A 461,373-nucleotide genomic window follows, 5' to 3' on the forward strand; every position below is an offset into this window, starting at 1 on the left:
AACAGGTTTCTCGGCTGTTTTTGTAATGAGCAGCTCCAGAAGCCGTGTTGATTGAGGCAAGGAGAAACGAAGGACAAGACCTGTGAAGATCGCAGTCAAAATCGTTCCAATGCCAATCGGTCCACCGAGCATCCATGCAAACAAAAGCACTGTTAACTCAATGCCATTTCGAACCCACTGTACGTTCAGTCCCGTTTTCGCTGAGATGAGCAGCATTAATGAGTCCCGTGGCCCAGCGCCAAGATTAGCTGAAACATAAATGCCAACGCCATATCCAGAAACAACAACACCTGTAATAAATACATATAAGGCCGGTAAATATCCGTGCGGCGCAGGTAATATCGCATTAAAGAAATCAATAAACACGCCAATCAGCACCATATTCAGTAAAGCGCCGATCTTTGGAAATGATTTCGTAAAAATAGAAGTCAGTGTCACAATAAGTGCACCAATAATAATGGACCATTGTCCAATTGTGAGTCCAAAATGCTGAAACAGTCCGTAGTGGAAAGCGTCCCAAGGACCAATCCCAAGGATCTTCCCTTTCACTGTCAGCGATAGTCCAAAAGCTAGTACGATCAATCCAACAAAATAAAAAAACCAACGTAAAAGATGTTCCCGCTTCAAAAGCATTCCCTTCTTTCTTAAACACTCGATTTCCATCGTAACATACTCTCACACCCCTTTAAATGGCTTAGCCTAATTGTAATCGCTTACTTCAAAAATAATTTTTTCGAATTGTAAAGGTCAAAACGGCAAAACAAGCAGTATGACTTTCGGATTGTTTTTTTTGACAAACCAAGCCATTAATTTCCTATCTTTAAGAAAAAAAGAAAATAATTCAATATATTTTGCCAAAAAAATAATCTACACCCAATTAAAGAATATTTATCTTTAAATAGAAAGGATTGTATGTAATTCATATCATAAGACCTGTTTATAAAGATAGATATATGAGGGGATTTAAGATGAAAAAAGGCTATTTTTTTGGAAAAAACATAGACAGATCAAATGACGAGAGGTGTATAGTTCTAAAAGTCTATTTTTGTCGAAAATAGTCATTTAGTCATGTTGAGGCATTTCAAATGTTACTGATATTCTTTACCAAAGTGTGGGAGGTGAACTGGTACATACCTTTATGATATGAAGCAGGGAAAAGAGGAGGTCAAAGAATGAATATATTGAAAAGAACGAGTCAATTATTTCTTATATTGGTGCTGATCGTTGGAAATTTATTAACGGTCTCACCAGCTGTTACGAAAGCCGCTGGGACGGTGGTTGTCAATAACACGGATTCATATATTATTGGGAGTAGACCGCTAGTTCTTCAGCAGCTTGATGGAAATAATCCAACAAACGTAAAAGCTAGTGTACAGGTGAAGGGAATCGATATAGGTGCAGTGAATGGTGTTGCTGTAAGTGATCGAGAAAATGTTGTGTATGCAACTGCAAATACCGCTAACCCTAGTCTATATAAAATAAATGCGACCTCAGGGCAAGCAGAGAGTGTAGCCCAATTACCAGAAGGTGCTTCTAATGCCGTTGTGTATCAAGATAAATATATATATTCTTACGCTTCTAATGGTGAGTATTTCCTTGGAACATACGATTTAGTTACGAAGAAAAAAACGGCCAAAAAAATCGTAGGCTATGACATTGGGTCTGGCGTTGGCGGAGATCTTGTCGTTGATAAGGACGGCTATCTTTGGTTCGCATCAAATGGCAGTGGGGCCATCGCGCAAATGAACCCTGATACAGCAGAAGTTATTCGTGTCATTCCAATTAAAAGTGCGGATGGCAAAACGATTGACGGAGGCGTTCGGGGGATTAGCTTCTTGCCAAATGGACAAATGCTATTACAGTCAGGATTAAATGATTCCATTGGGCATTCCACCCTTTTTACACTTGATGCGAAAACATTAAGTACAACATATTTGGGCACTGTAGGTGATTCATTATCTTACGACTTAGCATCACGAGTAAAGCCAGAATTTGATCCATATCCTCCAGAGCTTGAATCAGAAAAATCAGTTGTCTTACAGAAAAAAGCAGAGGGTAACACAGATGAGAAGCATCCAGAAGTAGGCGACACGTTACTTTATACAATTAAAACAAAAAATACTGTGCAATATGGTATTGTCAAAAATCTGATCATATCAGATAGCCTGCCAAGCAGCTTAACGTATGTTTCAGGGTCCCTTAAGGTGGATGGAACAAGCGTAACAGATGCAAAAGATCAAGACAAAGGTGATTATACAAACGGCACTGTTTCAGGTCAAATAGGTGACGTGAAAGATACCGATTGGCACACAGTGACATTTGAAGCGACGGTAGGCAAAGGTCAGGCAGGCAAAGATATTCAAAATACCGCGAATGTCAAAGGGGAAAACACACCACCGGACAAACCAACAACAAACATAGAAATTTACCCGCGTGACCCAAAGCTTGAATCAGAAAAATCAGCCGTCTTACAGAAAAAAGCCGAAGGTAACACAGATGAGAAGCATCCAGAAGTAGGCGACACATTACTGTATACCATTCAAGCCCGTAATGCTGTTGAAGACAGCGTCATTGAAGATCTTGTGATTTCTGACAAGTTACCTCAAGGGTTATCATATGTACCAAATTCTCTACAGATAGATGGAAATCCAGTCACAGATACAAAAGATGATGACAACGGTGATATGACAGACGGAACTGTCACTGGAACGTTCGGTGAAGTGAAAGATGCAAAATGGCATACAGTGACGTTCGAAGTGACGATTAACAAAGGGCAGGCAGGCAAAGACATTCAAAATACAGCCAATGTCACAAGCGGCAACACACCGCCAGATGAACCGACAACGAATGTAGAAATTTATCCGCGTGACCCGAAGCTGACCTCTGAAAAATCAGCCGTCTTGCAGAAAAAAGCAGAAGGTAACACAGATGAGAAGCATCCAGAGGTTGGTGACACTCTTCTTTATACAATTAAAACAAAGAATACGAAAGAAGACAGTCTCGTTGAAAACTTAGTGATCTCAGATGAACTTCCGGAAGGATTGGCGTATGTACCGAATTCACTACAGGTGGATGGAGATACAGTCACAGACGCAAAGGATGACGATAACGGAGACTTTACAAACGGAACCGTTTCAGGACAATTTGGCGACATTAAGGATACAGATTGGCATACGGTGACGTTTGAAGTGACGGTTGAAAAAGGACAATCTGGTAAAGACATTCAAAATACAGCCAATGTCACAGGCGGCAACACACCGCCGGATAAGCCGACAACAAAAACAGAAATCTATCCGCGAGATCCAAAGCTTGAATCAGAAAAATCAGCGGTCTTGCAGAAAAAAGCAGAAGGTAACAAAGATGAGAAACACCCAGAAGTAGGCGATACCCTTCTTTATACGATTAAAACAAAGAATACGAAAGAAGACAGCCTTGTTGAAAATCTAGTAATCTCAGATCAATTACCAAAAGGACTGAAGTATGTCACGGGATCTCTTCAGGTTGATGGAGAATCTGTCACGGATGTAAAAGACGATGATAGCGGAGACTACACAGATGGAAAGGTTACAGGTTCTTTTGGTGATGTGAAGGATACGGACTGGCACACCGTGACGTTTGAAGTAACAGTTGAAAAGGGACAGGCTGGTCAAGACATTCAAAACACAGCCAGCGTCACAGGCGAAAACACACCGCCAGAAGAGCCAACGACAGAAACAAAAATTTACCCTCGTGACCCAAAACTAACATCAGAAAAATCAGCGGACATTCAAAAGAAGGCAGAGGGCAACACAGATAAAAAGACACCACAGGTAGGCGATACCCTTCTGTATACAATCAAAACAAAGAATCTTGAAGAAGACAGCATCGTCAACAATCTCGTGATTTCCGATGAATTGCCAGAAGGTCTTCAATATGTCGAAGGGTCATTAAAAGTAGATGGACAAGCTGTTACAGATGCAAAAGATGACGACAACGGAGACTACACAAAAGGCACAGTAACCGGTCAAATTGGCGATATCAAAGATACAGACTGGCATACAGTGACCTTTGAAGCGAAAGTCGCTAAAGGCCAATCAGGTAAAAGCATTCAAAACACAGCGAAAGTAACAGGCGAAAACACACCGCCAGATGAACCAACGACCGAAACAAAAATTGGACCAAGAGATCCAAAGCTTGAATCAGAAAAAACATCTGAAATCTCTCAAAAAGCAGAAGGCAATACAGATGAAAAACAAGTACAGGCAGGCGACACTCTTCTTTACACCATCAAAACAAAAAATAGTGTAGAAGACAGTGTCATCAAAGATCTAGTCATCACAGATAAGCTGCCGGAAGGTCTTCAATATGTCGAAGGTTCATTAAAAGTAGATGGACAAACCGTCACAGATGCAAAAGATGACGACAACGGAGATTACACAAAAGGCAAAGTAACTGGTCAATTTGGCGATATCAAAGATAACGATTGGCATACCGTAACGTTTGAGGCGAAGGCTGTCAAAGGATCTGAAGGTAAAACCATTCAAAATATTGGAGTCGTGAAGGGTGAGAATGTAGATGAACCAGACAAACCTGAAAACTCAACGACAGTAGAACCACCGAATGTGCCAGAAGTGCCAGCAAATCCAGATCAACCTTCTGATCCACAACAGGATACACCTGGACATCATCTTCCGAATACTGCAACTGCGATGTACAACCTTTTACTAGCAGGATTTGCACTCGTATTAATAGGTGCAGCCCTGATCTTTTGGAATAGAAGAAAAAGAAACGGATAACCAGTCATGTTTCAAAAATTCATCTCAGCGATAATGATCATAGCAGGGCTTTGTCTTGCGATTGTAGGATATTTGAATATCGTTGATGGACAAAAAGAAGTAGATCAGTCATTTCAGTCTGCACAAGCAGCCATTCAGCAAAAGGGGCAAACAGATTCCCCTTTTGCGCCGCAGACTGGTGAAGCGATTGGGCTTTTGCACATCCCAAAACTAAAAGCTGAGTTACCGATTGTAGAAGGAACAGAAGCAGATGATTTAGCAAAAGGCGTTGGTCACTTTCATGACAGTTATTTTCCAAACGAGCACGGACAAATCGTTCTATCAGGGCATCGTGATACGGTGTTTAGACGAACAGGAGAACTTGTGAAAGGAGATCAATTGATTGTCGAGCTTTCATATGGACGTTTTGTCTATGAAATCGAGAAAACAAAGATAGTGAAGAAAGATGATCAAACAATTATTACTTTACAACAGGAAAAGGAAGAACTTGTCCTCACCACATGTTACCCTTTTTCCTATATTGGTCCTGCACCAAACAGATATATCATATATGGGAAGCGTATTTAGTCACTGGAACAGCCTGCAGATTAACCGATTTGATCGCTTAATCCCTTCATAAAGAGGGAATCTTTTATATCATATCTAGAGATGCAGGAGGGGGCAATTTGTTAAATAACGATTATGTTAAATATATAGATAAATTTGGAAGAATCGTCCTGCCGACAGAGATGAGAAAACGGTTGAACATTCATCCGCAAGATTTTATGGAGATTTATCGAGAAGAAGACCAAATTGTGATGAAGCCGTATTGGCAGGACAAACCTTGCATCGTAACAGGACAAGTGACGTGTTCCAATAAGGTGCTATCCGGCGGGCTGGTTATCAGTCCAGAGGGAGCGAGACTGCTCCTGCAAGATTTACTGGCACTTCGCCTGCAAAAAGAGATATAAAAAAAGGCTGTCCTCACCACGTGAGAACAGCCTTTTTTCATCATACTGGATTTAATATCCGGTTTAAGAATTGTTTTGTTCGTTCTTCCTTTGGTCGTTTGAAGATTTCTTCCGGGGGACCTTGTTCGACGATGACGCCGCCATCAATAAAAATCACTTCGTCTGCTACTTCTTGGGCAAACTTAATTTCATGTGTGACAACTGCCATGGTCCAGCCTTCCTTCGCTAGATCCTTCATGACCTTTAAGACTTCCCCGACAAGCTCAGGGTCAAGCGCAGAGGTTGGTTCATCAAAAAGCATGAGCTCTGGCTGAATGGCAAGTGCACGGGCAATCCCGACACGCTGCTTTTGACCGCCTGAGAGCTGGAATGGATACAGATCCTTTTTATCTTCCAGACCGACCTTTTGCAAGAGCTGAATGGCTTCCTTTCGAACCGTTTCCTTTGGACGGCGCTGCACCTGAACAGGACCTTCCATCACATTTTCAAGCACTGTACGGTGAGGAAACAGGTGATAATCCTGAAACACCATTCCTGATTTCCGGCGTAACTTCAGGAGATCAGCTGATTTATTTTTTTTCGAAAAATCAATCGAGAAATCATCGAAGGTAAAGGAGCCGCCATTTGGTATTTCAAGTGCATTTAAACAGCGAAGCATCGTTGTTTTTCCTGAACCAGATGGACCGAGAATGGCCACAACCTGCCCTTTGTTGATCGAAAAATCAATCGACTTTAAAATTTCGTTTTCACCAAAGGATTTCTTGAGACCTTTGACTGTTAGCATGTCGTTCCCTCCTTACCTTGCGACATATCGATCAAGTCGTTTTTCAATTTGATGCTGAACGAGCGATAGAATGAAGCAGAATACCCAATAGATGAGGGCTGCTTCCATATAAATAAACAAGATTTGATCCAAGTTCGCCGCAGCAATTTCCTGTGATTTACGGAACATCTCTGCCACGAGAATTTGGGAGGCAAGGGATGTATCCTTCACCAAACTAATAAATGAATTAGAGAGCGGTGGAATCGATACACGCACAGCCTGCGGTAAAATCACGCGGACGAGCGTTTTGCGATGTGTCATCCCAATGGAATAACCAGCTTCCCATTGTCCTTTTGGAACAGACAGGACAGATGCACGGATAATTTCAGACGCATACGCACCTATGTTTAAAGAAAAAGCAATAATGGCACTTGGATATGGATCCAGTGTGATATTAAATGTCGGAAAGAAATAGAAAATAATAAACAATTGCACAAAAAGCGGCGTTCCGCGAACGGCCGACACATAGATGGAGAAAATCCATCTGAGGGCTTTAATCTTAGACATTCTAGCAAGAGCTGTCACAAGCGCGATAAAAATACCAATAATAAAGGCAATGATGGCGAGGGGAATTGTATAATAAATCCCCTGCATCACCATTGGCCAAAAAGATTGCTGAAGAAGATCCCAAGGAATGACGACTCCCAGGATATTATTTTGTAACATCTTCACCAAACCATTTCTTAGAAATCTTAGCAAGTGTACCGTCTTTCTTCATTTCTTTTAATGCGCCATTCACTTTGTCAACGACTTCGCCGCTGCCTTTTCTGAATGCGAAATACGTTTCTTGAGGATCTCCTGTTTCAAATGCAACTTTTAGGTTTTTGTTACCGCTTGTTTTCAAGTAATTCAATACAGCCAATTTGTCATTGAACGTTAGATCAGCACGTCCTTGCTGAATCAATTGAATGGATTGTGCAAGACCTTCAACGCCTTCAATCTTAGCGCCAGCATCTGTTGCTAGTTTATTGTAGTTACTTGTTAACGATTGTGCTGCTTTTTTGCCTTTGACATCAGATAGTTTCTTGATGTCGTTGTTATCTGATTTTGTCACAACAATAGCTTGAGAAGTCGTGTATTTATCAGAGAAATCATATTGATTTTCACGTCCAGTTTTCCCAACTTGGTTTGCTACCACGTCAAAACGTTTTGCATTCAGTCCAGCAAACATACTGTCCCATTGTGTTTCTTTGAATTCAGGTTTTAAGTCAAGACGTTTTGCTACTTCAGTGATGACTTCTACATCGTAGCCAGTTAATTTATCTGTCTTTTTGTCATGGAAGGTGAAAGGAGCATAAGTTCCCTCTGTTCCGATGGTTAATACACCTTTATCCTGAATGGATTTCCAAAGGTCTCCTGATTCCTTAGACCCAGATTGTTTATTCGCGTTGTCGCTTGCACCAGATCCACATGCCGTGATCAATGCAACACAAACGCCTAAAATAATGGCAAAGAACATTTTTTTCATTTTATTCCCCACTTTTCTTGTTGGTATTTACAACATATGATCTTACAGAGAAGCAACCTAAAAGTAAAGCATTTGAAACTAGCTTGAGCGAATCTCACCAACTTTATGCCCGCAACCCATTTCTTTCAAACCTAAAAAGTCATTCAGTCTATTTGTGCGAACATTACTAAAATAAAGACTTTGAGACAGTGACCATAGAAGGAAGCATATTTATTATAAAAGATGTATAATTAGTAGGTTGTTTTGAAAATGGAATGAATCACATGGAGACATGTTTTGATAACAGAGCATCTTAGAAGAAGGAGGGCATCATTGTGGATGTTGGACAAAATCAGCCTGAACAATTGAAAAGGGCGATGACCTCCCGCCATTTATTTATGATTTCACTTGGCGGTGTCATTGGGACAGGCTTTTTCTTAGGAACGGGTTATACGATTGGACAAGCAGGGCCGGTCGGAGCCGTTCTTTCATATATTGTGGGCGGATTGATCATGTATTTAACCATGCTGTGTCTTGGTGAGCTGTCGGTTGCACTTCCTGTGTCGGGGTCGTTTCATACGTATGCGACGAAATTTGTCAGCCCTGCAGCAGGTTTTGCTGTCGGCTGGATTTATTGGCTCGGCTGGGCAGCAACGGTCGCCCTTGAGTTCTTATCAGCAGGGCAGCTGATGAGGCGCTGGCTCCCGCAAGTGGATGTGTGGATTTGGTGTCTCATATTCGGACTCTGTCTTTTCTTATTAAATGCCCGGTCGGCGAAAGCGTTCGGGGAGTCGGAGTTTTTCTTTTCCACCATTAAGATTATTGCAATTTTACTCTTTATTGGCGTAGGCGGAGCGGCGATGTTTGGGTTTATTGAAACAACGAGCGGTGAACCCGCCCCATACTTCAGCCATTTTGTGAGTGACGGGCTGTTTCCAAATGGCCTGCTCGCTGTTGTGGTTACGATGATAACAGTAAATTTTTCGTTTCAAGGAACAGAGCTGATCGGGATTGCGGCAGGTGAAAGTGAAAACCCTGAGAAAACCGTTCCCCGCTCGATTCATCAGACCGTATGGCGTACACTTGTCTTTTTCGTCTTATCGATTTTCGTCTTAGCGGGTATGGTGCCTTGGAAGGAAGCTAGTGTGCTGCAAAGCCCATTTGTTACTGTGTTTGAGAGAACGGGCATTCCTTTTGCGGCAGACATCATGAACTTTGTCATTATCATTGCTTTATTATCTGTTGCGAACTCTGGCTTGTATGCATCAACGAGAATGCTGTATTCCTTATCGAAGGAAGGAATGGCAGGAAAAGCGTTTAGACGCGTCAATCAGCGCGGTATTCCGATGAATGCCTTACTGCTCACGTTCCTGTTTACAGGGATTTCGCTGTTATCCGGGTTTTTTGCAGAGAAAACGGTATTTGCCTGGATCGTGTCCATTGCCGGCATGAGTGCCCAGACAGGCTGGATCACGATTACATTATCACAACTGCTTTTCCGTAGAAAATACTTGAAAGCAGGCGGAAAGCTGGAAAACTTAAAATTTAAAACGCCTCTTTATCCGGTGCTGCCAATCATTGCGATCACACTGAATACCATCGTATTGGTCAGCCTTGCCTTTGATCAAGAGCAGCGCATCGGGCTATATGTCGGTGTACCGCTCATGATCATTGGGTATATTGTCTATCACCGCTATGTGAAAAAGCATCAGGCACAAAGTGAACCGCTGAAGCTGCAAATCCATGGAGATGATGAGATCCGGTTTTAAAATCAAAAAAACACTAAATGTAAGATATTTAAAAACACCTCTGATATCAATCTGAAGGTGTTTTTTTAACAACAAAAGTTAGTTCATATCCTGTTTAAAATCTTGTTGTTCAAAATGTTGGCGCTTATTCTGATATCCTACGTTATTATTACCCCAAAGCTTCTCGTAATCCCATCCTGTTAGCGCTTTCAAAACACTTCTTGTTTCATCATCAGCCTGTTCCATTGAACCATTATTCTTTAACCTATTAATTTCATTAATCATAATGGAATGAGTTTTCTTAGATAATTTAAATTTAAATGAAATGACTAAACTAATCCCGACTAGCCCTACAGTTCCGAAAAACAGAATACCTACAATCCCATTTATTGCTGTCGTAGACTGTGTCGTCGCGCTTGCAACGAATCCACTTTCCTGTAAAATAACTCCTACCAAAAATGTGGCTAAAGCTGTAGTACTTTTGCGTGTAAACGTCATAATACCTGCAAATATTCCTTCTCTTCTTTTACGAGTGACCATTTCATCTACATCAGGAATGAAAGTGTAAATATTCCATGGTATATAATATAACCCACTCTTTCCGATGCCTAAGATAACAGAGAAAGCATACAGCGCTATAATCATATAAGCTGGTTGTGTGAAGTATAAAAATATATAACCGCTGATACATGTAATAATCGCAATATAAGATATTTTCAAAGATGGCGCAGGACCTATTTTAATCACGAGCCAACCAAACAATATTGTACATACCATTTGAAGTAATGAACCAATAGATAATAAATCGGCTGCCAGCACTGCATCTTTATTTAAAGAAAACACAACAAAGTAGACAAAGACAGCGTTTAAAATATCCATGGCTGTAAACGAACAAATATACATCGTGAGGTGCTGACGGAAACTTCTTATTCTAAAAGTAGATGTCAAGTCAATGATGACTTTTTTGATGGATTCTATAGCAGGTACTTTTTCTACACCATCAGGTTCTATCATGTCTTCTTCTATTTTACGTTCCCATGTTGTTCTATGTGTAATTAATAATGCAACCATAAAAATAAAGGTGAAGATAATCCCATTGTAAAGAAAAACTTGAGGTGAATCTTTTCCGAATATTTCGAATAATCTGCCTGGAATAAAGGTAGCTAAAAATGTTCCTAGTCCTGAATAGATTAATCTTATTGTTGAGAGCTTGGTCCGTGCATTAAAATCATTCGTCATTTCAGCTCCAAGTGTTTCAAATGGAATTAATACCATTGCTGCAAGGAATTCTAACAAAATATAAACCGTTAAATAGTACCAGTAATTCATATCAGAAATCCAAAGAAGGGAATAAATAATCATCAAAGGGCTTCCAACTAGCAAAAAGAACCTGCGTCTTCCAAATTTTTTTCCAAGTTTTGTACGACCAAAATTATCAGTGATATGGCCCATAATTGGGCTTGCTATCGCATCAATAATACGAGCAATTGCAATAATAGATCCTGCTTCAACAGGGGTAAGACCGCAGTATGTAATGAAAAAATATAACATCCATGCGCCTATTATAGCGAATGCTCCCCCTCCAAATAAATCCATTGTTCCATAACCAATATAATTTTTGAGTGTTAGTTTCCTGTTCTCAGTCTGCATTCTTATTTCTCCTTTCCAAGCCTACTTATAAATTTAAAAAAACATATAAAATAAAGATGTATGACAAGGAAAAAAATAAAAATATTAAACACCTGAATACGCCATAAAACCTCCATCAACAGGAATTGTCACGCCGGTAACAAATGCTGACATATGATCATCAACAAGCCATAATAGGGTTCCAAGAAGATCTTCTGGCGTACCAAACCTTCTCATTGGTGTGTTCGAAATAATCTTATGAGACCTCTCTGTATAATCTCCTTCTTCATTTAGGAGAAGGTTTTTATTTTGTGAGGTTAAAAAGAAGCCCGGTGCAATGGCATTTACTCTAATTCCTGCCTCAGCCATATGAACAGCTAACCATTTGGTGAAATTTTCAATTGCTGCTTTTGCCGCGCTGTAAGCAGGCACTTTGGTCATTGGAGAAGGGGCACTCATAGATGACATGTTGATGACAACTGCTCCCTTTTGATGAACCATATGTTTAGTGAAAACTTGTGTAGGAATGAACGTCCCCATAAAATTTAAATCAAATACATTTTGTACACTATCTGTACTTAAATGAAAAAAAGTATTTACCTTAGGATTAGTAAGATCTTCTGTTTGAAATATTTCGTTGGTTGTATTTGCACTGGAGTGGTTACCACCAGCTCCATTTATCAATATTGTACAATTGCCTAATTCCTCTGTTACAATCTTCTCGGCTTGTTCCACACTATCTTTATTCAGAACATCACATTTAATCGCAATCGCTTTCCCACCCATAAGGTTAATTTCTTCGGCTACCTTTTCGCCCTTTTCGACTGTTCTATTTAAAATAGCCACAGACACGCCATGTCTAGCAAGTTCCTTTGCCATGGCGCTGCAAAGTACGCCACTTCCTCCTGTTATGACAGCTACTTTACCAGCTAAATTTTTATTTTCTTGTATGTTTACCATGTAGCTTCCTCCTTTGCTTCTTTTCGTACAGACTGTTTATTTTTTAAAGCATCCCAAGCTCCCCACAAATACATAATTCCAAGTGCTCTATCATAAAGACCATATCCAGGCCTGCATTGTTCATCCCAAATGTGTCTTCCATGATCGGGTCTGCAATAACCTTTGAATCCGCTTTCATAATAAGCATGTATAATGGCTGAAACGTCTACTGATCCATCTTTTGATCGATGCGATGTTTCAACAAAGTCCCCGTTATCATATACACGTACATTTCTTATATGAGTAAATGGTATTCTATCAATAAATTCGTGAATCATAGAAACTAAATCATTTTCTAAATTTGCTCCTAAAGATCCTGTACAGAGCGTTATACAATGAGATGGGCTGCTATTTAGTTGTAAAATTTTTCTGATGTTTTTTTGGTTAGTTACTATTCGCGGTAGACCAAAGACAGGCCAAGGTGGATCGTCAGGATGAATAGCCATTTTAATATCATGAAGTTCTGCAATTGGAATAATCTGATCTAAAAAATATTTCAAGTTGGCCCATAAATCATCTTCTGTTATATTTTTGTAGGCTTCAAAAAGTTGGTGGAGGTGATTTAACCGCTCTGGTTCCCAACCTGGCATGGTTAAACTGGAGTTCTCACTAATTTTATTTACTAATTCTTTCGGATCAATATCTTTAATTCGACTATGTTCATAAAATAGAGCTGTAGATCCATCAGAAAGTGTTTTATTTAAGTCTGTACGGATCCAATCAAAGACAGGCATAAAGTTATAACATATGACTTTAACACCTACCTTTGCTAGCTTCTGAATTGTTTTCTTATAATTTTCTATGTATCGATCTCTAGTTGGAAGTCCGAGCTTAATGTCTTCATGAACATTCACGCTTTCAACTACTTCAATATGAAGGTTATGTTTATCAGCTAATTTTTTCATTTCTAACATTCTTTCTATTGGCCACTCTTCTCCTACGGGCACATCATGCAGTGCCCAAACAATTCCTTCCACTCCTGGAATCTGCTTTATTTGTTCCAGTGTGATCGTATCGTTTCCTTCTCCAAACCATCTGAATGTCATCCTCATCTACCATCACCCCTAATGTTATTTAAAATAATTTGGATATTCTTTCTTCAATAATTCTTTATCAACAAGTGCAATTTTCAAATGCTCTTCCATGATTTTTTCAGCTTTATCAGCATCTTGATCTTGTATAGCTTTGAATATATCCACATGTTGGGAAAGAATATTATCCCAATTATAATCTGTTACTAGCCTTAACATGCGGCTCCTATTAAAGTGTACATTCATCTGTTGAATAACTAACCATGTTTTTTCTTTTTTACATCGTTTGAAAATAGTTCTATGAAACTCCTCATCTAATTCAAACATTTTTTTATAGTCTTTTTTCTTAACGCAAATTTTTTGCATACTTAAATTCATATCTAAATCATTAATCAGCTCTTCCGAAAATTCCTGACAGGCTAGTCTAATCACTGCCTTCTCGAGATGTTCTCGCATAAACCGTGCTTCCTCCACAAGGTTCAAATCAATTAAAGAAACAAAAGTACCTCGTTGAGGATAGATACTTAATAATCCTTCTTGAGATAATTTTAAAAAGCTTTCTCTTACAGGAGTTCGACTAACATTAAATTGAACGGATATTTCTTTTTCAGAAATATTTGTCCCAGGTGGAAGCTTCAGGCTTAATATTTGATCTTTTAGCATATTGTAAACTTGTTCCCTCGTAGAGAGGTTTTGGTTTTTAAAATCAATATTCATTATTCTAATCTCCTTTCTCTAACATACTACCATACAAGTAGATTAGAATGGTAGACATTAATTTCATTTTTCTGAATACTTTCACTGTAAGCATCTCTTGATGATTCCACTATGTAAGCCATAATCAATCATAAAAGTGCGGGATATTAAAAAGAAAATTCAAAAAACTATACAAAATTCAAAAAGATTAAGTTATAATGTTTTTGAGCTACCATACTAGTATAACTAGAATATTAATAAAACGAACGGTACTCTGATCTATCAGCTAGGTGAATTATTCAGTTTTTTGAAAGCGCTATCTCATTATTAGAAGTGAAAATTTATCTTATTGCAGAAGGGAAAGATTGATATGTCCAACATCGCCATTATAGGAACTGGATCTATTGCAACTGCCCATATCGAGGCTTATCTTGCAATGCCTGAAATCAGTAAAATTGTAGCTTTAGCTGATATTTATCCTGAAAAAGCAATGTCTGCAGCAACAAAATATAACCTGGAAGCACGAGTTGTCGCTAACTACCAAGAATTATTGAATGATCCTACGATTGATGCCGTTTCCATTTGTACACCTCCTTATATGCACGCAACCATTGCCATCGATTTTCTTAAAGCAGGCAAACATGTTTTAGTAGAAAAACCTATGGCTTCTTCTCTAAAAGAATGTGACGAAATGATAAAAGCATCTATTGAAAGCCAGAAGCTTTTATCCGTTGTTGCTCAAAACAGGTTTATGACGCCCATTATGAGATTAAAACATGTCCTTGATCAAAACCTAATTGGAAAAATCGCTCATACTCAAGTTGATTCTTTTTGGTGGCGTGGTCATAGTTATTATGATTTATGGTGGCGCGGTACATGGGAAAAAGAAGGTGGAGGTTGTACACTTAATCATGCTGTCCATCATATTGATATGTTGCAATGGATGTTAGGATTGCCGGTTGACATTTTTGCAGCAACTAGTAATACCTTGCATGATAATGCAGAGGTTGAAGACCTTTCTATTGCTGTACTTCGCTATGGAAATGGCAGCTTAGCACAAGTAACCAGTTCTGTTGTTCATCATGGAGAAGAACAACAATTGATTTTTCAAGGTGAAAAAGCTAGAGTATCTGTCCCATGGAAAGTAAATGCTCAAATAGCTAAAGAAAATGGGTTTCCTCAAGAGAAAAATGATGAGGATTTAGAAAATCGTATTCAGGAAGCTTTTCATCAATATCCGGAATTACTATTTGAAGGGCATAAAGGACAAATAAATAATTTTTTAATGGCTATCAAGGGTAACCAGAAGCTTTTAATTGATGGAACAGAAGGAAGAAAAACACTAGAACTTATTACAGCCATCTATAAATCTGCAAACCAAGGTGTTCATGTGAAGCTTCCTCTTTCAGCAGACGATCCTTTTTATACACGTGAAGGAATGCTCGCGAACGTTAAGCATTTTTATGAAAAACAAAGCAGTGTAGAAAATTTTTCAGACGATACGATAACCGTTGGAGGAAATTACGAGAAACTATGAGTCTAACGTTATTAAATTATTAAAAATAAACTGGAAGCTAGCTAGAGGAGGAACAATCATGCAGAAAAGTGATGGAATGAATTATACTCCTAAGGGAAAAAGTGCCCCTGTCGTTACAGAAGGACAATTCGTCATGGCGGCTATAGGTCTTGATCATGGACACATCTATGCAATGTGCAATGGATTAACTGAGGCTGGGGCTACATTAAAATGGGTTTATGATCATGATCAGAAAAAAGTACAAGAATTTTGTAAAGCATATCCGGAGGTACAGGCAGCCAAAAGTGAGAAAGAAATTCTCGAAGATCCAGATGTCAGGCTCGTGGCAGGCGCAGCCATTACATCTAAACGCTGTGATTTAGGGCTGCGTGTTTTAGATCATGGTAAGCATTACTTTACCGATAAATCACCTTTTACAACGTTAGAACAATTGGAGCTTGCTCGTAAAAAAACAGCTGAAACGGGACTTAAATGGGCTGTTTATTATAGTGAACGTTTGCACGTGGAGAGTGCCGTATTTGCTGGTCAATTGATTGAACAAGGAGCCATTGGAAAAGTGGTACAAGTTCTTGGAACTGGCCCACATCGTAGTAATGTGGAAAGCAGACCAAGCTGGTTTTTTGAAAAGGAATATTATGGAGGTATTCTATGTGATATTGGCAGTCACCAAATTGAACAATTCCTTTTCTATTCTGGCGCAAAAGATGCAAAAGTTGTACATAGTAAAGTGGGCAATTATAAGCATCATCAATATCCAGAATTAGAAGACTTTGGTGATGCTACTTTGATTGCTGATAATGGGGCTACAAACTACTTTAGAGTAGACTGGCTGACTCCTGATGGCCTTAGCACTTGGGGGGATGGGCGCACATTCATTCTTGGAACAGATGGGTATATTGAAATTCGCAAATACGTAGACATCGCAAGGGATAAAACAGGAGACCATTTATACTTAGTAAATCAACATACAGAGCAGCATTTTTCTCTAAATGGAGAAGTAGGATTCCCTTACTTTGGTGAACTTATTTTAGATTGTTTAAACGATACTGAAAATGCTATGACTCAAGAGCATACTTTTAAAGCCGCAGAACTATGTTTAATTGCACAACGAGACGCAATCTATGTAAATACGGAGGTTGAATTAAGTAAGATTTAAAAAAGTGAGGTGTTATTTTTGTTAATAACACCTTATTTCATTTAATTGAGATTTTCTAAACATAAGTATAGAGGTGACGATATTGTCTACATTCCTAAGCGAAGATATGATGCTTAATCATGAAAGTTCAAAAGTTCTTTATCATGATTACGCGAAAAATATGCCAATCTATGATTTTCATACGCATTTAATGGCTGATGACATTGCTGCTAACAAAAAATATGAAAATATGACTGATATTTGGCTTAATGGAGATCACTATAAATGGAGGGCGATGCGATGGTTAGGCGTAGAAGAAAGATTGATCACGGGGAATGCAAGTGACAAGGAAAAATTCTTAGCTTGGGCGCAAACGGTTCCATATACAATAGGAAACCCTCTTTATCATTGGTCACATTTAGAATTAAGTCGTTATTTCAATATAAATGAGTTGTTCTCAGAAAAAAATGCACATCAAGTTTGGGATATTTGTAATGAGAGATTAAATGAAAGTAACATGTCCACAAATGGAATTTTAGAAAAATTTAATGTAAAAGTTGTGTGTACGACTGATGATCCAATCGATACTTTAGAACTTCATCAAATCATACGTAAAGATGTAGGAATTAAAACTAGGGTCCTACCTACATTTAGACCGGATCATGCTTTAAATATTGAACAATCGAATTTTGTGAACTATATAGAAAAATTAGGTGATTCAATCAACGGCGCTGTTTTAACATATGAAAACTTTATCGCTTCATTACATTCGCGAATTGATTATTTTCACGCGAATGGATGCAGAATTTCTGATCATGGTTTTGAAATATTTCTATTTTCACCAGCTACTGAACAAGAAGTGTCTTCTATATTTGTACGTGCTCTGCAAGGAAAAACACTATCCCTAGAGGATATCAATAAATTTAAAACAAACACTCTTCTTCACCTGAGTAAAAAATATCATTCTCTTCATTGGACCATGCAATTACACATAGGTGCTTTAAGGAATAATAACACACGAATGTTCAAGTTAACGGGGAAAGATAGTGGGTACGACTCTATGTCTGACTTCCACCTAGCAAGACATTTAAATGGTTTTTTGAATGAATTAGACAAAGACAACCTTTTACCTAAAACCATTATCTATAATTTAAATCCCGCTCATAATGCGATTGTGGCCTCTACTATAGGGAATTTTCAGTCTTCTGATGCCAGAGCAAAAATTCAATTTGGGTCTGGGTGGTGGTTTAATGATCAAAAAGACGGCATGCTAGATCAAATGAAAACATTATCTAATATAGGTTTGCTTAGCACTTTCGTAGGTATGCTTACAGACTCAAGAAGCTTTTTATCGTTCCCTCGCCATGAATATTTCAGAAGAATCTTATGTGATTTATTTGGGACTTGGATAGAAAATGGTGAGCTTCCAAGGGATTACGAATTTATAGGAAAAATAGTCAAAGATATTTGTTATCACAATGCCGTGAATTATTTTAATATTGAAATAAATGAGACAGTACCAATGAAAATGAATGAATAATGCAGTAAGATAATGATTATAATTAAAGTAAAAAACTGGACATGATGTACTCATGCCCAGTTTTTTATTAATGAACGCCTTTCATCGCTTTCTTAATCACTGGTGTCAGTAATAGCATCACAACGCATAAAACGATGGCCAGCAATCCGATGATACCGAAATAGACGGTTTCCGGCACTTTATCAAACAGTTTGACTACTTGCGCATTGATCGCCTGTGCCATTGCATTTGAAAGGAACCAAAGGCTCATCGTTTGCGCTGAGAAGGCAGCAGGGGCCAGCTTTGTTGTCGCTGACAGTCCAACTGGTGATAAGCAGAGCTCTCCGATCACGACGAGGAAGAAGCTCAGAACGAGCCATAATGGGCTCACAAGTGTGTTCGGACCGGACATGTATGCAGGAATGATCATGATGATGAAGGATAACCCTGCAAACAGAAGACCGAGTGAGAATTTAATCGGGGTAGACGGCTGTTTCTTCCCAAGTCTGACCCATAACCAAGCAAACACTGGAGACAGCAGCACAATAAAGATTGGGTTCAATGATTGGAACCATGAAGACGCTAGTGTCATCCCAAGGAAATTCAAGTTTGTTCGTTGATCTGCATATGTTGCTAAAATGTTTGAGCCCTGCTCTTGAATCGCCCAGAACATCACGGCAGCAAGGAACAATGGAATATAAGCGAGAACCCTGGATTGCTCCACTGCGCTCGTCTTTTTACTGAAATACATGACAATGAAATAAACAATCGGAATGAGTACACCAAGGGCACTAACAAACCAAGTGAATAGATTAATTGTGAGTGCGCCTGTTTGAATGCCAATGACAGCAAAAACTGCGAGCAAAATCACAACCAATGATCCGTAAATTTTGAAGTTCTTACGTTCGGCAGCTGATAATGGATTTGTCACATAAGTGCCGGCAAGACCAAGGTTCGGTTTTTTTGTGACCACAAATGTAATGAGTCCAACAAGCATCCCGACGGCAGCGAGTGAGAACCCGAGGTGGAAATTCACTTTTTGACCGAGTGTTCCGACAATTAATGGGGAGATAAAGCCACCCATGTTGATCCCCATGTAGAAAATACTAAATCCAGAGTCCCTGCGAGGGTCTGTTTTTGTATACAGGTCACCAACAATGTTTGAAACGTTTGGCTTGAGAAGACCTGTCCCGATAATAATCAGTCCCATACTAATAAAGAGCGCTGTTGCTCCGCTTGGCAAAGCCAAAATCACGTGGCCAAGCATAATAAAAACTCCGCCATAAAACACCGTACTGGACGAACCAAATACCCGGTCGGCGAGCCATCCGCCAATCACTCCTGACATATAGACAAGCGCACCGTAGACAGACATGATCGAATTGGCTGTCGTCTGGTCAAAGCCTAGACCGCCTTTTGTCACCTCTGTGTACATATAATAAATAAGCAGTGCACGCATGCCATAATAGGAGAAACGCTCCCAAAATTCAGTGAAAAACAGTGTGTAAAGTCCTTTAGGATGTCCAAAAAACCCTTTTTGAGGAACACTTTTAACAATTTTATCGTGATCAATTGTAGACATGGCATAGATCCTTTCTTAAAAAAAGAGATATGAGAAAAATGATATTCTTGTATAGTTCTTGTGTCAATATAAAACTATTCTAAAACAGGAAAATGTTAGTTCAATAGGCGTAAAGACTCAAAAAATTGAAAAATTCTCTGAAGTGAAAATTATCGGAAAGTTATTCCAAAAGAATTTATTTAAAATTTGAAGGAATGTACAAGCAAACCTTTACCACATGCATAGGATGACAAGAGAACATGTGTGAAAAGGAGTGATTAGGTTGGGGGAATTGAATGAATCTGATCTAAAAAAACCAGTTGTCAATGTACTAGATTTTGGCGTAATTGCTGACGGGAAAACGGATTGCACAGCTAAGCTCAATGAATGTTTAGAGTGGACAAAAGCACAGGGATATTCCCATATCTGGCTGCCGAGCGGCACATATTTAATCGATGCGGTGTACAGAGGTGATCCATTTTTTCCTTTCCGAGGTGCAGGTATACGGGTGCCAAGTCATATATGCATTGAGATGGCGTCAGACGCTGTAATAAAGGTGAAACCAAATGATTCATGGGGGTATGCAGCTTTTTATATAGGAAAGGTTGAGCATGTGACCATTCGAGGCGGGCGTATTGAAGGGGATCGTCATGAGCATGTATACAAGCCGCTCCCCGCTGAACGAAAAACCCATGAATGGGGCTTTGGGATATGTATTGAAGGTGCCTCCCATGTAGAGGTCAATCATGTCCAAATAAAAAATTGTACGGGAGACGGCATCATTGTCAGTCCCCACGGTTTGTTGACAGAGGGGGAACCATACTCGCCTGCTGCATCTATTGATATTTCTGGCTGCACCATCACAGATTCGAGACGAAACAATATTTCGATTACAGGCTGTGATGGGGTTATTGTGGAGGACTGTCTCTTGGAAAGAGCAGGAGTAAATGGGGTCGAGCCAAGAATGGGTATTGATATTGAAGGCTATGGAGAAAATGCCGTTAATATGGAGGAGCCTCTGAATATTCAGATTCGCAACAACATCGTCAGAGGAGGTGCAGCGAGCTCCATCTATAACTTTAACGGTTATGGTGTGATCATTGAAGGCAATCATACAGATAGCAGTATCTCCTATGGCTTCTCCACCGAAACGATCATTGCCAACAATATGATTCGTGCAGTGGGAGGAGGTGTGACAAAAGCAGGGATTACGAGCTTAGGCGTCTCACTTGGTCAAACGGAAAACAATGTGGTGATTATTGGCAATATGATTGAGGGGTTTGAAAAAGGGATTGATGTGAGGGGAGACAGTGTTCACATTACAGGCAATAAGATTAGTCTTTTTGAAGATGCGGCTGTGTCCGTTTATATGGCGAATCGTATTCTAATAGAAGGAAACCATATTGAATCAGGAACGAATACCGGAAAAAGAAGCGCCTCGCTGCGTATCTATCAATCGGATAGTGTCGTCTTTTCAAACAATACGGTCTACTCTGTTATCGATGCGGCCGTGGTGAGAGGAACGAATATTCTCATCCAGCACAATCAATTCAAAGAATTCAGCAGAGGAATCTGGGTGCAGGAAGGGGAAGTCGGGATCAACGGCAATCACTTTATTCAAGAAGGACATCCGGAGCTAGATTCTTCCTATACGATCAGTGTCACCGAAAATGCAAAGGCTTTCATCTGGCAGAATCGCTTTAAAAACTATCAAAACTACGCTGTATACAGCAGCACGACGGGGGCATTAGAGATTAAAGATAATTCCTTTGAAGAAACATCCTTATATGTGGTGATGTATATTAAAAATGGTTCGCCACAAATTGGAGATAACCGTTTCTATTTAAATCGATCGATCGGACAGCCGACGGCGATCTTTATTGACCAGGCCGCCTCAGCCCGTGTGCTGCGCAATAACATCATCAATCTATCTCCTCAAAAAGCGATTGCTGTCCGCACCGCAAATTCCACTCATTCTGTCATCGCTCACAACATGCTGGAACGCAGTCAATTGTTGACACATACCACAGACCGGCTCATCGGAAATATTGAGATTGATACACCGTCATGAGCGTTTGAAATCCCTTATTTTGGAGGTTCAGAAGGCGGTTGACAATCCTGTAAAAAGGGCATATAGTAATAATTATTTTTCATTTTTCGCAACATTTGCCCTTTTTTTATTAATAAAACCGATTAATTCAATCAGAAAAATGTATCTTCTAAGACTTCAGTTTGATACATGTAGGATATAGAAAGGATGAAGAACAAGTGTCACAGCCGAAAAGGAAGCTCAAGCTAGGCGTATTCATCGCAGGAACTGGACATCACGTTGCCTCTTGGAGACATCCGAATGCAGTACCAGATGCAGCCATGAACCTAGATTATTTTAAACAATTAGCGAAAAAGGCAGAGGAAGGAAAGCTGGATTTGCTCTTTTTAGCCGACAGTTTATCCATTAATCAAACCTCTCATCCGAACGTATTAACGAGATTTGAACCGCTCACGCTGCTTTCATCAATTGCTGAGTCTACTTCAACCATTGGTTTAGCGGCAACAGCTTCCACTACATACAGTGAGCCTTTCCATATTGCAAGGCAGTTTGCCTCCCTTGATCATTTATCAGGCGGAAGAGCGGCATGGAATGTGGTCACATCTTCTATTGAAGAAACAGCGAAAAATTTTAGCGGAGAAGAGCATTTAGCACACCATAAACGATATGAGCGTGCAGAAGAGTTCGTCGAGGTCGTCAAAGGTCTCTGGGATTCTTGGGAGGAAGACGCCCTTGTCAGAAACAAGGAAACGGGAGAATTCTTCGATTCTAGTAAGCTTCATGAGCTCCAGCATAAAGGTGAGTTCTTCTCAGTAAGAGGTCCTCTCAACGTATCACGCACGCCGCAAGGGCAGCCCGTGATCATTCAAGCAGGATCTTCTGAAGATGGCCAAAAGCTTGCAGCAAAAACAGCAGAGCTCATTTTCACTGCACAAAACGATCTCGATAAAGCGAAGGAATTTTATCAAAGCTTGAAGGGGAAAGTAGAGGCTGCTGGCCGTGCTAGAGAGGACGTCAGCATCATGCCGGGTATCTTCCCGATCATTGCTGATACAGAGGAAGAAGCCCAAGCGAAATATGAAGAATTACAGGAGCTGATTGTTCCTGAGATTGGACTGAGCATTCTGCAAAATTACTTAGGCGGGATTGATCTGTCTCAGTATCCTTTAGACGGGCCGCTTCCAGAGATTGATCCGAGCACGTCAAATGCGGTGAAAAGCCGTTTTGATCTCGTGATGAATATGGCGAGAAAGGATAACCTGACCATTCGCCAGCTTTATCAATCGGTTGCCGGCTCACGCGGTCATAATATTTTCATTGGAACGCCGCAGCAGCTGGCAGACGTGATGGAAACATGGCTTCGTGAAGAAGCAGCAGACGGCTTTAATGTCATGCCGCCGCTCTTGCCAGAAGGGCTGGATGTGTTCGTAGACCGCGTCGTCCCAATCCTTCAGGAACGAGGCTTATTCAAAACCGATTACACAGGACAAACCTTACGAGAAAATCTTGGATTAACAGAGCCAAAAAATCGCTACACGACATAAGGGTGAGGTGACTAACGTTGGGATACACGTTTCGTCTGGCAACAGAGGCAGATATAGAGGCGCTGCTTGAACTGACAACAAGAGCCTACGAGCCAATTCGTGAGCTAGGCATCCAGTTCCAAGCAGCACATGCTGATTTCGCTCTCGTTCAGAATAATGTACAAAAGAATCTTTGCTATGTGATGGAAGAAAACGGAGAGCTTCTATCCACCTTATCACTCCGTATGCCTTGGGGAGAGCAGCCAGGACCATTCGGCGTCCCTCACATCTGGTGGTTTGCCTCAGAACCAGCTGCCAAAAAAGGCACAGGCTCAGCCTTGCTGGAATGGGTTGAAACCGAAGTGCTAAGGGATACACTGAAGGTGCCTTACGTGTCGCTCGGTACAGCTGATAAGCATCCATGGCTGATAGAGATGTATGAGCGTAAAGGCTATGTCAGAGCAGGTGAAAAGGATTTAGGCAAAGGTCATATCACGGTTTATTTCAAAAAACAATTAAGATCAGATATCACACAACCATAAGAGGAAGAAGGGTTTACAAACATGAAAAACAAAAAGTGGCTAGTCGTTCTATTTGCAGCAATGCTGGCAGTATTAGCAGCTTGCGGCGGCAACAATCAGAGTGAAGGCAAAGACGAAAAGGTGTTAAAAGTAGGCGCTACAGGACAAAGCTATCCGTTTGCTTATAAAGACAATGGCAAGCTTGTAGGATTCGATGTTGAAGTAACAGAAGCCATTGCGAAAAAGCTTGGCTACAAACTAGACTGGCAGCTGAGTGAATTCAGCGGACTGATGGGACAACTGACGTCTGGTAAGCTCGATACAGTGTCAAACCAAGTTGCCATCACAGACGAGCGTAAACAAACATTTAACTTTACAGATACGTACGCTTACGCAGGAACACAAATCATCGTGAAAAAAGACAACAACGACATCAAAGGTCTTGACGATTTAAAAGGAAAAACAGTGGCGGCGGTTCTTGGCTCTAACCATGCTAAAAACTTAGAGAGCAAAGACCCTGACAAGAAAATTAAGATTAAAACATATGAAACGCAAGACGGCGTATTAAATGAAGTGGCAAATGGCCGCGTAGATGCTTATGTCAACGGACGCAGTGTATTACTTGCTCAAATTGAAAAAACAGGTCTGCCGCTGAAAATCGTAGGCAACCCAATTGTGTATGAAGAAGTAGGCTATCCATTTGCGAAAGATAAAAAGCATGACAAACTAAGAGAAGAATTTAACAAAGCCATCAAAGAATTAAGAGAAGACGGGACACTTAAGAAATTGTCTGAGAAATATTTCAAAGACGATGTGACAGTGCCAATTAAAAAATAACGACAGCGGCGGTGAAGAGCAGACATGAACAAAATTGATTGGCAGTATATGGTGACGGTGTTTCCGACATTGCTTCAATACTTGCCGATAACGATCTTCATGGCGATTGTCTCCATGGTATTTGCCATTATCATTGGTGTGGTATTCGCTCTCATTACGAAAAACCGGATACCTGTTTTATACCAATTTGCCAAGCTGTATATTTCTTTCTTCAGAGCGGTTCCAACCTTGGTTCAGCTCTTTCTCATTTATTTTGGTCTCCCGCAGCTATTCCCTGCGATGACCTCAATGGATGCTTTAACAGCGGTCATTATCGGATTAAGTATTAAGAACTCAGCATACTTAGCAGAAATTTTCAGAGCGGCTCTGAACTCAGTGGATGAAGGGCAGCTTGAGGCATGCTTATCTGTCGGTATGACAAGATGGCAGTCTTACGTTAGAATTATTTTCCCGCAGGCCATTAGAAATGCAATTCCAGCGACGGGGAATACCTTTATTGGTCTTTTAAAAGAAACATCTCTTGCCTTTACGATTGGTGTGGCAGAAATGTTTGCACAAGGGAAGATGATTGCATCGGCGAACTATAAATACTTTGAAACCTATTTAGCCGTAGGGATCGTGTATTGGGTGATGACGATCATTTATAGCTTCCTGCAGGACCTGTTTGAACGAAAAATCAGCAAACCTTACCGGAATTAAGGAGGTGTGGACATGATCAAGCTCACCAATTTGAAGAAATCATTCGGCGACCTTGTCGTCTTAGACGGAATCAATCTCGACGTGCAAAAAGGGCAGGTTGTGGCCATTATCGGACCTTCTGGCTCCGGTAAATCCACCTTGCTGCGCTGCTTAAATTTATTAGAAATACCAGATGAAGGCACGATTGAAATTGGCGATGCGAAGCTCGATGCGTCTAAATATTCACGTAAAGAAGCCCATCAGCTGCGTCAACAAACGGCCATGGTGTTTCAAAACTATAATTTATTTAAAAACAAGACAGCACTGCAAAACATTACAGAATCGTTGCTTGTGACGAAAAAAATGACGAAGCAGCAGGCGAATGAAATCGGTATGAAACTGCTGAAGCAGGTAGGGTTAGAGCAAAAGGCTGACAGCTATCCAGTCACGTTATCTGGCGGACAGCAGCAGCGGATTGGGATTGCCCGTGCGTTAGCGGTTGATCCACATGCGATTTTGCTGGATGAACCAACGTCTGCGCTTGATCCAGAGCTTGTCTCAGGTGTGCTTCAAGTCATTAAATCCATTGCGATTCAAGAAACAACAATGATCATCGTCACACATGAAATGGCGTTTGCAAGAGAAGTGGCAGACCATGTGATTTTCATGGCGGATGGTCATATTATTGAGCAGGGGACGCCAACTGAGTTATTTGATGAAACGAAGAATGAACGGACGAAACGATTTATCCAAAAAGAAGCAGCGGCTGAAGAAGCATAAGCTGCTTTTTATTCTTTAGAGGGGTGAGTGTCTAGTGAAATCAATAGGAAATGAAGCTTTAAACAAACGTTTGATCAACATTCGCCGAGCGCTTCATGAGCATCCAGAGCTGGCGTTTGAAGAATATGAAACGACAAAGAAACTGCGCCGCTGGTTAGAAGAGGAAGGGATCACTGTGCTTGATATCCCAGCCCTTCAAACAGGCGTTGTCTGTGAAATCAAAGGAGAACAAGAGGGGCCAACAATTGCTTTGAGAGCCGATATTGATGCACTTCCGATTGAAGAGGCATCTGGCGAACCATTTTCTTCAAAGGTACCGGGGAAAATGCATGCATGCGGTCATGATTTCCATACAGCTTCTATTTTTGGTGCGGCTCTTTTATTAAAAGAGCGGAAACACGAGATCAAAGGAACGGTCCGTATTTTGTTCCAGCCGGCTGAGGAAGTTGCTCAAGGGGCGAAGCACGTCATAGAGGCAGGTGTTTTAGATGGGGTCGATGCGATTTTCGGTATGCACAACAAGCCTGACCTGCCAGTTGGCACGATTGGCATTAGAGAAAAAGCATTGATGGCGAGTGTGGACCGGTTTGAAATCGATATTAAAGGAACGGGTGGCCACGCCGGTATTCCAAATCACACGGTAGACCCCATTGCCATCAGCGGGCAGATCACAAGCGCCCTTCAGCAAATTGTCAGCCGCCGCATCAGCTCCTTGCATCATGCGGTTGTCAGTATCACACGTATACAAGGCGGTACATCATGGAATGTCATACCCGACCGTGTTGAGATGGAAGGAACCGTTCGCACGTTTGAGCCTGAAGTAAGAGCGATGATTCCGGAGCTTATGAAACAAATCGTCAGCGGAATTGCAGGAGGATTCGGAGCAGAGGCTGAAGTGAGATGGCATCCTTATTTGCCTTCTGTCATGAATGATGAGCGTCTGACAAAGGTAGTAGAAGAAACGGCTGGCTCACTTGACTTACATGTCGTGCAGGCAGAGCAGTCACCGGGCGGAGAAGATTTTGCTCTTTATCAAGAACGCATTCCAGGCTTTTTTGTATGGATGGGGACTAGTGGTACGAAGGAGTGGCATCACCCTGCGTTTACATTAAATGAAGACGCACTTCCAGTTTCCGCTGCCTTCTTTGCTGAGCTTGCCGTTCGGGCATTGGAGTCTCGATCATGGAATTAACAAAACATCTGGCAGAAGCAGTGCTTTCTGCTGATCCGCTGCAAGATGAGCGGGCCATTCAAATGGCTAGAAATGGCCTGTTAGACGCGGCAGCATCAGCGCTTGCTGCGAAAGAGGATGAAGGGATCCAAAAGCTGATGCAGCTTGTTGAACAGGAAGGCGGAGCCGCTCAGATTCCTGTCATTGGACAAGGAAAGAAGGTGAGCCGCCAATCTGCAGCAATGCTGAATGGCTACCTCATCCATGCCCTTGATTATGATGATGTGCACTCAGATGTGAGAGGACATCCGAGCGCGGTCATCATTCCAGCGCTGCTATCACAGCTGACAGACGGCAAAGGGTATGGCGAGCGGTTTTTAGCTGCCTACATCACAGGTGTTGAAGTGATGGCAAGACTTGGCGAATCGATCGGTAAGGCGCATTATGAGCGGGGCTGGCATAATACAGGAACACTCGGAGCCATTGCGGCAGTGTGTGCGATTGGCTATTTGAAACAAGTCTCCAAGGAAGAACTGACGAAAGCAATCGGCTTTGCCGGAGCGCAATCAGCCGGAATGCGAAAGCAATTTGGCTCTGATATGAAACCATTACAAGCTGGCTTAGCTGCTAAAACAGCCGTTTGGTCTATGGATTTAGCTTGTTCAGGTTTTGGCGGGAATGACTCGGTTCTTGATGGCGCGCTTGGTTTCTTTTCACTCTATGGAGATCTGGAACTTGCGAAAAGCCGTTTGCTAGAGGGCTATGGTTCTACATGGCGTATCGTTTCGCCGGGGCTGTGGTTCAAAGTATATCCATTCTGCTCAGCAGCCCACCATGCAGCAGATGCGATCCAATCCTTAATGAAAGAGCGGTCTTTCTTGCCGGAGCAGGTAAAACAGGTCGATGTCATATTCCCGCCAGGCGGAGATGCAGCGCTTATTGAGCGGACACCTTTAACCGGGGAAGAAGGACGATTCAGTGTCGAATATGTCATCGCACTTGCAGTGTTTGGACAGACGCTTACGCTGGATGCCTTTACGAAAAAAAACATTCCATCAGACATGCGGACATGGATGAAGCGGGTAAGCAGAGGATATGATCAAACGACAGAACCCCATCCCAATGCTGTTCCAAAAGGACGCTTTACGATTGTGAAGCTCACCTTAACTGACGGCACCACCATGAGCAAGCGGGTTGATATTCCGCAGGGAGCACCAGGCTGTGCGTTATCGAAAGAAGACATCATACAAAAGTTAAGCAGCGTCACAAGCGCATCTCAGGCACAGCAGATTTTACAGGCGGTTGAAGAGGAAAACGACGCTGCTTATTTGAAGTTGCTGGCATGATAAAAAAGCTCATCGATATAGTGATGAGCTTTTTTAAATAGATCTATCATATAACTGTCAGGAAGTTCTTTCTATAAATATATGTAAATGACGCTCTCCTATTTTCAACTAACATCTTGACCATCTTCTGCAATGCCATCATAAAAAAACCTCATGTGATTCACCGCAGTATTAGTTCTTTCAAAAAGTATGAATAAAAGATGACCAAACGATGATAAGTTCATAAAAACAGTGGAATCCAATTGAGATTTGAAAGGGAACATGTAAAATAAAGCTACATAAAGAAAAACAATGGTAGCAGCGGAGGCTGATCATGAAAATATTAATGATTGAAGATAATCAGAGCGTTTGTACAATGACGGATATGTTTTTTCAACGAGAGGGATTTCAAGCGGAATTCGTTCATGATGGATTAGAAGGATTGAATCGCTTTAAGCAAGAGGAGGATTGGGATCTGCTCATTTTAGATGTCATGCTTCCTTCGATGGATGGTCTGACCATTTGTCAAAAAGTGCGCCAGATCAGTGACATTCCGATTATCATGCTGACAGCCAAGGAAACCGAATCTGATCAGGTGCTTGGTTTTGATCTTGGGGCAGATGATTATGTGACCAAGCCCTTTAGTCCACTAACCTTGATGGCAAGAATTAAAGCGGTGAAACGACGCTTTGCTCATACAACGACTCAAGAAAAGGTGAATGAGGGCGAACGGCTGGAGACAGCACATTTTCAGTTGGATAAAAAAACGAGGGAAGTTTTTCTGGATGGAGAGCGAATAGAGAACCTCACACCGAAAGAATACGATCTGCTGTGCTTTTTTATTCAGCATCCTCGGCAAGTATTTTCACGAGAACAATTGCTTGAGCAAATTTGGGGATACCAATTTTATGGAGATGAACGAACGGTAGATGTTCATATTAAACGGCTGCGTCAAAAAATTGGGGACGGGCCTAAGCCCTTTTTGTATACAGTATGGGGCGTAGGGTATAAGTTCGATGAAGATTAAATATTTTTATCAGCTGCTGATCAGTCACCTTGGGTTATTGCTCATCGCCATTGTCATTATCAGCACCCTTTTATCTCATTTTGTGAAAGATATTGCCTATCAAAACAGAGTGAATGAAATGAGCTCCTATGGGAATGAAATCTTGCAAGATTATAAACGACTCCCTAAAAGCGAGATGACCTTTCGTCTGCGGCCATTTGAAGATATTCTTTCGACGAGGCAAATTCGTTTTTTCGTGTTTGATGAAAAAGGAGATATTCTGTCTCAGCAGCAAGTGATGCCGCCGCATGAAGTATTATTGACAAAGGATTTATGGGCCAAACTCTCAAAAGGAGAGCAAATCATTGTGAAGCGAAGTGATTCACGCCGCCTTGATCAAGAGGCATCACTTGTGGCGCTCCCTGTCATGGAGGATGGAAAGCTAAAGGGCGGAGTTGTCCTTATTGCCCCGATTCAAGGCGCTGAACAGCTCATCGCCCAAATGAATCGTTATCTGTATATCATCGTATTTGTGGCGCTGACGATCACCTTTATTCTCAGCCTGTTCCTGTCTAAATTTCATGTGAACCGCATCAAAAAGTTGAGAGAGGCGACTGAAAAGATTGCGCAAGGTGATTACAACATCAAGCTTGAAAACAAACACCTTGATGAAATTGGCACACTTGGTGAGGATTTTAATATGATGGCCAAGCGTCTTCAGCAATCAAGAGAGGAAATTGACCGGCTCGAAAAGCGCAGACGTCAATTCATCGCAGATGTGTCTCACGAATTGAAAACACCGCTGACCACCATTCGAGGACTGGTGGAATGGCTGAACACTGCGGATGTGTCAGCAGAAGAGAAAGAGAAATGCTATGCCTTAATCACTGATGAGACAAAACGTATGTTGCGCCTCGTCAATGAAAATATGGATTATGAGAAAATTAGATCGAATCAAATTACCCTTCAGAAATTTCATTATCCACTCATTGACACATTTGAAGTGATGAAAGAGCAGCTGAGCCGAATCGCCGAAGAGAAAAACAATCAGCTGATCGTGGACGTTGATCCCGAGCTAAAGGTTTATGCAGATTATGACAGGCTCATTCAAATACTTGTCAATATCACAAAGAACGCGATTCAATTCACAGAAGACGGCCGTATTTACTTAAGAGGAAAACAAGAAAATCAAGAGACGATCATCGAAGTGGAAGACACAGGCATTGGCATTGCGCCAGACGAAGTCAAACACATATGGGAACGTTTTTATAAAGCGGATATCTCAAGAACGAATACACCGTATGGAGAATACGGATTGGGCTTGTCTATCGTGAAGCAGCTTGTGGACCTGCATGAAGGGCATATTGATATGAAAAGTGAAAAAAACAATGGAACGACATTTACCATACGACTGCCGTTTCCAAAAGAAAAAGGCTAAAATGAAGTTCATCTTAGCCTTTTTTGGTGAATCACCACTTATTCATTTTTGGTAAACGTCAACCCAATATGAGCAAGTGCCTGCGGCAAGTCTTTCCGGATGGTGATGTCTTTAAACGATATATTGGATTGAATCGCACTTAAAGCAAGGTCTTGCTTAATACCTGTTAAAACTGCCGAAATTCCTAAAAGTCTCAGCGTTTGTGCGTAGCTGACCAAATATTGAATGCTTTGTTCATTCAGGCTTTTGGTTCCCGATACATCAATGACCAAATGAGAGAGCGACAGCCTGTAGCTTTCCTGTAAAATGGTTTCTAAAATATGCTGAGCACGTGTCTCTTCGATATCACCAAGCAGAGGAAGCACAGCGACACCGTCAACAACTGGTACGATCGGTACAGACAATTGCCGAATTTGCCGGTTGGCACGGTCTAGTTCGAGGACATAGCTTAATAATGAAGCCATCGTTTCAAACATATACACATGCTCTTCTGTGAACTGCTTCGGCCTCAAATCAAGTCCGCAAATCGTTCCGTAGTTCGTCCCATCTGTGAAATTAATGGGAACTCCAATAAACGAGCCGCCTTGAAGATTTTTCGTAACCTCTAAGTATTTAAAACGGTCATCCTTCGAAATGTCAGGAATCACAAGTGTATCCCGATGATCGACCACAAGCTTGCAAAATGTCTTTTCGTAAGGAAGTTCTTCTCCTTCTTCAAGAAGCTGCTCGTCATGATTTAGCACCTTTACAATTTGATTGGTGTTTTGATCATTTTTAGCAATAAACAGTGTATTCACATCAATGAATTGACTCATCATGTTTAAAATACTAGTAGAAGCATCATGAAAATTGCGAAACTGTTTTAATAGTTGTTGACGAGGCATTGTTTTAGGACTCCTTGTAGCTCCGATCATAGGCCGGAACGGATAGTTGATTTGTCTCTATCATACAAAATCAAACAAGAAATAGATACACTTTAATGCGCAAAAACACTCTGATCGTTGAGATGAAAAAAGACTGCCGATCCAAAGATCTGGCAGCCTTCTGATTAAAGAGAGACAGGGACAGTAGACATAGAGAAAAATTCCTCATACAAGGCTTGAACAGCTTCTTTTTCTTGAGCCGCTTTGACGCCAAACATCATGCTGACCTCTGAAGAGCCTTGATTGATCATTTCAATATTGACCTTCGCTTTTGATAGCGCCTTTGCCGCTCTTGCTGTTGTGCCAACATTATGACGCATCGCTTCTCCTACAACCATAATCAGCGAAAGATTTCGCTCTAAAACGACCTCATCTGCATCAAGCACGACCTTCAAGCGGTCTAGCAGCTCCTCTTCAATATGCTGCTCCTCCAGCTGATCCTGACGTAAAATAATGGTCATATCATCAATGCCAGAAGGAACATGCTCATACGTAAGCCCATACTCTTCTAGTGTTTGCAGCACCTTTCGTCCAAAACCGACTTCTCTGTTCATCAAATATTTACTAATGTAAATACTGCAAAATCCATTGTCGGAGGCGATTCCAACAACAGGTCCATTTGTATGGTCCCGCTGATTTACGATTTTTGTCCCTTTTGCAGACGGGTTATTGGTGTTTTTAATCTGAACCGGAATGCCTGCACGGAAGGCAGGAATAAGTGCTTCATCATGGAATACAGAAAAACCAGCATAGGACAGCTCGCGCATTTCCCGGTATGTCAGCTCTGTAATCTCTTTTGGTTCATGAACAATCGTTGGATTGACGGCATAGACAGCATCGACATCTGTAAAGTTTTCATATACATCTGCCTTCAAACCGTTCGCTAAAATGGAGCCGGTAATATCTGAGCCGCTTCGCGAAAAGGTGACGATGTCTCCCGCGAGACTAAAGCCAAAAAAGCCAGGGAATATAATAATGCCAGAGCGCTCTCTTAATTTGTACAAATGATCATAAGACTCCGGCAGAACTTGTGCTTGGCCAGGCTCATCGCTCACAAACAAACCAGCTTCCTTTGGATTCACATAATGAGCTTCCACACCCTGGTGGCGGAAATAGGCGGCAATGAGCTTAGCGTTATTGTCTTCACCGCTTGCTTTAATGGCATCAAGATAGCACTCAGGGCGGGATGAATCAGCCTGTAATAATGTGTCTAAATCTTGCCTGATGGTATCGATAATGTCTTGACCTAATCCGAGTTCATCCGCTATTGAGGCATACCTCTCAATGACTGCTTCCTTTAAATCATGTGCTTCGCCTAAACGTAAATATTGTTCACCGCAGCTAATTAATAGATCGGTGACCTTTGTATCCGTTGAATGCCGTTTTCCTGGTGCGGAAACAACGACTGCTTTTCGAGCTGGATCTGCTGTTACAATGTCAAATACCTTTTGCAGCTGCTTGCCAGATGCAAGTGAACTGCCACCAAATTTAACGACCTTCAATGCATACATCTCCTATAGTAAAAATTTTCTCACAAATTGAATAGTTCCTATTATCAACTCTTTTCTTTAAATTATCAAGGTTTTTCTTCACTAGAAATACAAATGTGTTTGCAGAGAGGACGATATTGTATGAGTATATGAAAAAAGAGCCGGCCATATGCCGAGCTCTTTTTCTTATGAAGAAGACGAGGAGGAAGATAGCTCCTGCTTCATCACTTTATTCTCACGTTTTTTTTCCTTTAAGAAAAAGGAGAGGACGAGTCCAATGACGGCAATCAGACCAGAAATGAAGAATGACGTATTCATTCCATGAACGGCCGATTTTAATGGATTGGCCAATTCTGCATTTGCAGCAGAGCTGCTCATGATAGAGACAAGCACAGCCGTTCCAATGGAACCGCCTACTTGTCTCATCGTGTTATTCATCGCTGTCCCATGAGGGATCAAATGAGGCGGTAAAGAGTTAATACCTGCGGTTGTCAGCGGCATCATGATCATCCCAACCCCGATTAACCGAAGCGTGTAGGCGACTGTAATGAGGGCGATCGATGAATCAAGGGTGAGCAGCATAAATGGCAGGGTGGTAACGGTGAGTATCGTAAATCCGCCTAATGCCAGCCCTTTTCCGCCGACTTTATCAAAAATCCGTCCAATAATAGGTGACAGGAGTCCCATGAAGAGAGCACCTGGCAATAAGATAAGCCCTGTATCAAGTGCAGACAGCCCTCTGACATTCTGCGTATAAAGCGGCAGAATCGTCTCTGTCCCAATTAATAAAGCAAAGACAAGCATGCCGAGGAAGGTTGTTAAGCTAAAGATCGCAAATTTAAATACGCCAAACTCCAGCATCGGCCTTGTTAAGTTCGACTGGCGCAGGATAAAGAAGAACAAGCTCACGGCGCCGACAATCAGCGAAATGAGAACAGTCGCACTCGTCCATCCATACGTGCCGACACTAGAAAATCCGTAAAGCAGCCCTCCGAAACCGAACGACGACAAGATGACAGATAAGACATCAATACGTGTTTCTCTTTGCTGCGTCACATTTTTCATTAAGAAGAAAGCAAGAATGAGATCAATGATACCGATTGGCAGAACAATATAGAACAAGAACTTCCAGCTGAAGGAATCAACAATCCAGCCGCCAAGTGTTGGCCCAAGCGCAGGTGCGAACGAGATGACAAGTCCGACCATGCCCATTGCCTGCCCGCGTTTTTCTTTCGGGAAAATGGTTAAAAAGATCGTTTGCATCAGAGGCATTAAAATCCCTGCGCCTGCTGCCTGTACGATACGCGCTGCAAGTAACACCGGGAAATTCGTTGCAAATGAAGCAAGAATTGTACCGGCTGTAAAGATGCTAAGTGCCGTTAAAACTAAAGAACGGCTTGAAAATTTCTCAATGAGGAAAGCCGTAATGGGGATGAGAATCCCGTTTGTCAGCATAAAGGCTGTTGTAAGCCACTGTCCTTTGCTGACCTCAATATTGAAATCTTCCATGATATGCGGGATCGCTGGAATGAGAAGCGTTTGGTTTAAAATCGCAACGAATGCCCCAACGAGGAAAATCCCAACAATCACAGATCGATTATACGATGTAGTTGATTGGTTCATGTTATCCCTTCTTTATCTATAAAATGATGTTTTTCAGCTGTGACACGTTTTGTGATAAAACGCTGTTTTTGCCTAAATAATCGAGCAGTGAGCTGACTAAAAAGGTTCTCGGTTCATCCTTTGATAATTCTTGATTGAGCAGCTCATAAGCAGAGAGGAGATCGTCTTTTTCTTCTCCGTTTGACAGTGCGTGAAGCTCTTGTTTGATCTTCGTTAAGTACGAGATGACAAGTTTTTCTTCATCATATCCGTCCTGTGAGGAAAACAAATAAGAGTCCATGAGCTGATCTGTTAACACAGGCTCAATTGAGCAAGGCTTTTTCGATACACGGTCCATCACACCGATAATCATCTCAGCAGCATTTTCTAATTTGATGTTCTTGTGCTCAATCGCCAGCATTAAGATGAATTCTCTCATTAATCCATTGAGAACAATCACGAGATCCCAGACATAAGGAGCGACAGATTCACCATAGGTGCTCAAAATAATGTCTTTGTGCCGCTGCATGATAATGGAGCGTGTCTCGCGTAAGTGTTTAATGACAATAGGCGAATGCTGAGAAAAAGCTTCAAAAGACAGCATGTTCAAAAATTTATGATTCTCTTTAAACTCTTCAAGCTCAAGCTTGATCTTCTTTGTGAATTTTTCCTTTTTGGACAGCGTCGTTTCTGAATGAATGATGCGGGAAATCTCTCTCATTTTGCGCTGATTGTATTTAATCAGTTCTAGTAGAAGAGCTTCCTTTGAATCAAACAGTTTATAAATAGACGCTTTTGATATTTTACAGGCATCGGCAATTGACTGCATGGAGACACTCATATAGCCTTTTTGAGAAAATAATTTCTTTGAAACCCGCAAAATCTCTTCTTGCTTTTCGTTCATCTTCATAAGTCCTTTCCGAATCGGCAAAACCATATGGTCACAATGGAAACCGAGTGGTCACTTTTGCTATGATAACAAAACCAATGACCCATGACAAGAAAATGAACTTAAAAAATACCCGTCTGCATGACAGGTATTTTATCCTTCCGCATGTGCGGTATATATTTTTGTTTTGCCGTGAAGTTCGACGACCAACATGTCTTCTCTCTCTTTCACAGAGTAAATAGCGGCCCCTTTTTGCAGCCTAGAAGCTGTACCATGTTCAAAATTTTTGGCGGCTGTTTTCTGAATGACACCTACTTGCTGATGTTTTGTGACGTGTAAGGATGTCGTCCAATCTACATTTGTTTCATAGACCGTTCCTTCCCATTGAAATAAATCTGCCTGCTGATCGATAGCTAATAACTCTTCCGCACTAGGTGGTTTTGACTGAGAATATTGGACGGACTGGCAGGCGCAGAGGAAGATCGCGAGAATCATCATCAATAAACTCATCCATATATTATGTTTCAAAATGGGTTCCTTCCCTTCAGACAGTCTCATGAATAATGGACGTTTGTGAAGTCATATCGTTACTTGACTAGTCAGCTCCAGGTGAATGAGATTGTATGTTGGCACAAAATACGATACATTTATTGTATGACGAATCCAAACCATCCAAACCAAGAAGATATGAGATTGATTTCTGTGCTGCACGCATTGGCTGATCCAATCCGGTTAGAAATTGTCCGCTGCTTAGCAGAGGCGGGGGAGAGGACATGCGGCACGTATGAGATGAATATTGCCAAATCTACGCTTTCCCATCACTTCAAAGTGTTGAGGGAGGCAGGCATCGTGAAAGTGAGAATTGACGGGAAGCACCGTTACTATTCTTTAAGAAAAGAAGACATCGAGACTGCTTTTCCTGGACTCATGTCATCGATTCTAGCTGTAGATAAAGAACGGTGGTAAGCCAGCTGTCTATGAAGAGCAGCTGGCTGTTTTATTTCCCAAAAATGGCGTCATACAGCCGTTTCACTGCCGGCTGAATATCCTCTTGCTTCATATGTGAGAAGCCGAGGACGAGCGGGACAAAGCCTGGCTGATGCCCCGGCAATTGCTCATCAAGGGTAAAACGATCCATTCCGTACATTTTCAGCTTTCTTTCTTTCGCTCGCTGTAAAATCTCATGCTGCGTTCGATTTGAGCGGAACTCTGCAATAAAATGAAGACCGGCATTTTCTCCAATAATCCGCACATTGTCAGTAAAAACCGTATTGAGCTCTTCAATGAGCTGCTTCCGTTTTTCCTCATATAAACCATTCATTCTTTTAATATGCCGTTGATACGCCCCATCTTTTATAAAATGAAGAAGGGTGTATTGTGTAAAAAGATTAGCTGTTTGAATGAAAAAATGCTGTTCCTCCTTATAGCGTCTCAATAAATGCTGAGGCAGCACCATATAGCTTAGCCTCAAGCCGGGCAGCAATGATTTTGAAAAGGTGCCCATATAAATGACTTTGTCATATCGGTCAAGACTTTGCAGCGCCGGAATGCTGTCTGTGCCATATTTAAATTCACTGTCATAATCATCCTCAATGATATAACGGTCTGGCTGATCGGCTGCCCAGTTTAACAGCTGAATACGCCGGGAAATCGGCATAATCACCCCTGTTGGAAATTGATGTGAAGGGGTAATGATCAACACATTTGGCTGTTTCTTATGAATGTCGCTCATCCGCACACCTTTTTGGTCAATGCCAATCGTTTCAATTTGGTGATGATTGTTTTTCAGCATTTGATAGAGCCGGCGGTAGCCAGGGTTTTCTAACCCATATATTTGATCGGCCGGAAGAATGCTTGATAACGAATGGATCAGTGACTGTGTGCCTGCACTTAAAATGAGCTGTTCTGGATAGCATTTGACCCCTCGTGCAAGTCCGATCAACCGGGCAATCGTTTCCCGCAGTTCATACACACCTTGTGGATGCGGAAGCTCACCGAAGGCTTCTTGGTGGAGATGGATCGCCTTTTGTTCACTTTTCAGCCAGCTTTTAAATGGAAAGTTCGCTGTATCGACGGAGATATGTGAAAAGGAATACCAGTCGTCTCGTGCAATCGGTTCTTCCTTTAAATCTACAGGAAGAGAAGAGGGTTTCAGCTGCCCAGATTCATGAAATGTTTCTAGTGATTCCACGAAAAAACCTTTGCGTTCAACCGAATATAAATATCCCTCAGCAAGCAGCTGCTGATAGGCCCCATTCACTGAATTAACGCTGACGTTTAATGTATCGGCTAACTCTCGTTTAGATGGTAATTGATCGTGTGGCTGTAGGTTGCGATTTAAGATTTCTTCTTTAATTTTCATATAAATTTGATGATAAATATATCCGTTTTGTCCTGTTTGGTCTAGTTGAATTGTCAGCATCTCACCATTCCATCCTCTCTGATACCATGAAAAAAATGATATTGGTACTTTCTATCATACCAAAAAATATTCAGAATAATAAAAAAGGATATAAAGGGGATGGATGACAATGAGTCAAACGACAACAAACCGTTTTTCAACCGAAGAATGGCAGGGGAAAAGAGATCAATACGTCGCAAGAGGCGTGAGTAATGGCAACCGTCATCTTGCAGCGAAGGGGAAAGGAGCCGAGCTGTTCGATATTGATGGGAAACGATTTATCGATTTTGCAGGCGCCATTGGCACATTAAACGTAGGACATTCACATCCAAAGGTCGTGGAAGCGGTCAAAGCACAGGCAGATAGCCTGATTCACCCAGGATTCAACGTGATGATGTACGAATCGTATATCGAATTGGCAGAGAAGCTGTGCCATCTCACACCAGGGGATCATGATAAGAAAGCCATTTTTCTTAATTCAGGTGCAGAAGCTGTTGAAAATGCGGTGAAAATTGCACGTAAATATACGAAAAGACAGGCTGTTGTGTCGTTTACAAGAGGTTTTCACGGCAGAACGAATATGACAATGAGCATGACGAGCAAGGTCAAGCCATATAAATTTGGCTTCGGGCCATTCGCATCTGAGGTGTACCAAGCACCGTACCCTTATTACTATCAAAAACCTGAAGGATTAAGCGATGCAGCGTACGACGAGTACATCATTGACCAATTCAATCAATTCTTCGTCGCAGCCGTTGCACCTGAAACTGTTGCTTGTGTGGTCATGGAACCAGTCCAAGGGGAGGGCGGATTCATTGTGCCATCGAAGCGTTTCGTTCAGCATGTCGCTTCATTCTGTCAGCAGCACGGGATTGTCTTTGTTGCAGATGAAATCCAAACCGGTTTTGCGAGAACAGGGAAATACTTTGCGATTGAGCACTTTGATGTGGTACCGGACTTAATTACTGTGTCAAAATCTCTTGCAGCTGGCTTACCGCTGAGCGGAGTCGTTGGTAGAAAAGAAATGCTTGATGCGGCAGATCCAGGGGAGCTTGGGGGAACATATGCAGGAAGTCCGTTAGGCTGTGTAGCTGCACTGGCTGTCCTTGATATCATTGAAACAGAACAACTGAATCAACGATCTGAACATATTGGGCAAGTCATTGAGGACAAAGCAAATGAATGGAGACAGGCGTATCCATTCATTGGGGAAGTCCGCCGGTTAGGGGCAATGGCGGCGATTGAAATTGTGGAAGATCAAACAACGCGTACACCGGATAAGAAAACAGCCGCAGCGATTGCAGCATATGCAAATGAGCACGGGCTGCTTCTTTTAACGGCAGGGATTAATGGGAATATCATTCGCTTCTTAACACCACTTGTCATCACAGATGAGCTGCTTCACGAAGGACTAGGGATTATCGAGGACGCCTTCAAAGCACGCTAAACAACAAAGGGGGATGGTTGTATGCAAAAACAACAAATGGCAAAAACGATGTCGCAGTCTGACGTGCTGTTTTTGTCCATTGGTGCAATGCTTGGCTGGGGCTGGGTTGTACTTTCGGGAGATTGGATTTTAACAGCTGGATTTTTAGGCAGTGTGATTGCTTTCGTTATAGGCGGTATTCTCGTCATCTTTATCGGACTTACGTATGCTGAGCTTTCGTCTGCCATTCCAGAGACAGGCGGAGGGCTCGTTTTTGTCCAGCGGGCATTTGGGATGAAAGCAGCGTTCGTCTCAGCATGGGGCGTATTATTTGGTTATGTGTCTGTGATTACGTTTGAAGCTGTCGCCTTGCCGACCGTCATTGATTATGTGATTCCAACACAGCATGCTGGCTTCTTATGGAATATAGGAGGATGGGACGTTTATTTCACATGGGTATTGATTGGATCTGGCGGGGCATTGTTTTTAACAGCGCTGAATTACATTGGAGCGAAGCCTGCTGCCATTTTTCAGTCCGTGTTCACAGTGGCGATTATTCTGACAGGTTTTCTCCTTTTAGGCGGCGCAACATTTAATGGAGATTTTGCAAACCTTGAGCCGATGTTTCAAGGCGGGGTTGGGGGGCTTATGGCGGTGTTAGTCATGATTCCCTTTTTATTCGTTGGGTTTGATGTCATTCCGCAAGTAGCGGCGGAGATAAACGCACCAAAAAAAATCATTGGGAGAATCTTGATTATCTCCATCGTGAGCGCAGTCGTTTTTTATCTGCTTATTGTTTTTGGGGTAGCTGCTGGAATGTCAAAAGGACAGCTCGAAGCTTCCTCATTAGCGACCGCAGATGCGATGGTACAGCTTCTCGGTCATCAAGCATTTGGAACAGTGCTTGTCATTGGAGGGGTAGCAGGAATTGTGACGAGCTGGAATGCTTTTATTATCGGTGCAAGCCGTATTCTATATGCTATGGCGGAAAGAGGTATGATTTCCAAATGGTTTGCGTATATTCATCCAAAGTATAAAACACCGACAAATGCCATTTTATTTCTTGGAGCTTTAGCTTTTTTCGCTCCATTATTAGGGCGTCCTGCCCTCGTATGGATTGTCAATGCGGGCGGTGTCGGAATCATCGTCGGGTACTTAATCGTGTCCATTGCCTTTATGAGGCTTCGCAAAACAGAACCTGAGCTGGAGCGTCCATACAGCATTAAATATTGGCGGACGACAGGTGTTTTAGCCATCGGACTGAGTCTTCTTTTCCTTTCATTTTACTTTCCAGGAATGCCGGCTTCCTTATCGTGGCCAGCTGAATGGATATTGCTTTTAGGTTGGGTACTCATTGGGTATATACTATATGTAATGAATCCAAGAACGAAGGAGACGGTAGAGCATGACAAACGAACTCAAAGTATATAATCCTGCAACAGGAGAAGAAATTGCTTCAGTTGCTCAGCATACAAAAGAACAGATCGAAGACGCAATTTCCCGTTCACACAAAGCATTCAAATCATGGGCAAAAACGTCAGCGCATGAACGTGCCAATATCATTCGTAAGTGGTTTGATCTGATGATTGAGCATAAAAAAAGGCTTGCGAAAATCATCACAGAAGAAAATGGAAAGCCGTATCAAGAAGCATTAGGAGAAATCGTCTATGCGGCTGGTTATATTGAATGGTACGCAGAAGAAGCAAAGCGAATCTACGGCAGAACCATCCCGTCACATACGACGAACAAACGCCTTTTCGTCACAAAACAGCCAGTTGGTCCTGTTGCTGCCATTACTCCGTGGAATTTCCCTGCGGCGATGATTACGAGAAAGGCAGCTCCAGCGCTTGCAGCAGGCTGTACGTTTATTGTAAAACCTGCTGAAGACACACCGCTGACAGCCATTGAACTAGTAAAATTAGGTCATGAAGCCGGCATTCCAGAGGATGCACTGCAATGGGTTGTGGGAGATGGCAAAGAAGTGGGTGAAATCTTCACAGATAGTCCATTGATTCGAAAAATCACGTTTACAGGCTCAACGCCCGTCGGAAAGCATTTGATCAAAAACAGTGCCAGCACAGTCAAACACGTATCAATGGAGCTTGGCGGTCATGCTCCGCTCATCGTAGACAAGGATGCGAATCTTGAACTAGCTGTCAAACAGGCAGTGGCATCTAAGTTTCGGAATGCAGGACAAACCTGTGTCTGTGCCAACCGTTTAATTGTGCATGAAGACATTCATGAAGCATTTGCGCAAAGCTTCAGCAAAGAAGTAGAAAAGCTGAAAGTAGGCAATGGCTTTGAAGAAGGCACATCTATTGGTCCAATTATCAACAAGCGCGGCTTTGATAAAATTGTCGGTCAAATTCAAGATGCAGTGGATAAAGGGGCGAAAGTTCTTGTCGGCGGCGATACGCATTTCGACGATGACAAATCATATTATTTTGTCCAGCCAACGGTTCTTACACATGTGGATCCTTCGATGAACATCATGCATGAAGAGACATTTGGTCCAGTGGCGCCGATTACGACATTCAAAACGTTAGACGAGGCAATTGAATTAGCCAACGATACACCTTTTGGCCTTGCAGCTTATTTCTTTACAGAAAATTATCGGAACGGACTCTACATTTCAGAACATCTCGATTATGGGATTATTGGCTGGAATGATGGTGGTCCATCGGCTGTTCAAGCACCTTTTGGCGGTATGAAAGAGAGCGGAATTGGCCGAGAAGGCGGCATCGAAGGAATCGAACCTTATTTAGAAACAAAATATGTATCCATTGGGTTAGACGAATAAACGTGAAAAAGACTGTCAGAGGGATCTCGGCAGTCTTTTTTATGTTAAACAGCCGGCGGGAAAAGCTGATCCACCGTTTCTTTCGTTTCTTTCAAAATTTCATGTATGTAATCTGCAGATGCCTGCTCCATGCTGCTGAACAAAAGCCGTTCGACAGGCTGAACGCCAATAAAATTGAAGACTTCAGTATCGGTTGTCATGTGATGAGAGGAGCTGAAGACTTTATTGGAATCAAGAAAAGTCCTCGGTGCATCGTGGGTGTTGATAATGACACCTTTTTTGTGCTGAAGCAGATTTTCAATCTCTCCATCCTCACTGATCTGATAAGCAAAACCTTCAGAAAACACGCGCTCTACATATCCTTTTAGCATGGCCGGCAAGCCTGTCCACCATATTGGAAAAATAAACGTCAGCACATCCGCTTGCTGAATCAGCGTCTGCTCTCTTTGAATGGCAATCGGGACATCACCGCATTTGATGGCAGCCTTTTCTGCAATGGTGAGCTCTGGCGAAAATCCTAGGGCATAGACATCACGAACAGTCACTTTATGACCATTGTTCAATAGAGTGCTCACAACAAGATCTAATAAGGTTTGATTTAAGCTTTGCTGGGGATGAGCAAATATAATTACATGGTTCATCTCATAGCCTCCTATGTGGTCATCTGTCTCATTATGTCACGCGGCTTTATCCTATTCAATCCTATATTGGTAATAACAAGTTGGGAAAATGGAAAATAATTGATTTCTAATAAAAGTAAACAGTCTGTGGTGCAAGAAAAAGCGATCGTTTCTGAGAAAACGATCGCTCATACAGCTTTTATTTCTTTCTAAAAGCAAGTCCAAGTGCAATCAGTGCCACGACTAGAGCAGCAATGGACAGACCAAGGACAAGTGGTGAGGAAGAAGCAGAGGCTGTTTCAGAGGCCTTTTCTTCTTTTGGTTTTTCCTGGCCATGTGAATCCGTTACAGTATTAGATGCCACAATGTTTGTGATGGAATGAGGTTTATCAGCATCTTTATCGCCAGTCCATTCAACGACTGTTCCATCCTTATAATATTGATACGCATCCCAAGCAGCTTCACCTGCTTTTTCAGGGTTTTTCGCTACAAAAACGAATTGCTGGAATTGTCCAGCAAGCACACCTTTACCTGTTGCTTCCCAAGTCACTCTTGTTACCTTGCCATCTTTCTCTTCAGTTGACGTTTTCCAGCCAGGTACTGGCTCATATTGCTGGAATTCTACGCCTTTAGGTATTGACAAGACAACCTTTGTCGTCGGGCTGTCACTCTCAGAAGGAACCTTTAATGTATAGGTCTCCCAAGCATTTGTCGCAGATGTATCAGGCTTGACTGTTACGTGCGCACTCACAGGAATCGCTAATAAAAATGAAGCGAGAAGCATTGGCAATAAAGCTTTAACGTATTTTTTCATATGTGATGAACTCCTTTTAGTTTCTTCTAATAAATGTGGTATCGATATTCTTAAAAGAACCAGTTAACGCATGGATTTCAATTTTCCATGTGCCTTTTTCATTTAATAAGAGATTTTCAGCAGAGAAATGACCATTTTTTAATCGTTTCAGCTGAAATTCACTCGGTGTCTCATCACCGAATAAAGCCACCTTATGGATCTTGGCTGTTACAGATTGAATATCAGTGATCGTTTCGCCATTCTTCTTTGTAAATGCCACTTCGAATGAGTTTTTCCCCGGGGCATTCGGAGTAATGCTCAAGGACACAATATCACGATGCTCGACCTGATTTGCACCAAAGAAGGGCTCAGGTGCAGGCGGAGGAGGGCTCGGAATATTGGTAAAGACAGCTGTTAATAACAAAATGGCGATCCCGATCATCCATTCGGCTCGTAAGGAAATGCTGCGTTTCTGCTTCTTTTCCCATCTCAGCATCAAGTAATGCATAAGCCCAAGAAGGCCCATGATGATAAATAAACCAAGCTTGATTAAAAAGGTGCGTCCGTATGCTGATTGGAAAAGAGCGTCAAACGATTGCAAAATAAAGATGGCATTCACAAATCCGGAAAACACAATGAGTCCAACAGAGAGCAGTGCCCAAGGATGAAATGCTGCTAGCGTACTCCGAATGAGCGGCTGATCTTCATTTGGCAGTTTCTTCATTAATAGAAGGACAATGGCTGTTAAACCACCGACCCAAATCGAAGCAGAGACGAGATGGATGAAATCAAGTGATGTTGTGAGTATTCTATTGTCTGTTGCGGCTGGATGTCCGATTTGTGCCTTCAGCCAAAGGAGCACTGTGAAAAGGAGCAGTGGAAACAGCCAAACCCGAAAAGAAGAGAAGTCCCCTTTTCTCACCGCTACAATCGTCCAGATGGTGAGAAGAACAAATGATGCCATAAGCATCATCCACAGACTACCGCCAGAAGTGGACGCAATCGTTTCTTGTAAAAGCGAAGGCTGAAATGCCCCCCAAAAGGACACATCTGCCGCTGATTTTGTCTGAATCGGCAGCTGGAACACAAGTGCTCCGCCCATCATCATCAATGACACGGTCAAAAGCCGCTTCATTCGTTTCGCCAATACAGGTGAAATCGCAGTCTTAAACCAAAGCAGTCCAAACAAAATGGTCCCAAGGAATAAGCTGAATGACGTATAAAGAAAGGCTTTATCAATAGTTGAGGCCACATCAATGGATTCATTCGTTTGACCTTGCTCTAATTGGTCAAAACCGCCATCCGCTTTTCCAATACTAAACGGAATCATGCCAGAGACAGAGTGTCCGTCCGCTGATACCGCATTCCACTGGATGGTGTAAATTCCTTTTGGTAAATTCTTTTTCAAAGCCGCTTCCATGATCTTTTGATCTTTAATGACCGTATCTCCTTTATCCACACGATCACCTTTTGCATTTAGCACCTTAATGGCATGAAATCCGCTTTCAATCCCTTCACTAAATGTGATCGAGACTGAAGGAGGCTGCTGATCCAGCTCTTCATTTGCCGCCGGGTTTGAGCTCACGACGTATGCGTGAGCAAATGCTTCCTTTGGAATGAAAAAAGCGAACATGACCATAAGAAGCAGAAGCCACTTACTATTTTTAAACAAGGTGAATAACCGCCTTTCTACCTATGAAAATGTCTCATGTATCAGAAAGAAAGCGGCAGTAAACTGTGAGTCACAGAAAAAACCGCTCTTCCTATTGTACCGCCCTCTCTAAAAGGTAAACGAAACAAACAGCAAGATGGTTCACTTTTCCTGTGTCATGTCTGCGCAGACATTTCTTAATTGAATAGGTTTGATCAATTATAAGCCTATTCGATTTAAGAAGAGGAAACAAGAAGAGACCATTTGAAAGTTGTGAAATTCCCATGAATTTTGCTTCAAAACTACGGCAAATCAACTTTTTCTCCCCTTTTGTATTGGGATCTGAAGGTGATGTCACATCATTTTTCAATTTTGTCACACACTATGTGACAAAGTGACATTTAGTTTCAATTGAAGAGAAAGTGAAAGCGTTTTACGATAGGCATAAGGGCTTCACTGAATCTTGTTCTTATATCTTTTGACCTATAAAGCCCTAAATAAAGGGAGAGAAGAAAGGAGTTTTCATAGATGCAGGAAAAAAGCGGATTTCGCGTAAAAGTACAGCGCTTCGGAAGCTATTTAAGCGGTATGATCATGCCGAATATTGGAGCGTTTATCGCTTGGGGACTCATCACAGCATTGTTCATTCCAAGTGGTTATTTTCCAAATGAACAATTAAATACACTTGTTGGACCAATGATCAACTACTTGCTGCCGCTCTTAATCGGTTACACAGGCGGGAAGCTCGTATATGACCATCGAGGCGGGGTACTCGGTGCAACCGCTACGATTGGGGTTATTGTCGGTTCGGACATCCCAATGTTTCTAGGCGCAATGATCATGGGCCCACTTGGCGGTTATCTTATTAAGAAAATCGACCAGCTGTTCAAAGACCGAATCAGATCAGGCTTTGAAATGCTGATTAATAACTTTAGTGCAGGTATTCTAGGTGCCATTTTAGTCGCCATTGCTTTCTACGCCATCGGTCCAGTGGTACTAGGTTTGAATAAAGCCCTTGCGGCAGGTGTAGATATCATTGTCAATGCCCATTTACTTCCGCTGGCGAGTATCTTCATTGAACCAGCGAAAGTATTGTTCTTAAACAATGCCATTAACCAAGGGATTTTAGGTCCATTAGGAGTAGAGCAAGCGGCGAAGACAGGCCAGTCCGTTCTGTTCTTGCTTGAAACAAACCCAGGACCAGGTCTCGGTGTTCTTCTAGCTTACATGTTCTTTGGAAGAGGGACGGCAAAGCAGTCTGCACCGGGTGCGATTGTCATTCAATTTTTAGGGGGAATCCATGAGATTTACTTCCCATACATCTTAATGAAGCCAAAGCTCATTTTGGCGGTTATTGCTGGGGGAGCAAGCGGTGTTCTGACCTTTACACTGTTAAATGCAGGCTTAAAGGCTGTGCCGTCACCAGGAAGTATTATCGCTCTTATGCTCATGTCACCAAAAGGCGGCCACCTTGCCGTTCTAGCAGGTGTTGTCGTGGCAGCGGTCGTATCGTTCCTTGTCGCTTCTGTCATTTTAAAAGCATCTAAAGCAGTGGACGAAGACTTAACAGCAGCAACAGAAAAAATGCAAGACATGAAAGGCAAGAAAAGTGCAGCAGCAGCTGCTCTTACAGCACAAAAAGAAGGTGCTGAAGCAAGCGAGCAAGCAGCATCGCCGGATGAAATCAATCCAGATAACGTGAACAAAATCATCTTTGCCTGTGATGCAGGAATGGGCTCAAGTGCGATGGGCGCATCCGTCTTAAAGAATAAAGTCAAAAAGGCAGAGCTTGATATTGATGTGACAAATACATCCATCAGCAACATCCCAGATGATGCCGATGTGGTCTTTACTCATAAAGATTTAACAGATAGAGCCAAGGCAAAACTGCCAGGAGCTGTCCATATCTCAGTTGATAATTTCTTAAACAGCCCGAAATATGATGAGCTGATTGAGAAATTGAAAAAATAACATGACGAAACGGGTTGAGTCCAATTTTTCCTAATTGAACTCCCCGTTTTGGTTGTTTTCTGATTTTCTATTCTAAAAAAGGTGTGTGATCTTTCATGAAACAAGTACTTTCAAAAGACAATATTTTTCTAAACGAACAAGCGGGCTCTAAAGAAGAAGCCATTAAAAAAGCAGGCGAAGTCTTAGTGGCAAACGGTTATGTCACAAGTGATTATGTGGACAAAATGTTTGAAAGAGAAAACATTTCTTCTACATTTATGGGCAACGGAATTGCCATTCCTCATGGGACAGAGGATGCGAAAGCGGCTGTCCTTCATTCAGGAATTTCCATTATCCAAATTCCAGATGGCGTTGAATATGGCGAGGGGAATATTGCTAAAGTTGTATTTGGTATCGCTGGTAAAAACAATGAACATCTCGATATTCTTTCTCAAATTGCGATTGTCTGTTCAGAGGAAGAAAACGTAGAGCGTATCATTCATGCAAAGAATCAGGATGAACTGATTGCCATCTTTAACGAGGTGAACTAACATGAAGGCACTTCATTTTGGAGCAGGAAATATTGGCAGAGGGTTTATCGGATCTTTGTTAAAAGCATCAGGCTTTGAGCTCGTTTTTACCGATGTAAATGAAGCGGTGATCAACGAGCTGAATGAAAAAGGAGAATACACGGTTGAACTCGCAGCACCAGGGCAGCAGCAAGAAGTGGTTGGTCCTGTGTCAGCCATCAATTCCGCAAAAGATCCAGCCGCATTAACAGAGGCAGTTGCAACAGCTGATCTCATTACAACAGCTGTTGGACCAGCTGTTTTGAACATCATTGCTTCATCGATTGCTGAAGGTTTAAAACAGAAAAAGCCTGATCATATCATCAACATTGTGGCATGTGAAAATATGATTGGCGGCAGCTCTCATTTAAAGGAAGCTGTTTTCTCTCATTTAACAGCTGATGAACAAGAAGCGCTGTCACACACAGTTGGTTTTCCAAACGCTGCGGTTGACCGCATTGTCCCCATTCAGCACCATGAGGACATTTTGAAAGTATCAGTCGAGCCATTTTTCGAGTGGGTCATTGATGAGACAGGCTTTATTGGAGACGTTCCTCAGATCGATGGAGCGACCTTTGTACAAGATTTGACGCCTTATATTGAGCGTAAGCTCTTTACTGTCAACACAGGACATGCACTAGCTGCTTATGTCGGGTACGAAAAAGGCGTGCAAACGATTAAAGAAGCTGTCGATACACCAGAGATTCGTCAAGTGGTCGAAGGTGCACTTCACGAAACGGGCAGTTATTTAATCGACACATATGGTTTTCAAAAAGAAGAACATGATGCGTATATCCAAAAAATCATCAAACGATTTGAAAATGCCTTTATCTCTGATGAAGTCACGCGCGTCGCACGTTCCCCGCTTAGAAAGCTTGGAGCAAATGACCGTTTAATCGGTCCAGCGAAAAAAATCAAACAGCCACAGTATTTAATTAAAGGTATTGTGGCAGCTTTGTCTTATGACTTTACTGAAGACGAAGAAGCTGTTCGTCTGCAGGCATTACGAAAAGAAAAAGGCATTGAAGGTGTGCTGGAAGAGGTATGTGGACTCTCGCCAGCAGACGATCTTTATCAAGCCATTCTTAAAGAAACAGCTCGATAATGAGAAAAATCCCTTTCCAACGTGAGAAAGGGATTTTTTCTATGACTTTTTTAATACTTTTCCCTGCTTGACGATATATAAAGTAAGGGGGAATTTGTACATGAAAAAGAAAGCGTTTGCGTCAAGAAGTGTCTTTTTTCAATTAATGTCTGCCATTATCGTGATCACGATTTTAACGGGCGGACTTGTTGGAACAACGGGGTATTTGTTAGCGAAACATGTATTAATTGATGCAGGGAAAGCAGATTTAAAGCACATCGTCAGCGGAGCGATGGCCACACTTGAACAGTTGAATGACCGTGTGGAGAAAAAAGAACTGACGCTTGAGCAGGCGCAAGAACAAGCCCGGCTTTACTTGAGCGGACCCAAAAATGACAACGGGAAGGGATACCAATCTCAAAAATCAGATTTTATCTATAAAAATAAAGGCTATCTGATCGCATATGGCACTGACTATTCTACCCAGGTTCATCCGGTCAACGACATCGGCGTCATTCCAGATAACACGACCAATCGTCAAAAAATGGTCGCTGGCGCCAATGCAAAAGGTGAGGATGCACACTATGTGACCTATATGGATAAGGACGATGCAACCGGCGAAGAAAAAGAAAAGCTCGCCTATATGAGCCAGTTTACGCCGTGGAATTGGAGTGTAGGTATCGCTGTCTTCCAGGACGAATTTTATAAAGAATTAGAGCAGATGAAGCTCTATATTATTCTCATTACAGCAGGTGTCGCCCTTCTGAGTCTAGGCGTCTTTTATTTAGCTGCCCGAGGAAAAGTCAGATTGCTGAAGCAAGTCACTGCTGCTTCAAAGGAAATTGCGGCGGGGAATATTGAACGCACGAACTTAAAGGAAACAACGGATGAAATCGGCCAGCTGGCAAAAGGCTTTAACCATATGTCAGGAGAGCTCAGAACACTGGTGAGCGGTTTACAGGAAACGAGCAGTCAGCTTGTTGAATCAGCGACAGATTTATCGGCGATCTCTGAAGAAACCTCAGCCAGCAGTGAAGAAATTGGACGAGCCATCGGAGACATTTCGACTGGAACACTTCATCAAGCATCCGATCTTGAAGTAGCCAATCAACAAATGACCCAGTTTAATCAATCTATTGAGAATGTCAAAGAACAGAGTGATCAAATTAAACGGATTTCCGACCAATCAAGTCAATCATCACAGCAGGGTCAGCAAATCGTACAGCAATTAAAACAATCGAATGAACAATCGATTCAGGCATCTCAAGGCATTAGAGCAGGAATCGAGCAGTTAACTACAAAAGTACAGGATATTTCTCAAATCACAGATACGATTGAAAGCATTTCAAATGAGACGAATTTACTGGCGCTGAATGCAAGTATTGAGGCAGCACGTGCAGGAGAGCATGGCAAAGGCTTCTCAGTTGTGGCGAGTGAAGTGCGGAATTTAGCTGAACAGACAAAACAATCAGCCGTTCAAATTCAGCAAATGATCCAAGGCATTAAAGAAGAAACGACGGCAACAGCCGGCATCATGTCGAGCACAATGGATCGTTTTGCCGAGCTGGATGAAGCGGTGCATGCAACAGAACATGAGTTCAATGCCATCTCTACATTGATTTCACAAACCATCGTTGAAACAAACGCGATGGCAAAAGAGCTGAATACACTGCTGGAGCAAAACGACCTCATCACAAAAGCCATGCACGGCGCAGCACATGTTTCTCAAGAAAATGCTGCGGCGATCGAAGAAATCACTGCGTCCACAGACGAACAAGTGACAGCCATCTCTAATGTGGCTAAAGCAGCAGAAAGGCTCAATGAACTAAGCATGCGATTGAATCAGGACATTGCACGTTATCGTCTATAAATCATTTTGACGATGTATCACTTGTCAGGTACGATGAAGTTAATCAAAACCTTGCTCACGCAAACAAAAGGAGTGTTCCGGTCATGAAAAAGAAGATTGATGTTCTTACCTTGTGGCTATGGATACTCATTTTGGTTTTATTTTTCACTAATACAAAAAGCTATCCATAATAAAGGATAGCTTTTTTTAAGGATACGAATATAAATCGCTTATGGAAATATATTAAACAAATTTCCCTTGACTTGGTGTTCACTCCAAGTAGTAATCTGTGTTTACTATCGGAAACACAGAAAGGAAGAATAAAATGAACGAACAAAATAAAGTGGTATTGATTACAGGAGCCAACTCTGGGATTGGATTGGAACTGACGAAAAAGATTCTATCTCAAGGATGGGAAGTAATTGCTGTAATTCGTTCTGATTTTCCAAATGATCAACCAATAATTATTGATGCTCTTAAAAAGAAGCTATTAAGAGTATATAAAGCTGATTTAGCCGAATTCTCCAGCCTTAGAAACGTACTTAGCCAGATTAAGAAAAGCGAGACCAAAATTGACTTGATTTTTAACAATGCAGGAGTCAGTTTTGCTGAATACAAATATTCCAAACAAGGGAGTGAAATTCATTTTGAAGTTAATACATTAGTGCCTTATATCGTTACAATGGAACTTAAAGAACTGTTACTACATGGGCAGGAGAAAACGATCATCAATACGTCTTCCAATTCTTTATTATTTTTGAAGCAATTTGACTTAAATACAGTAATCGATCCTAAGGCAATTCCATTTAAAAAGATTATAGGTCCATATGCGAACAGTAAATTAGCCCTTTCCCTGTGGACGAATGGAATTGCTCCGAAGCTATTGACCGAGGGAATAAAAATTCGCAGTGTCTGCCCAGGGCCAAACAGGACGAAGTTGACCAAAGGAAAAAGAATGCCCAGTTATATTCTTCCCATAAGGAACCTTATTTTTTCTCCTCCAAGCAAAGGGGCATCTCGCTTATATGAAGCTGCTTTCAATTTCAACAACGAAATTACCGGGATTTTTGTAAACAAGGGCAAAGAAACTGCAATCAAATTCTCTGGTTATGAGGCACAAGTACTTAATCAACTGATTGATATTTACCAAAACGAGTTTCTCGTTTAGATTTTAATTAATCTATCTGTAAACAAAATTAGTAGGTGATGATTTGAATGCTTATTCTATCAAGCAAGCTTCCAAGAAAACCGGATTAACTGAAGATTCGATCCGCTATTATGAAAAAATCGGATTGCTTCCTTATGCAAAAAGAAAACGAAATGGACATCGAATATACGATGAAGAAGACATAGAGCTAATGGACCTGATCATTTGTCTGAAAAAAACAGGAATGTCATTAAATGAAATGAAAAATATTTTACAATATCCTGTAAAATATAAACTTAGTTCTGTTCCCGAATTAAAAAGAACCCTTTTAGAATATAAAGAAAAAGTGATGAATCAAATACACGATCTTCAACGTATTGTGGAGTTTATTGATTCTAAGCTAGAAAACGATGAGACCCTTTTTCGGCCTCAAAAAAATAAAGGTAACAAAAACGCTTAGTGTATGACTGGTATTTTACCTGTAGTTTAGGTATGAAGCTATCCCTTATGGGCTATTACTTAATATTTTGTTTAAATCATAAGATGCTTCAATATAAGAGTATTTTAGTGTAAATTAGCACTTAAATGAAATGAAAAATAGAGCTCCTAAAGTGATCGACTGGGACCATCTATACCCTCAGTGGGATACGATCTTCAAAACAGCTTACCCATCAATGACGGTTGCTTATGTATCAGCTTTAGGATGGCCTGAGCTGAAAATTGAAATTGAACTATGGTGTGCGGATATATGATTCAAAAAAAGAACAGTGGAAACTGTTCTTTTTTACTTGAGCCGCTTTGTAATCCATCCAGCAAAGAATGTAAAGAGGGTATAGACGATGACCCAAATGAGAAAGGATTCATTCCCATCAATATAAGTGAACATGAAGATCATGCTCGCTAACAGCACAATCAAAGTAGGCACCCAAACATTCTTTAAAAAGATCGTGCCCAAAATGCCAATCAGCACAGAGAGAATAGGAAAGCCAAATACAATGAATAGAATAAAAACAGCCATATTGCGAACTCCTTTTTAACAAGTGTTTACATCAAAACATAAAAGACTGACGCAGCCATGTGCGGAAGTGCAAAAATGATCACAAGAAAAGCCGTATCAAGTCGCCACATGCGGTGTTCTTTTGTTTCAGAATGATAGGCTGTTCGTGTCTCTTCTCCACTTGTCCAAGCACCCATTAGCACCCCTGACATCACGACCCCAATAATTGAGATGCCGCCACTGACAAACCCAATCCATTCAAGGTGCTGCAACAGGATAGCGGCGCTGCAAATCACAATCATTGAGCAAACACCGGCGAAAAAAGCATGTTTTTTTCTCATTCTGGTTCACTCCCTTCAAAGACAATTAGGAGACCGCATCACATATTTCAATGAAATGACCATCAGGATCAGACACATAAGCGACTGTTTGACCCCATGGTTTTTTGGCAGGTTCTTTGATGATCGAAACCCCTTTTTTCTTCATTGATGCAATCGTTTGCTCCACATCATCCACAACAAAGCCAATCTCAAACGTGTGAGACGCTTGATTTGCTTCAGGGACAGGCAATCCGAGTGCTTCTTTGACATCCTGGCGTGAATTAATCGATAACGTCACGTCTCCAGTGTCAAACTCAACATAGGATTCAACCCTCAATTTTATTGGGAAACCAAGTACATGCTGATAGAAATGAATACTTGCCTCCACATCGTTTACATATAAAATGGTATATTTCATTTTCATGTGAAAAACTCCTTTCTTCATATACGTGTCAAAAACGGAAAGGTTTCCCACTCATTGTACCATATAGGATATAAGGTGTATTTCATGCCAAAAAAATCAAAATATTTAGCTCAATAGTCTTGAAAAACAAAAAGTGGTGACATATGATAAAAATGTAAAATTAGAAAAAATAGGGGGATCTTACATGTTGAAAAAAATCATGGTGGCTGTCTTGTCTTTAGGACTTTTACTAAGTTTTACACAAGTCGACACCCACACAGCAGATGCAAAAACGGTCAAGTCTTACAAAAACTGCAAAGCGCTGAACAAAGTATATAAAGGCGGCGTAGCAAAAAGCAAAAACACGAAAAACAAAGGCGGAAAAACAAAATACAAGCCTTATGTATCTAAAGCACTTTATCAAAAAAATAAGCACCTTGACCGCGATAAAGACGGCATTGCGTGTGAACGCTAAGCACTTGTGAAAAAGACCTGCAACAAGGTCTTTTTTCTATGGGATCAAACTCGTCCCTTTGTGCCTTCTTCCTCTTTATATTAAAATAAAGATAGTTTCAAAAATCGATACAAAGTGGGGTACTCAATTTGTCAACACAAGCTCATAAGAAAGACATCCGATTGATTGCCATTGATATGGATGGCACGCTGTTAAACAGTGAGCACATCATTCCAGAGGAAAATAAACAAGCCATTAAAGAGGCTGAAGCAAAAGGGGTCCATGTGGTCATTAGCACAGGGCGGACACTGATGACATGCCGAGAGCTGGTTGAGCCGCTCAAGTTATCGTCTTACCTTGTGACAGCAAACGGAAGTGAAATCTGGGATTCAAACTTCCAGCTGATCGAACGGGATCTGCTGCATCCTGATCACGTCCAAATGATGTGGGATTTAAAAAATAGGTACAAAACCGATTACTGGGCTTCAACTGTGGATAAGGTGTGGAGAGGTGAATTCCCAGAACGAATTCATGACCATGAATGGTTGAAATTTGGCTTTGATATTCATGATGATGACGTTCGTGAGGAAGTACTCAATACATTGAAAACAAATAAGCACCTAGAGATCACAAACTCAAGTCCAACGAATATTGAAGTCAATGCAGCCGGCATTAACAAAGCGGCAGCTCTTGCAAAAGTAGCAGAACGCATTGGCTGTACGATGGACAACGTCATGTCACTTGGCGACAGCCTCAATGATATGGCCATGATTCAAGAAGCCGGATTAGGCATTGCGATGGGAAATGCCCAGGAAGTGGTGAAAGAGGCCGCTGATTGGATTACGGCTCCTAACACAGAACACGGTGTGGCAAAAGCCATCCAACATTGGGTGCTGTCTAAATAAGGTGCATTTCATTACAGAAAAAGTGAGAGGACTTTGCCTCTCGCTTTTTTTGTTTTCTCCTAGTTCGATTGTTATATTTTCTGACAATTTCATGTGCAGTCTATCCAAAGTTGGTATAATCAATATAAATTCGAATATTCGGACTTTAGATTCCGTATTTCGGAACAACAAGGAGGGATTCTATGTATCAAGTGGATATCAACTGTGATTTGGGAGAAAGCTTTGGTCAATACACAATCGGTGCAGACGAACAAATCTTAGAATATGTCACCTCAGCCAACATTGCTTGCGGTTTTCATGCAGGAGATCCAACGGTTATGAGAAAGACGGTCAGAATGGCACTGGATAAAGGGGTCAAAATTGGTGCACATCCTGGTTTGCAAGATTTGGCGGGCTTTGGCAGACGTCCAATGGCTATCTCCGCAGAGGAAGCCTATGATCTTGTCATCTATCAAATTGGCGCTCTATCAGCCTTTCTCAAGGCCGAGGGCGGTACGATGCAGCATGTCAAACCACACGGCGCCCTCTACAACATGGCGGCTGAAAATACGGAATTATCTGAATCGATTGCGAAGGCTGTGTATGATGTGGACCCAAACCTTGTGTTATTTGGTCTGTCAGGCAGTGAACTTGCGTTAGCAGGTGAACGAATAGGTCTTCAAGTGGCACATGAAGTTTTTTCTGATCGGACGTATCAAACAGACGGGACGCTGACATCGCGCCGCGAACCACATGCACTCATTGAAGAGGATGAACGGGCCGTCCAGCAGGTTGTTCGTATGGTGAGAGAAGGCAGGGTTCGTACAGTTCAAGGAGAAGATATCGAGCTCAAAGCAGATACGGTCTGCATTCACGGAGACGGCAGCCATGCGCTTCAATTTGCGAAGACCATTACAGCGAAGCTAAAAGAAGCCGGGATTCATCTCAAGGCCTTTCAATAAAAATCGTCATCAAAGGGGGAAACAGCATGAAAACAGAGAAAGTCAAACAAATGAAGGCACCAAAGGGGAATCGGTCTATGCTGATGGGCGCTGCCTTTTTAATGGCGACGTCCGCGATCGGACCGGGATTTTTAACACAAACAACCGTCTTCACACAGCAGCTTGCGGCTAGCTTTGGGTTTGTCATTTTGATCTCAATTTTATTAGATATTTTTGCACAAACAAATGTATGGCGCATCATTGCCGTTTCAGAAAAACGAGGTCAGGATATAGCGAATATGGTGCTCCCGGGTCTCGGCTATGTGCTGGCCTTTTTGATTGTCATTGGAGGACTTGCCTTTAACATCGGAAATATCGCTGGAGCTGGTCTCGGTTTCCAGGTAATCTTCGGAGTCGATCCGCGAATCGGCGCAGGGATCAGTGCTGTGATTGCCATTCTCATCTTTGTGATCAAAGAGGCTGGGAAAGCGATGGACCGTTTCACACAGGCAGCTGGTTTTGTCATGATTGGCCTGATGCTGTATGTGGCGATTTCAACAGCGCCGCCAGTTGGAGAAGCGGCCGTGAGAACATTTGTCCCAGAGACGATTGATATTTTATCCATTGTGACACTTGTGGGCGGAACGGTAGGCGGCTATATCGTCTTTGCTGGCGGGCATCGCTTGCTGGATGCAGGTATTAAGGGGAAGGAAGCACTGCCGCAAGTGACGAAAAGCTCTATTTTCGGTGTGTTAATTACATCTGTCATGCGTGTAGCACTTTTTCTTGCCACATTAGGAGTTGTCTCAAAAGGCTTGCAGATAGATCCATCCAACCCGCCTGCCTCTGTTTTTCAATTAGCTTCAGGAAATATCGGATATAAAATGTTCGGGATTATTATGTGGGCTGCGGCGATTACATCCGTCATTGGAGCAGCATACACATCTGTTTCCTTTTTTAAAACCTTCTCACCAAAAATTGAGCAAAACCAGCGTGGTATCATCATTGGCTTTATTGCCCTCTCGACCATTTGTTTTATTACGATCGGAAGACCAGTGAACATCTTGATATTAGTTGGAGCAATCAATGCATTGATTTTGCCGCTCGCCCTTGGCACATTACTCGTTGCGGCGTATAAGAAAGACATTGTCGGAGATTATCGTCATCCATTCTTTTTGACAGTGACTGGTGCATTTGTTGTGGTCATTATGGCGATGATGGGCGGCTATACCATCATTAATGAAATCCCGAAACTATGGAGCTGATTCAGATGAATACTTATCAAACATATGAGCCATCACAGATGAGAGAATTGATTCGCGAAAAAAAGATCACAGGACCAACGGCTGGCTTTGCAGAAGGGTTTGCTCAAGCCAATTTAATGATTGTCAAAAAGGAACTTGCCTTTGATTTTCTTTTATTTTGCCAGCGGAATCCGGCTGCATGTCCCTTGCTTGATGTACTGGACCCAGGTGATCCAGTGCCAAGATGGTCGGCGCCTCAAGCGGATATTCGTACGGACTTTCCTAAGTACCGTATTTACCGAAAAGGGATTCTTGAAGAAGAGGTGACAGATATCACTGCTTATTGGGAGGATGATATGGTTGCCTTTCTCATTGGATGCAGTTTTACGTTTGAGCACGCGCTTATGCTGAATGACATTCCTGTCCGCCATATTGAAGACGGTCATAACGTACCCATGTATCAAACGAATATAGCTTGTGAAAAAGCAGGAGTCTTTCATGGCCCGATGGTGGTCAGCATGAGACCCATTCCGGCGCATCAAATCACAAGAAGTGTTCAAGTGACATCTCGATTTCCATCAGTCCATGGCGGACCGATCCATATAGGGGACCCAGCGGTGATTGGTATTTCCGATGTGAATCAGCCTGACTTTGGAGAGCCATCTGTGATCAAAGAAGGAGAAGTCCCGGTGTTTTGGGCATGTGGTGTGACGCCGCAAGCCATTGTCATGCATACAAAACCCGACATTGCGATCACTCATGCACCCGGGCATATGTTCATCACAGATCGAAGAGATCAAAAGCTCGGTGTACTGTAGAAAGAGAGGTGTCCTCAAGTGGCTTTTTCAACGATAAAAGATTCCATCACCTATCACCCGCTGGGAGATGCAGCGATCGTCATCCAAGCAGGAGCTGACATACGTGAGGAGATTCATGCACGTGTTGAGCAGCTGTTTGCATGTATTGAACAGCACCCATTTGAAGGGTATGTAGAAGCAGTTCAAGCCTTTACAAACGTGACTGTTTTTTACGAGCCTTATACCGTACATCAATCGGCCCAGCTGCAAACACAAGACCTGTCTCCGTATGAATGGGTCAAAGGCTATATTGAACAACTTCTTGAAGACAAATGGCAGGAGGGAGTTCAGGTAAAGCGCCGCATCGTTGACATTCCAGTCTGTTACGGGGGAGCGCTGGGCCCTGATTTAGAAGAGGTTGCCCGTATCAATGGTTTAACGCCAGAAGAAGTCGTGCGTATTCACACTGCCGGCACGTACCTTGTCTATATGATTGGATTTGCCCCAGGGTTTCCGTTTTTAGGCGGGCTGTCTGAAAAGATCGCGGCACCACGCAGAGAAACACCAAGGATGTCCATTCCAAAAGGCTCTGTTGGTATTGCAGGAAAGCAGACAGGCGTTTATCCAATTTCCACACCCGGGGGCTGGCAGCTCATTGGACAAACCCCGCTGCCGCTTTTTCGCCCAGACGAGGAAATTCCGAGTCTATTGAAAGCAGGGGACGAGGTTAGATTTGTCCAAATGTCTGAAAAGGAATTTTTCAGCATGAAGGAGGCAGAACGTTGAGTATTCATGTCATCAAGCCAGGAATCTACACAACCATTCAAGATAAAGGGCGGCAAGGCTATCAAAAGTATGGCGTCTTAACGAGCGGCGGCATGGACCCTCTCTCACTTAGAATCGCCAACATTCTCACTGGCAACCAAGAAAACGAAGCCGTGCTGGAAGTGACGTTGATGGGGCCGGGGCCTGTGCTCACATGTGAGAGGGATCAGCTCATTGCAGTCACTGGTGCTGATGTAGAGATTGATATTGATGGAGAGCGGGCACCATTATGGAAGCCGCTCTTTGTTCGATCAGGAAGCACGATCACCTTTGGTCTTTGTAAGAGAGGCTGCCGCGTTTATCTTGCTGTGGCAGGTGGATTTGATGTGGAACCAGTCATGCAGAGCAAAAGCACCTATGTCAGAGCAGGGATCGGTGGACTGAAAGGACGACCGCTTGAAAAAGGCGACGTTCTGCCTGTTGGAGAGCCGTCTCTCGTAGCGGATCATTTGTTTGATAGGCTGAAAAATAAAGTGAAACAGGCGGGATACGGCGCACCCGATTGGACAGTGAGTCATGATCATTTTTTACCGCTGCGGAAATCACCAGTGATTCGTGTGCTGGCAGGCAGGCATCTTTCTCATTTTCAAGAAACATCTCAAACCGCGTTTTTTGAGCAGCCTTATCAGGTCACACCCCAATCAGATCGCATGGGCTGCCGGCTAAAGGGAGAGCCGATTCATTTAAAAGAAAAGCTGGAATTGATCTCAGAAGCTGTCGCCTTTGGATCTATTCAAATTCCACCCGATGGCCAGCCGATTATTCTGCTGGCAGATCGGCAGACGACAGGCGGATACCCGCGTATAGGAGAAGTAGCGACTGTTGATTTACCGCTTATTGCACAGGCGATGCCTGGGGCAAAGCTGTATTTTGAACAAATAGATCATCGGGATGCAGAGCAGGCGTTATTTAAGCAAGAAGCAGAACTGAGGGAGCTGGCCGCAAGAATCAAGCTGGAAGCATTCTCGTTTAGAAAAGGTGAAGAAGATGCAAAACACAAATAAAACGGTTGTGAAATCAATGGAGATTTTGCGGCTGTTTATCGCTCACGATCAATTAACATTAAATGAAATGATCGAGCTTTCCGGTATGCCGAAAACATCTGTCCATCGCATGGCGAGCTCTTTAGCCGATATGGGACTGTTAGAAAAGCAAGAAACAGGTGTTTATCGATTAGGCTTAATGTTCCTTGAATACGGTCAGCTTGTGGCGGACCGCCTTGATATTCGAAGGATTGCAAGACCATTTATGGAAAGCTTACGGGATGAAGTAGGAGAAGCTGTACAGCTCATTGTTCGTGAGGGCGACGAAGCCATTTACGTGGAAAAGATTGAAGGTACGCAGCCTGTTCGTCTCTACACCGCCGTTGGCAGACGGTCTCCCCTATATGCGGGTGCCTGTGCGAGAAGTATTCTCTCCTTTTTGCCAGAGAGCGAGAGACTTGCCTATATTGACTCAATTGAGCTGGGGAAGATCGGAATTGGGACCATCACAGATAAAGAGGTTCTAAGAAACATGCTGGAAGAATCAAATGCGAGGGGATATACGCTAAGCTATTCTGAGCTTGAAAACTATACAGCTGCGATTGGAGCTCCTATTTTCAATCATCTGGGGGAAGTGGCAGCAGGTATTAGCATTGCAGGATTTGAAGCGGGATATCAAAAAGAACGCTTACCTTACTTAATTAAACAGGTGAAAAAAGCCGCCAGTGATATTTCGAGAGAATTAGGTTTTTCTGAACAAATAAAAAGCCAATGACCGTAAAGATCATTGGCTTTTTGTGTGCAGTTATTAGAAAGTTTTTCCTAAAGCTTTCGCACGTTCGATTGCATCTGCTTTAATTTGCTCTGCTTTCGCAGGCTCAGCATTGTGGCCTTCAACGATAAGACCTTCGAAAGAAGGAATTCCGAAGAAGTTAGCGATTGTACCAAGGTAACGGTGACCTGCTTCAAGTTCAGCAGCAGGACCCTCAGAGTAGTATCCGCCACGTGCTTGGATGTGAAGAGCTTTTTTGTCTGTTAATAATCCAACAGGACCTTGCTCAGTGTATTTGAATGTTTTACCAGCTACAGCAACAGAGTCGATGTATGCTTTAAGAACTGGTGGGAATGAGAAGTTCCAAAGTGGTGAAACAAATACATATTTGTCAGCAGAAACGAATTGATCACTTAATTCGTTTAGACGAGCAACTTTCGCTTGCTCTTCAGCTGAAAGTGTATCGAAACCAGCGCCAGATTGAAGTTTGCCCCAGCCAGCGAATACATCTGCATCAATGTGAGGGATGTTTTCTTTGTACAAATCGATATGTACAACCTCGTCACTTGGATTTGCTTCCTTATAAGATTCGATAAATGCCTTAGCAGTAGCCATACTGTAAGAAACTGTTTCATCATGCGGATGTGCAGTGATGTATAAAACTTTTGCCATGTTCATTCAATCCTTTCTGTTTCGGTTATTTTTTTAGCGTATCCCAAAGGTACACTGAATATGTGGCATCTTTAATCATATTGGAATGCTATGAAAAAGATGTAACAAGCACAGTTACATGAAAACTGATATTTTCATTGTAATCACTATGTAGTTTGAAGTCAAGGTAAAAAGTCTCGAAATCAAGATAAAAAGTTTGTAAATTTTTCTGGAACGCGTAAACACGCAGTTTTCAGCGCAAAAAACCTACTCTTATTGAACAAAAAAATGATCGATATCGCAAGTAAAGAGTTTGTAAAGGCGCTGCATCTCAAAAAAAGATGGATGCCCCTAAGTCATCTGCTACAAGCATCTGTTCTCCGGTTTCGTATATATAAGAGAAGGCAGGAGAGAGTGAGGGATAAGAGTGGGACGATCCTATGTTGCGATTGGAGATTCCTTAACAGTTGGGGTGGGGGCACGTTTATTTGGCGGAGGATTTGTTCAGCGGTTTTGGTGGATGCTTGAAAAAAAGACGCATGCACCAGTTGAGCTGTCCGTATTTGCAAAATCAGGGTTAACGACCGAGCAGATTTTACAGCTCTTCAAACGGTCAGAGGTGAGACGTTCGATTGCGGCAGCTGACATCATCACCATCACAGGCTGTGGGAATGACCTTGTTCAAGCTGTTCAGCAGTATGAGGAAGGTGAAGATGAAAAGAAACTGCTGCAAGCGGTCACGCATTGCCAGGCGAATTTTAGCAAGATGATTCAAGAAATCGCTCAAATTAAAAGAGGGCAGCATCAGCCCTACTACGTGTATTTCATGAATTTATATAATCCATTTCCGCAAATACCAATAGCCGGGCGGTGGCTTCAGCAATATAATCAACAGCTTCGTTTGCTTGCTGCGAATCCGCATGTAGAAGTTGTGGATGTGTACCGGGCGTTTGAAGGACATGAAAGAGCCTACTTATCGATTGATCAATTTCACCCGAATCCTAAGGGGTATGAAGCGATGGCAGAAGCATTGTTTAAGGCATACTGTAAACAGCTGTAATCCGGTGGGATTGCAGTTTTTTTCATCCTTTTCAATATATGACGGTTTCGATATGATAAAAGAAACGGAGGCGAAAGAGGTGTGCAGGCATGGAGGAAATCAGTGCGTTTTTTCAAAAGATGACAGGAACGGCTTATGAAGTAGGAAAACAGCAGGCTGTCTGGCTTAAGGAGAACCCGTTGCTAAAGACACAATATATTCGAACAGAACCGGTAACACAACAGGCTGTGAAAGAAACGAAGCAGCTGATCCGTCCCTTTCTTCCTCAATTAGATGAAGAGATTGCTGGGTTTTGTGATGAAATGCAATTAGATGAGCGTTATTTGACCTTTTTCTATTCATCTCATCTTCAGCCAGGCTGTTCCCACTGTGTGAGGCAGGGGAATATGGCGGCAGGTCAACAAACGGTCATGCTGCGTAACTATGATTTCTCCCCGATTTTTGATGATATGCGTCTTGTGACGACACATGTGAAAGGCTCAGTATATCATACAGGCTCGTCGCTGCTGTTGTTTGGCAGATCTGATGGAATGAATGAGCATGGTCTTGCTGTGACTTTCTCTGCTTGCGGTCCGCCGGTTGGCAATGAACCCGGTTTAAAGCCTCCAGCCGTCGCCGGTTTGCAGGTGTATCATGTGATTCGCTCTGTTCTGGAATCCTGTCAAACAGTCGAGGAAGCCATTCGCTCTATCGAGGAAATGCCCGTTGCCTCAAATGTTCATATCATGCTTGCCGATCGAAAAGGAAAGGCGGCTGTGATTGAAATCATTGATGGTCAAAAAAGGGTGAGAAGACCGGAGAGAGGTTATATTGCTGCAACGAATCATCCGGTAGCTGATCAAACAGCAAAAGGGATGACCAAGCATCATTCTGTTGTCAGATACGATATGTTAATGGAAGCTTTAAAAGAGCAACGATCAAGTGATTCTCTTGCGAAACTGTTCCAGACAGAATATCCTGATGGTCTGACTGTACACAATTATGAGGAGCTGTTTGGAACGATGCGAACCGTCATGTTCCGTCCAGAAGAAGGCACAATCGATTATTGCTTTGGCTCTCCCGTATACAATCCGACTTATTCTTTAAAAGCTGGGGGTTCACTGCCTTTTCAAAAACAAAAGGTTCAATTTCATCAAAAGGATTATGGGCCTTCATTTTGGAGAAGTGTCTGATGAAACCCTTGTTTTTAATTTTGTCATAGCCGCTGTGCCAAATTCAGATCAACTTAAGATTGCATCGCTCGTTGAAAGCGTTTTATATTAAGGTGTGACAATAGACCTATTTATGCAGAAGGAGGCATTTCATGTACATAACGGCACGAGAACAGAAAGTCATTAAATACATCATTCAGCAAAATCGTTATGTCACCATTCGTGAGATAGCCGATTCTGTTCAGGTAAGTACTAGAACGATCCATAGAGAACTAAAATCCATTAAACCAATTTTGAAAGATTATCATCTTTCATTAGATAAACAGCCGGGGAAAGGCTTGAAGGCAGTCGGCGAACAGGAGGATAAACAGCGGCTTCTTGCTCATATGTCAAATGAGGATCAAATCGAATATAGCTCAGATGAACGAAAGCTCTTAATTCTATGTGCGCTGCTTGAAGCGAAGGAACCGGTGAAATTATACACACTCGCAGCTGACTTGCAGGTAACAAATGCGACGATCAGCTATGATTTAGATGAACTAACAGAGTGGATTGCTCCATACGGTTTGCAGCTTATCCGCAAGCGCGGGTACGGCATTGAATTAAAAGGGCCGGAGGAAGCAAAACGAAAAATTGTCGGCAATCTCATTGTTGACCGGCTCGACATTCAATTATTTTTAGAAACGATTGAAATGAATATTAAACATCGAACGAAAGCAACGGAAAAGGTGTTTGGCGTTGTCAGCAGAGGACAGCTGCTAAAGGTAGAAAGGCTGCTCTTTCATTTGAAAGATCGACTGTCACTCTCATTATCTGATAGTGCCTATATTGCACTTGTTGTTCACTTAACCTATGCTATCGAACGTATTCAGCTTGGGGAAACCATTCGAATGGAAGAGAAAGAGCTGCTGGAATTAAAGAGGACGAAGGAATTTGAATCATCACTTCGAATGGCAAGAGCGCTTGAACGCATGTTTAATGTGGAGATTCCTGAAGCGGAGGTCGGATATATGACCATCCATCTTCGCAGTGCAAATCGCAGCTTTGGGGCAGAATACCGTATTGATGAAATTGAGCTGGATATAGCGCTGAGAACGAAAAAGCTCATTGATTTTATTTCAAATAAAACCGGCTATCATCTCAATGAAAATGATTCATTGTATGAGGGGCTCGTGTCTCATCTTGAGCCTGCCATGAACCGTCTAAAGGAAAAGATGAGAATCTATAATCCGCTCACACAACAAATTAAAAAAGATTACTTTTTGCTGTTTATGGCGATTGAAGAAGGAGTCGAGCGTTTCTTTCCAGAGATTGAATTTCCAGAGGATGAAATCGCCTTTCTTGTGCTTCACTTTGGCTCAGTGCTTGAAATCAAAAAAGAAGAAACAAAAATTCATGCGCTGGTTGTTTGTTCAAGCGGGATTGGTTCCTCGAAAATGCTCGCCTCCCGGTTGAAAAAAGAATTGCCGGAGATCGCCAAATTCGATCTATCCTCCTTGATGGAGCTAAAGGAAATCGATGCATCGAGCTATGACATGATTGTCTCGACCGTTCCGATTCCCTATGAGCATATCGATTACATTATGGTCAGCCCCCTTTTAAACGAGGATGATGCCATGCGTGTGAAGGCTCATATTAAACGGAAGATTCCTTATATCATCGAGAAAAAAAGAACAAAAGAATCTCCCAAAGAATTGGTGCAAGAAACTGTTGATATGATGGCGGTTGCAGAGCAGGTGGCGAATTATATGTTTGTGATTCGCAGCATCCTGTCCCATTTTACCATCGAAAAAAGAAAGACAATGTCGCAGCATGATGAAACCATCAGGCAGCTGCTTCGTCAGCTTGAAGAGGAAGGGTTTATCATACATGCGGATGATGTAGCGGGCGGCCTTTTGGAACGTGAACAGCAAGGCGGCTTAGGCATACCTGGCACTGAGTTTGCTCTTTATCATTTAAAGCATGCATTCATCAAGGAACCAATCTTTCATATTTATGATCTTGATCAGGCATACGAGGTTAAAAGCATGGATGGCGGGCAGCAGCAGATGTCACGAATGCTCATGATGCTGGCACCGCAAGAGCTTGGCAAGGAAGGGTCAGAAATGTTTAGTCTGATCAGTTCATCCATCATTGAAAGTGAAGAAAGCATGGCGCTTTATGGACAAGGAACAAAGGAAGACATTGAACAGAAATTACATCAGCTTTTCTATCAATTTGTCAAAGAGGCAAAGTGGTAAGAAAAAGGCCGAGAGCTTATTCGCTTCTCGGCTTTTTTGCTGTGACACAGACGGCAAGGGTAGGGCGAATTTCTTCATACTCAATAGAAAATTGGTCAAACCCAGCAAACTGCAAGTCGTTTAATATGTTTTCACCCATCTCTTTTGTCCGATTGGCATCAGCTCCTTTTTCTCTTGGCTGCATCACAATAACGAGTGTTCCGCCTGGTTTCAAGGTGTGATAAAGATTGAGTAAGCCCGTTTTTGGATCATCCCAAATCGTAAAATTGTTAACAGACAGCACTTTATCATACTGCTCTCCGGGAAGACGTGTTTTCTCGATTTTTCCGACATACAGCCGAACTTGTTTGTCTTTTGCCCGTTTGCTGACGCGTGACTGTGCTTGCTCCTGCATGGTGGAAGAAGCATCAAGCCCATCAATATGAAGATCTTGATAATGCTTGAGCATATGTTTAATACTGTAGCCGGGTCCATAGCCAATTTCTAAAATGTTTTCACCATCTGTCAAATCTAAGTGGCGGATGGCCCACTGATTCAATGCTTTATTTTCATTTGCCATAATGAGTCCAGCAATGCTTCCGAGCCAGCCTTTTGGTCTGCTAAAGGTTTTCGAAATAGACAGCATGTGAGAACGCTCCTTTTTGATGATCATGTAACCGATTTTTCCCCTCTTCAAACATGCTGATTTTCGGGAACACATCAGTACAGCTTCATGATGTTTGAGTGAAAAAATGAGGTGGTAATGAAAGGATACATCAACAAATCAAGGAGGAGCTTATACATGGATTTACGTGAATATTTAACAAATGGCATTCCGCGCCAAACGCAGGATCAGCAGCCAGGCAGTGAAAGAGAAATGAATCCAGCGCCGATCTTTGAGGATGAATCATATCAAGGTTCTGGCAAGCTAAAAGGAAAAGTGGCACTGATTACAGGTGGAGATAGCGGAATTGGACGGGCAGTATCTGTTGCCTATGCAAAGGAAGGTGCACATGTTGCCATTGTGTATTTAAATGAACATGAGGATGCAGAGGATACGCAAAAACGTGTAGAACAGGAAGGCGTTAAATGCTTAACGATTGCAGGAGATGTCGGTGACGAAGCCTTTTGTGAGAAAGCAGTAGAAAAAACAGTTGAAGCCTTTGGTCAATTAGACATTTTAGTAAATAATGCGGCTGAACAGCATCCGCAAGAACGTATTCAAGATATTTCGAGTGAACAGCTTCACCAAACCTTTAGAACCAACTTCTATTCCTATTTCTATTTTACGAAAAAGGCACTGGATTATTTAAAACCAGGAAGCTCCATCATTAATACAACATCAATTAACCCATATCGGGGTAACCCAGTGCTGATTGATTATACGGCGACAAAAGGAGCCATTAACGGCTTTACGCGTTCTATGGCACAATCGCTTGTGAAAGATGGGATTCGGGTGAACGGTGTAGCGCCAGGTCCAATTTGGACGCCGCTCATTCCATCTACATTTGATGAAGACAGTGTGGAAAGCTTCGGGGCAGAAACCCCAATGGGAAGACCAGGACAGCCTGTAGAGCATGTCGGCTGCTTTGTCCTGCTGGCTTCTGACGAATCGTCTTATATGACAGGACAAACACTTCATGTCAATGGCGGTTCCTTTATGAATACATGATCTACCGCAGCACCGCCCAGCTTTGATTGGGCGGTGTTTTTAGTATTTCTTGCGATTTTTCTGCACAGATATGACAGACCATACGATAATGCCTACAACAACTGCCGCAATGACAAGTGAACTCAAATGGAACATCGTTTCATGATGCATGTTCAATTTCTCCCTTCATTGAACCTGTTTTCTATAGCATCAGCCAGAAGGTCGCTTTTTATGAAAAACACATTTCTTTGTTTAATGAATGGGCTGTCGTGGAAACCTACGAATACGGATGAAATTTTGAAGGAGTGAAACGATATGTCTCAAGAAGAATTAAAACAAAAGGTATTAAACCTATTAGATGAACAAAAGGTCGGGACACTAGCGACTGTTGAGCAGGATAAGCCGCATACCCGCTATATGACTTTTTTCCATGAAGGGCTGACGTTATATACACCAACGAGTAAAGAAACACATAAAGCAGAAGAAATTGAAAAAAACCCGAATGTTCATATTCTTATTGGATATTCAGGCGAAGGATTCGGTGATACTTATGCAGAGATTGCAGGCACCGCAGCATTAACCGATGATCGGGAACTGATCGACCGCCTTTGGTCTGATGAGATGGAGAAATGGTTTAAAGGAAAAGAGGATCCGAATCTAGTGATTCTGAAGATTGAGCCAACCTCCATTCGTTATATGAATGAAGGAAGCCGTACACCAGCAGAATTATCACTTTAACACTTGCGTAAGCAGGGGGAATGTGTTATAGTTTTATATTAGTGTTGAAATAAGCAAATAAATAAAGAAAGTAAACTTTCTTTTTTCTATGACATTATGAGAAGCAATAGAGCTTCTACTTGATAAGAACGAGACGCTGTCAAAGCGAACAAACTTATTCTTTTCCTTCTGCACCCGCCCCCTATAAAAGCGGAAGAATGGAAAAAAGACGTTTTGATTTACAATTCACACTGGCGCGGCTTCGGAGCCGTAAGGACGAATGAGAGGTAGGGCTTTCGTTGTCTTGTTATCCAGAACTTCCATGGCGTTTACTTTCAAACGTAGGTTCACTCGGAACACATATGACACACTGATATGATCGAATCTTAACTCATACACTCCGTAACGGAGATTAAACATTGATTATTTATTTGCATGAAAAGAGTAAGGAACAGGCTGCCATCTATTTGGCAGCCTTTTTCATTAGGTCAAACAATAGAACCCCGAAACCAATGAGCACAAGAAAAGGAAAAACAAAGGTCGCAACCATTCGCATAGCGTCCGCTCCAAAAGGGTTCGATACTAACAGCAGGCCGATAAATGCACAGATCATCAGAGTGAATAAAGCGGGCTTCATGATCATTTACTTTGTCCTTTCTTCTGATACTGCCAAATTCGCTCAATAAAAAAGAACATCACCGCAAACAAAATAGAAAACATGAACATATCCAGCAGTGTCACCCCTCTATTTGGGTGCACAAGACCAAACCAAACGAATTGCAGAACAAAAGAGATCGCAAAATATAGAATCGATTTTTTCATCATTGTCCTCTTTTCACTTATTTTTTTGTCCCTTAAGCCACATCAGCCAAATGATAAAGGAACCAATCACACATGAGAGCAAAGTGACAGGCGGCAAGGTGTGCCAGCTAGTCAGCCCCTTTACAAAACACATATAAAAAAAGAAAATGGAAATGGATACGAGTACCCATTGCTTGAACCAGCGAGGGACACGCAGCCAAGCTGCTAGAATGATTGATGATAGCTTATCCAATGAGATAACTCCTTTTTTGAATCTGATTGGATTTTATCGTAAACAACAAAGTTTGTAAAATATGGATTTTAGAGGCTTTGATGGTATTCTTCTAGCATGAAACATTTTCGCTGTACTGACGTATAAGTGAAAGGAACCTCAAGAAAGGAAGCGATCAAGTGAAAAGAGTACCAGTCATCTTCCTCAGATATATTGTCTTCTTTATTCCAGCAATCATTCTTAGTTTCTTGGTGTGGAACCATTACCAAGATGATTTGTCAGCAGGGAAAGCGACGCAATATGACGTCAGACGAATATTTACATTTGATGAAGGGAAACGAGTGGTGAGTGCTGTATCAAAAGACCAGCAGCTCCATTTTGTAATGTATGATCCTCAATCAGGAAAAATAATCAGTGAATGGACCACGGAAAGCGATACGTTTAATGAAATGCTGCCATCCATTCAAGGTAACAATCTCTTACTTGCTTTAAAAAATAAAGAGGGGAAGCTTTTGATCGAGAAACTAACGCCTAGCGGAGAAAAGAAAGAGCTCATTAAACAAAACTTGCAGATACCCTCGTTTTTAAAAACGAATACATATCAATGGAATGGACGGCTTGTGTTTACAGGAGAAATGGAAGGTGCCGCTACCGTCCTAGGTGAGCTAAAGAATGGTCAGTTTTTTCATGTGCACAATCTCAACAAACTGAACCTGCCAGCAAGACCCGTTTCCATCGATGCCGTCATGAACTCCTTTAGAGGCCAGACGCCTATACCTATATTTGAATTGACTTTAAAAAATGACCAGAAAGCATATGTCAGCGGAGTCTCAAACGATAAGCATCAGCTTGGGGTCTATGTCTCCAAAAACGCTGAACCGTTTAGCCTCATTAAAGATAAAGTGGAGAAGCAGCTAGCAAAAACAATCGGAACATCCCAAAACTTTGCCGTCGCTGTCGAATCTAACTATCCAAAAAGACCAAGGAAAGTGAATGCAGATGGAGGGCTTGGTGAAGTCGTCCCAACACCAAAACCGATTTATCAAACCTTTATCTACCAGCTTAATGAAGAAGAAGTTCTTCTTGCAGGCTCTACAGCAAAGGATGAAGCAAAAGGCAAGCTGACTGGTTATATTTACAACCACCGCACGAATAAGACGACGTCTGTCAGCAAGCTTTTTCAGTCGTTTTCATATGAAAATTTAAACAGAGAAGGACTATTTTTCCATAAAAATGTGAAAAGTGATTGGATCTATTATTCATTCGAAAATCAATTAACGGGTGCATTTGAGACGAAAAGCAAACAGCTAAAGGAATTTCCTTTGCAAAAAGTCATCTCAATCGAAAACGCAAGCCCTGCTCACCAAACATCATTTGACACCTTTATGCAATATGTCATGAAAGGCGGACCGCTCATTCTCAACTGGGCAATATGGCTGTTTATTCCATTGCTGTTATTTGTACTAGCCATCTTCCTGCCGCCGATTTTGAGATTGGTGAGAAACAACAAAATCAAAGACAGTGTCACATTAGAAGCCAATATTGTGTCTGTTAAAGAAACGGGCACCTACATCAACGAACAGCCGATTATCAAAATGCAGCTGCAATTTCAATATGATGGGCAAAATATCGAGAAGACGATTAAAACGGTTGTATCCTATACCCAGATACCACAGCCGGGTCAGCGTATCGCCATTCTCTATAATCCGCAGAAGAAAAAGGCGATGCTCTTAAAAGAAGGTGACTTCTCGCAGCCAAGTCAGCCAAAGTTCATCAAAGGCGCTGTTTTAAGAAATATAGAATCATATGGAACCGTAGGACGAGGCACGGTCTTATCGCTTACATTTGAAGCAGATCAGAAAAGGTATACCATTCCGATGATTCAAGCCGCTGGTTTTGAATTTACAACAGGAGAAAAAGCCGATCTTGTCGACATCAACGGCCAGCTCAAAATGGCAGCCTATGGCCATGAAGTGCGGAATCGATCGGGGAAAGATGTGACGTTAACAGGAACGATCCAGCGTGTGAAGCAATATCCAATTGCCATCCATGAACAAAAGCCTATTCAGCTTGATGTGACGGTTTCAAACGGAGATGAGTCTATCACAAAAACGGTCAGCCAGTTTATCCCTGATCATATGCAGGTCGCAGCGGGCACTCAAATCACGATCCAGACAAAGAAAGAAGAGCTGGATAGAGAAATGGGTCTCATGCAAGAGAAACAAGGAAGTGCAAAAGTGACCAATGTTGAATTTGCGGGCGTCATCGGCAATCTGCCGTTAGCGATCATTCAGGTTGAGAGAAATGGCATGATGTATGAAGTGAAACAGCCAATTGATCCAATCACCAGCGTCTTGCCTGGTGATGAATTATGGGTGGCGTATCACGACATGACGCGTCGAGCAGCCATTGTGAAATATGCATCAATATAAAAAAGCGTTCCTTTATCAGGACGCTTCAGCGTGAAGACTAAGGGCTAAAACGAATGTCGTTTTAGCCCTTTTTGATTAAGCTTTTGTATCATATTGGCGGAGCACCTTATCGTAGGCGAAGTTACCGAAAGGAATGAAAGCCGCAAAAAAACCAGCGATGGACCATTTCAAATGCCAGCGAACTTTAAAAGTCACATATGCCAAAATGAGCATATAGATGACAAACAATGCGCCGTGAAGAGAGCCTACAATGGTGACTGCCATCGGAATATCCGCAAAATATTTTAGAGGCATGGCAATTAAAAGAAGGGTTAAAAGAGACATACCCTCAATAAAACCCGCCTGTCGAAGACGGCTAATACTTGTATGCATATACAAATCCTCCTGTATAAAAGCTAGTTTCTCATCTTCTAATATAAACGAAAGATCGTCTGGACATGCTGAAATCTACGAAAAATTCAAAATATGTTCATGGAATGCTTAAAAAATGGGAAAAGTCCTTTACTCTTTGTTTGTTTTAGAGAGTACTTGTTTTAAGTGCATGACATCATGTAATAAATGCTCCCTCATTGCTTGAACCGCTTCTGTGGAGCGGCGCTCTTTTATTTCAGAATAGATGGCTGTATGCTCCCTTTGAATGGTTTCAGCACGGGCCCCGCCGCTAAAATGGAAGATGCGGCAATAGTGAATGAGTGCATTCACGTGATTCAATTGTTTGGATAAACGGTCATTGTGACTCGCTAAAATGATTTTTTGGTGAAAGGCTTCATGTAACTGGACGATCTCTTTAGATGGCAGCTGCTCCTTGATCGCTTCGCCCGCCTGCGTGTGAACCTGCTCAATTTCATCCATTTCTCTTTGTGAGGCTTCCTTACAGGCAAGCTCAACAGCAAGGGTTTCTAATGCCGCCCGAATTTGATAAAGCTCCTCAACATCTTTTTCTGTTAACGTATAGACGGAATAGCCTGAGCGATGATCCGCGATTAAAAGCTCGTCTTTCTCTAACAGCCTCATGGCCTCTCTTACCGGTGATCGGCTTACGCCAAATTGCTTGGCAAGCTGTGTTTCATTGATGCGCTCCCCTGGCTGAAACTGGCCATCAAAAATCATTTGCTTCAGCTGTTCATAAAATTGCATATGATACGGTGCTGGTTTTTCCAACTCGAATGAATTCATTCCATCGTTCCCTCTTTTATACATCATCTTTTGTCTCATGTTATCCAAGTTCTTCCCTCTAGGCAAGCCTGCATCGAAAAGTCAATATCGTACAATCCAAGAGAAAAAGGGTGTGCTACACTTATGATCAGTTCAGTGAAAAGAGGGATCGACATGAACACACAAGAGGAACGAACTGTACATTTTGATCAAAACTTGCAAATAGAAGCGTATCGCTTTCATGGCATCATGCAAAAGTTCCCGAATCATTTTCATACATATTATGTGATTGGATTTATTGAAGATGGTCAAAGACGTTTGATCTGCCAAAATCAAGAATACATCATTGAAAAGGGTGATATCCTTCTTTTCAATCCGTATGATAATCACGCATGTGAACAAATTGATCACAGGACACTCGATTATCGCTGCTTAAATATTGAAGCAGAGGTGCTAGAGAAGGTCTTTCAGCACAAACCGCATTTTAAAGCCCCTGTGTTTTCACAAAGTGAACTAACAAAGCCATTATATGATCTACATCAAATGATCACAGAAGAAGCTCCTGCTTTGAATAAACAGGAAACCTTCTATTTCTTTATGAAACAATTGATTGAAGCCTATGCTGATACATCAGAGGAAAAAGCATCACCCGCACGTGCCAACGAACAAAAAGTCCAAGACGTACAGCAATATATCGAAACACATCTCACGGAAAATATCTCGTTAGATGACTTAGGTGAGCTTGTGTCCATGAACAAATATTCATTGCTGCGTGCTTTTACAAAGTTCAGAGGCATCACGCCGTATCGTTATTTACAGACAGTCAGGGTGAACTATGCGAAGGAGCTTCTTGCCCAAGGAGTAAAGCCTGTAGATGCGGCTGCCTCTGCTGGATTTTCTGATCAAAGTCATTTGAGTCATTTCTTTTCAGAATTTATTGGGCTTACGCCAGGGCAGTATCAGCAAATTTTTGCAAAGCAGGTAACTGCTGATGAAAAATAAACAGCTGCTTGGTCATTTGGCGGCCATGTTCACCATTTTTTTATGGGGATCTACCTTTATCTCTACCAAAATATTATTAACGGCTTTTTCTCCAACAGAGATTTTATTTTTCCGTTTTTTTATAGGGTACTTGGCTCTGATGATCATCTATCCAGTCACCATGAAGGTGCGAAGTAAAAAGCATGAAGGGATGTTTGCGCTGGCAGGTTTATGCGGTGTGGTCTTATATTACTTTTTAGAAAATGTCGCACTTACTTATACATTCGCTTCGAATGCAGGTGTCATCAGCTCCGTTGTCCCCTTCTTCTCCTTTTTATTGGCTTATTTTTTATTAAAAGATGAGCCGCTGCACAGCCGGTTTTTCATAGGCTTTTTCATCGCAATGACGGGAATCGTGCTGATCAGCATGAATGGAATGACCACGTTTCAATTGAATCCACTCGGTGATGCGTTAGCTTTAACGGCCACCATCGTCTGGGCATTCTATTCCATTTTATCGAAGATGATCAACCAATATGGCTACCATATCATTCAGGTAACAAGGCGTGTCTTCTTTTACGGACTGCTATGGATGATTCCACTGATCTGGCATTTTAAAATTCGTTTAGACTGGGAACGATTGACGAATCCATCGTTTGCCTTCCACTTGCTGTTTTTAGGCCTTTTCGCATCTGCCATTTGTTTTCTGACATGGAGCTTTTCTGTGAAAACGCTCGGTGTGGTGAAATCGAGTGTGTATATTTATGGAGTGCCCATTATTACGATGGTCATTTCAATGATCGTTCTTCACGAGAGATTGACCCTCATGTCTGCGCTTGGAACGGCACTGACCTTAGGAGGTTTGCTGCTTTCAGATAAAAAAAGTACAGGAAGAAAGAAACAGAAGCCCCATGTGCTGATGCAGGATAAAAAGGCGCTTTGATCAAAAAAGCGTCTTTTGTCCATTGTAAGAACAGACACTCTCTAGTAAACTCGAATTAAATGGTCGACGGTCGACCGATGACGAAGGGGGAAAAATCAATGAAGCATGTTTCAATTGCAGCAATACCAGGAGACGGGGTTGGAAAGGAAGTTGTACCTGAAGCCATCCGAGTTTTGAAAGCGATATCAGATGTGCATGGCGGTCTGTCTTTCACCTTTCAGGATTTTCCGTGGAGCTGTGAATATTATTTAGAGCATGGCGAAATGATGCCAAAGGATGGATTGGAACAACTGAAAGCCTTTGACAGCATTTTCTTAGGGGCAGTCGGAGATGCCAATTTAGTGCCGGATCATGTATCGCTTTGGGGATTGCTGATTAAAATTAGACGTGAATTTGAGCAGGTGATTAACGTTAGACCTGCAAAACAGCTGAGCGGTATTCGCTCCCCGCTTGCTCAGCCAAAGGATTTCGATCTTCTTGTTGTAAGAGAAAACGGTGAAGGTGAATATAGTGAAATCGGAGGCCGCATCTATCAAGGGGAAGATCAGCTTGCCATTCAAAATGCTGTTTTCTCCAGAAAAGGGACAGAGCGAGCCATGCGCTTTGCTTTTCAATTAGCAGAAAAAAGACGAAAGCATGTGACAAGTGCAACCAAATCGAATGGAATCGTTCATACAATGCCATTTTGGGATGAAGTGTTTCAAGACGTATCCAAGGATTATCCAGAGGTGACAGCAGACTCGCAGCACATTGATGCGCTCTCAGCCTTCTTTGTGACAAGACCAGAGAAATTCGATGTGATTGTTGCCAGCAATTTATTTGGCGATATTTTAACTGATCTTGGGGCTGCGATTATGGGAAGTATTGGCGTGGCGCCTGCCGCCAACATCAATGTGAATGGCAAATATCCATCCATGTTTGAGCCTGTACACGGATCTGCCCCAGACATTGCAGGAAAAGGAATCGCCAACCCAATCGGTCAAATTTGGACCGCTAAACTCATGCTTGATCATTTCGGTGAGGAAGAACTGGGTACACACCTGCTTGAAATCATCGAGTCAGTCACAGCAGACGGCTTTTTAACGGCAGACATCGGCGGGGCTTATCAAACACAAGAAATCACAAACGAAATCATCCAGCGCTTGAAGAAATAATCCGTCATTAGAACCACATCTCCACGTCTGCTATAATAAAAGGATGGATAGAAGAAAGAGATGTGAAATCTAGTGTCAAAAACAGTTGTATTAGCAGAGAAACCTTCAGTAGGACGTGACTTAGCACGTGTGCTGAAGTGTCATAAAAAAGGAAATGGTTTTTTAGAAGGAGATCAATACATTGTAACGTGGGCCCTTGGCCATTTGGTCACACTGGCTGATCCAGAAGGCTACGGAAAAGAATTTCAATCCTGGCGTTTAGAGGATTTGCCGATCATTCCAGAGCCGCTAAAGCTTGTCGTCATGAAAAAGACAGGTAAACAATTTCAAGCAGTAAAAGCACAGCTTGCAAGAAAAGATGTAAAAGACATTGTCATCGCAACAGATGCTGGACGTGAAGGGGAGCTTGTCGCAAGATGGATTCTTGAAAAAGCGCATGTGAAAAAGCCCCTAAAACGACTATGGATCTCATCTGTTACGGACAAAGCCATTCAAGAAGGCTTCAAACGACTAAAAGACGGCAGAGAATATGATAATCTGTATCGCTCAGCGGTTGCACGTGCAGAGGCAGACTGGATTGTAGGGATCAACGCAACAAGGGCGCTGACGACCAAATTCAATGCACAGCTTTCCTGCGGACGGGTACAAACACCAACGATTGCCATGATCGCCAAACGAGAAGAAGACATTCAGCAATTCCAGCCAAAGCCGTTTTATGGAATGACTGCACAAGTAGATGGACTTACCTTGACGTGGCAGGATGCCAAAACAAAGCAAAACCGCACATTCCAAGAGAATGCCATAAAAGAGCGTTTGGCAGGCTGCAAAGGAAAACCAGCAGTGATTGATGCATTGAAAAAAACAGCGAAAAAAGCTTTTGCTCCAGGGCTGTACGACCTCACTGAATTGCAGCGTGATGCGCATAAACGCTACGGCTTCTCAGCGAAAGAAACCTTGTCTACGCTTCAGCGGTTGTATGAGCAGCATAAGCTTGTGACATATCCGCGTACAGATTCACGATTTATTTCAGCGGATATCGTTCCTACATTAAAAGATCGATTAAAAGGAATGAATGTCAGACCGTACGCTCAGCATGTGAACCGCATTTTACAATCAGGTGTGAAAGCGCACAAAGGCTTCGTCAACGATGCAAAAGTGTCAGATCACCATGCGATCATTCCAACCGAGGAAGAGCTGTATCCTGGTGCATTAAGTGATAAAGAGCGTAAATTGTATGATCTTATTGCCAAACGATTCCTTGCTGTACTCATGAATCCTTTTGAATACGAGGAAACAACGGTGATCGCCAAAATAGGCAGTGAAACATTCACAGCAAAAGGAAAAACCGTGCAATCAGCCGGCTGGAAAGCCGTGTATGATGAATCCTATGAAGACGAGGAATCAGCCGAAGCAGATCAGCATCTGCCGGTACTTTCCGAAGGGCAATCACTTGAAGTGCGCCAGCTGAAAGAAACAAAAGGAGAAACGAAACCTCCTGCTCGTTTTAATGAAGCAACCTTGCTATCTGCTATGGAGAACCCAGCGGCATTTATGCAAAATCAGGAAAAGGACTTAGTGAAAACCCTTGGTGAAACAGGCGGACTAGGGACAGTCGCCACAAGAGCCGATATCATTGAAAAACTGTTCAACAGCTTCTTAATCGAGAAAAAGGGCAAAGATATTTTCATCACATCGAAAGGGAAGCAGCTGCTCTCCTTAGTGCCTGAAGACCTAAAGTCTCCAGCATTAACAGCAGAGTGGGAACAAAAGCTTTCTAAAATCGCAAAAGGACAGCTGAAGGCTTCTCAATTCATGAGTGAAATGAAGTCCTATGCAAAACAAGCTGTATCTGAAATCAAACAGACGAACCAAACCTTTAAGCATGACAATGTCACTGGCACCCATTGTCCGGACTGCGGAAAACTTATGCTGAAAGTGAACGGAAAACATGGCACAATGCTCGTGTGCCAAGACCGAGAATGCGGCCACCGTAAAAATGTGGCGAAGAAAACAAACGCACGCTGCCCGAACTGCCATAAAAAGCTCGAGCTGCGCGGAGAAGGCGATGGCAAAATCTTCGCTTGTGTGTGCGGCCATAGAGAAAAACTGTCTGTTTTCGAAAAACGCAAATCACAATCCAATCAAAAGAGAGCCAGTAAGCATGATGTGTCTAAATATATGAAGAAACAAAAGAAAGTGGAAGAACCAATCAATAACGCACTGGCTGAGCAATTAAAGAAATTAAAATTAGATCAATAGTATTATAAAAACCCATGCGGAAACGCATGGGTTTTCCAATGTAATCAAGCATATCGACATATTGTTTTTCTGAAAATGGGAATGTCTATGCGAAAAGACTCGTAATTTGGTATAAAATATTTATTTAAATTTAAACAGAAACAATCTATAATAAATCGTTGGAATGCTAAGAGAACGGGAGTTGAAAGGGGACACGAATGGATACACCCATACATCGCATAGGTATTGTTTTACTCATTGTCATTCTACTAGGCGGATGTACCTGGAAGCAGCAGAAGGAATCAGCTTATCCAGTATCACCACAGCCTGTATTGCCTGGAGAATATTTTATTACTCATCACCTCATGACAGATCAAGGCATGATTCGCACTTCATTTGCAGAGCAGCATATCTACTTATCTGAATCGCTTGGGCTTTGGATGGATTATCTTGTTCGAAAAAAAGACCAAAATTCTTTTGACCAACAATTTGGTGTCCTGCAAGATGAATTTTTACTAGACCATCATCTTCTCAGCTGGCAAATCGAATCTGATCAAAAAAGTAAGGCCAATGCCTTAGTTGATGATTTACGGGTAGTGGCGGCACTTCAAAAGGCAGATCGTTTATGGAAGAATGCAGCGTATCAAACCACAGCAAAAGAAATCGCACAAGCGTTAAAAGACAAAAATATGTATAGAGGCATCTTGTCCGATTATTATGATGCATCAACAAATCGAACTTCACACACAATCACACTCTCATATTTAGACCCAAAAGCAATCAAAGAATTGGAATCCCTCAAAATATTCACGAAACAAATGACGAGTAACCAATTGACCATTCTAAAACAAGCACCGAGAAAAAAAGGATTCTTTCCTAAATCCTATGACATAAAGAAAAAAGTCTATTCGTTTGATCGAGAAATCAATATGATTGATCAACTCTATACGGCTCTACATGCCGATCGTGCAAAGGTGAATACGTCCGCGATCATGAAATGGCTTAAAACGACTTTTAAAAAAGAAGGAAAGCTGTACGGTAGATATAAACTGAGCACATTGCAGCCATCAGTGACGTATGAATCTCCTTCTGTATATGCGCTGGTCATCTTGTATGCTCTTAAACGAAACGAACCGGAATTCGCAAAAGAGGTGTATGACCGCATGAAAGAATTACAAATTCAAGATCCTCTCAAGGATTATTATGGAGGATACATGAACGAAAAAGACACACACTCATTTGACAACTTATTGCCTCTCATTGCAGAAAGGGAGCTTTTTAATGAATCGGTTATTCAGTAATACGTATCGTTTATATTATTCTCTGCTCCTCACGTTTGCAGGTCTTATTTTATTTATGGGCTACCTTGGCGTACTTGATGCAGAGAGCTTTTTGATGATCACACTGACTTTTGTCGTGTTAGGATGCGGGATTTTATTTGGCATCTTACCAGCATTAATTTTTACCTTGCTGATGCTGTTCTTTATAGGAAGTGCTATGTTCTTTACAGAGCTTGGCCACACAAATCCCTTCTTTTCCAATCAAACATTGCAGGATGTGGTGGTTTGGGGCGCAGCTCTTCTCTTTTTCGCGATTTCAGCAGGAAGCTTGCATGAGCGGATCAAGACGATGCGTCACACCATAGAACAACAAAAGCAGGCGATGAAACAATTTGTGGCGATTGACTCGACAACTGGATTTGACAATGCAGATCGGATGAAGCTGGAATTATCCGAGGAAATGAAACGGGCAGAACGCTACAAACAGCCATTCGTTTTTATCCTTCTTCATATCCATTATGCAGCGGAATTCAAATCATTATATGGAGAAAAAGAAATGCAGCACCTATTTCAGCAATTAAGTATCAAGATCCGCGAAAGTGTCAGAGAAACTGATAAGAAATTTCGATTATCCGAAGAACGAATAGGATTGCTGCTTACTCACACACCAGAAGAGAATGTCTCTGTCGTCCTTGAGAAGCTAAAAGATAAATTGCAAAAGCATGTGCTGTTAAACGGTCGTGAAGTCACCCTGACTTTTCATGTCTGTCATTTAACAAGCAGTTCGGATTATCGTACGCCAGAGCAATTTTTAGAAGAACTAGAAAAAGAGATGATGATGAATGAACTTTAATTCTTTGATGAAATGCTGTTTGATGATGGCTCTTTTTTTCATTCTTTCGTTTCAATACATGGCTTCAGCCGACGCGCTTGCCAAGCCAGATACCCTGATCGTTTATTCAACAGAATCGGGAGAAGCGACTCCAGCAGTGCATATGCTGGATCTACTCGCCGGACATTTTTCCAAACAGACGACGATTGTATCTGATGAACGTTTGGCCGAAAAGAGAATCAGTGAATTTCAACAAGTCATCTACCTAGGGGAAATAAAGAGAATCTTACCGAAAAAAACAATTCGTGCGATGAACGAATCACAGAAGGTAATAGCCATTGGGTACAATGCGGACCAGCTTCGCCCATTTTCCAAACTTACTTTTCATAAACAAGAACACACGAGTCAAATCAAATATACAGATGATCCCACTTACCGTCAGCTAGAGAAAAGGATCACTGCGTTAACGGTTCAAGGGGCAGACTTGCAAAGGGAATTTCTATTGAAGAAGCATGAAGCTGATCTTCCATTTGTGATTCAAACAAAGGAAGGTGCGGCCTATATTGGAATCTTAAATGTCGTGCAGCACAGCGAGCTTCTTGCAGAAGTGCTAGAAAAACACCTGCCTTCTTCTGATCAGCTGACCACAAAGTATTTAAAGCTTGGGAACATCAGTCCTGTCACTGACGAAAAGAAGCTGCTTGAGCTTGGACAATATGTATCCACTCGGCATATCCCGTTTCTGATAGCGGTAACCCCTATTTGGGTGGATCGAACAACAGGCGATGAAGTGACACTGAGTGACCGCCCGAAGCTCGTAAAAGTGTTAAAACAATTGCAAAGTAATGGAGCTAGCATTATTCTTCATGGATTTAGCCGTACGTATCGAACAGAGGATTCTGGTCAGGACTTTGAGTTCTGGGATGCAAAGAATGATCAGTCCATTACGTCAAATGACCCAAAAAAAGCCGAGAAAAAGCAAAGTGAAAGCCATTTTCCGAATGAAAAAGACTTCCATGCTTATACGAGATCGAATCAGCAGCAAGAAACCATCTATACAGAAGAAAAACTGACAAAAGGTATTGAGTTTCTTGCGCAGCAAGGTCTCTATCCACTGGCATTCGAGGTGCCGCATGATGCCATATCTCAACAAGGCTATGAAGTGATATCAAGGCATGTGTCCAGTCTGTTTGGACAGGTACAGCTGTCGGACCATACGTGGAAAACAGCCGGTGCTCCGCCACTCGTGACGAAGCCCGCCATGCTTCATGGCATGACCTTATATCCTCAGCAATCAGTAGAGCCAGCGTCTGACCAAGAAGGTTCAAATATTTTAATAGAACAAAAGATTCAATCCATCCAGCATCTTCAATCAGCCGCAATCGGGCTGTCCTATGATGTGGAATCCGGAATAACTGGATTGCAGAATCTGATGACGCTGATGGATGCAATTCCTTCTAGTGAATGGCTGGATTTAAAGAAAACAAAACAAACAGTCCAAACACCACATGTACAAATCAAAACATCAGGGAATGGACATATTCAAGTAGAACAATCCAATAGAGCAGAAACCAAAACAGTTAAACGAAGCGGCATGGAAAATATGCTGCGAATTCTAACAGTCGTGGTAATGCTGTTTATTGCGGCATTTGCTTTTTACACATTGTATTTAAGGCTGACAATGAAAAAACGAATTTTTAAGGAGAGAAAATTAGGTGGCTGATGTCTTATTTTATCTTTCATTAATATTGATTTGGATCATGCTCCTATACCATATGTTTCTCATGCAGGGCGGCTTTCAGCACTACCTGACCTACGAAAAAGTGCTGCCTGAATGGACGAAACAAGGGAAAGAGCTGCCGACCGTCAGCATTCTAATTCCTGCTCATAATGAAGAAGTTGTCATCCGGCAAACGCTAAAAGCAATGGTCCAGCTATCCTATCCTAAACATCTTCTTGAAATCATTGTGATTAATGACAATTCCTCTGATGGCACAGGAGACATCGTGCAGTCATTCAGTGAGCAATATGATCATGTCCATATGATTGAAACGAAGCCGCCATTTGCAGGAAAGGGAAAATCCACTGCACTGAATGAAGGCTTAAAGGCTTCAACAGGAGAAGTCATCTGCGTATACGATGCAGATAACATGCCTGAACAAAAGGCCGTCTATCATTTGGTTCTTGGTTTATTGAATGACCCGAAGGCAGGCGCTGTTGTCGGGAAATTCAGGGTTATCAATGCAGCCAAAAATCTCCTGACCAAATTTATTAATATTGAGACCATCTGCTTCCAATGGATGGCGCAGGGCGGTAGATGGAAGTGGTTTGGTATTGCGACAATACCAGGCACGAACTTCGCCATCCGCCGGCACATTTTAGAAGAGCTTGGCGGCTGGGATGTTCATGCGTTGGCTGAGGACACTGAATTAACGATTCGAGTCTATAACCTTGGCTATGTCATTCGATTTTTCCCGGCTGCGATTACATGGGAACAAGAGCCTGAGACATGGAAGGTCTGGTGGCGGCAAAGAACGCGCTGGGCACGAGGCAATCAATATGTTGTACTCAAATTTTTAAAGCAGTTTATGAAGCTGAAACGAAAACGAATGATTTTCGATTTGTTTTATTTCTTCTTTACGTATTTCTTATTTTTCTTCGGTGTCCTGCTCTCAAATGGCATCTTTATCGTGAACCTATTTGTTGACCTTCACTTATCTGTAGGAGCTGTTGCACTGATCCTGTGGGGATTGGCCTTCTTCCTCTTTCTAACAGAAGTGATGATTACATTAAGCATTGAGAAAACGGAGCTCACCAAACAAAATATACTCATTGTGGCACTCATGTACTTCACTTATTCTCAAGTATGGATTGCGCTAGTCGTGTACTCCTTATGTGTAGAGGCAAAGAGCCGATTATTCAAACAAGAAGTGAAATGGTACAAAACCGAGCGTTACGATCAACAACAAAAGAAAAGCGGGTGACAAATTGAAATCGGTAAAATGGATGATTTTTATATTGATGATATCCCTTGCCATTCAGCCCTTTTTTATGGCGGGTCAAGCAATGGCGCAATCAAACCGAGTACAAGTGAAAGATGACTGGATTCGCTCATCTAAAGGAAGCCAGACAGAAACGCAGCACTTATCAGAAGATGTAGTGACCTTGTATGGACAAGAAGACCGCACTGAATTTTCCTATCAAATAGAAAAAGAAAAAGTAGAGTCTAGCACCTTTACATTGAATATAGAGGCTTCACCATTACTTATTTCGCCATCTTCGTTCACAGTCATGATCGATGGAGAGATTGAAAAGACCATTCTCGTATCAGGGAAAAACCAAAAGAAATCAATTCAAATCAAATTGAGCAAATCGCAATTGAAAAAAGGTTCTCATCAAATTCAGCTCGCATTTTATGGCGTGTTAAAAGAAGGTGTGTGTATCAACCAAGAGACACCTGCCAACTGGCTGAAAGTATATCCTGAAAGTGAGCTGGCTTTCAAAGGAACCCAAAAGAAAGACGTGACGTTAGACAGCTTCCCTTCACCTTTCATTCAAACAGGTGATCAGAAAGAACAAACAGATATTGTGATTCCAAATTCACCGGAAGCAGCTGAATTAGAAGCGGCTATGAAAATATACCGTACGTTGAAAAACAAAGACCGCCAAGCAGACCTCAAAATTGTCCAAGAAAAGGACATCAAGCAAATCGCGCATCCAACCATTGCTGTGGGAGCAAAAGGAAACTGGGATGGACGAGTAAAATCGATCGAGCAAGCTGCGAAAATGAAAACAGCAAGCAATCAGCTCACATTAGCGGTGAGAACCTTGTCAGGAAAGAAAAAAGAACAGCCTATTTTATTTGTCACTGCTAAGCAGCCAAAAACAATTGCTGAAAAAATCAATGTCCTGACTCAACCAGAACTGACTGGTCAGCTCACTGGTAGCGATTTACTGCTTCAAAAGGTTACGGCTAAAGCATCAAAACCATCTCATCAAATTCGTTTAAAAGATTTCGGTGGAGAGGATGTCACAGTTGGAACCAAGAAAACGTCGTCTGAACATTACTATTATCCGAAGGCATTGATCGCTAATCAAAAATCAGGTGCAAAGCTAAATCTATCATTTAAAAAATCTGATATAGCGAACAAAGCGGAACGCTTAACAGTCATGATCAATAACGAACCACACGATGTACCGTTAACAAAACTAGGAAACAAAGATGAGAATGGATTCTATCATGTGTCAATTCCAGTAGATTCACAAGTGCTCCAAAAGAACGAATATATTGATTGGCAATTTGTTACTACAGGCTTTAAAAACATGGAATCCTGCAGACATACGGATGAAGAAGGCTGGATTTACATTGATAAGAACAGCTCTCTTCAAATACCAGAAGGTACGACTAGTGATACACCGGATTTAGCCGCATGGCCGCTTCCTTTCACATCGCAGCAAGGAAAAACATTGATCGTCATTCCAGATCAAATCAAGCAAGAAACGATCAATCAAATGGCGATGCTGACAGAATCATTTAGTCAGCCGGAAGCTGCCCAATATCATTTGATCAAAGCTTCAAATGTGACAAATGATCAATTGAAAGATCACTCTCTCATTTTCATAGGGGGCATTCAAACGTTCTCTCTTTTAAAAGAAAAGGCAGACGATCTCATCGTTCCAGTGAAAAAGGATCAGTATGATGTATCCTCCTTTGGCATGATCAACGAAACGACTGCTCGTATCGTATGGACGCAGCCATCTGTATGGAATAAAGAACAGACAATGACCGTCTTTTCAGGAATGAATGCAGCTGACGCTGATCTTTCACATGAAGTGCTTCGTTTCCTGCAAACAAATACGGAAACGGCAACAGTCGCAATCGAGAGCAAAAACAAAGACATGTTCTCTAATCATCAAACGGTCAGCAGCACAATAAATGATCTCCAAAAAGATGAAAAGCAAGGCATCGATGATTCTTGGATTTACTTTGCATGTATCGCTGCGCTGATTATTTTTGTGGTTGGGCTGATTATTTATTTCGTGCGAAAAAACCGCAAAAAGACTGATTGATAAACGATCAAAAGACCTTGAAAAAATGTCTTTACTTTGGTGTCAAACGGGAGTATGATCTCTTTTATAAAAGACCAATCGCTGAATCATTTCAATGAGCGGGGGAACCATTAGTGGTGCAGGACACCACGTGGGGTGAATCCTTTTTAGGTAGGGCAAAGTCTCATGCGCCCGAATCCGTCAGCTAACCTCGTAAGCGTTAAAGAGAGCAAAGACCAACCTGTGATCTAAACAATAGACGCAGGGGCATTCTATTGCCTCTGTGTCTTTTTGGCGATCCATCTTTTGTAACTTAAATCGTTTTGACACTAAAGGAGCGGGCATCACATGTACAGTTTGATGAAGCGTATTTTAATTGGGAAACCATTAAAATCACAGGCAGCAGGAGAACAAAAACTATCAAAAATCAAAGCGTTGGCATTATTGTCATCAGACGCATTGTCATCCGTTGCATATGGTACAGAACAAATCTTGATTGTTCTTTCAGTCGTTAGTGCAGCAGCATTTTGGTACTCACTCCCGATTGCAGGTTGTGTATTAATTCTTTTAATGGCGTTAATTTTATCTTACCGCCAAATTATTTATGCTTATCCAGAAGGCGGAGGGGCTTATGTCGTCTCTAGCAGAAACTTAGGTGAAAAGCCAGGACTGGTCGCTGGCGGATCATTGCTTGTAGATTATATTCTGACTGTAGCAGTGAGCATATCAGCGGGTACTGATGCCATCACATCGGCTTTTCCGGCACTATATCCATATCATGTGTTGATTTCAATTGTATTGGTCATTTTGATCATGGTGCTTAACCTTCGTGGATTGACTGAATCGGCATCTATTTTGGCTTATCCCGTATACTTGTTTGTCATATCACTCCTTATATTAATTGGAGTCGGCGGCTTTAAATTATTAACAGGAGGTGTGCCTCCAGCACCTGAGCATACAGCGATCGGCACACATGTACCTGGCATTACATTATTTCTTTTATTAAAAGCATTTTCGTCTGGCTGTTCAGCACTGACTGGGGTAGAAGCCATTTCAAATACCATTCCATCCTTTAAAAAACCAGCTGCACAAAATGCAGCGAGAACATTATTGATGATGGGTGGATTACTAGCTGTTTTATTTGTGGGTGTGACATTGCTTGCGTTTGGTTTTGGCATCTCACCAAAGCCAGAAGAAACGGTTGTATCACAAATTGCATCAGATACATTTGGACGTACATTTTTCTATTATGTCATTCAGGCTGTCACAGCTTTAATCTTGATATTAGCGGCAAACACCGGCTTTTCAGCCTTTCCTTTATTGGCGGTCAACTTAGCAAAGGATAAATATATGCCGCGCATGTTTACTGTAAGAGGGGATCGACTCGGTTACTCTAATGGCATTATCTTTTTAGGTGTAGCTTCTATGCTGCTCATTTGGTTGTTTGATGGGAAAACGGAACACCTCATTCCGCTATATGCTGTCGGTGTATTTATTCCATTTACCTTGTCACAGACCGGTATGTGTGTGAAGTGGATTCGTGAAAAACCGCAGGGCTGGAAAACGAAAATGCCTATCAATATAGTCGGAGCACTGATTTCTTTCACGGTTCTCATGATTCTCATTTTGACCAAGTTCCATCTTGTATGGCCAGTATTTGTTTTCATGCCAATTGTGCTATTGATCTTTCATTCCATAAAAAAGCATTATCTGTCTGTCGGAGAACAACTGCGTTTAATGAATGAAACAGAGCCTGTTGAGATTAAAGGAAATGTGGTCATCGTGCCGATAGCAGGAGTAACACGAGTCGTCGAGCAATCTGTTCAATATGCAAAATCCTTATCAGAGCAAGTCATAGCAGTTCATGTATCTTTTGATAAAGAAAAAGATAAGAAAATTGAAGCGGATTGGGAAAAACTGAACAGCGGTGTGCGGCTTGTGATATTGCATTCGTCTTATCGAAGTCTTATTCATCCGCTTGATAAATTTCTTGAAACGGTTGAGGCTAAAGCAAATGCGCATCAATATAAAGTGATGGTGCTTGTACCTCAATTTATCCCGAAAAAAAGATGGCATACGATCTTGCATAACCAATCTGCCTTTTTATTAAGATTCCGTCTATTATGGAAACGGGATATTGTGGTCGCCACCCTTCCATATCATTTTAAAAAGTAGCAGCAAGTTGAAACGTTTGATCAAAAGGGTGCGGTGGTATGGAGTAAGAAAAAAGGAGTTTTCTCACATGCCGCAAAGAACCGCAGGAAAAGAAGTAACAGCGCTACTGGAAGAGTGGGGCGTAAAACATATTTATGGAATGCCCGGCGACAGCATAAACGAATTGATTGAAGAGCTTAGGCATGAATCAAGCCAAATACAATTTATACAAACGAGACATGAAGAAGTGGCGGCACTCTCAGCGGCGGCTGATGCCAAACTAACAGGTAAGCTCGGTGTCTGCTTATCCATCGCTGGACCGGGTGCTGTCCACTTATTAAATGGACTATACGATGCAAAAGCAGATGGCGCACCCGTTTTAGCAATTGCAGGGCAGGTTGCGTCGAATGAAGTAGGAAGAGACACATTTCAAGAAATCAAATTAGAGCGGATGTTTGACGACGTCGCTGTCTTTAATCAGCAGGTACAAACAGCAGAAGCGCTGCCTGATTTATTGAATCAAGCCATTAAAGCAGCTTATACCCATAAAGGGGTGGCTGTTCTCACCGTATCAGATGACTTATTTTCTCAAAAAATTAAGCGTAAGCCAGTTTATACATCTCCTCTTTATGTTGAGGGAGAAGTACGTCCAAAGAAAGATCAACTGCTAAAGGCAGCACAGCTAATTAACAATGCGAAGAAGCCAGTCATCTTAGCAGGTAAAGGATTACGAAATGCAAAAGAAGAGCTTCTTTCATTTGCAGAAAAGGCTGCTGCACCTATCGTCATCACACTTCCTGCAAAAGGGGTTGTGCCAGACAGGCATCCATACTTTTTAGGAAACCTAGGTCAAATTGGAACGAAGCCAGCTTATGAAGCGATGGAAGAGTGTGATCTCTTAATTATGCTTGGAACTTCCTTTCCATATAGAGACTACTTACCAGAGGACACACCTGCCATTCAACTGGATATTAAACCAGATCAAATCGGTAAAAGATATCCAGTAGACGTAGGGATCGTGAGTGACAGCAAGAGTGGTTTGCAGGAACTGACCTCCTACATTGAATATAAAGAGCAGCGTGGTTTCCTTGAAGCTTGTACAGAGCATATGATGAAATGGCGAGAAGAAATGGATAAGGACAAATCCGTTGCCACATCACCGCTTAAACCGCAGCAAGTCATTGCTAGACTAGAAGAAGCAGTTGAAGACGACGCCATTCTTTCTGTTGATGTAGGGAATGTAACCGTATGGATGGCCCGCCATTTCGAAATGAAACAGCAGGATTTCATCATCTCCAGCTGGCTTGCCACAATGGGCTGTGGTTTGCCTGGAGCGATCTCTGCTAAGTTAAATGAACCGAATCGTCAAGCGGTTGCAGTCTGCGGAGATGGTGGCTTCACAATGGTCATGCAAGACTTTGTGACAGCGGTAAAATATAAACTGCCGATCGTTGTTGTGATCTTAAACAACAACAACCTTGGAATGATTGAATATGAACAACAGGTAAAAGGAAACATCAATTATGGTATAGAGCTGGAAGATATTGATTTTGCTAAGTTCGCAGAAGCATGTGGCGGCAAAGGAATCTCTGTGTCATCACATGAAGAACTAGCTCCAGCCTTTGATACAGCCCTTCAATCAGATAAACCCGTCATTATTGATGTTGCTGTCACCAATGAACCGCCGTTACCTGGGAAAATTACGTACACACAAGCAGCTGGTTTTAGTAAGTACTTACTGAAAAAATTCTTTGAAAAAGGCGAGCTGGATATCCCTCCACTCAAGAAAAGTTTAAAACGCTTTTTCTAAACAAAATGTAGTCGGTCCTCTCAAAAGAGGACTGACTTTTTTTGCTGAAAGGAAAAAACATTTCAATTATCACTTGTTTTATTCTCTCTAAAAATATCTGGAAATTATTTTTGTAACTTAAAGCCTATTTTTCCAATTCGCTGAGAAAGGTAAAATAGACTTTATGATCAATAATGGAGGGAGTGACTTCTTCTGGGTAAGATACTTGATGCAAAAGCACTAACCAGTGCCATGGATACAAGGGCAAAACACTACCAGGAACTCCGCGAACAAATGGTAGATTTAAAAAAGGCATTACAAGGTGTTGCCAACCTCGGTGATGATTTCACTGGGAAAGGAGCCGATAACATTAAAAGCTTTTATAAAGAGCTTGCTGGAAATGTAGACATGTTTATCAGCTTCATTGATAAGCAAAAAGCCTTTCATGAAGGTGTTTCTGGGATACTGGATGATACGAGCTTTGGCGGCGATACCTTTGTAGAAGAACACTTTTTAGACAACGCAGTACATATGGGCATCAAGAATGCCAAAAGCATTGTGAAAGATCAAAAAAAGGCACTCAAAACGATTTTTCAAGACATTGATGACCTCATTTCCCTAGAGGTATTTGATAGCCAAACCTTTGATGAAAAAATAGAAGATGCGGAAGATGAACGAAAAAAGACGGTCAAAGACCTGAGAGAGCTTGATCAAAATTTAAAAGATGAATATGCTTTGTCAGAGACGGAAAAGCAAGCTACAATGGCATTGTACGCTGAAATGATGAATGCGACAAATGACGGAAAAGCGATTTCGCCTATGAATTTTGACAAGAAAGCCTATCAAAATAGCGAAATCTACAAGGCAAAAAGCGATATTGAGAAGCAAACTTCTGAATATCTGAAAATCAAAAAAGAACAAGAAGAAGCCCGCGAAATCGCAAAGGAACAAGAAGCACTCGCCAACCGCCCTTGGTATGAAAAAGCCCTCGATTATGGTGGAAACATCGTGAATGAACTGACCGGCGTGAACGATGCAAAACGTGCCGCAACAGGCGTTGATCCAATCACAGGTGAAGAGCTCACGGCAGGACAGCGAGTCGCCGCAGGTGGCATGGCAGCAGCAGGCTACATCCCAATCGTCGGCTGGGCAGGCCGCATTTTCAAAGGCGGAAAAGCTGTCTATAAAACCACTCAAGCCACATCAGCTGCGGTCAGGGCAGTCGACATCTATAAGACATCACAAAAATCCTTTGACGCCTTAAAAACATCGCAAAAAGGCTTATACGGCCTCACCGCCACCAACGGCTTCAGCGAAGCGATCACAGGCCGAGACATGTTTGGAAACAAGATCTCAAAAGAACAGCAGGAAGCGAGTATGAATGCGGCTCTTGGAATGCTTTTGCCGTTTGGAGCGAAAGGGTTTCATGGGAAGATGGGGATTAAGAGTACAGAAAAAACTTTGAGTAATAAAAAAGTAGCAGTAGGTGAAGAAATTATTGCTCAGAGGGTACAGAAAGTAGAATTAGATTTAACTACAAAAGTTACACCTTACAAATCGTTAAGTCGGAATCAGCAGAAGAAAATAAAGGAAAAGATTGAAAATCGTACTGTTACAAAGGAAGAGTATAAACGATATCAATGGGATAAAAGATTCTCCAAAAGAAGGGCTGCAGGGGTTACTGAATTCTGGAAACAAGAAAAGAAAAGAATTTTAGATGGAGAATCTACAACAAGGAATTGGACTAATGAACAAAAACAAGAGATTTTAAAAAGCAAAAAACCACAATATAATGGGAAATCCATTATCGGACACCATACTTACAATGCTATGAATTATCCACATATCAGTAATAGAGGAGAATTAATTTATCCTGTGACTGGAAGAGAACATTTAAAGGGTTGGCATGGAGGAAGTTATAGCAAAAATGCACCTGGTAGACCTGTTAATCCAGATTATTTAGAGGAATTTTAATAGGGAGGAAAAATATGAGTAAGATAGCTATTAAGATAAGCTCAAAAGGTCCAATTAATAAATATGTATTACCTTTAAGAAAGTACACCGGTTTAGGAATTACAGATATAAAAAGTGGGATTGAAAACAAGGACTTTTTTTCCGAAACGGATGCAAATGATATTGATAGTATGGAAAGTTTAAAGGAATTAGTTGATGCTTTACTGAATTTGGGAGCGGATGTGAAAATCTTTGATAGTGATGAATATGGTGAAGGAATATTTAATTATCAAGAAATTTCTTACGATGAATTGATCAATAGTATTGAGCGATTAAAAGAAATAATGGAAGAATTACAGGATTACGACGATGCTATATCTGATGAGTGAAAGTGAACAATTAATAAAAGAATAATGAATGGAGCTTTGCCAGTAAAAGAACCTATGTAATTTTAACGTCTAAATGATGACATAAAAACTAAAAGATTACGATACTATGTTAACCTTGATTTTTTTACGAAATATCAAGGTTTTTTAAACTGAAAATGCACTTGCAAACTCAATCACCCACTCATAATTGGAAATTACATGTTAAACTAATCCAATCACCACAAAAAAGGAGCTAAAACCATGCTATGGATTTTCACACAAAACCAGCAAAGTTTCGTTCATGTCCACGAAATCACAGTAGCCGGCAAAAAGATTGAAGGGATGATCGCAGGAAGCGATACTTGGGTCAAGACGCTCGGTAAGTATGATTCAAACGATCGTGCAGCAGAGATCCTTCAAGACATTGTGAAAGTAATTGAAGCCAATCAAGATGCCACTGTGACTTACAGAATGCCAAATCAATAAAAAAGAAACCACCTTTCCATTGCGAAAAGGTGGTTTTTGTTTATGATGGTGTTTTTGTAAAGGCTAAAAATAAAGGGATGCCTGTGCCGACAAGGGTGGTGGCAAATAGGAACATACCGCAAATGAATAGAAAATGGCTGGCTGAAAAGACAAGTGCCAGAATGAGAAAAATGATGCTGAGTCCTGCCATGCTATATGATGGGACAAAGCGGCGTTTGTATGTGGCTTTCTTTGTTAAGAATGAGAAGAAAATGCCAAATAATAAAGGGACAATCCATAAGTAAAATAAAATGATAAGAGACATACTTCATACCTCGATTTTTCCTTCTATTTTATCAGATGCTGATCGCAATCGATACTACAAAGCTTCACTTTGTAAAATAATTCATGCAATCGACACAATTACGTGGGCTGATTCATAGAATGCGTTTTTTCTTTCATATATTCAGGCTGCAAAAGGGCGTATACACAATGATCCGTAAAGCGGTCGCCCAGCCATTCACATTGTCTCAAAATGCCTTCAAGCGAAAAGGATAATCGCTCTGCGATGCGTCTGCTCTTCAGGTTATCGACAGCAGCCCTGATTTCAATGCGGTGCAGTCCACAATCTTCAAATAAATAATGAATGACTGCTTTGCATGCTTTTGTCATAATGCCTTTTCCTTGATAGCCTTCTCCGAGCCAATAGCCAATTGAAACAGTCCTGTCGATCCAATGAATTTGGTGGGTGCCGATGATCCCGACAAGTTCTCCATGTGACCAGATGCCCGCTTGAAAACCGTTGTTCTGCATGGCTTGCTGCATTGCGCCTTGAATGAACGCCATGCTGTCTTCTTCTGTTTTCGTTGAATCCACCCAAAGCATCCATTCACGTAAATGCTCTCTTGACCGCTGAATGAGCAAATATAGACTTCGTGCGTCTCTTGGCTCAAGCAGCCGCATGGATATCTCTTGATCTTGATAAAAAAACATGTGCCCACATCCTCTCAGGGGAATTTTACCATAACCATATGAAAAGAAAAAGACAGCATCACTACTGTCTTTTACATAAATGTATCCACAATTAAAAAGAGATTGAGTGCGACAACAAGAGCTGCTATCACCCAAGATATTCCTGTTACCCAGCGGGCATTCGTTAATTCGCCCATAATTCGTTTTTTACTTGTAAATAAAATGAGCGGAATTAAAGCAAAGGCAATACCAAAGGATAAGACCACCTGACTCATCACAAGTGCGGATGTCGGATTCACCCCAGATGCAATGATCACAATAGGGGGAATCATAGTAATCAGCCGGCGGACATACAGCGGAATCCGGTATTGAATAAAACCCTGCATAATGATATCGCCTGACAATGTACCGACAGAAGAGCTTGATAGTCCTGCTACAAGCAGGCCTACACCAAATAAGATAGCTGATACAGGACCTGCGAGTGTGCTAAAATGCTGGAACGCAACATCCAGATCTTCAACAAAGAGACCATTTTTATAAAATAGAGCGGCTGCCACAATCAACATACTGGCATTGATGGCTCCAGCGACTAGCATCGCAATGAGGATATCTAAAAACTCAAAGCGGAAAATCTGTTTTTTCTCCTTTTCCGTTCTGCCGACGACTCTTCTTTGGGTTAATGCTGAATGTAAATAGATCGCGTGCGGCATTACAGTGGCACCTAAAATTCCAGCTGCAAGCAGTACACTATCTGTGCCTTCAAATTTTGGAATGAAAAGCCCGCCTGCGACACTTGCCATATCAGGCTTGGCGACAAAGGTTTGCACAGCGAAAGCGATCACGACAACGAACAGCATGCCGGTGATGCCGGCTTCTAATGCTCGATATCCTCTTCTTTGCAATTCTAAAATCGCAAATGATCCGATGGCTGCAATAATAGATGCTTCAAGCAAAGGAATCCGAAAGAGCAAGTATAAACCAAGTGCCGCTCCAATAAATTCAGCTAAATCTGTGGCAATAATAACGAGTTCGCCCTGAATCCATAAACCAATGGAGACGGGTTTCGGAAACTCTTCACGTGCGATTTCAGGTAAGTTTTTCCCTGTCGCTATTCCAAGCTTTGCGGATAAGGATTGGATGAGCAGCGCCATGAGATTTGATATAAGAATGACCCATAAGAGAAGATATCCATATTTAGAGCCAGCCGCAATGTTGGTGGCAAAATTCCCTGGATCAATATATGCAATGGCAGCGATAAAAGCAGGGCCTAGAAAAGGAAGAAGCCTTCTAAATCCTTTGACCTTACCTTCAAGTGCACGTTCAGCTGCCGCTGACATGTGTGCCTGTGCCTCGATGTATTTGTTTGTCATATGTCATCACCTAGATTCTACAAAGTTTTGCTTGGGCACAAAAAGTTTCCTTCATGCAATTTTTAATCATCATATGCCCATCTTCATGAAAAGTCAACTATCTGAACTAATAGGTTTGTTTATCATATGTAAGTGAAAAAAATAGATACCTTGTCAACGCGCAACATAAAAAACACCGCCTCTTAGACGGTGTCCCTACTGCTTCCTCTGTTATTTGTTTTTTTAAGATACCCTTGATCCCACGCTGCGGAAGATCAGGCTTAAAATAATGACAAAGATGGCTGCTCCTAAGATCGCTGGAATGATCGCAAAGCCTGCCAGACTAGGACCCCACGTTCCAAGTAATCCATGACCAATCCAAGCGCCTACAAACCCGGCAATCATTGAGCCGATCCATCCTCCTGGTACACTGCCTCCAGCGAGTGCACTCCCAATGAGACCAATGACAATCGCCACAACTAATGAAATTAGAAATCCTAACATGTTGATCACTCCTCTTTTGTTTGTTTATTAAGCAATAACCGTTTTGAAAAAGATTAAAACCTTTCGGAACCGCTTCAATGTTCTATACGTATGATGGACAAGGATTGTGTATAATAACAGACAAATACTTCAGCGGCATCTAAGGAGGCATATGGCATGGAGGAAAGAGAATGGCTAAAAGCACAATTAAAGGAGATCGAAAAGTGGGAGAAAGACCAGCAAAAGGTATGGTTTTGGGAGAAGCTCAGCCGCCTTCCATTTCAAATGCTGGACAAGCTGACGCCTGCTTTTATTCAGAAAAAAATCGGTGTGCTGCTTGATGAAATGGGTCATTACATTCAATCTGGCGGTGCCTATTTGACATCGGAAAAAGGCATCATTCAACAATTTCAAAAGAAGTGTGAGGGCGAATCCATTCAGCGTATAGAGGATATTGGAAAGGCCCCGATCGAAATGATGGATGCCATTAGTGAACATATGGGGAAAAACAGAACGAATCTCGCGACGGTGCAAGGGGCGACAACTGGTGTCGGCGGAATGTTTACGCTAGCCGCTGATATCCCTGCGGTCCTGGGTCTCTCCCTGAAAACATTACAGGATATTGCCGTTACCTATGGCTATGATCCTAAAAACAAAGACGAGCGGGTCTTCATCATTAAATGCTTGCAGCTGAACTCCGCGGATGTCGTTGGAAAGAAATCGATTCTAAAAGAACTCAAAAGCTATCATGCATCCGAAGGTAAGCATGAAAACATGATTTCCCAAATCCAAGGGTGGCGTGAGGTCGTCTATAATTACCGGGATTCGTTCGGCTGGAAGAAACTATTTCAACTTGTTCCCATCGCCGGAATTTTGTTTGGTGCCGTTTCAAACCGCTCACAATTAAAAGGAATTGCCGAAACAGGCATGATGCAATACCGAAAGCGAAGAATTTTAACAAGATTAGAAGAGCTCACGCAGCAAGAACAGAGTGAGTCCGGCGCATAAAAAAATCCCATATCAAAGGGATTTTTTATTTGCTCTCATCCTCTTCCTGAAAAGCATGAATGGGTGAGTGTTCATAACGTGCACGCAGTTCGCGGATCTGTTTGATGAGGGTGGAGCCGATCGTTTTTTCGGCTTCATCATACAAAGGATCAAGGGCTTTCATCCATTTTTGCTTTTCAGCTGGCGTCAATTCATGAATGGCAATCGGCGATTCACGTTTAATGTCCTCCAGCTGATCTTTGTTCATCTGTTCTGCATGCTTTTCATTCCAAGCCGTTGTTTCTTCCATGGCTTCAAGTAAAATTCGTTTCGTTTCGGGTGTCTGGCGGTCAAAGAAAGATTGATCTGTTAAGACCACATAGCCTAAATACCCGTGATTGCTGATCGTCATATAGTCTTGTATATGATAGAATTTTTTTGAATAAATATTTGAAATGGTATTTTCTTCACCGTCTACTTTTTTGGTTTCTAATAGCTGAAACGTTGAATTAAATGATTCCTGATAGGGCTTTGCGCCAAGGAGTTTGAATTGTTTTTCAATCATGTCGCTTTGCATAATGCGGAGAGACTGGTTTTTTAAATCAGCCGGCTGTTTGATTGGCCCTTTATTAGAAGTAATTTGCTTAAAGCCATTTGTCCAATAAGCCATTCCCTTTAACCCATCTTTTTGCAGCGTGCCAAACAACCTTTGTCCAATTGCACCTTGCAGGCCTTCTTGAACCGCATTGTAATTTGAAAAAGCAAAGGGAAGATCAAGTGCCAGCCACTCAGGGGACAGCATGCCGAGCTTCGAGGTAGACGGAGCAATAAATTGAACTTGATTCTCTTTGAGTGCATTTATTTCTTCAATATCAGAATAAAGGCTTCCATTGGAGAAAATTTGAATGCTGATCTTTCCATCGGATTTTTCGTGCACGAGCTCAGCAAATTTCTTTGCAGCAAGTCCTTTAGGTGTATTGTCTGCCACGACATGGCTGAATTTGAACACTAGCTGGTCCTTCAGCCCTGTCTGTTCATCATCAAAGGTTGTCGCTGATTTTGGCATCATATGATAAAAACCAAAGTATAAAGCGGTTACAAAACCGATCAAGAGCAATAGTGTATAAGCGAGTAAATTCTTCATGCGTCAGATCCCCCTTATGTCAAGCATACTTGACAGAGGAAGAATCCGTAAAGATACAGGTGGAAAAATGATGAGAAATCGATTGAAATTACAACAATTATCTATTAGATGGAAGCTTACCATCCTCACATATTTCGTTGTCATTTTCGCCCTTTTAATCGGAGGAATTGTTCTCGTTGGGGGAATTCAGCAGACAGAGGAACGGGAGCTTCGAAAAAGACTCATGAACACGGCGAGAACCGTGGCTGAGATGAATGAGGTGAAGCAGGCGTTAGCTGATCAGACAAAGGATCGTGATCAATTACAGCATGCAATCGAAGAGATTCGGATTATTCAAGATGCTGACTATATTGTCGTGATGGATATGGATCATGTGAGATTAACGCATCCAGTGAAAACGAGGATTGGCCAGCGCTCAGAAGGAACTGATGAAGAGCCGGCTTTTGCAGAGCATATTTATTTCTCAGAAGCAGAGGGAGAGCTTGGAACAGCTATCAGAGCTTTTTATCCAGTCAAGGATGATCAATTTAATCAAACAGGGGTTGTGCTTGTAGGAAGAACTCTGCCAAGTATGGCAGATATATTAGGAGAAATGAAGCAGGATATCCTCATGATCCTCCTGCTGACGCTCAGCTTTGGGCTTGTGGGTTCATTTTTGCTCGCCCGTCATATTAAACAGCAAATGTTTAAGCTGGAGCCGCATGAGATTGTCAGAATGCTAGAGGAACGCACTGCAACCTTTCACTCTATTAATGAAGGGGTCATCGCCATTGATAATCAGCACATGATCACCATTTTTAATGAGAAGGCGAAGCAGATTTTTGGCGTAACAGGTGATGTCGTGGGCCGGAATATTTGGGGTGTGCTGTCTGATACGAGACTTCCTGAAATTATTGATCGCGCAGAACCCGTCTACAATGAAGAAATCCATATGAGCGGAAAGCGGATCATGAGCAGCCGGATTCCGATTGTCATGAAAAAGAAGATCATCGGAGCGGTCGCCATTTTTCAGGACCGGACAGAAGCAGCAAAATTGGCGGAGGAGCTCACAGGGGTTAAGAACTTTGTGGACGGTTTGCGGGTGCAAAACCATGAACATATGAATAAGCTTCATACGATTGCCGGGCTGATTCAGCTTGGTAAAGCCGATCAGGCGCTCGATCTAGCCTTTCAAACGACAGAGGAGCAGGAACATGTGACGGACTTTCTTCATCGCGTCATAGAGCATGATGCTGTCGCAGGGTTATTGATGAGCAAAATCAGAAGGGGCAAGGAGCTTGGCATCATGGTCGAAGTAGATGAACATAGCTGTCTGCGTGATTTCCCTGAACGGCTTGATCAGCATGATATGACAAAGCTGCTCGGAAATCTCATTGAGAACGCCTTTGCTTCGTATGATACTGTAGAAAGAGACACAAAAGTCATTTCCATTAGTATCGATCAAACGGAGGATGTTCTCGCAATTTTAATTGAAGACAATGGATCCGGGATCGAAGAAGAAATGATTCCTTCTATTTTCGATAAAGGCTTCACACATGGCAAAGAGGGCGGAACAGGCTATGGCCTGTATATTGTAAAAACGATTATCGACAAAGGGATGGGAAATGTAGAGGTCACATCAAGCATCGGCATTGGTACCACCTTCTCAATCGAATTCCCAATGACCATAGAGGAGAGAGACAGATGACTCAGAATAAGGTGCTGTTAATTGAAGATGACCCGATGGTGCAAGAAGTGAATAAAGAGTTCATTATGAGTGTTCCTGGCTTTCAAGTAGCAGCTGTCGCTGGGAACGGGGAGCAGGGCATCCAGCTGATCAAAGAAATTCGTCCAGACCTCGTGGTACTTGATGTCTATATGCCAAAAAAGGATGGCGTCAAAACGCTGCAAGACATCAGAAAACAGAAGATGAAAGTGGACGTGATTGTCATTTCAGCAGCGAAGGACAAAGAGACCATCGGCATCATGCTTCAAAATGGTGCGCGGGATTATATTATTAAACCATTCAAATTTGAACGAATGAAAGAATCACTTGAAAGCTATAAGGCGTTTAAATCAAAAATCCAAACTGCAGCAGAATTCTCTCAGGAGATGCTCGATGATATCATACGAAAGCCTGCTGTTAAGCAGGAAGATACTTGGCTTCCTAAAGGGCTGAATGTGCATACGATGAACGAAATTAAAGCGTATATGGGCTTGCAGGAAGGCGCGCAGTCTGCAGAAGAAGTCGCCAATGCACTTGGCATTGCCCGCGTCACGGCACGCCGGTATTTAGACTTTCTCGTTAAAGAAGGCGAGCTGAAATTAGATATGCAATATGGCGGGGTAGGACGGCCTGTGAATAAATATATCGTACATTCTGACTAAGAGACCAAAAAGACCAAAATGTACGATATGTCCATAAGCTTCACAGCCTTTGATGAAATCGCTATCATTTATCTACAGATAATAGTTAAGCGTTTACATCAAAGGGTGAGGGAGTTGATTTTTTATGAAAAGGATTTTGAAGAACCTGACATTTCAGGTAATTGCAGCTGTCATTATCGGGATCATTGTCGGGATGGTTTGGCCAAACGTCGGAAAAGAAATGAAGCCGCTTGGTGACACCTTTATCAATGCCGTTAAAATGGTCATTGCACCAATTATTTTCTTAACCATTGTTCTTGGTATTGCCAAGATGGGTGATATGAAAAAGGTTGGGAAAGTTGGGGGAAAAGCATTTATTTATTTTGAAGTCGTCACGACACTTGCTCTAGTCATCGGTCTTTTTGTGGTGAATATCATGAAGCCAGGTGCAGGTCTTGACTATAGCAAGCTTGAAAAAGGGGACGTTTCACAGTATACCCAAAATGGGGGACAGGGTATCGACTGGATGGAATTCGTCACACACATCGTTCCTTCTAACATGGTAGACGCCTTTGCGAAGGGTGATATTTTACAGGTCTTATTCTTCTCTATTCTATTCGGTGTCGCGCTCGCTGCTCTTGGCGAGAAGGGGAAAGGCATCATCGAATGGCTTGATAAGCTGTCACTTGTTTTCTTTAAAATCATTGGTTATATCATGCGTGCTGCGCCTCTTGGTGCATTTGGGGCGATGGCTTATACGATCGGACACTTTGGTTTGGCATCGATTAAACCGCTGGCGAGTCTGATGCTCTCCGTTTATTTGACCATGTTCTTGTTCATTTTCGTTGTACTGAACATCATTTGTAAAATGTATGGCTTCAGCCTGCTCGGTTATCTGCGGTTTATCAAGGATGAAATTTTAATTGTACTTGGCACAAGTTCTTCAGAATCCGTGCTGCCAAGAATGATGGATAAAATGGAACGCTACGGGTGCTCTAAGTCTGTTGTCGGTCTTGTCATTCCAACAGGTTATTCCTTTAACCTAGACGGAACTTCAATCTATTTATCAATGGCTGTCGTCTTCTTGGCGCAAGTGTTTGGTGTAGACCTGTCGATCGGTCAGCAGATCACTATTATCCTTGTTCTGATGCTTACATCAAAGGGAGCTGCTGGGGTGACAGGAAGCGGATTTATCGTGCTTGCATCTACTCTTGCGGCATTACAGGTCATTCCGTTAGAGGGTCTAGCACTGCTGCTTGGGGTTGACCGCTTCATGAGTGAAGGAAGAGCGATTACAAACCTCATTGGAAATGGCATCGCAACAATTGTTGTCGCGAAGAGTGAAGGTGAATTTGACGAAGCGAAGAGCAAAACAGCACTTCAGGAAATGCGGAATATGAAGCAAGCTGTTTAGTATAAAAACAACCAAAAACCGAAACCTTATGTTCTACATGGGTTCGGTTTTTTTGTGTAAAAAAGAAAAACCAATAAAATTAATTCAAATCGTAAGACCTCTTTGACCTTTTATTATATAATTTACAGAAAGATCCGATATAATGTATATCAGATACGATGAAAAATAGACTTTAGTCCTGGCAGGTGTGTAACGTAATGACGGCATTTTTAAAATTGTTCGAAAAACCCGGTGTTAAGCGGTTTTCAGTATTTGTAGTATTAGCTACAGCATTATATCTATTAAGAGGAATGATGAATTTAATTCTTTTGACCTTCATTTTCACCTTTTTGATGAATCGGTTGGAAGAGGTCATTAGAGGCTTTTTAAATCGCTTCCTGAAAATAGGACAGAAATCGGTCATTACCATTTTGTATATTCTTCTGGCTGGTGGATTGACATTTGGCGGATTCGTTTTTGTACCAATCATCGCCAAACAGGTAGAGCAGCTATTCCATTTAGGAAAGAAAATTGCAGATCACCCACAAGATTTACCCTTCTTTGACGTCATCACGAACGTATTCGGAGATTTCAAAATATCAGCTTTCTTTGAGAAAGGGTTTAATTTCCTCTATACATACATAACCGATTTCAGCACGTTCAGTATCCAGGTCATTATGTCCTTAATATTAAGCATGTTCTTCCTGTTCGAAAAAGAACGCCTCATTCAATTCATGAACAAGTTCAAAACGAGTAAAATCTCCGTATTCTATCATGAAATTGCCTTCTTTGGACGTAAATTTTCCCGAACGTTTGGAAAAGTACTCGAAGCACAGTTTATTATTGCAACCGTTAATTGTGTGCTAACGACCATTGCGCTAGGCATTATGGGCTTCCCGCAGTTATTTGGATTAGCGGTCATGGTCTTTTTGCTAGGATTAATCCCAGTAGCGGGTGTGGTTATCTCTCTTATTCCACTCAGCATCATTGCGTATACACTCGGAGGCGGAATGTATGTCCTGTATATTGTGCTGGTGATTGTGATTATCCATGCTATTGAAGCATACTTCTTGAATCCGAAGCTCATGTCAGCTAAAACAGAACTCCCTATTTTCTTCACGTTTATTGTGCTGATCTTCTCTGAACACTATATTGGCATTTGGGGACTTATTATCGGTATCCCAATCTTTGTGTTTATTTTAGATATTCTTGAAGTGACAAATAGGGAAGAAAGTAATTAAAAAGTTCATATGAACCTGTTTACAATTTTCTAAAAATAAGGTATAAATGGTATGAAAATATCATATTACCACACGCTTAATCCTTCTAAAGGAATGGGGGACCCATGTTTTTGGGGTGAATTTTTCTTATCTGAGAAAAAAGGACATCTCTTCGTCCTAACCCGTCAGCTAACCTCATCAGCGTGAAGAGAGTAGACAGTGGTACATGTATGGACACGCAGGCCCACGAGAAGACTCTCTCGTGGGCTTTTTGACGAGGAAGGGGAGATTTTATTGAAGCTGGCGACGAAAATTATTATTGCCTTGTTTGTAGGTGCAATCACAGGATTGCTGCTCAACCTTTTTGCTCCAAATGTATTCAAAGTGTTAGACCCTTATTTATTTACACCTCTAGGTCAAATCTTCTTAAACCTGATTAAAATGCTTGTTGTGCCCATTGTATTCTTTTCGATCACGCTCGGTGTAGCAGGCCTTGGCGATCCGAAGAAGCTAGGCAGAATCGGCGCAAAAACCATTACTTATTTCCTGCTCACTACGACTTTTGCCATCATTATTGGCATCTCATTAGCCTTATTGATCAAGCCGGGAGCCTTCGGCGATTTTGATACAAAAGCGGCTGATTATTCCGCAGAGGAAGCCCCATCAATGGCAGAAACACTACTCAACATTATTCCAACCAATCCAGTCCAATCGCTAGTTGAAGGAGATATGCTTCAAATTATCGTCTTCTGTGTATTTTTAGGTCTTGGCATAGCCATGCTTGGTAAAAAAACGGAAGGCTTGCTGAAGCTGTTTGAACAAGGATATGAATTAATGATGTATCTTGTCGGTGTTGTGATGAAATTTGCACCGTACGGGACATTCGGTTTGATTGCAACGGCAATCGGCAGTCAGGGGCTGGATGCCATGAAAGCGATGGGACTTTACTTCTCGGTCGTGTTAATTGCGCTTATCCTGCATTTCTTCCTGACATATGGATCAACCATTGCTATCTTAGCTAAACGAAATCCAATGGCATTCTTTAAAGGATTTTCACCAGCGATGGTTGTTGCGTTTAGTACATCAAGCAGTAATGCAGTACTGCCGGTATCAATGGAAACAGCGCAAAAGCGTTTAAAGGTGCCAGAGCCGATTTCAAGCTTTGTGCAGCCGCTGGGTGCAACCATTAATATGGATGGCACAGCCATTATGCAAGGTGTTGCGACCATTTTTATCGCTCAAGTGTATGGGGTTGAACTGACGCTTGTTCAAATGCTGACGGTTGTCTTAACAGCTGTTTTAGCAAGTATCGGTACAGCAGGTGTCCCAGGGGTAGGGCTCATCATGCTGGCCATGGTGTTAAATTCCGTGAATCTTCCTGTTGAGGGAATAGCGCTGATCCTTGGCATAGACCGCTTATTAGATATGGCAAGAACCGTAGTTAATATTACAGGTGACGCAGCATGTGCGGTGATTGTTTCTGAAACCGAAAAGAAACACGAGAAAGAAGCGCCGACACCTAACTTATCACTGTAATAAGCAAGAAGGGCTGACTGGATCAGTCCTTTTTTTCATGGATTGATTTGTCTCGCGTGATATACTTTTTACAGGATGAGCGGTCATAACTGTCGCCATAGGCTTTACATCAGAAGGAGGAACCACTTTGCAGTCTGCTGTTTTAAAAGTAGAGAAAGTCGATAAACAAATTGGCCGGAAAATGATCTTGCAGGATATTTCTATAGACATTGGGCAAGGAGAAATTGTTGGATTACTTGGACCCAATGGGTCTGGAAAAACAACTTTGATTCGATTGATCGTTGGCTTGATGAAAAAAAACAATGGCAACATCATGATCAATGGATATTCCCAAGATGAGGATTTTCTTAAGGCGATGTCATCTGTTGGTGCGATCATAGAAAACCCAGAATTTTATTCGTATTTAACGGGCTTTGAAAACCTTGAAATGTATGCAGCGATGCACGATGGCGTGACGGAGGAACGCATTCAGGAAGTGGTGGAAAGAGTTCGTCTTGAGGATGCCATTCATCAGAAGGTCAAGACGTATTCACTAGGGATGAAACAAAGGCTTGGGATTGCACAAGCTATTTTGCATCGTCCGAACCTGCTCATTTTAGACGAACCGACAAATGGACTGGACCCTGCAGGAATGAAGGAATTCCGGGAGCACTTACAAATGCTTGTAAAGGAAGAAGGAACCTCGGTGTTATTTGCGACGCATTTATTGCATGAGGTAGAGGAGCTATGTGACCGCATGATTATCATTCAAAAGGGACAGATCAAAGCTAGTACTCATCTCCGGGATATGGAGGGGAAAGAGCAGGTGCTGATGAATATTCAGCCAGTAGAAAAGGCGGTCTCATGGCTTGATGCACACGACTATACATATGAACGAAATGGAGCGCGTGTACTGCTTCAACTGAACAAAGAACGTGTGCCAGAGCTTAACAAACAGCTTGTGCTGGCGGGGTTTGATGTACTTGAAATGATGCCTCAAAAGCAGTCAATTGAAGAGGCATTTATGAAATGGACGGAAGGCGGGACGACAGATGCTTAACCTCATCAAGAATGAGCATAAGAAAATCATGAAGAAAAAGATCACATTCATTGCTCTTTTATTGATCGTTGTATTTCAACTGGCCATGGCTCTAACCTTGAAACGAGTCATATCAAGCTTTGGTGGACAAGACACAGTCGCGAACTATTTTGCTTATTCCACGAACGTCGTGTTTATTTTGCAGGTACTTGCTGTTGTTATTGGCGCGACCTTGATCTCAACAGAGTTTCAGAAAAGGACGATCAAGTTTCTATTGATCCGGCCAAAAACAAGACTGCACATTTTTCTGTCAAAATACATCACACTTGTGCTGACAGTCATTTATTTGTTTGTTTTTTATTATGTTTTGGCTTTTCTATTTGGTCTTATTTTCTTCGGTACTGATTTTGATGAAAGAACGGGGCAATTATTTCAGCATACGTTTGCCGTCATTGGATCTCAGTGGGTGGAAGTGATCATGATGGCAAGCTTTGCTTTTATGTGTTCCAGTTTGTTTAGAAACAGTCTTGTTGCCCTTGTGACCTCGTTTTTTGTTTTATATGCGGCGAAATCACTTGTACCGATCATGTCTCTCTTAGAAAATCAGTGGGGGAAAATCCTCCTTTTCGCGAATACGGACTTTACTCAGTACAGCTTTCAAGGACCGCCGCCTTTTCATGGGATGAGCATTCTGTTTTCTCTATTTATAGTAGGGGCGCATTTTGTTTTCTTTATTGGATCGGCTTGGATTCTTTTTTGGAAACGTGATGTAAATGTGTAAAAATTGTGTCAAATAACAAGAAAAATTCGTGACATCTTTGTGAAAACGAGTCTGTATTTCACGATAACCGGCTGATTTTGTCTTATAATAAGAAGGAGTCATGGAGGTGGCACTATCGTGAAAAATTTCATTACGGCTTTACCAATTTTGTTGCTGCTGTCGTTTTCGTTTGTGTCTTTTGCCTTCCAGTTTGATCACCTTGTTTATTTCAGACTAGCGCTGGGGATCTTTTCGTTAGCGGGTCTTTTCTTTCTGTATACACTTAAAAGAAACATGAAATGGTTCATGGTCTATTTATATGCGAGCTGGATCGTTCTTGCTGCCGTCACGACATTTGAGGAACCAGTCTTTTCTCAATTTTTCTTCGGTGGTTTAACGATGACAATGGGTTATCTCACATATATGCTCATTTATTTAGGAATGAAGCAGGACCGTGTAGCGAAAGCAAATTAAAACAAAAGCCGATAAAATCGAATAACAGATTTTATCGGCTTTTTTATTTTGTTGAAGCAGACAAAAAGAGCAGTCAGTGATGACTGCTCCTCTAATAGTTATGATTCACGCCCAGCAGCTGCAAGCTGCTTCTGGTGTTTTTTGTCAATGGTTTCGTAAATACTTTCCATCATTTGAGGATCGCGCATGATGGCCTTTTTGTTCTCTTCAATCAATTGCTGATAGGTTTTAATTTTCTTCTTAGACATGTGACTTATCGCTCCCTTATTAGAATGGACGTCTATAGGATTTCACATAGATGAAATTGATAATCATTTTCAATTAGCAACTCCATTATACAAAGACAAATGTCAGAAGTAAAGATTCAATTCAGAAAATTCACGTAACCGACATATTCCAAGCTGGTTCGACGCTACATTCTTTCCCAGGAAATAATTTTGTCATGACTTGTCGTAAGTGAAACATCAATTTGAAACGTTTTGGCTGTGAAGCGCGTCTTATGAAGAGATTTAAAAAGAAAAAAGACATCAGCAAGAGCTTGCTGATGTCCTTCGTTTCATCAATTAAGAAACGTGCTCTTGAAGAAATTCTGTCACTTCTTCAGGCGATTTTGCATTTGCACTGTGTAAATGACCTGTTTTTTCACCATTTTTGAAAATTAACAGGCTTGGAATGCCCATTACCTGATACGTTTCAGCTAATTCTGGGAAATCATCTTTATTTATTTCAAACCATTCATGGTGAGCATAAGCTTCTAGGATGTCTGGAATGAACATGTCCATTCTTGTGCAGTCAGGACACCATGTTGCAAAGAATTTAACGATGACTTCTTTGTCTGATTGAATAATTTCATTGAATTGTTCAGTACTTGTGATTTTTTTCAATTTGTCACAACTCCTTTTCAATGTCATTTTAATATAAAATAAAGGCGAATGACATACAAATGCTCGGGAGGCGCTTACAACCTTTACAAATCATTTCAATTACGTAACAACAAAAATTAATTAGAGCATTTTTGCTTGAAAGTGATAAGATAGTAAAGATGAATTTTAGTGGGGGGAGTATCCATTGAAAATAAGTTTAGGATTGATTTACGGCGGAAAGTCAGCCGAACATAATGTATCACTGCAAACAGCCCTTGCAGTTACAAAAGCACTTAACACTGAGAAGTTCGATATACATCCAATTTATATTACAGAAGAGGGTGAATGGTTAAGAGGAGAAAAACTCACTGAACCAGTATCAAACGTCAAAATGCTTCAATTTGAACAGAACGCAAAGACGTTTTTACCAACTTCTTTAAATGAAAGCATGTTTCCACAGCCTGCATCGGCTGATGAGAAAATTGATGTTGTCTTCCCGTTGCTGCACGGACCAAATGGAGAAGATGGCACAATGCAAGGATTACTTGAACTGTTAAATATCCCGTATGTCGGCAACGGCGTTCTCGCGTCTGCCGCGGGTATGGATAAAGTCATGATGAAAGATGTTTTTGCACAAGCAGGACTTGCACAAGCAAAGCACCTTTCTTTCAATAAAAAAGACTACGAGAAAGCGACACGAGACAGTTTAGAACAGGTTGAAAAAGTACTGGGCTATCCATGCTTTGTGAAACCTGCCAACATGGGATCAAGTGTTGGAATTAGCAAATGCCGCAGCAAAGAAGAACTGCAGACTGCATTTGACCTCGCTTTCCAATATGATCGTCGTGTGGTCGTAGAAGAAGGCGTCGTTGGAAGAGAAATCGAGATTGGTGTGTTAGGCAATGATGAGCCGAAATGCTCTGTCGTTGGTGAGATTGCACCTAAAACAGATTTTTATGATTACAAAGCAAAATATGAAGATGGCGATACAGATTTGATCATTCCGGCGAGTGTGTCAGAGGATGAATATAAGACGATTCATGACATGGCGATTAAGGCATTTAAAGCCCTCGATGGATCTGGTCTCGTACGTGCAGACTTCTTCCTTACAGAAAAAGGTGAAGTGTTGATCAATGAAGTGAATACAATGCCTGGATTCACACCATTTAGTATGTTCCCATTACTTTGGAAGCACACTGGTGTAGAGTATCCAGAGTTAATTGAAAAGCTGGTGTCACTTGCAATTGAACGCCATCAAGAAAAACAAACCATTAAAACAACTTTTTAATGTGAGCAGCAAGCAGACACTATCCTTAGGTAGTGTCTCTTTTCCTTCAAACGTGAAATGAGAAAGAGAGGCGAAAAATCATGATCAAACGTACAGTGAAACAAATCGCCCAAATGGCTGGTGGAACCCTATCTAATCAAGCTTTTGGCGAAGAACAGATTCACGGAGTGACAACAGATACACGAAAAGTATCAAACGGCGCCCTGTTTATCCCGCTTATTGGAGAACATTTTAACGGTCACACATTTGCTTCAAAAGCAGTGGAGCTAGGAGCCTCAGCTGTTCTTTGGAATCAAAAAGAAGCCAATCCGCCAGAAGGCGTTCCAGTAATTCTTGTAGAGGATACACTAGCTGCGCTTCAACAGCTGGCGAAATCATACTTAAAAGAAGAAAACCCTCGTGTTGTCGGTATTACAGGAAGTAATGGGAAAACCACAACGAAAGACATGATTCATTCCGTCTTGCAAACAGCGTATCAAGTTCATAAAACAGACGGTAACTTTAATAATCATATCGGTCTTCCGCTCACCATTCTTGCAATGCCAGAAGGAACCGATATTGCGGTTTTGGAGATGGGTATGAGTGCAAAAGGCGAAATCGAATTTTTATCAGATCTCGCTGAGCCGGATGCGGCAGTCATCACAAATATCGGGGAATCTCATATGCAAGATTTAGGATCAAGAGAAGCCATTGCTGATGCAAAATGTGAGATCGTCAAAGGGTTAAAAGAAGACGGTATCTTTTATTACCTAGGTGATGAGCCTTTGCTTCGCGAAAGAGCAAGTTCACTCTCTCATCGTGTAAAAACCTTTGGAGAAGCAGAGGACTGTGATATCAAGGTAACGCACATCAACCAGCTTGCAGAAGGAACAGAATTTCAGGTCGAAGGATATGCCCAAGGTTTTCTCATTCCTGTATTAGGGAAACATAATGTGAAGAATGCACTTGCTGCTATTGCTATTGGCCAGCATTTTGGGCTGAATGAAAGACAAATAGCCCAGGGACTGATGCAAACGAAGTTGACGGGGATGCGTCTTGAGCTGTTTAAAACAGATAAAGGAATCACTGTCATTAATGATGCGTATAATGCAAGTCCTACTTCTATGAAAGCAGCCATTGATCTTGTGGGAGATATGGACGGCTTCGCAAATCGTATTCTTGTACTTGGAGATATGCTCGAAATGGGCAGCGAAGAAGAAACGTATCATTATGAACTTGGCCGTTACATCAAGCCGGAATTTATTGATCATGTCATGACGTATGGCCGTCTAGGTGCATTCATTGCTGAAGGAGCGAAAAAATCATTCGGGGCTGAGCACGTATTCTCCTTTATGGACAAAGAGGACCTGAAGAAAAAACTAGCTGAAGTGGCAGGGCCTGACGATGTTGTGCTTGTCAAAGCCTCACGCGGTATGAAATTGGAAGAAGTCATTACTGCACTATAAAAGTGAGAAGGTGACAGAATGATTGGCTGTTTATGTATCCACGGTTTTACGGGTGCCCCTTATGAAGTAGAACCGCTGGCGCAATATTTAAAACAGACGGCAGATTGGGAAGTGCAGTCGGTCACGCTTCCGGGGCATGGGGATGAGCTTCAGTTAAAAGGCATTCTTTATCAAGAATGGATAGCGACAGCTGAACTCGAACTTCTATCCCTTTATCGAACTTGTGACACCGTGTATTTGATCGGCTTTTCTATGGGCGGAATGATTGCTTCTTACTTAGCAGCGAAGTACCCAGTTGCCCGTCTCGTCCTATTAAGTGCTGCGGCTAAATATGTGAACCCAAAACAAATGATGCAAGACACAAGGCAGATGGTGAAGGAGTCCCTGTCAGGGATCATTGATACAAACCCTTTATATGATCGATATCGCCATAAGCTCACAAGCACGCCGCTCTCAGCTGCGATAGAATTTATGAAGCTGGTAAAGCAAACGAAGAATTCGCTTGAGAAGCTTCATCTGCCTGTGTTAATTGTTCAAGGTGAAAGCGACGGGATTGTGCCTGCTTCAAGTGCAGAATTTATTTATCATAAAGTCCCGTCTCGCCAGAAAGAAATGTTTTATTTGCCCGATTGTAAACATCATGTTTGTCATGAGCCATGTGCTCAGCAATTGTTTGAGAAAGTAGAACATTTTCTAAAAAAAGCAATTTAATATATAGAAAAGCTAAAATGTGGCTAAACTAATATAAATTGAATCCCACTTGTTAAAATTTGCATCATTTTTGTCGAATGAGTGACAGGCATATGGTACAATAGGAAAGAAAAGGTGGTTGATTCGGTTGTTTCAATATGACGGAAAAACCTTTATCCCGCAGTCTAATTCGAGTAACGGAGAAGTATCAGCAGGAACCATATTTCAATATCGTCAGGACGGGAATATATTAACGGGCACATATCAAGGCGGCAGTATTGTATCTGGCGTACTTGTAGGAACTGTGAATGAGGATGGAACACTTCATTTTAGATACCACCATGTAAGCAAGGACGGCAGTATGAGAAGCGGGACTTGCAATTCCACTCCAAAGCAGCTGGATAACGGAAAAATTCAACTGTTTGAAAAGTGGAAATGGATGGACGGAGATCAAAGTGAAGGTGAATCTGTCATTGTAGAACAGTAGATATATCCATTTCTGTCTTGTTGAAAAACAAATAGTGTAATGGTAAGATATAAGGTAGGGTAATTCGGGCTTTGTATATAATGGACCTGTCCTTTTAGAAAAGGGCAGTTTTTAATGATCATTCACGAGATTACTGAAACAGCAATTAGAAGGAGTTTGAATAAATTGACTATAACGTTTCAAGATTTTCAATTAAGCGAAAGTCTCATGAAGGCTATTAACCGCATGGGATTTGAAGAAGCAACACCGATTCAAGCAGAAACGATTCCTCTCGGTCTTCAAAATAAAGATGTCATCGGACAAGCACAAACAGGAACAGGAAAAACTGCAGCATTTGGTATTCCTCTGGTTGAAAAAATCGACCCAGCGTCTCCAAATATCCAAGCGATTATCATTGCGCCAACAAGAGAATTAGCGATTCAAGTATCTGAAGAGCTATATAAAATCGGCCAAGACAAGCGTGCACGCGTACTTCCTATTTACGGTGGACAAGATATCGGCCGTCAAATCCGTTCGCTCAAGAAAAATCCTCATATCATCGTAGGGACTCCAGGACGTTTACTCGATCACATTAACCGTCGTACAATGCGTCTTCAAAACGTTGAAACAGTTGTGCTAGATGAAGCAGACGAAATGCTAAACATGGGTTTCATCGAAGACATTGAAGCGATCCTTTCAAATGTACCAAGTGAACACCAAACACTTTTATTCTCTGCGACAATGCCTGCACCAATTAAGCGCATTGCAGAGCGTTTCATGACAAACCCAGAACACGTAAAAGTAAAAGCGAAAGAAATGACTGTATCTAACATCCAACAGTTCTATTTGGATATTCACGAACGTAAAAAGTTTGATACATTGACTCGTCTTCTTGACATTCAATCACCTGAGCTTTCAATTGTCTTCGGCCGTACGAAACGCCGTGTTGACGAATTGACTGAAGCACTTAACCTTAGAGGTTATACAGCTGAAGGAATTCATGGTGACCTGACTCAAGCAAAACGTATGGTTGCGCTTCGTAAATTCAAAGAGGGTTCAATCGATGTGCTTGTCGCAACAGACGTTGCAGCACGTGGACTTGATATCTCAGGCGTAACACACGTGTATAACTTTGACGTACCGCAAGATCCAGAAAGCTACGTGCACCGTATTGGACGTACAGGACGTGCTGGACGTACAGGTATGGCGATGACATTCATCACACCACGTGAAAAAGATATGCTTCGTGCGATTGAGCAAACGACTAAACGTAAAATGGATCGTATGAAAGAACCTACACTAGATGAGGCGATTGAAGGACAACAGCAAGTAACAGTTGACCGTCTACGCACAATCATCAGTGAAAACAACTTGAACTTCTACATGACAGCTGCTGCCGAATTGTTGGAAGATCATGATTCTGTAACAGTGGTTGCAGCTGCGATCAAAATGATGACAAAAGAGCCGGATGCAACGCCTGTTCGTTTAACAGATGAAGCACCGATGATTTCTAAACGTCATCGTAACAACCGCAGCTCTTCTAAACGCAGAGACGGCGGCGGTGGCGGAGGCTACCGTGGAAAAGGCAAGAACAGCCGTTCATCTTATGGTGATAAAAAGCGTTCTTCAAATGACCGCAATCGTTCTTCTAACGATCGTCGTCAAAAGAAATCTTATAACAACTAACATACAAGAGCGAATCCTTTGCAGGGTTCGCTTTTTTTAAAATTGAAACTTTTTAGGCTTTGTTACGTAATATATTGATAGAAAAGTAAGAGAATGGGGGAAGAATGTGAGAAAACAGCCGCAACGTCAAATTAGTTTAAATGGTTTAAAGGTATGGCGTCTTCAAAATGGAATTATCTCATTGATTTTCTTACTCATCATCATTGGGGTATTTGTTGCCAGCTACTATTTTCAATGGCCATATTGGATTGGAGCGATTCTTTCTGGTTTATGGGTCTTACAGGTCATTTTTGGCATTTGGCTCATTCCAAAAATCCGCCACCACATCTGGCGCTACGAAGTATTCGAAAATGAAATTGAAATACAGCATGGACTCATTCGCGTCACACGTGTCATTGTGCCAATGGTTCGTGTTCAGCATGTTGATACATCTCAAGGGCCGCTTTTAAGGCGCTACCGTTTGGCATCTGTTCAAATTTCGACTGCTGCCACAGTTCATGATATACCGGCGCTAGAATTAGAAGAGGCAGATGAGCTTCGTGATTACATATCTCGTTTAGCAAGGGTGACGGAAGATGATGTCTGAACCAAAACGTGTACATCCCATTTCGATGTTCATTGAATTTATATCAGATGCTGTATCCATGATCAAAAACTTCATTATCCCTTTTTTCGTGTTGATTTTTGTGAACTCGAATTCGAGCATTCGCTTTTATGCATTTATCATTCTTGGTGTGCTTCTTTTGTGGAAAGCCGTTTTTACCATTTTAGAATGGAGACGATTCACTTACCGGATGGAAGACGATGAATTTCGTGTGGAATCGGGTGTGATTACGAAAAAGAAAAAATATATCTCGTTAGAACGAATTCAAACGGTTAATACAAGTGAAGGCATTTTTCAGCGGATTTTCGGTTTAGTGCGGGTTCAAATCGAAACGGCAGGCGGAACGGATGGTCCAGAAGTGAGCCTGACCGCGATTACAAAAGCAGAAGCAGAACAATTAAAGCAGTCGATTTTCAACCGGAAGAAAAGCTTGCAGGAAGAAGAAATGACGGATGAAGCAGGTGATCTGAATGGCCATTTGACTGCGCAAAAACCTATGCAGGAAGAAATCAATGTCTCCTATCATATGGGTGTGCCAGAATTGCTTTTGGCTGCCACCACTTCAAGCGGTATCGGTGTCATTATCTCAGGGTGTCTCGCCATCTACACGCAAATAGATGAAATTCTCCCTTTGGACGGGTTTTTCAAGCAGTTCTCTTTTTTAAGCCATGCGAGCATTGAAATCTATGCGATTTTGATATTTCTTGCCGTATTGATCGCTTGGATCTTGAGTGTTGGGGTAACAGCACTTCAGTATGCAAATTTTGCTGCAAAACGAAAAGGGAATGACATCATCATTACAAGAGGGCTCATCGAGAGACATCAAATGACCATTCCACTTGCGAGAATTCAAGCAGTGAAAATCAAAGAGAATATGATCCGTGAGCCTTTTGGTTTTGCGACCGTGATGCTTGTTAGTGCAGGAGGTTCAATTACAGAGAAAGAAACCTCTTCCGTCTTATTTCCGCTCATTCGGAAGAAAAAAATAAATGAATTGCTGTCACAATTCACCGATCATTATCATGTAGCACCAGAAACAGAGCTGAAAAAAGTGCCAAAGCGTTCACTCAAACGCTACCTGATCTCATATGGCTTTGTGCCGTTACTTGCAGGTGTCATCCTGTCGGTACGCTTTCCACCATGGGGGTATTTGGGACTCATTCCGTTACCGCTTGCTCTATTCTTCGGCTATTTAGCTTATAAACAATCAGGATATACAATCAAAGATTCATTGATTCAAATGACATCAAGAGGCATTGGCAAGACCACTGGCATTGTCCTTAGAAAACGAATGCAAAACTATACGATGACGCAATCTTTTTTCCAAAAGAAAGGCCGGGTCGCAAGTATTCACACCTTTGTGAAATCCTCTGCGCTGCTTGATTCCTTTGGTGTGCATCACCTTGAGGAAGAAGATGCGGCACGTGTATTTGATTGGTATTCATATGAAAAAAATCAATCGTCCTAAACGAAAAATGTCGATCAGCTCCTGCTTGAGGAGTGATCGACATTTTTTATGAGATTAATAGCGTCTTTTTTTCGAATGGAAAAGCAGCGTAATCGGTGCTAGAAGCATACCGCCGATCAATCCAAATAAGTGAGCCATGATATTGATGTTCGAATTGACGAACGTCATAATGACAGAAACAGCAAGAATCGTTAAAATCACTTGTGAATTCCCGCGGTCCATCATGTGCGGTTTAAACAGGACAAGGTATAGATAAACCCCAAACAAACCGAAGATCGCACCAGAAGCGCCAACGTGTACATACTCTAAAGGCTCCACCCAATAGGTTCCGAGATTGCCAATGAATCCTGCACCAAGATAAATGATCAGAAATCGAACCTTCCCAAGCAAATGTTCAAGCGCTGGGGCGAATAAGAAAAGGGACATGGAATTAAATAAAATATGCGTGAGACTTCCGTGAAGAAAAATAGGTGTAACGAGCCGCCACCATTCCCCAGCCGCTACACCATAATTGAAACCGACGAGATGATCCTGTCCAAGCTGTATAATAGGGATAGGAACCGCAAATATAAGCCACAGGCCAATTTGTAAAGCAAGGATCGCTGTTACGATTGGATACGATCTAATAAATTGTTGAAAGCTCTCCGTTCGAATAAACATAACAAACCCCTTTTGACTAGATAATGGTAAGTTTATAGTAACACGTTTATGAAGCGAACACTTAAATTAGTACGAGTATCATAGGAGGTACCTCATGATTAAAGGAATAGGCTTTGATATTGTAGAGATCGACCGTCTTTCGCGAGTGCTCAGCAGACAGCCTCGTTTACCGGAACGCATTTTGACTTTAAGTGAACAGGACGTCTTTCGTACACTGAGTGAAAAAAGACAGCTGGAATTTTTGGCAGGGCGCTTTGCGGCAAAGGAAGCTTTCGCTAAAGCATACGGAACAGGAATCGGTCAGCATTTAAGCTTTCATGACATAGACATTCAAAAAGACGATAAGGGAAAACCCTTCATCAAAAGCAAGAAAGCGGAGGGAGATCAGGTTCATGTGTCCATTACCCATACAAAGGAATATGCTGCTGCACAAGTTTTAATTGAAAGGTTGTCAAGCTAGTCTGCATATTGTTTGTCCCCCCTTCATATATTGGGTAGTGCGATAAGGAAGGGCGAGTTGCTAACAGGCTTTGATGGTTCGCGGTACGCAGTTAACTCTTGAGGCGTACTGTTAAAGTCAAACAAGCGGTTTCTTCCTTTTAACACAATTAACGAAGGGGTTGAAAAGGGTGAGAAAAAGCTTTGTTTTGCTTGTAACGGGAATCCTTTTTGTACTGATTCTCTCCGCATGCGGTCAAAAATCTCAGCAAGATATCGTTGGAGATTTAAACAAAAAGGCAGAGGAAATGACATCATACAAAGCCAAAGCAAAAATGACCATTGAGACAGGAAATGACCCGCAGGAGTACCAGGTAGAAATTTGGTACAAAAAGCCGGAGCTTTACCGTGTCTATTTAGAAAATCCGAAAAAGGATCAGAGTCAAGTCATTTTAAGAAATGGCAATGGTGTGTTTGTGCTGACACCTTCATTGAACAAGAGCTTCCGTTTCCATAGTGATTGGCCGAATAATAGCAGTCAGGTCTATTTATTCGAATCACTTGTGAAGGATATTAAAAATGACAGCGCAGCTCAGTTCAAAGCGAAAGAGTCAAAGTATGTGTTTGAAACGAAGACCAATTATCAGCACAACCAAATGCTGCCTACCCAAGAGATTACCTTTCATAAGAAAACAATGGCGCCTGCCAGTGTGAAAGTGCTGGATAGCGACAAAAAGCCAATGGTGAAAGTGGAATTCTCTCACTTTGAATTCAATAAATCCTTTGACAAAGATGCATTTGATGAGAAGAAAAACATGACACTCTCTCAAATGGATGTTGCCACAAGTGCAGACCCATCTGACAGCTTTGCGGTGAAAACACCAGTTGATATGCCAGAAGGCGTGAAGAAGATGGAAGAGAAAGAAATGACGACAGATGCTGGGAAGCGTTATGTAATTACGTACGGCGGCAAGAAATCCTTCACACTCATTCAGGAAAAAGCGCGAGTAGCTGAAGCATCTACGCCTGTCACGATGAACGGCGAGCCGGTCGATCTTGGTATGACAGTAGGGGTTCTGACAGATCAATCCCTCTCATGGACATCTGACGGAGTTGACTACTTAATTTCCTCAAGTGATCTATCGAAAGAAGAGCTTTTGATGGTCGCAAAGAGTGTAGAAGGCCAGTCAGCTAAATAAATGAGATTCTCAGGCGGAAAGCCTTGATAAATGAAGCATCAGCCCTGTGCAAGGGCTGATTTTCTTTGATTTGTTTCACATTATTCTTGATTTTTAGTATCATATGAAGGGATTGAATCATTCAATAGGGAAGTGTGACTGATGGACACAAATGCCTTTTATAGAGACACATGGGCAGAAATTAATTTAACCGCAATCAAGCACAATGTTTCACATATGAAAGATCATATTGGTCAAAATGTTCAATTGATGGCTGTTGTGAAAGCCAATGCATATGGACATGGAGATATAGAAGTGGCAAGAGCTGCACTCAAAGCAGGAGCAGACTTGTTAGCTGTCGCCTTTTTAGATGAGGCCATTTCTTTAAGAAATCAAGGCATTAAAGCACCAATTCTTGTACTCGGCGCAGTACCGCCGGAGTATGTCAAAACCGCTGTTCGATACAATGTGATCATGACCGCTTACTCCATAGAATGGCTGAGGGAAGTCGACGCTATGGTGAAAGGGCAGATGGGACAACCCATTCGTTTTCATTTGAAAATAGACAGCGGAATGAACCGTTTAGGTGTGAAAACGTTGGAGCAAGTCAGCGAAGTAAAGAAGCTTGTCAGCGAGCATGCTTATTTACAGCTGGAAGGTGTATTTACTCACTTTGCGACCGCAGATGAAAAGGATGAGAACTATTTTGATCGGCAGGTCGACACCTTTCAAACCCTGCTTCAGCCGCTTCATACGGAAAAGCTGCTCGTTCATTGTGCCAATAGTGCAGCGGGTTTAAGGTTTAAAGAAGTGTTATTTAATATGGTTCGCTTCGGCATCAGTATGTACGGGCTGTCACCATCAGAGGAAATCAAAGATGAACTTCCTTTCAAGCTGGAAGAAGCCATGTCTCTTCATACAAAGCTCGCCCATGTGAAGCTCATTCAAAAGGGTGAGAGTGTCAGCTATGGGGCGACGTATACCGCCAATCAAGATACATGGATTGGTACGGTACCAGTCGGCTATGCAGACGGGTGGATCAGGAAGCTGGCAGGAACGGAAGTACTTGTTGGCGGAAAGCGCCGGAAGATTGCCGGAAGGGTATGTATGGATCAATTCATGGTTGAACTGAAAGAGAACTTTCCAGCAGGGGAGCCAGTCGTTTTGATTGGTGGACAAGGTGAAGAAATGGTATCAGTCGATGAAATTGCAAAAAGGCTTGAAACCATTAACTATGAAGTCACTTGCTCCATTGGCCACCGCGTCCCAAGAGTATATATAGAGGACGGCAAAAGGGTGCATGTGCGGAATCCGCTGCTTCAAGGCGGGTCAAGCTTTTTCTAGCAGCTTTCACAGGAACGATCGTCAAACTGACATCGTTCCTTTTTATTCTACAAAGAAGGGGTAAACATTCTCCCTTTTTTAGAGATTTTGGAAATACCGTATGATTTTCGGAAAAAAGCGTATAATGTGAAAGAGGAACTCCATTATCATCTTTGATTTACGGGTGAACAGCCGCTTCATGTTCTAATAAGAAATCATGAAAAAACAGCTTTGCTTGCGCATTGAATAATGGTATGATTAGTCTTGGAATGGATCGAAACGGTATCCGTAAGTTTTGTGGAGGTGTATGTTTTTTGTCTGAATCCAGCGCAACAAACGAAATGAAGATTCGACTACCGGAGGCTTTGATGTCTGAAATCGAACGAGTAGCAGAGCAGGATAAGGTAACAAGAAATGAATTGATCTACCGAGCGACAAAAACGTATATTCGTGAACGTAATATTCGACAAAATCGTGAATCGATGAGACGCGGCTACATGGAGATGGCGAAAATTAATCTGAATATCTCTTCAGAGGCACAATACGCAGAATTTGAGGCTGAGAATACAGTTGAGCGATTAGTCAGCGGGGGTTAAACATTTGATTGTTAAACGCGGTGATGTTTACTTTGCTGATTTATCTCCTGTTGTTGGCTCCGAGCAGGGCGGGGTTCGCCCAGTATTGGTGATTCAAAATGACATTGGAAATCGCTTCAGCCCGACTGCTATCGTTGCAGCCATAACAGCCCAAATACAAAAAGCGAAATTACCGACTCACGTCGAAATTGATGCAAAGCGCTACGGCTTTGAGCGAGATTCTGTCATTCTCTTGGAGCAGATTCGTACAATCGATAAACAAAGATTGACAGATAAAATCACACATCTTGATGACGAGATGATGGAGAAGGTTGATGAAGCCTTACAAGTTAGTTTGGCTCTTATTGATTTTTAATATGGTGAGATTTGGTTGCTCTCTTGGGAGCAACTTTTTTTTGTGTTCAATTTTTATTAACGTTATAATGAAGAAAGACTAAAAGAAGTGCTGTTTATGTACGTAGGGGGTAAAACATGTCGAATCATATCGTGTTAGCTTTTGCAAGAGAGCATCGAGAGGAATTACAAAAAGAGTGGACGGACATTTTTAGACGACTCGGAGAAAAGGAAACGGACATGATGCTGAACGACAATATGTATGAAACCATCTGTTCGGAATATGTTCATTTAATCATTACATCTCTTTCAGAAGGGTATGCTGAAGATTTTGAAGAAAAAGTGCAAACTTTTGCTTTAAAAATTGTTCAAATGGGTATATCACTTAAGTTACTGGCAAATGGTCTAACAGAAATCCGTTCACATTTATATCAAAAAATGAACAATGACAAAGATACAACAGAAGAAAGTCATGACCTCATCTGGCAAATTGATCGCTTCATCACGCCTATTCATAACGAGATCTTAAACCAGTATTCCATCTCATGGGAGAAAACAGTCAACCTTCAAAAAATCGCGCTGCAGGAACTTTCTGCCCCGCTGATCCCAGTATTTGAGCACATTACCGTCATGCCGCTTGTTGGAACAATTGACACAGAACGTGCCAAAAAAATTATGGAGAATCTGCTCAACGGTGTCGTCAAACATCGCTCACAAGTCGTCTTAATTGATATTACGGGTGTACCTGTCGTTGACACAATGGTGGCGCATCATATCATTCAAGCATCAGAGGCTGTGAGATTAGTAGGTGCGAAGTGCTTGCTTGTCGGTATTCGTCCAGAAATAGCCCAAACCATTGTGAACCTTGGAATTGATTTATCTCAAGTTACAACAAAGAATACCCTTCAAAAAGGAATTCAAACTGCTTTGGAAATGACAAATCGAAAAATTGTTTCATTGGAGGGATAACCCAGTGAGAAATCACCCGAAGATTCCAATCTTAAAACTATATAACTGTCTTCTGATTTCGATACAGTGGGAGCTTGATGACCAAACAGCTCTCCACTTTCAAGAAGACTTGCTGAATAAAATTCATGAAACAGGAGCAAACGGTGTTGTCATTGACCTCACATCCGTTGACATGATTGATTCCTTTATTGCAAAGGTATTAGGTGATGTGATCACGATGTCCAAGCTCATGGGGGCAAAAGTTGTATTAACAGGAATACAGCCGGCAGTCGCTGTGACGCTGATTGAACTTGGAATATCGCTTGAAGAAATTCAGACAGCACTAGATCTTGAACAAGGGCTTGAGACACTGAAGCGGGAATTGGGGGAATAGATATGAAAGACCAATCCTGTGTAAGAATATTGACGGAATGGGACATAGTCGCAGCAAGACAATTGGGGCGCAATGTTGCAAAAGAACTTGGATTTGGAACAGTTGACCAAGCAAGAATTACGACGGCCATTTCAGAATTAGCTCGAAACATTTATTTATACGCTGGTAAAGGTCAGATTTGTATAGATGAAGTGATGGAGCGCGGAAAGCGTGGACTCAAAGTCATCGCAGCCGATGAGGGGCCAGGTATCATGGATATACGTAAAGTAATGGAAGACGGATTTTCAACATCAGGCGGACTCGGAGCAGGTCTTCCGGGCGTCAGACGACTGATGGATGAATTTAAATTAGATTCTGCACCAGAACAAGGAACGGAGATACAAGCTGTTAAGTGGCTTCGCTAGGAGGGAAACCATGGATTTTAAGGAGGTAATGGAGCAGCGGTACCATCAGCTGCTCAGTCGTTATATCAGTGATTTAACTGAAACATCGCTTTATCAAGCTCAAAAATTTAGCCGTAAAACCATTGAGCATCAAATACCTCCTGAAGAAATAGTGAGTGTTCACCGAAAAGTGATTCAGGAGCTTTACCCTGATTTGCCGGAAGATGTTTTTCATTCACTAGACTTCTTAATTGAAGTCATGATTGGGTACGGACTTGCCTACCAAGAACATTTAACACTCAGAGGCATCCAGCAAGAAATAAAATCTGAAATCGAAATTGCTGCAAATGTTCAGCAAACCCTTCTGGAAACGAAAATTCCAGAAGGAGATACCTTTGATATTGGTGCAATTAGTGTACCGGCAAAACAAATGAGTGGAGATTATTACCATTTTGTAACGGATCACGATACAATCAATATCGCGATCGCAGATGTCATTGGAAAGGGAATTCCGGCTGCGCTCTGTATGTCGATGATTAAATATGCGATGGATTCCTTGCCAGAGTCAGGGAGCGGCCCAACAAAGGTGCTGAAAACCCTGAATCGTGTAGTCGAGCAAAACGTAGACCCAAGTATGTTTATCACGATGTTCTATGGCAGCTATAATAAAGAAACGCATGAGTTTAAATACGCATCGGCTGGTCATGAGCCGGGCTTTTTCTATTGCAAAAAAGAGAACACATTTTACGATTTAGATGCAAAAGGGCTTGTCCTTGGGATCGCACCAGACTTTGACTACAGACAGTACGAGAAGCATTTGGACGCAGGAGACATGGTGATCTTATTCTCTGATGGGGTCACAGAATCCAAGTCAGAGGATGGTTTCTTAGAGCGAGAGGACATCAAAACACTCATATCTGAGCACCTATCCTATTCAGCTCAAGAAATGGTGGATGCCATCTACGCCAGCTTACTCAAACTGCAGGATTTTCAGCTGCACGATGACTTTACTTTACTTGTTCTCAAAAGAAAGGTTTAGAAAGTGAACATGCGGGTATATAAAACTTTAGGAAACAAGAATTTCGAGGTGAATGCATAATGAATATGTCTGTAAAAGAGCATCAAATAGATCAAAAAACGAAAATCAGTGTCAGCGGAGAAATTGATGTGTATTCCGCTCCTGAGCTAAGAGAAACGCTCATGCCTAAAGCTGAGGCGGGAGAGCATCTTGAAATCTGTCTAAAGGATGTTACGTATATGGATAGTACAGGTTTAGGTGTATTCGTTGGGCTGTTTAAAGCGGCTCAAAAAGCAGGTGGCACATTAAAGCTTGAGAACTTGTCAGAACGGCTTGTAAGGTTGTTTGAAATCACTGGATTAAAGGACATCATTGACATTTCTGCAAAGTCAGAGGGTGGGGTACAATGAACGAATCAGTAGATCTAATCGAGATGAAAATACCGGCAAAACCAGAATATGTAGGTATCATTCGCTTGACTCTGTCAGGCGTAGCGAGCCGGATGGGCTATGCCTATGAAGAGATTGAGGACTTAAAAATTGCCGTCAGTGAGGCCTGTACAAATGCAGTTCAGCATGCCTACAAAGGTGAAGACGGCGAAGATGGAGAGGTGGCTGTTCGCTTTCTTGTTTACGAGGATCGTCTAGAAATCATTGTCGCTGACAAAGGCGGTAGCTTTGACTTTAAGCAAAAACAGGAAGACCTCGGACCGTACACATCTGCTCATACGGTGGATCAATTGGCAGAAGGAGGTCTTGGTTTATACTTAATGCAAACATTGATGGATGAAGTCGAGGTGCAAGCAAACTCCGGAGTTACCGTGGCGATGACAAAGTTTTTAAACAGGGAGCGAGTTGACCATGACACAACCATCCAAAACTATGAAACTAACTAAAGATGAAGTAGACCGCCTCATCCAAAGCTATCAAACCAATCAAGACGAGCAGGCGCAGCTCACGCTGGTCGAATGTTATACAAACTTGGTTGATATGCTGGCGAAAAAATATTCTAAAGGAAAAAGCTTTCATGAGGACCTTAGACAAGTTGGAATGATAGGTTTACTTGGCGCTATTAAACGATACGACCCGCTCGTCGGTAAATCATTTGAAGCCTTTGCTATTCCAACCATCATCGGGGAAATCAAACGCTTTTTACGAGATAAGACATGGAGTGTCCATGTACCAAGGCGGATTAAAGAGCTTGGACCAAGAATCAAAATGGCAGTTGATCATTTGACAACAGAGACACAGAAATCACCTAAAGTCCAAGAAATTGCAGAATACTTAGATGTAACAGAAGAAGAAGTACTTGAAACCATGGAGATGGGCAAAAGCTATCAAGCACTGTCTGTTGACCAAGGCGTAGAGGCTGATTCTGAAGGAAGTACTGTGACGATTTTAGACGTTGTCGGCTCACAGGAAGAGGGCTACGAACGTGTGAATCAAAAAATGATGCTTGAGAGTGTGCTTCATGTGCTGTCGGATAGAGAAAAAGAGATTATCAATCTGACTTACTTGCAAAATAAGAGTCAGAAAGAGACAGGCGATTTACTTGGCATATCTCAAATGCATGTATCGAGACTGCAGCGAAAGGCAGTGAAAAAACTGCGAGATGCATTATCAGAAGATGCGTCTATGGAGCTAGGGTAATGAAGCAGATTGAACAGCATGAGCATGTAAACGCCATTATTTATCAATCGAATAAAGAAGGAAAAGCATGCTGCGGGGACAGTTTTTTTATTAAAGCAGATGATGAAGAACTAATTTGTGCTGTAGCAGACGGATTAGGCAGCGGCCAGTACGCCAATGAATCATCTTCTTTAGTCAGCGAAATTGTCGAAGAATATGGACATGAGGATGTGGCGGCCCTCATCGACAGATGCAATCAGGCTATGAAAAATAAACGCGGGGCCACTGTGGCCATATTAAAGGTGAATTTTTCCCAGCAGCAATTTACCTATTGTTCGGTTGGTAATATTCGGTTTATCTTGAATGCACCTTCTGGCGACTATATTTATCCACTTCCGACATCAGGATACTTATCAGGGAAACCTAGAAAATATAAAACATACACCTATTCCTACGAAAAAGGATCGATATTCATTATGTATTCAGACGGACTGAATGTGCCAAACATGCGCATGTGTTTAAAGCATGGACATTCAGTTGAAGACATCGCCAAACAGCTTGAAACATACACACAAGACAAAAAGGACGATCTCACCTATGTACTTGGTCAGCTCACGTAAAATAGCTGACCTTTTTTCTGTTTTGCCGGTTTTTTTGATACACTAAAAGAGAAGACACAGTGAGAGGATGCAAAGTATGAAGACATCTGACTTTTTATTGAAACAAATTGCGACAGAATTAAAGCTTTCAACAAAACAAATTGAAAGTGTGATCAAGCTTTTAGAGGATGGCAACACCGTCCCGTTTATTGCCCGTTATCGGAAAGAGCAGACAGGCTCACTGGATGAGGTGCAAATTCAAACCATTTCAGAGCGCTATACATATATCCAAAATGTCACGAACCGAAAAGAAGAAGTCATTCGCTTAATTGCTGAACAAGACAAACTGACTGATGAATTAAAACAGAAAATTGAACAAGCTCATAAACTGCAAGAGGTCGAAGATTTATACAGGCCATTCAAACAAAAGCGCAAAACAAAGGCGAATGTAGCCAAAGCAAAAGGGCTGGAGCCGCTGGCGGAATATTTACTCACGCTGCCAAGCGATCAGATCGAGAAGAAAGCAGCTGCTTTTATTAACGAAGAAAAAGAAGTGACAAATGTAGAAGAGGCACTTGAAGGTGCGCAGCACATCATTGCCGAACAGCTGGCAGATGATCCTGATATGCGAAAATGGATTCGCAGTGAAACGTACCAAAAGGGCAGTCTGGTCACATCAAGAAAAGACGTCGAAAGCGATGAGAAAAACGTCTATGAAATGTATTACGATTATCAAGAGCCAATCAAAAAGATTGTCCCGCACCGTGTACTAGCGGTCAATCGCGGGGAGAAAGAGGGCATTTTAAAGGCAGCCATCGAACCACCTGCTGAAAATATTCGCTTCTATCTCGACAAACAAGTTCTAAAAGGCAAACAGACGACGGCGAGACCGTTTATTGAAGCGGCAATCGATGATGCGTATAAACGCCTCATTCAGCCTTCCATCGAGCGAGAAATACGAAAAGAGCTGACAGAAAAAGCAGAGGAACAAGCGATTCATATTTTTGCTGAAAACTTAAGAAAACTGCTGCTTCAGCCGCCGATGAAAGGGAAGCGTGTACTTGGAGTCGACCCCGCATTTCGGACAGGCTGTAAATTAGCTGTCGTGGATGATACAGGCAAAGTCCATCATATTGGCGTCATTTACCCGCATCCGCCCGTGCAGAAAAAAGCGGAAGCGAAACAAAAAGTCAAAGAGATCATTCAATCATCAAACATTGAAGTGATTGCGATTGGAAACGGAACAGCCTCAAGAGAGACAGAACAATTCATTGCAGACTTGATTCAAGAGCTGGATCAGCCGGTTTCTTATTTGATTGTGAATGAAGCTGGAGCAAGTGTTTACTCCGCATCAGCGCTGGCACGAGAAGAGTTTCCAGATCTGCAAGTCGAAGAGCGAAGCGCCATCTCAATCGCTAGAAGATTACAAGATCCTTTAGCAGAGCTCGTGAAAATTGATCCGAAGTCTGTCGGTGTGGGCCAATACCAGCATGATGTCAGCCAGAAGCAATTAAACAGCTCGTTAACCTTTGTGGTAGAAACAGTCGTCAACCAAGTTGGTGTAAACGTCAATACCGCCTCACAGGCGCTGCTGCAATATGTATCAGGCCTTTCAAAAGCCGTCGCAGGGAATATCATCAAGCGCCGCGAAGAGATTGGGAGATTCACAAGCAGAAAAGAATTGAAAGATATCCCAAGGCTCGGTGCTAAGACATATGAGCAGTGTATCGGTTTCCTTCGCATTACAGACGGACAAGACCCGCTTGATCGTACAGGTATTCACCCTGAGAGCTATAAAGAAACAAAACAGTTTTTACGCATGATCAACATGACGCCAGACGATCTTGGCACAGAGCAGTTAAAAGAGAAAATTGCTGAAGTGAAACTGGACGAAGCAGCCCAGCAGCTGGACATTGGGACAATTACACTTCAAGATATCATTGATCAGCTGACAAGACCTGAGCGTGATCCGCGGGATGAAGTGCCAAAACCGCTGCTCAAAACAGATGTGTTGAAATTGGAAGACTTGAAGCAAGGAATGGAGCTGCAAGGAACGGTGAGAAACGTTGTGGACTTCGGTGCATTCGTTGATATTGGTGTAAAGCAGGATGGGCTTGTGCATATTTCCAAGCTAAGCAATCGTTTTGTGAAGCATCCGCTTGACGTTGTATCAGTTGGTGACATTGTGACCGTATGGGTGGACTCCGTTGACCAGGCGAAAGGCCGCGTTGCCCTCTCCATGCTGAAACCAGAGTAACAAAAAAACGAGGCGCACCTTAGGATGGGGTGTGCCTTGATGTGACTGAATGTTTTTTTCTATAGAAGTACCAGCATTGATTCAGCAATTTGATTTGATAATGATTTTTCTCATAAAATGCCTTCTGCATCTGATTTTTCAGCCAGTTGGGCATCGCCCATTCCTCCTTTGATCGAAACAGTGGATGTACCTTCAATGTATGCATAGGGGAAATTGTCCCGTTCGAGGTTTTTATAGAAAGGAACGATCTTGATTGAACGAGAGAGAGTTACAGCAGTTAACAGAGCACATTTCCCAGCAGTTCTTTGGCAAGGCATTCCGCCATCAGGCTGTTTTTAATGACCGTCTAAAAACGACAGGCGGACGATATTTACTTGGTACACACAACATCGAACTGAACCGCCGATACCTAGAGGAGCATGGACGAGAAGAATTAATCGGGATCATCAAGCATGAGCTGTGTCATTATCATCTGCACCTTGAGGGAAAAGGCTATCAGCATCGCGACCGTGATTTTAAAGCCTTATTAAAAAAAGTAGGAGCCCCGCGTTTTTGTACACCGCTAAAGACCGTACAAAATAAGCGCCGTGCGGAGAAACGCCATGAATATATTTGCACAGGATGCGGCCGGTCTTTTATAAGGAAAAGACGGTTTGATACCTCTCGTTATGTATGCGGCGTCTGCAAAGGGAAATTAAAGTGGCTGCGCACAACCGATTCATTGTGACAAGCATTCCTCTATGGGGATGCTTTTTTTGTTTCTATAGATGTGTGGACATATTGAGACAAAAAGAGACGCATGTCTCATTTTGTCTCTTTTTTCATCGGTATGATTCGTTCAAAACCTAAGTGTTCATGCGTCGTCATGTTGGCACGATTTTTGCTTCTATAGAAGTGCAAGCAAAAAAGATAGGAGGTTTTATCAAATGGAAATGGCATTGACTAAAGAAAAAGCCGTATGGATGTATCAAAAAATGCAGGAAATCCGCCAATTTGAAGACCGGGTGCACACCCTTTTTACAAAAGGAATTTTGCCGGGGTTTGTCCATCTTTATGCTGGCGAAGAAGCTGTTGCCGTAGGAGTCTGTGCTCATCTGAATGAAAAAGACAGTATTACAAGTACACACCGGGGCCACGGCCACTGTATAGCGAAGGGCTGTGATCTAAAAGGAATGATGGCAGAAATCTATGGGAAAGCAACAGGTCTCTGTAAAGGCAAAGGCGGCTCCATGCACATTGCAGATTTTGATAAAGGAATGCTCGGTGCTAACGGAATTGTTGGAGGGGGCTTTCCTCTTGCGTGCGGGGCAGCCCTCACAGCTAAATATAAAAAGACAGAAAATGTAAGCGTTTGCTTTTTTGGGGATGGTGCAAACAATCAAGGGACTTTCCACGAAGGAATCAATCTCGCGGCCATCTGGAAACTGCCTGTCATTTTCATCGCAGAAAACAATGGGTACGGGGAAGCGACACCATTTTCTTATGCTTCAAGCTGCAAATCAATCGTAGATCGAGCGGCCGGTTATGACATTCCTGGGATTCAAGTAGATGGAAAAGATGTGATGGCCGTTTATCAAGCCGCAGAGCAAGCAATTGAACGAGCAAAAAATGGAGAAGGTCCGACATTAATTGAATGCATGACATATCGAAATTATGGCCATTTCGAAGGAGACGCCCAGCGTTACAAAACCAATCAAGAAAAAGCAGAACACCAAGAAGAGAGAGATGCGATCGCTCTTTTTAAAAATGAATTGATCAAGCAGCAGCTGCTGACGAATGGGGAGCTATCAAATATTGAAGCGGCTGTAGCAGAAGCGATAGATGAAGCCGTTACATTCAGTGAAGAAAGTGAATATCCAGATCAGACCGAATTATTGACCGACGTGTATGTTTCGTATCAATAAATCAAAGGGGGAGAGGAAAATGACAAGAGAAATCAGCATGTCTAGTGCATTAAATGAAGCGATTAAACTTGCCATGAGAAGAGACGAGGATGTCATTTTAATGGGGGAAGATGTTGCTGGAGGCGCTCATGTCGATCACTTACAGGATGATGAAGCATGGGGTGGTGTGCTTGGTGTAACGAAAGGAATCGTTCAGGAGTTTGGGCGTGAGCGAGTTCTTGACACACCGATTAGTGAAGCTGGCTATGTAGGTGCGGCCATGGCAGCAGCTTCCACAGGGCTAAGACCAATTGCAGAACTCATGTTTAATGATTTTATCGGCACCTGTCTGGATCAAGTGCTGAATCAAGGAGCAAAATTCCGATATATGTTTGGCGGAAAAGCAGAGGTACCGATCACGATCAGAACGACACATGGGGCGGGTTTTAGAGCAGCTGCTCAGCATTCGCAAAGCTTGTATGCGCTATTTACAAGCATCCCTGGATTGAAAGTAGTGGTGCCTTCTTCACCATACGATGCCAAAGGATTGCTGCTGGCAGCCATCGAGGATCAGGACCCTGTCATCTTTTTTGAAGACAAAACGCTTTACAATATCACAGGAGATGTTCCAGAGCGATACTACACGCTGCCGCTTGGCAAAGCAGATGTGAAAAGAGAAGGCTCAGATGTGACCATTTTTGCAGTAGGCAAACAAGTTCATACAGCACTCGAAGCGGCCGAGCAATTAGCTGCCCAAGGAATTGAAGCAGAGGTGATTGATCCAAGAAGCTTGTCACCGCTTGATGAAGAGGCCATTCTAACTTCAGTAGAAAAAACAAATCGGCTTGTCATTGTAGATGAAGCAAATCCAAGGTGCGGAATTGCCGCAGATATTTCTTCTCTGGTTGCGGATAAAGGATTCGATTTACTTGACGCTCCAATCAAAAAAGTGACGGCTCCTCATACACCGGTTCCGTTTTCACCACCGCTTGAAGATATCTATTTGCCGACACCTGAAAAGGTTGTGAACACCGTATTAGAGATGGTTGGAAAGAGTCATGACAAGATCTTGAACTAAAGAAAGGAGAGAGGGAGATGGCTGTCGAGGTTGTGATGCCGAAATTGGGCATGTCAATGAAAGAAGGAACGGTATCTGTCTGGAATAAAGAGGTCGGAGAAACCGTAAATAAAGGGGAAAGCATTGCAAGCATCAACTCTGAAAAAATTGAAATGGAGATCGAATCACCTGCTGAAGGAACCATATTGGATATAAAAGTGCCTGAGGGAGAAGGTGTACCGCCTGGCACGGTCATCTGCTATATCGGTGAAGGAAATGAACAGATCGAGGAAAAGAAAGAAAAAGACCTGCCGCCAAAACAAAAGAAAGAGAGAAAAAAAATCTCCCCTGTTGCACGTAAGATTGCTCAAAGCGCTAATCTGGACATTCATACTTTAGTGGGAACAGGTCCAGATGGGAGAATCACGAAAGCGGATGTGCTTCGGGCACTTCCTGATGAAAAAGAAAAACAACAAAATGAACCAACAAAGCCTCAGCCAGTCAGCATGATGCGGAAAACCATTGCCTCGCGAATGATGGAGAGCCTGCAAACAAGTGCACAATTAACAATAACGATGAAAGCGGATGTGACAAAGCTGACAGCATTACAGTCTGAGTTGAACGAAACAGCCGCAGGACGACACGATATAAAATTAACTATGACCGATTTTGTAGCCAAAGCAGTGGTTCTTTCCCTGCTAGAGCATCCTGCAATGAACAGTCAATATCAGAATGATAGAGTCGAAACTTTTGAGCATGTACATCTTGGAATCGCTGCTGCTTTAGATCACGGGCTGGCAGTGCCTGTTATTCGGCATGCGGAAAAACTTTCACTTATTGAGCTGGCGAAGAGCATCAAATCGTATGGCAAAAAAGCACGTGAAGGCAGACTTCTCCACGATGAAATTGAAGGCTCTACCTTTACAATCACTAACCTAGGCGCCTATGGTGTGGAACATTTTACACCGATTTTGAATCCGCCGGAAGCAGGTATTCTTGGCGTTGGCAAAGCGGATCACATGCCTGTATATCATGGGAATGAATTATGTAAAGGGACGATCCTGCCACTCAGTCTGACATTTGACCATCGCGTGCTGGACGGGGCGCCGGCATCACAATTTTTATCAACTGTTAAAGCGTATTTAGAAAATCCAGTATCCATTCTTTTATAGGAAGAAGGTGAAATGAATGACGCTTGTCATTATAGGAGGCGGGCCAGCAGGATATGTGGCGGCAATAACAGCCGCCCGTTTTGAAAGAGAGGTTGTACTAATCGACCAAGGCCTGTTAGGAGGTACCTGCCTGAATGAAGGCTGTATTCCAACGAAAGCACTTTTGCAAAGCGCTGATATGTACGAGCATGTGAAATCAGCTGGACATTTTGGAATTGAGCTTCCAGGGAAGGAGCCTGTCATTCATTGGGATGCCGTTCAAAGGCGGAAGCGGTCAGTCGTCAAGCAGCTGACTGATGGCGTTCGTTATTTGATGAATAAAAACAAAATCAGCGTGTTAAATGGGAAGGCATCATTTCTTTCAGCACATGAGCTATTGATAGAAAGTGAAGGGAAATCTGAAATCATCCAGGCAAAACAAATCATTATTGCTTCAGGATCAGAACCTGCTGCTTTACCTTTCGCCCCATTTGACAGAGAGTGGATCATTGATAGTAAGGATGCGATGACGCTCCCTTCAATACCAGATTCGCTTTGTATCATTGGTGGAGGGGTGATCGGCTGTGAGTTTGCAAGCATCTTTAGCCGAATGGGATCAAAGGTTGTCATGGTGGAACAGGCAGCGCACATTTTACCTGAAGAAGATCACGATACGGCTAAATGTCTTCACGATCAGCTTCAAAAAGCAGGTGTGGAGATTTTGACATCAGCAGCAGTCAAACAGCTTGATGCAATTTCCAAAAAAGTGGTCATTGAGAAGGATCATGGGGAGCGCTGTGACATCCAGTCTGATCATTGTTTAGTCGCCATTGGCAGAAAGCCGAGGCTGGGAGAGCTGAATCTTGAGCAGATCGGCATTGAATTTGACAGGAACGGCATCTGCGTGAATGAGCATATGCAAACCAATCTTCCGCATATCTATGCGTGCGGTGATGTGACAGGCGGTGTTCAGCTTGCTCATGCTGCTTTTCATGAAGGAACGATTGCGGCATCACATGCATCAGGTGAAGATGTAAAGGTCAATGAACACGTGATTCCAAGGTGCATCTACACGTCTCCAGAAATCGCTAGTGTCGGTTTAAATGAAGAGAGTGCTAGAAAACAATATGGGGAGATTCGAATAGGGAAATTCGCATTTTCTGCAAATGGAAAAGCATTAATTTTAAATCAGCCAGCTGGTCAAGTAAAGGTCATTGTCGAACCGCAATATCAAGAAATTTTAGGTGTATCCATCATCGGGCCGAATGCAACAGAACTGATTGGACAAGCGGCGGTGATGATGCATACAGAGCTGACAGCTGATACATTAGAGCAGTTTATTGCGGCACATCCGACACTCTCTGAGGCGGTACACGAAGCCTTGCTGCAAACAAATGGACGAGCGGTGCACTGCTGATAGAGAAACTTTCTATCCGAATGACTTCCTGGGTCAGCCAATAATTGAAAGCGCTTTTATAATTATCTATAATGGATAAAAAGCCCCCAGAGGAGAGGATGGAATGAATCCGACGCCTTGTTATTTAAATACTTGGAAACGTTTTGTTCATGAAGGTTTGCTTGATAGGTCTCGTCTGGATAAGAGAGTGATGGAGTCATGGCACAGATGTAAACAGGCAAATGTGAACCCGTATTTAGATAAAGGACAGTCGTTGTTAGAAAAGGAATTATTCAGTATTCAAAAAAAGAAGTACTCACTATTCCTAAATGCTGCTCTTCCTTACTTAAATAAAATCAGTCAGCAATTAAAAGAATCAGACATGATGGCATTACTTATCGATGCAGATGGTTATGTGCTAAGTCTGACAGGAAGCCAAAGGACGCTGGTAGAAGCGAAAAAAATAAACTTTATGGAGGGTGCGCGCTGGACCGAAGCCGATGTGGGGACGAACGCTATTGGAACGGCACTGGTCATTGGGGAAGCCGTAGCGATCAACGGAACTGAGCATTTTTCAGTCGCTTCCCACCATTGGAGCTGTTCAGCGGCCCCTATTCGTGATGCAGACGGCACGATCATAGGAGTCATTGATATCTCCTGTATGGCGGATCAAAGGCATCCTTTTATGCTTGGGATGGCTTCAACAGTTGCATATGCCATCGAGAGAGAAATTCAGGTCCAGCAAAAAAGGAAAGAGATGGAGCTGATCAGTCATTGTCTCCAGCAGGTAGAAGCGGACGAGCCGTATGTTGTCTGTAATGAGAAAAAGCAGATTGTTTTGGCAAGTAAGCCGATTAGAGACCGATTTTCAGACTGGTACGGAATGGATGTTGAGCTGCTCATGGACGATACATTTGTTACACGGGACAAGCAGATCATTCAGTCAGAACAAGACGGAAAGCTGCTTGGGATGTCTTTTTCTCTTGAAGAAGCAGCGAAGAGCAATATAACTGTTTCTTTTGCTCAATTTCCCGGGGAATCTGGAACAAGTACGGCCTTTCAGCAGACGCTCAGCGAATTGAAACGAGCGGCACAAACAGATGCAAATGTCTATATTTGGGGAGAAACAGGTACAGGGAAAGAACTGGCCGCTCGAGCGATTCACTTAGCTAGTGAAAGACATAAAGGACCGTTTATTGCCGTGAATTGCGGAGCCATACCTGAAAGCCTGTTAGAAAGCGAACTATTTGGTTATGCTGAAGGGGCTTTTACAGGGGCAAAACGTCATGGAGCAAAGGGGAAATTTGAACAGGCGCATAAAGGAACGCTCTTTTTAGACGAAATTGGCGAAATCCCTTATGCGATGCAAGTGGCGCTTCTTAGGGTCATTGAAGAAAGGAAAGTCGTACCGCTCGGAGGGACACACGAAATCCCTTTGGATATTAGAATCATTACAGCGACACACCGAAATATGAACGAACTGTTGAAGGAAGGTAAAATACGAGAAGATTTGTATTACCGACTTCATGTCTACCCAATCAACATCCCGCCGCTTAGAGAAAGAAAAGAAGACATTGTTGATTTATATCGTTATTACCAAAAGAAACACCAATGGAATGCGACATTTCCTGAATCTTTTTTTCGTAAGCTAGAAGCGTATCATTGGCCTGGAAACATACGAGAGCTTTTTAATCTGTTTGAACATATAAGGGTACTGTTTCCTAAAGGAGAATGGATTGGTGAATCGCAATATGCGGAGGTATTAGAGACGATGGATCAGAAAAAGCAGAAGCTGCATTTACCAGAGTATACCGAGAATCCAAAAGAACTCACGCTAAGGGAACGCATTCAAAAGCAAACAGTGATAGACGCACTGCACAAAACGAAAGGTCATGTGACAGAAGCAGCGAGGTCAGCAGGGGTGCCAAGAAGCACCTTTTATAAGTGGATGCGAAAGTATAAGCTGTCATGAACCTATAGGGAGCGCAGCAGCAAGGAGACCTTGGTCTTTCAGTTAGAGGTCGGGGTCTTTCTGTCATGTCTAAACAGAAAACAAAAAGGAAGGAAGAAAGGCTTGACTGTTATATTAGTATATGTTAAATTATAAAAGCCGTCGCTAATGAGACAGGAATGAAACACTTAAAAATTCTTGACACATTTTTCTGGCATAGATATAATGAAACATGTCTTATTATTCCGCAGTAGCTCAGTGGTAGAGCTATCGGCTGTTAACCGATCGGTCGTAGGTTCGAGTCCTACCTGCGGAGCCATAATGGAGAAGTACTCAAGTGGCTGAAGAGGCGCCCCTGCTAAGGGTGTAGGTCGCGCGAGCGGCGCGAGGGTTCAAATCCCTCCTTCTCCGCCATTATTGTATGGCCCGTTGGTCAAGCGGTTAAGACACCGCCCTTTCACGGCGGTAACACGGGTTCGAATCCCGTACGGGTCATGTTTTGTTTTTTGATTCGTTGGGCTATAGCCAAGCGGTAAGGCAACGGACTTTGACTCCGTCATGCGTTGGTTCGAATCCAGCTAGCCCAGCCATTTTTTATATATGTTTTTCTGCATAGCAGATGAGCCATTAGCTCAGTTGGTAGAGCATCTGACTTTTAATCAGAGGGTCGAAGGTTCGAGTCCTTCATGGCTCACCATTGTCACGCGGGTGTGGCGGAATTGGCAGACGCGCTAGACTTAGGATCTAGTGTCTTTATGACGTGGGGGTTCAAGTCCCTTCACCCGCATTGTTTTTTCAAACAGTGCACTTATGAATATATGAGCACATCATACACGCGGTCGTGGCGGAATGGCAGACGCGCTAGGTTGAGGGCCTAGTGGGTGAATAACCCGTGGAGGTTCAAGTCCTCTCGGCCGCATCTAAAAAACCAAAGGTTGTAGACCTTTGGTTTTTTTATAATATCTAAATAAATCTATCCACTTATTTTAAGTAAGTGGTTTTTTTGTATGAAATAGATATTTTTATATAATTAGGAACTTTATTGTTTTTCTGTTTCACTTTACTTTGTATTATTCAATTAAGTTGTTTAAAGCAAAGAAAGAACTCGTTCATAAAGGAAAGGAAAAAGGATATAAAACGCTAAAGATAAAGAAAATGTTCTTGATAGATTTTTATTTTCTGGTAAATAAAGAATCTTAGTGATGTATGTTGTAACGATAACGGCAGTAATAACATGAATTATTAGAAGAAATGGCATAAAGTGATCAATGGTTGAATTCACTGTTACTTGTTCAGAAATTTTTTGTGCATTTTCTTGAATTATTTTCATGTTTATAGGGTTGTTATTCCAAAAATTTAGAGTTTTAAAATTTGCTATCGCTGTAAAGAAGATTATAAAAAGATTTCGAATTAGAGCATTTTTTGTTAAAAGAGAACTTAGAAAAACAGCTGTAATTAAACCGAACGATGCGTGAATAACAATTGTTCCTGCAACTTGGAAAGAATCCCAAAAAATATCACTATAATTAATAATATCTTTTAATTCGAATTTTTTAAAAGATGAAAAAATTTCATTTAACGCTACTATAATAATCAAAACTAAAAATGTTTTACTCATAATAGACTCTATAAAATTTGCACGAGAATTTAATTTTGCTTGTTTTTCTTTAAATTCTTCTTTTTTTTGTTGATGGTAATAATAATGTTCTTGAGCATGATTGTGTTGAATAGCAACATTAAATTCATTATAATAGCCATTTTGTATAAAATTATAGTTTTGTTGTTGAGAGTCTTGAAACTCTTTTTCTCTTTTAAGACGATTTTGTGATAAAGATAAGAACAAGCCAACAATAGGTATTATTCCGCTACCTATTAACAATATAGCTCTTTCAAAAATAACAGCATCAAACAAAATATACATCCTTTCAATGGTTTATGAATTAAGTATACAATTTCCCCAAAAAATATAAAAGAATGTTAATTTGTAAATTGATAAGGAATTTTAATGATGAAAGAAGTATATGATTAATTTTACTTTTCCTTTAATAAAGTTGAATGGTTGGTCATTATGAAACGAATGTGTTTTTACATAGACCCCACGATAGAAATTTATTATGTGAATTCATTTGGCAGGCCTGTAACATGAACTTGTATTTAATAAATTGAAATAGATATTTCAATCTGTTATAGCTGTCCATGAATTGGCCACATTCTTTGGAAAGTGTAATAGTGTGTATAAAATAGCCCTATTTATTTGTACTGTAATCAACTTTTCGTAAGTGTTTTACAAATTTTTCTGAGTGAGGGCTAGTGGATGAATAAACCCATAGAGGTTCAAGTCCTCTCGGCCGCATCAATGATATCAAGGGGGTTAGTCCCTTTTTGTTTTTTGTAACCAAAACTGACCACTTACTTTTATAAAATATGTTATGCCTTTTTGTTTTAATAGTATCCGTTATTTTAAGCGTACAATGTCATTTTATTATGGAATAAAAACAAGTGTCAGTCAGCTTGCTACCATCTGCGGATAAATCATCATTTCTTAAAATGCCTTCAAATACAAAGCCAAGTTTTTCTGGGATAGCCCGACTTTTGAGGTTTGTTGATTCACACCTTATTTCAATTCTTCTAAATTTGATATTGTTTAATCCGAAGTCAGCTAATTTCTCCACTGCTTCTGTCATATATCCATTCCCACTAAACTTTGTATTTACCCAGTACCCAATCTCACATTTAGGAATGGTCCAGTCAATCCTCTGAAGGCTAGTTGTCCCAATGAAGTGATTGCTGTTTTTATCAAAAATAAGAAAACGGAAACTTTCCCTTTTTAAAAAATTGATATGAGCATTTCTTAAATTGATCTCTGTTTCTTCAGCAGTAGGAAGTTCTTGAGCGAATGGCAACCACGCTTTTAATTCAGAAAAGGAATCCTTTATTGCTTGGTTTACAATTTTCCCGTCTCCTGTTTGGTGTGGTGCTCGAAGAATGAGTCTTTCTGTTTCTAACTGTAAAGGAATATCTAACAATAAAGGGTTCATTTCATTTCTCCTCTCGGAATTTTATATTTTAGAGTATGTGGTTCAAACTGTACGTTGTTAATTTATTGTAGCAGATACCTGATCAATTCTTTAAAACATGAAAGAGCATTTTAAGTAAGTGGACTTTTTGTTTGAGTTTTGTTCTCTAGTTATTTGTATTAAAATTTCCAACTGAACAACAAAATCATAAAGTGGGGTTGAGTACATGCTTGGATTACCAGGAGGGGAAGTTTTTTTAGTTCCTTGGTCTGCTGAATGGGTCAAAGAATTTGAAATGGAGAAGAAACGAATAGTAGAAGTTATCGGTCAGTACATAGTGAATGTCCACCATATTGGAAGTACAGCAGTAAATGGTTTGAGTGCGAAACCCATTATTGATATTGCGATCGAAATCAATCATTTTCTTGACGAAGAACAGTGCGTAACAGCTTTGCAAGGGCTGGGTTATTCTTATAGAGGGATCAATGTGTTACCTGAAAGACACTATTTCAGTAAAGAAGAACCACGTACACATCAAATCCATATGTATCAAACGGGCAATAGATATCTACTCGAACAAATAAATTTTAGGGATTACCTGAGAAGTAACGAACTAGCAAGAAGTGAGTACCAACAGCTTAAACTTAACCTAGCAAATGTAAATAAAAATGACAAACACAAATATGCAGAGGGAAAAACAGAATTTGTTAAGTCGATTTTAGATAAACATTCTCTTTAGGTGCTTTTTATGCACAAGAAAAATCGCTGCAAAGAAGAGTTTCTTCTTTCTAATCAACAAATTGCAATTATTACCGATTCATGCTATAATGAAAAGTAATTATTTTTGTTCGGCGTAAAGGATAGTATGAAGATTGACTTTTCGTCTTGAGGGTACTTTGGGCAAGGATAGTATAATACATTGTGTGGTAAACGCACGAGGAGGCAACAATCATGGAACAAGGTACAGTAAAATGGTTTAACGCAGAAAAAGGTTTTGGATTTATCGAACGTGAAGAAGGCGACGATGTATTCGTACATTTCTCAGCTATCCAAGGCGACGGATTCAAATCTTTAGACGAAGGTCAAAAAGTATCATTTGACGTAGAGCAAGGTTCTCGTGGAGCTCAAGCTGCTAACGTTCAAAAAATTGCTTAATCTTCATTCTTAAAACAGGTTCTCTACGGAGAGCCTGTTTTTTTTGCATGAAAAAACCCTACTCAACGTACAAGTAGGGAGATGGTACAAGGTATTCGTAAAAATTTCATGCTTCAAAGGTTAGTTTAGTATAACATACTGGATTGACAATATGCGGAATTTCCATAAATTAATTTCTTTTATTTTCTTTATAAAGCGGACTGTTCAGTCATTCTGTTATTAAGAAAGATTGAAATGAAGTCATAATTTACTTATTAATCAATTAAATGAATATTTTTCCGGAGTGGAATATGGTAAAATCATTATGTTCTTTCTATAAAAATTGGAAATGTGGTGAATATATTGAAACGTATTTTGGGATCTTTTGTTTTTATATTTATCTTCAGTTTTTCTTTTGTTTTATTCGCAAGTGCAGAAGAGGTGAACATGTCATCTGGAGTCTCCATAAATGGAGAATTGAAATCCAAAAGTTCAATGAACCGATACAATTTTACAACGAATGCTGATGGAGAAGTATACATCAGGCTAGATAAGGCATCTGCCTCTTTTAGTATTACTCTATATGATTCGAAAGGGAATAAGATAGATTCTAATGAATCTTCATTTCCTGGTGAAGCTCTGGTTATCGATAATAAATTGAAAAAAGGGAATTATTATATTGAAGTTATGCCCAGTGAATGGGAAGGCGTAACTAAAGGTACATATCAACTAAAGGCGACATATCCAGGTGCTTTTAAGCGTAATTTAACAACCTTTGAACCAAACGACACTTTTGAAACAAGCATGAAGGTATCTAATGGTACCTATTATAAATCAACGATTGATAGTGAAATTGATAAGGATGTTTATCAGTTCACTTCCAACAAAGATGGTGAGTTATATCTTACTTTAGATCAGGAAACATCTGAATTAGAAGTCACTGTCTATAATGAGAACAAAAATGAAATTGTATCTGACTATACGTGGAATGCTGGAGAGAATATTGTCATTCACGAAAATATAAAAAAAGGAACCTATTATGTCAAAATAAAACCATACACTTCTAATTGGGAAGGAATATCAAATGCTAAGTACCGACTTAAAGTGACGTATCCAGGTTCTTTTAAAAGAGATTTAAATACTTACGAACCAAACGACACGTTTGAAACAGCAATTCCGCTCATCTCAAATCAATATTACAAATCAAAGCACGAATCGGATTTGGATAGAGACGTATATCAATTTTCAACAGTGAAAGATGGAAAAGTAAAGATTAATCTAGATAAAATAACAGAAGGAGCCTCTATCGCTTTATACGACAAGAACGGTAATGAAATCACTAGGGAATATTTACCTGATATCTTTGGGACAAGTCCAGTTATTGATTTAAATCTAAAAAAGGGCAAATACTATATTGTTGTTGAGCCTAGACATTGGGATGGTGTATCCAGTCAAACATATCGTTTAAAAGCATCTTATCCAGATAAAACACCAAGCATAAACACAGTAACTGATCAATCAACAAATATCGTAGGTAATGCGGAAACGAATGCCAAAGTTTTCGCATATATTGGTCAGAAAAAATTAGGCTCTACAAATGCAAAAAAAGGGAAATATTCAATCAAAATTCCTAAACAAAAAGCTGGAACTTTAATCACTGTGTATTTAGTAGATTCTAATGGAGCGAGAAGTGGCAGTAAAACAATAAAAGTGTTAGATAGAACGCCTCCCGCTATACCAAGTGTTAATAAAATCACAAAAAATACAACGGTTATAACAGGTAAAGGTGAAAAATATGCTACAGTGTACGTTTATCATAAAAACAAGAAGTTAGGAACTGCAAAATTAAATAAAAATGGACAATTTAAAGTGAAAATAAAAAAACAGAAGAAAAATACATTGATAACCGTTTATTTAAAGGATGCTGCCGGAAATAAGAGCAAATCTAAAGTGGTAAAGGTTTATTAGTGGACTATGTAAGACAACTTAAGGAGATATTGAAATGCTAAAACGATTCTTATTTATTTTTTCAACGCTCCTCATGGCGATTGCAGTATTGTTCATCGCCGCAAAGGATTCACCTGGGAAGAACACGATTTCGTTAGATGACCCATTACCATTTATGCTGTCAGTAGGGATGGTGGTTTTCTTATTTATTCCTCCTTTGGTGATGTCGTTTTTTGATCATATTGTGGTTAGAGTAATATCTGGAATCTATCAATGTTTTATTGTGTTCTCATTCCTTGTCTTAATCCCTATAGGCTTTTTTATTCCGAACGGGGGAATGACTATTTTGATTTCAATTTTAGGCTTTTTGGTTAGCTTGTCCAGTATGGTTGTTACATTGATGCGAGGTCATCATAAAGAAAAAGGAGTTAGCATATAGCGATCCATAAAAAAGCCACGACTCAATAGAGAAGTGGCTTTTTTACGTTTGATCAAAAATCATAGAATTCTCTTCGGTCAGTCATAAAGTAATAAAATACTGCCATTTCAAAGAATATCAATCATAACGTCGAAATATCAATCACAAACCGGTAACGCACATCACTTTTCAGCACCCGTTCATACGCTTCATCAACTTGATTAGCGTTGATGACTTCAATTTGTGGTGTGATGTTGTGAGCAGCTGCGAAATCGAGCATTTCTTGTGTTTCTTGGATGCCGCCAACGAGTGAACCAGCAATGCTGCGGCGGCCGGAAATTAATGAAAAGACGTGGAATTGATCCGGCTTAGGCGGTGCACCGACGTTCACCAAGGTTCCATCTACACGGAGTAAGGACAAATAGGCATCCACGTTAATGTTGGCAGAGACTGTATTGAGAATGAGGTCATACTGGCCGGCTAGTGTCTGAAACGTATCAGGATCACTTGTAGCAAAATAGTCTTTTGCGCCAAATGATAGTGCTTCTTCTTTTTTATTCAAAGAGCGGCTCAATACCGTCACTTCAGCACCTAGAGCGCTCGCGAATTGAATGGCGACATGACCGAGTCCGCCCATTCCGACGATAGCAACCTTTTTGCCAGGACCTGCCTTCCAGTGCTTTAATGGTGAATAAGTGGTAATGCCAGCACAGAGAAGAGGACTTGCGGCATCAAGGGGCAGTTGATCAGGAATGCTGACGACAAATCGTTCAGTCACAACAATTTTTTGACTGTAGCCGCCATAAGTCGGCTCCCCGTCATAGTCACGGCTGTTATACGTTTGGACGACCCCTTTTGTGCAATACTGCTCGTCTCCATTTTGACAATATTCACAGGTGCCGCAGGAATCCACAAAGCAGCCAACGCCTACACGGTCTCCGATCTGAAACTTCGTCACATCATCCCCTACAGCTGCAACGACCCCAGTAATCTCATGACCTGGAACCATCGGGAAAATGCCGCCGCCCCATTCATCAAAAGCGCTGTGGATATCTGAATGACAGATCCCGCTAAATTGAATATCAATTAAAATATCATGTGGACGAAGTGCTCTTCGTTCAATGGTCGTCCGTTCAAAGTTTGCTTTGGCGTGTGATACACTTAAAACGTTTGATTGGTGCGTCTGACACATTCTTGATCATCCTTTCAAAAATAAGATTCGATTCTTTCTTCTATACTGTACGTCTTAAAGTGAACTCTAAGTCAATAGAAAAACCTCTTCAGGCTTTTAATAAAAGAATTGAGCCAAAAGCATCTTGCTTTCTTTTTCAAAATGGAGATGATGAGGAAAGGGAGATCGGAAGGTAAGAGAAAGAAGGAGAGTACAATGAAAATAGCACAAGCAGCAAAACAGCTCGATTTATCCACTGCAACACTTAGATATTACGAAAATATTGGTTTGATTAGGGAAATCAAACGTGACGATCATGGGATTCGTGATTATACAGAGGATGATCTTCAATGGATTGAATTTATCAAGTGTATGAGAAATGCAGGGCTCTCGATTGATGCGCTTAGAGAATATACAGCCTTATTTTTTGAGGATGATGATCATACGTTATCTTCGCGAAAAAACATTTTGGTCAATGAACGAGAAAGACTCGTCCAAAAACAAAAGGAAATCGAAGAGACCATTAAACGGTTGGATTTCAAAATAGAAAGTTATGAAGATATTATCCACAATCATGAGAAAAAACTCGCTCATCAGCTGAAAACTCATTCTAATTAAACGAAGAAAAACCTGTGACTTGTCACAGGTTTTTTTGATAGAGTTATCTTTTTGTGTAACGCACCCAGTTATAATGCGCATGGAGTGGTGTAACACCGTTGTAGGAGCCGAGCCATTCATCGACACCTGCACCATTCCACAGGTTCATCATAATTTTCCCTGGTGTTTGAGGAATTTGTGTGGTGGCGGTATGCTTTAATTGCCCATCGACATACCATTTGATGGAGTTTGGCTGCCAGTCAAATGCATACGTGTGATAAGAGTTCGCTGCATCGAAACCAAGGTTGACGATCTTTTCATGATTTCCTACACCATTGGTATAGTAGTTAAACTGTACCTTTGTCGTGTCTTTTCCTAGAAATTCAATGTCAATCTCATCCCAAGGCGTGCCATCAGTCGGTCCCGTATAGGTGAAGAAAGAAGAGACGATCCCCACATTTTTGGCTGGCTTCATGTTGACTTCATATAGCCCATAGCCGTACGTTTGAACGGAACGGTTTTCTCCGCAGTCAAACTTGTTATAGGCGGGACTTGTGAGCGATAAACGCATTTCACCTGATGATGTCATCGACACGTTATTTGCACGCCACGTACAGTTAAACATGTTTCCATTCGAGTATCCATCGGCTTTTTGCCATAACCCCGTATTATAGTTGTTAAAAGGTTCGTAAAACGATCCACCCGTTTGTGCCGAGGCACCCGCTGTAAATGTGGACAAACTCAAGACTAACCCAGTGACAAGCAGCATCAACATTCGTTTCATACGGTACATATTCGCATTCTCCTCTCCTTTTATGGAAGCGCTTTCTTTATTGATCATACATGATTCTTTCAAAAGGGAAAATCGGTCTAAATAATGATAAACAGCGTGCATTATTTAATAGAATTGAAAGAAGGATCATAAGTAAAAAATAATGATTGACATTGCGGACAGTTGTCCGTAAGATAATATCGGGACAATTGTCCTAAGAAAAACCTAAAGTGTTTGATTTAACACATAGAGATAAGTGTCATGTGGATGAAGGTAAAGAAGGTGAGCATGGTGGAAAAGGATATTGGGGAGGAAATTGAAGAGATCGCATTCTCCTTGTTTCAAGAATTTGGTGTAGAAAATGTCAGCATGCATAAAATTGCGAAAACAGCTGGTGTTGGGCAGGGCACTCTTTACCGCCGCTACGCCAATAAAAGTGATTTGTGCCTTTCTATCCTTGGGGAGAGATTTGAACAGCTGATCCCCGCTTTGCATCTTTACTTGAGCAAAATAAGTGATCAGCCGGTTCGTGAACGTTTGCGCTATGTTCTCGAAGAAATTCATCTGATTGTCGGTCACCATCTAGACTGGATTCGGATGCTCACAATCTCTGGGAATTTAGAGCAGACAAGTAAAGTGTATGAGAGTCATTACAGTCAATCACTTAGACAAATCATTCGTGATTTGCTTGAGGAAGCGAGAGAAAAGGGAGAAGCAAACATACAGGATATAGAACTGACAACGTTATGTATGTCCTCTCCAATGACGCCTGAGCTCATGTTTTATATACATGAATCCGGCTATTCAATCGAAAGAATAGCCCAATTTGCTGCAGAAAAACAGATTTTATCCGTCTTTCAATAGACAATAAAGTGGCTCATTTCTGACCACCCTGACTTCCTAAGGTTCATCTAAACTCAAAAAGAAAAGGAGCCAACTTAATATGAACAAACAGAAAGCAGCAGCTTCTGAAATTCGAACGCTGCCCATTATTATTTCTTTTATCACTGCTGGATTTATTGGCCTGTTCAGTGAAACGGCATTAAACATGGCGCTGAGAAGTTTAACGTTAGACTTTGGAATTGAAGCGACGACTGCTCAGTGGCTGACAACAGGATATTTATTAACACTTGGTATTCTCGTACCGATTTCAGGACTCATTCTTCAATGGTTTACGACAAGACAGCTTTTCATTACATCGCTCGTCTTTTCAATCATCGGAACATTTATTGCGGCGGTTGCGCCGGTCTTTAGTATTTTAATGGTAGCACGTGTCGTGCAGGCAGTCGGCACAGCATTGCTTCTGCCATTGATGTTTAATACGATTTTGGTCATCATTCCACCTCATAAACGAGGCAGATCAATGGGGATTATTGGTCTTGTGATCATGTTTGCACCAGCTGTCGGCCCGACCGTCTCTGGTCTTATTCTGAAATCGTTGACGTGGCATTGGATTTTCTGGATTTCACTTCCTTTATTAATTGCTGCACTCGTATTTGGTTATATCTTTATGCAAAATATTACAGAACCAACAAAACCGAAAATCGACATCTTATCGATTGTTCTTTCAACCATTGGTTTCGGCGGAATTGTGTATGGCTTTAGCAGTGCCGGAGAAGGCGGCGGCTGGAGCAGTATGCATGTCATCGTTGCGATTGTAGTTGGTGTTATAGGGATTCTCGTGTTCTCCTTAAGACAGTTGAACATGAAAGAACCAATGCTGAACTTAAGCCCGTTTAAATATCCGATGTTTGTCATTGGGTTACTTCTGATTTTAGTGTGTATGATGGTGATGCTGTCTGCTATGATGATTTTGCCATTGTATCTGCAAACGTCCTTGGCGCTTTCTACATTTACAGCAGGTTTAATGCTATTGCCAGGTGGAATTATCAACGGACTGTTATCTCCAATCATGGGTGGTCTATTTGATAAATTTGGTCCAAAATGGCTTGTCATTCCAGGTCTTGTCATTGTCGCAGCGACGATGTTTGGCTTTACGAATCTAAGTGTGAATACGTCGATTGGATTCATTGTAACCCTTCATATTACATTAATGATCGGAATCGCGATGATCATGATGCCTGCTCAAACAAATGGATTGAATCAGCTGCCGCCAGAGCTATATCCGCATGGTACAGCGATTATGAATACATTGCAGCAGGTGGCAGGAGCCATTGGTACTGCGATCGGTATCTCGATCCTTTCTTCAGGAGCCCGCAGCTTTATGGAAAATGTGTCTGATCCCGCAAATCCGATGAATCAGCTGCTCGCCTTTACAAATGGCGTCCAGCATGCATTTATCTTTGCAGTGATCATGACGATCATCGGTTTGATTATTGCCTTCTTCATTAAACGAGTGAAGGTAGAACAACAAGTATCATAAGAGAAATGAAAAGCACTGTGGACATAGAGCCGCAGTGCTTTTTTATTTGCTCAATGCTTGTTTCAAAGAGAGAGAAAAAGGGGAGATAGGTAAAAAGTGAACAAATGAAAATTGCTGCTGGTTTAGTAGGAGGAAAAGAGGAAAAGGAAACGAATGAGTAACTAAGAAATGAATAAGATAGGAGTCTGAGATCATGAACTTAGAAGAACAAATCAAAATCGCTGCTTCATTACGCCAGCCATCTGAAGATTCATTAGCGAGTCAATCGGAACTAAAGCCAGTAAATCCTCCGGAAGTGAACAAAATGGAATATGATATTCCAACAAGTGCTGGCGAAACAAAGGTGTGGGTATTTAAGCCAGTGAACACATCCAAACAGCTGCTTCCTGTTTTTGTGAATTTACATGGCGGCGGATTTATCATGGGCAGTGCTGAAATGGATAATCCATGGTGTCCAGTCATTGCAGACCGGGCGCAATGTATCGTTGTCAATGTCGAGTATCAGCTTGCACCCGAGCACCCTTTCCCAGCCGCTCTTCATGAATGCTACGATGTACTGAAGTGGCTGTATGAACATCCTGATGAGCTTCAAATCGATCGGAATGCATTAGCCATTGGCGGACATAGCGCAGGAGGAAATTTGGCAACGGCTGCTTGTCTATTGAATATTCAAAAAGGAAATACACTCCCAATTGCCTATCAAGTGCTTGATTATCCGCCGCTCGATCTAGCAACTGATCCAGCACAAAAGCCAGCGTTTGAAGAAGCGATCCCAGTTGAATTGGCGAGACTCTTTAATTCCTTCTATCTGCAAGGCCAAGATCCACACAATCCGCTTGTTTCTCCGGTGTTTGCAGATCGCTCATCCTTAGCACAAATGCCTCCAGCTCTCATCATCACAGCAGAGAGGGATTCGCTGGCTGAAGAAGCCGAGCAATATGCTGCCAAGTTAAAAGAAGCTGGGGTAGACGTCACGTACAGACAATTTAAAGGTGTTCCACACGGCTTCACGCACGCCGGAGATTTAGCCATAGCTGAAGAGGCTTGGCATCTGATGGGGGATCAACTAAAGAAAGCGTTTGAATAAAAAAGCAAAGCGATTCAAAAGCACAGGAGACAATGGGCCTGTGCTTTTATTACTGTTTCTGAAAAAGAAAAGTGAATGTAAAAAGGGTCAGATATCTTTCCTCAAGGAATTATCCCTGGCTACTATATGAATAAGACTCATTGGAATTCCATTTACCTTGATGCAGACATTCCATCCTCATTTGTAGAGGAGTTAATTGAACATTCCTACCAATTGGTTTTTCAAAAATGAACAAAAAAATCTCAACATGACATCCTCCAAAATGATTTAAAAGGAAGTGACTGAGGAGCTGTATCTAAGTTAGACATAATGCCCTTTGACTCTCTTCAAAATTGACTTGAGCGAAACGCTGTCGTTATAATTTAACCAGTTAGAAGACACGAATAGGGGGATATAAAATGGGCTATACAGTCATTACAGGAGCAAGCTCAGGTATTGGATATGAGGCGGCTCTCGCCTTTGCAGCACGAGGGGAAAATCTTATATTAGCTGCACGCCGGCTTGATAAACTCCAAGAATTGAAGATGAAGATTCATGATCAATATCCCGATATCAAAGTAGTCATACAGTCAGTCGATTTAACAAACATAGAGCAAGTGTATTCATTTTATGAGTCATTGTCAGATTATGAGCTGGATACGTTCATTAATAATGCAGGGTTTGGTCACTTTGGCTCTATAGGAGAACAAGATTTAAGTAAAATTGGGGATATGCTTCATCTGAATATCGAAGCATTAACGATTCTATCCACCCTATTTGTTCGTGATTATGAGCAAGTAGAGGGAGCGCAGCTCATTAACATTTCTTCACGAGCTGGCTATACAGTCGTCGGCAATGCGGTCACCTATTCAGCAACGAAGTTTTACGTGAGCGCCTTTACAGAAGGGCTGGCCCTAGAGTTGAAAGGAAAAGGAGCCAAATTACAGGCAAAAGTATTAGCGCCATCCGCGACAGAATCAGAATTTGCAAAGCGTTCATTGGATGTTGACGAATTTGAATATGAAGGCAATTTCAAGAAATATCATACATCAAAAGAAATGGCAGCTTGTATGCTTGAGCTTTATGACAGTGAAAAAACAGTCGGTATTGTGGACGGAAAGACATTCGAATTTGAATTAAAAGATCCGATCTTTTCACACGCTGGTACAGTTATGAAATAAAGATTCCATCACTGAGGTAGATATCCTCAGTGATTTTTTTATGGTGTGATTGACTGTGTGGTCAAGCATAGGAGGAATGTAACAAGTGAAGGCGATGAAGCATCACAAAATTGCCCTTCATTACTATACAGAACAGGATTTTGTACGTCCTAGGAAGATCGCTCAAGATGGATACCGATTATTTGATGGGAAAAAGATAGACATGCTTTAAAGAAAATGAAAAAACACCTTCGCGTTAGGTGTTTTTTTCATGCATTCTTTGATAAAACAAAGAATCACAAGTCCAGTAGATAAGACTGCTCATGATGATGATGGGTAAAGACACCTTACTCCCAATTCCATCAATGAAAAAGAGTATGATAACCATTGCTATCAGTAAATACGCAGCTAAATAAAGAGGATGGAAAGCCTTTGGCTGCAAAGAAAACAATAACTGCAAAGGAACCGCAAAGACGAAATAAAAAACAAAAAGAATAGGAATATAAAATATCAGAAACGCAGGCTCAGCTTGAATAGGTGGAAATAAGCAGACAAACAAGCCGAGTAAAATAGAGCTGATGAATAGTGTGATGAGGATTTTGTAAAAGGGTTGAAGCGAATGCAAAATGTATACTCCTTTTTTGTAAAATTTACTATATTTTATCATAAAGTCATTATCAAGCATCGGTTATTTTTAAAATACGCCACCTCCAATACTCAACTTAATTACAGCAAATTTAGGTAATAAGAATTGAATAAATCATTAATATAACGCCCTTTTTACCTTTATTTGTTTCTATATCTTTAGCCTCATGTCGATGAATGAAGGTATGGTATAAAGTAAAGCCTATAGAAAGAGATTTAGCCATGAAATCCATCAAATGAGGAAAAGAGATGATCCAATGAACATGACAAAATGGTTAGGTGCTGTCCTTCTTTCTGTTTTATTATTGGTGACAGCAGCCTGTGCGAACACAGGCACTCAAGAGAATACTCAAAGCGAAAAAGAAAACGTATCCAATGAAACAAAAGAGAAAAACAAGGCGGTTGAAACAGGGAATAAGTCCTTATCAAATATTAAGGTATTAGCCACGGGCGGGACGATTGCTGGCAGTTCAGACAGTGATACAGATACGACGGGCTATAAATCTGGTTCACTCGGCATTGATAAAGTCATTGCTTCCGTTCCACAGCTGAAGGATATTGCAAATGTTACGGGTGAGCAGGTTGCGAATGTCGGCAGTGAAAATGTTGATAACGCTCTTCTTTTAAAATTAGCCAAGCGAGTGAATGAACTATTAAAAGATGATCAAGTAGATGGCATTGTCATCACGCATGGAACAGATACACTTGAAGAAACAGCTTACTTTTTACATCTGGTTGTTAAAAGTGATAAGCCTGTCGTGGTCGTTGGCTCAATGAGACCAGCATCGGCAATCAGTGCGGATGGTCCGCTTAACTTGTATCATGCGGTGAAAATTGCATCAACCAAAGAAGCAAAGGGCAAAGGGGTCATGGTCACATTAAATGACCGAATTGCATCAGCTCGATTTGTTACGAAAACAAACACGACTACAACCGATGCGTTCAAGTCACTTGAGCAAGGATACATCGGAGAAGTTACTGGTGAAGTGGTGTCCTTTTATAACGAACCGACAAGAAAACATACGACTGAAAGTGAATTTGATGTATCAAAGATAAAAAAATTACCGCAAGTCGATATTTTATATGGCTATCAAAATGATCAAAAATATATGTATGATGCAGCAGTAAAAGCAGGTGCGAAAGGGATTGTCGTCGCTGCAGCAGGAAATGGAACGATGTCAACAGAAGCCATCAAAGGGGCAACAGATGCAGTGAAAAAAGATGTGGTTCTTGTGAGGTCAAGCCGTACGGGTAATGGAATTGTCACCCATGAAAAAACGGATGATGAACATCACTTTGTGTCGTCTGATTCATTAAACCCGCAAAAAGCACGTATTCTGCTCATGCTGGCACTAACGAAGACAAAAGATCCAGTTAAAGTGCAAAGGTATTATGAACAGTATTAACGGAGAAAAAGACCCGAAAGACATCGGGTCTTTTTTCATGCATTTTCAGCACGCTCCTTTAAAGAGAGTAAAATATCTCGCCAAATATCGTCTACATCAGTAAGAAAGTGCCCTGCTTGATCGATATAATGGGTTTTGACGTTTGGAATCGCCTGAGCTATTTTTTCTATTTCTACAAATGGAGCCATCGTATCTTCTTTTCCATGCCATACATCAACAGGGATTTGAATATCTTTCATATCGAATGCCCATGGTTTCGAGAGTAAAATGGGTTCACGAATACATTCATCCACCGATTGACGAGTCGCTTCGTATAAATGTGTCATCATCATCTCTAACTGCTCATCGGTTTGAAGGAATTGCCGATCCCACGGATGTAAATGCTTGTTCCCGTTTTTGGCCAACTTCTTAAATTTCTCTGGTTTGTTCTCAATCATTTTCTTCTGGGAACGATAGCTTGCTTTCAATAGCCAAGGAAACTTCTTACTAAGGAAAAAAGCCAATTTGTTTTCTTTCAGCATACTTTTAGGCGGTTTCCCGTTCTGAAAAGGGGTTGTACTTGAGATCAGTGCAGCTGAAAGGACTCGATCCGGCAATTGATAGGCACAACCAGCAGCGAATGCGCCGCCTCCAGATACACCCATCACTGAAAAATGTTGAATACCAAGATCATCTGCCACTTCCAGCACGTCTTTTGCCCAGTCTAAAATTGTACGGTCAGGTAGAGGGGTAGATAAACCAAATCCAGGTCGATCCAAACAGATGAGACGAATGCCGAGTTCTTGAGAGATTGAATCATCATCTAAAAACATCACTCTTGATCCAGGTGTCCCATGAAAAAAGAATACTGGAAACCCCTCAAGATCACCGTATTGAGTCAAACCGATGTGACGGCCATCTTGTAAATGAATGCTTTGCATATTTTCATCCCCTTAATAGTTTAGATAACTTAAATATTGATGAGAGAAACACCGTATTAAGGCGCTTCTTTTGCAATCTGATAGATTTTTTCGTATAGAGATAGTAATGTTTTTAAATCTTCTTTTGGAAGCTTTGCATAGTATTTTTGTATAAGGTGCAGTTGAATGTCTTCCGTATTCTTGTGATAGTCATGGCCCTTTTGAGCACAATCAACAATGATTTCTCTTCGGTTATGTGGATTAATTTCTCGTTTGACATAGCCGAGCTTCTCAAGCTTTGATACAAGCTGGCTAGCTGCGCTGGCAGAAATCGAAAAGTAATCAGCTAATTCATTGATTGTTCTCGTTTTCGTGCGCAATAGCTCAAGTGTCAGCTCTTGTTTGGCTGATAAATCTGCATACTCATGTTTTAAAAATCGCTGATACTCTTCTACATAAATTGAGCCTAGAGCATTCGAGTATTCAATGATCTTTTTACCGTAATGAATGATTTCCTCATCCAATGACATCACCTCTTTTCTATTATAGGCAATCTTTATATTTAAGTGAAGTTAAATATAAAGAAAAGTTAAATGAATGACGGATATACTGAAAGGGAGATCATCGGTATATCCACTTTTTCATCAAAAAGGGACAAAGAATACTTCCCATGATTCCCGCACATTCATAAAATGTCGTTGGCTTGAATTTGAACACGTAGTACGCCAAAGTAGCCATGAAAAGGTCGCAGAAGAAAAATACGTATAAGTCCTTTTTGGTGATAGCGCAAATGACTGTTCTGTTTGTTTTCACATGAATCACTCCTTATGAAGTCAATGCCTTTTTTATTGTATTATGATAAAAATCCATTTATAATAAAAAATAAACCAACTGGTCGGTTTTATTTTGTCCGTATGAAGAAATGCAGGGTAGAAAGGGATTGTGACACATGACAAGTACACAAAGCGGGGCTGGAAAGAGTGAGAAGACGAAGCAAAAAATCGTCACCGCTTCTCGTGATTTATTTGCGAAAAAAGGATATTCAGAAACATCCGTGCGCGATATTTTAGAGGCTGCTGAGGTGAGTAAAGGCAATCTCTATCATCATTTCAAAGGAAAAGAGTTTTTGTTTCTTCATATTATGGAAGAGGATCATCGTTTGATGATGGAAACGTGGCATGAGGAGAAGAAAACACAGCACCGGGCTGTCGATAAGCTCGCTGCATTTGCAGAGATGCTCAGTCAAATGGGCATTAACTACCCATTAATGAGAGCGAGTGAGGAATTTTGTGCCAGTGCTTTTACATCAAACGAAGTCATGGAGCGGCTGAACAAGATTGATGTCGATTTTGATGATGTGATGAGAGATATCTTACTTGAAGGAAACAAAGATGGCAGCTGGTCGATCCAGCATGTGGAGTCAAAAGTGAAAATATTACTTTCCGTTTTTTATGGATTAGACGTGTTATATAAAAATGACACCATTGAGCAGAAGAAAGAGTTACAAAAAGAGGCGATCTCATTGTTTATTCACGGAATCAACCATCATGAGTAACAAGTGAGTCAGTAAAGGGGAAACAAACATCATGCAAAAACCGATTCGTGAGCAAAAAGCAGTACTCGTGATTTTATTAAGTAATATATTTATTGCGTTTTTAGGCATCGGTCTCATTATTCCTGTCATGCCGCTATTCATGAATGTCATGCATCTAACAGGGAGTACGATGGGATACCTTGTGGCGGCGTTTGCCGTTGCCCAGCTCATCGCATCACCTATTGCAGGGAGATGGGTAGACCGCTACGGAAGAAAGATTATGATTGTGTCTGGGCTGTTTCTATTCGCGTTATCAGAACTCGTTTTTGGTCTTGGAACACACGTGTACGTCCTGTATGTTGCAAGGCTTCTAGGCGGTATTAGTGCGGCATTTATTATGCCGGCTGTCACTGCATATGTCGCAGATATTACGACCGTTCAAGAAAGATCAAAGGCGATGGGCTATGTCTCTGCGGCCATTAGTACCGGTTTTATCATCGGCCCGGGAATTGGCGGGTTTATAGCAGAATACGGCGTACGCCTGCCATTCTTCTTTGCGGCAGGGATTGCGTTTATTGCCGTCATTTCGTCTATGTTTATGCTGAAGGAGCCTTTAACAAAAGAAGAGCGAGAGAAGCAAATGAATGAAGTGAAAGAATCGACTTTCTTTAAAGATTTGAAAAAATCAATTCATCCAAGCTACCTCATCGCCTTTATCATTGTGTTTGTCCTCGCATTTGGACTATCTGCATATGAAACAGTCTTTAGCTTGTTCACAAATCATAAGTTTGGATTTGGTCCAAAAGATATTGCCGTGATCATTACCGTCAGCTCGATTGTGGCAGTCATCATCCAAGTACTTGTGTTTGGTAAACTGGTAAATACCCTAGGAGAAAAAAGAGTCATTCAGCTATGTCTGATTATCGGGGCTGTCCTTGCTTTCGTTTCAACCGTTGTTTCAGGCTTTTTGGTTGTTCTGATTGTCACATGTGTCATTTTCCTTGCGTTTGATTTATTGCGTCCAGCATTAACGACCTTCTTATCCAAAATTGCTGGCAACCAGCAAGGATTTGTCGCAGGGATGAACTCTACCTACACAAGCCTAGGTACGATTTTCGGGCCGGCACTTGGCGGCATTTTATTCGATCAAAATATTCATTTCCCATTTTTATTCGCAGGTGTTGTCTTATTTCTTGGATTAGGCTTAACCCTTATTTGGAAAGGGAAGGCAACGGTTGAATCTGATTAGATTAGGGGCTCTAACTAGGGCTCTTTTTTTTGTTCCTTTTGGATAGATTTTTGAAAATAATCACAAGGTCCCTGTTGATAAGGTGTTATTCATGTTAATCTAATACATGTTTTACCAAATGCAAGAGGGGGATTTTCAATGCAAATTAAAGAGATTTTTTTTATTCGGTGTATCTCGTGTTTGAGTGTTGTGCTCATTCATGCAATAGCCATTTTATCTAGTCCTCAATCATCATCGATTCTTGTAGCACTACTCATGTTCAGTACACCGAGTTTTATTTTCATTTCTGAGTTTTTATTGGCGCATGCTTATCCAAATGGTACACCTAAAGGATTTATGTGGAAGAGAGTGAAAGCCATCTTTTTCCCATTTGTATTTATTGGGATTGTCGATGGGTTTATGCATTCGGCATCGTTAAATGGAGGGGCAGCTGACTTTTTTAAAAGAGCTTCAGCAAATGTCTTATTGGGAAATTATATTGGTTATTTTGTTCTGATTATTTTTCAATTTTACTTTTTGCATATGTTTTTTCACAAAATTGCTAAGCGTACCTCAGCCAAATGGGTATTGCCGATCTCCTTTATCATCACAGTTGGTTATTTAAGTGTCATGAACCTCGTCAAAATCCCACAACCTCAATTACCTAATCCAATGTTTGGCTTAGAATGGATTCCATTTCCAGGGTGGTTATTCTATTTTTGTTTAGCCTATTATTGTGGAGTGAATTATCAGCAGTTTATCACAAGACTTCATCGTTTTAAGTATGCCGTGTATGGACTTGTTTTGATTTCCGCAGCGACCCTTCTAAGCAATTCATATGTAGGCTTTTTCGAGCCTTCTTCTAAGAGGCCAGACGTTGTTCTTTATACAATCAGTATTGTCTTCTTATGTTTTCTCTTGTTTTCTAAAGTGAAAAGCGTTCCACCTTTCGTAGCTGTCATTAGTCAATATTCATTCACCATCTATTTGCTTCACGGGTATTTTCTAGGTATCTCTGTGTTGCTATGGGGACAATTAAAAGATTATCCATTCTTTGTAGGGACAATCATAATATCAGCACTAGCAATTGCTGGATCTATCCTATTGTCATGGTTAGCGAATCATTATAAATATGGCTATATGTTTGTCGGTAAAATCAACAGAACGAGACGAAAAACAGTCGCTTAACCCTGATATGGAAGGGGAAGGTGACAGAAGAAGCATCAGCAGAATAATATCATCCAGAATGTAAGAGACCTTTTAAATGAGGTCTCTTTTTTAAAATGGCGCCTTTGATGCAAAATCCCTTTTTTGGCAAAGAATTCTCTATGTCAGCCGCTTTTTCTTTATAATGGAAGGATAGGGGGGATCATCGTGCATCTATTGAAGCAGCAAAAGACACCATCAATGAAAAAAGGAATTCGGCAGATCGATCCGGCATATCCAGTGTTTGTAGATGCGGTCATGGATGGCATGATACAAGGACATCTTTATGTCGATGATGAAGTGCATCCGCTTGTTTATTTTCTCGAAGCTTCATGCGGCATTTATTATGTGTCAGGAAGGAGTGAAGCGGAGTTGTTACGCTGCTCAGCCTTCATTGTGGATGTGTACGAAAGGCAGAAAAGACAAAACGGCCGATTCACCTTATTTTCAGCAAATCCATTAACAGATGCAATGATGAAAAAATGTCTTGGGTTACATCTGAATGAAATGGAAAGACATGCGTACGTTTATTCACAGGCATATTCTCATGCCACTCAGCCTCATCCAGGCTATAGAGTAGAGCGGACAAATGAGCAGGTGATGACTGCAAGCAGTGCTTTCCCTCCTAGCTATTACGAAGCCTATTGGGGAGAAACAGCTCGTTTTCTATCAAAGGGAATCGGGATTGCCATTTTAAATGGAGAGAACGTGGTCAGTGAATGCGTCTCTATTTTTTCAAGTATGGATCGTGCGGAGATAGATATTTGGACAGATGAGTCTTATCGCGGAAAAGGTTTGGCGCTGCTGTCAGCTCAGCATATGATCAGCACCTGTCTTGAAAAAAAGAGGACACCGCATTGGGATTGCGATGTCCATCACCTAGCTTCAATCAAACTGGCAGATAAGTTAGGCTTTCAGAGGCTCAAAACCTATCGATTGTTTTATGGTTCAAGATGAGAAGGTTTTGAGATACCAAGCATCCATTGCAGAATGCTCAGAGCCTTCAAGCGGTTCTGAAAGAAGAGAAAAGCCATATCGCTGATAAAGGCCTATAGCTGCTGTTAATTCCCGGCGGGTTTCTAAATAACACGCTTCGTAGTATGCAGAGGCATATTCCAGCGCCGTATCCATCAGTTTTTTGCCCGCACCTTTTCCTTGTGCTTTTGGACTTAAATAAAGCTTTTGTAATTCACATACTCCCTTTGTAAATGGAGCAATCCCTACACCGCCCACAATCTCACCCTGCTCTTCAGCAATCCAATAGGCTGCATGAGTCAATGATTGATAGTATTCGAAAAGCTGGTCAAGTTGGGGATCAGTGTAGGCTGTTCCTTCAATCGCTAGATTCGCTGATTCTAGTGACTGGCGGATAATCGCTGCGATATACGGGTTGTCTTTTTGCTCAATGGGTCTAATGTTCATTTGAAGTACCTCCATTGTTATGGGTTAGGAGTTGATATCACATGTTCTGGCTGCAAACCGCCTTTTTTACAATCGTTGTCTTGTGTCTCTCATGGTGGGCAGGGAAAAGACGCCGGCAGCGCCATGCGGGGTTCATTGTCCCAATATGCTTGATTTTATTTGGTTTGGTTTTATTGATTGTTAGTTTTTTTATTGGCAGATGGGAAGGCATGGTGCTTAGTCTAGCGAGTATCTCTATCGTTCTCTCTTCCATCATTTGTTTAATCATCGTCACTGGGATTCAATTTTTTAAAAAAGATGACCCTTCTTAAGCAGGAGCATCTGTATCCATCATGTTTTTATATTCTTCACGAAGGATGCCCATGATGATGACATCTGAGTATGTACCGTTGAAATAGAGCGCTTGGCGTCTTTTTCCTTCATATTGAAATCCGGCTTTCTCATAGCTTCGAAAGGCTCTTGGATTGTGGGAAAAGACTTCAAGCTCTAGACGGTTGAGTTCTAATGTGTCAAAGGCAAATGCTTGAACCATCCGAACAGCTTCAGTGCCATAGCCTTTTTGAAAATACTCTGGCCCGTGAAGCGCAATGCGGAAGCTTGCCGTATGATTGATTGGATCAATGTCCACAATCGCCGCATCTCCAATCATCTCTTTCGTGTCTAGTAGACAAATGGCGAAATCTCGTCTGCTGTCATCCTGCAAAAAGCGGGTATAGGCGGAGCGAATTTCTTCTAGTGTGAACGTTTTGCGTGTGCCAGTCATATAAAGTGTTTCTGCATGCTGGCATCCTCTTTGAATACCAGGATAATCTTGCTCTTCAATCGGTCTCAAAAATATACGAGTCATGACGGATCACCCTCCTCTATATATCGAGAGATTTCAATTAAATTCAGATCAGGATCACGGATATAAACAGATTCAATTGGACCTAATGTACCTGTGCGTCTGACCGGCCCCTCTTCAATGGGGACCACTTGCTTCCGGAGGTGCAGCAGCAAACTGTCCATGTCTAAATCGGTGATAAAGCACAAATCATGAGATCCAGGAAGAGGATGAGCTGCTTTTGGCTCAAATTCATGACCAGCTTCATGAAGGTTGATCTTCTGTAAACCAAAACGAAGCGCTTTACGGCCTTCACCAAAAGTTTCTTCCTTCATCCCTAATACGTTTGTATAAAAGCGAATGGTGTCCTCCATATGTTGTACAGTCAACACGATATGATCAAGTCGTCGTATCATCAGTCTCTCCTCCAAGTATGATCATTGATTGAACTGACTCTATTATATCATCACCTGAAGAGGATACCTTATTTAATCACGGTTTTATAGCTCCAGCTTTCCAAGGACATTTCCTTTCCGCGCAGTACCCTTTCATCAAACTCCATCCAGCCATTTTTTCGGTAGAAATGACGATTGGCCTCGTTGTGTGTCATCAGTGTAAACAGTCCGCCGCCTTGCCGGGCGATAAAGGGAAAAAGGCATTGCTTTAACATGCGGCTTCCGAGTTTTTTTCCTTGCTGGTCTTTTGCCACGACAAGTGCTTCTAAATACCAGTAAGGCTGCTTTAAGGAAGAACATGCTTTTTTCGCCTCCTTTAACACACGGAACACATGCTGAACCGCCGATATACCGCCAATGAAGAGCAGCTTTAACCCACCTGATAACACATAATCCATGAAGCCTGGTTCAGGAAGACGCGGATGCTTTAAAAGGGCAGCAGACACAATGTTCTCGTTTTCAACCCCGACCAAACAGATTTGATGCTGAAAATACACCTTTGTATTGACCAAATGCAGCTGACGAGCGAAAGCAGACCGGTTTGAGACCTTTTCACATAATAGGTCAAAAAATGAATAGTCCTGAAACGAATCATCTAACAACTCTGCCACTTGAGGCAGTTCATCCTCTCTAGCAAGTCTAAAATGAAACATATAATGGTCCTCCTTTACTGAACACATATAGATTATTGAACATGTGTTGAGTATAATAAGAAGTAAACCAATCGAACATCGGCAATGGATGAGATCCTGTTCATAAATAGACATTTGGCGCCTGATTGTTCAACAATGGAGGGGATGTCATGAAGGACAGACGAACAATCAAAACAAAAAGAGCCATTCGGGAAAGCTTCCTTGAGCTGTTAAAGGAAAAGGAAGTGCAGCAGATTACGGTATCAGAGCTATCAAGGAAAGCGGATTTAGGCAGGGGAACCTTTTATTTGCACTATCAAGATGTGTTTGATTTATATGAACAGCTTGAGAAAGAACTATTCGATCAGCTCGGGGGGTTATATGATGAAACCTTTCCAAGTCAGGATCCTCTTGATATGCTTTCCTTTTTAAACAAAACGACGGAGTACTTGAAAGAGAATCAATATATGTTGACGTTATTTGTAAAACCAAATGGTCCAACGACAAACCAATTCAAAGCATTTTTCAAAGAAAAAATCATGAAAGAGTGGCAGCTTGATCAGCGTCCTATTACAGAGAATGAGCAAATAGAGGCCTCTTTTGTCGTGTCTGGTGTCGTGGGTGTACTCGAGGAATGGATTCACGAAGAAATGACCATTGATGCCGGCAAGCTCGCGCATAAATTATACGAGCTTCTCCTCAAGGTGGAACAGGAATCGTAAAAAGTTATGTAGCCTTTGTCTTTCCTTTTTGATAAAATAGAATATATGTTCTTATTTGAAGTAAGGGAGTGGTGGGAGTGAGTGAGAAAAGGAAGCTGCTTTTTTATGGGGCGATGAGTATCGATGGATATTTAGCGAGAGAGGATCACCGGCTCGATTGGCTGATAGGGACAGAGGGCGAAGAAGAAACGAGCTATGACACCTTTTATGCGTCAGTCGATACACTGATCATGGGGCGCAATACATATGAACAAGTTCTTCAGCTGTCACCAGATGAGTTTCCTTATGAAGGAAAGACATGTTATATCATGTCACGTACGTTACAAGACAGTCTGGAAGGAACCCATATCATTCGCGAAGATGTCTTATCATTTGTGAAAAAATTAAAGAATGAAACAGGCCGGAATATTTGGATTGTCGGCGGCGGGGGACTGCTTCAATCTTTCATAAAAGAAAGATTGGTTGATGAGCTTTTTCTTCAAATCGTACCTGTCATCATTGGAAGAGGAATTCCTCTCTTTTCGCCGGCGGATCTGGAATCTAGGTTCTCATTACAGGAAGTAAATCAATATAAACAAATTGCTGAAATGCATTTTATCTTAAAAGAAGAGGATCACTGAACCAAGGTGGTCTTTTTTTTATGAAATAAACTCGTTGACAAGAAAATATCCTAGTGTTAGGATAAATTTATCCTAGTGTTAGGATTTATTGAAAAAGGAGTAGTTGCCATGGTGCAGCATGATCATGAATTAGATTTAAGGCTATTCCGCGTGTGGATGAAAGCCTATCAAGCCCTTTTTACAAATATCCAAAAAGACATTGAACGTTATGATATCGGATTTGAAAACTTTCAGATCCTTGAATTGCTCTACAGTAAAGGGCCTCAGCCTGTTCAAAAAATTAGCGATATCCTCTCAATCCCAAGTGGAAGCATGACATATGTCGTGAACAAACTAGAAAAACAAGAACTGGTGAAAAGGCAATGTGCGCCTTCAGATAAGCGGGTATTTCATGTATGGCTGACGGAAAAAGGGAAGCAATTGTTTGACGATATTTTCCCTAAACACACAGAGGTCATTTCGCAAAATCTAGCCTTTATTGAAAAAGAAGAAAAAGAGCAGCTCATTGAATTACTGAAAAAAATCGGTTTAGGTGCAAAACAACTTCGCGAAAAGGGGAAACAAGATGACACTCAGCTTTGATACGTTGGTACGTGAAAGACGATCCGCATCAAATTTTTTGCCAAATATCTCGATTTCGAGAGAAGAGCTTAACAGCATATTTGAAGAGGTCAAGCTGGCACCATCAGCTTTTAACTTGCAGCATACACAATATGTTGTCGTCCAAACAGAAGAGCTGAAAGAACAAGTAAGAGAAGCGGCATTTGGACAATATAAAGTGCACTCTGCTTCAGCAGCGATCATCGTACTCGGAGATCCAAAAGCTTATGAGCACGCAGGGAACATATATGAAGGCCTAAAAATGCTAGGCATTATCAATGCGCAGCAATATGAAGAAATGGTCAGAGAGACCATGAGCTTTTATGTGCAGAGAGGAGCCGATTTCCAGAAGGAAGAGGCGATCCGCAATGCTTCCTTATCTGCCATGCTGTTTATGCTTGCCGCTAAAAATAAAGGCTGGGATACTTGCCCGATGATCGGATTTGATCCCGAAGCAATGAAAAAGGTATTAAACATTCAATCAGATTTGGTTCCTGTGTTAATGATTACACTCGGAAAAGAAAAAGTAGAGAGCAGACAAGCGAGAGGCTATAGAAAGCCAGTTTCTGAATTTGTGACATATTTATAAGACAGGGGGTTCCCATTATGGAACTAGGAATTAGTACATTTGTTGAAACAACACCCGATTTTCAAACAGGAAAAACAGTCAGTCACGCACAGCGTATTCGAGAAGTAGTAGAAGAAATTATTTTAGCAGATCAAGTCGGTCTTGATGTATTTGGCGTAGGTGAGCATCACCGTGAGGATTTCGCCGCTTCGAATCCAGCTGTCGTCTTAGCGGCTGCAGCCACACAAACAAAAAATATTCGTCTGACAAGTGCAGTGACAGTTCTTTCATCAGCAGATCCTGTTCGTGTATTTCAGGATTTTGCAACGCTGGATGGACTATCAAACGGACGTGCAGAAATTATGGCAGGCCGTGGTTCATTTATTGAATCATTCCCGCTCTTTGGCTATGACCTTGATGACTATGAAGAATTATTTGAAGAAAAGCTTGATTTGCTGTTGAAATTACAGCAGTCAGAGCGTGTAACATGGAGCGGAAAGCATCGCCCATCCATTCAGGATGTTGGGGTGTACCCAAGACCTGTTCAAGATCCGCTTCCAATCTGGATCGGCAGTGGAGGAAACCGTGAATCTGTCGTACGTGCTGGATTACTAGGGTTACCGCTTGTACTTGCCATCATTGGCGGAAGTCCTAGACAGTTCGCACCGCTCGTTCAGCTGTACAAGCAAGCGGCAGTGCACGCTGGACATGACCCTGAGAAATTAACTGTAGCATCACATTCTCATGGATTTGTTGCGGCAGAAACAGACCTGGCAGCAGATCAATTCTTCCCATCTACACAGCATGTGATGAACACATTAGCGAGAGAGCGCGGCTGGGGACCTTATACTCGTTCTACGTTTGATGCAGCGAGAACTTTAGAAGGCGCGCTGTATGTAGGAGATCCAGATACAGTGGCAGAGAAAGTCATTCACCTTAGAAAAAATGTAGGCATCACACGTTTTATGCTTCATGTACCGGTTGGTTCAATGCCGCATGATCAAGTGCTGAAAGCCATTGAGCTATTTGGAAAAGAAGTGGCTCCTAAAGTAAGAGAAGAGGTTGCCCGCTGGGAAGCAGAGCAAAAATAAATAAAAAGGCCGATCAAGAGAATAGGCTTGATCGGCCTTTTCTTATGCTTAAGGATCAATAACACATGGTTTCACTGTAGGGCATGAAGCAGCAGAAGCAAATGGTGTGATCGCCAAGGAGAAGAGGAAAACAAGTTGAAAACAGATGAGCCATTTTTTCATGAAATCACCTCCGTTCACAATTGTTTCACTAGATTGAGGTGAGGATAAATGCATAGAAGTATGTAACGCACTCTATCCAGCATAAGACAATGATATCATAATTTTCAAAAAAATGAAAAAATAAACTCACAAAAGTTCTAAATTATGGTATAGTTTATACGTTCAACAAAAAAGGGAGGGATTTTTTTGTGAAAAAGGTCATGTCTTCTGTTTTGGTTGGAGCAATTGTCTTAACGGGTGCTGGGGTCACAACTGCTCCAGTGGAAGCAAAGGAGCAAACAAACAGTGAAGTAACGGCTCAGGCCAGTCGAACTGTTTCAGTAACAAGAACATATACGACATCAAACATCCCAGAAAGTATTGTATATGCAGAGGATGGCTGGGTAGGGATATTAAAACAAACCTCTATTGAAGAATTAGGATTAGGAAAATATAGAGTCACATTTACTGGAACAGTGGTACGCGATCCGGGATTTAATTAAATAAACGCAAAGCTGACAGGTGGACAAGCCTGTCAGCTTTTTTCATGAGGATAATAAAGAATCATTTGCATCCGTACCATTTGTTCTCCGGTTTGTTTATACGTGTGCGTCCGGTCCGCTTTAAAACGAATAGAGTCTCCGGCTTTTAAGGTGTATTGTTCATCACCAATGGATAAATCAAGGACTCCCTCAAAAACAGTGATCAATTCCTCTGTTCCTCCAATGTGTTCACTCGCACGAAGCGACCCGCCTCGATCAATTTCCACTCGGTACATTTCAAATTTCCCCCGGTCGTCAAAAGGGAAAGTCGTGTATACACGATATTTTCCATCATCTTCAGTTAAAACCTGTGCATCTTCCTTGCGTACTACCTTGATTTCAGGCTGTGGTGCGTGAATGAGCTCACTAAAAGATACCTTTAATCCGTTGGCGATTTTCCACAAAGTCGTGATGGTAGGGGTCGATTCTCCTCTTTCAATTTGTCCAATCATCGTCTTGCTGACACCAGTTAATTCTGCCATCTTTTCGAGGCTTAATTTTTTTTGATCTCTCAGAAGCCTCACATTTTTAGAAATAATCGATTGTACGTCTTCCATGAAAAAAGCTCCTTTCTCTATTTACTTTATAAAGACCGAACGTTACAATAAAACGTAATGTACGCAATAAAGTAATTAAAGTCTAAATAACGTATAAGGGAGGCGGCATTTTGATTGTATCCATGTTGATCTATGCTTTTGTTAGCAGCTTTACCCCAGGGCCGAACAACATCATGGCCATGGTCTTTACGAATAAATATGGGGTCAAGCAAACATTTCGATTTTGTTTAGGTGTAGGTATCGGATTTCTCGTCATTTTGTGTTTGAGCTGCTTCTTTAATCTCATCCTTTATCAAGTGATGCCGAAAATAGGATGGGTCATGGCGTTCATCGGAGCTGCATACATGATTTATTTAGCGGTCAAAATCATGAAAAGTAAAGGCGGGGATGACGAAACACTTGATCGCTACAATCATTTTATCCCTGGTATGCTGCTGCAATTTATCAACCCAAAAGCGATCTTGTATGGATTGACTGTGATTTCAACATTTGTTTTGCCATACGGACAATCTAATATGCAGTATGTCATATGGACGCTGATTCTCGCACTCATTGGCTTTCTCGGTACATTCAGCTGGAGCTTATTTGGCTCTTTGTATAAGCGTTTTTTGACTGCTTACGAAAAACCGTTCCAGTATGTGATGGGGCTGCTTCTGATATACAGTGCAATTTCGATGATATGGGGCTATGCTATGTGATGTAAGTAGTCAGGAGCTTGGCCGCTGTCTGCCCATCACAACAGTATCATAATATAATCCGTCACTCAGCCGTTTATCGTTTTTTAATACGCCTTCAATCAAAAAGCCGTGGTTCTCATATAACCGAATGGCTTTTTTGTTCGTTTCAAGCACATGAAGAGAGATCTTCTGAATGCCCTGCTGATCTGCCCAGTCAATTGAAGCGGCTAAAAGCTCTTTCCCGATATGATAGCCCCAAGCATCTTTCTGGATGGCGACGCCAAATGTCACTTTGTGAGCAGAGCGCTTGAGTGAATGGCCCTCGCATCTTGAAAAACCGACAATTTTTCCTTCAATAGCAGCGACCAAAAATAAATGCCGGCTTTGCTTGCTATCCTCTTGAATCAAAGCCTCAAATGCTTTTTCATCAAGAAAGGCTTCGCCCGGTTCACGGTCTAAATACTCTGTTTCACCATCGATTTTCAGTCTGAGAGCTGATAACTGTTTGGCATCGGCCGCTGAAGCGGACCGAATATGATAGGTCAACCCACGAACTGTGAATATTTTTTCAGAGACGATCATGAAATAGAACACCAACCCTTCTTCTAATGTCTATCATACCTGAAACGTGTACATCGCACACTCAGATGTTTTGTATCTTTCAAAAAGGCTAAATGAATAGTATCAAACGTGGAGGTGGAACAAATGAGTAAAGAAAAAGGACATATGGATAAAGCGAAAGGAAAAACAAATCAAGTCAAAGGTCAAGTCAAAGAAAAGCTTGGTGAAGCAACCGATCATCAAAACTTGAAAGCAGAAGGGAAAAAGGATCAAGCAAAAGGAAAGCTTCAAGATAAAAAAGGGGATGTCAAAAATAAGCTGAACGAGTAGAACCGAAACCAGTGCGTTGCTTCATGTATTCCTCATCACATGTCTTTCATCAAAAAAATGAATAGATGTGTGAAAAGAATTGATTATACGTTCTCACGATCATCATGTAGACTTGAGAGAGAAGACATGATCAAGGGAGATGGATGAAATGGAGCACGTGTGGGGAAAAGTTGACGAGTATATCACAGACAAGTTGATTCCTAAAGATGATGTATTGGAGCAAACCCTTACTCATAATAAGCAAGCGGGTCTGCCAGAAATTGATGTGTCACCAGCCCAAGGGAAAATGCTTTATTTATTAGCAAAAACGAAGAATGCAAAGCGCATTTTAGAAATCGGGACACTCGGTGGATACAGTACTATTTGGCTGGCCCGTGCTCTTGAAGAGGATGGGGAACTCATCACATTGGAGGCTGTCAGCCATCATGTACAGATCGCACAGCAAAACATTAGCAGAGCGGGCTTATCAGAACGGGTGAGCATTTTGGAAGGAAAGGCATTAGATACGTTATCTCAGTTAAAAGAGAAGGCTGCGCTTCCATTCGATTTCATTTTCATTGATGCAGATAAACCGAACAATCCGAAATATTTGAAGTGGGCGTTAGATTTCTCGAAAAAGGGAACAGTCATTATTGCAGACAATGTCGTCAGAAATGGTGCAGTCCTTCATGACTCTGATGAGGATGAACGAGTACAAGGAACTCGTGAATTTTTCGATTTACTCAAACAAGAGCCGAGAATAGAGGCAACAGCGATTCAAACTGTTGGGGAAAAAGGTTATGATGGATTTGTATACGGAATCGTCAAATGAAACAAAGCTTAACCACATGTGGTTAAGCTTTTTCTTTTAGAAAAACCATCTAGCAGTGCCCATCAGCATGACGCCGACAAGAACAGTAAGTGACAGGCTTTTTGTCCAAACAGCAATGAGTACAGTAGGAGTCAAGACAGCAAGATACATCCAGTGAATGGTGACGCCTGTGCCTGTTGATGTATGGATGAAGAGATGCTCTGCAATCAAAGCTGTAAAGATACAAATAGGAATAAACGATAACCATTTCAGCACCACTTCAGGCAGCTGAATACTCCGTACAAATATAAAGGGTACGACTCTCGGAATGACGGTGACGATCATACAACCAACAATGAGCCATAACATAAAGCTGCTAATCATTTATCTGTCACCACCCCAATAGTTGCGACAAGTACAGTTGCTATGAGAACAGCCACATGTGATGGAACAAAATGAAGCAGAACAAACATAGCAATGACCATATACAACACAAGTGACAGGCGATGAGTTAACTTATTTTTGGGTACTGTCTGTAACGAAAGGACTAACAGTGCAGCAAACATCGCTGATAAAGCAAAATCTAGACCAAGCGCTTCAGGATTTGAAATCCAATGTCCAAAAATGCCGCCAAGTATGCAGGCCGCAATCCAGCATAAATACGCCGTTAAGTTCAGTCCGTGCATCCACCTGTTATTCAGCTTTCCTTGCTGCGCTAATTTATTTATCGCTACACCGAAGGATTCATCAGTCAGCAATAGACCGAATCCTATATTTTGTTTCACAGAGTAGCGTGTGAAATGAGGAGCAAGCGTCAGGCTGAGCAATAAATGCCGCAGATTGACAATAAATGTGGTGAAAATAATAGCGGAAAGGGGACTCCCTGTCACAAGCAGTGCACAGATAATAAACTGTGAAGCACCTGCGTAAATAAAAATCGATAAAAGCGCAATGTCCCATATACTTAACTGTGCGCTAATTCCAACAATTCCGAAGGCAAACCCAATACTCATATAACCGAGCAGGGTTGGCACACAATCTTTTATTCCCTCGAGAAACGGTTCATGTTCCGTGCTGGGAATGTGTTTCCTCGCTTCAATATCCAACGTCCTCTACTCCTTTTCTCCGTGGCCACCTATAGTTTTACTTACTATATGAAAACGAATTCAGCATGTCAATACCCGTTTATCTTCTATTATATGAAGAAAAATGGTGACAAAAAAGGATTGAAGTCAATCAGAATTTGTTATAAAGTAGTCTGAAAATAAAAATAAATGAGGTGACGACAATGCTATGGAAGCCTTTATTTGAACATGATGTACCAAACACCCTCCGTCCATAACGGAGAGTGATCTCCGTTTGTGGATATGGCGATCAATATATCCAGTAACGGAGGGGAAAAGATGAAGGAAAAATATATAGGCGCCCTTTACCTAGCAATCGCTGCAAGTATTTGGGGCGGCATGTACGTTGTTGTCAAAGTAACAGTAGCGGTGGTTCCGCCGCTTGAGCTAGTATGGATGAGATATGCTGTAGCAGGAATTGTGCTGATATGCACCATTTGGCGCTTGGGCTATTCCTTTCGATTAGATAAAAAAGATATCCCGCTTGTTGTCATGATCGGATTGATCGGAAATTTCCTATCAATTGTGACCCAAGAAATCGGCACCATGTATACGTCGGCACAAATGGGGGCTGTGATCACATCTGCGACCCCTGCTTTTATGGTGCTGTTTGCGTTCTTTCTATTAAAAGAAGCCATGACTGTTCGAAAGTGCGCATCCATCCTGCTTGCGACAGCAGGTGTATGGCTCATGATTGGACCAGTCGCAGTGCACTCAGATGAATTTGTTGGCGGTCTTTCATTAGTTTTCGCTGCTTTAACTTGGGCACTGATGTCTGTTTTGCTGAAACGAGTTCCAGGAAAATACCCTCAAGTCGTGACGACCACATATGCGATCATCATTGCATTCATTGTCTTAACACCAGCTGTTTTATTTCGCTTACCTCATCTAGATGTGGAGCAGATGGCAAGGCCAGAGATTTGGGGCGGCATTCTCTATCTAGGCATCATCTCAACAGCTCTAGCATTCTTTTTGTGGAATAGAGGGCTTCAATTGATGGATGCCTCGAGCGGCGGTCTGTTCTTTTTCTTTCAACCGATCGTAGGGGCAGCTCTCGGCTGGCTGTTTTTAGGTGAAGAGATGGGGATACGCTCATTCATTGGGATTCTATGTATCTTTGCAGGAGTCTATACTGTACTGCGTCAAAAGGAATAAGAAGAGATGTCCCTTATAAAAGGGGCATTTTCTTTAAAATGGACAGGGAAGAGAGTAGAGGTTGGGGGGAAGCAGAATGATACAATTTCCGCATTTGCAAAAAGGACAAACAATTGGCGTTACAGCACCTTCCTCAGGTGTACAGCCATCTTTGCATGACATGTTTCAGCTTTCATGTGAACGAATGAAACATAGAGGATACGATGTCATATGTGGAGAGACGGTCTGGCAGCAGGAAAAGGCAAAATCTGCGCCTGCGATAGAACGAGCAAACGAACTTCAGTACATGATGACATGTGAGGAGATTGATCACATCATCCCGCCATGGGGAGGACAGCTGCTTATGGAAGTGTTAGAGCATCTCGATTTCTCATCGATGAAAAAAAAGTGGATTCTTGGTTACTCAGATACGAGTGCACTTCTGCTGGCGTTAACATTAAAAACAGGCATTGCCACAGCGCATGGACCGAACTTAGTCGATCTTCAGGGAGAAGAGCTTGATCAAACGACTGTTATGTGGGAAGAAGTACTTTCAACAAAAGAAGAAATGGACATAAGCCAGTTTTCTTCATCTATGTATCAAAAGGAATGGCAGTGTGACGATCCGATTAAACATGTCTTTCATTTAACAGAACCGACCGCATGGCATACGGTTGATCAACAAGAAAAGATGGTAAAGGGAAGACTGATGGGTGGCTGCATTGATGTCATACGTCATTTAGCAGGGACACCTTATGGGGACGTCAAAACTTTTCAGAAAACATTCATAAAAGATGAACCGATTCTCTGGCATTTCGAAAACTGCGAATTAAATGCTGCAAGCGTGAAGAGATCGCTTGTTCAATTAAAACTAGCAGGTTGGTTTGATCACTGTTCAGGTATGATGTTTGGGCGTAGTGCAGTAAATGTGCCTGTTGAAGGGTATCAGTATCAGGATGTATATGAAGAATTACAAAAGGAATTACAAATCCCCATTTTTTACGACATAGATTGTGGGCATGTCCCGCCGCAAATGACGCTGATTAATGGGGCATATGCAGAAGTACAGCTGCATCCTCAAGGAAAAGCCGTACTAAAGCAAACATTTTTAGCATAAAAAAGGAAAGGGCGAACCCTTTCCTTCATATCACATTACATCCCTTTTGTTTCTTCACCTGCTTTTGGAACTTCCCACGCCGACTCACGGAATACTTTTTCCCATTTAGATACAACAATACATGCAACGGCATGCCCTGGAACATTCACGCCTGTTCGTGCCATATCCATAATTCGGTCAACACCGGCTATGATGGCAACGCCTTCTGCGGGAAGACCGACAGCATGAGCGGTTGCCAAAAGAACAACGAGTGAACCGGATGGCACAGCTGCAATACCTTTACTCGTTAACACAAGAACAAGCATCATTAAAAGCTGCTGTGACAGACTCATGTCGACACCAAACGCTTGTGCAAGAAATACGCAGGCAACCGATAAATATAAACTTGATCCGTCACAATTGAGAGAAAGACCAGATGGAATCACAAAGGAAACGATTCTTTTTGGACACCCGTATTTCTCCATTCGTTCCATCAATTGAGGAAGGACAGTTTCAGTACTCGTAGTAGAGAAGGCAACAAGGAACAAATCCCAAATCATTTTTAATACTTCGAAGTAGTTAAAACGGAAGATCAGTGCGACCAGAGGGAATAAAGCAAAGAGAATAATGAATAATCCTAAAAATACTGTTCCGACAAGCTTCATCATTGGGATTAATAAAACAATGCCATATTGGCCGACAGAAGCAGCCATTAATGCAAGAACCCCAATAGGTGCTGTCACCATCACCATCTGTGTGAGCTTAAACATAATTTGTGCCACTGATTCAAAGAAGGTGAGAACAGGAGCAGAGGTTTTACCGATTCCGCTTGCCGCTACACCAAATAAGATGGCGAAGAAAATGACAGCAAGTAAATCATTCTGAGCCATAACATCGACGATATTGGTTGGAATGATATCTAATACCATTTGTTTAAAGTCAACGACCTTCTCCGTATAACCATCTAATTCCCCAATATCTTTCTTAGCTAATTTAGAGAAATCGAGGCCAACGCCAGGCTTTAGCCCATTTGCCAATAATAGCCCGATCCCAAGAACAATGGTTGTGATGACCTCAAACCAAATGATCGTCTTTAATCCAAGGCTGCCCATTTTCTTCATGCCGCCGCTGCCGGCTGCACCAATAACAATGGTAGAGAACACGATTGGAACAACGATCATTTTAATCAGCCTGATGAATCCATCTCCAATTGGCCTGAGGGCCATTCCGAAGTCAGGGAAGAAATGGCCGATAAGAGCTCCTATCACCAAAGCGATCATGATTTGAAAAGCGATAAACTTTTTCATCATCTCTTACCTCCTTTAAATGCTTGGAAAAATATTAAGAATTTTCCAATAAATAAAAATTCTATGTGGCCATGTTTTGTCCTCCTTTGTATTTAGAAAGATTTTATTTAAGAATCATTGGAATTATGAAGAAAGAGAAGAAAATAGGGCTATTACATGTCTATTGATCTAAGAAAAAATCAATTTAAAAAAACATGAAACTTTTTTAGAAAAATGTATTGACCCTTTTATATGATTCATGGTATATTTTTATTCGTCGCTGATGACGTATTTGAAACACAGACGTTCACACACATGCGGCAAACTAATTTTAAAAAGATGTTGACTTAAGAAAAACGATATGTTAAGATAATTAAGTCGCCTGATTAAGCGCCCGTAGCTCAATTGGATAGAGCGTTTGACTACGGATCAAAAGGTTAGGGGTTCGACTCCTCTCGGGCGCGCCAATACAAACCACGCGGGTGTAGTTTAGTGGTAAAACCTCAGCCTTCCAAGCTGATGTCGTGAGTTCGATTCTCATCACCCGCTCCATTTTTGAACATGATCTTTGAAAACTAAACAAGACAAAACGTACCTGTTAATTCGAGTTTTTATAAAAAAATCCTATGATACTTCATAGGTAGTCAGTCAAACGCTGATGAAAAACAAAACTTCGGTTTTGTACTTTTTCGGAGAGTTTGATCCTGGCTCAGGACGAACGCTGGCGGCGTGCCTAATACATGCAAGTCGAGCGGACAGAAGGGAGCTTGCTCCCAGATGTTAGCGGCGGACGGGTGAGTAACACGTGGGTAACCTGCCTGTAAGACTGGGATAACTCCGGGAAACCGGAGCTAATACCGGATAGTTCCTTGAACCGCATGGTTCAAGGATGAAAGACGGTTTCGGCTGTCACTTACAGATGGACCCGCGGCGCATTAGCTAGTTGGTGGGGTAATGGCTCACCAAGGCGACGATGCGTAGCCGACCTGAGAGGGTGATCGGCCACACTGGGACTGAGACACGGCCCAGACTCCTACGGGAGGCAGCAGTAGGGAATCTTCCGCAATGGACGAAAGTCTGACGGAGCAACGCCGCGTGAGTGATGAAGGTTTTCGGATCGTAAAGCTCTGTTGTTAGGGAAGAACAAGTGCGAGAGTAACTGCTCGCACCTTGACGGTACCTAACCAGAAAGCCACGGCTAACTACGTGCCAGCAGCCGCGGTAATACGTAGGTGGCAAGCGTTGTCCGGAATTATTGGGCGTAAAGGGCTCGCAGGCGGTTTCTTAAGTCTGATGTGAAAGCCCCCGGCTCAACCGGGGAGGGTCATTGGAAACTGGGAAACTTGAGTGCAGAAGAGGAGAGTGGAATTCCACGTGTAGCGGTGAAATGCGTAGAGATGTGGAGGAACACCAGTGGCGAAGGCGACTCTCTGGTCTGTAACTGACGCTGAGGAGCGAAAGCGTGGGGAGCGAACAGGATTAGATACCCTGGTAGTCCACGCCGTAAACGATGAGTGCTAAGTGTTAGGGGGTTTCCGCCCCTTAGTGCTGCAGCTAACGCATTAAGCACTCCGCCTGGGGAGTACGGTCGCAAGACTGAAACTCAAAGGAATTGACGGGGGCCCGCACAAGCGGTGGAGCATGTGGTTTAATTCGAAGCAACGCGAAGAACCTTACCAGGTCTTGACATCCTCTGACAACCCTAGAGATAGGGCTTTCCCTTCGGGGACAGAGTGACAGGTGGTGCATGGTTGTCGTCAGCTCGTGTCGTGAGATGTTGGGTTAAGTCCCGCAACGAGCGCAACCCTTGATCTTAGTTGCCAGCATTCAGTTGGGCACTCTAAGGTGACTGCCGGTGACAAACCGGAGGAAGGTGGGGATGACGTCAAATCATCATGCCCCTTATGACCTGGGCTACACACGTGCTACAATGGACAGAACAAAGGGCTGCAAGACCGCAAGGTTTAGCCAATCCCATAAATCTGTTCTCAGTTCGGATCGCAGTCTGCAACTCGACTGCGTGAAGCTGGAATCGCTAGTAATCGCGGATCAGCATGCCGCGGTGAATACGTTCCCGGGCCTTGTACACACCGCCCGTCACACCACGAGAGTTTGCAACACCCGAAGTCGGTGAGGTAACCTTTATGGAGCCAGCCGCCGAAGGTGGGGCAGATGATTGGGGTGAAGTCGTAACAAGGTAGCCGTATCGGAAGGTGCGGCTGGATCACCTCCTTTCTAAGGATATATGGAGCAGCGTACGTTTTCGTCTTGTTTAGTTTTGAAGGATCATTCCTTCAAAACATGTCTCTAGCGAGACAGGATTGTTCTTTGAAAACTAGATAACAATAAGTAATACATTCACATTGAATGCAATGCAAAGTTCATCACACATAGTGATTCTTTCTAAAGTAAGAAATGGTTAAGTTAGAAAGGGCGCACGGTGGATGCCTTGGCACTAGGAGCCGATGAAGGACGGGACGAACACCGATATGCTTCGGGGAGCTGTAAGCAAGCTTTGATCCGGAGATTTCCGAATGGGGAAACCCACTGCTCGTAATGGAGTAGTATCCATACTTGAATACATAGAGTATGAGAAGGCATACCCGGGGAACTGAAACATCTAAGTACCCGGAGGAAGAGAAAGCAAATGCGATTCCCTGAGTAGCGGCGAGCGAAACGGGAACAGCCCAAACCAAGAGGCTTGCCTCTTGGGGTTGTAGGACACTCTATACGGAGTTACAAAGGAATGATATAAGCGAAGAGGTCTGGAAAGGCCCGCCAAAGAAGGTAACAGCCCTGTAACTGAAATGTTATTCTCTCCAGAGTGGATCCTGAGTACGGCGGAACACGTGAAATTCCGTCGGAATCCGGGAGGACCATCTCCCAAGGCTAAATACTCCCTAGTGACCGATAGTGAACCAGTACCGTGAGGGAAAGGTGAAAAGCACCCCGGAAGGGGAGTGAAATAGATCCTGAAACCGTGTGCCTACAAGTAGTCAGAGCCCGTTAACGGGTGATGGCGTGCCTTTTGTAGAATGAACCGGCGAGTTACGATCCCGTGCAAGGTTAAGCAGAAGATGCGGAGCCGCAGCGAAAGCGAGTCTGAATAGGGCGCATGAGTACGTGGTCGTAGACCCGAAACCAGGTGATCTACCCATGTCCAGGGTGAAGTTCAGGTAACACTGAATGGAGGCCCGAACCCACGCACGTTGAAAAGTGCGGGGATGAGGTGTGGGTAGGGGTGAAATGCCAATCGAACCTGGAGATAGCTGGTTCTCTCCGAAATAGCTTTAGGGCTAGCCTCAAGGTAAGAGTCTCGGAGGTAGAGCACTGATTGGACTAGGGGCCCCTACCGGGTTACCGAATTCAGTCAAACTCCGAATGCCGATGACTTATCCTTGGGAGTCAGACTGCGAGTGATAAGATCCGTAGTCGAAAGGGAAACAGCCCAGACCGCCAGCTAAGGTCCCAAAGTATACGTTAAGTGGAAAAGGATGTGGAGTTGCTTAGACAACCAGGATGTTGGCTTAGAAGCAGCCACCATTTAAAGAGTGCGTAATAGCTCACTGGTCGAGTGACTCTGCGCCGAAAATGTACCGGGGCTAAACGTATCACCGAAGCTGCGGACTGTTCTTACGAACAGTGGTAGGAGAGCGTTCTAAGGGCTGTGAAGCCAGACCGGAAGGACTGGTGGAGCGCTTAGAAGTGAGAATGCCGGTATGAGTAGCGAAAGACGGGTGAGAATCCCGTCCACCGAATGCCTAAGGTTTCCTGAGGAAGGCTCGTCCGCTCAGGGTTAGTCGGGACCTAAGCCGAGGCCGAAAGGCGTAGGCGATGGACAACAGGTTGATATTCCTGTACCACCTCCTCACCATTTGAGCAATGGGGGGACGCAGGAGGATAGGGTAAGCGCGGTATTGGATATCCGCGTCCAAGCAGTTAGGCTGGGAAATAGGCAAATCCGTTTCCCGTGAAGGCTGAGCTGTGATGGCGAGCGAAATTTAGTAGCGAAGTTCCTGATTCCACACTGCCAAGAAAAGCCTCTAGCGAGGTGAGAGGTGCCCGTACCGCAAACCGACACAGGTAGGCGAGGAGAGAATCCTAAGGTGATCGAGAGAACTCTCGTTAAGGAACTCGGCAAAATGACCCCGTAACTTCGGGAGAAGGGGTGCTTCTTAGGGTGTTAAAGCCCCGAGAAGCCGCAGTGAATAGGCCCAGGCGACTGTTTAGCAAAAACACAGGTCTCTGCGAAGCCGTAAGGCGAAGTATAGGGGCTGACGCCTGCCCGGTGCTGGAAGGTTAAGAGGAGCGCTTAGCGTAAGCGAAGGTGCGAATTGAAGCCCCAGTAAACGGCGGCCGTAACTATAACGGTCCTAAGGTAGCGAAATTCCTTGTCGGGTAAGTTCCGACCCGCACGAAAGGCGCAACGATCTGGGCACTGTCTCAACGAGAGACTCGGTGAAATTATAGTACCTGTGAAGATGCAGGTTACCCGCGACAGGACGGAAAGACCCCGTGGAGCTTTACTGCAGCCTGATATTGAATGTTGGTACAGCTTGTACAGGATAGGTAGGAGCCTTGGAAACCGGAGCGCTAGCTTCGGTGGAGGCATCGGTGGGATACTACCCTGGCTGTATTGACCTTCTAACCCGCTGCCCTTATCGGGCAGGGAGACAGTGTCAGGTGGGCAGTTTGACTGGGGCGGTCGCCTCCTAAAATGTAACGGAGGCGCCCAAAGGTTCCCTCAGAATGGTTGGAAATCATTCGCAGAGTGTAAAGGCACAAGGGAGCTTGACTGCGAGACCTACAAGTCGAGCAGGGACGAAAGTCGGGCTTAGTGATCCGGTGGTTCCGCATGGAAGGGCCATCGCTCAACGGATAAAAGCTACCCCGGGGATAACAGGCTTATCTCCCCCAAGAGTCCACATCGACGGGGAGGTTTGGCACCTCGATGTCGGCTCATCGCATCCTGGGGCTGTAGTCGGTCCCAAGGGTTGGGCTGTTCGCCCATTAAAGCGGTACGCGAGCTGGGTTCAGAACGTCGTGAGACAGTTCGGTCCCTATCCGTCGCGGGCGCAGGAAATTTGAGAGGAGCTGTCCTTAGTACGAGAGGACCGGGATGGACGCACCGCTGGTGTACCAGTTGTTCTGCCAAGGGCATCGCTGGGTAGCTATGTGCGGACGGGATAAGTGCTGAAAGCATCTAAGCATGAAGCCCCCCTCAAGATGAGATTTCCCATTCCGCAAGGAAGTAAGATCCCTGAAAGATGATCAGGTTGATAGGTCTGAGGTGGAAGCGTGGTGACACGTGGAGCTGACAGATACTAATAGATCGAGGACTTAACCTATATTCTAATGTGAAGCATGAACATTGTTATCTAGTTTTGAGAGAACATTCTCTCCATCAGGTTTGGTGGCGATAGCGAAGAGGTCACACCCGTTCCCATACCGAACACGGAAGTTAAGCTCTTCAGCGCCGATGGTAGTTGGGGGTTTCCCCCTGTGAGAGTAGGACGCCGCCAAGCTTGTTATCTTTATATCATCGCGGGGTGGAGCAGTTCGGTAGCTCGTCGGGCTCATAACCCGAAGGTCGCAGGTTCAAATCCTGCCCCCGCAACCAAAATGGTCCGGTAGTTCAGTTGGTTAGAATGCCTGCCTGTCACGCAGGAGGTCGCGGGTTCGAGTCCCGTCCGGACCGCCATTTTTATGACTTGTAAACGAAAACGTATAGTTTCGTTTTTTTTTATGTCTTTTTCTTTCTAGAAGTACCCAAGATGCAATGAAATGATGTGTGTTTGGCTACAATATAAGAAAGAAAAGATAGATTATTTCAACTCAGCCTGGTTTTTTCACACCAGGCTTTCTTTATATCATTTTTAGTTGGAACTGAGACTTATATTCGCTACACTAATACTAACTGTGTTTGACCTCATGTCTACTTAACCAATTGATTGCAAGAAGGGGCTGTCTTTTTATGGATGAATTTGATCTTATTCGCCGAATCACACCAAAAGATACATATCAGCGCTCTTTGATCATGGGCATCGGTGATGATGCAAGTGTTTATCAACCTCATTCACATTGTGAAGAGGTCGTTTGTGTTGATACAATGGTGGAGCATGTTCATTTTCGTTTTGACTTTTCAACACCATTTGAAGTTGGCTTTAAAGCACTGGCAGTCAATGTCAGTGACATCGCTGCAATGGGAGGGACCCCAAAATATTATCTTGTTTCAATTGCGATCCCGCCTCATGGTGATGAGACAATTGTTACGGAGCTTTACGAGGGAATGAAAGTGTTGGCTGACTCTTATCATATGGATTTGATTGGTGGAGATACAGTGGCCACCCGCAGTGACTTTGTCATTACCGTGACGGTCATTGGTGAGGTTTCAAAGGGAAAAGCTTGTTATCGTCACAGTGCTCAGACTGGAGACGTTGTCTTTGTCACAGGTGAACTTGGTTCATCAGCTGCTGGGTTATCAATCTTAATGAACGAAGCAGCCCCTTCTAAGGCGGTCGATGCTGATTTTTTTCTTAAGCGTCATAAAATGCCTCAGCCTCATATTGCTGCTGGACACATTTGTTCAAGTTTCCCGCGTGTTACCTTGAATGATGTGAGTGATGGATTAGCGAGTGAGTTGAATGAGATAGCCGAAGCGAGCTGTGTGATGATCGAGATAGAAGCTGATAAGCTTCCAATTCATCCAGATTTACAGGTGCTGCGCAAAGACTGGCTTGAATGGGTGTTGTTTGGGGGAGAAGATTTTGTTTTAACTGGTACGATACCAGAATGTGATTGGGAAAGCTTTGAATCGCAATGTCAAAAAGAAGGCATTCAGATCACACGTATTGGACAAGTCAAAGATGATCAAGCAGCCAGTGTTATGTTAAAAGACAATGATCAACAAACAATGTTAATGAAAAAAGGATATAATCATTTTAAGAAATGAGGTGACATCAACGGTGAAATTAACATGGACGACAAAAGGTGCGGATGAGACGAAACGAATTGCCGCTGCATTGGCCAAACTTGTGATGCCAGGCGATGTATTGACATTAGAAGGAGATTTAGGTGCGGGTAAAACCACTTTTTCAAAAGGTTTTGCGGAAGGCTTAGGAATTACCCGTATCGTCAACAGCCCCACCTTTACAATTATTAAAGAATATACCGATGGCAGACTGCCACTTTATCATATGGACGTGTACCGCATGGAAGATGCAGAAGAAGAGATCGGCCTCGAAGAATATTTTGAGGGTGAAGGTGTATGCTTGGTTGAATGGGCACATCTTATTGAACCTCAATTGCCTTCTTCCTATTTAAAAATTGAAATGTTGAGAACAGAACGTGAAGAAGAACGGCATCTCACGTTTGATGCAAAAGGGGAGCGTTATGAGACCCTTTGTAAGGAGATGAAAGAATTTGACCATACTGGCCATTGATACATCAAACCATACACTAGGAATTGCTCTTGTAAGAGACTTCACTGTGATTGGGGAGAGCATTACGTATTTAAAAAAGAACCATTCCGTCCGAGCGATGCCTACTGTTGAAGCATTGATGAAAGAATGTGGTGTATCACCAAGCGAACTAAGCAAAATCGTTGTAGCAAAAGGACCTGGTTCTTACACTGGCGTCAGAATCGGTGTTACCATCGCAAAAACACTTGCGTGGACGCTGTCTATCCCGATATCAGCTGTTTCGAGTTTAGAAACACTTGCGGCAAATGGCCAATATTTTGATGGATATATCTCACCTTTATTTGATGCGAGAAGAGGCCAAGTTTATACCGGACTATATATGTTTGAAAAGGGTAAGATCAAAGAGGTAGAACCAGATCAAAATATCCTGCTCACGGATTGGCTTCATGAACTGAAGCAGACAGGAAAGCCTGTTCTATTTCTTGGACAAGATGTGCATCTTCATGAAGAGAGCATTTGCTCCATTTTAGGAGAAACGGCTGTACTGGCAGAGGGGACATTCCATAACCCAAGACCTTCAGTGCTTGCATTTTTAGGCGCAGATCGTCCTGCTGAAGATGTCCATCAGCTTGTTCCTAACTATATTCGTTTGGCAGAAGCGGAAGTGAAATGGCTTGAAGGACAAAAATAATCTTCACATAGCAGAGATACGACAAATGACAGTAGCGGATATTCCAGAGGTGTATACGATTGAAGTGCATTCGTTTACAGCGCCTTGGAAAAAGGAATCGTTTGTCTATGAGATTCTTCATAACCAATACAGCCATTATTTCCTCATTGAAGAAGATAAGCAGCCTGTTGGGTATTGCGGGGTCTGGATTGTCATGGACGATGCACAAATTACGAACATTGCGATTCTCCCTGAGCATAGAGGAAAAGGCTACGGGGAAGCATTGCTTCGATATGTCATGGAATTTTGCAAAGAAAAAAAGACAGATCATCTTTCTTTAGAGGTGCGGGTTTCGAATACACCAGCACAATCCCTCTATGAAAAGCTCGGTTTCAGACCAGCTTCTATTCGAAAGAATTATTATACGGATAATGGAGAAGATGCATTAGTCATGTGGGTGAATATAAATGAGTGAACAAACAGATCGATTCATATTAGGAATAGAAACAAGCTGTGATGAAACAGCTGCGTCCATTGTGAAAAATGGAAAGGAAATCGTGGCGAATGTGGTGGCCTCGCAAATAGACAGTCATAAACGATTTGGCGGAGTTGTACCCGAAATTGCTTCAAGGCATCACGTGGAGCAAGTCACCATCGTATTAGAAGAAGTGATGGCACAGGCGGGTATGAGCTTTAAGGATTTAGATGCGATTGCTGTCACAGAAGGACCTGGCCTCGTGGGTGCTTTGCTGATTGGTGTCAATGCAGCAAAGGCACTGAGCTTTGCCCATCAAATTCCTCTTGTTGGTGTTCATCATATTGCAGGGCATATTTATGCAAACCAGCTTGTTGATGAATTGGAGTTCCCATGTTTAGCTCTTGTTGTCTCCGGCGGACATACTGAGCTTGTTTTAATGAAGGAACATGGATCTTTTGAGGTCATCGGAGAAACTTTAGATGATGCAGCTGGAGAAGCGTACGATAAAGTGGCCCGGACGATGGGTCTCCCGTACCCAGGCGGACCTCATATTGATCGGTTAGCACATGAAGGAGAGCCGACAATTAAGCTTCCTCGTGCATGGCTTGAAGAAGGGTCTTATCACTTTAGCTTCAGTGGTTTAAAATCAGCTGTGATCAATACCTTACACAATGCGTCACAAAAGGGAGAAACGATTGCCCCAGAGAATTTGGCCGCAAGTTTTCAAGCAAGCGTCATTGAGGTGCTTGTTGGGAAAACATTGAAAGCGGCTGAAGCCTATGGCGTGAAGCAGGTCGTTCTAGCTGGAGGAGTCGCTGCCAATAAAGGACTAAGAAAAGCTTTAACCTCAGCATTTACGAAGCTGCCAGAAGTGAAAGTCATTATTCCGCCATTATCTCTTTGCACAGACAATGCAGCCATGATCGCTGCCGCTGGAACCATTGCGTTTGAAAAAGGAATCAGAGGCGATATGGCGATGAATGGCCAGCCAGGATTGCCGCTTGTCTCATATGAATGAAAACTCCTGTGGATGACAGGGGTTTTTATTTTTTTATGAAAGCGATTTATTCACATGTAAACGTTATATATCCACAATTGTTAGAAAATTTCGTTTTAAAATGAAGAGGGTGTGTATAAACACGATCTTTTTTGTGGATATGTGATTAAAACTCTGTGGATAAAGTGGATAAGTCTAATGTATTTAAGAATAATCAAGAAGTTATTGTGGGTATCATTGTGGATAATGAATTTTCTTTGAAAGAAAAAAGAGTACCTTTTAAGGCACTCTTTAAGCTTCTGACAGCTCTTCCCACTCCGCAAAAAGTGATTCCAGCTCTTGATTGAGCGTATCATTTTCTGTCTGAATGGCTTGGACCTTCTCGTGATCTTGAAAAATATCAGGATCACATAGCAGCTCTTCATTTTCACCGAGCTTGTCTTCGACGACAGCAATGCGTTCTTCAATTTCTTCGATTCTGCGCTGCTTTTGTCTTTCTTTCTTTTTCAGTTCTTTTTCTTCCGCATAAGAAAGCTTTGCCTTTTCTGCTGGCTGTGCAGCTTGTTTTTTAAGCGGCTCATTTTCTTGAAGTGCTTCCAGCTCTAATTGTTCATTTTTCTTTTCAAGATAGTAGTCATAATCACCGAGATATTCTCTTGTTTCTGTAGGCGACAGCTCAAATACTTTCGTAGCAAGACGATTGATAAAATAACGATCATGCGAAACAAATAAGATGGTTCCTGGATAATCGATTAGTGCATTCTCTAAAATTTCCTTACTATCTAAGTCCAGATGGTTTGTCGGTTCATCGAGAATAAGAAAATTGGCTTTTTGGAGCATCAGCTTTGCCAGTGCAAGGCGTGCTTTTTCTCCACCGCTTAATGCATGGACAGGCTTTAAAACGTCATCACCGGAAAAAAGGAAGTTTCCTAAACATGTCCGAATTTCTTTTTCATTCATATGAGGATAGTCATCCCAAAGCTCATTGAGCACTTTTTTCGAGGATGTCAGTTTGGCTTGCTCTTGGTCATAGTAGCCGATCGTGACATGAGATCCAAAAGTGATGTCGCCTTTTACTGGTGTTAATGAGTTCGTTAACGTTTTTAAAAGGGTTGATTTCCCGATCCCGTTAGGACCAATGAGTGCCACACTATCCTCGCGTTTAATCTGAAAAGAAAGAGAGGATAGGAGCGGTGTTTTTTCATCATAACGAATATCGAGGTCATGCACCTTGAGTACATCATTGCCGCTTTGTCTCGTAATATCAAAATGGAAGTTTGCGGATTTTTCATCACCTAAAGGCTTATCTAAACGATCCATTCGTTCGAGCTGCTTGCGTCTGCTTTGAGCGCGCTTTGTGGTTGAAGCTCTTGCCAGGTTGCGATCCACGAAATCCTGAAGCTTTGAGATCTCTTCTTGCTGCTTTTCGTATAGTTTCATATCCCGCTCGAGCTGCTCTGCTTTCAGCTCAAGATACTTACTATAGTTCCCTGCAAACTTTTTCATCGAAGTTCTTGAGACTTCATAGACGTGGTTTACGACTTTGTCTAAGAAATAGCGGTCATGGGACACGATGAGAATGGCACCTGTATAATTTTGCAAATACTGCTCCAGCCATGATAAGGTATCAATATCTAAATGGTTGGTCGGCTCATCCAGAATTAAGAGTTCTGGTTTCATTAATAAGAGCTTTCCAAGCGCTAGACGGGTTTTCTGACCGCCGCTTAAGGATTGGACGGTTGTCTCATCTTCAAAATGACTAAAGCCGAGTCCATGTAGAATGGAGCGGACATCTGCTTCATATTGATAGCCGCCTTGATCTTTAAATTCCTGCTGCAGCCTGTCATAGGTTTTCATCAAGACATCCAGCTCAGAACCTGTGGAAGAAGCCATTTTCTCCTCAATGGTTCTCATTTCTTGTTCCATCTCTTTTAAATGATCAAAAACCGATAATAATTCGTCCTTTAACGTACGTGTAGACGTTACATCGGTATGCTGTGCTAAATAGCCGATCGATAGGTCTTTTGGTTTGATGATCTCACCTTGCTCGTAAGACATTTGACCGGCAATGATTTTCAAAAGCGTGGATTTGCCTGCGCCGTTACGACCTACAATGGCAATGCGATCCCTTGCTTTGACTTCCAATTTTATATTCGTTAAAACGGTATCAGCGCCAAACGATTTGGACAGCTGATTCACTTGTAGAATCATCATGTAACTTCACCTCTGCTATAATATGTTAAGTGTAGCTTATCAGCAGTAAACCGGCAAATGTTACATACAATCGCCATATTCAAATGAAAGACAGATAGGAAAAAATAGTGTATCATTTGAGTGAGGGAGCGTTGAAAGATGAGTCAATTTAGCCACTTTAACGAACAGGGAAGAGCAAAGATGGTCGACATTAGTGACAAATCGTCTACAGTGAGAACCGCCGTTGCTGTTTCAAGCGTTCGTATGATAAAAGAAGTGTTTCATAAAATAGAGCAACGTGAAATTGGAAAAGGAGATGTGCTGTCTGTTGCACAGGTTGCTGGCATCATGGCAGCAAAGCAAACATCTACCATCATTCCAATGTGTCATCCGCTTGCATTAAAAGGCGTGGATATCTCCTTTGATTGGGAGGAAGACGGAAATGCGCACATCCTGAACATACAAGTACAGGTAAAAACAAAAGGAAGTACGGGTGTGGAGATGGAAGCGCTCACTTCTGCTTCAGTATGTGCACTGACCGTTTACGACATGTGCAAAGCGATTGATAAAGGCATGATCATCGGTCCTACCTATCTAATTGAAAAGACAGGCGGGAAAAACGGTGATTTTCACAGAGCATCTGATATTTAAGTTGGAGGACCTTATATGAATATAGATCAGTCAAAAATTCCACAAGCGACAGCCAAACGTTTGCCGCTATACTACCGTTTTTTAAAAAATCTGCATGCATCAGGAAAACAAAGGGTGTCATCAGCAGAGCTTAGTGATGCAGTCAAAGTGGATTCTGCTACCATTCGCCGAGATTTTTCGTACTTTGGTGCACTTGGGAAAAAAGGGTACGGCTATAATGTCGATTATCTCTTGACCTTCTTCAGAAAGACCCTTGACCAAGATGAAATGACCAATGTCATGCTCATCGGTGTCGGGAATTTAGGGACTGCCTTTTTACACTATAATTTCATAAAAAATAATAATACAAAAATTTCAATGGCTTTTGACGTCAATGAGAGTAAAATAGGAAGTGAGATAGGCGGCGTGCCTGTCTATGATTTGGATAAGCTTGAAGAGCATGTTCAAGAGGTAGGAGATATCCCTGTTGCAATTTTGACAGTACCTGCCGTAGCAGCTCAATCCATTACAGATCGTTTGATTGCCCTTGGCATCAAAGGAATCCTTAACTTTACGCCGGCTCGATTGAATGTGCCGGAACACATTCGAATTCATCATATAGATTTGGCGGTTGAACTTCAGTCTCTTGTGTATTTCTTAAAGCATTACTCTGTTACGCAGGAGGACTGACGAAAAGGGGTAAAGGGGGTGGAGCAAATGGGTCCGATCGGTCCTGGGAGTTTGATTCTGATTGCGATTGTAGCGCTCATTATTTTTGGGCCGAAAAAGCTTCCTGAATTAGGAAGAGCAGCAGGAGATACATTACGTGAATTCAAAAATGCCACAAAAGGCTTAGCTGATGATCAGGAAGAAAAAAAGAAAAAAGAAGATCAGTAGAATAGGATGAGCTTCATGAATGTCAAAGATATGCCGCTTATGGAGCATATTGTGGAACTGCGAAAACGTTTAGTGATCATTGCGATGTTTTTTGTCGCCTTTATGGTGGCTGGTTTTTTTCTCGCTAAGCCGGTCATTGTGTATTTACAAAATACCGATGAAGCGGCAACACTCACGCTGAACGCATTTAAGCTTACAGATCCACTGTACGTGTTTATGCAGTTCGCATTTGTCATTGCTTTGGTTTTGACGTGTCCCGTTATTTTATATCAGCTGTGGGCGTTTGTGAGTCCAGGCTTATATGAGAAAGAAAGAAAGGTGACACTTGCTTACATTCCGATTGCACTGCTTTTATTTTTGAGCGGTGTGGCTTTCTCTTATTTTATTTTGTTTCCGTTTGTCGTCGACTTTATGATGCGAATGTCGAATGATTTAAATGTAGAGCAAGTCATTGGGATTCATGAGTATTTTACATTTCTGATGCAGTTAACACTTCCATTTGGCTTTTTGTTTCAGATGCCCGTCGTGTTGATGTTTCTCACAAGACTTGGCATCATCACACCGATGTTTTTATCAAAAATACGGAAGTATGCCTATTTTGTCCTCCTTGTCATTGCCGCACTCATTACACCGCCAGAGCTTGTTTCTCACCTCATGGTCACCTTGCCAATGCTCGTTTTATACGAAGTGAGCATTATCATTTCAAGAGTGACCTACCGCAAAATGCAGCAAATAGAGGAGAAAGAAAGTCATTATGTCTCATAAAAAAGCATCATGATCCAATGAGGATCACGATGCTTTTTCTATTGTGAAAGAAATTGATCGATCGCATGAAAGAGGTGCTCATAATAGGCGTGCTCATGCTGGACAAAATCATGAACACCCACTTCGATGCTTTCCTCACGTCGTTCTTCGTTTGCATCAACTTGAAAGCCCTCGATTCGAATTCTTTCACATGTTCCTGTTAACAGCTGCTGTGCATCAAGCAGCTTGGCTCTGTACAGACCAGCGACTTCTTCTTTCTGTAGATAAACTTCCATGTGCTTTTCTTGATAAATATAAAGGTAAACATGGCAGAACTCACGGTCGATGAACGAAGGCATATGGATTTCATCCTGTATGACACCTGAAAAGGTAAGGTCCTCAAAAGGGATGGAAAGACCAAGCTCTTCTTCTACCTCTCTTAAGCCATCAGAAGGCTGTTCATCTGCGAGAAGATGGCCCGCTGCGGTGATATCAAACAAAGAAGGAAAATCCTTTTTTGCGGGACTTCTTAGCTGAAAATAGAGATATACGGTGCCATGCTCTTTTTTTAGAAGCCAAAAATGAAATGTTTCATGCCAAAGACCTTGGGCGTGGACATCTGAACGAGCGGCAGCTCCAATCGTTTCATGCTGATCATTGAAGATGCGAAGTTTTTCATGTTCCATAAAGATACATCCTCCATAAAAAAACCATTTTCCAACCGCGGAAAATGGTTTTTGATTTATTTTTGCTGCTGTTTTTTGAGTTTGACAGAGAAGGCAAACATTTTAAGCGCGATATTGATATTATAGGCCGCAAACACCATCAGCAAAATGCTGTAAAATGACCACATGTCACCTGGGTTTTGAATGGCCATATAGGTGAAAGCGACACCTACGGCAAAATAAATGATGCCCCATACGACTGGGTTTCTCATGAGAAAAAGCCTCCAATAATCATTTGCATGGTTTGAGATTGTTCTTCAATCATTTTTTTCACTGGCTCAATCTGCACAAGAACAACAAGTGAATTCATCAGCATATGAGCGCCGATTGGAACAATGATTCGTTTTGTTTTCGCATATAAAAAGGCAAAGGTAAAGCCCATTGCGGTATAGAGCAAGATATGGGGAAAATCATAGTGTACAGCAGCGAAAACCACTGAACTGGCAAGTGCTCCAATGAAGAAATTCGTTTTTTCATAAATCACACCAAAGATGATTTTACGGAAAATGATTTCCTCTAAGATTGGACCAATCAGGGCGATGACGATCACAAGCCAAGGAACGGCATCCATAATGGATAAAATGGTTTGCGTATTTTCTGACTCACGGCCAATGCCGAATGCATATTGTTCAATCGCCCCCGCAATCGATTGTGCAAAGAGAGAAAGAAAGAAACCGCCAATGATCCATGCGATAGCAGAACCGATTGAAACTGGCGCTTCATTTCGCAGTGAAGCTTTTGGGACGGTTCGAAGGATGAGCAGAATAATGATCAATCCGATACAAAAACTGATGATTGTCCACGTTCCTGATAATTTTGAAAGCTCTGTTTGAGTCATCGGTGATTGAATGAATCCCAGCCATTTCATAATGAGCACATAAGGAAACGCAGAAACCTGCACCAATATATACGTTAAGATGATGTACCAATATTGTTTTTTCAAGTAACGAAAACCCCTTTACTAAAAGAACTAGATTTATTGTAACACAAGTCTCCTTTTTCGATGAAAAGGAAAGAATCTGAGACCAAAAAAGATCGTGAAAGCGTAAAAATTTTTAAAGGTTTTCACTTGAAATTGCAGAAGACATTCTTTATTATAATAAATGTGTTAGCACTCGCTGGTGATGAGTGCTAAAAAAGACTACATATAAAAATTGAGGAGGTTGTTTCTTATGTTAAAGCCATTAGGCGATCGCGTAATCATTGAACTCGTTGAATCTGAGGAAAAAACCGCTAGCGGTATTGTTTTACCGGATTCTGCAAAAGAAAAACCGCAAGAAGGTAAAATTGTTGCAGCAGGTTCAGGGCGTGTACTTGAAAGTGGTGAGCGCGTTGCGTTAGAAGTAAGCACAGGCGACCGCATTATCTTCTCAAAATATGCAGGCACTGAAGTGAAATATGAAGGCAAAGAATATTTAATCCTTCGTGAGAGCGACATTTTAGCTGTTATTGGTTAATCACATAAAAAACATTGAGATAAATTTTTAAAAAGACTGAGGAGGTTTCGTTATTATGGCAAAAGATATTAAGTTCAGTGAAGAAGCACGTCGCGCGATGTTACGCGGTGTAGATGCACTTGCAGATGCTGTAAAAGTAACTTTAGGACCTAAAGGACGTAACGTGGTTCTTGAGAAAAAATTCGGTTCTCCACTTATCACAAATGATGGTGTAACGATCGCAAAAGAAATCGAATTAGAAGATGCATTTGAAAACATGGGTGCAAAACTTGTGGCTGAAGTTGCAAGCAAAACAAACGACGTAGCTGGTGACGGTACTACGACTGCAACAGTTCTAGCTCAAGCGATGATCCGTGAAGGTCTGAAAAACGTAACAGCTGGTGCAAACCCTGTTGGCGTTCGTAAAGGGATCGAAGAAGCAGTGAAAGTAGCACTTGAAGGCTTGCACGAGATTTCTAAACCAATCGAAGGCAAAGAATCAATTGCTCAAGTTGCAGCTATTTCTGCAGCAGATGAAGAAGTCGGCAGCCTAATCGCTGAAGCGATGGAACGCGTAGGTAACGACGGTGTCATCACAATTGAAGAATCTAAAGGATTCACAACTGAGCTTGAAGTGGTTGAAGGTATGCAATTTGACCGCGGATATGCTTCACCATACATGGTGACTGATTCTGATAAGATGGAAGCAGTTCTTGAAAATCCTTACATCTTAATCACTGATAAAAAAATCACAAACATTCAAGAAATCCTTCCTGTACTTGAGCAAGTTGTACAACAAGGAAAACCATTATTGCTTATTGCTGAAGATGTAGAAGGCGAAGCACTTGCAACTCTTGTTGTGAACAAACTTCGTGGAACATTCAACGCAGTAGCAGTAAAAGCTCCTGGATTCGGTGATCGTCGTAAAGCAATGCTTGAAGACATCTCTGTTCTAACTGGCGGAGAATTAATCACAGAAGACCTAGGACTTGACCTGAAATCAACTGAAATCGGTCAGCTTGGCCGCGCTTCTAAAGTCGTTGTGACAAAAGAAAACACAACAATCGTAGAGGGCTCAGGAGATTCTGCTCAAATCGCAGCACGTGTGAACCAAATCCGTGCTCAAGTAGAAGAAACAACTTCTGAATTCGATAAAGAAAAATTACAAGAACGTCTTGCAAAACTAGCTGGCGGCGTCGCTGTCATCAAAGTTGGTGCTGCAACTGAAACAGAACTTAAAGAGCGTAAACTACGCATCGAGGATGCACTGAACTCAACTCGTGCAGCAGTTGAAGAAGGTATCGTATCTGGTGGTGGTACAGCACTTGTGAATGTATACAACAAAGTCGCTTCAATCGAAGCTGATGGTGACGTTCAAACAGGTGTAAACATCGTTCTACGTTCTCTTGAAGAGCCAATTCGTCAAATCGCTCACAACGCAGGTCTTGAAGGATCCGTTATCGTTGAGCGCTTGAAAAACGAAGAAATTGGCGTAGGCTTCAACGCAGCAACAAACGAATGGGTAAACATGATCGAAAAAGGAATCGTTGACCCAACAAAAGTAACTCGCTCTGCACTTCAAAACGCAGCTTCTGTAGCAGCAATGCTTCTAACAACTGAAGCAGTCGTAGCTGACAAACCAGAAGAAGGCGGCTCAGGCGGCGGAATGCCAGATATGGGCGGCATGGGTGGAATGGGCGGAATGATGTAAACACCCTCGAAAACCCCTTGAAATATAGGGGTTTTTGTTATGTCTTCATGATTTTGATCACATGCAATAAAAAGTATCAAGGCTGATGAATTGAAACCCTTACTGCTTCTCAATCGTTAAAATATGAGCAAGTGATTTCATGGGTCTTTACCCGACACGGTATTTTAAAAAGAAAAGCGGTGATCATATGGGCTTCACTACATGGGTGGCGATTATTGTTGCACTGGCTGTCGTGTTTGGATTGTTTGGATCGAAGAAGCGTGATAAATAAGGAAAGAGTTGAAAACCCACTTCCAATTAAGGAGTGGGTTTTTGTTGCAAATACAACTTTTATCAGTTATATTAGCTATAGTAAATTGTTGTAAATACAACAAAAGGAGTTGAAATACATGAAAGAAATATTGCGAGAGATCGGTGTGATAGCTCGGGCGCTTGATTCTATAAGTAATATTGAATTTAGAGAGTACGATTTAACGAAGGGGCAGTATTTGTATCTTGTGCGTATTTGTGAGGAGCCTGGTATCATTCAGGAAAAGCTGGCGGAAATGATTAAAGTGGATCGAACTACGGCGGCTCGGGCTATCAAAAAATTAGAACTGAATGGGTTTATTGAGAAAAAAGATGATCGTGTGAATAAAAAAATCAAAAAGCTGTTTCCAACTGAAAAAGGGGAAGCGGTCTACCCAATGATTAAACGAGAACATGATTATTCGAATCAAGTGGCGCTGGATGGGTTTTCTAAGGAAGAAGCGGAACAGATTTATGAGTATCTTCTCAGGGTGCGAAAGAATATAGAAAAGGACTGGGAAGGTGTGAAAAAAGGGATAAAGAGAGACTACTAATAAATAAGGAGGGACGACTTTATGACCGTCACTTTCATTCGGTGCAATGAACAACATGTAAAGGAGCTTCAGAAAATTGGAACCGATACATTTATAGAAACCTTTCTGGATCAAAACAAAGTGGAACATATCGAAGCGTACGTGAAGACAGCTTTTCACCTAAACCAGCTGTTAAAGGAATTACAGCACCCTTCTTCACAGTTTTATTTTGTTCAAGTGAATGGGGAAGTAGCTGGTTATTTGAAGATCAATATGGATAATGCCCAATCAGAAGAGATGGGGAGTGAAGCGTTAGAGATTGAAAGAATTTATATCAAGCAATCCTTTCAAAAGCAAGGATTAGGCAGATATTTAATCGATCAAGCCATTGAAATTGCGAAAAATCATCATAAACAGGATGTTTGGCTTGGGGTGTGGGAGCACAATAAAGCGGCCATCGCTTTCTATCAAAAGCTTGGGTTTGTTCAAACAGGGGTGCACGCCTTTCTCATGGGGGACGAAGAGCAAATGGATTTCATTATGACCAAAACATTGAGCTGATCAAAAAGGAGGAAGGGTACATGCATATCCCATCATTTTTTCGAGTGAAAGATATGGAGAAAATCAAATCATTTATTCAATCTCATTCATTTGCTACAGTTGTGACGACAATGAATGAAAAGCCCATTGCGACACATATTCCAGTGAGTTTTCATCAAGTTGGAGATTCGTATGTGATCTCAGGGCATATGGCGATTGGGAATCCTCAGTGGAAAACGTTTGAAGAGAGCGAGAAGACGCTCGTCATCTTTCAAGGCCCGCATGCCTACATATCTTCTTCATGGTATGAAAAAGAAGCAGTACCAACATGGAATTACCAGGCTGTTCATGTTTATGGAAAGGCGGAACTGCTTGAAAAATCGGAACTGGTTAAGGAATTAACCACAATGCTGGAGACATACGAAAGTCACAGAGAACAGCCGGTGCTATGGGATACGTTGTCTGAGGAACTGTTAGAGAAGCAAATGAAAGGCATTGTAGGCTTTAAGATCATCATTGATGAAGTTCAGGCTGCTTTCAAATTAAGCCAAAATCGCCACGAAAGGGATTATATCCGCATCATTGAACAGCTGGAAGCAGAGGGTGAAGTGGAAATGGCTGAGGAGATGAAAAAGAGTTCCATTTAAGAGACTTCTCGAAAGATTAGTTAATAAAAAGAATGAAACGTTATTTATAAACAAAAACACTTTCTTCTAGGAAAGTGTTTTTTAGTGGTGATAAAAAAGCCCTCATCATTCAAGGGCATGAGTGAAAGTTTATTTTACTTTAACTGTGAAGGTCACGTCTTTACTATTCATGTAATCGTCAGTTGTGACATTTCCAAATTTCAGTTTTAATTCTTTGATGTTTTTAATGTTGATCTCTTTGCCTTCAGGAGCTAAGAATTGAATAACACCATCTTGTTTAACGCCACCTTCAACTTCGCCACCAATATCACCATCAGTCATAAACATATTCGCATCTAATTGCATGCTTCCAGCTACAACTTTACCTTGATCTGGATAGAAGTTTAGAACTTTATCTGTCGTATTTTCGATATTCATTCCAACATTGATTCTATCCTTCATAATTTTAATCTCGCCAAGCTTTACTTTCATTCCTTGAGCAGTTGTTTTGTGTTTGCTCGCATTTATTTTCTTTGAACCATCGTCTTTTTTGTTTTTTGATTGTGTTTTTGTGCTTGTAGACTCTTTTTCTTTAGATGCACCTGTAGACACATCTTCTGTTGAGCCGCAAGCAGCCAGTGTAAATGTTAGCCCTAAAGCTAAAAATAAAGCATAGAATTTCTTCAAAATGAAAATCCCCTTTTGTTTAATTTATATAAGCGTCTTGTGCTTATACATTGACCATGACTATTATAATAGGATAAAAGTACTTTCGAATCAACAAAAAATGATAAAAATAGAAAATAATTGTTTTTAAGTGTTTTTTTATAAACCAGTTAGCTTAAAATTACATAAAATCCACTTCTTGTGACTTAAAACGAACTTGAATTTCCTTATAATAGAATTATTATAAGGGATTGGGAGTGATTGAGATGGAAGGTTCGTCAATCAAGACAGTTAATAGAGAGGATCAACATGAATTCTTGTTTCTGAATATATCTTCAAATACAGTTGGGGCTCTTTCAAAGGAATCTGCTGAGAGGATTCTAAGCGGGAGGGATACCGATGAAATACACCAATTGATGTATGTTCCTATTGAAAATCAAGAAGACCTCAAATGGCTGATTCATTCTCTGCATAAAGCCATCATGAATGAAAAAGATGTACGTGTCGTTCTTGAATTGGCTGATCTACTCTATTTCTTTGTTGTCCCTGCTTACAAAGAAGAATTGATGAGCCAAGAAGATTTGTCACACATGGTGAATGATATATTATTTATGTTGGATCTTTGGACAGATGAAAACATAATAGAGTTAGTTGATGCGATTCAATATGAATTACAAAGAGTAGAGAGAAAAGGCTTGTAGAGCAATCTCTACAAGCTTTATTCTCTATTCTTATGCAGTTGTGTTATTGACGACAGGCTCTTTTCTAAACACACCCATGCAGCCTGCAATGATGATTAATACAGCTGGAAGGATGAAGAACATAGAAATAGAAATAATGCCGCCTACAGCAGATACTAATAATAAAATTCCACCAAGCTTTGCTTTTTTCTTTACGATGACAGATGCGACAATGGCAAGAATAGAGAAAAGCATTGCTGCCCAGCCTAATCCTGTAATTTCACTCGTACCTGAATCGCTAAATGCTGCATCGATTCCTCCGAAAGCAAGAGCAAACATTGCGCCGAAAAATCCAAAAATACCTCCAATTAAGCCTAAAACAAATTCTGTTGTTCTTTTCATCATACTTTCCTCCGATATGTAAATAAGAATTATTGGTACTTAAGAACCAACACAATCTTACTAATCGGCATTCTTTTCATAAAGTTAATAGTTTTGTTAAAAAAAACAAGAAAATCCATAAAGGATTTTCTTGTCCAATTATTGGGCTCTTTCCCAAGTGATTTTTGTTTCATTTGTTGTTTTCTTTCCTTTTGCCAGCATCTTACCGTTTTCTTGTTTCACGGTGATGTTTAGGTCATAGAAGGAATAGAGGGCGCCGAGGCTGTCATTTTCCGGTTTATGCAGATTGTTTTCTTTTTCAGTTGATGCTCCAATGGCCAGCGTTTTGGCAAAGTTTAAACCGATGACTTCAGCGTAATCACTATTGGTATCAGAGGAAGCCGTTACGTTTAAAGAAATGACTTTTTTCTTTTGATCCACGGTGATGTCAGTGTCTTTGATGAGCTTAGACTGCTCCATTACTTCTTTTGTTTCTTTTTGAATGCGCTCATTAATCGTAGGAAGTGCCTTAGATTCTGGTTTTTGTTCTTTTGTCGTATTTGAGCAAGCTGCTAGAATGGAGAGACTTGCAACTAGACTCATGAAAACAAGTAGACTTTTTTTCACGTTCGTTCTCCTTTTTTCGTCGAATGTTGTATGTTTATGTTACCACGAATCTTTGTTTTGATTAAAAGAGAAGTGTTGATAAGCTGTGAACAATAAAAAGCACCCAATGGAGGGTGCTTTTTTCTTATTGTGCTGAAAGGCTTGTACTTAATGGGATAGAAGAAATGACGGTGAATTTAGGAGCTGCGGCACCAGATTCTAAATTTTTACGTAAAAGTGACGATTTGATTGACCCGTCCCAATTTTTATAGACACTTCCTGATGTATTTGCACGAAGCTGTACATTCGAAAAGCTTGCTTGTGAATAGCTGTTTGTTCCATTATCCTGTACGCCATGTACCATTTTGACAACATCAAGGTTTTTCAGACGGCTAGGGTTGTAAACAGGCTGCTTATAGCGCAGTTTCCCATTGACATATAGTGACACCGTACCATCACCATTGTTGATGAGCTTTAAGTTGACACGTGCGCCATCTTTAATACTTGTATCGTATTCGCTGTTCCAGTATTTACTGCCGCCTTGTGAGCCGCTGCCTAGAAAAACTTTATAGCCAGAAGACGTTTTTGAAATACCGCTCTCTACTACAGCAGAGCCGAGACCGAGATACCAGTCCGCATAGCCGTTTTTAATGGTGGCTGTTTTCGGAAGGACAATATCAGCAGAGATACCTGACCATTTGGCTTCATCTGTTTGCGTCACAATGGCGCCGTGACGAGGACTAGCCGCTGAGGCAGGAAGACTTGAAAACATCAAAACGAAGGCCAAACTTACAATCAAAACGGTGAAACACTTTTTCATGAAAATTCCCCCTTAAATTTGATTCACTTTTATTATATAAAATGAAAGAGGGGGGCTGCTTACCATGTTCTGACTGTTTATGGTAGTATTTATGAACTTTATCGGTCATAAAGTGGTCAACTTGTATTTGAATTGTAATGTGTCTGTAAAATAACTGGGTTCATCTTCATGTATAATGAGTGCAGAAACCAAAAACGGAGGATTTCTTAATGAATAAAAAGCTTATCACGACAATCGTAACAGTAGCTAGTTTATTTTTAGCATTCAGTTTCTCACATGGAGCAAGTGCAAAAAAAGTAAGCGGCAATATTACTTGGTATAATGGTGTCGGCAAAAAAGGCGCAGATGGAAAAAAACTCGGTCATTGGGATGCAGCAACTAAAATGGGCTTTGACGTACCGAAAAAAGGTACAAAACTAAGAGTGACAACAAAAGCGAAACCACATAAAGTGATTACAGTATATAAATATGATGTAGGCAGAATGCCAAATGCTGTACTAGACGTAAGTCCAAAAGCATTCAAAGCACTTGGGTATAAAACAAGTAAAGGTGTCGTAAAAGGGCATTACACTTATTAATACATAGGCATGCAAAGAAGCGGGAAAAGTTCATTTTCTGGCTTCTTTTCTTGTAGAGAGGGTCTGAAAGGCAATGAAAAAATCAACATGGTGGATCATCACAGTCATTGGCGTCGCAGTGATTGCGGCAGTTATTTTCTTCATGATGAAGCCTGGGCAAGAGGCAAAACATACAGGAAAAGTCAAAACAAATCAAGATGCAAAAGACGAATTGCTCGTTTCATTTACAGATCAAAAGTTAAACAATACTTATTACTTGCATGATCGGGCGCTTCATACGGAGAAACTGACAGCATATCCTTCGATTGCTTATGATTCTACGAAACAAGTTTTATATTACACGTATACGGATGAAGACACGCAAAAGGTGAGTATTCGGGAATTAAATGTGAAATCTGACGAAGAAAAAACACTGTTTACGAGTGATGATTCTATCGACAGTATGAGGCTGTCTGGTGACGGAAAGAAGTTATTTCTAAGGTATAACAAGAATTCTGGAGAGCAATTTTATGTCGCATCTTTTGATTTGAAAACACACAAAATGAAAGAGCTGTATCCGGAAAAAAGCAAGGATGATACGGTGAGTTCTTTTGCATATGATCCGACTTCGAATGATTTGGCGATCCAGCATTATTCTTTAAAAGAAGATTATCAAAAAACCGATGAAGCAAATGAAAAGGGCAGAGATCCTGAACCAACAACCATGAAAATCACCCTTCAAACAGGTGAGAAGGGGAAACGCATTGCACGTATCTCACAAACGATCAATGATATTTCATTTTCTCCAGATCATAAGAAATTGATTTATACAGAAGTAAAGGTTCGTAAAGAAAAAGAAATATCCTCGATTAAGTTGCTTGATGTAGAAACTGGAAAAACGACGACACTCGTTAAAAACAGCCAGGATGTTCATATTTTAAGTGCTGCACAGCCGCAATTTTCTACGGACGGGTCGTCTGTTTATTTCTTAGGTGTTGCAAAAAACGCAGAAGAATTAAAGGATGACACCGGACGAAAGGCGAAGATAAGAACGATTTTTGAATACAATATGAAGAAGAAAACGGTGGAAGCCGCTTGGGAGAAGGATGGCGGAATTGTTAACAATTTCACTGTCAATCGATAAAGGAAACGTTCAGTTATTTATATAACTGGACGTTTTTTTATTTTGTCACTTGAAATGCTGAAGAAATGGTGGATTTATAGATGGAAAATCAGTTTTTAAGCAGTGATACGAGGGCCATTTTCATATTTTGCTTATGTGACAGAGGAAAAGAAAAAGAGTAGTATGAGTGAACATAAAAAAACGAGAGGACTGATGACATCTCGTTTTCTCTGTTTTATTTGTTTTCATCTAATAAGTTTTGAAAGATAAACAGGGCATTAATGGAGTGAGGGAAGCCAGCAACCTTTGTACAGTGCTTAATAATCTCCATAATCTCTATAACAGAAAGTCCGATATGTAATGCTTGTTCAAAATGAGTCTTTAACTCTTCATCACAATTGCCTTTTGTGATGAGGGAAGATAATGTGCTGATGGCCTTTTGTTTTTCATCTAATATGAAGTGATTGAATTCTTTTTGTTCACTGAGTTCAATGGTTAGTTGTTCAATGTTTGACCGAATGCTCTCGTTTTCATAAATTGAAAGCTTCTCTCTGTTACCTGCCGCTGTTTCTTGTTTGACCTGGCAAGTCTCTTTTTCTTCATTCAAATTGAACTCCTCCGTTTTTTATCGCAATTTTCCATTTGTTCGTTCATTATGGCTTATGTGCCTTTTGATAGATGTAATGGGTATATAGTAGTATTATCGGTTGCTGCGTCAACATTTTAAGTATGGAATGCTCCTCAAAGGAATGATTCATGCAATTTATTTTTCCATTTTGAAATGGATCATAAAAGGGCTAATGAATGGATGTCCGTTAGCCCCTTTGTAATCAGCAGTTTCATAAGTTCTACGCATTTAGTGGAAGAGTGGTTTCATTTTTACTGAATGATATCCATCGGCCTCATCATGTCATAATCTTCATGTTCTAAAATATGACAATGCCACACATATCGGCCGCTGTATGGAACAAAACGAGCAACGATCCGAATGACTTCACCTGCATGCGCCTGAATGGTGTCCTTGTAGCCTTGTTCATGTAAAGGAGGCGCTTCGTTTGGTCCTGTATACACGATTTCTCCTGTCGATTGATAGACTTCTGTATCAAATGGTCTTCTGTCTAAAACCCTAAATTGAACAAGATGCAAATGAATAGGGTGTGTCCCTCTGGTTGGATTGACAATAGACCAAACCTCTAGACTGCCAAGACGAGGATTTTCAGTGACAGGATCATTCCAAAAATGGTTATCGAGCAATAGGATAGGGCGGCCGTATTTATCCTGTGTGCCGGTAAGTGTGAGTGTACGCTCTCTATCAGCTCGACTTGGCCGAAGCGGTGGCAGCGGTTTAAAAATCGGACGTAATGTTTTAGGTACTCTCCCTTTTAGTGGACGTGTGACTTTGAATTGCATAATGTTCGCATCTGTTTCAGGATTCACATCCTGTCCGCAGCCGGCTGTATTTTTGAGAGTGATCGTTTTGTTTTCGTAAGCTGAAAAGTCGATGATGACATCGAAACGTTCAGCAGGCGCGATGCTAAAGGATTGATGGCGAACGGGTCTTGGCAAAAAGCCCCCATCGGAACCGATTTGCAAGATTGTAGCGTCGTTATCTAGATGCAGCTCGTAAGTTCTAGTATTGGACGCATTTAAAATACGAAAACGGTATTTTCGCGGCTCTACTTCTAAATACGGCCATACTTTTCCATTGACTAAAATTGTTTCTCCACAAAAAAAGGGCACGATGGATGGGTCTGGTATGTCACTGTCCTCTGGTGTGTCGTTTGGTCTGCTAGGATAAAACAGTGAACCATCTTCCTGAAACGTCCGGTCCATAATCATTAAAGGAATGTCGTAGTCATCTTTCGGCAGCTCTAAAGACTTTTCAAATGCATCTGAGATCAAATAAAACCCAGCTAAACCGGCATACACATTTAGTCGTGTCAATGCCATGGCATGATCGTGATACCACAATGTGCAGGCTTGCTGATGATTTGGGTAGACGTAAGTCTCCCTTTCAAAAAAAGGACCGGTTGCTTCAAAGTCCCGTGAAAACCAGGCCTCTGGGTAGCCGTCACTGCTTGCTGGTGTGACGCCGCCATGCAGATGAACGACTGTTTTCACCTCTGGTTCATCGTGATGACCGGAGTGGATGGTGTGATCGACAGGCAGAAAATGTTTCAATGGCAATTTGTTCATCCATTTCACTTTGACCTTTTCATTTCGATTAGCTTTAATGGTTGGTCCAGGCAAGCTGCCATTATAGGTCCATAGCTTGGTTGGGGGCAGGTCTCTATGAACTTTTAAGAATACCTCCTCCATAGCAATTTCATAATACGTTTGTCTTGGGTTCTTTTTGACGGGCTCCGCGACTTCTGGAATTGGAAGCTCGTCAACAAATTTTTCTAGGTTCATGTTGACTAATCCTCACTTAAATTCAATTTGATACAGTATAAGTGCGGACATCCAAATAGGTGAATAAAATAAAAAAACCCGCTTTTCAGCGGGAGAATTAAGGGTGTTTATTTTCAAGCGCCGCATTTGCAGGCACTTTTTTATTCGGTTTAAAGATGAAATAAGCAGCCAGTACGCCAAAGGTAATGATACTCGTCAAAATGAGCTGTGGCCGCATGGATTCGATAAACAGCATCGATGCCAAGATGGCGCAAATGACCAAAATGGTAAAGTACGTGAGGTATGGGAACAGCCACATTTTGATTTTGAGCTGTTCTGGATTTTCTTTTTCGATTTTGCGTCGCATTCTTAATTGTGAAACGGCAATGACCAAGTAAACAAGAAGGGCAATGGCACCAGATGCGTTGACTAAGAACAAAAAGATGGTTTCAGGATAAAAGTAGTTCATCATGACGGCAATGTAGGAAAAGAAGGTACCTGCGACTGTAGCCGCTACAGGAACACCACGTTTGCTGATTTTCATAAAGCGTTTTGGCGCTTCGTCTCTTTCTGCTAATGAATAAAGCATTCTGGACGTTGTGTACAAGCCGGAGTTTAAACAAGATAGAACAGCTGTTAAGACAATGACGTTCATGACTTGAGCGGCTGATGGAACACCAATGTATTCTAATACCGCAACGAACGGGCTTGTTAAAATACTTGCGGAATTCCAAGGAAGCAAGGTGACAACGACAGCAATTGATCCGACATAGAATACGATAATACGCCATACAACAGAGCGGGTGGCTGTCGTCACAGATTTGACTGGGTCTGCTGATTCACCGGCCGCTATGGCCACAATCTCCGTTCCCATGAAGGAAAAGATGACGACGACGATTCCGAGTAACACAGAGCTGAATCCATTTGGAAGAAAACCGCCGTTCCCTGTTAGATTGGCAAGACCTGAAGTATGATGACCGCCAAAACCAAAGATAAATGCAAAACCAATGAGTAGAAAGAGAATGATGCTGACGACTTTAATTAATGAAAACCAATATTCAAATTCGCCAAAAGATTTAACAGAAAAGATATTTGTTAATGTTAAGAGGATTGTGAGGATAAGGCTTGTGAGCCAAACAGGTGCATCTCCATACCAATATTGAATAATGGCAGCACCGGCAATGGCTTCGATGGCGATGACGATCACCCAGAAGAACCAGTAAAGCCAGCCGATTGTAAACCCGGCCCATGGACCGATGGCATCGCTCGCATATTGTGAGAAAGAACCGCTTGTCGGATAGGCACATGCCATTTCTCCAAGCATTCTCATAATAAAGATCACCAGAAGTCCGGCAAAAGAATAGGAAAGAATGGATCCAGGCCCTGCAGAATGAATGACAGCGCCACTACCAACAAATAGCCCTGCCCCAATGACCCCAGCAATGGAAATCATCGAAATATGTCTTGTTTTAAGGTTTTTTTGAAGACCGTTTGTCATGTTGGACATTTCTTTACCTCCAAACATTTCTCATGAATAGAGAATTTGTTTTTAGAATATTTTAAATTTTATCATACTGAATTGTCATTCAGCATTGGACAGGTTATCAAACTGACATTTCAAACCTCTTAACATGATGTTAAAAAGTAGAAAGGATTTGAGAGATTATGTTCCCTCTTTTCCCTCTGTTTATTTTTAAAAAGAGCATAAAAAAAGAAGGAGGGAAGTTGTGTCTCAAAATAAAATTATTCTGATAATTTACCAGAGAAGAGTGATTTGACGATATGTCCATTTCGAAGAGAATTGGAAAAAGGTTGATGGGAGTAGGTCTTGAGGTCATTTGACCTTGTAAAAATAAGTTTACTTAGGTCAACACATTTCTATTTATCCTATTTTGCTGACATAAGCGAATCATGTTGCTGTAGACCCACACGGGCTTTGCTTTGTAAGATAAATAATAGAAAAGTGATGTGTGAGGAGGCGCGGTTCAACATGGAGCGCTATAACGAATTAAGACAAGGTGAAACAGGTGCTTGGGTCAGCATCATTGCCTATGTGATCTTATCTGCGGTCAAACTCATTATTGGGTATGTGTTTCATTCAGAGGCTCTTTCAGCAGATGGATTGAATAACACGACGGATATTATTGCATCCCTTGCTGTGTTGATTGGGCTGCGTATTTCTCAAAAGCCGCCTGATGAAGATCATCCGTATGGTCATTTTAGAGCGGAAAATATTGCGTCTCTTGTGGCTTCCTTTATCATGATGCTTGTTGGACTTCAAGTTTTGCTGAGTGCAGGCCAGTCGCTCTTCTCATCTGAGCATCAAACGCCGGATATGATCGCGGCTTGGACAGCAGCAGGAAGTGCTGTTGTGATGTACGGTGTGTATATTTATAACCGCAATCTGTCCAAACGAATTAATAGCCAGGCTCTCCATGCGGCAGCTGCTGATAATAAATCAGATGCGTATGTGAGTATTGGAACATTTGTAGGAATTATGGCCTCTCAATTTCAGCTGGCATGGATTGATACGCTAGCAGCCTTTGTCATTGGCTTAATTATTTGTAAAACTGCGTGGGAGATTTTCAGAGATGCCTCTCATTCGTTAACAGACGGTTTTCATATCAAAGATATGTCTAAATATAAAGAGACCATTGAAGCAACACCAGGAGTAGGCGATTTAAAGGATATAAAAGCGCGTTATCTTGGAAGTACAGTCCATGTGGATGTAGTGGTTGAGGTCGAACCTAACTTGAACATAGCAGAAAGCCATGATATTGCAGATGAAATTGAACGAAGAATGAAGCAGGAGCATGATATTTTACACTCTCATGTTCATATGGAGCCAGCAAGTAAGTCAAAAGAAGAGAAGAAGTCTTTCCCATCGTGAGAAGGCTTCTTTTTTATACGTGCTGATGTTATATGCAAATGCGCGTTGTATGGTAAAGTTAGACTATATGAAATTTGACAGAAACGTGATAGGAGGATCAGGATGGCATTTGATGAACCGATGCATTCAGATTTACAAAAAATCGTAGATAACATCAATAAAGTCATGGTTGGGAAAAAAGACATTGCGATATTAAGCCTTGTTGCGATTTTGGCGAAGGGGCATGTGCTGCTCGAGGATGTGCCTGGTGTAGGGAAGACGATGATGGTTCGTGCTTTGGCAAAATCCATTGGCTGTGAGTTTAAGAGAATCCAATTCACTCCTGACCTTTTGCCTTCAGATGTAACAGGCGTGTCGATTTACAATAAAAAGACGAATGAATTTGAATTTAGGCAAGGACCGATCATGGGCCAGATTATTTTAGCTGATGAGATCAACCGGACCTCTCCTAAAACACAATCAGCATTGCTTGAAGCGATGGAGGAAGGCAGTGTCACAGTGGACGGAGAAACGATGCCGCTTGCGGATCCTTTTTTCGTCATGGCGACACAAAACCCAGTGGAATATGAAGGGACTTATCCGCTGCCAGAAGCGCAAATGGACCGGTTTTTATTCAAACTGCAGATGGGATATCCGACCATGCTCGAGGAGCTGGAGGTGCTCAACTTGCAGGAGAAGCAATCCCCGATTGATACGCTCCAAGCTGTCATGACAAAGGAACATATCCATGCGTTGCAGCAGGCTGTTCAGACCATTCATGTGGATGCATCCATTAAAGAATATATTGTTGAAATTGTTCAAGCGACGCGTAAACACTCATCTGTTTATCTAGGTGTGAGTCCAAGGGGATCGATCGCCTTGATGAAAGCGGCACAGGCGTATGCACTTTTGAATCAGCGCGATTATGTGATCCCTGATGATGTACAGTATTTGGCGACTTATACATTACCGCATCGTATGATTTTGACATCAGAAGCGACATATGAAGGGAAGAAGGCGGAGACACTGCTGCGGCAAATGCTTGAGCAAATTGGCGTTCCAGTTCAAAAGTCGATGACTCAATGAAGTCACGTCATCGTGTAGCAATTTCATTATGGTTAAGGGTGATGATGCTCATCATTCTCACTGCGGCAGCCTTTTGTTATGCCATGTTTCAGGGAGGGTTTGTGAGCTGGTTCCTTTTTTATGCATTTTTACCATATGCTTTGTATGCATTGCTGTTTGCACTTGTTCCGCTTCGCGCGACAGCCAAAAGGACAATACAGCAAACACGCTTAAAGGCGGGGGATGTGCTGTCCGTTGACCTTGAGATCAAGCGGAGACATCCATTTCCGTACGTTTACGTCATGATAGAGGATGCTCCGCCAGATACCTTTCACTTACAGGAACAGATTGAAATGAAGCAAATGCTTTTTCCTTGGTTTCGGAAAACTTGGCGATTTTCCTATCAATTGAATGATGTCATGCGGGGAGAGCATCATTTGACAGCGGTTAGAATTAAAACGGGTGATATGTTTGGGTTTGTTGAAAAAGAAATCATCATTCCGTTAGAGAAAAAGCTGCTTGTCTACCCAAAAGTGCTGGATATCCCTGTAGAGCCTGCTGAGTCAGTGAGTGAAAATGGAGGCAAAGCGGTTCACTCGTGGTTCAATGAACCGGCCCATGTGACAACAGGCGTACGGGAATATCAGCAAGGAGACCGTTTTGCTTGGGTGGACTGGAAGACGACGGCCAGGAGAGGCCAGCTGATGACGAAGGAATTTGAACAGAATCAAGCAAAGGACCTTGTCGTGTTTGCTGATTTTACTGATCAAGCTGTTTTTGAAACAGTCGTCTCTATTGCGGCATCTGTTCTTCAAACGGCTGTGAAAAAAGGAGTGCCGTCAGGTCTTGTCCCTCTAGGAGATCAGCATGCCTTTCGAGTCGATCAAGGAGAACTTCATTTACAGGACATGCTTTATTATTTAACAAGGGTGCAGCATCAGCCTTCCCGCGCACTAGAATATAAACCGTTAGCAGCGAGTGAGTACCAGCACTCAGGAAAATATGTCGTCACGGGTCAGCTGCAGGAGGAGCTTGCGGCAAGTCTCTTTGGAAATCGAAACAGAAAGAACATCACCGTGCTTTTAGTGAAGAAAGCCGTTGACCATTTCACGACAAAAGAAAAACAGCTTGTAGACCGGCTCAAGGCCTCTGGAATACGCATCACCCTTTTATTTGAAGACCGGCTGCACGAAAGAACTGTGAGGTGACAAACATTTATGCTGCATTCGCATCTGCGGCAAAGCCGTTTTGAATTGTTCATCTATTATGCTGTAGCTTTTCTGCTGCTATGGGAGTGGCTTCGTCCGCTTCAAGATTTTACAGAGACGAGCCATACGTCTTATTTCATCATTTTTATCGGGCTTACGTGTTTGTTTACGTTCTTTCGTCTGAAGTGGTATGTGACGTTTCCTATTTGTGCTGGACTGATTTTGCTCGCCTTATATTTGATCTTTTATCAATCAGCGCCAGGCTATCCGGCTGCTTTGTTTGCTGATATCAAGGATAATATCACGTTAATGAGCATGGGTATGTGGAGTGATATGTACCCGTCTTTCCGCACATTGTTGTTTTATATTTTGCTGTGGCTGCTTGTCTACTTGCTACATTATTGGGTGGTCTATCAGCAGCGTATCTTTTTCTTTTTACTGATGACGATTGTGTATGTCACGATTCTTGATACGTTTACGCCATATGATGCGACTTTTGCAATCGTTCGTATTATGGTATTTGGCTTTTGTTTGCTTGGATTGCTGTATTTTGATCGACTGCGTTCAGCTGAGGGCGTTCGGGTGTCACAGAAAGCACGTCTAAAGTGGTTTTTGCCTATGCTGGCACTTGTCCTTCTATCAGCGTCACTGGGTGCTTCTTTGCCAAAGTCTGATCCGAAATGGCCCGATCCTGTTCCGTTTTTTAAGGCGGTCACGAATCAAGATGGGACAGCCGGGCAGAATAAAGTGGGATATAGTGCAGATGATTCGGCGCTAGGCGGACCGTTTAGTGAGGACCGCACACCTGTTTTTAAATGGAGCGGAAAGGAGCCATCATACTTTCGTGTAGAAACAAAAAGTATTTACACAGGAAAGGGCTGGGAGGATGCTTCAAATGATACGAAGCCTACTCGGCTAAAGGACGACACTGTGCCGAATCGGTGGTTTACTGAGCGAGTGAAAACAGAGGAGCATGAAACAAGAATTGATATAGAATCGGATTATCGATTTAATCATGCTGTGTATCCTATTGGAACGATCATGCTGACGCCAATGGAAAACATTCCGCTGCAAATCATGGGCAAAACGGAGAAAATTGTCCCGTCTATGCAAAACCCACCCAAAAATTTAGGGAACTATCAAGTCAGCTTTTTATCTCCTACATTTATTCTGGAGGATTTGCAGAGAATCAAAGTACCGACAAAGAAGCAGGTGAATCAGCAGGTTGGCCGTGAATACTTGCAGCTTCCATCTTCACTTCCAGAGCGTGTGAAAACTTTGGCAAACAGCTTAACGGAAACGAAGGACAATATGTATGATAAAGCCAAAGCAATCGAGGATTATTTAGGATCTGCGAAGTTTTCATATGAAACGCAGAATGTCGCTGTGCCTGGTCGTAATGAAGATTATGTGGATCAATTTTTATTTGATACGATGATCGGCTATTGTGATAATTTTTCAACCTCTATGATTGTGATGCTTCGTTCGATCGGAATTCCGGCGAGATGGGTGAAAGGGTATACGTCTGGCCAGTTATATGAAACACAAATGGATGGAAACAATGTGTATGAAGTGACCAATAACAATGCGCATTCATGGGTAGAGGTTTATTTTCCAAACAGAGGCTGGGTCACCTTTGAACCGACAAAAGGATTTACAAACCCAGAGACATTTACGAATGAAGCTGTTTCAAGCGATCAAACGGATGATCAAAAGGAAGAAGAAGATCAGTCTAGTTCTGATGCAAGTGAAGAAAAGCAGCAAGACCAGCCGAAGCAGCAGGAGACAGATCAGCCTGCACAACCAAAGGAACAAACAGCGCAGGCAAAGCCAAATATGGTGCATGTTGGTTGGGTTATAGGTTATGTGGCAGGAGCTATTGTCCTGCTTGGTTTCATCAGCTGGATGCTTTATCGATTCAGAACAAGATGGCTGCCATTCTTTATTGTAAGAAAGGTGAAACGTCTGCCAGAGGATGAAGCATTCTTCTATGCGTATGCTGCTCTATTAAAGCAGCTAGGGCGCAGAGGAATCGAGAAAAAGCCAGGTATGACGCTAAGAGAATTCGCTTCGTTGATTGATGAGAAGAATGGAGATCATCATATGTCAGAGCTGACGCAGTTTTATGAACGTGCGCTCTACCGGCGAGAGGATGCCTCGGCGCTTTGGCAACAATCGGCAAAGTTATGGGAAAATTTAATAAACAGGAGATAGTCTTGACCGCGTACCTTCCTGTTGTTAGAATAGGTGAATATTAAAACCTTCTAAAATACATGAAATTGAAGCGTTCGGATGTGAGTCTGGGCGCTTCAAAAGCGTGATTCACACTGAGAGCAGGTTTTCTCCTCTCATTTTTTCTGTGCGTTTATAAAAAACTATATTGGACATAGAGGTGACACCATGACAAATTTAGTAAATGAAATGATTTTGGTTCTCGATTTCGGCAGTCAGTACAATCAGCTGATCACACGCCGTATTCGTGAATTTGGTGTGTACAGTGAGCTTCATCCGCACACTTTAACTGCTGAAGAAATTAAAGAAATGGCACCTAAAGGAATCATCCTTTCTGGTGGACCAAACAGTGTTTATGATGAAGGATCTTTCCGCTGTGATGAAAAGATTTTTGATCTAGACATTCCGGTTCTAGGCATTTGCTACGGCATGCAGCTCATGACTCACTATTTAGGCGGGAAAGTAGAAGCGGCCAGCCAGCGTGAATATGGAAAAGCAGATATCCATATTAACGGAACACCTGCTTTATTCAAAGACCTTCCGACTGATCAAGTCGTTTGGATGAGCCATGGTGACCTCGTTGTTGAAGTACCAGAAGGCTTTACAGTCGATGCAACAAGTGCACATTGTCCAAACTCAGCCATGAGCTTAGCTGAGAAGAATTTCTATGGCGTTCAATTCCATCCAGAGGTTCGTCACTCTGAGTACGGAAATGACCTATTGAAAAACTTTGTCTTCGGCGTGTGTGATTGTGATGGCAAATGGTCAATGGAGAACTTCATTGAAATCGAAATGCAGAAAATCCGTGAAACAGTAGGCGACAAGCAAGTATTGTGCGCACTAAGCGGCGGTGTGGATTCATCTGTTGTGGCGGTATTGATCCACAAAGCCATCGGCGATCAGCTGACATGTATTTTCGTTGACCACGGTCTTCTTCGCAAAGGCGAAGCAGAAGGGGTTATGAAAACATTTAGCGAAGGTTTCAACATGAACGTGATTAAAGTAGATGCGAAAGATCGTTTCTTAAACAAGCTAAAAGGTGTGTCTGATCCTGAGCAAAAACGTAAAATCATCGGTAACGAATTCATCTATGTATTCGATGACGAAGCGGACAAGCTAAAAGGAATCGACTACTTAGCACAAGGAACACTTTACACAGACATCATTGAGAGCGGAACAGCAACGGCACAAACAATCAAATCTCACCACAACGTAGGCGGTCTTCCAGAAGACATGCAGTTCGAATTGATTGAGCCACTCAATACGCTATTCAAGGATGAAGTTCGTGCCTTAGGTTCAGAGCTTGGCATTCCTGATGACATTGTCTGGAGACAGCCATTCCCAGGTCCAGGACTAGGTATCCGTGTACTAGGTGAAATTTCTGAAGAAAAACTAGAAATCGTCCGTGAATCGGATGCGATTCTACGCGAAGAAATTGCCAATTTCGGCCTTGAGCGCGACATCTGGCAATACTTCACGGTTCTCCCAGACATCCGCAGCGTAGGTGTTATGGGTGACGCAAGAACATACGACTACACAATCGGTATCCGTGCTGTTACATCTATTGATGGGATGACGAGTGATTGGGCAAGAATCCCTTGGGACGTGCTAGAAAAGATCTCAACTCGTATCGTCAATGAAGTGAAGCATATTAACCGCGTTGTGTATGATATTACGAGTAAGCCGCCTGCTACGATTGAATGGGAATGAAATATATAATTGATTTGGTGTGTTAATGACGTTTTATAAGGGTTTGAGTTGTTAAGAAAAGACGAAAAACATTATAAAATGATATAGTTCCCCACCAAAAACCCCACCAAGGGGAGAGAAGCCAATTCCTTTTTTATGAGGACTTGGCTTTTTTGTGCTTATCTTTACTTCAATTAAAAAATCAAATATTTAACACTTGAAAAGTTTACAATAGGTAAATATACTTGTTACATTATGGTTAATTAGTTATATTTTTGTTTGCGGTATTTTTTCTGATTGTGTCGTATTCACCTTCTTTCTTAAAGGTGAATTTGAAATAATGGTGTAAATATTTGAAATTAGCATGATTTAGGGGGATAGGCGATGGAAAAAATGATACCCTATGATTTAGTGGCAACCAAACTCAATTACTGGTATACAGCAATAAAAAATAAAAGAATAGAACAAGCCGAATCTATAAAAGAAGAGGTAGTTGAAGAGCTTGACAGGATGGAAGAAAATCCAGATGTATTTTTATATTATCAATTACTTGAATTTAGACACTATATGATGGTTAACGAAATTAATGTTCATGATGTTAAAATGCTGGATGATGATTATTTGTCTTTGAGAAAAGTGGAAAGACAAGAAAACCTAACAGGGATGTTGGAATTTTATTTCTATTTTTTTATGGGAATGTATGAGTTCCGTAGAAATGAATTGAGTACAGCTATTAGTGCTTATAGAAAGGCTGAAAGCAAACTTGATGCAGTTGATGACATAATAGAAAAAGCCGATTTTTATTACAAAATGGCACATGTTTATTATGCTAAAAAACAAACTTATTTTAGCCTAAATTATGCCGAAAGGGCTTTGAGAATCTATGAGAAGAATGATGAATACCTTGAACATTCTCTTAGATGTAGGTTCATTGTTGGTGGTAACTTAATTGATGATTTAAGATATGATGAAGCCTTAGAGATATTTCTTAGTGTATTGGAAACTGCTGAAAAGAAAAACGATTTTCTTATAAAAGGGATGGCTCATATAAATATTGGTGTATGTTATGATGAGCTGGAAGATTATGAGAAGGCTACTTTTCATTTAGATAAAGCTTTAGACATATTAGAGAATCATAAACGTATATATTTAACAAAAATTTTATTTATGCTGACAAGGATTCATTGTAAAGTTGGAAATAAAGAACAAGCAAAATATTTTTATTTAAAGGGTACCAAATATTCCGAAATCATGAATGATGAAGAATATCAACAAAAATTTAAGGTGTTGACTGTTTTATACTTTGAAGGCAATGAAAATCTGATTGAAGAGTGTTTTGAGTATTTAACCAATAAAAGATTATATGCTGATATCGAATACCTTTCGAATGATGTAGGTCGATATTATGAAAAGAAGGGTGATTTTGAATTATCCACTTTTTATTATAAAATGAATATCGAGTCAAGATACCATATTAGGAAGGAAGTGAGAAGAAATAATGAAAAAGAAAAAGATGTTATTGATTATGTCTACACTGTTCATTAGTTTTTTAACATTTGCTTATGTGAGTGATGTGCAACAAGCTAAACATGATGTTGCAGAAAGAATAGTAGCTTAATTTAAAAAATCTCGTGTTAGTTCTTGAATTGAACAATAACACGAGATTTTTTTATTTAGATTATTACAACATGATTTTTAAGGAAGTTTTCTCTTCTGTTGTAAATAGAGAGAGTTTTATTTTGTTTATATTTGATCTTGGCTAGTGCTATTGGAACATTATAACGTGCTGCAATTGTTTCGGCAGATAAAGTATTTCTCATACACAGATCGGTTCCTTTTAATAAACTATCTGGCAACAATAATTCTGCTGCGAAAGTATTTGCTTGGGATTCCAATTTACTTTCAAGGACAATTGAAGTCTTCTTTATCTTGAAAGTATTAAATTCCTTGTGTAAGAAGTAGTGTCCTAGTTCGTGGGCGATGGTAGCCTGTTGATCATGAAATTCTAAGTTGTTGTTGAGGTGGATTAGATACTTATTTGCGCCCTCATGATATTGTAAAAAACCATTAATCTTACTGCCTAAATTAGAAGGAAGAATAATAATGTCTAGCTGTTGAGATAAAACCTGTGGATCGTTCGATTGATGGTGATTAATAACATGTTGTGCAATATGTTTGATTCTTTTATCTGTATACAACCCTTTTCACTCTTTCTTTTTTTTGGTCATTTCATCAACATAACGAATGCCGTTAATAAGAGCTTGTTTAATTAATTTGGCTGTTTCTTCATCAATATCTGCGTTTTTCATTAATAATAAAGTATCTTCTTTTTCTAATTCTGCTAAGGCATCATTTATTGTTTCTTCTACTTTTGAAGGCTTTCGTTTTGATTCTAATAGATAATCTGTTGATACATTATATAGATCGGCTAATTCTCTAAGCATTTCAGTATCGGGGCTATTTCTCCCGTTTTCGTAGTTAGATAAGACTTGTTGTCTAATGTTTAATTTTTGTGCAGCATCTTTTTGAGTTTTAAATCCTGCATTTATTCTCGCCTTTTTTAACCTTTCTGCTAATGACATAATATCATTCCTCTGTAAAATAAAGTTTACAACGAAAAGTTGTACATAAATGAATTTTAACCTCTTTTCGATAAAAAAACATTGACTTCTCCTAAAAGGAGTAATAAAATATAATTAACAACAAAAAGGAGTAAAAATAAACAAAGGAGGTTAAAATGAAAGAATTTTTAGATGTGAATGACATTATGAATATAATGGATGTTTCACAAAACAAAGCATACATGATGATTAGAGATTTAAATTCTCAATTAAGAAGCAAAGGGTTTAAAGTTATGAAAGGGAAAGTAAATAAGAGTTATTTTGAAAGTTGTTACTTTCCGACAAAGGAGGTGGAGAATATTGATAGATCAGTCTAAAACAAAAGACATAATGAAAAAGGCTGTATCGTTAGCCAAAAGCCTTGAAGGTAACTGGTCGGCAAGAATGAAGATGGCACTTAATGAAGTGTACATAGAGCATTACTTGTCGCGGCCGTTAACAAAAGATGTTGTTGAAAAGCTTCTATTAAAAGGAATGTCATTCCGCAGGATTAAAAAGCATTTTAAGGTTGGCATGGATGAAATTTCTTCTCTACTTGCTGAATGAATAGTGTGAGTTTACACCACTATTATGAGCGATAGAGAAATGAAAGGTAGTGGAGTGATGAGTCTTTTTGAACTTTTCGACCGATCTCTAAAGAGATTTGAAGATGAAAAAGAACCTATTACACTTTCTTTAGCCGTTGTCATTCAGAAAAAAATTGATGACGGATTGAACGAAGAATTTGAGGAATTTCACGAGTGGTTTAGAAAAAATTATTACGACGTGAAAGGAAAACCATTGTTCTATTTTAGAATGCCAATGGTTGATGAATCGCCTTTAATTTATGGGGCGAAGCCTAGAGTTCTGTTGCTTAATGGTCCTTACATAGGTGGGGGCTGCTAGAAGGGAATGACGATCTTTGAAAAATACATACAGACAAAAAAAGCGCCTTGATATTCATCAAGAACGCCTTAGATAAAACCTAGACACTTTTATTATAAGGCTTATTGTTTGAAATGTCATGCGTGAGTATTTGACGATTAACAGTAATCATGTTTCAAATACTGTAGCAGGCTAGAAGAAGCGTGCGAAATAGCTGTAAGCAGCTTGATGATCATAAATGGTCTACTAGGTTGCCATGATTGGCTATGCTGTGAGCGACTGATAAGCGCCATGATGACAGTGTCGGAGCGATTCTTTTTTTATAAAAATAAAACAAATATCGTGATGAACACGTAAAATGAGGAGACTTATATAATGGAATTGAAATTTATTGTACCTAATATTGCAGAAACTTTTGGCGAAATTAAATTTATGGGCTTAAATCGTGATCGATTCGTTTTTGATCGAGTTGCTAATAAAAGAACGGATCAATTGGAATCAAGAACATATAACTTAGGTTCTAGCTGTCAAGGCGGTCAAATTGAAGTTACCTTGCCCGCAGCAGTCGAACTTAAAGAGTTTGATTTCATGAGTGACGTTGAATTAGTAAATCCGATTATCCAGGCACAAGCACGTGCTAATGGAAACTTTGCTAATGTATCGTGGACTGTTGTTGCGGATGATATTATTCTTAAAGGTTCAAATGCTAATGCTTCAAAGGTAACGACAGCAGCAACAGCAACAAATGATAAAAAGTAATAGTGTTAGGGGTGGATGACCATTTCTAAGCTATGGAAATATAAGGGGTCGAGAATAAGACCTAGACATAAAAATAACGTGATGAAAACAGGTGCATTAATAAGTGTGCCTGTTTTTTTGTTGCTTATGATCATGTTCTGGAAAGAACATCTTTGGATTTTATACGAAAAAGGTGTAGAAGCTACATTTAAAAACTTCGCTTTTAATGTTCCGTTAATTGTTACAAGTTTATCTGTGTCAATTGTTATTCCAACAGTTCTTTTACTTGGTTGGCTTTACATGTTCCGTAAGCAGAAATTCAAAAAAATTTATCATCGTCAAAAAATTTCACGAATGATTTTGTCAAATAAGTTTTACGAGAGTAAAAGCGTGAAAAGCCGTATCACAGGTAGGATGGTTCAAAAAATCACATATTTCCCTAGGTTTTATTATAGGGTGAAAGACGGTCATATCATTATCAAGATTGCAATGGATATGAGCAGGTTCCAACAAAGGTTTATGGAATTAGGAAAGGAATTCGAAAATGGGTTCTTTTGTGATTTAGTGTCTACAGATATGGAAGATGGCTTTTTCACCTATAAGCTGCTATATGATGCAGGGAAAAATCGTATATCTATTGATGACGCTGTAGTGAATAAAGGCTCTATGAAGCTAATGAAGCATATTGATTGGGCATTTGATAAGTTACCGCACATGCTGATTTCTGGAGGGACAGGTGGAGGGAAAACATATTTTATACTGACTTTGGTAAAGTCCCTTGTTGCATCTGGGGCAGATGTGCGTATATTAGACCCTAAAAATGCTGATTTGGCTGACTTACAAGAAGTTCTCGAGGGAAAGGTTTTTTCTCGTAAGAACGGTATTATGATGACTTTGCGGAAGTCCGTTGAGGACATGATGCGAAGAATGGATGAAATGAAAAATCATCCGAATTATAGGACAGGAGAGAACTATGCTTTCTTAGGTTATAAGCCTGTCTTTATTGTATTTGATGAGTTTGTAGCATTCGTGGATATGCTTGATTTTAAAGAAAGAGAAAGTGTAATACAAGATATTAAACAAATAGTGATGCTTGGCAGACAAGCGGGCTTTTTCCTCGTGGCTGGTGCTCAAAGACCAGACGCAAAATATTTTGCTGATGGAATAAGAGATCAGTTTAATTTTAGAGTATCTTTAGGAAAAATGTCTGAAACTGGTTATGCCATGCTGTTTGGTGATACTGATAAAAAATTCGTTGAAAAGGATATTAAAGGTAGAGGATACGCCTATGCAGGTACAGGAAACATAATGGAATTTTATAGCCCTTTGATACCAAATGGGTTTAATTTCATAGAGGAAATCCGACTTGCTAAAGGAGCGTAGGGCGCGCAGGCGGCGGCAGCCGCAAGCGGCAGCGAAAGCGCCCGAAGTGACTTAGGAGGAGTGAGCGCAGCGAATGACCGAGGGGCAAGTAAAACCCCCCCACGCTAACAGGGGGGTAGTAATCGACTAAAATGAAAACAAACAACGTTGAAAATCCTTTAGTGTCAATGGTTGACTACGTAAGGGTTAGTTTTAAAACACATGATGTTGATGACATAATCGAGAATATCCTGCACATTAACAGGGATTTTATGACGGAGAAACAAACCGGTTTCTATGGTTACGTTGGTACTTGGGAAATGGATATGATTAAAGTCTTTTACAGCGCCGAAGGTGATGATAGAGGGACTTTAATAGAACTGTCTGGTAAAGGATGCAGACAGTTCGAGTCCTTCTTGGAATGTCGAAAAAAGACATGGTTTGACTTCTTTCAAGAATGCCTTGAACGAAATGGTAATTTCACGAGACTAGATATTGCATTAGATGATAGAAAAACATATTTTTCTATTCCTCGCCTTTTAGGAAGGGCTCGAAGAGGTTATTGTATTTCGAGATTCAGAAATTCAGATTATAATGGCTCTTTTGCTTTGAGTGATGGTAGTGATCGTGGTACTACAATCTATTTTGGTTCTAAAAAGTCCGATGCTTATATGTGTTTTTATCAGAAAGGATTTGAGCAAGCGGCTAAATATAATATTCCAGATGATGAAGTTGAGAATTGGAACAGGTATGAGATTCGATTAAAGAACGAAAGGGCAAAAAGTGCTGTTAATGCTTTGATTAAAGATAGAAACATGACTTATATAGCGTTAGCTGTAATTTCAAATTATGTCCGTTTTGTTAATCCAGATGAAATGGTTGATCGAGAAAGTTGGAAAACAAGTAAATTTTGGGAAAAATTTATAGGTGATGTTGAGAAGTTGCAACTTTATACGAAACCTCAAACTGACTTTTATGAGAAGTCTAGAAATTGGCTAAAGAATAGCTGTGCGCCAACTATGCGAATGGTGTTAGAGGTTGATAAAGCTACGGGGTCAAACGATCTTTCAGATATGGTTATTAATGCTGAAATGGATAAAAAGCATGAAACTATGCTTGATGTTTACTTGGCTAATATTGCTGACATGGTGGTTTAAAACATATTGCTAATGCTATTAAACACAGGTGGTGCGTATGTGGCTTGTGTCAACGGTACCGGAACGTAGTGAGGATAAGGAGTTGAAACAATCAGCGCCCCCCAAACCCTTTTAATGTCTCAAAAGGTCATCACACCTTTTGAGCTGCCTACCGGCGAGGGAGTCCCCCATGAGTGGGGGAATAGGGGGAAGAAATCTTTTTCTTTAAATTATTTGAAGTGGGTGTGAATTTAAATTGAAATTCTCTGTTATAAACTTGAAGGATTTTTCTTCGTATGTTCCAAAAGATATTGAGCAAGGATTCTTAAATGAATTAAGTAAAGTCTTAAAGAGTATTGAAGAAGGTAGACAAAAAGATGGTAAAAAGCCATTTAATAATTATCTTGTCATCAATCAAGACGAACCTTATATCGAAGAAGTTTTTGAGGTGTTAAAAAAGAATCGTCAGAAATGAAAATTAATTTACATGAATGATTTAAAAGGATAGTCAAATGACTGTCCTTTTTGTTTGGATAAGAAAGGGGAGATTTTCTTGAAGGAAGGATTTCATGAATTAAAAATACTACCTCAATACTTTTGGGCTTGTAAAACAGGTCACAAATGCTTTGAAATACGAAAAAATGATAGAGACTTTAAAGTTGGGGATTTGATTCAGTTACGTGAGTATAAAGATGGGAATTATACAGGAAGGTGCGTATTAGGGAGAATTAGCTTCATTACGGACTATCAGCAGCAGGATGACTATGTTGTTTTGAATTTCAAAAGGCTTCGATTGGATGAAGCCGTATGAAGAATGAAGGGTATCAAAAATTCGCTTATACTAGTTTTTCAATATTAGTCCCACTTCTTACATTTTTGGCAAGTTTATATCTTTGGATAGCTGTTTTAGCGTCTTTCCTTTATGTTCAACAAAGTGATTTGATGAATGCATTAGGAATAACTATTTTTGTGTTTGGTCCTTTATGTGTGATCTTTACGCATATATATCATTATGTGAAAAAGGATAGTTTGCTTAAAAGATTAATCAGGAAAATGTGCAATTTAGAAATGTCTTTCTTCTATATCGTTGGCATGTTTCTATTAGTTTTTTTACTTCTGCATAATGGAATTGCTTTTGTTGTTGACTGGTGGAATAGGTGAACCATCATGAGCCAATGGAAAGGGTTAGATCATAGGCTGAATAATTTGGGTTTTATGGTTGGCGTTCCTTCTTTGGTGTATGAAAGGCAATTGAGTCGTGAGTGGTTTTTGATTGTAGAGGGGGAACGTATAAAAGGATTTTCGGAATATAGATACTCCTTCTATAAAACTAAGTTTATGAAAGATGGAAGGATGACCAGTACCAAGGTGTTTATAGAAAGAACCAGTGTGAGACAGATGTATAATAAGGTGCTAAATTACATCAATTATTTGGAAAAAAACTAAAGTTTTTGATGTAAAATACTACAAAAAATGGTATAATTGTATTAAGAATAAAACGAAAAAAGAAGGAGTCGGGGAGACTATGAAAGCGAAAAAAGTTGTAATTAGTCTAGGGTTGGCGGGCGTGTTAGTAGGCGGTACTATTTGGGGCTTTAATGCTAACGCAAAGCAGGAGACACAAGATAAAGAGCAACCAAAAACAGCTACTGTTGTAAAAGAAACAAAGGCGGAAACTAAAAAACCTAAACCGAAAAAAGAACAAGTGAAGAAGAAGGAAGTAAAAGAGATAAAAGAAGTTAAGAAGGAAAAGCCTAAAAAGGTAAAGAAAGTCGAAAAGCAGCAAAAACAGGTCGTTAGTGAGCAGCCACAACAAAAAGAAAGAATTGTTGCAAATGAACCGAAAAAGAATAACAATAGTAGTGTTAGTAAAGCTCCTGTGAAAAAACAACAAACGAAAGTATATAGAAATACAACTGGTTCTTCTAGTCCTTCAAAAAATGTTCAGACAAAAAAGAACTATGTAAGTAATGGTGGTTCTAAAAATAATACAGTTTCGGAACGGAAGGTCAACACTCCTAAAAAATCTAAATCAGTGCCGAAAAAAGCTCCTTCTAATGATTCTCAAAAGAAAACAAGCGGTACTGATTGGGATAAGGTCGGTAAGGACTTAGAAAATAAAAAATGGGATCATAAAGATTCTGGTGAAATTGATAGTGGCGGTAACACTTGGGATTCTTGGGAATAAGTAAGTTTTAGGTATTCGTATAAACGAATGCCTTTTTTGTTGGAATCAAAAGGAGGAATGAAATTATAAAGAAGCTAATTCTTGTTGGATTATCTATTATATCAGTTTTGCTAGCTGGTGTTGTATTCACTTCCACTTTAAAGGCTTCATCACCTAAAGTAGAGTATTTAGGGCAAGCAAGATATGGTGATTATATTGTTGGGAAATTTAGAGTGAATGGAGAGATCGCTTTTTGTCTCGATCATGCTAAGGTTTCACCTCCAACAGGTACATCTTATGGGGGAGGTAATGCTTATAAGAATGAACAGGTTAGGGCAATTCTTTATTATGGGTACGGTGGAGTAGAAAACGAAGTAGGTAACAACGATACAGGTCTTGTTGCCACAACAATTGCTTTAGATTCTGTTATGAACAACAATCATTCATCTGGACGTGAAAGAATACCAGGATACAAGAAACTGATGGAACATGCTAAGAAAAAAGATGTTCCATCAACTAGTATCAAGTTTTCAAAGGAGAAAGTGCAAAGCTACTTAGAAGGAAATGTACAAAAGACTGAGAAAATTATCTTTGAAGCCGATAAGAAAAATTCAATTACTCTAAACATCCCAAAAGAAGTAACTTTGCATTATGATGGGAAAAAGTTTTCTAATAAAAAAGTTAAGATTACTGGAGGAGGAAGTTTTCATTTTACTGCTCCTCTTGATTACGGAAAAGACATAAAATTTGAAAAATTAAAGCCTTCTCTTGGTAAATATCAATCTATTTTGTTCACTGCTTCAAGTTCAAAATATCAGAGGCTTGGTTCTGGCCTGTTGACTGACCCAGAACCAAATATAAATTTGTCAGTGGGTTTTGAAGTGCGCCAGAAGAAAATCAATGTGCAGCACATTGATAAATATTCTGGAGAAGTCTTGGAAAAGGAAAGCTATACAAGAAACATAGGTTCAACGTATTCATTTTCGCCTAAAAAATCCATTGCAAAAGGGAAAGAAAAATTTATTCCTGTGAACACAAATAAGAAAACAGGCACATTAGGCAAAGATGTGACGATCAAGTTTTACTATAACTTGGAGCGCAATGTAACGGTTAATTATTATGACAACCGTACAGGCGATAAGATCAAAGCGACCAAGAAATATAAAAAGGTTCGTGGTGAAAAGTATTCAGAAAAGCATCCTACAATTAAGGATGGCGAATACACATACCGTTATGTGAAAGCGACAGGAGACAAAGAAAGTGGAACGATTGGCGGCAAGAATATTGTCATCAATTATCATTATGATAAGCCATTGGCAAAACTATCGTTTGATAAGCTGCAAATTTATACAGCGCAATGGGAAAAGGGTCTTCCTGTCAAAGTGTATTTATCAAAGGAATTGAATTACAAGTCTAGCTTGAAAGATATGACTGACAAAAAAATCACAGTGGCGCTATATCGTGGCACGACAAAGGTCACGTCAAAAACGTATACCGCAAAAGAATGGCCTAAGAAGAATAATATGACAATCCCTGCAAAGTATTTGAAGATTAATGACAAGGCTCTTTACACTGTGAAATTCACAGGCTTCGACAAAAACGATTTTAAAATTGATGCTGCTGCATCCGAATTAAGTACGGATGGATATGCAGCAAGCGAAAAAACGATCAAGGCAAGTTCATCTAACGGAAAGGAATTGTCCTATAAGGGTGTTGTAATGACAGAGAAAACACCCACAACAGGAAAAGTCTATTATGAAAGACTGGCTTTTCCATTGAAGAAAATTGAAAAGAAGAAAACAGGCTATGGATTCATGAGGGAAATTGATCTTCACTATGAAAATGAAATTGGCGGCAGCATTAAGCCATCATTTGACTTTGAAGTTCCCACACGTTTAGTCGATAGTTATTTGACGTACAAAAAAAGCGGTGATCGCTCATTGGTCACTATGGAACAAACGAAAGCCATTAACAAAAAACAGGGTGAAACGTCAGTCCATGACCTTGTGTATGAGCTTCCTCATATCAATGTGGAACGACACACAGGCAGCCTGTTTAGTGATGAACAAGTAGAAAGTAAAGACAAAAGAATTTCGTATGATCTTGTAGATGGTGGACGTAAATTCTATTCTCCTATTTGGGCAGAATTGGGGAATTATGAAACGAAAATCAAGTCAAAGCCAATGGGTGTCAATTTAATAAAAGCAGAAGTCACCGAACAATTAGAACTTTATGCTTCTATGTATGCTCATATGGATTCAAAGACGATTAATCAAGATGAAGTGTTGCTGAAACCTGTATATGCTGACAATCCATTTCCTAATGGTCTGCCAGAAGGATGGACTAAAAAGGATTTAGATTGGGTTATGTCTCGTTAAACTCTAACCACTATTAAACACAGGTGATGCGATTAAGGCTTGTGTCAACGGTACCGGAACGTAGTGAGGATAAGGAGTTGAAACAATCAGCGCCCCCAAACCCTTTTAATGTCTCAAAAGGTCATCACACCTTTTGAGCTGCCTACCGGCGAGGGAGTCCCCCGAAGAATCGGGGGAATAGGGGGATGATTATTTGTAGAAATTAGGTGTTTATGGTTGGATAAATTACTAATAGTGATTGAAAGAATTGTTAGTGTTATTTTTTGGAGTGCAACTTATTTATTGTGGTCAATTCCCATATTTATAATGTTGTATCAATCTGTGTTTGAAAAAAATTATTTATTTGCATTCACTAGTCTATTTCTTTTTGCTATTCTGACAAGCGTTTATGTGGTGAAATTCTACAAAGACGTTATATTAAAAAAGAAACAGCAAATAGAGTGTAATCTAAATGAATGATTTAAAAGGATAGTCAAAAGACTGTCCTTTTTTGTTTCAAAAGGAGGTGAATGTAATGCCATGTGTGAGGATCAAAAGACTGTAAAAACTAAAGCTTTTTATCTTACTAACAGAGATCAATATATTCTTGATTTAGAGGGTAATGGTCTATTAGATGATGAAGAATCAATATACTCGGAAGCCCTTGAAGAATCTCTTAATTCGTTTGGAGAAATAGTTAGGACAGAAGTTTATGCGTATAGAGAAGAAATAATAGAGGATGAATTTCTAAAAGGAAAATTAATACGACTAGAATTTAGGGTGATACCATTCGAGAGTCATTCTGAATTAATAGAATTGTGCTATATCGGGTACAGCATATTTTTAAAATGAACTCTTTTCTAAAAATAAAGGAGGAAAAAACATTGATTTTACATTTTGCTAACGGTTTACAATTTGCTAGTGAGCTAAGAGAGATTGAAAAAAAGGCTAGAATTGCATGGGAAAGCATCTGGTTAGAAGCGACAGATCAAATTAGGTCTGCTAGGACTATTGAAGAATTTCTTGGAACGATTACCGTCCGAAAGAAAATTGAAATGGATGGAAAGGAATCTATTTTGAAAGTGGATTTTGAAGCCCAGTTTCCAGAAGAGAGAGACGAAGAAACATACGTTGATGTTTTTTATCAGGGGTTTGAACTACAAGACTAATGAAAGGGGGATATAAATGGCTTTTGTTTTTGAGAACATTACGAAATTTGAAAATGAACTAAAAAAGGTTGGGTGCACTTTCCCCAGTGGTTCATTTTTAAAGGCGGTACGTAAAAATGTAGAAGCTGGGGCTGTCTCGTTTGATGTTGGGACAGAAATTGAAGAAGGTGAAGAGACTTATAATTTAAGAGTTTTCTTTTCAATAGAAGAGCCAAGCGAAGAAGTTGAAACGCCTATTGCTGCTTTGCCTATTTGCAGTTTTGATTGTCTTTGGTTAGAAAAGAAAGAAGGTGAGGATTTAGGTGAAGCATAACTTTATCAATTACGGTGCTTATCAAAAACAAATGTCTGAAATCGGCTGTTCTTCCTTAGCAGATGATTTGTATATTCAATTTGTCGAACGTATAAAAGGTGGAGAAACTGGAGCTATTGATCTTACAGGAAACATCACTTTAGGTGATAAGGACAATGAAGGAAATTACAAATTAAGCCTTGTGACTGTTTCTTTCAATGCTCATATGAATGACGATGGGGTATGTGAAATGTCTTTTGAACGTGTAAATGTCTCGGAAGTTGATTGGTGAAGAAATGATTTTGAAAGGAGGGAGGGGAGTTGAAAGGTGTACCATTAATTCTTCTCATGGTGGCGGTTATCCTTTTTATTGTGGGTGCGACTACTTACTATTATGTTGCTGATTATAGGCAGCATAGCATAATCGCTACAATGAATGAATCGGCACGTATAGCGAGCCTTAGAAACGTAGATAACAGCATTAGAATAGAAGAAGGAAAAGTTGAATTGTCACAGAGGGCTTTCGAATTGAATTTCGAAAGTTCTTTTAATGAGAAAAACAACGTGAAACTTGGAAAAACATCTTTCAAATATAAGTACCTAAAAGATGTAGAAGGAAAAATGAAAGCTGTAAAGATTATATTAACAGATCAAAAAAACAAAGAATATTTAACTACATTGGTTGTCGAAAAACCGAAGGGAGATAGTAAATGATTACTGAAATTGAGGAACAAAAAAAGTTACTGGAGGATGTACGAAAACATTTAAAACTAAACCATCCTTCCGAATTATTAAAAGCCTTTGTCGATCTTGAAGCGAGGGGAAAAGTGAATGAGGTGGTCAAGAAAGACTTTCCTCATTTGAGTAATGAAGAATTAAAATTTGTCATGGCGGAAGTCGTTGGCTTAGGGGTCATTGAAAAGATCATTGATGATTATGAGGGCGTAACAGACATTTCGTATAACGGTACACATCTTGACGTCATTACGAATCAAGGGAAATTCCGTTATGGAGAAATTGAAGAATCATACATTATCAAGATCATTCAAAAATTCGCTAATGCCTGCCGCAAAGAATTTACTCGAAAAAATCCGATTTTGGATGCTGCGTTTTCTAATTTGCGTCTGAATGCAGTTCATAAGGATATTGCCCAATATGGAACAACAATGGCGCTTCGGGTTGTCAAACCAAAATTAGCATTACATCAAGAGAACTTTAAATCTTTTGCTCCAAATTATATTTTCGATTTATTGAAAGCAATTGTTGCTTCTAAATCTAATGTCACAATCGCTGGTGTAACTGGAACAGGGAAAACCGAACTTCAAAAACTTTTGTTATCGTTTGTTGAGTACAAAGATCATATTGTCATGATCGAAGATACTCCCGAGAGCCATGCGAAAATCCTTTTTCCTGACAAGGACATTAAATCATGGATTACTAATCCTTCGATAAATATTGAAATGTTAGTGAAAGCAGGTTCAAGAAATAACCCTGCATGGCAGGTTGTTTCAGAGACACGAGGTCGAGAAGCATATGAAATGATGCAAGGGATTTTAACGGGTCACAGATTGATTACGACATTGCACGCTGTTAATGCTCGGGCGATACCATCACGACTTATTAATATGATGAAAATGGGTTACGACATTGACGAAACATCTATGAGAGAGGATATTTTCCGTTATCTTAATTTCGGGATTCATATTGAAAAAATTGAAGATGAAGAAGGGCGTATGAAAAGGTATTTGAAAGAAATCGTGGAGTTTTTGCCGAATGGTGAAGTCTTGACGGTTTTTCGTTGTGATCTCACCAATAAAGGATTTGAATATGTGCCAGGTAAGGTGAGTAGCATTTTCGTAAATCGAATGATGGAAAAACGTGTGGATATTCAGCTTCAAAGCAAAATTAAAGATGGGTGGGGGGTACATGAAATTTCGTAAAAAGAAGCTCTATAGCTTAGAAGAAATACGCGCTATGTCTAAAGCATTTGGTCAGCCGTTACAAAAAAGGGAATATGCAAAATTCATTTTGACTCCATTCATATGTTTTGCAGGGTTCGCTTATTTACTTTTTCATTATTGGTGGATGGCTCTTATCTGTGGTTTGATTGGTGGTTCGTATGGTTGGTTTTATCAATTACGAAGGAAAGTCAAAAATGATTATGAGAAGGAAGCGTTTCAAGAAAGAAACAATTTTTTAAATAACATGACCCAGTTATTGACGAACGATGACATGCCATTGGTAGAAGCCTTTTCTACATGTATCAAATACGCAGAAGGTGAGTTGAAACGAAAGCTCATTGATCTTGAAATAACATTGGTTGATTCGGATGAAAAAGAGGTCGTGGAGGCTTTTAAAAGTTTGAGGCGTGCATATAAAAATGACGTGCAATTCGATCAATATATAGAGCAGTTAGGAATCATGTTTGTTGAGGGGCGCACATCCATTTTGACTCTCAAAGATACAAAAGATTATCACAATAAAGTTTTGCTGAAGCAGCAAAGATTTATTGAAGATAAGAAGCAACATAAAAAAGACTTTAGAACAATGATTCTCTACTCAATAGGGTTTATTGTAGGCATTATGCTTTCATTTACCCTAAAGAAATACGTTGATATTTACGCACATGCCCTAGTGGGGATGATAGCTAATACAGTTTACTTATCTATCATTTTCTATGTCTATCATCAGTTTAATCAAAGGTATTTTGATGATGCTGTAACGGAGGTGAGAATCTAAAAACATGAAAAATGAGAAGGCGAAACAGACGGTCAAACAAAAGACGGTCTTTTCTTTTTGGGAAAAAATCGGGGAAAGTAACTTGCGTGAAATGTTGCTTTATTTGAATCCAAAATCAAGTTTTGAAAGATTTCAGAAAAAGAGATTTTTTAAAGCAGCTTCAATTTTTTTGGCTGCATTACCAGTGATCGCTTTTAAACCAGTTGTAACACTCATAGCGTTGGCTTTAGCTTGTTTCGTTTACCATATGGACTACAGGAAAATCAAGGGCTGGTATGAGGCTGAAAAATTTCAAAGAGAGCTTGTCTTTTTCAAGTTTTCTAGGGAAGTCTATATTTATTTGCTGGAAAACATGTCTACTGTCTATCAAGCATTTGAACGTCTGTCCTCAAGGGTAGATGAGGGTCTTTTGAAAGATGCATTGAGAAAGCTATTAATATCAATGAATGAAAAGCCTAATGATGTGCAGCCCTTTATAGATTTTGCGAATGATACAAGTGGCAGTGATAGTGCTAGATTGTTCATGCTCACTTTGTATGAGTATCAGCAAAATTCAAAGGATGACAGCATTATCTATGAATTAGGAAAGATGACAAATGAACAATTATTCATGACAGTTGATGACATTGTTGAATATAAATTGCGGAAATTCGGTACTTTCCCGACTAAAGTTGCAATGCCAGTTATGATCGTGATGATTTCATTTTTTATCACTCTATTGATAGATGGTGTTAAATCCATCCAGTTTATTAATGGGGGTGGGTGATGAATCATGATTGAAGGTTCAGTAATGACATTGTTTAAAGTTTATATATTTTGTTTCAGTCTTGTTCTTAGCGTAGATACAGCAGCTTCTTTAATTCGGATGAATCAATTAGAAGATTTTAAGCAATACACCAATTATCAGATCGAAAGAAATGGGGGTTTGACGAAAGATGCACTTCAAGCAATTGAAGAAAAGAATCAAAATTCGTTTGGGGGCAGTTTTCAAATTGAAAGCGGCTCTTTAAATAAGAAGTATCCTTATGGTACTGAAATTACTTATAAGGTTAGCACCAACTATCAATATTTGATTACAGGATACAAAACTGTATTTACAGTAAAAGGCGGTGCTTTGTCATTGGTTAGATAAGGAGGGGGTAGATTGGAACATAATATTTTTAGATTAGGAATGATGGGAATCTTAATGTTGACTTTGGGTTCTGTTTTGATGGAATTGAATGATGGATTTCCAAACGTATTGAATAATATTGAAAACTATATCGAGCATGTCACAGGAGACATGCACTAAAAACAAAGGAGAATGATAATTATGGCAGTACCAGAGAATGTGGATCGTTTTTCATGGGGAACATTAGCGGCAGTAATTGCAGGAGCAGTAGGAATGGCACTTCTAGCAGGATTGACGGATTTTGTTCCATGGCTTATGGACTTTATTCAAACGAGTATTAAAGGACTCGCAAAAAAATAAGAAATGATGAATGAGCAAGTCTTTCGGGGCTTGCTCTTATTTTTTGAAAAGGAGGGTGAAATTTTGAAGAAGGAAAAGAAACATGGCGGTAAGATGGCCATTCGGAACAATCCACTATTATCAGCTTTTAAGAAGAAGTTGAAAAGCATTAAAAAGCCAGAAAAGAAACCTAAATCAATTCCAAAAGATCGTTCAAAAATGATTGCTGTTGGAGTATGGTCATTGCTTGGAACGCTTGTCTTTTTTGCTTTCATTTCTGTGCTGCTGTCGATCAATACAAGATCAGTAGTAAACGATATTGAACGAAATCAAGAGCGAAATAGTAAACAAAAAGAAGAAGTGTCTATTGTAGCAGGGGAACGTTTTTTGTCAGGCTTCGTTGCTGAATATATCAACGTAAAGAATGAAAATGAGGCTATTGAAAACCGTCATAAAAAATTAATGACTTACCTTGCTAAAGAAAGCGATGAATTAGAACAAGAAACGTTGTTTGATATTTCTGGTGCACAAGGTGATCGAGTTTTAAATAATTACACTCTTTACAATGTGAAACAGGAGAAAGAAGAAACTCTATTTCAATACGAAATCGAGTATTCAAACATTGTAAAGGTGAAAAAGAAGGAACATGAAATTAAAAAACAAGCATTGCTGAACATTCCAGTAAAAAACAAGGGAGATCAATTTGCAGTTAGTGGCACTCCCTATATTTCGGAAATATATGATCTCAAAGGCAGTATTGAAATTAACAAAGAAGATCGTGAAGAATATGACGGAGATCAAACAGCAGCTATAAAAGAATTTGTGAATACGTTCTTTCGGAAGTATGCCGAAGAATCAAAAGACGATATGTCATATGTCATGAAAACACCAGAGACTTTAAATGGTCATCTGGTATTTGGTGATGTCGAAAATGTCCGTATTTACAAAATCGGTGATGGTTTTGAAATATCTACTGTAGTCGTTTTTAAAGAAAAAGAAACAAGCGTACCGATAAAAGAACGTTTTACTTTGTTCGTTACAAAAAATACCGGTCAGTATTACGTAAACAAACTAAAACATCAATAAGGAGTGGGATACATGGAATTTTTAGATTTTCTTGTATTGGGAGCTAAAACAGATTTACCAACATTGGGTGGTGTCCAAAGTTGGGGTAAACAGGTTGTTACACAATTTATATTCATTGTTGCTATGCTCTTGATTTCAAAACACCTCATGAAACTAAGTGTGGGAAAAATGGTTGGTGTATTAATCACTACAAGTGCTGGCGTATGGGTGGTTCAAAACTGGTCTACAGTTACTGGATGGGTTGGTGCGCTGCTTAAAAAGTTATAAGAGGTGATAGTGTGTCGAGATTCGTTTTTAACTATCGCAAAGCGATGAGAGAGCCCAAAAAAATTCAAAGAATAACGGAAAATTATAGTTTACCTTTTTCTATAGAGTTGATCCCAATGATCAACTATTTTGTTTTTGTCGCAATTAGTTTCGGATTTTTCATTGGCGTGAGAAGAATTTTTCCTCATGCCTTTGAAAATACTTTCGTGATTGTGATCTTTGGTATTCCACTAGGTTTAACAATTCTAATAACCAAGATTAAACCAGAAGGGAAAAATATCTATTTATATTTTTGGGGGCTGCTGAAATACTTGGTCATGATTAAGTTGCCTAAGAAGAGATATTGTAACGACAAAGTGATAGATTTTGCGAATGAACAGGAAATAAAATTCAAGTCTTTAGTAAAGGTGGTGCGAAAGAATGGTGAGTCTGAAAACACCAATGAAAACCCTGTTAAACAACATGATATTGACGAGAACGGGCGAAGTTTGGGCGTATTATCGAATAAAGAGTAGTTCCATTCCATCTCGAAATGAACATGAGATAGAAGAATATAAAGACAGATGGACTTCTTTTTATGAGGAGATAACGGATTATGAAGATTTCCACTTGATGATGTACCCTAGCAGATTCGATTTGGAAGGTCGTTTAAACGTTCTGAAAAAGGATATACATGAGGGTGCTTTAGAAGTAGCTTCATACTATATGGGGGAAACTGTGAGTGTGATGCAGCAGCGCTTAGGAAGATTGACAAGACCCGACTTCATCATTGGAATCAAACTTAATAAGTCATTGCTTAGCTTGGATGCTGATATCAAAGACAACGTTCTTTCAATGTTTAATACAGCGACCGATACAGTGGTGAATATGCTGGGGTGGGAACAAGATGTATCATCCCAATTTTTTGAACAATATAAAGAGATTGAGGATGATTTGGCTAGTACGGTTACATCTGTGTTTGGGGAGAGATTGAGAGAAGTCGAGCTTAAATATATCAATCGTTATCACTTTATAAGAGGGCTTTATCATGATGTCGAGGAAGAGAGTCAAAATGGTGATATTCATTCAATTACAAACACTGTTATAGACCCGACAATCCCAGGATCATTAAAGCTTATTAGTGATCAAGATGAAGGACATATTTCAATGATTGTTGTTGACGAATTTCTAGACAATATGGCAAATAGTAACTTGTTTTATGAGGTCCAGTCTTTGCCTTTTCCAGTAGAAGTAGAAGTAAAGGCAAAAGTAGAAAGCAAGTCTATGACAAAGACAGCATTAAATATTAAGCATCAGCAATTGAGAGAGGAACAAAATGAAAAGTATAGTGTTGGAGACGAAAGCGATCAGTCAACCATGACAAGTGCGTTTCTCGTCAAAGACCTTCAAAATAAAATCAAAAAAGAAGAAGTGTCTTTGATTAACTGGCTTGCGGTTGTGATTGTTGACGGACGCACGAAAAAAGAATGCGCTGAAAAGGCTCGATTAGTCGTGAGACACCTAAAAGGGGCAGGAATTAAATGTAGGATTCCTATTGCTGATCAACTTTCACTTTTTTATAAAATGCTGCCTGCTGAAAAGTTAGATTTGATGGATAAAAATTGGTTGCAAAAAACAACCCAAAACGGCTTAGCAGAATGTTTACTAGGCGTTGATTCTTTTGTTGGTTCTAAGATCGGTTTTTTCCTCGGTTGGGGTGATCGCTTTGATAAACATACAGATTTAGAAAGCGCCATTCGATCAAGTCGAGACTTTGTTTTGTTTCATCCTTTTCTTGCTAATCAGCAAATTAAAGGCTCAAAAACTAGATCGCCGCATTGTTTAATTACAGGCGATACAGGTAATGGTAAGTCTTTCCTCGCAAAGCTGTTGTACACATATATATCCTTTATGGATATTAAATCACTGTACATCGACCCTAAAAAGGAAATGAGGAAATGGATTAGAAAAGTCATTAGCAACCCACAAACTCGAAAAGATTTCCCTTTGTATATTAAACATTTAGAGAAATATCATTTTATAACATTAGATCATGAACAAGAAGAGAACTGGGGCGCATTAGACCCAATTACCTTCATGCCGCCAACTAAAGCTAAGGACTTGTTAGAAGTTATATTTGAACAGGTCTATGATTTTAAAGGCAAAGATGATGTGAGCACTGCTTTTCTAAGAGCAATCACAAAAGTGCTTGAAATGAAAGAGCAGGGTGAACAAGTGGGATCGCTGCATGTTATTTACGAAATGCAGAGGCACAAAAATGAAGTAGTTCAAAAAGCTGGAGACTATTTATATGAGGTTGTGCAGGACTCTATTATGAAGCTGCTAGTTCATGATGGTTCTAATCCTTCACTATCTCTTAGTGAACGAATTACTATCTTGGAAGTTGAAAATATGGATTTACCAGACTTCGGGGAACGTATAGAAAATTTCACGAAGTCACAATTAAAGTCAAGTGCAGTCATGTTTGCACTTGGAAAGTTCTGTGAGCTTTTTGGAATGAATGCGGACGAAAAAACAGCCGAGTTTATAGACGAAGCGTGGATTTTTACAGCTTCTCCGCAGGGGAAAAAAGTAGAGCGTCAAATGAGACGTATTGGGCGTTCTTATAACAATGCTGAATTCTTTATTTCTCAATCAACTAAAGACGCACTGCATGAGGATGACACAGGAAACTTTGGTGTAGCATTCGCCTTCGATGAACCAAACGAACGTGAAGAAGTCTTGGAATGGATGAACCTTGAACCGAGTGAGGAAAACAAAAAAATGCTTGAATCCATGTTCCAAGGACAATGCTTGTTTAAAGACATTTATGGGCGCACAGCTAAAATTTCTATTGAATGCTTGTTTGATGAGTGGATGGGAGCATTTGAAACAATTAATAAAAGTGATGTTGCGTATGCAGAAGAACAATACTTGTAAGAAGTCATGTAGAGCAGCATGGCTTTTTTTGTTTGCAGATCGGGGGCGATTCAAATAAAACGGAAAATAATATTGGTTTTCTCAATCGTGGTTATTCTGTTAACTAGTGTTTTTTCATTTGCTTTAGCTGACGATAAAGAAGGTGATAAAACAGTAAAACCAAAAGTCGAAAAAGTTGGTGGAGTTGAGCTTGAAATAAGTAGATTTCCACTGGAGCATTATCAAGCCCACAACCAAGCCGAAGATGGATTTATTAAAGGTGCAATTGTATCTTTGTCTAACACTATGTTAGCTGTGACACAAATCGTAGTCCTTGTTGTTGACAAGGCAATGGATTTGTTTATGAGTGCGGAGCCAATTGATAACTTTAGTAGTGCTATCACAAACGTTTCCAAACAGATGTACAATGTCTTAAAAAAGAGCTTTGGAGAAATACTCTTTGTATTTATGATAGGCTTCGTAGTCTATCTATTTTTTATTAAGGGCAGTTTTAAAGAAGGTATGAGACGTTTTGCTTTATTTTTTGTTGTCATGGTTGTTTCTGCACTATGGGTGAACAAAGCTGGTTACTGGATTGAATCTTTGAATGCTTTATCAATTGAGGGACAAGGAAAGCTCATTACGGTTGGAAATAAATTGGTCGGTGCGTTTTCAGATAAAAGTGATTCCACTTTAAAAATGGATGATGTCAAAAAAGGTCAGGAAATTGAAGGTACAACGGCTGTTCTTAGGAATTTTTACTTTGATTCAGCGATGAAAAGCCCATACTTGGTGACCAATTATGGTACACCAAATGAAAAAACAATTTTGAAGAAGGGTGATGGTGAAGGTGGTCTTGATCGAATAGATACGCTGCTTTCTTTTAAATTGACCAGTGAAGGGCAGCGAGCGAAAAAAGACTTTATAAACAAAAAAGAAGTAAAGGAATATAAGAATCAAAGCATTGCAGAGGGAAGTATTTACGTTCAGTTGGGATATTCATTTATAGGTTTGCTGGCTGCTATATCTCTGGGGATGCCATTCTTTTTAATTGCGTTTCTTAATTTCTTAATTCAAATTATCGTGCTTGCGATTGCTTTCTTTCTTCCTTTTGCCTTTATCCTGTCTTACGTTCCACAATTTGCATATAGTGGTTTCGTCTCTTTGGGAAGGATGTTCGCATTGTTTGTCTTGAAAGCCTTGCTGACTCTTGTGCTTGTGTTTGTTTATGCAATCTGCGTCATTACGCATAAAACTATTCCTCCAACGAATTTAGGGATGTATTTTCTCAATGTAGTAGCAATGTCGGTTATTTTGATCATTGCATTTTTAAAACGTGACAAGATAATCAATTTTGTTACGGCTGGTAAAGTGCAAAATGTGGATGCAAATTTATTAGAGAATACTAGAAAGGCAGTCGTTCAACCTTCTTGGGAAGGTGCGAAAAAAGTTAGTAGTGGTATTGGTGAATGGAAAAAGAAACGAGATGATAAAAAAGCTGCTGAAGAAAGGAAAAAGGCAGAAGAGGAACAACAGTATTCAGCAGAAAGACGAAGTGCGCCACAAAATCAATCAACTGGAAATTCTAAATTTGATAGAACTTCACAAAATAATCTAAAAAATGATGTGTCTTCGAAAAAAGAAATTGAAAGAGGACGGCAGCTTGATGGCTCAAGTGTAGATACAAAAGCAGATGATTATAAGCCACCATTGTATGTGGCGGATGGAGAAGATGTGGAAAGAACAGATCAAAAAGAAACGGGTGCAAGTGCTTCTAATCAATTACCAAAAGTGGATATTGAAAGAAGCGAACAAGCGACTAAAGATCAACTGAAAGAGGAAGGTGACAGTAATACGAGTTCTTCTAACCCACTACCAAAAGTGGATGTAGAGCGAAGTGAACAAGCGACTAAAGATCAACTGAAAGAGGAAGGGGGCAGTAATGCGAATGCTTCTAGTCTAATGCCGAAAGTGGTGGATGTAGAGCGAAACGAACAGGAGGCAAAAGATCATCTAGCAGAAGAAGGGAATAAGAATTCAAGCGCATCAAGCAGAATACCAATGGTGGATGCTGAAAGAAGTGATCAAATTAAAGAACATATTGCCGAAGAAGAAAAGCCCAATAGTTCAAAGGCTTCAACATCAGTTCATGAGGTTGATGTTGAAAGAAGTGATCAAGGTGCTTCTGAAAAAACGTTAACAGAGGAAAGTATCAGTAATCAAAAGCCTGTGAGTCCTGTTCCTAATGCTAACGTAGCAAGAAATGAACAAACACAACCAAAAGAAAAAGTAAGTGCACCAGTTCCAAAAACTGAAAATGAGACAGTTAAGACGTCAGATACACAACCAAAAACTAAAAGAGTAATTCAGCAGCAACCCAAACATGTGAAAATTGAATTAGATCAGATAGAGAGTCGTCAAAGCAAAAATGGTCGAGGTGACAGATCATGAAAAAGCTATTGACGGCTTTTTTTAGTTCACTCCCAATTATCTTTTTTGGGGGAATGCTGCTTGTTGTTGTATTAATTTTTGGTGGGAGTAACCAGAACCAAGAAATTGAGGGTGGGGATGAAGAGTTTGTGACGAATGGCATTGCGCCAGAGATTGAGAGGCTCCGTCACGTCTTTGAAAAATATGCCCGCAAAGAAGGTGTTTACGATCAGTTGAACATCATTATGGCGCTGACAATGCAGGAGAGTGGGGGCAGATACTTGGATATCATGCAATCGAGCGAATCAATAGGCTTGCCGCCTAATACGATAACCGATCCAGAATATTCGATACAGGTTGGTATAAAGCATTTTACGGCTGTATTTAAAAAGGCAGGCGGAGACGTTCGATTAACATTGCAGTCCTACAACTACGGAGGAGGATTTATAGATTTTGTTAAAAAGCGTGGAGGCAAATATACAAAAGCTCTTGCGCTAGAATTTAGCAGATTTCAAGCACTTAAATTGGGGTGGCGTAGTTATGGTGATCCTAATTACGTTGATCATGTCTTCCGATATCTAAAAGGCGGTGGCAGCGTTAAGCCAGTGAATGGAGCTATCGAAGGATATGAGGCCATTATGAATGAAGCCTTAAAATATGAAGGGAATCCATATCAATGGGCTGGTTCAACTCCAAAGACGGGTTTTGATTGCTCAGGTCTTGTTCAATGGGCTTACAGAAAAGCAGGGATTTCTTTACCCAGAACAGCCCAAGAACAATACGGAGCAACAAAAAAGATTGCTGAAAGCGAAGCAGTCGCAGGCGATTTAGTCTTTTTTACAGGCACGTATCAAGGAAAATTCATTACCCACGTTGGCATATATGTTGGTGAAGGTAGAATGTTCAATTCTAATGATAGTGGCGTTCAATATTCTCAGTTGAAAAAAGGATATTGGAGAGATCACTTAGTTTCATTTGGACGCATAAAACGATAGGAGGATTTCATGAAAAAGATATTATGGCTAGTAGGTGGTGTTGTATTGATTTTAGGAATTACGAGTTATTACATGACTTACAACAAATTGAATGATGCAAAAAATCAAGCTCTGAAAGAGAAGCAAAAGATCGAGAATAAAATGAATCAAGTGACGAATTCAGAAGCTGCTGACATGAATCAAAAGTTTTTTGAAGCATTCTTTCAATATGAAGATGCTGACGATAGAGAAAAGGCTGTTAGGAAGTTGGCGACGGATAAAGCAATGAGCTATGCGTTCCCTTCGAAGGGTCCTGAAAAACATAGCGTAACAATGCAAGGGGATTTACTTTCTTTAGAGAGCTATTCTAAGAAGATAGATGAAGACAGGGAACTTTATTTGAATGATGCGAAAATTGCACTTACGGTGAATGCCGTCACCACACAACAAAACATTATTATTCAAACTGAGTTAATAAAAAAAGAGAATAAATGGATTGTTGATAATGTGCAGGTCAAATAATTTTTGTGCTATGAAAGGAGAATTTTAATGGGTACAACAATATGTAAAGATGATCTGATCAAAATTGGATATAAAAAATATCAAGCTGTGAATTTAATTAGAGAAGCAAAAGCGATCATGGTTCAAAAAGGTTGCCCTTATTATAATAATAAAAGGCTCGGAAGAGTTCCGAGAGATGTAGTTGAATCTATTTTAGGGGTGTCCTTATCAGAAGAAGCGAGAGGAGTTTCCCAATGAAGAGAACTAAGTATGATGATGTTTACATTGATGATAACGGAGTTATTTTTTATCAAATAGATTGTCAGAGTGAAGGGAAAAGAAAACGTAAAAAATCTAAAATAGGAAATGATGGAAAACCTTTTTTGTCTGCTTTTGAAGCTCATAAAGAGGTAACTAGATTAAAAAGAGAAATGAATAAAAGGAGGTCAAATGATCACCTTTGAAAAAGAAACAAGAAAAAACAAAATATCCGGGAGTCTATGTAGACGAAAAAGGAAGGTTTTTTTATCAGTCTGAATTTGGAATAGATCGTATAACAGGTAAGAGGATAAGAAAAAAAGGAAGAAAAGATGCTAATGGAAAACCTTTTGCATCAGCCTTTGAGGCTAATAAAGAATTAACACGATTGAAAAGAGAATACCATAAAGTTAATAGCTATTCGAATTATAAGATGACTTATGAGCAATTCATGAGCCAAGTCTATATACCTTATTACCAAACAGAAGTTGAAGAAAGTACCTTTGAAGTTAAGGAAGGGATTTTTGAAAAAATAAAAGATAGGTTTGGATCGATGTCTCTTAGATCAATCTCAATTGAGGATGTACAAAATTTCCGTACATGGTTATTAACGAGCAAAAAAAGGGGAGGGGCTGGATATTCTCAATCCTACGCTAGTCTGGTTTTTGGTGTCTTTCGACAGAGTTTAGATAAAGCGGTTGATATGCAGTATTTAGAATACAATATCTCAAAGAAAGTTAAAGCAATACCAAAAGGTAAAGCAGTTGTTCCATATTGGACAAAAGAAGAGTTTGAACAAGTAATAAATCAAATATATATTGATGATTTTTATGAACACTTGAATTTTGTTATGATATGGGTGTATTACATGACCGGTATCAGAGTGAATGAAGGAACTGCTTTAAACTGGTGTGATATTGATTTGAAGAAGAAGCGTATGCGTGTCCATCATATGTTGATTCTTAAAACGAGAACAGAATGGAAAAGAAACTCTTATACAAAAACTGAAGATGGAAAGAGAACCATTGCGCTTGATGATGACACTATAAACATATTAAAAGTTTGGCGTGAACGCCAGCTAGCTATAGGTTTAGGAAAAGTAGATGATTTTGTCTTTAGTTATGATGGTTTGCCCATGATTAAATCAACAATTGGTAGGATGATTTCTCGATATGCAAAATTGGCGGAAGTGAAGAAGATACAAGCGAAGGGGCTGCGCCATTCACATGCATCTTATCTCATCAATGAATTTAATGTTTCAGTTCTTGTTTTATCCCAACGTATGGGTCATTCAAGTCCAGAAATCACATTAAAGCATTATGCCCATATGTGGACTGGGGCAGATAATACGATAGCAGAAATGATGGCTGGAAATATTAAAATAAAGACTGCATCTGAAACAAAACTTCGATTCAATGGTAATCAGGCGATAAATAAGAAAAACCCCACCAAAAACCCCACCAAGGAAGCAAAAGGTTAAAAGAAACCTTTGTTTTAAAGGGGTTTGGGGCACCTACTACGATTGAATGGGAATAAATGTAAAAGAGCTAGAAACCTTTGTGTATCAAGGGTTTCTAGCTCTTTTTTATTTTTAACTGCACTTTTCCCTTCCGTTTTAATGTGTTAATGAATCATTCCATCCCTTACACACATCAATCCATTGTGAATAACCGGAGTGTTTTTCTAATTGTTTTATTGTGAGTTCAATAGCACTGTTACTGCTTCCGCAGGCTGGATAGACTGTTTCAAAACGTTTGAGTGAAATATCTAAATAAACAGAAACGCCATTCTTTATAGCAAAAGGACATACTCCGCCAATTTCATGACCGACCAAGTCAACGACCTCATGAGGAGAAAGCATTTTAGCTTTTGTTTTAAAATATTCCTTGAATTTTTTGTTATCAACTTTTGCATCGCCAGAGGTCACAATTAAAATAGCTTGTCCCTTTACTAGAAAGGATAGTGTTTTTGCGATTCTTTCAGGTTCGCAGCCCAATGCAGAAGCAGCCAAGTCTACGGTGGCACTAGACACTGAAAATTCTTGAATTCGAGTATCCATATCATATTGTTTAAAATAATCTTTTACTTGTTTGATGGACATGATCATTTCTCCTCTTTATTATCTATTATTTAATCGATATTGATGTGGTGTTAGGTGATACTTTCTCTTAAATAAACGAATGAAATGCTCTACATTTTGATAACCTACGGCTGCCGCAATATGATCTACTTGTGAATTGCTGCCAGTGAGCATTTCGCAGGCTTTTTCCAATCTTATTTCTTGTCGAATCTCACGAAATGATTTGCCAAGCTTACGAGCTATATATTTTGACAGGTAAGACTGTGAAAGGTTAAATTTCTCTGCCATCTCCTGGATGGTGATATGCTCACAACATTGCTGAATATATTGGAGCATTTCAATAATACGTATATCACGATATTGTTTGACCTGATTTACGTTCATATGACTTGGTTTGAATCTTAATATTAGACATAATAATATCTCAAACAAATTATTCATAATCAACTGGTAACTAGGGAACCGATTATAATTTTCTGTAAATAGTTGAAGAGAGCAGTCTAGCAAATGTTTATCCAAGTGACTATGGAAAATAAGAATATTTTTATTTTCTTTTATATACAATGCATTCAAAAAGAATTCTGAAATGACATTGTTTCCTTTTAACATTTTAAAAAACACTTTTTGAAAAGTACTCTTACGGATCATGATTTGCATGGCGATTGTATTCTCCATTACAATTGGCTTGTGTATGGTGTCAGGAGGAATAAAGGCAATATCTCCTGATTTCAAAGTCATTTTTTTATCTTCCACTTCTACATACATCTCATTTTCCAGAACATAGATCATTTCAAAGAAATCATGGATAGCCGACAATTGAGGCATAAAACGGCTATACTTTCTCACTTCGATATCTTTCTCCTGACCTAACCACATGGTATCTTCCTTTTCAAATTCGTTCTGCCCTTTTTGCAAAAATTCTTCTATATATATTTGTTTATGCATTAAATTGTTTTTATCATAATTCTTCAAAAATAATTGCAATGATTGATTGTCATGCTTTTTCTGTTGGTATTGTTGATAAAAAATTTCTTGCTCGTTATATTCTCTTAAATATTGCATCACTTCATGTTTTTCAAGTTTATCTTTTTCCATCTACATCCAAACCTCTAGTTTATTTACTGCAACCACCAGGGCCTTCACTGTTGCTTCTATAATATCTTTATCAATTCCAGCACCCCAATGCATTTTTCCTTGATATGAAATTCCAATCTGTGCACAGGCTTGTGCTTGAGAATCCTTGCCCAAAGAATTCTGTTCATAGACTTCCAAAACATATTCGAGATGAAAATATGCTTTTAACGCATTACTGATTGCATCTAAACTTCCAGTGCCAGTTCCTTGTATTTCAATTTGTTGATCATCTCTCAGCAAAGTTAAGGTAACTTCCTGCTTCTCTCCTTTATGAAATTGATAATCAAGCAGCTGGAAATGAGGGTGATAATCAACATACTGTTCTTTAAAAACATGATATATTTCTTCGACAGACAATTCCCTACTTGCCTGATCAGATACTTTCTTCGCTTCATATCCCATGGCTTCATTCATTTGATAAGGAAGTTGAATGCCATAATTTGTTTCTAGTATATAGCCTATGCCGCCTTTTCCAGACTGGCTGTTGATTCGAATCACATCCGCTTGATAATTCCTCCCCAAGTCAACGGGATCTACTGGGATATACGGAACGTCCCATTTATCAACATTATTTTCCTTTCTATATTTCATACCTTTAGATATCGCATCTTGATGTGACCCAGAGAATGCGGTGAAAACCATTTCCCCAGAATAGGGCTGCCTCTCAGGAACAGTGATTTTTGTTAGTTTTTCATATTTTTTACGAATCGCTTCTAGGTTATTGAAATTCAATTTTGGATCATAACCTTGTGAATACATATTCATCGCCAAGGTAATCAAGTCAACGTTCCCTGTACGTTCACCGATACCAAATAATGTACCTTCGACTCTTTCTGCGCCAGCCAGAACACCAAATTCTGCATCACTCACCCCAGAGCCGCGGTCATTATGAGGATGAACAGATAATGTCACACTGTCTCGGTAAGACAGATTTTTGTGTATATACTCAATCTGACTTGCAAAGATATGAGGCATTGAATATTCTACTGTTGTCGGAATATTGATGATGGCTTTATGAGCTCGTGTCGGTTTCCAAATATCTAAAACACTATTACAAATATCTAACGCATAATCAACTTCTGTTCCTGGAAAGCTTTCAGGACTATATTGAAAATAAATATCACTTTTTGTTTTTTCGGCAAGTTCTTTTACTAAAATAGCTCCATCCATTGCAATTTGTTTAATTTCATCTTTTGTTTTCTTAAATACCTGTCTGCGCTGCGCTTCTGAAGTCGAATTATATAAATGAACAATCGCTTTCGGTACACCCTTAATGACTTCGAAGGTTCGACGGATAATATGCTCTCTCGCTTGTGTGATCACCATAATCGTGACATCGTCTGGAATCATATGATGATCAATCAGTGTCCGTAACAGCCTAAACTCCGTATCAGAAGCAGCTGGAAATGCGATTTCAATTTCTTTAAAACCTATCTCTACTAATAACTGAAACATTTCCAATTTTTCTTCTAAGTTCATAGGAATAGGTAATGCTTGATTACCATCCCGTAAGTCCACACTGCACCATATCGGAGCACTTTCTAATGTTTCTTTCTTCACCCAATCATAAGTAAGGTTCGGTGGCAAAAAGTATTTCTTTTCGTATTTTTTGTGGTTAAACATCATCGATTCCTCCTAGAAAATAGAATATAAAAAAAGCCTTTCATCCCCAAGATTTAACTTGGAGACGAAAGACTTCTTCTTACGCGGTACCACCCCTGTTTCATGATAAACAAACATTATCATGCCCTTATTCGGATACAGATTGTTTGATCTTATATCCTTCCCATATAACGGTGGGGGGCCGTCCTTAACTACATTGATACTTTTCATTTCACTAAGGCTACTCTAAGGTGAGTTCCCTGCCTTTTTGTTATTGCTTCTCATCAGCCAGCAACTTTCTGAAAACATTTCGGCAAGTACTATTCCTTATCATCGCATTCTCATTTTTCTGATTTTTTCTATTATACCAAGTCTATAAAAAGAAGATAGTGATTGGGATATCTTTTTTAATTGATTTTTTTTGTTCTATGGGTGCTTATCTTTAATTCTCTTCACCAAATAAAATTCCAAGGCCACAAATAAAGGTGAGTGAATTCATAGCGAACAATAAAATCGCACCAATTTTTTTCATGGCAATGAACCTCCGCTTAAATTCAGTCTGCTAGCCTTCAAAATTTAAATTCACTGGTTCATCCTCTAAATGATCCACAGTATTTTGTTCTGTCACTGGCACACTTTCATCTACAATTTTAAAACTAAGTTCGTCCATCCAAATGTGACCTTGTCCATGTAGTAATATGCCAAACGCAATGACTTCACTTTTGACTGGAACATCCAATACTACACTAAAATGATTCCAGCCGTTTGTTCCTGTAATGGGGCGGTTCATCATGTTGTCAAACGCAAGAACTTCACCTGAAGAATGGTCAATCCTCATCCATAAACCAGCTGAACCTTTCACATCTTCGCTTTTGACAAAAGCAGAAAATTGAAGGCGTTCTCCACGGTAACGATCAGACTTAATTTGCTGCATCAAGGTCGCGAATCCTCGTGCTTTTTCATCCTTGGATTTCAGGTAAGCTGAGGTAGTACCACTGTGTACAATTCTGTCATCCAGACCTGTTTCATAATCAGATGGTGTTTCTCCCGTCATAATCCAGCCGGTAGGTGTGTTCTTATTTGCAGCCATATTCGTTTCCTCCTTATTAATGACATTCCTTAGTAATCTCCGATAACGTGCGGGTGACATATCATATATCTTCTTAAAGGCTCTAGTGAAGGATTCCTGTGAACTAAATCGATACTGCAATGCAATGTCAATCGCCCGTTGATCCGTATGAATTAAATCCTTCGCCGCTTGGGTCATTCGACGTTCCCTTATATAATCGACAACTGACTTCTTAATCACTTTCTTGAATATACGGTGAAAGTGAAACCTAGAATAACCAGCGTGTTTCGCTAGAGTTTGAAGCGGTAAATCATCTTTCAGATGCTGTTCAATATAATTTAATGTTTCTTGAATCGTTTTCTCATGTTCTTGATAGGACAACCGAGCACCTCCTTGCCTTGTGAGTTTAGTATAGCGGAAATGCTTTTTAGGAAACTTGACTTTTTGTGCTATGTTGCAATTTTAGAATGGACCTTATAGTCCTAGGTTCAGGACTGGGTATCCGTGTACTGGGTGGAGTTTCTGAAGAAAATCTAGAAATCATCCGGGAATAAGATTTAATTCTACTAGAAGAAATTTCCATCTTAGGCTTTGAGTGAGACATCTGACAATATTTTGAGGTTCTCCCAGACATCCACAACAAAGGTGCCATGGATGACGCCAGAATATACGACTAAACAATTGGTATCGGTGCTATCACTTTGATTAATTACAGTTTCAGCAGAACTGCAAAAAATATTTAATTAGATAAATGTAGGTTGAGGGATATTGAAGGAAAATCAGATGTGAAGGGGATACAATGAATGAACAACTTAAAATTATTATTGATCTCATAATTAAAGCAGATAATACAATTGAAAAGAATATCATATTCGAAAAATTTTTTAATAAATCAGATCATATAAAAATAATCAAATATTAATGAAAGTTTTAAAAATAGGGAAATTAACGGTTATAAAATATTTCTCCTGACTATACAAAAATGTGGATTCTTGATAGTAATTATATTGGAGGGGATTACCGAAAATAAAAGTTGGTAAAGTTGTACATTTTGATTTGAATATTTTGACGTATTTAAACAGGTTATTAAATGATTATAGACAAAATATTCAGAAGAATGAATTTCTCGATTATCTAAATTTTTTTAAAAATAATCAATTCAATTATAATATTACTACTGCATTAATGGAACGCTCAATGTCCGATATAAGTGGTGTTGATAAGAATATTTGGAGGGTACTCTAAAAAAACTGTTGAGCCCATTTTAAATACAGTTTGGGATATTTACCATGTAAGATTAATAGAACAATCTTTTTTTATAGATAATAGTAATAAGGAAGAGATTATCATAATTTCAGTTCAAGAGATGATGCTTTTAATGAGTTATCTAAAATAAATCAAATAAAGGTTTTTGTAATTAATGATGGAAGACCGCTTGCAATTCGAGATATAGGTATAAAAGATATTTGTAACGACGAATTTTACAATGAGCTTTCATTCTTCATTTTTATTGCTATTTTGGGCATTCTTCTCTGTTTTGATTTATTAGCCATATCGATCCTACAAATATAGACATCCCAAACATCTTTAAAATAAAACTTGTCAAAAATGTATATCCTTCAATTTCAATACCTAGCATAATTGTGGCTATTATGATTCCTATAAAACCAGCTAAGAAATATAAAATCAAAAATACACCTCCTCTAAAAACATCCTACTAAAACATTGAAAAGAACCCCTAACCAGGAGTTCCTTTCTCTATTCAATATTTTCTTAATGGGATATTTCCAATAAAGTTTTTTAGTGAAATTTTATAATGTTGTTCAATGTCACGTCCAAGGTTTTCATGTAATACCTTCATTTGTTCAATTATATAATTAAGATCGAATACATTATATAACTGTTGAGTTTCCCAAATAGTGGTGAGTCGAGCCTTATTATCAAATGGTATTACTGAAATAATGGGGTCGTCTTCCTCATACTCCATTGTGTAATATCTATACTCTGTAACTTTGTTTTTTTTCTTTATCTTTTTAATCCAGTCGTGCAAAGATGCATAAAATTCTAATAAGGCGATATTTTCTTCAAAATATACTTCGCCATTTATAACTATTTTAAACTCTCCCTCTACTCTTAGAGCTGTTGATGGATCTTTCTTCATGTTCTTTGGAATATCTTTCTCATCAGATGTGAACATATAATCAAATTCTACTTGATTGGATAAGCTGTCCATATTTTACCATCCCAACCTATAACTATTTTTATTTTTGTCTCACCTTTTGTTCCGATTTTCTTTTTCAGATTTGCAGTGATGACAAAGGATAGTTTTTTATTATTGTTTATAGTAAACGAAACATTTTTAGATTGTAAAGCTTCTTTTATCCATTTATTTACTGTGCTCTTGCTTTTGGTATCAAATTTTCTGTATCTACCTTTTGCATTACTAAGATGTTTGTTGCTAACAGAAAACTTAGAAACTTTTTTTATACCTTGTTTAATTACCTGTTTTTTAAAAGTTTTTATTATTAGCTTCTTTCCGTATTTTTTAATAGCATATTGAATACCAAACCTAGAAACAATTCCAACTATTATTGCTGGAACAATTGATGACTGAGCTTCTATGGTGCTAACTTTATACTCTTTTCCTGTTTCATCATCCACAAAGGTTGCTGTAAAATCATTTCCTTCAATCTCTTCAATTAACACGTTGAATTTGTTAGTTTCTTTTTCCCCATTTTCTAACTCTGTAATACCATCAACTGTGATTTCACCTGTCTCATGATTAATTTTCATGTCAGTTTGGACATTCATACTCTCAGCTTCAAGCTGAGTAGATATATTAACTTCATCTAGGCTTTCCTTAACTTCCATTAACATATCTTGTTCTAGCTCTATCCCCAATTCTTTTTCAACATTCACTTCATATTCTTTACTAGCATTCTCTTCTATTCTTAAAGCATCAGAATCAATTTCGCCTGATTTTGCACTTGCAAATTCAGGAACAACTCCACACAAAAACAATGTTAACACAAGAATTTTTATTAAAACCTTTTTCAATCTAATTCTCTCCCTTGTTACAAATAATCATCCCATTGCCATACTCTCTGTCATAACCTAGCTTTCCAAGATCAACTGTATTTTTCTTGAGTGTTTGATGAACATTCTCTTTAGATTTGTATTTTTTAGAATACAAACAGCCTATAGCACCTGTTGCAAACGCAGTTGCAAAGGATGTACCTTTTACCTTTGTATATCCTCCGTGTATATCAGTTGTTTTAATATTTACTCCAGGCGCAGAAAAGTCAATTTTTCCTTTTGCTGAAATTGGATCAATTTTTAGTTTTTCGTTAAGTGAGGATATCGATAAGACGCCTTCATATTTTGCAGGGTATTCAACAGTTAGACCTAATGTATTTCCAGAAGCAGCTGTAATTGTTATATTGTTATCTAAAGCAATTTTTATAACATTTCGTAATTCATCGTAGTCTTTTCCAAATCCGAAACTTATATTAATTATGTCTACCTTTTGCTCAATACACCATTTAATCCCTTTGACAACATCTTCAACTTTTCCTTTGCCATTTTTATTTAGTACCTTGACATCATAAATAATGGGATTCTGTGAAATACCTTTTATTTCTTCACCAGTTGCAGCGATTATTCCGGCAATTGCTGTACCATGACCATAATCATCTTCGATAGATTTTTTTGGTTTAATAGCATTGTACTCATAAAAAGTTAAATCTTTAAACTCTTTATGTGACTTATTAATACCGCTATCAAGGATAGCAATTTTGACATAATTCTTATGATTATTAGGTTTTTCATGACCTATAACTTTATATCCCCATAGCAGGTCTTTTTCCTTCTCTGTCTTGTATGATTTACTATTATCCTCAGAAACATCGCCAGATAGTCCCCAACATAATACAATTGCAAGAATCACTAGGCACGAAACAAATAGTAATAAGGCTTTTGACTTTTTCATTCAAGCTTCCTTCTCACATGCAGTATTTAGAATTAATACAGAATATACCTCCCTTCCCTTTTTATGAAATGCAAGAATATATTAACCTATATTTATTTTGATGTAAATTTATTTAAGGTAATATATCCTTATATATTTAAAATTTCCCATGCATGTACTACTGTAAATATGCTAGTTCTTCTTCTTGACTCGTTTACTTAATAATTATCTATGATTTTTTTGATTAAAAATGTTTTGCCACTGCCAACTATGACCTGATAACACAATGAGTTTATTCATTACTTGTTGTAACCTCACTCCAACTCCACATGTGTTCTCCAAAATTGAAAGCGAAACAAGTAAACGTAAAAATAATGTCACTAAAATAGATTTTGAAAATGAAAAATCTAAATTAATCAGTGAAATTGCAAATGGGCAAAAGTTCTTTTTTTGGAATATGAATTATTCCAACTAAAACAGATTAAAGAATAGGCTATTTTTATTTGAATCTTGTACTTAGAAAAGAAAAGTAAGTGAAATAGTGTAATTACTTAAGTGTGGATCTGCATTTTGTTCAAAAATTTTTACTATTACTGATACTATAATTATAGAAAGGGTGTTGAATATTGCTGGAATTGTAAGTAAATTAGAAGGGTTACCATGCAAAGAAACTCTAGTCATAAACTTGACTAGAGGTTTCTTACTGGGTAATTGTGCAATTTTAATTCATTCACTTTAACGCTTCTGTTTAAAAATCATTCAGTTTATTTGAAATCCCTCTTCAAAATCGAATAAATAAACACATCATCAAACCCATTCTGACCAAGATCATACTCCCTTAATAAACCCTCTCGAACAAAATCAACATTCTCCAATAATTGAACAGAGGACGTATTTGCTGGATCAATAATCGCTTCAATCCGATTCAGATACATTTCCTGAAACCCATATCGTAACACCGCAGCAATTGCTTCGCTCATGATGCCTTTTCTCCAATGATCGTGGTGTAATTCATAGCCGATTTCCGTGCGGCAGTGCTGTTTTTCTAGATTGAGAAAGCCGCAGCTGCCGATGATCGCAGGATCATCTTTTAGAGAAATGCCCCAGCGGATGCCTGTTTGTTCTTTGAAGATGTCGTGATACCACTTGATTTCTCCTTTTGTGTCTTCAATCGTTTCATGAGCATCAATGCCCATGTAGCGGCACACGGTTTCATTGGATAAGTAGATGTGCATATCCTCAGCGTCTTCGATTGTTGCTTGTTTTAAGATTAGTCTTTCGGTATGTATGGTTGGAAATGATTGCGGGAATATCAGTTTATGTCTAGTCATATTTTTCTCCTCGTGCAATTTTATTTAAATTATACCTGTACTGGTCGATTTTGTGTAATGCTTTGGTATAATATGTGAGAATGTGATTGCGGGGATAATTCACAAACAGAATTCGATTAAAAGCAAAAGAGGATAATTGAAATGGGTATTTTTCTAATTATGATCGTCATCGTGATGATCATCGTATCTTTAGCGATCTATTTGTTTAAAAAGGGAATCATCCATTCTAAAGTGTTAGTGATTGTAGGTTCTGTTTTAGGAGGAACCGCACTATTTGTTTGGGTGGCTATGTTTTTTAATTTTCACTCTGTATCTTTAACAAATGAATCGCTAGGTCATTTTAAGATTGGTGAAAAATTTGAGAGAGATCATACTTTTGTGGAGAATACTCAATTCTCCCATCCTAAACAGAGGGTCTATATGGAAAAAGAAAATCAAGATTTTGTAGTATCAGTTGATCAACATCATCGAGTTACATCTATTTACAATCAGTCAAAACAGAAAAAACTCAAAACATCTAAGGGAATCACTATTGGAGACGATTATTCATCTGTGCTACAAACATATGGAGATCAATTCAAGAAGCTCTGGTTTGTCGAAGGGTATAGCAAAGGTATACAATATCAAGATCAATCAAACGGTATCATTCTGGAGTTCTTTTTCAATGACAATAAACTAGCACTCATTGAACTTCGTAGTAAGCGGAAATAAAAAAGTAGAAAGTAAAAACAAGCATTTCAATTGAAATGCTTGTTTTTATGTTTCTTTTCCATAACATGCCTTACAATAAAAAACCCCTTCATTCCTCAGCCATGCCTTCACCTCTGTCATCCCTCGTCTCTTTGGATAGACCAGCTTGACGTACACTTCTTCGTTTCCTTCTATCTTTTTCTGACAGCTAGCACACGTGGGTTCTTCGAATAGAAACAAGTAAAAAACTCCTTTTTAACTCAGTTTCTTCCATCATACCAAAAATTGAAATGTTTTCTATTGGTTTTCCGGTGTCTTTCGTTGGGCACGTTCGTGTAAATAAAAAGAATACCGAATCAACATCAACGCCACAAAACTAGCTAATCCGCCAATCCAACTTAAATTAGTCACTTTTGTATACTGTATAATCACGCCGCCCATTGACGATCCAAGCATCATGCCGATGTTCATAATCGCTGTATTAAAGCTTAGCACGGTTTCTGATGCTTGTGGTTTAAGGGAGATCAGATAAAATTGCTTCGCTGGTGTTGTTGTCCATGTGGCGATGCCCCAAATAGCGAGTGTGATCAAGACGCTAATTGTAGAGAATTGCGTAAAGAATAAGGCAAAGAGAGCGAACATCTGGATCATGATGCTGATCGAGATGGTTCGGTTTGGTCCCCATTGATCAACGGCGAAGCCGCCAAAGCGTGAGCCAATAAAAGCAGAAATTCCTAAAACGAGCAAGGCCATGCTTGTCATTTCAAGTGAAAAGCCGGCGGTCTGTCGTAATAAAGGAGAGATATAAGCAAAGACCATCGTGTAGCCTAAAATCCAAAAGACCGTCGTTGCTAAGCCGCTGATCACTCTGCGGTCTTGAAGAATGTGTAATTGCTGCTTTAATGGCAGATGTGAATGTCCCTCTATGCGTGGCAGCAATTGATAAAGAAGCAAGAAGAGACAAGCAGTACCTAGTGCAATGATGAGAAAAATATAGTGCCAATCCACGTGACCTGAGAGAAATGTTCCAATCGGCACACCAAGTACGAGTGAAACGGTGAATCCTGTAATGACAGTCGCCATTGCGCTTCCCTTTTTTTCTGGCGGGGCGATCTGCGCTGCATAATTCGTGGCGACGACAATATATAAGCCGCCGCTCATGGCCATGATGACCCGAGAGAGCAGGAGCAGTACAAAATGATGGCTGAAAAAGGCGAGCATATTGCCTAAAATAAACACAAAAATAGCTGATAACAAAACCTTTTTTCGGTTCAGCTTCGACGTTGCCATGACTAAAAAGAGAGCGCCCACTGCATAAAAAAGAGAATAGACGGTGATGAGCTGTCCGGCAGCAGGAATGGAGATGTGTAAATCAACAGCAATGATATCTAGAATGCCTGACACGACGAATTCTGACGTGCCTGTGACAAATGAACCGACAGCTAAAAGAATGATCAATAGCTGATGAGATGTGTTTTTCATTTTGAACCCTTCCTTCATGTTGATACGTTGTCTTTAGTTTAAATTCCGTGCTAACATAAGTAAAATTGATGTTTTTCATGAAGGAGATGAGTAAATACTCATGAGCTTTGTTCGCTTTGATATTATCGCAAAAGTTGTGGAGCTCGGCAGTTTTACAGCAGCAGCTGAAGCATTAAATATGACGCAGTCAGCTGTCAGTCATGCAGTGGCAAATTTAGAGTCAGAGTGGGGCGTGTCTTTATTCATTCGTGACCGAAAAAAAGGTATTATGCTGACGGACATTGGTCAAACGCTTCTCCCGCATATTAGAGAAGTATTAAATAGAGTGGAGAAAATCCAGCAAGAAATTGCGTTAACGAAAAATATTGAAACGGGCTTGATTCGTATCGGCACATTTGCCAGTGCCTCTGCTTGTTTATTGCCTAAACTGCTTGTGAGCTATCAGAAAAAACATCCAAAAATCGAATTTAAATTTTATGAGGGGACGTATGAAGAAATATTGGAGTGGCTGGATTCTGGCATCATTGATGTTGGATTTGTTGTAAAAGGTCATGCGGATGAAGCCTTTGATTTACTGCCGCTTATGAAAGATGAGATGGTCGTCGCCTATCACCCAAATCATCGATATGAACAGCAGCCCATTGTAGATATAACAGATTTGGCGGGTGAACCATTTATTATGCCGACTGGCATGTATCAATCACATGTAGAGGACATTTTTTCAGAGGCGCAAATGAAGCCAGCTGTTTTATTTGAAGTTCATGATTGTACGACCATTGCCCGTATGGTCGGGGAAGGACTTGGCGTCACAATAGGTCCGGAGTTGTTTTTAAAAACGCAGCAGCTTGTGCATATTCGCCAGCTGAATGTCTCTCATCATCGTGAGGTTGCGCTCGCCTGTCCGTCGCTCTCTCAAGCTTCGCCGGCAGTGAAAGAGTTTTTCCATGTAGCCGAAGCGGTTTTTGCAAAAGAGAAGGATTTGGGGAAGGGTGTATAAAGAACTAGATGTGAATTTCCAAATTCGTGTAATAAGACGAATGAAGCGGACATTTCTTTGAAAAATGTTCGCTTTTCGTATTGTGTTTTAAAAATGAAGTTGGTACAATAGACACAGAAATCAAATAGATAGAAGTCGTATAATCGCGGGGATATGGCCCGCAAGTTTCTACCAAGCTACCGTAAATGGCTTGACTACGTCAATTCACACTCGTTTGATATAAATCATGCATTGTTCTTGTTTTATGTCACAGTCTGAATTCACATATGTAGTCAAGCGTCCCAAAATTGTTGGGGCGTTTTTTATTTGACTAGTGAATGGGGCAGGCTAAAGCAAAAGGACATGAAGGGAGTCAGTTGGCTTGAAACAGTTTTTTCAGTTTGATGAATTAGGTACGAATTACCGCAGAGAGATCATCGGTGGTTTAACCACATTTTTGTCGATGGCTTACATTCTGTTTGTTAATCCGATCACACTTGCATTAGTGTCTGTGCCGGATTTTCCAGATAAATTACGAATTGATCAGGGTGCAGTCTTTACAGCAACGGCGTTAGCTTCTGCTGCAGGGTGTATTCTGATGGGATTGATCGCCAGGTATCCGATTGCGATTGCACCCGGTATGGGTCTGAATGCGTTCTTCGCCTTTTCGGTTGTACTTGGCATGGGCATCAAATGGGAAGCTGCACTTTCAGGTGTGTTTGTTTCAGGTTTGATTTTCGTTGCTCTTTCTTTAACAGGTTTCCGTGAAAAAATCATCAATGCCATTCCGGCTGAGCTGAAGCTGGCAGTTGGTGCAGGTATTGGTTTGTTCATTACGTTTGTTGGTCTTCAAGGCTCTGGCATTATCGCCAATAATGATAATACACTCGTTTCGATTGGAAATATTCATAGTGGTCCGGTTCTGTTAACGGTGTTTGGTATCGTAGTGACTGTTATATTAATGGTTCTTCGTGTGAATTCAGGTGTCTTCATTGGGATGCTTGTGACTGCTATTGCCGGGATGATTTTTGGTCTTATACCAGTACCGTCTCAAATTGTGGGAAGTATTCCAAGCTTGTCTCCAACCTTTGGTCAAGCCTTGATTCACTTACCAGAAATATTCTCCATTCAAATGCTTATTGTGATTTTAACGTTCCTTTTCGTTGGATTCTTTGATACAGCTGGTACGCTTGTGGCTGTGGCAACACAGGCTGGTTTAATGAAAAATAATGAGCTGCCACGTGCAGGAAGAGCACTCTTGGCGGATTCTTCTTCAATCGTTGTAGGTTCTATTCTTGGTACATCTACAACAACGTCTTATGTTGAATCTAGCTCAGGTGTTGCTGCTGGTGCGCGTTCTGGTTTTGCAGCTGTCGTCACAGGGATTTTCTTCTTGCTGGCGATGTTCTTCTCACCGCTTTTATCCATTGTTACACCTAATGTGACAGCACCTGCTTTGATTATTGTTGGTGCACTGATGGTCGCTCCGCTGGCGAAGATTGCATGGGATCGTTTTGAAATTGCGGTACCAGCTTTCTTAACGATGATTATGATGCCACTGACTTACAGTATTGCAACAGGTATTGCGGTTGGCTTTATTTTCTACCCGATTACGATGATCTTTAAAGGGAAAGCGAAAGAAGTGCATCCAATCATGTACGGATTGTTTGTCATCTTTATTCTATATTTCGCTTTCTTAAATCATTAATTGAACATCTGAAACAGCAGCTCATGGAAGCTGCTGTTTTTTTGTTAAAAAAATCAAAACATAGTTGACTTATAGGAATTATGTGTTTATGATAAAAAGACATAATTCGCTGATTGGATCACCAAAGGCGCTTTGATTTCCTTTTTTAATAGAAGGTTTCAGGGTGCCTTTTTTTCTTGCAGACATTCAAAAGGGGAGGAGATGTCTTTTGTCACGCTGGCTTCGACAGGTGATTGAACGAAAAAAGCAGGTGCTGATTCAAAAGCTCCTTTTATGGGGGCATGAAGAAAAGCAGGAAGCGCTCATGCATTATACAATTCATGAGCTGGAAAATGAGGTTCTCTATTTAAAAGAGCGAAAACAAAAATAGGGGGATGAGCGATGGATGAACAAAAGCTGAATTATATTTTATCTGCCTTAAAAGGGATCGACTATGGATCAGTGGTCATCACCATTCATAATGGACATATTACACAGGTTGATACGACCAAAAAGACTCGGTTCCCCGCTCATCAGGAGAATCTCCGGGTCCAGCAAGGAAAGCGGAGTCAATATCGTTGACCATGAATTTCAACATTGATAAAAAGCTGATGGAGGCCGTCAGCTTTTTTGTTTTGTCTTATTTTCTCTCCATTTTAAAACCTCTGCTGCCTTTTATCCGTCTATTCGTATGAACGTCAAGGAATCTTGACTGAATAGAGAGACTCCGCTACTTTAAGAGGAGTCATCCGAACAGTTCATGCACTTTTAGCACTGTAAGGATTGGATAGGAGTTGATATGAGATGTTAGAGAAAGATCAAGATCAGGGGACATCTGAAAAGAAAAACGAAGAGTCATCAATAGATCAAGAAACAAGGCAATCCCGCCTCAGCCGCAGCGCTGCAAAACGAGGAAGAACCTCAAAAACAGCGGATGATGAGCGCTCAGCTATACAGCGTATACTGCAAGGTGTAGGAGGCGCGTTTAAGCGGTATGGTTCATATGGACTGGCGATGTTAAAATCACCGAGCCGGGCCATTAATCAAGCGGAAACATTGCGTATGAAGTACGCCTGGATCTCGATTGTGTTATTCAGCGTGTTTTTTGCTTTAGGCAACTATGTTCAATTAAAGGCGTCAAAGACCCGTTTATTAGGCTTTGGCATTCATTATTCTTTTGGCGACGCCTTTTTGAAGGTAGCGGTCTTTACACTCATTGTGTTGACATTGATGATGCTTACCGTCTGGCTGCTCGGAAAGTACATGCTAAAAGGCAACATATCACTGAAAGAAGTGATCATGAAGTTTGGTGCTGCGCTAGTGCCGGTGTTGGTTTTATCCATCCTTTGGCTTGTATTTGCCATGCTGAATATTCCATATGTGACCGTCATAATATCCGTAATGATGTTTGTCGGCCTCCAGTTGATTGCGGTCGTGCTCTTTCGCTCGATTCAATCGGAGCATGATGCCGTACGTGGAGATTTGATGTATGCGGGCTGGGTCTTTTTATTGGTTGAGCTTGTTATCATTGCGCTGCTCTGGGGCATAGTCGGGGAGTATTTGATTCCATCACTTGTTCCTGTTCGATTTGGATAAAACACACTGAAAACCTCCTTTTTTGAAAAAGGAGGTTTTCATGTTGAGAAGAGAAAAAAACGGGTAAACTCTTGGTAACAAACACCATCCTTGTTGTCGAAAGATATATGTGTTTTGATCGCGTAAATTTGATTGTATCAAGGTATGTTCTCTAGTAGAATATGGGGTGCTTTATTTGATTTTTTAGTGCAGGGGGTTCGAATCGTGCTTCAACAACTTTTATCCAATGCGTTCACCATGGTTTTAATCATTTTAGTGATTAATATTGTTTATGTTTCTTTTTCCACCATGCGTTTGATTTTAACGATGAAAGGCAGACGGTACGCAGCTGCTTTTGCGGGTACGATCGAAATGCTCATTTATGTCATTGGGTTAAGTATCGTTTTAGATAACTTAGATCAAATACAAAATGTCATTGCGTATGCGCTAGGTTATGGGATGGGGATCATTGTCGGGATGAAAATTGAAGAGAAGCTGGCACTTGGCTACACAACTGTTAACGTGATCACAAAAGAATTGGATGTCGATCTCCCAAGACAATTGAGAGAAAAAGGATATGGTGTCACCAGCTGGGTAGCAGGCGGTCTTGAAGGAGACCGGACAGCATTGCAAATTTTAACACCGAGAAAATATGAACTGCAATTATATGAAACGATTAAGACGCTGGATTCAAAGGCGTTTATCATTTCATATGAGCCCAAATCGATTCACGGCGGCTTCTGGGTGAAGGCTGTGAAGAAAAGGAGAATTAAAGAATGACCGCAAAACCAAAGAAGAAAAAATTCTATGTGGAAGACAACATGACGATTGATCAAGTGTTGTCCCAGATGGCAGCGGAAGGCTACTCGCCTGTCCGTCGAATGGAGGAACCGATTTTTCAAGAAAAGAAGGAAAATGGGTCGATTCAGATCATTCCGATTGGGAAAAAAATCGTATTTGAAGGAAAAATAGTCTAAATCCGAACATTAAAACGACGACTTCATAGATTGTTCGATAAATCCGTTGACATCATGAACATCCGTTGTTAAGATAAACATGAAATCAAAACACGAGCCTCATATAATCTTGGGAATATGGCCCATAAGTTTCTACCCAGTTACCGTAAATGACTGGACTATGCAGGATAGTGAACAAAACTGACATGGCGTTTCAAAAGCGAACAGCGCTTACCATGGCCCGGTTTGTGTTGCTTCCTAACATTGCAATACAGACCGGGCCTTTTTGTTCGGCGTTTGACAAGCTGCTTAGGTTTGGGAAGCGTGTCAAACGATACAAAATCGAATAACAGCTTAAAGGTGGGGACAAAATGAAGCCGCTTGTAGGTGTCATCATGGGAAGTACATCTGATTGGGAAACAATGAAAAATGCGTGCGACATCTTAGAGGAATTAAACATTCCGTATGAAAAACAGGTAGTATCCGCACACCGGACACCTGACTTGATGTTTGAATATGCGACTGAAGCAAGAGGTAAAGGACTAAAGGTCATCATTGCCGGTGCTGGAGGCGCAGCACATTTACCGGGGATGGTCGCAGCAAAAACGACACTGCCGGTCATTGGTGTGCCTGTACAATCAAAGGCACTAAACGGGCTGGATTCCTTATTATCCATCGTTCAAATGCCAGGCGGTGTACCAGTTGCTACAGTAGCAATTGGCAAAGCCGGTGCAACAAATGCAGGCCTTCTTGCCGCACAAATGATTTCAGCATTTGATGAAAAGGTCGCAGCTCGCCTTGAAGAAAGAAGAGAACAGACAAAACAGACTGTACTAGAAAGCAGTGATCAGCTTGGCTAAGCAGACCATTTTTCCAAACGCAACCATCGGGATCATTGGCGGCGGACAGCTTGGCAGATACATGGCTGTCAGCGCAAAGCAAAGGGGGTACCGGGCAGCAGTTCTAGACCCAGTTGCACAATCTCCTTGCGGACAGGTTGCCGATAAAGAAATCACAGCCGCATATAGTGACCTTGAAGCGATTCGAAAGCTGGCAGACATCAGCGATGTGGTGACTTATGAGTTTGAAAATATTGATTATGATGCACTCAATCAGCTGAAGGAAGAAGCCTATTTACCACAAGGAAGCGACCTTCTCCTTTTAACTCAAAATCGTGAGACCGAGAAAAAAGGAATTGTAGACGCAGGCTGTGAAGTAGCGCCTTACCGCATCATTCATGATGAAAAAGAGCTGGAAGACGCAGTGGACGTGCTCGGTTTGCCAGCCGTGCTGAAAACATGCAGAGGCGGCTACGACGGAAAAGGACAGTACGTCATTAAAGAAAAAGGACAGCTTCAGGAAGCAGCTGCACTGCTCACACATGGAACTTGTATTTTAGAAAGCTGGGTTCCATTCCAAATGGAGCTATCAGTGATCGTCACTCGTTCTGTTCATGGAGAGATTGCAGTATTCCCAGTCGCTGAGAACATTCATAAGCATAATATTTTGTTCCAAAGCATTGTACCTGCAAGGGTAGAGAACCGCATTCAGGAGAAGGCGAAAGAACTGGCAACAACACTGGCTGAAAAGCTGGGGCTGGTTGGTACTCTTGCTGTAGAACTGTTCCTGACAAATGACGGAAAGCTGCTCGTCAATGAACTGGCACCACGCCCGCATAATTCTGGTCATTATACACTCGATTTATGTGAGACAAGTCAGTTTGAACAGCACGTCCGCGCTATATGTGGTTTGCCGCTTGGCGGTACAGCCCTTTTATCAGAGGGAATGATGGTGAATTTATTAGGCGATGAAGTGGACATTCCAAAAGAGCATCCTGAGCTTCTCAAAGAAGCGAAGCTTTATCTATATGGAAAGCATGAAGTAAAAGCCGGCCGCAAAATGGGGCATATGACGTTTATGAAACAGCTCGATGATGAGTGGATGACAAACATCACAAAGATATGGACTGAAAGAGATGGAGGAAACGGGAAATGATCGAACGTTACGCACGACCAGAAATGTCAGCAATCTGGACAGAGGAAAACAAATTTAATGCATGGCTTGAAGTAGAAATTCTCGCTTGTGAAGCTTGGGCAGAGCTTGGCGTCATTCCGAAAGAAGACGTTGTGACAATGCGCAAAAATGCAAGCTTTGATATTGGACGTATTTTAGAGATTGAACAAGACACGCGCCACGACGTGGTTGCCTTTACGCGTGCTGTCTCTGAATCTCTAGGAGAAGAAAGAAAGTGGGTTCATTACGGATTAACATCGACAGACGTAGTGGATACGGCGCTTTCATATCTATTAAAACAGGCGAACGATATCTTGCTCAAGGACATTGAGAGATTTGTTGACATACTAAAAGAAAAAGCAAAAGAGCACAAATATACCGTCATGATGGGCCGTACACACGGTGTACACGCTGAACCGACAACATTTGGCCTGAAGCTTGCTCTTTGGTACGAAGAAATGAAGCGTAACCTAGAACGTTTTAAACAAGCAAAAGCTGGCATTGAATATGGCAAGATCTCTGGAGCTGTTGGCACATATGCGAACATCGACCCGTTTGTTGAGCAATATGTATGTGAGAAGCTTGGCATCAAAGCTGCACCAATTTCAACCCAAACCTTGCAGCGTGACCGCCATGCAGATTACATGGCTACTCTTGCTTTAGTCGCAACGAGCATTGAGAAATTTGCTGTTGAAATTCGTGGCCTTCAAAAGAGTGAAACACGTGAAGTAGAAGAGTTCTTTGCCAAAGGACAAAAAGGATCATCAGCGATGCCGCATAAGCGTAACCCAATCGGCTCTGAAAATATGACGGGAATTGCCCGCGTGATCCGTGGATATATGCTGACAGCTTATGAAAATGTACCGCTTTGGCATGAGCGTGATATTTCTCATTCATCTGCTGAGCGCATCATTTTACCAGATGCAACGATTGCACTGAACTATATGCTCAACCGTTTCTCAAACATCGTGAAAAACTTAACGGTTTTCCCTGAGAACATGAAACGCAACATGGATCGCACCCTTGGCTTGATTTACTCACAGCGCGTTCTTCTTGCATTAATCGATACAGGTATGGCACGTGAAGAGGCATATGACACGGTTCAGCCAAAGGCGATGGAAGCGTGGGAGAAGCAAGTGCCGTTCCGTTCATTAGTAGAAGCAGAAGAAAAAATCACGTCACGTTTAACACCGGAACAAATCGCTGACTGCTTCGATTACAACTATCATTTGAAAAATGTCGATATGATTTTCGAACGTCTAGGTCTTGCGTAAGAAATGGGCCGCCTGCTTGCCAGGCGCCTAATCCTGAAAATTGCCAACATTCAAATTAGGAGGCCAACCTGAATGACTGTGAAACAAGAACTTCTCTACGAAGGCAAAGCGAAAAAAATCTATCAGACCGATGACGAGCATATTTTATATGTCGAATATAAAGACTCAGCTACAGCATTTAACGGCGAAAAGAAAGCCGAAATCGAAGGCAAAGGCAGACTGAACAACGAAATTTCGAGCTTAATCTTTCAAATGCTGCATGAGAAAGGAATCAACAATCACTTTGTGAAACGCCTTTCTGAAACAGAGCAGCTCATTCAAAAGGTGCAGATTGTTCCGCTTGAAGTGGTTGTACGAAATGTAGTGGCAGGCAGTATGTCAAAACGCCTCGGCATTCCAGAGGGAACGAAACTGGACACACCTTTGATTGAGTTTTACTACAAAGATGATGCGCTCGGCGATCCGCTCATTACAGAAGATCATATTCGGATTTTACATGCAGCGACACCAGAGCAGGTCGAGGAAATGAAACAAATCACAAGACAAGTGAATGAAGAGTTAAAACAAATCTTCTCAGACTGTCATGTGAATTTAATTGATTTCAAGCTGGAATTCGGAATAGATCACGAGAATCGTATTTTGCTAGCTGATGAGATTTCACCTGATACGTGCAGGCTTTGGGATAAAGATACAAACGAAAAGCTTGATAAAGACGTGTTCAGACGAAACCTGGGCGGCTTAACGAATGCATACGAAGAAATTTTCAAAAGACTTGGAGGCCATAAACATGTATAAAGTGAAAATTTTTGTCAGCTTAAAAGAGAGCGTTCTTGATCCACAAGGAAGTGCCGTGCAGCACGCTTTGCACAGCATGTCTTATCAGGAAGTAAAGGATGTCCGTATCGGGAAATACATGGAGCTTGTCATTGAAAAATCAGATCGTGATTTAGACACAGTCGTCAAAGAAATGTGCGAAAAATTACTTGCCAACACGGTGATTGAAGATTACCGCTATGAGGTGGAGGAGGTTGTCGCACAGTGAAGTTTGCAGTGATCGTCTTGCCTGGCTCTAACTGTGATATCGATATGTACCATGCGATTCAAGATGAGCTAGGTGAACAAGTTGAATATGTATGGCACGACGAAACGAGTCTTGACGGATTTGACGGTGTACTCGTACCAGGCGGTTTCTCTTATGGGGATTACTTAAGATGTGGTGCGATCGCCCGCTTCTCAAACATCATGCCGGCGGTGAAAAAAGCAGCTGAGGAAGGAAAACCTGTTCTTGGTGTTTGTAACGGGTTCCAAATTCTTCAGGAGCTAGGCATTCTTCCGGGTGCGATGAGACGAAATAAAGACTTGAAATTTATCTGTCGTCCAGTTGAACTCATTGTAGAAAACAACGAAACGCAATTTACAAGCGGTTATCAAAAAGGCGAATCCATTACGATTCCTGTAGCGCACGGTGAAGGCAACTTCTACTGTGACGAAGACACTTTAGCGAAGCTCATTGAACGCGGCCAAATCGCTTTCACTTACGGAGACGATATTAACGGCAGTGTGAATCGTATTGCAGGTGTAACGAATGAAGAGGGCAATGTACTCGGCATGATGCCGCACCCTGAGCGCGCGGTTGATTCATTACTAGGCAGCGCAGACGGACTTAAATTGTTTCAATCTATCGTGAAAAATTGGAGGGACACTCATGTCACTACTGCTTGAACCAAGTCACAAGCAAATTAAAGAAGAGAAATTGTATCAGCAAATGGGATTGAGTGATGAAGAATTCGCTTTAATCGAATCCATTATTGGCAGGCTGCCAAACTACACAGAAACGGGCATTTTTTCTGTCATGTGGTCAGAGCATTGCAGTTATAAAAACTCAAAGCCTGTTTTAAGCAAATTCCCGACAAAAGGAGAGCACGTCCTTCAAGGTCCTGGGGAAGGCGCTGGAATCGTTGATATTGGAGACAACCAAGCGGTTGTATTTAAAATCGAATCACATAACCATCCATCTGCGATTGAACCGTATCAAGGAGCGGCGACAGGTGTCGGCGGAATTATCCGTGATGTATTCTCCATGGGTGCGCGTCCAATTGCTGTATTAAACTCTCTTCGTTTTGGTGAACTGACTTCACCGCGCGTGAAGTACTTGTTTGAAGAAGTAGTGGCAGGGATCGCAGGCTATGGAAACTGTATCGGAATTCCAACAGTCGGCGGAGAGGTTCATTTCGATCAAAGCTATGAAGGCAACCCGCTCGTAAATGCAATGTGTGTTGGATTAATCAACCATGAAGACATCAAAAAAGGGCAGGCAAAAGGTGTCGGCAACACGGTCATGTACGTTGGTGCCAAAACGGGACGTGACGGAATTCACGGTGCAACATTTGCATCTGAGGAATTTTCTGATGAATCAGAAGAAAAACGCTCAGCAGTTCAAGTCGGTGATCCGTTCATGGAAAAACTGCTGCTTGAAGCGTGCCTTGAAGTCATCAAAAACGATGCACTCGTTGGAATTCAGGATATGGGAGCGGCTGGCTTGACAAGCTCAAGTGCGGAAATGGCGAGTAAAGCAGGTTCTGGTATCGAGATGAATCTAGATCTTATCCCGCAGCGTGAAACAGGCATGTCAGCATACGAAATGATGCTGTCTGAATCTCAAGAGAGAATGCTTCTGGTCATTGAAAAAGGCCGTGAACAAGAAATCATTGATATTTTTGAAAAATACGATCTTGAAGCGGTATCAGTCGGTCATGTGACAGACGATAAAATGCTTCGTTTACTTCATCAAGGTGAAGTAGTATGTGAGCTTCCTGTTGATGCCCTTGCAGAAGAAGCGCCGGTTTATCACAAGCCATCAAGTGAGCCTGCATACTATCGTGAGTTTTTAGAAACAAAAGTTGAAGCACCTGCTATCACAGATGCAGCCGACACGTTAAAGCAGCTCCTTCAGCAGCCGACAATTGCAAGTAAAGAATGGGTTTATGATCAATATGACTACATGGTTCGGACAAATACAGTCGTTGCACCAGGCTCTGATGCGGGCGTTTTAAGAATCCGCGGAACGAAAAAAGCCCTTGCGATGACAACCGATTGTAACGCACGTTATCTCTACCTTGATCCAGAGGTCGGCGGGAAAATCGCAGTCGCAGAAGCAGCACGTAACATTGTGTGCTCAGGCGCTCGTCCGCTTGCAGTAACAGATAACCTGAACTTCGGTAACCCAGAAAAACCAGAAATTTTCTGGCAAATTGAAAAATCTGCTGACGGTATTAGCGAAGCATGCCGCAAGCTAAGCACACCAGTTATCGGTGGTAACGTCTCATTATATAACGAATCAAATGGAACAGCCATTTACCCAACACCAGTCATTGGGATGGTTGGTTTGGTGGAAGATACAGCTCATATTACGACGCAGTCGTTCCAGCAGGCTGGCGATGTGATTTTTGTCATTGGTGAGACGAAGGAAGAATTCGCAGGCAGTGAGCTTCAAAAGATGACAGAAGGCCGTATTTACGGAAAAGCACCAGAAATTGATTTGGATGTAGAGCTCACTCGTCAGGAAGCCCTTCTTGCTGCGATTCAAAACGGACTTGTTCAATCAGCACACGATGTGTCTGAAGGCGGTCTTGGTGTTGCACTTGCTGAAAGTACATTTGGAACAGACGGTCTTGGCGCTCATATCCAAATTGATCTAAACAGCGAAGCTTCATTATTCAGTGAAACACAGTCACGTTTTGTCGTCACAGTGAAACCAGAGCACCGCGAAGCGTTTGCTGCGGCTGTCAAAGATGCGAAAGAAGTTGGAACGGTCACAAATGATGGGGTATTCACTGTCAAAAATCAAGAAGGACAACAATGGATTCATGCAGCGGTCAACGAGCTTGAACGCGCATGGAAAGGAGCGATCCCATGCTTGCTGAAATCAGAGGCTTAAACGAAGAGTGTGGCGTCTTTGGGGTTTGGGGACACGAAGAAGCCCCGCAAATCACATATTACGGATTGCATAGTCTTCAGCACCGAGGACAAGAAGGTGCGGGAATCATTGCAACAGATGGTGAAAACATGACGGCACATAAAGGCCTTGGACTGATTACGGAAGTCTTTCAAAACGGTGAGCTAAAGGATTTGAAAGGAAAAGGTGCGATCGGACACGTTCGGTATGCGACAGCAGGCGGAGGCGGCTTTGAAAATGTGCAGCCCCTCTTCTTCCGCTCGCAAAACAACGGCAGTCTTGCCCTTGCTCATAATGGGAACTTAGTGAATGCAACGCAATTAAAGCAGCAGCTAGAGAACCAAGGGAGTATATTCCAAACATCTTCTGACACTGAAGTGCTTGCTCATTTAATTAAGCGCAGCGGCTATGTTGAATTGAAAGAGCAGATCAAAAATGCCCTGTCCATGCTTAAAGGCGCATATGCTTTCTTAATTATGACGGAAACAGAAATGATTGTGGCTCTTGATCCGAACGGCTTACGTCCGCTTTCACTTGGTATGCTTGGGGACGCATATGTTGTTGCTTCTGAAACATGTGCATTTGATGTTGTCGGTGCCACGTATTTACGAGATGTTGAGCCTGGAGAAATGCTGATCATTAATGATGAAGGCCTGAAATCTGAACGCTTCTCCATGAACATTAACCGCAGCATGTGCAGCATGGAATACATTTATTTCTCAAGACCTGACAGCAATATCAACGGCATCAACGTGCATAGTGCGAGAAAGAATCTTGGCAAAAAGCTTGCCGAGGAAGCGCATGTCGAAGCAGATGTCGTGACAGGTGTACCAGATTCGAGTATTTCTGCAGCGATTGGATATGCCGAAGCAACAGGTATTCCATATGAGCTCGGTTTAATTAAAAACCGTTATGTCGGCAGAACCTTTATCCAGCCGTCTCAAGCATTGCGTGAGCAGGGCGTGCGCATGAAGCTGTCAGCTGTGCGCGGGGTCGTCGAAGGAAAACGTGTCGTGATGGTCGATGATTCCATCGTACGCGGAACTACGAGCCGCCGCATTGTGACGATGCTGAGAGAAGCGGGTGCGACGGAAGTCCATGTACGCATTAGTTCACCGCCTATCGCACATCCATGTTTTTATGGAATTGATACGTCCACACATGAAGAGCTGATTGCTTCTTCTCATTCAGTGGAAGAAATTAGACAGGAAATCGGTGCAGACTCCATTGCATTTTTATCTGTAGACGGTTTAATGGACGGGATTGGCAGGAAGTATGATGATCCGCAGCGCGGTCAATGTTTAGCATGCTTTACTGGGAAATACCCGACTGAAATTTATGAAGATACTGTTCTTCCACATGTGAAGGAAACAGCACTGACGAAATAATCGAATAAAGGAGCAGCAGTCAAGATGATTTGATATGCTGCTCTTTCATTCTGCTGAAAATAAATGGAAGAGAAGCAGCTAAAAGGAGTGAATGGGATGTCAGAAGCATATAAAAACGCCGGTGTCGACATCGAAGCAGGATACGAAGCCGTCAAACGAATGAAAACACACGTAGAACGTACAAAAAGAGCAGGCGTCATGGGTGCTCTAGGCGGATTTGGCGGTATGTTTGATTTATCTGAGCTGCCATACAAAAAGCCCGTTCTTGTCTCAGGAACAGATGGTGTCGGAACAAAATTAAAGCTTGCCTTTTTAATGGATCAACACGATACGATCGGTGTTGATGCCGTGGCAATGTGTGTGAACGATGTGCTGGCACAAGGGGCAGAGCCGCTCTTTTTCTTAGATTACCTAGCAGTTGGTAAAGCAGATCCGATAAAAATTGAATCAATCGTCAAAGGTGTGGCTGACGGCTGTGAGCAGTCTGGTTCAGCGCTTGTCGGCGGAGAAACAGCAGAAATGCCGGGTCTTTACACAGAAGATGAATATGATATTGCTGGTTTTTCAGTAGGCGTCGTTGAAAAGGATGAAATCGTGACAGGAGAGAGCATCAAAGAGGGGCACTTGCTTATTGGACTCAGCTCAAGCGGAATTCATAGCAATGGGTACTCTCTCGTTCGTAAAGTATTGCTGGAAGACGCTGGTCTGGATCTGCATCAAACGTATGAACCTTTTACAAGACCGCTTGGAGAAGAGCTTCTTGAACCGACCAAAATTTATGTGAAGCCTGTTCTCAAACAAGTGAAAGCCGGCAAGATTGACGGCATGGCACATGTAACAGGCGGCGGCTTTATTGAAAATTTACCGCGTATGCTGCCTGAAGGGCTTGGCGTTGAGATTGATAACGGCTCATGGCCAGTACCGCCAATTTTCTCCTTTATTCAAGAAAAAGGACAGTTAAAGGCAGAAGAAATGTTCAACGTGTTTAATATGGGCATTGGTTTTGTCTTAGCGGTAAAAGAAGATGACCTTGTCGAAGTGATCAGAGGACTTGAAGAAGACGGAGAGAAAGCATTTCTCATCGGCCGTGTTCAAAAAGGAGAAGGTGTCACATTCGGCGGTGGAAGCCTCTCATGAAGAAGTTTGCGATCTTCGCCTCTGGAAGCGGGACGAATTTTCAAGCCATTATGGATACATTAAAAAAAGAACAGTGGCAGGCAGAGGCCGCCATTGTGATTTGTGATAAACCGGGTGCAAAGGTGCTGGAGCGTGCTGAGAAAGAGGGCATTCCCTCCTTTGCCTTTACCCCGAAGGCTTTTCCGAATAAAGCCGCTTTTGAACAAACGATCATTGAACAGCTTAGGCTGCATGAAGTGGAATGGATTTTCCTTGCTGGGTATATGAGACTGATTGGTCCGACATTACTTGAAGCATTCAGAGGGAAAATTGTCAATATCCACCCGTCCTTGCTGCCAGCCTTCCCAGGGCTGGATGCTATTGGACAAGCCTATCAAGCAGGCGTCAAAGTGGCGGGCATCACCGTCCATTTTGTCGACGAAGGTATGGATACCGGCCCGATTATTGACCAAGCCGCGATTTATATCGAACAAGGGGAAGAGCTTGAATCGATTGAAAAAAGAATGCATGAACTAGAACACACACTATATCCAAAAGTGATCAAATCACTTTTAGAATTATCTTAATGAGGTGACGAAGGCATGACGATCAAACGCGCATTAATCAGTGTTTCCGATAAAACGAATCTTGTACCTTTTGTGAAAGAATTAACAGAACTTGGCGTTGAAGTGATTTCAACTGGAGGTACACATAAGCTTCTTCAAGAGAACGGCATTGATGTCATTGGAATTTCAGAAGTCACTGGATTCCCTGAAATCATGGACGGACGACTCAAAACACTTCACCCGAACATTCATGGCGGACTTTTAGCAGTGAGAGAAAACGATGAGCATATGGCACAGATTGAGAAGCATGGCATTCAGCCGATTGATCTTGTTGTCGTGAATCTCTATCCATTCAAAGAGACAATCTCAAAAGAAGATGTGACGTATGAAGAAGCGATTGAAAACATTGATATTGGCGGACCGGGAATGCTTCGTGCAGCATCAAAAAACCACCAAGACGTCACAGTGATTGTCGATCCTCGTGACTATGATACAGTCATCCAGCAAATCAAAGAAGGCGGCGTGTCACTCGAGAAAAAACGTGAGCTCGCTGCAAAGGTATTCCGTCATACGGCTGCTTACGATGCTCTGATTGCGGATTACTTAACAAACTTTGTTGGCGAAACAGAGCCAGAACAGTTCACTGTCACGTTTGAGAAAAAACAATCCCTTCGTTATGGAGAAAACCCGCACCAAGCGGCGACTTTCTATGAAAATGCTCTTCCAGCCAAAGGTTCTTTGGCTACTGCAAAGCAATTACATGGAAAAGAACTTTCCTACAACAATATCAAAGATGCAGATGCCGCTCTTCAAATTGTACGTGAATTCACGGAGCCAGCAGCTGTCGCTGTGAAGCATATGAACCCGTGCGGCGTTGGTACAGGAGAAACGATTGCAGAAGCATTTGACAGAGCATTTAAAGCAGATGAGACGTCTATTTTTGGCGGCATTGTGGCACTTAACCGTGAAGTAGACAAACAAACGGCTGAGGTGCTGCATACGATTTTCTTAGAAATTGTCATCGCCCCATCGTTCAGCCAAGAAGCACTTGACGTGTTAACAGCGAAAAAGAATCTTCGTCTATTAACATTAGATGTAGAAACGGATCTTGGGAAAAAAGAAAAACAGCTGACAAGTGTTCATGGCGGACTGCTTGTTCAGGATATTGACACGTACGGCTTAGAGGAAGCAACGATTTCTATTCCAACGAAAAGAGAACCAACAGAAGACGAATGGAAAGACTTAAAACTTGCTTGGAAAGTAGTCAAGCATGTGAAATCAAATGCTATTGTCCTTGCGAAAGATCAAATGACAGCAGGAATCGGTGCTGGTCAAATGAACCGCGTGGGCTCAGCTAACATTGCAATTGAGCAAGCTGGTGAAAAGGCAAAAGGAAGCGCACTAGGCTCTGATGCATTCTTCCCAATGGGCGATACAGTGGAAGCTGCTGCAAAGGCAGGCGTCACAGCGATCATTCAGCCAGGCGGATCTATTCGTGATGAAGAATCGATTCAAAAAGCAGATGAATACGGCATCGCCATGGTCTTCACTGGCGTTAGACATTTCAAACATTAAGGGGATGACAGTGTGAACGTATTAATTATCGGCAGAGGCGGAAGAGAGCATACCATCGCATGGAAAGTGAATCAAAGTGAACTTGTCAGCCAAGTATTTGTCGCACCCGGCAATGATGGAATGACAGATGCTGCGAAGCTTGTACCAATCGACGAAGGCGATCATGAGTCATTAATTCGTTTTGCAAAAGAAAACGAAATCGGCTTAACCATTGTCGGTCCAGAGGTTCCTTTAATCGCAGGTATCGTTGATGCATTTGAAGAAGCAGGTCTAAAAGTATTTGGACCGAATGCAAAAGCTGCGGTCATTGAAGGCTCAAAGGAATTTGCAAAAGACTTAATGAAGAACTACGATATCCCAACAGCCGCTTACGCTGCCTTTACATCGTTTGAAGAAGCAAAAGCATATGTAGAAGAAAAGGGTGCGCCGATTGTCATTAAAGCAGACGGACTTGCCGCAGGGAAAGGCGTCACAGTGGCCATGACGCTGGAAGAGGCGGTCGATTGTCTGCATGATTTCTTAGAGGATGAAAAGTTTGGCGATGCAAGTGCATCTGTTGTCATCGAAGAATTTTTAACAGGCGAAGAATTTTCACTCATGGCCTTTGTCAACGGAGACAAGGTGTACCCGATGGTGATTGCGCAGGATCACAAACGGGCCTTTGAAGATGACAAAGGGCCGAACACTGGCGGAATGGGCGCTTATTCACCAGTTCCGCAAATTTCAGATGAAGTGGTTCAGAAAGCCGTGGAAGATGTTGTGAAACCGGCAGCTCGCGCGATGGTGCAGGAAGGGCGTCCATTTACAGGCATTTTATATGCAGGTTTAATGCTGACACCAGAAGGCTCCAAGGTGATTGAATTCAATGCACGCTTTGGCGACCCTGAAACGCAGGTGGTTCTCCCTCGACTTGAATCAGATCTAGTCCAAGTATTCCTCGATATTCTTGATGGAAAAGATGTGGACTTACAGTGGAAAGACACTGCGGCTGTCAGTGTGGTTCTTGCATCAGAAGGATACCCGGAAGACTATGCAAAAGGCACACCGATCGGTGCCTTGCAAACGACTGTGTCTGATGTTGTGACCTTCCACGCAGGAACAAAAAAAGAAAACGATCAATTCGTCACAAATGGCGGCCGTGTAGCGAATGTGACCGCATTTGACGACACATTTGAAGCGGCAAGATCAAGAGTGTATGAAGCGGTTGAAGAAATCATACAGCCAGGTCTATTTTATCGCCGTGACATTGGTGCCCGTGCACTGAAGGCTGCGGGGAAAAACGTTTAATCAAAACACCTTTCTATCTGACGAGATGGAAAGGTGTTTTTTGTTCATGAGAAGGGATGATGCTCGAATATGAAGAAGTAGTATGGGATGACGAGTTTATGAGGAGGCAGCATGGTCATTCAAGGAATTATTCTATTTGCAATCGTGTTACTTATTTTATTTATACTGTTCTCAAATCTCATCATGTATGAAGCGAGAAAGCAAAACAAAGCCAAAAAAGGCTCAGCCATTCGGTATATGATCATGTCGATTTTTTCTGGTATCGTCATTGTTTCATTTTCCATTTGGATTTTTTTTATTAGCTGATTTATAAGAGAGGATGAGTATATGGTGCAATTGAAGGAACTTGCGAACGAGCGTTTTTCTGCCTCGATCTGTATTGATTCATTTAATGAGCGAATCCGTTTGGATGACTACAGCGGCAGGGTGCGGGATGTGATTCAGTCGGTTCTTAAGGAAGCGGCAGACTGCAAGGCTTCTAAGGTCATTGTGAAAGTCAGGCGTGAGCATATGTCTCTTTTTTTAGAAAAAGGCTTTCGGCTTGAAGGCGTGTTTTCTCATTATTTTCTTGGAAGTGATGCGTACGGCATGTCGCTCTTTCTGACGGAGGATCGGATGAACAGCCCGTATTGGCTGAAGGAAGATGAAATTGTTGCGTCTATTCAGGAAAAGCCTCTCAAAAAAGACCAAGGCACGTGGCAGGATGAGTTTGTGATGAGGAAAGCAGATACGCAGGATATTCACAAGCTGGCAAAGCTCTATGATACCGTTTTTGAAACGTATCCTACGCCAATGAATGAGCCAGATTACATCCAAAAGGTGATGGAGGAAGGGACCGTCTTTTATGCCGTTGAACATGACGGTCACATTGTGAGTGCAGCATCCGCTGAAATCAATGCACCGTATGGTCATGCGGAATTAACAGATTGTGCGACCCTTCCATCATACAGAAAACTAGGATTCATGCATCATTTGATTCTAGCACTCGAAAAAGAACTTCAATCCATGCACATCTATGTCTTTTATTCTCTCGCACGTGCACTGTCCTATGGAATGAACCAAGTGTTTTATCAGCTCGGCTATACGTATACCGGGCGTTTCCAAAACAACTGTTATATTTTTGACAAAATTGAAGATATGAATCTATGGGTGAAAACGCCGAATGAATCATGAAATGGTTCTCATCTGATCAAGCAGACCAGATAGGCGGTACGCCATGATACTGAGCTGCAGCTTCATTCGATCATCCGTGGATTTGAGGCTGCAGCCTGTTCTCGTTTCAATTTGTTTCAGCCGGTAGCTTAATGTATGCCTATGAATAAACAATTCCCCCGCAGATTTTTGAATATTTTCATTGTGTGCCAAATACACTTCGAGTGTATGGATCAGGTCAGCGCCCTGTTTTTTCGTATAGAGCAAGGGACTTAACAGCTCCACGTAAAAGTCATGCAAATTCATACCCGCTTCATTCATTTCAAGCAGCATCCCGTATAAGCCGAGCTTCTGATAATGAATGATGCATTCGTCTGTCTTTAAAAGCGGAAGAAGCCTTGCTGCATACTGCGCTTCCTTCGCGCTTTTTGAAAAGAGACCGATCTGGTCATAGGCTCTCCCAATGCCAATCACAATCGGATGGACGGGAAAAAAATAAGACCAAGTGCTCCGGCACTCTTCTGCTGCGCGATACCACTCCGCTTCTTGAAACGCTTTTTTTCCTGCTGGTGTAAGAACAAAAATAGAATCGAGCCTTGTCTTAAGTAAAAAAGGAATATGTCTGCGTTCAAATATCGACGTGAGCAATTGAGATAGACGCTGCATCATTTGGTGATCGAGCTGTGTGTGCTGATGCTGAAATTGAAAGTAGATGACCACCTGCTCATCGCTCATATCGTATTGCAGCTTTGTTGCCTGTTCGACCACATAGCTTTCTTCTGTGTATTGCTGCTGCAAAATATCATCTAACAAATGACCTTGCATTTGGTTTTCTGTATCTTGAATGGCTTTTTGCTTCAGCCATTCAATCGCATACACCGCCCCGGCATGCTCGATGGCAATCGCGTCGAGATGATGCCACGCATCCTTTTTCTTTAAAGATACAATAAATCCGAAAATATCGCCCATCGCAATCACTGGGCATGCAGCGAGGACAAACGCACCGCACGTGTCATAAACGAGCCTTCCTTTCTCCTCAGCCTGCTTGAGAAGAGGCGTCGTTTCGATTGGTTCATGATCTGTCATAAAGCCAAAAGCAGGAGAGTACGTCACTTCATCTTTGATGAGATGAGCTGCTGTTTGATGTAAAAAAACATCAAGCACAACGATGTTCGCCGAAGTGAGGTGTGCCAGCTCATCTGTAATTTGCGTGACATTTTTATTGCTGACATTTAAATGGGTCAGTCTTTGGTGAATAGCTGAAGAATATTTAAGCTGATGGAGCTGGCTGCTGACGATTTGCTCTAGGACGGCTTTAGTAATGTCTGAGAAGTTGACATGTGAAGGAATCTCGATGAGTGGAATGCCGCTGTTTTTGGCAGCTTCGATCAGTGATGCCGGAATTTCCGTTAAGTATACGCCTTTATAAATCGCAATGGCCGATAGACGTTGAGATTGAATCAGCTCCTCAAGCCGGGCGCGCCTTTCTAGATTGTCTGCAAGCCCAAAGCCGGTTGTGACGAGCAGCTCCCCTTCTGAAAGCCTTGAAGTATCTTCGATAATTTCCACGATGGTCACCCACTGAATGAGGCGGTCTAGTCCATTTTCCCCAGCAAGCAGCTTTGTTTCCTTCATGATATCGAGCGAGAGTGCATCTTTGACGAGAATCGCCATAGACTCATGACCTCCTTTTGAACACTCTTATACACGATGTATAAAAAATGCGTGTGAAATTCGGGCATGTGGCGAATGGAGGATGACTGCCCTCTTGATTAAGCTAATCTTATAACAAGTATACAAAATTTTCTTGCGATTCATGAAAAAAGAAAGATGCAGCTGCTGACGAGAGAGGGAGGAATGACAAAGTGGAGACCCGGGATTACTTAATCAAACCAATGTTGAATCAGCATTATCCTGTGGCTGTGAAAGGAGAGGGGATTTATTTATATGATCGGGACGGGAAAAAATATTTAGACGGCTCATCGGGTGCTGTCACGGCGAGTATTGGACATGGCATACGAGACATCATTGATGCCATGACAGAGCAAGCGGAAAAGGTGAGCTTTACGTACAGGTCACAATTCACAAATGAACCAGCAGAAGAACTTGCCTATGAATTGAGTACACTCTGCCCAGGGAACCTGAACTGGTCTTTTTTTGTCGGAAGCGGATCAGAGGCAACAGAAACCGCCATGAAAATAGCCATTCAGCATTGGCAGGAGCAGGGGAAGGCTGAGAAGAATCACATCATCTCAAGATGGATGAGTTATCACGGCATCACACTCGGTGCGCTGTCGATGTCAGGACATATTGCAAGGAGAGAGCGCTTTGAACCACTGCTCGAAAAACACCCGGTGCTGTCTCCGCCATACAGCTATCGTTCGTGGCTGCCAAAGGAAGAAAGCAAGCAGGTCGAATGGTATGTACAGGAATTTAAAACTGTCATCCAGCGTATAGGAAAAGAGAGGATTGCGGCTTTTATTGCAGAGCCGATTGTTGGAGCAGCGGGCGCGGCGCTTGTTCCGCCAGATGGATATTTTGCGGCGATGAAGCGAGTTTGTGAGGAAAACGATATTTTAATGATTGCAGATGAAGTCATGACAGGCTTTGGACGAACTGGGAAAATGTTTGCCATGGAACATTGGGGCGTCGTACCAGATATTATGGTACTCGGAAAAGGCATGAGCGCCGGCTATTCACCGATTGCGGCAGCTGTCTCAGCGGATCATGTGATTGCACCGATTCTCAGCGGTTCGGGCTCTGTGATGGCAGGCCACACTTATAGCGGCAATCCGCTTTCAGCAGCCGTCTCACTGGCTGTCATTCGATATATGAAAAAACACCAGCTTTCAGAACGGGCTGATCTGTCTGGCCGATATTTAATGAATGCTTTAAAGGATTTGCAAACAAAACATTCCATCATAGGAGATGTGAGAGGAAAGGGGCTGCTCATTGGCATTGAATTTGTCGCAGACCGATTATCGAAAACACCATTTCCTGCCCATGCTCAAATGACACATTTAGTTGTGGAGACGGCCAAGCAAAATGGTTTGCTTGTTTACCCAGCAAGCGCTGGAGAGGATGGCGTAGGAGGTGCAGCAGTCATGATCGCACCGCCGCTTTCCATCACGCAGCAGGAGATGGATGAACTGATTCATTTATTCGGGCAGACAATGACACAGGTCGAACAAGAAGTCATCAATCGAGGGTTTTTCCCATCTGCCATGTAGGGAGGAAAGAGGATGAACAAAACAGCGAACTTTGATCAAGTCATCACGCATTTTAGAGACGGAATGACCATTATGTTTGGCGGGTTTGGCGGTGTAGGCTCCCCGCCAACATTGATCGATGCCATCCTAGAAGCCAATATTAAAGACCTGACATTGATCGGAAACGATGCAGGTTTCCCGCAAATCGGTGTTGGCAGGCTGATCACAGAAGGAAGAGTGAAGAAAATCATTGCCTCTCATATTGGCTCAAATCCAATTGCCGGGCAGAAAATGCAGGCGGGTACACTAGATGTTCTTTTTTACCCGCAGGGCATCCTAGCAGAAAAGATCAGGGCAGGCGGGATGGGTTTAGTGGGCATTGTGACAGATGTCGGCATGGATAGTCTCAATCTTGATGAGAAACAATTGGTTCAGCTGGATGGAAAGAAGTATATTCTTGAGCCTGCACTGACTGCGGATATCGCGATTGTGAATGCCCTCAAAGCAGATGAAGCAGGCAACCTGATTTTTGATAAAAGTGCACGGAATACAAACCCGATTGTGGCGATGGCAGGAGACTGGACCATTGCGGAAGTAGAAGAGATTGTGCCTGTGGGCAGGCTTCATCCAGAGGAAATCGTCACACCAGGCGTATTTGTGAACCAGATCGTGCAATCAAAAGGAGTGAACTGGACATGGGCATGGGAGACATCGATTTAAGACACCGCATAGCCAAACGCGCGGCACAGGAAATTGAAGATGGCATGATTGTGAATCTTGGGATCGGAATCCCAACCCTTGCGGCTGATTACATTCCAGCGCATTACAACGTTTGGCTGCATGCAGAAAACGGCATTATGGGGGCAGGCGCTTCACCAGCACAAGGGGAAGAAGATCCGAATTTGTGCAATGCCGGGGGTTTTCCCATTACGTTAACAAAAGGCGGATCATATATGGACAGCACAACCGCTTTTGGCATCATTCGCAAAGGGATGCTGGATATGACCATTTTAGGTGCACTTGAAGTCAGCAGTCATGGGGATCTTGCCAATTGGATTGTGCCAGGGAAACGAGTGCCGGGTATGGGTGGAGCCATTGAACTTGCGCAAAAAGCGAAAAAGGTGGTGGTTGTGATGAGCCACCTTGATAAACATGGACAATCTAAGATAAAAGCAGCCTGCACGCTGCCCTTAACTGCTAAGTCTTGTGTAGATCTGATTATTACGGATATGGCAGTCATTGAAGTCAAATCACAGCTGCTCATTTTGCGTGAAGTCATGCCGCCGTTTCAGCCGGAAGATGTCATGAGGGCGACAGAGGCGCCGCTCATTTTAGCGCCTGATGTCAAATCTGTTGTGTAGAAAGGATGACCGACTTTGCAGCCAACCACACGTATCAGAAAATGGATGAAAGAGCATAAGGAGGAAGCCGTGACGCTTCTTCAGCAAATGGTGCAATGTGACAGCATACAAGGAAATGAGCAAGAGGTACAGCAAATCGTAGCAAATAAACTTTCTGCCATTGGCTTTGATGTTGACGTATGGGACATTGGCGGGGAAGAATTGCTGAACCACCCGTATTTTTATTCCCCGAGGCGTTCCTTTAAAGGAAGTCCCAATGTCGCCGGACGATTGAAAGGTAAAGGCGGAGGCAAATCTATTTTATTAAATGGGCATGTGGATGTTGTCCCGGCAGGTGATCACAAACAATGGACATATCCGCCCTACAGCGGGCATATCATAAACGGGAGACTTTATGGACGCGGGGCAACAGATATGAAAGGTGGAAACGTTTCTTTACTCTTTGCACTTGAAGCACTGCATGCGCTTCAGATTCCGCTGAAGGGAGATGTCGTGTTTCATAGTGTTGTCGAAGAAGAGAGCGGCGGCGCAGGCACCCTTGCAGCCATACTGAGAGGATATACAGCAGATGCAGCCATCATTCCAGAGCCAAGTCATATGAAAATCTTTCCGATTCAGCAAGGATCTAAATGGTTCAGACTGCATATTAAAGGAAGGGCTGCTCATGGCGGAACAAGATATCACGGCGTTTCTGCTATTGAAAAGAGCACGATAGTCCTTTCACATATAGCGGCACTTGAAGAAGAAAGAAATCAGCGAATCACTGAGCCGCTGTTTCAGCATATCCCAATCCCGATCCCAATCAATATCGGGAAAATTCAAGGCGGTGATTGGCCATCCTCTGTAGCAGACCTTGTCACAATGGAAGGCAGGCTCGGGGTGATGCCAGGTGAAACGGTAGAACAGGCAGAGAAGGAATTAGAAAATTGGATGGCAGGACTCGGAGAAAAAGATGAATGGTTCCAAGAACATCCTGTTGAGGTCGAATGGTTTGGTGCAAGATGGCTTCCGGGTTCAATCGATACAGATCATCCGCTTTTAGGTTTATTGAAGGAACAATATGAAGCGGTCATGAAGCAGCCGCCGAAGATCGAAGCCGCCCCTTGGGGAACGGACGGCGGATTACTGTCACAGGCGGCTGGTATTCCGATCATCGTGTTTGGACCTGGAACAACGGAGCTTGCCCATTTTCCGAATGAATCCATTGACATTGAGCATGTGATTGAAGCAGCAGAAATTATTGCAGGTACAATAGTAGAATGGTGTGAAGCAGCGGAATGAGATGAAAATGATCACAAAAAAAGAAGGCTGCCTTACTCAGCCTTCTCTTTATGTGTGTCCTGCTGCTCACACATATATGTCACTGGACAAAAACGAAGAATGCCAGATCCTAGTTTCATACCGCCAAACATGATGCCCAAAAGCAGCATTTTACTCCATGGTTTTCTAGCATATAAGGATCCAGCCACAGTACATATCGTCATTCCGCAGGCAATTCTAATGAGCGCTTCCATTAAGCCGAGATTAGGTTTCATTGAAGGTGAATCTCCTTTTTTAAATTATTTTAAGTGTGATTTCAAGAAATTGTAACGTTTCATTAATGCGTAACGTAGTTCGTTATGTTACGATAGGGCTAATACAAATGAAGGAGAGTATGTGAATGTCCGAACGTACTTTTAATTGGAGAAACAATGACATCCGCACACAAATCGATGTAGTCGACTCAAAAATAGTTCCAACACTCCTTTTAACGAATGGACTCGTGCTTAACCCGTTTTTGAAGCAATGGGTGAAGGCAAATATTTGGATACATGATGATCGAATTGTTTATGTCGGAGCAGAGCTTCCTCAAAATAAATCAGCTAAACGTGTGATTGATTGTGAAGGGAAATACATTGTGCCTGGGTATATAGAGCCTCACGCGCATCCGTTCCATATTTATAATCCCCAATCACTTGCAGAATATGTGTCTCAATTTGGCACAACAACGATGGTCAGCGATAACTTATTTCTTCTTTTGCAAAGCAATGAAAAGAAAGCGCTTTCCACTCTATGTGAATTAAAAAAGCAGCCATTTCAGTATTTCTGGTGGTCCAGATACGATCTTCAAACGGAAGTCAGATATGAAGATGAGATGCTGCCAGTTAACTACCGGAAGGAATGGATTGATCATCCTGACGTCCTCCAAGGCGGCGAATTAACAAGCTGGCCAAGATTGATGGACGGTGATGATCTCATTTTATATTGCATGCAAGAAACGAAGAAGCAGAGAAAACGAATTGAAGGGCATTTCCCAGGAGCTTCTGAGAAAACGCTAACAAAAATGAAGCTGTTTGGCGCGGACAGTGATCATGAAGCGATGAATGCGGACGATGTGTTAAAACGATTGTCCCTTGGCTATCATGTTTCATTGCGGCATTCTTCCATCCGCCCAGATTTAGTGAACATTTTAAGAGAACTGCATGAGCGTGATTTTAGACACTATGACCACTTTTTCTATACAACAGATGGTGCTGCTCCTCACTTTTATGAGGAAGGCATGATTAACCGTTTGATTTCGATTGCTCTTGAAGAAGGCGTGCCGATCATTGATGCGTATAATATGGCGACATTTAACATTGCAAAATACCATCAAATCGATGATTTATTAGGCGTTGTTGGCCCAGGCCGGCTGGCTTCTATAAATATTTTAGATGATCCAATGAACCCAAATCCTGAAACGGTGATATCTAAAGGGGTTATTCTCAAATTAGATGGCGAGAACCAGCATCAATTCCAAGAAACAAAATGGGAAAATGGCGGGCTTCTTCCATTAGATTTAAGCTACGACCTCACGATGAGTGATTTGCAATTCTCTATGCCGCTAGGTGTCAAGATGAGAAATGCCGTCATCATGGAGCCTTATACAGTGGAAATTGATAACTCAATCAACCAGCTCTCATGTGACCATGATCAAAGCTTCTTTAGCCTGATTGACCGAAAAGGCGAGTGGCGTGTGAATACGATGCTAAAAGGGTTCGCAAATAAAGTGCAGGGCTTTGTTAGCTCATTTTCGCTCACTGGTGACATTTTAGTGATCGGGAAAAATAAAGAAGATATGATGCTGGCACATAAGCGGATGAAAGAAATTGGCGGAGGAATCGTACTCACAGAGAACGGGAAAATTTTGCACGAAATCCCGCTGCAATTATCAGGCTGTGCATCGGCTGAACCATTTGAGACTGTTCTTCAGCAGGAACAAACATTACGCGAGCTGCTCATTGAGCGCGGCTATCCATTTGACTGCCCAATTGATACACTTGTCTTTTTCCAAAGTACACATTTGCCGTATATTCGAGTGACACCAAGAGGAATATTTGATGTCATGAAAAAAACTGTACTCTTTCCGTCTATAATGCGTTAAAATATAACAGAGTGGAGCTGTATCATCTTTGCTGCATTTCTGACTGCTGTTATAGGGCAGAAGTGAGCCATGGTTCTCTTCACTGCCATGTAAGTGATCATGATCTTATGTGGAGCTGTTGACAAAGCAGAGGGCTTTGACATGACGAATGAAGTACTCTAATTGTAAAATGAATTTGCCGGTTACGCTGACCGGCCAACATATTTTGAATAACCCGAGCAAGGCGGGGCGCATATTTGTGGTCTCGCCGAGCTTTCTGCAAAGCCTGTATATGAGGGCAGAAGACCTAACCAAGCAGAAGTCATCTTTATACTGGAAGCAAACAAGTTTGTCAGATTGTCATACAAGGAAAATGACAGAACTTGTCGAATTTGTTTACGATAAAGAAGCTTCGGCTTACGAAAGAACCTGACGGCATTTTCAGCGTAGAACCAAACCTGTCATGATCTGTTCAAAGCTCATTGCTGAGGTTTTAAAAAAATTAGTCAGGAAAGATACCGCTTTCTTAGAAGAAGATCGTGCGAAGCGGTGTGGCAATAGTAAAGGAGAAGATGTATTAAGATGCAAATTGATAAATTAAGGGGCAAAAGCTTAGATCAGTTATTCAACTCCATCTTATCCCTTAAAGACCTGGAAGAATGTTATCGATTTTTTGATGATTTATGTACCATCAATGAAATCCAATCTTTATCACAGCGTCTTGAAGTAGCGCGTATGCTTCGCGAGGGAAACACGTATCATAAAATCGAGACGGAAACAGGTGCAAGCACTGCAACTATCTCACGTGTTAAACGCTGCTTGAACTACGGAAACGATGCCTATACGATGGCTCTTGACCGCGTAGCAGAACAGCAGGAAAATAACGAAACAAAATAAAGCAGCTTTCACTGTAAACAATCCTTTTTACGAAAAATGGACTTGTTTGCAGTTTTTTTATGAAAAGGCGGGCAGGGGCTGATAAAGTGCCTCTGTTTTTTACTTTAGCTCGCCCATAAACCATCTTTCTCCCTCATAGGAGATGCCTTCTTCGCTTGAGATGATTTCCTTAAACTCTACTGCTTGCAAACTTTATACGAAAAATGTCTATAAAAAAAGGTGCGTTTCCGCACCTTTTCGAGCTAGACAGATGGCTGTGTGCCTGAGAACATCGGCACTTCGCTTGTTTCACCATTCTCTTGTCTAAAAATAATATGTTTTTCATTAAAATGAATAGGCGATTCTATTCCCGCAGCTGCGGATAAGTTAAACAAACCTTCTCTAAGAGACAGGATATAATTGCACACTCGGTATTTTTTTTCTTCAATCGATAAACCCTTTTGCAGCTTTGGATCAGTCGTGGCGACCCCGACTGGGCATTTATTCGTGTGGCAGACTTGGGCGCGAATGCATCCAACCGAAAACATGAGACCTCTGGCAATATTCACAAAGTCAGCTCCCATTGAAAGGGCAATCGCAATTTTATCAGGCGAGAGAAGCTTGCCAGAAGCAAAGAGCTTCACTTGATCTCTGACACCGTATTCTTTCAATATTTGATGAACCATTGGGAGTGCCGTGAAAATCGGAAGCCCTGCGGAATCTGCCAATTCATGAAAGGACGCCCCTGTACCGCCTTCTCCGCCATCCACTGTAATGAAATCAGGGTGTTTTCCGCTTTTTTTCATATAGCTGGCAAGCTCTTCAATATTTTCTTTATGTCCGACAACAAGTTTGATTCCAACTGGCTTTCCGCCTATGCTCCGCAGCTGTTCAATGAAATCAAACATGTCAGGAATGGAGTGAAACATCTCAAAGCGGTTTGGGCTGTCAATGGATTGGTGAGGCGGTAATTTACGGATATTCGCTATTTCTTCCGTCACCTTTTCGCCGTCAATATGACCGCCGCGTGTTTTTGCTCCTTGTGCCAGCTTGAGTTCAAAGGCTTTGACTTCCTCGTGTTCGCTTTTTTTCTTGAATTCTTCAAAGGAAAATGCGCCATCCTCTGTTCTAACGCCAAATAAACCGGGCCCAATCTGGCAAATGATATCTGCGCCGCCTTTGAGGTGATAAGGAGAAAGCCCGCCTTCACCTGTGTTCATCCACGTCCCGCCGGCCATTTTTAATCCTGAGGATAGAGCTGTAATCGCCCTGTCGCCTAAGGAGCCGTAGCTCATGGCAGATTGACCGATCAGTCCTTTCACATGGAAAGGCTTTTGACATGTGTGTTCGCCAATGACTTGTACATCCTCTTGATGGAGAAAGTAAGGATTTGCTTCGACTTCTTTGAAATGTTCACTTCTTCGCAGTAAATTGTCTTGATCAATCTGATACACTTTTGTTTTGATTTTTTCAGATTGATCGATTCGTAGTTCATCTCGCTGCTTTGGAAACAGGACGTTTCGAATGTAATAGCCTGGCTTGTCAAAATCACGTTTTGATCCAAAGCCCATCGTCCGGCTTTTGTACTTCCCAGACATGACCGCCTGCTCGTATTCTCTTCTTGAGAAGGGCAGCTCCTCTCGGTCATTCAGAAACAGATATTGGCGAAGCTCAGGTCCTATTTTTTCAAAAATAAACCGCAGCTTTCCAATGACCGGATAATTTCGCAGAACTGAATGTTCCTCTTGTTTTTCATCCCTCATCCAAATCCAGATCAATAGAATGATTGGAATGATCAAACAAATGACTAGCAATGCGCCGATGACAATTAAAGTTGTTGTCACGAAGATCCCCTCTTTTCTCTTTCATTGCTGTTGTTATTCCACTTTTTAATGAAAGAGAAACCACACCAGCATATTATGACGTTTAGAAATGAAAAGGCGGGGTAACTTACAAATAAGATCATAAGGGGAGGGAACATACATGAATAAGCGTCCAAATGCGTATGTACTTGCAGGATTAGGGGTTGGAGGAGCTGTGTTATTAGCGGTAAAAAATAAACAGCATCTGAAAAAATGGGCAAGCATGTTCCGGTCAGATGAAAAGATTCCTGAAAAAGCCGGCCACCCAGATCCATTAGATATCCAAGACAACAAAATGGTCGACGAAGGGGCCATGACATCCGTCCATTATTTTAATGAAGTGAGACAATAGTTTGAAAAAACCGTTTTGAAAGATCAAAACGGTTTTTTTATTGTGATGTTATAGCGAAGAGGATCGACAATAGTAAAACCGATCAGCTCATTGTGATCAGGTGTTGAGAATTGGAATTCAACGCCTGACAGTTGATAGGTTGAGAGAATTTCCTGATCCGTCAAACGTAAAGAAAGCTCATCCTCATAAACCGGTACGTTCCGCAGCACTTCGGATTCTTGTGCAAATAACTCCAAGCCAGCCACTCGGCCCTCTTGATCGATATCTACATTGACACATTCATTGACATCTAATTCAATGGTTTCTTTGATTTTCATATGCTCCGCTTGCGGGGTGATATAGATGTATCCGATGTCTATATTTTGTTCATATGTGATCGTTCTTTTCAACTGAATCACCTCTGCTCAATAGATGGTTTTTAAATCTATAGTAAAATATTCCTTTATTGTATAATAGCATGTGACAAAGTGCCAAAATATCAACCTCTTTCAGCTCCTCTTCTAGTGGATTTTTTATCTATTCTCCAGCAATTTTATGTAAAGTCACGATCACCCATTTTCAAAAGAATGAAACTTTTAGCGAAAGGAGGTTACCCATTTTTTGCAGACACTGATTTTGTTATAATATTTAAATGGAATGAAACGAATGGAGGAACGTTTTTCATGTATGATGTTACCGAGTGGAAGCATGTCTTTAAACTCGATCCAAATAAAGAAATTTCTGATGAACAGCTAGAAGCGATTTGCGAATCTGGGACGGATGCCATATTGATTGGCGGAAGTGATCATGTGACAGAGGACAACGTGCTTCAATTGATGTCAAAGGTCCGCCGGTTTCTAGTGCCATGTGTGCTCGAAATCTCCACACATGAGATGATTGTGCCTGGCTTTGATCTGTATTTCATCCCAACCGTCTTAAACAGCTCTCACCCTGACTGGATTGTTGGGCTCCATAAGGACGCGATGAAGGAATTCGGTGATTTGATGTCAATGGAAGAGGTTGTGCCTGAAGGTTATGTCATCTTAAATGAAGATTGTAAAGCGGCCAAGCTCACAGAGGCAAATACAGCGCTGGATATCGATGACGTCAGGGCATATGCAAGAGTGGCAGAGCATTTGATGAAGCTGCCCATTTTTTATCTGGAATACAGCGGAACGCTTGGAGACATAGAGCTTGTCAAAGAAACAAAAGCAGTGCTTGATGAAACAGTTCTTTTTTATGGCGGCGGCATTAAGAACGCTAAGCAGGCAAAAGACTTCTCCCAGCATGCAGACGTCGTGGTTGTAGGAAACGTCATTTATGACAATTTCAAAGAAGCATTAAAGACAGTGGATGCAGTCAAAAAGTCATCATAGTCAAATAAGACGAAACGGGTTAAAATAGAACATAAGTTCGAATTGGCGGTGAATGGAATGAATGAAATATCGAATCATCTATTAGAAGGGCTGAATGACGCACAGAAAGAAGCAGTCAAAGCAACAGACGGTCCTTTATTGTTGATGGCAGGAGCAGGAAGCGGGAAGACACGGGTGCTCACACATCGAATTGCCTACTTAATGGCAGAAAAGCATGTGGCTCCGTGGAACATTTTAGCGATTACATTTACAAATAAAGCAGCACGTGAAATGCGTGAACGTGTCCAAGCTATTTTAGGGCCTGGCGCTGATGACATCTGGATCTCTACGTTCCACAGCATGTGTGTCCGCATTTTAAGACGTGATATTGACCGCATTGGTGTGAATCGCAACTTCTCTATTTTAGACACATCTGACCAGCTTTCAGTCATCAAAAACATTTTAAAAGAACGGAATATCGATCCTAAAAAGTTCGACCCGCGCAGTATTTTAGGATCAATCAGCAGTGCAAAAAACGAACTCATTGACGCAGAGGAATACGCCAAAACAGCTGGTGATTTCTATGATCAAGTGGTCAGCGATGTCTATACAGATTATCAAAAGCGTTTACTCAAAAACCAATCACTCGACTTTGATGATTTAATTATGATGACAATTCGTCTGTTTGAGCGCATTCCTGAAGTATTAGAGCACTATCAGCGGAAATTCCAATACATTCATGTGGATGAGTATCAGGATACGAACAGAGCACAGTACATGCTTGTGAAACTGCTCGCGCAGCGCTTTCAAAATATATGTGTTGTCGGTGACTCGGATCAGTCTATTTATCGCTGGCGCGGAGCGGATATTACAAACATTCTCTCCTTTGAAAAAGATTATCCATCCAGTGAAGTGATTCTGCTTGAGCAAAATTACAGATCGACGAAACGCATTTTGCATGCCGCAAATACGGTCATTCAAAACAATGCAAACCGGAAGCCGAAAAATCTTTGGACAGAAAATGATGAAGGAGCGAAGATCGCCTATTACCGTGCAGATAATGAATTTGGTGAGGGTCAATTTGTCGCAGGAAAGATTCGTCAGCTTCATCAGAGCGGAAAGCGCAAATTATCCGATTTTGCGATCCTTTACCGGACAAATGCCCAGTCTCGTGTCATAGAGGAAACGTTAATGAAAGCCAACATTCAATACAACATTGTCGGCGGCACGAAGTTCTATGACAGAAAAGAGATCAAGGACATTTTGGCATACTTACGCCTAGTGGCAAACCCAGATGACGATATTAGTTTTGCGCGAATTGTCAACGTACCAAAGCGCGGAATCGGTGCGACATCTGTTGATAAAATTGCAGCATATGCGGAGATGAATGACCTGTCTATGTTTGAAGCACTTGGTCAGGTGGATTTCATTGGACTGAGTGCACGGGCAGCCAATGCGCTTGATGAGTTCAAACAGCTCATTGATCAAATGACGAACATGCAGGACTATTTATCTGTCACTGAATTAACAGAAGAAATTCTAGAGAAAACAGGCTATCGTGAAGCGCTGAAGCTCGAAAAAACGATTGAAGCACAAAGCCGCTTAGAAAATATTGACGAGTTTCTATCCGTCACTAAGAACTTTGAAGAACAAAATGAAGACAAGTCACTTGTGACCTTCCTGACAGATCTCGCCCTCGTCGCAGACATTGATAAGCTGGATGAGAATGAAGAAGAAGATCAGGATGCCGTCATCTTAATGACACTTCACGCCGCAAAAGGTCTAGAATTCCCTGTTGTTTTCTTAATGGGAATGGAGGAAGGTGTCTTCCCGCACAGCCGTTCATTAATGGAAGATGCAGAGATGGAAGAAGAGCGCCGCCTCGCTTATGTTGGCATCACACGGGCTGAAGAAGAGCTTTATTTATCAAGTGCGAAAATGAGAACACTTTTCGGCCGGACAAACATGAACCTTGAATCTAGATTCATTCGAGAAATACCAGCCGATTTATTGGACAACCTAAATGAGAAAAAAGAAACAAAAACACCGTTTGGCCAAACAAGAGAAAGACCGCAAAGACGGGGACCTGTCTCACGTCCGCAAACACAAACGATTCAAAACACAGGCGGCGGCAGTATTGGCTGGGCTGTGGGCGATAAAGCGGCCCATAAAAAATGGGGCGTTGGTACGGTTGTCAGTGTGAAAGGCAGCGGAGACAGCACAGAGCTTGACATTGCGTTCCCAAGCCCTACAGGCATTAAGCGTCTTCTCGCAGCATTTGCACCAATCGAGAAGCAATAAACTGATAGGACAAAACGGATGAATTGAAAGGAAGAAGCAGATGGATAAAGAAGCAGCGAAACGCCGGATCGAGGAACTGCACCAGATTTTGAATCAATACAACTACGAATATCATACACTTGATCGTCCAAGTGTTCCTGACGCTGAATATGATGCGCGGATGCGTGAGCTGATCTATCTGGAGGAAGAACACCCTGACTTAAAAGCAGCGGATTCTCCTTCACAAAGAGTAGGCGGCGCTGTTTTAGACGCTTTCCAAAAAGTGCGTCACGGCACACCGATGCTCAGCCTTGGGAATGCGTTTAATGAACAGGACCTTCTTGATTTTGACCGCCGGGTTCGTCAAGCAGTCGGTGACGATATCGCATACAATGTCGAGCTGAAAATTGATGGACTCGCTGTTTCTCTCCGTTATGAAAATGGCGTGTTTGTCCGAGGAGCGACACGCGGAGATGGAACAACGGGGGAGGATATTACTGAAAACCTCAAAACGATTCGTTCCATCCCGCTTAAAATCAAACGCCCTCTGTCGATTGAAGTGAGAGGCGAGGCATTTATGCCAAAACCTTCTTTTGAAGCATTAAATGAAAAAAGAATACAAAACGAAGAAGAGCCGTTTGCAAACCCGCGTAATGCGGCTGCAGGTTCACTTCGTCAGCTTGATACGAAAATTGCAGCGAAACGAAACCTTGATATATTCGTCTACAGTATAGCGGAGCTTGATGAAATTGGTGTTGAAACGCAAAGCGCAGGACTTGATCTTCTCGACGAACTTGGCTTTAAAACAAACAAAGAAAGACGGATGTGCCAAACGATCGAAGAAGTCATCGACCTTATTGAAACATTAAAAGTAAAGCGTGCCGATTTTTCATATGAAATCGATGGAATTGTCATTAAAGTCGATTCACTGGCTCAGCAGGAAGAACTCGGCTTTACAGCAAAAAGCCCGCGCTGGGCGGTTGCGTACAAGTTTCCGGCTGAAGAGGTCGTAACGAAGCTGCTTGATATTGAACTAAGCGTTGGGCGAACAGGCGTGATTACACCAACAGCGATTCTTGAGCCTGTCAAAGTAGCAGGGACGACAGTGCAGCGTGCATCTCTTCATAATGAAGATTTGATCAAAGAAAAGGATATTCGCTTGTTTGATCAAGTGATTGTGAAAAAAGCCGGCGATATTATTCCTGAAGTCGCAGGTGTCCTTGTCGATCAGCGTACAGGCGAAGAAAAGCCGTTTCACATGCCAACTGAATGTCCAGAGTGTCATAGTGAGCTGGTGCGAATCGAAGGCGAAGTGGCCTTGCGATGCATCAATCCAGAATGTCCTGCCCAAATACGTGAGGGACTCATTCACTTCGTTTCCCGTAATGCAATGAATATTGATGGGCTTGGCGAGCGGGTCATTACACAGCTCTTCAAGGAACAGCTAGTCTCTCGTGTGTCCGACCTTTACCGTTTAACGAAAGAAGAGCTCATTCAGCTTGAACGAATGGGCGAAAAATCTGTCGACAATTTACTGCGTTCGATTGAGCAGTCGAAAGAAAACTCTCTTGAGCGTTTACTATTTGGACTCGGCATTCGATTTATTGGATCAAAAGCGGCAAAGACCTTGGCGATGCATTTCGAAAACATTGATCAATTAAAGCAAGCAACGAAAGAACAATTACTTGAAGTCGACGAAATTGGTGAAAAAATGGCTGATGCCGTCGTCACGTACTTTGAGAAAGAAGAAATACTCGATCTGCTGAACGAACTAAAAGAGCTTGGAGTCAATATGACCTATACAGGGCCAAAGCCGGTAAAAGCAGAAGAAAGTGATTCCTACTTTGCAGGAAAAACCATTGTGCTGACAGGAAAGTTAGAAGAAATGGCGCGAAACGATGCAAAAGCAGCGATCGAAGCGTTAGGCGGCAAGCTGGCAGGCAGTGTGAGTAAAAAAACAGATCTAGTCATTGCCGGAGAAGCAGCGGGAAGTAAGCTGACAAAGGCAGAAGAACTCAATATTGAAATTTGGGACGAAGCTAAAATGCTCGAGGAGCTAAAGAAATAAGAGGAGTGTTTTCTATTGAAAAAGTTGTTATTGCTGCTGACAATGCTCACACTGGTATTGTCAGCGTGTGCACCTTTTGGGGGAAAGGAAGAGGAAGAGGTCACACAAAAAACGGATGAAACGAAGGAAACAAAGGAAACAGCCATCATCCCGATGTACAATATCTCAGACTCCTATTACAAAATGGTGCTGCCGTTTAAACAAGGAGCTGCGAGAGGTTTAACAGCGGAGCGTCTCAACACACGCTTGGACATTGATGAATTTGAAACAGGACTCATGCGCCTCGCAACAGAGTCATTTAATACAAACGACTATCTTTTCCAAGAAGGACAGCATTTAGATGAGGACACCGTTCTCAGCTGGCTGGCACGCAAAAAAACAGGCAGTGATCTGAAAAAGGCAGAAAAAGATGATAAAGACTTTAAGAATCTAGGCTTAAATCCTGCTCTTCCAAACTCAGGTTCAACAAAGTCTAAAAATGAAAATAGTCCCATCTACTTAGCTTCGATGCTAGAGCATAATTACTTAATTAGAAAAGACAAAAACAGCTTACAGCTTGGCGGAGTTGTCATTGGTCTTGCACTGAACTCTGTTTATTATTACCGTGAAAAGATCGGTGACCCTCAGCAAGAGGTGACCATCGATTCATCGAAAAATTCAAAGAAACTTTTGGCAGAGGGTGAAAAAATCGCTGAACAAGTGATCAAGCGCATTCGTCAAATGGACGGACTGCAAAAAGTGCCTGTCATGATTGCCCTTTATAAGCAAGCACCAAAATCATCTATCGTTCCAGGTAACTTTATCGCCAAAACGGATGTAAAAGCAGGCTCCGCTGATATCGGAAATTGGGATACGATCGATGAGGAGAATGTATTCTTCCCTTCAGATAATGCGAAAAGCAGCTACAAAGATGATTCAGAGCGATTTGACCGCTTCAAGACAAAGGTCGAAGACTACTTCCCGAATTACACTGGTGTTGTAGGAAAAGGCTTTTACAAAAACGGCAACCTGCAAAAAATGAAAATTGAAATTCCAATGCAGTTCTATGGAAAAACGGAAGTCGTAGCCTTCACACAATATTTAACCGGTGAAGTCATGGATTACTACAAGAGTACCAATATCGAAATCAACATTACATCTTCTGATCAACAAGAAGCCTTGATTACGAAAAATGCTGAAGACAAAGAACCGACTGTTCATATATATGACTAAATAAAAACCGCCTTTTGGCGGTTTTTTAAATTAGTAAAAATGTATCAAATTATGAAAATATTGTTATAAAAAGTAGAAGTGTAGAAAATAATGTATTATTATGGGTGATAATGAAGAGAAAATGGAGATAAATATGAAAAACAAATCATTTTACTTTTTATTAGGGGGACAATCCCTAGCTAATTTCGGGGATTCACTATATGTCCTCGTTCTGACCATCCTGACATACCAATTAACAAATTCTACACTAATTGCTTCAATGGTGGCTGTCTCCCAGTTTGTTGGACAAGCACTTGGAGCGGTACTCATTCCTTTCTTTATGTATCAATTTAAGCTGAAAAGACTCATTATCTATTTGCAAATGTGTCAAATTGCTTTCTTCGGTTGCTTGATTTTCATTTATATTTTACAACTATCAACATTTACTATTCCTCTCTTTTTTATCATTGTATTTTTCCTTTCTTTGATAGATGGGGGAACCATTCCTGTTCGAAATTCGATGATCCCGCGTTTAGTAGAAAAGAACTTTTTACTAAAAGCCAATAGCTATATCTTAACTTCTGACCAAATTGTCCTTTTACTAGGATGGCTTTTAGGAGGGCTGTTTATTGGCATTCTTGGACCGCAGTTTCTCCTCATTACGACACTTGTTTTATATAGTTTGTCGCTCATATCTATGCTTTTTATCATTGATACTGGGGCTATAGCTAAACAAGAGCAACAGTCTGAATCATTTGGTACACGAATCTTTTCTGGCTGGAAGATCATGTATGAAAAGCCAACCATTCGAACATTAACGATTTTAGAAATGCTGTCCATGAGCGGCAGAAGTATCTGGACTGGTGCTATTATTCTTGTGTATGTCACTGAAGTCTTACACCAGCCTGAAACATGGTGGGGCTTTATTAACGCAAGCTATTTTGGCGGAACCATTCTAGGCGGTCTGCTCGTGCTGCGGTTCGCAAAGCATGTGGAACAGCGTTTGTTTGATCACATTTTTTACAGCTCGGTGATCGTAGCTCTGCTAACCCTGTGCTTAGGGTTGAATCATTCAGCATGGATGAGTTTATTGTTTGTCTTTTTATTAGGGCCGGCTTTTCAGCTTCGCAGTATTTCTATTCGTACCTATGTACAAGATACACTGAGTCAAATTGAATTGCCTAAAATACTATCAGCCCAACATACACTATCGACTTTTATATATGGAATGTCCATCCTCGTTATGAGCACCATGACCGATCTCTTTGGGGCAAGAGTCGTCTTTTTTATCAACGTTGTCCTGTTTACTGTGTCGGCTTTCCTAGCGTCTAGATTAAAAAATGAACAAATTTAGACAGTTTATCTCAATTATTTACAAAAATACCATTATGTGATTTAATAAGTTCGTAGAAATGTTAACTATATGAAAAGTAGAGGTGGCGTAATTGACTAGTAGTTTAGTATATTGGCCATTAACACATCCGCAGCGGCGCGTGATGAACATGGAAACATTTTATCCAGAAACACCAATTAATCATATTGGCGGTATTATTTTCGTCAATGGGCCGTTGCAGCTCGATAAACTGAAGCAGGCCATTGCAACATGTATTATGACGACAGAATCTCTTCGTCTCAAGCTAGTAGAGAAAGATGATGAGATGCTTCAATACGTTGATCCAAACGCCGATCATCATATTCCTGCCTATGAGTTTTCCACACATAAAGACATGCTGGAATGGGCTGAAAAAGCCTTCAAAACACCATTTCAATTACTAGAAACCTCTCTCGCCGAATTTGCTGTATTAAAAGTCGGTGAACAACAATCCGGTTATTTCATCAAATGCCATCATACAGTAGCAGATGGATGGTCGATGAAAGTAATCATCGATAAAATTAGCCAGCTTTACACTGCTCTTACACAAAGCTCCTCTATCGAACAAGAAGCAGACAATCATTCTGTTTTTATTGATAAAGAATCAAAATATATGAACTCCCCAAGATTTAAAAAAGATCAGCAATTTTGGAAAGAAACATTATCTGATGTGTCTGACAGTTATTTGGTACAGGGAACTGACCAAATCAAAGGCCATCGGCAGAGCCATTACCTTGATCGACAACTCTCAGAACGAATCTATGAATTTATAGATACCCATCATTGTTCAATCAACTCTTTATTTACTTTAGGACTCTTCGTTTACTTGCATAAAAGATACCAGCAAAAAGATTTTATTATTGGGACGCCAGTTCTCAATCGTTCCGGGCAAAAGGAAAAAGCCACGTCCGGTATGACCGTTAGCACAATGCCATATCGAATGAAGATGAACCCTCATTTATCTCTATTAGAAAGTTTGTCAGATGTTCAAAAAAGCTATAAGACTTACTTCCTGCATCAGCGTTATCCCTATGATGCACTCGTCAAGGATTTAGAGCTTGCAAAGGCAGGATATGATCAGCTTTTTCAAATCTATATCAACTCCTACAGCACAAATATGGTGCAGGAGATGGAAGGATACAAAGTGGAATACATGGAGCTTTACAATGGATTCCAGCCATATGGCTTGCAAGTAGCTGTGAAAGAATGGGATGAAAAAGGGCAAATCGAGCTGCAATATGACTACAAAATCTCAGATTACAGCAATGAAGACATCAACTTTCTACATGAAAGGATGCTTCTCTTTGTCGAGAACATACTTACCCAGCCTAAGCAGCTCTTAAAAGACGTACTGCTTATGACAGAGGAAGAGGAACATCGAGAGCTATATCAATGGAACGACACAGGCGTGCTATTCCCACAAAAGCAAAAAATTCATGAATTAATCACAGACATGTCAAAGACTTCTCCTGATCGAATCGCGATTCAGGACGGCTCTCATATCATGACATACGGTGAACTTGAGAGAAAAACCAACCAAATGGCGCATTTCCTGCAAACACATGGCTTACAGAGACATGACTTTGTTGCAATATGTATGAATCATTCACCAGAACTGATTGTACTATTGCTGGGGATTTTAAAGGCTGGAGGTGCATATGTACCGATTGATCCTGAGTATCCGCAGGAACGCATTCAGTTTATTTTGGATGACAGTCAGGCAAAGCTGTTTTTTACAGATCATGCATCTGCATACCATTTTAATGGTGATACGTACAATATCTACAACGTGTGGGATCAGTTGGATCCGTATGATGCGGAACATTCATTCATTGGAGATGATGAAGACGTCGCATACATGATTTATACGTCTGGTTCTACAGGACAGCCAAAGGGAGTGATGATTGAGCATCAAAGCTTAGTGAACTATATCATGTCTGCCAAAACAAACTATACAGATTCAGAAGATGACCATTTTGCTCTGTATTCGTCCATTGCATTTGATCTAACCATTACCTCCATTTATACGCCATTGGTTATTGGCAGTACAGTAGTCATCTATCGTCAAGAGGATCAGCCAGGCTTTTTATTAGAACATATTTTGTTTGATCAAAAAGCAAAGGTGATCAAGCTGACACCAGCTCATATGGCACTGTTAACAGATGCTGCACTGTCTCAGTCAGTGGTTAAACGGATGATAGTAGGAGGAGAACAATTATCGACTTCTTTGGCTAAAAGAATTACTGAGGCAAGTGATGGAAGGATATCCATCTTTAATGAATATGGACCAACTGAAGCAACCGTTGGCTGTATGATCCATCAGTTCCATCAAGATGATGGCGGCACATCGGTGTCAATTGGAGTGCCGATGCCGAATACAGAGATTTACCTTTTAGATGAAAATCAGCAAGTGGTGTTGCCAGGGACGATAGGAGAAATATATATTTCAGGCGCGGGTGTTGGAAGAGGATACTGGCAAAGACCTGATTTGCAGAAATCACGCTTTCTGCCCAATCCATTCGTAGGTCATCGCCGCATGTACCGAACCGGTGACATTGCGAAACGTGCAAGTGATGGAAAGATTGAATACATTGGCCGGATTGACCATCAAATCAAGCTTCGGGGCTACCGGATAGAGCTGGGTGAAATCGAACTTGCGCTTATGGCAATCGATGAAGTGGATAAAGCAGCTGTCATTGATCTAACTGATGAATCTGGAGAAAAACAGCTGGCTGCTTATATTGAATTGAAAGATGAAGAGCTAACCTCCTTTTTACTAAGGAAGAAATTATCAGATCAGCTGCCAGCTTATATGGTACCTGCCTATTTTGTTGTATTAAAAGAACTCCCGCTTACCCAAAATGGAAAAATCAATCGGGCAGCACTGCCTGATCCATTGTTGTCTCAAGTGGAAACAGCTGTTGAATGGTCGAAGGAAACAGCGGACATTGAAGGGATCATAGTAGACACAGCAAAAGCCATCTTAGGGCATGAAAAGGTTGAACCGGCTGATCATTTTTATCAGCTTGGCGGCGATTCCATAAAGGCGATTCAATTTATTGCGAAGTTAAAAGACAAAGGACTCTATTTAAAAACCAAAGATCTATTTACTTATCCCATTTTTAGAGAAATGGCACAAGTCGTTCAGCAGGAACCAGTCTTACATATCTCACAAGAACAGGCTGTGGGCGATGTGAAATCGATCCCAATCATCGAATGGTTTTGGTCCCAGCGGTTAAAAGATAAACATTTCTGGCATCAATCTATCATTGTTCATTCAAAGAAAAAGATGGATGAAAGAATCGTGCAGAGTGCTTTAAAAGAGCTGGTCATTCATCACGACGGATTAAGGTTAAAAGTACATGAGGCGACAAACACACTCTATTATGATGAAAACATTCAAAATATCCCGCTGACGATACACGATTTTACGGCATTGTCAGAAGAGAATGTGGAAGAAGCGCTGCAAGAAGTAGGATGTCAGATCAAGCAAAGGACTCATCTTTATCAAGGACCATTGATTCAGGCAGCGCTTTGTCAAACTGCTTCTCAATCACATCTCATTTTTACCGCCCATCATCTTTTAGTTGATGGTATGTCTTGGCAAATTCTTGTGGAGGATTTGATTCAATTATTTCATGCAGAGAAGGGTTCAGCAGAAGTGCTTCCGCCAAAAACTCATTCATATCAAACATTTACAGAGCGGGTTAACGAGTATGCAGTATCAGAAGATGTAAAAGAGGCGTTCAACTATTGGAAAAATGTGGTTCAGGGTATTCAGCCTCTGTATCAAGTTTCTTCTAATGAGGGATATGTCAAAGACGAAGTCAAATTAACGAAGGCTTTATCTGTGGAGCTCACGGATCAATTGACCAATCAAGCGAATAAAGCGTACCAAACGCAGCCTCACGAACTGTTAATTTCAGCCTTAACGCAAGCCTGTTATCAGCAAACGAATCAAAAACGGATTTCTCTGGAATTAGAAGGTCATGGCAGAGATGCTGTGGAGGAAAATATTGATGTATCTAGAACGTGCGGCTGGTTCACTACCATGTATCCTGTGAATGTTCATGTTTCTGAATCTCTCTCAGATCACATACGGGCTGTCAAAGAAACGATACGTGAGGTGCCGAATAAAGGTGCAGAATATGGGCTGTTGTCATACATCAATAGGCAGCTTCCTGATCATTCAGCGCCGCAATTACGGTTTAATTATTTAGGTGAAATCGATCAGGTGCTTAAACAATCATCTGATTATGAGATGTCTTACTTTACATCGGGGATTGATTCGTCATTGGATAATCCGTTAACAACCGTCATCGATATGGTCGCTACCATCAAGGGCGGACAGCTGATTTTCCATCTTTCTTTCAGCGAAAAACAGCTGTGTGAAACAGATATGATGCAGCTATTGCAAGAGATAGAACAGCAAATTGAGCGTATGGTACAGCATTGCTTAGAACAAGAAGGGATCGAATTTACACCGTCTGATTTTGAAACAGTTGATATGTCTCTTGAAGAAATGGATTCATTATTTACATGAGGAAAAATCAGCATGTTATCTACATTTCATTTTTGTTAGCTGTCTTATGGATAAGCGGCTTTGCTGGGGGGACACATGCAAAAGCAGTGATTTCATCTAAAGCCATTGATCAAGTGATAGAGGAACAGATGGTGCTTGGGCGCATTCCCGGCATGTCCGTTGTGGTTGTGAAAAAAGACGAAGTGGTGTACCAAAAAGGGTTTGGCTATGCGGATCAAAAGAAAATGAAGAAAGTGACAGCCAGTACTTTCTTTGAAATTGGTTCTACATCAAAGGCGTTTACCGCTCTTGCTATTGTGGAGTTAGAAAAGCAAGGGAAACTTCATTTGAAAGAACCGGTGAGCAGCTATATTCCAGGCTTTTTTCCAACATACCATGGAAAGTCTCAGCGTTTGACGGTGGAGCAATTAATGCATCACACAAGCGGCATCCCCTTTCAATCCATTGCGCTTATCCAGCCAGATCAAGCAAAAGATGCGCTAAAGAAAACAGTCCAACAACTGAAATCAATTGAGCTCCATCACAAGCCTGGCAGCTCCTTTGAATATGCCACCATCAACTATGATGTTCTTGGTCTCATCATTGAAAATGTGACAGGAACGTCATATGAGGCATATATGAAAGGACTGTTTAAAACGCATCATCTTAACCAAACAGAAGCTGGGCTAAAACGCATGAAATCTGGTGTTGTTTCAGAAGGATTTAAACTGCATTTCCTTGCTCCACATGCTTATGAAGCACCAGAATATCGTGGCAACACCCCTGCAGGCTATATTGTGATGAATAATCAGGATGTGGGGACTTGGCTGCAATATCAATTGACCGATTCAACTTGGTCTCGTTTTGTAAAAAATCCTGATCAGTTAACTGTGAAAGTCCCAGAAGAAGGGGAGCATGTCTATTACAATGCCGGCTGGTATATAGAAAAAACACATGGGCAGGTGGAATCACTATTTCATGCTGGATCTAATCCGAATTATTCATCATTTTTTCTGATCCAGCCAAAAGAAGACGTTGCTATCGGAGTGTTAGCAAACATGAATAGCAGCTACACAGAGAAAACGGCACGTCTTATTGCCAAAACGATGACGGGTACAAATGAAGAAACAGAGTCATCCATGGATCCATTTCAGCTCATTGATCAATTGAGTGTGGCAGCCACATGTCTTTTTATTTTGCTGCAAATAGTGTCAGTCGTTCGTTTTATCAAATGGAGGAAACGTGTAAGAAATGGCGTTCTGGTTCGCAGGCACATTTCACTTGGCGTATGGCTGAAAAGTATCGGCTGGGTACTGCTCCTAATTGGGATATTGCTTCTGCCAATGATTCTTTCGCAACTAGCCTTTAAGGGACTGCCTTGGAAAATGACTTTTGTATGGGGACCTTTCTCTCTCATTGAATTAGCGATTTCTTATTATTTGTTTTTCATTTGGTTTTGTACGATTGGTTTCATCAAAGGATTTATGGTGACATCTACTGCTGGAAAGAGAGGACAAGAAGATGACCGTCAAACAGATTACAGGCATTCATCCTTATAATGATTTGTTTTATCGCAGCTGTTTCTTCAATTGCTTTTTTCCAATTGTGAAGCTGCATGGTCAAGAAGTCGCTACATATTTATTAAATGATCAATTTGCATATCGACTTACAGAAGACGGTTTGCTGCAGATTGACTGGATGTCGGCACACGATCCAGAAAAGATAATGAATTTACAGGGCATTCAAGTTGAAAAAATGACGCATTGTACCAATCTCATTGAAAAGGTCAAACAAGATGTGAGGCGTGACCGCCCGGTGATTGTATGGGTAGACCCTTTCGTTCAGCGAGGTAGAAAAGAGTATTTGACAACACATAGCCGTCATTCGATTTTAATCACGGGTTTTCATGAAAATCAGCAAACCTTTCAGGTATTAGAGAATCGTCATTTAGATAATTTGTCGTATGAGCATCAAGTGCTGTCATATGGAGATGTGCAGAAAGGGTATGATACCTTTCATGATCATTTTCAGCCGAATGATCAATTCCATTCCTATGCGGCCTTCCACTTTGATCCGGTCAAGGTCTCGACTGAATTATTTGATCAAAAAACGGCTTATTTCCTGAGAAATATGCATGGTCAGATTGACGCAATCGAAAAAGGAATTACAGCTCTTGAAACATTTTATGAACAGTTTCCTCAATGGGATGATATCGAGAAGCTCGTAGCATCTTTCAATCAGATCATCAATACGAAGAAAGTAGAGATGTATCGACTGAGACTCATAAAAGGCGATCTACCTGAGCTGTTTCAATGGATGGAAAGTATTTTAGCAGAATGGGAGAAAGCGAGGCACCAGGCAGCAAAACTCTTTTTTTCAGGGGAAATGTCTAGTCGGTACCAAGCCAACATTAAAGCTTCCTTACAACAAATCATCCAAGATGAAAAAAAATGGCTGGTAATGTTGAAAATCAAATGCAAAAGGGAGTGTGGCGTGTCGTGAAGTTATTTTGCTTACCGTACGCAGGTGGAGCAAGTACCGTATTCAGTAAGTGGAAATCATATATAGACCGGTCTATAGAAATTCATGCCCTTGAACTCCCTGGGCACGGGACAAGAATGACAGAGCCTGTGCTGACAAATTTACAGCAGGTCGCAGATGATCTTTATCTACAGGCGTCCTCTTCCTTAAAAGAAGGAGAACCCTATGCCATTTTCGGTCATAGCATGGGAGCTGTACTTGCATACGAATTACAAAAAAGAATGAAAACAAGATTAAACAAAGAGCCTTGCCATGTCTTTTATTCTGGACGCTTTCCACCACATATTCCAGAGAAGAAAGTCTATCATCAGCTGTCAGATGCCAAATTAAAAGAGGCGATTATTGCGATGGGGGGCGTTCCTGAGGAACTTGCCGATAACCATGCAGTGCTTGATTTCTTTCTGCAGATTTTAAGAGCAGATTTTCAGCTTTTGGAGACTTATCAGTGTGATGAAGTCGTTCCAGCTGCATGCCCAATTTCTATTTTTTATGGTACTCGTGATCTGCCTTCTGTGCTGTTTGATTTAGACGATTGGGATCAATATACAAGCAAAGATTGTGCGTTTTTTGAATTCGATGGAGATCACTTTTTTATTCATTCATTAACAAATGAAGTCGTAGAAAAAATCAATGTCATTTTAAAGCGAATTGGAGTGTTGGAGAAATGAACACGAAACACGTAGGCGTGATTGGGGCAGGTGTGATGGGGGCTGATATGGCATTAGACCTTTCAGCAAATGGCTATCAAGTCACATTGGTTGATGTCACAGAAGAAAAACTAAACGAAGCACTAGAAAAGATCAAGAAAACCTATCAATTGGTGCAATTTGTGAGAAAAAAGAAAATCTCATTGTCCTTAGAAGACGTATTGTCTCAAATTCAGCTATCGACTTCATTTGAAGGCTTACATGACGCACATATCGTCATTGAAAATGTGACGGAAGATTGGGAGATAAAAAAACCCATTTATGAAGAGCTGCGAGATATTTGTTCGAAAGAAACCATCTATTTTGTAAACACGAGCTGCATTTCCATTACAAAGGTAGGGTCCCTTATGCATCATCCTGAAAAAGTTATTGGTGCACATTTTATGAACCCTGTTCCTCTTAAAGCGTTAGTTGAGGTGATTAGAGGAAAAGCAACTTCTGATGAAACAGTTGAAACGGCAAAAGGTTTCTTGAAATCCTTTGATAAAACACCTGTTGTGGTGCATGATCTTCCAGGGTTTGTTTCCAACCGTGTGCTCATGCTGACAATCAATGAAGCGATTTGGGCGGTGCAAGATCAAGTCGCGACACCAGCAGATGTCGATAAAATTTTCCGCGGGGGCTTCGGCCATAAAATGGGGCCGCTTGCGACAGGAGACTTAATTGGGCTTGATACGATTTTGAATTCATTGCTTGTTTTATACGAGAGCTACAAAGATCCGAAGTTCCGCCCATGTCCTCTGCTTGTCAAAATGGTCGATGCTGGTGAGTATGGCAAAAAATCAGGTAAAGGCTTTTTCCAATATGACATGTGAGAGGAGAAAAACAAATGGCTAAACAAATCAAGTGTGTTGTCTGGGATTTAGATCATACATTATGGGATGGAATTTTACTTGAATCAGATGAAGTGACGTTAAAGCCATCGATGAAGGAAGTGCTAACAGAGCTAGATGAGCGCGGTATCCTTTTATCCATTGCAAGCCGGAATGATGAAGCTGCTGTGAGGGAAAAGCTCTCCGCCTTTGGGATCGAACATTTCTTTCTCTATCCAGAGATTCATTGGAATGCCAAATCTAGTTCATTAGAGAGAATCAGCGAGCGTTTAAATATTCATAAAGATACCATTCTCTTTATCGATGATCAGCCATTTGAACGAGAAGAAGTGAAGGCAGTTCATCCAGAGATTACTTGCTGGGATGCGGTCGATTATATGACATTGCTCACAGATGATCGACTGCGACCAGCTTTTATCACAGAGGATGCAAAACGGCGCAGAGAAATGTACATGGAAGCAGATCAAAGGCAGCAGGAAGAAGAGAAATATGAAGGGCCGCCTGAAAAATTTTTGGCCTCTTTAAATATGAAATTCGTTATATCAGAAGCAGGAGAACAAGATCTCCAGCGAGCCGAAGAACTTACCGTTCGAACCAATCAATTAAATGCAAGCGGGAAAACCTACGATTACGCAGAGCTTGATTATTTCCGTCAATCAGACAATCACTTGCTTCTCGTCTGTGAACTTGAAGATAAATTCGGTTCATATGGAAAAATAGGACTCTCTTTAATAGAAGAAACAGGTGATACATGGCATGTCAAACTACTGCTTATGTCTTGCCGTGTTATGTCACGTGGAGTCGGGACCATTTTACTGACAACGATTTTGCAAGAGGCGAAAAAGAGAGGAAAACGGCTTGTAGCTGATTTTAAACAAACCGATCGAAACCGCATGATGTATATCACTTATAAGTTTGCGAATTTCAAAGAGATCGAGAATGGGGAAGATGGCTATATTTTGTTCGAAAACGATTTAAGCATGATTCAGCCTTTCCCAGAATACGTAGATGTCAACATTGAGATAAAGCAGAAGGACCCTGCCAAATAAAAAAGCGAAAAGCGAGGAGATTGAATGATGAACCTACACGAACAAGTAAGAGCATATATCGAGCAAAACCTAGTGGTATTTGATGAGGAAATGGAGCTTGGAAATGATGATCATATTTTTGAACAAGGCTTTGTCAATTCACTATTTGCGATGAAACTAGTGAACTATATTGAACATGACTTTCACTTCCAATTAGACAATGAAGACCTCGACATTGCTAATTTTAGTACGGTCAACCGTATTGTCGCCTTAATTGAGAAAAAACAACAGGGGGCGGCTCTTCATGAAAACAGCTGAACAAACAATCGATGCTATTGAAGAAATACGACAATTTTGCAATGAACATATCCGGCCATTTGCCAATGAATTCGATGAGACAGAACATTTGCCGGAGTCGCTGATTCGAGATATGGCGAAAAGAGGCTATTTGGCGGCAGGTATCCCATCCGCCTATCAAGGATTGGGGCTTGATCCGATTGCATATGGACAGTTCACGGAACAAGTGGGGAAAGCTTGCTGTAACGTACGGACATTATTAACAGTGAATTCACTCGTAGGGGAAGCCATCCTTCGTTATGGAACAGAAGACCAAAAACAAGGCTGGCTCGTTGAATTAGCTAAAGGGGAAAAAATCGGTGCCTTTGCTTTGTCAGAGCCGAATATTGGCTCAGATGCCAATCATGTTGAAACTAGCTATCAAAAAAAAGGACAGTCCTATGTATTAAATGGGAAGAAAAAGTGGATTTCCTTCGGAGCGATTGCAGATTTCTTTATTGTGATTGCACGAGACGGCGAACAAGTCACGGCATTCCTTGTCGATCGAGATCAGACGGGTGTAGAGATTGAGAGAATTACTGGAATGATGGCAAATCGAGCGTCTTATTTAGCAGAAATCACTCTTGATCATGTGCAGGTACACGAAGACTGTGTCTTAGGGCCAGTTGGGGGCGGTTTTAACCACGTAGTGTCTCTGGCTTTAGACCATGGACGATACAGTGTTGCCTGGGCAGGGCTTGCCATTGCACAAGAAGCCGTTGATTCTCTCGTTACGTATTCACGTAAAAGAACTCAGTTTAATGAAAAACTGTACAAGCATCAAATGATCAAAGGAATGATCGGAGATGCAGTCACTCAGCTCCATGCAGCGAGAGCTTTATGCCTAAAGGCTGGAGAAATGCGAGAAGCGAATCATCCTGATGCGATCACAGAAACATCCATTGCAAAATATTTTACCTCCAAAATTGCTGTCGACATTACAAATACAAATGTCCAAATCCATGGTGGGAGTGGATTTAGCCGGGAAAACTCAGCTTCAAGATTATATCGTGAAGCGAAGGTACTTGAAATTATTGAAGGGACTTCGCAAATTCAGCAGCAGGTCATTGCTAACTATGGTTTACGCCATTATTTCGTGAAACATTCTTAGAAAGAAAGGAGATGATCCCATGGCATTACAGCCGAAGAAGCTGGATAAACAGAACATTGAAAATATGTTAGGTATCACTACGATCCAAGAAGGACTGCTTTTTCATCATTTAATGCAACCGGACGGAACGGCTTATTTTGAACAACTGCTGATCCAAATAGACGGGCCGGTTGATCGAGATCTCTTTGCACATTCATGGACGCATGTCACCAAACAGCATGAAATGCTTAGAACATTGTTTAGATGGCAGGAACTCGCAAGGCCAGTACAAATTGTGCTGAAGCAGCATCAGCCTGACATTCGATACCGTGATTTGACCCAAGCTGAGGAGCCTTTTCATTTGCTGAAAGAGGAAATAACAGCACAGGATCGAGAGGAACGATTTGATCTACAGGAAGTTCCATTTCGCTTGACATTATGTGAAGTAAATGAAGAAGTCAGCTGGGTTCTCATTAGCTTTCATCACATTTTATTGGACGGGTGGAGTCTTGGGATTGTATTAAGTGATTGGATGAATGCATATGAGCGCTTATCAAATGAAGACAAACCTCTTCTTGAAAAAAGACCGTCCTATCAATCATTTGTTAAATGGCAGCAGCAAAATCTTCAACAGACAGAAGCACAAGCTGTCTACTGGAAAAATGTTTTCGATGGCTGGAGTTATGCAGAACTACTTCCAAAGTCAGGCGGTGCATATGAAGATTCAGGTGCTTTTCATCAATATGAACATCAAGTGGATGCTTCCATTGCGGAGAGGCTGAGCAAATTTACGAATCAACATGATGTGACATTGGCATCTGTCATGTATACGCTGTGGGGAGTTTTGCTATCTAAGTACGCCAACCAAGATGATATTGTCTTTGGAACAACAGTATCAGGAAGAAATGCGGATGTTCCTCAAATTGAAAAGATGACAGGTTTGTTTATTAACACATTACCGCTGCGTGTCTCATTCGAACAGGAACGGCCGATTGTTGAACAGATGCAGGAAGTGAGCCGGGAAATCGCAGTGAGAAATGAATATGAACATACTCCGCTATCCGAATTAAAGAAATATGCAGGAATGACGGCAGAGCAATCATTATTTGATTCAATCGTCGTCATTGAAAACTATCCACTAGATCGAATGCTCACGAAAAGCGATCAGCCTATGCGTATTCGCAGATTTGAGATGAAAGAACAGACGGAATTCGATCTCACGCTTAGTGTACAGGCGTTTGATGAACAGCTGCATTTTTCATTGGTGTATAACCCCGTCAGCTTTTCCGCTGAACAAATTGAAAAGTGGTGTCAGCATTTTCTTCATCTCCTGTCTGATGCTTGTGATCACCCACAAAAATCTGCTGCTCAGTTACAGCTGCTATCAGAAGAAGAGATAGAAAAGCAGTTAACAGTTTTTCAGCAATATGGCGGGGCAACGTCTATCAATGAACCAACGGTGATTGACCTATTTGAAGAGCAAGTGGAGCGAACGCCAACGGCAGCCGCAGTTGAGTTTAGCGGTACGACGGTTACATATGAACAACTCAACAAGAGAGTGAATCAGCTCGCACGCTATTTACAAAATAAAGGGGTCAAACAGGAGCAGCGTGTCGGCATTTTAGCAGAGCATTCCATTGAAATGGTGATAGCATGCTTAGCTATTTTAAAAGCTGGCGGGGCTTACGTGCCAATTGATCCTGAATACCCGCAGGAACGAATAGAGTATCTACTAGAAGACAGCGGAGTAGAATGGCTCCTAACTCATCCGATTAAAGGACTCACCTATGCCTATAACGGAGAAAAAATTGATATCACACAGCCGGATCTATATACCGGATCATCAGATAACTTGGCAGAAGCCATCACCTCAGACCAAACAGCCTACTGCATTTATACATCAGGAACGACAGGAAGACCTAAAGGTGTACTCATTCATCATCTTGGTTTAGCCAACTATATTGATTGGGCGAAACAAGTATATGTTCGAGGAGAAACAAGGCATTTTGCTTTGTACACATCATTGTCATTTGACCTGACAGTTACTTCTATTTTCACACCGCTCATTTCAGGAAATACCATCATGATTTATCACCATGAAAATCGGCAGCTGCTTGTCGAAGATATCATAAAAGATAATCGCGTACATGTGATGAAACTGACACCATCTCATTTACAGTTTATTAAGCACCTGTCTTTCCCAGAAAGCCAAATGAAATGTTTTATTTTAGGCGGAGAACAGCTGGAAACATCTTTAGCGAAATCCATTCAGCAGTCATTCCCGCAGCCTATAGAAATTGTGAATGAATATGGACCAACTGAAACAGTGGTTGGCTGCATGATTCATCGATATGACCAGGACCTTGATCAAGACGTGTATGTACCGATCGGAAAACCTGCACAGCATACAGATATTCTTCTTTTTGACAGACATATGAATCTTATGCCGGAAGGAACCATCGGTGAATTATATATTGGGGGGAAAGGTGTTGCAAAAGGGTATTTGAATCGCCCAGAACTGACCGAAGAGCGGTTTGTCGATCATCCTTTCCAGCCAGGTGAAAAAATTTATAAAACAGGTGATGCTGCCCGCATTCTGCCTAATGGGCTCATTCAGTTTTTAGGCCGAAATGATGATCAAGTGAAGCTGAGAGGCTATCGTATTGAAACAGGTGAGATTGAATTTTGGCTGAATGAACAGCCAGGGGTCAAAGCAGCAGCTGTTGCTGTAAAGCCAGATGTTTCTGGTACACCATGTTTAGCCGCATATGTTGTCACGACAGCCATACTCGATCAAGCTGCAATGAAACAAGCACTAGCCGATCAGCTGCCAGATTATATGATTCCAACTCACTTTGTTCAATTGGATGATATGCCGCTGACTGCCAACGGCAAATTAGATAAACGGGCTTTACCTGCTTTGAAACAGGGGCAACAAATGAAAAAGCAGGCGGGCTCTGACAATCTTTCTGATACTGAGAAAGTCATTCAAGACATCTGGAAAAAAGTCCTCGGCTTAGATGAGGTAAGTGTTCATGACAAATTCTTTGACATTGGCGGGCATTCTCTAAACCTGATTCATGTCAATCAACAGCTCGCTAAGCAATTGAATCAAAGCATTCCAATGGTCGAAATGTTCCGCCGTCCAACGATTAGAGAGCTAGCTGCATATTTAAGCGGTGCAACAGAGCAGAAGGGATCTGGCACACAGCCTGCGAACCAAAAGAAAAGAAAAGCCAACGAGCTGATTGCGATTATTGGAATGGCAGGTAAATTCCCTGGTGCAGAAAATGTTGAGGCATTTTGGCGAAATTTGAAGAATGGAGAAGAATCGATTTCATTCTTTTCCGATGAAGAATTGCTAGAGGCTGGAATTGACCGCCAAACCTTTGAGCGTTCCGATTATGTAAGAGCAAAAGGTGTGATTGATAGACCTGATTTATTTGATGCATCCTTCTTCGGCTATTCACCAGGTCAGGCAGAAATGATGGATCCTCAAATACGGCTGCTGCATGAATACGCCTATAAGGCGCTGGAAGATGCGGGGTATGTGCAGGAAGATTATCAAGGTAAGGTCGGTTTGTTTACTGGGTCCACATCCAACTTTCAATGGATTCAGCGTTTTGCATCTTCGCTTGATAGCAGCATGTCAGAGCTGTTTGAAGTGGGCTCGCTCAATGATACGTATACCGTGAGTACAAGAATTGCCCATAAATTGAATTTGAAAGGACCAGCGCTCACATTGCAAACCGCTTGTTCGACTTCTTTGGTCGCCTTGCATTTGGCCTGTCAATCCATTGCAAATGGTGATTCAGATGTAGCGCTTGCGGGAGGCGTGTCGATTTTACACCCAGTGAAATCAGGCTACATTTATCAGCAGAACATGGTGAAATCAAGCGATGGTCATTGTCGTGCCTTTGACGATCAAGCAGATGGAACTGTTGGCGGAGATGGTGTGGGTCTTGTTGCTTTAAAAGCACTTAGTGAAGCCATAGAAGATGGTGACCATATTTATGCTGTCATTAAGGGCTCTGCCATCAACAATGATGGTGATCAAAAGGTTGGCTTCAATGCTCCAAGTGTTGAAGGTCAGACAAGGGTCATCCAGGATGCCTTACATCAAGCAGATGTTTCACCAGATACGATTGAATATATAGAAACACACGGAACTGGAACGTCACTTGGAGATCCGATTGAAATAGAGGCGCTCACAAAAGCTTTCGACACAGAGAAAAAACAATTTTGCCGCATTGGGTCTGTGAAATCAAATATTGGTCATTTGGATGCAGCGGCAGGGGCAGCTGGCTTGATTAAAGCTGTGCTTTCTCTTCAGCATCACACATTTGTGCCTAGTCTTCACTTCAAAAAAGCCAATGAAAACATTGCATTTGAGCATAGTCCTTTCTTTGTAAACACTGAGCTGACCGACTGGAAGCAGCCAGTATCACATTTGCGGAGGGCTGGTGTGAGCTCATTTGGAATGGGCGGAACCAATGCGCATGTCATATTAGAAGAAGCGCCGCAAAGAGATCGTCAGCAAATGCCTCGTTCGGCTGAGCTGCTTGTTCTTTCAGCAAAGAGCAAAACGAGTTTGGAACGAATGAAAGACAACCTTGTGAATCAGTTGGAAAACATGCCTTCTCTCAATTTGGCAGACGCAGCTTATACCTTGCAAACAGGCAGGCAGTCCTTTGGATTCCGTCAAGCCTTTGTTGCGGCCAGCAGAGAAGATGCATTGCGTGTATTAACAGAAAAGCAAGGCAAGGGTATTGGGAAGCTCATGCATTCGCATGTGGAGAAACAAAAGATTATTTTTATGTTTTCTGGACAAGGCAATCAATACCTCAATATGGGTTTAGATTTGTACCGGGAGGAGCCGTACTTTAAGAAGCAAATGGATGCTTGTTTTCAAGCTTATGAAGAAGCAACAGGGCAAAGTCTTGCCCGCATTCTTTATCCATTAGCGGCTGAAACAGAAAAGGCACGCGAAAAATTGGCAAGCACTCAATATGCACAGCCAGCCATTTTTGCCATTGAATATGCCCTTTCCATGCTCTTCATTGAATGGGGGATTCGTCCTGATGCAATGATCGGCTATAGCTTTGGCGAATTAACGGCAGCCGCTATATCAGGCCTTTTCAGCTTAAAGGAAGCGATGTCGATGGTCGCCTGCCGGGCGAATGCGATGCAGTCGTCGCCAGCTGGCATCATGATGAGTGTTCCATTACCTGAAGCAGAGTTAAAACCGATGCTTCCAAAAGATATTTCTCTCGCTGTTGTCAATGATTCCTCATGTATCGTGTCAGGTCTTGAAGCAGCGATAAGTGAATTTGAACAAGAGCTGAAGAATAACAGATTGATGTGTATGCGATTAGGTGGAACCATTGCTGCTCACTCACATGTCATGAAGGAAGCAGCGGAGCAATTTGGTGAAAAATTAAAGGATATTAAAGCCAAGCAGCTTCGTATTCCATTCATTTCGAATTTGACAGGAGATTGGATGACAAGTGCGAGTGCTCAGGATATGTCCTATTGGAAAAGGCATATGACCGATACGGTTCGTTTTGCTGAAGGCATCACAAATATTTTACAGCAGGACAATATTCAATTAATTGAGATTGGACCAGGTCAAGATTTAAGCGTGATGGTCAACCGGTCACTGAACGGCATGAATCAGCATGTATGTCATGTGCTCAGACATGCAAAACAAGATGTGACGGATACTGAATTTTTACTTGGGCAGATTGGACGTCTCTGGACACACGGAATAACCATCGACTGGAACAGGTTCCATCTAAACCGTCAGCCGCAGAAAATGCCGCTGCCAACGTATGCGTTTGATCAAACCTCCTATTGGTATGATGCATCAGACCGTGTAAAACGCGATAAACCTAAGCAGTCTGGACGAAAGGAGCAAATGGATGAATGGTTCTATACCCCTTATTGGGAGGCGGACCTTTCCCCTTATGTGTCATCAGATGATTCCTCTTTTGGAGCCTTGCTTTTGTTTGCGGATTCATCTGCCTTCGGAGAGAAGGTTGCAGCCGAACTTCTGACGAAACGGAACGAGTTCGTAGTGGTTCAGAAAGGAAATGAATTTACGAAGCATGATGAAAAAAGCTACACCATTCGGTCAAATAAGCCTTCTGATTATGAAAAGCTCATATCAAATCTGGCAGATGACCAAATCAACGTGTCAGAAGTTTGTCATCTATGGGGGCTTTCAGAACGACAGCCGTCTCAATCAGAAGAAGAATGGGTGAAACAAACGCAGCAAGATGCTTATTACTCCTTGCTTTATATCGGACAGGCTTTGAAAAAATCTGTTTTGGACCAAAAAGTATCCATTACAGTTCTTTCCTCATTGACGTATGCCGTTGGCGGTGAGTCTATCCTTTATCCTGAAAAAGCAATCCATCTTGGACCTGCCATGGTTATTTCACAAGAAACACCGAACTTGCGTTACCGCATTCTTGATGTCGACCGCCCGGTGGCAAATGGGGTGCAGGAAAAGAGGTTGCTGAAACAAATTAGCGATGAGTTAGATCGAACATCTGGACAGCTTCTCACGGTCTATCGACGAAATAAGCGATATGTGAAAAAGTATGCCAAAGCTCTAGTTCCCGAAACAGGACATACTCAGTTGGCTAAAAAAGATGGTGTCTACATTTTAATTGGCGGTCTTGGGTTTATTGGATTGAATATTGCACAGTCTTTGACCGAGCAAACGAAGGGAACGTTGATCTTAACGAGCAGGTCTGGACTGCCTGATAGAAGCAAGTGGAAAGAGTGGCTTGCTACGCACGATGAACAGGATCCAACTAAGAAAAAAATACAAAAGGTAATGGCACTTGAAGAGGCTGGTGCAGAAGTTCTCATAAAGAAAGTAGATGTTCGCCACAGGGAAGATATCCAGCAATTAATCAACACGGTGGATGCGGCCTACGGACAGATTGACGGTGTGATCTATGCAGCTGGAGTGACGGGTGATCAATCCTTCAGAGTGATGGAGCAAACAGATGTCACATTCTCAGAACCCCACTTTGAAGCGAAGATGAATGGTGTACTTCATCTTGATGCCGCCTTAGGTGATCGATCACTTGATTTCTGTTTTGTACTGTCATCTTTGTCACCGATCTTAGGCGGACTCGGTTTCACAGCCTATACAGCTGTGAATCATTTCATCGATGCGTACGTGTATGAACGAAATCTTCTTTCAGAAATGCAGTGGTCTGTCATTAGCTTTGACGGCTGGGAATTTGAGCAAGGAAAGCAGCTCGATCTTCCAATCGGAGATGATGTCACCGAAACGTTAATTACAGAAAAAGAAGGAAGAAGGATCTTTGAACGATTGCTTTCACTGGATCAAGTGGAACAAATGGTTATTTCAACAACGTCTTTACATGATCGAATTCACCGATATGTAGACCGTTTATCCCGTGAGGAAGAGAGTGCCGGGGAGCATGCACAAGATGGAAACTTATATTCTCGGCCAGCGCTGTCAACGAATTATGTTGCACCTGAAACGGAGCTAGAGAAGGAACTAAGTCAGCATTGGCAAGCTTTCTTTAAAATTGATGAAATTGGCATAGATGATCATTTCTTTGAAATGGGTGGAGATTCTCTAAAGGCGATTACTTTCATTGGCATCATTCATCGCGCATTCAGTGTAGAGCTGACGCTTCCACAATTCTTCCAAATACCAACGATCCGATTAATGGCAGAATATATCGACCAAGCAGACACTGCTGCTTATCATGCGATTGAAAAAGCCGAAATGAAGGAGCATTATCCTCTGTCGTCTGCGCAAAAACGGTTGTATCTCATGCAGCAAATGGATGTAAGCAGCACAGGATACAACGAATTTAAAGCAGGACGAATTAAAGGAAGGCTCGATATCAACAGGTTGGAATGGGCATTTCAGCAGCTTATAAAGAGACACGAAAGTTTGCGGACAGCGTTTGTACTAGAGAATGGCGTCCCTTATCAAAAGATTGAAGAAGAGGTACCATTTGCAGTCATGTTGTTTGACCTCACAGAGGGATCGACACAAGGATCTGAGGAAGATCAAAAACAAGTGATTGAACAATTTTTGACTGCCTTTACGTTAAGTGAGGCTCCATTGATGAGAGTTGGTGTGATGAAGCTGGCAGAAGAGGAATTCGTGCTCATGCTGGACATGCATCACATTATCTCGGATGGTCTTTCTCAAGATATTTTGGTCAACGACTTTATGCAGTTATACGACGGCAGGACGCTTGAGCCTCTCGCTTTGCAATATAAAGATTTTTCAGAATGGCAAAATGACATACTTGCGTCTGAAGCATTGAAAGAATCGAGTGATTACTGGAAAAACCGGTTAGAAGGTGCCCCGCTGCTTGATCTGCCAACAGATTTCGATCGGCCAGAGGTGAGACAATTCCGCGGCGGACATTATACGTTCCGTATAGAAGAAGCGGAGCTGAACGCGTTTAAGCAGGTGATTTTAAAGGAAGACGCAACATTGTTTATGGGTCTGTTAAGTCTGTATCAGATTTTGCTTCATAAATTAAGCGGACAATCAGATATCACGGTTGGGGTTCCGGTAGCAGGTAGAAAACAAGAGGAGCTGCAGCAAGTCATTGGTATCTTTGTCAATATGCTGCCACTTCGTTTATATCCTAAAGCAGAGCTGACTTATCAGCAATTCCTTCAGGATGTAAAGGCGCATGTGATCGATGATTTCGGTCATCAAGAATATCAATATGAACAAATGGTGCAAGACCTCCAGCTGAGCCGGAGTGTCAGCCGGAATCTATTGTTTGATGCTGTGTTCGCCTTGCAAAATATGAATCAGCCAGAACTGAAAGTTGGCGGTTTAACCTTTAGTGATTATCCGTACGAGACAGGAACGTCGCGATTTGATTTACTCTGGATTGCGTATGAACAGGAAGACGGTCTTTCTTCAACGATTGAATATAATACTGAGCTTTTCACAGAGGAAACCATAGAGCGGATTGCAGGTTTGCTGAAAGACATCATGCGGGCTGTTTCAGTAGATGCGGTGAGAATAGAGGAAATTGAACTGACTTCTTCATTCAAGCAATTAGACGACGTATCTCTTTTCGAATTAGATGACTTAAAAATATAAGTAAAGAGGTGAATGGAAGAGTGATTGAACATGATGATTTTCAACTGAAAGCAGCGGCGAAGGAAAGGGTGAGGGAAAGAGCCTACTGGACATCTATTTTATCAGATGTTCAGCTGGATGGCCGCATTCCTCATACGGTTTCACAAGCCAAGCCTGCTGCTATGAACCGATCGCTTCATTCGTCCTTCCCGATGGCTGTAAACCATTCGTTAAAGCAATTATGTGGAGATTCTGATTTGCGCTTGTTTATCGTGCTGACCACAGCCGCTTTTGGCTTGCTTCAGCGTTATAGCGGAAAAACTGAGTTGATGGTGACTGTTCCTACAATGGAACAGTCCGCCAATCAATCCACCATTAATCATATGTTGCCGCTTAAGGCAGAGATTGATCCTCATATGAGCTTTAGCGCAGGGTTAGACGCAGTGAAACAATCGTTTCAGGAGGCAGTGCGTCATCAAAACTATCCTGTTCATATTTTAATGGATGAGCTTTGGCATTCAGTAGGAGATGACAAGAAGCGTGTCAATCTGGCATGTGCGTTTGAGACATTGCATGGGTATACTGACCGAGAACAGCTGCACGCGGATGTGCTCATTGTTTGGAAGAAAGAACAAGATCACCTTCATGCTGAAGTTCACTGGGATGCTTCCATTTATGACGATCAAATGATGGAGCAGTTCTCTAGACATTTCATGACACTCACAGAGCAATTTCTTAAAACGCCTGAACAAGCGATGAGCACACACTCATTTTTATCTGATATCGAGAAAAGTCAGCTGTTTGATTCGTTTCAAGGTGAGTCGCTCGCTTATCCAGTGGATCGTGATATTGTGTCATTATTTCAACAGCAAGTCCAATTGCATTCAGCACGAACGGCCGTTGTGTTTGGCACCACCTCCTATACATATGAAGAGGTTAATGATTTATCGGATCGCATTGCGCTTAGACTGTCTCAAAGTCAGATGACACGTGAGACCCCAGTTGGTCTCAGAATGAATCGGTCTGCTGAACTGGTCATTGCCATTCTTGGCATTTTAAAGGCTGGCTATGCTTACTTACCGATTGATGTCCATCTGCCGATTGAAAGAATTCGGTATATGCTCAAAAACAGCGGCGCTACAGCCATAGTATCGGACGAAGACGGACACGAAGGTTTGGATGTCGAGGTTCATATTATTCAAGACATGTTTCAAGAATCCCCCATTACAGAGAATCTCACTTGGTCTATTTCGCCTTCGGACATGGCGTATGTCTTGTATACATCGGGTACGACTGGGCATCCAAAAGGGGTCGTTATTGAACATCGTCATGTTATTAATTTGGTATACGGAATGAAAACACGCTTTTTTGATCTACTCCCTGGTGATTTGCAAGTAGGGATGCTCGCTTCTCATATTTTTGATGCATCTGTTCAAACCTTGTTCCCGGCATTGCTGCTAGGGCATACGCTGCATATTGCCAAAGATGAAGTCCGTATGGATGGGCATGCGTTATGGTCATTTTATCGAGACAACCACATTCAGCTGTCAGATGTGACCCCCTCTCATTTAAAGCTGATGAACAAGGCAGCAGCGCAATCGAAACAAGACTTGCCTGCTTTGAACATGCTGCTGGTGGGCGGAGAAGTGTTCACAAAAGAGCTGATGGATCAATTTTTACAGCATGTATCAGGTGAAAAACTCATGATGATTAATGCATATGGGCCTACTGAATGTACGGTTCAGTCGTCATCCTTTTTGATTCCTCATGACTGGGATGAGCAAGTCATCCCTATTGGGCAGCCGATGCCAAATGAGCATATTTTCATATGTGACAAGCAAGGTGAGCCGGTGCCGATTGGTGTTTTTGGCGAATTGTATATAGCAGGTGCTGGTGTAGGCCGTGGGTACATCAATCATCCTGATCTCAACAAGGAGAAGTTTATCAAAAAAACAGAGCTGAGCAGCGGGATGTTATACGGTACGGGAGACCTTGCAAGATGGCGGTTTGATGGTTTATTAGAATTTGCTAAAAGAAACGACGGCCAAGTGAAAATCAGAGGATATCGAATTGAGCTCGAGGAAATCCGCAGAGCCCTTCTTGATGATCCAAACATACAAGGACTGGTTCAAGATGTCATTGTCATTCCTAAGGAAAAGAAGGATCAGGACCAATATATTTGCGCATATATCATGGCAAAACAAGTGATAGATCAGCGCGCACTTCGACAATCTTTAAGTGAAAGATTACCAGGTTATATGGTGCCGAGGCATGTCATTCAAGTAGAGCAATTTCCTCTGAATCTATCAGGGAAATTGGATATTCAAGCACTGCCGAATCCAGAAGATCAGTTAGAAGGCAAATCAGAGCCGGTAACCATTCAAGTTCACAATGAAACAGAGCAGAAGCTTGTACGTATTTTCGCGTCTATATTACAAGTCCCTGCTTCGCAGATTCGTATAGATGAACCGTTTTTTGATTTAGGCGGGAACTCTTTTAATATCGTTGAGCTGTCCAATAGAGTGAAAGAGGAATTTCAGCAGGAGCTGACTGTGATGGAGCTGTTCCAATATACAACGGTTTCACAAATAGCTGCTCAATTAAAACACAAAGCATCAGGGCAAGAGCAACAAACAGAGGATGATGGAGAAAATGAAGCGGATGACTTAGAAAGTGCCGCACAACTGTTAGGCGGGATGTTAGATGAGTAAGTTCACAGGATTAGAGGTTGCAGTGGTTGGGATGGCATGCCGTTTTCCGGGAGCGAAAAATATTCATCACTTCTGGGACAACCTTGCAAATGGGAGAGAGTCCATTACGTTCTTTTCTAAAGAAGAGCTGCTTGAGGCAGGAGTTGAACAAGAAGCATTAGATCATGATCAATATGTTCGTGCCAAAGGAGCAGTCGATCAGCATGATCACTTTGATGCAGATTTCTTTGGTTATTCACAGCGTGAAGCAGAAGTAATGGACCCGCAAATCCGCATGTTTCATGAGGTCGCATGGGAATCCCTAGAAGATGCAGGCTATAACCCTGAAACGTATCAGGAGCCGATCGGTTTATTTGGAGCTGCTTCTGCTAATTTATACTGGCAAGCTGCTTCCATGCTGATGAGATCCAATCACTCATCTGAACAATTTGCGGCTGTTCAATTAACGGATAAAGATTTCATGAACACAAAGGTATCCTACAAATTGAATTTGAAGGGACCGAGTGTAGCTATTGATACAGCTTGTTCTTCCTCTTTGACTGCAATTCATATGGCGGCCCGCGCCCTGATTACTGGAGAATGTAAAATGGCACTCGCAGGCGGCGTCACCATTACGACCCCTCACAAAAAAGGATACATGTATCAAGAGGGCATGATCATGTCGCCGGATGGACACTGCCGGGCTTTTGATGAACAGGCAGAAGGAACTGTTGGCGGTGAGGGCTGTGGAGTTGTTGTGCTCAAATCATTAAAGCAGGCACTAAAAGATAAGGACCATATCTATGGCGTGATTAAAGGGTCAGCCTATAACAATGACGGCGGGCGGAAGGTTGGCTACACAGCGCCAAGCATAGAAGGACAAAGCGAAGTGATTAAAAAGGCGCTCAACATCAGTCGTGTAGAAGCTGAGAGTATTTCTTATATTGAAGCACATGGCACAGGGACGACTCTTGGAGATCCGGTTGAAATTGAGTCGCTGAAGCAAGCCTTTCAAACAGATAAAAAACAGTTTTGTGCGATTGGGTCTGTGAAAACCAATATTGGTCATCTTGACTCAGCCGCAGGGATTGCAGGTTTTATCAAAACAACACTTAGTCTGTACCATCAGATGCTGCCGCCAAGCCTTCATTATAAAAAACCTAATCCGAAAATTGATTTTGAATCAAGCCCATTTTATGTGAATACAACACCTGTACCATGGAAGAAATCAGAGACCCCACTGCGTGCCGGTGTCAGCTCATTTGGAGTGGGCGGAACGAATGTGCACCTGATCATGGAAGAGGCACCCGCCGCCGATAAGCCGTCAGCAGACAGAGGTCATGAACTAATGGTGATTTCGGCAAGATCGAAGCAGGCGGTTCAAAAATCTGCTAAACAAATCACATCTTATTTAACAGAACAAACGAGCGTCTCACTATCCGATGCAGCATTTACGCTGCAAGAGGGACGAAAACATTTTCCTTATCGCCAAGCTTTTCTTGCAGGTCCTGACCGCACATTCCAGTCAGCCGGCCAGCCGCAAAAGGCCTTTCAGCAGCCTGCGGTCGTTTGGATGTTCTCTGGACAAGGTGCTCAGTATGTGAATATGGGCAAGGATTTATATGAGAAAGACCCTGTATTTAAACAAACGCTTCAGAAATGTTTTGCCATCATTTTATCCTTATCAGGTGTTGAGATCGAGAACGTGTTATATCCAACAACCGAAGAAGAGTTTATAGAAGCTGAACAACTCATGCAGCAAACGTCATATACACAAATCATCTTGTTTAGTTTTGAGTATGCGCTTGCGTCGAAGCTGATGGGACTAGGCATACGTCCGCATTATTTCATTGGTCATAGTATTGGAGAAATCACGGCTGCCTGTGTGGCTGGTATGATCCATCTTGAAGATGCAATCCGTATCGTTTTAAAAAGAGGCAGTTTGATGCAAAAAATGCCCCCAGGTGAAATGGCCGGTGTGTCACTCCCTGCCGAAGAGATTAAACATGATCTTCCAGAAGGTGTCGAGCTTTCTGCTGTGAATAGCTCACAATTATCCGTTGTTTCCGGTCCGTCAGATCGGTTACAGGGATATATCAAACAAGCTGAAAAAAGAGGAGCTTCTGTCCAAATATTGAAAACCTCTCACGCCTTTCATACGAGTATGATGGCTGAAGCGTCCGAACAGTTGAAGAACGTTCTCTCAGAGATCACCTATCAGCAGGGAGAGGTACCGATCCTTTCGAATGTGACAGGGAGCTGGTTAACGAATGAACAAGCCGCATCACCTGATTACTGGGCATCTCATATCAGGCAGCCTGTCTTGTTTAGTCAAGGATTAGAGACATTACTTGGACTCGGAGAGATGGTTTTCATTGAAGTGGGGCCAGGTCATACGTTAACTCAATTCGTGAGACGCCATGATCACTATGATGTGAACAAAGCAGCAGCCGTTTCATTGGTGAGACATCCAAAAGAACAAGCAGCTGATGATGAATATATGGAAAAGGCCATAGGGAAACTGTGGAGTTACGGAGTGGAGCTAAACTGGAGCGCTGTCAGAAAAGAAAAGGCACCATATCGAGTTTCACTGCCAACGTATCCATTTGAGCATCAAATATTCCCTTCACCGCAGTTTAAAGCAGATCAGATGATGTCTGCTTTAACGCCAGAAAAGATGGAGAAACGATCAGCTGATTTTCAAGACTGGTTTTACATTCCGGTATGGGAGCGCTCTTCACCTGTACTAAAGGAGCAACATCATCAAGGAAAACGCATCTTGGTATTTGAAAAAAATGGTCATATTGGCGCCTATTTGAAAGAACGGCATGCAGAAGTGATCAGCGTATGTCAAAGTGATCATACGATGAAAGAAAATGACCATTTGCTGAAGGCTGACGTTTATATGCTGTCACACTTAGAGTGGGTTATGGCTGAATTGCAGCAAGCTGGATTTATACCTGAAGAGATCATCTGGATGCATGATGAACTGACGAAAGATACCGATGATCAGCCAAACTACTTATCTGTGCTCGATCTCGTCAGACTAATCAGCCAGTATCATAACACAAGCATACGTCTTCACCTTGTGACAAGCCAAGCACATGATGTGATCGGCATGGAGAATGTCAATCCACTTCAAGCAACATTTACAGGGCTAGCTTTGACCATTCCTCAAGAATATCAGCATATTGAGTGTCAGCATATTGATGTATGTGAGGATACAAAGGCGAATTGGCCGCTATTCCTTTCATACGAGATTGCAATGCACGATCAAGAAGCAGTCGTTGCGTATCGCGTGAACAGCAGATGGATTCGAAAAGCTTCGAGAACACCTTTAAGAAAAGAGGGATCGTCCAAGCAGCCTTTCAGGTCTAATGGCGTTTACCTCATTACTGGCGGTATGGGCGGTATGGGCTTCACACTAGCTCAACATTTAGCAGAAACGTATCAAGCAAAACTTGTGATCATGAGCCGTTCGCAAATACGTGAACGCGCTGCCTGGCATGAGCTGCGTGATGCGAATGGGAAAGAAGCTGAGATCGTGAAAAAGCTGATGACTCTTGAAGAGTTAGGAGCTGATGTACAAGCTGTACAAGGTGATGTGTCAGATAAAGATGCTGTACAGAAAGCGGTTCAGCTGGCTCATACGGCATTTGGTCATTTGCATGGTGTCATTCATGCGGCAGGAGAGGCAGATGGGAAAATCATTCAAGCAAGAACAGCAGACGATGAAATTCGCATGTGTCAGGCAAAAATCAATGGGACCTATGTGCTGAATGAAGCACTCAAGGATGAAACGCTCGACTTCTTTTTACTTTGTTCCTCTCTTGTTTCCTTTCTTGGAGCGGCTGGACAAGTGGCTTATGCAGCTTCAAACGCTTTTATGGACAGCTTTGCTCATGCCAAAAGGCAGGAAGGGAAGCCGGTTATTTCTTTAAATTGGGATCGGTGGGAGAAAGTCGGTATGGCACACGACTCGGCATTAGCGGCCAAAGTCAATGACATGATGGCGCTCGAGGAACAGGATGGAATTTCACCAGAACAAGGAATAAGAGCCGTCCAGGAAGTGCTGCGTCTAGATTATCCGCAAATTCTTGTATCCGTTCAAGATATGGGCGAGAGAATGAAACAACGCTTAACCTCTCTGCAGCAAGAAGAAGAGCCGTCTCAAGAGATATCTCAGATCATAGATGATCGTCTAGAAGCATCCTTAAGTGATGTACTCAGCTCCTTTTTTCCTCATGAGCCTGATGTGAATGAGAATTTCTTTGAAATGGGTGCGACATCCCTTGATTTATTGCAGATGAGCGGTCAAATCAAATCAATTTATGGCATAGAGGTTCCGGTGGTCATGATGTACAGCCATCCGACCATCGCGGCATTGGCAGAAGAACTAAAGAAGATTCATGGAGTAGAAAAGCAAGAAAAGCAAGCTGTTACTGAATCAACCAATCTCCGAAAACAGGCGATGGCAGAAGGGAAAAATCGACGTAAACAGAGATTAAAACGAAAATAGATGGGAGAAATGCAGCGTATGTCTGATCAAGAGCAATGGATCGAATCTGGACTTGAAATTGCAGTCGTAGGATTAGCAGGTACGTTTCCCGGAGCACCGAATGTCCAATCGTTTTGGGAAAATATATCGCAAGGGAAAGAATCCGTTACGTTTTTCACTGATGAAGAATTAAAGGCAGCGGGTGTAGATGAGAAGCTGTTAAAACGGTCTGATTATGTGAAGGCGAAGCCATATTTAGAAAATGCATCTTCTTTTGATGCAGACTTTTTTGGCTACTCTCCGCGAGAGGCATCCATTATGGACCCGCAAATTCGATTGATGCACGAATGCACATGGCATGCGCTAGAGGACGCTGGCTATGAGCCTGAGCAATACGAAGGGTTAATTGGCCTTTATGCCGGGGCATCTAGCAATTTATCGTGGATGGGGCAGCATATGTCGTCTCTTGAAAAGAATGAAGATGTGTTTCAAATCATGCATCTCAATGACCCGTCCTTCGCTTCCCGGGTTGCCTATAAATTAAATCTAAAAGGCCCAAGTGTATCAGTGCAAACGGCTTGCTCCACGTCGCTTGTTGCTATCCATATGGCCTGCCAAGGATTAATCGGCGGCGAATGTGACCTTGCACTAGCGGGGGGCGTCACACTCCATCAGCCACAGATCACAGGATATCAATACCAAGAAGGAATGATTTATTCCCCTGATGGACATTGCCGTCCGTTTGATGAAAAAGCAAAAGGGACCATTTTTGGTGAAGGTGCAGGCGTTGTTGCACTAAAACGGCTAAAAGATGCGATAGAAGACGGAGATTTTATTTATGCTGTTGTAAAAGGATCTGCAACGAACAATGATGGAAGCAACAAAGTCGGCTATACAGCCCCAAGTGTCAGTGGACAGGCAAGTGTCATTGAATCTGCTTTAGAAATGGCCGAAACAGAGCCAGAGACAATTTCATATATCGAAGCACATGGAACAGGTACGCCTGTTGGAGATCCGATTGAGATTGAGGCACTTACTCGTGCTTTTCAAACAGAGCAAAAAGGCTTTTGCCGACTTGGGTCAGTCAAAGCCAATATTGGGCATTTAGATGCCGCCAGCGGTGTCGCTGGTTTTATCAAAACAGTCATGATGCTGCATCATCGACAATTTGCTCCAATGCCGCACTTTGAGAAGCCGAATCACCGTATTCCATTTGATCAAACACCATTTTATGTTGGAACAGATAAAGAGGAGTGGAAGACGTCTCATTTGCCAAGGAGAGCTGGAGTCAGTGCCTTTGGTATAGGGGGAGCAAATGCCCATGTCATCTTAGAAGAGGCAAAGCCGAGAGAAGCAAACAGCACGACCTCGACCAAAGAATTAATCGTGCTGTCAGCCAGATCAACGCATGATTTGAAGAACATGACAAAAAACTTGAAGGAATATGTCTCCTCACATCATGAACTCTCACTTGGTCAAGCAGCTTATACCTTACAAAGGGGAAGAAAAGCCTTCAAATATCGAAAAACGCTTGTCTGCTCCACACGTGATGAATTATTAGAACAGCTGCATGTGCTAAACGAAGAGACGCCAGGCAGAGAAAGTCTTCTTTATAAGCAGATAAACATGAGGCTGACTGGTTTTCATGAAGCAGGATTAAGTGATTACATCAAGCTGTATGAGAAAGATCTTTCATTTAAAACAGAAGTGGATCGTTTAATGAGCCTCGTCCAATCCGTGATACCTATTAAAAAAGACGATCTGTTCCATTTCAAACAAAACGGTCACGCAGAAGTGGCTATGCTGATCATGACATTGGCTTTTGCCAGCCAGCTAAGATCACTCGGAATTGAACCAGACGTATGGATTGGAGAGGGCAGCGGGGTGTGGACAGCTTTATGTGCAGCAGATGGGCTTGAGCTAACAGAGGCGGCATCTATTGTATACCGCCTTCATGACAACCAGATGATCAATCAAAAGCTGGCTGCATTGCCTCAGAAGACACTCCAACAGCCTGTTTACATTGCGCAGACAGGGGAGGAACTAGCTGCTTTCGATCCATCGTCTGCAATGCGTTTCCTTGATATAGAACAGCCTGTAAAATCGCCTTTGTTCAAGCAAGAATCAACAGCCTTGATGATTGATCTTTCAAAGAAACAAGGAATTGTGGTTGAAAAGGGAGCAGAAAAAACAACCGAACCACTTGATGGAGACCTGATGCAAGTCGCAGGTGTTCTTTGGGAAATGGGGGTCGACTTAGCTTTTCCTTTAACAGAGGAGAAGAATAGGAAGCGCATTCCGCTTCCAGGCTATCCATTTCATAAAACAGATTTCTCTGTACAAACAAAAACGATGGCAGCTATTGAACCACAAAAGCCGAAGGCTGTGAAGCGTGACTTTCCTACACTCGCCTCTTTACAAAAAGATATTCACACCATTGTTCAAACTCATTTTGGATTTGATCAAATGGATGATGACTCGCCATTTTTTGAATTTGGTGCGACATCACTTGATATATCTCAGCTTGCAGCAAAAATCTCTGAGCGAATGGATCAACAAATTGACACTGTTCAATTGTATCGGTTTGCTACAGTTGCAAGTCTTTCTGAATACTTATTTAAAGAACAAACGGAATGTGAGCAAACACCAGCTTCTTTCCCAAAAAGAAATACATCACAGGAAAATCCAGATATTGCGATTGTCGGAATGGCAGGAAGATTCCCAGGGGCTTCATCGCTAGAAGACTTTTGGCAGCGTCTTGTGAATGGCGAGGAAATGATTCACTTTTTCACAGAAGAAGAACTCAAGAAAGCAGGGCTGGATGCGTCAGTCTATCAACATCCGAATTTCATTGGAGCAAAAGGACGTTTACAAGAAATTGAAGGTTTTGATGCAGATTTCTTCAACTATTCTGCTAGAGAGGCAGAGCTAATGGATCCACAATTCAGGCTCTTGCATGAATGTGCTTGGGAAGCGCTGGAGGATGCTGGCTGTGACCCTGATAGAATGGCAGGGAAAATTGGAGTTTATACAGGAACAAGCCCAAATCATGAATGGCTGACACGCTTTGCACATCAAATGGAAGCAACCGAGCAATTCAGCGCAATGCTGTTAAATGATCGTGAGTTCTTTAGTACGCAGCTTTCTTATAAATTGAATCTACACGGGCCTAGTGTGACGATGCAGACAGCTTGTTCGACCTCACTTGTCAACATTGGCATGGCCTGTCAAGCATTATTGAATCAAGAATGTGATGCAGCGCTGGCAGGAGGTGTGACGGTCAGTTCTCCAGAAAATATCGGCTATATTTATCAAGATGGAATGATTCAATCAAAAGATGGCCATTGCCGTCCGTTTGACCAAGAGGCGAGCGGAACCATTTTCGGAGATGGAGCGGGGATCGTTCTGTTAAAACGTTATGAAGATGCGATAAGAGATGGCAACCCGATTCATGCGTTGATCAAAGGGGTTGGCGTGAACAATGATGGCAGCCGAAAAGCTGGTTTTACCGCTCCGAGTGTGGAAGGGCAGGCAGAGGTATTAAAAGAAACGTATGAAAAATCAGGTATAGATCCCGCGTCTATCGGTTATTTAGAAGCGCATGGTACGGGGACAAAAATGGGAGACCCAATTGAAGTATCCGCCCTTAGCCAAGTGTTCAAAGGGACAGATCCGCTGACGATTCCGATCGGTTCAGTGAAAAGTAATGTCGGACACTTAAATAGTGCGGCAGGGATTGCAGGTCTATTTAAAGCCATTTTGGCACTCCAGCATAAAACGATCCCGCCAACCATTCATTATGAATCACCCAATCAGGAGATTCCTTTTAAAGATACACCGTTTTATGTGAATCAAAAGGCGCTGTATTGGAAGGAATCAGATAAGCCGAGAAGAGCGGGGATTAGTTCCTTCGGTATCGGCGGGACAAATGCCCATATGATCATAGAAGAAGGCATACAGGCGAAGCAAAAGTCAGCTTCTAAGCAAAAGCAGCTGCTCGTTTTATCTGCAAAAACGGATACCGCTTTAGCGAAAATGACAGATCAATTAAAGCAGTATGTGATCCAGCATCCTCAAGTTTCGCTTGAAGATATTGCTTATACATTGCGTTATGGCAGAAAGCAATTTCCATACCGAAAAGCGATCGTGCTTGCGTCTGCTGATGAATGGCTGCAGCAAAAACAGCTTGAAACCAGTGTGTTCCGAAGCAAAAAATGGCGTAAAGCTACCTTTATGTTTTCAGGTCAAGGTGCTCAATATGCTGGCATGATGCGCGAATTATACGATGCAGAACCAGTGTTCAAATGGGAAGTGGATAGATGCTTCAAATATGTAATGGAGACGGAGCAAGTTGATTTAAAAGGCATTGTTTTTACAGAGGATGAAACGAATGAAGACATCACAAAAACGTCAAATGCTCAGCCGCTTCTCTTTATATTTGAGTACGCATTAGCAAAATTACTTCAGCATAGTGGTGTTGAGCCAGAATCAATGATTGGGCACAGTATCGGAGAATATGTTGCCGCTTGCTTGGCAGGGGTTTTTTCTCTGGAGTCAGCATTAACACTCGTAATGGCAAGAGGCAGGTTGATGCAAGGAATGGAAAAAGGCGCCATGCTTAGTGTGCAATTATCCGAGGCGGAGCTGAATTCGATCATCGATGAATCACTTTCGATTGCTGCAGTCAATGCAAAAGACCTTTGTGTCGTTTCTGGTAAAGAAGAGCATATCACCGCTTTTGAAAAGAAATTACAGGACAAAGGAATTGTGACAAGACAGCTCCATACTTCTCATGCTTTTCATTCCCATATGATGGAGCCGATGCTTGAGGCGTTTCAACAATTCGTAGAGAAAGTAGAACTGCATGAGCCTACGATCCCGTTCATATCAAATGTGACAGGTACCTGGGCGGCAAATGAAGAGGTGATGACAGCATCTTATTGGACCAACCATCTGCGTGGAACCGTTCGTTTTCATGAAGGTTTATCACAGCTGTTAACCGATGAAGTACGAGCTCTCATTGAGGTCGGACCTGGAAACAGCTTGACGGCATTAGCGAAACGTCATGAAAACAAAGAGTCTCATCATGATGTCCTAAATATGGTGAGGCATGCAAGGGAACAAGCGGATGACCATGCGTATTTCTTAAAACGTATAGGAGAGCTATGGGCAGGCGGTTATGAGGTCAAAACGCAGCCGCATCCAACTCAAGAGGAACGACAGCTTGTATCGCTTCCCACATATCCATTCGAACGAAAACGATATTGGATTGAAGCAGGGAAGCCCGCTTCTCCGCAGCTGTCCATTCCTAAGGAAACGAAGAAAAAAGAGATGAAAGAATGGTTCTATCTGCCTTCATGGGAGCAGCAGCCTCTAAAACCAGTTTTCGAAAAAGAACCAGAAGAGCAAACGTGGCTCATTTTCAAGGAACAGGATGCCTTTCATGAACTGTTTGAACAATCATTCAAAGAACAAGGAATCAAGGTCATTTTTGTCACAAAGGGTGAGGTCTATCAAGAGCTGGAGCAGGCGTTTACGATCAATCCGGCAGAAGGTAAGCACTACAGAAACATGCTAGATTCATTGTCTAATAAAGGTATCAATATCAATCGGATTCTGCATTTATGGGAATCTGCGAAAGAAGAGGACGGCTTGAATCGCCAAGCTGCATTTCAGACGCACATTGAAAAGGGCTATTACAGCTTAATTTTCTTATCTCAAGCGATTGCTGCACAAAAAAATATTCGAGAATGCTGTTTGTTTACTGTCACTAGCGGAATTCAGCCAGTTACAGGGAATGAGATGATATGTGCAGAGAAAAGCGCAATGCTTGGGCCGGTTAAAGTCATTTCACAGGAATACCATCACATTAAATGCTGGAATATCGATGTGGAAGATGTGCCGGATGTTATGACTTGGAAGGAACAGGAGCTTGTCGATCTTATTGGGCAGGAAATTATGCAGCCTGGAAAAGACCAGCTTGTAGCGTATCGCAATCGTCAACGCTGGGTGCAGAGCTACAAACGTTTGCCGCTGCAAAAAGAAGATGGACTTCCGAAACTGATCAGGCCAAATGGTGTGTATCTCATCACGGGTGGTTTAGGCGGCATTGGATTTGTTCTATCAAAGATGCTGGCGAAAGAAGGAAATGTTCATCTTTATTTAACAGGAAGAACGGCATTGCCGCCAAGAGATGAATGGGCGTCATTTGTACAACAAGAGAATGCCGATGAAGCGCAGCGTACGAGAATTAAGAAGGTACTCGAGCTTGAACGATTAGGTGCAACAGTAGAAGCGGTGCAGGCGAATGCAGGAGATCTTAAGCAGATGAAACATGTTTTTGAAATCATTCGCAAAAAGCATGGCGGCGTTGATGGTGTGTTCCATGCGGCAGGATTACCAGGAAGTACATCCTTCCGAGCCATTAAAGATATCCCATCTACACTGGCGCAGGGAGAGGATCAATTCCAATCAAAAGTGAAAGGGCTCGATGTGCTAGAGCAGCTGCTGGAGCAAGAACAAGCGGATTTTTGTCTCCTCTTTTCATCCATAAGTGCACTGCTCGGGGGCTTAGGATTCTCTGCTTACTCAGCAGCTAACTTATATATGGACGCATTTGCAGCTAGACTCAATCAAAATAGTCAAACTCCATGGATGTGTGTGAACTGGGATGCGTGGAATTTCTGGGGTGAGCTAGAATCCACAATTGGTGAATCGATTAATGAGCTTGCGATTTTACCAGAAGAGGGTGCTGAGCTGTTCCAATATGTTCTGTCTAACCGGCAGAATCGTCACATGCTCGTGTCCACAGGAAATCTTGAAGAACGGATAGATCAATGGCTGTCATTAGAATCGAAGGCTGCAGCGAGTGCGGATTCATATGAAGTGTCTAAGCACGAAAGACCAGAGCTGGGCAATCCGTATGTGGCTCCTCGAAATGAAACTGAAAAAGTGATCTGTCAAGTGTGGCAGGATTTTATGGGCATGGAGCAAGTGGGCATTCACGACAACTTCTTTGATTTAGGTGCAAGCTCGCTGGATATTGTTCAAGTGACCAATCGGTTAAATCAAGCACTTCAAACAAATGAAGCAGTGGTGACCTTGTTTACGTATCCATCTGTCGCAGAGCTTGCAAAATATATTCAGCCTTCTGAGGAATCAAAGGAAGATACGATGGAAGAAGAACTAGCCGTCGTCACATCAGGTGATCGAAGAGCTCGTTTTAAACAGCAACGGAATAAAAGATTGAGAGGCGGAATCGAGAATGAATGATACAACGAATCACTATCATGGCGCAGAAATTGCTGTTATCGGTCTTGCAGGTCGTTTTCCAGGTGCCAAAAACGTAGATGAATACTGGGAGAATCTGAAAAAAGGAAAAGAAACAATCTCCTTTTTTACAGAGGAAGAATTACGAAGTGAAGGAACTGATGAAGCCTTATTGAAAAACCCTCGTTTTGTCAAAGCAAAAGGGATGCTTGACGATGTCGATTTATTTGATGCGGATTTCTTTGACTATACTCCAAAGGAAGCGGCTATGATGGATCCGCAGTTCAGACTGTTTCATGAATGTGTTTGGACGGCACTTGAAGATGCTGGGTATGATCCGTTTGAATATAAAGGGCAAATCGGTCTTTATACAGGTGCAGGAATCAATACAGAATGGGTCATGAGAGCACTTCAAGGGGCAGCTCAAGGTGAGGATTCAAAAACGCTGGAAGCTGCTGTTCTCAATATGCGTGACTATTTGGCGACGATGATTTCGTATAAATTAAATCTAAAAGGACCGAGTATGGTGGTGCAAACCGCCTGCTCGACCTCGATGGTGTCGATTCATTTAGCTGTTCAGGCTTTATTAAGCGGAGACTGTCATATGGCTGTTGCAGGCGGTGTGTCCATTCGCCTGCCGCAAAAATCGGGCTATCTATATCAAGAAGGAATGATCCATTCTTCCGACGGTCACTGCCGCGTCTTTGATAATAAAGCAGATGGAACCGTTTTTGGAGATGGTGCAGGAGCTGTTATTTTAAAAAATTTAGAGGATGCAATTGAAGACGGCGATCACATTTATGCTGTTATTAAAGGATCTTCTATTAATAATGATGGAAATAGAAAAGTAGGGTATACGGCACCGAGTACGAAAGGCCAAGTATCAGCTATTAAGACAGCACTTCGAATGGCTGAGGTTGAACCTGAATCCATTTCTTATATTGAAGCACATGGAACCGGAACAACACTCGGAGATCCGATTGAAATTGAAGCACTCAAGCAAGCGTTTGATACAGATAAAAAAGGCTTTTGCCGCATTGGTTCTGTCAAATCAAATGTTGGTCATTTGAATGATGCATCAGGTGTCGCCGGCTTTATTAAAACCGTATTAAGCTTAAAGCATCAAGTGATTCCGCCAACGATTCATTTTGAAACACCGAATGAAAAAATTGAATTTGCTGATTCTCCATTCGTTGTAAATACGGATTTGACGCCATGGAGCGAGCAGGCCTCTCCTCGCAGGGCAGGTGTAAGCTCATTTGGGATTGGTGGAACAAACGCTCATGTCATTTTAGAAGAAGCACCTGCTGCACGTGTCCCAGCAGATCGCACAGAAGATAGCGAACTTCTTTTAATATCTGCGAAAACACCGGCAGCCCTTGAAAAAATGACGGATCGCCTTGCTGACTATTTACTTCAGCATCAGCAGCATATCCGTTTAAGTGATGTCGCCTATACGCTGCAAACAGGGCGCCATCATTTCCCGCATAAACGTGTCATTCTTGGAAGTGATACAGCTGACATGTTACAGGCGCTGAATCAAAGGTCAAAAGAGGTGGTCAAGACGGCCAGCTCTCAAACATCGAGCCGGCCAATCGTCTTTCTTTTCCCAGGCCAAGGATCTCAGTATGTGGACATGGGGCGTCAGCTTTATGACAAGTATCCAGTTTTTAAGAAAGCACTGGATCAATGCTTGAATCAATTCAAACAGCATGTCTCAGTTGACCCGTTCAGCATATTATTCTCAACAGAAGCAAGCGATGATCCTCAATTGATCAACCAAACCGAATACACACAGCCGCTTCTGTTTAGTATGGAATACGCTTTGGCTGAATTGCTGATTCATTTTGGTATCAAACCGCAGGCGATGATCGGCCACAGTATTGGAGAATACACTGCTGCTGCCGTATCTGGTTTACTGTCTGTTGAAGATGCCGTAGATCTCGTCTGTTATCGCGGACAGCTGATTAGCCAGCTTCCAAAAGGCTCTATGCTGAGCGTACCTTTGAGTGAACAGAAAGTGCTGTCATATTTGACGGATGACCTTTCACTTGCGGCAGTAAATGGACCTGAGTTATGTGTGGTGTCTGGTGAGACGGCATCTATTGATGCACTCGCTGAGAAGCTGGAGGCAGCTGGACATGGGTGCAGAAAGCTTCACACCTCTCATGCCTTCCACTCTAAAATGATGGATGATATCCTGCCATCATTCAAAGAAAAGGTAGCTGAGTATCAATTGAATGCGCCATCTATCCCGTATATTTCTAACGTCACAGGTACGTGGATTGAACATGAAGCAGTGCAAGATCCAGCATACTGGGCTGATCACTTGCGGCAAGCAGTTCGTTTCCGTGATGGAGCAGAGACATTATTAACGGAGCTTGATCCCATTTTTATTGAAGTTGGACCGGGGAATACGTTAAGCGCCTTTATTCGTCAAGTCTCAAAGGATCACCATCAGCAGCCGATTCCATTGATGCGTCACCCGAAAGAAGAGGCAGCAGATGACCGCTACCTGCTGGGAAGATTGGGTGACATCTGGCTTCAAGGAGTGCCTGTGGACTGGACAAAATTACGAAATCAGAAATCGAATCAAAAAGTATCCCTGCCAACTTATCCGTTTGAACGACAAAGATATTGGATTGAAAAGGTAGATACAGCCGCCTTATCCTCGTCTTCAGGTGTGCAAATGGTCGTGCCGAAGGAAAACAAAGGGCAGGAAATAGAAGAAAGCAATCAATATCAATCCACCGAGGCGAATGATATAGAAGCAACATTACAGCGGATGTGGAAAGATATTTTAGGAATTGAAAAGGTGGGAAGAGACGATCACTTCTTTGAGCTTGGAGGACATTCGTTAAATGCGACTGGTCTTATTTCTCAAATTCACAAAGAGTTTGGTGTAGAACTAACGCTCACAGATATGTTCAACAATCCGACGATCGAGAAGCTCCAAGCATTCATTGAAAAGGCAGAGAAACATCAATATTTCAAAATTGAACAGGTGGAACAGAAAGACACGTACCCATTATCCGCCGCTCAAAGACGAACATTCCTCATTCATCAGCGTATTGGTCAAGTGACTTCATATAACATGCCAATGGCTCTGAGATGTAAAGGTGAAATCGACGCCGAGCGCTTTGAACAGACCTTTAAGCAATTAATTGATCGTCATGAAACCTTGCGGACGACCTTTGAACTAAAAGATGGAGAACCTGTTCAGCGCGTCCATGATGATTTTCAATTTGCTGTTGAAATGACTGAGGCTGATGAACAAGAATTAGAAGCACAAATCGATGAATTCATTCGTCCATTTGACTTAAAGGCTGCACCATTGATTCGTGTGCGTTTTGTGAAAATTGTAGAAGATGATCATCTGTTATTAGTTGATATGCATAATATTGTCGCTGATGGAGCGAGCATGAACATCTTTATTAAAGAATTTACTGAGCTCTATCGCGGGGAAACCTTGCCGGAACTTACTGTGCAATATAAAGATTATGCAGTGTGGCAAGACAAATATTTCCGCAGCGAGATGTTTCAAAAGCAGCAGGATTATTGGAAGGAGCAAATGGGCTCAAATGTTCCGACTTTAACAATGCCATATGATTTTGAACGAAAGGAACAATCCTTTTTGGGAAGAGCGATCAAATTTAATATTGAACCGCACATCGTTGAGAAAATTGAACAGCTCGCTGAACGATATCAGCTGACCAATAACGTCATCTTGTTCCAGCTTTATGGCCTGCTGCTCTCACGTTATGCCGATCAGCAAGAACTGATTGTCGGTTCTCTTGTGGCTGGAAGACGTCATGCAGATATTGAGCATACGATTGGGATGTTTACGAACTTCCTGCCAATCAAACTAGACATGGCACAAGAAGCATCCTTTATAGAACAATTGGTACAGACAAAACAAGTTCTACTCGATGCGTACGACCATCAAGAATACCCGTTTGACCAAATGGTCGAGCATTTGAATCCAAAAACAAGGCCGCATCGCAATCCATTCTTTGATACGATGCTTATCTATCACAATGAATACGATCCGAATATTAAAATTGAAGCTGATGGACTGACCTTTGAAACGCATGAGTTTGCAAAGGGAATTTCCAAACTCGATATGAAAATGGATGTTGTCAGAGAGGTAACGGGTGAGTTAAAGTGCGTCCTTCAATACAACCTTGCTCTGTTTAAACATGAGACGATGCAAGCTTTCGTCAAGCACTTCCAGCACTTGATCGAACAAGCTGTTCAAACACCAGATCAACTGCTCAAGGATTTCGCTGTGCTTTCACAGGAAGAAGAACAAGCAGCAAAAGAGAAAAGAGATCGTGCAGAGAAAAAAGAATCACTTGTGCTCACAATCAGCTCGACATTTACAGCAGATCCAGTTGCTCCTTACATTCAGTATTGGACCAAGCAGTTTGATGTCCAGTTCGATATTCAGTTTGCACCGTATGGGCAGGTGTATCAGGAGCTGTTAAATGAGCGCAGCCTTATCTCACAGAAGAAAAACGGTGCAAATCTTCTCCTCATTCGTCTAGAGGATATCGCTGGTCCAGCCCATCTCTCACTGGATGAAAAGAAAAAACTGGCTTCAGAGCATGCAGAAGAACTTGTAAATGTTCTGAAATCAAAAACAAAACATAACCTATATTTCGTTGGTATACTGCCGATAAGTGCGGCTCTTAGGGACACGTTGCAAGACGTGGAACAAGAGTGGATTGCTCAGTTATCTAAGATAGGCGGTGTTCAGTTGATCGACTGTCGTCACCTTGCTCAGCAATATCAGCTCGATGACATTTTTGATGAAAAAGGAGAGCAAGCCGCACATCTCCCATTCACTGAAGTCTTTTGCGGTGCCATCGGTACAAAAGTCGCGCGAGAGATTGTGGCATGGAAAGGTGCACCATTTAAGGTAGTGGCCATTGATTGTGATCATACGCTGTGGAGAGGTATTGTTTCAGAAGACGGTGTGGAAGGCATCGACATTACGCCAGAACATCAAATGCTTCAGCGCTTCTTAAAGCAAAAACAACAAGAGGGAATGCTGCTTGTGCTAAGCAGCAGAAATAATGAAGAAGATGTGTGGCGTGTGTTTGAAAACCACCCAGATATGGTCTTACAAAAAGACGATATTGTCGACTGGCGGATCAATTGGGAAAGTAAACCGGGACATCTAAAAGAAATGGCAGATTCACTGAACCTTTCATTATCTCAGTTTATTTTCTTAGATGATGACCCAGCTCAGTGCTTGCGAATGAATGAAGAGCTGCCAGAAGTGATGACATTGCTCTTACCTGCCAATGAAAAAGCCATTCCATTATTTGTTGAGCATGCTTGGGCTTTTGACCGTTATGATGTTACGGATGAGGATAGAGGGCGAACCATGAGCTACAAGGCTGAAAAAGCTCGTCAAAAAGAGAAAGCAGAGTCGCCGTCAATGGAACAATTTTTACAAGATTTGAACTTGCACATGAGTATAACAGAGTGGGGAGAGCAGCACCTTGCGCGTGTGGCACAAATGAGCAGCCGTATTAACCAATTCCGCTTAAATGATCAGCACTTTGATGAACAGCAGCTGAGAGAGTGGATGGAAAATGAGCATGTTCAGGGCTGGCTCATTGAGGCAGCAGATCGCTTCAGTCATGAAGGGATTGTAGGAGCGATCTTGGCTCATCATGCAGACGACACCTTGAAAATTGATGCATGGATGCTAAGCTGCCGTGCTCTAGGGAAAGGGATTGAGCAAAAATGTCTGACATGGCTCGCCGAATACAGCCGTCAGCACCAGCTTTCTTCCATTGAATTTACGTTTGTATCGACCGGACGTAATGAACTATTCAAGTCATTTATGGAAGAGCACCAGATCCAGGAGATCGAGGGGCAGCAAACGTATCGTATACAAGTGGGGGAAATCGGTTCATTGAGTGATCACATTCAAATCGCCGGTCACCTGTCACCTCCTCAGCACTCGACTGAAGAAAAAGAGGATCACAAGATGGAGGCAGCAAGTCATCTCGCTTCTAAAGGTTTTACATGGGAAACGGTTCAAACAGATCAAACGCTGCATAGCGGTTATGTAAAAGCCCTTGAGGTACATGATGAAGATAGTCTACGTTCATTATTAACGACAGGATTTTCACAGGATCAAGGACTTTATGCACAGCCAACCAATGAACGTGAGGCATTACTTTTAGACATTTGGTGTGACATTCTTCATGTGGAAAAAGTAGGAATTGACAACGACTTTTTCGATTTAGGAGGAAATTCTTTACTTGCTGTCAAAATGGAAGTAGAGATTGAAAAGAAGGGTTGGTATGTTGATGATTTGAATTTTGCTGAAAAACACACCATTCGCGAATTAGCAAAATATATGAAGAGGGAGAATCAGCATGCATAAAGATGTAAAAGCCATATATGAAGAATCAAAAATTTTAGATGAGGCTACTCATTTATACGGGGTCAAGCGAAGTGATATCCACTTTATCGCAGATGCAGAAAACTATGTGTATGAACTAAAAAAAGATGGAGAGTCTTTCATTTTAAAAATTACTCATACCATCCGCAGATCACCTGATTATATTTTAGGTGAAATGGAATGGCTGCATCACTTAGCGAAGGGCGGACTTTCCGTTGCAAAACCAATTGCTTCATTAAATGGCCGTGATATCGAGCAAGTAGACGATGGGCAGGGTGGCGCATTTCTGCTTCGAGTCTATGAAAAAGCACCAGGTCGTAAAGTCGAAGAGGCGGACTGGAACGATGAATTATTTTATGCCCTTGGACAGTACACAGGTCGCATGCACAAACTGACAAAAAGCTATCATTTGTCAGACCCGCGTTATAAAAGACAAGAGTGGGATGAAGAGGAGCAGCTGAAACTGCGTAAATATGTACCGGCAGATCAGACCCTTGTTTTCGAACAAGCGGATCGGTTGATGGAAAAGCTGGCAAAGCTTCCGAAAAATCAAGATACGTACGGATTGGTTCATGCGGATCTTCATCACGGAAACTTCCACTGGAATCAAGGGAAAATTACGACCTTCGATTTCGATGATATTGGGTACAACTGGTTTATGAATGACATTAGTATTTTGCTATACAATGTCTTGTGGTACCCAGTAATTCCATACGAAGACAAAGCTGCTTTTGCAGGAAACTTTATGAAACAGTTCCTTAAGGGCTATCGTGAAGAGAATGAACTTGGAGATGAGTGGCTTGCCTATATTCCTGATTTCCTTCGTTTACGTCACATGCTGATCTATGGCTTGCTGCATCAAGCATTTGATTTAGCTGACATCGGAGAAGAAGAAAAGGCGATGCTCGCCGGCTTCCGTTCCGACATTGAAGAAGCAGCACCTATAACGACGTTTGACTTTACAAAGCTAAGTCAATCTTAAAATAAACATCCCCGCCTATATGATGAGGCGGGGATTGTTTTTATGGACGATAGGTGGATGGTGATTCAATGATTTGAAACAGGTTCTTTCCTTGCTTTGTATTATCGATCCAGCCCTGGAAGGCTGTTTTTCCAGGTCCGTATGCATAGACAGGGACATCCTCACCTGTATGGGCAAAGGTTGTCCAGCCTGAGAAAGAACGCTGATCGAAAATATGTTGAATGCTGAGTTGGATCGTACTGGCTTTTCCTGACTGTGCCGCTTTTTCTACCTGTGAGATTTCACCTTCTGTGAGAGAAACTTCAATATAGGTCTGAAGGACATCACGTACAGATTGTCCGTCTGCGATTTTCTTAGCCATATAAACAGGTGTTTTCTTAGCAGCTAAGATGGGCACTGGGTCCCATTTGTAGCCAGTCTCACTTGTCATCCCATCTGTACCAAATGAAAAACCGCCAGTCGCATGATCTGCCGTGATGACGACAAGTGTTTCTTGATCTTTTTTCGCGAACTGGAGGGCTGTTTGAACTGCTTTCTCAAAATCCTCCATCTCACTCATTGCGCCAACCACATCATTTTCATGTCCTGCAGAATCAATGGTACTGCCTTCAAGTAGCATGAAAAAACCATGCTGATTATCTTGATTCAATTGGGTGAGTGCTGCCTGCGTCATGTCTTTTAACTTAGGCACGTGCTTCGGACGGTCGATGGCTCGATCCAGCTCGTCCTCCTGGAATAAGCCGAGCATTTTCGAAGATGATTGAGAGGTTAGATCATCTTTTGATCGCAGAATGGAATATCCGCTCTTCTTAAATTCTTGAACTAGATTACGGTCTTTTCGATCAAAATATTGCATTCCGCCACCTAGAAGGATATCAACTTTGTGCTCTCCTCCTATTTTCTCATCAAAAAAGTGGTCTGCAATTTGTTCTTTATTTTTTCGGGAGACGTTATGTGTACCAAAAGCGGCAGGTGTTGCATCGGTGATGTCAGATGAGACAACAAAGGCTGTTTTCATTTTTGCTTCCTTCGCTGCTTCAACGACACTTCTAAGAGGTTGTTTTTCATGATTGACGGCAATGGCATCATTGTATGTTTTTTTTCCAGTCGCCATGGCTGTTGCTGCGGCAGCTGAGTCAGTAATATTATCTCGAGGATCATCTGGATGTGTGGTCTGCATCCCGACTAAATAAGGGTCCCAGACGGTTTTTCCTTTTACAGAACCATGCTTTTCCTGCTTGAATGTACGGTAGGCTTTGATCATGGGCATCCCCATTCCATCACCAACGATAAAAATAATATTTTTTGGTGTTTTCGTTTGTTTCTTGTCTGCTGCATTCGTTGATACGGGAGTGACATAATGTGAGGTGAAAAGGACAGCTAATAAGAGTACTGCTAGAATTCCGCTGAAAAAAAATATACGTTTTTTACGATCCATAGAACCCATGAAAAATCCCCTTTTATCATTTATTTCATAATTTGTATTTTATTTGAATCTTCAAAATGGTTCAACCCCTTTTCCCATAAAAAAGGTGATGAGCCTTTTGTCTCATCACCTTTTATACCGTATCACACTTCACGCCAACGACGCCTTCTAGATCTTTAATATCAAAGTACACATCGGTTGTATAGCGGTCTTTATGCACACGTACGCGTACTTCCATGATCGGATAGTCCTTTTCTTTTAAATCATCAATTCGTACAGAATGAATGCGGATATTGAGGGCTTTCATTTCTTTTAAAATATCGGTCATGCGGTTTCTGTCAGAAAGAGACATTCTGATGCGGATTTCTTTTTCCTGCAGGCGAATCGGTCCGATCCGCTGGAAGAGCCATGGCAGGAATTCGACACTAATGAGAATAAAGAAAAGACTGAGGAAGGCTTCTTTATAAAACCCTGCACCTGTTGCAACCCCAAGCCCTGCTGCTCCCCAGATCATCGCAGAAGTCGTGAGACCTGAGATGACATCATTGCTTTTTCGAAGAATCACACCTGCTCCAATAAAACCAACACCAGATATAATTTGCGCCGGTAACCTGAGTGGGTCCATTTGAAGCTTAGAGACTCGAGGGAAATTGTAGGCTGCATCAATGCTGATGATGGTTAAGACGCAGGAGCTGACAGCAATGACAATACACGTTTTTAAGCCGAGGGGCTTTTTCTTCAGCTCTCGTTCAAGCCCGATAATCAGACCGATTAAGGTGGCCACGGCTAATTTTAAGACTGTATCCCATTCAATTGTCCAAAACATGCATATCGCTCCTTTCACTTCATGTACGTTTCACAACATGTATATGATCTTCTCACAGCCCATATGGCTGCACAACTCTTATTTTATTCAGTTTCTGAAGAAAGAAAAGCTTTTTATTTTATTTAAAAAGAGAGTCATCCGCATAGGGCAGATGACTCTTCAATTCTTTATTTTGTTTCTTCCTCAAGATGATCTTCCATTTTGTTGAAAAGCTGTTTTGATGCTTTTGACGGCTTACTTGTCAACAAGCTCACAATAATGGCAGCTAATCCACTAAGCGTAAAGCCTGGAATCATTTCATAAATACCTGTCGCATGGTTGAGGCCAGTTGTAATCCATGTCAGAACCACAACCGCACCAACGATCATTCCAACTAGGGCACCGTGATGATTCATTCGTTTCCAGTATAGGCAAAGCAAGATGACTGGACCAAATGAAGAACCAAATCCTGCCCACGCATAACCGACAAGGTCAAGAATGGTATCACTTGGGTTAAGTGAAAGGCAGAGAGCAATTACAGCGACAACGAGTACAGACATCCGGCCAATCATGACGAGCTCTTTGTCTGATGCTGTTTTTCTAAAGAACGTTCTGTATAGATCCTCTGTCATGGCACTTGCTGTGACAAGCAGCTGAGACGAAATTGAACTCATAATCGCAGCTAAAATGGCAGAAAGTAAAAATCCAGTGATATATGGATGGAACAATACTTTAGAAAAGACGATAAAGATGGTTTCTGGGTCAGCCAGGTTCATACCCGTTTCATGAACATAGGCAACACCCACTAAACCGACAGACAGTGATCCAATCACTGAAATAATCATCCAGCTCATTCCGATTCGGCGTGCTGGTTTTAAATCTTTAACGGACGTAATGGCCATAAAGCGCACAATAATATGCGGCTGTCCAAAGTAACCTAGTCCCCAAGCAAGGAAGGAAATAATGCCAATGACGCTCGTTCCTCTAAAAATATCAAGCAATTTAGGGTCAATCTGTTGAATATCTTGGAATGTAGCAACAGGTCCGCCTAATTGTGTAAAGGCAACGATCGGCACGAGCACTAATGCTAAAAACATGATAGCTCCTTGGACAAAGTCCGTTAAGCTCACTGCCAAAAAACCGCCGAACAATGTATACAAAATGACAATACTTGACGTCAAAATCAGTCCAAACATGTAGTGAGCACCGAATGCTGACTCAAATAAACGTCCGCCTGATACCATCCCAGACGATGTATACAGGGTAAAGAAAATTAAAATGATGACGGCTGAAACAGCTTTTAATAAAGCAGATGAACCTTTGAAGCGTTTATCAAAGAAATCAGGAATCGTAATCGCATCATCCGCAATCTCTGTATAAGAACGTAAACGAGGTGCAAGAATGAGGTAGTTCAAGTAAGCACCAACGATTAAACCAATCGCAAGCCAGGCTGTCGATAAACCCGTTTTATACATTTCACCTGGCACACCCATCAGCATCCATCCGCTCATGTCCGCAGCACCTGCTGAAAGGGCTGTAACGAATGGGCCAAGCCCGCGTCCGCCAAGCATATAATCATTTAAATCATGTGTTTTCCTGAATGCATACCAACCAATGGCAAGCATCCCGATAAAATAAATAGATAAGGAAATTGTAACTTCAATACTCATTTTGTGTTCTCACCTTTTTCGTATTAATTTGACATCACCTCAATCAAAATATACAGAAGTGCGAAGGCAGCTTTTTTGCTTGACTGTCCCGCTCACTGCTATGGTTACTTAACCTAACAGAGTATTCCCAAGTGATCAACCTGCCTAAACCTCTTCATTTTGAAGGAAAAATGGACAGATCGGTGATAAGAATCAATGTGTAAGCGATTACAAAAATAAACAAAAGTAAAAATTTTCTGAAAAATAAAAGTCACCTGATGAATATTTCCTTTATTGGTTTGATAAAAAGAGGTTTTCAAGAGAACGAACCTTTCACGGCACCTGCGTAAAGTTGCTTTAGAACAGTAAAATTTGATATGATAAAGTGTATATGACTTATGATCATGACCACGAGTACGCATCATTTTTGGAGGTGAACCTGCATGTCAAGAATTTCAATAGAAGAAGTCAAGCACGTTGCCCATTTAGCAAGGCTTGCGATTACAGAAGAAGAAGCTGAGATGTTTACAGAACAGCTTGATAGCATCATTTCATTTGCAGAGCAGTTAAACGAGGTAGATACGGAAAACGTTGAACCTACTACACACGTATTAAAAATGAAAAACGTCATGAGAGAAGATGTTCCGAATAAAGGTCTTTCCATTGAGGCAGTCGTCAAAAACGCGCCTGATCATAAAGACGGCTATATTCGTGTGCCATCAATTTTGGACTAAAGGAGGCCCGAGACATGTCACTGTTTGATCACAAAATTTCTGAATTAAAAGAGCTTTTACATAAAAAGGAACTGTCTGTTTCTGATTTAGTGGACGAGTCTTATAAACGAATCAATGAAGTAGACGGAAAAGTACAAGCATTCCTCGCACTGGACGAAGAGAAAGCACGTGCGTATGCAAAGGAATTGGACGAGGCAGTTGGTGAAAAGGACGAGCTTGGCCTATTGTTCGGTATGCCGATCGGTGTGAAAGATAACATTGTTACAAAGGATTTGCGTACTACAGCTTCAAGTAAAATCCTGCAAAACTTTGATCCAATTTATGATGCAACCGTTGTGAACCGCCTAAGAGACGCTGAAGCAGTCACAATTGGTAAATTAAATATGGACGAATTCGCAATGGGATCTTCTACAGAGAACTCAGGCTACAAAGCGACGAAAAACCCGTGGAATTTAAACACTGTTCCAGGCGGATCAAGCGGTGGATCAGCAGCTTCTGTTGCGGCAGGTGAAGTACCGTTCTCACTTGGTTCAGATACAGGCGGTTCTATTCGTCAGCCGGCATCTTTCTGCGGGGTTGTCGGTCTTAAGCCGACATATGGCCGTGTATCCAGATACGGATTAATCGCATTTGCTTCATCATTAGACCAAATTGGTCCGATTACACGTAATGTAGAAGACAACGCATATGTTCTTCAAGCGATTGCAGGTGTCGATCAAATGGACGCAACAAGTGCAAATGTCGATGTCCCAGATTTTCTTTCTTCATTAACTGGCGACATCAAAGGCTTGAAAATTGCTGTGCCGAAAGAATACCTTGGCGAAGGCGTTGGCGAGGAAGCAAAAGATTCTGTTCTTCAAGCGTTAAAAGTATTAGAAGGACTTGGTGCTTCGTGGGAAGAAGTATCTCTTCCGCACTCTAAATATGCGCTTGCGACTTACTACTTACTGTCTTCTTCAGAAGCATCTGCAAACCTTGCTCGTTTTGACGGCATCCGCTATGGCTACCGTACAGATAATGCAGACAACCTGATTGATTTATACAAAAATACTCGTTCTGAAGGCTTTGGAGACGAAGTGAAGCGCCGCATCATGCTTGGTACATTCGCGCTAAGCTCAGGATATTACGATGCGTACTATAAAAAAGCACAAAAAGTCCGTACATTGATCAAAAAAGACTTTGAAGATGTTTTCGAAAAGTATGATGTCATTGTAGGACCAACAACACCGACTCCTGCATTTAACATTGGTGAAAAGACAAGCGACCCGCTAACCATGTATGCAAACGATATTTTAACCATCCCTGTTAACCTTGCAGGCGTTCCAGGAATCAGTGTGCCTTGTGGATTTGCAAATGGCCTTCCGTTAGGACTGCAGATCATCGGCAAGCACTTTGACGAAGGAACAGTGTACCGCGTGGCTCACGCTTTTGAGCAAGCAACAGATCATCATAAAGCAAAACCTGAACTGTAAGGGGTGAATCAGAATGAACTTTGAAACGGTAATTGGACTTGAAGTCCACGTAGAGCTAAAAACACAATCGAAAATTTTCTCAAGCTCGCCGACACCTTTTGGTGCAGCTGCCAACACGCAAACAAGTGTCATCGACCTTGGATATCCTGGCGTATTGCCTGTACTGAACAAAGAAGCGGTGAACTTTGCGATGAAAGCGGCCATGGCGCTGAACTGTGAAATCGCAACAGATACAAAATTTGACCGTAAAAACTACTTCTATCCTGATAACCCAAAGGCGTATCAAATTTCTCAATTTGATAAACCGATCGGTGAAAACGGCTGGATTGAAATTGAAGTAGAAGGCATAACAAAACGAATCGGTATTACGCGTCTTCATTTGGAAGAGGATGCTGGGAAACTGACGCACACAGGCGACGGTTACTCACTCGTCGATTTCAACCGTCAAGGCACACCGCTAGTTGAAATCGTATCTGAGCCAGATATTCGCACACCAGAAGAAGCGTATGCTTACTTAGAAAAATTAAAATCCATTATTCAATATACAGGCGTTTCTGACTGTAAAATGGAAGAAGGCTCACTTCGCTGTGATGCCAACATTTCTCTTCGCCCAATCGGCCGTGAAGAGTTTGGTACAAAGACAGAGCTCAAAAACTTGAACTCATTCGCTTTCGTACAAAAAGGCCTTGAATTCGAAGAAAAGCGTCAAGAGCAAGTATTGCTTTCTGGCGGCTTGATCGAACAGGAAACCCGCCGTTATGACGAAGCGTCTAAAAAAACGATCCTTATGCGTGTCAAAGAGGGATCTGATGATTACCGCTACTTCCCAGAACCAGATTTGGTGGAACTGTACATTGATGACGAGTGGAAAGAACGCGTAAGAGCATCGATTCCAGAGCTTCCAGACGAGCGCCGCAAACGCTATATCGATGAGCTTGGACTGCCTGCATACGATGCAATGGTACTCACGCTGACGAAAGAAATGTCTGATTTCTTTGAAGCGACCATTTCAGAAGGTGCAGAAGCGAAGCAAGCATCGAACTGGCTCATGGGTGAAGTGTCTGCTTACTTAAACTCTGCTCAAAAAGAGCTGGACGATACAAAGCTAACTCCGCAAGGACTTGCTGGCATGATCAAGCTCATTGAAAAAGGAACAATTTCCTCAAAGATTGCGAAAAAGGTATTCAAAGAGCTCATTGAAAATGGGGGAGATGCAGAAACAATCGTCAAAGAAAAAGGACTTGTCCAAATTTCTGACGAAGGTGCGCTGCTTAAACTTGTTACAGAAGCACTTGATAACAACCCGCAATCCATTGAAGACTTTAAAAATGGTAAAGACCGCGCGATTGGCTTCTTAGTCGGACAAATCATGAAAGCATCGAAGGGCCAAGCTAACCCACCGATGGTGAACAAGATTCTCCTTGAAGAAATCAAAAAGCGCTAAATCGCAAAAAACCGCCTTATGTAATAGGCGGTTTTTTTTTGCTTGAAATGACAGGGTCTTATCATAGATTCAGACCACCGCCGTATATCAATTTAGAGAATCTTTTCTTATAATGAAGCATAAGCGAAAGTGCACATTCGAAGGGGAAAGGTGAGCTAAATCGAAAACAGCACGTCATGTTACTGAAGAAACAGCTTCAATTGCTCAACTGCTCTAAGAACAGCAGGGTCCTCACACTTTTCTAAATTCGTCAGCATCCCTTGGATGACTGGCTTACGAGGTTCAGCTTTAGCCAGCTCTTCTTCAATCACTTCAATGGATACAACAGTATCATCTGAAAGCAGATGCTCAAGCTTTAACGAACGTAGCTCCTCTTGAAGGGAAGCAGCACTCGGCGCTTCATCATCCCAAATGGTTTGCTTCAAAATCGGTTTCGTCTGAGAACGAAGCAAGCCGTGGACCAGATCATCAAACCGTTCGAGTATAAAGGATGAGAGCTCATCAAATGATAATTGCATTTGATCCTGTAAAAGCAGAACCTGCACATATGATTGGATAATGCCTTGGATCATGACTGACAGGTCAGTTACATATGGTTCGATCTCCTGTCCATAAGTGGTCAAGATGGAAATTTGAATTTCATCGTTCATTTGCTTTTTCACAGTTTTTGAATACTTTTTAATCTGCTGGTTTTCCGGAATAATGTTCTCGCTGAGGATCAGAATGATAAAATCCTTGTTCTCAGCAAAATGCTGGAACTGTTCAGCGATTTGTTTCTGAAAGATCTCTCTCGGCGCGAGATGCTGATTCTCTTTTCGAATCATTTCGATAGTTTGCATCGAAGTGTCGATATAATATTCAAACGCTCGGTTGAAAAGCTGTTCTTTTGATTTGAAATGTAAATAAAATGCGCCTTTTGATATTCCGCATTCATCTGCAATTTCCTGAATGGTCGTAGAAGAAAAACCCTTTTTCGCAAACAATTGGATGCTTGCTTTAATGATTTTTTCTTTTTTTTCGTTCATGAAATAAGGCCCCTTCAGCTTTAGAATGTTACGTCAAACGCAAGTGAAATGGTTGACGGCATTGTATATCACCGTTTATTATGATATAGAATGACCAGTCAGTCAATACATAAAGGAAAATGGAGGATATAATGAATTCGATCATCAATTTTGTATTAAAGAATAAGTTCGCTGTATGGCTCATGACGATTATCGTAACAGTTGCTGGTCTATATGCCGGATTGAATATGAAACAAGAATCAATCCCGAATATCAACACGCCAGTCATTACGGTTTCTACAACGTACCCTGGCGCAACGCCGGACGAAGTATCAGATAAGGTGACAGATCCAATTGAAAAATCGATTCAAAACCTCAATGGGGTCAGCGTGGTCACTTCTAATTCATTTGAAAATGCATCATCCATTCAAATCGAGTACGATTACAACAAAGACATGGATGAAGCAAAAAAGGAAATTGAAGATGCGATTAGCAATATCGATTTCCCTGAAAATGCAGAAAAACCTAAAATCGCACGCTTTAGTATTAATGCGATTCCAATCCTAGCCCTAAGTGTCTCTGGTGATAAAGAATCATTACAAGACCTTACACAAAAAGTAGAAAATGATCTCGTTCCTTCACTTCAAGGATTAGACGGTGTTTCTTCTGTCGAAACTTCAGGACAGCAAATCAAAGAAGTAGAATTTTCGTTTAAACAAAAGAAATTGAAAGAATACGGTCTAGATGAAGATACCGTCCAAAACATGATCAAAGGCTCTGATGTGAATGTACCACTAGGTCTATACACATTTGGCAACAAACAAAAATCAGTTGTCGTGGACGGCAATATTTTAAGCGTCAAAGATTTGAAAAACATGCGCATTCCAGTCACACCAAGTGCAGGCGGCAGTGCGGGAAGCGCTGGAGCTGGTGCACCTTCTAACGGTTCAGAAAACCAAGGTGCGGAGCAGCAGGCTGGAAGTGCAAGTCAGCAGCAAGCAGGTGGAGGTGCAGCAAGCAGTCAATCTGTAGAGCTGCCGACGATCAAGCTATCTGAGATAGCAGATATTAAAGTCGTAAAAAATGCTGAATCGATCTCTAGAACGAATGGAAAAGACAGTATCGGTCTGCAAATTGTTAAAGGCTCTGATGCCAACACAGTGAGTGTAGCAGAAGAAGTGACAAAAGAGCTTGAGAAATTCAAAAAAGACAACAAAGGTATTAATGTAAGCACCACATATGATCAAGCAGAGCCGATTAAAGAGTCTGTCAGCACAATGCTGAACAAGGCGATCATCGGAGCGATCTTTGCGATCATTATCATTCTATTGTTCCTGAGAGATATCAAATCAACATTAATCTCGGTCATTTCCATACCGTTATCTCTGTTGATTGCTGTTTTAATATTAAATCAGCTGGATATCACATTAAATATTATGACACTTGGTGCCATGACCGTCGCCATCGGGCGTGTTGTCGATGACTCGATAGTGGTCATAGAAAACATCTATCGACGAATGGCGTTAAAGGATGAACCGTTAAAAGGCAAGGCACTCGTCAGAGAAGCCACAAAAGAAATGTTTATCCCAATCATGTCTTCGACGATTGTGACAATTGCGGTATTCTTACCGTTAGCATTAGTAGGTGGAATGATTGGTGAACTATTCATCCCATTTGCCTTAACGATTGTGTTTGCGTTACTTGCTTCACTGCTTGTCGCTATTACAATTGTTCCAATGATGGCACACACTCTATTTAAAAAGAACCTGTACGGCACAGCGAAAAAGGTAAAAGAACATAAACCAAGCAAGCTTGCTGGCGGTTATAGACGTGTACTTAATTGGACACTCAACCATAAATGGATCACATCAGGAATTGCCATTCTTATGCTTGTCGGAAGCTTATTCTTAGCACCACTTGTCGGTGTCAGCTTCTTACCACAGGAAGCAGAGAAAACGGCCATGGTGACATATACACCTGAACCTGGACAAACGAGAGAGCAAGCAATTGATGAAACGAAAAAAGCTGAAGAATATTTGATGAAACGGGATCATGTCAATACAGTTCAGTATTCACTAGGCTCTTCAAATGCTATGACCGCAAGTGTTGGCGGTAACTCTAACGGTGCGTTATTCTTCGTACAATATGATGATGACACGCCAAACTTTGATAAAGAAAAAGACCGCGTGGTCAAAGCTCTTCAAGACAAAGCGTCTAAAGGGGAATGGAAATCACAAAACTTCTCATCTGCTGGTGCAAATAATACCGTGACATACTATGTGTACGGGGACAAAGCAAGTGATATTGAAGGCACAGTAAAAGATGTTGAGAACATCTTAAAAGATGAGAAAAACCTGAAAAATGTCAGCACAAGCTTATCTGAGAAATACGACGAATATACGTTTAATGCAGATCAAGAAAAACTGGCGAAACTAGGTCTAACTGCTTCACAAATCGCTCAAGCGATTGCACCTCAAAATAGTGAAACAACACTGACGAAAGTCACAGAGGACGGCAAAGAACTTGATGTGAAGCTTCAAACGGAAAAAGATGAATATAAGAGCAAAAAAGATTTAGAAAACAAAAAGATCACTACACCAACAGGGCAAGAAGTCCGAATTGGTGATGTCGTCAAAGTAAAAGATGGTACGACAGCAAATACGGTGACAAAACGTGATGGAAAAATCTACGCAGAAGTGTCTGGTGACATGACAACAGACGACGTCTCAAGTGTAACGCAGGATGTTCAGAAGAAAGTCGACAAGCTTGATCTAAAATCTGGCGTAACGATTGACACAGGCGGCGTAAGTGCGGATATCCAAGAATCCTTTACACAGCTTGGCCTTGCAATGCTTGCAGCGATTGCCATTGTGTATCTCGTTCTCGTCATCACATTTGGCGGAGGTCTTGCACCATTTGCGATTCTTTTCTCACTGCCATTTACGATTATTGGTGCGCTGCTTGGATTGTTTATAGCAAAAGAAACCATCAGCTTAAATGCCATGATTGGATTGCTCATGCTGATCGGTATCGTTGTAACTAATGCCATTGTCTTGATTGACCGAGTGATTCATAAAGAACAAGAAGGTCTCTCAACAAGAGAAGCGTTACTTGAAGCAGGTACAACAAGATTACGTCCAATCTTAATGACGGCACTTGCGACAATTGGTGCACTGCTGCCACTCGCATTAGGATTTGAAGGCGGAAGCCAAATCGTATCAAAAGGACTTGGTGTTACCGTAATTGGCGGTTTAACAAGTTCTACGCTTCTCACATTGGTTATCGTTCCAATCGTGTATGAAATGTTAAGCAAGTTTAGACGTAAGAAAAAGTACGCAGAAGAAGAGTAAGAGGAAGCCCCGCCAATGAGCGGGGCTTTTTTATTTTGAAATCTGACAAACAGCTTTTCTCATAAGCTCTTCAAATGCGTGGAAAAAGGCATCACGATCGACATGGTCAATCACTTGAATTGATTTTCCATCTGGATGCTCTTCAGTGCGACCTTGTCTAGGCGTTTCGGTATAAACGATTGCGTTCACTTCTTTTGAGCGAGTAAATGATGAGGAAGCAAGAGTGATCGTTGTCAGCACGTCCCATAAGTAGTAAGTCGAGTTCGTTTCATGATGAATGAGCGGCGGACAAAAGGCGTAGCACTGTCCGATAAAATCTATTCCAATATGAGAACGAAGAGAAGCCCAGCGCTGACGTACATCAAGTGTAAGCGGGACTTGATTTGTACTTTCAAGCGCGACCATTTCAATAGGAAACGGTTCCTGAAAGACAGTGCTGACAGCATAAGGGTCCCAAAAGGCATTCCATTCTGCTGTCCCATCATGCTCGGGTTCTTCAACATTGCCTTTTTCAAGGAACGTGCCGCCCATCCACACCAATTTCTCAATTTTATTAGAGATCGAAGGATCTTCTTCTAAAGCGCGTGCAAGATCTGTGAGCGGACCAGTAAAGAGCAGGGTGACAGGTTCTTTTGCCTTCTTAACCGTTTCAATCAAGTGAAGGTGTGCTGGCAGCTTGGACACTTTTGTATCAACAGTACCTTTTTCATTTAAAATTGGCAGAGCATCTACATAAAAAGCATGCATACGCCACTCCTTTGGAAATGGATTGACGCCTCTAGAAGTTGAAGCAGCAACTTCAATTTCATAAGGACTAAAGCGATCAATGATTTTTTGAGATGCACTGAGAGCAGGCTCTAAATAACAATCAGCAGGAATCACAGACATTCCGATGACTTTCACATGTTCCATTTGAAGGAGAAGAAATAAAGAGACGAGGTCATCAACACCGCCGTCATGATTAAAATAGACAGGCTTTTTCATCGCATATCATCCTTTACAGCGTTTTCTTTTATCTTATCAGAATGCTTTCTTGCTGAGGGAGATTGGCTAGGAGATTTCACATAATTAGGTGGTTGTTTTGTTGCCATTTTCAAATCTCATAGTATAATTAAAGGTTGTTAGTGGTGAAAATAGATTGCATAATGAATATAGGATGATGATGAATGAAACGTGCTCGAATTATATACAATCCGACATCTGGGCGTGAACTCTTCAAGAAGAATTTACCGCAGGTTTTGCAAAAATTTGAACAAGCTGGCTATGAAACTTCTTGTCATGCGACGACATGTGCAGGAGATGCCACGCAAGCAGCAGAAAAAGCCGCACAGAGAGATTTTGATTTAATTGTAGCAGCAGGTGGAGACGGCACGATCAATGAAGTCGTCAACGGACTAGCACCGCTTGAAAAAAGACCGAAACTAGGAATTATTCCAGTTGGAACGACAAATGACTTCGCAAGAGCACTTGGCATTCCACGAGAAGGTGTTTTAAAAGCGACAGATGCCATTATTGAGGGTGTAGCGAAGCCGCTTGATATCGGTAAAGTCAATGGCCATTATTTTATTAATATTGCTGGCGGCGGCCGGTTAACAGAGCTCACCTATGAGGTGCCTAGTAAGCTGAAGACCATGCTTGGACAGCTTGCTTATTATTTAAAAGGCATGGAGATGCTTCCTTCTATCCGCCCGACAGAAGTCGAAATTGAATATGACGGCAAATTGTTTCATGGAGAAATCATGCTGTTTCTTGTTTCACTCACAAACTCAGTAGGCGGCTTTGAAAAACTAGCGCCAGATTCCATTTTAGATGATGGGATGTTTGACCTGATCATTCTAAAGAAGGTCAATTTAGCAGAAGCCATTCGAGTGGTCAGCCTTGCACTCAGAGGCGAGCATATTCATGATAACAATGTCATCTACGCAAAAGCGAATCGCGTGAAGGTAGATGTAAAAGATAAAATGCAATTGAATTTAGATGGTGAATACGGCGGCATGCTGCCAGGTGAATTTGAAAACCTGTATCGCCATATTGAATTTATTGTGCCAAAAGCAACAGCTGAAAAAATAGGGTGAAGACTGAACTTGGTTCCTTATGGCGGCCAAGTTTTTCTTTGCAAATGAGGTGATAAAGTTGGTGAAAATGAAACCGCCTGTTGAAAAGAATGAATACTACAATGTAACCTTCGAAGACTTAACGCATGAAGGTGCAGGTGTAGCGAAAATTGAAGGATTCCCTGTCTTTGTACCGAATGCCCTTCCTGACGAACAAGGGAAAATCAAAGTCACACGAGTCAAAAAAGGATTTGCTTTTGGACGACTCATGGAGCTGACAAAGGAAAGTCAGCACAGGCAAGATGCGCCATGTCCCATTTACAAACAGTGCGGCGGCTGTCAAATTCAGCATATGAGCTATGAAGGCCAGCTGCTATTCAAACAGAAACAAGTAAAGGACGTTTTAGAGCGGATCGGCAAGCTTGATATGAGCCGTGTAAAAGTTCATCCTGTACTCGGCATGGAAGACCCTTGGAATTACCGAAACAAAGCACAAGTTCCAGTTGGCGAACGAGAAGGCGGACTTGTTGCAGGTTTTTATCAGCAGCGTACCCATGAAATCATTGATATGGAAAAATGTTTGATTCAACAGTCAGAAAACGACGAAGTGGTACAGGCAGTAAAAGACATATGCAATGCGTTTGGCATCAAAGCATATAACGAAGAGCGGCACAAAGGCTGGCTGCGTCATGTGATGGTTCGCTACGGCATTGCAACAGGTGAAATGATGATTGTGTTTGTTACTAGAACAGCTGACTTTCCGCAAAAGCAGCAGGTGATTGAGCAGATTATAGCACGCTTCCCACATATTCGGTCAATTGTACAAAACGTGAATTCAAAGAAAACAAATGTCATTTTCGGAGACGAAACAACCGTTTTATGGGGCGAAGAATACATTTATGACACGATTGGCGACATCAAATTTGCCATTTCGGCCCGCTCATTTTATCAAGTGAATCCAGCCCAAACAAAGGTGCTTTATGACAAAGCGCTTGAATATGCAGAGCTGCAAGGCGAAGAAACCGTCATCGATGCTTACTGCGGAATCGGTACGATTTCCTTATTTCTCGCACAAAAAGCAGGCAGAGTATATGGCGTTGAAATTGTCCCAGAAGCAATTGAAGATGCAAAACGCAATGCTGCCTTAAACGGAATCGATAACGTTGAATTCGCAGTTGGGGAAGCTGAAACAGTCATCCCAAACTGGTACAAAGAAGGCATCAAAGCAGACACGCTAGTTGTCGATCCGCCTAGAAAAGGCTGTGACGAAGCACTGCTTGACACCATTTTAAAGATGAAACCAAACCGTGTTGTTTATGTTTCCTGTAATCCAGGTACGCTTGCTCGTGATTTGCGCATTCTTGAAGATGGCGGGTATGTGACAGAGGAAGTGCAGCCTGTGGATATGTTTCCGCATACGAGTCATGTGGAGGCTATAGCGTTGATACAAAGGAAAATTATGTAGAAATCCTTAACTTCACAGCGTTTTATAAACAAGCACACTTTTTACTAAATGGTGAAAATGGACGGAAAAAAGTGATGAGAAACCATTTTGAAGTTTTAACGGGAAGTGAACTGGTGTGTGAGAACGCAATAGAATAAGACAAGAAGATGATACCACGACTGCAGTTGAAAATGATTGTGGTCGTCGTTTTGTATTTTTAAATGTATTTATCGTTCCAATCAGGTTTGCAGATGATATTTTTGATAATAATAATATTGGTCTGTTGACAATTGTATTAATGATTATATGGAATTGACAAAAAATAGAATTTTATATAGATTTTACATCGCTATTGGCTATGTTAGATTTTAAATATTAATGTCTAAATACCTTTATTAGAGTATATTTGATCAAGTCCAACTTTATTTTTACATTCAAATATTAAAAAATGTTTAGATATCTGTTATAACCATCTCCTTAATGAATCACTTACATAGAATAAATATAATCTACAATACAAGCTTCAAAAACATTGGGAATTTATATAATGAGTATTGGAGTATATAAATTCCCAATCAGTTATATTTTAAGAGAAGAAAATTAATTTCAGTTCCTTTTCATCAGAATTCCCTTCAATTAAACTAGGATTTTATTATTAATTAAGTCTTTATTTTCCAGTATATGTTTCACATTTCTATACTTTAAATCGTTTGGATTTTTTACTAATCCATTTTCAAATGCTTTAACTAAATCAAGTACAGCATCTTTTATATCATATTGAGGTGAGAAGTTAAATGTGTTTTTAATCTTTTCAGACGAAATATGATAAGATCTATGATCATTGTTTTCTGTTATTTCAATTTTAATCTTATCAGGACCGAGTACTGATTTTATTAAATTAGCTATTTCAATAACTTTATAATTTTGAAAACCTGCATTAAATACTTGGTTGTGAATCTTTTCCTTTGGTGCATCTGTTAATAAAAGATATATATTGACTAAATCATCTATATGGATGTTCGGTCGTTTTTGTTCTCCACCATAAACTACAATTTTATTATTTGCAATGGCATGATGGGTTAAAATATTCACAGTTAAATCTAATCTAAGCCTTGGTGCGTACCCACATACTGTAGCAGGTCTTAAAGAAACCGGACTGAAGTCTTCAGAAGTTTGCTTGTGAAGAAATTCTTCTAAATCCGCTTTATACTTAGCATAAAGGGTAATAGGCTCTAGTTTTGACGACTCAGTAACATTTTTTTCATCCTTAATTCCATATACACTTGCGGAAGATGCATTAATAAATCTTGCAACCCTATTTTTTTTAGCTTCTTTTATTATATTTATACCTGCATCTAAATTAATACTTCTTGTCAACTTTTCATCTAAATCACAACTAGGGTCATTAGAAAGGCACCCTAAATGAATAACTATATCAATGCCTTGCATGCATTTTTTAATTATACTACTGTTTCTCAAATCACCTTTGATTAATTCTAATTTGTCAGTTTTTAATTTTTTAAAGATATTATCGTCAAACAGAAACCAATCCAATACTCTTACATGAAATCCTTTTTCTAAAAGCTTGGGAACCAACTTGCTACCAATATATCCGGCGCCTCCAGTTACAAGTATTTTCATAACCATTCCTCCATATTTAAAATATTATTATATCTTATAGATTTTTCCTTATCCAAATACATTTCATCACCATTAATGTTGAAAATTATAAATCTCGAATCATTTATTTCTTCTGGAGTAATGTGGATTATATCTTGTTTTACTATAAAACTAAAAAAGTTACCTCTCCAATTTATTTTTAGTGATAACTCCTCCCAAAATTCAGGTAAATTAGGGTTGAAGAATAAAATGTCATCAATAGGTTTTATACCTAGGAATCCTTCTAGTAAAACTAACAATCCTCCAGCATTTCCAGCAAGGTGTATACCATTTATATAATTTTCTTTAGGAGTGAAGTCTAAATTAAATCGGACACTATTTAGAAAGTAATCATAAGCTTTATCCATATTATTGACATCAATAGCTATTAAAGCTGAATGGCTAGTGCTAAGAGATGATTCATGAATTGTTCTATTTTCATAGTATTCAAAATTCTTTAATTTTGTTTTATGTGAAAATTTTTCTCTAAATAACGACATTAACATTATAACATCTGATTGCTTTATTATTTTATTATCATTATTTAGTAATTTTCTAGCAATTACTTTTATTTTCCCTTCAATAATTGGTCTTTTATTTTCATCATATTTTGTAATTATTGCATCTGTTAAGTCGAAATAGTTATCAAATTGTTCAATTATATCATTCTCAACCTTGGGAAATTTAATTTTATGAATCTTTTGTTTCCATTCATAAATATCATTTCTATTTAATGAATATTCTTCCATAACATTTTTTGTTTCATTAAAATTGAATCTATTAATTAAAGAGATGGAAAGTTCAAGTGTTTCTTTGATCATATAATTAGTAAAATAGCTATTATTTACATGCATATGGTACTCATCAGGACCTGTTACTTCTTTAATCTCGTAATAATCTTTTTGAGCATTATATTCTAGAATATCGTTATAATACTTGGAAACCTCAATTAATATTGGAAGCCCCTTTTTTAATAAAAATTCATTATCTTTACTATACAGATAGTATTTGTATATTGCATGAACACACAGAGCTCCTATAAATTTCGATTCTCTGCCAGTCCATTCTTCAATTTCAACCATGTTAATAAGATCATAAAACTTCTCAGGACCAGCAGGGTTTCCAAAAGGGTCTGATTGTTCTGGAAACCTTGCACCAACTTTTCCGTTAGATTTTGCAAAATTTTGAGCTGCGGTTAATCCATTAAACCTAAAAGTTAAAAGTGATCTCGCAATGTTAGGATCAAAATATGTAAAATAAGGAACGCAATAAATCTCAGTATTGAAGAAAAAATGACCTTGATGATACTCGCTTGTCAGACCTCTACTTGGTATATTGGTTCCATTATTTAATGGATATACAGCTTGTAATAGATGAAAAATACTAAATAAAACTCCTTGTTGCGCTTTTTTGTCACCCTTTATATTAATCTTGTATAAATCCCACTTCTGTTCCCAGATATCATAGTGTTCCAATAATACGTCACTAAATTTAATAGAAGTAATATCATTCATTTCATTTAGAACAGATGTTTTAAGATCCTTAACATTATCACTTTCGTTGTAGAAAGATACATACTTGACAAAATTATAAACTCCTGAATTATTTGATTTGAATGTAATTTCTTCTCCTATTCTATATTTCTCTTTTAAAAACCTCCTTGAGGAGCTTTCATTAGTTTGGAATTCGTGAGCAAGTCCTATTTTTTGTTTAGAGGATATTGTTTCGAACTCGACGTAGAGAACATTTTCATCATAAAAAGTATTTGTATGCTTAATATGTTGGGTTTTAACATGTGTGTTTGCAGAACCTCCCATATAAGTATTTCCTTGACAAAAGTTGAAAAATGTTCTTATTGTAATATCAGAGGCATGATTTTCTGCTGTTATTTTCCCAAAGAGCAATGAATTGTGGTATCTCTTAGCATGTACTAAATCAGTTTTTTCAATTATGGTTATTCTATCATCACAATCCTTAATTTTCATGTAAGTACTAACTATACCAAGTTTCATATTTAATTGCCGTTTAAAATTAAGTATATTAATTGCATTAAGATTAATTTTTTTATTATTAATAAGAATTTCAAAGTCTAACCAATTGGGTGCGTTTACAATTTCATTATTAGTCACTAAAGAATTCTCATAAATGTTAGCAAAGAAAACACCGGGTAATGCCGTTTCTGATTCGAAATCTAACGTATTTCTTACACCTACATAGCCATTAGATAAAGAAAATATAGTTTCGTAATAGCTATCTTTGCTTTCTTCATAGATACCTTGGATTATTGACCACATTGTTTTTCCTCCTTTACTATTAAATGAATATACAAATTATGGTTTGATTATAACATTTAGAATTGAAATGTCAAAATATTTGATGTATTATGATTTTAAAGAAAAAGATAATAAATAGAAAAATAGGAAATATTAGGGAATGGAGGGGCAAAACTAGTGAGAATACCTTATGTAAATCTCGGTAAAGATTATGAATCTATAAAAGAAGAAATATTAGATTCAATTGAAAGCGTTCTATCAAAAGGGGATTTTATTTTAGGAGAAGAAGTGCAAAAGTTTGAGAATGCCATATCTCAAGAAGTTGGAGCCAAATATGCTGTTGGTGTCAATAGTGGTACAGATGCCTTGATTTTGACTTTAAGAGCATGTGGAATAGGTAAAGGAGATGAAGTAATAACTGTAGCTAATTCTTTTATTGCCACTGTTGCAGCAATTGAAATGGTCCAAGCGACTCCAGTATTAGTTGATGTATTAGAAAACCAGAATATAAATTATGAACTAATTGAAGAAAATATAACAAGTAAAACAAAAGCAATCATTCCTGTTCATCTTGGCGGTAGGCCAGCCCGAATGGATAAAATTACCGAGATTGCTGATGAATACAATTTAGTTGTTATTGAAGACTGTTCTCAAGCTATTAAAGCAAAATTCAAGTCCAAATATGTAGGGACTTTTGGTTTAGCAGGATGTTTCAGTTTGCATCCACTGAAAAATTTAGGAGCCTGTGGTGACGCTGGAGTAATAGTAACAAGTGATAAGAAATTATACGAAGAATTAATATTACTAAGAAATCACGGTCTCAAAAATAGAAACGAATGTGAACTGTGGGGATATAATTCAAGATTAGATGAAATACAAGCAGCAATTCTTAACGTAAAACTTAAATATCTTGAAAAATGGACTCAGCAGAGAAGAGAAAATGCGAAATATTATATTGATAATTTAAAGGAATTACCTATAGTATTACCGATAGAATCTGAGGAAGAATATGCAGTCTACCATGCCTTCGTTATACAGACAAGTTACCGGGATGAACTACAAGAGCATTTAATAGACATAGGGATTGATGCAAAAGTACATTATCCCATTCCCATACATCAACAGGATGCCGCACATCAAAGATTTAAACCACAAAGCTTACAGATAACAGAAAAACAGACTTCCCAAATACTATCACTTCCTGTTAATCCAACTTTAGATAAAAATCATCTTGATTTAATAATTACAGAAATCAAAAATTTTATTAATAATAAATTGGAGGTAGTACAATGAATGAGCAAATTTTAAAGAATAACGATGTACTGAAGGAACGAGCAAATAATGTTTTAGTTGGGGGAGTTTCCGCTGCTTGGAATTATCTAAAAGAAAAAGGACCAGTTTATTTTAGAAGTGGGGAGGGGGCACATATTAGAGATGTTGATGGTAACGAATATATTGATTATCTTATAGGCTGGGGATCACTGTTTTTAGGTCATAATCCTAAAGTCATTAGAGATGCGCTGGAAAAATCTATTCGGACAGGTTTTGGTTTTCAATATGAGAGTGAATATCACATCGAATTAGCTGAACTTATAACTGATATAATTCCTTGTGCCGAAAAAGTAAGATTATGTAATTCTGGAACTGAAGCTACAATGAATGCAATAAGATTAGCAAGAATTAAAACGAAAAAGAAAAAAATAATTAAATTTGAAGGGCATTTTCATGGTCAACATGATTATTTGTTGTACGCGATGGACACATCACCGAAACTTGGTGAAATCCGGGAACTAGGAGATATTAAACCAATTCCAGGTTCTGAAGGGATTCCAGATGATTTAGAGGATATGGTTATACCGTTACCTTTTAATGATAAAGAAGCATTTTTAGTAGCAATTGAAAAGAATAGAGGAGAGATAGCTGGAATCATATTAGAACCCATTATGTTGAATGTTGGATGCGTTTATCCAGAACAAGAGTTTCTTGAACTACTGAGGGAGGTAAGTACTAAAGAAGACATTGTTCTTATTTTCGATGAGGTACTCACTGGGTTTAGGGTAGCTCTCGGAGGAGCACAAGAATTATATAAAGTAACACCAGATTTAGCATGTTATGGTAAGGCTTTTGGGTGTGGAATGCCTATTGCAGCATTGGCTGGTAAAAAAGAGTTTATGGATGAACTAGAGCCGGTTGGTAAGGGCCAAATGAGTGGGACAAATACTGGTAGGCTAATGAGTGTATTAGGAACTCTAGAAGTTCTGCGTGAACTACAAAAACCTGACACATATCATAAGAGTAATCAATTAAGTAAAATTATGATAGATGGTCTGAAAAGTTTAGTGGAAAACTATTCAATCCCCTGCATAGTTCAAGGTAAAGGCGGTAGAATTGGTATTCATTTTGGTTTAGAATCTTCACCTAAAAATTATAGAGAAATTGTAGAGAATTTTAATAGTGAATATACTTTAGCTTGTTATAGAAAAGCAATGGACGAGAAGAATTTATTTGGATTCTTTTTGCCATTGAGTAATTGTCCTGAGCCCATAACCCTTAGCTTAGCTCATACTGAAAAGGATATTTATGAGACACTTACACGGGTGGAAGATATATTTAAAAGTACTCCATATACTAAAAATACACTTGATATAAAGTGATAAGGAGGAAATAGATTAAAAATGAATAAAATTAAGACCATATCTCAATTAAAATATATAGCAGAAAAAGAAAGAGAAAAAAAACACAAAATAGTACTTTGTCATGGGTGTTTCGACCTTCTTCATATTGGACATTTAAGACATTTAAAAGCCGCAAGGAAGTTCGGTGATATTCTTATTGTAACAATAACAAAAGACGAATTTGTAAATAAAGGTAAAGGTAGACCTGCTTTTACAGAAAAATATAGAACCGAAATGCTTGCATCTTTGGAAATAGTTGATTATGTGGGGATTAATGAGTGGCCATCTGCTGTCAATAGTTTATACGATATTAGACCCGATTATTTTGTTAAAGGCTCTGATTATAGAAATAGAGGAGAGTATACAAATCCAAATATCTATAAAGAAGAAGAAGTTTGCGCAAATATAGGAACCATTATTAAGTATACGGATGAACTTACAAGTTCATCTACAAAGTTAATAAATGAATATTTTACTCTGCAAGAAATTTAAAAAGAAAACAACACTGAATATAGAATAGTAGAACACTATCCTATATTCAGTGTAAGGAAAGGAGAGTAAAAATGAAAAAAAATTCTACCATTATATTTGATTTAGATGGGGTTATTGTTGATACACATCCACTCCATATTAAGGCATGGAAGAAAATGTGTTCGTCAGCTTTAAAAAAAGACTTAACAAAATCTCTTGAGTTTAAATTACGTGGTCTAGGAAGAAAGGAATCTTTAAATTTAATCTTGGAACAAGTCTCCTATAATATTTCCGAAACAGAGAAAAAAAACTTAGCCGACTTAAAAAACAGTTATTATAAAAAACTTATAAAGTCTATTGATACAAATGATTTACTAGAAGGAGCCCTAGATACTTTAATTTATTTAAAAGAGAACAATTATAAAATCGCATTAGGATCATCTAGTGCAAATGCGAAATCTATAGTTGAGCAATTAAAAATAAATCACTACTTCGACTATATAGTTAACCCAGTCTCTCTTAAGAGTAAACCCGCTCCTGATATATTTATTAAGGCAGCTGAAAAATTGAATGAGTTACCTGAGAGATGCTTAGTTATTGAAGATTCAATAACTGGTGTACAAGCAGCTAATAAAGCAGGTATGTCAGTTTTAGCTATAGGAGATTGGAGAAATTTTAAGAATAATAAAGTTATTGGGGTAGTCAACACATTAAACCAATGGGATTTTAATAAAATGACCTATCTTAGCGGTGTAACTAGTTAATCTATATGGATTTTGAGGAGTATATAATGACAAAGAAAATTAGAATCTTATTTATGGCTCACTTTGCCTCCGAGCTTTCTAATACATTAGTGATATTTGTCCTTTCTGTAATACTCTATCAACAAACCGGATCGGCTTTAATAATTTCGTACTTATGGATTTGTTATGTAACTGCTAGTATTATCTCTCATATAATTATGGGTCCTATTATAGATAAGGTTAATAGAAAATATGTAATGTTATTATCTGAATGGGGAAGAGCACTTGTTTTTATTGTGCTTTTAATACTTTTTTATTATGGATATGTAAATACATTGATAATAATATCTTCGGCTTTTTTTGTAGGATTTCTAGAGCCTCTATTTCATCCGTCATGCCTTTCGTATATATCTAAAATGGTTAAAAGAGAAAATCTAAAAAAAATCAATTCCCGCCTTGAAATTATAGCACAAATCGGAACAATTGCTGGTCCGGGTATAGGCGGAGTTTTAGTAAGTATGACAAATGAGTACTATACGTTAGGATTTATGATTTTAATGTTAATAATATCAGGTGTTTTCGTTTCTATGCTACCCGATAATAGTAGTGATGTTGAAGTACAAAAAAAATGGATTGAGGATTTAATTGTAGGTTGGCGTTTCTTTATAGATCAAAAAATTCTTGTCTGGCTTGGTGTGCTTATTCTTACCGTCAATACTGCTTTTGGAGCAATTCAACCTTTATTTCTACCTTACATTAACGAAGTTTTAAATAAGGGGGATTTTGAATATGGCCTAACGAATACTGTTATTGCTTGTGGAATGATAACAGGATCACTTATAGTAAGTATCAATTTTTTAAAAAATAAAACCAGGATTGCAATGTTAAGTTCATTAGCATTATCAGGGATGACGTTTATCCTTATGGGGTTAAACGATATTTTCTATTTATTTTTAACAGGTACGTTTTTTAATGGTGTTTTTGTTTCTATATTTAACATTAATAACACTTACCTTTATCAAACTTTAATTCCTCATAATTTAGTTGGAAGAGTGTTTGCAATAAGAGGATTGGTTGCAATTACAGGATTACCAATTGGGGCGTTTATAGGAGGTATTTTGACAGAGTTGATCCAAATAAATCTAGTTTTTATTATAATGGGATTAACAATTATTATACCATCTATATTATTTCTATTTTTAAATCCACTCTTCAATATTAACGAACTAGATATCCCTAAAGGAGAGAAAGGCTGAATCATGTTTTAGTTTTCGGTGATCAATTAGTTTTTTAGAATATTTAAAAAAAGAAAGAGTTAAATATACAGCAATATTATCTAAAGATGATAGTTAAGGGGGAACTATTTGAAAAATGCTGAAATAGTAAATTTCTAATTAAAAAATGATTACCTAAATAAAATTAAATACTTAAGTAATGCTAGAGAGATTAAAAATGTAAAGAAAGTATTATTGGAAGTAATACCTTACTGTTATCAAGATAGTAATTCATTTGATCGTAAAGGATATGCAATAATGTAGATATAAGCGAAGAAGATAGTGAAGAAGTCTGAAGTAAAATATGTAATTGAATTTGATATACAAAAGGAGAGGTAAAATGTTAAGAAGAGCGTTGGTAAGTGATATACCGAATATGATAGAAATAGTAGTAAAAAATGATAAAAAAATAGAACTGGATGCGGAAGAAGAAATTATAGAAATCTTCCATAATAAACATGGCGAATTTTTCATATATGAACAAAATAATAATGTTGCAGGTTTCATGGGATACAAAGCAAAAAAATGGGGAGGAGATGATATATATTGGGCTATTTGGTTATATGTAGATCCGATGTATAAGAGAAAAGGTATAGGTACTGCACTATATAATAAAATAGAAGAAGAAATTAAAATAAAAGGTGGGAGGAAAATATATATAGATGTAGGAAATGAGGACAGCCATAAAGAGGCTATAAACTTTCATAAAAAAAATGGGTATGAATTAGAGGCTATACTAAAAGACTTTTGGGAAGAGGGAGAACATTGCTTGTTATATACAAAAAAAATAGTTTGAAGGTGTTTAAATGAGTTGTGTCACCAGTAGTATTATAAATAAAATAGATTGGTCTAACAATTTATATTTGGAACTGGATGAAATCTTTTTTGGTGAGTATGCAACGAATTTAGATGAGGTGGAGGAGATTTCTTCTGGCACAAATCTACTGTCACCTCCAACTGTTATTACTAACTCTATTAAAGATATTGGTGATAAAGGTGAAAAAATAAATTACTATTCAAGTCCATTAGGACAAGATACTTTAAGAGAATCAATTAAGCTCTTTGAAAGAGTTCTTTCGGATTTCAACATGCCGGAAAGTTATAGGTGTGTCGTTACTAGTGGTGCGGCAGATGGACTAAGGATTGTATTTGATTTCTTGAAAAAAAGAGGGTTGGATAAGGTGTTAACTCTTGGGCCACAGTACTCAATAGTATACCAATCTATTAATCTGGCAGGATTAAGCTTTATAGAATCCTCAGGTTGTGAAGAGAAATTTTTGCCAAATCCAAAGAGTATTAATTCAATAATTAATACCAGGATTATAGATATAATATTTTTAACTCAACCTAATAATCCAACTGGAGAGATGTATAGCGAAAAGGAATTCAAGGAAATTGTGGCGTTGTGTAAAAAAAATGATATTTTTTTAGTTTATGAGAAGTTGGGATCAGATATTCAAATTGACAAATATAATTTTAATAATTATTACGGGAAAATTTTATCGCAAGAAAATTTTTGGAATAACACAATAATTATTGATAGCTTTTCTAAGAGAAGGTCAATTAGTGGATTGCGATTAGGATATATTTTAGGTGATAAGGATCTGGAGTCTTTTGCAAATCTTATAAGATTTGGAGACTGTCCTCCTTTAATCGGGAATGACGGAGTTTGTATGGACTTGATAGTATCTTCTATTATTCACTTGAGGGAAAAGTACGTATGTTCTGTTGATGAAGCTCTTGGGATTATGCAAAGGAAAGTTGATTTAGCTAAATTTAAGGACTTTATTACAAAGCCCTCATTAATCCAAATTATTGAGAAGCATTATGAAGAAATTGAATTCATGTATAAAACGATAAATAACAATTTAACAGAATTTCAAAACAAATTAAATAATTATATAGAGGGTATTACTTCCATGGATGGAGGCTCTAATTGTCTCGTAGCATTTAAAAATAAAGGATTAACTGAAAAAGAAAATGCATTATTTTTATATGAACAGGGAAGAATAATTTCATATCCTTTGGGTTGTTTTTTTACAGATCAATCCATCTCCAAAAATATATCAGATAAGTTTTGGTTTAGGCTTTCTACTGCAATTTATCCAGAACAATTTAAAGAAATAATAGTTAGATTGAAAAAAACTCTAGACGGAGGTTAAAAATGAACAATGTAAAGTTACAAGAACTATATTCTGATGAGATCATGAATAGGGATTTAATAAAAGAAAATTTTTTAGATTTAAATATAATTAGTTCTTATAAAGCTTCTTATGAAAGTTTAATTGACTTAGGAAAAAATAACCGAGCTGATATTTTAAGAGCATACTCAACTGAAAAACATGAAAAGTATATCAATAATGGTTTCATTGCTAAACCAAGTTGGGTTATTTGGCTACTAGAAAACAAAAAATTTAATAATGTTAATGAATATGTTACGGTTTTAAATAAAAAAGATAGGCATTCTATTAGAAAAGCTATTAAATTGCTTAATAATAACCCGAATTTTAAATTAGTAGTTGAGGATGAAATAAAGGAAGAGAATCTCAAAAAATTTTACGATTTATATAAGAGCAATATAGCATCAATGCAAAATGGTGTAAATCTACTTAAAAATGATTATAAGGAATTTTTATTAAAAAAAGATAGATATAAAGGTATTTACTTTTATTTAGGTGAAACTTTAATTGGTGGAGTACTGTGTATAAAAAAAAGTAATATGTTAAGAGCAATTTATTTGGCAACATTAAAATTCAATATAAATGTTAATGTTTCCCGTTATCTATATTATACTTTAATTAGAATATCAATCGAAGATGGTTATGAATTTACTAGTTTAGGTGCAGATCCAACATTATATGGACATATGGTATCCACTGGATTATTTCATATAAAAAGGAAAATGGGGTTTAAACCTTTACCTTCAAAATATATGGGAGAAGACAGTCTAGATCTATATGAAAAGGTTCTAAATATAGAAAAATTCAACGGTCTAGCTATGTCTTTAGCATATGAAAATAATGATTTATCATCAAAAAAATTAGATTGTTATATCTTTTCCAGTTCTCGTTTAACTGAGGGGGAAAAAAATAAATTTCGCTCTAGTTTTTTTACGAATGTATTCTTTCAGGAGGAAGAGGATTTATATGAAGAAATTATTGATTCTAGATTGGAGTTATAATTGGAGGTTTTATATAACAAACGCATTAGAACAATTAGACTGTAAAGTATACTTAGTACTGGAAGAAAATAGACGAACTCCAGAATCTGTAGTAGATAAATTAATAATTAAAGATTTATATCTAGAACCCTTAAAGCACAAAAGAGAAATAACTTCATTCATAGAAGAGAAAGGAATTGATTATATTTTTACCACAGAAGATGAGTTGGTTGAACTAGCTGCAACGATTGCAAAGGAGAAAGGATTTATAACATGTCCTCCTGAGATTGTATCGTTGTGTATGAATAAGTGGGAAGTTAGAAAAAAACTAGAAGATAACAAAATGCCTATGCCCTTCTATACAAAAGTGAGTTCTTTTAATGATCTCAAAAAAATTACGGAACAAAATACGTATCCTTTAGTAATCAAGCCTATAGATGGTAATTTCTCTAATGGAGCTGTTAAAATTGATGATAATACATCAATTAAAGAAGCGTGGGATTTTGCATATAAAGGTACTTTGAATTCTCCAAGTGGTTCAAGGGAATTAATTTTAGAAGAATATGTCTCTGATGATAACAAGTTAATAAGCTGTGAAGCAATCATTGTCAATGATAGGATAGATATTATTGGTCTAACTGAAGAGAGACAAATAAAAATACGTGGAAAGCATATTCAAAAGTTTATTTATGATTTACTAGTTGTACCTGCTCAAATAGATGAAAACATTCAATTGAAAATTTGTGATGAAACAAAGGAGATTATTAACATTTTAGGGTTAAAAAATTGCGTTGTACATGTTGAATTTAAAATTAAAGATGGAGAACCAAGATTTATTGAATTAAACCCTAGGATGGCTGGAGGCTTTGTACCTGAATTATATAGACTTGCATTCGGAATAGATTTAGCCAAAATTGCTTTAAAGATTGCTTTTGGCGAAAAAATATATGAGCAAGAGCTTAAAAAGAAACACAGTAAAGTTTCCTGTGTGAAATTTATACTGCCTAATGCTGATGGGGTGATAGAGAATATTACTTACGATAAAAGTGTTTTATTAAAAAACAATATCGATAAATTTAATTTGGTATTAAATAAAGGAGATAAGTTTGTTTTTGGGGAGCTTTTTGGGGTTGGTTATGTCATAACTACTGGATATAATACAGACATTGCTGTTCAGCAAGCTGTAAAAGTTTCAAATAATATTAAAGTTGTAATGGAAAGCGATTAGTATCTGATAGCCCATTATTAAAAGGAGAATAGTTAGTCTTATGATGGTATCATTTAATATTAATTCCATTAAAGAATACTTTCCTAACCTGGAGATAAATAAAATACAGGTTAATAATGAAGGGTGGGACCATGAGGTAGTAATAGTTAACAATAATCTTGTTTTTCGATTCCCTAAAACAGAACATATTAGGGGTAAAATGGTAGTCGAAGAGTGTTTATTGAAAAATTTGAAAAGAATAATCACACAAATTTCTTTACCCAATTATAAAGTTATCAAAAATGATAAGGGTGTTCCTGTTTTTGGTTCATACAAATACCTAAATGGAAAGCCAATTAGTAGTATTAAATACAAGGAAACATTAAAATCAGATACTAACGCAAAAGCTATTGCAGATTTTTTGAGTGCACTACACAGCTTGGATTATTATCCTTTAAAAAAATTAGGTTTAGATTGTTCGTATAATAGAGAATACTGGATGGAACTTTATAATAAAATTGAGGGTACATTATTTAAATATTTAACGCAATGGCAGAAGGAAGATATTAGGTATTTGTTTGATAATTTCTTTAATAATAATCTGTATACTCATTATAAATCCGGCGTTATACATGGTGATTTAACTGACTCTAATATACTGATTGAAAAAAGTAAGGTAACTGGGATAATTGATTTTACAGATACACAAATTTTTGACCCGGCTTTTGATTTCGCGGGGTTTTATTGGGATTTGGGACCTGAGTTCACAGAGAAAATATTAAAATTTTATCACGGAAAGGAAAATATTGATAATTTATACTATAGGGTTAAACACTTTTATGGTATTCAACCAATATTTCATGAAATGTTGCATCACTTAGAACATGTTGAGAACTTTAATATTCAGGATTTTATGGAGAAATATAATAACTACCGTTGTATGTAAAGTAATATTAACATTGCCGATCGAATAAATTTTATTGTTTTCTTCGGTGAGCCAATGCAGGTTCCTATGGCTTTTTTTATTATAGCATGCTATCAAAAAGAGATGTTTGAGGATCTTGGACTTTTTCAGCAATTATTAAGAAGTAGGATACCTAAAGCTGTCATTTCGAAAGATTATACTCTTTTAATCCAAAAAAAGATGGTATAGTTCGGTCAGTCAGATGATCATGATTGCTGTTATTTAAACTACTTTAATGTAAGACATTTGAAATCCTATTTACTACAGAATTAAAACTTCTTTAAATTGTATCACGAATTCCATCACAAAAATTATGTTGCTGCTATAAATTTTATAAGATTGCTGAAGAACATTTACTTTTTATATCATTAAACCACCTGGAGAAAAGCACTAGAAATGTATTCGGCAGGTAAGTTTTACAAAGTATAAGTAGTCGTTGACGAAAATACAACTTACATCTATAGGAATATATTACAGATTTATCAGAAAAATTATTATCATTACAAAGGAAATTTTGAAATGAATAGAGAATCTCTAAAAAAGAACATTAAAGCTCATCAACAAATACTAAAAATGGCGGAGGCGTTATGATGAAAAAGTTATTTATCAGTTTAACAATTTTTTCTGTGTTATTCGCTGCCGGTTGGTCACTTGATAAAATTATTACTTCTAACACTTATCATGTAACAGAAAAGGCAATTACAATTTAAAAAGCCCCTCCATAGGGCTTTTTTATTTGAATATTTTTTCATTAGTTTGCCGGATGCTGTACCTGCTGCCCGTCGCGTGACATGTTTACCCTGAAGTAGCCTTTTTGAACGCCGTTTACGTCTCCTCAAATTTTTGATATTTTATAAAGTGCTGATAGTATTTTGTTCATTTTATACTTGTTTTGCGTTGAATCCTTACTAAAGTATATAATAATAAAAATTGCTGAAAGACTTTATAGAAGGACATGCCCTTTAGGCGCTATGTCATGAGAGGAATTGGATGAAAGATGAGTAAAAATTTCTGGCGTGATTTACCGCGGCCATTTTTTATATTAGCACCAATGGAAGAAGTGACAGATGTTGTGTTTCGTCATGTTGTGAGTGAGGCGGCGAGACCGGATGTGTTTTTTACAGAGTTTACGAACAGTGAGAGCTATTGCCATCCTGATGGCATTCAAAGTGTGAAAGGGCGTTTAACGTTTACAGAGGATGAGCAGCCGATTGTTGCTCATATTTGGGGAGACAAGCCTGAGAACTTTAGACAAATGAGCATTGGAATGGCGGAAATGGGATTTCAGGGACTTGATATTAATATGGGCTGTCCTGTCCCAAATGTCACGCAAAACGGAAAGGGCAGCGGCTTGATTCTTCGTCCAGACGTTGCGGCAGAGCTGATTCAAGCGGCAAAAGCAGGGGGATTACCTGTTAGCGTGAAAACAAGACTTGGTTTTACTGAGGTCGATGAATGGCGCGGATGGCTTAGACACATTTTGGAGCAAGATATTGTGAATTTATCAATCCATCTTCGCACAAGAAAGGAAATGAGCCAGGTGGATGCGCATTGGGAGCTCATTCCTGAGATCAAAAAACTTCGTGATGAAGTAGCACCGGATACTCTTTTGACGATCAATGGTGATATTCCTGATCGTCAAACAGGCTTAAAGCTCGCTAAGCAGTATGGAGTAGACGGCGTGATGATTGGGCGCGGAATTTTCCATAACCCATTTGCTTTTGAAAAAGAGCCGAAGGAGCATACAAGCGATGAACTGCTTGGTCTTTTAAGATTACATCTTGACCTTCATGATCAATATTCTTCATTAGGCTTGCGTCCATTCAAGGCGTTGCATCGTTTCTTTAAGATTTATGTAAAAGGATTCAGAGGAGCGAGTTTCTTAAGAAATCAATTAATGAACACATCATCAACAGATGAAGTGCGTGCCATGCTGGATGAATTTGAAGCGAGAAATCAAGAACAATCATGACCAACAAGAGGAGGAGGGGGAACCCTTCTCTTTTTTATTAAATAGAACTATTAAACTAGTTATCTTAAATGGTAAAATGAGATAGAAATAACAATTGGAGGTATTTTATTTGAAACCATTTTGGGATAAAGATAGAGAAAGCGAAGAAACATTTAAGAAAATCAATGAGAAAGACATTGCAGAAGCGGAAAAGAAGCTAGGCGTCATCTTGCCTGATACATATAAGCAACTGATCCTCGAACAAAATGGCGGGTATACCCTGCATAACGCTTTTCCAACGGATCAGCCGAATGGATGGGCAGAGGATCATGTGTCATTTGATCATTTAAGAGGAATTGCCAAAAATGAAGGCATTATGGATAGTGATTATTTAATAGAAGAGTGGGAATTGCCTGAGGGACTTGTGCTCATTTGTGGGGATGGTCATACGTGGATTGCATTGGATTACAGAGAAACAAAGGAGCATCCACCGATTCACTACTTTGATCTAGAAGATGAGACGGATTTCAAATTAGCGGATTCGTTTGATGAACTGATTGCTGGGCATTATACTGCTGAATAGGAAAAGGCAGCCGCTAGTAGATATAGTTCACTAAAACCGTTGTTATACAGTATTTTTTGAGAGAGACAAAAGAGTCTCTCTTTTTTTTCGAAGCAACATTGAATCTTTCTCCAAAACTGTATCTGTTATGTTTAAGTCTTATTATTCAATTGGTTCACTTTCCACTCACTAAATTTTCTGACGATAATATCTGCCACAATGTAAAATGGCAGAAAGCTGGAGTTGTCTACTTTGTTATATAAGAGAAACGGGGTGCTGCTTACATAGATGTTAAACATGGCATTTTGTGCAAGAAGGTTATTCCTTAATGTGGTCATGCTGATAAATTTGATATGTCTCGTTTTCACCAATTGAATGATTTCATCTAAATTCTTCGATTCACCCGATAAAGAAATGATAAATAAAAGGTCATCCTCACCAAATTCAATGATTCCATCTGTTAAATCCCGCTTGCTTCGTAATACTTGAGATTTCTTATGCAGTGACCATAGCTGCCGCTGTACATCATTGGCTAAATCAAGCTGTGCAGTTCCTGTCCCATAAATATAAATATACGGTGCACGATCAATCAGTTGATTTAATTGATGAAAGTCGAGCTGCTCCATATATTTTCTTGTCTGCCGGATATCTTGATCAAGCAGCTGCATTAAATCCTGTGTGGTCTCTTCAGTGAAAGCATTTAATTTCACATAAGACTTTAAGTCACTGTAGCCGTCAAACCCTATTTTCTTGGCAAGCCGATGGATGGATGAGATGGAAGTATGAGCATAACGGGCAAGGTCCTGAATTTTCATTGTCTTCATTTCTTCAAGATGATCATGGATCGTTTTAATAATGTGCAGGTCATTCTTATTTAAATCTTCGAAGTATTTATTAACCAGCTTGTCCAGTATCATGCGATGTGCCCTCCAACATGAAAATATTTTCTTCCTGTGAAAATATAATCTAATGTTACAACTTGATTTCTAAATACGTCAAACCTATTGGTTTTTGTAAGCGCTGCCTTTACAGTGATGTTATGGATCAAGCAAAGGGGTTATGCTTATGAATGCAATCAAGCGGTTTGGCAGTGCTATGGTAGTTCCTGTACTTTTATTCGCGTTTTTTGGTATTGTTGTCGGCCTCGCGACTTTATGTAAGAATCCAGCGATTATGGGGGAAATGGCTGGAGAAGGTACGATGTGGTACAAGGTTTGGTCACTGATTGAAAGCGGGGGATGGACGATTTTCAATCATATGGAATTAGCCTTTGTGATTGGATTGCCCATCTCACTTGCAAAAAAAGCGCAAGCACGTGCGACGCTCGCAGCTTTGATGATTTATCTTGTATTTAACAATTATATTCATGCTATTTTGACACTTTGGCCGTCTACTTTTGGCGTTGATTTATCGCAAGGTGTCGAGAACGTAGCGGGTGTAAAAGAAATTGCGGGTATACCTACGCTGGATACAAGTATCATTGGTGCGGTGATGATATCTGGAATCGTCATTTGGATCCATAATCGTTTTTATGATCAAAAGCTGCCTGAAATGCTTGGGATTTTCCAGGGGCTTGTATTTGTTGTCATCATCGGATTCTTTGTGATGATTCCTATTGCTTTTATCGTTGCTTTTGTATGGCCCTATGTTCAGCAGGGGATTCAATCTCTCCAAGGGTTCATGGCACAGTCTGGTTATATTGGTGTCTGGCTGTTTCATTTCTTGGAAAGGGTGTTAATTCCAACAGGACTTCACCATTTTATTTATACACCTTTTGAGTTTGGTCCAGCGGCTGTAAATGGGGGATTAAAACCATATTGGATTGCTCACTTAAATGAATTTGCGTCCTCCACTTCCGATTTGAAGGATCTTTATCCATACGGATTTTTATTGCATGGGAATATTAAGTTGTTTGGCTGTTTAGGGATAGCTTTAGCCATGTATTTTTCTACACCGAAAGAAAACAGAAAAAAGGTTTTGGCATTGGTATTACCCGCCACATTAACAGCGGTATTTGCCGGAATTACAGAACCGCTTGAATTTACATTCCTATTCCTCGCGCCTTATTTATTTGTGATACATGCACTTCTTGGTGCGACCATGGTGACAATCATGAATATGTTTGGTGTTGTCGGAATGATGGGTTCCGGGCTTATTGAAATAGCTGCATTGAACTGGATTCCGCTCTCTTCAAATCATGGAGGGACTTATCTGATCCAAGCGATGATTGGACTTCTTTTTACAGCCGTGTATTTTGTCATATTTAGATGGATGATTGTGAAATTCGATATTCCATTACCAGGACGAAAACATGAGGAGGAGACGAGGCTATATACAAAACAGGATTATGAGAATGCTCATAAAAAAGGTCATGACCAAAAAGAAGCGCCCGTTTATGCGTCTGAGTATGAAGAGAAAGCCGTGTATTTCTTAGAAGGCCTTGGCGGTAAAGAAAACATTAAAGATGTGACAAACTGTGCCACACGTCTGCGTATTACAGTGATGGACCCTAGCTTGGTGAAAGATAGGGACTACTTTACAAAAAATAAACTGGCCCACGGCATGGCGAAGAGTGGTCAAAGCATTCAAATCATTGTTGGCTTAAGTGTACCGCAAGTAAGAGAGTCCTTTGAGACAAAACTTTCATTAGATTAAAAAAGGAGCTGGATATGATGAAAAAATTTAATATTACCATCGCTGGAGGCGGAAGTACATTTACACCGGGGATCATTTTGATGCTGTTAGACTATCTAGATGAGTTCCCAATTCATACAATTAAACTCTATGATAATGATGAAGCTAGACAAAAGACGATTGCAGATGCATGTGAGATTATGTTAAAAGAACGAGCACCAGAAGTACGATTACTGGCAAGCACGGACCCAGAAGAAGCCTTTACTCAAGTCGATTTTGTGATGGCACATATTCGTGTCGGGAAATATGCAATGCGAGAATTAGATGAGAAAATTCCATTGAAGCATGGAGTCGTCGGACAGGAAACATGCGGCCCAGGCGGGATAGCTTACGGAATGCGGTCCATTCCAGGTGTATTAGAACTTGTCGATTATATGGAAAAATACTCACCTGAAGCTTGGATGTTAAACTATTCTAACCCTGCAGCGATAGTAGCAGAGGCAACACGTAAGCTAAGACCGAATGCCAAAATTTTAAACATATGTGATATGCCAATTGGCATCGAAGAATTAATTGCCAAAAATTTAGGCTTATCTTCGCGGAAAGAACTAGAAGTCGATTACTATGGTTTGAATCATTTTGGCTGGTGGACAGATATTCGAGATAAAGCAGGAAATAGCTTAATGCCTGAGGTGATTAAGCATGTAAGCCAGCATGGTTATGCAACAGATGGAACATCTGAGCTAGAACAGCAGAAGAGCTGGAACAGCACATTAAAAAAGGCCAAAGATATTCAAGCGCTTGATCCAAAAACGGTACCGAATACGTATTTGAAATACTATCTATTTCCAGATGAAGAAGTGGCACATTCAAATATCGAGTTCACGCGTGCCAATGAAGTGATGGAGGGGCGGGAAGCTTTTGTTTTTAGTGAATGTCAGGCCATCATTGATAAAGGAACTGCAAAGGAAACAAAGCTGACCATTGATGAGCACGCTTCCTATATCGTTGATTTGGCACGAGCCATTGCTTTTAATAAAAAGGAACGGATGCTGATGATCGTAGAGAACAATGGCGCTATTAGGAACTTTGATCCAACAGCCATGGTCGAAATTCCTTGTATTGTTGGCAGCAATGGTCCAGAAAAATTAGTAGTTGGAGAAATTCCTAGATTTCAAAAAAGTCTTATGGAGCAGCAAGTTGGCGTAGAAAAACTAGTAGTAGAAGCATTTGAAGAAGGGTCCTATCAAAAATTATGGCAGGCCATCACATTATCGAAAACGGTGCCGAGTGCTAAAGTAGCAAAAGATATTTTAGACGACTTAATTGTGGCAAATCAAGCATTTTGGCCAGAGTTAACATAACAAAAGAATAAGCAATATGGGCGTGACAGCGCTCATATTGCTTATTTGTTTTATCAACCGATGTATTGTAAAAGCCTCCTTACCAAAAGGGGGCCGCCATTCCCTTACTCTGCGCTCTCCTCAACCTCACGGCTATCCTCTGTTTCACCAATATAAATAGGGCCGTTTGCGTGGTCGATTCGGATTGGCCATTCGTACGGAATTTGAAGACGTCTAGCAATGGCTCTCCAGAATTTTGTGGAATCCATTTCGAATTCTTGAAAGTCTTTTAATAAGTCTTTGTAAGACGAGCCATCGAATTGAATGAACATATCTTGAAGGCGCATGAACGCGACATGTCTCACTTCAAGTGCTGCTGCGGCATCCATTTCTTCTTCTGTTGCTTCTCCGATGATTGTACCTGCGGGCGGAAGCATGTCGTATACGTTAAATTCCTCTTCTTCTTCGTGTGCTGCATTGTGCTGTTGATCTGACATTTTTCTTCACTCCTTCTCGTTCTCAATCAAAACTTTATTTCGTGCTTACTTCTATTATCGGAAGGAAATATGAAATGTGGAATGAAAAGTGGAGCAGATTCACAACTCTTGCTTTTTTCTCTTGAATCATCTATGATCAATTACAGATATAAAAGGTCTATAATAGATAGAAAGGAGTTTCCTCATGAAATATTCTAAAGCAACCAACTATGCGCTGCATACGATGGTGTTTTTAACTCTTGCACCAAAGGGTAAAGCGATTGGTGTTGAGCCTCTTGCTAAGATACAAGATCTTTCACCAACCTATTTATCCAAAATTTTAACAAAGCTTGTGAAGGCGGGATTGATTGAATCAACACCTGGTGCAAAGGGAGGTTATACCCTTATCAAACGAAAGGAAGACATTTCTTTTTTAGATGTCATTCAGGCTGTAGAAGGACAAACGAATTTATTTCGCTGCTCCTTAGAGCATGACTCCTTTATGCCTCATGATGGCTGTTTGATTGAACAAGTTATGCAGGATGTTGAAACGAAAATGCAGGAGACATTAAGTCAAAAACGGTTAATTGATATTGCGAGCCAAATTGAACAGACAGAAAAAAATCCATTTTTCAACATGTGATTTTTTTGAACTAATTATAGATATTAAGAGTCTTTAAAATCTTGAATAGAAAAGGAGAGATTGATATGTTATTAGATTGTGCCATTATCGGAGGCGGGCCAGCCGGATTAAGTGCAGCACTTGTTGTAGGGAGAGGCAGAAAGCAAGTCATTGTATTTGATGATGAGCTGCCAAGAAATCGAGTGACGCAGGAATCACATGGATTTATTACAAACGATGGAATGACACCGTTTGAGATCAGACGAGCGGGAGAGGCAGATCTTCAAAAATACCCTAATATCAAAATCAAACGAAGTCGAATTGTTGATATACAAAAGAAAGAGGAAAGATTTACTTTACTAACACACGAGGGGGATACATTCAAAGCGAAAAAAATCATTTTAGCAACAGGTCTTCAGGATATACTGCCAGAGATCGAAGGAATTCATGATGTGTACGGAAAAACGTTGTTTAGCTGTCCTTTCTGTGATGGATGGGAATTAAAGGACAAAGCACTTGCCCTCATTGCAGAGAGTCAGCGAGCCTTGCATATGGCTAAGCTTCTTTCCAATTGGACAAAGGATTTGATCGTGTTTACGAATGGGCACGTGTTGGCTGAAGAGGACAAGGTACTTCTGACGGCACATTCTATTCAAGTCATTGATGTGCCAATTGTGTCGATTGATCATGACAATGGGCAGCTGCGCTCTCTCCAGCTTGCAAATGGGGAGACAGTGGAAAGGGAAGGCGGTTTTGTCGCAAGTGAATTCAAGCAGTCAGCCCCATTTGCCGAAAAGCTTGGCTGTCAAATGACGAAGAATACGGGTATTGAAACAGATATCCTTGGACGTACAACCGTCAGTGGTGTCTTTGCATGTGGTGATAATCTAGGCGGTCCTGCTCAGTTAGTTCTCGCAGCAGCAGCTGGAAGCCAGGCAGGAATGGGTGTCATTCATGAACTGGTGCAAGAAGAGTTTCAAGAAAAAACATCTCTATGAAAAGAGATGTTCAGCGATGAACGGTTTTCTGTTTTGCTAAGACGTGAGCTGTCCATTCAAAAAGTGCGTAGATGACAAAGAAGATCAGGATCCAGCTGCTGACATCGACCCATACATTGGTGATCTGAATGATGTTCGCCTGATCAAGTCCAGCCTGTATCCACATGGTGATCAGTGCTGTAAGGAACACTTGTAAAAACCATTTTGATGTTTTCAATTGACCACACCTCCATCTCTTTCTATCATATAAGAAATGACAGTTTATTTCCAATTTGTTTCCCTATATGTTTCAACGGTAAAATGAAAAATAAAACGAGTGAAAGGAAAGCAAATGAGTGATCAAACAAATATGTTTCTAAAAAATCATTTTCCTCATCTTATCCTCACGCCGCCTCTTTTTTATGAGTGGCCTATTGGACTTCGGTTTGAAGTGGCAGATTGGTCATTAGGAAAAGAATCGATTGTATTAGAAAAAGCGGGAGATCGTGCTTTAGAGATTGTGAAATATGTTTTTGATCCAGAAGACGAGATGCTGCTTGTGACGGATGTGTATACAGATCATGAACATGAATTAACGAAACGTAAGCTCCTTGTCTATCAAAAATATGTGCATCGGCAAGTGAGGAACAGATTGCGCCACGAGCTTTTGACTTATGTACGTCCAGAAGTAGAAGATTCACTGACATTAGAGAGATTTACACTCAAATGTCAGCTGCAAGACATTCGATTGCGTCCGCTTCTCCATGCGATGTGCCAGGAGGACTTCTATGCACCGAATCAAATCTTGAAGGGAAAACTGGGGTATGAAATTTACCTAATGAATCTCTCAAAAAAATGATTTTTCACTTATATGATGATCGAGGCTGTGATCTCATTGCGGCAGATGCTGAGCGTCTACGTCCAGTCTATGAAGGCTTACAGCACTGGCTATTAGACTATGATCGTCCTAAGATGGACCGGCTGTTTGCAGCCAAATAAAAAAACCGCACTTTCGACAAGTGCGGCTTCTTTTTATGCTTCTACTTTATTGAAGAACTGTGGCAAATATTCTTTGTGAGCTTCTAGCATTTCATCTAGGATGCTTTTTGCAATGGCATCTGATGGGACAAGCGGGTTGATGGTCATTGCGACAAGAGCTGTGTTGTAATCGCCTGTCACGGCTGCTTCAGCAGCTACACGTTCAAAGGATTTAATTTGAGAAATAAGTCCTTTGACAGCGACCGGCATTTCACCAACAGCGATTGGTTTAGGACCGTCTTTTGTGATCACACAGTTGAGTTCAACCGCAGAATCATTTGGAATGTCACTAATAGCCCCGTTATTAATGGTGTTTACAGGCTGAATGTCATGCTTGTCGTTATAAATGGATGCAATCAAGTTGCAAGCCGCATCACTGTAGTAGGCACCGCCTCGTTTTTCAAGCTGTGGCGGCTTGATGTCGAGATCAGGGTCTTTGTAAAGCTCGAACAAATCATTTTCTAATGCGCGAACGACTTCAGCACGTGTTCCTTCATTTGCTGCTGCTTTCTTTTCCTCAGCCAGCATATCACTTGTTTTGTAGTAGTAACGGTGATACGGACAAGGAATGACGCCAAGCCCTTTTAAGAAATCAGCATCCCACGGAATCGCTTGAATGTTGTTCATCGACATGCTGGAGTTTGGATCAGCCATGTCTTCGATGACTTGATCCATGATGCTTTTGCCATCTAAGAATACATTGAGTCCAAAGACCATATGGTTTAATCCAGCAAAGCTGACTTCGACTCTGCTTGCGTCGACACCAAGCCCTTTGGCGATTCCCATGCGAATGCCGATCGGCACGTTGCATAAACCAACGACTTTACGATGGTTTGAATAACGAAGAACGGCTTCAGTGACCATACCAGCTGGATTTGTGAAATTCACAAGCCATGCATTCGGGCAAAGTTCTTCAATATCTTTGACAATATCAAGAATGACAGGAATGGTGCGAAGTCCTTTGAATAGACCTCCTGGACCATTTGTTTCTTGACCAATGACATCATATTTTAAAGGAATGCGTTCATCCTTCATACGTGCTTCAAGAAGTCCGACACGGAATTGTGTTGTGACAAAATCAGCATCTACAAGAGCTTTCCTGCGATCTAATGTTAAATGAACCTCGATTGGGAGCCCTGCTTTTTTGACCATGCGTTTTGCAAGATTTCCGACGATCTCAAGCTTTTCTTTTCCCGCTTCAATATCAACGAGCCAAAGCTCGCTAATCGGAAATTCATCGTATCGTTTAATAAATCCTTCTACAAGCTCTGGTGTATAGCTTGATCCTCCGCCAATTGTGACAACCTTTAATCCTTTTGCCATGTTCTGCACCTCCGAATAATGTAACGCGCAATGTTATAATAGAGAAAAGTCTTTTTTCTTGTTTGTACATCTATAGCTTATCGTGAGAGCATCATGTGCGTAAATGACTTCAGCGTCTTTAGGCAAGGGTGCCCTATTTAGAGATTTGTTACATAAAAGAAACACATTGTGACATGTAGTTGGAGAAAGGGGAAGTCAGATGTTTTCAAGTGAGGTCATTTCCAGCTTTAATGAACTAGAAAGCGCTTTATACCGATATATCATGGAAAACAGTGAAAAGGTCGTGTACATGAGAATTCGAGATCTTGCAGATGCTGCACATATTTCCACCTCGTCTGTCCTTCGCTTTTGCCGAAAAGTAAATTGTGAAGGCTTTTCAGAGTTTAAAGTGAAGCTCAAAATGTATTTAGAATCAGAGCAGACACCTTCTTTAAAAAGCACTCAGCACTTTCTATATGAATTTATTGAACGAACATTGAAGGGAGACTTTGAGGGGAAAATTAAGGAGGCCGCGAAGCTCATTGCTGAGGCAAAAAATGTGCTGTTTATCGGAACTGGCAGTTCTGGCATTTTGGCGCAGTATGGGGCGAGGTACTTTTCAAGTCTTGAGAAATTTTCATTTTACATCAATGATCCGTTTTTTCCGATGAATATGCAGTATTTAGACAATAGTGTCACCATTGTGCTGTCTGTATCAGGAGAGAACAGTATTACAATTGATCATATTTCGAAGTTAAAAAGGGAAGGCAGCAAGATCATTAGTATTACGAATAACCAGCACTGCACGATTTCGCGCATTTCAGATTTAAATATTGCCTACTACGTCACAGATGAACGGGTCCACAGAGCCAATATCACCACACAGACGCCAGTTGTGTATATTTTAGAAGCCATGGCCCGTAACATGTTTGCGATGTTAAAAGAAAAGTAAAAGAGCCGCTGCATACATCAGCTGCTCTCTTTTTTCTGCTTCATAAAAGCAAGGATGGCAATGCCGGAACAAACGAGCACAAATAGACCGCCCAGTAAATACACAGACCTCGCCCCGTATACATCTGCAATCAATCCAACAAAGAAAATAGATAAACCGACCGATACTGAAGAAAGGACGTAGTGAGCCGAATACACCTTTGATAAATCATGTACTGGCGTTTCCGTTTGAAGAATGGTTTGCTGCGAAACATCTCGGATTTGGTAGGCAGGCCCCATCAAAATACAAAGCACCAAAGCAAGCCACGGCAGGCTGTTCAGTGAATAAACAATGGTCAGCACTGCATAAATGAATGAACCAGCTGCCATAAAGAGGAGAAGCTTTTTTTGAATAAACTGACTCATCCATGCAGCTAAGAGCCCGCCTATGATGGCACCTGTATAATAAGCGGCATTGATAAATCCCCACCATTCCTCACCTTGCTTTAAATCATGGGTGACAAAGGCAAGCGTAATTGCCCCGATCCACACAGCACCCGCAATATTTTCACAAACATCCATAAAGGTCAGGGTGCGCACCGTTTTATTTCTCCAAATGATCGTCCAGCCATCTTTGAAGCTGTTCATCTTATTTGCTTTTCGAACCGTCTCTTCTTGCTTAAGAAGAGGAAAGACAGGGATGAATAATAGATAAGACAACACAATCATGATACAGGTGATCCACATTAAATAAAATGGCCCGATCCATAGGACGAGTATTCCAGTGAACGAATAACCGGCGATTTGAACCATTTGATGGAAAATGGAGGCTGTACTGTTTGCTTTTACAAGCTGATTTGCTGGTACAAGCATCGGCATGATGGCCTGCATTAAAGGACTGATGAACCCGCCTGTGAGGGAAATCAAAATAAGCGCACTAAACAACCAGACCATATGCTGCTGAAAGAAATGAAATTGGGCTGTAAACACGATGAGCACCCCAAGACGTAAAAGCGGGACCCATTTCAATAGCCGGCCAGCTTGAAAGTAATCGGTTAAAACAGGAGAGAAGAGCCCAGCCAATAGCTGGCATATTGTTCTAATCAGCGGAAATACAGCCGCATAGGCAACAGATTGTGTATCTTGATAAATGACAAACGTGATCGTCATCACAAATAAAATATCACTCAGCATGAGAAGGCTTTTACTGCTTGTATAACACCAAAACTTGTTTCCCATATCAAACCGGCTCCTTTTCAAAAACAAGTTCAGTATAGCATGGTGATGGTGTGTCCAGAGGTTTTTCATTGAAAAATACATCTTAAGGATGAGAAGATTGTGATAAGCTAAATGAAGGACATTGTAAGGAAAGGGGTTCAATCGATTGAAAAAATTACCGGCACATGACTTTTTGGACAAACATGGCATCCCATATGAGGTCAAAACATTTTCTGCCGAAACAGAAAAGGGAGCAGCAAATGTAGCGGCAGCTCTTGGTTTTCGTGAAAGACAAATGATTAAAACATTGATTTTTGAAACAGGAGAAGGAGAGCAGCTGCTTGTGATGGTTGGCGCTGACCAGCATATTAAGTCAGGGAAACTCAAGAAAGCGGCCGGCTCCCGTAATATTAAAATGGCTTCACCGGAGAAGGTTCTTGAAGTGACGGGCTATCGAATTGGTTCGATTCCGCCGTTTTGCTGGCAGCCAGAAGGATTCCGCACCATTATTGAGGCTTCGTTATTAGAAGAGGAAATATTAGGTGTTGGGGCAGGCGAATGGGGAAATGAAATCCTCATCACCCCAGAACAATTAGTGAAAGCCTCAAAAGCTGTACCGTTTGACATCGTGCAGCCAGCTGAATAGAGAAAAAAAGTGCCTGTTTCAGAAGCAGGCACTTTTTTAATTGGCAGCAGGCGTAGTAAATGGACCGATACCTTTCATTTGCAGGAAGGCATCCACGGTTCTATTTTCTTCAAGATCATTCGCCCGTTTGCACACAACAACCGGTCTGACGATCTCAATGCCTTCAATGTACACGCGCCCAATTTCTTGCCGCTTGAGACTGCCGTGAACCGCATCACGGGGAACAAGTGTGATGCCATATCCAGCTTTGATCATTTGAATCGCTTCATGAACACCGCTGAATTGTAAATCAACGGTCGGTTTTTTGATTCCTTTCGAGGTAAAAAGAGAAAAGAGCTTATCTCTTGTGGAACTGCCTTCTTCACGCATCAAAAAAGGCTCCTGACTCAGGCGCTCCAGCGGGACGGTTTTTCCGTTTAACGGATGGTCTGCCGGCACAATAAAATCATAGCTTAAATTCGTTAAATGAGAAGTGAGAATCTCCTCATGGTGCAAATCCTCGATCACAGCGATGGCTACATCTGATTCATATTGAAGCAGGCTCTCTAAAACTTGAGCGGAGTTTCCACTTTTTAATTCAATTTCTGTCTGTGGTGAAGATGTTTTAAAAGCAGCAAGCCAATCTGGCAGTAAAAAGTTGAGTGGTACATAGGTGGAAGCGATGCGGAGCCGCCCCTTTTTTCCGTTTTGTAAAAGTGTGATCTGATATTCTACTTCTTTTTCAGCCTCGAACACTTGCCGGGCATAAGGGTATAGAATTTTCCCCATTTCCGTAAGTGTAATGCCTCTGCCATTTCGTTTAAAAAGACGAAAACCGATCTCACTTTCAATGCTTCTAAGCTGAGCCGTCACAGCTGGCTGTGTCAAAGATAGCACGTCTGCTGTTTGTGTAACGCTTTTTGTCTCTGCGACCTTTGCAAAAATCCGAAGGGCATGTAAATTCAACTTTGCACCACCTATCAATTATTTTGATGGTTTAATCAAAAACATTCATTAGATTTATTATAAGGCATCCCTTATTGTAAAGATAGCGAAGGGGGAAGGGAAAATGGATCATCGTCAAAAGCAAGTGGTGTCAATATCACTTATCACAGCATTTGCACTGATTGGGGATTCAATGCTTTATATTGTTCTTCCGATCTATTGGAAAGAGGTTGGTTTATCATCTATTTGGGAGGTCGGGCTGCTGCTGTCCATTAACCGATTCATCCGCATTCCGCTAACACCTGTCGTTTGGTGGCTTTATCGGTTTGTCCCAATGAAGACTGGTGTATTGATCGCTATTTTGATTGCGTCCGTGACCACAGTGCTTTATGGTGTGAGCGGTTTTTGGCTCCTGCTGATTTGCCGCTGCGCTTGGGGGCTGGCATGGACGTTATTGCGTATGAGTGGAATGAGATTAATTGCTGAGATGGAGGAAAGCTCTCAAGGGCATTATACGGGCATTTATAATGGGCTTTACCGGCTTGGCAGTTTATTCGGCATGTTATTTGGCGGAATATTCGCCAGCCTGATCGGCTTCCAGTCCATGACGCTTGTTTTTGGTTTACTCTCATTACTAGGGATCATTTTTTATGTCTCTTTGGATGAGATTGAAAAGGGAGAAGAGGGGCAGGTGTATCAAGTCATCAAACAGAGGTGGCTTGCACGGGATGTTGTAAAAGTATTAATCACAGGTATGCTGATCGCACTTGTGATCCAAGGGTTATTCGCATCAACACTCAGCCATGTCATTGAAGCAAGGATCGGTCATGGAGAATTTGCTCTGTTCGGCTTTGTCATCGGAGCTTCGGCTTTAAGTGGAATCATTCAAGCGCTCAGATGGGGGTGGGAACCATTTGTCGCACCGAAAACGGGCAGATGGTTTGATGGGCTTGTGATGAAGGAACGAACGCTTTGCTGGATGTTTCTTTCATTTGGAGGTCTCAGTTTTCTAGCGGTCATGCTGAAGGTAAGCGGCTGGTTTCTTGTGATGCTGCTTTTGATCCAGCTGCTCTCAACAATCTTAACGACATTAACGGATACGCTTGCTTTTCAAAAAGCGTCTGCTCAAACAGATAAAAACCGCTTCCTCGCAAGCTATTCCTTTGTTCAAGATATGGGAGCGGCTTTAGGACCCTTGTGCGGGTATACGATGATTCAGTTTTTTGGATCAAGCAGCGTCTTTTGGCTGATGCTCATCATAAGCTTATTGCTTGTCAGCATGTGGGCAAGAGGCAGGGAGCTGCATGTTACTTCTGATCCAGCTTAATAAATCAAGCGTTATACAAAGAAACTGCCTCATGCGCTGAATGCAAGAGGCAGTCGTGTCTTTTTATTCTAGATCTGAATCATAGGCTTTTTGCGTCAGCTGGCTGACCACCTCTTTTAACCCATTTGGTTTATGAAACTCAACAGGTGTACTTCCTTTTTCGAAGACGATTTGATCTGCTTCAACGAGTACGACATATCGATTGTTGAGCTTTGCAATATGGATTGAGTGGCCAAAGTCTGCTAGAAGACCTTTGATTTCCGTTTCGCCTAGACGCATTTTCATTGTGATATCAGGGGTTTGTTCAACAATATGGGAGGCCGCTTGTGTGACCTGCTCTGTATCGAGTGTTTCTCTAATTTCTCGCTTTTCACTCGCTTCCCATATTTCAAGATCCTCTTCAAACTGCTTTAATTCTTCACTTTCATCCTGTAATGTTTCAAAAACCTGTTCCTGTACCATATTCATAACCTGTGATTTCATGATTTCAGGCATGGATTCACCGTATTCGACGAACTTCAAAAAGTCTTCAAAATAACGAGCGTGTGAAGATTGGTGAATTTTCACTTCAGCTTCTTCAGTCATTCCCTCTTCTGGCATAAACGGGTATTGAATCGATTTCATGTTTTTTGTCGTAATAGCCATTTCGACTTTTCTAATCAAGGTAGATGTATCAGCGATAGAAGCCACTTTTTGTTCGAAATCGCATTTCATAATAAAGACAAAGGAATCATCGAAATACTTTTTAGGAACAGCAGAAGCAACTAAAAAAACGCCGCCTCTGACAGCACTTGTATCTAAATATGTGCGAACAAACTGTTCACTGCATTCATTAAACAATTCTTTTGTATCTGCAAATCTCGTTTGATGAAATAGGTTGTAGTTTGGATTTGAATCAAGCTCATGACCAGGCTCTACAATAAATCGGCCAATTTTGGTCGGTACTTGTTCAGATTTAGGGTGTCGGTCCACTTTTCGTTTGACGATTTTTTTCAGCTCACCGTCTAAAAAGTCCTTCAGCTCACTTTGTTCAAATTCCTCTTGATCTAGTGTTTGATAATGTTTAAATCGTTTATTTGCTTGTTCATCTTTGCCTTCGATTTCCACGACAAAGAATGATAGAAAACGTATCGTAAAATCCATTGATTGGTCACCACTTTTTCTTCTTCGGATATGTTGAGTATAGAAAAAGGAGTGAAAATCGTCAACGAATGGAGAAATATCGTGTCATTATTTCCCGAGAAATGTTTATTGAAAAACACTTGATAATAATTATCATTCTTGATAGAATGGTAAAAGAAAAGAAGGAACCTGCCAGTTCCTTCATCTCAGAGAAAAATAGATTATTTTGTTTCAAATGTTTCGCAATCAGTTTCAGCATTGCGAGTCACTTCAGTCATCGTGTTTTTACCGATTTTAATGGTAGAAGCGGTACAGCTGTTTTCAGCCCAAAAACGGCAAGAGTTCACTTCACAAAGAACGTTTTGTGCCAAGGGAATTCACCTCCGTGATTCATATTGAGAATGAAACAAGCTGCCACTTGAATTCATTCAATCTAGTAGTCTCTTTGTAGAAAGAGGCTGTTTGTGCTGGTTATGCACATGTTTATCATACCATCTACCCTGAAAATATACAATTTAAACTTTGGAAGAGCGAGAATATGAATCTCGCTCTTTTTTTATTTGTAAAAATAGTTAAATGCTAGGTGGCACACTCTCTCATTTCGACATATGAATAGAGTAGATTCAAAACCTGATGTCGGACAAAGTATGGGGGTACATGTACTGATTTTCCGCATAAAGATAGGGTTTTTAATCAAAAAATCTTCATAGAGAGATGAGGGGAGAAGATGAAAGCAGTCATTCTCTGCGGAGGAAAGGGAACGAGAATGAGTGAGGTCACACAAGCGCTTCCTAAACCACTTGCTATGATCGGAGATCGGCCTATTCTATGGCATATTATGAAAATCTATCAGTATTACGGTGTAGACGAATTTATCCTATTGCTTGGATATAAAGGAGAGAAGATCAAAGAGTACTTTCTGAACTACGACTGGCAGCATCACAGCATGCAGCTCGATATGGCGACAGGAGAAATGAAGCTTTTAGGGAAAAAGGAGAACTGGAAAATCACCTTTTTAGATACAGGTGAAGATACGATGACAGGCGGACGTTTAAAGCAGGCACAGGATTACATTGGTGATGAGACCTTTATGATGACGTATGGTGATGGACTGGCCAATATCAATATGTTTCATTTGCTGAAACGTCATCAGGATCTTGGAGCAGCTGCGACTGTCACAGGCATTGAAAAGAAGTCCCAGTACGGGACACTGAAGGTGTATAACGGGATGGCACAATCCTTCTCTGAGAAGACAGACAGTATCGGGATGATCAATGGAGGATTTTTTGTGTTGTCTCCAAAGGTATTTGATTATTTGACAGATGATGATCAATGCGTGTTTGAAGCGGAGCCTCTTCAAAACCTGGCGGATGATGGAGAGCTTGCCGTTTATGAGCATCACGGATTTTGGACAGCAATTGATACGTATAAAAACCTGAAGGAAATCAACGACATGTGGACAGATGGAAAACAACCATGGAAGGTTTGGTGACAGCATGAGCGGATTTTGGAATGGAAAGAACGTATTTGTAACTGGATGTACAGGGCTGTTAGGGAGCTATCTCGTTAAGGAATTGATTGATCAAGGGGCAAACGTGACTGGACTTGTGCGTGATCAGGTGCCTCGATCGAATTTATATCAAGGCAGTCAATTTGAAAAAATGAATGTGGTGCAAGGCGCATTAGAGGATATGCAGACGATTGAACGTGCGTTAGGAGAATATGAAATTGACACTGTCTTCCACTTGGCTGCCCAAGCCATTGTTGGAGTCGCAAATAGACATCCTGTTTCTACATTTGAAGCGAATATCTTAGGGACATGGAATGTGCTGGAGGCTTGCAGAAGACAGCCGCTGATCAAACGAGTGATCGTGGCATCAAGTGACAAAGCCTACGGTGATCAAGAGCAGCTGCCATACGATGAAGACATGCCGTTAAACGGGAAACATCCGTATGATGTTTCGAAGAGCTGTGCAGATCTCATTTCTCATACGTACTACAACACATATGGTCTTCCGGTTTGTATTACACGCTGCGGTAATTTATATGGAGGCGGAGATTTGAATTTCAACAGAATCATTCCGCAAACGATTCAGCTTGTGTTAGAAGGAAAGGCGCCGGAAATTAGAAGTGACGGGACATTTATTCGTGATTATTTCTACATTGAAGATGCAGTGAAGGCTTATTTACTGCTAGCTGAGAAGATGGAGGAAAAAGGGCTGGCGGGAGAAGCCTTTAACTTTAGTAACGAAATTCAGCTGACAGTGCTTGAGCTTGTGGATAAGATTTTAAAGGCAATGGGAAGTGAACTGAAGCCTCGTATTCTCAACCAAGGAACACATGAAATTAAGCATCAATATTTGTCAGCAGAGAAAGCGAGAAAGCTGCTTGATTGGAAGCCTGATTACTCCATTGATGAAGGCTTAGAGAAGACGATTGAATGGTACCGCGAATTCTTTCAAAAATAGAGGTGTAAAAAGATGAACAGCATATATTGTACGGTTCTTTCAAGTGGAAGACTTTATCAAGCCATTGCGTTTTTCTTATCGTTGAAGCAAGTAGAAGATGATGCTGTCATCAAGACGTTATGCATGGATGATGCTGCATTTGATTTGCTTCATCAAATGAATTTTCCGCATGTGGATCTTGTTCATGTACGGGAGCTCGAAACACCAGAGCTGCTGGAGAAAAAAGAGGAACGGGATGCATCGGAATATTGCTGGACCTTAAAGCCTATCTGGATTGAGTGGTTATTTGAACAGGAGCAGGCAGAGAGCGTGACCTATCTTGATGCGGATTTGTTCTTTTATGAGAGCCCTCAGGTTATTTTTCAACATCAGCCGAATGCTTCTGTTTTAATTTCGAGAGGGGATATTGTCATTCCAAGCTTTGATGCAGAGGAAGTGAAGATGCTTCAGAAGCTTTTAGGACGCTATAACTCAGGCTTTCTGCATTTTAAAGGAGATGAAGCCGGACGAAAATGCCTCAGCTGGTGGAAAGAAGAATGCTTAAAAGAATGTAAAAATGCACCGGGAGAAGGCAAGTTTGGCGATCAAGGATATCTAGATCATATGCCGAGGCTGTTTGACAAAGTAGAAGATATTGAGACAAAAGGCGTGAATATTGGTCATTGGAACTATGGGCAGCATTCTTATCGGGAGGAGAATGGACGTATTCTTCTGGAGGATGGGCACCCGCTCATTTGCTATCATTACAGCGGCTTTCGGATTGTGAGCAAGGATGAGATGCAGCAAATTCATGAAAAAGGACGAAATGACCTGCCGTTTTTCCAAGAAGCCTATCGGCAAGTGCTTCGCCATGTGATTGAATCTGTGGAGCAGGTCGATCCGCTGTTTAACGGCTATGCCAAACGGGAGGAGGATGACGCATGAACGAAAAGCCAAAGGTAAGCGTCATTATTCCAAGCTATAATGCCAAAGAGCGTTTAGAAGGAAGCCTTTTTTCATTAACGCTTCAGGAAACAGATATTCCATTTGAGGTCATTGTTGCCGATAATGGCTCAACGGATGGCACGATGGAAATGCTCGAGAATATTGAGGTGAACTTCCCATTTAAAAAGGTGCGTATTCCTGTCAATCAAGGGATTGCAAAGGGGCGTAATCATGCCATTCGCGAGGCGGAGGGAGATCTGCTCATTTTTCATGACAGTGATATGCTGGCAGAACCGAGATTTATTCAAAAGCATGCAGAGGCTCATGCTGACAGGGAGGATCTTGTCATTTGCGGTGTGTGCTGGAAGCGGATTTATCGCTATTTTTACAAAGCGTTTGATAAGGATCATATGAAGCGGTTGAAAAAGCAAGGACTGTATAAACGGAAAATGGAGGACAAAACACCTCTTTTATCATTGGAAGAAGTCGAAAATGGTGCATTTTTAGAGAAAAGCTTCGATTTGCAGTCTGAGTTTATTGATATTCTGAAAGACATTTTGGAAACGTACCACTATGATTTAGGTTCTTATGAGCTGCCATGGCGATTTTTTATTACAAATAACTCCTCTGTTAAACGTAAGCATGTCATGGCACTAGGGATGTTTGATGAAAATATCGTTCGGTACGGATTTGAGGATTATGATTTAGGGATTCGATTGAATCAACTTGGTCTCTCCTTTGAATTGCGAGAGGATATCATGAGTGTGCATCAAGAGCATCCAAGTAATTTAACATCATTTGATGACATCAAATACAACATTTTGTATATGTGTGAGAAGTATAACAATATTGATTCCATTGATGTCCACTTGGCTTTCTCTGGTCCGTTTTCTCACACTGTGACAAATGATATTGTGAAAGAAGTTCGGCAGCTGCGTGAGAATCCAGCATTTGATGACCTGTTATCCTATTTTTTAGAGCTGCTTCATTTGATCACAGAACGGAATGTAGGCATCAAGCGGGATAAAAAAGATATGTTGACAGCCAAGCATGTTCCTTTGAAAAAGCTGGCAGAAGCGTCGCAGCTTGCACGTGAGGAGTATGGCTGCATGGTGCTTGTAGAAGCCATTCAAGGGCTGACGAAAGAGCTGTTGCGCGTTGATTTGTTCCAAGTGGATGTGTTGTAAATGGCGTCTTATCACTTTACAACCATTGTGTCGAATACCCATGTTTTTAAGCTTTTGGCGCTGATTCATTCGCTTGAACAAAACGCGCATGCCTTCAAGCTGTCCGTTTTATGTGCAGACCCTTTGGCTTATAAGGTATTAAAGGAGTTCCCTCATCCGCATGTTCAATATGAACAGCTTGAGGACATTGAAGATGATACGCTGCGAAAGGCAAAAGAAGATCGAACGTTTCATGAGTATTGCTGGACATTAAAGCCTGCTTTTCTGCTCAACATTCTTGATTCCTCAGATGCAGATTATCTTGCCCATCTGGATACGGATTTGTATTTTTATCATGATCCAGAGGCGATTTTTGCAGAGAATCCAAGCGCTCATTTATTTTTGACGGATCATATGAATTCCAAGCGGTTCTATCATTTTTATGAGTTGTCTGGCCGCTTTAATACTGGGTTTGTAGGCTGCCGTAACACAGATGTGGCCAAACAGGCAGTCACGCAATGGAAAGAAAACTGTCTTGCCCATTGTACAGTAGAAATGGATACAGAAAAAAAGACGTACGGAGATCAGCGGTATGTGGAAAGATGGATTGATGATTTTAAAGGGGTTCATATCGTTGCATCTAAAGGAGCCAATGCGGCGATTTGGAACATTGAAAACTACAAGCTTTCAGTTGTAAAAGGAGATATGTATCTCGACGAATGTCCACTCTTGTTCTATCATTTTTCTGCCTTTACGATCATTGACGAGAATACCTTTAACCTTAATTGGTATTACTATATGAAAGAACAGAAGCTTGTGGATCATTTGTATATTCCGTATGCCGACTTGGTTCATCAAAAGATTAAACAGGTGCAAAAGGTATTTCCAGAATTTAAGCAAGGATTTATTGCAAGGAAGCATGTTCCTGACACGCATTTTTATGAGAGATGAAAAAACCGCTCATTTATTGAGCGGTTTCAGCGTGTAGACAAACCCTCGCATTCGGTGTCACTCCTGTGCGCTGGTGCTCACGAATAACATATTCGCTCCGCAAAAGTAGCTGTCCTTCCTAGACTGCAAAGGTTTTCTATCACGCTGAAAAGAAGACAAAGGGCTAAAATACACATCATTTTATCCCTTTGTCAACAATCGGAAAAAACCGCTCATTATTGAGCGGTTTTCTTTTTATGATTCATTCCATTTGGAGATGGTTTGGTCGCTGGGAAGTAAGAAGGCTAGGATGCCTAATATCGGTAAAAAGGCAACACCGATCATGGTAGGCGTTAAGCCGAAGGCATCAATGAATGAGCCGAGGGCAACCGATCCGATTGCACCCATACCAAACGCAAGCCCAACAGTTAAACCAGACATTGTGCCAATTTTCCCGGGAAATAGTTCTTGGGCATAAACCACGGTGACAGAGAAGCTTGATGTCAAAATGAGCCCAATCAGCCCGAGTAAAACATAAGCAAAAACCGGTCCGGCAAATGGCAGCAGCAGGGCAAGCGGGAAGGATGCCAATAAGGAAACTAAAATCACGTTTTTCTTGCCAAAGCGGTCTGCAAGCGGCCCGCCTAAAAATGTCCCAATTGCACCTAGAATAAGAAATAAGAAGATATAAGTCTGTGATTCTTTAATCGTCAAACCGTATTGTTCAATCGCATAAAATGCATAGAAATTCGAAATGGCATTTCCATACCAAGAGCGGGCGAAGATGAGAAAGACGATAATGCCAAGTGCAATGAGTGCTGATTTACGATGAATATCAGATCTGACTGCTTTTGCAGGAGCTTTTTTCGCTTCGGCCCGAATGGTTTGAAGCCTTCCTGCGTACCATCTTGAAATATAAAGAAGGAAACCAACCGCCAACATTCCAACAATCGTAAACCAAGCCACGCCTGTCTGACCGAGCGGGACGAGCATTAATGCAGCGATAAGCGGAGCAAAGGCTTGACCTGTATTCCCGCCTACTTGATAGATGGACTGGGCAAGACCTCGTCTTGGACCAGCTGCCATGTTGGCAACACGGGAGCCCTCTGGATGGAAGATCGCAGAGCCGAGTCCGATAAAGACAACGCAAAGCAGGATGGTGGCAAACGACGGAGCAAACGCGAGTCCGAATATACCGACAGCACTTGAAAATAAAGCAATCGGAAGTGCATAAGGCATCGGTCGTTTATCTGTGTACCACCCAATAGCTGGCTGCATCACGGAGGAGACCATATTTAATGTAAAAGCAATCAGCCCTAATTGTGTAAAGGTCAGCCCCATTGAGCGTTCCAATATAGGGAACATCGCAGGAATAACGGCTTGTAATGTGTCGTTCAGCATATGACAAATACCAATAATCAATAAGATGGGATAAACCGTTGAGCCGGTAACAGAATGTTGAGGTTTATTCTTTGTACGAGCAGCAATGGCCAATGAGACTTCCTCCCTTCATTTATCTGTTTTCTGTTTTTTGCATTCTTCTCATTTTATTCATAAGGTGAACTATAAAACAATAGCAAATTGTCATGATTTAGAAAAAAAGAGACACAAGCATTTGATTGAGCTTGTGTCTCTAAAGAGTTATTTGTAAAAAGAAGCAATGACAGGCTTCATTTTTTGAACGACGAGTCCACTGCCGCCGCGGTTTTTCACCCCTTCGATCATGCCGACGAGGACGTAATCTTCTTTTTTAGGATTAAACGCAAGTAAAAATCCATTTTCAGTGCCGTCTGTTGCACCTTGTTTGCTTTTTAATTCTGCCGTTCCCGTTTTAGCGGCAATATCCGCTCCTTCGATTTGTAAGGAGTGGGCTGTTCCGTTTGGACTGGTCACGACCTTAGTCAATGCGTCTTTCACTGTGTTTGCCGAGCCTTCTTTGATGATTTGTTTTGGTGATGCTGTTTTTTCATCTTGAATCACTCGAGGGTAGACAAGCTTGCCTCCTGTGGCAAATGGAGAATAGGCATGTACTTGTTCAATCGGTGACATGAGTAATTCGCCTTGGCCATACGCCGAGTCAGCCAGTAAGATATCCGATTGAATACCATCGTTTGATACTTGTGCAGGCTTCATTGTAAATGGCATGTGTAAGTCTTCGCCAAATCCAAATGCTTTCACTTTTTTCTCGTAGGTGTCTTTGCCGATTTCGAGTGCTTCCTGTCCAAAATAAATATTGTCTGAGTACACAAGGGCATCGACCATATTGACTTTTTCTTTATCGTGAACACGTGTGATGCGATAATTTCCCCAAGATTGATCCTTTTGCCATTTCAGTCCATGAATGGTACGCACTTTGTCGGGCTTTGTGACACCTGTTTCCAGCCCAATGGCGGCTGTAATGGTTTTGAATGTGGAGCCTGGTGCATACCGGCTCGCATATCGAGCTTGGAATGGAAGGTCTGGATTTTCACTGTATGCCTGATATTGCTTAGGTGTAATCCCGTTTGTCATGAGATTGACATCGTAGGAAGGGGTGCTGACAAGTGCTAATAGATCACCTGTTGATGGATTCATGATTGTAACGGCCCCTTTTTCACCTTTCAGCTGATCATAGGCTTTTTTCTGCAAAGAAGCATCAATCGTCAGCTTCACTGTTTTTCCATCTTTTCGAGCTGATTTTTGCAATGTTTCTTCAATGCCTGTTTCATCATGGACGATGAGAATGCTTCCGCCATCTTGTCCGCGTAAGTTTTTGTCAAATGTGAATTCAAGGCCGGTTTTGCCGATGATTTGATCCGCCTTTAATGCTGGATTTCTTTTGATATCATCCGCATTTGCTTTTCCGACATATCCGGTGAGATGGGCGGCGGCTTTGTTATATGGATAGTAGCGCATTTCCTTCGTTTGATAGGTAACGCCATTTATGTCCTTTGGAATTGGCTTTTGTTTTAACATCGATTTGAGCGGGACAAACGTGTCGTCTGTGACCCATGCTTGTTTCAGCTGATTGTTGATGAGTTCTTCCTCTATATCAAAAGCTTTGCTGATCTTTTTGATATTGCGTTCTTTTTCTTCTCCTGTTCCGAGCTTACCTGGGATGACGCCAAGTGCGTTTCCACCAGTTGTTTCTGCGAGCGTACGTCCTTTTCGGTCGACAATGTTTCCGCGGACAGCAGGGTCAGATTTGACCTTGATGGTATCTCCTTTTTCCATTTGCGGGAAGATGAGATTTGGTTTCCAGTCCACTTTCCACTTGTCATCTTCTTCGGTGAGAATGCCCTTGTAAGACAGCTTATGCAGCTTGCCAAGAGACGTTTTCATCGTTACATCATAGGAGAATTGATACCCATCTCCTTTGTCCTGTTTTTCAACGTTGAGCTTTGAAATGTTCAGATCATAAGCACCAATGCCGTTGAAAATATTGTCGTATTTTTCGGCTAGTTGTTTTTTTGAAAAGTCATTAGCTTTCAAAGATGCACTTGTCACCTCATCTGCCAGCTTCGTAAAGTCTTTCTTCTCCATATGTTTCGTAAAGCTTTGAGCGGCTTTTAAAGCCTCTTTTTCTTTTGAGAAAAGAGTATCTTTTAAGAAAAAGAAAGCAGCAGCAACGACGATGATGCTAAGGAGAGGGATGATGACTTTTTTCTGTTTCCAAAATGATTTTTTTTGACCCGTATACAATGAAAACACCTCAATTTTTTGATTAGATCCTCTATATTTTACAGTGATTGGTCGTGATTTGTATAGTTTCTCCTATGAAAATAGACCAAGGGATCATGTCATGGTTTGGGTAAAGGGAGTAAAATAACAGCTATTTATGATGAAAGATGTCTTCATTTTTTCTTATGATTTAAAGGATTTCTTAAAAGATCCTCGAATGTTAGAAAAAATATGACAAGCGCTTTCAGTAGGGGGAATTGTTATCGTTTATAAAAAGGTGAATTTGATTGGACTTGTTCTTGGACCGACACTCTTTTTGCTCGTTCTTTTTCTCATACCTGAAGATGAATTGACCTATGCTGCGAGGGTAGTCTTGGGCATTACAGCTTGGACGGCCACATGGTGGGTGACTGAAGCACTGCCCATTCCTGCTACATCTTTATTGCCCATCATCTTGCTGCCGACCCTTGGCGGGCTTTCTATGGAACAGGCATCAAGGTCTTATGGAGATCCGATCGTCTTTATGTACATGGGAGGATTTATGATCGCAATTGCCATTGAAAAATGGAAATTACATAGAAGAATGGCCTTACACATTTTAAGGGTGATTGGTACAAGAAGTGACCGCATTGTCTTAGGTGTCATGATCGCGACTGCATTTTTATCTATGTGGATTTCAAATGCAGCGACAGCACTAATGATGCTGCCAGTGGCACTTGCAGTGATTAAAGAGGTCAAGACAAATGAAATCTTATCTGGTCCATCTCTTGATCGATTCAGTAAAAGCATCTTATTGTCAGTAGCGTATTCTGCGTCAATTGGAGGTTTGGCGACACTTGTCGGATCTGTGCCAAATGCGGTGTTTGCTGCGATGTCAAAAAAACTGCTAGATCGAGAGATTATGTTTTTCGAATGGTTTTTGTTTGGTTTTCCAGTTGCGATGATTTTGCTTATTCTCTTATTTTTGTATTTGACGAGGGTACAGTTCAAGGTAGAACACAAAGGTGAAATGAGTGCAGCGTTCATTCAAAAGGGATTAGAGGATTTAGGAAAAATGAAAAGAGAGGAAAAATGGGTATTTGTTGTTTTTCTCATGACGGCGTTCTTATGGATTTTTAAGCTCTTTTTGTTTGGAGGGATGACCGTATCTGATACGTCTATCGCCATTTTCGGTGCCATGCTGTTATTTCTCATCCCAGCAACAAATGGAGAGAGAATATTAGAATGGCAGGATATGAAAGAACTGCCGTGGGGACTTTTGCTTTTGTTTGGAGGAGGGCTTTCGCTCGCTACGGGCTTTGCAGAAACCAATCTAACAGGATGGATCGGAGAAAATTTACGGCATTTAAACGGGCTTTCGTATATCATGCTGTTGATTATTTTAACGGGAGCGATTCTGCTTATGACTGAAATTATGTCAAATACGGCTGTTGCCAATATGATTATACCGATAACGGTAGGGCTTGGTCTGGCGATTGGAATCGAGCCATATGGGTTAATGGCCGCGGCTGCTTTGGCTTCCTCCTGTGCGTTTATGCTGCCGATTTCCACACCGCCAAACGCCGCTGTCTTTAGTGCGGACGTGCTGAAAATATCTGATATGGTCAGGGCGGGTTTTTGGTTAAATATCATCAGTATTGTGGTGATTGTTCTTGCGGTCTATTTCTGGCTGCCGGTCGTGCTGAAAAGCTGAGCGAATTAAGAAGAGGAAGGCTTTGATCGAATCGAGACAACCGGTGTTTTTGTTTCTTTTGGCTTCGGTGTTTGTGTGGATTTTTTGAAGCATGTGTCCTTTGGTGTGTAATAGGTTGCCCCAATATTGAGCCTGCCTTGAAGCTGGTCAATAGAAAGCTCCCCAAATTCTAAATGATAATCAATTTTGTCCACGTGCAGGGATTCAATATGGATGTGTGTATCCTCTGAGACAGGAGCAGCTGGTGCAGACATTTTTTGCTCAAGAGCGGCGAGTCTTTTTTCTAGCTCAATGACAGATGGGGATGGATTGGATTCAGTTTTTTTAAAGAGTGATTGAATGAAATGTTTCAAGTAGACCACAACCTTTTCTTCCGCCTTACTCTAGTCTATGGAAAAGCTATCTGATATATACTTATAGAGATGACAAGAAAGGGGAGACGCATATGCTGCCTGCTCAGATTCACATTGCTCATATGAAAACGAATTCGATTGGCACAGGATCATCTATGATGTTTGGCTCGACGTTTGTTCGCAATCATTGCAGTACGATCAAACGAAACAATGGCTTTGGGGAACAGAATGCTGATGGCGTGATCACGATCCTGCCAATTGAAACAATTGATGATCGTGATCAAATAGACGCAGTGAGTATCAATATTCGTCATCTATGATGATAGCCGTCGCTTTTCCTTCATCTTTTTGCAGGCGGATGTAAAGTACACCGTCTTTAAAGGCAGCATTCATTTGACCGAGAATCATTTCTGGAAGGCGGATTTTCTTTTCAAACGGACCATACTTCCCTTGTTTTTGGCGAAAGTCCTGCTCGTTAAAAAAGGAAAAACGCTGTCCTTTCACAACCAAATATTCACCATATGATAACACCTGAACATCTTCCTTTCGGTAGCCAGGCAAATAAATTAAGTATTGAATTTCTGCATGGGTTTCCACCATGTCGATTGGAGGAAACGACGCATCTGATCCCCGCTGATCCTGCTGTGTGAATGTAAATGGAGATGGACCGTTTGCCATAAAGGGGGATCTTTGCTCATCATCGAAGATCATTTTCCAAAAATCATCTCCATGCATTTGCTGGGCAATATCCATCCACTGCTTCATTTTTTCGAAGTCCATGTGAAGACCTCCCGTTAACATACTTGATGGGTGCTTGCATATACCTATAAAAAGGAGGTTTATCTGTGGTTCAACCAACTCCGTATATCAATATTAATATTTTCATGTTAAAAATTAATTCCTTTGAAAATGCGTCGGCGGTGAATGTCGGACAAAATTTGTTAGCAGAGTGGCAAAACTCAGATAAAAAAAATCAGGGTTACGGACAGAATTTTGGAGATGCCAGCGGTTTTGTCGGTACACAAAGCCATGTAGATGATCGAGATCAAGTGGACTCACCTGCCTCTTTTTCGCCAGCAGCTAAACCCATTCAAAGGAAGTGACGTGTGATGTTATTTTCACCCTCAGTCGTCAATGTCGGTGCTTTTAAAATCAATACAATGGATCGGGGTGCATCACTGACGCTAGGACCTTATCAGCAGATTGATTATTTTCTCTCAATGAAATTGAACCAAGGTTTTGGTGAGGACAATGGAGATTGTTCACCGCTTGTCATTCCGATTTCAAGCGTGTTAGATCCAGATATGGTGGACTCAAATTCAGTCAAAAACAGCGTGATTTAAGCAAAAAAAAAGAGACCGGGAACCCCGTGTCTCTTTTCTAATGTGTTTCATTAAGATGGCTTTTTCGTCTTGCATAGGTGAAATAGACAACAACACCGATGACGATCCAGATGAGGAAGGCTCTCCATGTTTCCCATTTCAGTGTGAAAGCCAAGATCATACAAATGACCGCACTAATTATAGGAAGGACAGGGACAAAGGGTACTTTAAACGCTGTATTCATATTCGGATGTTTTTTCCGGAGTACGATCACAGCGATAGAGATCACCGTAAAGGCCGCAAGTGTACCGATGCTGACTAAATTAGCAAGTGTTGATAAGTTGACGAATCCAACGATACAGGCCGCAACAGCGCCTGTCAGCCAAGTGTTGGCAACCGGTGTCTTAGATTTTGGATGAACGTTTGAAAAGATTTTCGGCATAAGTCCATCTCGGCTCATGGCAAAGGTTAAACGAACCTGAGCGTAGACAAGTGCAATTAACACTGTCGTAATCCCGATAATAGCACCTGCGGATATAATGCCAGCGACACTATTCAGGCCAACCACTTGAAGAGCAAAAGCGACAGGATCACTGACATTCAGCTTCGTATAGTGAACCATGCCTGTTAAGACGAATGAAACCCCGATGTATAAAATCGTACAAACACCGAGCGCACCGATGATTCCAATTGGCATCGCTTTTTGCGGGTTTTTGACTTCTTCAGAAGCATTAGCGATTGCATCAAATCCAAGGTAAGCAAAAAAGACAGTTGCCGCTCCAGCAATCACGCCATGGAAGCCCATTGGCATAAACGGTGTCCAGTTTTCAGGTTTGACATAAGCAAAGCCTGAAATGATAAAGAGCAGGACGATGGCAATTTTGATCAGCACAATAATGTTATTCAGCTTTGTGCTTTCTTTGACGCCTCTTGAGACGATAAAGGTGATGAGCAAAATAATGAGTGCGCCTGGAAGGTTAAAGACGGCCCCGTCAGCGGCTCCAGGTGCAGCTGATAAAGCCTTCGGTATGTGCAGGCCAAATCCGCTGAGCAGTGATTGAAAATAGGACGACCATCCACTTGCTACAGCAGAGAGCGCAATAACATATTCCAGCATGAGATCCCAGCCCATTAAGAAGGCAAGAAATTCCCCAAGTGTTGCGTAGGAATACGTATAAACGCTTCCTGACACAGGAATGGATGAGGAGAATTCAGCGTAGCAAAAAGCAGCAAGGGCGCATGCGATCGCAGCCAAAATAAAAGATATAATAATCGCAGGTCCCGCATCATTTGCCGCAGCAACCCCCGTAATGACAAAGATTCCAGTCCCGACCACACAGCCAATGCCAAGCAAGATTAAATCAAACGTATTCAACGAACGGCTGAGCCGCTTTGTTTGACTTTCAAGCATGAGCTGGTCGAGAGATTTTTTTCGAAATAAAGAACTCATGTTGACCTCCTAATGGATAAATCTTTTCGTAAGACGAATGTTAGTATATGCGCAAATGACAATTTAGTCAATTGGTTGAAAAACGCTTTAAATCACTAAAGTGTTAAACATCAAAACCGAATAAGTATATAAAAAGAGACATCCGCCGTGAAATCGAAGGCGGATGTGGTGACAGACGATCTATGTCTGTTCAGCAAATATTTTTTCATTGTACAGGACACTTGGATGAGTTGGATGATGGGCGGAGGAGGCATGGTGATGTATTTTGGCTTTTTCCAGGTCGCCGAGCTGATAATAACAGTAGCAAAGCTGAAGGTGAGGATACCACGTTTTATATTGTGTAAGTGTGAAGGCTGTTTCGTTTTCAGGAGCCTTCAGCGCCTGCTCATACCAAAAGATGGCCGCCTGATGTTTATTTTGTATTTTTAGATGATCCCCGATCCGGCAGCAAAACTCTGGCCGGGGCTGATCATATAAGAAGGATCGTAATAATGAGGATAAGGCCGCTTCCTCGAAACCTGCCGCATAATAGCAGTCGGCTAAATATTGGCATGTGCGAATTTCATCCTCAATCCAGCACTGTTTTGTGTTTAAAAATTCATGATAAAAACGAATAGCTCTGACATGCTGCCCGTTATCCCTTAATTCATTGGCAAAATAAAAGAGATCACGGGGCGTCATATCCTCTCCTTTTGCCAGCATGTCTTCATAAATTCGCAAGTTGCGCCCAGGCTCACCAGGAGTTATTTTCTTGCGTTTTTGATGTGTGACGGCGATATCTGCTGGAAGGATGTTTCCATACACTTGAAGAAACTCATGAACGGCCCCGTACCACTGAAAGTTCAACGAACGCTTCACAAGGCGATTTCTTCTATATTTGAAATTGACCTGACCGTCTTCATCGAATCCCACATGATAAAACATTGAGACAGCATCCACCGAAGGATCAAGTGTTTTCTTAAGCTGAAGCAGTTTTTGGCGGTCTTCTTCAAGCAGAACATCGTCAGCATCGAGCCATAAAATATACTCTTTCGCTGCATGTGAGAAAGCAAAGTTACGTGCTTTTGCAAAATGCTGCACCCATTCAAAATCCAGTACCTTTGCTGAAAAAGAATGAGCGATCTCCTTCGTTTGATCTGTTGATCCCGTATCAACGATAATCATCTCATCGACAATGTCTTGAACAGAAGAAAGACAGTCTGCCAGCACTTCCTCTTCATTTTTCACAATCATACATAAGCTAATGGTTATCATCTTTAGATCACCTCTTCATAGTGTATCGAGCATCAAAAGGAAACATTCTTTTCAGCAGCGGGTTTTTTAAAACTAGTTTTCTGCTACTGGCTGATTTAAAATAAAGGAAGAATCTATGTAAGGGCTGATAAAATGAGTTTATTGAATGTTGAAGGATTATATAAAACCTATGGCGAGAAAACGCTGTTTGATCATATTTCGTTTCATATAGAACCGAAGGAGCGCATCGGATTGATTGGACCAAATGGTACAGGGAAGTCAACGCTTCTAAAAGTCATCGCGGGGCTTGAATCGTTTGAGGAAGGTGACATCACGAAAGCAGGGACACTTGATATCGAATTTCTTGAGCAAGATCCTGAAATGAGCGGAAAAGAAACGATTCTTGACTACATTTTTTCTGGAACGGCACCAATGATTCAAACGATGAAGGCGTATGAACAGGCACTCGCCGATTTAGAGCATGACCCGCAAAATGAGGCAAAACAAGAGGCGCTGATGCGCATGCAAAACCGAATGGATCAGGAAGACGCTTGGGATGCGAACCTTTCAGCCAAAACGATTTTGACAAAGCTTGGCGTGAAAGATGTGAGCCGCTCTGTACATGCATTATCAGGCGGACAGAAGAAACGTGTCGCCATTGCTAAAAATTTAATTCAGCCTGCAGGTTTGCTGATTTTAGATGAGCCAACCAACCACCTTGATAATGCCACCATTGAATGGCTTGAAGGATATTTAAGCCAATATAGCGGTGCTGTCATTCTCGTGACGCACGATCGTTATTTCTTAAACCGGGTAGCCAATCGGATTTATGAGTTAAATCAAGGACAGCTTTATACGTATAAAGGAAATTATGAAGTCTTTTTAGAAAAAAGAGCGGAGCGGGAAGCAGAGGCTCAGGTAAAAGAAACGAAGCGTCAAAACTTGCTTAGACGAGAGCTTGCATGGCTGAGACGAGGAGCAAAAGCAAGAACGACAAAGCAGAAAGCACGAATCGGCAGAGTCGAAGAGCTGAAGGATCAAAAAGGACCTGATGCGAAGGGAGAGCTTGATTTTGCCATCGGCTCGCACCGCCTAGGAAAACAAGTGATAGAGGCAGAAGACTTATCAATTTCATTTGCTGGCCAGACCCTTGTGGAGCGGTTTACAGATTTAGTTGTGCCGGGTGATCGTATCGGATTCATCGGACCGAATGGAGTCGGCAAAACCACTCTGCTGAACTGTTTAGCGGGTAAAATCGAACCGACCTCAGGAGAATTGACCATTGGACAAACTGTTCGTATTGGTTACTACACGCAGGATCACAAGGAAATGAATGATGAGCTGACCATCATTGAGTATATCAAGGAAACAGCTGAGATCGTCAAGACGTCTGATGGCGCCATTGTCACAGCAGAGCAGATGCTGGAGCGGTTCCTTTTCCCAAGATCGATGCAGCGGACGTTTATCCGTAAGCTGTCAGGGGGAGAACGCCGCAGATTGTATTTATTGAAGGTCTTAATGGAAGAGCCGAATGTTCTCTTTTTAGATGAGCCGACGAACGACCTTGATACAGAAACTCTCAGTATTTTAGAGGATTATTTAGAACAGTTCCCTGGCGTCGTCATCACCGTGTCTCATGATCGTTATTTCTTAGACCGAGTGGTTCACCGCCTGCTTGTCTTTGAAGGAAATGGCCGCATTTCACACTTCCAAGGTGCTTACAGCGATTATATGGAACAGGAAAAAGAGCAGAAGCGGACAGAGACAAAGCCTGCTGAAAAACAAGTAGAAGCTGCGCCGAAAAAGAGAAAAAAACTTTCTTATAAAGACCAGCTTGAATGGGACGGGATTGAAGACCGGATACAAGCATTAGAAGAAAAACATCAGCAGCTCGAAGCCGGCATTGCGGAAGCAGGCAGTGATTTTGGGAAAATTCAAGAGCTGATGGACGAACAAAAAGCCGTTGCGGAAGAACTAGAACAAGCAATGGACCGCTGGACAGAACTGTCGCTTATGATTGAGGAATTAAATGAATAAAGAAGTGGAAATAAAAAACCTGTAGAGCGATCTACAGGTTTTTTTCATAGGAGCATTTGGCATACGCATCATGCTGGTGGATGGATTCCTCATTTATGCACTCGATTTGAAAGGATTTAATCCATGGCTGCTCATATAATTCGATGGCAATTAATCTTGTGATATCTTCTACAAAGCGCGGATTTTCATAAGCCTCTTCCGTCACTTTCTTTTCATCAGGTCTTTTGAGCACGGGATAAAGCGGTGCGCTCGCATTGGACTCAATGATATGTAAAAGAACGGCCTTGATGTCATCAGGATGCGATGCTTGTTCAAACAACCCTACTAGAATGGAAACAGATCCGCGTTGATTATGTGCACCATATTCACTGATTTCCTTGGAACAAGGACATAATGTCGTGACCTGTGCATCGCAGCCTACGTGACAGGTCCATCCGTCCTTTTCATGAAAATGGACGTCATATTTGACAGTCGCATGCATCAAGCCTGACTGACCGGTGACTGGGCTCTGTTTTTCCATGTACCATGGAAAGGCAACTTGAACGGAAGCAGAGGGCTGATTCATTCTCCGGGCGAGCGCTGCCGTCAATTCTTTTAGGGAATTCACATCAAGCGGCTTGCTGCTCTCATAAAACGAGTGCAGCTGTTCAGTGAGACGGCTCATATGAATGCCTTTTTGATGGGCTGGCAGGGATGTACTCAGTGTAAATTCAGCAGTAGTTGTCTGGCTCTGTGGTGCCATTTTAGACACGATATGTACTGGATAGGACATGCGGCAGATCCCGACTTGTTCAAGATGAAAATAAAAGTCCCGCTCTGTTTTTTGAATGTCCGTCATGTCCTCTTTTTGCAAAGGTTTTGTGCCAAGACTTGGCGGTACAGATCCGAATAGCTGGTGCCGCTCTTCTTTAGATGGAAATGAACGCATATAGTACCTCCTTTAAATCGTAATTATTACTATTTATTTTGCGATAAAACAGGAAGGAAATCAAGGGTTAAAACTTTGACGTTTACGTTAAGGTTATAAAGGTGTATAATAAAACATGAATTGATGAGCAGGAGGCACTGGTGATGGAATGGATGAAAATTGATCAAGTGGCGAAAAGAAGCGGACTAACAAAACGGACGATTCGTTTCTATGAAGAGATTGGTTTATTATCAGCACCAAAGCGGACAGAGGGCGGAGTCAGACTTTACTCAGAGGACGACATGGAAGAGCTAGAGAAAGTGATGCAGGCAAAAGAGGTACTCGGCTTTTCTTTACAGGAGCTTCAATCGTTTATGGAAATCGGAAAGCAGTTAGAGCTGAATAAAGAAGGCTACTTGCTGTCGCTTGATCCGAAGGAACGATTAGAGAAGCTGTTAGATATTGAGGCGCAGCTGACTGTGCAGCATCAATTGATTTCAAAAAAGCTTGAAACCATTCAATCCTTTAAAAAGGATCTTGAAGCGATGAAAGAAAGAGCGGCTCATGCAATTGAGCAATTACAAAAATAAACACCTCTGCGTGTTTATTTTATTTTGTCAACATTGAAGGAAAGGTTCTGATGGAATGAAGGAAGAAGAAGTGTTGAAACAGCGTACAAGTCTGCTTAGGCAGCCAAAAGCCGTTTGGGCTGTTGCCTTTGCGTGTGTGATTTCGTTTATGGGAATAGGACTCGTGGACCCGATTCTGCCAGCCATTGCATCGCAATTACATGCATCTCCAAGCCAGGTGTCTCTTTTATTTACAAGCTACTTACTTGTGACCGGCTTTGTGATGTTTTTCACCGGCTTTATTTCTAGCCGGATTGGTGCGAAATGGACATTATTAGTAGGACTCATTTTTATTATTGTTTTTTCTGCTTTAGGAGGTACTTCTTCAACGATTAATGAATTGATTGGCTTTAGAGGCGGATGGGGCATTGGGAATGCTTTATTTATTTCAACTGCACTCTCTGTCATTGTCGGTGTATCTGTTGGAGGAAGTGCGAAGGCCATTATTTTATACGAGGCAGCATTAGGTCTTGGGATATCGGTTGGACCGCTGCTTGGCGGTGAGCTTGGAACAATTTCTTGGCGCGGGCCTTTCTTTGGCGTTGCCGTGTTAATGCTCATTGCACTTTTAGCGATTACCTTTATGCTTCCACCTATGCAAAAGCCGCAGAAAAAAGTGAAATTTTTCGAGGCTGTCGGGGCGTTAAAATATAAAGGACTTTTAACGATGGCATCTGCCGCTTTCTTATACAATTTCGGTTTCTTTGTGCTTTTAGCGTATTCACCATTTGTGCTCCATCTTGATGAGCATGGACTTGGTTATGTCTTTTTTGGTTGGGGGCTATTCTTGGCTGTGACCTCTGTCTTCTCAGCGCCGGTCATTCATCGCAAACTTGGGACATTGACCTCACTTGTGGTTCTGTTTGCTTCGTTTGCTGTGATCTTATTCGGCATTGGGGTATGGACGTCTCATGTTGTGGTCGTGATATGCGGAATTGTCGTTGCTGGGGGAATTCTCGGTATGATCAATACAGTGCTCACAACAGCTGTGATGGGGTCAGCACCGGTTGAACGTTCAATTGCTTCATCCTCTTACAGTGCTGTACGGTTTATTGGGGGCGCGATCGCTCCCTGGATTGCCGGAGTTCTCGCTGAATCCTATACAGCAAGTACACCTTATTATGTCGGGGCTGCTGTTGTTCTTCTAGGCATGATTATTCTGCTCCTTGGACGTAAGCATTTGGTGAATATCCAAGCAGGTCATTAATTAGAAAAAGGCCTTATATCTGCAAAAGATATAAGGCTTTTTTGTCGTTATAATACTTTTGTCGTCCAAGATTCGCAATTCCAAGTTTCGGTTGCCACATCTTGATAAAATTCAGGTTCGTGAGAAATCAATAAGACGCTGCCTTTATATTCTTTTAAGGCGCGTTTTAGTTCTTCTTTTGCATCGACATCTAAATGGTTTGTCGGCTCATCGAGAACAAGTAAGTTGGTTTCTTCGTTGATCAGCTTGCAAAGACGGACCTTTGCTTTTTCTCCTCCGCTTAATACAGACACACGGCTTTCAATATGTTTTGTCGTTAATCCGCATTTTGCAAGAGCGGCTCTGACTTCGTATTGCGTGTAAGAAGGGAAGGTGCTCCATACTTCTTCAATACAAGTATTGCTGTTTTGCTCTTTTACTTCTTGCTCAAAGTAGCCAATATGCAAGAATTCTCCACGTTCCACCTCACCAGAAATAGGTGTGATTTCCCCAAGAAGACTTCGGAGCAGCGTCGTTTTTCCGATACCGTTAGCACCGTACAACGCAATTTTTTGCCCGCGTTCCATTTTCAAATTCAATGGGCGGGAGAGCGGTTCATCATAACCGATGACCAAATCTTTCGTTTCAAATATCAGTTTCCCAGACGTACGTGCCGGTTTAAAGTGGAATTCTGGTTTTGGCTTTTCTGCTGCCAGTTCAATCATATCCATCTTATCCAGTTTCTTTTGACGGGACATCGCCATATTTCTTGTGCTGACACGTGCTTTGTTTCTTGCGACAAAATCCTTTAGTTCAGCCACTTCCTGCTGCTGTCTTTTATAGGCTGCTTCAAGCTGCTGCTTCTTAACTTCGTACACTTGTTTAAATTGATCATAATCGCCAACATAGCGCGTGAGCTCTTGATTTTCAACATGATAAATCAAGTTGATGACACTGTTTAAAAACGGAATATCATGTGAAATGAGGATAAACGCATTCTCATATTCCTGTAAATAACGCTTCAGCCATTCAATATGCTGCTCATCCAAATAGTTGGTCGGCTCATCGAGAAGGAGAATTTCTGGCTTCTCTAACAGCAATTTGGCTAGCAGGACCTTCGTACGCTGACCGCCGCTGAGCTCCGTCACATCACGGTCCAATCCAAGATCCGTTAACCCAAGACCTCTTGCAATCTCCTCGACCTTAGAATCAATGATATAGAAATCATTGTTTGTCAGTGCGTCCTGAATGACGCCAACTTCCTCTAACAGCTTTTCCAGCTCATCAGGATCGGCTTCACCCATTTTGCCATAAATGTCATTCATCGCGGCTTCCATTGAAAATAAATAATGGAATGCATCCTGAAGGACTTCACGGATCGTTCTTCCTTTTTCTAGCACGGTATGCTGATCAAGGTAGCCGACACGGACATTTTTCGCCCATTCGACTTTTCCTGCATCTGGCTCCAGCTTGCCAGTAATAATATTCATAAACGTTGACTTTCCTTCACCGTTGGCGCCGATTAAGCCGACATGCTCGCCTTTTAATAAACGGAAGGACACTTCGTGGAAAATGGCTCTGTCGCCAAAGCCATGACTTAAATCTTTAACAGATAATATCATTTTTTACACCTCAAATAGATTCAAAACGGCTAGTGCCTCTCATGATTATATCGAACTGTCCGGTTCGATAAAAGCATCAAAAGAAAAATTGCGTTTCAAAGCTGATTTTGAGATACTAAAGGATAGATTGAATGAGGATAAAGGAGATCGACATGACGGAAAATTGGGCATTTTTGAAAGAAGCAAAGCCATTTATTCAGGAAAATTTTCAAGCGGCTGGCTTCGAAAAACCAACAGCTATACAAGAAAAAACAGCAGAGTGGATTACGGAGAAGCGTGATGTGATCGCAGAATCGCCAACTGGGACGGGGAAGACACTTGCGTATGTACTGCCGCTTTTAAATAAAATTGATGTCAATATCAAGCATCCGCAAGTCTTAATCTTGGCACCTTCAAGAGAGCTTGTGATGCAAATCTTTGATGTCGTGCAAGAGTTCAAACAAGGATCAGACATCAAAGCGGTTTCCTTGATTGGTGGAGCGAACATCAAGAAGCAGCAAGAAAAACTAAAGAAACACCCGAACATCGTTGTGGCGACACCGGGCCGAGTACAAGAATTAATCAAAATCAAGAAACTGAAAATGCACGAAGTCAAAACGATTGTATTAGACGAAGCAGATCAGCTTCTTGTGCCAGAGCATATGAAAACGATCCAAGGGATCATTAAGTCCACATTAAAAGAAAGACAAATCCTTTGTTTTTCTGCAACGTTGAAAGAAGAAACCGTTCAGCTGATCAAAGAAATGACATCTGAACCAGAAGTATTGAAAATTGCTAGAAGCGAGGAAGAAGCGCAGAAAGTGGGTCACTATTATCTGTTATGTGATCAGCGTGACAAAGTGAAACTGCTGCAAAAGCTATCACGGCTTGAGGACATGCAGGCGCTCGTTTTTGTGCGTGACATTACGAACTTAAGCATTTATGCAGAGAAATTAGCGTACCATCATGTCGACCTTGGTGTCCTTCATAGTGAAGCAAAAAAAGTTGAACGTGCTGTGATCTTGAAATCATTTGAACAGCGTGAATTCCCGCTCCTCCTTGCAACAGATATTGCAGCAAGAGGAATCGATATTGATGATCTGCCATATGTGATTCATGCAGATATGCCAAATGAAGAGGGCTACATCCACCGTTCAGGCAGAACCGGGCGCGCAGGAAAAGAAGGCGCAGTCATCAGTCTTGTCACACCTCAAGAGCAATCAATGCTGAAAAAGATGGCGAAAAAGCTGAATCTTTCGCTTGAAGAAATTGTGTATAAGCAAGGCCAGCTGCACCTTGCGCCCAAGCAGGCATAAGAAAAGGACCCTCCATTATTGGCAGGGTCCTTTTTTGTTATGAAATTTTGACAAGCTGTTTTCCGACATTTTCCCCTTTGAATAGTCCAAGGAATGCATCAGGAATGTTGTCAAAGCCTTCAATGATTGTTTCTTTATATGTGAGTTTGTCTTCTTTTACCCATTGTGCGAGATCCTTCGCTGCCTTTCCAAAACGATCTGAATAGTTGCCAACGATGAAGCCTTGCATCAATGCGCTTGTTTTGATGAGTTTTGTTTGCACACGCGGCCCGATGTCCTCGCTTGCGCTAATGTTATAAGAAGAAATGGCGCCGCACACTGGAATGCGTGCAAAACGGTTTAAATGATTCATCACCGCATCTGAAATCTCGCCGCCTACATTGTCAAAGTACACATCAACGCCGTTAGGACAGGCTTTTGCAATGGCATCATCTAAATCATTTGTTGTTTTATAATTAATCGTTTCATCAAAGCCCAATTCTTTTAAATAAGCGAGTTTATCATCAGATCCGGCAATTCCAACGACGTGTGCGCCTTTGATCTTAGCGATTTGTCCTACAACAGAACCAACAGCTCCTGCGGCTCCAGAGATGACAACCGTCTCGCCTTCTTTTGGCTGGCCAATCGCAAGCAGGCCGAAGTAAGCGGTTTGCCCTGGCATGCCCAAAATGCCTAAATAATAGGACAATGGCGCAATGGACGGATCAATTTTAGTCAGAGATTCAGCTTTGGCAGTGGAATATTCTTGCCATCCAAGGAATCCAAGGACAAAATCACCCTTTTCAAATTGAGGCGATTTCGACTCAACGACTTCTCCGACGACACCGCCCTGAATCACTTCATTTAGCTTGAACGGAGGTGTATAGGATTTTGTATCCTGCATTCGTCCTCTCATATAAGGATCTACAGAAACATATTTCGTTTGAATCAAGACCTCTCCATCTTGCGGCACAGGTATATCTACTGTTTCAAAATGAAAAACATCTTTTGTAGGTAATCCTTTTGGACGTTTAGCTAATTGAATTTGCTTTTGTTGACTCATGTCAAATCCTCCCTTTCACTTACAGCCTAGATTTACATTAACATGATGCTTCTTTTCGTTCAAAACATACGGTCTTTTCAAAACACACACAAAAAAGCAGCCGCCATCTCATCGAAGGGACTACTTTTTCTGAAAAGATACAGAGAGGAGCGGCGGGAGACAGCCAAACAGCTGATACACATCCGCATCACGTTCTTTTAACAAATATTCGTTTGCATTTTGCATGGAGGCTTTCATCATATCGCGCGTCACAAAAGGAAAAAGGATATTCAAGTATGAGGACAACATGTCTTGTGGATCTTGTTCAATTGACTCGATATCTCCAATGTTAATAATGATGGAAAAGAGATAATCAATGGAGATGTGAAAGTGCTGTTCGGCAAACAATGTAAGCGGCTTTGTATTTTCTTCTTCAGGATTCCACTTTTGAAAAAGCTGTTTCACCAAATCACTGACAACCCAAGCATTAAACTGCTGCTCCGCTGAAAAGTAATACATCAGCTCTCCCTCATTTCTAGCCTCCAGTATAAGAATTGTACAACAAATCAACAGGATTGAACATAATAATTCAGAAAATTTAGTCATTTTTACAGGCTTTTTGTCAAAAATAAGTCGATAGACATGGTACGTCGATCAAGCAATTTGGATGTGCTCGTGGAAGGTTTAATGTCAAAAGTGACGGGTAAAAGATTCGTAAGACGTTAAAGGAGGAATATAAAATGAAACCTGTTGTAAGAGAGTATTCAAATGATGAAACACTTCAAAAAGATGTAGAGCAATTAAAGGCACTCGGTGTTGCAAGAGAGGACATTTATGTTCTGTCCCATGACGATGACCGAACAGAGCGTATTGCAAGTAATGCAGATGCCAATACGATTGGCTCAAGAGAAGTTGGACTCAAACATGCGGTTGGGAACATCTTTAGTAAAAAGGGCGATGAGCTCCGCAATAAAATTCATGAAATTGGTTTCTCAAAAGAAGAAGCTGAGACATTTGAAGAACATTTAGACGAAGGGAAAGTCCTTCTCTTTGTCACAGATCATGAAAAAGTGAAAAACTGGGCGTAAACGCCAACCGAAAAAGCCTCTTACTTTTGTAAGGGGCTTTTTTTCATGCTTCCATGTCTGAAAGAGAGACATATATCTTTTTTACGATATTAAGTAAATACAGATGTATGGAATAAATAGTAAACTCTCTAATTGAAAATGCCGTTATACCAATGAAAATCAAGAAGAATCAGAAAAAATAGTCGAAATATCACAAAAAACCATTCGGGAAATAATCATTGTATCTTTCTATTTTGATTTAAAATTAAATAAAAAACTTGTGTAATTTAGTAGATAAATTTCTTAGTTCTATTGGTTTAAGTTGTATTTTTGTGTAGAAATAAGTGTTTTAAGGTCAAAAAACCACGAAAATTACCTGTATTTTCAATTAGAAAATTCATTTTAATGTTTAGGAAATAATTTGTTGACAAAATAAACTAAAAACAATATATTTGGCTTAATCCAGTCATTATGGAATTAGTTGTTAAATTTCCGGCAGGTTTATTCGAAGCATAATCTAGTGAAAGGGGGTGGCAAGAACCAAAGCGTAAGCGCCTCTTAGATACAAAAATGTCTACTAGAACTGAACAAATCGTCGTTTACTTGAAGAAAAAATGATCGCCATTCTAAACAGTAGATTGATCTTTCTACTAAAAGCACAGTGTAAGAGATTGTCCAAAAGACGTTAAGTCCTTATAAAAAAGAGAAAGCGGTTTCAATAAGAAATGTGAGTTGATCGAACGGTAAAGGAGGTGAACTCATATGAAAAAAAGAGAGAACAAGCTGAGGCGGTGCGGCCTTCGAACGGCTGCATATGAGGATGAATGCTGAAAAAGAAGAGTGAACATGTGGGGTGCTTCTCTTCTTTTTCAGAAAAACAGATTTTCCTAAAAAATCCATCTTTCATTTTAACATAAGGTTTTTGGCTTGAAAACCACCTTTGCCCGAAAAGAAGATTGTGAATTGAAGGAGGTTTCATGATGAAAAAGGCTTTGTACCATGAAGACAGTGGATTGTATTTAGAAAAGATGCGCATGGCATTCCAAGAGCATTATGAGCAAAGAACAGATATGTGGTCTACTGATCCATCCTTAACAGACGCAGCAGTGATGTCATTAAAGGCATGGCGTTCAAGGGAAAAGAATGCACTTGCTTCTGTGCTGGATATCGGGTGCGGCAACGGCCGTGCACTAGAACATTTAAGCGGGCTTTCCGCATATGTCGGTATCGACCTGTATGAGCATGAGGAGTGGGAAGGATTACAGAAAAGAGAAACAGTTCCTGTCCATTTTGTTCATCAAGATTTTATGTCATGGTCCATGGATCAGGGACGCGGGATGCAGTTTGATTTAATTTTAGATCATGGCTGCTTTCATCATCAACATCCTGATGATCATGAACGTTATTTAAAACAGGTCTCTTCTTTACTTCATGAAGGCGGTGTCTTTTCACTTGTTGTCTGGGGAGAACAGTGGAAAACAGGATTAATCGGAGAAGATGGCCGTTTCCATTTTTCATTTTCAGATTCTCAGCTTGGCGAAAAAATTTGTACATCAGGTCTTGAGCTTGTATCCATATCACCGTTACAAGCGAAGGCTGGAATAAGCCAGCACCATGTCATTGCCGTCAAAATCTAGTACAAAGGTGAGTGATTCAAAGCTAGCAGAGGAGTTCATGGGAAGAAAGAGAGTCTGCCAAACAAGAGCGTTTGCTGCTCTGACAGAAAATAAAGCATATGAACCAAAATTTCTGCTCCTTTGTACTGGAAAAGGACAAGGTCTAAAACGATGAGAGACATCGCACATCCATTTCCTTCTGCGGGAGCACACAAGCTGAGGGGTGCGTACACATATTCATCACTCCATCACTGCGCTATGGGAGTCGATTTGGGTGCAGTGATGAATAGGGGGGAGACTAATGAACAAGTTTGTAGATGAATTACAATCAATGATTCATCATTTTACCTTTCAAGATAAACACTATTTGCTCGTGGGGCCTGTGAATCTGCCAATTTCCATTCAACATGAAGAAGTGCCATTTAAGTGGTATGCCTTCGCGCCTGTTGAACGGGATACAAAACCAACGATCGAATCGATTGTCCAAATGAGTACCGCGCAGCAAACCTTTTCCTCTTGTCTCTTATTTGGCGACTTTGAAAATGAACGGCCGCCGCTTGTGCGAATCCATAGTGTCTGCCAAACAGGGGATGTGTTTGGGTCACTGAAATGTGATTGTGGTCCACAGCTTGCATTATCGCTGAAGAAAATCACCGATTACGGAAAAGGCATGCTTGTGTATATGGCCAATCAAGAAGGTCGGTCTATTGGGCTGATGGCAAAAGCGTTGACGTATAAATTACAGGAGATGCAGCTGGATACTTTTGAAGCCAACCGCCTGATCGGCTGCGGGGATGATGATCGGCATTACGAGGAAGCAGCAGCTGTTTTGCACTATTTAAACAAAGGGAAACCATTGCATTTACTAACGAACAATCCAGATAAAGTCGATTCTATTGCAGCTTATGGTCTTCCTGTTTTGCGGTTTGATCATACGGTCGAAGCCTCTCTCTACAATGAAGCCTATTTAAAGGCAAAAGCAGCCTCAGGGCATATGGTCGATGAGAAGAAATTAATTAATCAATAGACGAGTATATTGAAAGAAGGCGGGAGAAAAGCGTGAAACCTGATATCAATTGGATTCGAATCCCAAGCGGCTATGCAACGATTGGAAGTAATGAAGAAGATATGAAAAAGGCAGCAGAATTCTGGAAGGACAAGCTGCTCAATCCAACCTATGGCCGTGAGAAAAAATTTCAAAAGTGGCTGTACAAAGAATTTCCATCCTATCAGCCGTATATCAACGAATTTTTTATCTCAGATACGGTCGTCAGCAATGAACTGTATCAAAGCTATTGTGATGAAACAGGCCAGACATACCCGGAGAGTTTAACGAACGAAGAGCTTGGCGGGGGAAAAGATCATCCAGCTTGGGGCATGGACATTGAGGATGCCTTCTCGTTCTGTCAGTGGCTGAGCGGGAAACTTGGGATTGATGTTTCGATTCCTACTGAAGAAGAATGGGAGTATGCTGCCCGGGGAAACACGAGAAATCAATACCCGTGGGGAGATGAGTTTGATCCTTCTTACTGCAATACGCACGAATCAAATATTGAAAAAACGACGCCTGTCCGTCATTACGAAAAGGGCCGATCCTTATTTGGTCTTTATGATATGGGGGGCAACGTCGAGGAATGGGTCAACACCAAATATCACGTTTATGAAGGCGGCATCGAGGTCGTCGATGATTTAACGGAAACACTCGGAAATGATTACTATATTTTAAAAGGCGGCTCTTTCGCAAGAGGTGGAGATTTATGCAGAGTCGCAAGAAGACACGGGAAGCACCCAGATCCCGTTTTTCGATTTACTGGTTTTCGTTTAGTGACTCGTCAAAAACAACATATAAAGGTGGGAGTGTAAAACTATGCATAGAGGACCAATTACATCTGTTTTATCAACTCAGCACGACCAAATTGTTTACACTGGCGGCTATGACCGCTGTATTTATCAGTGGAACCGGGCGACGGGAGAAGGAACGTTTATTGGCAGTCACGAGCATATCATTAACTCTTTATCTCTTTCTGAAAACGGAAAGTATTTAGCGAGTGCATCGTCAGACTATACGATTCAATTGTATGATACAGGCACACATACCCGAATCCGCACGTTGTTTGGTCATGCAGATGATGTAGAAGCCGTCGCTTTTGCGAAGCAGGATACTTTACTTGTATCTGTGTCCAGAGATAGAAGATGCTTAGTCTGGGATATCGAAACGGGCGCTATTTTAAGAGAATTCCATGGCCATAGCAAAGATGTATTAGCTGTATGGATACATGGTGATAAAGCTTATACAACAGGTGATGATGGATATGTCCTTGTATGGTTGTATGAAACCGGAGAAATTGTAGGGGAAATCGGCCCGTTTGATTATGAACTCGATACGATCAGCGGGAGCAATCAAAAAGAAGTTTTCGCACTTGGCAGAGATGATGGCACCGTTATTATTTACGATGCAGCTACTTTACAGGAGAAGAAAATCATCAAAGCCCATTTACAGGGCGTCAAGCGCGTGAATTTTTCTCCAAGCGGCAATTACTTGCTGACAGCAGGCTACGACCATTTAATTAAGCTGTGGAATTATGAAACAGGTGATTTAGTCGATACACTGCTGCCTCATAAATATCAGTGGGAGCGCTCACTTGTCTGGACAGAGGATGAGAAGTCAATACTAGGAGCCAGCTTTGGAAAAACATATTGTGAATGGTCGATCGAAAAGGGCAAAGTCATATCAGATGAGATCGAAATGGCGACACCATCTATCAATGATATTGCGCTGACTGATGCAGGTGATATTATTACCGCATCAGATGATGGAAAATTCAGAAAAAATGGGATTGAAATTGCCAAATCGACGGGCGTTTTAACTAATGGAGTAGCTGTTGCACGGGATGGAAGCTATTATGCGTGGGGAGACCATGCAAGTCAGGTGCATATTGTTCATGAGTCATTAAAGCAAATGGTTTCGTTTGATCTTAACACAGGTCCGGTCAACAGCGTGTATTTCCACGAGGAGGATCGTCAATTTTATATTGGAACTTATGGCGGTTATGTCCATGTCATTTCGACAGAACACTTAAAGGAAATCGGCCGTTCCAAAGCACACGATTGTGCAGTTAAAGCATTAAAGGTAGAAGGAGATCTTATCATCACAGCAGCAGTTGAAGGAACCATCTGTCTTTTAGATAAAAAGAGTTTGTCCTTAAAAGCGGAATACATTGGTGCGACAGAGCTGTTAAATGATGTCTTTATTGATAGTAAACGAGACCGTATCGCCATTGTCAGCCGCGACAAGAATGTGAGATTGTTTGATTTGCATACAGGAAGAATTTTAGACCAGCATAACGAACACCAGTATTCGATTAAATCGGTCACAGTCACAGACTCAGGCTATATTGTAAGCGGTGATTATTGGGGCTATATCGTTGTGTGGAATCCAGAGCTGGATGTCAACACCGGCCCAATTAGAATTGCCCAAAATGGGATTAGTGCCATCAGACAATTAGGCAATGATGTATATGCAAGCTCATATGACGGCGGGATTTATCACGTTCGAGAAGATGGGACGCATACCGAAGTACTACGCTTATTTGAACAATTTCCGAAAGAAGTAATCTCTCATTAAGAAAAAGAATGTAAGCGGGGGATTCTCATGATAAGTGTTTGCAAGGAACATATGAAAAAAGGTCTGTCTGTACTCAATTGTCCGCATGTGCTCCTCATTAATAAATATGAATGTCGCAAATGCTGTTTTTGTAAACAACGAGCATCTTATAAACTTTTTTATTCCTTGCCTTACTATGATCGATCTGAAAAGAAACGGATGGAAAAAATATAGCACATGAGAATAGAACTCCTTCATTCCCTGAAGGAGTTCTTTCCCTTGAAAGAGAGGAAAGGAGACTTACATGAAAGACGATGTTTTTTATATGAAGCTAGCGATTGCCAACGCAAAGGCCATGAAAGGACAAACCTCGCCAAATCCGCTTGTCGGGGCAGTGGTAGTCAAAAAAGGAGAGATCGTTGGAATTGGTGCTCACATGAAGGCGGGCGAGCCGCATGCTGAAATTCATGCGCTGCAAATGGCAGGAGATAAGGCGAAGGGGGCTCATATGTATGTGACGCTCGAACCTTGTTCGCATCATGGAAAAACAGGTCCTTGCTCAGAAGCCATTTTAAAGAGCGGGGTGAAACGTGTGGTCATTGCCACTGGGGACCCAAATCCACTTGTAGCAGGTAAAGGGGTCACGATGTTGAAACAAGCAGGGATAGAAGTAGAAGAAGGGATATGTAAGCGGGAAGCGGACAGCTTAAATCTTCCTTTTTTTCATTCGATACAATCAGACCTTCCGTATGTCATATTAAAAACAGCCATTTCATTAGATGGGAAAATTGCAACAGCTCATCAAGAAAGCAAATGGATTACAGGGACAGAAGCGAGGAATGAAGTGCAGCAATTACGTCAAGAAGCAGATGCTGTCATAACAGGCGTCGAAACCATTATTCAAGATGATGCAGGTCTTATTGTAAAAGATTCATTCGTGACACAGCCCATTCGTGTCATTTTAGATTCCACCTTAAGGATTCCGCTTCATGCGAAATGTTTAAATGATCATATGGCAGAAACCATCATTTGTACCTCAAACAAGTACGATCAAAAAAAATACCATCAACTGGTGCAAAAAGGACATCAAGTGTTTGTCACAAGCGGAGAAAATCGGACAGATCTTCATGCGGTGTTACGTATGCTGAAAAGGCGCTCTGTGATGTCGGTGCTTGTAGAGGCAGGAGGCAGTGTGAGCGCATCCTTTTTAGAATCGTCCCTTGTGAACGAAGTCATTATTTATATGGCACCATTATTAATTGGAGGGAAAGATGCACCTACTTTCTTTGAAGGAGAAGGTACGAAATCATTAAAAGAAGCCATCCGGCCGGTAGATATGGATTATAGTATGGTAGGAAAAGATTTAAAAATGACGATGAGACTTTAATGAAAGAAGGACCTTGTGCATAAAGTGCAAGGTCTTTTGATTATTTTAAAAAAATAAAAGTGTACATACACCTTTCCCAGTCATGATGAATACGATGGATGGGGGTGATTCCATGAAAAGATGTAGGCAATGTGGTAAGACATATCCAACTCATTCGACAGACCACTACCAAAAAGGAAGCTGGTATGATGCGTATAAGGATGATGGCTGGGAATGTGATAGTTGTAAAAAAGGGATATCAGAAAAGCCAAGGAAACCAGTGAAAAATCCTTGCTGCGGAAAAGATCCTTGTGTTTGTGTGATTCAAGGTCCGCCAGGCGGGAGAGGAAGAAGAGGCCCAGCAGGTCCAGCGGGTGCAGTGGGTCCAGCGGGTCCGGCAGGCCCAGCAGGTCCAATCGGTCCAACAGGCGTAGGTTTAACAGGCATCTTGGCATTTGATCCAGCAGTAGCACCAACCTACCCAGTAGGGCAAGTGGTGACATACGATGGCAGTACGTACGTCGTCAATTCAGTACCGCCATTAGGTACACCGGATACGTCGGCAGATTATACATTATTAGCTGCAGCGGGGGAAGCAGGTACAGGGCCAACAGGTGTCACAGGAGATCCAGGTCCAACTGGAGCCACAGGAGCAACCGGCGTGGGTTTAACTGGGGTTGTACCGTATGATGCTGCAGCAGCACCAGGATATCCATTGGGGCAAGTGGTGACATATGAAGGAGGAACTTACCTCGTCAATACGGCGCCGCCAACAGGTACACCAGATACATCACCAGATTATACGTTATTAGCCGCTGTAGGCGCGACTGGCGTTACAGGCGCTACCGGTACGGGTGCAACAGGAGCAACGGGAGCCACCGGCGTCACGGGTGCAACAGGAGAAATTGGCCCAACGGGAGCCACCGGCGTCACAGGAGCAACGGGAGAAATTGGCCCAACCGGAGCCACTGGTGTTACGGGAGCGACGGGAGAAATTGGCCCAACGGGAGCCACCGGCGTCACGGGAGCAACAGGAGAAATTGGTCCAACCGGAGCCACCGGCGTCACGGGTGCAACAGGAGAAATTGGCCCAACCGGAGCCACTGGTGTTACGGGAGCGACGGGAGAAATTGGCCCAACCGGAACTACTGGCACAGGAGTCACAGGAGCCACGGGTACCACCGGTGCAACAGGAGCAACTGGTAATACGGGAGCAACCGGTGCCACAGGGATTACAGGAGCGACGGGAGTAGGTCTAGCCGGCGTCACAGCGTTTGATCCAGCGGCAGCGCCGACATATCCAGTAGGTCAAGTGGTGACATATGAAGGAGGAACTTACCTCGTCAATACGGCGCCGCCAACAGGTACACCTGATACGTCACCAGATTATACGTTATTGGCCGCTGCAGGAGCGACTGGCGTTACGGGTGCAACCGGTACAGGAGTCACGGGTTCCACCGGCGCAACAGGAGTGACAGGACCAACCGGGGAAGTTGGTCCAACCGGAGCTACTGGCACAGGAGCAACAGGAGAAACTGGTGCAACCGGCGTTACAGGACCAACTGGTGCAACTGGGATAACTGGTGATACAGGGGCAACAGGAGTGACCGGAGCGACCGGTGTCGGTTTATCTGGAGTTGCAGCGTTTGATCCAGCAGTAGCGCCAACTTATCCAGTAGGTCAAGTAGTGACATATGAAGGTGGAACATATCTGGTCAATACAGCGCCGCCAACAGGCACACCGGATACTTCTCCAGACTATACGTTATTAGCAGCCGCAGGCGCGACAGGTGTCACGGGAGCGACAGGAGCAACTGGGGTAACCGGTGATACAGGCGCGACCGGAGCAACGGGCGTCACAGGAGCCACCGGGGTAACAGGAGATACGGGTGCAACGGGTGTAACCGGCGTCACAGGACCAACTGGTGCTACTGGGATAACTGGTGATACAGGGGCAACAGGAGTCACAGGAGTAACCGGTGTAGGATTAACTGGTATTCTGACATTTGACCCAGCTACAGCGCCAACCTATCCAGTAGGTCAAGTGGTGACATATGAAGGTGGAACCTATGTTGTGAATACAGCACCGCCAACAGGCACACCGGATACTTCTTCAGACTATACGTTATTAGCAGCCGCAGGCGCGACAGGAGCAACCGGAGCAACTGGAGATACAGGAGCAACCGGTGCGACTGGAGTCACAGGAGCTACAGGTCTCACCGGAGCAACTGGATTAACCGGAGCCACGGGAGAAACCGGAGTCACCGGAGCTACAGGAGTGACAGGAGCCACGGGAGTGACCGGTGCAACTGGATTAACTGGAGTCACCGGAGCTACAGGAGTAACAGGAGCCACGGGAGTCACGGGTACAGGAGCAACCGGCGTCACAGGAGTAACTGGAGCAACCGGGGTAACAGGAGATACAGGAGCCACCGGAGCCACAGGTCTAACCGGCGCAACCGGAGCAACTGGATTAACTGGAGTCACCGGAGTTACAGGTCTAACCGGCGCAACCGGAGTTACCGGCGCAACGGGTCTAACCGGTGCAACAGGCGCCACCGGTCCAACAGGAGTGACAGGATCGAGTGCGATCATTCCGTTTGCTTCAGGTACACCTGCTGTCCTGACAACAATTGCAGGCGGTCTCGTTGGAACATCCAGCTTGATCGGATTTGGTAACTCAGCGACAGGTGTCAGTATTTTAGGCGGAGTGATTGATTTAACCGGCGCTGCAGGCACTTTACTCAACATGGCGTTCTCAGTTCCTAGAGCCGGAACAATCACATCATTTGCCGGCTATTTCAGTACGACAGCTGCTCTTTCTTTGCTTGGCACAAGTATTACGGTCACAGCTAGTTTGTTTGCTTCACCAACACCAAATAACAGTTTCACTCAAGTAGCGAGTGTCACTTTAGCACCAGCTTTAACCGGTGTTTTAACGCTGGGTGCAATTGCAAATGGTATTGCGACTGGTCTAAATGTACCAGTCACACCTGAAACACGATTGCTTGTTGTATTCTCCGCATCAGCTACAGGTCTATCCTTAGTGAATACCGTAGCAGGCTATGCGAGTGCTGGTTTATCGATCACGTAATAGGCATACAGGGACGACTCGATTTTGAGTCGTCTTTTTTGTTTGAAAGAATTTTCTCTTAACTTAGTAAGAAAAAATGATATCATTTTCTTAGAGTCTATTCGGTGAATCTACTGAATTAGGGGTTGTAGCGGTGAGAATGGGCAAAAGGAAAGTCACTTTACAAACGAAAATTTTGGGGTTAATTATCGGGCTTTTGCTTGTTGTCATTGCATTATTAACCATTTGTTTTGGTTTTTTGCAGACATCAGAAAGGCAGGGGCAAGCTGAACAGCTGGCGGTGCAGACCGCTAGAACGATATCATATATGCCGCCCATTAAAGCATCGGTGGCTCTATCAGCGTCCCAAAATGAAGAACAGGCAGTTCTTGAGCAAATGAAGGAGCAAGTAAGAGCTCATGCCATCTTCATTACCAATCGAAAAGGAAAGGTCCTTGTTCATACGAATCATGAGGACGTAGGAAAAACCATCAGTGTTTCGGAAGGAAGAAGTACTCTCTTATTTGGAGGAACCTCCATATCAACTGATGATTCTAATGGTGAAACCGTTGTCAGAGGCAGTGCGCCCATTATGAAAGAAACAGAAGGGCATGAAGAAATTATCGGGACAGTCACCGTCGAATTTTTAAAAAAGGAAATTGATCAAGCGACAGCTCATCAGCTATTAAAGCTTAGCTATATTGCCCTTCTTGTGCTCTTGCCGGGCATATTCGGTGCGATTTTTTTAACGAAGAGTATTCGCAAAGATACATTAGGGCTTGAGCCGCATGAAATAGCTTCGTTGTATCGAGAAAGAGAAGCGATGCTGCTCGCTATAAAAGAAGGGATCATTGCGTTTGACCAGAAAGGCGCGATTACGATGATGAATACATCAGCTGAGCACATGCTGCGCGTCTCATCAGAGCTGCCTCTTCATATTGATCAAGTCTTGCCAAATGCCAAACTTCTTCTCTATTTAAAGGCAGAGACGATTGAACCTAACATCGAAACCGTCGTCAATGATAAAACCTATGTCTTAAATGTGAAAAAAGTAATGCAGGATCATCGAGTATTCGGAGGGATTGTGAGCTTCAGAGAGAAAACAGAGCTGACGAAGCTGCTGGATACATTAACAGAGGTCAGCCAATATTCAGAAGACCTAAGGGCCCAAACGCACGAATTCTCAAATAAGCTGTACGCCATTTTAGGCCTGCTTGAGCTGAAGCAAGTCGATGAAGCCATCGACTTAATTAAAGAAGAATATCATCTGCAAAACCGTCAGCACGATTTACTCATGAAGCAGATTCGGTCTCCTAAAATACAAGCCATCTTACTTGGCAAGTTAGGGAAAGCATCTGAGAAGAAAGTCCATTTCCACATTGATGAAAATAGCTCACTTGAGCCGCTCCCAGCTCATTTAAGTTTATCTCACTTTATCACCATCATTGGCAATCTCGTAGACAATGCTTTTGAAGCTGTATTAAATAAGGAGAAGCGCGAGGTAGACCTGTTCATCACAGATATTGGGTTTGATATTATCATAGAAGTGTCAGATTCAGGTGATGGGGTGAATGAAGAAGAACTGTCACAGATTTTCACAAGAGGCCATTCGTCAAAGGGAGAAGGACGAGGCTATGGGCTTGCGAATGTGAAAGAAGTATTGGACGAGCTTGGGGGCTGGATTGAAGTTGCGAACCAAAAAGAAGGCGGTGCCATCTTCACTGTATACATACCGAAAGGCACAAAGGGGGAATAGATGGTGATTAAGGTACTCATTGCGGAGGATGATTTTCGAATCGCTGCCATTCATGAATCTTATATTCAAAAGATAGAAGGATTTAAGGTCGCTGGAAAGGCAAAGAGTGCAAAGGATATGTGGGAGGCGCTCCAAAGGGAACAAGTGGATCTCATTTTGCTTGATGTGTATATGCCTGATGAGCTCGGCACAAACCTGCTGCCGCTTTTAAGAGAACGCTGTCCTGAAGTAGATGTGATCATTATCACGGCTGCAACGGAAACGACGCTTTTAAGAGATGCGCTTCATTACGGAGTGGTTCATTATTTAATCAAACCGGTGACCGCACAAAAGTTTGCACAAGTTTTAACCGAATATAAAGAGAAGAAAGACATCATCAATTCAAAGGATGAAGTCAATCAAACGATGATCGATCTGTTTTTTGGACAGATGCAGGAAGAGCCAAAACAAAGGGATGACAGAGATCTTCCCACAGGCATCAATTCACTGACCTTGGATAAAGTGAAAACATTGATGGCATCAGAGAATAGCGGAATTACAGCAGAAGAACTCGGGGAAAAGATGGGCGCATCACGTACAACTGCGAGACGGTATGTAGAGTATCTCGTGACAACAGGGGAATGCCGGGCAGAGCTTGCATACGGAATCATTGGCAGACCTGAACGTAAATATTACCCTGCCAAACAAGCGGAGTCTTAAAAGATGAAAAAAGGAATACTTTTTGTGATCGTGCTCTGCCTTTGTATGACACTCACCTTTAATGAAAAAAAAGCCGGAGACTCTTTCCTGCAGCAAAGCTCCTTATATATTGTGGTGTCGGGTGTACCAGAGGGGGGATTTGACCAAACGGCTCAGGTGATGAAATCAGTGCTTGAACAAGAGAAGCTGGTGAACCGGCCTGTGAACATTCTTTATCAAAGAGGCGGAACGGTGGATAAAGGATGGACATACATGATGGAGCGGGAAGCCAACTATATCAGTTTAAATTCAAGTTTATTGTTAAGCCGTAATTTACTTGGCAGCAGTAACGTGACGATGAATGATGTGACACCGCTGGCAATCCTTGCAGAAGAGTGGCAGGTCGTCGCAGTCCCGATGAATTCTCCTTTTGCAAATGGGAAGGAGCTGTTACACGCCCTCAAGAAAAAACCAGATTCCTTAAAAATTGGGTTTGCCCCTGACTTTGGAAATGATGATCAAATCTCCTTCGCCCGGGCAGCAGAAATGGCAGGGGTTGATCCCTATCGCATTCAATTTTTGAAATTTGACAGTGCAGATGATTTATTTCAGGCGCTCATCAACCATGAAGTGGATGCAGCAACGACTACCATTACAGAGGTTCGTCATGATTATGAAAAAAAGAGGCTGAAGCTCGTAGCGACGACTACCAGCCAGCGCTTAGATGGATTTGAAGATGTGCCGACATGGAAAGAGCAGGGCATTCCGCTCATCTTTTCCCATTGGCGAGGTGTGATGGGCCCTAAACAAATGAGTCAGCATGACATTCGTGAATGGGATCAGCTTCTTCAAAAAATGACGAAAACGAAGTCCTGGAAAAAGCGATTAAAGCAAAAGGGCTGGACAAGTCGTTATATGAACAGCAAAGAGGCAAAGATCTTTATGGAGAATCAATTAAGGCAATATGAGCAATTGATACAAGGAGAACAAGCGGTCGAGTGAGACCGCTTCCAGCGTGTAGACAAACCCTTGTATTCGCCCGCATTCCTGTGTGCCGGTGCTCACGAATCTCATATTCGCTCCAGTACTCGTCTTTCCTAGACTTCAAAGGTTTTCTATCACGCTGAAAAGAAGACAAAGGGCTAAAATAAACCCTTTGTTTTTTTCATGGAATCAAAAAAGCCCAATGTTTGAACAAAATGAACAAAAAGCATTTATCGACCGAAAAAGAATTAAAATTCATAATATTTACTTCAATTCTCACCTCAGATATGATGACAAAAAGGGTTGGAAATGGGATACCAACACATTAATGAAAGCGTATACAACATAAGGGGTGAACAATATGCTAGCAATCTTAGGATTTCTTATGATGATTGTATTTATGGTTTTGATTATGACGAAACGTATGTCTGTTTTAACGGCATTGGTGTTAACACCGATTGCATTTGCTCTTATTGCAGGTTTTCATTTTACTGAAATTTCAGACATGATTGTCAAAGGCGTGCAGCAAGTCGCACCGACAGCGGTCATGATCATGTTTGCGATTTTGTACTTTGGCATTATGATTGATGCGGGTTTATTTGATCCAATGGTGGCGAAAATTTTAAAAATCGTTAAAGGCGATCCATTAAAAATCGTGGTCGGAACAGCTGTCCTGACGATGCTTGTTGCACTTGATGGTGATGGAACAACAACGTATATGATTACAACAACAGCGATGCTTCCACTATTTACGCTGCTTGGCATCCGTCCAATTATTTTAGCGGGTATTGCCGGGGTTGGCATGGGGATTATGAATACAATTCCATGGGGAGGAGCTACACCTAGAGCGGCGAGTGCACTTGGCGTTGATCCTTCACTTTTATTTGGACCGATGATTCCAGTTATTGGTGCAGGGGTTCTCAGTATGATTATTGTTGCTTATTTTCTTGGAAAAGCCGAAAGAAAACGCCTTGGTGTGATTGAACTTGACCAGCCGATTCATGCAAATGAAATGGCAGCGGCACTGCAAGATGACATCAAACGGCCAAAGCTTTGGTGGTTTAACCTGGCGCTGACTTTGTTATTGGTGCTGCTGCTTGTATCAGGTAAAGTCAGCTTAACTGTTCTATTTGTTCTTGCTTTCTGTGTGGCGATTATCGTGAACTATCCGAACTTAGATCAGCAGCGTGAGCGAATTGCCGCTCACTCAACAAACGTTTTAGCCATTGCCTCGATGATTTTTGCGGCAGGTGTTTTTACAGGTATTCTAACTGGAACGAAAATGGTCGATGAAATGGCGATTTCGATTGTATCTGCAATTCCAGAGCAGCTTGGCGGCTTTATTCCAGTCATTGTCGCATTAACAAGCGGGATCTTTACTTTCTTTATGCCGAATGATGCATACTTTTATGGCGTACTGCCGATCCTATCAGAAACAGCGGCAGCATACGGTGTCGATAAAATTGAGATTGCCAGAGCCTCTATTATTGGTCAGCCGATTCATATGTTAAGTCCACTTGTTCCATCGACTCATTTACTTGTTGGACTTGTTGGCGTATCACTGGATCAGCATCAGAAATTTGGGATGAAATGGGCGGTGCTGGCAGTCGTCGCTATGACCGTCGTGGCGGTTCTCATTGGGGCCATTTCCATCTGGTAAATAAAAAAGTGTCTGCTGCGGGCAGGCACTTTTTTTAGGTCATATTGCCGGGCAGGCTCCATTCATTTGCCCTAGACAAAGATCTGCCTGTTCCTCCAAAAGATTTATTTTTGAAAAATACTGACACTTTTTCTGTTTTTTTCTTTATAATGCAAATCAACGAAGGGAGAGGATAGCATGTCCAAACGAAAAGGCACGATTCTTTTTGCTGCTGCATGCCTCTTGGCAGGCAGTTTGTCGATGGTGAGCCCAGCTTCAGCTCATGCAGAAACCCCTTATTATGGAAAGAATTATGAACAACCGGCTTCAGTGAAAAAGCTATACCCTAAGCCTGACGAGACGTTTGATACCCCTGCCTTTCAGAAAGAAGGAGAAGCATTTACGACACAAGAAGAGCTTCAAGCTTTCTTAAAAAACATTGTCCGCAAAAGCCCATATGCCACTCAGAAACAGATTGGAACATCCATTGAAGGTAGATCCATTCCGGCCCTGTACTTTACAAAGGATCGCTCCATCACGCCACTTTCAAAAAAGCCAACCATCTGGCTCCAAGCACAAATACATGGAAATGAACCAGCCTCCGGTGAATCTGCTCTCGTCATTGCAAAACGATTAGCAGGTGAAGAAGGAGAGCGTATACTCAATCATGTCAATATCATCATTGTTCCAAGAATCAATCCTGATGGTTCTTATGCGTTTGACCGCAGACTGGCAAACGGATTAGACGGAAACCGTGATCATATGACATTAGAATCTCCAGAACTGGCAGCCCTGCATCAAGAATTTAATCGGTATGCGCCAGAGGTAGTTATTGATGCCCATGAATACGATGTGGGTCAAAAGCAGTTTGAAAATATCGGTTCATCAGGCGCTCTCAAATATCATGATTTGCTTATTCTTTCAGGGAAGAATTTAAACATTCCTGAAAGCATCCGGCTGACATCAAATGAGTTATACGTTAACGGAGTTCGTGAAACGCTGACGAATAAAGGGTTTTCTAACGATTTGTATTATACAAACACAAGAGGAAAGGATGGAAAGATCGACATCTATGAAGGTGGAACGGATGCGCGAATTGGCCGTAATGCCCTTGCACTTTCGCCAGCCCTGTCATTTCTTGTAGAAAGCAGAGGGATTGGGATTGGAAGAGAGGATTTTGCCCGCCGCGTCGCTGCGCAAGTAGCCACCCATGAAAAAATCATTGAGACCACGGTGAAACATGCCAAACAGGTGAAGCGGCAAATGGTGACGGAGCGGCTGAAGCTGGTCAAAAAAGGACTGCAGCCAAATGATGATGATCAAGTGGTCATTCAAGATGATTTCCAAGCACCTGTCAATGACTCGCTGGAAATGGTTGATATTGAGAAGGGACAAACGACTCAAGTTCCTGTACGCTTTCATAGTGCGAGCGATGCTGTTCCTGTCTTAACAAGAGAACGGCCGACAGCTTATCTCATTCTTCCGGGGCATGAAGGTGTAGAAAAGAAACTCAGAACATTAGGATTTAAAAGTGTCACATTGCCGGCTGGCATGAAAGTGCCGGTACAAGCCTATCAGGTGACAAAGCGAGAGGAAAAGAGCAAAACAGATATTCAGCTTGAAACAAAACTCGTTGACAAGAAACGTCAGCTGCCAAAAGGAACAAAGGTATATGTCACGGCACAGCCGCAAACCAATTTGCTCTCACTTGCCCTTGAACCAGAATCAAAGGACAGCTATATGTCATCAGGGTTTATTGCTTCAAAAACAGGTGATGAACTGCCAGTCTATCGTTTCGTACTTCCTCAAAAGACGCTCGGCATTCAATAAAAAAGGACTAAAATGATTTTAGTCCTTTGTCTTCTTTTCAGCGTGATAGAAAACCTTTGCAGCCCTAGGAAGGGCGAGTACCGGAGCGGAGCGAATTGTACATTCGTGAGCACCGGCACGCAGGACTGACAAAGAATGCGAGGGTTTGTCTACACGCTGAAAGCGGCACTAGGCGTGCCGCTTTTTTATTTTCGTCCAGCTCTTATTTCATCTGTCATGCCTTCATATGGTGCTTCTGCGATAATGGTTTCGTCATTCACACCTGCATGATGGATATACGTAATGTCCGCAAATTCTGGGACAACATATTTCGGATAGGTTTCGTATTTTTCACGAGATTCTTTCATGAGATCGATGTAGTCATTTTGATAGCAGACGGTGATGTCTGGACGTTCATGCACCCATTTAGGGAAGAAGATGACGCCATGCATGCGTTTTTCTTCAGGCATAAAGTTCAGAGAGACGTCTGTCCCAGTTGGTTCTGTCCAAGAGACTTTGTATACGCCTTTTGTCAGCTTCACAATATTTACTTCTTGATCACGGACCCAGCGTCCTCCAACCATTCCGCTATGAATGCGGTAATCAATGGTGTGATCGTTTTTAATGTAAATCTCATATTCCCAGCCATTTTCATACGTATAAATCATATGAAGTCCAACGAATTGATCCATGTTTATTCCTTCTTTCATTAGAATGATGTTTTTTCAAACATGTTGTGATTTACATGTTTATTTTAAAGTCTATGATATACTATTGTCAAAGAATAAGCGTTGGAGGCCCATCATGAGAGTACTAAAATATGCCATTCTTGGCTTGCTGGATCAGCATGAGCTGACGGGATATGATATCACGAAACATTTTAAAGATTCCCTTGGACAGTTTTGGAGTGCGAAGCACAGTCAGATTTACCCTGAGCTGAAGCGTCTCACAGAGGAAGGGTTTATTGAATTTGATATTCACATACAAGGAAAAAAGCTGGAGAAGAAGGTCTATCAAATCACAGCGGCAGGAAAAGAAGAATTGCGTCAGTGGTTAAGAACAAAAGATCCGATTCCGGAAACAACAAAGGATGAATTCATGCTCAAAACCTTTTTCATCTCCTCCATGGACAAAAAAGAAGCGGCTGACCTGTTTGCCTATCAACTTTTAGAGCGCACCAAGAAAGTAGATGTGCTGGAACAAAAGCTGCACGCTTTGACAGAGGAAGACCCTTCTGCTGAATCACTGCATTCAGCGCAATTTGGGCATTACTTAGTGCTGACAAGGGCAATCGAAAGGGAAAAAGGCTATGTCCGCTGGCTCCAAAAGACCCTTAAACGAATTGATTCATCTATGATCTAAGGACAATGGTCGGATGATTTGATAAAAAATGGTTTGAAACGAGTGAATTTATCAATAGAAACCGCTACAATGGATATATTCGTATTAAAGTGAGGCGAGTATGTTTGAGTAATCAAGAAGCGTTGTGGAATGAAGCAGAAGCTTTTATTTCTGTATGCTATGAAGAATTAAACAAGTCAAATGAAGAGAAAGCAGCACGTCTGCATGAAATAAAAAAAGAAATTGAGTCTGAAGGAATTTATACGCATACACTAGAGGAATTAGCTCACGGGGCGAAAATGGCATGGCGCAACAGTAACCGCTGCATTGGCCGTTTGTTTTGGTCGACCCTGCAAGTGCATGACTGCCGGCATGTAAAGACAGAGGATGAGGTGAAGGAGGCGCTCTTTCATCATATTGAGTATGCGACAAATGGCGGGAAAATCAAACCGTCCATTACGATCTTTCCCCCAGAGAAAAACAGACAGAAGGAAGTCGTCATTTATAATCATCAGCTCGTTCGTTATGCAGGCTATGAAACGGAATACGGCATCGTCGGCGACGAGGCATCTCTTGAATTAACAAAATTATGTGAAGCACATGGCTGGAAAGGGGAGGGCACACATTTTGATATTCTGCCTCTCATGTTTCAGCTAAAAGGTCAGCCGCCTGTTCTGTATGAGCTTCCGAAAGAAATCGTCCAAGAGGTAGAGATCACCCATCCTGAATATGATGGATTCCGTGATTTGGGACTAAAATGGTATGCGGTTCCGATTATTGCTGATATGAAATTAGAAATTGGCGGTATTCATTACAATGCTGCACCGTTTAATGGCTGGTACATGGGCACAGAAATTGGCGCACGCAACCTAGCGGATGAAAACCGCTACAATATGCTGAAAAAAGTCGCTTCTCTTTTAGGACTGGACACAACCAAGAATGCGTCCCTTTGGAAGGATAAAACCATTGTCGAATTGAACGTGGCGGTTCTCCATTCTTATCGCGAAGCAGGGGTAACCATTGTCGATCACCATACAGCAGCACATCAATTTAAGCAGTTTGAAAAACAGGAAGAAAAGGCTGAACGCAAGCTGACCGGGGACTGGACATGGCTGATTCCGCCAGTATCACCAGCTGCTACCCACATATTCCACAAGCATTACGACAATACCATTGTGAAACCAAACTATTTTTATCAGGAAAAGCCCTATCACAGGACAGAAAAAGCCTAGCGAGAGCTATATGTAATTCCATAAAAAGATGTCTTTTATCATAATACATGTGTCCTCTCATATGATGTTGAACATTTAAATTGATTAAAACAAAAGGGATAGATATCTATCCCTTTTTATTTATTTATGATGACCACAAAAGATCTCTTCCTTACTACAACAATGGGCGAAAGTTTGCGCTCTCGCATTCCACTTCTGGATGACTTTCTCACCCTGGGGCTATTTATCCTTTTGCATTCCCTGCCAAGTTTGATCCCATGAGGACCATTCTTTGATATTAACAGTTGTTATAACATTCAACTCCAATTTTTATTTTTTGTTTGAATTGCTTGTACTCGGTTCATCCAATTGCTCAGAATATCTGAGCCGTAGACTTATAAATACTAAGACCAATGCAATGACCGTTAGGAAAACCCCCAGCAATCGGAATCCTGTAAAGGTGAACGCACCTCCCATAATGATACCTGTCAACAGTGAAGATAAAATTGTACCCAAGTATCTTGATGTATTAAATAGGCCAGATGCTACACCAGCAATTTCTTTTGGAGAGCTTTTAAACAAAGCTGCCTGCATACCAACAGCGTTTAGCCCGTTGCTAAAACCGAATGCGGCTAACGCCAGGCACACACTGATGACTGGTGAACTTTGCGTCCATGTCACGATCCACACTGCCCCTACTACCATCAGTAATGAGGATACAATCAATGCAGGTCTGGGTCCTGATTTACCGACCCATTTCCCTGCTATTGGCGAAGCTGCAATCGAGCTCAAGCCCAAGGTTAACATAAGAATCCCTGTCTGGAATTCACTGACATGACGTACCATTTGCAGGTATGATGGAATCCCAAAAAAGAGTGAATAATAAAGGAAGTTAACTAGCAAGTATTGTATATTGACCCAGGTCATCCCTGGATATTTGGCGAAGGTGCGTAAAGGAATAAATGGCGACACTGTTTTTAGCTCATGTCGTACGAATATTCCCACCGCAACGAGCCCGATTAGCACAACAACGATATTCCACATAGAGAAATGCCCAGATGATTTCGCTGCCAGCAAGCCAACTAGAAGGGCAATCAGAGCCACCACAAAGAGCAGAATTCCTGGCACATCAATCACACCCAGTAATTTTCGAAACGACATGTCACGTGAAACCGTTGCTGCTGGTCCATCATTAGGAATCATTTTCCAAGCTAATATAAAGCTCGCTACTACAAACGGGGTATTGACAATGAAGATCGCTGGCCAGTCCCACCATTGAATAAGTACTCCTCCGGCAAAAGGTCCTATAGCTGCCGCACCGGATAGGAAAATTGATAAACCTGCTAAAGCATCTGATTGCTTTTCTGTAATATGAATGCGTACTATAGCTGTTCCAACTGCAATCAGCATACTAGTTCCGATGGATTGTACGATTCTGAACACAATAAGCCATCCGAAATTTGGAGAAAATGGAGCCAGAATAGAAGAAACTAAGGATACAACAAGACCAGCCAGAAATATCTTCCTCCTGCCGAATAAATCACTAGCCTTCCCCATGACAGGTTGGGCGATAGCACTAGCGATATAAAATGAAAACACAATCCAGGAAACAGCAGTAAAATCAATGCTATACACATGTTGCAACCTAGCAATAGCAACAGAAATCATTGATGAATTTAAAGGGTTTAATAATATTCCTAGTCCAACGGATATCATTAACCATCTGCTACGAGAATTCATTTTTTCTCCCCCTTTAAATTTGTTATATTGATATCTTACTTGGAATTTCACATTCATTCCAACGCATTTAAAGTTATGATATCATTGACCAAAAGGAATGATTGGAGAGAAAATGAAATGGAACTCCTTCAACTACAATATTTTCTAGAGGTAGCTCGATTAGAGCATGTAACTGAAGCTGCACGAAGCCTCCACGTTACGCAATCGTCGCTAAGCAAAACGATTCAGCGTCTGGAAGAAGATTTAGGGGTACCTTTATTTGATCGCACAGGCAGGAAACTGCGATTAAATGAATTTGGCAAGAAATTCATTCGTCGCGCGGAAAGGGCTTTGTTTGAGTTGGAACAGGGAAAACAGGAGATTAGCGATTTGTCTAGAGGAGAATCTGGCACACTAAAGCTTGCGGTAACCACAGCAAGCACTTTGCCTCAGATGATGCGAGAGTTTCGTAAAAAACGTCCTAATATCCAATTTCATGTGCAAATGCTGACCACACTGGAAATGGTCACGCTTTTACATCGAGGCGAAGTCGATTTTTGCTTGTCGTCCTCTCCTTTTCAAGGGGAAGACATCGAATGTCAAGTTGTCTTTGTTGATCCCATTCTTGTAGCAGTTCCTAATGGGCATCGACTGGCAGACCGAACTAGCGTATGTTTAACAGAACTTAAGGATGAATGCTTTGTCGGTATGAAAAGAGGATACGGCACTCGTGATTTAGTAGACTCTGTATGCAAATCGGCTGGAATTGACCTTAAATATGTGTATGAGGGCGATGAACCTACACGTTTGATCAGTCTTGTAGAAGCTGAAATTGGACTTGCCTTCATACCAAGCACAGCAAAAATATCATGGGGAAAGATTAAATATTTGCAAGTTGAGAATCATGAACTTGTACGTGATATCGCTTTATTATGGCATACAAGTCGATACATGACGCAAGCTTCATTGGAATTCCGTAAAGTAGTTCTAGACTATTTTGAGGCAATATCGAACCAGTCCAATTAATCTTATGCATGACTCGTACCGATTCGATGTTTTTACGAGGCCTAAGTCCCAACCAGCCTCAAACATATTTCTACAAGTAGATGGTGATGAACAGTTTACTTGACGGAATCAATGTCCCACGCCTCCGTACGTTCTAGCCTGGCTACTGATAGATTAAATCTAAATAAAAAAAGTTCAACCAGGAAGTTCTGGCTGAACTATATAATACGAAAGTTCCGTCTAACTATCATGAATAGGAATAATGTTTACATATAGCTAGGTTTTTTATGACCGTATTCGAAAATCCTGATAATGAGCAAGCTCGGTGAGCGGCTCCATTTGCATGTCGGTGACTTTTGAAAAAGGACTTCCTTTCCGGACAGTCTCTAAGAAATCAATCACTTTCTGCTGCTCACCCTCTACCTTTAACTCGACATGACCTTCATCTGTGTTGCGTACCCAGCCTTTCATTCCACGATTGACGGCTTCTCCCTGAACAAAATAACGAAAGCCGACTCCTTGTACACGTCCTTTTACAATGGCGTGATAATGAATCATGGTCATCTCTCCTTTTTTCACATCGTACCATAGCCTGCATCTGATCTTCACGCCTCGACTATGATTTGATTGTCAAACGATGTAAAATAAAGGTCAGTAGACACCAAAGGAGATGGCCATCGTGGGACAAAAGAGATACGGCATAGAAGGAATCCAAGTGGGACAACCTATCATTACATATGCAAATGGAAAAGAAATCAAAACAGCCATCAACAAAAGGCGCATTCATGAGCCTGTGTATTTAAGTCAGGTCAATTTTGAAGGAGATGGTCAGGGGGATTTGGTTCATCATGGGGGTTATGATAAAGCCGTCTGCGTCTTTCCGTATGATCATTATGCTCACTTTGAACAATTTTTAGGGGTGCCATTACAGGAAGCTGCCTTTGGCGAGAATATAACAGTACGCCAGCTAGTCGAAACGAATGTGCATATTGGCGATGTGTTTCAGCTTGGAGATGCATTTGTTGAGGTGAGCCAGCCAAGACAGCCTTGTGTGAAATTGTCTCTTAAGCATGGCAACATGAAGCTTGTAAAGGAAGTGCAAAAAACAGGGTATACAGGCTTTTATTTACGTGTACTGAAAGAAGGCATGGTGCCGCCTGATGCATCGCTAGTACTAGTAGAAAAAGCGTCCCATCACATTACGGTCCATGAGGTCAACGAAGTCAAATATCGTCCAACAAGTCCAGAGAGACTGAAAGCCGTTCTTGAAGTAGATGCTTTAGCAGATGTGGTGAGGAAGTCTTTAGAAAAACGAATTCAGCACATTTAAAAAAAGCCGTACATCATCTTAAGATGTACGGCTTTTCAGCGTTTATGAGCTGCGTTTCTTTTGCTCAAGAAGATTTGCAAGGAAATATGTTTTTAAGCTTTGAAGCTTTCTTCCTTCATGCTTAGTCACACCAAGCTTCTTTAATTCTTCGACATACCAGCCTTTGCTACCATAATGCATGATAGAAAACTCCTTTCAATTGAAACTGCCTGCATTGTAACATCTCAAAAAAGGACGTGAAAAGCGTGCAGGTGTCAAGAAATGAAAACTGATTCTATCTGCCTATGATCCATGTATATGCTGGAAATATTGATTTATGAATTTGGCGGGTTGAGGGTAACGAGGATCATGCCGACCGTCATAATCATGATGACAACACCAAGATAGGTCATCATGGATTGTTTTTTCTTAATCCCTACAACCGTTAAGATAATACTTTCGATGAAAAAGATAACACCTATGATGATGAACCACATATCAAATAAGACCCCTTTCACATATCTTTGCCTATTTTACCACAGGCTTTTTTGTTTAGTCGTGACAGATTCGTGAAACGGGCATGAAAAAATCCCCTCTCAGTGAAGGAGGGGATACAGCGTGTAGACAAACCCTCGCATTCGTTGTCAGGTCTGCGCTCCGGTGCTCACGAATGTCAAATTCGCTCTGCTCCGCTGCTCGTCCTTCCTAGACTGCAAAGGTTTTCTATCACGCTGAAAAGAAGACAAAGGGCTAAAATCAACATCATTTTAGCCCTTTGTCAACAATCTGAAGCCCCTCCTGTGAAGGAGGGGACCCGCTGCTTACAGCTTTGTTAAAATAATCGGTTCGTCTTTTGTGATCACAATCGTATGTTCAATCTGTGCGACTAGACTTTTATCTGGTGTTTTAAATGTCCAGCCATCATCAGCCTGATAAATCGATTCAGCATTTGTTGAAATGAAAGGTTCAAAGGCAATGACTGTGCCATTTTTAAACAAAGCATTATCGAATGGATCATAGTAGTTCAAGATATGGTTAGGTGCTTCATGCAGATTCTTCCCAATGCCGTGTCCTGTTAGGTTTTTAATGACGGTAAATCCTTGTTCTTTCGCTGTATTGTAGACCGCACGGCCAATTTGGTTTTGTCTTTTACCGGCTTTTGCATGCTTTAATCCTTCAAGGAACGCATCTTCCGCACACTTACATAATGCTTCAAGACGAGCATCACCTGTACCTAAAACAAATGAAATGCCTGTATCGGAATAATAGCCGTCCAGTTCTGCTGAGATATCAATGTTCACGAGGTCGCCCTCTTGTAAAATGGTTTTTTCACTTGGGATACCGTGTGCAACTTCATCGTTCACGCTGATACAAGTGGTACCAGGGAAGTCATATTCCTTTTCAGGTGCTGAATTGGCCCCATGTTCTTCTAATATTTTTTTCCCAATCAAATCTAATTCTTTTGTAGACATGCCTGGTTTCGCTTGGCTTTTCATTTCTTCTCTTGCCAAAGCGACAATTCGGCCGACTTTTTTTAAGGCTTCTAACTCATGATCATGTTTGACAATCACTGTTCATTCCCGCTTTCTATATCTTCATTCTATTCAATAGCTTACCACATTTTACGCAAAAAGAGTAAAGAGCGGAATTCAAATGAATGTGGACAAATTGGTATAGATAACTAGACGTGCATATGATATATTTTTTATGAACATCATGAATGATTTGGTCATGATGATGACAAAGGGGGGAAATCAGATGGTGTTTCAGTTTTTTCAAAAGCTAGGAAAATCATTTATGCTTCCAATCGCTGTACTTCCAGCAGCAGGGATTATTTTGGCCATTGGGCGGGAGGATGTATTCAATATCCCGTTTATTTATGAGGCAGGGAATGCAATTTTTGCGAACTTGGCTTTAATTTTTGCAATGGGTGTAGCGATTGGTATTTCAAAGGATGGGAACGGGGCAGCGGCATTATCAGGAGCGATCTCTTATTTTATTTTGTCAGCCGGTACAACGTCGATTAACTCAACCAACAATATGGGGGTATTGGGCGGTATTTTATGCGGGCTTTTGGCAGGTTATGTTTACAATAAATTTAAGGATACGAAACTGCCGGAATACTTAGGTTTCTTTAGCGGAAGGCGGCTTGTGCCTATAATGACCGCACTTTTCACCATTCTATTAGCAGCCGTTTTCGGATATGTATGGCCGCCGATTCAAAGTGTAATCAATGATTTAGGAGAATGGATTTTAAGCCTTGGTGCAACAGGTGCAGGGCTGTTTGGTTTCTTTAACCGATTGCTCATTCCATTAGGTCTTCACCATGTCTTGAATAACTTATTTTGGTTTCAATTCGGTGAATTCAGCGGGGCAACAGGGGATTTAGCGCGATTCTTTAAAGGAGATCCAAGTGCAGGTGTTTTTATGACTGGATTCTTCCCAGTGATGATGTTTGGTCTGCCAGCGGCATGTCTAGCCATGGTGGTAACTGCAAAACCTGAGAAACGAAAAGCAACAGCTGGTCTGATGATTGGGATGGCACTTACATCATTTATAACAGGGATCACTGAACCAATTGAATTTTCTTTTATGTTTTTATCACCACTTTTATATGGTGTCCATGCTATTTTGACGGGGCTTTCGCTTTTTATTGTGAACACTCTTGGGATTCATAGCGGCTTTGCCTTTTCAGCAGGTGCGATTGATTACGTCTTAAGCTTCGGTATTGCGCAAAAACCGATCTTGCTTCTTGTAGTAGGAATCATTTATGGCGTCGTGTACTTTGTCGTTTTCTATTTCCTCATTAAACTATTAAAGCTGAAAACACCAGGTAGGGAAGATGATGACATGGAAGATATCGCAGCGGATGATGCGGTGACGGCAGGTGGGGCGAGTATGCTCGTAGAGGGGCTTGGCGGCAAAGACAATATCACCACGATTGATCATTGTGCCACACGTCTTCGCTTAACAGTAGAGGATACTAATTTATTAAATGAAGGTACATTGAAAAAAGCAGGTGCCAAAGGGGTGCTGACTTCTGGAAAAACATCCGTACAAATTATTATTGGAACGAATGTAGAATTTGTCGCAGATGATCTCCGTAAGGAAGTCGATCGAGATTAAAAAAACGTTCAGCCAGGTCAAATGGGCTGAACGTTTTTTTGTTTACGCTGTTCGATCACTAGCACAATACTGATCACAACGAGTAAGAACCATGAGCTAATTTTCCCTAGATGAACAATGGACCAAGCATGCTGCTGATTTGGATATTGCCATGCGCCTAAAAAGGTGGTGACATTTTCGGCAATCCAAATAAAAAAGCCAATCAGGAGAAATGAAACAACAAGCGGCATTCGAAAGGAAGATGGACCAACCTGAAACGAAACCGATGTTTTCCGAAACACAACAACAAGCAGACATGTCAGCCACCATCTGACATCATAGAGCCAGTGATGCGTAAAGAAATTGAGATAAATGCACAAACTGATGCCAATTGAAAGAAATGGATGAGGCCAGTCGGCTACTTTTACATGAAGTCGTGAAAATGCCTGATAAATATAACTAGCCACACTCGCATACATAAAGCCGCTATAAAGTGGAACCCCAAATATTTTTGTATAAGCTTCTTCTGGATAGGACCAAGAGCCCATATGTACTTTATACACTTCTAAACAGATTCCTATGAGATGAAATAGACAAATGACCTTTAGCTCCGCCAAAGTCTCCAGCCGCAGCGTCAGCATCAGGATCTGAGCCGCTAGGCAAAGCAATAGAATGAAATCATACCGGTGAAGAAAAGGAATAGACACCGTCTTTGATAGGGCAAGCGCCGCAAAGATCATGACGGGGAATAGACATGAGATAGCCTGTAAATAAGCAAAATGAAATAGTGTTTTCATACAAAATTAAACCCCTTTTCACTGTCTGAAATGACTTAGACGGTTTTAGCAAGGGAAAAGTTTACCTCAACTAGATATTCATGAACAATTTGTGAATATATATGTGAAAAAGATCACAAATAACATTTTGAATAGTATAATAAGATCATAAAGAAAATGTGAAATATTTCACATAATTTAAAGGGAGGCATCATCATGTTTACAAAATTCTTACAAACGAATGTATGGGCAGCCGTTATCCTTTTGGCAGCAAGACTTTATATCGGATGGACTTGGCTGACATCTGGTATTGGAAAACTAACAGGTGGATTTGATGCATCAGGCTATTTGCAATTTGCAATATCTGAACCTGTCGTCAAAGATGGTCATCTAGTGTATCCGTTCTATGTATGGTTTTTAGAAAATGTCGCTTTGCCAAATGCCGGACTATTCAGTGCCATGGTCATGTGGGGAGAAATCTTAGTAGGCCTAGGATTAATTGTTGGTTTGTTTACAACAACAGCAGCCTTTTTTGGAAGCGTGATGAATGTCTCTTTCTTACTAGCTGGAACTGTCTCTGTGAACCCGCTGCTTCTTCTGATCGCAGTCTTCATCATGGCAGCGAAAGGAAATGCCGGAAAACTTGGTCTTGATTATGTAGCAGGTCCAGTCCTCAAACGAAAATTGAAAAGAAAGCCGCAATTAGAAGTGGCATCATAATAAAAGAAAAGCATCCAGAGCATGGGGACTGACCCCATAAGATGAGACAAATAAAAAACACCTTCAAGTTTGAAAACGGATCGTTGTGATCCGAAATAAAACATGGAGGTGTTTTTTCTATGGGGACAAGAGTGAGTTATCCGGTTGAAGTCAAACAGAAGGCTGTAGAAATGAGATTGGCAGGCGTATCAATGAAAGAGATTTTGCGGGAATTGAATATCAAAAATAAAACGCAGGTTCAGACATGGGTGAGGTGGCATAAGGCTGGGGATACACACCGGTTCGAACAGCCTGTTGGAAAACAATATACCCATAGAAAGGGTCCCGAGTATTCTTCCGATTTAGAGAGACTGCAGGCAGAAAATCGCTATCTGAGTCAACAGAATGAAGTTTTAAAAAAGTACAACGAATTGGAAAGGAAGTTGATAAGGAAACGTCAATCAAACTAGTAGAAGAATTGTGCAAAATGATGACAGTACAGAACATTTGTGTCCATTTAGGCATCTCTCGCGCTTCGTACTATAGATGGAAAAAAGATCTGACTCAGAATCATTCTAAAAAACAACTAGAGGAACAAATCGGCACGTTGTGCCGAGAGCACAAGTATCGATATGGATATCGAAAAATCACAGCCATACTAAAAATGAGGATGCATATTAACCATAAAACTGTTCAACGTATCATGCAGAAAAACCAGTGGCAGTGCCGGGTTAAAATGAAAAAGCGTAAGAAGAATGGGCAGCCCTATGCCGTGGCCGGTAATATACTGGATCGGAACTTTCAATCTGATCGCCCTCTTGAAAAACTAGTAACGGACATCACGTATTTGCCTTATGGACAGAAACAATTGTACCTTTCCAGTATATTGGATTTATATAATGGAGAAGTGATTGCGTTTACGATTGGTGATAAGCAGGACACAGACTTTATTTTAAACACACTTGATCAGCTCCCAGCACTGCCTGAAAACTGTGTGTTACATAGCGACCAAGGTTCTGTGTATACATCTTACGAGTATCAGAAAGCTGTTCATATAAAAGGCATTACCATGAGCATGTCCCGTAAAGGGACGCCCGCTGATAATGCCTCCATCGAATCGTTTCATTCCTCGCTAAAGTCTGAAACGTTCTATCTTAACAGCATTGATCGAACTACAACCAACATTGTAGAACGCACTGTCAAAGAATACATTTATTATTATAACAACATTCGTATTCAAACGAAACTAAACAACCAATCACCGATCAACTATCGGCAATTGGCTGTATAAAGGTGTTTTGATCCCTGTCTCAAAAACGGGGGTCAGTCCCCATGTGCTCAGGATGCTTTTTTATTTAAGAATTGGCTTTTATCAAGTTGATATGCAGCACGGTGAGTTCATGCTGGCTAATATCAGGATCATGTCCAACGATAAATTCGAGCTCATAATCACCGGTGCGATACACATATTTTTTCTCTTTTGTCTGCGGAATGGTGCTCACTGAATCCGCTGGTCCAAGCTGTTTCTTTAGTAACGAAGGGGTCATACCGCCGATATTCGTTTCTTTTTCTACATTTGTACCGAAATAACGGATTTCATCAATTTTGCCTTTTGCATCATAGTGAAAAGCAAATCCGGGATTCCCCATTTCCGCATGATACAAATCAAAGCTGCTTTGACCTGTTTCTGGATATGGATTTCCGAGCTGATGATGAACGTCTTTTTTTGTTTGAACGCCTATTTTCAGTCCCTGAACATAGTAGGGCATTTGTCCTTTATGTGCCAGCTTATAAATGCTGTTAAGTGCGGCTTTTGGACCTTGAGGAACGGATTGCTCTGCGACCATGGCGTGTGCTGAGACAACAGGGCTGAAACCGAAAAGGGCGGATGAAGCAAGTGAGGCAGTCACGACAAAAGCTGCTGTTTTCTTCATGATAAATCCCTCCTTCTTCTCCTATACCCGGTGCAATCATGATCAAACGTAAAAAGAACCAGCTGATCAAGGATCGGCTGGTTCTTAGTATGAGAACGTTATTTTGAAGAAGAGCTGGATTCATCTTTGGCGGAAGAGGAATCCTTTTCATCCTGTACTTTCTTTGTATAGTCATAATCATTGCGGTCAATCGGTGTAAAGCCTTTAGGCTTGTAGAAACGGAGTAAATCTTCGGTGACAATCTTATCAGATGTCTCCAGCATCTTTTTCACCGTTTCATTTTCTTGTGATGCCTTGTCAGTTGGCTCGATTTTCTCGCCTGTTTTGTTGCTGTAATAGTTATTGCCTACTTTTGTGTAGTCCTTAGACACGAAGTCACCATTTCTAAATGGCACAAGCTCTTTAAAGTTCTTCGATAAGATATCAGAACCAGACATTAAATAGTTCTTCGTATCATCGCCAAGCAGGTGCAGAAGAGTTGGTGCGACATCGACTTCACCAGAGTATTTATGAATCTGTCCGCCTTTTACGCCAGGAACATGGATAAAGAGCGGCACACGCATGAGCTGCGCATTTTCATAATCTCCGATTTTTTGTCCTGTCACTTTTTCCATCGCTTCATTATGATTTTCAGAAATACCGTAATGATCTCCGTACATAATGACGACTGTGTTGTCATAGAGACCTGACTTTTTCAAATCGTTGAAGAACTGTTCAATCGCTTCATCTAAATAATGAGCCGATTGGAAGTAGTTATCGACGACAGAGTCACCGAAATCACCAGGCTCGAAATCAGTATCACCTTCATCCATTCCAAATGGGAAATGGTTCGATAAGGTAATGAATTTCGAATAAAACGGCTGCTTCATGTTTTTAAGGATTGGCATCGACTCTTTGAAGAACGGTTTGTCTTTCAGTCCATAGTTCTTCGTATCCTGCTCGTTCATATCGTAGTACTCAGAATCGTAAAATCTGTCATATCCAAAGGACTTAAACATTTCATTACGGTTCCAGAAGGTTTTCGTGTTGCCATGGAATTCTGCTGACGTATATTGATCCTTCTTCAAAATACCAGGAAGTGCTTGATATGTGTTTTGCGCTTTGTTAATAAAAACAGAGCCCTGTGATAATGGGAATAACCCAGTATCCATCATAAATTCAGCATCAGACGTTTTTCCCTGTCCTGTTTGATGGAAGAAGTTATCAAAGTAAAACGTTTTGTTGTCGTGTGCCAATGAATTAAGGAATGGCGTTACTTCTTTTCCATTCACCTTATAATCAATGACAAAGTTTTGCAGAGATTCAAGAGAAATTGTAATGACGTTCATGCCTTTCGCTTTCCCGTAATAAGCAGGGTTAGGATCAGCGCTGTTCGCTTTTAAATAGTTCTCTACATCTGTCACGTCATTTGAATTTGCCAGAGCACGCTGGCTGTTTGATTTCACATTTTGAATGGCATCAAACACAGTAAAGTTATAAGCACCTAAATATTTAACTAAATAATTGCGGTCGAACGATCTTGATAAAAGCTCTGGACGATCGATCTCTGCAGCAACTAAGTTTAAAACAAAGATCACAACAGAGGACACAAGGACGAGTCTAAACGATTTTGACTTTTGAACAGGTACAGTGGCTGTACTTGTTTGCTGCTGCTTTTTCATGCGGACTGCAAGTACAATCAAAATGATTGTATCAATAAAGTAAAACACATCAGTCCAACGCATGAGTGAAAATGCACTATCACCTAATTGTCCGCCATTCGTTCCTGCCTGCATCACTGTAGGCAGCGTGATAAAGTCATTGAAGAATCGATAGTACACGATGTTTGCGTATAGTAAAAAAGACATGAAAAAGTGAATCACAATGATAGCGGCAGGCTGCCATTTTTTCTTGAACAATAATGCAAAGCCAAGAAAGAACAAGCTGGAGCTAATAGGATTCACGAAAAGCAAAATATGCTGAAGCACATTTGATAAACCAAGTTTAAATTCGATTAAATACGCTGAATACGTTTTGAGCCATAGTAAGGTGGCTGCAATCAGAAAGAAGCCGAGACCTCTTTTTTGAATAAATGTTTTCATATAAACACTCCTTTTCTCCGTTAAACGGAAGAGGCGGAACGAAAGAAAACGAACCATTAGAATATACCACGAAATGCACAAATAGAAAAGTCATAACCAGTGAAGAGCCTTTGCAAGCCTGTCCGAGCAATAAAAGGAGAGAAAATGAAAATATTCGCCCGTCGAAAAACTTTTTATGAAAATCGACCTATTATTGACAGAAAATTCAGCAATTTTCCAGTTGCTATATCAATAAAACAGGTAAAAAGATACAAGTCTAAAGAATTAATTTGATTTCTACAATGGTCATTTAGAGAGTATTTCCATTGTTTATTAATGTTTATGCAGGTTAAACAAAAAAAATGAGCCATGTAATGGAATAAGACGATGGATAAAAATTCCTCCTATACGATATATCAATATATTTTTGTGTTTCGTGAACATAATGGTTTTCATGTGTTTTTTAAGGGTTTCATTTATTTTAATTAGTGAACAAATTATCTAAATATACTTAAGTGAACATATCGAGACTATAAACTTCTGAATTGGGGTCGATATAGACAGTGACAGGAAATCTTCCATTGAAAGGATTGATAGTATATGACTGTACGAGCAGAGAACCTCGTTCAGAACTGGTTTCCGAGTGAGGACGGAAATGCAGGAGAGCGTAAAGAACTCATCAAATTGATGGAGCAGATCATTTCAGGGGTCGATGACCTGAAAGATCCCAACCGTGCACACCTTAAAGGTGAAAAGAATCGTGGGGAGGACTTTTACAAAAAGCTCACTGAAACAAGTCAAATTCCGATGAACGGCCAGCAAGCGGAACTTGTGAATGAAGAATTACTGAAGCTTTTACATAACCATCCATACCACACCAAGTATTTCTTCACGAACATTTTGCCAATGGCAAGTACACCAGGAATTTTAGGCATGCTGACAGCTATGCTGGTAAACGGAAACAACCTTTGGGATGTTTATGGACCAGCAGGTGCGGAAGCTGAGGTCAGAGTGGTCTCAATGATGTCTAAGCTCATCGGATATGATCCAAATATGAGCGGGGGATACACAACATGGGGAGGTCAAGGAGCGATTTTTTCAGGACTTCGTTTAGCGATCGCAAAAGCTGCGCCGGAGTCACTGCGAAAAGGAGTTCCACAAAATCTTTATGCGTTTTGTTCTGATGCTGCACATTACAGCTTATTTAAGTCAATGGAAGCAACAGGACTTGGCACAAACAACTTAATCAGAATTAAGACGAATAAAGATCATTCAATGGATATGGAAGATTTGCGTTGTCAAATGGAACGTGTTGCACAGGGTGGCGGGATTCCCGTTTATATTGTGGCAACAACCGGAACAACAGATGCCATTGCAATTGATGATGTCAAAGGGGTACGTGAAACAGCAGAAGCGATTGCTGAAAAGTATGGTCTGAAGGTGCCGCATATTCATGCAGATTCGGCGCTGGGTGGATTCTTTGCTTTCTTTAATGAGTATGATGTATCAGAAAACCCGCTGCAATTCTCAGTCGGTGTTCTTCGTATGCTAAAAGAAATCAAAGCGAAATTCCAGCATCTTTCTCTTGCAGACTCGATGTGCTTTGATTTTCAAAAGCTCGGCCAAACACCTTACACATCCAGTTTATTCTTAGTGAAAAACGCTGCTGACTTAAAGCGTTTGGACCTGGAAGAACAAGAGACGCCATATGTTGGCCATAGAGGCTACGGTGAATACCATACGGGTTATACGCTTGAGTGCTCAAGAATGGGAAGCTCGATCAGTATGCTGAGTGTGCTCTTAACGTTTGGGGTTGAAGGCTATCAGCGCTTGCTCGGTCAATTCTTAGAAGTGAACCTTGCCTTCAGAGAAGCACTTAGTCGAGAAATTCCGCAAGCAGAAGTCGTGAATGATGACAACGTCGGAATGGCTACATTATTTAGAATTTACCTAGACGGCTCACCGCGTTTTCAAGAAGAGATTTCTGGCGAAGCGACTTCAATGGAAATTGAGCGAAACAATGAATTGAACAAAATGCTGTTTGAAAAACTTGGAGAGAAAAGAGATGAGATGTTCTTTGGCGATACAACGAAGTTTTTACTTGTCAACTCAAAAGAAGGTCAAGAATTCTATCTAAGTGTTAGTAAGTTTTTTGTCATCTCACCTTATACGTTACCAGAGCATATCCCTCATATCGTATCTTATTTAAAAGATGTGATTGCATCTGTTTGTGGACAATTTGAAAATGTACATGCTTAAATCAAATCTGAGAGTGGAGATGTAGGAAAAAATGGCGAAACAAAGGAAATTTGGAGGATACACGATATCCTCTAAAATCATGTCAGTCGTTACCGTAACATTACTCGCAACCGTTGCATTATTCGTTCTAACCTTTTATCTAGTGAGCCAGGATTTATCATCCCAGTTATTAAAGCAATTTGATTATCGATTAACAACAGATATTGATACAGCGAAGAAAGAGATCGATAATATGGATGGAAACGTCCTTGGTATTAGCGGGAAAGATGATCCCCTTTATGTGGAGGTCAAAAAGAAATTCACAGAGCTTCAAGAAGATCATACGCTTGAGAACTTATACGTGCTATCTAATAAAGGCAGTAAAGAAAGAATTATTATACTAACCGGTGAAGAAAATGACTTTGATCAAGATTATGCTTTTTCAGAAGAGATGAAACAAGCGCTCTCTGAAGATAAAATGGTCAAAAGTGATATTTACAAAGATTCATTTGGTACACATAAATCAGTCTTTTTGCCAATTAAGGATTCAGGCGGTGAGCTGACAGGGATTTTAGGCATTGATTTAGATGCGTCTGTCGTGCCTCAAACAACGCAGAAGTTGATGATCTATATCACAGTGGCATCTGCCATTGTGCTTATCGGTGGATTACTCTTCTCATACTTCATGGGAAGAAAGATTGCAAAACCAGCACGTTCCTTAATGGAATCAGCGAATCGAATTGCTGACGGTGATTTAACTGGTATGGTAGAGGTTGAAAGTAAAGATGAGATCGGGCAGCTTGCCGCATCCTTCCAAAAGATGCAGGGACGGATTAAAGAGCTCATTTCGAAAATCTCAAACTCATCTAGTGAAGTGTCGAAAATGTCTTCACAGCTTCGTACGGTGACGACCGAATCAAGTCAAAGTGCGCAGCAAGTATCAGAAGCTATGACGAATATGAGTGAAGGAATCAATGATTCTGTCGCAAATATTACGGATTGTACGACATCCGTTGCAGAGATCGATACTCAAATCGAAGGCGTCACAAAAGAAGTTGACGAAATGAAATCTGTTTCATCTGACGTACAAGCGCAATCAGAATCTGGTCAAAAATTAGTGAACCATGTGCTTGATCATCTGAATATGCTACATGACAAGATGACCAACTCAAAGCAGGCAGCAGAAGAATTACAATCTCATTCAACGGAGATTGAAAGTGTCATCTCGATTATTACGGACATTTCAGCCCAAACGAATCTGCTTGCACTGAATGCTTCAATTGAAGCGGCACGTGTTGGAGAAGAAGGAAAAGGGTTTGCTGTTGTGGCAGATGAGGTGCGCAAGTTAGCTGAGCAATCAGCGGATGCGGCTAAAACCGTTTCAGACCTTGTCATCGGCACACAGGAAAACAGTCAGCGCGTTCTTGAAAGTGTAGAGGAAAGTAGTAAAGCAGTGGAAGAAGGACGTGAGCAAATGGAAGGCACGTCACAAAATTTCGCTTTGATTTACGACGGTGTATCTCAGTTTTCAAGGAGAACGAACAATTTGCTTGCTTCTATTAAGCAAGTTGAGCAAGCATATCAAACGATTTCTACATCGATTGAGCAAATTTCTGTTGTATCGGAAGAACATGCAGCCAGCTCTCAAGAAGTGGCGGCAGCAACAGAACAGCAAAGTGCTGGTATGCAGCAAATTTCAAGTGCGATTGAACAGCTCTCTGACATGTCAGAGGACTTAGCACAAATGGTCTCAACCTTCAAAGTCGACAATAAATAACGAGAAAGGGCTAAAATATTTTAGCCCTTTTTCTCTTTTCAGCGAAGAAGGGACGAGCACCTGAGCGCAGGATAGACACCGAATGCGAGGGCTTGTCTAGACGCTGATGCTGGCTCTTGTGAGAGAGCCAGCTTTTTTGCTATGCTTAATCAAATACTTGCGGCGAAAGGAGAAACGCTATGGATTTTGCGCAGAGATTATCAGAAGAACGGATCAAAAAAGCGATGGATAACGGGGCTTTTGAAGGATTATCTGGCTTTGGGAAGCCTTTGCCAAAAGATGACGCTGCTCATGTACCAGAAGAACTTAGAATGGGCTACCGTATCATGAAAAATGCCGGATTTGCAGGGGAAGAAACAGCGCTGAAAAAAGAACTCATGACTGTCAAAGAATTACTTCAATCAAGCATAGATGGAGAGGAAAGAAAGAAACTGTCTCTCATCTGTGAAGAAAAACAAAAACGTCTGGATGAACTTACATCTAAACGCCAAACTTTTGCCCGGCCTGCCTCCTCCTTTTACAAAAATAAGGTCTACGAGAAATTAACGGAGCATAAAAAAAGATGATGACACGCTGCCTCTCCCTGAGCACATTGAGGGAGATTTTTTATGTAAGCGCTGCATTTTGTTGTTGACTACATGTATATACAAATATAAAATATAAATTAACATGTATATACAAGTTTTTTGGTTCTTTTTTCTTATATAAAAAAACGATCTCGGAGGGGATAGTATGGCTGATTATCAGGCAGCAGCAGATCAGATTGTGAAAGCCATCGGCGGCAAAGAAAATATTGATCAAGCGACACATTGTGTAACAAGGCTGCGCTTTGTGCTGAAAGATGAAGACAAGGTGGATGAGAAAGCACTTGAACAAATTGATGAAGTGAAGGGATCTTTCTCAGCGAACGGTCAATACCAAGTTGTTATCGGCCAAGGGGCCGTCAATCGAGTATATGCCGAAATGGTCAAAAGGACGGGGATTGGGGAAGCCACAAAAGAAGACGTCAAGCGTGCCTCTGATCAAAAATTAAATCCATTGCAGCGTGCTGTGAAAACGCTTGCGGATATCTTTATACCGATTCTTCCTGCCATTGTCACAGCCGGTTTATTAATGGGGATTAATAATATTTTAACAGCTCCTGATATTTTCTTCGATCAAAAATCGATTGTGGATGTGTATCCGGCATGGGCTGATTTAGCGAATATGATCAACTTAATTGCAGGAACTGCCTTCACCTTCCTGCCAGCATTAATTGGCTGGTCAGCTGTGAAGCGGTTTGGGGGAAATCCGCTTTTAGGGATGGTCCTTGGACTGATGCTTGTACACCCGGACTTGTTAAACGCATGGGGCTATGGAGCGGCTGAGAAGACCGGTGACATTCCTGTTTGGAATTTGTTTGGACTTGAAGTGCAGAAGGTAGGCTATCAAGGACAGGTTCTTCCGATACTCGTCGCCTCCTATTTACTTGCAAAGCTCGAATTATTTATCACAAAACGGACACCTGAAAGTATTCAGCTGTTAGTTGTTGCACCGATTACGTTATTAGTCATTGGATTTTTATCATTCATTGTCATTGGACCTGTTACCTTTGCAATCGGTAATGTTTTAACATCTGGACTTGTAGCGGTATTCCAGCAATTCGCAGCACTTGGCGGTCTATTATACGGCGGGCTGTATGCAGCATTAGTCATTACAGGAATGCACCATACGTTCCTCGCTGTGGATATTCAATTGATTAACTCAAAGCTGCACGGCACGTTCCTATGGCCAATGCTTGCACTGTCCAATATCGCACAAGGATCAGCTGCACTGGCAATGATGTTTGTCTTAAAAGATGAAAAGCAAAAAGGACTTTCGCTGACATCAAGTATTTCTGCTTATTTAGGAATTACCGAACCGGCGATGTTTGGGGTCAACCTGCGTTATCGATTCCCATTTATATTTGCACTGATCAGCTCAGGATTAGCCGGTATGTTTATCGCCTCTCAAGGGGTGCTGGCAAGCTCAGTTGGTGTTGGAGGCATTCCAGGAATCTTCTCCATTATCCCGAAATATTGGGGGGCATTTGCAATTGGAATGGTGATTGTACTCCTCCTTCCATTCATCGGTACTCTTTTATATGCAAAACTAAAAAAGAAGAAGGATTTTTCAGAAGAACTTAACTAGTGGTGGTGAAGGAAATTGAATCAGCAATCAAATGAACCATGGTGGAAAAAAGCGGTGGTCTATCAAATTTATCCGAAGAGCTTTTTAGATACAACGGGCTCTGGTACAGGGGATATCAATGGCGTGACGAAAAAGCTTGATTACATTAAAGAGCTTGGGGCGGATTGTATTTGGCTCACGCCAATGTATGAGTCCCCGCAGCATGACAACGGCTATGATATTAGTAATTATACAAAAATCCATGACATGTACGGCACAATGACAGATTTTGAACGCATGCTGAAGGAAGCGCATGAGAAAGGAATACGAGTCATTATGGATTTAGCCGTTAACCATACATCCATTTTCCATGAGTGGTTTCAAGCCTCGCGTGAGTCAAAGGATAACCCTTACCGAGATTATTATATTTGGAAGGAGCCAAAAGCAGACGGATCTCCGCCGAATGATTGGCAGTCGAAATTTGGCGGCCCAGCCTGGGAGCTTGACGAAGTAACAGGAGATTATTATCTTCATTTATATGATGTCACTCAGGCGGATCTCAATTGGGAGAAGGATGAGGTGCGCGGGCAAGTATATGACATCATGCACTTTTGGTTTGAAAAAGGAATTGATGGGTTCAGGCTGGATGTCATCAACAACATCTCAAAGGATCAGCGTTTCTTAGATGACGCCGGACAATCTGTGCAAGGCGACGGCCGCATGTACTATACGGACGGGCCGAGAATTCATGAATTTCTGCATGAAATGAACCAGGAGGTTTTTTCGAAATACGATAGCATGACAGTTGGAGAAATGTCTTCAACGAATATCGCAGACTGCATTCGGTATACAAGACCTGATCGGCAGGAGCTGGATATGACGTTCAATTTCCATCATTTAAAGGTGGATTATCCAAACGGTGAAAAATGGGCGATCGCACCATTTGATTTTCAAGAATTAAAGTCGATTCTGTCTGAATGGCAGACGAAAATGCATGAGGGCGGCGGCTGGAATGCGCTGTTCTGGTGCAATCATGATCAGCCGCGTATCGTCTCAAGGTATGGTGATGATGACACGTATCATCAGCAATCAGCGAAGATGCTGGCGACCACGATTCATCTGATGCAGGGGACTCCTTATATTTATCAAGGTGAGGAAATTGGCATGAAGAATCCTCGCTTTGAGGACATTTCGTCTTACCGTGATATCGAATCACTCAATATGTACGAAGTCATGCTTGAAAAGGGAAAATCAAAGGAAGAAGCACTCGCCATTTTACAGGTCAAGTCAAGAGATAATGCAAGAACACCAATGCAGTGGACCTCAGAGAAGAATGCAGGTTTCTCAACAGGAACACCTTGGATTGAGCCAGCCCATAACGACATTTCGGTCGAAGCTGCGTTAAAAGACCGGACGTCCATTTTCTATCATTACCAAGCCCTTTGCAGACTGCGTAAAGAACTTGATGTGATCACATATGGCAGCTTCTCCTTACTTTTAGCAGAAGATCCAAAGATTTTTGCTTATGTTAGAGAAAGCAAGGATGAGAAGCTCCTCGTGATCAATCACTTTTATTCAGGGGAGGCGGACTTTACGCTTCCTGAGGAGCTTGTGCAGGCTGTAGATGAGATGGAGGGGCAAGTCCTGTTATCCAATTATGAGGATGTGCCGGCACATATCAAGGGATTTACGTTGCGCCCATATGAGTCAATCGTTTATCATTTAACCAAACGCTAGAAAATGGGGCGGAGGGAAAATGAAAGAGAATAAGTTTCGAGTGATTTATGATCAGCTCGCAAGACGAATTGAGCAAGGTGAATGGCAGGATAAAGGCATCCTCCCATCAGAACATGAACTTTCTATCATGTACGACACGTCCCGGGAGACGGTGAGAAAGGCATTAAATATTCTTGTACAAAATGGCTATATTCAAAAAATCCGTGGAAAAGGCTCTGTATTGCTGAATCGGGAGAAAATGCAGTTCCCTGTTTCAGGTCTTGTCAGCTTTAAAGAGCTTTCTCAAACGCTTGGTCGAAAGACGGTCACAACGGTTCATGAATTTGGTTTAATTAAACCGGATCAGTATATTCAGTCTCAGCTGAAAATTGATGAAGAGACAGACGTCTGGAAAGTCATTCGATCTCGTAATATTAGCGGGGAAGAAGTGATTTTAGACAAGGACTACTTCTTGCAAAAGCATGTCGAAGTCTTGACTAAAGACATATGCGAAGGATCAATCTACGAGTATATTGAGGGAGAACTCGGTGTATCGATCAGCTATGCTCAAAAGGAATTTGTGGTAGAGCCATGTACAGAAGAGGATGCGAAGTACCTTGATTTGAAGGGATTTGACCATATCGTCGTGGTAAAGAATTATGTGTTCTTAGAGGATACGAGTCTATTTCAATACACAGAAAGCCGTCACCGATTAGACCGCTTCAGATTCGTCGATTTTGCTAGAAGAGAAAAAACGGACAGAGCATAGGCTCTGTCCGTTTCAACTTTTGGAGAAATGATTTATAGGAGGAAAAATGATTAGACTGAATCGACCACTAAAATTACGGGATTTAGAAATTTTTAGCGTGATGAAAGATCATCGAATATTATGTTACGTGATTATTGAAGATACTCGAAAACCGTTTACGGAAGAAGATCGAAAACTAGATCCATTATGTTATATGGATGAAGAAGATATACAAGCGATTTTGAATGTGTTTCATATTTCAATTATTAATGATGAAAAGTTAAGTGAAGAGGATTTAACTCTTGTAGAGAATTATTTTGCTGATTTTGTGAATAATACGAACTTAACGAATTTTATTATAAGAGATTATGTTCAAGAGGATTTATATGCCATCGATGATGAAGATGATATCACGTTCTTCAATAGAATGCTGCGTCATATAGGATCAGATAATGTGAAAGAATTTGATAAGCGCAATTGGATTTATTTATCCCAAGATTGAGATGAAAAGAAGACAAAGGGCTAAAATCAAGATCATTTTAGCCCTTTGTCAACAATATGAGGACAGAGCATACGCTCTGTCCTTTTTTAGGATGATACATTTTTTCTTGTACGCTTGCGCTGGTAGTAATATAGGATACCGCCTAAGGCAAGCATAAGTACACCAATCAATACAGCTGTATACATCATCGTTGCTGTATTAGGCAGTGTGCCGCCTGGAAGTCCGGTTCCATCTTGGTTTGGATCTGTACCTGTACCTCCGCCTGGCCCTGATGTACCGCCGTCTCCGCCAGTTTGATCTGGCGTTGTTCCAGCTGCCCCGCTTTGGTTGAGTACGGTATATTCGCTGAAGTGTTCAGTTTGACCTGATACGACCCCATTTTCGAACGATCCGTTACTTGTTTTGGCATAACGGTTTTTCTTGCGGTCTACATAATATACACCAGGTTTCTTCGCCTTTTGAGGCTCATCTAATGTAAAGGATAGTGTGACAGGATCTTTAAAGGTAGAAACCTTTTTCTGATCTTGTTTGATTTGGAAATCATACGTATCGGTTAATGCATTTTTCACCTTATTCGTTTTTTTCATCCATATATCTGCGCTATTTTCGGACAAATTAGAGAGCGGTAATACGAGTCCCACTTTGTCATGATAGATGGTGACGTTTGGATCTTGCTCTCTTTTCTTCAGCTCGGCTACCTGCGCTTTTGATAGAGACAATTGAACGTTTTTCGCTTCGCTCGCTTTGTCTAAATAGAGCAATGCTTTGTTTGTATGCTGCACATACGTTTGGAATTTTTCATCATCTTGAATGTCATAGGCGCCTTTTCCTTTCGCACGCGGAAGGAACACTTCTTTCACTCGATGATCGATGACAGGAGAAATATGCCCGCCGTCTGCCTGTTCAATTTGCTCTTTGAAGATTTCATAGTCAACATAGCCTAAGTCTTCGCCGTGAGAGGCTTCTGTAAAGACGCTGTAGCCATCTCCGCCTGTGCCGACAAATGCGTTTGTCGCCACGCGGTATGTTTTCTGATCATCAATGTTTGTTAGTTTGCCGTTTTGGTCTTTCAGTTTGACATCAATGAGTCTGCTGCCAACTGGTTTACTCAGCGTAAACGTATATTCAATGCCGGCTACATGAGGGAATGCGCCGCCGCCTTCCTCAATGCCTGAAAGCCCTTGTTCGAGTGCTTTCTTAATTTGGCTGCCTTTTAAATCTGCGACATAGAGTGTGTTTCCGAATGGCATGACCGTTAAAATATCACCTAATGTGATATCTCCTTTTTCAATGCTGCCTCGAATACCACCGCCGTTTGTGATGGCAAGATCAGCACCAGCAGATTCTTGTGCTTTTTTCAGCATACCGTCAGCAATAAAGTTCCCAAGGTTCGTTTCCTTCGCACGGACATGCTCGCGTTGTCCATCTAAGAGGACATCGGTAGACCCGACTTTTTCCGTTTTTAAATCTTGAATATCTGCCTTGTACTGATCGAGGATCGCTTTTGCATCGGCATCTTCTTTGACAGAGTCATCGATGGTGATGAGGTCAAAAGAAGATTCCTTTGGCTGTACGACTCCTTTTTGATTAAAGGCCACGTCTACTTTTCCTAAGAATTGTCCGTAGTCTTTTACCTGTGCGACAATCGTTGGTTCTTTCTTATTGACGACCTTTAATTTTTCAACAAGGGTGTGCGTGTGACCGCCAATGATTAAATCAATCCCGTCTACTTTTTGAGCAAGCTCAAGGTCACGGTTATAGCCAATGTGTGTTAAAGCAATGATTTTGTTGATTTTTTCTTTTGTTTGAATCGTGTTGACTGTTTCTTTTGCTTTCTTGTATGCATCCTTGAATTGAATGTTAGGACCGCTGCTGGACGTAATGGCCGTGTCTTCAGTCGTTAAGCCGAATACAGCCACCTTCTCACCGTTTACATCAAGCAGGATGTATGGGTAAATCCCAGCTTCTTTTTTCTCACCAGCTTTGAATGTGGCTGGCTTTTTCACTAAGCCGCTCAATTGTTTTTCCTTAGAGACATCAACGTTTGATGACACAATCGGGAATGCAGGCTTTTCAAATTGATGACGGTTTTTCGCATCTACATCTGATGCATCACCTGTCAGGAATTGACGAAGAACAGAAGGACCTTTGTCAAATTCATGATTACCAAACGTCATGGCATCATATTTCATTAAGTTCATCAGTTTTAGGTCGGCAAGTCCTTGCCATTTTGTGAAATATAGGTCACCAGAGAAGACATCTCCAGCATCTAATAAAATGTTGTTTTTGCTTTCGGCTCGAACTTCTTTAATCTTTGTTGCACGTCTTGCCGCATCATCAAGGTGTGCGTGTGTATCGTTTGTATGCATCACCGTTAAATTCCAGTTATCTGATGCAGGCGGTTCTGTTGTGCCATCCTCTTTAAAGGCTAGCTTGTACACGCCAAGACCATCTGTGCTGGCGTTACGAACAAAATCTACGCTGCTTGATTTTTCAGCAAACGGCTTAGCCAAAAGAGAAGATTCGAATGTGACTGTTGCGCCCTTGACTGGTGCAATGGACCAGTTTTGATCCGCACTTGGGTTGATGGTTTTTTGTTCGATAATATAATCCATCAGCACTTGGCGGTTCTCATCAGCTGAGGCAAGCACCACTTTATCTTGCGTCAGATGCGGGAAGCCCCCGCCGCCAGAAGCTCGATAGTTGTTCGTTACGACTAAAAATTCTTGATTGTCAGAGACTGGTTTCCCATTGTAGGACAGGTTTTTGATGCGGTTTGCATTCGCATTAACAAGAGTGCCTGTTGTGCTGTACTTAGCAGGCTGCGTCACATCGACTTGATAGGTGACACCATCGATCACATCAAAGTTATACGAGCGGTATTCTTCGTTTAAAATAGGCTGTTCATTTGAATTGTTTGGTTTGATCTGATTAAACTGTCCAGCAGACATCTCGAGCCAGTCTTTCACTTCACTGCCTTTCAGTTTGACAATCTGCACGGTGTTATCGTAAAGGTAGAGATCGCCGATGTTTTTAATTGCTAAATCACCTTTTGCGATATTTGTATAATAATTTACACCGTTTCGGCCGCCGGCTTTAAACGGGGCGCCTGCAGATAAAATCGGTAAGTTTTTGTATGACGTGTCCTTCATTTTTTCTTGTGCATACCATTTTTGTGCATCTGTCACAATTTGAATAGAAGGGTCATCCATCACTTGAGCAAAAAAGCTGTTAATGTCTGCTTCTGTTTTACCAACAGGTTTTCTCACATACTCAAGTGTGTTTTGATGCGTTGTTTGAATGGCATCTTTCACAGTGCTGTTTTGAGAGGTGACTCCTGCAACAGATTCAATCTTTCCTGTTCCATCTGTGACCTTCCATTTGCTGCCGTCAGGCTCTAATGTTAAATCAATGACTCCGAGGTAGCTTCCCCAGTTTTTTGACATGACGACTGGAATACCGTTGATGGTTCCTTTTGAGACATCGAATTTGTCGACGCCGCTATATTCAGCGCTTGGGAATGTGCCGTGCTGGTGACCGGACACGATCGCATCGATGCCTTTTGTTTTTGTGGCAAGGTCAAAGATCATATTTTCTGATCCTTTAGGTGAAGCGGTTTTTTCAATCCCTGTATGGGCAAGAGCGACGATGATATCTGCCCCTTTTTCCTTCATTTCAGGAATGGTTTCATTGGCAGATTCGACGATATCCTGCACTTGAACTTGTCCATCTAAATTCTTCTTATCCCACGTCATAATTTGTGGTGGAACGAATCCTATGTAACCGACTTTCACAGTTTGGGAAGCTCCGTTTGCATCTTTAAAGGTCTTATCTTGGATCACATAAGGCGTAAAACGGTGTTCTCCATTTAACTTTTTGACGTTCGCATTGACAATCGGGAAGTTAGCCCCGGCAATAGTACCATCAAGAAATGATAATCCGTAGTTAAATTCATGATTGCCAAGTGTTCCTGCATCGTACTTTAGTTTGTTGAGTGTATGAATAATGGGGTGAACCTTTGTTTGATTGATGATACTGTCTTTTTCATTTTTGTAAACGTATTCTCCAAGAGGGGTTCCTTGAATCAGGTCTCCGTTATCAACAAGGAGTGTATTTGGATTTTGTGAACGGTGCTTTTCAATCAGCTCGGCTGTTTTTGCCAAACCAAATTCATTTGTTTCTTTGTCGCTGTAATAATCGTAATTCATCATGTTCGCATGAACATCCGTTGTGGCTAAGATGCTGACTTTTACGGCATCGCCGTTTTCTATTGCTGCATGAGTAGGTACTGCTGGGAGAATGAGACTAATCATCATAATGGAAGTGAGCAGAATAGACAGGTTTTTCCTTCGTTTAGACCTATGTGCTTGCTTCTTCACCTGATCTCCGCCTTTCTAATTTTTTTGACCACAATACCTATTGTAGAAATGTTTCGTTAACTTTTGTAGTTATTTTTTGCAGATTATTGTAAAGATAACATAAATCATACGAATTACCTTGTTGAGGAAATATAAATAAGTCTAAATGCTTATTTTCATCATAAGGGGTTATCTGATCGGGATAGGATGTTTGATTTCAATGTACCCGGGTATAGTGTGTAGTGTAAACGATAATCAAGCAGGAGGGTTTCTACATGGGTAAGAAAATTGCAGTTGTATTAACAGATTACTTTGAGGATGTTGAATTCACCGAGCCTGCAAAAGCCTTTAAAGATGCAGGCCATGAGATCACAGTCATTGAAAACGAAAAAGGAAAAACAGTAAAAGGGAAGCAAGGAGAAGCAGAAGTGAGAGTGGATGCGTCCATTGATAACGTGAAGCCTGAAGACTTCGATGCACTTCTGATTCCTGGCGGGTTCTCACCAGACATTCTGCGTGCAGATGACCGCTATGTCCAGTTCACAAGAGCATTTATGGACGAGAAAAAACCAGTATTTGCGATCTGTCACGGACCGCAATTGCTCATTACAGCAAAGACACTGGAAGGCAGAGGCGCGACTGGCTATACATCCATTCAAGTAGATATGGAAAACGCAGGCGCAAAATTCAAAGATGAAGAAGTTGTTGTTTGTCAGGATCAGCTTGTGACAAGCCGTACACCTGATGACATTCCAGCATTTAACCGTGAATCATTAAAACTGCTCGCAAAATAAGCAGTTTTGACAGGATAAACAAAGCCAGCACCTTGCGGGGTGCTGGCTTTTTCTGTGCATGGATGGAAGAAAGCGGCGTAAACCGAATCCAGTTTCCTTTGCACGATTATTTTCTTAAGTTTTTTAGCTCGCTTGCGATGGCTTGCATTTCACTTGGGCTGAATGAAGATTTTTTCATCACCATTTGGTGTAGAAATTCAATATCTTCGTACTTGTCTGGACTGAAGTCCTCGGCTTTGATGACTCCAATGTTCAGCATATTTAACTTTTGCGAAATGTCTTCAATCAGCTGATTGACTTCAGCCGCTTTTTGCTCTGACAAGGGCGGCACGTCCTTTCCTGCATATGTGTTGAATAATATGTCTATTTTAACAGAAAAGCAAAAGAATAAAAGGGCTATTAAGACGACACCGAGATGTTTTTCTCCTTTTTCTCCTGCTTGATCTTATCAATGATTCGTTTAGATTCAAACACGACAACTCCTGACAAACCGATGAGGCCGATTAAGTTAGGAACAGCCATCAGTCCGTTTAGCATATCCGCTACGCCCCAGACGAAATCATTCTTAAACACGGCACCGAAAAAGACAGCAATAACAAACACAACACGATAATACATCACATATGAATCTTTCGCCAAATATGTAAAGCATTTTTCGCCATAATAGGACCAGCCAATAATGGTGGAATAGGCGAATAAAAGTAAGCCGATTGCAACAATGATTGAGCCGATTGGACCAAGGAAATGAGCAAAGGATAACGAGGTGAGTGCATCACTTTTTTCTGTGACGTACATATCGGCCATGACAATTGTGATCCCTGTAATGGAACAAACAATCATCGTATCAATAAAGACTTGCGTCATTGACACAAGCGCTTGACGAGCAGGCATATCTGTTTTTGCAGCAGCAGCAGCGATTGGTGCAGAACCGAGACCTGCTTCATTGGAAAATACCCCTCTCGCCACACCCCAGCGGATTACGGTTCCGATCGCACCGCCTGCAACGGCTTGGCCTGTAAATGCATCCGTAAAAATGAGCCCGACGGCACTTGGGACAAGATCCGCATTCATGACAAGAATGATCAGTCCGCAAATGACGTAGAATAAAGCCATGACCGGTACAAAAATAGCCGTCACACGGCCAATGCTTTTAATCCCGCCTAAAATCACGAGGGCAGTAAAGACTGTAATGATAATGCCGGTGATCCATGTTGGAATCTGAAAGGTTGAATTCATGACACCAGAAATAGAATTTGACTGCACGAGATTCCCAATCCCAAATGCAGCCGTGGCGCCAAAAATAGCAAACAGCACCCCTAGCCATTTTTGCTTCAAGCCATGCTCCAAATAGTACATCGGCCCGCCGGACATTTCCCCTTTTTCATTTTTGACACGGTATTTCACTGCGAGAACAGCTTCAGCATATTTAGTCGCCATTCCAAAGAACGCTGCAAACCACATCCAAAACACAGCGCCTGGTCCGCCGGCAATGACAGCAGAGGCGACCCCTACAATATTTCCCGTTCCAACCGTTGCAGCAAGGGCTGTCATTAATGCTTGGAAGTGAGAAATATCACCTTCTGATGTCTTATCTTGCTTTGAAAATGCCAGCTTAAGCGAATAGGGGAGCAGCCTAATTTGAATGAAGAGCACGCGAAAGGTAAGGTAAATCCCTGTCCCCACGATCAAAAACAAAAGCGGCGGTCCCCATAATACATCATTGATACTGCTGACAATCTGTTCTACCCATCCCATATGTATCCCCCTTTATTTGTTTATTTCTCCTAAAGTGTCACCTTTTTTTGTATAATGTGTCAATGCCGATGGGAGTTTTTCTTGCAAAGTTTTCAAAAGAAAAAGGGCTTGATATGATAGAGAAAAGGTTTTCGAAAGCAGTTCTTAGGGAAAAGATAGGAGGAGAATGAAGGATGATTCATGTATTATTCGTATGTCTTGGCAATATTTGCAGGTCACCGATGGCAGAGGCCATGTTTAGAAAACGAGTAGAAGATGAGGGGCTAAGCGAGCACTTTGTCATTGATTCAGCAGGCATTGGCGGCTGGCATCAAGGCAGTCCTCCGCATGAAGGAACACGAAAGCTGCTTGATGAAAAAGGGATCAGCTATGAAGGGATGTCCGCAAGACAAATCATAGATGAGGACATCACAGCATACGACTATATCATTGCGATGGATGCTGAAAATGTAGGGGCACTTCGCAGTATAGCCGGCTATGGGAAACATCACTTTATTGGCCGTCTTCTTGACTTTGTTGAAGACGACGATCGAGATGATGTGCCAGACCCTTATTACACTGGAAACTTTGAGGAAGTACATGATTTAATTGAAAAAGGAATTGATCGTTTTTTGACGTATGTAAAAAAAGAGAAACACCTTTAACTGAAAGGAGATCAGACGAGATGGAAGAGAAAAATCAAATCATGCTTCGAGGAGCTATGATAGGAGCAGCTTGCGGCGCACTGCTGACATTATTTCATCGGCCAACGAGAATCGCGCTCAAAGACAAATGGGATGACTGTCAGGAAAAGCTGGCGGAATACCGTCAGGAGCCAGCCAGAATTTCTGCTTGTATGAAAGAAAAAATGGAAGAAACGAAGCAGCTGATGCGAACAGTCTCAGATGATTTGTCATTTTTAAATGAACAAGTCAATCAGTTAAAGGAAACAACCCCAAAAGTATTAGAGATTATTGAAGAAACAAAGGATCACTTTCGATCGAAATAGAAAGATTGATCATTGGAGATGAGGCGTATGGGTTTTATTAAAGCGTTAATTGAACGCTTTTTGCTGCATGAAGGACCGGCAAAATCTGCTGAGCTTGCTTACTTCTTTTTGCTTTCATTATTTCCGTTTCTCATCTTCGTGCTGACACTCGTTGGATATTTGCCACTGACGTCGAAGGATGTCCTAAGCGTCATCTCTGGTTATGCGCCAGAAGGAGCGCTTTCGATGATTGAATCCATTGCCGAAGAGACACTGAACAGCCGTAACGGCGGATTGCTGTCATTCGGGATTATTGCCGCCCTTTGGTCTGCATCTAACGGGATTAATGCCGTCGTCAGAGCATTTAACCATGCTTACGAAGTTGAGGAAAATCGTTCCTTCATTCTCGTACGTTTAACATCAATCATCTTAACCATAGCAATGGTTCTTACGATTATTTTTGCCTTAATGCTGCCTGTCTTTGGAAAAGAACTTGGCTTATTTCTCGCTGAATTAGTCGGGCAGTCAGATGCCTTTCTCACCATTTGGACGGCCATGAGGTGGATCATTAGCCCGCTGATTTTATTGATTGTGTTTACAGCCTTGTACTATTTCGCCCCAAACATTAGACTGAAATTGAAATTTGTTCTGCCAGGCGCCATTTTTGCCTCAATTGGATGGATTTTGGTGAGCATGCTGTTCTCATTTTACGTAGGCGAGTTTGCGAATTACAGTGCGATGTACGGAAGTATTGGGGGAATCATTATTTTAATGATCTGGTTCTATTTAACCGGCATCATGATTATCCTTGGCGGGGAGCTCAATGCGCTTTTACATAAGCGTAAAATCGTACCAGGCAAGGTGTGAAGAAATCCGGGCATCCTAAAGAAGAACGAACATGTTCAATCTTGATGGATGGGGGAATCACATATGTCCAAACAATCGAAAAAAGGCGGAAGCAACACGAAACAAAACAAAGGCCATCAGCCAAAGCACAAAACAAGCGGCAGTGCAAACGGGCAAAATGGTTATCATTAAATGAAAAAACTCCTCTGCATAGGTGCAGGGGAGTTTTTATTTCGACAATCGTATATATCGCTTAAGGATAAAAGCTGTATCAGGTTTTGACTGGTAATGAGGATCATGCTGAAATCCTGCGTTTATTGCTACACGTTCACTTCTGACATGGCCAGCAGGACAAAAAATTTCAAATCCATCCACTTTAGGAGCAAAGGTTTCTGTCATAGATTTGACGATGGTTGTCACAATGCCCTGTCCTTGCGCGTCTTCATCAATCCAATAACCGATATTGCCTAATTGTTGATTAAATGTCAGACGGAACACACCGATTAATTGCTCGTTCAGCTGAATGCCAGCTTCCAACCCTTTTTGTTCATTGTAGGTGGTTTGAGTTGATTGAATAAACGTTTTGACAGCTTCTACGCTTTGGCATTGATGAACCCAAGGCAGCCACTCCCCTAAATGGGCCTTATTCTTTTGAATAAGGCTAAATAGTGAGTCGGCATCATCTAATTGTAGAGATGCCAAAGTCAATTCATTTGTGATGTGATATGTAAACAACGATTGATCCCCCATTTTAGTGACTTTCCAGCACTGCCTGCGTTCTCCCAAATCGAACGCAGCAAAACACAAATAATATGACGATGCTGACAAGGTAAAGTAAATTCATTCCTTCAAACGTTTGCACAAAGAATCCTCCGAGTACCGGCCCGAGAATACTGCCTGCACTAAACGCCATTCCGCACATCAAATTCCCGGCGGGAAGCAGATGCTTTGGCAATAAGTCGGTCATATAACTGATGCCAAGTGAGAAGGTAGAGCCTACAGCCATTCCGGCAATAAAGAAACAGATAGCTACAGCCAGAACGGATTGAATGAAAATTCCTGCCAAAAGGAAAAAGAATGATCCAGCGAGTGTCACACATAAAATGATGCGGCGCCTGCCAAACCGGTCACTGAGCATCCCAAGAGGAAGCTGAAAGACAATGCTCCCAATGGCAAACGCAGGTAAAATAAATGCAACCGCATCTACTGTCACACCGCTTCTGAGTGCATACACAGGGAAGTTACTGTTAAGCGTTGTTTCTAAAAAGCCATAGCAAAATGGCATCATAAAGGCGACCCAGCCAAATTGAAAGGCCTTTTTAAAGCGCTTTAAACTGTTTGTCTGCTCTGACGTTTGCACTTCGCCTGTATCTGGATATGTATTTTTTAAAACAAACACAAGCAGCCAAATACATAAACTAACTGCACCAGAAACAATAAAAGGCAAGGCTGGATTGATCTCAATGAGCGGCGTTAAAAAAGGGCCGGCGGCAAAACCGAGTCCAAATGATAATCCATACAATGAAATATTTCGTCCGCGATTTCTTGATGATGAAGCATAGGTCACCCACGTCTGTGTAGAGAAATGCAGCATATGGTCACCAATCCCGATCATGAGCCGGAGGAAGAACCAGACGACATAAGATTCAAAAAACACAAAGCTAAATAAGCTTAAAAAGACAGCGGCGCCTCCAATGACGATTAATGGCTTAAATCCAAACCGGCGAAGCGGTGCTTCCATAAAAGGAGACGCAAGCAGCACACCGAGATATAAGCCTGTGGCATGCAGTCCGTTTAACGTAGGAGAAGTACCGGCATGTTCAAAGATAATGGAAATGACAGGAAGTAATGCACCCTGTGAAAAACCAGATACGGATACAAGTAAAATTAAAATCATAAAGTGAATTCTCGACATAAGATGCTCCTTACAAGTTCATGCTTTCATCGTACAATGGAACCATAGGGGTTTCAATAGAAAGGTGGAAAACGAATGACGCTGACATACAAAAAGGATCATTGGATCGCACATATCGAGGACAGGCAGCTGCCTATATCAGGAACAGAAGAACTGGGGTTCCGCCCATCTCAATTATTCACCTCAGCCGTTGCAGGCTGCTTTGGAGAAATGCTTATTCATGTATGCCGTAAAAAGCGAATATCCTATGAAGGGCTGACGATCACACCTGAAACGACAAGGGTAGGAGCTGTAAACAAAATTTCCTGCATTCATTTACATATCTTATTTGAAGACATCAATACATCTGATGAACAAATCGATAAAGTGATCACCCTTGCATTGAAGCATTGCTCTATGGTGCAGTCTGTGAAAGGGAGTATTGATATCACTTTCTCACACGCGCGAATCTAAAATGTATACGATGCCGGTACTCACGAAAGAATAACAGTCAGACATATGTAAAGGAGAATGGCTGTATGAATCGTTTGTTTCTTGTAATTGTCGCAATCGGTGTTCCGCTATCGGTGATTGGCAGTTTTCTTCATTTCCCGCAGGTCATCATGTTTGCCGTTTATTGTATCGCCATTATTGGTCTTGCTAGTTTTATGGGAAGAGCCACAGAAAGTCTTGCCATCATTGCGGGACCTAGAATTGGCGGACTTTTAAACGCCACTTTCGGAAATGCAGTGGAATTAATCATATCGTTTTTTGCCTTAAAGCAAGGACTGACGGCCATTGTACTTGCTTCATTAACTGGATCAGTCATCGGAAATTTACTGCTTGTGGCGGGGCTGTCTTTTTTTGTTGGCGGATTAAAATATAAGCGCCAAGTGTTCAATGTCCATGATGCAAGGCACAATTCAGGCTTGCTCATGTTTGCCATCATTGTAGCGTTTGTCGTTCCAGAAGTGTTTTCGGTGGAGATGGCAGAGAATAAACAGTTTGTTTTAAGCATTGGGATCAGCATTGTGATGATTTTGCTTTATGTTGCGGCGCTTTATTTCAAACTAGTCAGCCACCGCGGTGTTTATGTTGCCAAGCAGGAGAGCGGGCAAGGTGAAGCGGAGACGGAAGAAGAAACACCTGAATGGTCTGGGAAGTTTGCCACCGTGATTTTGCTACTTTCGACGATCGCAGTTGCGTACATTTCAGAGCGCCTTGTTCATACATTTGATACGGTAGGAGAACAGTTTGGCTGGAGTGAGCTGTTTATCGGTGTCATTATTGTGGCCATCGTCGGCAACGCCGCAGAACATGCCTCAGCTGTTATCATGGCGTATAAAAACAAAATGGATGTAGCAGTGGAAATTGCCTTTGGCTCCACGCTTCAGGTTGCCATGATGGTCGCGCCAATCCTTGTCATCAGCTCGCTATTTTTTGATAAGCAGATGCCGCTCATTTTCTCCTTGCCAGAGCTCATTGCGATGGCATCCTCTGTGCTGCTCACGGTCATTTTATCAAATGATGGGGATACAAACTGGTTTGAAGGCGCCACATTACTCGCTGCCTATTTTATTATGGCGATTGGATTTTTCCTTTTATAATCTTTTGTGGATAAGGGACGTCTTTGCGGAAAATACTATGGAAAAATGAATGAGAAAGAGTGATGATATGAAAAAGATGCTCCGCATCATGTTTGTTGTTCTCTTATCCTTAAGTTTTCTATACAGCTTTCCAGCGGAGGCGGCAAAGCCATTTAAAGTGCCATCCTCTGTCGCCAGTATCTCCAAGGAGAATACGTATCCAAACGCGTCACAGGATCAGCCGCTGCTCCAGCCGAGCGAGCTGACGGCTGAATTGTTCAAAACAACAAGTGTACCGATTGAGAATACTCATTTGATTAAAATGCTGAATGAATCCAGCATTTCAGGAACGCCATTAGCTGTTGGATACCGTGCGACCATTTTCCTCGGAAGGTGGGCGCTGAGCTACGATTCAAACGAAACGGTCGCCAACTGGGAATACAAAAAAGTGAATACGAACCACATTGATAACAGAGGCGGCAACAAAACAGCCATTGGAAAATACGTTCAAAAGCAGCAAGTGAAAGTAAGCGGCGGGCTCACAGCAAAAGTGCCGAACCCAGAAGATGTGAAAACATTGATGATGCAAAAAGCGATTCAAAAAACAAAGCTGCCCCTCGCTTTTGACACCGTGATTGGTGCAGGAACAAAACGAGATCAGTCATACCACGTCTCTCCGAAAAAAGCAGCATCGCTTCATGCCTATGCACCAGCGATTAACGAAAAAGGTAAGGTCACATACGGAGAAGTGTACCTTGTGCTAAAAGGAAATAAACGAAAACTCGTCGTAAAAAACGTGACCTCACAAGGAATCGGAGCTTGGATACCTGTTCAGGATCACTTGACGTTTGGGTTTCAAGGGATGAATTAAAACAGTCATCTCCTCTTATCAATAGAGGAGATGACTGTTTTTTGCTAATAGGGTTTCTCTTTTTTTCTTTTTAGTTCATTTTTGTAAAAGTCAAAGGCGTTATATAAATACCAAATGATAAAAAGAAAGAAGATAACTTTAGTCAATATCGGTAAGTTGTTGAAAGTAAGACATAGGCCAAAATAAGGGATGATCATAAATCCATAATAAGAAAACCACCATGTTTTAAAAATGAAACTCATCTCCTTGGAAATTGTAGACATTGACATCTTATACATATATTACATTTTTTTGAGAAAATAAAAAAGCCATAGTAGAAGTTGAATGAACTCAACGACTACTATGGCTTAAGTTTTTTATTCCCCTAAATCCACATTATGATAAACCTGCTGCACGTCTTCAAGCTCTTCTAAAACATCGATCAGCTTTTCAAATTGTGCTTTCGATTCTTCATCTAATGTCACTTCGTTTTGAGGGAGCATCGTAATTTCAGCGACAGTGAATTCTTCTACGCCGGCTTGTTTGAATGCTTCTTGTACTTGATGGAATTGATCTGGTTCAGCGTACACAATCACCGTTTCATCTTCTTCCATGATGTCACGTACATCAACGTCTGCTTCCATTAAAAGCTCAAGCGTTTCTTCTTCGCTTTTCCCTTCGACACCGATGACAGCTGTTTCGTCAAACATGTAGGCAACAGAGCCGCTTACGCCCATGTTTCCACCGTTTTTCCCAAATGCTGCTCGAACATCTGAAGCTGTACGGTTCACGTTATTGGTGAGGGCATCAACGATGACCATTGATCCGTTTGGACCAAATCCTTCGTAGCGCAGCTCATCGAAGTTCTCTTCCGCACCGCCTTTGGCTTTTTCAATGGCACGATCCACAATATGTTTTGGGACACTATATGTTTTTGCACGTTCTAGGACAAAACGAAGTGCTTGGTTTGATTCTGGGTTTGGCTCACCTTGTTTGGCAGCCACATAGATTTCACGCCCGAATTTTGCGTAAATACGACTTGTACTGGCATCCTTTGATGCTTTCTTTTCTTTAATGTTGTTCCACTTACGACCCATCTTATTCACTCTCTTTCACTTAGAAAATACACAGTATGAGGGTCCCCATGCTGCATGAAATCATTCTGCTATCTATTATACATGAATCAGTCAAGAGGATAGAAGTAAGAGGGCTGAAATGAAAAGAATTGTTAGCGAATGTTTAATTGTTCCAAGTTTCTCGCAAGCCCGAGTCAGCCCGGCAACTTGTATATAAAAAATAACCCCATCATAAATGAGGTTATTTTGCAGGCTGAGGGTAAGCGAGATCCTCAAGCAATTTGACATCATGCTGATGAAGTTGTTTGATCATTTCTTTTCGCACAGCAAGGGCGGCTTCGAAGTATTTTTCGTCTTCGACCATTCCCTTTACTGTGATTTCAATCCCGCGATTCAGCTTATTCAAGCCCATAATTCCATGAACCTGAAAGGGTTCAATGGCGTTTTGGAATTCATCTTTTTTAAGAAAATCATGATGCATTTGATTTAAATTGTCACATGCTGATTCAAGTGCTTGAAAGGCGATATCAGGGTTTTGATTCGCGCTAATTAACACAGATTCCGTAATCCGCATGTAGTGCATGTTATAGTTTTGGATTTGCCGGATATCTCCGTTAGAAATGGTTAACAGCTTGCCGCTCCATTCTCTAATTTGCAGAGAGCGGAGACCAATCTCTTCAATGGTTCCATTAAAGAGGTTATTCACCGTCACATAATCCCCTTTATGAATCTGACGTTCATAGATAAGAAAAACGCCTGCTAAAATATCACGAATCAGCGTCTGTGCGCCAAAACCGATGACGATCCCAGCGACACCAGCACCCGCAAGAATTTTCCCAAAGTCATGAAAGAACAGAGAAATGACATAGAGCACAAAGCAAATCGAAGCGGTGTATTGCGTGACCGATTTGACCAAGCTCTCGATCGTTTTCTTCTTCTTGTCCTCTATAAACTCAGTTCGTTTAAAGAAAATTTGAAGGGCTTTGTTAATCATAAAGACGGCAAGCCAAAGAACGAGTCCAACAAGGAGAATTTCAATATATTTATTTTTGACCACTGTCAGAAATGTATCATCCATCTATCGGTTACCCCCTGGCTGTACGAGAAGTAAAATCAACATCTTGATAATAGCTGTTTTTCACTAGAACATTCGGACCGAGGCACTGCACGCTTGGGCAATGACAATTCAGTTCTTTTGCTAATTTTGTGTTCATCCAGCGTGTATAGGCTGATTGCAATGTATCAGTTGCAATGTTTCCAAGCGGCGGTGTATCGCCAAAGTCTGTCACAATAATATTCCCATCAAAAATATTCACATTCAACCGTGAACGTCCATCAGGGTCATTTCGTACCGTGACATTTTTCTCCTGGCGCAATCGGTTGAGGAGTCGCTGGTCTTCTTCATCTGTGCTGCATGAATAAAACGGCAGGGTGCCAAACAGCATCCAGGTGTTTTGATCACGAATATCAAGCAGCTGATGAATCGCATCCCGCATTTGCGGAAGCGTCAATGATTCAAGGGCGCTGGCGAAATCACTTGGATACATCGGGTGAACTTCGTGGCGCTGGCATTTCATTTCCTCGACGATTTGCCGGTGGATGTGTTCGATATATGGAAGCGTACGCTTATTCAGCATGGTTTCAGCGGATACGGTTACGCCCGCTTTGACAAGTGCCTGACTATTTTCAATCATGCGGTTAAATAATTTCTCGCGCTGCTCAAAGGTTGGTTTTCGATCCATCATGGCAAAGCCGACTGTTGCAAACTCTTCGACAGTGCCCCAGTTATGTGAAATGTGAAGGACATCTAAGTATGGAATAATTTCTTCATACCGGGCCAAATCAAGGGTTAAATTTGAATTGATCTGTGTACGGACGCCGCGTTCATGGGCATACTTTAATAAAGGGACGACATATTCCCGTACAGATTTAAGAGAAAGCATGGGCTCTCCGCCTGTAATACTAAGTGAGCGCAGAAGCGGAACTTCATCTAAACGGCGAAGTAACAAATCAATCGGCAGCGCATTCGGATCCTTAGGCTGTAAGGTATAGCCGACCGCACAATGCTCGCATCTCATGTTACACAGTGTTGTTGTCGTAAATTCAATATTTGTCAGCTTCATTTCTCCGTAATCCTGCACATCGAGATAGGCTTCCCAGGGGTCGTATGCAGGTGTAATCGGACGAAGTGCTGTTTTTTGGTTCATGGTATCTATCTCCTTTTCATTCGGGCAAACGTAGACCCGCCAACAGTTAATTTTAAGCCTCATCACGGTTATACGCAAGGGGGACACAATTGATTTGCAAGGGAAAAAAAGATAAGCTATAAACAAATGCTAAAGGGAGTGTATCGATGGGTAAGGCAGCAGACAGCAAAGAGCAGCAGGTTGATTATTTAAAGAACCGATTAGATATGTTTATGAATGTGATTGATTCATTAGATCCCGAATCAACAGACGTTGAGGATATAGACAGACTGATCCAGATGATTGATGACCTGGAAGCGAAATATGAACGGTTTAAAAACGATTGGAAGGAAGAATAGCTCGCGCGATGCGGGCTTTTTTCTTTAAATTGGCAGGTGAATCGGTGTATGAGTCTCGGTCTTATTCTGCACAATAGAAGAAAAACCGGGAAGTGACGTAAATGAAAAAATACATGCTGATCTGTTTATGTGCGCTTTTTGTTTCCATGCCTCTCTCAAAAGCGGAAGCCGTGTCTAATAAGCCCATCCACTGGGGATTTGCGAAAAGTAAAGAGCACAGGCCGCCGGATGCGGGCAAAGAATTAACGGCACTCTTAAAAAAGTATGATGCGTTCTATTTAGGCAACACGAAAAAGAAAGAGATTTATTTTACCTTCGACAATGGCTATGAAAATGGGTACACGCCCAAGATCTTAGACGTGCTGAAAAAACATCAAGTACCAGGAACCTTTTTTGTGACAGGTCACTTTGTAAAGGACCAGCCTGGGCTTGTCAAACGTATGGCAGAAGAAGGTCATATCATTGGCAACCATTCCTATCATCATCCAGATTTAACAACAAAGAGCACGAAAGAAATCAAAGAAGAACTGGACCGTGTCAATGAAGCTGTGTACAAAATCACAGGAAAACAAGATAACCTCTATCTTCGTCCGCCGCGCGGTGTGTTCAGTGAACGGGTATTAAAAGAAACAAAACAGCTCGGCTACCAAACCGTTTTCTGGTCAGTGGCGTTTGTGGACTGGCATATCCATCATCAAAAAGGAAAACAGTATGCTTACGATCAAATGATGAAGCAGGCGCACCCAGGAGCCATTTACTTACTTCATACCGTCTCAAGAGACAATGCCGAAGCGCTGGATGATGCCATCACCGCTCTGAAAAAACAAGGATATTCCTTTAAAAGTCTAGACGATCTCATGCTTGAAAAAGTATGGCATCTGCCACAGCTATAGAAAGAAGCCTGCAGAAGACCTGCAGGCTTTTTGATTATCCCTCTCTGATTTTACGCTGAAACAAAAGAGGATGATGACGTGAAAAAGAGTCAATCAAGCCCTCGCCGAAAACGGTGATGCTTTGCTCCCAAGGATGTCCTAGCAGTCCCCAATCCATTTCTTTTGATAAAAAGAAATAGTAATCCCCATTAGGGAGAATAGGAACTTTCCATTCTCCAAATTCATCTTTTTCAAACAAGCCATATGGTGTGATCCAGTAGCATTCGTGCTGCCAATCAAGTGCCAGCATATATTCGTCCGTTCCAGTGATATTCTCCTGAAAAGAGAGCAGTGCCTTTTTTTCAAGATCTTCATCTGTATGTAGAAGAGAAGAGTCCTCAAAATAAGCAGAGATATCATATGTGATGTAAGGAGAGGGTGCTTGAAAAGCGGGAAAGCGAGAGATGCTTGGTTTAAATTTGAACTCTCGAGCAAATGTCTTCCAGGCGAATTTTAATTCTTTGTCTTTCAGTGGAATCCAGTTTTCCATATGATCTTCCTCCCAAGCACTTCTCTCAAAACATTATTTAAAAATCCTAAACCACCCTTTATGTTTAAACCATAAAAGCATACCTGAGACGAGGAGCCCCATGAAAATCAACACGCCAAAATATCCGTACTTCCAGTGTAATTCAGGCATGTTGTCAAAGTTCATTCCGTACACCCCAACAATAAAGGTCAGTGGAATAAAAATGGTCGACACAATGGTTAATGTCATCATAATCGCATTCATCCGGTTGGAATTCAGCGTCTGATAGCTGTCTCGTAAATCGGCTGTCATATCACGGTTTGACTCAACAATTTCGGTTAGTTTTAATAGATGATCATAAATATCATTAAAATACGCTTGACGGTTTGTATCGCTCTTCATCATATTCGTGTTCACAATACGATATAAAAGGTCCCTCATCGGGATAATCGTTCTTCGCAGTTTGAGTAAATCTGAGCGAATCCCGAATACTTCGTTCATCAACGTGCCATACGTTTTATGCCCTTCTTCATCCTCAATTTCATTCAGCCTGTCTTCAATTTGATAAATAATAGGGAAATAATCATCAACAAGCTGATCAATCAGCATGTAGGCAATATGCTCAGGTCCGCTGTTTCTCGCTTTATCAGACCCTTTGAGCTTTCGAATCACACGTTCAACGTACGGCGCTTCCTTCAAATGAAAGGTCACGATATAGTTTTCACCAACAAACAGATCGACTTCCTCAGAACGAAGCGTTTTTTGATTAAGGGCATGCAGCACGAAAAACAAATACCCTTCATAAAAATCAAGCTTGGGCCGCTGTAAATAATGAAAACAATCTTCAATCGCAAGCGGATGGAAATGAAAATATTCCTTTAAAAGCGCTGCTTCCTTTTCCGTTGGCGCATGAAAATCAATCCAATACCAGGCGATATCGGGGCTTGAAAGCTGCTGCAATGTTGCATGTTCAATCAAGTCGCCGTTTTTTGTCACTGCAAGTTTTCTCAGCATGTGCACCCCTCCAGACTTGCATTATATCATGAAGCAGCACCGGTGAACTTATACGTTTTCTTCATAAAAAAAAGCCGATCTCATTTTTGAGATCGGTTCAATGTGCGTGTATGATTGATGGATAAAACCGAGAATTAAGGACGACGGAAGTTGACGAAACCACCATTACGGTCGAACCAGCCTCTAAATGCCCAGTTGATGTAGCCGCCGTCACCTTTGTTTGTGAAAGATCCATTTTCGAATACCCAGACTCCGTACGTAATACTTCCGTATTTCACAGTAGCAAACGTTTTGACGCCGTTGAAACGAGTCTCATAACCTTGGCTTAAGTTAAATACCATGACATTGTATTTTGCGCCAGCAGCATAGAAAGCAGACTCCATTAATCCTTTGACAAAGCCTTCACGGTTTGTGTTAGCATTTGCAGCATTGATTAATGCATTTGCAATACCAAGTACATCAAAGTTAATATTAACGTTTCCTGCAGTTGTAGATGCTTTACCTTCAGCAGCTTTGTTTAAAACAGTTTGCTGAAGTGTAGTAGAAACAGGTGCTGAAGTTTTTGGCTCAGCAGCGTCAGCGAATACTGGCAGTGTCGAAGAAACAGCAGTGGCAAGGGCAACAGAAAGAATTGTTTTTTTCATTGGTCAGATCTCCTTTGTTTTTAAATTTTGGGTCTTCTTTTTTGTAAAATGTGAAACTAAGTGAAGCCGGTCATCAATGAGGTAAATATGTTCCTGCAAGATAAAACAAATGATTGCCTAATCCGCTAATTTCTTTGTTCACCTCCTTGATATGTCATAATTATACAAATATTTTTGGAATGGAAGATATCACCCAGAGGTTCTATTTCTAATTTAAGGAAAATGAGCCTAAAATGTTGAAGGATGCTGTCGAATTTTAGCTGAATTCGACTAAAAACTTTCATCTATCCAAAAGGAGAATGACCACAAATAAGGAAGATATAACTGATAAATTCTTGTACTCTTTATGTTTAAAAGTATTCAATCTAGAGAATCATTCATGCAAAATGAAACAATCACATCTGCGTATGTTTGCAGAAAGGAAGAGGACATGTATGTGGGAAAAACAGCTTGCGGTAGAGCCGCCGTATCATTTCGATCAAGTGCTTAGACGCTTATCAAGTGATCCATTAAAAGCAGTCGATTTGAGTCAAAGAGAAATCAAAGTGCCGATCAGATTAGAGCAAAAACCGTACGTGGTCATCGTTCAAGCTACTGGAACAAAGGATGCGCCTATGTTTCGGGTACGGGCAAACGGCCCAGAGGAACCCCTTCTTTCTGAGGTGAAACGGATATTTGGCATGGAGCATCAATTACACATGATTCAAGACCATTTTTCTCAAACCAATCTAGCGCCCATTTTTGAGCAGCATATCGGAACGCCGCTCATGCTGGATTTTCATTTATATCATTGTTTAATGAAATGTATCATTCATCAGCAGCTTAATCTTTCGTTTGCTTACGAGCTCACGAAACGATTTGTCCATACGTACGGCGAGCAAATAGAAGGTGTATGGTTTGATCCTTTACCAGAAACCATTGCCTCTCTTGAAACAGATGATTTGAGAAAGCTTCAATTTAGTCAGCGAAAAGCAGAATATGTCATCGATGTATCGAAACGAATTGTGAGCGGCTCACTTTGTTTAGAGGAATTATACGATTTATCTGATTTGGAGGTGGAAGAGCGATTGCTTCCGATTAGAGGGATCGGACCTTGGACAGTTCAAAATGTGCTCATGAATGGGCTTGGAAGGCCAAATCTTTTTCCGATGGCAGATATCGGTATTCAAAACGCAATCAAACGGCACTTTGACCTGCCTGAAAAACCGACAAAAGAAGAGATGTCAGCGCTAAGCAAGGAATGGACCCCATATTTAAGCTACGCTTCTTTATATTTATGGAGAAGCATTGAGACAGATAAATAACGGAAAGGAATTTTCTCTCTTTGTCTAAGACGTGATATACTAATGAGATGGAATAAAATGAAGACAACCTATCAAGGGTTCAAATAGAACGGAGAGAATAAAGTGAAAGAAAAACAGCAAGGTGCCCTTTTGCAAAAGGGACAGCAGTTCCCGCTTACCATTAAACGCCTTGGCATTAATGGTGAAGGGGTCGGTTATTTTAAAAAGCAAGTGGTCTTTGTTCCAGGTGCGCTTCCAGGTGAGGAAGTGGTCGTTGAAGCAACGAATGTCCAAGCAAAATATGCAGAAGGTACAGTGAGGAAAGTGCGAAAGCGCTCCGAGCATCGAGTCAAACCGCCATGCCCAGTATACGAACAGTGCGGCGGCTGTCAGCTTCAGCATTTGGCGTATGAGCAGCAGCTAAATGAAAAGCGTGATATTGTCATTCAATCAATGGAGCGCCATACAAAGCTAGCGGTTGAAACGCTTGATATTCGGCCAACGATCGGTATGGAAGATCCGTGGCATTACCGAAACAAAAGTCAGTTCCAAGTAGGACGTTCTCACAGCGGAGACATCATTGCAGGACTTTATGGACTAAATTCCCATAAGCTTGTACCGATCAAGGAATGTATCGTGCAGCATCCAAAAACGAACAAAACAACAGGCGTTGTCCGCAAAATTTTAGAGAAATTCGGCGTATCGGTCTACAATGAACGGACAAGAAAAGGTGACGTACGCTCGATTGTCGTGCGTGTCGGCTTTGAAACAGGTGAAGTACAAGTCGTTCTTGTCACATCAAAACCTGAATTTCCAAAGAAAAAAGAAATCGCAGAAGCCATTCAAAAACGTCTGCCTGAAGTGACGTCCATTATGCACAATATCAATGGAGAAAAAACATCAGTCATCTTCGGCCATAAAACATCTCACCTAGCTGGCAATATGGTCATTCAAGAATTTTTAGGAGACGTCTCCTTTGAATTGAGTGCTCGTGCTTTCTTCCAATTGAATCCAAAGCAGACGCTAAAGCTTTACGATGAAGCGAAAAAAGCGGCCAAACTGACTGGAAAAGAAAAGGTTGTCGATGCGTATTGCGGTGTTGGGACCATTGGGATGTGGCTCTCAGATGGCGCCAAAGAAGTACGAGGAATGGATGTCATCAAAGAATCGATTGATGATGCCAAGAAAAATGCCAAAAAACACGGCATGAAAAACGCGACCTATGTGACAGGAACAGCTGAACATTGGCTGCCAAAATGGGTCAAAGAAGGCTTCCGTCCTGACGTCATCGTCGTCGACCCGCCAAGAACAGGCTGCGAGCGCACCTTCTTAGACACCGTCAAACAAGTCAAACCAAAACGCTTTGTCTACGTCTCTTGCAACCCATCCACACTAGCAAAAGACCTTGAATACATGTCAAAAGACTACAAAATCGAATACATGCAGCCAGTTGATATGTTTCCGCATACCGCGCATGTGGAGTGTGTGGTGTCTTTATCTCTTAAATAAAAAGGAAATAACAGCTATGATGGACCGAAACCAGCAATAGAAAAGGCAGTATCTAAATGATAAAAACCCTTCCAACAGGAGGGGTTTTACTTTAACTAACAATCTATTTTTCCTATTCGGGTTCTTATTGTACTTAGTTCTCTATAGTGAGACACCCATCATGTACTCTCGATTCTCAAAACAACTTATGTCTCACGCAATTATCAGCTGGATGAATATAAAATCAAGGTCTTCGGCAAGGTGCTCTTTAAATATAATTTTAAGTATTTTAATGGGAGTGATTCAATATGAGACTGAAAGAACATGAAAAATAACAACTTTATACATTCGTAAGAGGCCCGCCAAATATTTAATCATTAAACTCAAAATGATAATTGGAGGGATTATGATGAATGCCAAACAGTTTTCTTCATTTATAAAACAAGCAGATGAACCTTTTGTTGGGTGGGATTTCTCATTCATATCTGAAACTGGAAGAATGAAAAGTGAGCTGCTTTCATGGTCATATGGTAGTATAGCTACTTCTCTTGTTCAAAATGCAAAATCAATGCTGGACATGGGAACAGGTGGTGGAGAGTTTTTATCAAAATTAAGACCTTTTCCAACGTCAGTTTATGCTACAGAAGGTTACTTGCCTAATGTACCTATCGCAAAAGAACGATTAACACCCTTAGGAGTGAAGGTAGTTCAAATTTCTAATGATGGAAATCTTCCGTTTGAGACTGGAAAATTTGATCTTATCATCAATCAACATGAGTCATTTTCATCTAAAGAGGTGAGAAGAATTATCTCGAAAGAAGGTATTTTTCTAACTCAACAAGTCGGTGGACTCGATTGCATAGAGATTAATGAGAATCTAAGGGTACCAATAAATAAAGATTTTATTGATTGGAACTTAAAGAAAGCTTTAAACGAAATACAGGAGAATCATTTTGAGGTGTTGAAAAGTGCAGAAGAGTTCCCTATTCAAAGATTTTATGATATCGGAGCATTGGTGTATTATCTGAAAGCAATTTCTTGGCAAGTGCCAGGTTTTGAAATAAGTAATTTCAAGGATGAATTATACACCATTCATAAAATAATTGAACAAAAGGGTTATTTTGACGCAAAAC

At 41.3% G+C, this 461,373-nt stretch carries 422 protein-coding genes, 11 tRNA genes, 3 rRNA genes, 5 pseudogenes, 4 riboswitches and 1 other annotated feature (2 of these 446 cut by a window edge); of the genes and pseudogenes, 317 read left to right on the plus strand and 124 right to left on the minus strand.

Annotated features, from left to right (window positions below; genetic code table 11):
- Positions 1-627: the 5' portion of a YczE/YyaS/YitT family protein gene (locus tag NSQ76_RS02270; protein WP_024427289.1), read on the minus strand. Its footprint begins 18 nt before the window's first position; the window shows 627 of its 645 coding nt (coding positions 1-627); it begins with the start codon at positions 625-627; its stop codon lies beyond the left edge, outside the window.
- Positions 628-1,172: 545 nt separating this feature from the next.
- On the opposite strand from NSQ76_RS02270, the gene NSQ76_RS02275 reads away from it, so the two are divergent.
- The 3 genes from NSQ76_RS02275 (at position 1,173) to NSQ76_RS02285 (ending at position 5,725) form a co-directional block, all read left to right on the plus strand.
- Positions 1,173-4,775 (plus strand): isopeptide-forming domain-containing fimbrial protein, encoded by a 3,603-nt coding sequence (locus tag NSQ76_RS02275; RefSeq protein ID WP_341052144.1) that lies wholly within the window; start codon positions 1,173-1,175, stop codon positions 4,773-4,775.
- A gap of 6 nt (positions 4,776-4,781) precedes the next feature.
- A complete protein-coding gene (locus NSQ76_RS02280) occupies positions 4,782-5,342 on the plus strand; it encodes a class D sortase (protein WP_034622960.1) in 561 nt (186 codons plus the stop codon).
- Positions 5,343-5,440: 98 nt separating this feature from the next.
- Positions 5,441-5,725: an AbrB/MazE/SpoVT family DNA-binding domain-containing protein gene (locus NSQ76_RS02285; protein WP_024427292.1), complete on the plus strand. Its 285-nt coding sequence runs from the start codon at positions 5,441-5,443 to the stop codon at positions 5,723-5,725.
- Between the two features lie 40 nt (positions 5,726-5,765).
- Here NSQ76_RS02285 and NSQ76_RS02290 read toward each other — a convergent pair whose 3' ends face one another.
- Genes NSQ76_RS02290 through tcyA form a run of 3 tightly spaced genes read right to left on the minus strand, consistent with a single transcriptional unit; the run spans position 5,766 to position 8,016 of the window.
- Positions 5,766-6,509: an amino acid ABC transporter ATP-binding protein gene (locus tag NSQ76_RS02290; RefSeq protein ID WP_024424287.1), complete on the minus strand. Its 744-nt coding sequence runs from the start codon at positions 6,507-6,509 to the stop codon at positions 5,766-5,768.
- A 12-nt stretch (positions 6,510-6,521) separates the two neighbouring features.
- Positions 6,522-7,214, minus strand: a complete 693-nt coding sequence (locus NSQ76_RS02295) for an amino acid ABC transporter permease (RefSeq protein ID WP_341055751.1) — start codon at positions 7,212-7,214, stop codon at positions 6,522-6,524.
- On the minus strand, positions 7,201-8,016 hold the full coding sequence (tcyA, locus tag NSQ76_RS02300) for a cystine ABC transporter substrate-binding lipoprotein TcyA (RefSeq protein ID WP_024424285.1): 816 nt from the start codon (positions 8,014-8,016) through the stop codon (positions 7,201-7,203). The genes NSQ76_RS02295 and tcyA overlap by 14 nt, the downstream gene beginning before the upstream one ends.
- 314 nt (positions 8,017-8,330) lie before the next feature.
- Between tcyA and NSQ76_RS02305 the strand changes: the two genes are divergently transcribed.
- Positions 8,331-9,764, plus strand: coding sequence for an amino acid permease (locus NSQ76_RS02305; protein WP_024424283.1), 1,434 nt, complete (start codon positions 8,331-8,333; stop codon positions 9,762-9,764).
- 78 nt (positions 9,765-9,842) lie between these two features.
- On the opposite strand, the gene NSQ76_RS02310 is transcribed toward NSQ76_RS02305, so the two are convergent.
- The 4 genes from NSQ76_RS02310 to NSQ76_RS02325 form a co-directional block, all read right to left on the minus strand.
- Entirely contained in the window at positions 9,843-11,393 is a 1,551-nt protein-coding gene (locus NSQ76_RS02310) for an MFS transporter (protein ID WP_341052148.1), read from the minus strand.
- A gap of 84 nt (positions 11,394-11,477) precedes the next feature.
- On the minus strand, positions 11,478-12,332 hold the full coding sequence (locus tag NSQ76_RS02315; protein WP_034622954.1) for an SDR family oxidoreductase: 855 nt from the start codon (positions 12,330-12,332) through the stop codon (positions 11,478-11,480).
- On the minus strand, positions 12,326-13,423 hold the full coding sequence (gene uxuA, locus NSQ76_RS02320) for a mannonate dehydratase (protein WP_034622951.1): 1,098 nt from the start codon (positions 13,421-13,423) through the stop codon (positions 12,326-12,328). The genes NSQ76_RS02315 and uxuA overlap by 7 nt, the downstream gene beginning before the upstream one ends.
- An 18-nt stretch (positions 13,424-13,441) precedes the next feature.
- On the minus strand, positions 13,442-14,119 hold the full coding sequence (locus NSQ76_RS02325) for a GntR family transcriptional regulator (protein ID WP_024427298.1): 678 nt from the start codon (positions 14,117-14,119) through the stop codon (positions 13,442-13,444).
- Positions 14,120-14,468: 349 nt separating this feature from the next.
- On the opposite strand from NSQ76_RS02325, the gene NSQ76_RS02330 reads away from it, so the two are divergent.
- The 3 genes from NSQ76_RS02330 to uxaC all read left to right on the plus strand — a co-directional run bounded on the left by NSQ76_RS02330 (position 14,469) and on the right by uxaC (position 18,310).
- Positions 14,469-15,635, plus strand: coding sequence for a Gfo/Idh/MocA family protein (locus tag NSQ76_RS02330; RefSeq protein ID WP_073203781.1), 1,167 nt, complete (start codon positions 14,469-14,471; stop codon positions 15,633-15,635).
- A gap of 58 nt (positions 15,636-15,693) precedes the next feature.
- On the plus strand, positions 15,694-16,791 hold the full coding sequence (locus NSQ76_RS02335; RefSeq protein ID WP_341052155.1) for a Gfo/Idh/MocA family protein: 1,098 nt from the start codon (positions 15,694-15,696) through the stop codon (positions 16,789-16,791).
- 82 nt (positions 16,792-16,873) lie between these two features.
- A complete protein-coding gene (uxaC, locus tag NSQ76_RS02340; protein WP_341052156.1) occupies positions 16,874-18,310 on the plus strand; it encodes a glucuronate isomerase in 1,437 nt (478 codons plus the stop codon).
- 67 nt (positions 18,311-18,377) lie between these two features.
- Here uxaC and NSQ76_RS02345 read toward each other — a convergent pair whose 3' ends face one another.
- Positions 18,378-19,871 (minus strand): peptide MFS transporter, encoded by a 1,494-nt coding sequence (locus NSQ76_RS02345; RefSeq protein WP_024425520.1) that lies wholly within the window; start codon positions 19,869-19,871, stop codon positions 18,378-18,380.
- 262 nt (positions 19,872-20,133) lie between these two features.
- On the opposite strand from NSQ76_RS02345, the gene NSQ76_RS02350 reads away from it, so the two are divergent.
- From NSQ76_RS02350 to NSQ76_RS02395, 10 genes are all read left to right on the plus strand, one after another.
- Entirely contained in the window at positions 20,134-21,921 is a 1,788-nt protein-coding gene (locus NSQ76_RS02350; RefSeq protein WP_056765127.1) for a right-handed parallel beta-helix repeat-containing protein, read from the plus strand.
- A gap of 197 nt (positions 21,922-22,118) precedes the next feature.
- Complete coding sequence (locus NSQ76_RS02355) at positions 22,119-23,444, plus strand: LLM class flavin-dependent oxidoreductase (RefSeq protein ID WP_034622945.1); 1,326 nt, start codon at positions 22,119-22,121, stop codon at positions 23,442-23,444.
- Positions 23,445-23,461: 17 nt separating this feature from the next.
- On the plus strand, positions 23,462-23,965 hold the full coding sequence (locus tag NSQ76_RS02360) for a GNAT family N-acetyltransferase (protein WP_024425523.1): 504 nt from the start codon (positions 23,462-23,464) through the stop codon (positions 23,963-23,965).
- A 21-nt stretch (positions 23,966-23,986) separates the two neighbouring features.
- On the plus strand, positions 23,987-24,781 hold the full coding sequence (locus NSQ76_RS02365; RefSeq protein WP_024427304.1) for an amino acid ABC transporter substrate-binding protein: 795 nt from the start codon (positions 23,987-23,989) through the stop codon (positions 24,779-24,781).
- A 24-nt stretch (positions 24,782-24,805) separates the two neighbouring features.
- Entirely contained in the window at positions 24,806-25,480 is a 675-nt protein-coding gene (locus NSQ76_RS02370) for an amino acid ABC transporter permease (RefSeq protein WP_024427305.1), read from the plus strand.
- Positions 25,481-25,492: 12 nt separating this feature from the next.
- Complete coding sequence (locus NSQ76_RS02375) at positions 25,493-26,239, plus strand: amino acid ABC transporter ATP-binding protein (RefSeq protein ID WP_087978509.1); 747 nt, start codon at positions 25,493-25,495, stop codon at positions 26,237-26,239.
- A gap of 34 nt (positions 26,240-26,273) precedes the next feature.
- Positions 26,274-27,431 carry an amidohydrolase gene (locus NSQ76_RS02380; RefSeq protein WP_341052163.1) on the plus strand — a complete coding sequence of 386 codons (1,158 nt, stop codon included), beginning with the start codon at positions 26,274-26,276 and terminating at the stop codon, positions 27,429-27,431.
- Positions 27,422-28,756, plus strand: a complete 1,335-nt coding sequence (locus tag NSQ76_RS02385) for an MmgE/PrpD family protein (protein WP_341052166.1) — start codon at positions 27,422-27,424, stop codon at positions 28,754-28,756. Before NSQ76_RS02380 ends, NSQ76_RS02385 begins: the two co-directional genes overlap by 10 nt.
- Positions 28,757-29,069: 313 nt before the next feature.
- Positions 29,070-29,762, plus strand: coding sequence for a response regulator transcription factor (locus tag NSQ76_RS02390; protein WP_024425529.1), 693 nt, complete (start codon positions 29,070-29,072; stop codon positions 29,760-29,762).
- Complete coding sequence (locus NSQ76_RS02395) at positions 29,752-31,179, plus strand: sensor histidine kinase (RefSeq protein ID WP_034622940.1); 1,428 nt, start codon at positions 29,752-29,754, stop codon at positions 31,177-31,179. The genes NSQ76_RS02390 and NSQ76_RS02395 overlap by 11 nt, the downstream gene beginning before the upstream one ends.
- A gap of 38 nt (positions 31,180-31,217) precedes the next feature.
- Here the strand turns inward: NSQ76_RS02395 and NSQ76_RS02400 are convergent, their stop codons facing one another.
- The 5 genes from NSQ76_RS02400 to NSQ76_RS02420 all read right to left on the minus strand — a co-directional run bounded on the left by NSQ76_RS02400 (position 31,218) and on the right by NSQ76_RS02420 (position 36,611).
- The gene (locus NSQ76_RS02400; protein WP_025093640.1) at positions 31,218-32,063 is read right to left on the minus strand and encodes a GAF domain-containing protein; all 846 of its coding nucleotides are present in this window, start codon (positions 32,061-32,063) and stop codon (positions 31,218-31,220) included.
- A gap of 164 nt (positions 32,064-32,227) precedes the next feature.
- Positions 32,228-33,604: an aspartate kinase gene (locus tag NSQ76_RS02405; RefSeq protein WP_024425532.1), complete on the minus strand. Its 1,377-nt coding sequence runs from the start codon at positions 33,602-33,604 to the stop codon at positions 32,228-32,230.
- Between the two features lie 174 nt (positions 33,605-33,778).
- Positions 33,779-35,215 (minus strand): MDR family MFS transporter, encoded by a 1,437-nt coding sequence (locus NSQ76_RS02410; protein ID WP_025093639.1) that lies wholly within the window; start codon positions 35,213-35,215, stop codon positions 33,779-33,781.
- 16 nt (positions 35,216-35,231) lie between these two features.
- On the minus strand, positions 35,232-36,098 hold the full coding sequence (locus NSQ76_RS02415; RefSeq protein ID WP_225315557.1) for a TetR/AcrR family transcriptional regulator: 867 nt from the start codon (positions 36,096-36,098) through the stop codon (positions 35,232-35,234).
- Between the two features lie 138 nt (positions 36,099-36,236).
- The gene (locus NSQ76_RS02420) at positions 36,237-36,611 is read right to left on the minus strand and encodes a hypothetical protein (protein ID WP_268414490.1); all 375 of its coding nucleotides are present in this window, start codon (positions 36,609-36,611) and stop codon (positions 36,237-36,239) included.
- 126 nt (positions 36,612-36,737) lie between these two features.
- On the opposite strand from NSQ76_RS02420, the gene NSQ76_RS02425 reads away from it, so the two are divergent.
- On the plus strand, positions 36,738-37,049 hold the full coding sequence (locus NSQ76_RS02425; protein WP_171463959.1) for an ArsR/SmtB family transcription factor: 312 nt from the start codon (positions 36,738-36,740) through the stop codon (positions 37,047-37,049).
- Between the two features lie 31 nt (positions 37,050-37,080).
- Here the strand turns inward: NSQ76_RS02425 and gabR are convergent, their stop codons facing one another.
- Positions 37,081-38,505 carry a MocR-like transcriptional regulator GabR gene (gene gabR / locus NSQ76_RS02430; RefSeq protein WP_341052179.1) on the minus strand — a complete coding sequence of 475 codons (1,425 nt, stop codon included), beginning with the start codon at positions 38,503-38,505 and terminating at the stop codon, positions 37,081-37,083.
- A gap of 109 nt (positions 38,506-38,614) precedes the next feature.
- Here gabR and gabT point away from each other — a divergent pair, with 109 nt between their 5' ends.
- The 3 genes from gabT to NSQ76_RS02445 are packed head-to-tail and all read left to right on the plus strand — an operon-like array spanning position 38,615 to position 42,710.
- Positions 38,615-39,931 carry a 4-aminobutyrate--2-oxoglutarate transaminase gene (gabT, locus tag NSQ76_RS02435; RefSeq protein ID WP_133744765.1) on the plus strand — a complete coding sequence of 439 codons (1,317 nt, stop codon included), beginning with the start codon at positions 38,615-38,617 and terminating at the stop codon, positions 39,929-39,931.
- 21 nt (positions 39,932-39,952) lie between these two features.
- Positions 39,953-41,341, plus strand: coding sequence for an APC family permease (locus tag NSQ76_RS02440; RefSeq protein WP_025093633.1), 1,389 nt, complete (start codon positions 39,953-39,955; stop codon positions 41,339-41,341).
- Complete coding sequence (locus tag NSQ76_RS02445; RefSeq protein WP_341052182.1) at positions 41,316-42,710, plus strand: NAD-dependent succinate-semialdehyde dehydrogenase; 1,395 nt, start codon at positions 41,316-41,318, stop codon at positions 42,708-42,710. The genes NSQ76_RS02440 and NSQ76_RS02445 overlap by 26 nt, the downstream gene beginning before the upstream one ends.
- Before the next feature lie 44 nt (positions 42,711-42,754).
- On the opposite strand, the gene NSQ76_RS02450 is transcribed toward NSQ76_RS02445, so the two are convergent.
- From NSQ76_RS02450 to NSQ76_RS02460, 3 genes are all read right to left on the minus strand, one after another.
- Entirely contained in the window at positions 42,755-43,351 is a 597-nt protein-coding gene (locus NSQ76_RS02450) for an NAD(P)H-dependent oxidoreductase (protein ID WP_024427320.1), read from the minus strand.
- A gap of 178 nt (positions 43,352-43,529) precedes the next feature.
- On the minus strand, positions 43,530-44,144 hold the full coding sequence (locus NSQ76_RS02455; RefSeq protein ID WP_024425541.1) for a YcnI family copper-binding membrane protein: 615 nt from the start codon (positions 44,142-44,144) through the stop codon (positions 43,530-43,532).
- A 16-nt stretch (positions 44,145-44,160) separates the two neighbouring features.
- Positions 44,161-45,795, minus strand: coding sequence for a copper resistance CopC/CopD family protein (locus NSQ76_RS02460; protein ID WP_044335507.1), 1,635 nt, complete (start codon positions 45,793-45,795; stop codon positions 44,161-44,163).
- 507 nt (positions 45,796-46,302) lie between these two features.
- On the opposite strand from NSQ76_RS02460, the gene NSQ76_RS02465 reads away from it, so the two are divergent.
- From NSQ76_RS02465 to NSQ76_RS02495, 7 genes are all read left to right on the plus strand, one after another.
- On the plus strand, positions 46,303-47,745 hold the full coding sequence (locus NSQ76_RS02465; RefSeq protein ID WP_024427324.1) for a PTS mannitol transporter subunit IICB: 1,443 nt from the start codon (positions 46,303-46,305) through the stop codon (positions 47,743-47,745).
- A gap of 95 nt (positions 47,746-47,840) precedes the next feature.
- Positions 47,841-48,275: a PTS sugar transporter subunit IIA gene (locus NSQ76_RS02470; RefSeq protein WP_257802913.1), complete on the plus strand. Its 435-nt coding sequence runs from the start codon at positions 47,841-47,843 to the stop codon at positions 48,273-48,275.
- Between the two features lies 1 nt (position 48,276).
- Entirely contained in the window at positions 48,277-49,398 is a 1,122-nt protein-coding gene (locus NSQ76_RS02475; RefSeq protein WP_341052191.1) for a mannitol-1-phosphate 5-dehydrogenase, read from the plus strand.
- A 100-nt stretch (positions 49,399-49,498) separates the two neighbouring features.
- Positions 49,499-51,247 carry a methyl-accepting chemotaxis protein gene (locus NSQ76_RS02480; RefSeq protein ID WP_224426878.1) on the plus strand — a complete coding sequence of 583 codons (1,749 nt, stop codon included), beginning with the start codon at positions 49,499-49,501 and terminating at the stop codon, positions 51,245-51,247.
- Positions 51,248-51,551: 304 nt separating this feature from the next.
- Positions 51,552-52,394, plus strand: coding sequence for an SDR family NAD(P)-dependent oxidoreductase (locus tag NSQ76_RS02485; RefSeq protein WP_341052196.1), 843 nt, complete (start codon positions 51,552-51,554; stop codon positions 52,392-52,394).
- A gap of 43 nt (positions 52,395-52,437) precedes the next feature.
- Positions 52,438-52,833, plus strand: coding sequence for a MerR family transcriptional regulator (locus NSQ76_RS02490; RefSeq protein ID WP_034622917.1), 396 nt, complete (start codon positions 52,438-52,440; stop codon positions 52,831-52,833).
- A 130-nt stretch (positions 52,834-52,963) separates the two neighbouring features.
- Positions 52,964-53,125: a hypothetical protein gene (locus NSQ76_RS02495; protein ID WP_234107578.1), complete on the plus strand. Its 162-nt coding sequence runs from the start codon at positions 52,964-52,966 to the stop codon at positions 53,123-53,125.
- Positions 53,126-53,157: 32 nt separating this feature from the next.
- On the opposite strand, the gene NSQ76_RS02500 is transcribed toward NSQ76_RS02495, so the two are convergent.
- Genes NSQ76_RS02500 through NSQ76_RS02510 form a run of 3 tightly spaced genes read right to left on the minus strand, consistent with a single transcriptional unit; the run spans position 53,158 to position 54,114 of the window.
- Entirely contained in the window at positions 53,158-53,391 is a 234-nt protein-coding gene (locus NSQ76_RS02500) for a DUF2651 family protein (RefSeq protein ID WP_034622915.1), read from the minus strand.
- Between the two features lie 26 nt (positions 53,392-53,417).
- Positions 53,418-53,711, minus strand: a complete 294-nt coding sequence (locus NSQ76_RS02505) for a DUF5316 family protein (protein ID WP_025093625.1) — start codon at positions 53,709-53,711, stop codon at positions 53,418-53,420.
- Positions 53,712-53,736: 25 nt separating this feature from the next.
- On the minus strand, positions 53,737-54,114 hold the full coding sequence (locus tag NSQ76_RS02510) for a VOC family protein (RefSeq protein ID WP_034622913.1): 378 nt from the start codon (positions 54,112-54,114) through the stop codon (positions 53,737-53,739).
- Between the two features lie 184 nt (positions 54,115-54,298).
- On the opposite strand from NSQ76_RS02510, the gene NSQ76_RS02515 reads away from it, so the two are divergent.
- The 8 genes from NSQ76_RS02515 to NSQ76_RS02550 all read left to right on the plus strand — a co-directional run bounded on the left by NSQ76_RS02515 (position 54,299) and on the right by NSQ76_RS02550 (position 60,996).
- Positions 54,299-54,568 carry an excalibur calcium-binding domain-containing protein gene (locus NSQ76_RS02515; protein ID WP_080652949.1) on the plus strand — a complete coding sequence of 90 codons (270 nt, stop codon included), beginning with the start codon at positions 54,299-54,301 and terminating at the stop codon, positions 54,566-54,568.
- A gap of 128 nt (positions 54,569-54,696) precedes the next feature.
- Positions 54,697-55,452 (plus strand): Cof-type HAD-IIB family hydrolase, encoded by a 756-nt coding sequence (locus NSQ76_RS02520; RefSeq protein WP_034622911.1) that lies wholly within the window; start codon positions 54,697-54,699, stop codon positions 55,450-55,452.
- 182 nt (positions 55,453-55,634) lie between these two features.
- Positions 55,635-56,393 (plus strand): LamB/YcsF family protein, encoded by a 759-nt coding sequence (locus NSQ76_RS02525; protein WP_025093623.1) that lies wholly within the window; start codon positions 55,635-55,637, stop codon positions 56,391-56,393.
- Positions 56,394-56,419: 26 nt separating this feature from the next.
- Complete coding sequence (locus NSQ76_RS02530; protein ID WP_025093622.1) at positions 56,420-57,637, plus strand: NRAMP family divalent metal transporter; 1,218 nt, start codon at positions 56,420-56,422, stop codon at positions 57,635-57,637.
- 5 nt (positions 57,638-57,642) lie between these two features.
- Entirely contained in the window at positions 57,643-58,434 is a 792-nt protein-coding gene (locus NSQ76_RS02535; protein WP_326134622.1) for a putative hydro-lyase, read from the plus strand.
- Positions 58,435-58,452: 18 nt separating this feature from the next.
- Complete coding sequence (pxpB, locus tag NSQ76_RS02540; RefSeq protein WP_025093620.1) at positions 58,453-59,199, plus strand: 5-oxoprolinase subunit PxpB; 747 nt, start codon at positions 58,453-58,455, stop codon at positions 59,197-59,199.
- A complete protein-coding gene (locus NSQ76_RS02545; RefSeq protein WP_341052216.1) occupies positions 59,196-60,242 on the plus strand; it encodes a 5-oxoprolinase subunit C family protein in 1,047 nt (348 codons plus the stop codon). The genes pxpB and NSQ76_RS02545 overlap by 4 nt, the downstream gene beginning before the upstream one ends.
- Positions 60,226-60,996 (plus strand): IclR family transcriptional regulator, encoded by a 771-nt coding sequence (locus tag NSQ76_RS02550; protein ID WP_024427337.1) that lies wholly within the window; start codon positions 60,226-60,228, stop codon positions 60,994-60,996. The genes NSQ76_RS02545 and NSQ76_RS02550 overlap by 17 nt, the downstream gene beginning before the upstream one ends.
- A gap of 33 nt (positions 60,997-61,029) precedes the next feature.
- Here NSQ76_RS02550 and NSQ76_RS02555 read toward each other — a convergent pair whose 3' ends face one another.
- Entirely contained in the window at positions 61,030-61,665 is a 636-nt protein-coding gene (locus tag NSQ76_RS02555) for an FMN-dependent NADH-azoreductase (RefSeq protein ID WP_024425558.1), read from the minus strand.
- 406 nt (positions 61,666-62,071) lie between these two features.
- Here NSQ76_RS02555 and NSQ76_RS02560 point away from each other — a divergent pair, with 406 nt between their 5' ends.
- From NSQ76_RS02560 to NSQ76_RS02570, 3 genes are all read left to right on the plus strand, one after another.
- Positions 62,072-62,704, plus strand: a complete 633-nt coding sequence (locus NSQ76_RS02560) for a GDSL-type esterase/lipase family protein (RefSeq protein WP_149125975.1) — start codon at positions 62,072-62,074, stop codon at positions 62,702-62,704.
- Positions 62,705-62,793: 89 nt separating this feature from the next.
- Complete coding sequence (locus NSQ76_RS02565) at positions 62,794-63,876, plus strand: C45 family peptidase (RefSeq protein ID WP_341052223.1); 1,083 nt, start codon at positions 62,794-62,796, stop codon at positions 63,874-63,876.
- Between the two features lie 131 nt (positions 63,877-64,007).
- Entirely contained in the window at positions 64,008-66,095 is a 2,088-nt protein-coding gene (locus NSQ76_RS02570) for a BglG family transcription antiterminator (RefSeq protein WP_341052224.1), read from the plus strand.
- 16 nt (positions 66,096-66,111) lie between these two features.
- Here NSQ76_RS02570 and NSQ76_RS02575 read toward each other — a convergent pair whose 3' ends face one another.
- Positions 66,112-66,747 carry a class I SAM-dependent methyltransferase gene (locus NSQ76_RS02575; protein WP_236626603.1) on the minus strand — a complete coding sequence of 212 codons (636 nt, stop codon included), beginning with the start codon at positions 66,745-66,747 and terminating at the stop codon, positions 66,112-66,114.
- A gap of 129 nt (positions 66,748-66,876) precedes the next feature.
- Between NSQ76_RS02575 and NSQ76_RS02580 the strand changes: the two genes are divergently transcribed.
- Together NSQ76_RS02580 and NSQ76_RS02585 are read left to right on the plus strand one after the other, a co-directional pair.
- Positions 66,877-67,746, plus strand: coding sequence for an SDR family oxidoreductase (locus tag NSQ76_RS02580; RefSeq protein ID WP_024425561.1), 870 nt, complete (start codon positions 66,877-66,879; stop codon positions 67,744-67,746).
- A gap of 294 nt (positions 67,747-68,040) precedes the next feature.
- On the plus strand, positions 68,041-68,463 hold the full coding sequence (locus NSQ76_RS02585) for a pyridoxamine 5'-phosphate oxidase family protein (protein ID WP_041106492.1): 423 nt from the start codon (positions 68,041-68,043) through the stop codon (positions 68,461-68,463).
- Between the two features lie 442 nt (positions 68,464-68,905).
- Here NSQ76_RS02585 and NSQ76_RS02590 read toward each other — a convergent pair whose 3' ends face one another.
- From NSQ76_RS02590 to NSQ76_RS02600, 3 genes are read right to left on the minus strand one after another with little or no spacing between them, the layout of a single operon-like run.
- Entirely contained in the window at positions 68,906-69,085 is a 180-nt protein-coding gene (locus tag NSQ76_RS02590) for a hypothetical protein (protein ID WP_024427341.1), read from the minus strand.
- A complete protein-coding gene (locus tag NSQ76_RS02595; RefSeq protein WP_024427342.1) occupies positions 69,082-69,264 on the minus strand; it encodes a hypothetical protein in 183 nt (60 codons plus the stop codon). The genes NSQ76_RS02590 and NSQ76_RS02595 overlap by 4 nt, the downstream gene beginning before the upstream one ends.
- 13 nt (positions 69,265-69,277) lie before the next feature.
- Positions 69,278-69,496: a hypothetical protein gene (locus NSQ76_RS02600; protein WP_034283837.1), complete on the minus strand. Its 219-nt coding sequence runs from the start codon at positions 69,494-69,496 to the stop codon at positions 69,278-69,280.
- Between the two features lie 158 nt (positions 69,497-69,654).
- Here NSQ76_RS02600 and NSQ76_RS02605 point away from each other — a divergent pair, with 158 nt between their 5' ends.
- Entirely contained in the window at positions 69,655-71,907 is a 2,253-nt protein-coding gene (locus NSQ76_RS02605) for a hypothetical protein (protein ID WP_341052230.1), read from the plus strand.
- A gap of 75 nt (positions 71,908-71,982) precedes the next feature.
- Here the strand turns inward: NSQ76_RS02605 and NSQ76_RS02610 are convergent, their stop codons facing one another.
- Positions 71,983-72,279 (minus strand): DUF3817 domain-containing protein, encoded by a 297-nt coding sequence (locus tag NSQ76_RS02610; protein WP_008347156.1) that lies wholly within the window; start codon positions 72,277-72,279, stop codon positions 71,983-71,985.
- Positions 72,280-72,408: 129 nt separating this feature from the next.
- Complete coding sequence (locus NSQ76_RS02615; protein WP_034622987.1) at positions 72,409-73,083, minus strand: GntR family transcriptional regulator; 675 nt, start codon at positions 73,081-73,083, stop codon at positions 72,409-72,411.
- A gap of 153 nt (positions 73,084-73,236) precedes the next feature.
- On the opposite strand from NSQ76_RS02615, the gene NSQ76_RS02620 reads away from it, so the two are divergent.
- The 14 genes from NSQ76_RS02620 (at position 73,237) to NSQ76_RS02685 (ending at position 92,289) form a co-directional block, all read left to right on the plus strand.
- Positions 73,237-74,064, plus strand: coding sequence for an AraC family ligand binding domain-containing protein (locus NSQ76_RS02620; RefSeq protein ID WP_056765201.1), 828 nt, complete (start codon positions 73,237-73,239; stop codon positions 74,062-74,064).
- Positions 74,054-74,986, plus strand: a complete 933-nt coding sequence (locus tag NSQ76_RS02625; protein WP_024425568.1) for a DMT family transporter — start codon at positions 74,054-74,056, stop codon at positions 74,984-74,986. The genes NSQ76_RS02620 and NSQ76_RS02625 overlap by 11 nt, the downstream gene beginning before the upstream one ends.
- A gap of 98 nt (positions 74,987-75,084) precedes the next feature.
- Entirely contained in the window at positions 75,085-76,140 is a 1,056-nt protein-coding gene (locus NSQ76_RS02630; protein ID WP_034622893.1) for a tartrate dehydrogenase, read from the plus strand.
- Between the two features lie 72 nt (positions 76,141-76,212).
- A complete protein-coding gene (locus NSQ76_RS02635) occupies positions 76,213-78,399 on the plus strand; it encodes a DNA topoisomerase III (protein ID WP_034622892.1) in 2,187 nt (728 codons plus the stop codon).
- A gap of 197 nt (positions 78,400-78,596) precedes the next feature.
- Positions 78,597-79,679 (plus strand): glycosyl hydrolase family 8, encoded by a 1,083-nt coding sequence (locus NSQ76_RS02640; RefSeq protein ID WP_034622889.1) that lies wholly within the window; start codon positions 78,597-78,599, stop codon positions 79,677-79,679.
- A complete protein-coding gene (locus NSQ76_RS02645; RefSeq protein WP_034622886.1) occupies positions 79,660-80,511 on the plus strand; it encodes a GGDEF domain-containing protein in 852 nt (283 codons plus the stop codon). The genes NSQ76_RS02640 and NSQ76_RS02645 overlap by 20 nt, the downstream gene beginning before the upstream one ends.
- Entirely contained in the window at positions 80,501-82,213 is a 1,713-nt protein-coding gene (locus NSQ76_RS02650) for a DUF2334 domain-containing protein (RefSeq protein WP_034622885.1), read from the plus strand. Before NSQ76_RS02645 ends, NSQ76_RS02650 begins: the two co-directional genes overlap by 11 nt.
- Positions 82,214-82,250: 37 nt before the next feature.
- Positions 82,251-83,474 carry a glycosyltransferase family 2 protein gene (locus NSQ76_RS02655; RefSeq protein WP_175579069.1) on the plus strand — a complete coding sequence of 408 codons (1,224 nt, stop codon included), beginning with the start codon at positions 82,251-82,253 and terminating at the stop codon, positions 83,472-83,474.
- A gap of 4 nt (positions 83,475-83,478) precedes the next feature.
- A complete protein-coding gene (locus NSQ76_RS02660) occupies positions 83,479-85,560 on the plus strand; it encodes a cellulose biosynthesis cyclic di-GMP-binding regulatory protein BcsB (RefSeq protein WP_341052247.1) in 2,082 nt (693 codons plus the stop codon).
- Between the two features lie 69 nt (positions 85,561-85,629).
- A riboswitch (cyclic di-AMP (ydaO/yuaA leader) is annotated at positions 85,630-85,774 on the plus strand.
- A 113-nt stretch (positions 85,775-85,887) separates the two neighbouring features.
- On the plus strand, positions 85,888-87,714 hold the full coding sequence (locus NSQ76_RS02665; protein WP_025093601.1) for an APC family permease: 1,827 nt from the start codon (positions 85,888-85,890) through the stop codon (positions 87,712-87,714).
- Between the two features lie 67 nt (positions 87,715-87,781).
- The gene (locus NSQ76_RS02670) at positions 87,782-89,503 is read left to right on the plus strand and encodes a pyruvate oxidase (RefSeq protein WP_034622880.1); all 1,722 of its coding nucleotides are present in this window, start codon (positions 87,782-87,784) and stop codon (positions 89,501-89,503) included.
- Positions 89,504-89,695: 192 nt separating this feature from the next.
- Positions 89,696-91,456 carry a T7SS effector LXG polymorphic toxin gene (locus NSQ76_RS02675; protein WP_341055753.1) on the plus strand — a complete coding sequence of 587 codons (1,761 nt, stop codon included), beginning with the start codon at positions 89,696-89,698 and terminating at the stop codon, positions 91,454-91,456.
- A 14-nt stretch (positions 91,457-91,470) separates the two neighbouring features.
- A complete protein-coding gene (locus tag NSQ76_RS02680) occupies positions 91,471-91,824 on the plus strand; it encodes a hypothetical protein (RefSeq protein ID WP_041107490.1) in 354 nt (117 codons plus the stop codon).
- A gap of 240 nt (positions 91,825-92,064) precedes the next feature.
- Positions 92,065-92,289: a hypothetical protein gene (locus NSQ76_RS02685; RefSeq protein ID WP_024425367.1), complete on the plus strand. Its 225-nt coding sequence runs from the start codon at positions 92,065-92,067 to the stop codon at positions 92,287-92,289.
- Positions 92,290-92,329: 40 nt separating this feature from the next.
- On the opposite strand, the gene NSQ76_RS02690 is transcribed toward NSQ76_RS02685, so the two are convergent.
- The 4 genes from NSQ76_RS02690 to NSQ76_RS02705 form a co-directional block, all read right to left on the minus strand.
- Positions 92,330-92,593 (minus strand): response regulator, encoded by a 264-nt coding sequence (locus tag NSQ76_RS02690; protein ID WP_341052253.1) that lies wholly within the window; start codon positions 92,591-92,593, stop codon positions 92,330-92,332.
- Positions 92,594-92,691: 98 nt separating this feature from the next.
- Positions 92,692-93,261 (minus strand): GNAT family N-acetyltransferase, encoded by a 570-nt coding sequence (locus NSQ76_RS02695; RefSeq protein WP_024427358.1) that lies wholly within the window; start codon positions 93,259-93,261, stop codon positions 92,692-92,694.
- A gap of 71 nt (positions 93,262-93,332) precedes the next feature.
- Positions 93,333-94,610: an Nramp family divalent metal transporter gene (locus NSQ76_RS02700; protein ID WP_024427359.1), complete on the minus strand. Its 1,278-nt coding sequence runs from the start codon at positions 94,608-94,610 to the stop codon at positions 93,333-93,335.
- Positions 94,611-94,832: 222 nt separating this feature from the next.
- Positions 94,833-95,093: a GlsB/YeaQ/YmgE family stress response membrane protein gene (locus NSQ76_RS02705; RefSeq protein WP_024427360.1), complete on the minus strand. Its 261-nt coding sequence runs from the start codon at positions 95,091-95,093 to the stop codon at positions 94,833-94,835.
- A 156-nt stretch (positions 95,094-95,249) separates the two neighbouring features.
- On the opposite strand from NSQ76_RS02705, the gene NSQ76_RS02710 reads away from it, so the two are divergent.
- Complete coding sequence (locus NSQ76_RS02710) at positions 95,250-96,080, plus strand: EcsC family protein (RefSeq protein WP_341052261.1); 831 nt, start codon at positions 95,250-95,252, stop codon at positions 96,078-96,080.
- 25 nt (positions 96,081-96,105) lie between these two features.
- Here the strand turns inward: NSQ76_RS02710 and NSQ76_RS02715 are convergent, their stop codons facing one another.
- Positions 96,106-97,203, minus strand: a complete 1,098-nt coding sequence (locus NSQ76_RS02715; RefSeq protein ID WP_197172326.1) for a DctP family TRAP transporter solute-binding subunit — start codon at positions 97,201-97,203, stop codon at positions 96,106-96,108.
- 67 nt (positions 97,204-97,270) lie between these two features.
- Here NSQ76_RS02715 and NSQ76_RS02720 point away from each other — a divergent pair, with 67 nt between their 5' ends.
- The 8 genes from NSQ76_RS02720 (at position 97,271) to NSQ76_RS02755 (ending at position 105,950) form a co-directional block, all read left to right on the plus strand.
- On the plus strand, positions 97,271-98,890 hold the full coding sequence (locus tag NSQ76_RS02720) for an ATP-binding protein (RefSeq protein ID WP_029706899.1): 1,620 nt from the start codon (positions 97,271-97,273) through the stop codon (positions 98,888-98,890).
- Positions 98,887-99,570, plus strand: a complete 684-nt coding sequence (locus NSQ76_RS02725) for a response regulator (protein ID WP_341052269.1) — start codon at positions 98,887-98,889, stop codon at positions 99,568-99,570. Before NSQ76_RS02720 ends, NSQ76_RS02725 begins: the two co-directional genes overlap by 4 nt.
- A gap of 124 nt (positions 99,571-99,694) precedes the next feature.
- Positions 99,695-100,963, plus strand: coding sequence for a C4-dicarboxylate transporter DctP (gene dctP / locus NSQ76_RS02730; protein ID WP_224427123.1), 1,269 nt, complete (start codon positions 99,695-99,697; stop codon positions 100,961-100,963).
- Between the two features lie 197 nt (positions 100,964-101,160).
- The gene (locus NSQ76_RS02735; RefSeq protein ID WP_024425375.1) at positions 101,161-102,183 is read left to right on the plus strand and encodes an AI-2E family transporter; all 1,023 of its coding nucleotides are present in this window, start codon (positions 101,161-101,163) and stop codon (positions 102,181-102,183) included.
- A 63-nt stretch (positions 102,184-102,246) separates the two neighbouring features.
- Positions 102,247-102,380, plus strand: a riboswitch (cyclic di-AMP (ydaO/yuaA leader).
- A gap of 76 nt (positions 102,381-102,456) precedes the next feature.
- Entirely contained in the window at positions 102,457-103,698 is a 1,242-nt protein-coding gene (locus tag NSQ76_RS02740) for a dicarboxylate/amino acid:cation symporter (protein ID WP_341052273.1), read from the plus strand.
- A gap of 127 nt (positions 103,699-103,825) precedes the next feature.
- Positions 103,826-104,737 carry an ABC transporter ATP-binding protein gene (locus NSQ76_RS02745; RefSeq protein ID WP_025093589.1) on the plus strand — a complete coding sequence of 304 codons (912 nt, stop codon included), beginning with the start codon at positions 103,826-103,828 and terminating at the stop codon, positions 104,735-104,737.
- Positions 104,730-105,497 carry an ABC transporter permease gene (locus NSQ76_RS02750; protein WP_024427365.1) on the plus strand — a complete coding sequence of 256 codons (768 nt, stop codon included), beginning with the start codon at positions 104,730-104,732 and terminating at the stop codon, positions 105,495-105,497. Before NSQ76_RS02745 ends, NSQ76_RS02750 begins: the two co-directional genes overlap by 8 nt.
- 117 nt (positions 105,498-105,614) lie before the next feature.
- Positions 105,615-105,950, plus strand: coding sequence for a hypothetical protein (locus tag NSQ76_RS02755; RefSeq protein WP_024427366.1), 336 nt, complete (start codon positions 105,615-105,617; stop codon positions 105,948-105,950).
- Between the two features lie 98 nt (positions 105,951-106,048).
- Here NSQ76_RS02755 and fbpB read toward each other — a convergent pair whose 3' ends face one another.
- A complete protein-coding gene (gene fbpB, locus NSQ76_RS02760; protein WP_065215285.1) occupies positions 106,049-106,198 on the minus strand; it encodes a Fur-regulated basic protein FbpB in 150 nt (49 codons plus the stop codon).
- Positions 106,199-106,513: 315 nt separating this feature from the next.
- A complete protein-coding gene (locus tag NSQ76_RS02765) occupies positions 106,514-106,834 on the minus strand; it encodes a thioredoxin family protein (protein WP_012008983.1) in 321 nt (106 codons plus the stop codon).
- A 184-nt stretch (positions 106,835-107,018) separates the two neighbouring features.
- Here NSQ76_RS02765 and NSQ76_RS02770 point away from each other — a divergent pair, with 184 nt between their 5' ends.
- From NSQ76_RS02770 to NSQ76_RS02800, 7 genes are all read left to right on the plus strand, one after another.
- Entirely contained in the window at positions 107,019-108,101 is a 1,083-nt protein-coding gene (locus NSQ76_RS02770; RefSeq protein ID WP_034283962.1) for a D-alanine--D-alanine ligase, read from the plus strand.
- Between the two features lie 80 nt (positions 108,102-108,181).
- The gene (locus NSQ76_RS02775; protein WP_341052276.1) at positions 108,182-109,546 is read left to right on the plus strand and encodes a UDP-N-acetylmuramoyl-tripeptide--D-alanyl-D-alanine ligase; all 1,365 of its coding nucleotides are present in this window, start codon (positions 108,182-108,184) and stop codon (positions 109,544-109,546) included.
- A gap of 18 nt (positions 109,547-109,564) precedes the next feature.
- Complete coding sequence (locus tag NSQ76_RS02780; RefSeq protein WP_024427369.1) at positions 109,565-110,257, plus strand: alpha/beta hydrolase; 693 nt, start codon at positions 109,565-109,567, stop codon at positions 110,255-110,257.
- Positions 110,258-110,384: 127 nt separating this feature from the next.
- Complete coding sequence (locus NSQ76_RS02785; protein ID WP_024427370.1) at positions 110,385-110,723, plus strand: hypothetical protein; 339 nt, start codon at positions 110,385-110,387, stop codon at positions 110,721-110,723.
- 165 nt (positions 110,724-110,888) lie between these two features.
- Complete coding sequence (gene cshA, locus NSQ76_RS02790; protein ID WP_024427371.1) at positions 110,889-112,388, plus strand: degradosome RNA helicase CshA; 1,500 nt, start codon at positions 110,889-110,891, stop codon at positions 112,386-112,388.
- Between the two features lie 106 nt (positions 112,389-112,494).
- Positions 112,495-112,974 carry a PH domain-containing protein gene (locus tag NSQ76_RS02795; RefSeq protein ID WP_024425383.1) on the plus strand — a complete coding sequence of 160 codons (480 nt, stop codon included), beginning with the start codon at positions 112,495-112,497 and terminating at the stop codon, positions 112,972-112,974.
- Positions 112,964-114,460 (plus strand): PH domain-containing protein, encoded by a 1,497-nt coding sequence (locus tag NSQ76_RS02800; protein WP_341052282.1) that lies wholly within the window; start codon positions 112,964-112,966, stop codon positions 114,458-114,460. Before NSQ76_RS02795 ends, NSQ76_RS02800 begins: the two co-directional genes overlap by 11 nt.
- A gap of 54 nt (positions 114,461-114,514) precedes the next feature.
- On the opposite strand, the gene NSQ76_RS02805 is transcribed toward NSQ76_RS02800, so the two are convergent.
- Positions 114,515-115,120, minus strand: a complete 606-nt coding sequence (locus NSQ76_RS02805; protein WP_024425384.1) for a rhomboid family intramembrane serine protease — start codon at positions 115,118-115,120, stop codon at positions 114,515-114,517.
- 94 nt (positions 115,121-115,214) lie between these two features.
- Here NSQ76_RS02805 and acpS point away from each other — a divergent pair, with 94 nt between their 5' ends.
- The 14 genes from acpS to NSQ76_RS02875 all read left to right on the plus strand — a co-directional run bounded on the left by acpS (position 115,215) and on the right by NSQ76_RS02875 (position 126,215).
- Positions 115,215-115,580 carry a holo-ACP synthase gene (gene acpS, locus NSQ76_RS02810; protein ID WP_263905474.1) on the plus strand — a complete coding sequence of 122 codons (366 nt, stop codon included), beginning with the start codon at positions 115,215-115,217 and terminating at the stop codon, positions 115,578-115,580.
- A gap of 160 nt (positions 115,581-115,740) precedes the next feature.
- Positions 115,741-116,757 carry an outer membrane lipoprotein-sorting protein gene (locus tag NSQ76_RS02815; protein WP_087975235.1) on the plus strand — a complete coding sequence of 339 codons (1,017 nt, stop codon included), beginning with the start codon at positions 115,741-115,743 and terminating at the stop codon, positions 116,755-116,757.
- Between the two features lie 141 nt (positions 116,758-116,898).
- Positions 116,899-118,080, plus strand: a complete 1,182-nt coding sequence (gene alr, locus NSQ76_RS02820; RefSeq protein WP_263905473.1) for an alanine racemase — start codon at positions 116,899-116,901, stop codon at positions 118,078-118,080.
- A 293-nt stretch (positions 118,081-118,373) separates the two neighbouring features.
- Entirely contained in the window at positions 118,374-118,655 is a 282-nt protein-coding gene (locus NSQ76_RS02825; protein ID WP_003214273.1) for a hypothetical protein, read from the plus strand.
- Between the two features lie 4 nt (positions 118,656-118,659).
- The gene (ndoA, locus tag NSQ76_RS02830) at positions 118,660-119,010 is read left to right on the plus strand and encodes a type II toxin-antitoxin system endoribonuclease NdoA (RefSeq protein WP_024425388.1); all 351 of its coding nucleotides are present in this window, start codon (positions 118,660-118,662) and stop codon (positions 119,008-119,010) included.
- A 116-nt stretch (positions 119,011-119,126) separates the two neighbouring features.
- Entirely contained in the window at positions 119,127-119,957 is an 831-nt protein-coding gene (locus NSQ76_RS02835; RefSeq protein ID WP_025093581.1) for an RsbT co-antagonist protein RsbRA, read from the plus strand.
- Between the two features lie 4 nt (positions 119,958-119,961).
- Entirely contained in the window at positions 119,962-120,330 is a 369-nt protein-coding gene (gene rsbS / locus NSQ76_RS02840; RefSeq protein ID WP_003214235.1) for an RsbT antagonist protein RsbS, read from the plus strand.
- Positions 120,331-120,332: 2 nt separating this feature from the next.
- A complete protein-coding gene (locus NSQ76_RS02845) occupies positions 120,333-120,734 on the plus strand; it encodes an anti-sigma regulatory factor (protein ID WP_024425390.1) in 402 nt (133 codons plus the stop codon).
- Between the two features lie 10 nt (positions 120,735-120,744).
- The gene (locus NSQ76_RS02850; RefSeq protein WP_024425391.1) at positions 120,745-121,752 is read left to right on the plus strand and encodes a PP2C family protein-serine/threonine phosphatase; all 1,008 of its coding nucleotides are present in this window, start codon (positions 120,745-120,747) and stop codon (positions 121,750-121,752) included.
- A gap of 59 nt (positions 121,753-121,811) precedes the next feature.
- Positions 121,812-122,141 (plus strand): anti-sigma factor antagonist, encoded by a 330-nt coding sequence (locus NSQ76_RS02855; RefSeq protein WP_024425392.1) that lies wholly within the window; start codon positions 121,812-121,814, stop codon positions 122,139-122,141.
- The gene (rsbW, locus tag NSQ76_RS02860) at positions 122,138-122,626 is read left to right on the plus strand and encodes an anti-sigma B factor RsbW (RefSeq protein ID WP_024425393.1); all 489 of its coding nucleotides are present in this window, start codon (positions 122,138-122,140) and stop codon (positions 122,624-122,626) included. Before NSQ76_RS02855 ends, rsbW begins: the two co-directional genes overlap by 4 nt.
- Positions 122,592-123,380 (plus strand): RNA polymerase sigma factor SigB, encoded by a 789-nt coding sequence (sigB, locus tag NSQ76_RS02865; RefSeq protein WP_024427378.1) that lies wholly within the window; start codon positions 122,592-122,594, stop codon positions 123,378-123,380. Before rsbW ends, sigB begins: the two co-directional genes overlap by 35 nt.
- Positions 123,380-123,979 carry a PP2C family serine/threonine-protein phosphatase gene (locus tag NSQ76_RS02870; protein WP_024427379.1) on the plus strand — a complete coding sequence of 200 codons (600 nt, stop codon included), beginning with the start codon at positions 123,380-123,382 and terminating at the stop codon, positions 123,977-123,979. The genes sigB and NSQ76_RS02870 overlap by 1 nt, the downstream gene beginning before the upstream one ends.
- Before the next feature lie 76 nt (positions 123,980-124,055).
- Complete coding sequence (locus NSQ76_RS02875) at positions 124,056-126,215, plus strand: Tex family protein (RefSeq protein ID WP_341052293.1); 2,160 nt, start codon at positions 124,056-124,058, stop codon at positions 126,213-126,215.
- A 19-nt stretch (positions 126,216-126,234) separates the two neighbouring features.
- Here the strand turns inward: NSQ76_RS02875 and cmpA are convergent, their stop codons facing one another.
- Positions 126,235-126,369, minus strand: coding sequence for a cortex morphogenetic protein CmpA (gene cmpA / locus NSQ76_RS02880; RefSeq protein ID WP_008346893.1), 135 nt, complete (start codon positions 126,367-126,369; stop codon positions 126,235-126,237).
- Between the two features lie 99 nt (positions 126,370-126,468).
- On the opposite strand from cmpA, the gene NSQ76_RS02885 reads away from it, so the two are divergent.
- The 13 genes from NSQ76_RS02885 (at position 126,469) to NSQ76_RS02945 (ending at position 134,572) form a co-directional block, all read left to right on the plus strand.
- Positions 126,469-126,942: a SprT family protein gene (locus tag NSQ76_RS02885; RefSeq protein ID WP_341052296.1), complete on the plus strand. Its 474-nt coding sequence runs from the start codon at positions 126,469-126,471 to the stop codon at positions 126,940-126,942.
- A gap of 199 nt (positions 126,943-127,141) precedes the next feature.
- Positions 127,142-128,119 carry a thiamine pyrophosphate-dependent dehydrogenase E1 component subunit alpha gene (locus NSQ76_RS02890; RefSeq protein ID WP_034622611.1) on the plus strand — a complete coding sequence of 326 codons (978 nt, stop codon included), beginning with the start codon at positions 127,142-127,144 and terminating at the stop codon, positions 128,117-128,119.
- Positions 128,120-128,138: 19 nt separating this feature from the next.
- On the plus strand, positions 128,139-129,176 hold the full coding sequence (locus tag NSQ76_RS02895) for an alpha-ketoacid dehydrogenase subunit beta (RefSeq protein ID WP_034622614.1): 1,038 nt from the start codon (positions 128,139-128,141) through the stop codon (positions 129,174-129,176).
- A gap of 17 nt (positions 129,177-129,193) precedes the next feature.
- Positions 129,194-130,327, plus strand: a complete 1,134-nt coding sequence (locus NSQ76_RS02900) for a dihydrolipoamide acetyltransferase family protein (RefSeq protein WP_212053073.1) — start codon at positions 129,194-129,196, stop codon at positions 130,325-130,327.
- Positions 130,328-130,343: 16 nt separating this feature from the next.
- A complete protein-coding gene (gene lpdA / locus NSQ76_RS02905; protein WP_341052302.1) occupies positions 130,344-131,723 on the plus strand; it encodes a dihydrolipoyl dehydrogenase in 1,380 nt (459 codons plus the stop codon).
- 103 nt (positions 131,724-131,826) lie between these two features.
- Positions 131,827-133,674 (plus strand): sigma-54-dependent Fis family transcriptional regulator, encoded by a 1,848-nt coding sequence (locus NSQ76_RS02910; RefSeq protein ID WP_341052303.1) that lies wholly within the window; start codon positions 131,827-131,829, stop codon positions 133,672-133,674.
- 223 nt (positions 133,675-133,897) lie between these two features.
- Positions 133,898-133,972, plus strand: a tRNA-Asn gene (locus NSQ76_RS02915).
- A gap of 4 nt (positions 133,973-133,976) precedes the next feature.
- A tRNA-Ser gene (locus NSQ76_RS02920) sits at positions 133,977-134,067 on the plus strand.
- Between the two features lie 9 nt (positions 134,068-134,076).
- A tRNA-Glu gene (locus NSQ76_RS02925) sits at positions 134,077-134,148 on the plus strand.
- A 20-nt stretch (positions 134,149-134,168) separates the two neighbouring features.
- A tRNA-Gln gene (locus tag NSQ76_RS02930) sits at positions 134,169-134,243 on the plus strand.
- A 31-nt stretch (positions 134,244-134,274) separates the two neighbouring features.
- A tRNA-Lys gene (locus NSQ76_RS02935) sits at positions 134,275-134,350 on the plus strand.
- A 7-nt stretch (positions 134,351-134,357) separates the two neighbouring features.
- A tRNA-Leu gene (locus NSQ76_RS02940) sits at positions 134,358-134,440 on the plus strand.
- A gap of 48 nt (positions 134,441-134,488) precedes the next feature.
- A tRNA-Leu gene (locus NSQ76_RS02945) sits at positions 134,489-134,572 on the plus strand.
- Positions 134,573-134,740: 168 nt separating this feature from the next.
- On the opposite strand, the gene NSQ76_RS02950 is transcribed toward NSQ76_RS02945, so the two are convergent.
- Positions 134,741-135,565 carry a hypothetical protein gene (locus tag NSQ76_RS02950; RefSeq protein WP_025093574.1) on the minus strand — a complete coding sequence of 275 codons (825 nt, stop codon included), beginning with the start codon at positions 135,563-135,565 and terminating at the stop codon, positions 134,741-134,743.
- A gap of 562 nt (positions 135,566-136,127) precedes the next feature.
- Positions 136,128-136,691, minus strand: coding sequence for a GNAT family N-acetyltransferase (locus NSQ76_RS02955; RefSeq protein WP_163115566.1), 564 nt, complete (start codon positions 136,689-136,691; stop codon positions 136,128-136,130).
- Positions 136,692-136,896: 205 nt separating this feature from the next.
- On the opposite strand from NSQ76_RS02955, the gene NSQ76_RS02960 reads away from it, so the two are divergent.
- From NSQ76_RS02960 to NSQ76_RS02975, 4 genes are all read left to right on the plus strand, one after another.
- A complete protein-coding gene (locus NSQ76_RS02960; RefSeq protein WP_341052306.1) occupies positions 136,897-137,409 on the plus strand; it encodes a GrpB family protein in 513 nt (170 codons plus the stop codon).
- A gap of 212 nt (positions 137,410-137,621) precedes the next feature.
- Entirely contained in the window at positions 137,622-137,825 is a 204-nt protein-coding gene (gene cspC / locus NSQ76_RS02965; protein ID WP_008346765.1) for a cold shock protein CspC, read from the plus strand.
- Positions 137,826-138,158: 333 nt separating this feature from the next.
- Positions 138,159-139,772 carry an Ig-like domain-containing protein gene (locus NSQ76_RS02970; RefSeq protein WP_285707304.1) on the plus strand — a complete coding sequence of 538 codons (1,614 nt, stop codon included), beginning with the start codon at positions 138,159-138,161 and terminating at the stop codon, positions 139,770-139,772.
- Between the two features lie 34 nt (positions 139,773-139,806).
- The gene (locus NSQ76_RS02975; protein ID WP_281237335.1) at positions 139,807-140,190 is read left to right on the plus strand and encodes a hypothetical protein; all 384 of its coding nucleotides are present in this window, start codon (positions 139,807-139,809) and stop codon (positions 140,188-140,190) included.
- A gap of 121 nt (positions 140,191-140,311) precedes the next feature.
- On the opposite strand, the gene NSQ76_RS02980 is transcribed toward NSQ76_RS02975, so the two are convergent.
- On the minus strand, positions 140,312-141,361 hold the full coding sequence (locus NSQ76_RS02980; RefSeq protein WP_268415252.1) for an NAD(P)-dependent alcohol dehydrogenase: 1,050 nt from the start codon (positions 141,359-141,361) through the stop codon (positions 140,312-140,314).
- Between the two features lie 195 nt (positions 141,362-141,556).
- Here NSQ76_RS02980 and NSQ76_RS02985 point away from each other — a divergent pair, with 195 nt between their 5' ends.
- Positions 141,557-141,958: a MerR family transcriptional regulator gene (locus tag NSQ76_RS02985; protein ID WP_008346757.1), complete on the plus strand. Its 402-nt coding sequence runs from the start codon at positions 141,557-141,559 to the stop codon at positions 141,956-141,958.
- Between the two features lie 43 nt (positions 141,959-142,001).
- Here the strand turns inward: NSQ76_RS02985 and bglS are convergent, their stop codons facing one another.
- A complete protein-coding gene (gene bglS, locus NSQ76_RS02990; protein ID WP_025093569.1) occupies positions 142,002-142,730 on the minus strand; it encodes a beta-glucanase in 729 nt (242 codons plus the stop codon).
- A 270-nt stretch (positions 142,731-143,000) separates the two neighbouring features.
- Between bglS and NSQ76_RS02995 the strand changes: the two genes are divergently transcribed.
- From NSQ76_RS02995 to NSQ76_RS03025, 7 genes and pseudogenes are all read left to right on the plus strand, one after another.
- Positions 143,001-143,573: a TetR/AcrR family transcriptional regulator gene (locus NSQ76_RS02995; protein WP_025093568.1), complete on the plus strand. Its 573-nt coding sequence runs from the start codon at positions 143,001-143,003 to the stop codon at positions 143,571-143,573.
- 79 nt (positions 143,574-143,652) lie between these two features.
- Positions 143,653-145,092 carry a DHA2 family efflux MFS transporter permease subunit gene (locus NSQ76_RS03000; protein ID WP_263905456.1) on the plus strand — a complete coding sequence of 480 codons (1,440 nt, stop codon included), beginning with the start codon at positions 143,653-143,655 and terminating at the stop codon, positions 145,090-145,092.
- A gap of 193 nt (positions 145,093-145,285) precedes the next feature.
- Positions 145,286-146,179 carry an alpha/beta hydrolase gene (locus NSQ76_RS03005; RefSeq protein WP_034622730.1) on the plus strand — a complete coding sequence of 298 codons (894 nt, stop codon included), beginning with the start codon at positions 145,286-145,288 and terminating at the stop codon, positions 146,177-146,179.
- Between the two features lie 102 nt (positions 146,180-146,281).
- Positions 146,282-146,410, plus strand: a pseudogene (locus NSQ76_RS03010) (MmcQ/YjbR family DNA-binding protein); the annotation flags it as partial.
- A gap of 167 nt (positions 146,411-146,577) precedes the next feature.
- Positions 146,578-147,339, plus strand: a complete 762-nt coding sequence (locus NSQ76_RS03015; protein WP_197172264.1) for an SDR family NAD(P)-dependent oxidoreductase — start codon at positions 146,578-146,580, stop codon at positions 147,337-147,339.
- A gap of 85 nt (positions 147,340-147,424) precedes the next feature.
- Positions 147,425-147,550: a hypothetical protein gene (locus tag NSQ76_RS03020; protein ID WP_277600443.1), complete on the plus strand. Its 126-nt coding sequence runs from the start codon at positions 147,425-147,427 to the stop codon at positions 147,548-147,550.
- Positions 147,551-148,220: 670 nt separating this feature from the next.
- Positions 148,221-149,369, plus strand: a complete 1,149-nt coding sequence (locus NSQ76_RS03025) for a type II asparaginase (protein ID WP_341052320.1) — start codon at positions 148,221-148,223, stop codon at positions 149,367-149,369.
- A gap of 35 nt (positions 149,370-149,404) precedes the next feature.
- Here the strand turns inward: NSQ76_RS03025 and NSQ76_RS03030 are convergent, their stop codons facing one another.
- On the minus strand, positions 149,405-150,289 hold the full coding sequence (locus tag NSQ76_RS03030; protein WP_277722403.1) for an alpha/beta fold hydrolase: 885 nt from the start codon (positions 150,287-150,289) through the stop codon (positions 149,405-149,407).
- A gap of 56 nt (positions 150,290-150,345) precedes the next feature.
- Positions 150,346-150,798, minus strand: coding sequence for a MarR family winged helix-turn-helix transcriptional regulator (locus tag NSQ76_RS03035; RefSeq protein ID WP_024427804.1), 453 nt, complete (start codon positions 150,796-150,798; stop codon positions 150,346-150,348).
- Positions 150,799-151,217: 419 nt separating this feature from the next.
- Here NSQ76_RS03035 and NSQ76_RS03040 point away from each other — a divergent pair, with 419 nt between their 5' ends.
- The 4 genes from NSQ76_RS03040 to NSQ76_RS03055 all read left to right on the plus strand — a co-directional run bounded on the left by NSQ76_RS03040 (position 151,218) and on the right by NSQ76_RS03055 (position 155,193).
- A complete protein-coding gene (locus tag NSQ76_RS03040) occupies positions 151,218-151,823 on the plus strand; it encodes a TetR/AcrR family transcriptional regulator (RefSeq protein ID WP_341052325.1) in 606 nt (201 codons plus the stop codon).
- 31 nt (positions 151,824-151,854) lie between these two features.
- A complete protein-coding gene (locus tag NSQ76_RS03045) occupies positions 151,855-153,051 on the plus strand; it encodes an MFS transporter (protein ID WP_103132691.1) in 1,197 nt (398 codons plus the stop codon).
- Between the two features lie 138 nt (positions 153,052-153,189).
- Complete coding sequence (locus tag NSQ76_RS03050; protein WP_125587421.1) at positions 153,190-154,218, plus strand: acyltransferase family protein; 1,029 nt, start codon at positions 153,190-153,192, stop codon at positions 154,216-154,218.
- A 186-nt stretch (positions 154,219-154,404) separates the two neighbouring features.
- Positions 154,405-155,193 (plus strand): GNAT family N-acetyltransferase, encoded by a 789-nt coding sequence (locus NSQ76_RS03055; RefSeq protein ID WP_341052330.1) that lies wholly within the window; start codon positions 154,405-154,407, stop codon positions 155,191-155,193.
- On the opposite strand, the gene NSQ76_RS03060 is transcribed toward NSQ76_RS03055, so the two are convergent.
- Positions 155,185-155,658: a GNAT family N-acetyltransferase gene (locus NSQ76_RS03060; protein ID WP_025093555.1), complete on the minus strand. Its 474-nt coding sequence runs from the start codon at positions 155,656-155,658 to the stop codon at positions 155,185-155,187. The two genes, NSQ76_RS03055 and NSQ76_RS03060, sit on opposite strands and share 9 nt — an antisense overlap.
- A gap of 41 nt (positions 155,659-155,699) precedes the next feature.
- Between NSQ76_RS03060 and NSQ76_RS03065 the strand changes: the two genes are divergently transcribed.
- On the plus strand, positions 155,700-155,969 hold the full coding sequence (locus tag NSQ76_RS03065; RefSeq protein WP_024425418.1) for a YesK-like family protein: 270 nt from the start codon (positions 155,700-155,702) through the stop codon (positions 155,967-155,969).
- Here NSQ76_RS03065 and NSQ76_RS03070 read toward each other — a convergent pair.
- From NSQ76_RS03070 to NSQ76_RS03080, 3 genes are all read right to left on the minus strand, one after another.
- On the minus strand, positions 155,966-156,505 hold the full coding sequence (locus tag NSQ76_RS03070) for a GNAT family N-acetyltransferase (RefSeq protein ID WP_073204019.1): 540 nt from the start codon (positions 156,503-156,505) through the stop codon (positions 155,966-155,968). The two genes, NSQ76_RS03065 and NSQ76_RS03070, sit on opposite strands and share 4 nt — an antisense overlap.
- Positions 156,502-156,897: a VOC family protein gene (locus NSQ76_RS03075; RefSeq protein ID WP_024425420.1), complete on the minus strand. Its 396-nt coding sequence runs from the start codon at positions 156,895-156,897 to the stop codon at positions 156,502-156,504. Before NSQ76_RS03075 ends, NSQ76_RS03070 begins: the two co-directional genes overlap by 4 nt.
- 68 nt (positions 156,898-156,965) lie before the next feature.
- A complete protein-coding gene (locus NSQ76_RS03080; RefSeq protein ID WP_197172254.1) occupies positions 156,966-157,589 on the minus strand; it encodes a GNAT family N-acetyltransferase in 624 nt (207 codons plus the stop codon).
- Between the two features lie 149 nt (positions 157,590-157,738).
- Here NSQ76_RS03080 and NSQ76_RS03085 point away from each other — a divergent pair, with 149 nt between their 5' ends.
- The 6 genes from NSQ76_RS03085 to NSQ76_RS03110 all read left to right on the plus strand — a co-directional run bounded on the left by NSQ76_RS03085 (position 157,739) and on the right by NSQ76_RS03110 (position 161,813).
- Positions 157,739-158,290 carry a TetR/AcrR family transcriptional regulator gene (locus NSQ76_RS03085; protein ID WP_024425422.1) on the plus strand — a complete coding sequence of 184 codons (552 nt, stop codon included), beginning with the start codon at positions 157,739-157,741 and terminating at the stop codon, positions 158,288-158,290.
- A gap of 77 nt (positions 158,291-158,367) precedes the next feature.
- Positions 158,368-158,910, plus strand: coding sequence for a dihydrofolate reductase family protein (locus NSQ76_RS03090; protein ID WP_171463998.1), 543 nt, complete (start codon positions 158,368-158,370; stop codon positions 158,908-158,910).
- Positions 158,911-159,018: 108 nt separating this feature from the next.
- Positions 159,019-159,492, plus strand: a complete 474-nt coding sequence (locus NSQ76_RS03095) for a MarR family winged helix-turn-helix transcriptional regulator (RefSeq protein WP_025093552.1) — start codon at positions 159,019-159,021, stop codon at positions 159,490-159,492.
- Positions 159,476-160,099 (plus strand): nitroreductase family protein, encoded by a 624-nt coding sequence (locus tag NSQ76_RS03100; RefSeq protein ID WP_024425425.1) that lies wholly within the window; start codon positions 159,476-159,478, stop codon positions 160,097-160,099. The genes NSQ76_RS03095 and NSQ76_RS03100 overlap by 17 nt, the downstream gene beginning before the upstream one ends.
- Before the next feature lie 17 nt (positions 160,100-160,116).
- Positions 160,117-161,169: an LLM class flavin-dependent oxidoreductase gene (locus NSQ76_RS03105; RefSeq protein ID WP_024425426.1), complete on the plus strand. Its 1,053-nt coding sequence runs from the start codon at positions 160,117-160,119 to the stop codon at positions 161,167-161,169.
- Between the two features lie 350 nt (positions 161,170-161,519).
- The gene (locus tag NSQ76_RS03110) at positions 161,520-161,813 is read left to right on the plus strand and encodes a hypothetical protein (protein ID WP_025093551.1); all 294 of its coding nucleotides are present in this window, start codon (positions 161,520-161,522) and stop codon (positions 161,811-161,813) included.
- Positions 161,814-161,845: 32 nt separating this feature from the next.
- On the opposite strand, the gene NSQ76_RS03115 is transcribed toward NSQ76_RS03110, so the two are convergent.
- Positions 161,846-162,409, minus strand: coding sequence for a helix-turn-helix domain-containing protein (locus NSQ76_RS03115; protein ID WP_024425428.1), 564 nt, complete (start codon positions 162,407-162,409; stop codon positions 161,846-161,848).
- 110 nt (positions 162,410-162,519) lie between these two features.
- Here NSQ76_RS03115 and NSQ76_RS03120 point away from each other — a divergent pair, with 110 nt between their 5' ends.
- Positions 162,520-163,107 (plus strand): LysE family transporter, encoded by a 588-nt coding sequence (locus NSQ76_RS03120; protein ID WP_025093550.1) that lies wholly within the window; start codon positions 162,520-162,522, stop codon positions 163,105-163,107.
- Positions 163,108-163,116: 9 nt separating this feature from the next.
- On the opposite strand, the gene NSQ76_RS03125 is transcribed toward NSQ76_RS03120, so the two are convergent.
- Complete coding sequence (locus tag NSQ76_RS03125) at positions 163,117-163,668, minus strand: GNAT family N-acetyltransferase (RefSeq protein ID WP_025093549.1); 552 nt, start codon at positions 163,666-163,668, stop codon at positions 163,117-163,119.
- A gap of 123 nt (positions 163,669-163,791) precedes the next feature.
- On the opposite strand from NSQ76_RS03125, the gene NSQ76_RS03130 reads away from it, so the two are divergent.
- Together NSQ76_RS03130 and NSQ76_RS03135 are read left to right on the plus strand one after the other, a co-directional pair.
- Complete coding sequence (locus tag NSQ76_RS03130; protein WP_024427790.1) at positions 163,792-163,977, plus strand: CsbD family protein; 186 nt, start codon at positions 163,792-163,794, stop codon at positions 163,975-163,977.
- Between the two features lie 148 nt (positions 163,978-164,125).
- Positions 164,126-164,788, plus strand: coding sequence for an O-methyltransferase (locus NSQ76_RS03135; protein ID WP_025093548.1), 663 nt, complete (start codon positions 164,126-164,128; stop codon positions 164,786-164,788).
- Positions 164,789-164,824: 36 nt separating this feature from the next.
- On the opposite strand, the gene NSQ76_RS03140 is transcribed toward NSQ76_RS03135, so the two are convergent.
- Together NSQ76_RS03140 and NSQ76_RS03145 are read right to left on the minus strand one after the other, a co-directional pair.
- Positions 164,825-165,151, minus strand: coding sequence for an AzlD domain-containing protein (locus NSQ76_RS03140; protein WP_075610950.1), 327 nt, complete (start codon positions 165,149-165,151; stop codon positions 164,825-164,827).
- Positions 165,148-165,873: an AzlC family ABC transporter permease gene (locus tag NSQ76_RS03145; RefSeq protein WP_024427788.1), complete on the minus strand. Its 726-nt coding sequence runs from the start codon at positions 165,871-165,873 to the stop codon at positions 165,148-165,150. The genes NSQ76_RS03140 and NSQ76_RS03145 overlap by 4 nt, the downstream gene beginning before the upstream one ends.
- A 297-nt stretch (positions 165,874-166,170) precedes the next feature.
- Between NSQ76_RS03145 and NSQ76_RS03150 the strand changes: the two genes are divergently transcribed.
- Positions 166,171-167,046 carry a DMT family transporter gene (locus NSQ76_RS03150; RefSeq protein WP_341052339.1) on the plus strand — a complete coding sequence of 292 codons (876 nt, stop codon included), beginning with the start codon at positions 166,171-166,173 and terminating at the stop codon, positions 167,044-167,046.
- A gap of 76 nt (positions 167,047-167,122) precedes the next feature.
- Positions 167,123-168,142 (plus strand): S66 family peptidase, encoded by a 1,020-nt coding sequence (locus tag NSQ76_RS03155; RefSeq protein WP_341052341.1) that lies wholly within the window; start codon positions 167,123-167,125, stop codon positions 168,140-168,142.
- A gap of 35 nt (positions 168,143-168,177) precedes the next feature.
- On the opposite strand, the gene gltP is transcribed toward NSQ76_RS03155, so the two are convergent.
- On the minus strand, positions 168,178-169,428 hold the full coding sequence (gene gltP, locus NSQ76_RS03160; RefSeq protein WP_341052344.1) for a glutamate-aspartate/proton symporter GltP: 1,251 nt from the start codon (positions 169,426-169,428) through the stop codon (positions 168,178-168,180).
- A 369-nt stretch (positions 169,429-169,797) separates the two neighbouring features.
- On the opposite strand from gltP, the gene NSQ76_RS03165 reads away from it, so the two are divergent.
- The 12 genes from NSQ76_RS03165 (at position 169,798) to tsaD (ending at position 178,994) form a co-directional block, all read left to right on the plus strand.
- A tRNA-Arg gene (locus NSQ76_RS03165) sits at positions 169,798-169,874 on the plus strand.
- 11 nt (positions 169,875-169,885) lie between these two features.
- Positions 169,886-169,959: transfer RNA gene (locus NSQ76_RS03170), tRNA-Gly, on the plus strand.
- 134 nt (positions 169,960-170,093) lie between these two features.
- Positions 170,094-171,642 (plus strand): 16S ribosomal RNA (locus NSQ76_RS03175).
- A 182-nt stretch (positions 171,643-171,824) separates the two neighbouring features.
- Positions 171,825-174,755, plus strand: a 23S ribosomal RNA gene (locus tag NSQ76_RS03180).
- A 61-nt stretch (positions 174,756-174,816) separates the two neighbouring features.
- Positions 174,817-174,932 (plus strand): 5S ribosomal RNA (gene rrf / locus NSQ76_RS03185).
- The 16S, 23S and 5S rRNA genes sit together here with 4 tRNA genes alongside, the layout of an rRNA operon.
- Positions 174,933-174,950: 18 nt before the next feature.
- Positions 174,951-175,027, plus strand: a tRNA-Met gene (locus tag NSQ76_RS03190).
- 4 nt (positions 175,028-175,031) lie between these two features.
- Positions 175,032-175,108: transfer RNA gene (locus NSQ76_RS03195), tRNA-Asp, on the plus strand.
- Between the two features lie 273 nt (positions 175,109-175,381).
- Entirely contained in the window at positions 175,382-176,359 is a 978-nt protein-coding gene (gene thiL, locus NSQ76_RS03200) for a thiamine-phosphate kinase (RefSeq protein WP_327823283.1), read from the plus strand.
- Between the two features lie 13 nt (positions 176,360-176,372).
- Positions 176,373-176,849 (plus strand): tRNA (adenosine(37)-N6)-threonylcarbamoyltransferase complex ATPase subunit type 1 TsaE, encoded by a 477-nt coding sequence (tsaE, locus tag NSQ76_RS03205; RefSeq protein ID WP_044335667.1) that lies wholly within the window; start codon positions 176,373-176,375, stop codon positions 176,847-176,849.
- The gene (gene tsaB, locus NSQ76_RS03210) at positions 176,830-177,519 is read left to right on the plus strand and encodes a tRNA (adenosine(37)-N6)-threonylcarbamoyltransferase complex dimerization subunit type 1 TsaB (RefSeq protein ID WP_341052348.1); all 690 of its coding nucleotides are present in this window, start codon (positions 176,830-176,832) and stop codon (positions 177,517-177,519) included. Before tsaE ends, tsaB begins: the two co-directional genes overlap by 20 nt.
- 25 nt (positions 177,520-177,544) lie before the next feature.
- Entirely contained in the window at positions 177,545-177,973 is a 429-nt protein-coding gene (gene rimI / locus NSQ76_RS03215; RefSeq protein ID WP_024424460.1) for a ribosomal protein S18-alanine N-acetyltransferase, read from the plus strand.
- The gene (gene tsaD / locus NSQ76_RS03220; protein ID WP_024426735.1) at positions 177,966-178,994 is read left to right on the plus strand and encodes a tRNA (adenosine(37)-N6)-threonylcarbamoyltransferase complex transferase subunit TsaD; all 1,029 of its coding nucleotides are present in this window, start codon (positions 177,966-177,968) and stop codon (positions 178,992-178,994) included. Before rimI ends, tsaD begins: the two co-directional genes overlap by 8 nt.
- A gap of 270 nt (positions 178,995-179,264) precedes the next feature.
- Here tsaD and NSQ76_RS03225 read toward each other — a convergent pair whose 3' ends face one another.
- On the minus strand, positions 179,265-181,187 hold the full coding sequence (locus tag NSQ76_RS03225; RefSeq protein WP_341052352.1) for an ABC-F family ATP-binding cassette domain-containing protein: 1,923 nt from the start codon (positions 181,185-181,187) through the stop codon (positions 179,265-179,267).
- A gap of 138 nt (positions 181,188-181,325) precedes the next feature.
- Here NSQ76_RS03225 and moaC point away from each other — a divergent pair, with 138 nt between their 5' ends.
- The 4 genes from moaC to tatC are packed head-to-tail and all read left to right on the plus strand — an operon-like array spanning position 181,326 to position 183,458.
- Positions 181,326-181,817 carry a cyclic pyranopterin monophosphate synthase MoaC gene (gene moaC, locus NSQ76_RS03230; protein ID WP_025092758.1) on the plus strand — a complete coding sequence of 164 codons (492 nt, stop codon included), beginning with the start codon at positions 181,326-181,328 and terminating at the stop codon, positions 181,815-181,817.
- A 15-nt stretch (positions 181,818-181,832) separates the two neighbouring features.
- Positions 181,833-182,486 carry a redox-sensing transcriptional repressor Rex gene (locus tag NSQ76_RS03235; RefSeq protein WP_008355687.1) on the plus strand — a complete coding sequence of 218 codons (654 nt, stop codon included), beginning with the start codon at positions 181,833-181,835 and terminating at the stop codon, positions 182,484-182,486.
- A gap of 27 nt (positions 182,487-182,513) precedes the next feature.
- A complete protein-coding gene (locus tag NSQ76_RS03240; protein WP_008355689.1) occupies positions 182,514-182,693 on the plus strand; it encodes a twin-arginine translocase TatA/TatE family subunit in 180 nt (59 codons plus the stop codon).
- 6 nt (positions 182,694-182,699) lie between these two features.
- Positions 182,700-183,458 carry a twin-arginine translocase subunit TatC gene (tatC, locus tag NSQ76_RS03245; protein WP_208945843.1) on the plus strand — a complete coding sequence of 253 codons (759 nt, stop codon included), beginning with the start codon at positions 182,700-182,702 and terminating at the stop codon, positions 183,456-183,458.
- 38 nt (positions 183,459-183,496) lie between these two features.
- On the opposite strand, the gene NSQ76_RS03250 is transcribed toward tatC, so the two are convergent.
- Genes NSQ76_RS03250 through NSQ76_RS03260 form a run of 3 tightly spaced genes read right to left on the minus strand, consistent with a single transcriptional unit; the run spans position 183,497 to position 185,105 of the window.
- Positions 183,497-184,123, minus strand: coding sequence for an NUDIX hydrolase (locus NSQ76_RS03250; RefSeq protein WP_341052356.1), 627 nt, complete (start codon positions 184,121-184,123; stop codon positions 183,497-183,499).
- A gap of 56 nt (positions 184,124-184,179) precedes the next feature.
- On the minus strand, positions 184,180-184,374 hold the full coding sequence (locus tag NSQ76_RS03255) for a YdiK family protein (protein WP_003213897.1): 195 nt from the start codon (positions 184,372-184,374) through the stop codon (positions 184,180-184,182).
- On the minus strand, positions 184,371-185,105 hold the full coding sequence (locus NSQ76_RS03260; RefSeq protein WP_024424466.1) for a CPBP family intramembrane glutamic endopeptidase: 735 nt from the start codon (positions 185,103-185,105) through the stop codon (positions 184,371-184,373). Before NSQ76_RS03260 ends, NSQ76_RS03255 begins: the two co-directional genes overlap by 4 nt.
- Positions 185,106-185,334: 229 nt before the next feature.
- Here NSQ76_RS03260 and groES point away from each other — a divergent pair, with 229 nt between their 5' ends.
- From groES to NSQ76_RS03290, 6 genes are all read left to right on the plus strand, one after another.
- Positions 185,335-185,619, plus strand: coding sequence for a co-chaperone GroES (gene groES, locus NSQ76_RS03265; protein ID WP_024426730.1), 285 nt, complete (start codon positions 185,335-185,337; stop codon positions 185,617-185,619).
- 55 nt (positions 185,620-185,674) lie between these two features.
- Positions 185,675-187,309 carry a chaperonin GroEL gene (gene groL / locus NSQ76_RS03270; RefSeq protein WP_024424467.1) on the plus strand — a complete coding sequence of 545 codons (1,635 nt, stop codon included), beginning with the start codon at positions 185,675-185,677 and terminating at the stop codon, positions 187,307-187,309.
- A gap of 139 nt (positions 187,310-187,448) precedes the next feature.
- The gene (locus NSQ76_RS03275; protein ID WP_254968466.1) at positions 187,449-187,580 is read left to right on the plus strand and encodes a hypothetical protein; all 132 of its coding nucleotides are present in this window, start codon (positions 187,449-187,451) and stop codon (positions 187,578-187,580) included.
- A 118-nt stretch (positions 187,581-187,698) separates the two neighbouring features.
- The gene (locus tag NSQ76_RS03280) at positions 187,699-188,151 is read left to right on the plus strand and encodes a MarR family winged helix-turn-helix transcriptional regulator (protein ID WP_125587198.1); all 453 of its coding nucleotides are present in this window, start codon (positions 187,699-187,701) and stop codon (positions 188,149-188,151) included.
- A gap of 21 nt (positions 188,152-188,172) precedes the next feature.
- Positions 188,173-188,691, plus strand: a complete 519-nt coding sequence (locus NSQ76_RS03285) for a GNAT family N-acetyltransferase (RefSeq protein ID WP_341052364.1) — start codon at positions 188,173-188,175, stop codon at positions 188,689-188,691.
- A 20-nt stretch (positions 188,692-188,711) separates the two neighbouring features.
- Positions 188,712-189,317: an FMN-binding negative transcriptional regulator gene (locus NSQ76_RS03290; protein WP_087976359.1), complete on the plus strand. Its 606-nt coding sequence runs from the start codon at positions 188,712-188,714 to the stop codon at positions 189,315-189,317.
- Positions 189,318-189,446: 129 nt separating this feature from the next.
- On the opposite strand, the gene NSQ76_RS03295 is transcribed toward NSQ76_RS03290, so the two are convergent.
- Positions 189,447-189,983 (minus strand): LptM family lipoprotein, encoded by a 537-nt coding sequence (locus NSQ76_RS03295; RefSeq protein WP_341052365.1) that lies wholly within the window; start codon positions 189,981-189,983, stop codon positions 189,447-189,449.
- A 236-nt stretch (positions 189,984-190,219) separates the two neighbouring features.
- Here NSQ76_RS03295 and NSQ76_RS03300 point away from each other — a divergent pair, with 236 nt between their 5' ends.
- Positions 190,220-190,663 (plus strand): hypothetical protein, encoded by a 444-nt coding sequence (locus tag NSQ76_RS03300; RefSeq protein WP_341052367.1) that lies wholly within the window; start codon positions 190,220-190,222, stop codon positions 190,661-190,663.
- A gap of 30 nt (positions 190,664-190,693) precedes the next feature.
- On the opposite strand, the gene NSQ76_RS03305 is transcribed toward NSQ76_RS03300, so the two are convergent.
- The 3 genes from NSQ76_RS03305 to NSQ76_RS03315 form a co-directional block, all read right to left on the minus strand.
- Positions 190,694-191,044: a DUF4064 domain-containing protein gene (locus NSQ76_RS03305; protein ID WP_024424475.1), complete on the minus strand. Its 351-nt coding sequence runs from the start codon at positions 191,042-191,044 to the stop codon at positions 190,694-190,696.
- Positions 191,045-191,182: 138 nt separating this feature from the next.
- On the minus strand, positions 191,183-191,650 hold the full coding sequence (locus tag NSQ76_RS03310) for a hypothetical protein (protein ID WP_341052370.1): 468 nt from the start codon (positions 191,648-191,650) through the stop codon (positions 191,183-191,185).
- A gap of 124 nt (positions 191,651-191,774) precedes the next feature.
- Entirely contained in the window at positions 191,775-192,449 is a 675-nt protein-coding gene (locus NSQ76_RS03315; RefSeq protein WP_024424477.1) for a hypothetical protein, read from the minus strand.
- A gap of 209 nt (positions 192,450-192,658) precedes the next feature.
- On the opposite strand from NSQ76_RS03315, the gene NSQ76_RS03320 reads away from it, so the two are divergent.
- Both NSQ76_RS03320 and NSQ76_RS03325 read left to right on the plus strand, forming a co-directional pair.
- The gene (locus NSQ76_RS03320) at positions 192,659-193,027 is read left to right on the plus strand and encodes an RlpA-like double-psi beta-barrel domain-containing protein (RefSeq protein WP_024424478.1); all 369 of its coding nucleotides are present in this window, start codon (positions 192,659-192,661) and stop codon (positions 193,025-193,027) included.
- Between the two features lie 73 nt (positions 193,028-193,100).
- The gene (locus NSQ76_RS03325) at positions 193,101-194,150 is read left to right on the plus strand and encodes a hypothetical protein (protein ID WP_341052372.1); all 1,050 of its coding nucleotides are present in this window, start codon (positions 193,101-193,103) and stop codon (positions 194,148-194,150) included.
- 214 nt (positions 194,151-194,364) lie between these two features.
- On the opposite strand, the gene NSQ76_RS03330 is transcribed toward NSQ76_RS03325, so the two are convergent.
- From NSQ76_RS03330 to gabP, 3 genes are all read right to left on the minus strand, one after another.
- Positions 194,365-194,736, minus strand: a complete 372-nt coding sequence (locus tag NSQ76_RS03330; protein ID WP_056767484.1) for a carboxymuconolactone decarboxylase family protein — start codon at positions 194,734-194,736, stop codon at positions 194,365-194,367.
- A gap of 272 nt (positions 194,737-195,008) precedes the next feature.
- Positions 195,009-196,541: a multicopper oxidase family protein gene (locus NSQ76_RS03335; protein ID WP_024424481.1), complete on the minus strand. Its 1,533-nt coding sequence runs from the start codon at positions 196,539-196,541 to the stop codon at positions 195,009-195,011.
- Positions 196,542-196,638: 97 nt separating this feature from the next.
- Positions 196,639-198,027, minus strand: a complete 1,389-nt coding sequence (gene gabP / locus NSQ76_RS03340; RefSeq protein ID WP_341052378.1) for a GABA permease — start codon at positions 198,025-198,027, stop codon at positions 196,639-196,641.
- 483 nt (positions 198,028-198,510) lie between these two features.
- On the opposite strand from gabP, the gene NSQ76_RS03345 reads away from it, so the two are divergent.
- The 6 genes from NSQ76_RS03345 to NSQ76_RS03370 all read left to right on the plus strand — a co-directional run bounded on the left by NSQ76_RS03345 (position 198,511) and on the right by NSQ76_RS03370 (position 207,128).
- Complete coding sequence (locus tag NSQ76_RS03345) at positions 198,511-199,410, plus strand: cation diffusion facilitator family transporter (RefSeq protein ID WP_044335634.1); 900 nt, start codon at positions 198,511-198,513, stop codon at positions 199,408-199,410.
- 102 nt (positions 199,411-199,512) lie between these two features.
- Positions 199,513-200,475, plus strand: a complete 963-nt coding sequence (locus NSQ76_RS03350; RefSeq protein WP_135033193.1) for an AAA family ATPase — start codon at positions 199,513-199,515, stop codon at positions 200,473-200,475.
- A complete protein-coding gene (locus NSQ76_RS03355; RefSeq protein ID WP_341052381.1) occupies positions 200,472-201,662 on the plus strand; it encodes a DUF58 domain-containing protein in 1,191 nt (396 codons plus the stop codon). The genes NSQ76_RS03350 and NSQ76_RS03355 overlap by 4 nt, the downstream gene beginning before the upstream one ends.
- A 9-nt stretch (positions 201,663-201,671) precedes the next feature.
- Entirely contained in the window at positions 201,672-203,876 is a 2,205-nt protein-coding gene (locus NSQ76_RS03360; RefSeq protein WP_335374720.1) for a DUF4129 domain-containing transglutaminase family protein, read from the plus strand.
- Between the two features lie 186 nt (positions 203,877-204,062).
- On the plus strand, positions 204,063-205,604 hold the full coding sequence (guaA, locus tag NSQ76_RS03365) for a glutamine-hydrolyzing GMP synthase (protein ID WP_024424487.1): 1,542 nt from the start codon (positions 204,063-204,065) through the stop codon (positions 205,602-205,604).
- 363 nt (positions 205,605-205,967) lie between these two features.
- On the plus strand, positions 205,968-207,128 hold the full coding sequence (locus NSQ76_RS03370) for a response regulator aspartate phosphatase (protein ID WP_073979377.1): 1,161 nt from the start codon (positions 205,968-205,970) through the stop codon (positions 207,126-207,128).
- 128 nt (positions 207,129-207,256) lie between these two features.
- Here NSQ76_RS03370 and NSQ76_RS03375 read toward each other — a convergent pair whose 3' ends face one another.
- Together NSQ76_RS03375 and NSQ76_RS03380 are read right to left on the minus strand one after the other, a co-directional pair.
- Positions 207,257-207,781, minus strand: a complete 525-nt coding sequence (locus tag NSQ76_RS03375) for an ImmA/IrrE family metallo-endopeptidase (RefSeq protein ID WP_073979378.1) — start codon at positions 207,779-207,781, stop codon at positions 207,257-207,259.
- Positions 207,782-207,787: 6 nt separating this feature from the next.
- Positions 207,788-208,165 (minus strand): helix-turn-helix domain-containing protein, encoded by a 378-nt coding sequence (locus NSQ76_RS03380; protein ID WP_041115327.1) that lies wholly within the window; start codon positions 208,163-208,165, stop codon positions 207,788-207,790.
- A gap of 155 nt (positions 208,166-208,320) precedes the next feature.
- Between NSQ76_RS03380 and NSQ76_RS03385 the strand changes: the two genes are divergently transcribed.
- The 33 genes and pseudogenes from NSQ76_RS03385 to NSQ76_RS03545 all read left to right on the plus strand — a co-directional run bounded on the left by NSQ76_RS03385 (position 208,321) and on the right by NSQ76_RS03545 (position 232,372).
- Positions 208,321-208,521 carry a hypothetical protein gene (locus NSQ76_RS03385; protein ID WP_044141463.1) on the plus strand — a complete coding sequence of 67 codons (201 nt, stop codon included), beginning with the start codon at positions 208,321-208,323 and terminating at the stop codon, positions 208,519-208,521.
- Positions 208,505-208,750 (plus strand): hypothetical protein, encoded by a 246-nt coding sequence (locus NSQ76_RS03390; protein ID WP_073979380.1) that lies wholly within the window; start codon positions 208,505-208,507, stop codon positions 208,748-208,750. Before NSQ76_RS03385 ends, NSQ76_RS03390 begins: the two co-directional genes overlap by 17 nt.
- 57 nt (positions 208,751-208,807) lie before the next feature.
- Positions 208,808-209,089, plus strand: a complete 282-nt coding sequence (locus NSQ76_RS03395; protein WP_341052393.1) for a hypothetical protein — start codon at positions 208,808-208,810, stop codon at positions 209,087-209,089.
- Positions 209,090-209,443: 354 nt separating this feature from the next.
- Positions 209,444-209,827 carry a YdcP family protein gene (locus NSQ76_RS03400; RefSeq protein WP_341052395.1) on the plus strand — a complete coding sequence of 128 codons (384 nt, stop codon included), beginning with the start codon at positions 209,444-209,446 and terminating at the stop codon, positions 209,825-209,827.
- A gap of 15 nt (positions 209,828-209,842) precedes the next feature.
- Positions 209,843-211,189 carry an FtsK/SpoIIIE domain-containing protein gene (locus NSQ76_RS03405; RefSeq protein ID WP_341052397.1) on the plus strand — a complete coding sequence of 449 codons (1,347 nt, stop codon included), beginning with the start codon at positions 209,843-209,845 and terminating at the stop codon, positions 211,187-211,189.
- A 73-nt stretch (positions 211,190-211,262) separates the two neighbouring features.
- A pseudogene (locus tag NSQ76_RS03410) lies at positions 211,263-212,325 on the plus strand (replication initiation factor domain-containing protein).
- A gap of 235 nt (positions 212,326-212,560) precedes the next feature.
- Positions 212,561-212,779, plus strand: coding sequence for a hypothetical protein (locus tag NSQ76_RS03415; protein ID WP_341052403.1), 219 nt, complete (start codon positions 212,561-212,563; stop codon positions 212,777-212,779).
- Positions 212,780-212,857: 78 nt separating this feature from the next.
- Positions 212,858-213,115, plus strand: coding sequence for a DUF3850 domain-containing protein (locus tag NSQ76_RS03420; protein WP_073980119.1), 258 nt, complete (start codon positions 212,858-212,860; stop codon positions 213,113-213,115).
- Positions 213,112-213,465, plus strand: a complete 354-nt coding sequence (locus NSQ76_RS03425) for a hypothetical protein (protein ID WP_073980120.1) — start codon at positions 213,112-213,114, stop codon at positions 213,463-213,465. The genes NSQ76_RS03420 and NSQ76_RS03425 overlap by 4 nt, the downstream gene beginning before the upstream one ends.
- A gap of 6 nt (positions 213,466-213,471) precedes the next feature.
- Positions 213,472-213,750 (plus strand): hypothetical protein, encoded by a 279-nt coding sequence (locus NSQ76_RS03430; RefSeq protein WP_073980121.1) that lies wholly within the window; start codon positions 213,472-213,474, stop codon positions 213,748-213,750.
- Between the two features lie 79 nt (positions 213,751-213,829).
- Positions 213,830-214,492, plus strand: a complete 663-nt coding sequence (locus NSQ76_RS03435) for a hypothetical protein (protein ID WP_341052407.1) — start codon at positions 213,830-213,832, stop codon at positions 214,490-214,492.
- Between the two features lie 107 nt (positions 214,493-214,599).
- The gene (locus tag NSQ76_RS03440) at positions 214,600-216,849 is read left to right on the plus strand and encodes a thioester domain-containing protein (protein WP_341052409.1); all 2,250 of its coding nucleotides are present in this window, start codon (positions 214,600-214,602) and stop codon (positions 216,847-216,849) included.
- A 519-nt stretch (positions 216,850-217,368) separates the two neighbouring features.
- The gene (locus NSQ76_RS03445; protein WP_341052411.1) at positions 217,369-217,680 is read left to right on the plus strand and encodes a hypothetical protein; all 312 of its coding nucleotides are present in this window, start codon (positions 217,369-217,371) and stop codon (positions 217,678-217,680) included.
- Positions 217,681-217,712: 32 nt separating this feature from the next.
- The gene (locus NSQ76_RS03450) at positions 217,713-217,997 is read left to right on the plus strand and encodes a hypothetical protein (protein ID WP_341052413.1); all 285 of its coding nucleotides are present in this window, start codon (positions 217,713-217,715) and stop codon (positions 217,995-217,997) included.
- Between the two features lie 16 nt (positions 217,998-218,013).
- Positions 218,014-218,310: a hypothetical protein gene (locus tag NSQ76_RS03455; protein ID WP_341052415.1), complete on the plus strand. Its 297-nt coding sequence runs from the start codon at positions 218,014-218,016 to the stop codon at positions 218,308-218,310.
- Positions 218,300-218,581, plus strand: coding sequence for a hypothetical protein (locus tag NSQ76_RS03460; RefSeq protein ID WP_256688945.1), 282 nt, complete (start codon positions 218,300-218,302; stop codon positions 218,579-218,581). Before NSQ76_RS03455 ends, NSQ76_RS03460 begins: the two co-directional genes overlap by 11 nt.
- A 29-nt stretch (positions 218,582-218,610) precedes the next feature.
- A complete protein-coding gene (locus NSQ76_RS03465) occupies positions 218,611-219,003 on the plus strand; it encodes a hypothetical protein (RefSeq protein WP_275718255.1) in 393 nt (130 codons plus the stop codon).
- Positions 219,000-220,229 (plus strand): CpaF/VirB11 family protein, encoded by a 1,230-nt coding sequence (locus tag NSQ76_RS03470; protein WP_341052422.1) that lies wholly within the window; start codon positions 219,000-219,002, stop codon positions 220,227-220,229. The genes NSQ76_RS03465 and NSQ76_RS03470 overlap by 4 nt, the downstream gene beginning before the upstream one ends.
- On the plus strand, positions 220,216-221,028 hold the full coding sequence (locus NSQ76_RS03475) for a hypothetical protein (RefSeq protein ID WP_305960863.1): 813 nt from the start codon (positions 220,216-220,218) through the stop codon (positions 221,026-221,028). The genes NSQ76_RS03470 and NSQ76_RS03475 overlap by 14 nt, the downstream gene beginning before the upstream one ends.
- Before the next feature lie 4 nt (positions 221,029-221,032).
- On the plus strand, positions 221,033-221,794 hold the full coding sequence (locus tag NSQ76_RS03480; RefSeq protein ID WP_305960864.1) for a hypothetical protein: 762 nt from the start codon (positions 221,033-221,035) through the stop codon (positions 221,792-221,794).
- A 6-nt stretch (positions 221,795-221,800) separates the two neighbouring features.
- Complete coding sequence (locus NSQ76_RS03485) at positions 221,801-222,160, plus strand: hypothetical protein (RefSeq protein ID WP_075611201.1); 360 nt, start codon at positions 221,801-221,803, stop codon at positions 222,158-222,160.
- A gap of 12 nt (positions 222,161-222,172) precedes the next feature.
- Positions 222,173-222,319 carry a hypothetical protein gene (locus tag NSQ76_RS03490; RefSeq protein ID WP_275718252.1) on the plus strand — a complete coding sequence of 49 codons (147 nt, stop codon included), beginning with the start codon at positions 222,173-222,175 and terminating at the stop codon, positions 222,317-222,319.
- Positions 222,320-222,340: 21 nt separating this feature from the next.
- Positions 222,341-222,499 carry a hypothetical protein gene (locus NSQ76_RS03495; protein WP_157840133.1) on the plus strand — a complete coding sequence of 53 codons (159 nt, stop codon included), beginning with the start codon at positions 222,341-222,343 and terminating at the stop codon, positions 222,497-222,499.
- 93 nt (positions 222,500-222,592) lie between these two features.
- Positions 222,593-223,564 (plus strand): conjugal transfer protein, encoded by a 972-nt coding sequence (locus tag NSQ76_RS03500; protein ID WP_305960874.1) that lies wholly within the window; start codon positions 222,593-222,595, stop codon positions 223,562-223,564.
- 12 nt (positions 223,565-223,576) lie between these two features.
- Entirely contained in the window at positions 223,577-223,831 is a 255-nt protein-coding gene (locus NSQ76_RS03505; RefSeq protein ID WP_041092938.1) for a hypothetical protein, read from the plus strand.
- An 11-nt stretch (positions 223,832-223,842) separates the two neighbouring features.
- Positions 223,843-224,346, plus strand: a complete 504-nt coding sequence (locus tag NSQ76_RS03510; protein WP_305960867.1) for a conjugal transfer protein — start codon at positions 223,843-223,845, stop codon at positions 224,344-224,346.
- Complete coding sequence (locus NSQ76_RS03515) at positions 224,252-226,750, plus strand: ATP-binding protein (protein WP_445661658.1); 2,499 nt, start codon at positions 224,252-224,254, stop codon at positions 226,748-226,750. Before NSQ76_RS03510 ends, NSQ76_RS03515 begins: the two co-directional genes overlap by 95 nt.
- 18 nt (positions 226,751-226,768) lie before the next feature.
- Positions 226,769-229,180 carry a CD3337/EF1877 family mobilome membrane protein gene (locus NSQ76_RS03520; RefSeq protein WP_341052429.1) on the plus strand — a complete coding sequence of 804 codons (2,412 nt, stop codon included), beginning with the start codon at positions 226,769-226,771 and terminating at the stop codon, positions 229,178-229,180.
- Positions 229,177-230,154 carry a bifunctional lytic transglycosylase/C40 family peptidase gene (locus NSQ76_RS03525; RefSeq protein WP_341052431.1) on the plus strand — a complete coding sequence of 326 codons (978 nt, stop codon included), beginning with the start codon at positions 229,177-229,179 and terminating at the stop codon, positions 230,152-230,154. Before NSQ76_RS03520 ends, NSQ76_RS03525 begins: the two co-directional genes overlap by 4 nt.
- 9 nt (positions 230,155-230,163) lie before the next feature.
- A complete protein-coding gene (locus tag NSQ76_RS03530; protein WP_341052433.1) occupies positions 230,164-230,655 on the plus strand; it encodes a hypothetical protein in 492 nt (163 codons plus the stop codon).
- Positions 230,656-230,682: 27 nt separating this feature from the next.
- Positions 230,683-230,892: a DUF3173 domain-containing protein gene (locus NSQ76_RS03535; protein ID WP_044141488.1), complete on the plus strand. Its 210-nt coding sequence runs from the start codon at positions 230,683-230,685 to the stop codon at positions 230,890-230,892.
- The gene (locus NSQ76_RS03540) at positions 230,889-231,098 is read left to right on the plus strand and encodes a hypothetical protein (protein ID WP_341052436.1); all 210 of its coding nucleotides are present in this window, start codon (positions 230,889-230,891) and stop codon (positions 231,096-231,098) included. Before NSQ76_RS03535 ends, NSQ76_RS03540 begins: the two co-directional genes overlap by 4 nt.
- Entirely contained in the window at positions 231,095-232,372 is a 1,278-nt protein-coding gene (locus NSQ76_RS03545; protein WP_341052439.1) for a tyrosine-type recombinase/integrase, read from the plus strand. The genes NSQ76_RS03540 and NSQ76_RS03545 overlap by 4 nt, the downstream gene beginning before the upstream one ends.
- Before the next feature lie 135 nt (positions 232,373-232,507).
- Here NSQ76_RS03545 and NSQ76_RS03550 read toward each other — a convergent pair whose 3' ends face one another.
- The 4 genes from NSQ76_RS03550 to NSQ76_RS03565 form a co-directional block, all read right to left on the minus strand.
- Positions 232,508-232,993, minus strand: a complete 486-nt coding sequence (locus NSQ76_RS03550; RefSeq protein WP_041116046.1) for a YbaK/EbsC family protein — start codon at positions 232,991-232,993, stop codon at positions 232,508-232,510.
- A gap of 18 nt (positions 232,994-233,011) precedes the next feature.
- Positions 233,012-234,067 carry an AraC family transcriptional regulator gene (locus tag NSQ76_RS03555; protein ID WP_341052441.1) on the minus strand — a complete coding sequence of 352 codons (1,056 nt, stop codon included), beginning with the start codon at positions 234,065-234,067 and terminating at the stop codon, positions 233,012-233,014.
- On the minus strand, positions 234,068-235,729 hold the full coding sequence (locus NSQ76_RS03560; protein WP_341052443.1) for a 2-isopropylmalate synthase: 1,662 nt from the start codon (positions 235,727-235,729) through the stop codon (positions 234,068-234,070). It abuts the gene before it with no gap.
- A gap of 57 nt (positions 235,730-235,786) precedes the next feature.
- Positions 235,787-236,051: a binding site (T-box leader), on the minus strand.
- A 219-nt stretch (positions 236,052-236,270) separates the two neighbouring features.
- Positions 236,271-237,158: an AraC family transcriptional regulator gene (locus NSQ76_RS03565; RefSeq protein ID WP_341052446.1), complete on the minus strand. Its 888-nt coding sequence runs from the start codon at positions 237,156-237,158 to the stop codon at positions 236,271-236,273.
- A gap of 104 nt (positions 237,159-237,262) precedes the next feature.
- On the opposite strand from NSQ76_RS03565, the pseudogene NSQ76_RS03570 reads away from it, so the two are divergent.
- Positions 237,263-237,451: pseudogene (locus NSQ76_RS03570) on the plus strand (glutamine-hydrolyzing GMP synthase); the annotation flags it as partial.
- A gap of 1,088 nt (positions 237,452-238,539) precedes the next feature.
- On the opposite strand, the gene NSQ76_RS03575 reads toward NSQ76_RS03570, so the two are convergent.
- The 4 genes from NSQ76_RS03575 to NSQ76_RS03590 all read right to left on the minus strand — a co-directional run bounded on the left by NSQ76_RS03575 (position 238,540) and on the right by NSQ76_RS03590 (position 242,075).
- Positions 238,540-239,010: a DUF7878 domain-containing protein gene (locus NSQ76_RS03575; protein WP_024424493.1), complete on the minus strand. Its 471-nt coding sequence runs from the start codon at positions 239,008-239,010 to the stop codon at positions 238,540-238,542.
- Complete coding sequence (locus tag NSQ76_RS03580) at positions 238,986-239,834, minus strand: SAR2788 family putative toxin (RefSeq protein WP_024424494.1); 849 nt, start codon at positions 239,832-239,834, stop codon at positions 238,986-238,988. The genes NSQ76_RS03575 and NSQ76_RS03580 overlap by 25 nt, the downstream gene beginning before the upstream one ends.
- Position 239,835: 1 nt before the next feature.
- The gene (locus tag NSQ76_RS03585) at positions 239,836-240,765 is read right to left on the minus strand and encodes a S8 family peptidase (RefSeq protein WP_024424495.1); all 930 of its coding nucleotides are present in this window, start codon (positions 240,763-240,765) and stop codon (positions 239,836-239,838) included.
- Between the two features lie 743 nt (positions 240,766-241,508).
- Entirely contained in the window at positions 241,509-242,075 is a 567-nt protein-coding gene (locus NSQ76_RS03590; RefSeq protein WP_341052450.1) for a GNAT family N-acetyltransferase, read from the minus strand.
- Positions 242,076-242,216: 141 nt separating this feature from the next.
- Here NSQ76_RS03590 and NSQ76_RS03595 point away from each other — a divergent pair, with 141 nt between their 5' ends.
- Entirely contained in the window at positions 242,217-242,786 is a 570-nt protein-coding gene (locus NSQ76_RS03595) for a hypothetical protein (RefSeq protein ID WP_024426710.1), read from the plus strand.
- Positions 242,787-242,831: 45 nt separating this feature from the next.
- Here the strand turns inward: NSQ76_RS03595 and NSQ76_RS03600 are convergent, their stop codons facing one another.
- Both NSQ76_RS03600 and NSQ76_RS03605 read right to left on the minus strand, forming a co-directional pair.
- A complete protein-coding gene (locus NSQ76_RS03600) occupies positions 242,832-243,005 on the minus strand; it encodes a hypothetical protein (protein ID WP_034623008.1) in 174 nt (57 codons plus the stop codon).
- A 57-nt stretch (positions 243,006-243,062) separates the two neighbouring features.
- Positions 243,063-244,247, minus strand: a complete 1,185-nt coding sequence (locus NSQ76_RS03605; RefSeq protein WP_341052455.1) for an MFS transporter — start codon at positions 244,245-244,247, stop codon at positions 243,063-243,065.
- A 100-nt stretch (positions 244,248-244,347) separates the two neighbouring features.
- Here NSQ76_RS03605 and NSQ76_RS03610 point away from each other — a divergent pair, with 100 nt between their 5' ends.
- The 21 genes from NSQ76_RS03610 to ablB all read left to right on the plus strand — a co-directional run bounded on the left by NSQ76_RS03610 (position 244,348) and on the right by ablB (position 263,788).
- Complete coding sequence (locus tag NSQ76_RS03610) at positions 244,348-245,244, plus strand: LysR family transcriptional regulator (RefSeq protein ID WP_326134688.1); 897 nt, start codon at positions 244,348-244,350, stop codon at positions 245,242-245,244.
- Between the two features lie 115 nt (positions 245,245-245,359).
- Positions 245,360-245,461, plus strand: a riboswitch (purine riboswitch).
- Positions 245,462-245,605: 144 nt separating this feature from the next.
- Positions 245,606-246,931 carry an NCS2 family permease gene (locus tag NSQ76_RS03615; protein ID WP_056767517.1) on the plus strand — a complete coding sequence of 442 codons (1,326 nt, stop codon included), beginning with the start codon at positions 245,606-245,608 and terminating at the stop codon, positions 246,929-246,931.
- Between the two features lie 208 nt (positions 246,932-247,139).
- The gene (locus NSQ76_RS03620; protein WP_166644707.1) at positions 247,140-247,301 is read left to right on the plus strand and encodes a hypothetical protein; all 162 of its coding nucleotides are present in this window, start codon (positions 247,140-247,142) and stop codon (positions 247,299-247,301) included.
- Between the two features lie 11 nt (positions 247,302-247,312).
- Entirely contained in the window at positions 247,313-247,492 is a 180-nt protein-coding gene (locus NSQ76_RS03625; protein ID WP_024424503.1) for a YezD family protein, read from the plus strand.
- Between the two features lie 222 nt (positions 247,493-247,714).
- Positions 247,715-248,506 carry a hypothetical protein gene (locus tag NSQ76_RS03630; RefSeq protein ID WP_341052460.1) on the plus strand — a complete coding sequence of 264 codons (792 nt, stop codon included), beginning with the start codon at positions 247,715-247,717 and terminating at the stop codon, positions 248,504-248,506.
- A 204-nt stretch (positions 248,507-248,710) separates the two neighbouring features.
- The gene (locus NSQ76_RS03635) at positions 248,711-249,265 is read left to right on the plus strand and encodes a DUF2179 domain-containing protein (RefSeq protein WP_024424505.1); all 555 of its coding nucleotides are present in this window, start codon (positions 248,711-248,713) and stop codon (positions 249,263-249,265) included.
- Positions 249,262-249,462, plus strand: a complete 201-nt coding sequence (locus NSQ76_RS03640) for an NETI motif-containing protein (protein ID WP_012009137.1) — start codon at positions 249,262-249,264, stop codon at positions 249,460-249,462. Before NSQ76_RS03635 ends, NSQ76_RS03640 begins: the two co-directional genes overlap by 4 nt.
- A gap of 79 nt (positions 249,463-249,541) precedes the next feature.
- Positions 249,542-249,643: riboswitch (purine riboswitch) on the plus strand.
- A 169-nt stretch (positions 249,644-249,812) separates the two neighbouring features.
- Entirely contained in the window at positions 249,813-250,301 is a 489-nt protein-coding gene (gene purE / locus NSQ76_RS03645) for a 5-(carboxyamino)imidazole ribonucleotide mutase (protein ID WP_024424506.1), read from the plus strand.
- Positions 250,294-251,436 (plus strand): 5-(carboxyamino)imidazole ribonucleotide synthase, encoded by a 1,143-nt coding sequence (gene purK / locus NSQ76_RS03650; RefSeq protein WP_341052463.1) that lies wholly within the window; start codon positions 250,294-250,296, stop codon positions 251,434-251,436. The genes purE and purK overlap by 8 nt, the downstream gene beginning before the upstream one ends.
- Positions 251,433-252,728: an adenylosuccinate lyase gene (gene purB / locus NSQ76_RS03655; protein WP_008355754.1), complete on the plus strand. Its 1,296-nt coding sequence runs from the start codon at positions 251,433-251,435 to the stop codon at positions 252,726-252,728. Before purK ends, purB begins: the two co-directional genes overlap by 4 nt.
- Positions 252,729-252,800: 72 nt before the next feature.
- Complete coding sequence (gene purC, locus NSQ76_RS03660) at positions 252,801-253,523, plus strand: phosphoribosylaminoimidazolesuccinocarboxamide synthase (RefSeq protein WP_151040312.1); 723 nt, start codon at positions 252,801-252,803, stop codon at positions 253,521-253,523.
- Complete coding sequence (gene purS, locus NSQ76_RS03665) at positions 253,516-253,770, plus strand: phosphoribosylformylglycinamidine synthase subunit PurS (protein WP_003214349.1); 255 nt, start codon at positions 253,516-253,518, stop codon at positions 253,768-253,770. Before purC ends, purS begins: the two co-directional genes overlap by 8 nt.
- Complete coding sequence (gene purQ / locus NSQ76_RS03670) at positions 253,767-254,450, plus strand: phosphoribosylformylglycinamidine synthase subunit PurQ (RefSeq protein ID WP_024424510.1); 684 nt, start codon at positions 253,767-253,769, stop codon at positions 254,448-254,450. The genes purS and purQ overlap by 4 nt, the downstream gene beginning before the upstream one ends.
- Positions 254,434-256,665 carry a phosphoribosylformylglycinamidine synthase subunit PurL gene (gene purL, locus NSQ76_RS03675; RefSeq protein WP_044335226.1) on the plus strand — a complete coding sequence of 744 codons (2,232 nt, stop codon included), beginning with the start codon at positions 254,434-254,436 and terminating at the stop codon, positions 256,663-256,665. Before purQ ends, purL begins: the two co-directional genes overlap by 17 nt.
- Entirely contained in the window at positions 256,641-258,071 is a 1,431-nt protein-coding gene (purF, locus tag NSQ76_RS03680; RefSeq protein WP_341052473.1) for an amidophosphoribosyltransferase, read from the plus strand. The genes purL and purF overlap by 25 nt, the downstream gene beginning before the upstream one ends.
- A 96-nt stretch (positions 258,072-258,167) precedes the next feature.
- The gene (gene purM / locus NSQ76_RS03685; RefSeq protein WP_024424511.1) at positions 258,168-259,208 is read left to right on the plus strand and encodes a phosphoribosylformylglycinamidine cyclo-ligase; all 1,041 of its coding nucleotides are present in this window, start codon (positions 258,168-258,170) and stop codon (positions 259,206-259,208) included.
- Positions 259,205-259,774 (plus strand): phosphoribosylglycinamide formyltransferase, encoded by a 570-nt coding sequence (purN, locus tag NSQ76_RS03690; RefSeq protein WP_024424512.1) that lies wholly within the window; start codon positions 259,205-259,207, stop codon positions 259,772-259,774. The genes purM and purN overlap by 4 nt, the downstream gene beginning before the upstream one ends.
- A 15-nt stretch (positions 259,775-259,789) precedes the next feature.
- Complete coding sequence (gene purH, locus NSQ76_RS03695) at positions 259,790-261,328, plus strand: bifunctional phosphoribosylaminoimidazolecarboxamide formyltransferase/IMP cyclohydrolase (RefSeq protein WP_341052475.1); 1,539 nt, start codon at positions 259,790-259,792, stop codon at positions 261,326-261,328.
- Positions 261,329-261,340: 12 nt separating this feature from the next.
- Positions 261,341-262,615 carry a phosphoribosylamine--glycine ligase gene (gene purD / locus NSQ76_RS03700; RefSeq protein WP_248351197.1) on the plus strand — a complete coding sequence of 425 codons (1,275 nt, stop codon included), beginning with the start codon at positions 261,341-261,343 and terminating at the stop codon, positions 262,613-262,615.
- Between the two features lie 111 nt (positions 262,616-262,726).
- Positions 262,727-262,921: a hypothetical protein gene (locus NSQ76_RS03705; RefSeq protein ID WP_024424515.1), complete on the plus strand. Its 195-nt coding sequence runs from the start codon at positions 262,727-262,729 to the stop codon at positions 262,919-262,921.
- Between the two features lie 21 nt (positions 262,922-262,942).
- Entirely contained in the window at positions 262,943-263,788 is an 846-nt protein-coding gene (gene ablB / locus NSQ76_RS03710) for a putative beta-lysine N-acetyltransferase (protein ID WP_111927664.1), read from the plus strand.
- Here the strand turns inward: ablB and NSQ76_RS03715 are convergent.
- Positions 263,783-265,441, minus strand: a complete 1,659-nt coding sequence (locus NSQ76_RS03715; protein WP_125587214.1) for a PucR family transcriptional regulator — start codon at positions 265,439-265,441, stop codon at positions 263,783-263,785. The two genes, ablB and NSQ76_RS03715, sit on opposite strands and share 6 nt — an antisense overlap.
- Positions 265,442-265,632: 191 nt before the next feature.
- Between NSQ76_RS03715 and NSQ76_RS03720 the strand changes: the two genes are divergently transcribed.
- The 4 genes from NSQ76_RS03720 to NSQ76_RS03735 are packed head-to-tail and all read left to right on the plus strand — an operon-like array spanning position 265,633 to position 269,618.
- On the plus strand, positions 265,633-266,997 hold the full coding sequence (locus tag NSQ76_RS03720) for an aspartate aminotransferase family protein (protein ID WP_024426693.1): 1,365 nt from the start codon (positions 265,633-265,635) through the stop codon (positions 266,995-266,997).
- A 12-nt stretch (positions 266,998-267,009) separates the two neighbouring features.
- Positions 267,010-267,696, plus strand: coding sequence for a CoA transferase subunit A (locus NSQ76_RS03725; protein WP_341052489.1), 687 nt, complete (start codon positions 267,010-267,012; stop codon positions 267,694-267,696).
- The gene (locus tag NSQ76_RS03730; RefSeq protein WP_024424520.1) at positions 267,672-268,337 is read left to right on the plus strand and encodes a 3-oxoacid CoA-transferase subunit B; all 666 of its coding nucleotides are present in this window, start codon (positions 267,672-267,674) and stop codon (positions 268,335-268,337) included. The genes NSQ76_RS03725 and NSQ76_RS03730 overlap by 25 nt, the downstream gene beginning before the upstream one ends.
- 15 nt (positions 268,338-268,352) lie before the next feature.
- Positions 268,353-269,618, plus strand: a complete 1,266-nt coding sequence (locus NSQ76_RS03735) for a peptidase (RefSeq protein ID WP_341052492.1) — start codon at positions 268,353-268,355, stop codon at positions 269,616-269,618.
- Between the two features lie 32 nt (positions 269,619-269,650).
- Here NSQ76_RS03735 and NSQ76_RS03740 read toward each other — a convergent pair whose 3' ends face one another.
- Positions 269,651-269,872, minus strand: a complete 222-nt coding sequence (locus NSQ76_RS03740; protein ID WP_024424522.1) for a YgaP family membrane protein — start codon at positions 269,870-269,872, stop codon at positions 269,651-269,653.
- Between the two features lie 125 nt (positions 269,873-269,997).
- Here NSQ76_RS03740 and NSQ76_RS03745 point away from each other — a divergent pair, with 125 nt between their 5' ends.
- Together NSQ76_RS03745 and NSQ76_RS03750 are read left to right on the plus strand one after the other, a co-directional pair.
- A complete protein-coding gene (locus tag NSQ76_RS03745) occupies positions 269,998-271,740 on the plus strand; it encodes an adenine deaminase C-terminal domain-containing protein (RefSeq protein ID WP_025092632.1) in 1,743 nt (580 codons plus the stop codon).
- A 561-nt stretch (positions 271,741-272,301) separates the two neighbouring features.
- Entirely contained in the window at positions 272,302-272,616 is a 315-nt protein-coding gene (locus tag NSQ76_RS03750) for a YerC/YecD family TrpR-related protein (protein WP_024424524.1), read from the plus strand.
- 242 nt (positions 272,617-272,858) lie between these two features.
- Here the strand turns inward: NSQ76_RS03750 and NSQ76_RS03755 are convergent, their stop codons facing one another.
- Positions 272,859-274,439: an FMN-binding glutamate synthase family protein gene (locus tag NSQ76_RS03755; RefSeq protein WP_024426687.1), complete on the minus strand. Its 1,581-nt coding sequence runs from the start codon at positions 274,437-274,439 to the stop codon at positions 272,859-272,861.
- Between the two features lie 139 nt (positions 274,440-274,578).
- On the opposite strand from NSQ76_RS03755, the gene NSQ76_RS03760 reads away from it, so the two are divergent.
- Entirely contained in the window at positions 274,579-274,809 is a 231-nt protein-coding gene (locus NSQ76_RS03760) for a hypothetical protein (protein WP_003214314.1), read from the plus strand.
- A gap of 23 nt (positions 274,810-274,832) precedes the next feature.
- Here the strand turns inward: NSQ76_RS03760 and NSQ76_RS03765 are convergent, their stop codons facing one another.
- The gene (locus tag NSQ76_RS03765) at positions 274,833-275,198 is read right to left on the minus strand and encodes a DUF2283 domain-containing protein (protein WP_135032947.1); all 366 of its coding nucleotides are present in this window, start codon (positions 275,196-275,198) and stop codon (positions 274,833-274,835) included.
- Between the two features lie 273 nt (positions 275,199-275,471).
- On the opposite strand from NSQ76_RS03765, the gene NSQ76_RS03770 reads away from it, so the two are divergent.
- From NSQ76_RS03770 to NSQ76_RS03860, 19 genes are all read left to right on the plus strand, one after another.
- Complete coding sequence (locus NSQ76_RS03770) at positions 275,472-276,164, plus strand: heptaprenylglyceryl phosphate synthase (protein WP_025092634.1); 693 nt, start codon at positions 275,472-275,474, stop codon at positions 276,162-276,164.
- A gap of 57 nt (positions 276,165-276,221) precedes the next feature.
- Positions 276,222-278,444, plus strand: coding sequence for a DNA helicase PcrA (pcrA, locus tag NSQ76_RS03775; protein ID WP_024426683.1), 2,223 nt, complete (start codon positions 276,222-276,224; stop codon positions 278,442-278,444).
- 40 nt (positions 278,445-278,484) lie between these two features.
- On the plus strand, positions 278,485-280,491 hold the full coding sequence (gene ligA / locus NSQ76_RS03780) for an NAD-dependent DNA ligase LigA (protein ID WP_044335896.1): 2,007 nt from the start codon (positions 278,485-278,487) through the stop codon (positions 280,489-280,491).
- Between the two features lie 15 nt (positions 280,492-280,506).
- Positions 280,507-281,703, plus strand: a complete 1,197-nt coding sequence (locus NSQ76_RS03785) for a CamS family sex pheromone protein (protein WP_024426681.1) — start codon at positions 280,507-280,509, stop codon at positions 281,701-281,703.
- Between the two features lie 133 nt (positions 281,704-281,836).
- The gene (locus NSQ76_RS03790) at positions 281,837-283,036 is read left to right on the plus strand and encodes an MFS transporter (RefSeq protein ID WP_277722348.1); all 1,200 of its coding nucleotides are present in this window, start codon (positions 281,837-281,839) and stop codon (positions 283,034-283,036) included.
- Between the two features lie 91 nt (positions 283,037-283,127).
- Positions 283,128-287,597: an amino acid adenylation domain-containing protein gene (locus NSQ76_RS03795; RefSeq protein WP_341052510.1), complete on the plus strand. Its 4,470-nt coding sequence runs from the start codon at positions 283,128-283,130 to the stop codon at positions 287,595-287,597.
- Positions 287,594-289,135 (plus strand): serine hydrolase domain-containing protein, encoded by a 1,542-nt coding sequence (locus NSQ76_RS03800; RefSeq protein ID WP_341052513.1) that lies wholly within the window; start codon positions 287,594-287,596, stop codon positions 289,133-289,135. Before NSQ76_RS03795 ends, NSQ76_RS03800 begins: the two co-directional genes overlap by 4 nt.
- Positions 289,098-290,078, plus strand: coding sequence for a C39 family peptidase (locus tag NSQ76_RS03805; protein WP_341052516.1), 981 nt, complete (start codon positions 289,098-289,100; stop codon positions 290,076-290,078). Before NSQ76_RS03800 ends, NSQ76_RS03805 begins: the two co-directional genes overlap by 38 nt.
- Complete coding sequence (locus tag NSQ76_RS03810) at positions 290,075-290,785, plus strand: thioesterase II family protein (protein ID WP_341052518.1); 711 nt, start codon at positions 290,075-290,077, stop codon at positions 290,783-290,785. The genes NSQ76_RS03805 and NSQ76_RS03810 overlap by 4 nt, the downstream gene beginning before the upstream one ends.
- Positions 290,782-291,639 carry a 3-hydroxyacyl-CoA dehydrogenase family protein gene (locus NSQ76_RS03815; RefSeq protein ID WP_024424537.1) on the plus strand — a complete coding sequence of 286 codons (858 nt, stop codon included), beginning with the start codon at positions 290,782-290,784 and terminating at the stop codon, positions 291,637-291,639. Before NSQ76_RS03810 ends, NSQ76_RS03815 begins: the two co-directional genes overlap by 4 nt.
- Before the next feature lie 14 nt (positions 291,640-291,653).
- Positions 291,654-292,706 carry an HAD-IIIC family phosphatase gene (locus NSQ76_RS03820; protein ID WP_025092642.1) on the plus strand — a complete coding sequence of 351 codons (1,053 nt, stop codon included), beginning with the start codon at positions 291,654-291,656 and terminating at the stop codon, positions 292,704-292,706.
- A 27-nt stretch (positions 292,707-292,733) separates the two neighbouring features.
- Positions 292,734-293,003 carry an acyl carrier protein gene (locus tag NSQ76_RS03825; RefSeq protein ID WP_024424539.1) on the plus strand — a complete coding sequence of 90 codons (270 nt, stop codon included), beginning with the start codon at positions 292,734-292,736 and terminating at the stop codon, positions 293,001-293,003.
- The gene (locus NSQ76_RS03830) at positions 292,990-294,132 is read left to right on the plus strand and encodes an acyl-CoA dehydrogenase family protein (RefSeq protein WP_034623054.1); all 1,143 of its coding nucleotides are present in this window, start codon (positions 292,990-292,992) and stop codon (positions 294,130-294,132) included. Before NSQ76_RS03825 ends, NSQ76_RS03830 begins: the two co-directional genes overlap by 14 nt.
- A gap of 19 nt (positions 294,133-294,151) precedes the next feature.
- A complete protein-coding gene (locus tag NSQ76_RS03835) occupies positions 294,152-303,241 on the plus strand; it encodes a non-ribosomal peptide synthetase/type I polyketide synthase (RefSeq protein ID WP_341052523.1) in 9,090 nt (3,029 codons plus the stop codon).
- 20 nt (positions 303,242-303,261) lie between these two features.
- Complete coding sequence (locus tag NSQ76_RS03840; protein ID WP_341052525.1) at positions 303,262-305,931, plus strand: non-ribosomal peptide synthetase; 2,670 nt, start codon at positions 303,262-303,264, stop codon at positions 305,929-305,931.
- Positions 305,924-310,429: an SDR family NAD(P)-dependent oxidoreductase gene (locus tag NSQ76_RS03845; RefSeq protein WP_341052528.1), complete on the plus strand. Its 4,506-nt coding sequence runs from the start codon at positions 305,924-305,926 to the stop codon at positions 310,427-310,429. The genes NSQ76_RS03840 and NSQ76_RS03845 overlap by 8 nt, the downstream gene beginning before the upstream one ends.
- Before the next feature lie 18 nt (positions 310,430-310,447).
- Positions 310,448-317,680, plus strand: coding sequence for an SDR family NAD(P)-dependent oxidoreductase (locus NSQ76_RS03850; protein WP_341052531.1), 7,233 nt, complete (start codon positions 310,448-310,450; stop codon positions 317,678-317,680).
- On the plus strand, positions 317,673-324,083 hold the full coding sequence (locus NSQ76_RS03855; RefSeq protein WP_341052534.1) for an HAD-IIIC family phosphatase: 6,411 nt from the start codon (positions 317,673-317,675) through the stop codon (positions 324,081-324,083). Before NSQ76_RS03850 ends, NSQ76_RS03855 begins: the two co-directional genes overlap by 8 nt.
- A complete protein-coding gene (locus NSQ76_RS03860) occupies positions 324,076-325,083 on the plus strand; it encodes a phosphotransferase enzyme family protein (RefSeq protein ID WP_341052537.1) in 1,008 nt (335 codons plus the stop codon). The genes NSQ76_RS03855 and NSQ76_RS03860 overlap by 8 nt, the downstream gene beginning before the upstream one ends.
- Before the next feature lie 40 nt (positions 325,084-325,123).
- Here NSQ76_RS03860 and NSQ76_RS03865 read toward each other — a convergent pair whose 3' ends face one another.
- From NSQ76_RS03865 to putP, 3 genes are all read right to left on the minus strand, one after another.
- Positions 325,124-326,530: an alkaline phosphatase gene (locus NSQ76_RS03865; RefSeq protein WP_025092650.1), complete on the minus strand. Its 1,407-nt coding sequence runs from the start codon at positions 326,528-326,530 to the stop codon at positions 325,124-325,126.
- 112 nt (positions 326,531-326,642) lie between these two features.
- On the minus strand, positions 326,643-327,335 hold the full coding sequence (locus tag NSQ76_RS03870; RefSeq protein ID WP_024424547.1) for an MgtC/SapB family protein: 693 nt from the start codon (positions 327,333-327,335) through the stop codon (positions 326,643-326,645).
- A gap of 167 nt (positions 327,336-327,502) precedes the next feature.
- A complete protein-coding gene (gene putP / locus NSQ76_RS03875) occupies positions 327,503-328,984 on the minus strand; it encodes a sodium/proline symporter PutP (protein ID WP_025092651.1) in 1,482 nt (493 codons plus the stop codon).
- A 422-nt stretch (positions 328,985-329,406) separates the two neighbouring features.
- On the opposite strand from putP, the gene gatC reads away from it, so the two are divergent.
- From gatC to gatB, 3 genes are read left to right on the plus strand one after another with little or no spacing between them, the layout of a single operon-like run.
- Positions 329,407-329,697 (plus strand): Asp-tRNA(Asn)/Glu-tRNA(Gln) amidotransferase subunit GatC, encoded by a 291-nt coding sequence (gene gatC, locus NSQ76_RS03880; RefSeq protein WP_024424549.1) that lies wholly within the window; start codon positions 329,407-329,409, stop codon positions 329,695-329,697.
- 14 nt (positions 329,698-329,711) lie between these two features.
- Positions 329,712-331,169 carry an Asp-tRNA(Asn)/Glu-tRNA(Gln) amidotransferase subunit GatA gene (gene gatA, locus NSQ76_RS03885; protein ID WP_341052542.1) on the plus strand — a complete coding sequence of 486 codons (1,458 nt, stop codon included), beginning with the start codon at positions 329,712-329,714 and terminating at the stop codon, positions 331,167-331,169.
- 13 nt (positions 331,170-331,182) lie between these two features.
- Entirely contained in the window at positions 331,183-332,613 is a 1,431-nt protein-coding gene (gene gatB / locus NSQ76_RS03890) for an Asp-tRNA(Asn)/Glu-tRNA(Gln) amidotransferase subunit GatB (protein ID WP_341052545.1), read from the plus strand.
- Positions 332,614-332,792: 179 nt separating this feature from the next.
- Here the strand turns inward: gatB and NSQ76_RS03895 are convergent, their stop codons facing one another.
- A complete protein-coding gene (locus NSQ76_RS03895) occupies positions 332,793-333,638 on the minus strand; it encodes a TetR/AcrR family transcriptional regulator (protein WP_025092652.1) in 846 nt (281 codons plus the stop codon).
- A gap of 131 nt (positions 333,639-333,769) precedes the next feature.
- On the opposite strand from NSQ76_RS03895, the gene NSQ76_RS03900 reads away from it, so the two are divergent.
- The gene (locus tag NSQ76_RS03900) at positions 333,770-336,967 is read left to right on the plus strand and encodes an efflux RND transporter permease subunit (protein WP_341052548.1); all 3,198 of its coding nucleotides are present in this window, start codon (positions 333,770-333,772) and stop codon (positions 336,965-336,967) included.
- Between the two features lie 30 nt (positions 336,968-336,997).
- Here the strand turns inward: NSQ76_RS03900 and NSQ76_RS03905 are convergent, their stop codons facing one another.
- Entirely contained in the window at positions 336,998-337,951 is a 954-nt protein-coding gene (locus NSQ76_RS03905; protein WP_034623068.1) for a nucleoside hydrolase, read from the minus strand.
- Positions 337,952-338,133: 182 nt separating this feature from the next.
- Between NSQ76_RS03905 and NSQ76_RS03910 the strand changes: the two genes are divergently transcribed.
- Entirely contained in the window at positions 338,134-339,042 is a 909-nt protein-coding gene (locus NSQ76_RS03910) for a diacylglycerol kinase (RefSeq protein WP_024424554.1), read from the plus strand.
- A 61-nt stretch (positions 339,043-339,103) separates the two neighbouring features.
- Entirely contained in the window at positions 339,104-340,486 is a 1,383-nt protein-coding gene (rlmD, locus tag NSQ76_RS03915) for a 23S rRNA (uracil(1939)-C(5))-methyltransferase RlmD (RefSeq protein WP_341052553.1), read from the plus strand.
- Positions 340,487-341,101: 615 nt separating this feature from the next.
- On the opposite strand, the gene NSQ76_RS03920 is transcribed toward rlmD (NSQ76_RS03915), so the two are convergent.
- Together NSQ76_RS03920 and NSQ76_RS03925 are read right to left on the minus strand one after the other, a co-directional pair.
- A complete protein-coding gene (locus tag NSQ76_RS03920; RefSeq protein ID WP_268416023.1) occupies positions 341,102-342,106 on the minus strand; it encodes an NAD-dependent epimerase/dehydratase family protein in 1,005 nt (334 codons plus the stop codon).
- Positions 342,103-344,418, minus strand: a complete 2,316-nt coding sequence (locus tag NSQ76_RS03925; RefSeq protein ID WP_341052557.1) for a glycosyl hydrolase family 65 protein — start codon at positions 344,416-344,418, stop codon at positions 342,103-342,105. The genes NSQ76_RS03920 and NSQ76_RS03925 overlap by 4 nt, the downstream gene beginning before the upstream one ends.
- A 156-nt stretch (positions 344,419-344,574) precedes the next feature.
- Here NSQ76_RS03925 and NSQ76_RS03930 point away from each other — a divergent pair, with 156 nt between their 5' ends.
- The 12 genes and pseudogenes from NSQ76_RS03930 to NSQ76_RS03985 form a co-directional block, all read left to right on the plus strand.
- A complete protein-coding gene (locus tag NSQ76_RS03930; protein WP_341052559.1) occupies positions 344,575-345,690 on the plus strand; it encodes a DegT/DnrJ/EryC1/StrS family aminotransferase in 1,116 nt (371 codons plus the stop codon).
- Complete coding sequence (locus tag NSQ76_RS03935) at positions 345,687-347,051, plus strand: aspartate aminotransferase family protein (protein WP_268416019.1); 1,365 nt, start codon at positions 345,687-345,689, stop codon at positions 347,049-347,051. The genes NSQ76_RS03930 and NSQ76_RS03935 overlap by 4 nt, the downstream gene beginning before the upstream one ends.
- A gap of 21 nt (positions 347,052-347,072) precedes the next feature.
- Positions 347,073-347,564 (plus strand): adenylyltransferase/cytidyltransferase family protein, encoded by a 492-nt coding sequence (locus NSQ76_RS03940; protein WP_341052562.1) that lies wholly within the window; start codon positions 347,073-347,075, stop codon positions 347,562-347,564.
- A gap of 71 nt (positions 347,565-347,635) precedes the next feature.
- The gene (pgmB, locus tag NSQ76_RS03945; protein WP_268416016.1) at positions 347,636-348,307 is read left to right on the plus strand and encodes a beta-phosphoglucomutase; all 672 of its coding nucleotides are present in this window, start codon (positions 347,636-347,638) and stop codon (positions 348,305-348,307) included.
- Positions 348,308-348,333: 26 nt separating this feature from the next.
- On the plus strand, positions 348,334-349,542 hold the full coding sequence (locus tag NSQ76_RS03950; RefSeq protein ID WP_268416014.1) for an MFS transporter: 1,209 nt from the start codon (positions 348,334-348,336) through the stop codon (positions 349,540-349,542).
- A gap of 358 nt (positions 349,543-349,900) precedes the next feature.
- Positions 349,901-350,356 carry a GNAT family N-acetyltransferase gene (locus tag NSQ76_RS03955; RefSeq protein ID WP_268416013.1) on the plus strand — a complete coding sequence of 152 codons (456 nt, stop codon included), beginning with the start codon at positions 349,901-349,903 and terminating at the stop codon, positions 350,354-350,356.
- A 10-nt stretch (positions 350,357-350,366) separates the two neighbouring features.
- Complete coding sequence (locus NSQ76_RS03960) at positions 350,367-351,722, plus strand: pyridoxal phosphate-dependent aminotransferase (protein ID WP_341052567.1); 1,356 nt, start codon at positions 350,367-350,369, stop codon at positions 351,720-351,722.
- A gap of 2 nt (positions 351,723-351,724) precedes the next feature.
- Positions 351,725-352,741: a peptidogalycan biosysnthesis protein gene (locus NSQ76_RS03965; protein ID WP_268416011.1), complete on the plus strand. Its 1,017-nt coding sequence runs from the start codon at positions 351,725-351,727 to the stop codon at positions 352,739-352,741.
- On the plus strand, positions 352,707-353,948 hold the full coding sequence (locus NSQ76_RS03970; protein ID WP_268416010.1) for an ATP-grasp domain-containing protein: 1,242 nt from the start codon (positions 352,707-352,709) through the stop codon (positions 353,946-353,948). The genes NSQ76_RS03965 and NSQ76_RS03970 overlap by 35 nt, the downstream gene beginning before the upstream one ends.
- A 40-nt stretch (positions 353,949-353,988) precedes the next feature.
- A complete protein-coding gene (locus NSQ76_RS03975) occupies positions 353,989-354,873 on the plus strand; it encodes a phosphotransferase (RefSeq protein WP_268416009.1) in 885 nt (294 codons plus the stop codon).
- 1,015 nt (positions 354,874-355,888) lie between these two features.
- Complete coding sequence (locus NSQ76_RS03980; protein WP_151863219.1) at positions 355,889-356,863, plus strand: tRNA dihydrouridine synthase; 975 nt, start codon at positions 355,889-355,891, stop codon at positions 356,861-356,863.
- Positions 356,864-356,972: 109 nt separating this feature from the next.
- A pseudogene (locus tag NSQ76_RS03985) lies at positions 356,973-357,422 on the plus strand (SMI1/KNR4 family protein); the annotation flags it as partial.
- Between the two features lie 134 nt (positions 357,423-357,556).
- On the opposite strand, the gene NSQ76_RS03990 reads toward NSQ76_RS03985, so the two are convergent.
- Positions 357,557-358,321, minus strand: a complete 765-nt coding sequence (locus NSQ76_RS03990; protein WP_024424557.1) for a MurR/RpiR family transcriptional regulator — start codon at positions 358,319-358,321, stop codon at positions 357,557-357,559.
- Positions 358,322-358,469: 148 nt separating this feature from the next.
- On the opposite strand from NSQ76_RS03990, the gene NSQ76_RS03995 reads away from it, so the two are divergent.
- Both NSQ76_RS03995 and NSQ76_RS04000 read left to right on the plus strand, forming a co-directional pair.
- Complete coding sequence (locus NSQ76_RS03995; RefSeq protein ID WP_341052572.1) at positions 358,470-360,059, plus strand: alpha-glucoside-specific PTS transporter subunit IIBC; 1,590 nt, start codon at positions 358,470-358,472, stop codon at positions 360,057-360,059.
- Positions 360,060-360,076: 17 nt separating this feature from the next.
- Positions 360,077-361,402 carry a 6-phospho-alpha-glucosidase gene (locus NSQ76_RS04000; protein WP_025092656.1) on the plus strand — a complete coding sequence of 442 codons (1,326 nt, stop codon included), beginning with the start codon at positions 360,077-360,079 and terminating at the stop codon, positions 361,400-361,402.
- Between the two features lie 104 nt (positions 361,403-361,506).
- Here the strand turns inward: NSQ76_RS04000 and NSQ76_RS04005 are convergent, their stop codons facing one another.
- On the minus strand, positions 361,507-361,878 hold the full coding sequence (locus tag NSQ76_RS04005; protein WP_024426669.1) for a hypothetical protein: 372 nt from the start codon (positions 361,876-361,878) through the stop codon (positions 361,507-361,509).
- Between the two features lie 184 nt (positions 361,879-362,062).
- Between NSQ76_RS04005 and NSQ76_RS04010 the strand changes: the two genes are divergently transcribed.
- Both NSQ76_RS04010 and NSQ76_RS04015 read left to right on the plus strand, forming a co-directional pair.
- Positions 362,063-362,500 carry an Rrf2 family transcriptional regulator gene (locus tag NSQ76_RS04010; RefSeq protein WP_024426668.1) on the plus strand — a complete coding sequence of 146 codons (438 nt, stop codon included), beginning with the start codon at positions 362,063-362,065 and terminating at the stop codon, positions 362,498-362,500.
- Positions 362,501-362,565: 65 nt separating this feature from the next.
- Positions 362,566-363,477: an NAD(P)/FAD-dependent oxidoreductase gene (locus NSQ76_RS04015; RefSeq protein ID WP_280149833.1), complete on the plus strand. Its 912-nt coding sequence runs from the start codon at positions 362,566-362,568 to the stop codon at positions 363,475-363,477.
- Between the two features lie 10 nt (positions 363,478-363,487).
- On the opposite strand, the gene NSQ76_RS04020 is transcribed toward NSQ76_RS04015, so the two are convergent.
- Entirely contained in the window at positions 363,488-363,694 is a 207-nt protein-coding gene (locus tag NSQ76_RS04020; protein WP_149125901.1) for a hypothetical protein, read from the minus strand.
- A 132-nt stretch (positions 363,695-363,826) separates the two neighbouring features.
- Here NSQ76_RS04020 and NSQ76_RS04025 point away from each other — a divergent pair.
- A pseudogene (locus tag NSQ76_RS04025) lies at positions 363,827-364,455 on the plus strand (DUF3885 domain-containing protein).
- Positions 364,456-364,488: 33 nt separating this feature from the next.
- Here NSQ76_RS04025 and NSQ76_RS04035 read toward each other — a convergent pair.
- The gene (locus tag NSQ76_RS04035) at positions 364,489-365,817 is read right to left on the minus strand and encodes a 6-phospho-beta-glucosidase (RefSeq protein WP_024424565.1); all 1,329 of its coding nucleotides are present in this window, start codon (positions 365,815-365,817) and stop codon (positions 364,489-364,491) included.
- A gap of 199 nt (positions 365,818-366,016) precedes the next feature.
- Here NSQ76_RS04035 and NSQ76_RS04040 point away from each other — a divergent pair, with 199 nt between their 5' ends.
- Positions 366,017-366,748 carry a MurR/RpiR family transcriptional regulator gene (locus NSQ76_RS04040; protein ID WP_025092658.1) on the plus strand — a complete coding sequence of 244 codons (732 nt, stop codon included), beginning with the start codon at positions 366,017-366,019 and terminating at the stop codon, positions 366,746-366,748.
- Positions 366,749-366,765: 17 nt separating this feature from the next.
- On the opposite strand, the gene NSQ76_RS04045 is transcribed toward NSQ76_RS04040, so the two are convergent.
- Positions 366,766-367,965 carry an MFS transporter gene (locus NSQ76_RS04045; protein ID WP_025092659.1) on the minus strand — a complete coding sequence of 400 codons (1,200 nt, stop codon included), beginning with the start codon at positions 367,963-367,965 and terminating at the stop codon, positions 366,766-366,768.
- Positions 367,966-368,110: 145 nt separating this feature from the next.
- Here NSQ76_RS04045 and NSQ76_RS04050 point away from each other — a divergent pair, with 145 nt between their 5' ends.
- A complete protein-coding gene (locus NSQ76_RS04050) occupies positions 368,111-368,590 on the plus strand; it encodes an aminoacyl-tRNA deacylase (RefSeq protein WP_024426664.1) in 480 nt (159 codons plus the stop codon).
- A 36-nt stretch (positions 368,591-368,626) separates the two neighbouring features.
- Here the strand turns inward: NSQ76_RS04050 and NSQ76_RS04055 are convergent, their stop codons facing one another.
- Positions 368,627-369,535 carry a LysR family transcriptional regulator gene (locus tag NSQ76_RS04055; RefSeq protein ID WP_024424569.1) on the minus strand — a complete coding sequence of 303 codons (909 nt, stop codon included), beginning with the start codon at positions 369,533-369,535 and terminating at the stop codon, positions 368,627-368,629.
- A gap of 103 nt (positions 369,536-369,638) precedes the next feature.
- Between NSQ76_RS04055 and NSQ76_RS04060 the strand changes: the two genes are divergently transcribed.
- On the plus strand, positions 369,639-370,841 hold the full coding sequence (locus tag NSQ76_RS04060; RefSeq protein ID WP_025092660.1) for an MFS transporter: 1,203 nt from the start codon (positions 369,639-369,641) through the stop codon (positions 370,839-370,841).
- Between the two features lie 63 nt (positions 370,842-370,904).
- Here the strand turns inward: NSQ76_RS04060 and NSQ76_RS04065 are convergent, their stop codons facing one another.
- On the minus strand, positions 370,905-371,984 hold the full coding sequence (locus NSQ76_RS04065; RefSeq protein ID WP_024426661.1) for a DUF3900 domain-containing protein: 1,080 nt from the start codon (positions 371,982-371,984) through the stop codon (positions 370,905-370,907).
- A gap of 200 nt (positions 371,985-372,184) precedes the next feature.
- Complete coding sequence (locus tag NSQ76_RS04070; protein WP_073204211.1) at positions 372,185-372,334, minus strand: DUF1540 domain-containing protein; 150 nt, start codon at positions 372,332-372,334, stop codon at positions 372,185-372,187.
- A gap of 356 nt (positions 372,335-372,690) precedes the next feature.
- Here NSQ76_RS04070 and rfbF point away from each other — a divergent pair, with 356 nt between their 5' ends.
- From rfbF to NSQ76_RS04095, 5 genes are read left to right on the plus strand one after another with little or no spacing between them, the layout of a single operon-like run.
- On the plus strand, positions 372,691-373,455 hold the full coding sequence (rfbF, locus tag NSQ76_RS04075; protein WP_024424573.1) for a glucose-1-phosphate cytidylyltransferase: 765 nt from the start codon (positions 372,691-372,693) through the stop codon (positions 373,453-373,455).
- A 4-nt stretch (positions 373,456-373,459) separates the two neighbouring features.
- A complete protein-coding gene (locus NSQ76_RS04080) occupies positions 373,460-374,431 on the plus strand; it encodes a GDP-mannose 4,6-dehydratase (RefSeq protein WP_025092661.1) in 972 nt (323 codons plus the stop codon).
- A gap of 12 nt (positions 374,432-374,443) precedes the next feature.
- Positions 374,444-375,355, plus strand: coding sequence for a putative nucleotide-diphospho-sugar transferase (locus NSQ76_RS04085; protein ID WP_024426658.1), 912 nt, complete (start codon positions 374,444-374,446; stop codon positions 375,353-375,355).
- Entirely contained in the window at positions 375,352-376,542 is a 1,191-nt protein-coding gene (locus NSQ76_RS04090) for a glycosyltransferase family 2 protein (RefSeq protein ID WP_025092662.1), read from the plus strand. The genes NSQ76_RS04085 and NSQ76_RS04090 overlap by 4 nt, the downstream gene beginning before the upstream one ends.
- Entirely contained in the window at positions 376,543-377,472 is a 930-nt protein-coding gene (locus tag NSQ76_RS04095; protein WP_034623085.1) for a putative nucleotide-diphospho-sugar transferase, read from the plus strand.
- A 234-nt stretch (positions 377,473-377,706) separates the two neighbouring features.
- Here the strand turns inward: NSQ76_RS04095 and NSQ76_RS04100 are convergent, their stop codons facing one another.
- A complete protein-coding gene (locus tag NSQ76_RS04100; protein ID WP_034623086.1) occupies positions 377,707-378,945 on the minus strand; it encodes an MFS transporter in 1,239 nt (412 codons plus the stop codon).
- Positions 378,946-379,092: 147 nt separating this feature from the next.
- Positions 379,093-381,132 (minus strand): penicillin-binding protein PBP4(5), encoded by a 2,040-nt coding sequence (gene pbp4, locus NSQ76_RS04105; RefSeq protein WP_341052592.1) that lies wholly within the window; start codon positions 381,130-381,132, stop codon positions 379,093-379,095.
- A 256-nt stretch (positions 381,133-381,388) separates the two neighbouring features.
- On the opposite strand from pbp4, the gene NSQ76_RS04110 reads away from it, so the two are divergent.
- On the plus strand, positions 381,389-382,804 hold the full coding sequence (locus NSQ76_RS04110; RefSeq protein WP_034623089.1) for an SLC13 family permease: 1,416 nt from the start codon (positions 381,389-381,391) through the stop codon (positions 382,802-382,804).
- A gap of 5 nt (positions 382,805-382,809) precedes the next feature.
- Here NSQ76_RS04110 and NSQ76_RS04115 read toward each other — a convergent pair whose 3' ends face one another.
- A complete protein-coding gene (locus NSQ76_RS04115) occupies positions 382,810-383,166 on the minus strand; it encodes a hypothetical protein (RefSeq protein ID WP_034623091.1) in 357 nt (118 codons plus the stop codon).
- Positions 383,167-383,249: 83 nt separating this feature from the next.
- Here NSQ76_RS04115 and NSQ76_RS04120 point away from each other — a divergent pair, with 83 nt between their 5' ends.
- Positions 383,250-383,477 carry a hypothetical protein gene (locus tag NSQ76_RS04120; protein WP_341052598.1) on the plus strand — a complete coding sequence of 76 codons (228 nt, stop codon included), beginning with the start codon at positions 383,250-383,252 and terminating at the stop codon, positions 383,475-383,477.
- Here the strand turns inward: NSQ76_RS04120 and NSQ76_RS04125 are convergent.
- Positions 383,458-383,937 (minus strand): Hsp20/alpha crystallin family protein, encoded by a 480-nt coding sequence (locus NSQ76_RS04125; protein ID WP_024424582.1) that lies wholly within the window; start codon positions 383,935-383,937, stop codon positions 383,458-383,460. The two genes, NSQ76_RS04120 and NSQ76_RS04125, sit on opposite strands and share 20 nt — an antisense overlap.
- A 65-nt stretch (positions 383,938-384,002) precedes the next feature.
- Here NSQ76_RS04125 and NSQ76_RS04130 point away from each other — a divergent pair, with 65 nt between their 5' ends.
- Entirely contained in the window at positions 384,003-384,260 is a 258-nt protein-coding gene (locus NSQ76_RS04130; RefSeq protein WP_034623093.1) for a hypothetical protein, read from the plus strand.
- A gap of 6 nt (positions 384,261-384,266) precedes the next feature.
- Positions 384,267-384,500 carry a hypothetical protein gene (locus tag NSQ76_RS04135; protein ID WP_034623095.1) on the plus strand — a complete coding sequence of 78 codons (234 nt, stop codon included), beginning with the start codon at positions 384,267-384,269 and terminating at the stop codon, positions 384,498-384,500.
- Between the two features lie 37 nt (positions 384,501-384,537).
- On the opposite strand, the gene NSQ76_RS04140 is transcribed toward NSQ76_RS04135, so the two are convergent.
- Positions 384,538-385,929, minus strand: coding sequence for an amino acid permease (locus NSQ76_RS04140; protein ID WP_133744849.1), 1,392 nt, complete (start codon positions 385,927-385,929; stop codon positions 384,538-384,540).
- A 180-nt stretch (positions 385,930-386,109) separates the two neighbouring features.
- The gene (locus NSQ76_RS04145) at positions 386,110-387,183 is read right to left on the minus strand and encodes a tetratricopeptide repeat-containing glycosyltransferase family 2 protein (RefSeq protein WP_341052606.1); all 1,074 of its coding nucleotides are present in this window, start codon (positions 387,181-387,183) and stop codon (positions 386,110-386,112) included.
- A 132-nt stretch (positions 387,184-387,315) separates the two neighbouring features.
- Here NSQ76_RS04145 and NSQ76_RS04150 point away from each other — a divergent pair, with 132 nt between their 5' ends.
- Positions 387,316-389,199: an ABC-F family ATP-binding cassette domain-containing protein gene (locus NSQ76_RS04150; protein WP_034623096.1), complete on the plus strand. Its 1,884-nt coding sequence runs from the start codon at positions 387,316-387,318 to the stop codon at positions 389,197-389,199.
- A gap of 31 nt (positions 389,200-389,230) precedes the next feature.
- On the opposite strand, the gene folE2 is transcribed toward NSQ76_RS04150, so the two are convergent.
- Positions 389,231-390,127, minus strand: a complete 897-nt coding sequence (folE2, locus tag NSQ76_RS04155) for a GTP cyclohydrolase FolE2 (protein ID WP_341052611.1) — start codon at positions 390,125-390,127, stop codon at positions 389,231-389,233.
- A 143-nt stretch (positions 390,128-390,270) separates the two neighbouring features.
- Between folE2 and NSQ76_RS04160 the strand changes: the two genes are divergently transcribed.
- Both NSQ76_RS04160 and NSQ76_RS04165 read left to right on the plus strand, forming a co-directional pair.
- Complete coding sequence (locus NSQ76_RS04160; RefSeq protein ID WP_024424586.1) at positions 390,271-390,696, plus strand: MerR family transcriptional regulator; 426 nt, start codon at positions 390,271-390,273, stop codon at positions 390,694-390,696.
- Between the two features lie 55 nt (positions 390,697-390,751).
- Complete coding sequence (locus tag NSQ76_RS04165; RefSeq protein ID WP_163115630.1) at positions 390,752-391,942, plus strand: MFS transporter; 1,191 nt, start codon at positions 390,752-390,754, stop codon at positions 391,940-391,942.
- Positions 391,943-391,989: 47 nt separating this feature from the next.
- Here the strand turns inward: NSQ76_RS04165 and NSQ76_RS04170 are convergent, their stop codons facing one another.
- Positions 391,990-393,543 carry an ABC-F family ATP-binding cassette domain-containing protein gene (locus NSQ76_RS04170; protein WP_024426645.1) on the minus strand — a complete coding sequence of 518 codons (1,554 nt, stop codon included), beginning with the start codon at positions 393,541-393,543 and terminating at the stop codon, positions 391,990-391,992.
- A 152-nt stretch (positions 393,544-393,695) separates the two neighbouring features.
- On the opposite strand from NSQ76_RS04170, the gene NSQ76_RS04175 reads away from it, so the two are divergent.
- Positions 393,696-394,838 (plus strand): DEAD/DEAH box helicase, encoded by a 1,143-nt coding sequence (locus NSQ76_RS04175; protein WP_341052614.1) that lies wholly within the window; start codon positions 393,696-393,698, stop codon positions 394,836-394,838.
- A 37-nt stretch (positions 394,839-394,875) separates the two neighbouring features.
- Here the strand turns inward: NSQ76_RS04175 and NSQ76_RS04180 are convergent, their stop codons facing one another.
- Positions 394,876-395,880 (minus strand): NADP-dependent oxidoreductase, encoded by a 1,005-nt coding sequence (locus tag NSQ76_RS04180; RefSeq protein WP_341052617.1) that lies wholly within the window; start codon positions 395,878-395,880, stop codon positions 394,876-394,878.
- Between the two features lie 120 nt (positions 395,881-396,000).
- Positions 396,001-396,378 carry a YfmB family protein gene (locus NSQ76_RS04185; RefSeq protein WP_341052619.1) on the minus strand — a complete coding sequence of 126 codons (378 nt, stop codon included), beginning with the start codon at positions 396,376-396,378 and terminating at the stop codon, positions 396,001-396,003.
- A 221-nt stretch (positions 396,379-396,599) separates the two neighbouring features.
- Between NSQ76_RS04185 and NSQ76_RS04190 the strand changes: the two genes are divergently transcribed.
- From NSQ76_RS04190 to NSQ76_RS04245, 12 genes are all read left to right on the plus strand, one after another.
- Positions 396,600-396,947, plus strand: a complete 348-nt coding sequence (locus tag NSQ76_RS04190) for a general stress protein (RefSeq protein WP_024424592.1) — start codon at positions 396,600-396,602, stop codon at positions 396,945-396,947.
- Between the two features lie 959 nt (positions 396,948-397,906).
- Positions 397,907-398,563: a class I SAM-dependent methyltransferase gene (locus NSQ76_RS04195; RefSeq protein WP_024424594.1), complete on the plus strand. Its 657-nt coding sequence runs from the start codon at positions 397,907-397,909 to the stop codon at positions 398,561-398,563.
- A gap of 280 nt (positions 398,564-398,843) precedes the next feature.
- Positions 398,844-399,569, plus strand: a complete 726-nt coding sequence (locus tag NSQ76_RS04200; protein WP_024424596.1) for a GTP cyclohydrolase II — start codon at positions 398,844-398,846, stop codon at positions 399,567-399,569.
- 32 nt (positions 399,570-399,601) lie between these two features.
- Positions 399,602-400,405, plus strand: a complete 804-nt coding sequence (locus tag NSQ76_RS04205) for a formylglycine-generating enzyme family protein (protein ID WP_034623102.1) — start codon at positions 399,602-399,604, stop codon at positions 400,403-400,405.
- A 4-nt stretch (positions 400,406-400,409) separates the two neighbouring features.
- Positions 400,410-402,167, plus strand: a complete 1,758-nt coding sequence (locus NSQ76_RS04210; protein ID WP_024426638.1) for a WD40 repeat domain-containing protein — start codon at positions 400,410-400,412, stop codon at positions 402,165-402,167.
- A gap of 283 nt (positions 402,168-402,450) precedes the next feature.
- Positions 402,451-403,533 (plus strand): bifunctional diaminohydroxyphosphoribosylaminopyrimidine deaminase/5-amino-6-(5-phosphoribosylamino)uracil reductase RibD, encoded by a 1,083-nt coding sequence (ribD, locus tag NSQ76_RS04215; RefSeq protein WP_341052624.1) that lies wholly within the window; start codon positions 402,451-402,453, stop codon positions 403,531-403,533.
- A gap of 112 nt (positions 403,534-403,645) precedes the next feature.
- Positions 403,646-406,606, plus strand: coding sequence for an exosporium glycoprotein BclB-related protein (locus NSQ76_RS04220; protein WP_341052628.1), 2,961 nt, complete (start codon positions 403,646-403,648; stop codon positions 406,604-406,606).
- Between the two features lie 139 nt (positions 406,607-406,745).
- On the plus strand, positions 406,746-408,341 hold the full coding sequence (locus NSQ76_RS04225) for a sensor histidine kinase (protein ID WP_208945899.1): 1,596 nt from the start codon (positions 406,746-406,748) through the stop codon (positions 408,339-408,341).
- 3 nt (positions 408,342-408,344) lie between these two features.
- On the plus strand, positions 408,345-409,040 hold the full coding sequence (locus tag NSQ76_RS04230; RefSeq protein ID WP_025092679.1) for a response regulator: 696 nt from the start codon (positions 408,345-408,347) through the stop codon (positions 409,038-409,040).
- A 3-nt stretch (positions 409,041-409,043) separates the two neighbouring features.
- Positions 409,044-410,021 carry a tripartite tricarboxylate transporter substrate-binding protein gene (locus NSQ76_RS04235; RefSeq protein ID WP_341052631.1) on the plus strand — a complete coding sequence of 326 codons (978 nt, stop codon included), beginning with the start codon at positions 409,044-409,046 and terminating at the stop codon, positions 410,019-410,021.
- 343 nt (positions 410,022-410,364) lie between these two features.
- A complete protein-coding gene (locus NSQ76_RS04240; protein ID WP_024426631.1) occupies positions 410,365-411,663 on the plus strand; it encodes a citrate:proton symporter in 1,299 nt (432 codons plus the stop codon).
- A 177-nt stretch (positions 411,664-411,840) separates the two neighbouring features.
- On the plus strand, positions 411,841-413,472 hold the full coding sequence (locus tag NSQ76_RS04245; RefSeq protein ID WP_044335446.1) for a M14 family metallopeptidase: 1,632 nt from the start codon (positions 411,841-411,843) through the stop codon (positions 413,470-413,472).
- Positions 413,473-413,657: 185 nt separating this feature from the next.
- Here NSQ76_RS04245 and NSQ76_RS04250 read toward each other — a convergent pair whose 3' ends face one another.
- A complete protein-coding gene (locus NSQ76_RS04250; RefSeq protein ID WP_008341777.1) occupies positions 413,658-414,143 on the minus strand; it encodes a phenolic acid decarboxylase in 486 nt (161 codons plus the stop codon).
- Between the two features lie 112 nt (positions 414,144-414,255).
- Between NSQ76_RS04250 and NSQ76_RS04255 the strand changes: the two genes are divergently transcribed.
- Both NSQ76_RS04255 and NSQ76_RS04260 read left to right on the plus strand, forming a co-directional pair.
- Complete coding sequence (locus NSQ76_RS04255; protein ID WP_024426629.1) at positions 414,256-414,813, plus strand: PadR family transcriptional regulator; 558 nt, start codon at positions 414,256-414,258, stop codon at positions 414,811-414,813.
- A 104-nt stretch (positions 414,814-414,917) separates the two neighbouring features.
- Positions 414,918-416,024: a nitric oxide synthase oxygenase gene (locus NSQ76_RS04260; protein ID WP_341052635.1), complete on the plus strand. Its 1,107-nt coding sequence runs from the start codon at positions 414,918-414,920 to the stop codon at positions 416,022-416,024.
- Between the two features lie 309 nt (positions 416,025-416,333).
- On the opposite strand, the gene NSQ76_RS04265 is transcribed toward NSQ76_RS04260, so the two are convergent.
- Positions 416,334-417,743 carry an MFS transporter gene (locus tag NSQ76_RS04265; RefSeq protein ID WP_176966823.1) on the minus strand — a complete coding sequence of 470 codons (1,410 nt, stop codon included), beginning with the start codon at positions 417,741-417,743 and terminating at the stop codon, positions 416,334-416,336.
- Positions 417,744-417,860: 117 nt separating this feature from the next.
- On the opposite strand from NSQ76_RS04265, the gene NSQ76_RS04270 reads away from it, so the two are divergent.
- Positions 417,861-418,748 carry a LysR family transcriptional regulator gene (locus NSQ76_RS04270; RefSeq protein ID WP_034623123.1) on the plus strand — a complete coding sequence of 296 codons (888 nt, stop codon included), beginning with the start codon at positions 417,861-417,863 and terminating at the stop codon, positions 418,746-418,748.
- A 264-nt stretch (positions 418,749-419,012) separates the two neighbouring features.
- Here NSQ76_RS04270 and NSQ76_RS04275 read toward each other — a convergent pair whose 3' ends face one another.
- Positions 419,013-419,285, minus strand: coding sequence for an acylphosphatase (locus NSQ76_RS04275; RefSeq protein ID WP_024426625.1), 273 nt, complete (start codon positions 419,283-419,285; stop codon positions 419,013-419,015).
- A gap of 121 nt (positions 419,286-419,406) precedes the next feature.
- Between NSQ76_RS04275 and NSQ76_RS04280 the strand changes: the two genes are divergently transcribed.
- Entirely contained in the window at positions 419,407-420,057 is a 651-nt protein-coding gene (locus tag NSQ76_RS04280) for an MOSC domain-containing protein (protein ID WP_341052640.1), read from the plus strand.
- 42 nt (positions 420,058-420,099) lie between these two features.
- Here the strand turns inward: NSQ76_RS04280 and NSQ76_RS04285 are convergent, their stop codons facing one another.
- The 3 genes from NSQ76_RS04285 to map form a co-directional block, all read right to left on the minus strand.
- Entirely contained in the window at positions 420,100-420,237 is a 138-nt protein-coding gene (locus NSQ76_RS04285) for a YflJ family protein (protein ID WP_064497716.1), read from the minus strand.
- Positions 420,238-420,371: 134 nt separating this feature from the next.
- Positions 420,372-420,533, minus strand: a complete 162-nt coding sequence (locus NSQ76_RS04290; protein WP_087978305.1) for a hypothetical protein — start codon at positions 420,531-420,533, stop codon at positions 420,372-420,374.
- 324 nt (positions 420,534-420,857) lie between these two features.
- Positions 420,858-421,607, minus strand: a complete 750-nt coding sequence (gene map / locus NSQ76_RS04295) for a type I methionyl aminopeptidase (RefSeq protein WP_024424611.1) — start codon at positions 421,605-421,607, stop codon at positions 420,858-420,860.
- Positions 421,608-421,794: 187 nt separating this feature from the next.
- Here map and nagE point away from each other — a divergent pair, with 187 nt between their 5' ends.
- Positions 421,795-423,162, plus strand: a complete 1,368-nt coding sequence (gene nagE / locus NSQ76_RS04300) for an N-acetylglucosamine-specific PTS transporter subunit IIBC (RefSeq protein ID WP_341052645.1) — start codon at positions 421,795-421,797, stop codon at positions 423,160-423,162.
- A 17-nt stretch (positions 423,163-423,179) separates the two neighbouring features.
- On the opposite strand, the gene NSQ76_RS04305 is transcribed toward nagE, so the two are convergent.
- Positions 423,180-423,938: a DUF817 domain-containing protein gene (locus NSQ76_RS04305; protein WP_125587257.1), complete on the minus strand. Its 759-nt coding sequence runs from the start codon at positions 423,936-423,938 to the stop codon at positions 423,180-423,182.
- A gap of 195 nt (positions 423,939-424,133) precedes the next feature.
- On the opposite strand from NSQ76_RS04305, the gene NSQ76_RS04310 reads away from it, so the two are divergent.
- Positions 424,134-424,637 (plus strand): DoxX family protein, encoded by a 504-nt coding sequence (locus NSQ76_RS04310; protein ID WP_024426621.1) that lies wholly within the window; start codon positions 424,134-424,136, stop codon positions 424,635-424,637.
- Positions 424,638-424,756: 119 nt separating this feature from the next.
- Positions 424,757-425,907 (plus strand): IS3 family transposase gene (locus tag NSQ76_RS04315; protein WP_208946197.1). Its coding sequence is split into 2 segments (ribosomal slippage): positions 424,757-425,030 and positions 425,030-425,907, totalling 1,152 coding nucleotides; the frame shifts between segments, so codons are not numbered across the junction.
- A 64-nt stretch (positions 425,908-425,971) separates the two neighbouring features.
- Here the strand turns inward: NSQ76_RS04315 and NSQ76_RS04320 are convergent.
- On the minus strand, positions 425,972-426,550 hold the full coding sequence (locus NSQ76_RS04320; RefSeq protein ID WP_341052650.1) for a YjgB family protein: 579 nt from the start codon (positions 426,548-426,550) through the stop codon (positions 425,972-425,974).
- 98 nt (positions 426,551-426,648) lie between these two features.
- Complete coding sequence (locus NSQ76_RS04325) at positions 426,649-428,631, minus strand: LTA synthase family protein (RefSeq protein ID WP_341052653.1); 1,983 nt, start codon at positions 428,629-428,631, stop codon at positions 426,649-426,651.
- 579 nt (positions 428,632-429,210) lie between these two features.
- On the opposite strand from NSQ76_RS04325, the gene NSQ76_RS04330 reads away from it, so the two are divergent.
- The 7 genes from NSQ76_RS04330 to NSQ76_RS04360 all read left to right on the plus strand — a co-directional run bounded on the left by NSQ76_RS04330 (position 429,211) and on the right by NSQ76_RS04360 (position 437,739).
- Positions 429,211-430,869: a pyridoxal phosphate-dependent decarboxylase family protein gene (locus NSQ76_RS04330; RefSeq protein WP_024425283.1), complete on the plus strand. Its 1,659-nt coding sequence runs from the start codon at positions 429,211-429,213 to the stop codon at positions 430,867-430,869.
- Positions 430,870-430,900: 31 nt separating this feature from the next.
- The gene (locus tag NSQ76_RS04335; RefSeq protein ID WP_341052658.1) at positions 430,901-432,625 is read left to right on the plus strand and encodes a methyl-accepting chemotaxis protein; all 1,725 of its coding nucleotides are present in this window, start codon (positions 430,901-430,903) and stop codon (positions 432,623-432,625) included.
- Positions 432,626-432,804: 179 nt separating this feature from the next.
- Positions 432,805-433,191 (plus strand): DnaJ family domain-containing protein, encoded by a 387-nt coding sequence (locus tag NSQ76_RS04340; RefSeq protein WP_024425857.1) that lies wholly within the window; start codon positions 432,805-432,807, stop codon positions 433,189-433,191.
- A gap of 166 nt (positions 433,192-433,357) precedes the next feature.
- The gene (gene treP / locus NSQ76_RS04345; protein WP_341052664.1) at positions 433,358-434,794 is read left to right on the plus strand and encodes a PTS system trehalose-specific EIIBC component; all 1,437 of its coding nucleotides are present in this window, start codon (positions 433,358-433,360) and stop codon (positions 434,792-434,794) included.
- A gap of 15 nt (positions 434,795-434,809) precedes the next feature.
- Positions 434,810-436,510 carry an alpha,alpha-phosphotrehalase gene (gene treC / locus NSQ76_RS04350; RefSeq protein WP_341052666.1) on the plus strand — a complete coding sequence of 567 codons (1,701 nt, stop codon included), beginning with the start codon at positions 434,810-434,812 and terminating at the stop codon, positions 436,508-436,510.
- A gap of 19 nt (positions 436,511-436,529) precedes the next feature.
- Entirely contained in the window at positions 436,530-437,258 is a 729-nt protein-coding gene (treR, locus tag NSQ76_RS04355; protein WP_341052668.1) for a trehalose operon repressor, read from the plus strand.
- A gap of 46 nt (positions 437,259-437,304) precedes the next feature.
- A complete protein-coding gene (locus NSQ76_RS04360; RefSeq protein WP_034623148.1) occupies positions 437,305-437,739 on the plus strand; it encodes a hypothetical protein in 435 nt (144 codons plus the stop codon).
- Between the two features lie 86 nt (positions 437,740-437,825).
- Here NSQ76_RS04360 and NSQ76_RS04365 read toward each other — a convergent pair whose 3' ends face one another.
- Positions 437,826-442,118, minus strand: coding sequence for a multifunctional 2',3'-cyclic-nucleotide 2'-phosphodiesterase/3'-nucleotidase/5'-nucleotidase (locus NSQ76_RS04365; protein ID WP_341052671.1), 4,293 nt, complete (start codon positions 442,116-442,118; stop codon positions 437,826-437,828).
- A gap of 254 nt (positions 442,119-442,372) precedes the next feature.
- Here NSQ76_RS04365 and NSQ76_RS04370 point away from each other — a divergent pair, with 254 nt between their 5' ends.
- Positions 442,373-442,891: a type 1 glutamine amidotransferase domain-containing protein gene (locus NSQ76_RS04370; RefSeq protein ID WP_024425275.1), complete on the plus strand. Its 519-nt coding sequence runs from the start codon at positions 442,373-442,375 to the stop codon at positions 442,889-442,891.
- A 106-nt stretch (positions 442,892-442,997) separates the two neighbouring features.
- Here NSQ76_RS04370 and NSQ76_RS04375 read toward each other — a convergent pair whose 3' ends face one another.
- Together NSQ76_RS04375 and NSQ76_RS04380 are read right to left on the minus strand one after the other, a co-directional pair.
- Positions 442,998-443,213 (minus strand): DUF1128 domain-containing protein, encoded by a 216-nt coding sequence (locus NSQ76_RS04375; protein ID WP_003214000.1) that lies wholly within the window; start codon positions 443,211-443,213, stop codon positions 442,998-443,000.
- Positions 443,214-443,290: 77 nt separating this feature from the next.
- Positions 443,291-444,646: an alanine/glycine:cation symporter family protein gene (locus tag NSQ76_RS04380; RefSeq protein WP_024425851.1), complete on the minus strand. Its 1,356-nt coding sequence runs from the start codon at positions 444,644-444,646 to the stop codon at positions 443,291-443,293.
- Between the two features lie 173 nt (positions 444,647-444,819).
- On the opposite strand from NSQ76_RS04380, the gene NSQ76_RS04385 reads away from it, so the two are divergent.
- Genes NSQ76_RS04385 through NSQ76_RS04395 form a run of 3 tightly spaced genes read left to right on the plus strand, consistent with a single transcriptional unit; the run spans position 444,820 to position 446,480 of the window.
- A complete protein-coding gene (locus NSQ76_RS04385; protein WP_024425273.1) occupies positions 444,820-445,290 on the plus strand; it encodes a low molecular weight protein-tyrosine-phosphatase in 471 nt (156 codons plus the stop codon).
- A 20-nt stretch (positions 445,291-445,310) separates the two neighbouring features.
- Positions 445,311-445,634, plus strand: a complete 324-nt coding sequence (locus NSQ76_RS04390; protein WP_135032903.1) for a YtxH domain-containing protein — start codon at positions 445,311-445,313, stop codon at positions 445,632-445,634.
- A gap of 27 nt (positions 445,635-445,661) precedes the next feature.
- On the plus strand, positions 445,662-446,480 hold the full coding sequence (locus NSQ76_RS04395; RefSeq protein WP_024425272.1) for a YihY/virulence factor BrkB family protein: 819 nt from the start codon (positions 445,662-445,664) through the stop codon (positions 446,478-446,480).
- 207 nt (positions 446,481-446,687) lie between these two features.
- Here NSQ76_RS04395 and NSQ76_RS04400 read toward each other — a convergent pair whose 3' ends face one another.
- Both NSQ76_RS04400 and NSQ76_RS04405 read right to left on the minus strand, forming a co-directional pair.
- Complete coding sequence (locus NSQ76_RS04400; RefSeq protein WP_034623158.1) at positions 446,688-447,194, minus strand: GNAT family N-acetyltransferase; 507 nt, start codon at positions 447,192-447,194, stop codon at positions 446,688-446,690.
- A 16-nt stretch (positions 447,195-447,210) separates the two neighbouring features.
- Positions 447,211-448,374: an MFS transporter gene (locus NSQ76_RS04405; protein ID WP_024425270.1), complete on the minus strand. Its 1,164-nt coding sequence runs from the start codon at positions 448,372-448,374 to the stop codon at positions 447,211-447,213.
- Positions 448,375-448,449: 75 nt separating this feature from the next.
- Between NSQ76_RS04405 and NSQ76_RS04410 the strand changes: the two genes are divergently transcribed.
- From NSQ76_RS04410 to NSQ76_RS04420, 3 genes are all read left to right on the plus strand, one after another.
- Positions 448,450-448,827 (plus strand): OsmC family protein, encoded by a 378-nt coding sequence (locus tag NSQ76_RS04410; RefSeq protein WP_341052679.1) that lies wholly within the window; start codon positions 448,450-448,452, stop codon positions 448,825-448,827.
- Positions 448,828-448,892: 65 nt separating this feature from the next.
- A complete protein-coding gene (gene cax / locus NSQ76_RS04415; protein WP_034623163.1) occupies positions 448,893-449,960 on the plus strand; it encodes a calcium/proton exchanger in 1,068 nt (355 codons plus the stop codon).
- Positions 449,961-450,027: 67 nt separating this feature from the next.
- A complete protein-coding gene (locus NSQ76_RS04420; RefSeq protein ID WP_024425268.1) occupies positions 450,028-450,810 on the plus strand; it encodes a YfkD famly protein in 783 nt (260 codons plus the stop codon).
- A gap of 356 nt (positions 450,811-451,166) precedes the next feature.
- Here the strand turns inward: NSQ76_RS04420 and NSQ76_RS04425 are convergent, their stop codons facing one another.
- From NSQ76_RS04425 to yfkAB, 3 genes are all read right to left on the minus strand, one after another.
- Positions 451,167-451,886, minus strand: coding sequence for a YebC/PmpR family DNA-binding transcriptional regulator (locus NSQ76_RS04425; protein ID WP_341052681.1), 720 nt, complete (start codon positions 451,884-451,886; stop codon positions 451,167-451,169).
- Positions 451,887-452,106: 220 nt separating this feature from the next.
- Positions 452,107-452,943, minus strand: a complete 837-nt coding sequence (locus NSQ76_RS04430) for a mechanosensitive ion channel family protein (protein WP_025093505.1) — start codon at positions 452,941-452,943, stop codon at positions 452,107-452,109.
- A gap of 7 nt (positions 452,944-452,950) precedes the next feature.
- Positions 452,951-454,072 (minus strand): radical SAM/CxCxxxxC motif protein YfkAB, encoded by a 1,122-nt coding sequence (yfkAB, locus tag NSQ76_RS04435; protein WP_024425845.1) that lies wholly within the window; start codon positions 454,070-454,072, stop codon positions 452,951-452,953.
- A 146-nt stretch (positions 454,073-454,218) separates the two neighbouring features.
- Between yfkAB and NSQ76_RS04440 the strand changes: the two genes are divergently transcribed.
- Entirely contained in the window at positions 454,219-454,410 is a 192-nt protein-coding gene (locus NSQ76_RS04440; RefSeq protein ID WP_012009274.1) for an SE1561 family protein, read from the plus strand.
- Positions 454,411-454,511: 101 nt separating this feature from the next.
- The gene (gene pdaA, locus NSQ76_RS04445) at positions 454,512-455,303 is read left to right on the plus strand and encodes a delta-lactam-biosynthetic de-N-acetylase (protein ID WP_251232621.1); all 792 of its coding nucleotides are present in this window, start codon (positions 454,512-454,514) and stop codon (positions 455,301-455,303) included.
- A gap of 34 nt (positions 455,304-455,337) precedes the next feature.
- Here pdaA and NSQ76_RS04450 read toward each other — a convergent pair whose 3' ends face one another.
- From NSQ76_RS04450 to NSQ76_RS04460, 3 genes are all read right to left on the minus strand, one after another.
- Positions 455,338-455,832 (minus strand): DUF2716 domain-containing protein, encoded by a 495-nt coding sequence (locus tag NSQ76_RS04450; protein ID WP_285707547.1) that lies wholly within the window; start codon positions 455,830-455,832, stop codon positions 455,338-455,340.
- A 33-nt stretch (positions 455,833-455,865) separates the two neighbouring features.
- Entirely contained in the window at positions 455,866-456,825 is a 960-nt protein-coding gene (gene corA / locus NSQ76_RS04455; protein WP_025093503.1) for a magnesium/cobalt transporter CorA, read from the minus strand.
- Between the two features lie 134 nt (positions 456,826-456,959).
- Entirely contained in the window at positions 456,960-457,469 is a 510-nt protein-coding gene (locus tag NSQ76_RS04460) for a hypothetical protein (protein WP_024425256.1), read from the minus strand.
- A gap of 434 nt (positions 457,470-457,903) precedes the next feature.
- On the opposite strand from NSQ76_RS04460, the gene NSQ76_RS04465 reads away from it, so the two are divergent.
- The 3 genes from NSQ76_RS04465 to NSQ76_RS04475 all read left to right on the plus strand — a co-directional run.
- A complete protein-coding gene (locus tag NSQ76_RS04465; RefSeq protein ID WP_341052697.1) occupies positions 457,904-458,773 on the plus strand; it encodes a DNA-3-methyladenine glycosylase family protein in 870 nt (289 codons plus the stop codon).
- Between the two features lie 102 nt (positions 458,774-458,875).
- Complete coding sequence (gene rlmD, locus NSQ76_RS04470; RefSeq protein WP_341052699.1) at positions 458,876-460,261, plus strand: 23S rRNA (uracil(1939)-C(5))-methyltransferase RlmD; 1,386 nt, start codon at positions 458,876-458,878, stop codon at positions 460,259-460,261.
- A gap of 388 nt (positions 460,262-460,649) precedes the next feature.
- A protein-coding gene (locus NSQ76_RS04475; protein ID WP_034623173.1) for a methyltransferase domain-containing protein crosses the window boundary here: on the plus strand, positions 460,650-461,373 show its 5' portion. Its footprint extends 35 nt past the window's final position; the window shows 724 of its 759 coding nt (coding positions 1-724); it begins with the start codon at positions 460,650-460,652; its stop codon lies off the right edge, out of view.

It is taken from the genome of Bacillus sp. FSL M8-0256, assembly GCF_038005765.1.
Taxonomy (GTDB): domain Bacteria; phylum Bacillota; class Bacilli; order Bacillales; family Bacillaceae; genus Bacillus; species Bacillus safensis.

What these genes read in the sequence shown, in the direction of transcription:
- NSQ76_RS03575 (WP_024424493.1), bottom strand. Translation starts at nt 239,010, where the DNA reads ATGGACAGCTTATCCAATCAAGTAGAATTTGATTATATGTTCACATCT.
- NSQ76_RS03235 (WP_008355687.1), top strand. Translation starts at nt 181,833, where the DNA reads ATGAATATAGATCAGTCAAAAATTCCACAAGCGACAGCCAAACGTTTG.
- NSQ76_RS03470 (WP_341052422.1), top strand. Translation starts at nt 219,000, where the DNA reads ATGATTACTGAAATTGAGGAACAAAAAAAGTTACTGGAGGATGTACGA.
- NSQ76_RS02680 (WP_041107490.1), top strand. Translation starts at nt 91,471, where the DNA reads ATGAGTAAGATAGCTATTAAGATAAGCTCAAAAGGTCCAATTAATAAA.
- NSQ76_RS02315 (WP_034622954.1), bottom strand. Translation starts at nt 12,332, where the DNA reads ATGGTAAACATACAAGAAAATAAAAATTTAGCTGGTAAAGTAGCTGTC.
- corA (WP_025093503.1), bottom strand. Translation starts at nt 456,825, where the DNA reads ATGCTGAGAAAACTTGCAGTGACAAAAAACGGCGACTTGATTGAACAT.
- tsaD (WP_024426735.1), top strand. Translation starts at nt 177,966, where the DNA reads ATGAGTGAACAAACAGATCGATTCATATTAGGAATAGAAACAAGCTGT.
- NSQ76_RS02530 (WP_025093622.1), top strand. Translation starts at nt 56,420, where the DNA reads ATGAAAACAGAGAAAGTCAAACAAATGAAGGCACCAAAGGGGAATCGG.
- NSQ76_RS03065 (WP_024425418.1), top strand. Translation starts at nt 155,700, where the DNA reads ATGTTCTGGCTGCAAACCGCCTTTTTTACAATCGTTGTCTTGTGTCTC.
- NSQ76_RS02280 (WP_034622960.1), top strand. Translation starts at nt 4,782, where the DNA reads ATGTTTCAAAAATTCATCTCAGCGATAATGATCATAGCAGGGCTTTGT.
- NSQ76_RS03980 (WP_151863219.1), top strand. Translation starts at nt 355,889, where the DNA reads ATGAGTAAAAATTTCTGGCGTGATTTACCGCGGCCATTTTTTATATTA.
- NSQ76_RS03790 (WP_277722348.1), top strand. Translation starts at nt 281,837, where the DNA reads ATGAAAAACAAATCATTTTACTTTTTATTAGGGGGACAATCCCTAGCT.
- NSQ76_RS03610 (WP_326134688.1), top strand. Translation starts at nt 244,348, where the DNA reads ATGAGCTTTGTTCGCTTTGATATTATCGCAAAAGTTGTGGAGCTCGGC.
- gltP (WP_341052344.1), bottom strand. Translation starts at nt 169,428, where the DNA reads ATGAAAAAGTTTATCGCTTTTCAAATCATGATCGCTTTGGTGATAGGA.
- NSQ76_RS02495 (WP_234107578.1), top strand. Translation starts at nt 52,964, where the DNA reads ATGAAAAATAGAGCTCCTAAAGTGATCGACTGGGACCATCTATACCCT.
- NSQ76_RS03935 (WP_268416019.1), top strand. Translation starts at nt 345,687, where the DNA reads ATGAATGAGCAAATTTTAAAGAATAACGATGTACTGAAGGAACGAGCA.
- NSQ76_RS03025 (WP_341052320.1), top strand. Translation starts at nt 148,221, where the DNA reads ATGAACATGACAAAATGGTTAGGTGCTGTCCTTCTTTCTGTTTTATTA.
- NSQ76_RS04195 (WP_024424594.1), top strand. Translation starts at nt 397,907, where the DNA reads ATGAAAAAGGCTTTGTACCATGAAGACAGTGGATTGTATTTAGAAAAG.
- NSQ76_RS04245 (WP_044335446.1), top strand. Translation starts at nt 411,841, where the DNA reads ATGTCCAAACGAAAAGGCACGATTCTTTTTGCTGCTGCATGCCTCTTG.
- NSQ76_RS03430 (WP_073980121.1), top strand. Translation starts at nt 213,472, where the DNA reads ATGAGCCAATGGAAAGGGTTAGATCATAGGCTGAATAATTTGGGTTTT.
- NSQ76_RS04425 (WP_341052681.1), bottom strand. Translation starts at nt 451,886, where the DNA reads ATGGGTCGTAAGTGGAACAACATTAAAGAAAAGAAAGCATCAAAGGAT.
- NSQ76_RS03630 (WP_341052460.1), top strand. Translation starts at nt 247,715, where the DNA reads ATGTTAGAGAAAGATCAAGATCAGGGGACATCTGAAAAGAAAAACGAA.
- purH (WP_341052475.1), top strand. Translation starts at nt 259,790, where the DNA reads ATGACGATCAAACGCGCATTAATCAGTGTTTCCGATAAAACGAATCTT.
- NSQ76_RS04325 (WP_341052653.1), bottom strand. Translation starts at nt 428,631, where the DNA reads ATGAAAACATTTATTCAAAAAAGAGGTCTCGGCTTCTTTCTGATTGCA.
- guaA (WP_024424487.1), top strand. Translation starts at nt 204,063, where the DNA reads ATGACAAATTTAGTAAATGAAATGATTTTGGTTCTCGATTTCGGCAGT.
- gatB (WP_341052545.1), top strand. Translation starts at nt 331,183, where the DNA reads ATGAACTTTGAAACGGTAATTGGACTTGAAGTCCACGTAGAGCTAAAA.
- NSQ76_RS04135 (WP_034623095.1), top strand. Translation starts at nt 384,267, where the DNA reads ATGTTATTTTCACCCTCAGTCGTCAATGTCGGTGCTTTTAAAATCAAT.
- NSQ76_RS03585 (WP_024424495.1), bottom strand. Translation starts at nt 240,765, where the DNA reads ATGAAAAAGTCAAAAGCCTTATTACTATTTGTTTCGTGCCTAGTGATT.
- NSQ76_RS03445 (WP_341052411.1), top strand. Translation starts at nt 217,369, where the DNA reads ATGTGTGAGGATCAAAAGACTGTAAAAACTAAAGCTTTTTATCTTACT.
- NSQ76_RS04005 (WP_024426669.1), bottom strand. Translation starts at nt 361,878, where the DNA reads ATGTCAGATCAACAGCACAATGCAGCACACGAAGAAGAAGAGGAATTT.
- NSQ76_RS03830 (WP_034623054.1), top strand. Translation starts at nt 292,990, where the DNA reads ATGAAAACAGCTGAACAAACAATCGATGCTATTGAAGAAATACGACAA.
- NSQ76_RS04210 (WP_024426638.1), top strand. Translation starts at nt 400,410, where the DNA reads ATGCATAGAGGACCAATTACATCTGTTTTATCAACTCAGCACGACCAA.
- NSQ76_RS03595 (WP_024426710.1), top strand. Translation starts at nt 242,217, where the DNA reads ATGGGTATTTTTCTAATTATGATCGTCATCGTGATGATCATCGTATCT.
- purE (WP_024424506.1), top strand. Translation starts at nt 249,813, where the DNA reads ATGAAGCCGCTTGTAGGTGTCATCATGGGAAGTACATCTGATTGGGAA.
- NSQ76_RS04200 (WP_024424596.1), top strand. Translation starts at nt 398,844, where the DNA reads ATGAACAAGTTTGTAGATGAATTACAATCAATGATTCATCATTTTACC.
- NSQ76_RS04275 (WP_024426625.1), bottom strand. Translation starts at nt 419,285, where the DNA reads ATGATTCATTATCACGCCATTGTAAAAGGACGTGTACAAGGAGTCGGC.
- gabR (WP_341052179.1), bottom strand. Translation starts at nt 38,505, where the DNA reads ATGCTGACAATTCAACTAGACCAAACAGGACAAAACGGATATATTTAT.
- NSQ76_RS04460 (WP_024425256.1), bottom strand. Translation starts at nt 457,469, where the DNA reads ATGAAAAAAACAATTCTTTCTGTTGCCCTTGCCACTGCTGTTTCTTCG.
- NSQ76_RS03155 (WP_341052341.1), top strand. Translation starts at nt 167,123, where the DNA reads ATGATACAATTTCCGCATTTGCAAAAAGGACAAACAATTGGCGTTACA.
- NSQ76_RS03950 (WP_268416014.1), top strand. Translation starts at nt 348,334, where the DNA reads ATGACAAAGAAAATTAGAATCTTATTTATGGCTCACTTTGCCTCCGAG.
- NSQ76_RS04320 (WP_341052650.1), bottom strand. Translation starts at nt 426,550, where the DNA reads ATGAAGAAAACAGCAGCTTTTGTCGTGACTGCCTCACTTGCTTCATCC.
- NSQ76_RS03125 (WP_025093549.1), bottom strand. Translation starts at nt 163,668, where the DNA reads ATGATCGTCTCTGAAAAAATATTCACAGTTCGTGGGTTGACCTATCAT.
- NSQ76_RS04035 (WP_024424565.1), bottom strand. Translation starts at nt 365,817, where the DNA reads ATGGCAAAAGGATTAAAGGTTGTCACAATTGGCGGAGGATCAAGCTAT.
- NSQ76_RS02480 (WP_224426878.1), top strand. Translation starts at nt 49,499, where the DNA reads ATGAAAAAGAAAGCGTTTGCGTCAAGAAGTGTCTTTTTTCAATTAATG.
- NSQ76_RS02975 (WP_281237335.1), top strand. Translation starts at nt 139,807, where the DNA reads ATGCTAAAACGATTCTTATTTATTTTTTCAACGCTCCTCATGGCGATT.
- NSQ76_RS03360 (WP_335374720.1), top strand. Translation starts at nt 201,672, where the DNA reads ATGCTGCATTCGCATCTGCGGCAAAGCCGTTTTGAATTGTTCATCTAT.
- NSQ76_RS03975 (WP_268416009.1), top strand. Translation starts at nt 353,989, where the DNA reads ATGATGGTATCATTTAATATTAATTCCATTAAAGAATACTTTCCTAAC.
- NSQ76_RS04060 (WP_025092660.1), top strand. Translation starts at nt 369,639, where the DNA reads ATGGATCATCGTCAAAAGCAAGTGGTGTCAATATCACTTATCACAGCA.
- NSQ76_RS03625 (WP_024424503.1), top strand. Translation starts at nt 247,313, where the DNA reads ATGGATGAACAAAAGCTGAATTATATTTTATCTGCCTTAAAAGGGATC.
- NSQ76_RS04390 (WP_135032903.1), top strand. Translation starts at nt 445,311, where the DNA reads ATGGAAGAGAAAAATCAAATCATGCTTCGAGGAGCTATGATAGGAGCA.
- NSQ76_RS03070 (WP_073204019.1), bottom strand. Translation starts at nt 156,505, where the DNA reads ATGACTCGTATATTTTTGAGACCGATTGAAGAGCAAGATTATCCTGGT.
- NSQ76_RS03965 (WP_268416011.1), top strand. Translation starts at nt 351,725, where the DNA reads ATGAACAATGTAAAGTTACAAGAACTATATTCTGATGAGATCATGAAT.
- NSQ76_RS02890 (WP_034622611.1), top strand. Translation starts at nt 127,142, where the DNA reads ATGGAAATGGCATTGACTAAAGAAAAAGCCGTATGGATGTATCAAAAA.
- NSQ76_RS02615 (WP_034622987.1), bottom strand. Translation starts at nt 73,083, where the DNA reads ATGAATTCATTCGAGTTGGAAAAACCAGCACCGTATCATATGCAATTT.
- NSQ76_RS03940 (WP_341052562.1), top strand. Translation starts at nt 347,073, where the DNA reads ATGAATAAAATTAAGACCATATCTCAATTAAAATATATAGCAGAAAAA.
- NSQ76_RS03530 (WP_341052433.1), top strand. Translation starts at nt 230,164, where the DNA reads ATGAAAAAGATATTATGGCTAGTAGGTGGTGTTGTATTGATTTTAGGA.
- NSQ76_RS04395 (WP_024425272.1), top strand. Translation starts at nt 445,662, where the DNA reads ATGGGTTTTATTAAAGCGTTAATTGAACGCTTTTTGCTGCATGAAGGA.
- NSQ76_RS04250 (WP_008341777.1), bottom strand. Translation starts at nt 414,143, where the DNA reads ATGGATCAATTCGTTGGACTTCATATGATTTATACGTATGAAAATGGC.
- NSQ76_RS03520 (WP_341052429.1), top strand. Translation starts at nt 226,769, where the DNA reads ATGGCTTTTTTTGTTTGCAGATCGGGGGCGATTCAAATAAAACGGAAA.
- purC (WP_151040312.1), top strand. Translation starts at nt 252,801, where the DNA reads ATGACTGTGAAACAAGAACTTCTCTACGAAGGCAAAGCGAAAAAAATC.
- NSQ76_RS04065 (WP_024426661.1), bottom strand. Translation starts at nt 371,984, where the DNA reads ATGGATTTTACGATACGTTTTCTATCATTCTTTGTCGTGGAAATCGAA.
- NSQ76_RS04265 (WP_176966823.1), bottom strand. Translation starts at nt 417,743, where the DNA reads ATGAATTCTCGTAGCAGATGGTTAATGATATCCGTTGGACTAGGAATA.
- NSQ76_RS02365 (WP_024427304.1), top strand. Translation starts at nt 23,987, where the DNA reads ATGAAAAACAAAAAGTGGCTAGTCGTTCTATTTGCAGCAATGCTGGCA.
- NSQ76_RS04360 (WP_034623148.1), top strand. Translation starts at nt 437,305, where the DNA reads ATGATTAGACTGAATCGACCACTAAAATTACGGGATTTAGAAATTTTT.
- ligA (WP_044335896.1), top strand. Translation starts at nt 278,485, where the DNA reads ATGGATAAAGAAGCAGCGAAACGCCGGATCGAGGAACTGCACCAGATT.
- NSQ76_RS04225 (WP_208945899.1), top strand. Translation starts at nt 406,746, where the DNA reads ATGGGCAAAAGGAAAGTCACTTTACAAACGAAAATTTTGGGGTTAATT.
- NSQ76_RS04015 (WP_280149833.1), top strand. Translation starts at nt 362,566, where the DNA reads ATGTTATTAGATTGTGCCATTATCGGAGGCGGGCCAGCCGGATTAAGT.
- NSQ76_RS02500 (WP_034622915.1), bottom strand. Translation starts at nt 53,391, where the DNA reads ATGGCTGTTTTTATTCTATTCATTGTATTTGGCTTTCCTATTCTCTCT.
- NSQ76_RS03540 (WP_341052436.1), top strand. Translation starts at nt 230,889, where the DNA reads ATGAAGAGAACTAAGTATGATGATGTTTACATTGATGATAACGGAGTT.
- NSQ76_RS03800 (WP_341052513.1), top strand. Translation starts at nt 287,594, where the DNA reads ATGAGGAAAAATCAGCATGTTATCTACATTTCATTTTTGTTAGCTGTC.
- NSQ76_RS02645 (WP_034622886.1), top strand. Translation starts at nt 79,660, where the DNA reads ATGAATCGGTTATTCAGTAATACGTATCGTTTATATTATTCTCTGCTC.
- NSQ76_RS03835 (WP_341052523.1), top strand. Translation starts at nt 294,152, where the DNA reads ATGGCATTACAGCCGAAGAAGCTGGATAAACAGAACATTGAAAATATG.
- alr (WP_263905473.1), top strand. Translation starts at nt 116,899, where the DNA reads ATGGACACAAATGCCTTTTATAGAGACACATGGGCAGAAATTAATTTA.
- NSQ76_RS03225 (WP_341052352.1), bottom strand. Translation starts at nt 181,187, where the DNA reads ATGATGATTCTACAAGTGAATCAGCTGTCCAAATCGTTTGGCGCTGAT.
- NSQ76_RS02410 (WP_025093639.1), bottom strand. Translation starts at nt 35,215, where the DNA reads ATGAACCAATCAACTACATCGTATAATCGATCTGTGATTGTTGGGATT.
- NSQ76_RS02725 (WP_341052269.1), top strand. Translation starts at nt 98,887, where the DNA reads ATGACTCAGAATAAGGTGCTGTTAATTGAAGATGACCCGATGGTGCAA.
- NSQ76_RS02870 (WP_024427379.1), top strand. Translation starts at nt 123,380, where the DNA reads ATGAAGCAGATTGAACAGCATGAGCATGTAAACGCCATTATTTATCAA.
- NSQ76_RS04450 (WP_285707547.1), bottom strand. Translation starts at nt 455,832, where the DNA reads ATGGAAAACTGGATTCCACTGAAAGACAAAGAATTAAAATTCGCCTGG.
- purF (WP_341052473.1), top strand. Translation starts at nt 256,641, where the DNA reads ATGCTTGCTGAAATCAGAGGCTTAAACGAAGAGTGTGGCGTCTTTGGG.
- NSQ76_RS04150 (WP_034623096.1), top strand. Translation starts at nt 387,316, where the DNA reads ATGAGTTTATTGAATGTTGAAGGATTATATAAAACCTATGGCGAGAAA.
- NSQ76_RS03150 (WP_341052339.1), top strand. Translation starts at nt 166,171, where the DNA reads ATGAAGGAAAAATATATAGGCGCCCTTTACCTAGCAATCGCTGCAAGT.
- NSQ76_RS03305 (WP_024424475.1), bottom strand. Translation starts at nt 191,044, where the DNA reads ATGAAAAGAACAACAGAATTTGTTTTAGGCTTAATTGGAGGTATTTTT.
- NSQ76_RS02705 (WP_024427360.1), bottom strand. Translation starts at nt 95,093, where the DNA reads ATGTTAGGATTTCTAATTTCATTAGTTGTGGCGATTGTCATTGGTCTC.
- NSQ76_RS04010 (WP_024426668.1), top strand. Translation starts at nt 362,063, where the DNA reads ATGAAATATTCTAAAGCAACCAACTATGCGCTGCATACGATGGTGTTT.
- NSQ76_RS02845 (WP_024425390.1), top strand. Translation starts at nt 120,333, where the DNA reads ATGAAAGACCAATCCTGTGTAAGAATATTGACGGAATGGGACATAGTC.
- NSQ76_RS03535 (WP_044141488.1), top strand. Translation starts at nt 230,683, where the DNA reads ATGGGTACAACAATATGTAAAGATGATCTGATCAAAATTGGATATAAA.
- NSQ76_RS03140 (WP_075610950.1), bottom strand. Translation starts at nt 165,151, where the DNA reads ATGATTAGCAGCTTTATGTTATGGCTCATTGTTGGTTGTATGATCGTC.
- pgmB (WP_268416016.1), top strand. Translation starts at nt 347,636, where the DNA reads ATGAAAAAAAATTCTACCATTATATTTGATTTAGATGGGGTTATTGTT.
- NSQ76_RS04160 (WP_024424586.1), top strand. Translation starts at nt 390,271, where the DNA reads ATGGAATGGATGAAAATTGATCAAGTGGCGAAAAGAAGCGGACTAACA.
- NSQ76_RS03995 (WP_341052572.1), top strand. Translation starts at nt 358,470, where the DNA reads ATGAATGCAATCAAGCGGTTTGGCAGTGCTATGGTAGTTCCTGTACTT.
- NSQ76_RS03495 (WP_157840133.1), top strand. Translation starts at nt 222,341, where the DNA reads ATGGCAGTACCAGAGAATGTGGATCGTTTTTCATGGGGAACATTAGCG.
- NSQ76_RS03910 (WP_024424554.1), top strand. Translation starts at nt 338,134, where the DNA reads ATGAAACGTGCTCGAATTATATACAATCCGACATCTGGGCGTGAACTC.
- NSQ76_RS04045 (WP_025092659.1), bottom strand. Translation starts at nt 367,965, where the DNA reads ATGGGAAACAAGTTTTGGTGTTATACAAGCAGTAAAAGCCTTCTCATG.
- NSQ76_RS04175 (WP_341052614.1), top strand. Translation starts at nt 393,696, where the DNA reads ATGACGGAAAATTGGGCATTTTTGAAAGAAGCAAAGCCATTTATTCAG.
- NSQ76_RS03505 (WP_041092938.1), top strand. Translation starts at nt 223,577, where the DNA reads ATGGAATTTTTAGATTTTCTTGTATTGGGAGCTAAAACAGATTTACCA.
- NSQ76_RS03105 (WP_024425426.1), top strand. Translation starts at nt 160,117, where the DNA reads ATGGAACTAGGAATTAGTACATTTGTTGAAACAACACCCGATTTTCAA.
- NSQ76_RS02565 (WP_341052223.1), top strand. Translation starts at nt 62,794, where the DNA reads ATGGAGGAAATCAGTGCGTTTTTTCAAAAGATGACAGGAACGGCTTAT.
- lpdA (WP_341052302.1), top strand. Translation starts at nt 130,344, where the DNA reads ATGACGCTTGTCATTATAGGAGGCGGGCCAGCAGGATATGTGGCGGCA.
- NSQ76_RS03740 (WP_024424522.1), bottom strand. Translation starts at nt 269,872, where the DNA reads ATGAAACCTAATCTCGGCTTAATGGAAGCGCTCATTAGAATTGCCTGC.
- NSQ76_RS03315 (WP_024424477.1), bottom strand. Translation starts at nt 192,449, where the DNA reads ATGAAAAAGTGTTTCACCGTTTTGATTGTAAGTTTGGCCTTCGTTTTG.
- folE2 (WP_341052611.1), bottom strand. Translation starts at nt 390,127, where the DNA reads ATGCGTTCATTTCCATCTAAAGAAGAGCGGCACCAGCTATTCGGATCT.
- NSQ76_RS02980 (WP_268415252.1), bottom strand. Translation starts at nt 141,361, where the DNA reads ATGTGTCAGACGCACCAATCAAACGTTTTAAGTGTATCACACGCCAAA.
- NSQ76_RS03805 (WP_341052516.1), top strand. Translation starts at nt 289,098, where the DNA reads ATGACCGTCAAACAGATTACAGGCATTCATCCTTATAATGATTTGTTT.
- NSQ76_RS02910 (WP_341052303.1), top strand. Translation starts at nt 131,827, where the DNA reads ATGAATCCGACGCCTTGTTATTTAAATACTTGGAAACGTTTTGTTCAT.
- NSQ76_RS03080 (WP_197172254.1), bottom strand. Translation starts at nt 157,589, where the DNA reads ATGTTTCATTTTAGACTTGCTAGAGAGGATGAACTGCCTCAAGTGGCA.
- NSQ76_RS02390 (WP_024425529.1), top strand. Translation starts at nt 29,070, where the DNA reads ATGAAAATATTAATGATTGAAGATAATCAGAGCGTTTGTACAATGACG.
- NSQ76_RS04080 (WP_025092661.1), top strand. Translation starts at nt 373,460, where the DNA reads ATGAGCGGATTTTGGAATGGAAAGAACGTATTTGTAACTGGATGTACA.
- NSQ76_RS03515 (WP_445661658.1), top strand. Translation starts at nt 224,252, where the DNA reads ATGGTGAGTCTGAAAACACCAATGAAAACCCTGTTAAACAACATGATA.
- NSQ76_RS04385 (WP_024425273.1), top strand. Translation starts at nt 444,820, where the DNA reads ATGATTCATGTATTATTCGTATGTCTTGGCAATATTTGCAGGTCACCG.
- gabT (WP_133744765.1), top strand. Translation starts at nt 38,615, where the DNA reads ATGAGTCAAACGACAACAAACCGTTTTTCAACCGAAGAATGGCAGGGG.
- NSQ76_RS02780 (WP_024427369.1), top strand. Translation starts at nt 109,565, where the DNA reads ATGATTGGCTGTTTATGTATCCACGGTTTTACGGGTGCCCCTTATGAA.
- NSQ76_RS04120 (WP_341052598.1), top strand. Translation starts at nt 383,250, where the DNA reads ATGCTGCCTGCTCAGATTCACATTGCTCATATGAAAACGAATTCGATT.
- NSQ76_RS03990 (WP_024424557.1), bottom strand. Translation starts at nt 358,321, where the DNA reads ATGATACTGGACAAGCTGGTTAATAAATACTTCGAAGATTTAAATAAG.
- NSQ76_RS02465 (WP_024427324.1), top strand. Translation starts at nt 46,303, where the DNA reads ATGCAGGAAAAAAGCGGATTTCGCGTAAAAGTACAGCGCTTCGGAAGC.
- NSQ76_RS02555 (WP_024425558.1), bottom strand. Translation starts at nt 61,665, where the DNA reads ATGGCAAAAGTTTTATACATCACTGCACATCCGCATGATGAAACAGTT.
- NSQ76_RS02575 (WP_236626603.1), bottom strand. Translation starts at nt 66,747, where the DNA reads ATGATCATCAAAAAGGAGCGTTCTCACATGCTGTCTATTTCGAAAACC.
- NSQ76_RS04420 (WP_024425268.1), top strand. Translation starts at nt 450,028, where the DNA reads ATGAAAAAGATGCTCCGCATCATGTTTGTTGTTCTCTTATCCTTAAGT.
- NSQ76_RS04380 (WP_024425851.1), bottom strand. Translation starts at nt 444,646, where the DNA reads ATGGGATGGGTAGAACAGATTGTCAGCAGTATCAATGATGTATTATGG.
- NSQ76_RS03350 (WP_135033193.1), top strand. Translation starts at nt 199,513, where the DNA reads ATGGCATTTGATGAACCGATGCATTCAGATTTACAAAAAATCGTAGAT.
- NSQ76_RS03815 (WP_024424537.1), top strand. Translation starts at nt 290,782, where the DNA reads ATGAACACGAAACACGTAGGCGTGATTGGGGCAGGTGTGATGGGGGCT.
- purB (WP_008355754.1), top strand. Translation starts at nt 251,433, where the DNA reads ATGATCGAACGTTACGCACGACCAGAAATGTCAGCAATCTGGACAGAG.
- NSQ76_RS02385 (WP_341052166.1), top strand. Translation starts at nt 27,422, where the DNA reads ATGGAATTAACAAAACATCTGGCAGAAGCAGTGCTTTCTGCTGATCCG.
- NSQ76_RS02290 (WP_024424287.1), bottom strand. Translation starts at nt 6,509, where the DNA reads ATGCTAACAGTCAAAGGTCTCAAGAAATCCTTTGGTGAAAACGAAATT.
- tatC (WP_208945843.1), top strand. Translation starts at nt 182,700, where the DNA reads ATGAGCTTCATGAATGTCAAAGATATGCCGCTTATGGAGCATATTGTG.
- NSQ76_RS02425 (WP_171463959.1), top strand. Translation starts at nt 36,738, where the DNA reads ATGACGAATCCAAACCATCCAAACCAAGAAGATATGAGATTGATTTCT.
- NSQ76_RS04125 (WP_024424582.1), bottom strand. Translation starts at nt 383,937, where the DNA reads ATGGACTTCGAAAAAATGAAGCAGTGGATGGATATTGCCCAGCAAATG.
- purL (WP_044335226.1), top strand. Translation starts at nt 254,434, where the DNA reads ATGTCACTACTGCTTGAACCAAGTCACAAGCAAATTAAAGAAGAGAAA.
- NSQ76_RS02370 (WP_024427305.1), top strand. Translation starts at nt 24,806, where the DNA reads ATGAACAAAATTGATTGGCAGTATATGGTGACGGTGTTTCCGACATTG.
- NSQ76_RS02670 (WP_034622880.1), top strand. Translation starts at nt 87,782, where the DNA reads ATGCCGCAAAGAACCGCAGGAAAAGAAGTAACAGCGCTACTGGAAGAG.
- NSQ76_RS03560 (WP_341052443.1), bottom strand. Translation starts at nt 235,729, where the DNA reads ATGTTTAACCACAAAAAATACGAAAAGAAATACTTTTTGCCACCGAAC.
- NSQ76_RS03475 (WP_305960863.1), top strand. Translation starts at nt 220,216, where the DNA reads ATGAAATTTCGTAAAAAGAAGCTCTATAGCTTAGAAGAAATACGCGCT.
- cspC (WP_008346765.1), top strand. Translation starts at nt 137,622, where the DNA reads ATGGAACAAGGTACAGTAAAATGGTTTAACGCAGAAAAAGGTTTTGGA.
- NSQ76_RS03900 (WP_341052548.1), top strand. Translation starts at nt 333,770, where the DNA reads ATGAATTCGATCATCAATTTTGTATTAAAGAATAAGTTCGCTGTATGG.
- NSQ76_RS03275 (WP_254968466.1), top strand. Translation starts at nt 187,449, where the DNA reads ATGGGTCTTTACCCGACACGGTATTTTAAAAAGAAAAGCGGTGATCAT.
- NSQ76_RS02640 (WP_034622889.1), top strand. Translation starts at nt 78,597, where the DNA reads ATGGATACACCCATACATCGCATAGGTATTGTTTTACTCATTGTCATT.
- NSQ76_RS02900 (WP_212053073.1), top strand. Translation starts at nt 129,194, where the DNA reads ATGGCTGTCGAGGTTGTGATGCCGAAATTGGGCATGTCAATGAAAGAA.
- NSQ76_RS02665 (WP_025093601.1), top strand. Translation starts at nt 85,888, where the DNA reads ATGTACAGTTTGATGAAGCGTATTTTAATTGGGAAACCATTAAAATCA.
- NSQ76_RS04465 (WP_341052697.1), top strand. Translation starts at nt 457,904, where the DNA reads ATGTGGGAAAAACAGCTTGCGGTAGAGCCGCCGTATCATTTCGATCAA.
- NSQ76_RS02985 (WP_008346757.1), top strand. Translation starts at nt 141,557, where the DNA reads ATGAAAATAGCACAAGCAGCAAAACAGCTCGATTTATCCACTGCAACA.
- NSQ76_RS03075 (WP_024425420.1), bottom strand. Translation starts at nt 156,897, where the DNA reads ATGATACGACGACTTGATCATATCGTGTTGACTGTACAACATATGGAG.
- pcrA (WP_024426683.1), top strand. Translation starts at nt 276,222, where the DNA reads ATGAATGAAATATCGAATCATCTATTAGAAGGGCTGAATGACGCACAG.
- NSQ76_RS03040 (WP_341052325.1), top strand. Translation starts at nt 151,218, where the DNA reads ATGACAAGTACACAAAGCGGGGCTGGAAAGAGTGAGAAGACGAAGCAA.
- NSQ76_RS03005 (WP_034622730.1), top strand. Translation starts at nt 145,286, where the DNA reads ATGAACTTAGAAGAACAAATCAAAATCGCTGCTTCATTACGCCAGCCA.
- NSQ76_RS04240 (WP_024426631.1), top strand. Translation starts at nt 410,365, where the DNA reads ATGCTAGCAATCTTAGGATTTCTTATGATGATTGTATTTATGGTTTTG.
- NSQ76_RS02835 (WP_025093581.1), top strand. Translation starts at nt 119,127, where the DNA reads ATGTCGAATCATATCGTGTTAGCTTTTGCAAGAGAGCATCGAGAGGAA.
- NSQ76_RS02375 (WP_087978509.1), top strand. Translation starts at nt 25,493, where the DNA reads ATGATCAAGCTCACCAATTTGAAGAAATCATTCGGCGACCTTGTCGTC.
- NSQ76_RS04190 (WP_024424592.1), top strand. Translation starts at nt 396,600, where the DNA reads ATGAAACCTGTTGTAAGAGAGTATTCAAATGATGAAACACTTCAAAAA.
- NSQ76_RS04430 (WP_025093505.1), bottom strand. Translation starts at nt 452,943, where the DNA reads ATGGATGATACATTTCTGACAGTGGTCAAAAATAAATATATTGAAATT.
- NSQ76_RS02850 (WP_024425391.1), top strand. Translation starts at nt 120,745, where the DNA reads ATGGATTTTAAGGAGGTAATGGAGCAGCGGTACCATCAGCTGCTCAGT.
- NSQ76_RS03820 (WP_025092642.1), top strand. Translation starts at nt 291,654, where the DNA reads ATGGCTAAACAAATCAAGTGTGTTGTCTGGGATTTAGATCATACATTA.
- NSQ76_RS03355 (WP_341052381.1), top strand. Translation starts at nt 200,472, where the DNA reads ATGAAGTCACGTCATCGTGTAGCAATTTCATTATGGTTAAGGGTGATG.
- NSQ76_RS03115 (WP_024425428.1), bottom strand. Translation starts at nt 162,409, where the DNA reads ATGGAAGACGTACAATCGATTATTTCTAAAAATGTGAGGCTTCTGAGA.
- NSQ76_RS03045 (WP_103132691.1), top strand. Translation starts at nt 151,855, where the DNA reads ATGCAAAAACCGATTCGTGAGCAAAAAGCAGTACTCGTGATTTTATTA.
- NSQ76_RS02805 (WP_024425384.1), bottom strand. Translation starts at nt 115,120, where the DNA reads ATGTTTATTCGAACGGAGAGCTTTCAACAATTTATTAGATCGTATCCA.
- NSQ76_RS03760 (WP_003214314.1), top strand. Translation starts at nt 274,579, where the DNA reads ATGAATAAGCGTCCAAATGCGTATGTACTTGCAGGATTAGGGGTTGGA.
- NSQ76_RS02655 (WP_175579069.1), top strand. Translation starts at nt 82,251, where the DNA reads ATGCTCCTATACCATATGTTTCTCATGCAGGGCGGCTTTCAGCACTAC.
- NSQ76_RS03380 (WP_041115327.1), bottom strand. Translation starts at nt 208,165, where the DNA reads ATGTCATTAGCAGAAAGGTTAAAAAAGGCGAGAATAAATGCAGGATTT.
- NSQ76_RS03345 (WP_044335634.1), top strand. Translation starts at nt 198,511, where the DNA reads ATGGAGCGCTATAACGAATTAAGACAAGGTGAAACAGGTGCTTGGGTC.
- NSQ76_RS04270 (WP_034623123.1), top strand. Translation starts at nt 417,861, where the DNA reads ATGGAACTCCTTCAACTACAATATTTTCTAGAGGTAGCTCGATTAGAG.
- NSQ76_RS02960 (WP_341052306.1), top strand. Translation starts at nt 136,897, where the DNA reads ATGCTTGGATTACCAGGAGGGGAAGTTTTTTTAGTTCCTTGGTCTGCT.
- NSQ76_RS03500 (WP_305960874.1), top strand. Translation starts at nt 222,593, where the DNA reads ATGGCCATTCGGAACAATCCACTATTATCAGCTTTTAAGAAGAAGTTG.
- NSQ76_RS03865 (WP_025092650.1), bottom strand. Translation starts at nt 326,530, where the DNA reads ATGGGTTCTATGGATCGTAAAAAACGTATATTTTTTTTCAGCGGAATT.
- NSQ76_RS03855 (WP_341052534.1), top strand. Translation starts at nt 317,673, where the DNA reads ATGAATGATACAACGAATCACTATCATGGCGCAGAAATTGCTGTTATC.
- NSQ76_RS03480 (WP_305960864.1), top strand. Translation starts at nt 221,033, where the DNA reads ATGAAAAATGAGAAGGCGAAACAGACGGTCAAACAAAAGACGGTCTTT.
- NSQ76_RS03750 (WP_024424524.1), top strand. Translation starts at nt 272,302, where the DNA reads ATGCAAATTGATAAATTAAGGGGCAAAAGCTTAGATCAGTTATTCAAC.
- NSQ76_RS02630 (WP_034622893.1), top strand. Translation starts at nt 75,085, where the DNA reads ATGAAGCATGTTTCAATTGCAGCAATACCAGGAGACGGGGTTGGAAAG.
- NSQ76_RS02325 (WP_024427298.1), bottom strand. Translation starts at nt 14,119, where the DNA reads ATGAATATTGATTTTAAAAACCAAAACCTCTCTACGAGGGAACAAGTT.
- rsbW (WP_024425393.1), top strand. Translation starts at nt 122,138, where the DNA reads ATGAACGAATCAGTAGATCTAATCGAGATGAAAATACCGGCAAAACCA.
- NSQ76_RS03400 (WP_341052395.1), top strand. Translation starts at nt 209,444, where the DNA reads ATGGAATTGAAATTTATTGTACCTAATATTGCAGAAACTTTTGGCGAA.
- NSQ76_RS02395 (WP_034622940.1), top strand. Translation starts at nt 29,752, where the DNA reads ATGAAGATTAAATATTTTTATCAGCTGCTGATCAGTCACCTTGGGTTA.
- NSQ76_RS02345 (WP_024425520.1), bottom strand. Translation starts at nt 19,871, where the DNA reads ATGTCTACAATTGATCACGATAAAATTGTTAAAAGTGTTCCTCAAAAA.
- NSQ76_RS03705 (WP_024424515.1), top strand. Translation starts at nt 262,727, where the DNA reads ATGGTCATTCAAGGAATTATTCTATTTGCAATCGTGTTACTTATTTTA.
- NSQ76_RS02485 (WP_341052196.1), top strand. Translation starts at nt 51,552, where the DNA reads ATGAACGAACAAAATAAAGTGGTATTGATTACAGGAGCCAACTCTGGG.
- NSQ76_RS02505 (WP_025093625.1), bottom strand. Translation starts at nt 53,711, where the DNA reads ATGAGAAAAAAACATGCTTTTTTCGCCGGTGTTTGCTCAATGATTGTG.
- NSQ76_RS03640 (WP_012009137.1), top strand. Translation starts at nt 249,262, where the DNA reads ATGACCGCAAAACCAAAGAAGAAAAAATTCTATGTGGAAGACAACATG.
- NSQ76_RS03715 (WP_125587214.1), bottom strand. Translation starts at nt 265,441, where the DNA reads ATGGCGATTCTCGTCAAAGATGCACTCTCGCTCGATATCATGAAGGAA.
- NSQ76_RS02650 (WP_034622885.1), top strand. Translation starts at nt 80,501, where the DNA reads ATGAACTTTAATTCTTTGATGAAATGCTGTTTGATGATGGCTCTTTTT.
- NSQ76_RS02715 (WP_197172326.1), bottom strand. Translation starts at nt 97,203, where the DNA reads ATGAAGAATTTACTCGCTTATACACTATTGCTCTTGATCGGTTTTGTA.
- NSQ76_RS04165 (WP_163115630.1), top strand. Translation starts at nt 390,752, where the DNA reads ATGAAGGAAGAAGAAGTGTTGAAACAGCGTACAAGTCTGCTTAGGCAG.
- NSQ76_RS03745 (WP_025092632.1), top strand. Translation starts at nt 269,998, where the DNA reads ATGTCCGAACGTACTTTTAATTGGAGAAACAATGACATCCGCACACAA.
- NSQ76_RS03730 (WP_024424520.1), top strand. Translation starts at nt 267,672, where the DNA reads ATGGGCATGGGAGACATCGATTTAAGACACCGCATAGCCAAACGCGCG.
- NSQ76_RS03325 (WP_341052372.1), top strand. Translation starts at nt 193,101, where the DNA reads ATGAAAAAATCAACATGGTGGATCATCACAGTCATTGGCGTCGCAGTG.
- NSQ76_RS04095 (WP_034623085.1), top strand. Translation starts at nt 376,543, where the DNA reads ATGGCGTCTTATCACTTTACAACCATTGTGTCGAATACCCATGTTTTT.
- NSQ76_RS04440 (WP_012009274.1), top strand. Translation starts at nt 454,219, where the DNA reads ATGGGTAAGGCAGCAGACAGCAAAGAGCAGCAGGTTGATTATTTAAAG.
- NSQ76_RS03770 (WP_025092634.1), top strand. Translation starts at nt 275,472, where the DNA reads ATGTATGATGTTACCGAGTGGAAGCATGTCTTTAAACTCGATCCAAAT.
- NSQ76_RS02415 (WP_225315557.1), bottom strand. Translation starts at nt 36,098, where the DNA reads ATGAACGAAAAGCAAGAAGAGATTTTGCGGGTTTCAAAGAAATTATTT.
- moaC (WP_025092758.1), top strand. Translation starts at nt 181,326, where the DNA reads ATGAGTCAATTTAGCCACTTTAACGAACAGGGAAGAGCAAAGATGGTC.
- tcyA (WP_024424285.1), bottom strand. Translation starts at nt 8,016, where the DNA reads ATGAAAAAAATGTTCTTTGCCATTATTTTAGGCGTTTGTGTTGCATTG.
- NSQ76_RS03435 (WP_341052407.1), top strand. Translation starts at nt 213,830, where the DNA reads ATGAAAGCGAAAAAAGTTGTAATTAGTCTAGGGTTGGCGGGCGTGTTA.
- NSQ76_RS03085 (WP_024425422.1), top strand. Translation starts at nt 157,739, where the DNA reads ATGAAGGACAGACGAACAATCAAAACAAAAAGAGCCATTCGGGAAAGC.
- NSQ76_RS03860 (WP_341052537.1), top strand. Translation starts at nt 324,076, where the DNA reads ATGCATAAAGATGTAAAAGCCATATATGAAGAATCAAAAATTTTAGAT.
- groL (WP_024424467.1), top strand. Translation starts at nt 185,675, where the DNA reads ATGGCAAAAGATATTAAGTTCAGTGAAGAAGCACGTCGCGCGATGTTA.
- NSQ76_RS04410 (WP_341052679.1), top strand. Translation starts at nt 448,450, where the DNA reads ATGACGCTGACATACAAAAAGGATCATTGGATCGCACATATCGAGGAC.
- NSQ76_RS02335 (WP_341052155.1), top strand. Translation starts at nt 15,694, where the DNA reads ATGCAGAAAAGTGATGGAATGAATTATACTCCTAAGGGAAAAAGTGCC.
- NSQ76_RS03030 (WP_277722403.1), bottom strand. Translation starts at nt 150,289, where the DNA reads ATGCAAAGCATTCATTTACAAGATGGCCGTCACATCGGTTTGACTCAA.
- ablB (WP_111927664.1), top strand. Translation starts at nt 262,943, where the DNA reads ATGGTGCAATTGAAGGAACTTGCGAACGAGCGTTTTTCTGCCTCGATC.
- NSQ76_RS02525 (WP_025093623.1), top strand. Translation starts at nt 55,635, where the DNA reads ATGTATCAAGTGGATATCAACTGTGATTTGGGAGAAAGCTTTGGTCAA.
- NSQ76_RS04340 (WP_024425857.1), top strand. Translation starts at nt 432,805, where the DNA reads ATGGATTTTGCGCAGAGATTATCAGAAGAACGGATCAAAAAAGCGATG.
- nagE (WP_341052645.1), top strand. Translation starts at nt 421,795, where the DNA reads ATGGTGTTTCAGTTTTTTCAAAAGCTAGGAAAATCATTTATGCTTCCA.
- NSQ76_RS04090 (WP_025092662.1), top strand. Translation starts at nt 375,352, where the DNA reads ATGAACGAAAAGCCAAAGGTAAGCGTCATTATTCCAAGCTATAATGCC.
- NSQ76_RS02700 (WP_024427359.1), bottom strand. Translation starts at nt 94,610, where the DNA reads ATGACAAACAAATACATCGAGGCACAGGCACACATGTCAGCGGCAGCT.
- NSQ76_RS02445 (WP_341052182.1), top strand. Translation starts at nt 41,316, where the DNA reads ATGACAAACGAACTCAAAGTATATAATCCTGCAACAGGAGAAGAAATT.
- NSQ76_RS04220 (WP_341052628.1), top strand. Translation starts at nt 403,646, where the DNA reads ATGAAAAGATGTAGGCAATGTGGTAAGACATATCCAACTCATTCGACA.
- NSQ76_RS03550 (WP_041116046.1), bottom strand. Translation starts at nt 232,993, where the DNA reads ATGTCCATCAAACAAGTAAAAGATTATTTTAAACAATATGATATGGAT.
- NSQ76_RS03395 (WP_341052393.1), top strand. Translation starts at nt 208,808, where the DNA reads ATGAGTCTTTTTGAACTTTTCGACCGATCTCTAAAGAGATTTGAAGAT.
- NSQ76_RS03050 (WP_125587421.1), top strand. Translation starts at nt 153,190, where the DNA reads ATGCAAATTAAAGAGATTTTTTTTATTCGGTGTATCTCGTGTTTGAGT.
- NSQ76_RS03100 (WP_024425425.1), top strand. Translation starts at nt 159,476, where the DNA reads ATGACACTCAGCTTTGATACGTTGGTACGTGAAAGACGATCCGCATCA.
- NSQ76_RS03280 (WP_125587198.1), top strand. Translation starts at nt 187,699, where the DNA reads ATGAAAGAAATATTGCGAGAGATCGGTGTGATAGCTCGGGCGCTTGAT.
- NSQ76_RS03725 (WP_341052489.1), top strand. Translation starts at nt 267,010, where the DNA reads ATGAACAAAACAGCGAACTTTGATCAAGTCATCACGCATTTTAGAGAC.
- NSQ76_RS04405 (WP_024425270.1), bottom strand. Translation starts at nt 448,374, where the DNA reads ATGTCGAGAATTCACTTTATGATTTTAATTTTACTTGTATCCGTATCT.
- NSQ76_RS03335 (WP_024424481.1), bottom strand. Translation starts at nt 196,541, where the DNA reads ATGAACCTAGAAAAATTTGTTGACGAGCTTCCAATTCCAGAAGTCGCG.
- thiL (WP_327823283.1), top strand. Translation starts at nt 175,382, where the DNA reads ATGGATGAATTTGATCTTATTCGCCGAATCACACCAAAAGATACATAT.
- gatC (WP_024424549.1), top strand. Translation starts at nt 329,407, where the DNA reads ATGTCAAGAATTTCAATAGAAGAAGTCAAGCACGTTGCCCATTTAGCA.
- dctP (WP_224427123.1), top strand. Translation starts at nt 99,695, where the DNA reads ATGAAAAGGATTTTGAAGAACCTGACATTTCAGGTAATTGCAGCTGTC.
- cmpA (WP_008346893.1), bottom strand. Translation starts at nt 126,369, where the DNA reads ATGCCCAACTGGCTGAAAAATCAGATGCAGAAGGCATTTTATGAGAAA.
- NSQ76_RS02550 (WP_024427337.1), top strand. Translation starts at nt 60,226, where the DNA reads ATGCAAAACACAAATAAAACGGTTGTGAAATCAATGGAGATTTTGCGG.
- NSQ76_RS03060 (WP_025093555.1), bottom strand. Translation starts at nt 155,658, where the DNA reads ATGAACATTAGACCCATTGAGCAAAAAGACAACCCGTATATCGCAGCG.
- NSQ76_RS02895 (WP_034622614.1), top strand. Translation starts at nt 128,139, where the DNA reads ATGACAAGAGAAATCAGCATGTCTAGTGCATTAAATGAAGCGATTAAA.
- NSQ76_RS02570 (WP_341052224.1), top strand. Translation starts at nt 64,008, where the DNA reads ATGTACATAACGGCACGAGAACAGAAAGTCATTAAATACATCATTCAG.
- NSQ76_RS04290 (WP_087978305.1), bottom strand. Translation starts at nt 420,533, where the DNA reads ATGTGGTTCATCATCATAGGTGTTATCTTTTTCATCGAAAGTATTATC.
- NSQ76_RS03095 (WP_025093552.1), top strand. Translation starts at nt 159,019, where the DNA reads ATGGTGCAGCATGATCATGAATTAGATTTAAGGCTATTCCGCGTGTGG.
- NSQ76_RS02585 (WP_041106492.1), top strand. Translation starts at nt 68,041, where the DNA reads ATGTCTCAAGAAGAATTAAAACAAAAGGTATTAAACCTATTAGATGAA.
- NSQ76_RS03425 (WP_073980120.1), top strand. Translation starts at nt 213,112, where the DNA reads ATGAAGAATGAAGGGTATCAAAAATTCGCTTATACTAGTTTTTCAATA.
- NSQ76_RS03240 (WP_008355689.1), top strand. Translation starts at nt 182,514, where the DNA reads ATGGGTCCGATCGGTCCTGGGAGTTTGATTCTGATTGCGATTGTAGCG.
- NSQ76_RS02595 (WP_024427342.1), bottom strand. Translation starts at nt 69,264, where the DNA reads ATGAAAAAATCGATTCTATATTTTGCGATCTCTTTTGTTCTGCAATTC.
- NSQ76_RS03485 (WP_075611201.1), top strand. Translation starts at nt 221,801, where the DNA reads ATGATTGAAGGTTCAGTAATGACATTGTTTAAAGTTTATATATTTTGT.
- NSQ76_RS03925 (WP_341052557.1), bottom strand. Translation starts at nt 344,418, where the DNA reads ATGTGGTCAATAATCCAAGGTATCTATGAAGAAAGCAAAGATAGCTAT.
- NSQ76_RS03015 (WP_197172264.1), top strand. Translation starts at nt 146,578, where the DNA reads ATGGGCTATACAGTCATTACAGGAGCAAGCTCAGGTATTGGATATGAG.
- NSQ76_RS02620 (WP_056765201.1), top strand. Translation starts at nt 73,237, where the DNA reads ATGAACACACAAGAGGAACGAACTGTACATTTTGATCAAAACTTGCAA.
- NSQ76_RS04185 (WP_341052619.1), bottom strand. Translation starts at nt 396,378, where the DNA reads ATGTATTACTTTTCAGCGGAGCAGCAGTTTAATGCTTGGGTTGTCAGT.
- NSQ76_RS02875 (WP_341052293.1), top strand. Translation starts at nt 124,056, where the DNA reads ATGAAGACATCTGACTTTTTATTGAAACAAATTGCGACAGAATTAAAG.
- NSQ76_RS03525 (WP_341052431.1), top strand. Translation starts at nt 229,177, where the DNA reads ATGAAAAAGCTATTGACGGCTTTTTTTAGTTCACTCCCAATTATCTTT.
- NSQ76_RS02510 (WP_034622913.1), bottom strand. Translation starts at nt 54,114, where the DNA reads ATGAAAATGAAATATACCATTTTATATGTAAACGATGTGGAGGCAAGT.
- sigB (WP_024427378.1), top strand. Translation starts at nt 122,592, where the DNA reads ATGACACAACCATCCAAAACTATGAAACTAACTAAAGATGAAGTAGAC.
- NSQ76_RS04085 (WP_024426658.1), top strand. Translation starts at nt 374,444, where the DNA reads ATGAACAGCATATATTGTACGGTTCTTTCAAGTGGAAGACTTTATCAA.
- treP (WP_341052664.1), top strand. Translation starts at nt 433,358, where the DNA reads ATGGCTGATTATCAGGCAGCAGCAGATCAGATTGTGAAAGCCATCGGC.
- NSQ76_RS03895 (WP_025092652.1), bottom strand. Translation starts at nt 333,638, where the DNA reads ATGAACGAAAAAAAAGAAAAAATCATTAAAGCAAGCATCCAATTGTTT.
- NSQ76_RS03455 (WP_341052415.1), top strand. Translation starts at nt 218,014, where the DNA reads ATGGCTTTTGTTTTTGAGAACATTACGAAATTTGAAAATGAACTAAAA.
- NSQ76_RS03320 (WP_024424478.1), top strand. Translation starts at nt 192,659, where the DNA reads ATGAATAAAAAGCTTATCACGACAATCGTAACAGTAGCTAGTTTATTT.
- NSQ76_RS02535 (WP_326134622.1), top strand. Translation starts at nt 57,643, where the DNA reads ATGAATACTTATCAAACATATGAGCCATCACAGATGAGAGAATTGATT.
- NSQ76_RS02450 (WP_024427320.1), bottom strand. Translation starts at nt 43,351, where the DNA reads ATGAACCATGTAATTATATTTGCTCATCCCCAGCAAAGCTTAAATCAA.
- NSQ76_RS04255 (WP_024426629.1), top strand. Translation starts at nt 414,256, where the DNA reads ATGAGAGTACTAAAATATGCCATTCTTGGCTTGCTGGATCAGCATGAG.
- rfbF (WP_024424573.1), top strand. Translation starts at nt 372,691, where the DNA reads ATGAAAGCAGTCATTCTCTGCGGAGGAAAGGGAACGAGAATGAGTGAG.
- yfkAB (WP_024425845.1), bottom strand. Translation starts at nt 454,072, where the DNA reads ATGAACCAAAAAACAGCACTTCGTCCGATTACACCTGCATACGACCCC.
- fbpB (WP_065215285.1), bottom strand. Translation starts at nt 106,198, where the DNA reads ATGTCTAAGAAGAAAATTAAAACCTATCAGCAATTGATTGAAGAGAAC.
- NSQ76_RS03905 (WP_034623068.1), bottom strand. Translation starts at nt 337,951, where the DNA reads ATGAAAAAGCCTGTCTATTTTAATCATGACGGCGGTGTTGATGACCTC.
- NSQ76_RS03555 (WP_341052441.1), bottom strand. Translation starts at nt 234,067, where the DNA reads ATGGAAAAAGATAAACTTGAAAAACATGAAGTGATGCAATATTTAAGA.
- NSQ76_RS03285 (WP_341052364.1), top strand. Translation starts at nt 188,173, where the DNA reads ATGACCGTCACTTTCATTCGGTGCAATGAACAACATGTAAAGGAGCTT.
- bglS (WP_025093569.1), bottom strand. Translation starts at nt 142,730, where the DNA reads ATGTACCGTATGAAACGAATGTTGATGCTGCTTGTCACTGGGTTAGTC.
- NSQ76_RS03250 (WP_341052356.1), bottom strand. Translation starts at nt 184,123, where the DNA reads ATGGAACATGAAAAACTTCGCATCTTCAATGATCAGCATGAAACGATT.
- NSQ76_RS03370 (WP_073979377.1), top strand. Translation starts at nt 205,968, where the DNA reads ATGGAAAAAATGATACCCTATGATTTAGTGGCAACCAAACTCAATTAC.
- NSQ76_RS03970 (WP_268416010.1), top strand. Translation starts at nt 352,707, where the DNA reads ATGAAGAAATTATTGATTCTAGATTGGAGTTATAATTGGAGGTTTTAT.
- NSQ76_RS04335 (WP_341052658.1), top strand. Translation starts at nt 430,901, where the DNA reads ATGGCGAAACAAAGGAAATTTGGAGGATACACGATATCCTCTAAAATC.
- NSQ76_RS03960 (WP_341052567.1), top strand. Translation starts at nt 350,367, where the DNA reads ATGAGTTGTGTCACCAGTAGTATTATAAATAAAATAGATTGGTCTAAC.
- NSQ76_RS02855 (WP_024425392.1), top strand. Translation starts at nt 121,812, where the DNA reads ATGAATATGTCTGTAAAAGAGCATCAAATAGATCAAAAAACGAAAATC.
- NSQ76_RS04330 (WP_024425283.1), top strand. Translation starts at nt 429,211, where the DNA reads ATGACTGTACGAGCAGAGAACCTCGTTCAGAACTGGTTTCCGAGTGAG.
- NSQ76_RS03035 (WP_024427804.1), bottom strand. Translation starts at nt 150,798, where the DNA reads ATGTCATTGGATGAGGAAATCATTCATTACGGTAAAAAGATCATTGAA.
- NSQ76_RS02590 (WP_024427341.1), bottom strand. Translation starts at nt 69,085, where the DNA reads ATGATCATGAAGCCCGCTTTATTCACTCTGATGATCTGTGCATTTATC.
- rimI (WP_024424460.1), top strand. Translation starts at nt 177,545, where the DNA reads ATGACAGTAGCGGATATTCCAGAGGTGTATACGATTGAAGTGCATTCG.
- NSQ76_RS02610 (WP_008347156.1), bottom strand. Translation starts at nt 72,279, where the DNA reads ATGCATACAAGTATTAGCCGTCTTCGACAGGCGGGTTTTATTGAGGGT.
- NSQ76_RS03825 (WP_024424539.1), top strand. Translation starts at nt 292,734, where the DNA reads ATGAACCTACACGAACAAGTAAGAGCATATATCGAGCAAAACCTAGTG.
- NSQ76_RS02800 (WP_341052282.1), top strand. Translation starts at nt 112,964, where the DNA reads ATGATGTCTGAACCAAAACGTGTACATCCCATTTCGATGTTCATTGAA.
- NSQ76_RS04040 (WP_025092658.1), top strand. Translation starts at nt 366,017, where the DNA reads ATGTTTTCAAGTGAGGTCATTTCCAGCTTTAATGAACTAGAAAGCGCT.
- NSQ76_RS02685 (WP_024425367.1), top strand. Translation starts at nt 92,065, where the DNA reads ATGCTATGGATTTTCACACAAAACCAGCAAAGTTTCGTTCATGTCCAC.
- NSQ76_RS02580 (WP_024425561.1), top strand. Translation starts at nt 66,877, where the DNA reads ATGGATTTACGTGAATATTTAACAAATGGCATTCCGCGCCAAACGCAG.
- NSQ76_RS02690 (WP_341052253.1), bottom strand. Translation starts at nt 92,593, where the DNA reads ATGTCTCTTATCATTTTATTTTACTTATGGATTGTCCCTTTATTATTT.
- NSQ76_RS03590 (WP_341052450.1), bottom strand. Translation starts at nt 242,075, where the DNA reads ATGACTAGACATAAACTGATATTCCCGCAATCATTTCCAACCATACAT.
- acpS (WP_263905474.1), top strand. Translation starts at nt 115,215, where the DNA reads ATGATTAAAGGAATAGGCTTTGATATTGTAGAGATCGACCGTCTTTCG.
- NSQ76_RS02475 (WP_341052191.1), top strand. Translation starts at nt 48,277, where the DNA reads ATGAAGGCACTTCATTTTGGAGCAGGAAATATTGGCAGAGGGTTTATC.
- gabP (WP_341052378.1), bottom strand. Translation starts at nt 198,027, where the DNA reads ATGTCCAACATGACAAACGGTCTTCAAAAAAACCTTAAAACAAGACAT.
- NSQ76_RS03130 (WP_024427790.1), top strand. Translation starts at nt 163,792, where the DNA reads ATGAGTAAAGAAAAAGGACATATGGATAAAGCGAAAGGAAAAACAAAT.
- NSQ76_RS03955 (WP_268416013.1), top strand. Translation starts at nt 349,901, where the DNA reads ATGTTAAGAAGAGCGTTGGTAAGTGATATACCGAATATGATAGAAATA.
- NSQ76_RS03870 (WP_024424547.1), bottom strand. Translation starts at nt 327,335, where the DNA reads ATGTTTTGGACAATTGAATGGGATACAGTCTTAAAATTAGCCGTGGCC.
- NSQ76_RS03850 (WP_341052531.1), top strand. Translation starts at nt 310,448, where the DNA reads ATGTCTGATCAAGAGCAATGGATCGAATCTGGACTTGAAATTGCAGTC.
- NSQ76_RS04310 (WP_024426621.1), top strand. Translation starts at nt 424,134, where the DNA reads ATGTTTACAAAATTCTTACAAACGAATGTATGGGCAGCCGTTATCCTT.
- NSQ76_RS04370 (WP_024425275.1), top strand. Translation starts at nt 442,373, where the DNA reads ATGGGTAAGAAAATTGCAGTTGTATTAACAGATTACTTTGAGGATGTT.
- NSQ76_RS02295 (WP_341055751.1), bottom strand. Translation starts at nt 7,214, where the DNA reads ATGTTACAAAATAATATCCTGGGAGTCGTCATTCCTTGGGATCTTCTT.
- NSQ76_RS02400 (WP_025093640.1), bottom strand. Translation starts at nt 32,063, where the DNA reads ATGCCTCGTCAACAACTATTAAAACAGTTTCGCAATTTTCATGATGCT.
- NSQ76_RS02275 (WP_341052144.1), top strand. Translation starts at nt 1,173, where the DNA reads ATGAATATATTGAAAAGAACGAGTCAATTATTTCTTATATTGGTGCTG.
- NSQ76_RS03405 (WP_341052397.1), top strand. Translation starts at nt 209,843, where the DNA reads ATGACCATTTCTAAGCTATGGAAATATAAGGGGTCGAGAATAAGACCT.
- NSQ76_RS02735 (WP_024425375.1), top strand. Translation starts at nt 101,161, where the DNA reads ATGACGGCATTTTTAAAATTGTTCGAAAAACCCGGTGTTAAGCGGTTT.
- NSQ76_RS03000 (WP_263905456.1), top strand. Translation starts at nt 143,653, where the DNA reads ATGAACAAACAGAAAGCAGCAGCTTCTGAAATTCGAACGCTGCCCATT.
- NSQ76_RS02775 (WP_341052276.1), top strand. Translation starts at nt 108,182, where the DNA reads ATGATCAAACGTACAGTGAAACAAATCGCCCAAATGGCTGGTGGAACC.
- NSQ76_RS03845 (WP_341052528.1), top strand. Translation starts at nt 305,924, where the DNA reads ATGAGTAAGTTCACAGGATTAGAGGTTGCAGTGGTTGGGATGGCATGC.
- NSQ76_RS02720 (WP_029706899.1), top strand. Translation starts at nt 97,271, where the DNA reads ATGATGAGAAATCGATTGAAATTACAACAATTATCTATTAGATGGAAG.
- NSQ76_RS02695 (WP_024427358.1), bottom strand. Translation starts at nt 93,261, where the DNA reads ATGTTTTTTTATCAAGATCAAGAGATATCCATGCGGCTGCTTGAGCCA.
- NSQ76_RS04285 (WP_064497716.1), bottom strand. Translation starts at nt 420,237, where the DNA reads ATGCATTATGGTAGCAAAGGCTGGTATGTCGAAGAATTAAAGAAGCTT.
- NSQ76_RS04180 (WP_341052617.1), bottom strand. Translation starts at nt 395,880, where the DNA reads ATGAGTCAACAAAAGCAAATTCAATTAGCTAAACGTCCAAAAGGATTA.
- NSQ76_RS04170 (WP_024426645.1), bottom strand. Translation starts at nt 393,543, where the DNA reads ATGATATTATCTGTTAAAGATTTAAGTCATGGCTTTGGCGACAGAGCC.
- ribD (WP_341052624.1), top strand. Translation starts at nt 402,451, where the DNA reads ATGAAAGACGATGTTTTTTATATGAAGCTAGCGATTGCCAACGCAAAG.
- NSQ76_RS04235 (WP_341052631.1), top strand. Translation starts at nt 409,044, where the DNA reads ATGAAAAAAGGAATACTTTTTGTGATCGTGCTCTGCCTTTGTATGACA.
- uxuA (WP_034622951.1), bottom strand. Translation starts at nt 13,423, where the DNA reads ATGAGGATGACATTCAGATGGTTTGGAGAAGGAAACGATACGATCACA.
- NSQ76_RS03135 (WP_025093548.1), top strand. Translation starts at nt 164,126, where the DNA reads ATGGAGCACGTGTGGGGAAAAGTTGACGAGTATATCACAGACAAGTTG.
- NSQ76_RS02330 (WP_073203781.1), top strand. Translation starts at nt 14,469, where the DNA reads ATGTCCAACATCGCCATTATAGGAACTGGATCTATTGCAACTGCCCAT.
- NSQ76_RS03385 (WP_044141463.1), top strand. Translation starts at nt 208,321, where the DNA reads ATGAAAGAATTTTTAGATGTGAATGACATTATGAATATAATGGATGTT.
- NSQ76_RS02440 (WP_025093633.1), top strand. Translation starts at nt 39,953, where the DNA reads ATGCAAAAACAACAAATGGCAAAAACGATGTCGCAGTCTGACGTGCTG.
- NSQ76_RS04145 (WP_341052606.1), bottom strand. Translation starts at nt 387,183, where the DNA reads ATGATAACCATTAGCTTATGTATGATTGTGAAAAATGAAGAGGAAGTG.
- putP (WP_025092651.1), bottom strand. Translation starts at nt 328,984, where the DNA reads ATGAGTATTGAAGTTACAATTTCCTTATCTATTTATTTTATCGGGATG.
- NSQ76_RS02625 (WP_024425568.1), top strand. Translation starts at nt 74,054, where the DNA reads ATGAAAAATAAACAGCTGCTTGGTCATTTGGCGGCCATGTTCACCATT.
- NSQ76_RS02710 (WP_341052261.1), top strand. Translation starts at nt 95,250, where the DNA reads ATGGAGGAAAGAGAATGGCTAAAAGCACAATTAAAGGAGATCGAAAAG.
- NSQ76_RS03605 (WP_341052455.1), bottom strand. Translation starts at nt 244,247, where the DNA reads ATGAAAAACACATCTCATCAGCTATTGATCATTCTTTTAGCTGTCGGT.
- NSQ76_RS03290 (WP_087976359.1), top strand. Translation starts at nt 188,712, where the DNA reads ATGCATATCCCATCATTTTTTCGAGTGAAAGATATGGAGAAAATCAAA.
- purM (WP_024424511.1), top strand. Translation starts at nt 258,168, where the DNA reads ATGTCAGAAGCATATAAAAACGCCGGTGTCGACATCGAAGCAGGATAC.
- NSQ76_RS04140 (WP_133744849.1), bottom strand. Translation starts at nt 385,929, where the DNA reads ATGAGTTCTTTATTTCGAAAAAAATCTCTCGACCAGCTCATGCTTGAA.
- NSQ76_RS03255 (WP_003213897.1), bottom strand. Translation starts at nt 184,374, where the DNA reads ATGAGAAACCCAGTCGTATGGGGCATCATTTATTTTGCCGTAGGTGTC.
- NSQ76_RS02955 (WP_163115566.1), bottom strand. Translation starts at nt 136,691, where the DNA reads ATGAACCCTTTATTGTTAGATATTCCTTTACAGTTAGAAACAGAAAGA.
- NSQ76_RS04305 (WP_125587257.1), bottom strand. Translation starts at nt 423,938, where the DNA reads ATGAAAACACTATTTCATTTTGCTTATTTACAGGCTATCTCATGTCTA.
- purN (WP_024424512.1), top strand. Translation starts at nt 259,205, where the DNA reads ATGAAGAAGTTTGCGATCTTCGCCTCTGGAAGCGGGACGAATTTTCAA.
- NSQ76_RS02455 (WP_024425541.1), bottom strand. Translation starts at nt 44,144, where the DNA reads ATGAAAAAATACGTTAAAGCTTTATTGCCAATGCTTCTCGCTTCATTT.
- treR (WP_341052668.1), top strand. Translation starts at nt 436,530, where the DNA reads ATGAAAGAGAATAAGTTTCGAGTGATTTATGATCAGCTCGCAAGACGA.
- NSQ76_RS04000 (WP_025092656.1), top strand. Translation starts at nt 360,077, where the DNA reads ATGAAAAAATTTAATATTACCATCGCTGGAGGCGGAAGTACATTTACA.
- NSQ76_RS02515 (WP_080652949.1), top strand. Translation starts at nt 54,299, where the DNA reads ATGTTGAAAAAAATCATGGTGGCTGTCTTGTCTTTAGGACTTTTACTA.
- pdaA (WP_251232621.1), top strand. Translation starts at nt 454,512, where the DNA reads ATGAAAAAATACATGCTGATCTGTTTATGTGCGCTTTTTGTTTCCATG.
- purS (WP_003214349.1), top strand. Translation starts at nt 253,516, where the DNA reads ATGTATAAAGTGAAAATTTTTGTCAGCTTAAAAGAGAGCGTTCTTGAT.
- gatA (WP_341052542.1), top strand. Translation starts at nt 329,712, where the DNA reads ATGTCACTGTTTGATCACAAAATTTCTGAATTAAAAGAGCTTTTACAT.
- cax (WP_034623163.1), top strand. Translation starts at nt 448,893, where the DNA reads ATGAATCGTTTGTTTCTTGTAATTGTCGCAATCGGTGTTCCGCTATCG.
- NSQ76_RS02750 (WP_024427365.1), top strand. Translation starts at nt 104,730, where the DNA reads ATGCTTAACCTCATCAAGAATGAGCATAAGAAAATCATGAAGAAAAAG.
- NSQ76_RS03920 (WP_268416023.1), bottom strand. Translation starts at nt 342,106, where the DNA reads ATGAAAATACTTGTAACTGGAGGCGCCGGATATATTGGTAGCAAGTTG.
- NSQ76_RS02310 (WP_341052148.1), bottom strand. Translation starts at nt 11,393, where the DNA reads ATGCAGACTGAGAACAGGAAACTAACACTCAAAAATTATATTGGTTAT.
- NSQ76_RS02470 (WP_257802913.1), top strand. Translation starts at nt 47,841, where the DNA reads ATGAAACAAGTACTTTCAAAAGACAATATTTTTCTAAACGAACAAGCG.
- groES (WP_024426730.1), top strand. Translation starts at nt 185,335, where the DNA reads ATGTTAAAGCCATTAGGCGATCGCGTAATCATTGAACTCGTTGAATCT.